Genomic DNA, 461,373 nt, shown 5'->3' with positions numbered 1-461,373 from the left:
AATGCTGCCTTTTTGGTTCGGAGCATAAGATTTGGTGGTGAATATGTTCTGCGCTGCGTCTTTCCCGACGTTCAGATGTCGCTTAACTACCGCCGCGCCCGTGGCGTTATCCACGATATTTGATGGCAGGTTCAGCGATGCGCTGACGGGCACTTGTAGCGAAGAGTTATCACTTTGTAAGGCGCAATCCTGGCCAATCTGACCGGTCGCGCAGGCCAGGTAAACGGTGAAGTTGCCGGTGCTGGTGATACCGAAATTACTCCTTCCTGTGAGCTGCGGTGTGACGCGGCTGACCATCCAGCGTTCCCAGTTTTCTTCGCCTTCCTGTGCTGTGCAGACCTGGTTCGGTTTACAGGGTTGCAAGGCCACCTGTTTGTCGTCTGCGGTGGTGGTGATGCTAAAATCATGTTTTACGGTTAAGCGGAAGTTAAAATCAAGACTGGAATCGTTGGCTTCAAAGACGTTACCAAAGTCAAGATCCCCCCCCCGGCCGACATTAAAATGCAATGTTCCGGTGTAATCGCCGGACGTCAATAATTGCGGACTGGCATTTTTTAATTCGTAGAGAATGCTTATATTACTTAACACATAAGGTTCGTCCTTTAAATCTACGACCGGCAACTTATAGCAGGCTGCATCGCTTAACGGCCATTTCCACATAAATGTATAGTCTTTAGGCAACGATGAGCTAAAGCCGGAAGAGATACACGGGCTGGGGGCGTAAGCAAACGAACCACCGACCCAGGCATCATTGTGTTGCACCGTAGTCCAGTCATTGTGTGTCCCATATGAGGCGGCGAAGCCGGCCACTCTGAAGTGGACGGTAGTGACTTTTCCTTCGGCGTTTGTCACTCTCACATCGCGTCCCAGACCCGGAAGCTTTATATAGACGCCATCCTGTGGCGTGGCATTTGCCAGAATCAATTCGTGCATTAATGAGACCCACATACTGAGCCTGACACTAAATAAATTGTTATCAATACAGAATTGTGAATGGTTTACGCAAAACCCGCTCTGCGATGTGGTGTTGAGAAAGACATTGCCATTGGCGGAAGAGTACTCCTGGCTAATATCGTGTCTTTCACTATAGGAGTAAAAACTCACAGCACATAAAAATAGAGAGGAAAATAAAGCTACTATTCTGGCGGCACGCATCATTGCTGTCTCACTTTAATCCTTTATTGCCACCCTGTTTGTGAGCAAAAAAGAGAGTATCCCGATGGGAAAATCGCGGTGAAAAATAATTCTGATAAATATTGCTAATATAGCGACGAGGGTAACATTTCGGTGATGAATAATAATAGGGTGATTACCCAACAATACTGTCGGCTTTTATGATGAATGAAAATGGGAAATAAGTTTTTGTGGCATTTATCAGTGAGTAGATTGCCTTTCTGTTTTGCTTTTTTTTTCATTGAGCGATATCGGAAGTGCATCTTTCACCGGGAACGACGCCGGTGATAGGCAGGGTAAATAGTGTGTTACACAAGGTGCAGGTTTATGAGGAAAAAAGTGGCGAAAACAGGCGAGCAGTGAGTTTTTCAATCCCTCCTGCACGGAGGGATTGTTATATCAGACTCGCCGCTAACTTATGTCCAGGTCAAAAATCACGGTGACGCCACCGCGCCAGGTATCCGGACGGGTGGTGAGCATGGTCTCAACATCATGCTGCGCAACCAGGAAGTCGATACTGCCTTTTTGGTTCGAACCAGAAGATTGGGTGGTAAAAATGTTCTGCGTCGGATCTTTTCCGGCGTTCAGATGCTGCTTAACAACGGTCGCGCCCGTGGTGCTATCCACAATATTTACGGGCAGATTGATAAAGGCACCGAATGGCACCAATTGCCCGGTGTTATCACTTTGCAATGCGCAGTCCTGACCAATTTGCCCGTTTGCGCAGGCCAGATAAACAGTGAAGTTGCCGGTGCTGGTGATGCCGAAATTGCTCCGGCCTGTGAGTGGCGGCGTAATGTGGCTGATCATCCAGCGCTCCCAGTTTGCTTCACCTTCTTGTGGCGTACAGATCTTATTCAGCTTGCAGGGCTGCAAGGCCACCTGGTGGTCGTCTGCGGTGGTGGTGATGCTAAAATCATGTTTTATCGTCAGGCGAAAGTTAATATCGATATTGGGATCGGTTGGGATAAACAGATCGCCAAAATCAACGTCTCCGCCAGGGCCGACGGTAAAATGCAGGGTGCCGGTGTAATCTCCGGAAGCCAGTTGCAGCGGGCTGGCGTTAGTGAGCTCATAGATAAAGCTCAAATATCTTATATTGTATGGGTCGTCCTTCAAATCTATGGTCGGAAGCTTATAGCAGGGTACATCACTGACCGGCCATTTCCACATAAACTTAAACCCCCATTGAGACCAGGCAGGAGCTACGCCGGAAGTGATGCAGGGGCTGGGTGCGTATTCAAACGATCCCCCTTGCCAGTTATTAACGTGGTCAGGTACGCTCCACTCGGAATGAGTCAAATAGGAAGCCGCAAAACCTGCCACCCTGAAAGCAAGTTCGGTACTTTGCCCTGCGGTGTTAAAAAGTTTCACCGTCCGCCAGTTACCCGGCATTTTATAGAACATACTTTCCCGTGGCGGAGAATTTGCCATAAGTTTGTCTTGCATTAATGGCGCATACAGAGTGAGGGCGACGCTGACAGCATCGTTATCGGTACAGTACTGTGGATATTCCGTGCAAAAGCCGCTTTGCGGCGTGGTATTAATAAATATATTGCCAGTGACTGATGAGTATTCCTGGCTGATATTCAGTGTTTCGCCATAAGAGAAAACACTTACTGTAAATAAAAATAGAGAAAAAAATAAAACTACTATTCTGGCGACTCGCATCATTGCTGTCTCACTTTAATCCTTTATTGCCGCCATGATTCACGGCACAAATAATTTATGAACTAATTTTGGAAATACAGGCGGGTAAAAATAGTGGTAAAACAGATATATATCAAATTGAGCATAGCATTAATACCGAAAACAATAACATGTTGAAAAGACGCCACTCTTGCGCTTAATTCCGGCGAATGAAGAGAAGGCTCTAACCAGATGGCGAGCATTCATCACGAATTCACTCAGTATTGTAGAGAACGTATTCATGGTTTGTGAAAGTAAGGTTCGCCAGAGCGTGACGATAACCCCGTATATAAAATGGTGCATCCTGATCAGACCGGCTGTGCGCTGTTAATCATCTACGCCGACAATACCCAGCGTCTGTTGCAAAAATGCTTTGCCTGCGGGCGTAACCAGCAACACACGCGGCTCATGCGCTTTAATAAGAAACCGCTTCTCAAGCAGCGCCGCGAAGAGTCGGGTGCCCAATTCACCCGATAAGTGATAACACTGCTCGCTCCAGTCCATACAGCTTATTGCCAGTTCCCGGCGCGATCCGGCGTGCACGTTATCGATATCTATCCCCAGTTGCGTAGCGAACCAGTCTCGTCCCTTCGGGGTGACGGTGAGATGTCCGTCTGTGACAACAAGCATGTTTGTTTGTAAAAAATGCTCATAGATAGCGACGCCGATATGCCCGGCAACATGGTCGTAGCAGGTTCTGGCATAACATATTTTCTTAAACCCGCTGGGTTTTAACCGCTGCTGAAAATCGTCATCGGCATAGGTTGCCACCATCATCGATTCAATGGCCTGGGCAATCAGCGCGTTATAGAGCCGGTAATAACGGTTGCGTCCCACTTTATCGAAGGCAACTACCCGGCAGTAGGTTAATTTCGCCAAATGATTGCTAGCGGATTGCGCCGAAAGCCCGGCAACACGCGCTAATTCCGATGCGGTAAGCCGGTTATTATCCATCAACGCGCAGAGCATTCTTGCCCGGCTGGCATCGGCTAACAGACAAGCCAGTCGGCTGAAATTAGGAAGTTGTTCTGTCATCACGTTCATAGTTCATTAAAGAATTAAACATTTATCTGTTTGTTCGTAAAGAATACCGCAATTCAGAACAGACAAGGCAGTCATAATGTTCTTACAACGACCTTTATATAAGGATGCGCTTCATCTTTTCAGATTTTTTTGTTTAATTCTCTGGTTATTATTGACGGTATATATTACTGGCTTCGCTGGAATAGCTGAGAATTATATTTTAAGTTTCGCCATGATGGCGGGGGCGTTTGTCGGAAGTGCGACGCCAGTGGGTGGCGGTGTGGTGGCATTTCCGGTACTGACGTTCATCAAACAGATCCCGGCCAAAGAGGCCGCCGTTTTTTGCCTGGCAATGCAATCGTTTGGCATGTCGGCGTCTTCTTTAGCGATTTTTACCCACAAGCTACCGGTCGATAAATTTCTGATAACCTGGTGTGTAATAACCAGTTTTTTAGGTTATTTGCTGGCGCTTTTTTATATTCCTAATCCCTTTTCATCCGCAGGATTAAAAGTTTTTTTCTCCTCTTTCTGGCTCGCTTTTGGCGCGGCGATTTTCCTTGTCCGAAGAAAACAAACCATTAGGCGAACCGTAGCACTTACCCGCGTGAACGGCTGGCGATTGCTGTTATTTATCGCTATTTGCTTCGCCGGTGGGATTGTCACGTCATGGATCGGTAATGGTATTGATGTGGTCTTTTTTTGTGTGTTGATTCTAATGTTTTCCCGCACCGAATCCGTAGCAACACCTTCTGCGGTCATTGTGATGGCGTTGATATCACTGCTGGCGACGGTTTTAAATATCAGTGCCGGTAACGTTAATATGCAGACCTTAACATATCTGAGTGCAACGATTCCGGTGGTCATTATCTTTGCACCTTTAGGTATTCTCTTTTCTGTTCGGCATGGGGATGCATTTATCCGAAAACTTCTGCTGGCGCTGGTCATAATTCAATATCTGTTTACCGCCGTGGCTTTTTTCAGGCAGCTGGATTATCTGCTTCTCTCGATGCTCGTTATTGCTCTTTCATTCATTTTATTGTTTGCCATTGGCTGTATTGATAAAAGGAAAGCAGTGTGACCACAAGAAATATGAACTTTCTAATAAAAGTTGTTATTGCGACCCTCTGTATGGGGTCGTCTTTTCCAACCGGGAAATATTTAATCTCTTATGAAAATATGCCGCCGTTTTTAATGGGCGGCTGGCGGTTTATGGCGGCCGGGCTTTTTATGCTATTAATTCCGGTTTTTACCCGTGGCATTCAGGCTATCATTCCGACCAGTGGAGGGTCGGTTGCGAAGGGATTGCTTTTAACCGCGGTCGTCGGCGCGTTACAGACGACGGGGACAATGGGCTTTCTCAACCTGGCGCTGGAGAGCGTTACCTCATCCATGTCTTCTATTATTCTGTTTACCAACCCGCTGTGGCTCGCGGTATTAGCGCATTATCTGCTGCACGATAAATTAAATAAGCGAAAAATCATCTCATTGATTATTGGCGTCGCGGGGGTGATTGTTTGTCTGGGGCTTGAGAGTGTCAAAGGTGGAACCGGTTTATTTTATGCATTTTTAGGATCGCTATGCTGGGCGGTTTGTACGGTCGTGAGTAAGCGATTTGTTTTTGATAAAGATAGCTGGGTGTTTACCGGCTGGCAGCTTTTTCTCGGTGCGCTGTTTATGTTGATCATCGCCTGGATAAGACATGAGAAATATGATATCGGCGATTTACAAACCTGGGGCTGGGTATGGTTTATTTGGCTTATTTTACCGGCCAGCGTCGGCTCGTTCGGTTTGTGGTTTTCAGCACTACGGCAGGGCGGCGCAACGCTTGCCAGCGGCTTTCTGTTTCTGGTTCCTCTCTTTTCAACGATCTTTTCTATTTTCACGTTGCATGATGGTCTCTCCATCCAGCTTATTATCGGCGGATGCCTGATTGTCCTTTCACTCTTTCTTCTTAATCGGGAGTATTAACATGGAAGTGGGTAACAGTATTTCAATATCAACCGGGCAACAATGGTCTTTTGATAATGATGTCGCCAGCCATTTTGATGAACATGTGCAAATGTCGGTGCCGGTTTATCATGAGGGGCATGAACTTATTGGTTTTTTAAGTGATTTTTTTATTAAAGACGGTTCAGTGTTTTATGAAATAGGTTGCTCCACCGGCGCACTGATTCATAAAATTTATACCCGTCATAGTCAAAAAGCAGCGACACGGTTTATTGGCGTTGAACCGGTTCAGAATATGATCGCGCAGGCGAAAAAAAGAACCGGCAGTTTACCCATTGAATATCTGCATACCACCATTGAAAATATCGATATGGAAGCGTGCGACTTTATTGCCTCTTATTACTGCTTGCAGTTTATCCCATTGACTAAGCGCATAATGGCTTATGAAAAATTATATGATGCATTAATTCCGGGTGGCGCGTTAATTCTTTTTGAAAAAGAGGTTGTTGACGACTCGAAAATAAATGAAATGATCGAGTCTTGTTATCTTAAATTCAAGCTGTCGCGAGGGTTTTCTGTTGAAGAAATTCTCGCTAAAAAATTTAGCCTCGAAGGAGTGATGCGGCCCTGTACCGAACGAGAAAACAGAAAGATTCTTGCGGAAGTCGGGTTTAAACAAATTGCCACGATCATGAAATACGGTGAATTCCATGGATATCTTTGCATCAAATAAGCACAGCCAACAAAATAAAAGCAAATGGGAAGAGTTACATAAAAAATCGGCGGATGAACGTGTGCGCACCACACCCAGTTACGCCATAAAACGAATCTACGAAAGTCTGGAATATATTCAAACTCACTCTACCACCGTCAACACGCTGGAAATTGGCTGTGGTTTTGCCCGTAACCTTCATTACCTTATTACGCATGGCTTTTCTGATAATTACGTCGGTATTGATCAAACTGATATCGCTATCAGTAAATCAAAGGAATTGCTGAGCGATTATCAACAAAAAGGCATTGTACAACTTATTAAGGCCAACGCTGCGGGCGAGTTACCCTTTCCGGATGCTCACTTCGATTGCATTTTCGATATTATGTCCGCTATTACTTTTATTCCCGATGAAGCGGTACGAGTGGCGTATTTCAACAACGTGGTAAGACTCCTGAAACCGGGCGGCGCTTACTTCTTCCTTGCAGTCAGTAGTCAGGCGGTGTTTAACGATAAAGTCGTCGATGCAACGCTGGATGAACCGGGTCTGTTTAAACGTAAATTCGACAACATGATTGAAAAAGCCTATTCGGCAGATGAGCTGAAATGCTATCTGGCGGGGCTGTCTGTTTGCTGTCTGGATGTGGTTTCCGAACATACTCGCGCTTTTGGCGATGAAAAGTTCGAACGAGAAAATGGCTTCTGGTTTGGCTGTTTTACCAAAGCGATCTGAAAAAAATGCGGGGTGGTGAACACCCCGCATTAACCGCTTAACCCATTGCGCTTTCGCGCAGGCGAGTCTTCAGTTTGTTGTACTCATCTGTCACATACTGCTCGGCGGCGCGCTGATCGGCTATCGGCTCCACACGCACGGCGCAGTATTTGTACTCCGGCGTTTTGGTTATCGGGCTGAGGTTTTCCGTCACCAGCTCGTTACAGGCACCAATCCACCACTGGTAGGTCATATACACCGCGCCTTTATTCGGACGCTCGCTGACCTGCGCACGCGTGATGATTTTGCCTTTGCGCGAGTTCACCCACACCAGCGCTTCATCTTCAATGCCCAGCCTTGCGGCGTCGGCCGTGTTGATTTGCGCATAACCCGGTTCATCCGCCAGCGCGGCGAGCGCGGCGCAGTTACCGGTCATTGAACGGCAGGAGTAGTGACCCACTTCACGCACGGTGGAAAGCACCATCGGATATTCCTCGTTGAGTTTATCCATTGGCGCGACCCAGTCGCAGGTGAAGAACTTCGCCAGCCCATTCGGCGTATCGAATTTTTCTTTAAACAGATACGACGTGCCTTGATCGGCATCCGATGTGTCACGACACGGCCACTGAATGTAGCCCAACTCACCCATTTTTTCGTAGGTGGCGCCGTAGAAGTCCGGGCACAGATGACGCAACTCATCCCAGATTTCCTGCGTGCTGTTGTAATGCATCGGATAACCCATCCGGGTGGCGATCTCGCTGATGATTTGCCAGTCCGTTTTCAGATCCCACTTCGGTTCCACCGCTTTAAAGAAGCGCTGGAAGCCGCGATCCGCTGCGGTATAAACACCTTCGTGCTCACCCCAGGAGGTCGACGGCAGGATGACGTCCGCCGCGGCTGCGGTTTTGGTCATGAAAATGTCTTGCACAATCACCAGTTCCAGCCCTTCAAACGCCTTACGTACCGCTGAAAGCTCGGCATCTGTTTGAAGCGGATCTTCGCCCATGATATAAGCGGCGCGGACTTCGCCGTGCTCAACGCGGTGCGGCAGCTCGCTAATGCGATAACCCGTGTGCGCGGGCAGGCTGTCGACGCCCCAGGCTTTGGCGAATTTCTCGCGGTGCGCATCCTCTTTCACGTACTGGTAACCAGGGTAGGTATCCGGTAACGCGCCCATATCGCAGGCACCCTGTACGTTGTTCTGACCACGCACCGGGTTCACGCCAACGTGTGCTTTGCCGAGGTTGCCCGTCAGCATCGCGAGGCTGGTCAGCGAACGCACGGTTTCCACACCTTGGTAGAACTGGGTCACGCCCATGCCCCACAGAATGGCGGCGGTTTTCGCACCGGCATACATGCGGGCGGCCTGGCGGATCTCCTGGGCCGTGACGCCGGTGATTTCCTCGACCGATTCCGGCGTATAGCCTTCAACGATTTTCCGGTACTCTTCAAACCCTTCGGTACGATTGGCGACAAACGCTTCGTCGTACAGATTTTCCTCAATAATGACATGCCCCATCGCGTTGAGCAGGGCGATGTTCGACCCGTTTTTCAAGGCAACGTGCATATCAGCAATGCGCGCCGTTTCGATTTTGCGCGGATCGCAGACGATGATTTTCGCCCCGTTTTGTTTCGCGCGAATCACATGATTAGCGACGATCGGGTGAGAATCCGCCGGGTTGTAACCAAAGATAAACACTAAGTCCGTGTTATCAATTTCATTAATGGCATTACTCATCGCGCCATTACCGACCGACTGGTGCAGACCTGCAACCGATGGGCCGTGTCAGACGCGAGCGCAGCAGTCGACGTTATTGGTACCAATAACGGCGCGCGCGAATTTTTGCATTATGTAGTTGGTTTCATTACCCGTACCGCGGGAAGAGCCGGTGGTCTGGATCGCGTCCGGACCGTACTTCTCTTTAATGGCGCTCAGACGACTGGCGACATAATCGAGCGCTTCATCCCAGGATACCGACTCCAGTTTGCCGCCGCGCTGGCGACGGATCATCGGGGTTTTCAGGCGAGGCGTCAGGATCTGGGTATCGTTAATAAAATCCCAGCCGTAGTAACCTTTCAGGCAGAGCGTGCCCTGATTGGTCTTGCCCTGCGCTGCCTCCGCCCGAACGATTTTGCCGTTATCGACCACCAGGTGAATCTTGCAACCTGAGGCGCAATACGGGCAAACCGTGACGACTTTTTTCATCACTTTCGCTCCAGTTAAGAATATCGCCCCCGATTATGCATCTTCTATGCCACAGTGTTGCTGGGGGTATTCACTGATATTACGGCGGATATTTGGTCAAAATACTGACGAAACGCAGGTCATCGTCAAAAGTGACGTGTCGAAAGGCGAGGGGATGTGACCCCGGTTAAAAATCCGGCATTTAGTCGCTGCATTTATCAATCGCAGCCAACAGAATGAGCCAGAATGAGCAAACGAAGCCTGGCGGAAGCGGACAATGAAACCTGCGATTCTGGTTGTAGATGACGATACGGCGGTGTGTTCACTGCTGGAAGATGTGCTCAACGAGCACGTCTTTACGGTCTACGCCTGCCATAACGGGCGCGATGCGGTAAACCTCTGTGCGCGGCATGCGGATATCGCGCTGGTGCTGTTGGATATGATGTTGCCGGATATCAACGGCTTGCAAGTGTTACAGCAGTTACAAAAACTGCGCCCGTCGCTGCCAGTGGTGATGCTGACCGGGCTGGGTAGCGAATCGGATGTGGTGGTTGGCCTGGAAATGGGTGCCGATGACTACATTGGCAAGCCGTTCAACGCGCGTGTGCTGGTCGCGCGCGTCAAAGCCGTATTGCGACGTACCGGCGTGCTGGCGGCGGAAGCCACCGCCATAAAAACGCCGGGGTTTGTCTTTAACGGCTGGCATCTCGATCCTGAGCGCTGTGAGCTGTTTAACCCGCAGCAACAGAGCGTGGCATTGACGCAAGGGGAGTACAGTTTATTGCTGGCGCTGGTGCAAAACGCGCGTCGGGTACTGAATCGCGAACAGTTGCTGGAGCTGACGCACAGCGAAAGCGTCGATGTGTTTGACCGCACCATTGACGTGTTAATTATGCGCCTGCGCCGCAAAATCGAAACCAATCCTCACCAACCCGCATTGATCAAAACGTTGCGCGGGCTTGGCTACGTGTTTGCCGCAGACGTGTCTCACGGCGATAAAGCCGCGTAACGCTTGTTTATCGCCGCAAGAGACATCCGGGCGCGTGGTCTCGTCTCACGCCGGGGTGCCTAACTCAAGCAGGAGCGCATCCAGCGTTTTCGCCCCGTCAATAGCATTGGCACACAGCAGGCTGGCGCGGGCGCAGGCATGCGCCAGCAAAATGCTTTTTTGCAGTGGCCAGCTTTCGTGGCAGCCATATAAAAAACCGGCACAGAAGGCATCTCCCGCCCCCACGCTGCCGATAATTTCGGCCTGGTTCAGCATCCGCGAAGGCACCCAGCTGCCCGCTTCGCCGGGCGCTTCGCCCCAGGCGCCTTCCGGGCAGTGGATCACCACCCGCTGTTTGACGCCCGCCGCCAGCAGTTTTGCCGCCGCAAGGGCGATATTGTCGATATGCGGTTCGTCGTCGGCAGTGCGCATTGCCAGTCCGCTGAATTCGCCCGCTTCCAGTTCGTTGATCACCAGGTAATCGAGATGCGGCAAGCAGGGGAGCACCAGCGGCTGATAGCGTGGATCGCCTTTGCGCGACACTAAATCCAGCGAGGTTTCAAAACCCTGTTCGCGCATTTGCGCCAGCAGGCGCGCGCTACGGGTACCAAATTCTTCATCTGCTTTATCAAGGCTGTCGAGCAGCAGCAAATAGCCGAGATGGAAAATCTTCATGCTGCTATCCAGCCCGTCAAAGGCCGACAAATCCAGCAGACGGTTCGCACCCGGCGAGTGGAAAAAGGTGCGCTGGCCGGAAGGGTCGGTCATCACCTGCGACATCGACGTCGGTGCAGATGTGGTGCGCTGCACATGCTGGCGGTTGACGTGGTACTGCTCCAGCATCGCCAGAATATAATCGCCGTCGCTGTCTTCGCCCACCAGCCCGACCGCCTGTAGCGGCAGGCCAACGTGCATTTTCGCCAGCGTTAGCAATACATTCAGCGGCGCACCGCCGGTGGAACGCTCGCTGTGGGTGATTTCTGCCAGCCAGCCGCGCTCCGGCCACTGCACAATCTGGTGGACATGATCGACCAGCATATTTCCGGCGGCGATAACCCCTTTACGTTCCATCACAGTTGCCCCGCGCTGCCAAAGATGCGCATCTGCCCGGCGACGGTATCGGTAATGGCTTCTTCAACACTGAGCAATAGCTGCGCGAACTCATCGTACAACGGCTGGCGGTTGCCCATGCGCTGCTCAATGGCACCCAGCGCGGCTTGCGACATGCCGGTGTAGAAATTGATCTTATGAATGCCGAGCGAGATGGCGCGGCGGAAATCTTCATCGCTGATGCCGGAACCGCCGTGCAACACCAGCGGCAGACCGGTTTGCTGGCGAATGGCGTCCAGACGTTCGAAATCGAGTTTCGGTTCGCCTTTGTACTTACCGTGCGCATTACCAATGGCGACCGCCAGCGTATCGATGCCGGTGCGATCCACAAAATCCCGCGCCAGCGCCGGGTCGGTGAAAAAGGCTTCATCGGCGTGGCCGTACAACGCACCGCCTTCATCGCCGCCGACCGCGCCCAGTTCGGCTTCAACGGACACGCCCACGGCGTGGCACATCTTCACCACTTCCCGCGTCTGGCGAATATTCTCTTCGTACTCCAGCGTCGAGCCATCGAACATCACCGAACTAAAGCCGAGCCGCAAGGCACGCACTACCGACTCAAAATGTAGGCCGTGGTCAAGATTTAACACCACCGGAATGTCACTGCGGGCGGCCTCGAATTTCACCGCTTCGACCAGCGAGTCCAGCGAGATGTACTTAAAATGCACTTCGGCGATATTGATGATAAACGGCGATCGCTCCTGCTTCGCGGCGGCGAACAAGGCGCGTAAAAAGTGAGAGTCGAGCACGTTGAACGCGCCCAGGGCGTAGTGATGTTCGCGGGCGTGGGCCAGGCCTTCGGCAAGAGAAATCAGCGGCATAGCAAACTCCTTTAGCTCAGAAACAGATGATACTCGTTGCACAGCACCAGCAGCGCCGGTTCGTCTTCCAGAACGTTGTTGTAGCGATCCATGGTGTTCAGGAAGTGGTTGTCATGTTCGTCATCGTTTACCGACGACACTTCCCCGACCAGCACATCGCCGAAGCCGGGTTCGCCCCAGAAGCTGTGATACAGCCCCGGTGGCAGGCAAATACTTTCCCCTGGTGAGAGGCGCAGCTGGCTGCCCGCCGCGTGTGTCTGAATGCAGCCATCAATGACCACGGTAACGTCGGTGTTGAGCGTTTCGTCATTCGCTCCGGCGTTCCACAGTTCAATAATTAAATTACCGCCGCCGCGATTAATGATGTCCTCGCGCTTGCGCCAGTGAAAATGCATCGGTGTCACCTGCGCGTCGCGCACATGCATGATCTTTTCCGCATAACATTTTTCATAGGGCGCGCCGTTGGGCGAGCCGTTGCGCAGCGTAAACAGCGTCAGTCCCTGGGCGTAGAAGTTCTCGCTGCCGAAGGCGGTGACATCCCAGCCTAATTTCAGATCGAACACTTCGCGCCAGGCCTCTCTGTCCAGTTGTTGCCATTTGGTCGGTTGAAAACTGGCAAACGGAGGCAGATGCACATCGTGCATCGAGAAGAACTGTCGTGTATGGCCGAGAATCTCATTAATGGCGGAGCGTTTCATGGTATCCCCTGTGTTGGCGTTCCCTCTCCCTTGCGGGAGAGGGATAAACCGTTATTTCACCGTCCAGCCTTTGTAACTGCCGACATTCTGTTTATCGATCATGGTCACCGGGATCAGCACCGGCGCTTTCGGCGCGGGTTTGCCTTGCAGGATGTCATAGCCAATTTCCACCGCGCGGGCGGCCATCACTTGTGGATCTTGCGCCGGGGTGGCGACAAACAGCGAGTTCTTACGTTTCAGCGCCTCTTCACCGTCCGGGCTGCCGTCGACGCCAACGATAAAGAACTCGTTGCGTTGCGCCTGTTTAGCGGCCAGATCGGCACCGATCGCCGTCGGATCGTTAATCGCAAATACGCCGTCGATTTTCGGGTTAGCGGCAAGCAGTGAGGTCATCACTTCCAGCCCGCCTTCACGGCTGCCTTTGGCGTTCTGGTTATCGGAAAGCACCTTGATGTCCGGGTGGCGTTTAAACTCGGTCTGACAACCTTCGACACGGTTCTGCACGGCGGATACCGGTGGCCCGTTGATGATCACCACATTGCCTTTGCCTTTCAGGCGATCGGTGATGTATTTACACGCCATTTCCCCCGCCTGAGTGTTATCGGAGGTGATGGTGGCGTCAGCGCCTTCGGCCGCCACGTCAACCGCCACGACGACGATCCCGGCGTCTTTCGCCCGTTTCACCGCCGGGCCGATACCTTTGGAATCCGCGGCGTTGAGGATGATCATGTCGACTTTGGCGGCGATAAAGTTATCGATTTGCGCCACTTGCTGACCCAGATCGTAGCCGCTGGAAACCAGCGTGACTTTGACTTTATCGCCCGCCAGTTTGCGCGCTTCCAGCTCCGCGCCTTTGGTGATTTGCACGAAGAAGGGGTTCGCCAGATCGCCCACCGTCACGCCGATGGACTTCAGTTCTTTGGCCTGCGCGAACGGGGCGCTGGCCAGCAGAGCACCCGCGCAGAGCGCAGTGACAAGAGGTTTAAGACGCATGCTGTAATCCTCGCTTATGTTGCTGTTTTGTAGGGTATTGTTATGCTGCCTGATGATGCCGGGTACGGTATTTGTCGATCAGCACCGCTATGATGATCACCGCCCCTTTGATCACCAATTGCCAGAAGTAGGAGACGCCCATCAGCGTCATCCCGTTGTTTAAGGTGGCGATAATCAGCGCCCCCACCAGCGTGCCGGTGATGGTGCCAATCCCGCCGACAAAGCTGGTGCCGCCGAGGATCACCGCCGCGATGGCGTCCAGCTCATAGCCCATGCCGAGGTTGCCGTTGGCGCTGTACAAGCGCGAGGCGCTCATCACCCCACCAAGGCCAGAGAGCAATCCGCTCATGCCATAGACGAACAGTAAAACCAGCCACACTTTGATGCCGGTCAGGCGTGCGGCCTGCATATTGCCGCCCACCGCGTAAATATGAACGCCAAGCGTGGTGCGGCGCAGAATGAACCAGCACACCGCAATCACCGCCAGCGCGATCACCACCAGCCACGGCACCGGGCCGAGGTAGTTATTGCCGATCCATTCAAAACTGATGTCGGAGTTGATCACCGTAGTGCCGTCAGCCAGCAGATAGGCCGCACCGCGCAGCGCGGTGTAAGTGCCGAGCGTGACAATAAACGGCGGTAATCCGGCAAAGGCCACCAACGCACCGTTAAATAACCCCAGCACCAGGCCAAGCATCAGCGCCGCCGGCACCGACAGCATGGCGAGTTCCGGTATCAATGACACCACCATGGCCGCCACCGCCGTGGTGCCAAGAATCGAACCAACAGACAGGTCGATGCCGCCGGTCAGAATGATGAAGGTCATCCCCGCCGCCAGCACGATGTTGATCGACGCCTGGCGGGTGATATTCAGCAAATTGCTTTCGGTAAAGAAGTTCGGCGCGATAAAGCCAAACACGGCGACGATGAGGATCAAAATCGGCAATATGCCGACCGTTTGCATCAGATCGCCCATTAACATTTTTTTGGCGGAGGCCGATTTGGCGACCTCGGTGGCTGTATTTTCTTTGGAATCAGTCATGGTGTACCGCCGGGTGTAGGGATTCGTTAACGCCGGTCGCCAGCGTCATGATGTTTTCCTGGGTGATGTCGCCGTTGAGTAACTCTCCGGCAATCTCGCCTTCGCGCATCACGTATACGCGATCGCTCATGCCGACCACTTCCGGTAGCTCACTGGAGATCATCAGGATCGCCACGCCTTTGCGCGCCATCTGGTTCATGATCCGGTAGATCTCGCTTTTCGCGCCGACATCGACACCGCGCGTTGGCTCATCGAGGATCAAAATACGCGGGCCAATCGCCACCCAGCGCGAGATCAGCAGTTTTTGTTGGTTGCCGCCGGAAAGCCCGCCCGCCCGGACTTGCGCGTGCGGTACGCGGATGTTGAGCAGCTTAATGGCATCATCGGAGATAGATTGCGCTTTCTTGCGATCGAGCATTCCCCAGGCGGCGTCGCGCTCAAGCGTCGCCATGGTGATGTTCTCCTGCGCCGCCAGTTCGAGAAACAGTCCTTGCTCTTTGCGGTTTTCGGTCAAAAAGCCAATGCCCAAATCGATGGCGGCGCGCGGGGAGTGGATCACCACCGGCTCGCCATCCACTTCGATCATGCCGCCGGTGGCTTTGCGCACGCCGAAGATCAGCTGCGCCAGTTCCGATCGTCCTGCGCCAACCAGCCCGGCGAGACCGACGATCTCCCCGGCGCGGACATGCAAACTGACCGGCTGGATCTTTTCGTTATCGGTCAGGTGGTGAATGCTCAGACGCGGGCTGCCGAGCGGAATATCGCGCTCTTTGTTAAACAGATCGCTGAGCGGTCGCCCGACCATCATGCGTACCAGCTCGGAGGCGTTCAGTTTGTCGCGGGTCAGGCTGCCGACGTATTGCCCGTCGCGCAGCACGCTGACGCGATCGGAAAGCTCATATACTTCCGCCATGCGGTGGCTGATGTAGATAATCGCCATACCTTGATCGCGCAGGCGCAGGATCAGCTCGAACAGGCGGTGAGTTTCACGCGAGGAGAGGGCAGCGGTGGGTTCATCCATCACCAGAATGCGGCTGTTGCGATGCAATGCGCGGGCGATCTCCACCTGCTGTTGTTCGGCGATGGTTAATGTCATCACCCGGTCGGTGGCTTTGAAATTGGCGCCAAGGCGATCGATCACCGCCTGGGCTTGCGCGGCCATCTCTTTGCGCTGCACCAGCCCGCCACGGGCGATTTCGCTGCCGAGAAAAATGTTTTCGGCGACGGTAAGATTGGGCGCGAGCTGCATCTCCTGGTAAATCAAGGTGATGCCCGCCGCCAGCGCGTCTTTCGGGCCTTTTATGGTATAGGGCTGGCCGTCAATCAGGATCTCGCCGCTGGTGGCGCTGTACGCCCCGGCAAGGATTTTCATTAATGTACTTTTGCCCGCGCCGTTTTCCCCCATCAGCGCGTGGATCTCGCCGGGCCAGACCGTCAGGTCCACCCCTTTGAGCGCGTAAAACTTGCCAAACGCTTTGGCAATGTTGCGCATCTCCAGAACGGGCGTTGTGCTCATGTCAGGCTCCTCGGAAGGACGATATCCGCACTTCATCACACGTTCGTAAATGCACAATGTCAGAAGCTGTTCATATTTGTCATAGTGACGCCACATCACCGCGTTGAGCCTCTTGTGGAGCCACTATGCCGTATCGCGCGAACCCGTTCTTTTCCAGCGCCCGTGGGCGGCTGCTGTTTTTTAATGTGCTCGTAGTGGCAGTGACCTTAATGGTGTGCGGCGTCGCCGTGCTCGGCTTTCGCCATGCCAGCCAGATTCAGGAACAGGTGCAGCAGCAGACGCTGGACGATATGACCGGCAGCATGAACCTGGCGCGCGATACCGCAAGCGTTGCCACGGCGGCGGTGCGTTTGTCGCAGGTGGTCGGCGCGCTGGAATACAAAGGCGAAGCCGAGCGGCTGAAAGCGACGCAAAGTGCGCTGCAACACTCGCTTACCCAACTGGCGAACGCGCCGCTTGCGCAACTGGAGCCGCAACTGGTGGCGCAGATCACGCGGCGTAGCCATGAGTTGCAGCAAAGCGTTACTGAGATGCTGCAACGCGGGCAGCGCCGCCATCTGGAGCGTAATGCGTTGCTTAGTTCGCTCTATCAAAGCCAAAGTTACCTGCGTCATTTACAGGAGATAAATGCACGGGAAGGGGGAAAGATCCCCGACAGCCGCCTGCTGGAAGAGATGGACCGGCTTATCATCGCCGCCATTCAAACGCCTTCTCCGCGCCCGACCATCAAGCAGTTATCGGAGGTGATGGCAACATTACCGCTGCAAAGCGCCAGCCCAACGGTGGCGTTTATCCTGCCTGATTTCAGCGCTGAGTTGCGCAAACTGGAGCCGCTGTCGCTGCAACTGGAAGAGAGCGATCTGGCGATCAGCTGGTCAATGTTTCATATCAAAGCGCTGGTGGCGCTGCTCAACAGTGACATTAACCAGTATGTCTCGGAAGTGGCGAACGCCTCTGAGCTGCGCACCATCCAGAGCCACCAGGAGATGCGCTCCATCATTGCGTTTATCAGCGTTTTCGCTCTGCTGGCGCTGGTGATCACCGGCTTTGCCGGGTGGTATATCTACCGTAACTTAGGGTCTAATTTGACTGCGATTTCGCGCGCGATGTCGCGGCTGGCGCACGGTGAAAAGGACGTTTCCGTACCGGGTTTGCAGCGGCGGGATGAGCTGGGCGAGCTGGCGCGGGCGTTTAACGTTTTTGCCCGTAACACCGCCTCGCTGGAGCACACCTCAAAGCTACTGAAAGAGAAAAGTACGCAACTGGAAACCACTTTTCACGCCATGCGCGACGGCTTTGCCCTGTTTGATAATCAGGGTTGTCTGGTGGTGTGGAACCCGCAATATCCGCTGCTGCTGGGGTTAACCGCCGATGCGCTTCAGCGCGGCCAGCATTACCAGCATTTGCTGCACCAGGTGAGTGATTTACCCGGTCATGTGCAGGAGAATCTCGCCCGACCTCTGCCAAAACCGCAAGAATTGCGGCTGGCAGATGACCGCACCATTGAGCTGCGCTTCAGCCCGGTGCCGGGGCGTGGAATGGTTAACGTGGTGCTGGACCGAACCGAGCGGAAGGGGCTGGAAGCTGAATTGTTGCACAGTCAGAAGATGAAAGCGGTCGGGCAACTGACCGGCGGGCTGGCGCATGACTTTAACAACCTGCTGGCGGTGATTATCGGCAGCCTCGAACTGGTCTCGCCTGATTCACCGGATGCGCCGCGCATTTCGCGGGCGCTGAAAGCCGCCGAGCGCGGGGCGTTACTCACGCAGCGCTTGCTGGCATTTTCGCGTAAACAGTCACTGCACCCGCACGCAGTAGAGATGCAGCCGCTGCTGGAAAACCTCGGCGAGCTGATGCGCCATTCCCTGCCTGCGACGTTGACGCTGGAAATAGAGGCGCAGAACCCGGCGTGGCCTGCGTGGATCGATGTCGGGCAACTGGAAAACGCCATCATCAATCTGGTAATGAACGCCCGCGATGCCATGGAAGGGCAGAGCGGCGTTATCAAAGTGCGCACCTGGAACCAGCGAGTCACTCGCACTGACGGACGCAAGCAGGATATGGTGGCGCTGGAGGTGGTGGATCACGGCTGCGGGATGTCGCAAGAGGTCAAAGCGCAGGTGTTTGAACCGTTCTTCACCACCAAGCAGACCGGCAGTGGTAGCGGGCTAGGGCTGTCGATGGTTTACGGTTTTGTTCGCCAGTCCGGCGGGCGGGTTGAGATTGAAAGCGCGCCAGGGCAGGGCACCACGGTGCGTTTACAACTGCCACGCGCGGCGGTGCAGGTAGTCACTCACTCCGAGCCGGATATGGCGCAAACGCGTGATACCCGCGACACGCTGATTCTGGTACTGGAAGATGAAGCGGATGTTCGCCAGACCTTGTGTGAACAGTTGCATGAGTTGGGGTATTTAACGCTGGAGGCCGAAAGCGGCGAGCAGGCGTTACAACTGCTGAGCGCGTCGCCGGAGATTGGCGCGCTGATTAGCGACCTGATGTTGCCCGGTGCGCTAAGCGGGGCGGAAGTGATTAATCTTGCGCGTCAGCACTATCCGCAATTGCCGCTGTTGCTGATAAGCGGCCAGGATTTGCGCCCGGCGCATAACCCTGCGCTGCCGGATGTCGAGCTGCTGCGCAAACCGTTTACCCGCGTACAGCTCGCCCAGGCGCTGCGGCGCATTGCGGCGTAGTGGATTTGAGATTCCTCCGCTACCCGGCGCGCGCGTGGCTGAATTAACGTAAGCCTCGTCCCTATTTGAGGCTGGCCTTTATGAAACGTTACGCGAACGCGCTGGTGCTCGGCGCTCTCTTACTCAGTGGTCAGGTTGCCCACGCGGATATGATTGATGATGCGATTGGTAATATCCAGCGGGCGATTGGCGAAGCGTATAACACGGATAGCCGCGATGACAGGCACGATGATGACTACCAAAGCCGCGACCAGCGCAGGCAGTACGACGATCGTTATCAGCAGCTTGAGGACCGACGGCGTCAACTGGATGACCGCCAGCGCCAGCTCGATCGCGAGCGGCGCCAGCTGGAAGATGAACAGCGCAGGCTGGAAGACGACGATTATTATCGCTAACGCGGCTACGCAGGGATGCGCAAACCTAAACGCGCCGGAACAACATCTTCCAGCAACGCGACCAGTTGCGGGTCCATAAAGTGGTAATGGTCAGGAATATCCAGCACGTAAACCGGTTTATGCTGCACCAGGCGGCTGAAGTCTTCCAGAATCCGGCTTTTGTGATGCTCTTCCATGACGCAAATAACATCCGCCCAGGAGAGAATGGCGGGGGAGACGGTTTTTCTCGCCTGGCGTTGTGTGCCAGCGGAACGGGCATTTAGCCCTGGGTAGCGACGAAATACCTGCTCAGCCGTGGGGCTGCGCCACTGGTTTCGGCTACAAATAAAAAGCACATTCATGGCAAGCTCAATACTCTTCAAAGCCGCGATGTGCTAATAACTGCCTGATCACACGCGGGTAAGTAAGACCCCGTTGCGTTATGCGCAACAACTTTTTTGTTTTTGCTGCGAGTCTGTACGCTTAATCCCTCAAACGACCTCTTTACAGGCTGCGTTTGCTTATTTCCGCTTCCACCGGAATTGATGCGATGAATATATCCATATTATGCGGTCTAATCCAGCACAATCCGCATGCCATCATACCCTGCTTCAAACCCCGTCGGCAGCGGGTTTTTCATCATCCATTGATCAAAGACATGACTGATATGCGTTAGGATAACTCTTGGGCAGCCAATCACCTCATTCAGGGCGATAACGGTGTTCAAATCGCAGTGATTTTTCGGCGTTTGCGCACGCGGTTCATAAGAACAATCTATGAACACAACGTGCGGATGATTATTGAGCAGAAACTTTAACGTCTTGTCCGGTAATCCCGCAGTATCCGACAGCCATGCCACCCGGCTGTGCGCCGATTCGAACAAATAGCCAAAGGTGAGTTTCGAATGGTTCAGTGGCAGGGGTGTTACCTGTAAACCTTGCAGATCAAACACCACAAATGGTTCAACGGTATGGCTGAAATCGAGCAGGCCGGGGTGCTTAAACAGATCGTCGCAACCTTGTTCATCCGGCGGGCCATAGACCGGGATTTTCTCGCCTACGCCCCAGCGCAACGGAAACAGCCCTTGCACATGATCCATGTGATAGTGAGTAAGCAGGAACTGCTGAAAGTGACCAGCGGGGAAGTTATTCATCAGATCGGGGATACCGGCGTCAAGCAATGTCACGGCGTCGTTAAACTTCACGACGGCACTACAGGGTTTGCGGCGATAAGTTTCATTCTGTCGGGCGCGGCGGCAGGCTGCGCAGTCGCAACCAAAAACCGGCACCAGTTGTGCACCGCCGGTGCCGGTAAGGGTGATTGTCAGGCTCATAGCGCCTCGCTTTAACGGTTGAGTCAACGTAACCGGCGCAGCAACGCTACGCCGACATCATTACGCGCTTTTCCCTTGTTGCGCACGAATCAGCATGACCAGTCCTTCTACTGACTGTAGCAAACTGCCATCGTTATTCAGCGTCAGGCAATTGCCTGGCTGGTAACGCGCCGCACGTTCCAGCCGCGCTTCAATCTCTGTAGCGCTTTCTCGCCCGCGTTTTTCCAGGCGCTGGCGCAAAATGGCTGGCGAAACCTGCACGTAGACTGGCATCAGCGTGTCACCATATTGCGTTTGCGCCTGCTGCAGATGCCCGCGCGAACCGTTTACCACCACATCAAACCCGGCGTTGAGCCAGAGGTCTATCTCTGCGCCAATGCCGTAATAAAAGTCGTTGGCATGCCAGCTCAGCGTAAACAGATGCTGCTCGGCGCGGGTGAAAAACTCTTTTTCGCTCAATGCGATATGGTTTTCGCTCCCGGCACTGGCCGGGCGAGTAATGTAGCGGTGCGCGACCAGTAATTGCGGGTGTTCCCGCTGGCGCAGCGCCGCCAGCAGCGAGTCTTTGCCCGCGCCGGACGGCCCCATTAACCAGATCAGTCTGCCCATCAGAACACCCTTTTCCCCTCGCGCCAGACATGATCAATGCGTACGTGGTCGCCTTTGTGGTGTGCCAGCACCAGATCCGCCCGCTTCCCTTCGGCGATCACGCCGCGATCGTTAAGATTCAGCGCCTGCGCCGGGTTTTTGGTCACCAGGTGAACCGCTTTCTCCAGGCTGAAATCATTCTCTTCATCGCTGGCTACGCGGAACACCGCATCCAGCAGGCTGGCGGGGTAGTAGTCGGACGACAAAATATCCAGCATGCCAAGCTGCGCCAGTTTATGTGCCGCCACGTTACCGGAATGGGAACCGCCGCGCACGATATTGGGCGCACCCATCAGCACGCTTAATCCATGATCACGCGAGGCTTCCGCCGCCGCGAAGGTGGTCGGGAATTCCGCAATCACGCTGCCCAACTGGTGCGATTCGACAACGTGCTCGCGTGTAGCGTCATCGTGGCTGGCAAGCGGCAGATTACGCGCATTGCATAGCGCGGCGATGGCTAACCGGTTGGGCTGCGACCACTGCGCGGCGAGCGCCAGTTGCTCCTGCTCGAACTGATCCATCTGCTCATCGGTGAGGTGATATTTGCCCTGATAATATTCACGATACTTCTCATAGCTGGCGTACTGGCGCTGTCCTGGCGAATGATCCATCAGCGACACCAGCGCGACCGGCTCGCGGCCCACCAGTTTTTCAAACAGCGGCAGCGTGGTGTGGTGCGGCAGTTCACAGCGCAAGTGCAGGCGGTGCTCCGCGCGGTTCAACCCGCGCTTTTGCGAATCCTCCACGGCATTGATCATCTTTTCCAGATTCTCCAGCCGGTCGCCGCCGTCGCGCACATCGCCAATTGCTACCGCGTCCAGCACCGTCGTAATCCCGCTGGCGACCATCAGCGCGTCATGGCTGCTCATCGCGGAGTGGGCGGGCCAGTCCACTTTCGGGCGCGGGGTGAAGAATTTATCCAGGTTATCCGTATGCAGCTCAATCAGCCCCGGCATCAGCCAGCCGCCGTCGCCATCATGCGCGCCGGGCTGGCGGCTTTGGGTTTCGGCAAACGCACGAATCACACCGTCACGAACTTCCAGCGAGCCGCTGATTACCTCATCTTCGAGGATCAGTTTTACATTGTTGATTATCATGCGGAGATCCCCATCGGGTAGAGGCGGTCGGCGACATGTTCGCGGACTGCGCCATCGTGAAAGATGCCGACAATCGCTGCGCCGCGCGCTTTCGCCTGCGCGATCAGTTCAACGACAGCGGCGCTGTTTTTCTCATCCAGCGAAGCGGTAGGTTCATCGAGCAGCAAAATCGGGTAGTCGACAATAAACCCGCGCGCGATATTGACGCGCTGCTGCTCACCGCCGGAAAAGGTCGCAGGAGCGAGGTGCCACAAGCGTTCCGGCACATTCAGCCGGGTGAGCAGTTCACCCGCTTTTTGCGCGCACTGTTCGCGGGCAATGCCCTGTTCCAGCAGCGGTTGCATCACCACATCCAGCGCGCTAACACGGGGAATAACGCGTAAAAACTGGCTGACCCAGCCAATGGTATGACGGCGCACTTCCAGTACTTTACGCGCTGGCGCCTGCACTAAATCCACCCATTCATCGCCATGTTTGACATGAATATGTCCGGCGTCGGGCAGGTAGTTGGCGTACAGCGAACGCAGCAGGGTCGATTTCCCACTGCCGGAATGGCCATGCAACACCACACATTCCCCGGCCTCAACGCTGAGCGATGTTTCGCGCAGTACCGGCAGGCGCACGCCGTTTTGGTGATGCAGAACAAAGGTCTTGCTGACATTTTCCACACGCAAAACAGTCATCATCCACTCCTTAATTTTGCAATACCGAGGAGACCAGTAATTGGGTGTAGGGGTGGTGCGGATCGTCGAGCACCCGATCGGTTAACCCACTTTCCACCACCTGACCTTGTTTCATCACCAGTAAGCGGTTCGCCAGTAGCCGCGCAACGCCCAAATCATGGGTCACCATCACTACAGCAAGGTTCATCTCTACCACCAGGCCGCGCAGCAGGTCGAGCAAACGCGCCTGGACGGAAACATCCAGCCCGCCGGTGGGCTCATCCATAAACACCAGTTTCGGGCGAGTGACCAGGTTACGGGCGATTTGCAGACGCTGCTGCATGCCGCCGGAAAAGGTGGTCGGCAGGTCGTCAATGCGCGCGGGCGGGATTTCGACATCGCTGAGCCACTGCTCAGCGCGGTCACGGATATCGCCGTAATGTCGCGCCCCGGTCGCCATCAGGCGTTCGCCGATATTTCCGCCGGCGGAAACCTGGCGGCGCAGACCATCCAGCGGATGCTGATGAACCACGCCCCATTCGGTGCGCAGCAAGCGACGGCGTTCGGCTTCGCTCATCGCGTAGAGATCGCGCGCCTGGTAAGTGATGGTGCCGTGCTGTGGCACCAGACGCGCCGAAATGGCATTCAGCAGCGTGGTTTTGCCAGAGCCAGATTCGCCGACAATGCCCAGCACTTCGCCCGGCCACAACTCGAAAGAGACATCCTGAAAGCCCTTGCCTGGCGCATAAAGATGAGAAAGGTGATTCACCGAAAGCAGCGGTTGGGTCATTTGCGTAAAGCCTCGCTCTGTTGGCGGCAGAAATCGGTGTCGGAGCAGACGAACATGCGCGTGCCGGTATCATCCAGCACCACTTCATCGAGATAGCTGTGGGTTGAACCGCAAATGGCGCACGGCTGATCCCACTTTTGCGGCGCGAAGGGGTAATCCTCAAAATCGAGGCTCACCACCTGCGTGTAGGGTGGCACGGCGTAGATGCGTTTTTCACGCCCGGCGCCAAAGAGTTGCAGGGCGGGCATCATGTGCATTTTCGGGTTATCGAACGCCGGGATGGGCGATGGGTCCATCACGTAACGCGCGTTCACTTTGACCGGCCATGCATAGCGGGTGGTGAAATTGCCAAAACGGGCAATGTCCTCGTACAGCTTCACCTGCATGACGCCGTACTCTTCCAGCGCATGCATGGTGCGGGTTTCTGTCTCGCGCGGCTCGATAAAGCGCAGTGGTTCGGGGATCGGCACCTGATAAATCAAAATCTGATCTTCTTTGAGCGGCGTTTCGGGAATGCGGTGACGGGTCTGAATCAACGTGGCGTCGGCGGTGCGCTCGGTGGTTTCCACTCCTGTAACACGGGTAAAAAACTGGCGGATAGAGACAGCGTTGGTGGTGTCATCCGCGCCCTGGTCGATCACTTTCAGCACGTCATCTTCGCCGATCACGCTGGCGGTAAGCTGAATGCCGCCAGTGCCCCAGCCATAAGGCATTGGCATTTCGCGCCCGCCAAACGGCACCTGGTAACCGGGGATCGCCACTGCTTTCAGCAGCGCGCGGCGGATCATGCGTTTGGTTTGCTCGTCAAGAAAAGCAAAGTTGTAACCGGTCAGCGCGTTAGCCACGGCGTCTCTCCTGTTGCAGCTGTCTGAGCAAATCCAGTTCGGCCTGGAAATCAACGTAGTGGGGGAGTTTCAGGTGTGAGACAAAACCCGCTGCTTCGACGTTATCCGCGTGCGCCAGCACAAACTCTTCGTCCTGCGCTGGGCTTTTGATCGGCTCGCCGTAGTCGGCGGCTTGCAGGGCGCGGTCGACCAGCGCCATCGCCATCGCTTTGCGTTCGCTCATGCCGAACACCAGCCCGTAGCCGCGAGTAAAGTGTGGTGGCTCATCATGCGGAGCGACAAAGCCATTGACCATTTCGCACTCGGTTATCAGCAGTTCGCCGATGTTGACCGCAAAACCCAGCTCTTCTGGCACAATTTCCACATCGATATACCCGCTGCGGATCTCTCCGGCAAACGGGTGATTGCGCCCGTAGCCGCGCTGAGTGGAGTAGGCGAGCGCCAGCAAGTAACCCTCATCGCCGCGCGCCAGTTGCTGCAAACGTGAGGAGCGTGAACAGGGGAAAACCGGGGGATTACGGGTAATGTCGTCCGGGATTGCGCCGCTATCTTCTTCGGCTTTTGCCAGCCCTTCATTGACCAGCAAACTGAACACGTGCGGGGCGGCGTCCTGCTGCGCTTCACGCGTGGTGAGCGTCGGCGTTTCGCCTTCGGCGAGCAGGGTAAAATCGAGCAGGCGGTGGGTATAATCGTAAGTAGGACCAAGCACCTGGCCGCCGGGAATATCTTTATAAACCGCCGAGATGCGGCGTTCTAAACGCATTTTCGCGCTGTCAATGGGTTCGCTCACGGCCAGACGCGGCAGCGTGGTGCGGTAAGCGCGCAGCAGAAAGATGGCTTCGACGTTATCGCCGCTCGCCTGTTTTAACGCCAGCGCCGCCAGTTCCCGATCGGCAATGCCGCCTTCGGTCATCACGCGGTCGACCGCCAGATGCAACTGGTCGGCGATTTGTGCAACGCTCAGCTCCGAAAGCTCCGCGTCGCCACGGCGTTTATGCTCCTGCAGCGCGTGGGCAGCGGCGATGGCCTTTTCGCCCCCCTTGACAGCAACGTACATCAGTACACCTCCACCAGCGTGGTTCTCGGTATTGCCAGCGCGCGTTCGCCACAGGTCAGGATCACGTCGATGCCTGTCGGGAACGAGTGCGGGCGGTCGGTAAACTCATCGGTAATGCACTCCGGCAACTGCGGGGCAATCATGCGTTCTTCCAGAATGCCCGGCCCGGTCAGGCGCAGCATGCGCCCGCCGCTCAGTGCCGGAAGCTGTAAAATCAGAGTCGCGCTGCTTTCCGGGCTGATATCGGTGCCGCCCGGCAGCGCGTTCAGTTGTTCGGCACTCAGGGTGCTGTCGGCAATGGCGAACAGCGACTGTTGCGGTTGATCGACCAGCGGCGCGTTGGTGTGAAAGCGCAGGTTCTGACGCACGATGTCGTTATCCACGGCGGCAGAAAGCCAAATTGGCGTGTCGTTATCGGCAAGTGTCAGCAACACGCTGGTGGTGGCCGGGGTGAGCGGCGGCCAGCCATGTTTTAACTGCGGCAGCGAGACAATCACGCCCGGCTCGCTCATGGCTTTTAACAGACGGCGAAAACAGTGTTGGGCATCGTGAACCGCCGACGCGAAAGCGGGTTGTAAGGTCATGCGTTATCTCCGCGAACCAGCGTAAAGAAGTCGACCCGGCTGGCGTTGACTTCGGCCTGGCGCGCAGTCAGTCGCGCGGCGCGGTCCGCTTCCAGCGGGGTAATAAGGGTTTCCATTAACGTCTGGAAATAGGACGGGTTCTGTAATAGCGCATCACACACGGCGCAGCGTTCGGCGTGGCCTTTATCGCGCCCGAGCACCCAGCTAAAACCGAGCGTGCCGCATTCAAGGCGAATAACGGCGCGTGTTAATGTGGCGTCACCCGGAAAGAAACGCTCGCCGGTCGCGCCCATGCGTGCCTGGATCTGCACCAGGCCTGTCTGCGGGGCGCGCACCTGTTCATATTCCGGGGCGAGTCCGAGCGTGCGCATTCGGCCGCGCAGCATCTCCGGCGTGGAATGCGCGAGTGCGGCCATCCAGCGCTGTCGGGTTGGCGTATCAAAATGCATTCAGTGCTCCATGGTGAATTCAATCATGTCGGCGCGCGTCAGGCTGACGGAGTATTCCGTGGCGTTGACCTCGCCTTCACGATGGTTAAGGGTGCGTACGCAGAGCAGCGGCGCCATGTTCGGGATTTCCAGCCAGCGGCTCTCTTTAACTTGTGCGCGACGGGCGCTGATGCGCGTCTGGGTACGCTTCAGGCTGATACCGGCCTGTTCACGTAAAAAGTCGTGCAGCGAACCGCTATCAAACTGTTGCAGCAGCGGCCATAACTGCAGGTCGGAGAAGTAGTGATCGATAAGACACAGCGCCACGCCATTCACCCGGCGGCGAGTGCGTAGGTGAATCACGTTGTCGCCCTCCAGGATGCCTAGCGCATCGGCGACGTGTTGAGACGCCGGGCGCAGCACCGCCAGCAGACGTTCGCTGGTGGGATGGCTGCCCTGATCGAGCAGGTTTTGGCTAAAGCGCGCCTGCGCATTAAGGGGGTAATCGAACGGGCGCATCAGCACCATTACGCCCACGCCCTGGCGGCGCTGTACCCAGCCTTTTTCCACCAGTTGATCGATCGCGCGGCGCAGCGTGTGGCGATTAACCTCAAAACGCGTAGCCAGTTGCTGTTCTGCGGGCAGCCAGTCGCCGCAGCGATAGTTGCTGCGCAGTTCCTGCTCTAACCTTGCGGCAATTTCCTGATAGCGCGTGGGGTAGCTGGTCGGATGTCTGGACAAGTGCATGCTCATTGTAGCTCCGCGGGCCAGGTAAAAAGTGGTCTTATCGTGAAGTGCAAATGTTGCATTTTGGTTATGCGGTGATTGCGCGGGGATGAATCTTGGCAAACAGGAAAAGCTGTGTGGCGATGTAAAAAATGAAAAAGGAGCCATTGGCTCCTTTTTCATTGAAGAGATTACGCGGCGGGTGGTGCTTTGGCGACATTCACCATCCAGGGAATGCCGAATTTATCGGTCACCATGCCAAAGCCGTGCGCCCAAAACGTCTCCTGCCACGGCATAGTGACGCGCCCGTCGGCGGCAAGTGCGTCGAACCAGGCTTTGCCCTGGCCTACATCCTGTGTGGCGAGGCTTAAGGTAAAACCGCTGTAATCCCCGCTATTTTGCCTGCCGTCGCTCATCATTATTTCGCTACCGGCAATGCGTAAATTCGCATGGGCAATATCATTATCGGCAAAAGCCTGTCCAGCGGCACAGCCTTCATCGTTATTGCTCTCCTGCGGGGATTTGGGCATTTCACCAAATGTAATCTTATAGGTTAATTCAGCATGAAGTGCCTGCTGGTAAAACTCGATGGCCTGCTGGCACTGACCAGAAAAAGAGATGTAGGGACTGAGCGGCATAATCATTACCTCGGGTAACGAAATCTGCCATTAAGTGTAGCGGTTGCGGGAAAAAGTAAACCAGGCGGGAAGACAAAACTCCCCGCCAAAACATCAATTCTTTTTAACAAATTCAGATTTGAGTTTCATTGGACCGAAACCGTCGATTTTACAATCGATATTATGATCGCCTTCGACCAGACGAATATTTTTTACCTTGGTGCCGATCTTCAACATTGAAGAACTGCCTTTTACTTTCAAGTCTTTAATTACGGTGACGCTATCACCATCGGCTAAAAGATTGCCATTAGCATCTTTGACGATTAATTCATCTGCATCGTGAGCAGGTTCCGCATCGTTCCACTCGTGAGCGCATTCCGGGCAAATGAACATGCCATTATCTTCATAGGTGTATTCGGAATTACATTTAGGGCAGTGGGGGAGTTGCATAGGGAGTTCCTCAAAAGTACATACAGAGCGGGGTAAACCGCACAAAGGCTCAGCGCCAGAAAGGCTGCGATTATACAGCAAAACCGTACAGTTGCCGTTGTTATTATTTTTTTCAGAAAAAACATAAAAAAGTGATAGTAGTGACATCACCTGTCATTCGCTTAAGCGATGCTTATCCCAGAAACATAATGAGTAAATGCTTATGCCAGTTATTTAGATTATTTTCTGGTGGAAATTGCCAGCATTTACTAATTCAGATAAGGTGGCGTGTAGTATCTGGTGTAATTCGAACCCGAACTGTCATGCCTGCTACGCTACCAGCAATGGTGGTTATTACCTCTCAAATTGGGTGGGTAAATAAATGATGATATATCCTGGCTGTTCTTGAAAATGAGCTAAGCTCAAACTCTCTGGTTTTTATCACCGGAGTTGTGCTGCTGTCATTTTTTGAGAAACAAATTATATATTTTCCTGAGTATCATCAGGTGTTTATCTTTTCGAAGATATTTTCCACACGTAATTATAAAAGCCGAAACTTCACTAATAAAACATTCCGGCTAAATAAAAGTAAGAAAATTTGCGTTAAGGAAAGACTTTTAACATGCACACACAAACAATTTTTGAATTAAGCCAGGAAGCAGAAAGATTGTTGCAACTTTCCTTGCACAATCTCCAGGCTTTAAAAAAAATACCGACAGCGACGTTTGATGAGTCGAACGCTACTGGTAAGGCGGAAAACGCCAATGTTTTGCCGTTGCATTTCAGCGCGCGCGGCGTTGAAGCGCAGCAGGCGACGCTGCATAACGAATTACGGAAAATTACCCGGCTGGAAATGGTACTGGCGATTGTCGGTACCATGAAGGCAGGAAAGTCGACCACCATCAACGCGATTGTTGGCACGGAAGTGCTGCCCAACCGCAACCGGCCGATGACCGCGCTGCCAACTCTTATTCGCCATACGCCTGGTCAAAAAGAGCCGGTGCTGCACTTTTCTCACGTCGGGCCTATCGACGCGCTTGCGCAACAGCTTCAGACGCGGCTTTTTAATTACAACCGTGAAAAACTGGCGCAAAAAATTGAAATCGATAAAGACATGGCCGCGCTGCTGGATCGTATTGCGCAAGGCGATGCTTTTGATAAGCACTATCTGGGTGCTCAGCCGATCTTCCACTGCCTGAAAAGCCTCAATGATCTGGTGCGTCTCTCCAAAGCGCTGGATGTGGACTTTCCGTTTTCCGCGTATGCGGCGATTGAACACATTCCGGTGATTGAGGTGGAGTTTGTGCATCTGGCCGGGCTCGATAATCAACTGGGCCAACTGACGCTGCTGGATACCCCCGGGCCGAATGAAGCCGGGCAGCCACATCTGCAAAAAATGCTCAACGAGCAGCTGGCGCGCGCTTCGGCGGTGCTGGCGGTGATGGACTACACACAGCTTAAATCCATCTCTGATGAGGAAGTACGCCGCGCGATCTCCTCGGTCGGCCGTTCGGTGCCGTTGTATGCGCTGGTGAATAAATTCGATCAAAAAGATCGCAACAGCGACGATGAAGATCAGGTGAAGGCGCTGATTTCCGGTACGTTAATGAAAGGAAACATTAACCCGACACAGATTTTCCCCGTTTCTTCAATGTGGGGTTACCTGGCGAACCGTGCCCGCCACGAGTTGCAGCACCAGGGGGGTTTGCCGGATCCGCAAGAGCAGCGCTGGGTGCAGGACTTCGCCGAAGCCGCGCTCGGACGCCGCTGGCGCCACGCCGATTTAGAGGATATTGAGCATATCCGCCACGCCGCCGATCTGCTGTGGGAAGATTCGCTGTTTGAAAAACCGATTCGCACACTGCTGCATGCCGCGCACGCGAACGCCTCGCTTTATGCGCTGCGTTCGGCGTCGCATAAGCTGCTGAACTACACCCAAAGCGCCCGCGAGTACCTTGATTTTCGCTATCAGGGATTAACTGTGGCCTATGAAAAGCTGGAGCAAAACATTTCCCGGCTGGAAGAGGACATGGCGCTGCTGCGTAGCTGCCAGGAAGGTGTTAGCGATGAAATTGAACACGAAGTGGAAGAGGCGCTCGCTGCAGCCGAAATCTATATTCATGGCCAACAATTTGAAATTGTCGAAGCCATTGATGCCTGGTTCCATGATGGTCAGTTAATGACAATGGTCAGAGACAGCCATGCCGACCTGCGTTTCGATGAACATTTCGCGCCGGGGCAACTGGTGCTGGAAAATGAAGGCCAGGCGCAGGTCGCACTTAGTAAAATTCGTTCGGTGTGCGAGACGATTTTAGTCGCGGCGCAGGAGCGCATCAGCCGTGAGCTGGCACAACGTTTCGACGAGCTGGAAAATACACTGGCGCGCTCGTTGAACGATGCGATGCGCCCCATCGAAACACGCATTAAAGAGGAACTCACGCACGCCGGTTTTCGCGCCCGTATCAGTTTCCCGGCGTTCCAGGCGAGTGCGCTCAACTTTAACGCTCGTTCGCTGTTTACCAATGTGATAGCGCCGCAAGACTTGCCGGCCGGGCAGGCACCGCGCGCTGGCAGCATGCGGGAAACCGTGTCTCGCTGGCTCAATAACCCCAGTTGGGGGTGGGACGATTATGTCGCCACGCGTACCCGCTATGTGATCGACCTTACGGCGTTAAATAAGAAACTCATCGACCATGTTGCTCATTTTTGTGAACAAATTCGTAAAGCTTTGAGCGCGCAGGTCGATGTTTCTGTTACGGCGGGAATGGCGACATTTTTTGCCGAGTTCTCGTTAAGTCTCGCGGGACTACAGGAAAGTTTGCGTGACAGCCTGGCGATACGACAGCAGAACGAGTCGTCAGTGTTGGCGTTGCGCCAGCAGTTGCAGCAGAGCATCAGGACAGCCAATTGGATCCATGAGGACGCACGCCTGTTACGCGATGATATACAAACCCTCTTCGCGGCAGATCTACCATGAAAAATCGACTACTGGACGGCCCGGGGCGCGTACTTGAGTGTATTCACCCGAAATTTATCGTGGATTTGGTGCAGGGCGTTGATGCGCCGCGCCAGACGCCGATTGTGCCTCAACAGCAGTTGTTTCGTGAGCGGCTGACGCAGGAGATCATGGCGCAAACGCAGCTGCGCCCGTGGGCGATGTCTGGCGTATTAAATGAGAACGACGCGCTGCGTCTGGGGCTGGCGGAAAAACTGGCCAGCATGCTTGACCCAGGGTATCTGGCATTAACCCGCATTACCGAGCGGCTGGCGGCGTTGCAACAAGCAGAGCGTCGTCCTGCCAACGCGACGCCTGGCGCGCAGCAGCAATATGACGAGCTGGTTGACCATTTTAGCCAACGTGCGGCGTGGAAAGAGAAAGCGCTGACCCAACGCGGGCTGGCCGTCCAGGCGGGGAACCATAGCGAACAAGTTTTTGCCCACTGGCGCGCCGGGAATTACAACGGCTGGTCGATGGCCGGGCGCTGCTATATCTCGCTGGAAGAGTTGCGCTGGGGGGCGTTTGGTGATGCCTGTCGCCTGGCGAATGAAGGCGTGGCGAAAATGCTGAAAGATAATCTGCGTGCGATGGCTGCCGATTTTCTGGCGCAGGGGATTAATGCTTCTCCGGCGACCCGACATTTCTATCACCAATGGCTGGCGACACCTTCAACGCCAGGATTGATGGACTACAAAGATTTACTCGGCTGGCTTGGCGACTGGTGTGATGCTGAACGCCATCCGATCTGCTGGTCTGTCACCCAGAGCTGGCAAACGGTGGCGCTCGGCATGCCACGGCTCTGTTCCGCGACACGCATCGCGACGGCGATGGTCGACGAAGTGTTTGGTGAGTAGACCGCTTTCCCGCGCGTTAACCTCCGCCTTCTATCTATAAAGGCGGCACGGGTTAATGGTGAAAGGGCCGGGCAAAACCCGTAAAGTGCATTTTCTTCCCCGTCATGCGCGAGTGCATGCCTGAGCCACCATCTGTTGCTGATCGCGCGCGGTGGATGCGGTTTTCTACTGGCAACAAAAAGGCCCCTGACGGGGCTTTTTTGATCGAGCACTTTTAGTGTCCTGTCGACTCGACGGGGTTCTCTGCTGCCTCTTTCGCTTGCGGTACATCACCGAAGCGTTTCGCATACAGCGCGGTGATAATCGGCACCAGAATGGCCGTCACGATTACACTCGCGGCGACCAGCGCGGTTGCGGATGCGGCAACCGGTTCGAACGCCGGGTTAATTTGCGCGATAATCACCGGGTTTGCCACCGCCGCGCCCGCCGCAGATGAGGCTGCGACACCTGCTGTTCCGTTACCGCCACCAATCACACGGTCGGCGATGATCAACGGAATACCGGTGATGATAATCACCGCGACGCCGAGGAAGATGCCCAGCAGGCCAGTTTGCATGATAACGCTCAGGTTGATGGTGTTACCCAGCGCGAAGCCGAAGAACGGGATCAGCACTGGCGTTGCTTTACTGAAGAAAGCGCGCAAATCATGATCAAGGTTACCCAGCGCGAAACCAATCAGGAATGGCAGCACGGCGCCGACAAAGTGGTGCGGTTCAAACGAGGCCAGACCGGCGGAGCCGAGGATCACCATGGTCATCAGCGGGCCGGATTCCAGCGACATCAACACAAATGCACCAGACTCCTCTTTGCTGCCATACTGGTTCATCAGGCTCGCGTACAGACCGCCGTTGGTCATATCCATGGCGGATACCAGCGCCAGCACGGAAAGCCCGGCGAAGAATCCGGTCTGGATGCCGGTGTCCGGAATAAACGATGCGGCAATCATTGCCACGACCCAGGCGACAGCGATTTTGGTGAGTACCAGCGTGCCTGATTTACGTAAAACAGTACCGGTAGCGCGTAAATCAATGGATGCGCCGATACAGAAAAACCACACGGCAAGGATGGGTACCGTGCCGGTAATCATCCCTTTAGTGAATGAACCGAAATAAGCGCCGGTATCCGGTGCCAGCGTATTCAAAATTGCCCCTAACAGCAGCGGAACCAGCATCATCCCGCCAGGAATGCGTTCTATCGTGGCCTTGATTTTCATAATAAATCCTCACTGCTCGTCATTCACCATGAACGAGGAAAGCTAAAAATTAAAAGTTCGTAATTTCAATCCATTAAAGAATTTCTCAGGCAGGGCATTCGCTATCGATTGCCGCTGGTCGCCGCTTCAAAAGACGTTGTGTTGCGCCATTCTGCGGGTTTATGTCGTTATCATCCGATCAATGGAATATCTATTCAATAAGAATGAAACAATGTTTTAGTTACGCCGATCACATATTTTGCGTAAAGATAATCTGAGGTTCGTTTATTTATTTTTGCTGTAAATGAGTTGTGAAGAAATATATGGAGAAGATGTCAAGGAAGGTAATAATCACGACGGTGATTACCGGCGTATTTTTAGCCTGTAATGCATTAGATGTTTCTTATTCCAGAAGAGAGAAAAAGCGTTAAAACTGTGAGGAGGATTATTGCGTGGTAAAACTATGTGAATTTGATCACATTTTTAAACCCTGTTAGGGTAAAAAGGTCATCCACTGCCCAGCAGGCGTCAACAGGTTCGGTTGTACAGGCTTTAAACAGTCCGTGTAAGTAAACCTGCTACGCTTGAACAGGAAGGCTGAAAAGCCAGTTAAAACGCCCGGCAGGGAGAGTTCGCCGGGCGGTTCAGGGCGAAAGTCTAAAGAGGAATAGATGCATGCTAAAAAGGAAAAAAATTAAACCCATCACCTTGCGTGATGTGACCATTATCGATGATGGCAAATTGCGTAAAGCGATTACCGCCGCATCGTTGGGTAACGCCATGGAGTGGTTCGATTTTGGCGTTTACGGCTTTGTGGCCTACGCCCTTGGTAAGGTGTTCTTCCCCGATGCAAACCCCAGCGTGCAGATGATTGCCGCGCTCGGGACCTTCTCGGTTCCGTTCCTGATTCGTCCGTTAGGCGGCCTGTTCTTCGGCATGTTGGGCGATAAATACGGCCGACAAAAAATCCTCGCGATAACGATAGTGATCATGTCCGTCAGTACCTTCTGTATTGGTCTGATTCCATCGTATGCCACCATTGGTATCTGGGCACCGATTTTACTGCTGCTGTGTAAGATGGCGCAGGGCTTCTCGGTGGGCGGCGAATATACCGGCGCATCGATCTTTGTCGCCGAATACTCGCCGGACCGAAAACGCGGCTTTATGGGTAGCTGGCTGGACTTCGGTTCCATCGCCGGTTTTGTACTCGGCGCGGGCGTAGTCGTTCTGCTTTCTACCATTGTCGGTGAGGATAACTTCCTCGACTGGGGCTGGCGTATCCCGTTCTTCCTGGCGCTGCCGCTGGGGTTAATTGGTCTCTATCTGCGCCATGCGCTGGAAGAGACCCCGGCATTCCAGCAGCACGTCGACAAACTGGAGCAGGGCGATCGCCAGGGATTGCAGGATGGGCCGAAAGTCTCGTTTAAAGAGATTGCAACTAAACACTGGCGCAGCCTGCTGGCCTGTATTGGTCTGGTGATTTCCACCAACGTGACCTACTACATGCTGCTGACCTACATGCCAAGCTACCTGTCGCATAACCTGCACTATTCCGAAGACCACGGCGTGCTGATCATCATTGCCATCATGATTGGTATGTTGTTTGTGCAGCCAGTAATGGGGCTGTTGAGCGACCGCTTCGGCCGCCGTCCGTTTGTCATTCTCGGCAGCATTGCGCTGTTTGTACTGGCGATCCCGGCCTTCATTATGATTAACAGCAACGTTATTGGCCTGATTTTCGCGGGCCTGCTGATGCTGGCGGTGGTGCTGAACTGCTTTACCGGCGTAATGGCCTCGACGCTGCCTGCGATGTTCCCGACGCATATTCGTTACAGTGCGCTGGCGAGCGCGTTTAACATCTCTATCCTGATTGCCGGTCTGACGCCGACGCTGGCAGCCTGGCTGGTGGAAAGCTCAGCCAACCTGCTGATGCCTGCCTATTACTTGATGGTGGTTGCGGTGGTTGGCCTGATTACTGGCCTGACGATGAAAGAGACGGCTAACCTACCGCTGAAAGGGGCGACCCCGGCGGCGTCGGATCTGCAGGAAGCGCGGGAAATCTTGCAGGAACATCACGATAATATTGAGCAGAAAATCGAAGATATCGATGAAGAGATCGCGCAGTTGCAGGAAAAACGTGCGCGCCTGGTGCAGCAACATCCAAAAATAAACGAGTAATACCCATCCCGGATGGCATCGCCATCCGGGCTTTTTTAACATCCCGCCGCTATATAATCCCCGTTCGCACTCACCGGAATGACCGTTAAAAACAGCACCAGCGCGAACAGCATCAGCGCCACGCCACCGGCGATTTTCAACAGCGGAACGAATCTGTGTAACGTGCTTGCCTCACCGCCAAAAAACGCCGCTGTGCTGTTACGCGCATAACGCACCGCCAGCGACAAGCCGGCGATCGACAGTGCCGTGCCGACCGCCATGGTCATCACCGCCGCAATACCCCAACTCACGATGCCCAGTGCGTTGGCGAAGAGCAAAATCATGATTGCGCCGCTGCATGGCCGTACACCGATAGCGAGGATCACGCCGAGACGCGTTTTCCAGTCACCTTGTGTGCTAGCGCCAACGCCGTGGTGGCCGCAGCCACACAGATCATCGTGCTGATGGGCGGGCGTAAGCGAGTGGATGGTCAGTTTGCGCGGCTTCAGGCTTTTCAGCGCGTTCCAGACAACAAACGCCCCAAAACCACCAATCATCACTGCGCTTATTTTCTCAACGTACCAGCGGCTTTCACTGAGGTCGCCTGCGGCAAGGTTGAAACCGACCGCCAGAATAAAGACGAACAGAATAGCGCTTACGCCTTGCATCAGGCTGCCCAGCACGGGAATGACACGCGTCGCTATCTGGCTTTCGTTGTTGGTGCTAAGCCAGGTGGTAACAATAAACTTGCCGTGGCCGGGGCCAATAGCGTGCAGCACGCCATAAAAGAAAGCGCCGGTCAGCAGCCATAAACCGCCGCTGTACTGGTGGTTATTCAGTTGCAGCAAATACATCACCAGATAGCGGTGCAGGGTGATTTGTGTCGCCAGGCACCATTGCAAAAAGGCCGCCCAGTGCGCATGTAAAACGAAGGCAGCAGCCAGCACCACCGCCAGCAGGGCAACGGCGGCGGGCAAGCGCCAGTCACGGGTAAGAAGTTGCGTGGTCATAAGTGTGTGGGCGTTGGGGGTATCCCCGGAGTATAGGCGGCGAAGCACGTTGGCTCCAGTCTTCGCCGCGATTTGTCTTACACGTTGAGCTGACGTTTGTGCCAGCGCCCCAGAACCAGTACTGTAGTCAGCGCGCCAAGCAGGGCGCAGAACATATCCGACTGGGTATCCCACGGATCGCCCTGGGTGCCGAGAAACTCATCCGCACCCTGGCCCATCGCCAGCGCTGCCCACCACTCAATGAGTTCGTAGGTGGCGCTAATCGCCAGCGCAATGCAGCAGACGATAAAGTCGAGCATCTTCCCGCCCCGCACATACTGCCCGCGCAGCAATATTTCTCTGGCCGCAAGTGCGGGCACCAGCCCCTGAAAGAAGTGGCCGAGTTTGTCATAGGGATTACGGCTTAGCCCAAAGAGCTGTTGCACATCAAAGCCGATCGGCACTTTCGCGTAGGTATACATGCCGCCGACCATCAGAATGATGGCGTGGAAAAAGATCAGCACATACAGCAGCGATGTCAGCGGATAACGGCGCCAGGTCACGAGCAACAATGGCACGACAATCATTACTGGCACCACTTCCATCAGCCAGGTCACCCGGTCTTTGGCAAACCAGCCGGTATAAATCAGGATCAGTAACAGCACCAATGCCGCTGTATATAGCGAAGTACGATTTACGCTTTTAACCATTTGAATGTCCGTTTCGGCAAAAGAGACACTATCGGCGTGATGGCGTGGAAAAACAAGGTGCTGCGATTTTCCGCGAAATGCAGGTCAGGGAGAGGACGTATGGGCCAGGCGTATGTATCCCCAAAAGCAAAAACCCAGCTATAGGCTGGGTTCTCTGAATTAGTGGTGTCCGGACCTGGACTAACGCCGTCAGGCGTTGAACAGCGCGCCTGTCGCGCTGGCCCCGAAGGGGAGAGCCGCTTGCGGCGAATAATCGAACGTAGTTCGATGGAGAATCCTTCTCTCCAAAAGCAAAAACCCGCCTTTTGGGCGGGTTTTCTGAATAAGTGGTGCCCGGACCCGGACTAACGCCGTCAGGCGTTGAACAGCGCGCCTGTCGCGCTGGCCCCGAAGGGGTGAGCCGCTTGCGGCGAATAATCGAACGCAGTTCGATGAAGGAGCCGGGAGCAGAAAAGCAAAAACCCAGCCATAGGCTGGGTTCTCTGAATAAGTGGTGCCCGGACTCGGGAGCATTCAGTTATCTATTAAATTGAAATGAATCATAAAACTATTATTCCCAGCCAGTCAAGACCCGTGGTTTGACCCGCGTTTTCATTCGCAGTAAAAATGATGGAATAATTATAAATAATGCAGGTAATGGGGAGGTTAAAAGGCAGGAAAGCTGAATGATTCATGGTATGCCTGGAAAGCTGAGCCTTTGCGTGCCACTCAGCAAACTTCCTTGTTCTGGACTGACCCCACAACAGTAGACATTTCCTGTCCTCACGACGAGGCCTGTTCAAAGGCCTCCGGACTGACGCCGCCGAGATGGCTGTGGCGCCGGGCCCGGTTGTAGAACACTTCAATGTAATCGAAGATATCGGCCCGGGCCAGATCCCGGGTTTTATAGATGCGCTTTCTGATCCGTTCTTTTTTCAGCGAACTGAAGAACGACTCCGCTACCGCATTATCCCAGCAGTTGCCACGCCGGCTCATGCTCGGGGCCAGGTTATTGGCCCGGCAGAAGCGCTGCCAGTCGTCGCTGCCGTACTGGCTGCCCTGATCGCTGTGTACGATAACCTCGCCGTCCGGTTTTCGTCGCCACACGGCCATCATGAGCGCATCCAGCGCCAGTTCGCGTGAGAGAGTGGGTTTCATCGACCAGCCCACCACGTTACGGGCGAAGAGATCGATAACCACCGCCAGATATAACCAGCCCTGCCAGGTGCGGATATAGGTAATGTCGGTTACCCAGACCTGATTGGCCCGGACAACGGTAAACTGCCGCTGCACACGATTAGGCGCAACCACTGAAGGTCTGCCGGCGATACGACGCGGAGCTTTATAGCCGCGCACGGCTTTAATCCGGTTCAGTTGCATAATACGGCCCACCCGATTTTTACCGCAGATTTCCCCGATTTCGTTCAGGTCGCCATGAACCCGGCGGTAACCGTATACGCCTCCGCTCAGTGAATAGGAGTCACGGATAAGCGTCAGCAGACGCTGGTTATCTTTATCCCGCGCGGAGACCGGGTTATGCAGCCACGCATAAAACCCGGCCCGGGCAACGCACAACACCCGACACATCGTCATGACACCCCATACAGTGCGGTGCTCATTGATAAAGCGGTACTTCAGTCGGGCTCCCTTGCAAAGTACCGCGCGGCCTTTTTCAGTATGTCCCGTTCTTCCTCAGTGCGCTTCAGTTGGGCCCTGAGCTTCAGGATCTCGCTTTTCGCTTCCAGTAAATCACGGGCATGCTGCTCGCTGTTATCGGGTTTAATAGCCCGTAACCACTTATAGAGACTGTGTGCTGAAACGCCCAGCCGGTCAGAAACTTCGGCGACGGAATAACCGCGTTCCGTTATCTGACGGACGGCTTCTTCCTTAAATTCAGGTGTAAATCGTGGTGTGCCCATACGCTCCTCCTATGCTCAAACTATAGGGCAGGATCGTCTACCGGGGCGGGGTCAGTCCAACTATAGGGCAGGATCGTCTACCGGGGCGGGGTCAGTCCACAGCACTCTTCAATTAAGAACGAGATGAGTTCTTCAAGTTTTTCATAGTGGGAATGGCAGAAAAGGGTTCTACCTTGCCTTTCTTGCTTAATCAGGCCGACGGACATCAGCGATGACAGATGATGACTTAGCGTAGATGCGGGAATCTCAATTCTCTTTTGAAGGTCACCTACAGACATCCCTGTTGGCCCCGCTTTGACCAGATCTTTATAGATTACCAGCCGAGTCTGATGCCCCAATTCTTTTAGTGCAGATGCAGCCGATGCGATATCCATCATATTCCTCAATAAACATTTCTATAATTTTAGAATAATGGAAATTAAAACATCTATCAATACACGTTTCTTTTGCATATTTTGCAAAAGAAGATATAAACAATACATACCTATTTATGTCATAAAGGCATTATTGAGTTTATTGTCGTTTAAGCATCTAATTATTGCGGTTTTAACAGTAATAATCCCTGCGAGTTAAACCTGCTTCAAACTGACGTGGAAAGTACCTGGCGGGGACATATATCCACAATATTATGAAAGATGAGTACTCTTAAAAAAGGATCATCCGGGTGAAAGGTTCACATTGGAATAAATGGGATTTACACATCCACAGTCCGATGACGTGGCTGGCAAATAATTATAACGCTCAGGATATTGAAGGCTTCGTCCGTAAACTCGGAGAGCAGCAGTTATCCCTTGTCGCCGTAACCAACTATTTTTACTTCAGACAGAACGAACTAGAAACTATCAGAAATGAAATCGCCAGACAGGGACTTGCGATCACGGTTCTCGGGAACGTTGAATTTCGGCTTGATCAGCAGAACAAAAACGGCGAATTCATCAACATACATATTCTCTTTTCAGAAAAGCTGAGCACCGAACGTATCAACGAAGCCCTTTCCCGCCTCCCAATACGCCTCACTGATGGCGACGGAAAAAATGTGTACTGTTGTGAGAAAAGCGTCAGAGAAAGCGATCATGGAGTAGATACCATTACTGTCTCATTATCCGGACTCACTAACCACCTAAATTCTGAACTACGACCTTTTCAAGATTACCTTATCGCCGTTTGCCCCAATGGTTACGGAGGGTATCGTCCAGGAGCTACCGGACGTTCTGCTGCAGCGGCAACCGAGATAGACCGTCAGGGCCAGATAATCTTCGGGGGTGTTGATGACCGCACGTTTTTCCTAAGCACAGAACGCTATCCCGGAGCGACGATCAAACCAGTTTTTCTTTGCTCAGATGCGCACAGCCCAGAACAGATTGGCGGGCGATATACATGGGTCAAGGCGCTTCCCACCTTTGAGGGATTAAGGCAAGCCATGCTCGAGCCCGAATGTCGTCTTGCGTTAGACCAAACCTCGCCCGCCCAGCGGCTACCAAAAGTGCATTTCAGCCGCCTTGAAGTGGGTGGCCCAATTTTCCACGGCCAGAGTATTTGCTTCAGGAAATTATCCATCCCCCTTAACCCGGACATGGTAGCCATTATTGGTGGTCGGGGAACAGGGAAAAGTCTCCTTCTGGATGCGATTCGCTCACAGTTTGCCGGAGCTGCCAGCCGCGGCAGTGAAATACGTGACGTTAATGTACAGCACCTCATTGTGGAACTTGATAAGGCCAACGGAGAAAAAGTACTTTTTGAAAGTCGGAGCGAAGGGTACGAATATCTCCATGTATCTCAGGGTGAGATCAAGCTGCTCTGTCAGCAACCAGGCTTGATCAGCGATGAAATCAAAAAAATGTTACGTCTTTCAATAGAGGATATCCCGGAATCACTCAGGGAGGCACTGGCGGATAACCTGAGCGACTATCGTGCATTTCGTGAATACCACAGCTTTCGTGATGAACAACGGCAGGCCATCAACACGGAGAGTTATCATGTTGGCGTAATAAAAGCCGCTCAGGATAAAATCAACACACTGACCAGCGAAAAAAATAAGCGCCTGATCGAACAATTTCAGATTAACAGCTCTCGCAGTACGGTCCTGGCAAAGTCGCTGACCAGCACAAGCCTTCTGCTTCGTGAGACAGTTGAAGCAGAGGCCAGTCTGAATATGCGCATCCAAGAAGTTAATGATGCTGGCACGGAGGCTGTTCCCATTCCGCCGCTTGATCTAACTTCCCACAAAGCCTGTGTGTCAGCCCATATCACCGCGCTGGAGAAGCAACAGGTACAGCTCGAAGAAGAAAATAAAAGAATCGTTATTGCCTTCCGGGAGCAGGGTATTGAACAGGATATTTCCGGTGTGCTAGAGAAAATTCGCGGTTACCAAGAACAGATCCAGCATGCCACCCTCCGTCAGGGAGAGATTCAGCAGCGCGTCGTGCAGGCAAAAATCGGAACAGAACAACGGGCCACGCTGGCGACTGATTTTGTACACCATCTGCTGGGTAAAAAAGAGAAAATCGACAACACCTTTGCATCTCTGACGGAAAAGCCGCATCTGACCACTGACCAGCGAGAGCTGATCCGTGAAATACTCATGGATATCCGTATCTTCGGGCAACCTCATTTTGATATCCCCGCGTTTTACAGTGGAATACTTGAGCGTGTTAACAGGGGAAAGTTTCGCGTTTCAGGCGAATTATCTACCGAGGAAAGACTACGGACGGTATTTGGTGTGCACAGTATCGAGGATTTTTTGGCTCTTATAGCTGGTCAGAAAACGATCTCCCTTCCTGAGATGCCGGGCGAAAAAATCTCCATTGAAACATTTGTATGGAAAAGTGAATATTTTAACTCCCAAGGGCCTTTTGCACTGCTTGCCTTTCTTTTCAGCCCAGAAAGTATTTCACGTTATCTGACAGTAAGGGCAGAATTTGAATATAAAGGGAAAACAGTTGAAAAACTTTCCGCCGGGCAACGGGGAACGTTTTACGTATGCCTCAAGCTAGCCACTGATGCCTTTGGTTCCCCCTTCGTGTTCGATCAACCAGAAGACGATCTTGATAACGACTTCATTATGCACAATCTGGTACCTTTATTCCGCAAGATCAAACAATACCGCCAAGTAATCATCGTTACCCATAATGCCAATTTGGTTGTCAACTGCGATGCTGAGCAGGTGCTTATCGCCAACAATACGGATGAAATGATCAGTTATCGTTGCGGGGCCCTAGAATATGGCGATCACGGTGAAGAAAACAGTATGCGAAAAGCAATATGCGATGTACTTGAAGGTGGGCGTACTGCCTTTGAAGCACGCGAGCAAAAATATGGTATGCTCCTGATAGGCTAAAGAATTATCAAGTCGACAAGGTGAAATTAAAGAAGATATGGCCGCAAATTTACAGGCCATATCTTTTTTATGATAGCCTGAAGCGAACCTTTAAATCAGAACACCATTGCTACCATCTCCCCAAGACTGTCAGCCCTTTTCATCCCTAAGGAGGAATGAAGTGTCAGAATCTGGTTGAACCAGAATGGCACCCTATACCAAGGTACTCATTCGGAATCGTGGCTGATCCCTAAAGGTAAATAATAATAATGACTACAGAAAAACATGGGTCGACACTAGCGTACTGGTTCCGCTGTACCTGGGAAATTGCACTGACAGCAGTCGTCAGTGCAATAGTAACTTGCCTATTTATACTGGTGGCCGTTCTTGTTTTCAGGATGAAAGAAACCGGCAGCGCCGTAGACTGGCTATCGGCAATCCTGAACTTGGCTACTGTATTGACCGCAATTGCGGCATTTGTTGTAGCACGGAGTTGGCTTCCCCAACTCACCACCCAGGAGGGGTACAAGCTTGCCATCAGCCTTGTGAATGACGAGATTCGAACTCTTGATCGCAGCAATCCATTGAAAGACGATGTCAATAAGGCTGTGCAGGCCGTAAAAAATCTTGGAAATAGAAGGACTATCCTTAACACAGAACCTGAAATTACAAAACTCCGAAGTATCATAACATCCGCCGAAAAACGACGGAAAAAAATGCGGGATCTGAGAAAAAAAATGGAAACATATGGTCTTGAACCCGCAACTGACCGAGCCGCTGCACTTGAAAAGATGTTATCCGCACTTGGTAAATGCATTGATCGGGCGAATACTGCACAAGTGCTGCTGACGGTGTTGAGTCTAAAAGGCTCAATAACCGAGCCATCTCAAGAACTTATAAATTCTGATCGATTCTCAATGATTGAACGCTTGAATAATGGGGAGGACTGGGAAACTCTGACTATGGAGAATCTTTCGGAACTGGACAAAGCATGGTGGGACATGACTCGTGAACAAGAAGAGTTTCTCGGGAAAAACAGCCAGATTGGTAAGCTCTTTAAGGTACGCCGGTAAGTCCGAAGAGGGTTATGTGCAGAAGATACGGGTGAGGATTACGTTCCAACAAATCGTCGAAGAAAGCTGGACTATTTTGCTTAAATAGAGCTCAACAATTTGCCTGATTTGTGTATTTTTAGTAGATTGTTAATTAAACAAAAGAGGGGGCGTTGCCATGAGTGAGAACGGTTTCAATAAAGATGACCTGAGCAGCACCTTTGCGCGCTTCACCACAAAACGCCGTAATATCGTTAGTGATGAGTCCAAGTTAAAGCGGAAAAAACCTGAGCCAATTGCACTATCCAGCGCAACCAATGCATGTGGAACCGCCGTACTGGATGGTATAGCAAATATTCTGACCGTAACTCCCGAACGTAAAAAACGAAATGAAGAATGGGGAGCACGTTGGGAAGAAGAAAGGACTGAATGGTGTGGTTTGACAAAATAGTTATAAACAAAAACAGTTAAAAATCGATTATTTTATCTACTTCACCACTTAAAATAACAAAATAGTTTTAAATTAATATCCCAAAGTGGAGTTTACTAATACGGGAAAAGAAACACAATAATTCTAAACTTTTCCTATTTCTTGTGTTTGTGCTATTCGATAACCCATGGTTCTGTATCCGCGCAGCCGTTTATCCCACATTCGAAGCAAGGCTGGATGCCCGAGGTTATGAGCACTGTCGCGGGCAAGCGACCAACTGTCCGGAAATTCCTGAATGCTGGACCCCAGCGGAACGAAACCATGCCCATTACGGCCCCGCCTTCTTCGCAGCAGAAAGCCGCTCGTAGACTTGACTACCAAGCCATTTCGATACCAGCTCCTGCATCTCCGGCTTGCCCATGTAGTCGGTGAACAGCTCCTCGTTCAATTCAATGCGCTCGATGAAGAGGGACTCTAGCACTTGCCTGAAAACCAGTTGGAACTTGTCGAGGGAGTTAACCTCGGCCGCCTTCTGCAGAGCTTCGCTTCGGCTGGCCGCCTCGGAGATCTGATCGAAGAACAGTTGATCTGCTTCGTTCAGTTCGCCCCCAAAACGTTGATTGATGATATCGATGAGGCGCGACAGCGAAACATGTTCCTCGCGCAACATTCCAGACCCAACCTCACGCGGGCCATCCAGCGGTTTGGCATAGCCCTCATTGAGGCTGATCGAGCCTTCGCTGATCTTCTGCAACCGGTAATAATCGAGCTCAATCTCCTCATCAAATTGATATCCCGGTCCACTCTTGCGCTTAGGCAGCTTCAGCGCGAGGTGCCGCAGGTACGTAAAGAGTTTTTCTAAATCGCTGTCTTGATAGGGGATCACCTGACTCAAGAAACTGTAGAGATTACGAAAGGCTTGTAGTTTGCCGCGCCAAAGCTCGGCTTCCGCCTCCTCCGTGTTCTGCAACTGCACGAAGCGCGCGACTGCCTGATCGATAATCGCGTTCATCGCCTTGTGGTCGCCGGGACTTTGGCGGCGCTTTGGCGCGAAGAACACGCGTGCGAACTCGGCCACCTCGGTCTGCAGGTACACGCCAGACGCATCAAGCTCGGCTTTGACCTCGTAGAGCTTGTCGGGATCGACTTTCTCACCCATGACTGAGCCATCGTAGTACTGGCGGAAAGCCTCCTGGATCTCGCCGGGCTCATTGACGAAGTCGAGCACGAAAGTGTCGTCCTTAAGCGGATGGGTACGGTTCAAGCGCGACAGAGTCTGCACCGCCTGAATGCCCTCTAGGCGCTTGTCCACATACATCGTGTGCAACAACGGCTGATCGAAGCCGGTCTGGTATTTTTCGGCCACCAGCAGAACGCGGAAATCCGGCTTAGTGAAGGTGTCGGGCAGCTCTTTCTCTTTTAGGCCGTCATTCATCTCAACCTCTGTGTACGACTTCTCCGGGATCTTGTCGTCTTCCACGCTGCCCGAGAACGCCACTAGGCTCTTGAGAGGATAGCTCTTCTCCTGGATGTAGCGGTCGAACTCCTGCTTATAGCGCACGGCCTCCAGCCTTGACCCGGTCACTACCATCGCCTTGGCATGCCCGCCAATCTTGTGTCGAGTGAAGTGCTGAAAGTGTTCGACCATCACCTCAGTTTTCTGGCCGATGTTGTGCGGATGGAGGCGCATGAAGCGGGCTAGTGCCTTAGCGGCTTTCTTGCGTTCGACATTGGGGTCTTCCTCGGCCTTCTTGATCAGCTTGTAGTAGGTCTTGTAGGTAACGTAACTCTTGAGAACGTCCTCGATGAAGCCCTCCTCGATAGCCTGGCGCATGGTGTAACGATGGAATGGCTCACCGTTGCGGCCGAAAATCGCCAGCGTCTTGTGCTTGGGCGTGGCGGTGAAGGCGAAGAAGCTCATGTTCGGTTGATGGCCCCTCTTGGCCATGGAGCGGAACAGTCGCTCCAGTTCGACTTCGCCTTCCTCCTCCGCCATTTCTTGTGCCTTGCGGCGCAGCTCGGCACCGCCCAGTACGCCCTTGAGCTCGGTTGCTGTCTCGCCCGACTGCGAGCTGTGCGCCTCGTCGATGATCACCGCGTAGTTACGTGTGGGCAGATGGCTCTTTCTGCCTTCGCCGCGCTCCTCGCTCAACTTGGACAGCTGCCCAGACACGAATGGAAATTTCTGCAGCGTGGTGATGATAATCGGCACGCCATCTTCAAGAGCCTCTGCGAGCTGGCGCGAATCCTCGTCGATATTCAGTACCACACCTTGGCGGTGGTCAAACTGGTAGATGGTGTTCTGCAACTGACGGTCGAGCACCACACGGTCGGTGATGACGACCACACTGTCGAACAGCCGCTCGTCGCGCTCGTTGTGCAAGCTAGAAAGGCGATGCGCCAGCCAGGCAATGGTGTTGCTCTTACCGCTGCCGGCCGAGTGCTCGACTAGGTAATTATGTCCAACCCCCTCGGTAGCTGCAGCCGAAACCATCTCGCGCACCGCTTGCAACTGGTGATAGCGCGGAAAGATCAGGTTTTCCTTGCGTACCTTTTTGCCATCGTCTGTGGTTTTTTCTTCAATATTCAGGTGCAAAAAACGGGCAAGTAGATCAAGCAAACTGTCGCGCTGTAGAACCTCTTCCCACAAATACGCTGTTTTGTAGTTGCGATCGTCCCGGTCGGGCGGGTTGCCCGCACCGCCACGAAAACCCCGATTGAACGGCAGGAAATAGGTGGAGGCCCCGGCCAAGCGAGTGGTCATGTACGCCTCCTCAGTGTCCACCGCGAAATGCACCAAGGTGCGCTTAGTGAACACGAAGATCGGTTCGCGTGGGTCGCGGTCATGGCGATACTGGTGGATGGCATTGGCCGCAGTCTGGCCACTTAAGGGGTTTTTGAGTTCCAGCGTCACCACCGGAATGCCGTTGACCGACAGCACCATGTCCAGCGACTTTTCAGACTTCGGGCTGAAATGCAATTGGCGGGTCAGCCCCAGCCGATTGGCCTGGTAGCGCGCTTCCAGCTCCGGATTCAGGCCGTGGGCCGGGCGGAAGAAGGCAATTCGCAGCGTCTTGCCAAAACACTTGAAGCCGTGGCGCAGCGTGGCTAGGGCGCCATGAGTATCCAGCCATTTACAAAGTGACTCCAGCACGCGCGCACCGGTTTGTTCGCCATGCAAGGCCTCCAGCTTTTCCCACACCTTGGTTTGGGTAGCACGGATGAAGGCCAGCGCCTCATCGGGGAAGATCGCTCGCTCGCGGTCAAAGCCTTTGGCGTCGACCCGTTTGTAGCCGTCATCCAGCAAGACCGCATCGATAGCGGTTTCGAAGGCGGCTTCACTGGTGCGTTTCATTTGGTGGCCCTCGACATTCTCTTTTCTAACCAAAACACCATCACTTGCGCAAACTCTGGAAGCTCTCCAGTTTGGGTTCCATCCCATTTCTTGAGTTCTTGCGCAACGTTCAAGTTACCCTTCCCAAGTCGCTGCTTGAACGCATCTAGCACTGCCTTACGGTTGTTTGCCAGACGTGACCAATTGAGGTTGAGTACATTGTTCAATGCTGCATCTATCGTTGCATCATCGGACTTGATTTGGCCATCCCCAAGGAATTTAATCTTTCGCTCAATGGGATGCGCGGGGTCACTCACGCTGAAGCAAAGGACAGAATTACCCTTGCGGGTGTCGCAATGTTGATCCTTTGCAGCGCGCCCCTTGCCCCCAAGACAAGCACCTAGCAGGTTACTAAAGTCCAATTGACGTGCGGGAAACCCAGTCTGGCTCTGCCAGTGCTCAATTTTCATTTCATCTTCATTGGCACGGATTCTGGACTGGCAGTAGCAGCACAGGCCGCGCTGCTCCGCCACCAATGTTTGCCGCAAGGCGGCTTTGTCACCGTAGTTGTCGTAATCGGCATGTGGCTTCAGGCGATGCTGGGTCAAGCTGCCGGGCTCCTGCCCCTTCTGTATGGTCCGCATCTACTCGTCGCCCTCCAGAAAGCGGATCAGCGAACTGGCCCGGGTTAACTCGGGTTCATCCTCGCCGAGCTGGTGTTCAAGAGCCGCAATGCTGGAGCGAGCTTCGTCGAAACGCTCCTGGTCGATCAGTTCGAAGAGGCTCTTTAGCTCACCCTCCACCTGCCGGTTTCGCACCGGCGCACCCATGAACTCCTGAAGGATGCGGTTGGCATCCATGCCATAGGCCTCAGTGGGAATGGTAACACTCACTTTGCCATCCACAATTTCGAGGAAACGTACGCATCTTGCTGGCACCTCGCCCAACACTAGTGGCGAATGAGTGGTCACAACAAACTGGCAAGCCTTGAAGGTGTCGCGCAGACGTTGCAGCACCTCGCGTTGCCACTTCGGATGCAGGTGCAGCTCGATCTCGTCGATCAGCACCAGCGCCTCACCCTCGGCTATTGGGTTTTTGAGATTAGGATTGGCGACAGCAAGACGGCGGGTTAGGTCAAAAACCAAAGCAATCAATCCCCGCTCGCCGTCGGATAATTGCTCCAAAAATAACTGCTTTCCCACTTTTTTGTCGTTGATCTGCTCAGCTATCGTCGCGTCTTTCATAACAGAGTAACGAGGTGGGTTTTCTTCATGAAACCAAAATTCTTTGATCTGGGGCATTAGGCTGGAAATAGCTTCCTGAAGCAGCTTCATAATCCGTTCCCCATACTGCACAGTTTCTTTGCGAAGCACGCGGGTCGAGAATATAGCACGTTGCCACTTGGCAAATTCGTTCAGCGATATCTCAAGTTGCGTCAACGATTTTGAGAATGCCGCCCCCTGCTTGAAAGGCAATGTGCCTTGAAGTTTTGTCGGAAGCCTTGAAAGCAAGCGGTGTGTTGAGTAGTAGACAACAAGTGGTTGTGTCGGGCTGCTTTTTAGGTAGCGCTTCAGCCTTGCCTCTGTTTCATGAGTGTCGGTAAAAAGCCAGTTCAGACGCTTCTCAAAATTTCCTTCCAGTCGCTTATCTATCCAAGTGATCTCATTTTTTAAGTTTTTGTAATCAGGCGTCCCCTTTTCCAGACGAGCCAAATCCTTCTTCATCTTGGCTTGCTTATGCCCAAGCGCCAGCTTTTCACCCTTATCAAGGCTTTCCTTGGATAGGAAGGTGATCAACTGCGCTGCACCCAAGCCACTGCTTTCCATTTCAATGATGCAGGTGTACTTGCCTTGCTGTATGTCGGCATCAAGTATCGGTAGTGCTTTCTCTCGCGAAACCGTAAATTCTGGCAAGGAATGGGAATACGTTATGGCTATAGCCTGCAGGATGGTTGATTTGCCTACGCCGTTGATACCGGCAATCACGGTCAGCCGCTCGTCAAAATTGATATCCAGCCGATCAAACCCTCGGAAGCTGGTCAGTCCTAAACTTTTCAATTTCATGAAGCCATATCCTCAAGCGGAATCTGTCCGGTGACGGCGGCGGTAATCAGCGCGGCGCGACGCTCCTTCAACAGATTGATGGAGCTTCGTATGTGTTCGCGAACAGGGGTCGATATCTCGGCGTCTCGTTCGAGGAAAGTGACGATCTTCTTTTGCTCGGCCATTGGCGGCAGAGGGATGTGAATCTCCCCGTATCGCGTTGGGCTCAGATTGGCTTGGCCGATCGCCGGAATTGCGTTCTTTCGAGCAAACTCCAGAAACAATGACGAATTCAGCAGCGCGACCAGGTATTGTGGCGTCGCACGATGATTCGTACGAATACGAACAAGATAGGAAGCGAAGGTCAAGGGCTCGTCCGGGTCGAAATCCACAAGCCCGACCTTCGCGATCTGATCAAGACTGTTCGTTCGGTTAAAGAGCAGATCGTTTCGCCGGAGCAGCAAGTGGCTGTCGACCTCGGTAATCATGCCGGACTTTGAAACATCAACCCGACCATCGACAATGCAGCTCATACGAAGAACTGTAATATCTCCTTCGTCCCTGATGCTATCCGACAGCCCATAGTCCGATGAAGCCCAAGTGCGCTTCAACTGGCAGGTATCCCAGTGCGCAGGAATCTCGTCTAGCCACTCCAAACCGGAAGGCTTGAATACGACATTGGAATCGAGGCCGCGGGTGACGACGCGACTGATAAGGGCTGCCTGCTTTTCTTCCAGCAGCGCCAGTATGCGTTCCTTCTCGGCGATCAACCCATCGATTCGGGCGGTTTCGCGGTCAAGGTAGTCGGCGATGAGGCGCTGAATATCTTGGCTCGGGCAAGGCAGGTGATGCTGGCGCAGAACGTCGGGCGACACTCGCTTGAGGCCACCTGCACCTGTCATTGATGCCTCGCCGTCCTGTTTGAAAATCGAAGACTGGAAGTAGTAGAAAAGGAACCTACGCTCAGCCGCAGTCGGGCGAATCACGAACAGTTCCGAACTACCAAATCCTTTGCCGCCTACCAGGGCGTCGGCAATTGCAATATTGCCGTTCTCGAAGCATGGCGTGACTTTTGCCAGCACGATGTCGCCGTCCTCGAAGGCGGTATAGGACGAAGCGAGTTTCGAGAACTTGTCTGTATTCGGAATGAAGTACCCGCGCTTCACTCTGTCCATGGGCAGGAAGGTGAGATCGTCATCCTGATCAAATCCATCGAAGGCAATCGATGGATTCAACTCACACACATAACGAAGCGGGATGGTCGTCCAGCCCTGAGGCAGTGCATGGGCAGTACTCACTTTGTCACCTCGTGCAACAAATCCAGAATCCGCTGCTCCACGCCTGCCAGTTCCGCATCGATCACCTCCAACGGCCGCGGCGGCTGATACTTAAAGAACACGCGGTTGAAATTGATTTCGTAACCGACCTTGCCAATGCCGCCATCCTGCTCATCCAGCGTTTCGCGGTCGATCCAGGCATCGAGCACATAGGGCCGCACCTCGCGCAGCACGTAGTTGACGATGTCCTCCTTCAGCGGGATGTTCTCGGTATCCTTGAGAGTCGGGTCGGGTTCGTATTCCACCAAGGCTTTGTCCTCGGTGTGCAGCCCGAGCAGCGCATATAGCTCGCCAGAAGTCATCGTCGGCAGCGACTGGTGCGGGAACAACTCCGAACAGATGGTAACGTCGCTCTTTTTGTGGCGCTTGGCAATCACTGGCGCGGCTTCGGGATCCACCACGGTGAAGCAGTCGCGGAAGATTTTCTTTTGCGCCGAACCCTTAGCGCCCTTGGCCCAGCCTTCGACGTCGTTGGGCTGGTCTTTGAAAACCTGCTGCACGGTTTCCCAAGTGTCGTTCCAGTCCAATAGCGGTTCGCTGCCGAGTGTGTCCTGCACTGCTTGCAGGGCGTCGTACAATTCGGGGCAAGTGTTGAGGAAGCGCTCTCGTGCTTCGTCGGTGATCTGGAAGCGCAGTCGCAACGGGCGAAGCACGGTGATGCGGCGGTAGCCGAAGTCGGTGTTGTCGAACACGCGGCTGGTCTTGCTGTTCTCCATGGCGCCGTGTTCGCGGGTGACGGTATCTAGCGCGACCTGGTCGAGGTAACGGCGCTTATCGCCCAGGCTGCGCTTCATCGGCGTGTAGCGCTCGCGGGCGTCGATGAGCTGGATCTTGCCCTTGCGGTGCTCTGCTTTGCGGTTGGTGACCACCCAGATAAAGGTGCCGATGCCGGTGTTGTAGAACATCTGCTCGGGCAAAGCGATGATCGCTTCGAGCTGATCGCGCTCGATGATCCAGCGGCGGATGTCGCTTTCGCCACTGCCGGCGGCGCCGGTAAACAGGGGCGAGCCGTTGAACACGACGGCCATGCGCGAGCCTGGCTTATCGCGGTCACCGGCCTTGTAGTCCTGAAACTTGCTCATCATGTAGAGCAGGAACAACAGGGCGCCGTCGTTTATGCGTGGCAGCTTGCCACTGTAGCCACGGAAATTGGGCCATAGGTCGATGATCTTCTTCTCGGCTTTCCAGTCCACGCCGAAGGGCGGGTTGGCCAGCAGGTAGTCGAAGCGATGATCGGGAAACGGGTCATCGGTGAGGGTGTTACCCAGCACTACCTGGCCATCCTTGTGGCCCTTGATCAAGAGGTCGGAGGCGGCCACTGCGTAAGAGCGTGGGTTATAGTCCTGCCCAAAAACCTTGACCGTGGCTTGATCGTTGTGGGCGCGGATCCAATTCTGCGCCTCGGCCAGCATGCCGCCGGTGCCGCAAGCGGGGTCGCAGATGGTGACAATGACGCCTGCCTGAGTGAGCACGCTGGTGTCGGGTTCCAGCAGCAGGTTAACCATTAGCTGAATAACTTCACGCGGGGTGAAGTGATCACCGGCCGTCTCGTTGGCAGCTTCGTTAAAGCGCCTGATCAGGTCCTCAAACACCAAACCCATGGTGATGTTGTCGACCTTACGCGGGTGCAGGTCGATTTCGGCGAACTGGGAGACTACCTGGTACAGGCGGTTGGACTCTTCAAGCTTCTCGATTTCCTTGTCAAATTCGAAGCGTTCGAAAATCTTGCGGATATTTTCAGAAAAGCCCGCGATGTAGTCGGCCAGGTGCCGACCGATGTTGTCCGGATCGCCCTTGAGCTTGTAGAAGTCGAGCTGGCTGTGGTTGTGGAATCCCAGCAGCGTGCCGTCTTCATCTTTGGCCAAGTTATTGAGGATGGCGTCTATGTTGGCAATGCCCTTGCTGCTCAACACGGCGTGACGCTTGAGCACGGCTTCCTTGCTGGAAGCCAGAACGGCATCAAAGCGGCGCAATACTGTGAGTGGCAGCATCACGCGCTCGTATTGCGGTGGGCGGTAGGGTCCGCGCAGCAGATCGGCGACAGACCAAATGAAGTTGGCAAGTTGTTGGAAATTGGCACTCATGGATGCGTCCTGGAGTTCGATGGATTCTGTTTTGCCGCTATCGACCGTCCATTACAGACGGTGGTCGATATAAGACTTTGATTTATTTGGCCTGCATAGGCGTATCGCCCAGATACAATCGCTCGGCTATCGCCGATGATGACATTCACGTCACTGCGCGGGATCTGCAAAGTGGTCTGCGTTTCCCAAGGAAGTGCGGCACGCTCACTGGCCAGCTGCATAACGTCATCGCCAGTGACGGGCTTGTTTTGGTATGCCACGCGTAGGAAGTACCAACCATCGGTGGTGGGCGCGACAGCAAGGGCGCGCGAAATGCGTAATTCGATGTCGTGGCCGCCATTCGGGGCGGTCACGACATCAGGCAATACGGATACATTAACGGTACGATCGGCCAATTTGCGTCGCACTGTATCTAGCAGGTCTGACGGGATGTGTTGGTCGGCCCGTGGTGTGCTTTGACCATCCACAATACCAAAAAGCAGGCGACCGCCGGTTGCATTGGCAAAAGTAATGCAATCCTTGGCGATTTCATTCCAGTCTGTTTTCTTGCCAGTCACTGCCCGCAATGACTTCTGGTCTAGGAGCTGTCCTTCTAGGCTCACGCGATAGCTTCCCCTGCTGAATTCATTTTTGTTTACTCCTGTCTTTAGTGTCTTCAGTATCTTCATCGGCACCGCCAGCGCGCACCCACTCGTCAACCTCGGAGAGCTGGAATTTCCACAACCGCCCAATCTTGTGCACAGGTAAACCTTTGCGCTCGCGCCAGCGATACAGGGTGTCTTTCACCACGCCTAGATGCCGAGCAACATCGATTGCAGTGACCCAGGGTTCAGAATTCATAGCATTGACGCTACAGAAGGATCAAAGTCGTTTTAAATCGTCATCAGTCTACCAAACAGTCGGAGTAGCGGCCATCCTGAAATGGCCAAGGTGGACTGACCCCGCCCCGGTAGACGATCCTGCCCTATAGTTTGGACTGACCCCGCCCCGGTAGACGATCCTGCCCTATAGTTTGGACTGACCCCGCCCCGGTAGACGATCCTGCCCTATAGTTTGAGCATAGGAGGAGCGTATGGGCACACCACGATTTACACCTGAATTTAAGGAAGAAGCCGTCCGTCAGATAACGGAACGCGGTTATTCCGTCGCCGAAGTTTCTGACCGGCTGGGCGTTTCAGCACACAGTCTCTATAAGTGGTTACGGGCTATTAAACCCGATAACAGCGAGCAGCATGCCCGTGATTTACTGGAAGCGAAAAGCGAGATCCTGAAGCTCAGGGCCCAACTGAAGCGCACTGAGGAAGAACGGGACATACTGAAAAAGGCCGCGCGGTACTTTGCAAGGGAGCCCGACTGAAGTACCGCTTTATCAATGAGCACCGCACTGTATGGGGTGTCATGACGATGTGTCGGGTGTTGTGCGTTGCCCGGGCCGGGTTTTATGCGTGGCTGCATAACCCGGTCTCCGCGCGGGATAAAGATAACCAGCGTCTGCTGACGCTTATCCGTGACTCCTATTCACTGAGCGGAGGCGTATACGGTTACCGCCGGGTTCATGGCGACCTGAACGAAATCGGGGAAATCTGCGGTAAAAATCGGGTGGGCCGTATTATGCAACTGAACCGGATTAAAGCCGTGCGCGGCTATAAAGCTCCGCGTCGTATCGCCGGCAGACCTTCAGTGGTTGCGCCTAATCGTGTGCAGCGGCAGTTTACCGTTGTCCGGGCCAATCAGGTCTGGGTAACCGACATTACCTATATCCGCACCTGGCAGGGCTGGTTATATCTGGCGGTGGTTATCGATCTCTTCGCCCGTAACGTGGTGGGCTGGTCGATGAAACCCACTCTCTCACGCGAACTGGCGCTGGATGCGCTCATGATGGCCGTGTGGCGACGAAAACCGGACGGCGAGGTTATCGTACACAGCGATCAGGGCAGCCAGTACGGCAGCGACGACTGGCAGCGCTTCTGCCGGGCCAATAACCTGGCCCCGAGCATGAGCCGGCGTGGCAACTGCTGGGATAATGCGGTAGCGGAGTCGTTCTTCAGTTCGCTGAAAAAAGAACGGATCAGAAAGCGCATCTATAAAACCCGGGATCTGGCCCGGGCCGATATCTTCGATTACATTGAAGTGTTCTACAACCGGGCCCGGCGCCACAGCCATCTCGGCGGCGTCAGTCCGGAGGCCTTTGAACAGGCCTCGTCGTGAGGACAGGAAATGTCTACTGTTGTGGGGTCAGTCCAACCTTCCCAGTGTCCTGGTATGGCTCTGTCAGCGGCTTCAGGTGGCCTTTCGCTGATAGAGATTGTATCCGGGATTGACCCTAAACCTTTCCCTTTAAGCGATGATGTTCTGGATCGACGCACGACTCTTCCGCTTCTGAGGCATTGCTGCAGTTCTTTTTTTAATGCACCCCGGGTTTGTATAAAAAGCGTTTTATAAATTGTTTCGTGTGACACATGCATTTCCTGATTATCGGGATAACAGCGTTTTAGCCAACCGGCGATTTGTTCCGGCGACCAGTCCTGATGCATCTTCTCTGCGATGATTTTACACAAAGTGGGGCTTTCGATTAGCTTGCAGGGTTTTGGTCTCAGGACACTTTCCCATGCAGTAGCATCCGCTTTTGCTGCACGATATTGTTTTGCACCTCCGTGCCTCTTGATCTCGCGGCTAATCGTTGAGGGAGCTCTTGATAATTTGGCAGCGATGTCCCTGATGCTGCGTTTTGCTACCAGCCCTCTGGATATCTCCTCTCTTTCATCAAGCGAAAGCGCTAACGGGTGCCGCTTTCGGACAGGGGGACGGTATCCACCAGTCTGGTGGATAGTGGGCATGATAGAAGAATGATATCTGTCGAACATTCTGGCGATATCATGCAGGGAATCACCTTGCTTATATCTGTCCCAGATAATCGCTTTCTGTTCTGGCGTGTAGTAAATGCGCGTTCTTCGTTTCATGGCAACGTCCCCCTTCGATTAAGGATAGCGTTGCATCGACCCGTTGAACTCACAGCTCTTAGCCGACAGCCAGGTAATAGCTCAACTTATGCATATTACCCCAGTCCCAATCGTTGTAATTCAGCGAGTGTGTAGATCCGAAACACATTACGATGCCGTTCCTCCAGCGGGATATGCAGACCATTAACAATGACATATTTAATACTGGCAAAAATCAGTTCCAGAGCGCGTTTTTTCTGGTCGTCCGGCACGATATAAAAAACGTAGATCCAGTGCTTACTGGTCCGGGCCAGTAAGTGGCTGGCGATGATTGACTGGTAGCGTGCCCGTGTTTTTAGGTTTCGCTCGGTTTCAATAGCGACGACTTTCCCGTCTGGCAGCGTGATTACCCCATCCGGGCGGTGTTTGGCCTGATAGCGTTGCAGGAAGGCAGGACGATCACCATTAACCCAGCCGTAAGCACCTTTTTTCTCAAGGGTGATCCGGGCTATCTGATTATCAAGATGATGTGCCAGTGTCCAACCGGTAATCCTGGAAGGTTCGAATCTCATCGGGAAAATGTCATCATCCGGGGTTAAAACAACAGCCAGCCCGTCATTTGTGATGCCCCATAATGAAATTTTCAGCGCCCGTGATGTCAGGATATGCTTTTGTATTAAACCCATCCTCTCGGTTTTCGACAGCAGTGTGTATAGCGACTTGTGATCTGCGAAACCGAAGAACAGCATCAGAGTTTTAAAGTCGCTGTAGGTCTCTTCTTTCAGGAAGTTCAGCAGCTTTCTTATCTTTTCGTTATTACGAGATTTGCGTTCGCTGCGTTTTGTGATGAGCATTACTCCTCCCGGAAGCCAGGCAAAGAGCTATCTTCTTCGTCGCTAAAATCCAGCGCCACTTTCACCGGAGTGGCAGAAGCGGTGATGTCAGAAGCAATGGTGTAAATCTCCAGTTCCCGTTTTTTGACCTTGATGGGGGAAATCAGAGAAGCTGAGGGAAGTGTTTTCGCTGTGAAGATAAAGCTGACGAAATCGGGCAGATTGAGGATCATATTGCTGTCGATAAAGAATCGTTCCGCCTGCCTGATTGTGCGTTCATTGTCGATAGTTTCGGTCAGCACGGCATTGGTTTTCGCTTTGCGGGCTTCATCATCGACTAATATGGTGCCGGACATTCTTGCTACCCATTCGGCGGTATCGGGATCCATAACGCGATAAACCAGTTTGAATTTAGCGTTTTCAACAACAGCCCCGATAACGGCATCCCCCTTCAAATCTGCCGGGCAGTCCTCTAAATCAGCAACGGATTGATGCGCCATGATGATATGTACGCCTTTATCCCGTGCAGCGCCTAACCCCTCCAGTGCGGGCTTTGACAGATGGTATTTCAGTTCATCAAGAAAAATAGCGATGGGGCGGGGGATATCATTCACCCGGTCGCGCCGTTCGGCTAACTGATAAAGTCGAACCAGCAACATTCGTTGAGCAGTAATAATTTTGCTGTTGCGCATCGAGCCAATGACGTAACAGCAACCACCTTCATCAAAGATCTGTTTAAGGGAAAATCCCTTTGGTGCGTTGATGGAATTTAATAATGCCAGCTCTTCAATCTTGCCGAAGAAAGCCTTAATACTCTCTGCAATCCCCTGGACATAATCGCCGTTATAAATATTGCGAACAGTCGAAGAGGGGGAGTAGCTGACGAATTGTGCTGCTATGCGAGCTGCCTTTCTGTCGTCAATGCGGTAAAAGTCGGACTCCTGGCCTTTTTCTGCCAGGCTGAACCCGGCAACAAAAAGTTCCTCCAGCTCATCCGGTGTAATATCCTCAATCAGGTTTAGCTGGTATTGCTGTTTTCGCAGGTCAATTAAAGCAAAAGGTTTCCCTGCATCCTCGCAAGCTTTACGGTAAATATGCGGTGCCCACTCATCATCTTTCGGGTCCAGAATAAATACACCTTCGCCAGCGAGAATACTTTGATAAAGTAATATGCCGGTAGCGACACCTTTACCGGCACCCGTAGTACCAATAATATCAGCGTGTTGTTTTTGCCAGTCTTTTAGTGGGAGATACATCGGTTGTTTTTCCCTGTCCATGCCGATAAAAATACCTTTATTCAGATCGATATAATCCAGTGGATCATAATGAATCGTTTCCGGTAGTAAGGTTTTTACCGTGCGCACATCGGTACGTAATTCCCGTTCAAGACTGGTCTTTTTGACTAATCGTTTCTTTATTTTGTCCAGTTCGGGAACTAATACCCGGCGCAAAATAATATGGAAAATGAAACCTGCTACGGTAAAGGCAATCAGCACTGACCATGCCTGAACGGGAGTACGAGTAACTATCCGGGCTTTATAAAGCCATTGAAAAAAATAGATTAGCGGAGGGGCCATTGTGCCAAACAGAAAACACAACATAGAAAAAGCGATTATCAGCTTTTTCCAGACTGGAGCTTTCTGACGTTCGTCGCTTTTCATTGATGCGAAAAACGGCATGGTCAGGCCAGATAATAACGCGAGCAACAGTTGATGCTGTTGCATAAACGCAATAAAGATCAGCGCGCCATTTACTATCGGCGATAGTGAAACGGCCAGCTTATTTAATATCATTTCGCCTCCTTCGTTGACGATTCGCCCCACGCTATCGCCCCACGTTATCGCCCCACGTTATGGGGCGATAACGTGGGGCGAAAGCATGAGGCAAACAGAGGTGGCCGCGTTGAGGCCATGTGCCGGGAGGTATACTTCCCGGCCCGAACGGCATGCGGCATTTCATGCGGGCTGGACGCCCTTATTACATACCGCAAGGGGATAATGTCGAGGTTGAACGCCACGCCAAAATCCCCAGGTTCAACGGCGGCACACCGTCGCGCGCTACGCGCGACCACCACCTTTAAGACGGTCGCTTTCGCCTTTTTCTTCTCGAGCTCGTTCCTCCCGACGTGAATAAAAGGGAAGCTGACCTTTAAAGGTGGTGGTCACGCCACGCTACCGGCTTCTGGCCGGAGACTTAGCCGCGACGGTGTGCGGGGCTTACGCCCCCCAAATAAACCGACGCGTGGGCGCGTCTTTTTGCTCGCCGGGGCGGCAAAATTTATTCGGCTCCCCCCGGTCTGCAAAATTCGCGTGGGCGCGAATGTTTGCAGATGGGTTCGGCGACGCAAATTAGCAATTTCTGCGAAATTGAATTTACTCGCCTCACACCACCTTTAATTTCTGCGGGCGCATAAATTAAAAGCCTGAAAACCCTAGTGTATTGCCATATTCATGATCAACTTTTTTATTATCAGCCGCGTATACGGCCAAATTGGCTGATTATCTGACTGATAATTACCGGGTCGGCTGATTTGCATTCAAGCAAAAAAGCTTCACGAGCATCTGCGGTATGATTGGGAAGGAAACCATATTTGTTCTTTTTTATAATCTTGAAGAAGGATTGTTCAGCCGAATGACATTCACTTTCTCCACTACTTCCGGTTACTTTACCATACATACATAAAACCACCTCACAGGCATCTGCTGCCATCGCCGATGATGAAAATAACGATATAACGCACGCCAGGAATGTGGATGACACTATCTTCTTCATATCAATCACCATTTTTTGAAATAGAGTCTTATCACTTGAGCGCTTATTTAAATGCCTCCTCCATTTTCCCCAAGTGCAGCGCTTTGAAATAAATATCACCGACCCGGCGAATATCACCGTGAATATCCACGCTGATGATAATGTCCACATTCTTGAGCACCTTACGTAACAGCACATCAAACGGGATATTTTTACAGTCCGGGTGTTCATAACAACGATCAATGATCCCTTCGATACATTCCATCGGGCTGCCCGCATGCATTGAAGTGATGAGTCCTTCATGACCGGAGCCAATGATCTTCAACGCGTCCCAGGCTTCCCGCCCGCGAATTTCCGCCAGTAGAATACGATCCGGGTTCATCCGGTAATTTGCGCGAATAAGCCTGCCAGGCGTCACAATGGCATCGGACCCGGCATCTGCTGGATAAAAAAGATGCACATAATTGGTGTGATGATAAAAACGAATTTCGGGGTTATCTTCGATAGTCGTCAGCCTGAGATGCTGCGGAATATAATGCAGCAGTGTTTTCATATAGGTGGTTTTTCCGGAGCCGGTTTCACCAACGATAAAGATTGTTTTGCCATATTCAACGGCCTTTTCAATAAAAGCGGGAATGTCTCCTCTGCGATAATATCGACTGAGTTCTTCGTCTTTGCTGCCGCCCCGTTCTTTGCCCGTTACCCGGTCGTAAAAACCAGCATCGATGTATGAATGGTGGGTTTTCTGCTCGAATAACGGGTTTCTCAGTGTGATAGAGACGGTATTGCGCTCACACGCCGGAGGGATAATTACCTGTACGCGTTCACCTGACTCTAATGTTGCCGAAAGAATTGGGGAAGTGTCATCAATGTTGTCATCACTCCACGAGGCCAGCGCTTTCGCAAAGGCATAGCACTGGTGTAGTGTCACCGGGGAATCATGCATCTGCCATCGCCCCTTAATTTTTATGTGGACTTCTCCAGGTCGATTGATCGCGATTTCCGTCAGGCCATCTAGCAAGAGAAACTCACCGAATAGCTGGTTCTTCATGAAATCCAGCGACAGGTTTTCAGCGCTCATACCACCTCTTTTGTAGCCGCAATTTCCAGACAGAGGAAAAATCGATATCCGTACCCGTAAGAATGCCAATCACATCTCCCTGATTCAGATACATGGTGGGCGGGATATCTATGCTGTTTTCCAACGTGGTCTTTGCCATTTCTGCCGTCGCCGCGCGGGTATTCTCGGTGTAATCGGTATCGCGATCTTTACCAGGTGCTGTATCCGCCACCGCTGCGGCGACGTCCTGGACGGTACTTAACATTAACGCGTTACCGAAGCGCTCCCAGAAATGAGTATCGATCCAGCCCGCAACACCAGCCTCACCGAGTGAACCGCTCGCCTCTGTATCAACCAGCGGGATTTGCAGGCTATTGGGTTCCGGTGTGCGCAATTCCGTCCAGACAACAAACATCCGGCTACGGCCATGCTGTAACGCCCCGGTACGGTAGAGACCTCTGGCGACCGTACCCGCCGGAAGCAATTTCACATGGCCGCTGGCGCTGTAAACATCCTCACTGACGAGGCAGGAAATGCGCCCGCCAACGTCAGAAACAAACCGCTGCATCATTGAGCACGGAATATAATGATCAACCGGAAGATAGAGATCAGGATCAAGGCCAAGCCGCCTGACACCGGTAATTTTCGCCACACCGGGATTTTCTTCAGTGGTTGCATCACTGTCTGGTGGTTCACCAGGCGGGGTGTTGCCAGGCCGCTCGCTTTGTGAAGCCTCATGCCCTGCATCGGAAACATTCTCTGAATTGTCGGCGAGCGCTGCCGCCTTATTTAAAACGGGTTCCGGGGTACTTTGAGGCTGGAGATTCTCAGCGGCAACGTCCGGCTTTTCCTCACCAAACAGGCCGAACGGATTGTTGTCCATGCCAAGATTTTTGCGCTCCTGCTGTGCTGTACCGCCAGAGCGCGGGGCGGTTTCCATTTCCTCACTATCGCCTTGCTTTACTATCCCAAGCAGACGATCACCGGCAAATGCCAGGGCGATCAATACACCCAGACTTAGCAGACTGACGATGAGTGTCCGGTGCCCGGATGCTTTTCGAAAGCGCGTCACTTCTGGCTGACCTGGCACAATACCGGGTGTCGGGTCCTGCGCCGCCATTGTAGAGCGGGCGCGTTCACGCGCTTCGCCCTCCAGTTCCGCCATGGTTTTTTCCGGAATAGACTTGTCTGTCATTTGGCCTCCAGCGTGACGGCTGGGGAAATGGTGTCGCCACTGGTGATTATGGCTTTCCCGAATGCCGCGTTCTCAATGCCGACAACGGCGTTGCCATAGCGCAACACCAGCAGGGGCGATGATGCACGTACCACCATTACGATGTAGTTACTCTGTCTGGTAATGCGGGGAGTTATTGTGTGTTCCTGGCCGTTAACAACCGGAAAGACAGAGGGAAGGATTTTGCCGGGCGAGAAACCGAGATAAATAAAGCGGCCATCGTCATAAGCAAAGTCTGGTGCGATAGAGTCAGATCCCCCAGCGACCCGTTTGTTGTAGCGCCAGTTGCGTGGCGTACTGGCGCGTTTGAATGCCGCCGCTGTCCGTTGTTTTTCCTGTGCTTCGCGCTGCAATTTCAGGTTGGCCGCTCTGGCTTCTGCTGAACGCTGGCGTTCATCATCTGGGTAGCGATAACGGATAATGAATGCCTGCGATGGGGAATCATTATCCAGCACATTCAATTCCAGGCTGTAATCACGCTTAGACGTCATAACAAACAAGTTTGTCTTCCAGTCTTTCGCTGTAGGCAAGAATATTCTATTGACGTTATTACCGCGTTTATCAGTGACTGGCTGGTTAACAGGGTTTGGGCTGATACCAATACGGTTGCCATTTTTGATGACGGTCCAACCCTTCTGGAAACCCGCCAGGGCGTCAATAACCGCTTCATCCTCAGCAAACAACAGCGTGGTGACGTACCCGGGCCTGGCATTAACGATGGTGGTGTTCTGGTTGTTGTAATCGATAGTCTGCATCCGGCTGTCATACGTGCTGCCGCGCGGTATGGCTGCACCCCAGGTTATGGATGACGTTGCAAAAAGGCAGAGGATAAGTATTTTTTTCAGCATTATTCACTCCTCAGTTCTTTATCACGCTGGTAGCTGGTCACGACAAAGCCAAGCGGATTCACTTCACGCTGGCTTTCTGTCAGTTGTTTGCGTGGTAGATAGCGGTAGGTCAGGCGGATATTCCAGAAGTCGGTTTTGACAGAATTATCCGCAATGCGGCGGATGGTGCGTTTAATACGTAATGTTGCCAGGTTATCGGGAGTGGTTGCGCTTGCGTGGACGTTGGAAATAATGTCAATTTGCACGACATATTCCGCTTTATTAAAAATGACATCGGGTGCCTGGTCACTGTTGAACCAGTCGAGATAATCCTTATTAACCCCCTCGCTGCTGTATAACTGGACATCGTTATAATCCCGCTGGAGAGCAAAATAGTTGTAATTCTCACGCAGACTGACGTAATGCGCCGCGAAGGCGTGAGCCAGTGCATTCTGCGCAGAAATATCCTGCTCTTTGACGCGCGTCATATACTCATAGCGACCGGTCTGTTTATCCACTGACCACAGCTCAATATCGGTCGTTTTTAGCGGTAGCAGAATAATCAGCGCGGTAATCGCTATCGCGGCCAGCATAAAGCCGACCGTTGCCATCAACCATGCCGCCTTTTTTTCCCGTTTATCTTTATCCAGCAAGACAGATTCAAAAGTCCGGGATGAGGCGATGAGTTTTTCCGTTTCAGTCATGTTTTGTCAGCTCCTGAATAATGGCGGGAGAATTGATGGGTTGAAGATCACCGGAAACCGCCGGGAGGTCGTGTTGAAACTGTGCGCAACCTGAAAGGATGCACAGCATGAGGAAAACAATGCTGAATTTCATGGAAAGCCTTTATTTCTGAGATGTGGGAAGCTGTACCGGGAGGGCACGGCATCAGGTGATAAAGATGAGTCGGAAAGAGGTTAGCGGTGGCGCTGTTGGTTAAAGCGCTTCATGCTTTCGATGGATGCGGTGCGTTTTTGCCATGCCGATGTTGCTGTGTGGGGATGTGCATTCATGGATCGGGTGCTTTCTGTTGCCGCAGCCCTTGTTGTGTCGCTTCGAATACCTGGTATACCGGTTGTCTTTTTCACCAGTGTCTTCAGACCACTCACTGTAGCGCCCTGCAATGCCATTTGAACGGAAGCCGCTCCCAGTTCGCTGGCAATTTTTGCTGAGAACCAGATGATAACGCCTGAAATGACGCCCGCAACACAGCACTGAACACCCAGCGTAATGATGTTGGCGCTGTCAGCAAAATTAACCGCTTTATCTAATATGCCATTGAGATAATTAATGGCGATCCTTATGGATAATGCCGAAAACATTATTGTCAGGATCACCGTAAAAATAACTTTCAGCCAGTTATTAAACATTGAAAGCAGGAAGCCATATAACAAGCAGAAAATAAATAACGGCGCGGTTGTGGTCATTAATACAATGATGATTTCCGCTAACAGATTTACCGCAGAACCGAATAGTAGCGTGACTATTGCACCTACCCAGACAAGGAGTTGTGCAAAACCGCCATTGAGTTTGACATAAGTAGAGTCATCCTGTTGATAGAGTTTTTGCCCAATTGTTTGTGCCTTCGCCCAGACTGTATCCAGCAAAGTCCAGACATTATCAGCACCGCTGACACCATCTTTTAACCCGTTGATTGCTGATATAGCTAAATCCAGCCAACCATTAAGGTTTAAAACAAACGTCATAATTAACAGCATCCGACCGACATCCCACATAACATCTTCAACAGGCGTTTGCAGTTTCCCGGCCAGGGTTTGATAGCCACGATAAGTGATGAATAGAGTGAAGGAACTGACGGCGATGACGCTTATCATATTGCCGTACACAGAGGCTTGCCCGCGTAGTACGGCATGTAAACCGTCAGTGATAGTGTTGTTCATGCCAACAAACATACCACCTGACATAGAGTACCTCTTTAATTCAAATCGGGAACCGGTGCGCTTGCCTGGCTGAGTTCAAATCGTGCTTCTCGCGCATTTTTGCAATCCTGCGAATCCTCACCGGATAATTCACACTCCTTATATTTAGTGCTCAATTCATCCTGATGGGATTTATACCATTGTGTTGATTTTGGGCTGTCACATGCCGCCAGAAAAAATAAGCCTGATATAATCGGTAAAATATAAAGTGATGGTCTCATGATTTCCCTCTCAACCATTAAAGTCAGAAACAGGTGCTGTGAGCTGTTGTTCATTGAATGCTTTTTGCCGCTGCTGGGTTAGCAGGGCTGAACGTTGTTCTGCTTGTTTGACCGACATTTCCCACTGGCTTGTAAGGACATTCAATTGCACGCTTTTGGCTGCAACAGTATTAGCCAGATCCTGTGATTCTTTGGCGTCTTTCGCGTTAGCTATGCGATCAGCTAAACCCTCGATGTCATTCAGTGTACTATTAATTTTGTCCTGCACGTCATTGGTATTCTCAATCGAAATAGCTTGGTTGAGTACGATTTGCTTGCAACTTTCCAGATAACGCTGCGAGGAATTTCCCTGATTACAGATGTCAAAGTTTTTATATTTATTATATAAATGTTGAAGCTCAGAAGAATAAGAGCCACTTGTGTTGGTCAGTAGGTCATCCAGCGAAATTCCATTCTTTCGAAGATCATCAATATCATTTTTCAGGCTTTTGGCGTCTTGTAGAAAATTTTGCACATCCCGCACGCCCGTCGCCGTGGCTAATTGTTTTTTATAAGCGTCGAGCTGGCTTTTATAGTGAGTGACCGTTTCCTTCCACTGCTGGAGTTCCTCAATCCACTGCTTAATAGATTCGGCATTTCCAACCGCATCAAATACCGGGATCCCGGCGCTCATCGCCTGGGTGGAAAAAAATAGCGACAACGCCAGAAAAATCGTTCTGGTCTGCATGGTTATTACCTCAGGGGGAGTATCAGATTGCTTGTTGCAGGAATGTGTCTTTCCATTCAGCAGGTTGCATGCCATCGTGATAGATAGTGTCAAAGATTTTCAGGTTATCTTCATTGCCGCTCAGAAGTTTGGTGATGTTGCCGAGACCTGATAAGTCCATTTTCGCCATTGCGACAAACGGGCGAGTTTCACCCGCGCGTAACGGTGTTTTGAGAATGAGCATATAACGCTCGCCCGGGTCCAGTTTTCTGACAAGTTCATAAACACTCTCCGGCACTTTCATTTTCTCGACGTAATCGGCATAGCTGGCTTTGGGGTTAGCGAGGAAAATTTGCGTGCTGCACTGCTCTATAATCGCCGGGGCGATGGGGTGCCTGACGATTTCATCTGGTGACTGTGTGGCTGGAATGAAGATGCCGTTAAGTTTGCGGATCACCTTGAGCATATTGAGAGAGAATTTAGAAAACTCAATATCAGCCAGCCATTTCCAGAATTCATCCATGAACATCACCAGGCGGCGACCATCCAGCAAGCTGGTCACGCGGTACAACAAATAAAAAGTGATGGGGCCGCGTATGTCGTCATCATCAAGGAACTCCGTGCCATCAATGCCGAAATTATCAATATCGTTGATGTTAAACGTGTCCTCTTCGTTATCGAAAACCCAGCCGAATTCACCTCCCCGTGCCCATTGCTTGAGGCGGATACGCAACCCGTTTGCCCGCGCTTCTTTCGTCGGCGGTTCCGGCAAAACCTCCAGCAACCGGGTAATGCCATAGCGCCGATATTCTGACGGATAGTCCAGCATAATGGTGTCAACAGCGGTGCTGATACGCTCTTCGTCGCGAGGATCAAGCGGCTTACCGTTGCGGCTGCACAGCATGCGGATCAGCCGCTTGATAAAGTTGATATTGCGCCGGGTTGGAGCCAGTGAAAACGGGTTAAATCCGGTAGGTGTGCCAGTACGGATGCGGAAATAACGCCCGCCCATCTGGCGAATCGACATCTCTGCGGCCCGGTCTTTATCAAAGTAGACAGTGGTCAGGCGCTTAATTATGGCCGAGTCAGAGAACGTCTCTGGATTACGGTACTTCTGCATAAGTTGCTTCATCATCGTCATCAGCAGAGTCTTCCCGGAACCTGTTTTACCAATGATCGCCGTATTACCTGGTGTCTTCTCGTTGAATTCATCTCGTCCGGACTGGCTGTCATGCAAGTTCAGATAATAAGCGCCACCGCCAGATGATTTCATGATGGCAATGGCTTCACCCCAGGGATTACCACTGCGTTTATGCGAGTGGAAATTATGCAAGCCTGCCATATCTGCATAGTTCTGACTGCTTATCGCCACTAACCGGGGGCGCAGCGTATACACGCCGGGAAGCTGGGCCAGATAAGCGGCGGGCAGGGATAATGTTGACAGGGTCGTCATGATCCCGAGATCGCTAAAAGGTTGTGCAAGTGCGTTGGTCTCTTTTACCACCTGCCCGGCGCTTGTCGATGATACCAGCAGCGAAAAATGGTATTTGCCGCAAGATACATGCCCGGACTGAAGCAAGTCGCGCAATACAATCAGCTCTTCACGTTGCGAAATGGCGTCATCAGCCGTTGAACTTAGCCGCTTTTCCGCCAGCCGGATATGATTTTGCGCCTCATCCCTCGCCATGCAGGTGAATGACTGCGTCAGCACGTATTCGCTTTCAGCATAGAGCAATGCATCCAGCAGCCCGGTATAGGTTTCCGGCGAGTAATCTTTAATTTCCAGGCTGCGGAAGAATCGGGAGCCTTCAACGGTCTGGCATTCAGCCGTGTCGGTAGTAAAAAAGAGATCCGCCGTGCCGAGAGTTGTGTAAAACGGCGCGTGAGTGACTGCCACATTCTGCCATTTGCCGGTTATCAAGCGATGGTAGAAAGCCAGTTGTGAGGAGTAAACACGACTCTCGCCCTCATAAGCGCCCAGCGGTGTAGCCATATAGCGCGACAACGCCGTATTCAGTGCTTCATGGTATTCCAGCATCACCTTTAGAGCATCATCCAGTGATGTTTTCCTCTCCCCGGGAGATTGTGCTTGCAAGGCTTTTTTCTCCAGTGCAGAGAACGGCGCATAGCAGACGGTGAAAAACAGCCGGTGTCGCCAGAGCGGCTTCTCCTTTAGCGGCTGGTAATAGCGCCTCGCGACCTCGTCAGCAAAGGGAATGCCGGAGTTGGCAGCAAATGCATCCTGATATTTCTCCCGGATGCGGTGGATATAGAATGTGACTGGCAACCCTTCATATGAACGAATAACGTTATTGAGATGCGTCACCATCAACGTCAGGTGATGTTCATCCTCGCACTCAAAAACGGTGCCGCCCAGTTCCCAGGTTGCGACCAAATCGCCATGGCGATTTCTTATCACGTTAGGATGGATGTGTGAGGAGTACGGAATGTATTTATCCAGCGTGATGCGCTCGTTTAATTTCATCTTGTTGATAAACTCCGAAACATTAACGGCGTCATAATGGTTTGCCAGAATGGCGTTTGCGCCGAAATGTTTATTGGTGATGGCGCGGCCACGAGTCTTAAAGGCCAGCCACAGCAGAGCAAAATAATGAATATCTGTTCTGGCTTTTGATTTCATTTCTATCCAGGCCGGAATCAACAGTAATGCCAGGTAATAGCTGATATAGACCGACAGCAGGACGATGACCCCACTTACGATAACGAACGGTACTAGGGGGATCCCCATAATGGCGGCGGGTCGTGTCAGTGCTTTGTTCAGGGTTGCCATTGATTCCCCCTATGCGGCCAAGTAGGCGCCAAATCCGGATGCCCCCGCTATCAGGATGGCCCCGATAATAACGTTGCGTATATCGCTCAGGCTCTTGCCGTCGAACAACACTTTGTAACCTATCCACATGGTCGCCAGCGTGATAGTGATTCCTGCCAATCCCAGCAGGCCAGCGGAGGTATAAGCCAGTGTTGCGCTGGCTTTACTAAATCCACTTTCAGCCGCCATGGTCTGGAAGGACAGAAGAAAGAAAATAACGGCAGATCTGTATCTGAGCGTGTGCATAGTTATTTCTCCTCATAACTGAAATCGCCGCGAATGACGATGTTGGGATATTGTGCGGATGGCAAAACAGGTGGGTATTTATTGGTAAGGTCACCGCGCAATATTGCCGCTGGATACTGAATAACCGCAGTATCGCGCTTGAGCTCTTCGTGTGTTGACGGGACAACATAACCAATACGCTGGACGTAGCTGGTCTGCTTAAAAGCAGTTTCCGGTTGCTGGCCGGATTTAAAATTGCCGGAGTAGTAGCAACTGAGCGCTCTTTTCAGCGAACCGCCCCGGCGGTAGCAGTCGGTGAGAATGCGCTCAAAGACTGACAGATTGACACAGGGATTAAACAGCTCCTCGGCTGTCACGCCGTAATGCCGGAAATTGGTACTGGTTATTTGCATCAATCCGACCGAATAGCGGCGACCATTTGCCGCTATTCTTTTGGTTATGTTGATCGCCGCTTCCCGGCTGGTGGGCTGATGAGAAATAACGCCTGGACTTCCGGGCGCTCTCTCTTTTTGCGGCAAAATTTCAGCGATGGCATAAGGGTTAAACCCGGATTCCACGCTTGCAATATCATAGGCAGTGGATGGATGAATGCTGGCGGCGCATTGCGTTGCCGCAGCAAGAAAGGCTGTGGAGGAAAGCATAGTAACCTCAGGCTGAAAGGCTGAAAAACGACAGTAGAGTAATAAACAAACACATCCCAATTCTGCATTCCGGTTTTAACGGGTCAGCGAGAACATTCAGCGGCACCCTGAATTGTGGTTACGTGATAGCCCGGTTCATCTTATTAAAGAGCAATACTCGACCCGGACGAATAATCGTCCATAGCGGTAACCAGTGAGGCTGGCGTGAGCAGAATGCTGTATTTAATTTCGGGTAGAAATAATGAAATCAAACTAAAAATTAAATAAATAAAGTCACCGGGCTGAATTTTTATTTAACTCTTGCACAAAGCTGGGCTGAATTTTTGCGATTAATAAAAAATACAGAGAGATAATCCCTCTGTATAAATGTCTTCTAAGTCTTAGCGTTTTTTACGTTCAATAAAGGCCTGGCATTCTGTACATGTTGTCACTCCTGGTAGTGTTTCTCGCCGTTTCTCAGGAATAGGGTTACCACAGAGGCGGCAGTAGTGTAATGAGGGTGTTGCGCCGGGTTTGAAACGGCTTTGTTCAATCATCTCCTCCAGGCGTTGTTCGTTAAATTCCTGATCCCGGTCGATCTCATCTTGCATGCAATGTCCTCCTGTCTGGTGTTTTCTTTTCCCAAAGCGTGATGCGGTTCCAGATGGCGGTAAGCGAAGGTTTGTTCTCCTGGGGTGCAAAGGATTCGGCTATTTGCATCATTGCTTCCAGCGCATCTGGTGATTCGATATTTTGGGGACGATTCTTTTTCCATCGTTGCCAGATTTCTGTATCTGTTTCTTCATCCGGGATAGGTGTTCGCCCATGGGGGATTGTTATTCCCAGTAACCGGCGGCGAGTGCAAACTTCATTAGAGGTGAGGCCAAAAAAATGGTTTAAGAGCGCAATTGAGCCTCCCAGTTTAATAGCCCTGTCCATTTGCTGCTGACGTTGTATTTCCTGTCGGGACATCTCCAGGATCTGTTGTAAAACATCGTGGCGGATGGTCACTGCCATAAATTGCGCTGATGCGCGGCTGATGATAAACAGTTCATCGAGAGAGAGCTGGTTAAGGGTATTCAGTTCATCAAAGGTGAAGCCTAATGTTTCGCAGTCGTGAAAATTACCTTCCTTCAGTGCGTGCAACGCCCCGGTTAAAACGGCGTAATTTAGTGAGGAGATCATCATTCTTCTCTCGTCTTCAACGCGTTAAGCGGTCGGCTAATTTGAGATTGATCCATTCGTCAATTTCAGACTCCAGCCACGCCACGCTTGCAGGACCAATTTTGATTGAGTTGGGAAAGGTACCTTCTTTCATATACAGATAGATTTGTGAACGTTTCAGACCCGTTTTTTCTTCAACACTTTTCAAACGTAATAATTGATGAGTTGCCATTAAATCCTCCAGTGCAGAAATGGAATGTGCCCGGAGATAACAAAAAAACACACTGGAGGAGGGACTAAAAGAAGATAAGCCCTTAATACGGACGCAACGATCCTTAATACGGGTTTTTAGATTGAATGATGTAGCGCTATTTTATTTCTTCGCAGATATAGATGCTGGTGAACCGCGCTCAAGTGCCGTTTTAAGTGTATCGCCGCTGAGCCTGTCCATGATGCCTTCATCCGATGCCCATTGCTCAAAAATAGACAGCAACTTATAAGGCTGCTTTATTAATGGGCTGATAACGTCGTTATTTTTGCAGGCCAGCCAAAACAGTCGGGATAACGGTGTGGATACACGAGTGGAAGCCAGGCGTGGGCTGGCGCTTTTAACCGGTATATTGATTAATTTTTCAAGCTCTGCATACCTGATGACAAAGCAGGCGTCGCGCGGTAGATCGTAAACGGGGAAGTATTCTTTATGGCAGGCCTTGTTTGTGGGCAGTTGTGGAAGCTGTTCAGATATGCAGGAAATGGCATTTTCCGGTAGTCGCATGATTTGTTGGTTCACTCTTTCCTGCCATGTCACTTTCTCGAAGACCTGGAAAAAATGACCACCGAGACTGACCGTAACGCCATAATTAGTGTGGTTTTCACTAATGACAGGCGGGGCAATTCCCAGAGAAATGGCGAGTAAGCGTTGAACCAGGACATATTCATAACCGATCAGTGGTGTATCAATAATCCGTTGTGCGGGGTAAATATAACGTCCCTCGGTGCTGAAAATTAAATTCCGTTCGTTAAGAAAACAGTTTTTCTCAAGAATACAGAACTGATCAATGAGTGAGCTGTTCAGCGGGTGAAGTTTGATCTTTACAGTTGATGTCTGTATTTTTCTGACTATTATCGGTGACTGAAAATAGATTGAGAGCCTGATATTTCCATATAAAGCGTGGCGGTAAATATCACTGTCAGTTAAATTTGTGTCTTTTATATTATTTGCTATAGCAATTGCTTCTTGTATCGTTATCCATTTTAGTTTGTCGCTCATGGCGTTCAAAGCCCTGGTATTTAGCATGGTTATATCCTTTTTTACTATGCTGATTTCACGAAGGGACATTTTCTGAATGAACCCATGGCGTATATATCAAATGGAAAGCAAGAATGATAAATGGATTAATCAAAATTCATTTTTGTGATTTTTTGGGAGGTGGCGATTTCATCAAAAATCAACGGTGAGATGTACCAAGCATGTGACTAAGCGGGTTTACAGGCAGTATCACATGAATTGAGCAACATAAGTGGCAAATTTATAAGACAGCTATATCAATTGGTCCGGCATTATTCCCGGACCAATTGATGATACAGCAGGTTGGAAAAGATTAGGCGTCAGGGTTTGTGTTTACCTGATTGTCAGAATTTGAACTTTGTAGAGGTGTGTTTTCAACCTCTGTGTTTTTATGGCGGGTCATACGCGGAATTTCCTGACCTTGCGAATCGAAATAGCGACTCGGCCAGATCTCGCTGGCTGGCACTCCTATAGCTTCTGCGATAAGGCGTTCACCTCTGGGCCATGGTCTGGTCAGCGCATTTGCAAGGGTTGATGATGAAAGGCCTGCCGCCCGTGATACGGCTGCCATCGAGGTATTGCGTTTACGAAGGGCTGCAATGATGTCGGCATGGTGCCAGTTCTCTCGCTGAACGTTCTGTTCATTACTCATACTATCTCCTTCATCCAATTAAAAACTTACTCCTTTAAATGAAGTTTAACTTCATTTTGGTTTAAAAAACAACCAAAAATAAAGTTTAAATTTATCAGGGAAAGAAATAATTCAAGAGAAACGGATCATGAACGGTGATAATCAGCCTGTGTCGATTAGTAGTGTGGGTAACGCCGTGATTGGTAAGCGATTGAGACTGGCCCGAGTAGACAAGGGGTTAAAGCAAATTGAGCTTGGCTGCCTTGCAGGTTTAGACGAAGAAACCGCGAGCTCACGTGTGAGCCAATACGAGAGGGAAGTCAGTGCGCCCGATTTTGCGCTGGTCCGCCGTTTCGCTGCGGTCCTGGATGTGCCAGAAGCCTACTTCTACGCTGTGGATGACGATCTGGCGACCTTAATCTTGCAGTATCACCGCTTCAAAAAAGCGAATCCTAACTCCACTCTGCTTATCACGCCGCAGTGAGAGCGGCTCATGGCAAGCTGTTCATGTTCCATCATTCATGTTTTTTTTCCCGGATTAAATCATTAATTTATCCAATAAATCATGTCTCCATTTTTGCTTTATAAATGACTAAAAATAAATTTTTAATTTATTTATCAAAGAACTGCTTTAAGAGGCGTGTATCCCGAAAGGTGATAATCGGCTAATGTTAGCCAGGGATGCGGGTAATACCATGATTGGTAAACGATTAAGATTAGCCAGAGTGAACGCAGGATTGAAGCAGGCAGAGCTGGGTTGCCTTGCTGGACTGGATGAGGAGACGGCGAGTTCTCGTGTCAGCCAGTATGAAAGAGAGGTGAGCGGGCCGGACTTTGGGCTGGTCTGCCGGTTCGCTAAAGTGTTGGATGTACCTGAAGCCTATTTCTATGCAGTGGATGATGATCTCGCAACGTTAATTTTGCAGTATCACCGTTTCAAGAAAAACCATCCTCACTCAACGTTAGTGATCACTCCCCAGCAGCACTAAAACACGACTTACAAAAAGCAGACCCTATTTATCAGGATCTGCTTTTTCAGGGCATTACCGAGCGGAGTATTCTTGCTGTTTTATGCGGCGCGCATAAATATACGGTGCAATATACCCCTCCCGGCAGGCATCCAGATAATCTGACCACCACTGCATCATCTCAATTCGGGCTTCCAGATGTTTCGCCTTGTGGATATACGCTGCCCTTACGCCGTTGCGTTCCTGGTGGCTCATCTGACGCTCTATAGCATCTTCAGACCACAGTTCGGTTTCATTCAGCGCACTACAGGCCATTGTTCTGAAGCCGTGACCGCAGATTTCTTTTTTAGTGTCGTAGCCAATGGTACGCAGTGCCTTGTTGATGGTGTTTTCACTCATCGGTTTGTCCACAGACCGCGCACCCGGGAAAACAAACACTGAGTCGCCACTAAGAATTTTGATTTGTTTCAACAGTACGACTGCCTGATGTGACAACGGCACCAGATGCTCATCCTGCATTTTTGCGCCGCGCTCTGAGAACCTGACACCCTTTACAGCCTTACGCCGTGGTGGAACCGTCCATATATGCTCTTTTAGATTGAATTCATCCCACCGGGCGAGTCGTAACTCACTGGAGCGCAGGAAGACATACAGATTCAGCTCCAGCGCCAGGCGGGTCAGTAATCGACCCTTGTAGTTATTGATGCTCTCCAGCAGTTCTGGAAGGCGTTGTAGTGGCAATGCGGGGAGATGTCGTATTACTACCGAAGCCACAATACCATTCAGGTCGAGAGCCGGGTTGTATTTAATGAACCCTTGTTGCACTGCGAAGCGCATTATTTTAGTCAGATACTGGCGTATTCTTCCGGCGACATCATGAACGCCCTGGTTATCGACGGACTTAATTAATTGCGCCAGATGCCGGGTTTCTATCTGCGCAATATCCATTACGGCGATGTCATCAGAGAACACATAGCGCTTCAAACAGGAAAGAATTTTATCGGCGTGCGCCACAGACCAGAGTATAAGGCTGCTGGTATGCCATGCTGTGGCGATGTGCATAAAGGTGCGGTTCTGTTCAACGGAATTTTTTTCTGTCTTGCGTGGCAGGGAAGGGCTAATGCCGGACGCCAGCAACTTACGCGCTGCATCTCGCTTTTCGCGGGCTTCAGACAATGTAGTTTGAGGCCAGGGACCAAAGGCCAGACGGCTTTCTCTACCACCAAAGCGATAACGGAAATACCATAATTTTGCGCCGCTGGTGGATACTGTCAGATACAGGCCGAGCGCATCAGTGAGTTTGTAAGTTTTAACGAGAGGTTTTGCTGAGCGGATTTTTGAATCAGTTAACATAAGGGGTCACTCCGTTCGTCGAACTGAATGACCCGCAATCTGACCCATTTTTTTCCGGATACTGAGGGATAAATCAAAACGTATCGGAAAGACTTTTTACCCTAACTTATTGAATCACAACAACATAGAGATTCATAAGGAAGCATAAAAAAAGAAAAGTGGTGCCCGGACTCGGAATCGAACCAAGGACACGGGGATTTTCAATCCCCTGCTCTACCGACTGAGCTATCCGGGCAACGGGGCGCATTAAACCTTAATCGTCTTAAGGCGTCAACTTTATTTCCTTCAATTCTATCCAGTTGCTCAACTTTGCGGCAATCTGAGCAATTGCACGGCACAAATCGACCCTTGCACAAATCTTCCAGACTTTTACCTTAAGGAGATGAATGCTACTTTCCGGTGGCACGCTGGAGGCGATATGGCGAAAGACTGGCTGGAACTGCGGCAACATGCGGACACGGGAATTGAAACCATCCGCGCCCATTTTGAAGGGCACGCGTACGATCCGCACTGGCACGACAGCTACCTGGTGGGCATTACGCTTTCCGGGACGCAGCAATTTCACTGCCGGCGGGAGCGCCATCGCAGTACGCCGGGCGATGCCTTTTTGCTGGAACCGGGTGAAATCCATGACGGCGACGCACCGGTTGAAGGCGGCTTTACCTATCTGACCTTTTATCTTGATGACCACTGGCTCAGTGACACGTTACGCGGCCTGTATGAATCGGTGCCGTCCAGCTATTCACTGCATTTTTCCCACACTATCGCCAGGGAGCCACAACTGATCCGCGCGATTGCACACACCTTTTACGCCCTGCACAGCGAAGAGATGCGCATCGTCCAGCAAAGCGCCATGGATGGGCTGCTCAGCCAGCTTACGCACCACTGCCAGTGGCGCAAACGGCTGCCGTCGCAATTACAAAGCACAGCCATTGCTCACCGTGCGCGTGATTATCTGCATGCGCACATTGGCGACAACGTTGGCCTTTCGGATCTGGCGCGGGAAACGGGAACCGATCGCTTTACGCTGACACGCTGCTTTAAACGCGAGTTCCACTTAAGCCCGCACGCCTGGCTGATCCAACTTCGGCTGGCCACCGCACGTTCGCAACTGGCGAAAGGGGAGACGCCAGCAGACGTTGCTGCCGCGCTGGGATTTGCCGATCAAAGCCATCTTGGACGCTGGTTCCAGCGTGCGTACCGCCTCTCGCCCGCGCACTACCGCAGGTTGTGCACAAATCTTCCAGACGACGACGGCAAATAACGCGACAGTCTAAGGCTCATTAATAAGGAGCCTGCCTGTGAACCTGTTTTATAGCTATCTGCCGTTTTTACTCTTCGCTTTTGTGGCGTCGATTACGCCTGGCCCAACCAACATTTTGATCCTGACCAGCAGCCAGCGCTTTGGCATCAAAGCGACGTTGCCTGCGGTGGTGAGCGCCTGCGTGGCGGCCAGCCTGATTGTGTTTATTTCCGGAGCGGGCGCAGGTGAAGTGTTGCGCAGTTATCCGCTGGTGCGTGAGGTAATGAGCTGGGCGGGGGCGTTGTGGTTAAGCTGGCTGAGCTGGCAATTATTTGCCGCGCCCGCGGCCGATTTGCAGGGCGAAGCGCAGCGACCGTTTAGCGGTCGTGCGGCGGCGATGCTGCAACTGATTAACCCGAAAACCTGGATGATGGCGCTGGCGGTGGTAAGCCTGTTTGCCCCGCACGGCGCGTATCCGCTACGCGAGGTGTCGTTGCTGTCGCTGTGGTTTTTGCTGATCTCACTGCTATGCCTGAGCGCGTGGACGTTGCTCGGTAAGGCGGTCAACCGGCTGTTTCGCACCACCACATCGCTGCTCTGGTTTCAGCGAGTGATGGCACTGTGCCTGTTGCTCTCCGCGTGGGCGGGGTTTCTGGGCGCTTAGGTCAGCGCGCCGCCCTGGCGGCAGCGGGCAAAACGCAGAATATCTTCCGCCAGCCGCTGGGCCGTATCAACATCGGCCTGGCTGCGGTTAACCAGCATCCTGCTCAGACAACCCTCCAGCACCAGCTCCATCTGCTTCGCCACCATCGCCGGGTCGTCCACTTCTAACTGCGTCAGCAACTGATGGGTGAAATCATGCGCGTCGCGCTTTTGCTGATCCGCAAGCTGGTGGATCGGGTGCGCCGGGTCCGGGAAGAAGGTGCAGGCGGCAATAAACAAGCAACCCGGATAGCGGTTATTGCTCACGCACTCAGTGAGCGCGCCGTAGCGCGCCAGCAGTTTTTGCTCATTGCTGAGCGTTTCGTCTAACAGCAGTTGCCTGCGCCAGACATCCACCTGCTGGCTGAGATAACGTAGCGCGTCATACAGCAGCGCCTCTTTGTCTGGCCAGAAACGGCGGAACTCATCGATGGGATAGTCGATGCGCTCGGCAACCATTTCAAGAGTGGTGTCCGCAATCCCTCTTAATTCAAGTAATTGCAAAGTTTGACTCAAAACGTCTTCGCGTTGCACGGTGATATCCTCCGTTATCTGAAGCTCATTTCCCCACAAAGTGTTGTTTACGGGGCGCGATTGCGCAAATGCGCGGCGAATGCGGCGGCGTCCATAAACCCGGTCACCCGGGCTGCCGGTTGCTCATGGCCTTGCGCGTCGAAAAACAGAATCGTTGGCAGACCCAGCACATTGAGATGGCGTAGCAGCGCGGCGTCCTGCGCGTTGTTGGCCGTTACGTTGGCCTGCAATAACACGGTATCTTTCAGCGCAGCCTGTACGCGGGCATCGCTAAAGGTGTACTTCTCAAATTCTTTACACGCTACGCACCAGTCTGCGTAGAGATCCAGCATCACCGGGCGGCCGTTGGCCTGCGCCAGCGCCTGGTTCAGGTCGTCGACGGTCGAAACAGGCGTGAAGGCCAGCGGCGAGTGCGTCTGCGCGGTAGGGTCACCAAACGCCCAATCCTGTAACGGACGCGCGCAGACCAGCGCCGCGCCGAGAAGCGCGATTTGCAGCACGCGGACAAACGCACGCTTCGCGCCAAGGCTGGTGATAAATGCCCAGCCGAAAAACGCCACGCCGAGCAGCGACCACAGCCGCAGCCCCCACGTTTCACCGAGCACGCGCTCCAGCAGAAAGACCGGCAGGGCGAGGATCACAAAGCCAAACGCGGTTTTGACCTGCTCCATCCACGGCCCGCTTTTTGGCAGCAGACGGTTGCCAAACACAGTCACGAGGATCAGCGGCAAACCCATGCCCAGCGCGTAAAGATAGAGCGTACCGCCGCCGAGCCACAGGTTACCGCTTTGCGCAATATAGAGCAGGATCGCGCTTAACGGCGCGGTGGTGCAGGGCGAACAAATCAGCCCGGCTATCGCGCCCATGGCAAACACCCCGCCCACGGAGCCGCCCTGCTGGCGATTGCTCCACAGGGTCAAGCGGGTTTGCAGCGCAGAAGGAAGTTGTAAGGTAAACAGGCCGAACATCGACAGCGCCAGCAGCGTGAACAGTGCCGACAAGCCAATCAGCACGTACGGGTGTTGCAGCGCCGCCTGGAATGATAACCCTGCTGCCGCAACGACCAGCCCCAGCGCCGTATAGGTAAGCGCCATCCCTTGCACGTAGATAAACGCCAGCAGCAGCGCGCGTGGTGTGGCAAGACGCTGTTTTCCGCCAAGCACAATACCGGAAATCAGCGGGTACATTGGCAACACGCACGGCGTAAAGGCGATACCAATGCCGATCAACAGCGCCCACAGGGCAGAGAAGGGGAGCGGGCTTGCGGTGGTTTCCTGCGTTGCGGCTGGTGGCGCATTTACTGGCGTAGCCGTTGCGACTTCCATCAGCGGCACCACTTTGGTTTCCGGCGGATAACAGAACCCGGCATCGGCGCAGCCCTGGTAAGTGACGGTCAGCGTCGCGCCTTTTGCCGCCGCGTTGATATCGAGCGGCAGGTTCAGCCGTTTACGGTAGATTTCCGTTTTGCCGTAGAACTCATCTTCATGCATCTCCCCTTTTGGCAGCGTTAACACGCCAAGGGTTGCTTGCGCCGGGGTGACGCGAATTTGCTGGCGATAAAGGTAGTAACCCTCTTTCACCTGCCAGTTGAGCGTTAAATCATGCTGATGCTGCTGAAAATCAAAGGTAAACGCCTGGTCGGCGGGCACAAAACTGGAGCGACCGGGCGCGTCGAATAAGCCCGCAAAGGCGGATGTGCTGCACAGCAGCAGGATCAGCGTAAAGATGCGTTGAGCCATGAGAGGTAATCGTAATCTCCGTGAGTGACGGGTAAAGCCAGTAATTCCGGGGTCTGGTAAGGATGGTGCGCTTTGATGCTGGCGAAGAGATCTTCGAGATGTGCGACGTCAGTTTTAAGCAGCAGTTGCACTTCATACTCTTGTTCGAGTTTGCCTTCCCAGTAATAGAGCGAAGTCGCGCCCGGCAAAATAGTGACACAGGCAGCGAGTTTATCTGCCAGCACTTTGGCCGCCAGATCCTGGGCGGTGGCTTCATCCGGGGCAGTGCAGAGTACAACAACGGCGTCAGGCGTGTTCATCGTCAACCTCGTAAGCGCGAAAGCAACGACTATACCACGCGAAGTGAGAGGATCGGGCCGCCGGGCGACCCGATTTTAAGACCTTTACAACAAGATACCGCCGAAGATAAAGCCCAGTATGACGCACAGGGCAATGGCGATCACACCGGGAACGAGGAACGCATGGTTAAAAACAAACTTGCCGATGCGCGTTGAGCCGGTGTCATCCATTTCGACCGCCGCCAGCAGAGTTGGGTAAGTGGGCAGCACAAACAGCGCGGAAACGGCGGCAAACGATGCAATTGCCGTCAGCGGGGTGACGCCGAGCAGCAGCGCAGCAGGCATCAGCGCTTTGGTGGTCGCGGCTTGCGAATAGAGCAGCGTTGCGGCGAAGAACAGCACTACCGCCAGCAGCCACGGATAGCTGTGCAGCAGATCGCCCGCCACCATCTGGATATCTTCAATATGGTGTTTCACGAACGTATCGCCGAGCCACGCCACGCCGAGCACACAAATACAGGCGCTCATACCGGATTTGAAGGTACTGGCATTCAGGATTTCGCCAGTGTCGATTTTGCAGGTCAGGCAAATCAGCGTGGCGATGGTCAGCATAAACACCACAATCGCTTCGTTACGCGGCAGTACCGGGTTGGTGATTAATCCAACGGTCGGGCTGATGGCGGTTGCGTAGAGCATGACCGCGACAATACCAATCAGGAACAGCAGCACCGAACGTTTAGCATGAGGTTTTAATTCAAAAACCTGGCTGCCGCGCAACTTCACTTCGCCTTTTGCCCGGCGCTCCTGATAGACCGGATCATCTTTCAGCTCGCAGCCGAGGAAGTTACAGACCACCGCCGTCAGCATGACCGCAATCAGCGTCACCGGAATACAGATTGCCAGCAGCGTTAGATAGCTGACGCCAAGCGGTTCAAGGATGCCGGCAAAAAAGACCACCGCCGCGGAGATGGGCGACGCGGTAATCGCAATTTGCGAGGCAACGACAGCAATCGACAGCGGACGCGACGGGCGAATACCTTGCTCTTTCGCTACTTCGGTAATTACCGGCAGTGTGGAAAACGCGGTGTGCCCGGTACCGGCGAGAATGGTCATAAACCAGGTGACCAGCGGCGCGAGAAAGGTGATGTACTTCGGATGGCGGCGCAGCATTTTTTCCGCCAGGCTCACCAGATAATCCATCCCGCCCGCTACCTGCATAGCAGCGATAGCGGCGATGACCGCCATAATAATTTCTATGACATCGAAGGGGATCGCCCCTGGTTTGATTTGAAAGAACAGGGTGAGAACCAGTACACCAAGGCCACCGGCAAAACCAATGCCGATGCCGCCTAATCTGGCGCCAAGGTAGATAGCAATCAGGACGAGGACAAGCTCTGCAGCAAACATAGTTGGCTTCCTTGTTTAACTAAGTGATATCGAATTGTTATATTTTAGTAACCATCCAAAAGAAAAAGGCACGTCACTCAGGACGTGCCTTTTGTCTTTCTAACCGTCGGAATTACTGTTCGCTTTCATCGGTATAACGCTTCGCTTTATAAGCCGGATGCATCAGGTTTTGTGCAGAGAAAATGTCGTCCAGCTCCGTTTCCGTCAGCAGGCCACGCTCCAGCACGACTTCACGCACGCTCTTACCGGTTTCGGCGCAAATCTTGCCAACGATGTCGCCGTTGTGGTGGCCGATGAACGGGTTGAGGTAGGTGACGATGCCGATGGAGTTATAGACGTAGCCTTCACATACGGCTTTATTGGCGGTAATGCCGTTGATGCATTTCTCCAGCAGGTTGTAGCAGGCGTTGGTCAGAATGTGCACAGATTCAAACATGGCCTGACCAATCACCGGCTCCATCACGTTCAACTGCAACTGGCCCGCTTCGGACGCCATGGTGACGGTGGTGTCATTGCCGATCACTTTAAAGCACACCTGGTTCACCACTTCCGGCACCACCGGGTTCACTTTCGCTGGCATGATGGACGAACCCGCCTGCAATTCCGGCAGGTTGATTTCATTCAGCCCGGCGCGCGGCCCGGAGGAGAGCAGGCGCAAGTCGTTACAGATTTTGGAGAGTTTCACTGCCAGGCGTTTCAGCGAGCTGTGCACCATCACGTAGGCGCCGCAGTCGGAGGTGGCTTCAATCAGGTCTTCCGCCGGAACGACTGGCAGGTTGCTTACTTCCGCCAGTTTTTGCACGGCCAGTTGCTGGTAGCCGTCCGGGGTGTTGAGACGCGTACCGATTGCCGTTGCGCCAAGGTTCACTTCCAGCAGCAATTCGGCGGTACGCAGCAGGTTTTTGGTTTCTTCATTCAGCAGCACGTTGAAAGCGTGGAACTCCTGACCCAGGGTCATCGGCACCGCGTCCTGCAACTGGGTGCGGCCCATTTTCAGGATATCCTTGAACTCCACAGCTTTGTTTTCGAAGCCTTCGCCGAGCTGTTTGATGGCATCAACCAGTTTAACGATGGAGGCGTACACCGCGATACGGAACCCGGTCGGGTAGGCGTCGTTGGTGGACTGGCATTTGTTAACATGATCGTTCGGGTTGAGGAACTGGTATTCACCTTTCTGATGCCCCATCAGCTCAAGACCGATGTTCGCCAGCACTTCGTTGGTGTTCATGTTCACGGAGGTACCCGCGCCGCCCTGATAGACGTCTACCGGGAACTGGTCCATGCATTTGCCATTGTTGAGGACCTCATCACATGCGGCAACGATAGCGTTGGCGATACTTTTCGGGATGGTTTGCAGCTCTTTGTTCGCCAGCGCTGCCGCCTTTTTCACCATCACCATGCCACGGACAAACTCAGGAATGTCGCTGATTTTGCTGTTGCTGATATAAAAGTTTTCAATCGCTCTCAGAGTATGCACGCCGTAATAGGCATCCGCTGGCACTTCCCTGGTACCTAACAAGTCTTCTTCGATACGAATGTTGTTTAACATGTGAACCTTCTTTTTCAAGCTACGAATGAATACACCAAACACACAATATTAATGTGGTTATGTGTCTTTTTCGACCGACGATTATCCCCTTAATCGGCCGGATGACTGAAATTATATGCTGAAGGAAAGGAAATGCCGTAATCGGGATCACTTATTATCCCCGTCAATGCATCATAATTAATAATATGTGAAATAAGTCACCGCTTCGTAACAGACAAAAATTTACAACCGCCGCGAAATTGAATTTTCCGCATTTGCCACCATCTGATCAGGATGCGATTTGCAACCCCATTTCGACAGACGCTCTAACGCGGCTGTTCATTGACAGGAGAAGCCAGTGCGCTGGATACCGTTTATTGCAATCTTTTTATACGTTTACATCGAGATCTCGATCTTTATTCAGGTCGCGCATGTTTTTGGCGTGCTGATGACACTGATTCTGGTGATCTTCACCTCGGTGATTGGCATGTCGCTGGTACGCAACCAGGGATTTAAGAACTTTTTGCTGATGCAGCAGAAGATGGCGGCGGGCGAAAGTCCGGCGGCGGAGATGATCAAAAGCGTTTCGCTGATTATCGCCGGCTTGTTGCTGGTGCTGCCAGGGTTCTTTACCGACTTCCTCGGTCTGCTGTTACTGCTGCCGCCAGTGCAAAAGCACCTGACGCTAAAACTGATGCCGCATTTACGTTTTTCGCGGATGCCGGGCGGCGGCTTTGGCGCAGGCGGTTCAGATGGGCAGACTTTTGAGGGCGAATATCAACGTAAAGACGATCAACGCGATCGTCTGGATAACAAAGACGATCGCTAGTTTATGACGCCCGGCAATGCCGGGCTTATTTTTATTATGGCTGAGTGGAATGCATCGACGTCGTACGGCGTTTTGGCAGCAGTAACCACAATGCCAACAGCATGAAAACCGCGTAAAGACTCTTCCAGCCGGGAATGATCAACAACAGCAAACATAACGCACTGCCGAGTACCGCCAGTGCCTTAAATCGCCCTTGCAACAACCGGCAACCCGCCAGCATGCACAGCAAATAAATCATGATGAAAATGCCGTTCGCGTAGATGATCAGCGTATCGAGATTAATGTTGAAGGCGTAAATTGCCAGCGTGCAGAACATGCAGCAGATAATTACCGCGTTCAGCGCATTTAAGGGCAACTGGCGTCTGGAGAGCTTCGCCAGTGCGCTATCTGGCTTGTATGCCGCCTGCGACCATACCAGCCGGGCAAAACTCTGGATATAGATATTCAAACTGGCGAAACAGGCCAGATAACCAATAATGCAGGCAATCCATAGCGCCTGTTTACCAAACAACTCTACGACAATCACCGGCAGCGACGCCGCTGCGCCCTGAGTACGCCAGACATCGAAATGCAGCACCACCACGGTACAAGCCCAGTAAACCGAGCCCGCCAGCAGCAGACCAATCATCAATGCGCGAGGAAAATCCCGCTCGGGGTTTTTGAATTCAGAGGCCAGATGGGCGAAAGCTTCAAGCCCGACGAAACACCAGAACATCACCGCCAGCGAGGCCGACATCGCCGAAACTTGCACTTCCGAGATTGGCGGAAAAGGGATATCGCTGAAACTTATGCCGCCGCGCCACCAGATCGCCATAATTAACGCAACGATCAACCCGGCGATAATCGATTGCAGGTTCGCGCTGGAACCTGCGCCTCGTGTGCCCAGCAGCCAAATCAGCGCTAGCGTACCCAGCTCCGTCATCAATAATTGCGGACCCTGCCAGCCAAACATGCCTTGCCAGAAACCGGCGGCAATGTGCAGCGCGGCGGGCAATCCGACCGGGATAACAGAGAGAAACAACCAGCCTGTTACACGTTCAAGACGCGTGCCGAAGGCCATCCCGACGAAATACGCTACACCACCCGCGCTGGGGAAGTGACGGCCCAGCGCGGCAAAGACAATGGCTACCGGGAACACGAGCAGGATCAGTAACGGCCATGCCCACAGGCTGCTGTTGCCCGCGGCCAGCGCGGCCAGCGCCGGAACGGCGAACACGCCGGTGCCCAGTAAGGAGGTGGAAAGTAACCCAATGCCCTGAGCCAACCCCAGCTCTTGTTTTAATCCGCTCATTGTCTTTTGTCTGCTTATCGTCAGGAGCGTCGATGTTAGCACAATCAGTTTTGCTGATGGCTGCGGAAGCCCCTGTCAGTAATGGTGGCTTATGTGCAGATAGACTTTCGCAAATTTTTTTTGCTGTTCCCCTTGAAGGCGGAAACAGCCAACCCCATCTCTCAGGTCACCAGCCGGACAACCGTTTGTGGCCCGGCGTCATCCATAACTGATAAAGACTTTCTCAAAGGAGAGCTATCAATGAGTATTCGTCCGTTACATGATCGTGTGATCGTCAAACGTAAAGAAGTTGAGTCTAAATCTGCTGGCGGTATCGTGCTGACCGGTTCTGCGGCAGGTAAATCAACTCGTGGCGAAATCATCGCTGTCGGTAAGGGCCGCATCCTGGAAAACGGTACTGTGCAACCGCTGGACGTGAAAGTGGGTGATATCGTGATTTTCAACGATGGTTACGGTGTGAAGGCTGAGAAGATCGACAACGAAGAAGTGCTGATCATGTCCGAAAGCGACATTCTGGCAATTGTGGAAGCGTAACAGCGCGCGCGAACGAAACTGAACGAATTTAAGGAATAAAGAAAATGGCAGCTAAAGACGTAAAATTCGGTAATGACGCTCGTGTAAAAATGCTGCGCGGCGTGAATGTTCTGGCAGATGCAGTGAAAGTTACCCTCGGTCCGAAAGGCCGTAATGTGGTTCTGGATAAATCTTTCGGTGCACCGACCATCACCAAAGATGGCGTTTCTGTAGCACGTGAAATCGAACTGGAAGATAAGTTCGAAAACATGGGTGCGCAGATGGTGAAAGAAGTGGCTTCCAAAGCGAACGACGCTGCGGGCGACGGTACCACCACTGCAACCGTACTGGCGCAGTCCATCATCACCGAAGGCCTGAAAGCCGTTGCGGCGGGCATGAACCCGATGGATCTGAAACGTGGTATCGACAAAGCTGTTGCTGCTGCGGTTGAAGAGCTGAAAGCACTGTCCGTTCCGTGCTCTGACTCTAAAGCAATTGCGCAGGTTGGTACTATCTCCGCTAACTCCGATGAAACCGTAGGTAAACTGATCGCTGAAGCGATGGACAAAGTCGGTAAAGAAGGCGTGATTACCGTTGAAGATGGTACCGGTCTGCAGGACGAACTGGACGTGGTTGAAGGTATGCAGTTTGACCGCGGTTACCTCTCTCCTTACTTCATCAACAAGCCGGAAACTGGCGCTGTAGAACTGGAAAGCCCGTTCATCCTGCTGGCTGATAAAAAAGTTTCCAACATCCGCGAAATGCTGCCGGTTCTTGAAGCCGTTGCAAAAGCAGGCAAACCGCTGCTGATCATCGCTGAAGACGTGGAAGGCGAAGCACTGGCAACGCTGGTGGTGAACACCATGCGCGGCATCGTGAAAGTGGCTGCGGTTAAAGCACCTGGCTTCGGCGACCGTCGTAAAGCGATGCTGCAGGACATCGCAACTCTGACCGGTGGTACCGTGATTTCTGAAGAAATCGGTATGGAACTGGAAAAAGCGACTCTGGAAGATCTGGGCCAGGCTAAACGCGTTGTGATCAACAAAGACACTACCACCATCATCGATGGCGTGGGTGAAGAAGCGGCAATTCAGGGTCGTGTGACTCAGATTCGCCAGCAGATCGAAGAAGCCACTTCCGATTACGACCGTGAAAAACTGCAGGAGCGCGTAGCGAAACTGGCTGGCGGCGTTGCGGTTATCAAAGTTGGTGCGGCGACCGAAGTTGAAATGAAAGAGAAAAAAGCCCGCGTTGAAGATGCGCTGCACGCAACCCGTGCTGCCGTTGAAGAAGGCGTGGTAGCAGGTGGTGGCGTGGCGCTGATTCGCGTAGCCAGCAAAATCGCTGACCTGAAAGGTCAGAACGAAGATCAGAACGTGGGTATCAAAGTTGCGCTGCGCGCGATGGAAGCTCCGCTGCGTCAGATCGTGCTGAACTGCGGTGAAGAGCCGTCTGTTGTGGCGAATACCGTTAAAGCTGGCGACGGCAACTACGGTTACAACGCGGCTACCGAAGAGTACGGCAACATGATCGACATGGGTATCCTGGATCCGACGAAAGTGACCCGTTCTGCTCTGCAGTACGCGGCATCTGTAGCTGGTCTGATGATCACCACCGAGTGCATGGTGACCGACCTGCCGAAAGGCGATGCGCCGGACTTAGGTGCTGCCGGTGGTATGGGCGGCATGGGCGGTATGGGCGGCATGATGTAATCGCTGCCGAACACGCGTTCGGGGCGACCTGGCGCGAGTTCAACGAAAAAGAGCGGGCTTCGGCCCGCTCTTTTTTTGTTAACTGAAAACCATGTTCTGCGGGTGCGCTCATTATCAGGTTGTGGCTCTGTCTTATTGTTTTGGCGTTAAACGCGACCGGCGGCGGCACTTTTTTAAGATGTTGGTACGCATTTCGTGGCGTAAACGCTGCCGCTTTCAGTGACGTTGGATTTTTACACTTCACTCCAGCCCTTTTTCATTATTTTCCCCAATTTGTGCGGCCTGAGATGGCGGCATTTTTCTTTTGGTCATCTTTTTAGTATAAGGTTTACACACGGGCGACATGCGTCCAGCTCATTGATTATGGGGAATAACATGTACGTAAAACATTTAGCAGGGATTATTGGCGCCTCGCTTTTGCTGGCAGGGTGTAGCAGCAGTAATGAATTGACGAGCGGCGGGCAGAGCGTTCGCTTTGTCGAGGAGAAGCCGGCGGCAACCTGCCAGTATCTCGGCACCGCCACGGGTTCGCAGAGCAACTGGCTCTCAGGTCAGCATGGTGAGGAAGGCGGCTCGCTGCGCGGCGCGGCGAATGCATTGCGTAACCAGGCTGCAGCAATGGGCGGTAACGTGTTGTACAGCGTTTCAAGCCCAACACAAGGCTTCTTATCCAGCTTCGTGCCGACCGCCAGCGAAATGAATGCGCAAGTGTATAAATGCCCGAACTGATATTTTTATATAATGCCCCGCCAGTAATGGCGGGTGCGCGACTATATAAAATAATCTCGCTTTCATTCTCAATATCTTGCTTCTAGTTATTTAAGTATGAATAAGCGTGAATATAATTCCTCTGCTAATTAACCTTGCTATCATCCTGAATATTAAGTTTTCTTAAGATTTATCTAATGTGATTATATTCACAGCCTTGAATATATTTTTCTCCAAAAAATGCGTTTGCGACTAAAGTAATATTACGACTTGCCGATACCTACCTCAGGACAAAAAACGAGGGACTGTATAATCTAACAATATATTTTATGCATGATGGTGTCGGGAGTTACGAATGAATATTACAAAGAGATTGTTACTTGCTTTCTCGTTACTGATCTTAAGCCTCATCGGCACTAATGTTATCGCTATAATTTCTCTCTCTAAAATTGGTGAATCGCAAAACTATTTTCAGGAAAATACTTTACCTAGCCTGGATGCAATGAATAAAGAGACGATGCAGATCTTAAAGGTTCGCGGACAGCTCTTTTTACATGGTCTGACGGACGATCCCGCCGGGATGGCCGAAATAAAACAGAATGCAACAAAATTGTATGACGACCTCTACGCCATGCACCAGGGGTACCTTAAAGATCTTGTTTCTGACCAACATGATCAGGATTTATCTAATAAAACATTAAGTGATTTAGAAAAATTCCGTTCGGTAATGGACCAGTATTTTAAAGTATCAGAAAGTAATGACCGCGTTGCCATTATTAAGTCAATGCAGAAAGGTGGGTTTGTCGCAGATAATATTGCGCTGTTAATTAATGATTTTGCTGAGCAAGTGGCGTACAACTCATCATTAGTGACCAGGGCTGTTCAGGACAGCGACAATTTAATTTCCCGGGCAATGATGCTTTCGTTAACGGCGACGATTGCCGCCACCCTCATTCTGGGTTTGTTCGGATTGTTCACCGTGCTGAATATCAAACGTCGTCTGAACGGCATGAAAGACGGCATGGTCACAATTAGCGAAAAATTGGATCTCAGCCATGCGTTACCGACCGGACGTCTGGACGAAATCGGCCAGGCAGTAAGTGCCTTTAATAATCTTGTTGAGCGAGTGGCCGAATCGCTGGCTATGGTGCGTGCCGCTTCCGGTTCGGTGAACACTGCCGCGAATGAGATAGCGCTGGGTAACAACGAACTCTCTGCCCGTACTGAACAGCAATCCGCCGCTGTGGTTGAAACCGCCGCCAGTATGGAAGAGCTAAGCTCCACGGTAAAACAGAACGCAGAGAACGCGCATCAGGCCAGCCAGCTTGCCCTTACCGCCTCTGATACCGCTTCTCAGGGCGGGAGCGTCGTGGGAGCCGCTGTCAGCCGCATGAAAGATATTATGGATAGTTCCAAACGTATTTCGGAAATTACGTCGGTTATCAACGGTATCGCTTTTCAGACCAATATTCTGGCGCTCAATGCGGCCGTTGAAGCCGCAAGAGCCGGGGATCAAGGGCGAGGCTTCGCCGTGGTGGCCGGTGAGGTGCGCTCATTAGCTCAGCGCAGTGCTCAGGCGGCAAAAGAGATTGAAGCGTTGATCAGCGAATCGGTCACGTTTGTTGAAGAGGGTTCGCGGCAGGTTGACCTGGCGGGTGAAACCATGAGCGGTATCGTCAACTCGGTGCTGCAGGTGAAAGATTTGATGCAGGAAATTGCCGCTGCGTCCGACGAACAAAACCGCGGCATTTCGCAGATTGCCCAGGCGATGTCCGAGATGGATACCACCACTCAGCAGAACGCCGCGCTAGTTCAGGAGTCGTCTGCGGCGGCCGGTAGCCTCGAAGATCAAGCCACCAAACTGCAACAGCTGGTTGATGTCTTCCGTTTGCCCGGTCAACAACCGGCTGTCGTGAGGTCTTCCGTGTTGCCAGTCAGACAGCCGCGCCCGGCAGTGGCGGGTGGCGGAGATGATGGATGGGAAACTTTTTAAGTTTTAGCGACGAGCCGCTGTAGGCTCGTCTGTTTCGCGGCTACGTTTGCTCTCATCGCGTAGCCGTTTTTTTTAACTCTGACGAAGCTGCAAATCCAGCGGCGTTTTACTGGGTTCCCCACCAATCTCACGCGCCAGTTTCGGCACCATATAACCCGATACCAGCGTCAGCAGTTCGCGCATAATCGTGCGCGCCTCGTCATCACTGACCATAAAGTGCGCCGCACCCTGCACTTTATCCAGCACATGTAGGTAATAAGGCATTACACCCGCATCGAACAACGCATTACTTAAATCCGCCAGCGTTTGCGCATTATCATTCACGCCGCGCAGCAACACGCTCTGGTTCAGCAGCGTGACATTGGCCTGCCGCAGTTGAGCCATGGCATGGCGAAAATCATCACCGATTTCCTGCGCGTGGTTGATGTGGTTCACCAGCAAAATTTGCAGCGATGAGCGGGCAAAACGCGCGCTTAGCGTATCGGTGATCCGCGCCGGAATCACAATCGGCAGACGGCTGTGAATGCGCAGGCGTTTGATATGCGGGATTGCTTCCAGTTGGCTTAGCAGCCAATCCAGTTCATGATCTTTTGCCATCAGCGGATCGCCGCCGGAAAAAATTATTTCATCCAGCTCCGGGTGCACCGCGATATAGTCCAGCGCGCCTTGCCAGTTGCGTTTGTTGCCCTGGTTATCGGCATAAGGAAAGTGGCGACGGAAGCAATAACGACAATTTACCGCGCAGCCGCCTTTAACCAGCAGCAGCGCACGATTGCGATATTTGTGCAATAAGCCGGGTACCACACTGCTCTGTTCGTCCAGCGGATCGGTGCTGAAACCTGGTGCGGCAATGAACTCTTCCTGTGAAGTAAGTACCTGACGCAAAAGAGGATCATGCGGGTTTCCCGGCTGCATGCGCGCGGCGAATGCGCGGGGAACGCGCAGCGGAAACAGGCGCTTTGCCGCACCGCCAGCGATTAAATTTTCATCAGTGTCTATCTTTAGAAGACGTAACAGTTCATCCGGATCGGTGATTACATCGGCAAGTTGTATTAACCAATCTTCTCTGGATGGGGTTTTTAGGGTTACAATATGCGCCATTTTGTGGCTTAGCTACCAGTTAACAATTTCAGAGGGCCTTATGGCGACTTACTATAGCAACGATTTTCGTGCCGGTCTTAAAATCATGATGGACGGCGAACCTTATGCGGTTGAAGCCAGCGAATTCGTTAAACCAGGCAAAGGCCAGGCTTTCGCACGCGTTAAACTGCGTCGTCTGCTGACCGGTACACGTGTAGAAAAAACCTTCAAATCCACTGATTCCGCAGAAGGCGCGGATGTTGTCGATATGAACCTGACTTACCTGTACAACGACGGTGAGTTCTGGCACTTCATGAACAACGAAACCTTCGAACAGCTTTCCGCTGATGCAAAAGCCATTGGCGACAGTGAAAAATGGCTGTTGGATCAGGCAGAGTGCATTGTAACGCTGTGGAACGGCCAACCGATCGCCGTTACCCCGCCGAACTTCGTTGAGCTGGAAGTTATTGAAACCGATCCAGGTCTGAAAGGTGACACCGCAGGTACTGGCGGCAAACCGGCGACCCTGAGCACTGGCGCAGTGGTTAAAGTTCCGCTGTTTGTGCAGATTGGTGAAGTGATTAAAGTTGATACTCGCTCTGGCGAATACGTATCTCGCGTGAAATAATCCTCACGACGTCGGCGTAGCGCTGTGCTACGCCGTCGAACTTTGCAGGCAGGGATGATATGAAACGTCTGACGAAATTCCTCTCTCTACTTCTTATCAGTTGTGCACTGCTTTCCGGTTGCAATACCGCCCGTGGCGTTGGTGAAGATATCCAAAGTCTGGGGCATGTCATCTCTCGCGCAGCGAACTAAAACTTCCTCTCTTCCTAAAAATGCTTCCATTCCGGTAACCCTCCCGGATTTTGTCTATGCTTAAGTGGCTATACACAAACAATATTGGCTACAAAAGGAAGATATTATGGTTAAGAAGACAATTGCTGCGATCTTTTCTGTTCTGGTTCTTTCCTCAGTCCTGACGGCCTGTAACACCACGCGTGGTATGGGAGAAGATATCTCCGATGGCGGTAACGCGATTTCTGGAGCGGCGACAAAAGCGCAACAGTAATCACTGTCGGTACGGCGCTTGCCGTACCGTTAGTTTGAGTTTTCCGGCAGTGATAAGAATGGTGTAAAACGGTTTCCCATCCCCAGTTTCATTCTGATATTGCGCTTGTAGGTGTAAACGGTCTTACCGTTAATGCTGAGATTACTGGCAATCGCCTGGTTATTATTCCCTTCCATCCACAGCGTTAGTACTTTCTCTTCCTGCTTTGTCAGCAGCGGGGTAGCGACTTTCGGTATCGCCCGGATTGGGCGCGCCAGCACCATTGCGTCGATAATTTTCGCTAGTTTTTCCAGCGGTTCTGTTTTCAACAGTGTCGCCTGAATAGCAAACTGCGCGCAAAATTCTGACAGTTGCGCATCTTCGCCAGACTCTAACAACATCACTTGCGTGGGGTCGTTACAAACAGAAAAAAATGACGCAAGCTGTTGAATATGATGTATTTCATTCTTGAACCCGTGAAGATCGGCAATCACCAGATCCGGCTGCCACTGCACAATATGTTCTTTGGCGAGCATTAAGTTATGCAACGCGGTTACCAGGAAGGAAGCGGGGAACAAATCGGGTTGATTGAGCCAGGATTCCATCCCTGAGCGGGTGAAGTAACAGCGGTCAATCACGAGAATCTTAAACATATTTTTCTTCGCAGTCAGAGAGTGGCGCACAACGTCCTGAATTCAGGAGAGCGAATTCATCATAGGGGGTAGATATGGTGAATAAATGCCGGAATTCCGCTGCGAACAGTGGCTATTTCTTGCTTTAAAACGCCTAAAGTTGAGCAAGAACAAAAATATTGAAATAATGAGCCTAAATCGGCAAAATTTGCCTCTCTTCACACGCCGAACGGGACGACCCGTTTGTGCTCATTCACAATGGGGACGGCCCCGCACGGGAGCCAAAAATGTCCTGGTTAATTCTTCTTATTGCAGGTCTTCTTGAAGTGGTTTGGGCTATCGGCCTGAAATACACCCACGGTTTTACCCGGTTGATGCCAAGCCTGATTACCGTGACGGCGATGGTCGCAAGCGTCGTGCTGCTGTCATGGGCAATGAAAACATTGCCGGTGGGAACGGCATATGCCATCTGGACCGGCATTGGCGCAGTCGGTGCCGCCGTCGCCGGTATTGTGCTGCTTGGCGAATCTGCAAGCCTGGCGCGTATCCTCAGCCTTTGTCTGATTGTCGCCGGGATTATCGGATTGAAACTCAGCGCCCACTAATGGGGCTGGTTAATCCATAGCAGTTTTTCCACGGCAAATCCCTGCCGGGCCGCGATGTCCAGCATCTGCTGTTTTACGTCCGCCGGAATGGTGGGCGTGCGGGACAATATCCAGAGATAGTCGCGGTCCGGCCCGCAAACCAGCGCGTAGCGATAATCTTTGTCCAATGCGAGGATGTTATAGCCGCCGTAAAAAGGGCCGAAGAAGGAGACTTTCAGCGCGGCGGTGCGTGGGTCACCGGTAAAATACGCGGTGCCAATGGCTTGCTGCCACATGCCGCGTTCCGTGTTGTAACCGCGATTCACCACCGTCAAACCGCCATCGTCGCGCAGGCTATACGTGGCGGTGACCCTTTCCAGCCCGCGTTCAAAGGTGTGGTCAAAGCGGGCAATTTCGTACCATTTACCCAGATAGCGTTGCGTATTGAAGTCTTGTACGACGGCCACGCCGTCAGGAGGAGTGGGAGAACGACAGCCGGAAATGAACAGCGCAGCGATAACAGTCACGACAAGCAGCATCAGGCGCATGAGATTTTCCTTCCAGATCTTTTCTTTAGGGTATAGACGCTGGCGGAAAATTTGCTCTCCCGCTTACGCAGGAGAGCGACTGATATCAAAGAAATAAAACACCGATCAGGGTAACGACGGTGAGAATGGCCGCAAGGCCATAGAACACCCATTTACCGCTGGGAACATGGATTTTTAAATCATGCATCATGTGGTGGATACGATGCAGACCGCACCACACCGGCAATACAATCATCAAAAAGATAAAGACGCGGCCAATAAAGCTTTGCGCAAACGCCAGCACGCGATCATAACCGAGTGCGTCGCCGGGGTAGAATCCCAGCGGCAGCAGCACGCCAATCAACAGCACGATAACCGGTGTAACAATCGCGCCCCACATACCGCCAGCGCCAAATAATCCCCAGAAAACGGGTTCGTCAGAACGTTTTGGATTCGGGTTAATCACGTTGGCCTCCTTACCAGAACAGTGCGACAAACAGGATCACCACGGTGACCACTGCTGTTACCACCCAAAGCCCTTTAATAACCGGCTCTGGACCCATTTTTTCGTCCTTCACGATGATAAGCTGTGCTTTCGGTGCCAGATCAAACCAGGTTTTGGTGTGCAGCAGCGCTGCCGCCAGCGCGATCAGGTTGAGGATCAGCACAATCGGGTTTTGCAGAAAATGCACAAATCCGCCCCAGCTTTCCGGCCCATGTTTCAGCGAAAACAGACCAAAGATCAGTTCGAGGCTGAACCAGACTGCCGCGACCGCCGTTCCTTCACGCAGCATATAGAAGCGATAAAACGGCAGGGTTTTCCACCAGGTTGATGGCATGGGACGAACCCAGGCTTTGCGTTTAGTCGTCATAATGCACTCCTTAGCGTGGTTTCAGGGTGGCGATAAGAAAGTCTTTCGAGCTTTCTACCTTGCCCTGCTGAATAGCGGCAGCCGGATCGACATGCTTCGGACAGACTTCCGAGCAGTAACCGACAAACGTACAGCTCCACACGCCATTCTGGCTGTTGAGTTGCCCCATGCGCTCTTTCTTACCTTTGTCGCGGCTATCGAGGTTATAGCGATGCGCCAGCGTGATCGCTGCCGGGCCAATAAACTCCGGATTCAGACCGAATTGCGGGCAAGCGGCATAACACAAACCGCAATTGATACAGCCGGAGAACTGGTGATACTTCGCCATTTGCGCCGGAGTTTGCTTGCCAGGCCCCTGATCCGGTGTGCGCGTGTTACCAATAATGTAGGGCTTAATCGCTTCGAGGCTTTCGATAAAGTGAGTCATATCGACCACCAAATCGCGCTCGATTGGGAAGTTAGCCAGCGCTTCGACTTTCAGCCCTTTCTCGTAATCACGCAGAAAAGTCTTACAGGCGAGTTTTGGCACTTTGTTGATCATCATGCCGCAAGAGCCGCAAATCGCCATACGGCATGACCAGCGATAGCTCAGGTCCGGCGCGAGATTGTCTTTGATATAGTTCAGCGCATCGAGCAGCGAAGTGGCTTCATCGTAGGGCACATCGTAAAAAACACTGTGCGGCGCGTTGTCCACTTCCGGGTTGTAACGGACAATCTCGATTTTCAGATTCTTCATCTCAGCCATTGTTCGTCTCCTTCTTCTCGGTCGCTTCAGCTTCAGCACCGTAGACGCGTTTCGCTGGCGGCAGCGTGGTGATCTTCACGTCGCTATACTCCAGACGGGTTGCGCCATCGGCATCACGGAAAGCCAGCGTGTGCTTGAGGAAGTTAACGTCATCGCGCTCGGTACAGCCTTCATCCAGACGCTGATGCGCCCCGCGAGACTCTTTACGTGCCAGTGCGGAGTGCGCCATACATTCGGCGACATTCAGACCGTGGCCCAGTTCAATGGTGTAAAGCACATCGGTGTTGAAGACGCTGGAGGTATCGGTGATGCGCACGCGTTTAAAGCGTTCCTGCAACTCCGCCAGCTTATCCACGGTTTTCTGCATCAGCTCCGGCGTACGGTAGATGCCGCAACCTTCTTCCATCGATTCACCCATTTCATCGCGGATTTTCGCCCAGCTTTCGGTGCCGTCCTGATTCACCAGTGCTTTCAGTCGTTTTTCCACGTCGGCGGCTTGTGCGTTCAGCACACTATCATTGGCCTCGGTTGCAGTTGCGGCGCGTTCCATCGCGCGTTCACCAGCAAGACGACCAAACACCACCAGTTCCGCCAGCGAGTTCGAACCCAGACGGTTTGCGCCGTGCAGGCCGACAGAAGAGCACTCACCCACGGCAAACAGACCCTTGATGCGGGATTCGCAGTTTTGATCGGTTTCGATACCGCCCATGGTGTAGTGCGCGGTTGGGCGTACCGGAATCGGCTCTTTGACCGGATCGACGCCAACATAGGCTTTCGCCAGCTCGCAGATAAACGGCAAACGTTCGTTGATTTTCTTCGCGCCAAGATGGCGTAAATCGAGGTGTACCACATCGCCACGCGGCGTGGAGATGGTGTTGCCTTTGCGCCACTCGTGCCAGAACGCCTGCGATACTTTGTCGCGCGGGCCAAGCTCCATATATTTGTTTTTCGGCTCGCCGAGCGGGGTTTCCGGGCCCATGCCATAATCCTGCAAATATCGGTAGCCGTTCTTATTGACGAGGATCCCGCCTTCACCACGGCAACCTTCAGTCATCAGAATGCCGGAGCCAGGCAGGCCGGTCGGGTGATACTGCACAAACTCCATATCGCGCAGCGGCACGCCATGCGCCAGCGCCATGCCCATACCGTCGCCGGTGACAATGCCGCCGTTGGTGTTGTAACGGTAAACGCGACCCGCGCCGCCCGTTGCCATCACCACCGCATTGGCGCGGATCTGCACCAGCGTACCTTCCATCATATTCATGGCCACCAGCCCACGGGCATGGTTGTCATCGACCAGGATATCTAGTACGAAATGCTCGTCGAAACGTTGGATTTGTGGGAACTGAAGGGATGTCTGGAACAGGGTGTGCAGCATATGGAAGCCGGTTTTATCGGCGGCGAACCAGGTGCGTTCGATTTTCATCCCGCCGAAACGGCGCACATTGACCGAGCCGTCAGGACGGCGGCTCCACGGACAACCCCACTGTTCAAGCTGGGTCATCTCTGTCGGGCAATGATGCACAAAGTAGTCAACGACATCCTGTTCGCAGAGCCAGTCACCGCCGGCAACGGTATCGTGGAAATGGTACTCGAAGCTGTCATGATCCTGGGCGACGGCGGCAGAGCCGCCTTCCGCAGCAACGGTGTGGCTGCGCATGGGATAGACTTTTGAAATCAATGCGATTTTGGCGTTGGGGTGGGCTTGCGCCGCAGCGATCGCGGTGCGTAATCCCGCTCCGCCTGCGCCAATCACAGCGATATCGGCTTGAAAGGTATGCACGACATTCCTCCAGATTATTGTTGTTCCGCAACGATAAGCCTGAAGCGCTCAAGGTAGTTGCGGATATGTTCCACTGCTCCTTTTTGGGTAAGGGCAGTATAACCGTAGAGTTTCGGGGGAAATTTGATGCGTTCGATTTTTTTGCTGTTCTATACCGTGATATGTCATCGATCTTGATTGATATCACCATTAAATATTTACCCTTTTAGTTATAGACGACATTAATGAAATTATTTTGCGCAAAATTTGTCTCTGCGGATCGATGCGGGTAGACTTCGTGCCCTTGTCTGAAATCGGAGAAAGTACCATGAGCGAGACGGCAACCTGGCAGCCGAGCGCATCCATCCCCAACCTGTTGAAACGCGCGGCAATTATGGCGGAAATTCGCCGTTTCTTTGCCGATCGCGGTGTGCTTGAGGTGGAAACGCCCTGTATGAGCCAGGCAACGGTGACAGATATTCACCTGTTCCCGTTCGAAACCCGTTTTGTTGGCCCAGGCCACTCTCAGGGGCTTAATCTCTATCTGATGACTAGCCCGGAATACCACATGAAACGCCTGCTGGCTGCGGGTTGTGGTCCGGTTTTCCAGTTGTGCAGAAGCTTTCGTAACGAAGAGATGGGGCGTCATCACAACCCTGAATTCACCATGCTCGAGTGGTATCGCCCGCACTACGACATGTATCGCCTGATGAATGAAGTGGATGATTTGCTGCAACAGGTGCTGGAGTGCCAGGCGGCAGAATCGCTCTCTTACCAGCAGGCTTTTCAGCGTTATCTGGAAATCGACCCACTTTCTGCTGATAAAACCCAGTTGCGTGAAGCGGCGGCGAAACTCGATCTGAGCAATATCGCCGATACGGAAGAAGATCGGGACACGCTGCTGCAACTGCTGTTCACCATGGGCGTGGAGCCGCAGATCGGTAAAGATCGTCCGGCTTTTGTGTATCACTTCCCGGCAAGCCAGGCGGCGCTGGCGCAGATCAGCACGGAAGATCACCGCGTTGCAGAGCGTTTTGAGGTTTATTTTAAAGGCATCGAGCTGGCGAACGGTTTCCATGAGCTGACCGATGCCCGTGAACAGCAGCAACGTTTCGAGCAAGATAATCGCAAACGTGCCGCGCGCGGTTTACCGCAGCAACCGGTGGATGTAAACCTGCTGGAAGCACTCAAAGCCGGCCTGCCGGATTGCTCCGGTGTCGCGCTGGGCGTGGACCGTCTGGTGATGCTGGCGCTGCAGGCTGAAAGCCTGGCGGATGTGATTGCGTTTACCGTCGACCGGGCCTGATGACCCGATGAATAAACAGTAAAAAAGGCGCCTGATGCGCCTTTTTTGTTGGCTTACAAACTGCCCGCCGGGCGGCTGCTTTTGCCTGAGGACGTCAGCGTCCTTGCCGTGCGTTTGCCGTCGAGACTCTCCAGACGCATCTGGAACGGCGGGAACGGCAAATCGATACCGTGTTCGCGGAAGCCCGCCAGAATCAGCTGGTGGATTTCGTGGCGCAGCGGCATGCGATGCCCCATCTCTGCCGCATAAATGCGCAGCTCAAACAATTGCAAACCTTGCTGCAAATCGACGAGGAACACTTCCGGTGCCGGGTTATCAATCACCAGCGAACAACGTTCGGCCGCGGTGTAAAGAATTTGCGTCACTTCTTCGCTGTTGGCATCGGCCGGGGCTGGTACCGTCAGCACAACGCGCGTGACCGAATCCGACAACGACCAGTTAATAAACTGTTCAGTGATAAACGCTTTATTTGGCACGATGATCTCTTTGCGATCCCAGTCGCTGATAGTCGTCGCGCGCGTATTGATCTTGGTGATGCTACCCGTCAGGTCGCGGATGGTCACCGTATCGCCAATGCGGATCGGCTTTTCAAACAAGATGATCAGGCCAGAGATAAAGTTGGCGAAAATCTCCTGCAAGCCAAAACCGAGCCCAACGCCGAGTGCCGCGACCAGCCACTGTAATTTGGCCCACTCAATGCCGATCATCGAGAAGCCTACCAGCCCGCCAAACAGCATTAACAGATATTTGGTGATCGTGGTGATGGCATAACCCGTGCCCGGTGCCAGATCCAGGTGCTGTAACAGCGCCAGCTCCAGCAAGGCGGGGAGGTTACGCACCAGTTGGGTGGTGATAATAAACACCAGAATGGCGATCAGCACCGCGCCGAGGGTGATGGGCTCCAGGCTTTCCACGCCTTGTACTGTTGAGGTGACATCCCACAGCGGGATGTTTTCCAGAAAGCCAAAGGCGGAATGGATTTCGGACCACAGCACAATCACCGACAGCAGGGCGATCAGCATCAGGATTGAACGCACCAGGCGCAGCGACTGTACGCTGATAGCATCAAGATCAACTTCCTGCTCATCCACTTCGGCAGTGCCTTCGGTGCTGGTGTGATGGGCAGCATCTTCTTCGCCACGAGCGCGCTGGGCAAGGATCTCCGCGCGGCGGTGACGGGCGCGTTCAAAGGCCAGACGGCGGCGCTGGATCAGCATCCAGCGGCGGATGATGTGATACACCACCAGCAGCAAGAACCAGATGGCGACCGAGGTTTCCAGACGCGCCAGCAACGCCTGCGCCGTGGCCAGATAACCCACGCAGGCGGCCAGAATTGCCGCCAGAGGCGCACTGAGCAGCAGGTTCCACAGCAAATGGTTAGGCATATTGTCGCTGTTGCCAGCTTTATCAACATACAGCGGGATCCCCGCACGCTTCAGGCTTAGCGTCACGATCGCCAGCGCCCCGCAAATCAGAATAAAACAGAGCCGCCCCAGCGACGCCGAGAACTCACGGTCGTTAAGGTTATCAAACATGATCAGCGCCATAATCAGCGGCACAATAAAACCGATGCTCATCAGGTAATAACGCATTCCCCGGGCGACGCGATTACGCGGCCAGCCGAAGTGGGCGACAAACAAGCCGGTTGGGCGGGCGAACGTGGCGCAGATCATCACCGCCCACAGCAGCGGCACGGTAGCGGTTACGCCGTCGCCAATCGCCACTGCCAGCGGATAGGGCCAGGCTTCCTGCAAGCCGTAGCCGAGCGTTTTCCATAATACCGGCAACGGCGAGGCGACAAGAATTGACCAGAACACCGTCCGCATGGTGAGCCAGAAGTGATCCTGCGTCACTTTGCCCACGCGCGCGCTGGAACGCTCCAGAAAGCGCGTAAAGTGACGACGGGAGTAAATGCTAAAGCCCACCAGCAGCAACGCACCAAACAGCGGGAATAGCGTCTCTTTGCTGGTGAGCATCATGGCGCTGGCTTTGCCCAACTGGCTGATGGTATCGAGCGAAAGTAAGCGACGCAGATCCTGCACAATCTCAATCGGCCAGGTGAAGGAGATAGGGCTGACATCCGCCGTCCAGAACAGATAGCGGTGAGTGGCTTCATTCACTTCTTTTAGCGCGTCTTCCAGCTGGCTATTGGAAACTTTGAGCTTGGTGAGTTCAAGGATGAGCGTATCGCCGCCCTGTAATAGTGAATTCAGCAGTTCGCGCTGGGTGCGCAGTTGTGCTTCCAGAATACGGTTTTGCTCAGCCGTCAGCGCCTGACCATCCGCCTGGCGGATCTGTCGCAGTTGCGGCTGCTTATTCAGCAGATCTTCATAGCGCATGCGATGCACACGCAACTGCGCCATTTCGGTATCAAGCTGCTGCGGTTTTGGCATCTCTGGCAGACGAGCAACCTGTGCACGCAACGCTTCACCGAGCATATTGGAGGCGCCAAGCCATTGCGATTGTTCACGCAGGGTATTCAGCGCCTGACGGACCTGCAATGTCTGCCCGGTGGCCTGGCGCTGCTGTGAGGCCACCAGATCCATACGCTGCGCCTGCTGGTTCAGCGCCTGTGACAGCTCGCGGTTAATGCGAAACTGCTCGACAATTCCCGCCGGTAAATTGGCGCTGTTTTCGGCCAGTAATTCGGTGCTTTCCAGCGCCTGTTCCGCTTCGCGCTGGCGTTGACTGTTGAGTTGATTACGCAACGCTTGTAAATACGCGTCTAATTGCTGGCTCTGTTTTTGCGCCAGCTCGGAGCGCATGCGCGCCAGCTCCTGGCGGTTATTCGCTGATAGCTGCGCCAGTTCCAGTTCGTCAACCAGCGCTTTCAGCTTCGCGGATTCCGCCTGCGCGCCAAAGTTTTGTGCTTGTGCTAGCGGGGTATTGCTGTTTTGCGCGCCGAGACGGCGTTCAACTTCAGTGACCTGGCGGCGCGCATCGGTTTGCTGCTGTGGTAGCTGGCTTAGCGAATCGCTAATTTCCCGTGCGCGCTCCTGCTCCTGCTGAGCTAAACGGGTTTTCTCCAGCAACTGGCTGCTGACTTGCAGGATCTCCTGATTTAGCGCATCGCTGCTCATGCCCGCTGGAACGGGTTTCGGTTCGTCGCGCAGGTTATCCAGCTGCGCACGCAGCGTTCTGGAAAGCTTGGGGAAGTTATCAATGACTTCTTGATACTGCTTGGCGCGCTCGAGTGAACCTTTACGTTCTTCGAGCGCGTTTAGCGCGGCCTGGAGCACCTCGACGGTTTCTGCCTGATCCGGCGTGTTTTTCGCCGCTTTGGCTTGCTCCAGCTCCTGGGCGATTTGTCGGGCATCGGGGGCCGTTGCGGCGAGAGCCCCCTGGCTGAGGCACCAGGCCATCAGAAAAACGATAATCAGGCGCACATCAGTCTCCAGAATGGTTAAGGCTTAGCTTTCGTCTTGCTTGTCGTCTACCAGAGGGCTGGCGTCATGCTCTGCTTTGATTTCCGCTTCTGGAAGCGGTGCCGGTTGTGCATCAACAGGCGCGAAGGTTTCGGCGGAAATCGCCAGCGGCTGGCCAATTTTGGTCACTGACAGGCTCTGTAACTGCTCGACTAAATTCACTTTGCCCGGCGCAAACAGGTTAATTACCGTGGAACCGAGTTTAAAGCGACCCATCTCCTGGCCTTTCAGCAGCGCAACCGCACCTTCGCTTTCACCGGCAGGCCAGGTCCAGCGTTTAATGATGCCTTCACGCGGCGGAGTGATGGTGCCCGCCCATACGGTTTCGATACTGCCGACAATTGTCGCGCCGACAAGAATTTGTGCCATCGGGCCAAACTCGGTATCAAACAGGCAGATCACGCGTTCATTACGAGCAAACAGATTCGGCACGTTCTGCGCCGTCAAATGGTTCACGGAGAAGAGATCGCCCGGCACGTAAATCATCTCGCGCAGGATGCCGTTGCACGGCATATGCACGCGGTGATAGTCGCGCGGCGAGAGGTAGGTGGTGACAAAGCTACCGTTACGGAACAGATCCGCCATCAGGTAGTTGCCCGCCAGCAGCGCTTCCAGGCTGTAATTATGCCCTTTGGCCTGCAGGATTTTATCATTGTCGATTGCGCCAAGCTGGCTGACGACGCCGTCCGCCGGCATCACCAGTACGTTCGGATCTGTGTTGAGTGGGCGCACTTCGTCACGCAGCGGGCGGACGAAAAAGTCGTTAAAAGTCCGGTAGCTGGCGGTGTCCGGCTTCTGCGCTTCTTTCATATCGACCTTGTAGTATTTCACGAACAGATCGATAACCAGTTTGGTCAGCCAGCCTGCACGTTTGCTCGCGCCCCAACCCGCCAGGCGAGTGAGCCACAGTTTTGGCAGAATGTATTGAAGCGAAAGTTTAAATGAGTTTAACAAGGTAGCCTCCAGGCTATTGTTTTTGTCGTTCCTGACCCGGCGCGTAAGCGCCGAAGCCTTTAAAAAGGGGACGATTTTAGCGACGCTAAGCGTAGTTGTCAGTCATCAGATTCAGAAAAGCTTTTACGCGTTTTTACTTGCGCCATGCTTTCAAGAATGCGGTGGTAGTTTTCAAACCGACTTTCGGCAATTTCGCCTTTCTCTACCGCTTCGCGGATGGCGCAACCTGGATCGGTATCGTGCTTGCAGTCGCGGTATTTGCAATGACCAAGATAGTCATGGAATTCGACAAAGCCGTTGGTGATTTGTTCCGGTTCGAGATGCCAGAGGCCAAACTCGCGAACGCCCGGTGAATCAATCACATCGCCGCCATGCGGGAAATGATAAAGCCGCGCCGCAGTCGTGGTGTGCTGGCCAAGACCAGAGACGTCGGAAACATCGTTGGTGAGGATTTGATCTTCCTGAAAATCGAGCAACGCATTGAGCAGGCTCGATTTACCCACCCCCGATTGACCCGCAAAAATGCTTATGCGGTCGGTCAGTGCTTCAACAAGCGGTGCCAGACCGTCTTGCGTATGGCTTGAAACCATCAGCACCTTGTAGCCAATCCCACGATAGATATCCATCTGCTCGTTAACGAAGCGCAAACTGTCGTCATCCAGCAAATCAATTTTGTTCAGCACAATTAACGGCTCAACCTGCAGGGCTTCACACGCCACCAGATAGCGGTCGATGATATTGAGCGATAACTCCGGCAGGATGGCGGAAACCACGACGATTTGGTCGATGTTTGCCGCGATCGGTTTGACGCCATCGTAAAAGTCAGGGCGCGTCAGCACCGAGGTGCGTTCATGGACCGCTTCTACGATGCCTTTCACGGTGACGCCTTCAGCCGCCGCTTTACCCGGACGCCACACCACGCGATCGCCGGTGACCAGCGAGCGGATAGTTCGGCGTATGTTGCAGCGATGCACTTCGCCATCGGCGGATTCCACATCGGCATGCATGCCAAAGCGGCTGATCACCACCCCTTCGGACGGATCACCGAACAGGTTATCATCGTAGTCAGCTTTCTCCGCAGACGTTTTCAGTCGGCGCTGGTGGTTCGCATTGACGCGGCGCTGCTGCCCTTTGGAGAGTTTATTTTTACTCAATCGTGCTGGCTCCTGGTCGCCCCGGATGGGCAAAACGACTATGATACACGCAATTTTAGATGAATATAGTTACGCGAGCAGGGTGGAAAATAGCATGAGCGCAAATGAAAACAACCTCATTTGGATCGATCTTGAAATGACGGGGTTAGATCCCGAGCGCGATCGCATTATTGAAATCGCGACGCTGGTGACCGATGCAAACCTCAACATTCTGGCGGAAGGCCCGGTCATTGCAGTCCACCAATCCGACGCGCAATTAGCGCTGATGGATGACTGGAACGTACGCACGCACACCGGCAGTGGACTGGTGGATCGCGTCAAGGCCAGCCAACTGGATGACCGCGCGGCAGAACTGGCGACCATCGCGTTCCTGAAAGAGTGGGTACCCGTTGGGAAATCGCCTATTTGTGGTAACAGTATCGGCCAGGATCGCCGCTTTCTGTTTAAGTACATGCCGGAACTCGAAGCCTATTTCCACTATCGTTACCTTGATGTCAGCACGCTGAAAGAGCTGGCGCGCCGCTGGAAACCGGAAGTGCTTGAAGGGCTGAAAAAGCAGAACACCCATCAGGCGCTGGATGATATTCGCGAATCGGTGGCGGAACTGGCTTACTATCGCGAGCATTTTATTAAGCTGTAATGTGGTAACGGCGCAGGGGCGAAAATTTTATCGTCGGCCCTGTAGGCCCGTAGTGATGCGGTTTTGCTGGAAAAATGCGCGTTTTGTCGATTAAATCGGCACTTGAACAAAAAAAGCGAAAATTTGCTTTCGGGGGCTTGCAGCAGGAAGGATTTCTCGTATAATGCGCCTCCCGTGAAGACACAGAAATGTGCAACACGGCATCACGAAATTTTGGTGAAAAGCGTAAGCAAGTTGCTGAAAAATCGATGATAAGCGGGAATAGCTCAGTTGGTAGAGCACGACCTTGCCAAGGTCGGGGTCGCGAGTTCGAGTCTCGTTTCCCGCTCCAAAATTTGAAATGCACCATCCAGATTTACTGGCTTCGGCATTGACGTTGGATCCAGATAAATATGCGGGAATAGCTCAGTTGGTAGAGCACGACCTTGCCAAGGTCGGGGTCGCGAGTTCGAGTCTCGTTTCCCGCTCCAAATTTGAAATGCCGAAAGGCACGCACCATCCAGATTTACTGGTGACGGCAAGCAAGCCAAACCAGATAAGTATGCGGGAATAGCTCAGTTGGTAGAGCACGACCTTGCCAAGGTCGGGGTCGCGAGTTCGAGTCTCGTTTCCCGCTCCAAATTTTCAAATCCAATAAATTATCCACAGCGGGTTTCCTCGTTGGGGACGTTTTTTATTGTCTTCGCTAAACGTTTGTGAACAGACTTATCCACAGGCGAGCCTTTCATTCGCAACACAACGATTACTTCGATAAGCAAACGACTTTCTTTTAATTTCTTGAAAATAAATAAGAAAATAACATTGCAAACTGTTAACGCGATCGCTTGACGATTTTGTGAACGTTGAATCGTAATGTGTTTTTAATTTTATTCACAAGCTGTGGATGGCCTCAGGCATCGCGTGGCAACCCTTTTTCAACCACCCTCACCAGACGTTGTTTTTTCGACGTTTGGACTTCCACCACGCAGGCGTTACGCTTCTCATTTTGCTGCGCAATCGCCCACTGTATGTGTTCGTCGAGAAGTGGGTGCTCACCCATACGTTGTTCCAGTGCCTGAATATTGGCAGCGTCCCACGGTGCATTTCCCAGCGCGACGGCAATATTCCGCAGCCAGCGCAGATGACCAATACGGCGTATGGCCGAACCCTCCGTGATTTTCAAAAAATACGCCTCGGTCCAGCCGAACATCTCAATCAACGCTGGCGCGTGCAGCGCTTTACGTGGGCTGAAATCCTCTTCTTCGGTCAGTTGAGAGAAACGGTTCCACGGGCAGATCAACTGACAATCGTCGCAGCCGTAGATGCGGTTACCTATCAGCGGACGAAACTCTTCAGGGATAGCGCCTTCCAGCTCAATGGTGAGGTAAGAAATGCAGCGTCGGGCATCGACCGTATAGGGTTCGACAATCGCGCCGGTCGGGCAGATGGTCATGCAGGCCACACAGCGACCGCAGCTTTCTTCCACCGGTTGGTCGACGGGTAGCGGTAGATCGATCAATAACTCGCCAAGAAAAAAGAACGAGCCTGCGTCGCGGCTTAAGATAAGTGAGTGCTTACCTGTCCAGCCAAGCCCGGCTTTTTCCGCCAGTGGGCGCTCAAGAATGGGCGCAGAATCGACAAAAGGTCTAAAATTCAGCGAAGCACATTGCTGCTGAATTAACTCGCCGAGCTTTTTTAACCGGTTGCGCAGCAGCTTATGGTAATCGCGGCCCAGCGCATAACGGCTGACATACCCGAGCGCCGGGTTTTTTAACGTGCTGGCGAAGGCCGCTTGCGCGGGAAGGTAGTTCATTCGCACGCTGATAACGCGCAGTGTGCCGGGGAGAAGCTCATGGGGGCGGGCGCGCATCATGCCGTGACGCGCCATCCACTCCATCTCGCCGTGATATTGTTTATCCAGCCATGCCTGTAAGGCAGGTTCGCTGGCGCTGAGATCGGTATTGGTAATACCGACCTGCTGAAAACCCAGTTCAGTGCCCCACTGTTTGATTTGTTGCGCTAAATGATTGAGATCGAGGGGTTCTGACATGACGGACCATACAATGAAGAAAATCGCAGCAAGTATACCACACTCTGTCTGGCCTGCTGAGGACCTCAGGCGCGCTGAAAAAGAGGCGGCGGATAGCCTTGGCATTACGCTTTATGAACTGATGCAGCGCGCGGGAGAAGCGGCATTCAACATTGCGCGGGAACAGTTTCCTGCTGCGCACTGCTGGCTCGTGCTATGCGGTCACGGCAATAACGGTGGCGATGGCTATGTGGTGGCGCGTTTAGCCGCAGCGGCGGGGCTTTCCGTGACGCTGCTGGCGCTGGAAGGCAACAAACCGCTGCCGGAAGAGGCCGCGCAGGCGCGCGATGCGTGGCTCAACGCCGGCGGCGAGATCCATGCGGCTGATGTTCTGTGGCCGGAACAGGTTGATCTCATTATTGATGGGCTGCTTGGCACCGGCCTCACTAGTGCGCCGCGCGACGCTGTGGCGGCGCTGATTGATCATGCCAATGCGCATCCGGCTCCTGTGCTGGCGCTGGATATTCCCTCTGGCCTGAATGCGCAAACTGGCGCGGCCGCTGGTGCGGTGATGCAGGCATGTCATACGGTAACGTTTATCGCCCTTAAACCCGGCTTGCTAACGGGCAAAGCGCGCGATGTAGTTGGTCAATTACATCACCATGCCTTGGGGCTTGACGCCTGGCTTTCAGGCCAGCAAACATCTATTTCCCGTTTTGATGCCAGCCTACTTACACAGTGGTTTACGCCACGGCGTCCCACTTCGCATAAAGGCGATTTTGGACGGCTGGTGATTATCGGTGGCGATCACGGAACGGCAGGCGCGGTGCGCATGGCGGGAGAAGCCGCGTTGCGCACAGGAGCCGGCCTGGTGCGGGTACTCACGCGTAGTGAGAATATCGTGCCCATTATTACCGCGCGCCCGGAATTGATGGTGCACGAACTCACAGCCGAGTCGCTGGATGAGAGCCTTGAATGGGCGGATGTGGTGGTTATCGGCCCCGGTCTTGGGCAACAGGAGTGGGGTAAAAAGGCGTTACAGAAAGTGGAAAATTTTCGCAAACCGATGTTATGGGATGCGGATGCGCTGAACCTTCTGGCAATCAATCCCGATAAACGTCACAATCGCGTTCTGACGCCGCACCCCGGCGAAGCTGCTCGCCTGCTTAACTGTAGCGTGGCAGAAATTGAAAGCGACCGCTTACTTTCCGCTCGGCGTCTGGTAAAACGTTACGCAGGTGTTGTCGTGCTGAAAGGTGCGGGTACGGTTATCGCGAGTGACGAAGGCGAAACGGGCATTATTGATGCCGGTAACGCCGGGATGGCAAGTGGCGGAATGGGCGATGTGCTGTCGGGCATTATTGGTTCGCTACTGGGGCAAAAATTGAGCCTGTATGACGCGGCCTGCGTCGGGTGTGTCGCGCACGGCGCGGCGGCGGATTGCCTGGCGGTGCAGCACGGCCAGCGAGGTATGCTGGCAACCGATCTTTTTAGCACGCTGGTGCGTGTTGTTAACCCGGATGTAATTGAAACAGAAGATGATTAATCGAGTTATTCCTTTACCTGACGAGCAATCAACACTGGATCTCGGCAAGCGTGTGGCGCAAGCCTGCGACGGCGCGACAGTGATTTATTTATATGGCGATCTTGGTGCAGGTAAAACCACCTTTAGCCGGGGATTTCTGCAGGCTTTAGGCCATAACGGCAATGTCAAAAGCCCGACTTACACACTGGTTGAACCTTACACCCTCGATAAATTAATGGTGTATCACTTCGATTTGTACCGCCTTGCGGACCCGGAGGAGCTGGAATTTATGGGGATCCGTGATTATTTTGCCAACGATGCGATTTGCCTGGTCGAGTGGCCGCAACAAGGTGCGGGTGTACTGCCTGACCCGGATGTCGAAATCCATTTAGATTACCAGGCGCAGGGGCGTGAGGCGCGCATTAGCGCTGTATCCTCATCTGGCGATTCGTTACTGGCACGTATGGCCGGTTAACCGGAAGGATGACGGAATGATCTGTCGCGTGAAAAGTTGGTTGGCGCTCGCGTTGTTACTGCTGTGTACGCAGGTGAGTGCGGCGAGTTTAGCGGATATTCAGGTGTCGAATGGCGATAGCCAGGCGCGTATCACCTTCAGTTTTATGGGCGATCCTGACTATTCCTTTTCGCAGCAGGGCAAGCGCAGCGTTGCGCTGGACATCAAGCAGACCGGCGTGATTCAGGGATTGCCGCTGCAATTCAGTGGCAATAATCTGGTGAGAAGCATTCGTGCCGGTACCGCACAGGACAACCAGTCGATTCGGCTGGTGGTAGATCTGACGCAGAACGGTAAAACTCGCGCGGTGAAACAGCAAAGCGGAGCGGGTTACACTGTCGTCTTTACCATTGATGCTGATGTTCCTCCGCCGCCACCGCCGCCAAAAGTAGTAATGAAACGCGCGGAAACCCCGGCGGTTATGCCGCAACAAACGGCACCGGGACGCAATCCGTTTAAAGGCGAAAACGATCGCATCACCAGTGTCACCAGCAGCAATACCATCACGCGGCCTGCGATGCAGTCGCGCGCGGTTTCTGGCGATAAAGTCGTGATTGCCATCGATGCCGGGCACGGCGGTCAGGACCCCGGCGCGATTGGCGCAGGGGGAACGCAAGAGAAAAATGTCACTATCTCCATCGCGCGGAAACTGCGGGCGTTACTGAATGGTGACCCGATGTTCAAACCGGTCATGACGCGCGATGGCGATTACTTTATTTCGGTGATGGGCCGCTCCGATGTGGCGCGTAAGCAGAACGCAAACTTTTTGGTTTCGATTCATGCCGATGCCGCGCCTAATCGCGATGCAACCGGCGCTTCGGTATGGGTATTGTCTAACCGCCGTGCAAACAGTGAAATGGCGGGTTGGCTGGAGCAGCATGAGAAGCAGTCCGAGCTGCTTGGCGGCGCGGGCGATGTGCTGGCAAATAGCCAGTCTGACCCGTATCTGAGCCAGGCGGTGCTGGATTTACAGTTCGGTCATTCCCAGCGTGTAGGCTATGATGTCGCCACCAGCATGCTCAGCCAGCTTCAGCGTATTGGTGCATTACATAAACGCCGCCCTGAGCACGCCAGCCTTGGTGTTCTGCGCTCGCCGGATATTCCATCGGTGCTGGTCGAAACCGGTTTTATCAGTAACAGCAGCGAAGAACGGCTACTGGGAAGCGATGCTTACCAGCAGCAAATTGCCGAAGCGATTTACGGCGGGCTGCGTAACTATTTCCTCGCACATCCGTTGCAATCCTCACCGCAGAGCGGCGGGCAAACCGCCAGCGCGGGCTCATCTGCTAACGGGCTGCTCAACTAAGGATTTTTTCATGCCGATACAGGTTCTACCGCCACAGCTTGCGAACCAGATCGCCGCGGGCGAAGTGGTTGAACGCCCTGCGTCGGTGGTGAAAGAGTTAGTGGAAAACAGCCTTGATGCTGGCGCTACGCGCATTGATATTGATATCGAACGCGGCGGCGCGAAGTTGATTCGTATCCGTGATAACGGCGTCGGTATCAAAAAAGAGGAGCTGGCGCTGGCGTTGGCACGCCACGCGACCAGCAAAATCGCGTCTCTGGATGACCTGGAAGCGATCATTAGCCTCGGGTTCCGTGGTGAAGCGCTGGCGAGTATCAGCTCGGTTTCCCGTTTAACGTTGACTTCCCGTACTGCCGAACAGCAAGAAGCCTGGCAGGCTTACGCCGAAGGGCGCGAGATGGCGGTGACGGTAAAACCCGCTGCGCACCCGGTGGGCACAACGCTTGAAGTGCTGGATCTGTTTTACAACACGCCGGCGCGGCGCAAATTTATGCGCACGGAAAAAACCGAGTTCGGCCATATTGATGAAGTGATCCGCCGTATCGCGCTGGCGCGTTTTGATGTCACCATTAACCTCAATCACAACGGCAAATTGGTGCGTCAGTACCGTGCCGTTGCGGAAGGGGGGCCGAAAGAGCGCCGTCTTGGCGCGATTTGCGGCACGGCATTCTTAGAGCAAGCGCTGGCTATTGAGTGGCAACACGGTGACTTAGCATTGCGTGGCTGGGTGGCCGATCCCAAAACGACGTCCAGTGCTTTCGCTGAAATCCAGTATTGCTATGTGAATGGCCGCATGATGCGCGACCGGCTGATAAACCATGCCATTCGCCAGGCCTGTGAAGATAAACTGGGTGCGGATCAGCAGCCAGCGTTTGTGCTTTATCTGGAAATCGATCCGCATCAAGTGGATGTGAATGTCCATCCGGCGAAACATGAGGTGCGCTTTCATCAGTCGCGCCTGGTGCATGATTTTATCTACCAGGGCGTGTTGAGTGTGCTGCAACAGCAGATGGAAACACCGTTACCGCTTTCTGAAGAACCCGCGCCAAGAGCGCTGCCGGAAAACCGCGTGGCGGCAGGGCGCAACCAGTTTGCCGAACCGCTGATCGCTCGCGAGCCGCAAGCGCCGCGTGTTTCCCCACCTTCTTCCGGTGGAGCGCGTAGCAATACCGCAGGTGCTCAACCGTGGCCTAACGCTCAGCCGGGTTATCAGAAACAGCAGGGGGCGCTGTATCGACAATTGCTGGAAACCCCGGTTGTCGAACGTAACAATGAAAAAGCGGAGCCTGTTGCTCCGGCACTGGACGGACACAGCCAGAGTTTTGGTCGCGTATTGACGCTTATTGCACCGCATTTCGCGCTACTTGAGCGTGACGGAAAGTTAGCATTGCTGGCGCTGCCGGTGGCTGAACGTTGGCTGCGCCATGCGCAACTGTCGCCGGACCACGCGCCTGCTTGTGGTCAACCGCTGTTAATTCCGGTGCGTTTAAAAATCTCTGCACAAGAGAGCGCAGTATTGAAGCGTTCTCAGGCGGTGCTGGCGGAAATGGGCATCGAATTTGTTCCCGATGGACAGCACGTGACCATTCGCGCAGTGCCTTTACCCTTGCGCCAACAAAATTTACAAATCTTGATTCCCGCTCTGATAGGCTACCTGGCGCAGCAGACAAGCATTGATGCGGTGAATATTGCTCACTGGTTGGCGCGCCAGCTGGCGAGTGAACATCCACAATGGAGTGTGGCGCAGGCGATAACCCTACTTGCCGACGTTGAACGGCTTTGTCCGCATCTGGTGAAGACCCCGCCGGATGGTTTATTACAACCTGTTGATTTACAAAAGGCGATGAACGCCCTGAAAAATGAGTGAAGTAAGTAAGGCTGGCCTGCCGAAGGCTATTTTTTTGATGGGGCCCACGGCCTCCGGCAAAACCGCATTAGCCATTGAGCTTCGTAAAGTTTTGCCAGTAGAGTTGATAAGCGTAGATTCAGCCCTTATTTATCGGGGAATGGATATTGGTACCGCCAAGCCGAGCGCGGAAGAGTTACAGGCTGCGCCGCACCGGTTGTTGGATATTCTCGATCCGGCGTTAGCTTATTCCGCCGCTGATTTTCGCCGCGATGCGCTGGCGGAGATGAAAGAGATAACCGATGCAGGGCGCATTCCTCTGCTGGTTGGCGGTACGATGCTCTACTTTAAGGCGTTGCTGGAAGGGTTATCGCCTCTTCCGTCAGCAGACGCACAAGTGCGAGCAGACATTGAAAAGCAGGCAGCAGAGCGTGGATGGGAAGCGTTGCATCAGCAGTTACGGGAGATCGATCCCGTTGCGGCAGCGCGGATTCATCCAAATGATCCGCAAAGGCTTTCCCGGGCACTGGAAGTTTTTTTCATTTCGGGTAAAACTTTAACGGATCTGACGCAAACGTCAGGAGACGCTCTGCCTTACCAGGTGCATCAGTTCGCCATCGCCCCGGCGAGCCGTGAACTGCTCCATCAACGAATCGAGCAGCGTTTTCATCAGATGTTGGCTTCAGGTTTTGAAGCAGAAGTGCGGGCGCTTTTTGCTCGTGGTGATTTGCATACGGATATGCCTTCCGTTCGTTGTGTGGGATACCGCCAGATGTGGTCATACATTGAAGGCGAAATTTCATACGATGAAATGGTTTATCGAGGTATTTGCGCGACGAGGCAGTTAGCCAAGCGGCAGATAACCTGGTTGCGGGGCTGGGATGGCGTTCACTGGTTAGAGAGTGAAAAGCCAGAAAAGTCTTACCGTGACGTGCTACAGGTTGTTAGTGCTATCGCAGGGTGAATGTGTACAATTAAGTCGTATGGCGCGCAAATTTTTACGCAGTTTTCAGAACTTACGGGTTCTAAGTACAAAACAAGCATATAAGGAAAAGATAGAATGGCTAAGGGGCAATCTTTACAAGATCCGTTCCTGAACGCACTGCGTCGGGAACGTGTTCCAGTTTCAATTTATTTGGTGAATGGTATTAAGCTGCAAGGGCAAATTGAGTCTTTCGATCAGTTCGTGATCCTGTTGAAAAACACGGTCAGTCAGATGGTCTATAAGCACGCGATTTCAACTGTTGTTCCATCTCGTCCGGTTTCTCATCACAGCAACAATGCCGGCGGCGGTACCAGCAGTAACTACCATCACGGTAGCAACGCGCAGGGCTCTGCACAGCAGGAAGGCGAAGAGACCGAATAAGGTTGACGGCTGATTTTCCAGATCGGGGAGCCAGTAAAGCTGTGTTCCCCGCTGGTATTTTATGAGGGTTTACGCTTGTTTGACCGTTATGACGCCGGTGAGCAGGCGGTACTGGTACACATCTATTTTTCGCAAGACAAAGATATGGAAGACCTCCAGGAGTTTGAATCTCTGGTCTCTTCCGCCGGTGTCGAAGCAATGCAGGTGATTACCGGTAGCCGTAAAGCACCGCATCCAAAATATTTTGTTGGTGAAGGTAAAGCAGTTGAAATTGCGGATGCCGTAAAATCTGCGGGCGCTTCTGTTGTGCTCTTTGATCATGCGCTAACCCCAGCCCAGGAACGTAACCTGGAGAGACTGTGCGAATGTCGAGTCATCGATCGCACCGGCCTGATATTAGATATTTTTGCCCAGCGTGCGCGTACGCATGAGGGGAAATTGCAAGTTGAGCTGGCGCAGTTGCGCCATCTGGCGACACGCCTTGTGCGTGGCTGGACCCACCTTGAACGACAAAAGGGCGGCATTGGTTTGCGCGGTCCGGGTGAAACCCAGCTCGAAACCGACCGTCGTTTGTTGCGTAACCGCATTACTCAGATCCTCTCGCGCCTCGAAAAGGTTGAAAAGCAGCGTGAACAGGGGCGTCGTTCCCGCACGAAAGCCGATATTCCAACGGTCTCGCTGGTGGGGTACACCAACGCCGGTAAATCCACGCTGTTCAATCACATAACGGAAGCGCAGGTCTATGCGGCCGATCAGTTGTTCGCCACCCTCGATCCGACCCTGCGTCGTATCGATGTCGCGGATGTCGGCGAAACGGTGCTGGCAGATACGGTAGGGTTTATTCGCCACTTGCCGCACGATTTGGTTGCCGCGTTTAAAGCAACCTTGCAGGAGACGCGCCAGGCGACGTTGTTGCTGCATGTGATTGACGCCGCTGATGTGCGAGTGCAGGAAAACATTGATGCAGTGAACACCGTGCTGGAAGAGATTGAGGCGCACGAAATCTCAACGCTACTGGTGATGAACAAAATCGATATGCTGGACGATTTCGAACCGCGTATTGATCGGGATGAAGAGAACAAACCGATCCGTGTCTGGCTCTCCGCGCAGACAGGGGTTGGCGTACCACTGTTATTCCAGGCTTTGACTGAGCGTCTTGCGGGTGAAGTGGCGCAGCACACGCTGCGATTACCGCCGCAGGAAGGGCGTCTGAGAAGTCGGTTTTACCAGCTTCAGGCAATAGAAAAAGAGTGGATGGAAGACGATGGCAGCGTAGGTATGCAGGTGCGTATGCCGATCGTCGACTGGCGTCGACTCTGTAAACAAGAACCGGCACTCGAAGAGTACGTCGTTTGACCGGCAGCCTGAAGATTTTTCCCCTTTGGGGGTGCCCGCCAAAGGCCGGGTATACACCGCAAATAAATATGGAGCACATACATGGCGTGGAATCAGCCCGGTAACAACGGACAAGACCGCGACCCGTGGGGAAGCAGCAAACCAGGCGGCAACTCTGAGGGAAATGGAAACAAAGGCGGTCGCGATCAGGGGCCACCTGATCTGGATGATATTTTCCGTAAACTGAGTAAAAAACTCGGTGGCCTGGGCGGTGGTAAAAGCACCGGCGGCGGTACGCCGGGTTCCTCAGGACCACGTGGCCAGGCGAGCGGGCGTATTGTGGGCATTGTTGCCGCAGCGGTCGTTATTATCTGGGCTGCAACCGGGTTCTACACCATTAAAGAAGCGGAACGTGGCGTTGTGACCCGTTTTGGCAAGTTCAGCCATTTGGTCGAACCGGGCCTCAACTGGAAACCGACCTTTATCGATAACGTGACTGCAGTAAACGTGGAATCCGTTCGCGAACTGGCGGCATCTGGCGTGATGTTGACGTCTGATGAAAACGTCGTGCGTGTTGAAATGAACGTGCAGTATCGCGTTACCGATCCTGAGCGCTATCTGTTTAGCGTTACCAGCGCCGACGACAGCTTGCGTCAGGCAACGGACAGCGCGCTGCGCGGCGTTATCGGTAAATACACCATGGATCGTATTCTGACCGAAGGCCGTACCGTTATTCGTAGCGATACCCAGCGCGAGCTGGAAGAGACCATTCGCCCGTATAACATGGGGATTACCCTGCTGGACGTTAACTTCCAGGCCGCTCGTCCGCCGGAAGAGGTGAAAGCCGCGTTTGATGATGCGATTGCCGCCCGTGAAAACGAGCAGCAGTACATCCGTGAAGCCGAAGCCTACACCAACGAAGTTCAGCCGCGTGCGAACGGTCAGGCGCAGCGTATCCTCGAAGAGGCGCGCGCGTACAAAACGCAAACTATCCTGGAAGCACAGGGTGAAGTGGCGCGTTTCGCTAAGATCCTGCCGGAATATAAAGCTGCGCCGGAAATTACCCGTGAGCGTCTGTATATCGAAACCATGGAAAAAGTGCTGAGCCATACCCGCAAAGTGCTGGTTAACGATAAAGGCGGCAACCTGATGGTTCTGCCGCTGGATCAGATGCTGAAAGGCGGTAATGCCGCGCCTGCGGCAAAGAGTGACAACAGTGGCGCGAATAACTTGCTGCGTCTGCCACCAGCGTCAAGCTCCAGCAGCAGCGCAAACAGCGCTCCCGCAACCTCTGCGGGAGATATCATGGACCAACGCCGCGTTAACGCGCAGCGTAACGATTACCAGCGTCAGGGGGAATAACGATGCGTAAGTCAGTTATCGCAATCATCATCATCGCGCTGGTAGTGCTCTACACCTCTATCTTTGTAGTGAAAGAAGGCGAGCGCGGTATCTCGCTGCGCTTTGGTAAAGTGCTGCGTGATGATGAAAACAAGCCGTTGGTATATGCACCGGGCCTGCATTTCAAACTGCCGTTTATTGAGTCGGTTAAGCTGCTTGATGCACGTATCCAGACCATGGATAACCAGGCAGATCGCTTTGTGACCAAAGAGAAAAAAGACCTGATCGTCGACTCTTACATCAAGTGGCGTATCAGCGATTTCAGCCGTTACTATCTGGCGACCGGCGGCGGTGACGTCTCCCAGGCGGAAGTGCTGCTGAAACGTAAGTTCTCTGACCGTCTGCGTTCTGAAATCGGTCGTCTGGACGTAAAAGACATCGTTACCGATTCTCGTGGTCGTTTGACGCTCGAAGTGCGCGATGCGCTGAACTCTGGTTCTGCAGGCACTGAAGACGAAGTGTCGACGCCTGCTGCTGATGACGCCATCGCGAAAGCGGCTGAGCGTGTTCAGGCTGAAACCAACGGTAAAGTGCCGGTTATCAACCCGAACAGTATGGCGGCGTTAGGTATTGAAGTGGTTGATGTGCGTATTAAGCAGATCAACCTGCCGACTGAAGTGTCGGATGCGATTTACAACCGTATGCGCGCCGAGCGTGAAGCGGTTGCCCGTCGCCACCGTTCACAAGGTCAGGAAGAAGCGGAAAAACTGCGTGCTGCAGCGGATTACGAAGTGACCAAAACGCTGGCAGAATCTGAGCGCCAGGGGCGTATCCTGCGCGGTGAAGGTGATGCTGAAGCGGCGAAACTGTTTGCTGATGCATTCAGTCAGGATCCGGACTTCTATGCCTTTATCCGTAGCCTGCGTGCCTATGAAAGCAGCTTCCAGAGCAACCAGGATGTGATGGTGCTTAGCCCGGATAGCGATTTCTTCCGTTATATGAAGACGCCGACTTCCGCGACTCGTTAAGAAACCTGCGGTTTTCATCGTAAAAACCACCGCCTTTTCCGGCGGTGGTTTTGTGTTTATAAGGATCAGCAATGAATTCGACAATCTGGCTCGCTCTGGCGCTGGTTTTGGTACTTGAAGGGCTTGGACCGATGCTTTATCCGCGCGCCTGGCGGCGTATGATCGCCTCTCTGAGCCTGTTGCCGGACCATCTTTTGCGTCGATTTGGCGGTGGGCTTGTGGTCGCGGGTGTAGTTATCTACTACATGTTGAGGAAAACGATTGGCTGAGGGAAATCAGGCGTTCTTTGGGCATTTTTGCACAGAAAAAGTGCTGAATCTGAAAAAAAGCGGTGGTAGAATCCATTTTTAAGCAAACGGTGATTTTGAAAAATGGGTAACAACGTCGTCGTACTGGGCACCCAATGGGGTGACGAAGGTAAAGGGAAGATTGTTGATCTTCTGACTGAACGGGCTAAATATGTTGTACGCTACCAGGGCGGTCACAACGCAGGCCATACTCTCGTAATCAACGGTGAAAAAACCGTCCTCCATCTTATTCCATCAGGCATTCTTCGCGAAAACGTCACCAGCATCATCGGTAACGGCGTTGTGCTGTCTCCCGCTGCGCTGATGAAAGAGATGAAAGAACTGGAAGACCGTGGTATCCCGGTTCGCGAACGTCTGCTGCTCTCTGAAGCATGTCCGTTAATCCTTGATTATCATGTAGCGCTGGACGTGGCGCGTGAAAAAGCGCGCGGCGCGAAAGCTATCGGTACTACCGGTCGCGGTATCGGCCCGGCTTACGAAGATAAAGTTGCTCGTCGTGGTCTGCGCGTTGGCGATCTGTTCGATAAAGCGACTTTCGCCGACAAACTGAAAGAAGTGATGGAATATCACAACTTCCAGCTGGTGAACTTCTACAAAGTGGAAGCGGTTGACTACCAGAAAGTGCTTGATGATGTCATGGCGATTGCCGACATCCTGACGGCAATGGTGGTGGACGTTTCCGATTTGCTGGACCAGGCGCGTAAGCGCGGCGATTTCGTGATGTTCGAAGGCGCGCAGGGTACGCTGCTGGATATCGATCACGGTACTTATCCGTATGTGACCTCCTCCAACACTACCGCTGGCGGTGTCGCGACGGGGTCCGGCCTTGGCCCGCGTTACGTGGATTACGTGCTCGGCATCATCAAAGCTTACTCCACGCGCGTAGGTGCTGGTCCGTTCCCGACTGAACTGTTCGACGATATCGGCGAGTTCCTCTGCAAACAGGGTAATGAATATGGCGCCACTACTGGCCGTCGCCGTCGTACCGGCTGGCTGGACGCGGTTGCTGTACGCCGCGCGGTGCAGATCAACTCCCTGTCTGGCTTCTGCCTGACCAAGCTGGACGTGTTGGACGGCCTGAAAGAAGTGAAAATCTGTGTTGCTTACCGCATGCCGGATGGCCGCGAAGTCACCACCACGCCGCTGGCGGCTGACAATTGGGAAGGTATCGAGCCGATTTACGAAACCATGCCAGGCTGGTCTGAATCGACCTTTGGTGTAAAAGATCGTAGCGGTCTGCCGCAGGCGGCGCTGAATTACATCAAACGCATTGAAGAACTTACCGGCGTGCCGATCGACATCATCTCCACCGGTCCGGATCGTACTGAAACCATGATCCTGCGCGATCCGTTCGACGCATAATATGGTTTAAGGGCGCGTAAATCGCGCCCTTTTTCTTCGCTTTTTTCACCCTTCCGTTCAAATAAATTAGCGACCTGACAGGTGGCTGGTTTATCATCAATAGTGTCAATACCTGCGGGTATCTCATTTTTTTCCCTTTTATGAGGTTGATGTGCAGTTAACAAGCTTTACCGATTACGGTTTGCGCGCCCTGATCTACATGGCGTCGCTGCCGGCAGGACAAATGACCAACATTACTGAAGTTACAGAAACGTATGGCGTGTCCCGTAATCATATGGTCAAGATAATCAATCAGCTGAGCCGTGAAGGCTACGTCGCGGCCGTCCGTGGGAAAAACGGTGGGATCCGGCTGGGGAAACCCGCGCAGGATATTCGTATTGGTGATGTTGTCCGCTCGCTTGAGCCGCTGGCGCTGGTCAATTGCAGCAGCGAGTTTTGCCATATTACCAGTGCCTGTCGCCTGAAAAAGGCGCTTGCCAAAGCTGTGCAAAGTTTTCTTAAGGAGCTGGATAACTACACGCTGGCCGATTTGGTTGAAGAGAATCAACCGCTTTACAAATTATTGCTGGTGGAATGACGAAAATTTCCATCAGAGCTGACAACGGAGGAACCGCAATGTCACAAGATCCTTTCCTCGAACGCGAATCTGAAAAATATACCAACCCCATTCCCAGCCGCGAATTCATCCTCGATCACTTAGCCAAACGCGAAAAACCTGCCAGCCGGGACGAACTGGCTATCGAACTCAATATCGAAGGTGAAGAGCAACAAGAAGCGCTGCGCCGCCGTCTGCGCGCTATGGAGCGCGACGGGCAATTAGTCTTTACCCGCCGTCAGTGCTACGCCTTACCGGAACGTCTCGATCTGCTCAAAGGCATGGTGATTGGTCACCGCGACGGCTATGGTTTTCTGCGCGTTGAAGGCCGCAAAGACGATCTTTATCTCTCCAGCGAGCAGATGAAAATGTGTATTCACGGCGATCAGGTGCTGGCGCAACCGCTGGGTGCCGATCGTAAAGGCCGCCGCGAAGCGCGCATCGTACGCGTGCTGGTGCCGAAAACCGGGCAGATCGTTGGCCGCTACTTTACTGATGCAGGCGTCGGTTTTGTCGTGCCGGATGATAGCCGCATGAGTTTTGACATCCTTATCCCGCCTGAAGAGGTTATGGGAGCGCGCATGGGCTTTGTGGTGGTCGTTGAGTTGACACAGCGTCCAACCCGCCGCACAAAAGCGATTGGTAAAATCGTCGAGGTGCTCGGCGACAATATGGGTACCGGCATGGCGGTCGACATGGCGCTGCGTACTCATGAAATTCCTTACCAGTGGCCGCCAGAAGTGGAAAAACAGGTCGCCGGGCTGAAAGAGCAAGTGCCGGAAGAAGCCAAAGTTGGACGCGTCGATCTGCGCGACCTGCCGCTGGTGACCATTGATGGCGAAGACGCGCGCGACTTCGACGATGCCGTTTTCTGTGAGAAGAAACGCGGCGGCGGCTGGCGCTTATGGGTAGCTATCGCTGATGTGAGCTACTACGTGCGTCATGGCACCGCGCTTGATAACGAAGCCCGTAACCGTGGCACGTCAGTTTACTTCCCATCGCAAGTGGTACCGATGCTACCGGAGGTGCTCTCAAACGGCCTGTGCTCGCTGAACCCGCAAGTGGATCGCCTGTGCATGGTCTGTGAAATGACCGTCTCCTCAAAAGGGCGCTTAACCGGTTTTAAATTCTACGAAGCGGTGATGAGCTCCCACGCACGTCTGACCTACACCAAAGTGTGGCATATGCTGCAAGGCGATCAGGAACTGCGTGAGCAGTACGCGCCGCTGGTGAAACACATCGAAGAGCTGCATAACCTGTATAAAGTGCTCGATCAGGCGCGCGCTGAGCGCGGTGGCATCTCGTTTGAGAGCGAGGAAGCGAAGTTTATCTTCAACGCCGAGCGCCGCATTGAGCGTATTGAGCAGACTCAGCGTAACGATGCGCACAAGCTGATTGAAGAGTGCATGATCCTCGCCAACATCTCCGCCGCGCGTTTTGTGGAGAAAGCCGACGAGCCGGCGCTGTTCCGTATTCACGATAAACCGACCAACGATGCGATCACCGCGTTCCGTTCCGTGCTTGCCGAGCTGGGACTGGAGTTGCCGGGCGGCAATAAACCGGAGCCGCGCGATTACGCCGCGCTGCTGGAATCGATTGCCGATCGCCCGGATCACGAAATGCTGCAAACCATGCTGCTGCGCTCGATGAAACAGGCGATCTACGATCCGGAAAACCGCGGCCACTTCGGCCTGGCGCTGCAATCTTATGCGCACTTCACTTCGCCGATTCGCCGCTACCCTGACTTATCACTGCACCGCGCCATTAAATATTTACTGGCGAAAGAGCAGGGGCTGAAGGGCAACAGCACCGAAACTGGCGGCTGGCACTACAGCATGGAAGAGGTGTTGCAACTGGGACAGCACTGTTCGATGACCGAACGCCGCGCTGATGAAGCGACCCGTGATGTCTCGGACTGGCTGAAATGCGACTTTATGCAGGATCAGGTCGGCAATACCTTCCCGGGTGTTATCGCCAGCGTCACCGGCTTTGGTTTCTTCGTGCGGCTCGACGATCTGTTTATCGATGGTCTGGTGCATGTCTCTTCGTTGGATAACGACTATTATCGTTTCGATCAGGTCGGTCAGCGTCTGATTGGCGAATCCGGCGGGCAAACGTATCGCCTCGGTGATCGGGTGCAGGTAAAAGTCGAAGCGGTTAACATGGATGAGCGCAAGATTGACTTCTCGCTGATCTCCAGTGAGCGCAGCCCGCGTAACGTGGGTAAAACCGAGCGTGAAAAAGCGAAGAAAGGTTCGGCTGGCAAAAACGGCGCTGCGAAAAAGCCGCCGCGTCGCCAGATGGGTAAAAAAGTGAATTTCGAGCCAGACAGCGCCTTCCGTGGTGAAGGTGGAAAAGGCAAAGCGAAAAAAGCCAAAAAACCGTCGGCTAAAACGCAGAAAATCGCCGCCGCGACTAAAGCGAAACGCGCAGCGAAAAAGAAAACCGACCAGTAATATTACGAAGCCCTTCCTTGTGAAGGGCTTTTTTCTGTCTACGTTATTTCAGTTCGACCATCTTGATCCTTATTCCTCGCGACCTGTAAGTAAATTCTCCTTCTTAATTTATGCAGTGTATTCCGGATAGGCGACGCTTCGGCAATGCCCCGGTTCTGTCAGTCGCAATCTGAACTTTCCCCCTTCATCAGTACGCAAAGCAGCCCCTGGCCTGCGGAGGTACTTTCTGCGGCGCGTGTCGGTTATAATGAGCGCAAGTGATGAGTGTCACGGCCCACATAACGCGGCGAAACCGCCCCAAATGAGTACCATCAATGAGTGAAATGATTTACGGCATCCATGCGGTGCAGGCCCTGCTGGAGCGCGCCCCGGAGCGTTTTCAGGAAGTGTTTATTCTGAAAGGCCGCGAGGACAAACGTCTGCTGCCGCTGATCCACGCGCTGGAAGCGCAGGGCGTGGTGATCCAGGTGGCGAACCGCCAGTATCTGGATGAAAAAAGCGAAGGCGCGGTGCACCAGGGGATCATTGCACGCGTGAAACCGGGGCGTCAGTACCAGGAAAACGATCTGCCGGATCTGATAGCCAGCCTCGATCAACCCTTCTTCTTGATCCTGGATGGCGTTACCGATCCGCACAACCTGGGCGCGTGTTTGCGTAGCGCAGACGCGGCGGGCGTGCATGCGGTGATCGTGCCGAAGGACAAATCCGCGCAACTTAACGCCACGGCAAAAAAAGTCGCCTGCGGCGCGGCAGAGAACGTACCGTTGATCCGCGTGACCAACCTGGCGCGCACCATGCGCCTGTTGCAGGAAGAGAATATCTGGATTGTCGGCACAGCGGGCGAAGCCGATCACACTCTGTTCCAGAGCAAAATGACCGGGCGCATGGCGCTGGTAATGGGCGCGGAAGGTGAAGGTATGCGCCGTCTGACGCGTGAGCACTGTGATGAGCTGATCAGCATCCCGATGGCGGGCAGCGTGTCGTCGCTTAACGTCTCGGTTGCCACCGGTATCTGCCTGTTTGAAGCGGTGCGCCAGCGCGCGCTTTAAGCTTGCAACGTTCAGTAAAACCACCCTTATTCGGGTGGTTTTTTTTGCTCTGAAGACTGGTAGAATTTGCCGGCAGATATTTTCTCTTTTTACTTTTATTGCGATGGAATAATCAGGGTATAAATGATGGCATGGACTGTAGAGACACTTAGCGCGGCATTATTGCACTCATCAGCGCTTACGTTAAATATCCAACACGAAGCCGATGCGTTAATTATTAAGCTGGATGACTACGGCGATTTGCAATTAAACCTGTTGCTCACTTCCCGGCAGATAATTATTGAAACCTATATTTGTCCTTTAAGTGAAATTAAACAACAGGACACTTTTAACGCCTTCTTGCTGCGCAATCAAAAACTTTTACCTTTATCGTCTGTTGGCATCTCGCCTGTCGGCGGGGAAGAGTATTATGTCGCCTTCGGCGCGCTGTCACTTAACTCCTCGCTCGACGATATCCTGCTCGAAATCTCCACGCTTGCGCAAAATGCGCTGGATCTTGCTGAACTAACCGATGATTTTACCCAATAACATTGTCAGGGAGTGGTTGTATGGGAATTTTAAAAAGCCTGTTTACGCTGGGTAAATCCTTTATTGCTCAGGCGGAAGAGTCGATTGAAGAGACACAGGGTGTGCGCATGCTGGAGCAGCATATCCGCGACGCGCGCGCTGAGCTGGATAAAGCGGGGAAATCCCGCGTCGACCTGCTGGCACGCGTTAAGTTGAGCAACGATAAACTCAACGATTTGCGCGAGCGCAAAGCCAGTCTTGAAGCCCGTGCGCTGGAAGCGATGGCGAAAAACGTGGATGCCGATTTGCTCAATGAAGTCGCCAGCGAAATTGCCCGTCTGGAAAATACCATTGCGGCGGAAGAACAAGTGCTGGCGAACCTTGAAACCTCGCGCGATGCCGTTGAAAAAGCGGTCACCGCCACGGCACAGCGTATTGAGCAGTTTGAGCAGCAACTGGAAGTGATTAAAGCCACCGATGCGATGCAGCGCGCGCAACAGGCTGTCACCACGTCTACCGTGGGCGCGTCCAACAATGTGGCGACGGCGGCGGAGTCCCTGAAACGCCTGCAGGCGCGTCAGGCTGAACGCCAGGCCCGGCTTGATGCGGCAACACAGCTTGAGAAAGTGGCGGACGGGCGCGATCTCGACGAAAAACTGGCGCAAGCCGGTATTGGCGGCAGCGATAAAACCTCAGCGCAGGATGTGCTGGCGCGTCTGCAACAGCAACAAAAATCGTGATGCTCTCTTTTCTGAAAAACCTGCTGGGGCGGGCTGATGCGGCGGCCCCGGTAAGAGGTCCGCTTGGGTTGCATCTGCATGCGGGTTTCACCATTGATACGCTGCTGTTTCGCCTGTGCGAAGACGATTTGCTGGTTCAGCTTCCCGGCGAAGAGTACACCATTGGCGCGTGCGGGTCGTTCGATCTCGGCGCCGGATGCATGATTCATCGCTACTACACAACGGGCGATGAGTTCCTGCAAATCAGCACTTCCGGCGGTCTGGAAACGCACAACATCGATGACATCAAACTGTTTGTGTATGAAGAGAGTGCGGGCGTTTCTGGCGAAACAGCCTGGCGCGATATGCTGAGCGCAAAAGCAATGGGTAAGCCCGCGTTACGCTGGCGAGATTGTCAGTGGCAGCGCGTGTTTAACGCGGAAGAGCGGGGCGATATCGAACCGGTCTATACGCTGGAAACCGTCAACAACCACGCTGGCGCAAGCTGGGAAGTACACAACTTTATGATGGCGTACCAGCGCGAAGTCACCGCTGACGTGTTCGAATATTTGCTGTTAAACGGCGAAGAAACCTTTAATGCACAAAACCAACCGGAGTGGATCTACTCGCGTGCGCTGGGCGTGGATATTCCGCTGACATCATTAAAGGTCATTGGTTAATTATGGGAGTAGACATGCATATTCTCGGATCGCTACTGGCGTTTTGCTCGTATTTTTTTATTGGCATTGCAATGGTGCTCTGTTTTCTCTTCGTTTATACGCGCATTACCCCGCACGATGAATGGCGATTAATTAAAGAGAATAACCTCGCCGCATCGTTAGCATTTAGTGGTTCGCTGCTGGGCTATATTATTCCGCTCTCCAGCGCGGCCATTAATTCAGTGAGTATTCCGGATTATTTAATCTGGGGCGTTATAGCGCTGGTGGTGCAGTTACTTGTTTACGGCGGTGTGCGTCTATATATGCCGAAACTGAGTGACAAGATAATTAACAGCAATACTGCCGCCGGGTTATTTATGGGTGCGGCGGCACTGGCGGGCGGGATTTTTAATGCTGCCTGCATGACGTGGTAATGGAACATCATGGCCAGAAAGCGATCAAATCGGCAAAGAAATCCTATTCTTTCGCCTGCGCAGAGCCGCGCCCAGCGGCCCATTTTCACCCAGCCGAAAGAGCGTAAAAGCGGGCAATACCTGACTCTGGCGATTATGGGCGGTGCGGCCTTTTTTGCTTTAAAAGGCTGTAACGATCATAAAGACGATAACGACGGTGACGGGGTTTATTACACCTCGCAGCAGGATTGCGTTGACGACGGCAATCCTGCGCAGGTATGTAACGATGCGTGGAATAACGCGCGCATGAACTTTGAGCAAGAGATCCCGCGCAATATGTCGCAGCCGTACTGCGTGCAGCAATACGATAATTGCTACTACGACAATATTGGCCAACGCTGGATGCCGGTGCTCAGCGGTTTTCTGCTCAGCAAAGCCTTGCGTAAAGACCGGGATGAGCAATACAGCTACAGCAGCGGCGGCAGTTCTTACGCTTCCCGCCCGGTGTGGCGCAACCGCGACGGAGATTACAGCTGGCGCTCCGGCGGAAGTAGCAGCGCGAGCAGCCATTACGGTTACACCACCAAAAAGGCGACCACTTCATCACGTGGCGGTTTTGGGCGCTCGTCGAGCGCGCGCGGAAGCTGGGGGGCTAACGATGCTGCGTCATGATGTTGCTGTGCGCCCGGACCTTGAGCGGATCGCCCGCGACCACGGTTTCGACTTCCATATCATTGATAACGAAATTTACTGGGATGAGAGTCGCGCTTACCGCTTTACGCTGCGCCAGATAGAAGAGCAGATCGAAAAGCCGACCGCTGAACTGCATCAAATGTGCCTTGAGGTGGTGGATCGCGCCGTGGCGGACGAGGCGATCCTTCGCCAGCTGGCAATCCCGCCGTTGTACTGGGACGCGATTGCCGAAAGCTGGCGCAACCGCGATCCGTCGCTCTACGGGCGAATGGATTTTGTCTGGTGCGGCAAAGACCCGGTGAAATTACTCGAATACAACGCCGATACGCCGACCTCGCTGTACGAATCGGCCTATTTCCAGTGGCTGTGGATGGAGGATGCGCGGCGTAACGGTACGCTCCCACGCGACGCCGATCAGTACAACGCCATTCAGGACAAGTTGATTGCCCGTTTCGCCGAGATCCAGAGCCGTCACCCGCTCTACTTTTGCTGCTGCAAAGGAACCGAGGAAGATCGCGGCACGGTGCTCTATCTTGAGGATTGCGCCCGCCAGGCCGGACTCGATACGCGGTTTATTTATATCGAAGACGTTGGGCTGGGGCTGGGCGGTGTATTGACGGATCTGGATGATAACGTCATTCGCCAGGCGTTTAAGCTCTACCCGCTTGAATGGATGATGCGCGACGAAAACGGCCCGTTGTTGTGTAAACGCCGCGAGCAGTGGCTGGAACCGTTGTGGAAAAGCGTGCTCAGCAATAAGGGGCTACTGCCGCTGCTGTGGCGTTTCTTCCCCCATCATCCGAACCTGCTGCCCGCCTGGTTTGACGGAGAAAAACCGCAAATCGCGGCGGGTGCCAGCTACGTGCGCAAGCCGCTGTTTTCCCGCGAAGGCGGCAATGTCACCCTCTTCGACGGGACGCACAACGTGATTGACCATGAAGAGGGTGACTACGGTGAAGAACCGATGATCTACCAGGCTTTTCAGCCGCTGCCGCGCTTTGGCGACAGCTACACGCTGATTGGCAGTTGGGTGGTAGACGATGAAGCTGTTGGCATGGGCATCCGCGAAGATTGCACCTTAATTACCAAAGATACCTCGCGGTTTGTGCCGCATTATATCGCCGGGTAATTCACCGCCCGGCAAGCGCAACGCCGCCGGGCAAAGAACGTTATTCCTCAAGCGAGCGCAAATGGTCATCTTTTTTGAGCGTCATTAGCGCCACAATGCTGACCAGTGCCGTTGCCATCACGTAATAGGCCGGGATGTCGACATTCCCCGTCTCTTTGATAAGCCCGGTGATGATTAACCCCGCGCAGCCGGAGAACAGCGCGTTCGACAGCGAATACGCCAAACCCAGCCCGGTATAACGCACGCGGGTTGGAAACATCTCTGCCAGCATCGCCGGGCCAGGTCCTGCCAGCATACCGACCAGACCGCCCGCTACCAGCACCACCACGGCTTTTATCGCCAGCGTGCTTGTTTCCGCCTGCAGGATTTTCAGCAGTGGCAACGCGAGGATCAATAACAGCGCGGTGGCCATTACCATCACTGTGCGGCGCCCGATACGATCGCTCAGTATACCGGAGGGAATGATCGTCAACGCAAAGCCAATATTGGATATCACCGCAATCAGTAGCGCCTGATTAAAACCGGTATGCAGCGCCGACTGTAAATACGCGGGCATGATCACAAGGTAGGTATAACCCGCGGCGGACCACACCATCACCCGGCCAATCCCCACGATGATGGCTTTGAATGTGTCGCTAAGCCGGGCGCGTTCGGCAACGGGGTGCGCCTGCTGTTGCACAAAACTTGGCGTTTCCTCCATGCTCACCCGCAACCACAGCGCGACAACGCCCATCGGCAGCGCAAGGAAGAAGGGGATGCGCCAGCCCCAGTCATGCAATGCTTCTGGCGACAGCAACACGGAAAGCAGCGCCACAATACCGGCTCCCGCCAGCAGCCCCAGCGCCACGGTAAAAGATTGCCATGCGCCATACAGCCCGCGCTTGCCGCGCGGCGCGAACTCCGTCATTAGCGATACCGCGCCACCGTATTCCCCCCCGGCAAACAGCCCCTGCAAAATGCGCAAGCCGGTAATGATGAGGGGCGCGGCGATGCCAATGCTGGCATACACCGGGACCAGACCAATCGCGGCGGTGGCGAGCGTCATCATCACCAACACGATAATCAGCGTCGGCTTGCGGCCAATCCGGTCACCGATACGCCCGAATACCATTGCGCCCAGGGGGCGAAAGAAAAAGGCGACGGCAAAGGAGGCGTAAGTCAGGATCAGACTGGTGAGCCCGGTTTCGCCCGCGAGCTGAAAGAAATTTTTCGCAATCACGGTGGCGAGAAAGCCGTAGACCGCGAATTCGTACCACTCGATAAAGTTACCGATCGAGCCGGCAATTAACGCGCGCTTGTGCGCATTCGGAGCGTGTTGGGAAGCTGGCATCAGGATTCTCTTTGGCAAGGTGAGAATAAATTATTCATCAGTAATCGCATTCATGAAATATATTATTCTTATATTGTGTGAGCCGTTTCACGAATGATTACCGCCAAATCGCGGCCTTGTGAGCCTACTCCCATGCAGTGTTAGCGCGGGCTGTCCATACTTATCTTCATTGCCATTGAAGGAGGGAGACACGATGCACTGGCAGACACATACCGTTTTTAACCAACCCATTCCGTTAAAAAACAGCAACCTTTTTCTTTCCGATCGCCCGTTGTGCGAGGCGGTGATACGCGAAGGCGCGGCGTGGGACGCCGAGCTGCTCGCCAGCATTGGCCAACAATTGGGCGCGGCGGAATCGCTGGAGCTGGGAAGATTAGCCAACGCCAACCCCCCGGAGCTGCTGCGTTATGACACTACCGGCGAGCGGCTGGATGATGTCCGTTTTCACCCAGCGTGGCATCTGTTGATGCAGGGGCTGTGCGCCAACCGGGTGCATAACCTGGCCTGGGAAGAGGAGGTGCGCGTCGGTTCTTTTGTCGCGCGGGCGGCGCGGTTTGTGCTTCACGCCCAGGTCGAATCCGGCACGTTGTGCCCCATCACCATGACCTTCGCCGCAACGCCGCTGCTGCGACAGGCATTACCGATGCCTTTTCACGACTGGTTAAAACCGTTGTTGAGCGACCGCTACGATCCCCATTTAGCGCCAGGCAACCAGAAACGCGGCCTGCTGATTGGGATGGGAATGACCGAAAAACAGGGCGGAACGGATGTACTGAGCAACACCACCCGAGCGGAAAAAAGCGGGGATGAATACCGGCTGGTGGGACATAAATGGTTCTTTTCCGTACCGCAAAGTGATGCGCATCTGGTGCTGGCACAGGCCAAAGGCGGGCTCTCCTGCTTTTTTGTACCGCGCTTTCTGCCTGACGGCCAACGTAACGGCGTGCGGCTTGAGCGTCTGAAAGAGAAACTCGGCAACCGTTCTAATGCCAGTAGCGAAGCGGAGTTTTGCGATGCCAGCGGCTGGCTGCTTGGCGAAGAGGGCGACGGCGTGCGGCAGATCCTCAAAATGGGCGGGCTGACGCGCTTTGATTGCGCGCTGGGAAGTCACGGGTTGATGCGCCGCGCCTTTTCAGTGGCGCTCTATCACGCACACCGGCGCCAGGCGTTTGGTAAAAACCTGGTCGATCAGCCGCTGATGCGCCACGTACTGAGCCGGATGGCGCTGGAACTGGAGGGGCAAACCGCCATGCTGTTTCGCCTCGCTCGCGCGTGGGACAGTCGCCGCAATGAACAAGAGGCGCTTTTTGCACGCCTGTTTACCCCGGTGGCGAAATTTGCGGTTTGTAAGGGCGGGATCCCGTTTGTCGGTGAAGCGATGGAAGTGCTTGGCGGTATCGGCTATTGCGAGGAGAGTGAATTACCGCGCTTGTACCGCGAAATGCCGGTCAATAGTATCTGGGAAGGTTCCGGCAACGTCATGTGCCTGGACGTGCTTCGCGTGCTGGGTAAGCAGCCGGGAATAGTGGATTTGCTCAGTGACGATTTTGCGGCGGTGAAAGGGCAGGATCGCCATTTTGATCGTGCATGGCGACAGCTACAACAGCGGCTACGCAGACTGGATGAAGCGCAGGGAAGGGAGATAACGCAACTGCTTTGGCGGCTGGGGACTGGAGCGCAAATGCTGCGCCACGCATCGCCGCCGATCGCGCAGGCGTGGTGCCAGATGATGCTGGATACCCGTGGCACGTCGCCAATTGACGAGCAGGTGCAAAATGACCTGCTGCTACGCGCCACGGGGGCAGCAAATTAATCCATCTTCAGGCGGAACAGGCTTACCAGCTCGCTCAGGTGAGCCCCTTTTTCCCGCAGCGTACGGGCGGTTTCCTCACTTTGCGAAACGCGCCCGGCGTTGACGTGCGTGGCGTCGCCAATGTGCGTCATCGCCAGGTTAACCTGGTTGATGCCCGCTGATTGCTCGCGGGAGGCATGGTTGATTTCATGCACCAGTTGGTTGATCTGATCCATGTGGCTGATGATCGATTGCATGGCAACGCGCGTGGCCTCTGACTGGGAATGTCCTTCACCCACTTTCTTCAGCGTGTCGCCAATCAGCGCTTCAATCTCTTTCACCGCGTTGGCACTGCGCGCGGCCAGGGCACGAACTTCCTGGGCAACCACGGCAAAACCTTTCCCGTGTTCGCCCGCGCGCGCGGCTTCTACCGCGGCGTTCAGCGCCAGGATATTGGTCTGGAAAGCGATGGATTCAATCACGTGGGTAATGTCGGCAATGCGCTGCGATGCTGCGCGAATGTCTTCCATTGTCGCCACGGAGTGATCGACGGTTTTCCCGCCTTTTTGCACCGCGTCGGTGGTTTCATTCACCAGGCTTTGCGTTTGTTCCATGTTGGCGGCGTTTTGCTGCACGGTGGCGGCAAGCTGCTCCATGCTGGCGGAAGTTTCCTCCACGCTGCTGGCCTGCTTGTTAATCTGCTCGCTGATCTCACCGCTGTCGGCGGCCAGCGCGTTGGTGCCGAGGTTAATTTCGGCGGCGGATTCGCGCACCTGCAACACAATCTTGTGCAGCCCGTCGCCAATACCGTTAATCGCTTCGATCAACTGACCGACTTCATCATGACGATCCACCACCAGAGTGGCGCGCAGATCGCCTGCCGAGTACTGCTGGGCGAGTTCGATAACGTTACGCAGCGGACGGCTGAGCCAGCGGCGAATGATGACAACAAACAGCGCGGCGAACAGCAGGGAAACCACTACGCCCGCCAGCAGGAATTGGTTGCGCATGGTGGTGACATCGCGCAGCAGTACGGCTTTGTCGACTTCGCCAACGACTGTCCAGTTCCAGCCGGGCAGCACGGTGTAAGACATCAACAATGTGCGGCCGTCTGTGCTCTGGCGTGCCAGCGTACCGCTACTGTTTGTCAGCAAGGTTTGCAGATCTTTTTCATCCCACTGCGGGCGTTTGCCTTCGTCGGTATCGTGGAACAGATAGTTGCCGTAATTCTTGCCCTGGTTGCGATCAAGCACGAAGAAATGACCGCTTTCACCCAGCTTGCGACCGAGGATCTTATTGCGCATCACCTCCCACGAACGGGAGATATCGACGCCAACAAACAGAATGGCAATGGTGTTACCGCTGGCGTCTTTCACCGGTTGGTATTGGGTTATATAGCGTTTGCCAAACAGCTGCGCCAACCCGCGATAGACTTCACCTTTCATTACCGGCGCAAAAGCCGGGCTGGCTTTATCCAGCTTAGTGCCGATGGCGCGATCACCATTCTCTTTGCGTAGCGATGTTGCGACACGCACAAAGTCGTCACCGCTGCGCACGAATAGCGTCGCGATAGCGCTGGTTCGGTTGAGGAAATCGTCCGGGATAGCATTGTTGTTATGCAGTTCAGTATCGCCACCTTTGAAGAGTGGCACGTCGATACCGTTAATCTCGCGGCGCTGTTGTGGATCAACCGCGAGCGGCTGCGGCAGAAAACTGCTGAACAAGCGTGTGTAGCTCTCCACCTCATCACTGAGACTACTGTTGAACATTTCCACCATATCCACTACTCCGGTGGATTGGCTGTGCAGGTCTTCCATGGCCAGCGTTTCCAGCTGTTGGCTGGCTTTATTGCTCATCAGAAAAGTGAATAAGAGGAAAAGCGTTGCAACGCTTGCGCCAGTCAGAAGTGACAATTTTGCACCGAGGCCGGTGCGACGAAAAAAGGCGCTCATAATTTGTCCGTTGTTCTGTGTATGAGGCTCCTTCAACGGCACAATTGCGATAACATTTAGTTTGTCAATGTAACAAAATGTTACATTGATGTATCCTTACAATAACATAATCTTAATGATTGTAGGGGCATAAAAAAGCCACCAGATTTAGGTGGCTTTTCCAGCGGCTCAGGCGTACAAAATGGCCTGCACTCGCCAGTTGTCAACGTGTTGATCTTCCTGCATTCGCACAATGCGATACCAGGAGGCTCCCTGTTCATCTGCTTTTAACGCGATAACCCGCTCCACATCCTGTAGGCTCCCTGAGACATTATTGACGGAGATAAGACCGATTTCGTTTAATCCCGTCACGCAGTCAGCGCTGGCGAACTCTGCAGGCTGCGCTGTTGTATTTAGCAAACCGGTAGAAAGCAACAGTGAGTTTAAGGCAAGAGATCGTTTCATAGTCAGCTCCATTTTACGTTACCCCGATTGTTTGCAGGGCTTCCTTTCGCGCAACGGATTCGAAAAATCCTATTGTGCACAGGAGAACATCAATGGACGCAAAGCAATGTAAATGTCCTGAAAATCAACGCCTCGCTACTGTCTGTACAGCAGGGCGCGTCCGAACCAACGACCGGGAATTATGGTGTCATCCATCATGATGATGACGTAATAATTGGCGCCGGCGGCCACGGCTTTGGCTTTGATTGCGTCTTCCACGTCCATGGGAGAACCCAGTACCGTTACGCTAACGGCGCCAATCTCGCGAAGATCCTGCGTTTGATTACGGCGGATTTCCTGCGGATGGTCGCTAACCGGCGGTGCAGATTGCGGCTTACCTTCCAGCACTGCGCAGCCGCTTAATAACAAGGCGAACAGTAAGCACGGTAAAGCACGCATGGTTTTCTCATCTCTCCTGATTGCCATAGTGTAGTTCCTGGTGAATTTCCGTTTGGGGGAATGTTCCCGAAATGTTATCCCGAGCACTAATTTCGAATGAAAGTATTTTGAAAGCGTAATCTATCTCTCAACGTCGTCAGATGCTCATGCGAAATCTGACTTGCGCCACCCTGTCGCCAGTGGCATACCAGCACTATAGAACAAGGAGGGGGTAATGATTGAACTTCAGGTTGAACAATTTGCGGGTGCCGAAACGCTGCATGCCTTCCCGGCGGGAAAACGCGGCGAACCGCTGCCTTGTATTGTGTTTTATCACGGCTTCACCTCATCAAAGCTGGTCTACAGCTATTTCGCTGTGGCGCTGGCGCAAGCCGGCTTTCGCGTGGTGATGCCAGACGCTCCGGATCATGGTGCGCGCTTTAGCGGTGATGTTGAGCGGCGCTTGCATCAGTTCTGGCAAATCTTACAGGGCAATATTGAAGAGTTCACCGCGCTGCGTGACACGCTGGCGCGCCTTGAATTGATTGATAACCAGCGGCTGGCGGTCGGCGGTGCGTCGATGGGCGGGATGACTGCGCTGGGCATCATGACGCATCACCCGGAAGTGCGCTGCGTCGCAAGCCTGATGGGTTCCGGCTATTTCACCTCGCTTGCCCGCACGCTTTTCCCGCCTCTGGCTGTAACCACGCCGGAACAGCAGCATGAATTCGACGCAATTATTGCTCCGCTCTCACAGTGGGATGTCAGTACACAACTGGCGCACATTGCCGATCGCCCGCTGCTGCTGTGGCACGGCGAGCAGGATGATGTGGTGCCAGCGGCGGAATCTTTCCGTTTACAACAAGCGTTGCAGGAACAGGGGCTGGATACCCATCTCACTTACCAGTGGGAAGCCGGGGTAACGCACCGCATTACCCCGCAAGCGCTGAGTGCGACAACGGACTTTTTTAGCCGTTATCTTTGAGCTGTTCGGCGAAGGCGCATTACCACCAGCGCGAGAACGCAGATGATGGCCCCCGCCCAGAAGGTTGACGCCGCGCCGTGGGTTTCCCACAAAAGCCCGGCACCGAGGCTTGCCAGCAGCAGTGCAACGCCGCTGAGTAAATTGAACATGCCAAATGCCGTGCCGCGCAGTTCCGCTGGCGCGGTATCGGCAACCATGGTCGCGAGCAAGCCTTGCGTCATGCCCATGTGCACGCCCCACAGTGCGACACCGAGCAGCAGCGTGCTCCAGTGCTGGCTGAGCGCCAGCGCCATATCCGCGAGGATCAGCACCACCAGACCCAGCTGTAGTAACCGGCTGTGGCTGATGCTATCTGACAGTTTGCCAAACGGATAGGCTGTGACCGAGTAGACCAGGTTCATGGCGACCATTACCAGCGGGATAGTCGCCAGCGGGATCTCCATCTGTTGAGCGCGCAGCACCAAAAATGCTTCGCTAAAGCGGGCGAGGGTAAAAACAAATCCAAGCGCCACTACCCACCAGTAAGCACGGCTTAACCGTTTGAGATTTTCACGGCGAATGGGATTGGTGCGCTTTTGGGTGATGGGTGTTTTCGGCTCGTGCAGGCCAAAGAATAACAGCGCGACCGCCAGCACACCGGGGATCACCGCGATCCAGAACACGGCCTGGAAGTTGTCATTCCACAGCAGCATCAATGCGACCGCCAGCAATGGCCCGAGGAACGCGCCAACGGTATCCAGCGACTGGCGCAGTCCAAATGCCGCGCCGCGGATTTCAGCCGGGGTGACATCGGCAACCAGCGCATCGCGTGGTGCGCCGCGAATGCCTTTGCCAAGCCGGTCCATCATGCGTGCGCCAAACACCAGGCCGGATGTCGAGGCCAGCGCAAACAGCGGCTTGCTTAATGCGCCCATGCCATAACCCAGCAGCGCCAGCCCTTTGCGTTTGCCGATGTAGTCGCTGAGCATGCCGGAAAAGACTTTCACCATCAGCGCGGTAGCTTCCGCCAGCCCTTCAATCAGGCCAATAATCACGACACTTGTGCCGAGCGTCGTGGCCATAAACAACGGCAACAAGCTGTGGATCATCTCCGAGGAAATATCCATCAACATACTGACGCCGCCTAATACCCAGACGCCCGCAGGTATGCGACCTAACGTTGAAAACCGCTTGAGCATTGCTTTCCTCGCAACTTTTCATCACTGCAGCCAGAGCGCTATTAAACCTGCCGGAAAGGAGTTTGATAAGGGGAATAAAAAAAGAAGTCTCACGTCGGTGTGCGGCCCCAATGCGGGGCCGCAAATGCAAGAGGGACTGGCCTGTAAAACGTGTGATTAGCGGTAGATAAACGCGCTGGCGTGCAGGTTGCCGTTGCTCCCCGGCTCATGAGTGAGCTCTGCACGGTAATATTTGGCGCTGTGCGCGTCGGCCTCGTCATTGAGTGCCTCGTCCGCGTCATGCTCGGTGGCGAAGTTATGATTGATATAGATAACGCCTAAGCTATGCACATCGTCCATGTTGTGGGCTTGCTGGTTGTTGAGTTTAATTGCCGCTGCGGTATTTGCGCTAAGCAGCAAGGTTGTTAATAATATTGCGATGTATTTCATGATGTTATGCTCCGATAAAACGCCGTTTTTTAGTTTTTCACCATCTTTCCTCCTTATGTTCGAGGCCTGTTTTAAAGTTTACGCGTTAGCCCAAAAAGGTATCGCGACCATTTCTGATGCTGTTGTTCAAAAAATTGCCGTAATGCGTTGTGCTTAATTTTAATTCGCCAGGTGCGCTTCTCTTTGCGCTTAGTGCGAATTATTTGTGCAATTGCCTTGAGTTTGTCAGGGGACATCAGTATTATGACGCGTCAATTTTTCAGCCGACCTTTAATCACGTTCCTTGCCTCCCCGGGATTCGGCTGACCCAGACAGGAGGCTGAATAATCCGTAAGGAGCAATTCGATGCGTCATTACGAAATCGTTTTTATGGTCCATCCTGACCAGAGCGAACAGGTTCCGGGTATGATCGAACGTTACACTGGTGCAATCACTGCAGCAGAAGGTACGATCCACCGTCTGGAAGACTGGGGCCGCCGTCAGCTGGCTTACCCGATCAACAAACTGCACAAAGCCCACTACGTTCTGCTGAACGTTGAAGCTCCGCAGGAAGTGATCGATGAGCTGGAAACAAACTTCCGCTTCAACGATGCCGTTATCCGCAGCATGGTTATGCGTACTAAACACGCTGTTACCGAAGCATCTCCGATGGTTAAAGCGAAAGACGAGCGCCGTGAGCGTCGCGATGATTTCGCAAATGAAACCGCAGATGATGCAGATGCTGGGGATTCTGAAGAGTAATTACTGATGGCCAACCGCCTGGTGTTGTCCGGCACAGTGTGCAGGGCGCCGCTTCGTAAGGTCAGCCCGTCAGGAATTCCTCACTGCCAGTTCGTGCTTGAGCACCGTTCTGTGCAGGAGGAAGCCGGTTTCCACCGGCAGGCGTGGTGCCAAATGCCTGTAATAATCAGCGGGCAGGAGAACCAGGCCATTACTCACAGTATAACGGTCGGCAGCGCAGTAACTGTTCAGGGGTTCATCAGTTGCCACAAGGCAAAGAACGGCTTGAGCAAAATGGTTCTGCATGCCGAGCAGATTGAATTGATAGATTCTGGAGACTAGCCAAATGGCACGTTATTTCCGTCGTCGCAAGTTCTGCCGTTTCACCGCGGAAGGCGTTCAAGAGATCGACTATAAAGATATCGCTACGCTGAAAAACTACATCACCGAAAGCGGTAAGATTGTCCCGAGCCGTATCACCGGTACCCGTGCAAAATATCAGCGCCAGCTGGCACGCGCTATCAAACGCGCTCGCTACCTGTCCCTGCTGCCGTACACTGATCGTCATCAGTAATCGGTCACGGTCCATTAATACGACTTTGAGAGGATAAGGTAATGCAAGTTATTCTGCTTGATAAAGTAGCAAACCTGGGTAGCCTGGGTGATCAGGTTAACGTTAAAGCGGGCTACGCTCGTAACTTCCTGGTACCGCAGGGTAAAGCTGTTCCGGCTACCAAGAAAAACGTTGAGTATTTCGAAGCTCGTCGCGCTGAACTGGAAGCCAAACTGGCTGACGTTCTGGCGGCTGCTAACGCTCGTGCTGAAAGCATCAACGCACTGGGCTCTGTTACCATCGCGTCTAAATCTGGCGATGAAGGTAAACTGTTCGGTTCCATCGGTACTCGCGACATCGCTGACGCTGTAACTGCAGCTGGCGTGAAAGTTGCGAAGAGCGAAGTTCGCCTGCCGAACGGCGTTCTGCGTACTGTTGGTGAGCACGAAGTGGACTTCCAGGTTCACAGCGAAGTATTCGCTAAACTGACTGTAAACGTTGTTGCTGAGTAATTCGTTACTCACAGCAATGCCCCTAAGTCGTTCGGGCTTGCAGGAAGGCGGCAAGTGAGTGAATCCCCAGAAGCTTAGATAACTAAGTGACTGGGGTGAGTGAACGCAGCCAACGCGTCTGCAACGCGAAATACGACGGGGAATGAAACGCCGGCCTTGTGCCGGCGTTTTGCTTTTCCGCACTCTCACCAGAAATGGTCATTGTTCCTTGCAGAATAGGGATTTCTTATGCATCCTCGGATAATAATTGAAACGCAATTTTATCTTTGAGATTTGTCATGGAAACCGCTCTGCCTGCGTCCGTTTTTGCCCGCCGAAATGTGGCTTACGCCTGTGCCACGCTCTGTTGTCTGCTGTGGGGGAGCTCCTACCCGGCCATTAAAAACGGCTACGAACTCTTTCAAATCGCCACCGACGATATCCCCTCAAAGGTGGTATTTGCCGGTTACCGTTTCCTGTTTGCAGGCGTATTGCTGCTGCTGTTTGCGCTGGCGCAGCGCAAACCGATCGGCCGATTATCGGCTATGCAGTTTGGGCAACTGACGGTACTCGGGTTAACGCAAACGACCCTGCAATACACCTTCTTCTATATTGGTCTTGCTTATACTACCGGCGTAAACGGGTCGATCATGAATGCGACCGGCACCTTCTTCAGCGTGCTGTTGGCGCACTTTATCTATCAAAACGACAAGCTCAGCTACAACAAAAGCCTCGGCTGTATTCTGGGTTTTGCCGGCGTCATGCTGGTGAACTTCCACAGCGGTATGCGGGATTTTGTTTTTGTCTGGAATGGCGACGGTTTCATTGTGCTGGCGGCGTTTATCCTCTCTGCCGCCACGCTGTATGGCAAACGTATTTCCCAGACGGTAGATCCGACGGTGATGACCGGCTGGCAACTGGCAATTGGTGGCGTCGCGCTGCTGATTGGCGGCTATCTGTCGGGGGGAACGCTGGAAGTGCATAGCTTCAGCGCGGTCGCGATCCTCGGTTATCTTACGCTGCTGTCTGCGGTGGCTTTTGCGCTGTGGAGCATGCTGTTGAAAGTGAATCGCGTGAGTATGATCGCGCCGTTCAATTTCGTGATACCGGTTGCCGGTTCGGTGCTCTCCGCCATTTTCCTTGGTGAAAATATTCTCGAAATCAAATACGCGGTCGCACTGGTGCTGGTCTGCTCAGGAATTTGGTGGGTCAACAAACGAGCCGGGTAACGTATACCCGGCATGGTGGCTTAACGTGCGCGGATAAAGCTGCCGTCCTGCTGACGAGTAAACAGCACCGGCTGACCGCCGGTTTCGATGGTCAGCCCGGTGACTACGCCGTTGGCGTTCTGACGGATTTTCACCATCTGGCCGCTTTGCAGGCTGCTCAGCGGTTTACCGTCACCTTCCACTTTGGCCATCGCATAGACATCGGTTGGCGGCAGATTGTGATCGCGAAACAGTTGCGCCAGCGTTTTCCCCTCTTCAACACGGTAAGCGCGCCACTGCTGCTCAATGCCGCCGGAAGAGGGCAGCGTGTTCTGCGCTATATGCTGGCGCGGTTGCTGCACGGGTTGCTGTTGCTCGACGGGTTCCTGCTGTTGCATGGACTCTTCCGCACTCGGCGCGGTCTGCTGCGGCTCACTCACTACCTGCGGCGGTGTGGGTTCCGTTGTGGAAGGTTGCGGCTGTGAAGAGGCAGGAAGATTGAGTTGCGCTTCGCGAGCGCTGGATGGCGCAGTGGCGCGGTTGCTGTCGTCAGTTGACGGTAACAGAAAACCGATTACCACCAGCAAAGCCGCGAGGATCAGGCCGCGACGGTGCAATGGCGGGAGCGGGTCCATCAGGCGAAAATGGTCCGGGGCTTGCCAGATTTTCACCAGGGTAGGTTTCAGTTCAAATCGCCCGGGCATGGCTTTCCTCCTGCTCCGCGTCATTTAGTGTCCTGTCTCGTTGAGTATATACACTTTATCCCGCCACTGCGGCGTACGCCGTTTTTAACTGCCTGAAAGTCGACAAAAAGCTGCATTTTGTGAGCGCAATTCGGGATAAATCTTACTTGCTGTATTCTTTCCCTTTCCCTGCGATTTGTCATCTTTCCTGCGACAAAGTTTTACCCGGTGCAGCGCGGCTGTTATGCTGCGCGCTACCTTAAAAAGCGATGAAAGGAAAACCCATGACAACCCCAACTTTTGACACGATCGAAGCGCAAGCCAGCTACGGCATTGGTTTGCAGGTAGGACAGCAGCTGAGCGAATCCGGGTTAGAGGGGCTGTTACCGGAAGCGCTGGTCGCAGGGATCGCAGATGCACTGGAAGGCAAACAACCCGCTGTTCCTGTCGACGTTGTCCATCGCGCGCTGCGTGAAATCCACGAGCGTGCCGACGCTGTGCGTCGTTCCCGTTTCGAAGAGATGGCGGCAGAAGGCGTGAAATATCTGGACGAGAACCGCGAGCGTGAAGGCGTGAACAGCACCGAATCCGGTCTGCAATTCCGCGTAATCACCCAGGGCGAAGGCGCTATCCCGGCGCGTACCGACCGTGTACGTGTGCACTACACCGGTAAACTGATTGACGGCAGCGTGTTTGACAGCTCCGTTGCACGCGGCGAACCGGCTGAATTCCCGGTTAACGGCGTGATTGCTGGCTGGATCGAAGCCCTGACGCTGATGCCGGTGGGTTCAAAATGGGAACTGACTATTCCGCATAACCTCGCGTACGGCGAGCGCGGCGCTGGCGCGTCTATTCCGCCGTTCAGCACGCTGGTATTTGAAGTGGAACTGCTGGAAATTCTGTAATTCCCCGCATGAATGCCTCTTCCCGTCAGGGAAGGGGCTACACCTACTGCGCTGATCGTTTGTTAATAAAACCAATGCCAACAGATTATCTTGCAAATGGCGCAATCAGGTGTATTTTTGTGAGCTATTTCGCGTTACCTGAGTGATATGACACTCACTTTAAACAAATATTTAACATTGTTTTTAATTCCGAGTATTCATCCCGCCGATTCTTACCTAATATCTTTGCGTCCATACAAGGGCGGAACACGCAACTAAAAAAGGCCAGTAGAGCCCCAACAACACAGACAGGAATACAACATGGTAGATCAGGTTAAAGTCGTGGCCGATGAACAGGCGTCGACTGAACAGTCGCTACGGCGAAATCTCACAAACCGGCATATTCAGCTCATCGCCATTGGCGGTGCCATCGGAACCGGGCTGTTTATGGGCTCCGGGAAAACCATCAGCCTCGCCGGTCCGTCGATCATTTTTGTCTATATGATCATCGGCTTTATGCTGTTTTTCGTCATGCGCGCCATGGGTGAATTACTGCTGTCGAATCTCGAATATAAATCCTTTAGCGACTTCGCCGCTGACCTGTTAGGGCCGTGGGCGGGGTATTTTACCGGCTGGACATACTGGTTTTGTTGGGTAGTGACCGGTATGGCCGATGTCGTCGCCATCACGGCTTACGCGCAGTTCTGGTTCCCCGGCCTTGCCGATTGGGTAGCGGCGCTGGCCGTTGTCGTCGTGCTGCTGAGCCTCAATCTCGCGACGGTGAAAATGTTCGGCGAGATGGAGTTTTGGTTTGCGATGATCAAAATCGTCGCCATTGTCGCGTTGATTATCGTGGGTGTGGTGATGGTGCTGATGCACTTTAAATCTCCAACCGGCGTTGAAGCCTCCTTCTCGCATCTGTGGAATGACGGCGGCTGGTTCCCGAAAGGCATCAGCGGGTTCTTTGCCGGTTTCCAGATTGCGGTGTTTGCTTTTGTGGGGATTGAACTGGTCGGAACGACCGCAGCGGAAACCAAAGATCCGGAGAAATCCCTGCCGCGCGCCATCAACTCGATCCCGGTGCGTATCATTATGTTCTACGTTTTCGCGCTAATTGTGATCATGTCGGTGACACCGTGGAGTTCCGTGGTGGCGGATAAGAGCCCGTTTGTTGAGTTATTCGTGCTGGTGGGGATTCCGGCGGCGGCGAGCATTATCAACTTCGTAGTGCTAACTTCGGCGGCATCTTCCGCCAACAGCGGCGTCTTCTCCACCAGTCGGATGCTGTTCGGCCTGGCGCAGGATGGCGTAGCGCCGAAAGCGTTCGCTAAGCTCTCTAAACGCGCGGTACCGGCGAAAGGGCTGACCTTCTCCTGTATTTGCCTGCTGGGCGGCGTGGTGATGCTGTACGTGAATCCGAGCGCGATTGCCGCGTTCACCATGATCACCACCGTATCGGCGATCCTGTTTATGTTCGTCTGGACGATCATCCTCTGCTCGTACCTGGTGTATCGTAAGCAGCGCCCGCAGTTGCATGAAAAGTCGAACTATAAAATGCCGCTGGGCAAAATGATGTGCTGGGTGTGCATGGCGTTCTTCGCCTTTGTGCTGGTACTGCTGACGCTGGAAGCGGATACCCGCCAGGCGCTGATCGTGACGCCGTTGTGGTTTGTGGTGCTGGGTGCAGGCTGGCTGTACGCGGGCAAAAAGCGTCTGGCTAACCGCCAGCCATAAAAAAAGAGCCGCGCGGCGGCTCTAAACTTCCATGAATCAGGGCGCTCTCGGGCGCCTTTATTTATTCGCCAGCGAGGGCACGCGGGAACAGAGTGTTGTTTTCCAGGCTGATGTGTTCCATCAGATCGTCAATCAAGGTGTTGATACCGTTATACATCGCCTTCCAGGTGGTGCAGGCTTCCGGCGGCGGTGTGACGTTATTGGTAATGTGTTTGATCACTTCCAGCAGTTCGCCCGCTTCATCATGCTCGCTCTCCATTACGCTTATCGGCCCCATCGCCTGCGAACCCATGCCCTGTTTGATCATCGGGAACAGGATCTGCTCCTCTTTCATCATGTGGCTGGAAAGTTCCTGGTGCAGCATGGTCAGGTATTTGGTTAAGCCGCGCGGCACGTTCGGTTTATCGGCGTGGACGCGCTCAACTTTGGTGGCCTGCAGGATCAGTTCCGGCAGTTGTTCGCGGTGACGGTCATGGTAACGCACGATAATGTGGTCGATGATTTCCGCCAGCCCCGCCACGCGCCAGTCTTTCTCAATCGGCTGCTCGGCAAGCGTCGCCAGCTCGGCTTCGATGACGTCAATATCCAGCTCTTTGCGGGCCGCAGAACGTCCCAGCGTCTGCTTACCGCCGCAGCAGTAATCCATATCATATTTACGGAACAGTGCGGAGGCGCGGGGGATGGAGAGCGCCAGCTCACCCAGGGGTTGATCGCGGAAAGCCATAGCAGTTACCTCATGTGGAATCTATAAGTTGTATTTTAAATGCATCTTTAAGCCGATGATATACCCCTTTTGGGGCAGCGAGAATCGCCTTATTCCTTTCTTACACGAAGAAATGTGATATCCATCACAAAAAATCTTACGAATTTAACATGTTGAATACCGGTGTTTTTATTGGAAATTACTGGATTGCGACCTGCATCACAATTAAACAACTCCGCGCCGCTGCCGATACCAAAACTCCAGACAATATCCTGCACGCTATAAAGGCTTACAATGTTTAAAAGAATAAAAGTTATTACTTTATTAATCATGGTGTTACTTGTACTTGGTGCCATGCAGCTGATCTCCGCTGGCGTGTTCATCAGTGCGCTTAATAACGATAAAAACAACTTCAACGTTTCTCAGGTTTCCAGCCAGAACGTTTCCGAATTTACCGATGCCTGGATCAGTCTCAACCAGGCGCGTGTGACGCTGAACCGCGGCATGCTGCGTCTGCAAAGCAGCACTGCCAGCCAGATTAATGGCGGCCAGCTTAATGAACTGGCGCAAACGGCCACCAACTTGCTGAACCAGGCGCAACAGCATTTCGAGAAGTACAAAACTATTCCGGACACCCCAGGGCTGGATAAAAACCTGTCGAAAGATCTGGAAACGCAATACGGCATCTACCATGCGACGCTGACAGAGATGAACCGTCTGCTGCTCGCCGGGAATCTGGAAGATATGTTCCGCCAGAACGCCGAAGCGAAACAAGTTGCCATGCAGAAGAGCTATCGCGCGTGGCGCGATGCGCAAACCGTACTGGCGAGTGAAGGGATCGTCCAGAATGAACGCGATTACCAGCGTATCCTGTGGATCCTCGGTACGGTGATGCTGGTTGTGCTGGCGGTGATTGTCATGAGCTGGGTTGCGATGCAGCGCGTTCTGCTGAAGCCGTTGCATGAGGTGATGAGCCATATCCGCCACATCGCAAGCGGCGATTTGACGCATAACATCGACGCCGAAGGCAAAAACGAAATGGCGCTGTTGGCGCAGAATGTTCAGGAAATGCAGCAGTCGCTGGTGAAAACCGTGAGCGTCGTTCGTGATGGCGCAGACACCATTTACACTGGCGCGGGTGAAATTTCTGCCGGCAGTAACGATCTCTCTTCACGCACTGAGCAGCAGGCTGCTTCTCTGGAAGAGACCGCTGCTAGCATGGAGCAGCTCACCGCGACGGTGAAACAGAACGCCGACAACGCCCGTCAGGCAACGCAACTGGCGCTGAATGCGTCCGGTACTGCGAAGAAAGGCGGTGACGTGGTGGATGGTGTGGTGCGCACCATGGATGAGATTGCCACCAGTTCCAGCAAAATCGCGCAGATTACCAACGTGATTGACGGTATCGCCTTCCAGACCAACATCCTGGCGCTAAACGCCGCCGTTGAAGCGGCGCGCGCGGGCGAACAAGGCCGTGGCTTTGCCGTGGTTGCGGGCGAAGTGCGTACCCTGGCGCAGCGTAGCGCGCAGGCAGCGAAAGAGATTAAAGGGCTGATTGAAGACTCTGGTAATCGTGTCAATGCGGGTGCCGCACTGGTGCATGAAGCCGGGGAAACCATGGCTGAAATCGTCAGCGCCGTCACGCGCGTGACCGACATTATGGGCGAAATCTCGTCTGCGTCTGACGAGCAGAGCCGTGGTATCGATCAGGTGGGTCAGGCCGTTGCCGAGATGGACCGCGTTACCCAGCAGAACGCCTCGCTGGTAGAAGAGTCTGCCGCTGCCGCTGCAGCACTGGAAGAGCAGGCCGCGCGCCTGACTGAAACCGTGGCGGTATTCAAGGTCAACCGTACGCGTAGCGCACGCCGTCCGGCATTAGTCACGCCAGCCAGCAAACCGCAGGCCAAAGCGACCGAAAGTTTCAGCGAAGCCAACTGGGAAACGTTCTGATAACGGTTGCGTCGCGCTCCCGAAACCCGGCATATGCCGGGTTTTTTTATGCCTATTTGAAAATCACAGGCGGGGGCACTCATCGACACAGAGTGGTTATGCCTGATTGCGTGGCATACGCTCTCACCGAACGGGCTGAGGCCTGAGTTTCGCGCCGTTTATCGGCGCGAAACCAATGCGAAGACGGTTTTTATTCGGCGCTCAGGGCGGTGACGCTGGCTCTTTCCGGTTTCGACAGCACCGCCATCAGCACGCCGCCGACCAGCAAGATAATGCCGCAGACGGTGAGCAGCGGCGGCAGGCTTTGGCGCAGCACAAAGGTATAGAGCAGCCCGGCCAGGGTTTCAAAGACAATCAGCGGGCCGACAATCACCGTCGGTAAGCGCTGGCAGGCAATGTTCCAGCACAATGCGCCCACCCACGAGCAGAGTACCGCAATGGCGAACATCAGCGTGATAAACACCAGCGGACGCGGCCCGAAGGGTAGGGTGAAATCAGGTTGCTGAACACCAAGCCACAGGCATGCCGCAATATAACCCACCAGTGACACCGGCAGTGTCACCAGCGCTTGTGCTGTGGCCCACATCATCGGGTTTTTGTCCGGGTTTTCCCGCAGCCAGCGGGCATTGCGCAGCGCATACCAGGCCCAACAGGCGACCGAAGTGAAAGCCAGCACAATACCGGAGCCGTAGCGCCAGCCGCTGAAATTGGGCAGTCCGTTGCGCAGTTCGGCGATATTCACGCAGCCTAACCCCAGCGCAATACAGAGCAGCGCGGGAGCAAGCCGCCGCCACGAAAGTTTGCCGTCACGCTGGCTGTAGAGCAGGTTAGCGCACACCGGGATCACCACCGGTAGCGTGGCGATAATCATCGTCGACACCGGCGCGCCCGTGCGCTGAATGGCGCTTGCCAGGCAGACGTAATAGATAAGGTTGCCCATCATCGTCAGCCATAAAGCAGTGAACCAGTCGCTGCGCGTAAGCTGGCGCAAGCGCGCACGACCCAGCCACGCCAGCGGCAGGGCGATAATCCCCAGCGCCAGATAGCGCCCGGTAGATTGCAGCGCCGCCGGGTAATCCGGCACGATCAACGGGCCGACAAAAATAAGCCCCCACAACAGCCCGGCAAGCAGGGCATACAACACACCACTAATCATCTTTCCACCTACATTTACATCGGCAGCGGACAGTGTAGGAGAGCAACGCGCGGGAATATTGTATGAGATTGCGCATTAACGGCGCGTGACTTGCTTTTGGTAACGCACCGGCGTGATGCCGTAGCGGTGCGTAAATGCGCGGGTGAGGTGTGATTGATCGGTGAGGCCAGTAACGGCGGCGACATCGGCGGCGGGCATGCCCTGCGTCAGAAACGCTTTGGCACGCCACAGGCGGATCGCCATCAGCATCTGGTGCGGGGTGACATGAAAATGCACCTTGAACTGGCGTTGAAAATGGTACGGGCTGAGCGCCGCGACTTTCGCCAATTCGTCGAGCGTCAGGTTGTGCATATAGTTGTCATGCAGGTAATCGCGCACGCGCTCAAACCGGTGCGCGCCTTCCGGGCGCTGTGGCGCATGGTGCGCCAGCGGGCGGAAGGTATCAATGAGATCCAGCAAAATCCCCTGTTGTGCCAGCGGATCGTCGGTGTGCCACAAGCCGTGGATCTGGGTGCAGATTTGCCGGGTGCGCAGCGGATCGTGACGCATGACATCGCTAAACCACCAGTGGCGGATCCCGGTCACTTTCTCCAGGAGATCTGGCTCAAGGTAAACCATGCGATAGCGCCAGCCGTCGGCGGTTTCCGCCTCGCCGGTGTGCAGCTCGTCAGGGTTCATGGTGACCACGGAATGCATCGGCGCGACATACTGCGTACCGCGATAACGAAAGCGTTCGGCACCGGCTTCAATAGCGCCAATACCAAACGCTTCATGAGTGTGCGGCTCAAAGGCGTAACGCGAAATATGCGCGTGGTACAGCTCCACCCCCGGCAGTAACGCCAGGTGGCGAAAGCGTGCGCAATCTCGCTCGTCAGTAAACTGCTCAGGTACGCCTTCCACGATCTCTCTCCACACGGGTCATCCCTTCATTATTAGGGATGGCCCGGCGGGAGGCTACAAAAATTAACCACTTTGTAACCTTTACAGAAGGTCGTTGACGCTCTTTTCAATCGACGTAGTCGGGCGGCCAATCAATTTGCTGAGCGTTTTACTGTCATCAAACAAACCACCTTTGGCGGCTCCTGCATCGGAATCCGCGAGCATGGTGGCGAGCCAGTCCGGTAGGCCAGCGCCTTTCAGCGCGGCGGTGAAATCGGCTTCGCTCAGGTTCTGATAGACCACGTTTTTACCGCTGGCTTTGCTGAGTAACGCGGCCAGTTCAGTGAGCGTCCAGCCGTTGTCACCGGCCAGTTCATAGACTTTGCCCGCATGCCCTTCTTCGCTTATCACGCGCGCGGCGGCGGCAGCGTAATCGGCGCGGGTGGCGGAGGCGATTTTGCCGTCACCGGCGGCGCCAATAAATACCCCGTGCGCCAGTGCCGCTGGCGCGCTTGCCAGGTAGTTTTCGCTATACCAGCCGTTACGCAGCAAGGTGTAAGGAATGCCGGAATCGGCGAGCATTTTCTCGGTTTCAACATGTTCAACATGCAGACCAAGCGGGGATTTATCGGCGTGCAGCAGGCTGGTGTAAGCAATGAATTTCACCCCGGCGGCTTTGGCGGCGTTTATCACATTGCGGTGTTGCGCGGCGCGCTGGCCCACTTCGCTACTGGAGATCAGCAGCAGCTTGTTCACGCCCGCCAGCGCCTGGGTTAACGCGGCCTGGTCGCCATAATCAGCCTGGCGTACCAGCACACCTTGCTTACTGAGCGCTTCGGCTTTCGCCGGGTTACGAACGATAGCGACAATCTCTTTTGCCGCCACGGTTTTCAGCAGTTCTTCTACCACAAACTGGCCCAGTTGGCCGGTCGCGCCGGTGAGTGCGATCATAAGTATTCTCCTTCGGTGTTCGGTGAGTGTTGTGGTACGCTACCACCTTAACTAACTTTTAGTAAGTACGTACAAAAAGGTAAGTATGAAAACCGACACCCAACCACAAACGCTGAGTGAACTGGTGCGCAATGGCAACCTGTTCGCCGAGCAGTGTCCCTCGCGGGAGGTTCTGAAACATGTCACCAGCCGCTGGGGTGTGCTGATTCTGATGGCGCTACGCGATGGCACTCACCGCTTTAGCGACTTGCGCCGCAAAATGGGCGGCGTGAGTGAAAAGATGCTGGCGCAAAGCCTGCAATGGCTGGAGCAGGATGGCTTTATCAACCGTGTGGCTTATCCGGTGGTGCCCCCGCATGTCGAGTATAGCCTGACCCCGCTGGGTGAGCAGGTAAGCGAGAAAGTTGCTGCGCTTGCTGACTGGATAGAACTGAATGTTCCGCGGGTACTGGCCTTCCGCGATGAACAGGAAGGCCAGCAGTCGTTGGTTGAATAACTACTTGTTTAACTGAATGTTATAGATAGCAAAGCCGATCTCGTCGTTGGCGACTTTCGTCATCGGATAGCGAGCTTTCTCTTTGATAAACGCGGCGGCTTTGTCCGTGGGCGCAGTTTCAAAACGAATATCCAGCTTCGTGTCGCTGTGAATGGGCGCCAGTTGCCAGTTGTTGTCGGCAGCCGGATGGATTTCCCCTTTCTGTTTGGTTTCATCGCTTATCCATTTCGCCAGCACCGCGCGGTTTTCATCCGGCGAGGCAAAGGCAATATGGCTGTCGCCGGTACCGGCAAACTTGCCGCCGTAGGCGCGGTAGTTATTGGTCGCGACGAGGAACACCGCGTTCGGATCAATCGGCTTGCCGTTAAAGGTCAGATTTTTAATACGTTCCGCCTGCGGGTTAACGCTCTGGCATTCGCCGTCGTAGCGCGCCGGTTGCGTCACATCAATCTGGTAGTTCACACCATCAATGACATCGAAGTTATAGGTGCGGAAGCCATCCCAGTTGATCAGGCTTTGCGGCTTAGCACTGTGTGGATCGATCTGGTTAAACTGACCGGCGGAGCACTCCAGCCACTCTTTCACCTCTTTGCCGGTCGCTTTCACCACCACCAGCGTGTTCGGGTAGAGGTACAAATCGGCGGCATTGCGGAAGGTTAACTGCCCTTTTTCCACTTCGACATAACTGGCGGGATCATTCTTGCGACCGCCCACTTTAAACGGTGCGGCAGCGGAAAGTACCGGCAGTTTTGCCAGATCCGGATCGCCCTGAATAAAGTGCTCAACGTAGGCTTTTTGCGCGTTGTTCACCACCTGCACGGTCGGATCGTCCTGCACCAGCGCCAGGTAGCTGTACATGTTGTCGGCGGATTTGCCGATCGGTTTACCGACAAACTCGCGGGTGGCGTCGTGATCGTGTTTGAGGATCTGCACCAGCTTGCTGTCTTCGTCAACGAGGGCTTTTTTCGCCGCGGCGTCATAAATCGGGCGCGCTTCGGCTTTGGATTCGCGCACCTGCCATTTACCAGAATCATTGTTCAGCACCAGATCGACCACGCCAAGATGATCGCCCCACATGCCCGGCATCACGGACGGAATGCCGTTCAACGTTCCTTTCTTGATATCCGCGCCTTTTATCGCCGCAAAATCTTTACCCGGGAAGACGGCATGGGCGTGGCCAAACAGGATCGCATCAACACCCGGCACTTCACTGAGGTAATAAACGGAGTTTTCCGCCATCGCCTGATACGGCTCAGCCGACAGCCCAGAGTGGGCGACAACGACCACCAGATCCGCGCCTTTGGCGCGCATTTCCGGCACATATTTACGCGCGGTTTCGGTGATGTCGTTCACCGTCACTTTGCCGCTCAGGTTGGCTTTATCCCAGACCATGATCTGCGGCGGCACAAAGCCGATATAACCGATGCGCAGCGTGTGCGTTTTGCCGTCGCTGTCGGTGACCGGCGTCTCTTTGATTAAGTAAGGTGTGAAGAGCGGCTTTTTGCTTTTCGCATCAATAATATTGGCGTTTACATACGGGAATTTCGCGCCAGCCAGCGCCTTGTGCAGGTAATCCAGACCGTAGTTGAATTCGTGGTTGCCCAGGTTGCCGACGGCGTAATCAAGGGTGTTCATCGCTTTATACACCGGGTGAACCTCCCCGGCTTTCAGCCCTTTCGCCGCCATATAATCGCCCAACGGGCTGCCCTGGATTAAGTCGCCGTTATCCACCAGCACGCTGTTTTTGACTTCATTTCGCGCGGCGTTAATCAGGCTTGCGGTGCGTACCAGGCCGAATTTTTCCGTCGCCGTGTCTTTGTAGTAATCAAAATCCATCATGTTGCTATGCAAATCAGTGGTTTCCAGAATACGTAAATCCACCGTTGCAGCCTGCACGCTGGCCGCAATCAGCGTGGCCAGAAGCGTTGCACTAAACTTAATCATCAGAGGCATCCTTTTTCGATCTAAGCCACAAAAGAAAGTGTTATGTACATTTTGTTGCTTACAGAATTGTGAATACTGCCATAAAAGCGCGCAAAGAAAACGCAATCGCTATCACAGATGGCAGATTCCGCCGCAATACGATATAAGTAAAACAATGAGTTACAAACCACTGAACAGAAGAGGTGGAAAATGTTAGATGCAATTTGCCAGCTCGCGCGCGAAGCGGGCGATGCCATTATGCAGGTCTACGATGGGCATAAGCCGATGGAAGTCACCAGCAAAGTGGATGACTCACCGGTAACCGCCGCAGATATTGCTGCCCACGGGGTGATTGTGCGCGGTTTACAGGCGTTGACGCCGGACATTCCGGTGCTGTCAGAAGAAGATCCGCCCAGTTGGGAGGTTCGCCAGACATGGGGGCGTTACTGGCTGGTGGACCCGCTGGACGGCACCAAAGAGTTCATCAAACGCAACGGCGAATTTACCGTCAATATCGCCCTGATTGAGGACGGAAAACCGGTGCTCGGCGTGGTTTACGCACCGGTACTGAAAGTGATGTATTCCGCCGCAGAAGGGAAAGCGTGGAAAGATGAGGCGGGGCATCATCAGCAGATTCAGGTTCGTGATGCGCGCCCGCCGCTGGTGGTGGTGAGCCGCTCACATGCGGACGATGAACTGAAAGAGTATTTACAGCACCTTGGCGAACACCAGACTACGGCGATTGGTTCCTCGCTGAAATTTTGTCTCGTGGCGGAAGGTAAAGCGCAGCTTTACCCGCGCTTTGGGCCAACCAACGTCTGGGACACGGCGGCAGGCCATGCGGTGGCGGTTGCCGCCGGGGCGCATGTTCACGACTGGCAGGGGCGCACACTGGATTACACCCCGCGCGAATCCTTCCTCAACCCCGGCTTTCGGGTTTCGCTCTACTGATTAAGCAGTTTGTGCAGCAGGTCGATGACTTGCTGCACCTCTTGCTGGCTCAGACCACCATCTTTTGCGTACTGTACGCGCCCGTCTTTATCCAGCACCACAATCGCCGAGCTCTCCTCGTCCAGTTTCCAGGCTTTGCGCGTCACGCCTTCGCTATCCACAATAAATTGTGACCACGGATAGAGCTTCTTATTGCTTTCGATACTGCTGCGCACAAACATCGCGCTGCCGGGAATGGCGTCATCGGTGTTAACGATGGTGGTGGTTTGGTATTTATCGTGCGGCAGTTTTGCGGATTTGATCGCTTCAATCAGCGCGGCATTCTTCTCTTTTGCTGAGGTTCGACCGGCAATATGCTGCACCACTCGCACTTTGCCTGGAAGTTGGGCGCTATTCCATTTTTTATAGCTAAACTTGTCGTTATCCAGTATCAACTCCCCTCTGTCGGCTATGCCCACAGGCGGCACGCGTTGGTTGTTCTCAAAATTATGGGCTGAAGCAACCAACGGCAGTAACAGGCATGTCGCTGCCAGGATGTTACGTAGGGTCATGGCGTTTCCTTATTATCTCTTGTGTTTGTGCAGGTGATCCGACCACTTGGGTTCGCGTTTTAATCATAAATGCGATCAATGCGTTTTGCCCGCAATCTGGATGCCAGTTTGCGGGCAAACGCACATAACCGTGAAAAAATGTGGGCTTATACTGCGCAGAGTAAGGTGTTGAAAAGAATATTCTGAATAATTGTCATCAAAAGGTAAATAAAGTTATTCACACTATGTATGGGTTAGGTTCTGAACTATAGTCATTGAGCATTAAAATTTGCGCTCATCTACGTTGGTCCGATTGTGGAACCGCAAGAGCGTAATGTTTCACAGGAGATACAAGAATGAAAATTTTCCAGCGTTACAACCCACTTCAGGTGGCTAAGTACGTAAAAATCCTGTTTCGTGGACGGTTGTATATCAAGGACGTTGGCGCTTTCGAGTTCGATAAGGGCAAAATCCTGATCCCGAAAGTGAAAGACAAACAGCATCTGTCTGTCATGTCTGAAGTTAACCGTCAGGTGCTGCGTTTGCAGACCGAGATGGCTTAACAGTTGTGCTATGCAGTAGTTCAAGTACTATAAAAAAACGGCCCCAAAGGGGCCGTTGACATTTCTGCGGTAGATTACGCCGCGCCTTTACCTTCGGCATCCGGCAGCTTCGGCGTTAACACCGCCGCGCGGGTATCAATGCGAGTTACCAGCAGCTGATCGATGCGGTAGTTATCAATGTCCACCACTTCGAATTTGTAGCCGGAAAACTTCACCGCATCGGTGCGTTTCGGGATTTTACGCAGCATAAACATCATAAAGCCGCCGATGGTTTCGTAGTTACCGGACTGCGGGAATTCATCGATATCCAGCACGCGCATCACGTCATCAATCGGTGTACCGCCGTCAATCAGCCACGAGTTTTCATCACGTGCGACGATCATCTCTTCCACCTGGCCGACCAGATCGCCCATCAATGTCGTCATTACATCGTTAAGCGTGATGACGCCTACTACCAGCGCGTATTCGTTCATGATCACCGCGAAGTCTTCGCCCGCGGTTTTGAAACTTTCCAGCGCTTCAGAGAGCGTTAATGTATCCGGAACAATCAGCGTATTGCGGATCTGCACGCCGCTATTCAGCGCCATGCTCTGGTTTGCCAGTACGCGGTTCAGCAGATCTTTGGAGTCGACATAGCCGACAATGTGGTCGATATCATCGTTACAGACCAGAAACTTCGAGTGCGGATGTTCCGACACTTTCTTTTTCAGGCTCTGTTCATCTTCGTGTAGATCAAACCAAATGACGTTCTCGCGTGAGGTCATGGATGACGGCACGGTGCGCGATTCCAGTTCAAACACGTTCTCAATCAGTTCGTGCTCCTGCTTACGCAGCACCCCGGCTAATGCACCGGCTTCCACCACCGCGTAAATATCGTCAGAAGTGATGTCATCTTTACGCGCCATCGGCAGTTTGAAAATGCGGAAAATGACGTTGGCCAGGCCGTTGAAAAACCAGACCAGCGGGCGGAAAACAAATAAGCAGAAGCGCATCGGGTTGATGATACGCAAAGCCACGGCTTCAGGCGCAATCATACCGATGCGTTTCGGTGTCAGGTCAGCGAAAAGAATGAATAACCCGGTCACCAGCGAGAAAGAGATAATAAAGCTAAGTTGTTCGGCAAGCTCCGGTGAAACGACATTGATCAGCAGGCCGTGAAAAACGGGGGAAAACGCTGCGTCGCCGACGATACCGCCAAGAATGGCAACGGCGTTAAGACCGATTTGCACCACCGTAAAGAACATACCAGGCGTTTCCTGCATTTTTAAAATGCGTTGCGCGTTGATATTGCCTTCATCGGCAAGCAGTTTGAGCTTAATTTTTCGCGATGCGGCGAGTGAGATCTCGGACAACGAGAAAAACGCACTTACCGCGATCAGACAGAGTATGACTAAGATACTGTTTAACATAATTTATCCAGCTATTAACCGGATCCTCGGAAGGGGTTTTGAATATCCATGTGGTAAACACTAATGAAAGCCGGCCCGAAGCGGTGGACCGGCAATTTCGAGGGGTAGTATAGCGTAAGCCTGTCGCAGGCTGCCAGAGGCTTAATATGCGCCGATTTTCGGCGATAAAACCCGCATATTTTTAAGGGTTAAGCTGCGGTGGCAAACAAACACCAATGCCACCGATACCGCAGTAGCCGTGCGGGTTTTTATACAGATATTGTTGATGCTCATCTTCTGCGTAATAGAACGGCGTCGCGGCTTTGATTTCGGTCGTCACCTGGCGGGCGTCGCCTGCGCTGCGCATCGCTTGCTGGAAGCGCGCAAGGCTGGCTTGTGCGGCGTCGCTTTGCTCTGGCGTCAGCGGGTAAATCCCGGAACGGTACTGGGTGCCCGAATCATTGCCCTGGCGCATGCCCTGGGCCGGATCGTGGTTTTCCCAGAACACCTGCAGCAGTTTTTCATAACTCACTACGCTCGGGTCGTATACCACGCGCACCGCTTCCGCGTGGCCGGTCAGACCGGAGCATACTTCGCGGTAGGTCGGATTCGGCGTGTAGCCGCCGGTATAGCCAGCAGCCGTGCTATAAACCCCGTCTAACTGCCAGAACAGGCGTTCCACGCCCCAAAAACAGCCCATTGCGAACAGGGCAATCTCCATCCCTTCCGGAACATGACTCATTGAATGCTCGTTAACAGCATGTAAACTGGCAACGGGCATCGGTGTATTGCGTCCGGGCAATGCATCTGATTGGGAAACAAGCTCTTTTTTATCGAACAGACTCACGGTGATACCTCCCGGAGGGGCTAATTGCGGTTAGGGTTGTGTTGCGGCCTGTGTTTTAACACAATAAACGCCATAAATCAGACTAGATTTAAACATAAGAAATTTTGGGGTAGTCGTCCGTTTTTCAACCTGTGTTAACGGGTTTTTATCGGCTTGTGTTCTGTCATAAGGCAAAACCTGGCTCAGCGCGGAGCTGCGCTTACGTTTCCTTCCAGGGGTGGGAACAAGGATATTCAGGAGAGAACGTGCCAAAGATCCGTCTGTTATGTTTTGCCGCTTTACTGCTGGTGGGCGAAACGGCTTTCGCCGCCAACGTGCGATTGCAACTGGAGGGGCTAACTGGGGAGCTGCAAAAAAACGTGCGCGCCCAGTTGTCTACCATTGAAAGTGATGAAGTGACCCCGGACCGCCGTTTTCAGGCGCGCGTGGATGACGCCATTCGCGAAGGGTTAAAAGCCTTAGGCTATTACGAACCCACCATCGATTTCGAACTGCGGCCGCCGCCGGCGAAAGGGCGCCAGGTACTGATTGCGCGTGTGCAAGCCGGTGAACCGGTGCGCATTGGTGGCAATAGCGTGATCCTGCGCGGCGGCGCGCGTACGGACAGTGATTATCTCGACTTACTCAAAAAACGTCCCGCTATCGGCACGGTGCTGCACCATAACGATTACGACAATTTCAAAAAATCGCTCACCAGCGTGGCGCTACGTAAAGGCTACTTCGACAGTCAGTTCCTTAAAAGCCAGCTTGGCATTGCCCTTGAGCGCCGTCAGGCGTTCTGGGATATCGATTACGACAGCGGCCAGCGTTACCGCTTTGGTAAAGTGATATTTGAAGGCTCGCAAATCCGCGACGAATACCTGCAAAACCTGGTGCCCTTCCACGAAGGCGATTATTACCAGACGCAGGATCTGGCAGAGCTAAACCGCCGCCTTTCCGCCACCGGCTGGTTTAATTCGGTAGTTGTCGCGCCAGAGTTTGATAAAGCGCGTAAAACCAAAGTGTTGCCGCTTAAAGGCGTGGTGTCACCGCGTACGGAAAATACCATTGAAACCGGGGTAGGCTACTCGACCGACGTCGGGCCGCGTGTCAAAGCAACATGGAAAAAGCCGTGGATGAACTCTTACGGTCACAGCCTGACCACCAGCACCAGCATCTCCGCGCCGGAACAGCAGCTTGATTTCAGCTACAAGATGCCGCTGCTGAAAAACCCGCTGGAGCAATATTACCTGGTGCAGGGCGGCTTTAAGCGTACCGATCTGAACGATACCGAAGCGGATTCCACCACGCTCGCGCTGTCTCGATACTGGGATCTCTCCAGCGGCTGGCAGCGCGCCATTAACCTGCGCTGGAGCCTCGACCACTTTACCCAGGCGAATGTCACCAACACCACGATGCTGCTTTATCCCGGCGTGATGATCAGCCGTACCCGTTCGCGCGGCGGCCTGATGCCAACCTGGGGCGATTCGCAGCGCTACTCGGTGGATTATTCGAATACCGCCTGGGGATCGGATGTCGACTTCTTTGTATTGCAGGCGCAAAACGTCTGGATCCGCACCCTTTACGATCGTCACCGCTTTGTGATGCGCGGCAATCTGGGCTGGATCGAAACCGGCGATTTTGATCGCGTACCACCGGATCTGCGCTTCTTCGCCGGGGGCGATCGCAGTATTCGCGGCTACAAGTACAAATCTATCGCGCCTAAAAATGACAGCGGCAAGCTGATTGGTGCCTCCAAACTGGCGACCGGTTCACTGGAGTATCAGTACAACGTCACCGGTAAATGGTGGGGGGCGGCGTTTGTCGACAGCGGCGAAGCGGTGAGCGACATCCGTCGCAGCAATGTGAAAACCGGCGCGGGTGTTGGTGTGCGCTGGGAGTCGCCGGTCGGGCCGATCAAGCTCGATTTCGCGGTGCCGGTCGGCGATAAAGAAGAACACGGATTACAGTTTTACATCGGGTTGGGGCCGGAATTATGAGTTTATGGAAGAAAATCAGCCTCTGCGTCCTGGTGTTTATCCTGCTGGTGCTGGGTACCGTGGTCTTTCTGGTGGGCACCACCAGCGGGCTGCATCTGCTATTTAACGCGGCCAACCGCTGGGTGCCGGGGCTGGAAATTAGCCAGGTCACCGGCGGCTGGCGCGATCTTACGCTAAAAAATATCCGTTTTACCCAGCCGGGCGTGGCGGTTAACGCGGGCGAAGTGCATCTGGCGGTGAAGCTCGGCTGCCTGCGCGACAGCAGCCTGTGCGTGAACGATCTGTCGTTGAAAGATATCAATGTTGTTATCGACAGCAAAAAAATGCTGCCCGCCGCACCGGTAAAAGAGGAAGAGAGCGGGCCGCTGAACCTCTCCACGCCATACCCGATAACGCTTAGCCGGGTGGCGCTCAACAATGTCAACATCAAAATTGACGACACCACCGTCTCGGTGATGGATTTCAGCACTGGCCTGAACTGGCAGGAGAAAAACCTGACGCTGAAACCCACTTCGCTACAAGGTCTACTGATTGCGCTGCCGAAAGTGGCCGATGTGGCGCAAGAAGAGGTCGTAGAACCGAAAATCCAGAACCCGCAGCCGCAGGAAAAACCGCTCGGTGAAACCATGAAAGCGCTGTTTGAAAAGCCGCTGCTGCCGGAAATGACCGATGTTCACCTGCCGCTCAATCTCAATATTGAAGAGTTTCGCGGCGAACAACTGCGTCTCACCGGCGATACAGACATTCTGGTGCGCAGCTTATTGCTGAAAGTGAGCAGTATCGACGGACAGATGAAGCTCGACGCACTGGATGTGGATTCCAACCAGGGGCAGGTGCGCGCCACCGGTAGCGCCCAGTTGCGCGATAGCTGGCCGGTGGATATTACGCTCAATTCCACGCTGAATATCGATCCGCTGAAAGGCGAGAAGGTGAAACTGAAAGTCGGCGGCGAAATGCGTAAGCAACTCGACGTTGGCGTGAATCTTTCCGGTCCGGTCGACATGGATTTGCGTGCGCAAACCCAGCTGGCCGAAGCCGGTTTGCCGCTGGATCTGGAGATAACCAGTAAGCAGCTTTACTGGCCGTTTACCGGGGAAAAACAGTACCAGGCCGATGACCTGAATCTGAAACTCACCGGCAAAATGACCGACTATACGCTGGCGTTTCGCACGGCGGTGAAAGGCCAGGATCTACCGCCTGCGACCATTACGCTTGATGGTAAGGGCAACGAGCAGCAACTGAACCTCGATAAACTGGTGATTGCAGCGCTGGAAGGCAAAACCGAGTTGAAAGCGCTGCTCGACTGGCAGCAGGCGATTAGCTGGCGCGGTGAATTAACACTGAAAGATATCGATACCGCGAAAGCCTTCCCGGAGTGGCCATCAAAACTGAATGGACTCATCAAAACGCGCGGCAGTCTGTATGGCGGTAGCTGGCAAATGGAGGTGCCGGAGCTGAAACTGAGCGGCAACGTGAAGCAGAACAAGGTCAACGTTGACGGGCAGCTTAAAGGTAACAGCTATTTGCAGTGGACAATTCCCGGCCTGCACCTCGAACTGGGAAAAAACAGCGCCGATATCAAAGGCGAGCTGGGCGTTAAAGATCTCAACCTCGATGCCACGATTGATGCGCCGGGGCTGAATAACGCGCTGCCAGGCCTGGGTGGTACGGCGAAGGGGCTGGTGAAAATTCGCGGTACGGTGGATGCGCCGCAGGCGCTGGCGGATATCACCGCCAATAACCTGCGCTGGCAGGATCTTTCCGTGGCTCGCGTGCGGGTGGAAGGCGATGTGAAATCCAGCGATCAGATTGGTGGCAAACTGAATGTGCGCGTGGAACGTATTTCCCAGCCAGGCGTTAACGTAAGCCTGGCGACGCTGGCGGCGGACGGCAATGAGCAGCAGCATAAACTGCAGTTGCGCGTGCAGGGCGAGCCAGTTTCCGGCCAGCTTAATCTGGCGGGCAGCTTTGATCGCCAGCAGCAGCGCTGGAAAGGGACATTGAGCGATACACGTTTTGCCACGCCGGTTGGTCCGTGGTCGATTAACCGTCCGGTAACGCTGGATTACCGCAATCAGGAACAGAAAATCGCCATCGGCCCGCACTGCTGGCTGAACCCGAACGCTGAACTTTGCATTCCGCAAACCATCGACGCAGGCGCAGAAGGCCGCGCGGTGGTGAACCTGAACCGCTTCGACCTGGCGATGCTGAAGCCCTTTATGCCTGAAACCACGCAAGCAAGCGGTGTGTTCAGCGGTAAAGCGGATGTCAGTTGGGACACCACCAAAGAGGGGCTACCACAGGGTGAAGTGACGCTCTCCGGGCGCGGCGTGAAAGTGACGCAGGTGGTGAATGACGCGCCGCTGCCGCTCGCGTTTGACACCCTTAATCTCAACGCAAAACTGCGCGATAACCGGGCCGATCTCGGCTGGCTGATCCGCCTGACCAATAACGGCCAGTTCGACGGCCAGGTGCAGGTCACCGATCCGCAAGGGCGGCGTAATCTGGGCGGCAACGTTAATATTCGCAACTTCTCGCTGGCGATGGTGAACGCCATTTTCAGCCGGGGCGAGAAAGCGGCAGGCACGTTGAATGCCAGTTTACGCCTGGGCGGCAACGTACAAAGCCCGCAGTTGTTCGGGCAACTGGGGCTGAACGGGCTGGACATTGACGGCAACTTTATGCCGTTTGATATGCAACCCAGCCAGCTGGCGATGAATTTCAACGGCATGAGTTCGACCTTGCAGGGCGTGGTGCGTACCGGGCAGGGGCAGATCAACCTGAGCGGCGATGCCGACTGGAGCCAGATTGATAACTGGCGCGCGCGCGTGGCGGCGAAAGGCAGCAAAGTGCGTATTACCGTGCCGCCGATGGTGCGCCTGGATGTCTCGCCGGATGTGGTATTCGAAGCGACACCAAGCCTGTTTACGCTGGATGGCAACGTGGATGTGCCGTGGGCGCGCATTGTGGTGCATGACTTACCAGAAAGCGCAGTCGGCGTCTCCAGTGATGAAGTGATGCTGAATAACGATTTGCAGCCTGAACAACCCAAAAGCGCGTCGATTCCGATCAACAGCAACCTGACGGTGCATGTCGGCAACAACGTGCGGCTCGATGCATTCGGCCTGAAAGCGCGGCTGACGGGCGATCTGAAAGTGGCGCAGGATAAGCAGGGGCTGGGCCTGAACGGGCAGATCAATATCCCGGAAGGGCGTTTCCATGCTTACGGTCAGGATTTGCTGGTGCGTAAAGGCGAGCTGCTGTTCTCCGGGCCGCCGGATCAGCCGATGCTGAATATCGAAGCGATTCGTAACCCGGAATCGACAGAAAACGATGTGATTGCCGGGGTCCGCGTCACCGGTACCGCCGATGAGCCGAAAGCGGAGATCTTCTCCGATCCGGCGATGTCGCAGCAAGAAGCGCTCTCGTACCTGCTGCGTGGTCAGGGGCTGGAGAGCGAACAGAGCGACAGTGCGGCGATGACATCGATGCTGATTGGCTTAGGGGTTGCACAAAGTGGTCAGGTTGTGGGTAAAATCGGCGAGACTTTTGGCGTCAGCAATCTGGCGCTGGACACCCAGGGCGTCGGTGACTCCTCGCAGGTGGTGGTTAGCGGCTATGTGCTACCGGGTCTACAAGTAAAATATGGTGTAGGAATTTTTGACTCACTGGCGACTCTCACGTTACGTTATCGCCTGATGCCTAAGCTGTATCTTGAAGCGGTGTCTGGCGTAGATCAGGCACTAGATTTGCTCTATCAGTTTGAGTTTTAGCAATGCGAATATTTGTCTACGGCAGTTTACGACGCAAGCAGGGCAACAGCCACTGGATGACCAATGCTCAGTGGCTGGGGGACTTTTGTGTCGAAAATCATCAGCTGTATAGTCTGGGGCACTATCCCGGCGCGGTAGTCGGTGAAGGAAGCGTCAAGGGCGAAGTTTATCGTATCGACGCAGCAACGCTCGGTGAGCTGGACGCTCTGCGCACCGCGGGCGGCGAGTACAAACGCCAGTTGATCCAGACGCCTTATGGCAGCGCCTGGATGTATGTTTACCAGCGTTCGGTTGAGGGAAAAACCTTAATCGAGAGCGGTAACTGGCTTGACCGCGAGCAGTACCAGAAGTAATCACGCTTAGAGAACCGCGCCGCTGGCGCGGTTTTTCTTTGCAGCAGAATAAGGACGAAAAGCATGTTACGTAAGACAGCCTGGGTAGTTGCCGCAGCGCTGCTGCTGGCGGGTCTCTTTAGTTTTGGCTACCTCACTTATTACCCTTTTCTCCACTTTTTCTGGGGACATGCCGGACTGGTAACGACCTCTGTTTCCGCCGCTATGCTGGCGACGCTGATTAACGGTCTGCTGTTTGCTTTTTCTGGCTTGCTGATACTGGTTTTGATGCTACGACAAAATGCCCGGCAGCGTTTTTCCGCGCAGGGGATTGTGGTAAGAAGCCTGGGGATCGCGCTGGGGAACGTGGCGCTGTTTAGCCTGTTTGTCGCCGGGCATAAATTCCTGCTGGCGCCGCAAATACCACCAGGTGTGAGCGTGAATGTCGCTCACGACTATTTCCATCCGGAACGGGTGCTGAGCACGGTTATTGTGCTGGCATTCTCTGCCTGGCGGCAAAAAGCCCGACTAGCGTAAAAGTGCCAACGCGCGCTCTGTTTATCCGCTCTCTGCCATTTCGTCGCCTGGATCAGGAGCCATTAACCCGACAGCTCACAAAACCAGGACGAAAAAAAGCCCCGGTCACATCACACGCACCAGGGCTTTTTCAGATAAAGCGGATTACTTCTTCGCTGCGCGCTCGAAAGAGGCAATGATTTCTGCTTTAGCAGCTTCAGCGTTGTCCCAGCCGTCTACTTTCACCCATTTGCCTTTTTCGAGATCTTTGTAGTGCTCGAAGAAGTGGGTGATCTGTGCTTTCAGCAGTTCCGGCAGGTCGTTCACATCTTTAATGTGATCGTACTCTTTGCTCAGTTTGGTGTGCGGAACGGCAACCAGTTTGGCATCTTCGCCAGACTCATCGGTCATTTTCAGCACGCCAACCGGACGGCAGCGGATCACAGAGCCTGGCTCCAGCGGGTACGGCGTCGGCACCAGCACGTCTACCGGGTCACCATCCAGCGAAAGGGTGTGGTTGATATAACCGTAGTTGCACGGATAGAACATCGCGGTGGACATGAAACGGTCAACGAACAGCGCGCCGCTCTCTTTGTCGACTTCGTATTTGATCGGGTCAGCGTTAGCCGGAATTTCGATAACAACGTAGATATCTTCTGGCAGATCTTTACCCGCCGGGACGTTCAGTAAGCTCATGTTTGTTTCCTTTAAAATGTGTGGCAAACAAGTGCCGGGTATTATAGCCAACTGGCGGTGAATGTCTTGGGCTGTTTTAACTTCCTCACACTTTTTCAGACGCTTTCTGACACCCGTTTTTGACCGTTTTATCCATAAGCATAGCAGCATCATCAATAATTTTGTGTAACCGATTACAGCGAAATTTCGTTCTAATCCGTACGCAGTAAATTTCTGCAATTTCAATGGATAAATGAGGTGAATTAAAACCGCGCTTTTCGCGCGCCAGATCGCAACTGGTCATCAACAATTCATTCACTTTTCCGATTTGTGATGTAACGCATTCTGTTACATCCTCGATTGTCTATAGTTTTCTCGCAGGTGAAGTTGTAGCCAACAATAACCCTCGAGGATGCTCTTATGTGGAAGCGCTTACTTCTTGTCACAGCAGTTTCGGCAGCCATGTCGTCTATGGCGATGGCCGCCCCGTTAACCGTAGGATTTTCGCAGGTTGGTTCTGAATCCGGCTGGCGAGCCGCTGAAACCAACGTCGCCAAAAGCGAAGCCAGCAAGCGCGGCATTACGCTGAAGATTGCTGACGCCCAGCAGAAGCAGGAAAACCAAATCAAAGCGGTACGTTCGTTCATCGCCCAGGGCGTTGATGCCATCTTTATCGCGCCGGTGGTAGCGACAGGCTGGGAACCGGTGTTGAAAGAAGCGAAAGACGCCAAAATCCCGGTGTTCTTGCTCGACCGCTCCATCGATGTCAAAGACAAATCGCTCTACATGACCACCGTTACCGCCGACAACATTCTGGAAGGCAAGCTGATTGGTGACTGGCTGGTGAAAACGGTCGATGGCAAACCGTGTAACGTCGTTGAGCTGCAAGGCACCGTGGGTGCGAGCGTGGCGATCGATCGTAAGAAAGGGTTTGCCGAAGCCATTTCGAAAGCCTCTAACATCAAAATCATCCGTTCTCAGTCTGGTGACTTTACCCGCAGTAAAGGTAAAGAGGTGATGGAGAGCTTTATCAAGGCGGAAAACAACGGCAAAAACATCTGCATGGTCTACGCCCACAACGATGACATGGCGATCGGCGCTATCCAGGCCATCAAAGAAGCGGGGCTGAAACCGGGTAAAGACATTCTCACCGGTTCTATTGACGGCGTGCCGGATATCTATAAAGCGATGATCGACGGCGAAGCCAATGCCAGCGTTGAGCTGACGCCAAATATGGCAGGCCCGGCGTTCGACGCGCTGGAGAAATACAAAAAAGATGGCACCATGCCGCCGAAGTTGACCATTACCAAATCGACGCTCTATCTGCCGGATACGGCGAAAGAGGAGTTAGAGAAAAAGAAAAACATGGGTTACTGAGTCGCAAAAACCCTCTCCCCGGCGGGGAGAGGGTAAATGTGTAAGGGGTCAACAATGAACGCGGAAGCACACCAGGAAATCCTGCGTACCGAAGGCTTAAGTAAATTCTTTCCCGGCGTAAAAGCGCTCGATAACGTGGATTTCAGCCTGCGCCGCGGCGAAATCATGGCCCTGCTTGGGGAAAACGGCGCGGGAAAATCGACGCTGATTAAAGCGTTAACCGGCGTTTACCACGCCGATAAAGGCGCTATATGGCTGGAAGGCCAGCAAATCAATCCGAAAAACACCGCCCACGCCCAGCAGCTTGGCATCGGGACGGTGTATCAGGAAGTCAACCTGCTGCCGAATATGTCGGTGGCGGATAACTTATTTATTGGCCGCGAACCCCGGCGTTTTGGTTTATTGCGTCGTAAAGAGATGGAAAAGTGCGCGACTGAACTGATGGAATCCTACGGCTTTTCACTGGATGTGCGCGAGCCACTTAACCGCTATTCGGTGGCGATGCAGCAGATTGTGGCCATTTGCCGCGCCATCGATCTCTCCGCCAAAGTGCTGATCCTTGATGAACCCACCGCCAGCCTCGATACCCAGGAAGTGGAGATGCTGTTTACCCTGATGCGCCAGTTGCGCGATCAGGGCGTCAGCCTGATCTTCGTCACCCACTTTCTCGATCAAGTCTATGAAGTGAGCGACCGCATCACGGTGCTGCGCAACGGTGGCTTTGTTGGTTGCAAACCGACCAGCGAGTTGCCGCAAATCGAGCTGGTCAAAATGATGCTCGGCCGTGAGCTGGAAAGCAACGCCCTGCAACGCGCCGGACGCACGCTGCTGAGTGAAAAACCGGTCGCGGCGTTCAATGGTTACGGCAAAAAAGGGGTGATCGCGCCGTTCGATCTGGAAGTGCGTCCCGGCGAAATCGTTGGGCTGGCGGGGCTGTTAGGCTCAGGTCGCACGGAAACCGCCGAAGTGATTTTTGGCATCAAACCCGCCGACAGCGGCAGTGCCACCATCAAAGGCAAAACACAATCTTTACGTTCACCACACCAGGCCTCATGTCTGGGCATCGGTTTTTGCCCGGAAGACCGCAAAACCGACGGCATTATCGCCGCCGCGTCGGTGCGGGAAAATATCGTGCTGGCGTTGCAGGCGCAGCGCGGCTGGCTGCGGCCAATCCCACGCAAAGAGCAGAACGCGATTGCCGAGCGTTTTATTCGCCAGCTTGGCATTCGCACACCGAGCGCCGAACAGCCGATTGAGTTTCTTTCCGGCGGCAACCAGCAGAAAGTGCTGCTTTCGCGCTGGCTACTGACGCGCCCGCAATTCCTGATCCTCGATGAGCCGACGCGCGGTATCGATGTGGGGGCGCATGCGGAGATCATTCGCCTGATCGAAACCCTCTGTGCCGATGGGCTCGCGCTGCTGGTTATTTCGTCCGAACTGGAAGAGCTGGTGGGCTATGCGGATCGGGTGATTATCATGCGCGATCGTAAACAAGTGGCGGAGATCCCGCTCGCTGAGTTGTCCGTTCCGGCGATCATGAATGCCATTGCGGCGTAAGGAGTAAAGTGTGATGCCTCAATCACTTGGCCAAACGACGCCGCCAAAGCGCCGTTTTAACTGGCCGACCGGAACGCCGCAGTTGATAGCGCTGCTGCTGGTGTTGGTGGTGGATAGCCTGGTTGCACCGCATTTTTATCAGGTGGTGTTACAGGATGCTCGCCTGTTCGGTAGCCCGATAGACATTCTTAACCGCGCCGCGCCGGTGGCGCTGCTGGCCATTGGAATGACGCTGGTGATTGCCACCGGCGGCATTGATCTGTCGGTCGGGGCGGTAATGGCGATTGCTGGCGCGACGGCGGCGTCGTTAACGGTCGCCGGATACAGCTTGACGGTGGTGCTGCTGGCGGCGATTGGCACTGGTGTGCTGGCTGGATTGTGGAACGGTATTCTGGTGGCGATTTTGAAGATCCAGCCGTTTGTCGCCACGCTAATTTTGATGGTCGCCGGGCGCGGCGTCGCGCAGTTGATCACCTCCGGGCAGATTGTCACCTTTAACGCCCCGTCGCTGGCCTGGTTGGGCAGCGGTTCGCTGCTGCTGTTTCCCACCCCGGTGATTATCGCGCTGGTCACGCTGGTGCTGTTCTGGGTGTTCACCCGCAAAACCGCGCTCGGCATGTTCATTGAAGCGGTGGGCATTAACATTCGCGCGGCGAAAAACGCCGGTGTGAATACCCGTGTTGTGGTGATGCTGACTTATGTGCTGAGCGGCGTGTGCGCGGCGATAGCCGGGGTGATTGTCGCGGCGGACATTCGCGGTGCGGATGCCAACAACGCCGGACTGTGGCTGGAACTGGACGCGATTCTGGCGGTGGTTATCGGCGGTGGTTCGCTGATGGGCGGGCGCTTTAATCTTGTGCTGTCGGTGGTGGGTGCGCTGATTATTCAAGGCATGAACACCGGCATTTTGCTCTCCGGTTTCCAGCCGGAACTCAACCAGGTGGTGAAAGCGGTGGTGGTGATGTGCGTACTGATTGTTCAGTCGCCGCGCTTTATCGCGCTGATTAAAGGAGCTCGCGGTCATGATAAAACGTAATTTACCGCTGATGATAACGCTGGGCGTGTTTGTGCTTGGCTATCTCTACTGCCTGACGCAGTTTCCCGGTTTTGCGTCGACACGCGTGATTTGCAACATCCTGACGGATAACGCCTTTTTGGGGATCATCGCCGTTGGTATGACCTTCGTGATCCTCTCTGGTGGCATTGATTTATCCGTCGGATCGGTGATCGCTTTCACCGGCGTTTTTCTGGCGAAAGCCATTGGCGATTGGGGCATATCGCCGCTGCTGGCATTCCCGTTAATTTTACTAATGGGCACCGCGTTTGGCGCGTTTATGGGGCTTTTGATCGACGCGTTAAAAATCCCGGCGTTTATCATCACCCTGGCGGGGATGTTTTTCCTGCGCGGCGTCAGTTACCTGCTGTCGGAAGAGTCGATTCCGATTAATCACCCGATTTATGATTCACTCTCCAGCATGGCATGGATGATCCCCGGCGGTGGACGTTTGAGCGCAATGGGGCTGCTAATGCTGTTTGTGGTGGTGATCGGTATTTTCCTCGCACACCGCACTCGTTTTGGCAACGAAGTTTACGCGATTGGCGGTAATGCCACTTCCGCGAACCTGATGGGTATCTCAACGCGCAGTACCACCATTCGTATCTATATGCTCTCGACCGGGCTGGCGACGCTGGCGGGGATTGTCTTCTCCATTTACACCCAGGCCGGTTACGCGCTGGCGGGCGTGGGGGTTGAGCTGGATGCGATCGCCTCGGTGGTGATTGGCGGTACACTGCTGAGTGGCGGCGTCGGCACGGTGCTCGGCACGCTGTTTGGCGTGGGTATTCAGGGGCTTATCCAGACCTATATTAACTTCGATGGCACGCTCAGTTCCTGGTGGACCAAGATTGCCATCGGCATTCTGTTGTTTATTTTTATCGCGTTGCAACGTGGCTTAACGGTGTTGTGGGAGAACCGCCAAAGCTCACCTGTTACGCGCGTTAGCACAACGGCAACAAAGTAATAACATATTGAAATGACTATTTTTCCCTAAAGTAATTCCGGTAGCGGTCGATAACTGACGAATCGGCTTAATTTACGCCAAAAAGTATCGCTGCTACCGGGATTCACATCATGCTTAAAACGCTTTCGATCCGTACTGGTTTACTTTCTTTGTTGGCTGTTATGACGCTTCTGCTGCTGCTGGTCAGCGGTATTGGCATTTATGCACTGAATAAAAGCTCCTCTTCGCTGGAACGCATTAGCCAGCTACAAGGCGAAAAAATGGCGCGCCTGAGCGATGGCTACACGCTGATCCTGCGTGCGCGTAATGAAGCGGGCCAGGCCGTGCGCATGATGGAAGTCGGTTTGCTGGATGATGCCGCCAAATCGGTGAAAATGATCAATGGCGAAATTGATCGCGGCGAAAGCGCGCTGACCGGCGTGATTAAGGCGGGCGTGGATGATGAGCAGGGCTCCGCGCTATTGGCGGCGTTAGCGAAAAGCTACGGCGACTATGTCAATCAGGGCATTAAACCAATGCAGGATGCGCTCAACCAACAGAGCGCCGATGCCTATTACGACCTGCTGGAAAACAAACTGATCCCTATCTCCCGCCAGTTTGATAACGACATGCAGGCCTTCCAGAAGTGGGGCGAAGTGCGCGGCAAAGCGGAAGTGAGCGCCGTTCAGAGCAGTAAAAACGGCGTTATGCTGCTGATTCTGGTAGTGGCGTTGCTGGTGGCCGGGATCATCGTGCTGGCCTGGCTGGCGCTGCGCCATTTACTGCTCAAGCCGCTGGATACCTCAATTCAGCAACTGGAACAGGTGGCGGCAGGGGATTTGACCTACCTGAAAACCGATGTCAGTAGCAAAGAATTTAACCGGCTGAACGCGGCTATCGAAGAGATGCGCCAGTCGCTGGTGGGTTCAGTCACCCGCGTGCGTGATGCCAGTTCGCAAATTGATACCGGCAGCCGTGAGTTAGCGGCGGGCAACATCGATTTGTCGCAGCGTACGGAATCTACCGCCACATCGCTGGAGCAAACCGCAGCCAGCATGGAGCAGATCACGGCCACAGTGAAACTAAACGCCGACAATGCGGAGCAGGCGCATAAACTGGCGAAGACGGTTTCCGATACCGCCGATCGCGGCAGCGAAATGGTTTGCTATGTTATTGAAAAAATGCGCGATATCTCTACCAGCTCCGATCGTATCGCCGACATTCTTAGCGTGATTGACGCTATTGCTTTCCAGACCAATATTCTGGCGCTCAACGCCGCCGTTGAAGCCGCGCGCGCGGGTGAGCAGGGGCGTGGTTTCGCGGTGGTTGCCGGTGAAGTGCGTAACCTTGCCAGCCGCAGCGCCGAGTCGGCGAAAGAGATCCGGGCGCTCATCAGCAGCTCGCAGGCGCAGGTGTCTGAAGGCAGCGATCTGGCGATGCAGGCCGGTGAAACGATGGACGAAATCGCCGAAGAAGTGTTGCGAATGACCAAACTGATGCGCGAAATCGCCAATGCATCGCAGGAACAGAGTCGCGGTATTGAGCAGGTGAATATCGCCGTCAGCCAGATGGATGAAACCGCGCAGCAAAACGCGGCATTGGTGCAGCAATCTTCCGCGGCGACCCGTTCGCTGGAAGAGCAGTCGCGCGAGTTGTTGCAGGCAATGGCTTCATTCCGTTTACAGACGCAGGGATAACGAAAGGCAACGTCATGGGAACCTGTATTCAATGCGATAAGGACGCGCTGAAAGAGAGTGATTTCTGCGCGGAGTGCGAGGCGCGCGAGTTTAAAAAAATTCGCGGCTGGCTGTTTGTGCCGGCGATCTCGCTGGTGCTTTCTCTGCTGACGATTGTGGTGTCGATCAATACCACCGTCAAAGCTCTGATGGAGAACGACGGCGCGTTCGTCGCAGGGCAGAAAGGGCTGCTTGTTTTCGAACTGGTTTTCTTTGTGGCGATGTTTGCCTACACGCTGTTCGTTTCGAGCCTGTTCTTTCGCAAAAAGCGTCAGCTTCCGCGTTTTTTCATTGGTTTTCTGCTGCTTTGGCTTGCGTTTTACGGGATGGATTTAGTGCTGGCACATCAGCTTATGGGTCTGCCTTACGTCTACGATAACGTTAAGCCGTTGCTGCGTAACGCGGTAAGTGCGGCGATTTGGATCCCCTATTTCCTGGTGTCCGTGCGCGTTAAACGTACGTTTGTACGCTAAAAAAAAGCGCCACAATCGTGGCGCTTTCTCGTTGTACCCGGCCGATTAGGCGTCCGGGAACTCACGCATATAGCGTTCTACGTCATCCACCATGTGCTCGTTGCCGACAAAGAACGGACGACGCTGATGCAGGCTTTCTGGCTGGATATCCAGAATACGGTTTTTGCCGTCGCTGGCTTTACCGCCTGCTTGTTCTGCGAGGAACGCCATCGGGTTGCATTCGTACAGCAGACGCAGTTTCCCTTCCGGGTGGCTGGCGGTGCTTGGGTAGAGGTAGATCCCGCCTTTCAGCAGGTTACGGTGGAAATCCGCTACCAGCGAGCCGATGTAGCGCGTGGTGTAAGGGCGGTTGGTCGCTTTATCTTCTTCCTGGCAGAACTTCAGGTATTTCTTCACGCCCTGCGGGAATTTGATGTAGTTGCCTTCGTTAATGGAGTATGTGTTGCCACGCTCCGGGAAGCGCATACGCTCCTGACACAGGCAGAACACGCCAAGTGACGGATCGTACGTGAAGGCGTGTACGCCGCAGCCGGTGGTGTAAACCAGCATGGTGGACGAACCGTAAACGACATAACCCGCAGCGACTTGCTTGTTGCCCGGTTGCAGGAAATCTTCCATGGTGACCGGCGTGCCGACTGGCGTTACGCGGCGATAGATGGAGAAAATTGTCCCGACGGAGACGTTAACGTCGATGTTGGAGGAACCATCCAGAGGATCCATCAGCACCACATATTTGGCGTGTTCGCAGCCTTCGAAAACGACGATCTCATCTTCTTCTTCAGAGGCGATCCCAGCCACGATATCGCGGGCGCGGAGAGCGGCTTTCAGTTTTTCGTTCGCGAACAGGTCGAGTTTTTGTTGCTCCTCACCCTGCACGTTTTCAGCACCGCTTGCACCCAGGATATCGACCAGACCGGCCTTATTGATATCGCGATGAATGATCTTGGCGCCCAGTTTTATCGCCGACAGCAAAGCAGTCAGTTCACCCGTTGCATGCGAGAACTCATGCTGCTTTTCGACAATAAATTCACCTAACGTTTTCATAACACTTTCCCTGCATTTTTCATGATGGAGTAAAGCGATTGTAGCCTGTGGTTTTCAGGTTGCTGCTCACAGCAAGTTCCGGATAGTAAACAGCTGACGCCGTAACAGCCAGAGCTTTCGCAAACGAAAACGCGAAGGTCATGCAACAATACTAACAAACATTCAAAAGTCCGCGCACAGGTGAATCGCGCCAGCTACATGCGGATTATCCTGAAATGCATTTCTCTGCGGTTAAACATATGAGTAAAATGTGCGCCAGTTTAAGAAAGGATAATGACGTATGCGCATTCATATATTGGGGATTTGTGGCACTTTCATGGGCGGGCTGGCAATGCTGGCGCGCTCGCTGGGACACCAGGTAACGGGCTCGGACGACAGTGTCTATCCGCCGATGAGCACGCTGCTTGAGAACCAAGGGATTGAACTGATTGAAGGTTATGACGCAAGCCAGCTCGATCCGGCACCGGATTTGGTCATCATCGGCAATGTGATGAAGCGCGGTAATCCCTGTGTGGAAGCGGTGCTGGAAAAGAACATTCCGTTTATGTCGGGTCCGCAATGGCTCCACGATTTTGTGCTGCGCGACCGCTGGGTTGTCGCCATTGCCGGTACGCACGGTAAAACCACCACGGCAGGCATGGCGACCTGGATTCTGGAAGCCTGTGGTTACAAACCGGGCTTCGTGATTGGCGGCGTACCGGGCAATTTTGATGTTTCGGCGCGTCTGGGCGAGAGCCCGTTCTTCGTGATTGAAGCCGATGAATATGACTGCGCCTTCTTCGACAAACGTTCCAAATTCGTTCATTACTGCCCGCGCACGCTGGTACTCAATAACCTTGAGTTTGACCATGCGGATATTTTCGACGACCTGAAAGCGATTCAGAAACAGTTCCACCACCTGGTGCGCATCGTGCCGGGGCAGGGGAAAATTATCTGGCCGGAAAACGACATCAACCTGAAACAGACGATGGCGATGGGCTGCTGGAGCGAGCAGGAGCTGGTTGGCGAGCAGGGCCACTGGCAGGCGAAAAAACTGAATACTGACGCCTCCAGTTGGGAAGTGTGGCTGGATAACGAATGCGTCGGCCAGGTTAACTGGGGCTTAGTGGGCGAGCACAACATGCACAATGGCCTGATGGCGATTGCCGCCGCGCGTCATGTTGGTGTTGCACCGGCAGAAGCGGCGAACGCGCTGGGCTCTTTCATCAATGCGCGTCGTCGTCTGGAACTGCGTGGTGAAGCCAATGGCGTGACCGTGTATGACGATTTTGCCCATCACCCGACGGCAATTCTGGCAACCCTCGCGGCGCTGCGCGGGAAAGTGGGCGGCACCGCGAAAATTATCGCCGTGCTGGAGCCACGCTCGAACACCATGAAAATGGGCATCTGCAAAGACGATCTGGCGCCGTCGCTGGGACGTGCGGATGAAGTGTATCTGCTGCAGCCGCCGCATATTCCCTGGCAGGTGGCGGAAGTGGCAGATGCCTGCGTGCAGCCTGCGTACTGGAGTGCGGATGTGGATACGCTGGCGGAGATGATTGTCAAAAGCGCCCAGCCGGGCGATCACATTCTGGTGATGAGCAACGGCGGGTTTGGTGGTATCCACCAGAAGCTGCTCGACGGGCTGGCGAAAAAAGCGCAGCTCGCTGCTGAAAACGCCTGATCGCACTAAGTAAATAAAAACCGCGCCCGAAACCTGGCGCGGTTTTTTTGTGCCTGCGCGTTACTCTTTCGCCATCGGCGTTTCAATCGACTGCGGAGTTTTGCTGCCCTGAATTTCCTGCACGCGTTTCTCTACTTCAGCTACCTGACTGCTGTTGTGCAGCAGCATATAGGTTAAATCGAAGCGGGTGCTCTGGCCTGGCTGCAACTGTTTCACGCGTTTTTGTTCACGTTCAATAGTGACCGGATAGGCGTAGCTGGTGCCCGGTTCGATACCGGTGACGTAGCCCTGTTTTTCCGTGTCGGTATTTTTCCACAGTGTCAGTACCGGCAACTGTTCGGTGTTGTAGCTAATCGCCACGCCTTTATCTCCGGCCTTGTTCAGCAATGCCGCGACGGTCTGTTTACTGGCGTCAGCCAGCGGCTTGATATTAAACACCATTTCGTCGAAGCCTTTGGTTGGCCCGGCGTAGGTTTGCCACTCTTTCAACCCTTTTTTGGCGTAATCATTGAACGGGCTGACGTTTTCATACGGCGTAATAAAGCGCGCGCCCTGTTCAAGGATCGGCTTACTGAAATTGCTGTGGTAGATGATTTGGTAATCGTGCGGATAGTCAGCGTGGTTGGTCAGCACGTCATGCAGGCTGAAACTGTTGCTGCCCGGAATGTAGCGCAGTTCCATTTCCGTTTGCAGATCCGCTTTTTTGAAGGTGCTCTCTTTCACTAATCCGCGAATGCGAATTTCATACGGCGCAGTTTCGCTAACATCGACAGAAACCTGCGAAGCGGGCGTGTTGCCAACTTTGCCGTGCAGGGTGTAAATCTGCCCGTCTGCCGTTACCGGATGACCGGTCCATTCGTAACCGCAGCGCACCACCATTTCGTTGAAACCTTCCAGCCAACCGAGGCCATTGCGGCTTTCCAGATTGATGAATGCCGGGTTAACGACCTCTTTTACCGGTGAACTCCAGCCCATATGCACGCCAAAACCGTCGGCATAGAGCAAATTCATGCCACGCGTCGGGCTCAGCGCGATGGTCAGGCCGTTTTTACTGCTCAGTTTGATGACTTTGCTGCCCTCTTGTTTACCACCGTGCAGCACTACCTGCTCAATGCTGAAATGCTGATCTTTGATGTTCAGCTGATCGCTGCTGATCCGCCAGTTTCCCTGCTCAACGCCGCCTTCAGCACTTGTCAGCACCCAGGTTTTTGCCGCTACCTGACCAGAAACAAGCAGCGCAAGTGCGGAAAGCATTACGATTTTTTTCATCATTTCGTCCTTTTTAGCTGAATCGATTATTTTCACCACGGCTGAAATCTACGTTTTGCGCAGGGGATAAAATGTGATCCGTTTCATTTGCTGAAAATGAGCGATGATGAGAAGGAAAATAGTTGGTATTGATCGCATTTATTTATGAAATGAAATCGATATGCGCTGTAAATATGTGAAGTTGGATGTTTTTAGCTTTAACGATTCAGCTTAATTTTGATTGTATTCAGAAGGAAATAAATGAAACAGGAAAAGGGACGCGGGAAAAGCCCTCTCCCGCAGGAGAGGGATAATGCAGAAAGGTTATTGCTCGCTGGTTTCAGCCAGTTCACGCAGATACTGGAAGATTAAACGCGCGGATTTCGGCGGTTTGTTGCCTTCTTTCTCTTTCTTCGCGTTGCGGATAAGCGAGCGTAACTGCTGGCGGTCAGCATCTGGCCACAGGTTCAGCACCTCCGGCACCGCATCATCACCCTCTTCAATCAGGCGATCGCGGATCTGCTCCAGCTTGTGGAAAAAGGCCACTTGCTGGTTGTGGCGGTTTTTCAGCTTATCCAGCGCCTGGCGAATCGGATCGACATCGCGCTGACGCAGCATTTTACCGATCAACTGCAACTGACGGCGGCGACCCTCTTTCTTAATGCGCTGCGCCAGTTCAATGGCGTCGCGCAGATCCTGGTCGAGCGGGAGTTTATCCAGCGCGTTTTTGCCAAGATCGACCATTTCCGCGCCGAGCTGCTTTAACTCTTCAGCATCGCGCTTAATTTCACTCTTACTGACCCAGATGATCTCATCATCTTCGTCTTCAATATCATCACCGGGCACGTCGTCGAGCCAGTCGTCGGGCTGCTTTGTCATCTCAGGCTCCTTAAAAAAAGAGGCTAATGTTACCAGTTAAGGCGCGCACTGAAAAACGGTTCTCTGTTAGACTTCAAAGAATCTCTCCCTTAATTATGGCATTGGCAATGAAAGTCATCACACAAGTTGCACAACAACGCAAAACGCTGGAAGAGGCGGTTACCACAGCGCTGGAATTAGCCGCCGGAAAAGCGGACGGTGCGGAAGTGGCTGTTAGCAAAACCACCGGGATTGGCGTCAGCACGCGCTACGGCGAAGTGGAGAATGTCGAATTTAACAGCGATGGTGCGCTTGGGATCACCGTTTATCACCAGAACCGTAAAGGTAGCGCCTCGTCAACCGATCTCAGCCCGGATGCGATTGCCCGCACCGTACAGGCCGCGCTTGATATCGCGCGCTACACCTCGCCGGATCCTTACGCGGGCGTGGCAGATAAAGAGCTGCTGGCGTTTGAGGCACCGGATCTTGATCTGTTCCACCCGGCGGAAGTGACACCGGATGAAGCCATCGAATGGGCCGCGCGCGCGGAACAGGCGGCGCTGAAAGCGGATAAACGCATTAATAATACCGAAGGCGGCAGCTTCAACAGCCACTACGGCATTAAAGTCTTCGGCAACAGCCACGGCATGCTGCAAAGCTACTGCTCTACGCGCCACTCTCTGTCGAGCTGCGTGATTGCCGAAGAGAATGGCGACATGGAGCGCGATTACGCGTACACCATCAGCCGCGACATTAGCGAACTGCAAACACCGGAATGGGTAGGCGAAGAGTGTGCGCGTCGCACGTTGTCTCGCCTGTCGCCGCGCAAGCTGCCGACCATGAAAGCGCCGGTCATTTTCGGTCACGAAGTGGCGACCGGCCTGTTTGGTCACCTGGTAGGCGCGATTGCCGGCGGCTCTGTCTACCGCAAATCGACGTTCCTGCTGGACTATCTCGGTAAGCAGATCCTGCCGGAATGGCTGACTATCGAAGAACATCCGCACCTGCTTAAAGGGCTGGCATCTTCACCGTTTGACAGCGAAGGCGTGCGTACCGAACGCCGCGATATCGTTAAAGATGGCGTGCTGATGCAGTGGCTGCTGACCAATTATTCCGCGCGTAAGCTGGGGCTGAAAAGCACCGGACATGCGGGCGGCATTCATAACTGGCGCATTGCCGGGCGCGGTTTGAGCTTTGAGCAAATGCTCAAAGAGATGGGTACCGGGCTTGTTGTCACCGAGCTTATGGGCCAGGGCGTGAGTGGCATTACCGGTGATTATTCGCGCGGTGCGTCCGGTTTTTGGGTAGAAAATGGTGAAATCCAGTATCCAGTGAGCGAAATTACCATTGCAGGAAATTTGAAAGATATGTGGCGTAATATCGTTACCGTTGGTGACGATATCGAACACCGTAGCAATATTCAGTGTGGTTCAGTGTTACTCCCGGAGATGAAAATCGCCGGACAATAACTCCGTGGCGCACAGAGCTGCGCCTTTAGCGTGAATAATAAAAAAGGAAGTGAGCAATGCGTAAAAACCTGTTAGCGATCCTGGCTGTATCATCGTTATTTATTGGGTCTTCGGCGCTCGCCGCCGATCTTGAAGATGATATGGGTACCCTGAATGACAATCTCAAAGTGGTGCAGAAAACCAGCGACGCCGGCGAGATGAAAGATGCATTAACCAAAATGCGTACCGCTGCATTAGATGCACAAAAAGCGACGCCGCCGAAACTGGAAGGTAAAGCGGCAGACAGCGCGGAGATGAAAGATTTCCGCCACGGCTTTGATGTGCTGGTCGGGCAGATTGACGGCGCGCTGAAACTGGCTAACGAAGGCAAAGTGAAAGAGGCGCAGGACGCCGCCAAAGGGTTCATTGATACCCGCAACACCTATCACAAGAAATACCGTTAATCAGCAATAGATTTGAAATGGCCGCAACCGCAACGTTGCGGCCATTTTTTTTATAGCGATGCATCTGCTGTTTCAGGTTTTAATGTTGAAGCGAAGGGGTTGAGTCCCCGCTGAAATTGGCGAACCGAAGAGTGAATGGCAAGGTCTGGGCGCCAGGGATGGCGACCAGAGGCGAAACGAGACACGACGTCGAGTCGAGCCGACCGAAGACAGACACTCGGGAGGTGAGCGTAGTGCGTAGCACCAATTTCTCGCGGGGCTGCGGGGATTGATAAGGGGGACGCGGTGTCCCCCTTATCCCGTTCACGACACGGACGTCTATTCAGAAAACCGTTCTATTAATGAACGGAACAATTCCACATATCTTAAATAACAACGCTTACTTACCTGGCATTTCACCTGTTAGTTGGTGAATGCTTTTTTATTATGGGCTCCCCTGGTGCTATTTCATTTTTAAAACGCGTTATGTCAGGGGATCAAAATCACTTTCCCGCTAAACCCTCTGTTTTCCAGCAAGTCATGCGCCTCTTTACCCCGGTAGAGTGGAAAAGATGTCACCTCCGGCAATTTAATATGTCCCTCTTTTAACAGCGCGAACAGGCGATCGGCGCGGCGCTGCCGCTCTTGCTGCGATGTCAGGTAAGTCCACAGATCGGCACCGATAATGCCGGTGGAACGCAGCAAAAACTGTGCAGGATCCGGCGTGGGGATCGTGCCGCCGGACATACCGAACAGCACCACGCGCCCGCCATCTTTCAGGCTCTCCAGGCTTTGTAATAGTGTGCTGCCAACCGAATCAAACACGATGTCACAACCCGCTGTATGCCAGGCGCGAACCTGTTCAGGCCACGAGTCGTAATCGGCGGCGGCGTCTGCACCGTTACGCAGACAGCGGTGCTGCTTGATCTGGTTTGATGCCACGGCGAATACCAGCACCCCCCGGTGTACCAGCATTTGCGTCAGCAGGCTGCCCACGCCACCAGCGGCGGCCAGCACGGCGACACGCATGCCGGGTACCACCGGTAATACGTCATGCACCAGATAATCTGCGGTTAAGCCTTGCAACAAAATCGACGCCGCCTGCGCTTCAGAAAGCCAGTCGGGAAGGCGGATGGCGTGTTCCTGTGCCACCACAATATGGCTGGCGTGCGCCAGCGGCACATCGGCAAAACCCACACGATCGCCCGGCTGCCAGCCGTTCACTCCGCTCCCCACGGCAATCACCTGTCCGGCACCTTCATACCCGGCAACCCAGGGGGCGTTTCCTGCCAGTGGGTAACGCCCCTGGCGGCGATAAATATCCGCAAAATTCAGCCCGGCGGCAGACACGTCGACCAGCAACTCGCCCGCGCCGGGCTGCGGCGTAGGGTGATTGCGCATGAAGAGCACATCCGATGCGCCAAACTCATTGAAAACCAGCGATTGCATCATTAAGAATCCAACAAACGATAATGGCGCTATTATTTCCCGCGTCCTGTTGCGGATAAATGGGGCGTTGTTATCTTCATTTAATACTGTGAGTTTAGAATGCGGGTGAAAAATGGATTATCTCAAATGCGTGGAGTCGTTTGTCAGCACTATCAAGTTCGGCAGTTTTACCGCCGCCGCCGACTCGTTAGGCATCACCCCGGCGATGGTTGGTAAACATGTGCGCGAACTGGAACGCCGCACCGGTTGCAAGCTGCTACACCGCACCACGCGCCGCCAGGGGCTAACCGAAGCCGGTCAGCGTTTTTACCAGTATGGCCTGCAAATCCTCGCCACCGTTCGCGAAGCGGACGGGTTAGCTAATCACCTTTATGAAAATGTCTCTGGCCTGCTGCGCATCAGCGCGCCGGTGGCCTGGGGCAACCATGTTTTAACCCCCATTCTGTCGCGTTTTTTACAACAATATCCCGGCGTGGATGCGGAAATGGTGCTTAGCGATCGCAAAGTCTCGCTGATTGAGGAGCGTTTCCAGCTCGCTGTTCGCGTCGGCGCTATCAACGACGAGGGGATGATTGCCATTCCGCTGGCGCCGTACCAGATGATCCTCGCCGCATCGCCAGACTATCTGGCTCGCCACGGCACGCCCGAAACCCCGGAGGCGCTGAAACAGCACCACTGCATCAGTTTTAGCCAGTGGAGATCCGATCACAGCTGGCAACTGGACGGGCCGGACGGTAAGCACGAGGTGCCGATTACGCCGCGGCTGATGGTGGATTCCGGCGAAGCGATTCGCCAGGCGGCGCTGGCCGGGCTGGGGATTGTGCAGCACGCCGACATCATGTTGCAGCGGGATATTGATGCAGGCCGCCTGTGTTCCGTGCTGCCGGGCTATTTGCCGCCGCCGCGCCCGATGCACTTATTACATTTACCCGGCAGGCCGTTGTTGCCGCTGGTGTCGTCATTCACGGATTATCTGTTGCGGGCGTTGAATAACGGGCAGGAATAAGTAAACCTTATTCACCTCACACTTTTCCCTTCCCGCCCGCCGTTTTTTTGTGCTTTGGGGCTGCTGCTTTTCCGCCTCTTTAGGTCAAAATTGTGACCGCTATACAGTGAAAAATCCCTGAGCGGCCTCATTTTGCGGCGCAGATCACTAAAGCCTTCCGCGTTTCCACTTCGAAGTGGAAAACTCCTCGCTACAAACTCTTAACCTGCAACGTTAGTTTTATTCCGAAGCCATTAACGGGGTACGACGAGTGAATAACGGAGCGGTAATAAACGACGCGGAGCAGGCTGCGCAAACGGCAACCCTAGCTGAACGCATGCTGAAGCAGGTGTATGCCTTACTCAGTTCTCAGAACATTACGCCGAACGCGGTGCAGCAACAGATGCTGACTTCTCATGTCCGCGCGATGGCACACCGGTCGGTGACCGGCGAACCGCTGCCAGAAGTGGACGCCAGCTTGTTCGACGAGATCTCGGCGGATTCCATGAGCCTTGCCCGCGACGTCGTGGCGGCCTTTGGCAACCTTCCGGAAGAAGAAGCCTGGCTGCTGTCGGTGCACTTCGAAGTGGCGAAAGACAACCTTTAAGGAGCGAAAAATGGAACAGATTACCGTAGTGATTGGTGACCGCCTGGGTAAAGGCCAGAAAGTGGCGGCAGGTGTGGAAAAAGCGGGCGGCCGCGCGGTGGTCGTGCCGGGCGTGGCGGCGGATATGAAGCTTGGCGACGTCATGAAAACGGAAAACGCCACTTTTGGCATCTCCTTTTGCGGCAGCGGCGGCGCGGGGGCTATCACCGCGCAAAACAAACATGGCTACAAAGCCAAATACGGCATGCGTTCTGTGGAAGAGGGCGTGACGGCGATTAACGAAGGTTGCAACGTGCTGGGCTTTGGCTTTATGGACAAAGAAGAGTTAGGCGAGCGTCTGGTGCAGGCGTGGCAGAAAAAATACGGCGCATAACCATGAAAGAACAGTTCACCACCACGGTCAGGGTAAAGGGCAAGGGCGATGCGAAAGCGCGCGCCTTTGCCGATGCGCTGAACCATGTTCAGGCCGCGGTGATGAAATCGTCGCCGCACATTTTACTGCGCATTGAGCCACAGGACGTGCAGGTTGTTCAGGCGCAGGAAACGACGCGTAAAGAGGCCTTTTTGTTCCTCTTTTTGCGCCGGATAAGACGCACGTACAGCGTGGAGCTGGACGTCACCGTCAACGTGACCGCCATCAATCTCGATAAAGTGGATTTCGTCACGCAATAACTCACCGCATACCCCGTGAGCCAGTATCACAGGGTAGAAGAGGGCAGACTGATGTTCTTAATCATACTAATAAAATCGCTCATTATCGGCGGCCTGGTGGGCGTCGGTGTGGGCGCAGGGGCTGCACGCATGTTCCACGCGCCGACCACGCAAGGGATGGGCGCATTTCGTACACTGGGCGAACTGAACTCCTGCGAAGGGGACCCGGCTTCGCACTTCTCGTTTGGTCTGGGTTTCTTCTTTAACGCCTGGGCGTCGTCCGTTGCGGCAGGGTCGTTCACGCAGGACGTTGACCACCGCATTATTCCGAACTGGGGCGCTGCGGCGTTGATGGTGAAAAACCGCAACGTGGGTGAAACCCTGCATGATCCGAAAAAGATGGCTATCGCCTGTGGGCTTATCGGCATGGTGGTCGTCACCTTCCTCAACCTGACCGCCTCCTCCGTTCCGGCGGCATTGCAGGTGACGGCGGTGAAAGTGCTGGTTCCGGCCGCGAACCTGCTGGTCAACACCGTGATGCCGGTGATTTTCTGGCTGGCAGCGATTGATGCGGGCAAGAAATCCGGCTTCTGGGCGACCGTCTTTGGCGGCGCGGCGCAGCTGATTATGGGTAACGCCGTACCGGGTCTGGTGCTGGGCATTCTGATTGGTAAAGGTGTGGAAGAGAGCGGCTGGAACCGCGTCACCAAAGTGATGATGACGGCGATTGTCGCGCTGTTTGTGCTGAGTGCATTCTTCCGCGGCTTTGACCTGAAAATGATCGAGTCCTTCCACCTGAGCGCGCCGGACTGGCTGTCGCTTATCCACAACTCGCTCAGCGGCAAATAAGGAACCGAGATGGAACAGAATAAAGGCTTTTGGTACGCCGACTGGTCATTCCCGATTTTCGTCGGCCTGCTCTCTTCCGGCGTGTTCGCCGGGACACACATGTACTACCTGTACGGCATTGGCGCATTTAACGAAGTGGCGTTTGTTTCAATGCTGCGTTCCGGCATGGATACCGGCGTTTATGGCGCGGTGGCGGCGTTTGGCGCGAGCTTCCTGTTCGCCCGCATTATCGAAGGCTCGCTGGTCGGCATCCTGGATATCGGTGGAGCTATCCAGACCGGGGTTGGCCTTGGCGTGCCGGCGCTGCTGCTCGGCGCAGGATTTGTCTTCCCGGTGGCGAACTTTATGGCTTCGCTGGCAACCGGGCTGATCATCGGCCTGGCGATCGGCTACCTGATTATTCTGGCGCGTAAGTTCACCATTAATCAGAGCGACTCCACCTACGGCGCAGACGTGATGATGGGCGCGGGTAACGCCTCCGGCCGCTTCCTCGGCCCGTTGATTATCCTCAGCGCGATGACCGCTTCTATTCCGATTGGCATTGGTTCGTTGATTGGCGCGCTGCTGTTTTACCTCTGGCAGAAGCCGATCACCGGGGGCGCGATCCTCGGTGCGATGCTGCTGGGCTCCATTTTCCCGGTAGCCCTCTGACACCCACGGGCGCTGCGGCGCCCGTTACTCCTGGAGATTCGCATGTTTGATTTACTCCTGCGCCGGGCGCGTCTGGTTGACGACACGGTGACGGATATTGCCATCGCGGCGGGCAAAATCGCGGCGCTTGGCGATATCGACGGCCCGGCGGCAAAAATCGTGGATTTACATGGCGAACACTATGTCAGCGCCGGGTGGATCGACTCCCATGTCCACTGTTACCCGAACTCACCCATTTATCACGACGAGCCCGATAGCGTCGGCATTCAGACCGGTGTTACCACGGTGATTGACGCCGGGAGCACCGGCGCGGATGACATCGATGATTTTTATGCCATTACCCGCAAGGCGTCGACGGACGTCTATGCGCTGCTGAATATCTCGCGCGTTGGTCTGATTGCGCAAAACGAACTGGCGAACCTGAACAATATCGACGCTAATGCCGCGCGCGATGCCATAAAACGCCACCCGGATTTTATTGTCGGCCTGAAAGCGCGCATGAGCAGTAGCGTGGTCGGCGACAACGGCATCACGCCGCTGCAACGCGCCAAAGCTATTCAGCAACAGAACGGGGATTTGCCGTTGATGGTGCATATTGGCAACAACCCGCCCAATCTCGATGAAATCGCCGATCTACTCACTTCCGGCGACATCATTACCCACTGCTATAACGGCAAGCCAAACCGCATTCTGACGCCAACTGGCGAGCTGCGAGCTTCCGTGACTCACGCAATTGCGCGCGGTGTGCGCCTTGATGTTGGACACGGCAGCGCCAGTTTCAGCTTTGCGGTGGCACAGCAAGCTATCGCGCTTGGCATTTTGCCGCAGACCATCAGTTCCGACATTTACTGCCGCAACCGTATCGATGGCCCAGTACGCTCGCTGGCGAATGTGATGTCCAAATTCCTCGCCATTGGCATGTCGCTGCCGCAGGTGATCGCCTGTGTGACCGACCACGCTGCCGATGGCTTGCGCCTGAAGCATAAAGGGCGTCTTGCCGTGGGTTTCGACGCCGACCTGACCATTTTCGACCTGAAACGCCAGCCGGTGCTGTTCACCGATGCGGAAAACGAGACGTTACAGGCCGAACAGATCCTCACGCCGCTTGCCGCGATTCGTGCAGGCAAGGGCTATATGACCGAACAAGGGAGTGCCGCACATGCCTTCGATTTATGATAAGTACCAGTTGAAACAGGTGATTAACGCCTCCGGGCGCATGACGGCGCTCGGCGTTTCCACGCCACGCCCGGAAGTGGTCGACGCCGTATTAAGTGGCATGAATCACTACTTCGAAATGAAAGATCTGGTGAATAAAACTGGCGAATACATTGCCAAACTGCTGGAAGTTGAAGGCGCGACGGTGGTGTCGTGCGCGTCGGCCGGCATTGCCCAGTCCGTCGCCGCCGTGCTGGTGAAAGACAGCGACTGGCTGCTGGAAAACCTGCACAGCACGCCAATTGAGAACAACGAAATCGTGCTGCCGCGCGGGCACAACGTTAACTTTGGCGCGCCGGTTGGCACCATGGTGGCGCTGGGCGGCGGCAAAGTGGTGGAAGCCGGTTACGCCAATGAATGCTCTGCCGATCAACTGGCGGCGGCAATCTCGCCGCGCACGGCGGCGATCCTCTTTATCAAATCTCATCACTGTGTACAGAAAAGCATGCTCAGCGTGGAACAGGCCGCTGTGGTGGCGCGCAAGCACAACCTGCCGCTGATTGTTGATGCGGCGGCGGAAGAGGATTTGCAGTGCTACTACCGCGCCGGTGCGGATTTGGTTATCTACAGCGGCGCAAAAGCGATTGAAGGGCCAACCAGCGGGCTGGTGATCGGCAAAACGCAGTATGTAGAGTGGGTAAAACGCCAGACGGCGGGCATTGGCCGGGCGATGAAAGTGGGCAAAGAGGGCATTCTCGGCCTGACGTGCGCCATTGAGCATTATCTTTCTGCCAGCAAAGAGAGCGGGGCGGAAATGGTCGCCAAAATGACGCCGTTTATCGACCAGCTAAACACGCTGCAAGGTGTGCGCGCCCGCGTGGTGTGGGACAGCGCCGGGCGCGATATTGCCCGCAGCGAAATCAAATTTGATGAAGCCGTCACCGGGATCGCTACCGGCGAGCTGGTCAGCGCCCTGAAACAGGGCGAATACGCCATTTACTTCCGTGGTTATAAAGCCAACGAAGGGATTATCGAAGCTGATGTGCGCAGCGTCACCGCTGAACAACTGATGATTATTTACCGCCGCATCGCCGAAGAACTGAACAAGGGATCCAACGTATGAAACTAACGCCGAATTTTTACCGCGACCGCGTATGTCTGAACGTACTGGCGGGCAGCAAAGAGAACGCCAGCGCAATTTACGAGGCCGCGGAAGGCCATGTGCTGGTGGGCGTGCTGTCGAAAAACTACCCGGATGTGGCGACTGCCGTCGCGGATATGCGCGACTACGCAGCACGTATTGATAATGCGCTTTCCGTTGGCCTTGGTGCGGGCGATCCGAACCAGTCGGCCATGGTCAGCGCCATCTCCCGTGAAGTTCAACCGCAGCACGTTAACCAGGTGTTCACTGGCGTGGCGACCAGCCGCGCGCTGCTCGGGCAGCACGACACGGTGGTTAACGGTCTGGTCTCGCCAACCGGCACGCCGGGGATGGTAAAAATCTCCACCGGGCCGTTGAGCAGCCAGGCGCCAGACGGCATTGTGCCGGTGGAAACGGCTATTGCGCTGCTAAAAGATATGGGCGGCAGCTCCATTAAATACTTCCCGATGGGCGGGTTGAAATGCCGCGACGAATTCATCGCCGTGGCGCAAGCCTGTGCACGCCATGATTTCTGGCTGGAGCCGACCGGTGGAATCGATCTCGAAAACTTCAGTGAAATCCTGCAAATCGCGCTGGATGCGGGTGTGCGTAAAGTGATCCCGCATATTTACAGTTCAATCATTGATAAGGCGAGTGGTGACACGCGCCCGGCGGATGTTCGCCAGTTGCTGGAAATGACCAAAAGATTGGTGAAGTAAACGGCCTTCCCTCCCGATAAGGGAGGGGAAACTCCCCTCGTCACGTAAGGAGCTCTCATGCTTACCACTCGTCATCTGCTTACCGTTTCACTTTCTCTGCTGGCGACCAGCGCCATGGCTCAAACGCAATACGCCTGGGTGGGAACCTACAACCCGAACGGTGAAGGGCTTTATCGCTTTACCGTTGACCCGCAATCCGGGGCACTGGGCAATAAAACGCTGGTCAGCCCGTTGCCGAACGCGGCGCAACTAACGGTGGCGCGGGATGGTAAAACACTCTATCTCGCCAGCGAGGTGGAAAAGGGCGCGGTGCAGGCGCTGCGTATTGGCGATAACGGTGAGTTGAGCGTGCTGAACCAGGTGGCGTCCGGTGGTGCCGGACCGGTCTATCTGTCGCTGACGCCGGATGGACATTTTTTGCTGGTGGCGAATTATATCAGCGGATCGATTGCCGTGCTGCCGGTGAAAGCAGATGGTAGCCTCGGTGAGGCGGTGGATACGCGTCAGGATCAGGGCGAACCGGGCGCGGCGAAACCGGCTGCGGCGGTGGAAGGCAGTTTTGCGATTAGCGATCATAATGGCCCGCATGCGCATATGATCGCCGCCGATCCGAGCGGGAAATTCGTCTTTTCTACCGATCTTGGGCTGGATCGCATTTATCAGTATCAGTTTGATGGCAAAACGGGCGCGTTAACGCCGAATGATCCACCCTTTATTAGCGCCTCTTCGCAAGGTGCCGGGCCGCGCCACTTTGTGTTCACACCAAAGGGCGATGGCCTGTGGCTGATCAATGAAGAAGCCTCGACGCTCACGCACTACGCGCTGAACAAAACCACCGGCACGTTGTTGCCGGGGAAAACCTTTTCGGCGCTACCGAAAGCGTATAAAGGCACCAGTTTTGCCGCCGGGCTGGTATTAAGTGGTGACGGGAAACAGCTGTATGTCGCCAACCGGTTGCATAACAGCATCGCGCACTTTACGGTGAAAGCCGATGGGTCGCTAACCCATCAAGACGATGTCTGGACGCGCGGCGATTACCCGCGCACGTTGACGCTGGCGGACAATGGTCGCTGGCTATACGTGATGAACCAGCGCAGCGATAACATCACCCGTTTTCGCGTGGAACGTGACGGGAAACTGCATTTTGAGCCGGACTACACGCCGGTAGGCAGTCCATCTCAGATGGTTATTTCTTCTCACCCTTAAGTCTGGAGAGCGACGTGCGATTCCCGAACCAACGTTTGGCGCAACTGTTTATGATGTTGCAAAACGAGACGCTACCGCAGGATGAGCTGGCACAGCGCTTGTCGGTCTCGACGCGTACCGTTCGGGCCGATATCACCGCACTGAATGCGCTACTGCTGCACCACGGTGCGCAGTTTATTTTGACGCGCGGCAGCGGCTATCAACTGAAAATTGATGACGCCACGCGTTACCAGAGCTTGCAGGCGGCGCGCCCGCGTGCGCTGCGCATTCCGCGCAGCGGGCCGGAGCGTGTGCATTACCTGGTGGTGCGTTTTCTCACGTCCGCCTTCTCGCTTAAGCTGGAAGATCTGGCGGATGAGTGGTTTGTCAGCCGCGCCACGCTGCAAAATGATATGACCGAGGTGCGCGAGTGGTTTTCCCGCTACCGTCTGACGCTGGAAACCCGTCCGCGTCACGGCATGAAACTGTTTGGCAGCGAAATGGCGCTGCGCGCCTGTCTGACGGATCTGTTGTGGGAACTGGCGCAGCAAAATGCCGATAACCCGCTGATCACCGAAGAAGCGCTCAATCCGGGCGTACTGGAGGCGCTGGCTGCCATTCTGCATGACTGTTTTAACTGCCACCATATTCGCCTCACGGATGAGGGCGATCTGTTTATCCGCCTTTACTGTGCGGTGGCGGTTCGCCGCATCAGCGAGGGCTATCCGCTCTCTGAATTCAGCGCCGAAGATGGGGACGACAATGTCAAAGAGGCGGCGCGGGATATCTCTTCTGCGCTGCAACAGCTGGCGGGAAAACCGCTGGCGGCGGCGGAGGAGCACTGGCTGCGGGTACATATCGCCGGACGGCGCGTACAAGAGATTGCGCCCAGCGCCATCAGCGCCGATGACGACGAAGCGCTGGTCAACTACATCCTCGGCTATATCAATACGCACTATAACTACAACCTGCAAAACGATGACCAGTTGCACGCGGATCTGCTCACGCATATCAAAACCATGATCACCCGCGTGCGCTACCAGATAATGATCCCTAACCCATTGCTGGATAACATTAAACAGCACTATCCCATGGCGTGGGATATGACGCTGGCGGCGGTCTCCAGTTGGGGGAAATACACGCCTTATGTGATCAGCGAAAACGAGATCGGTTTTCTGGTGCTGCATATCGGCGTGGGTCTTGAGCGCCATTACAACGTGGGTTATCAGCGCCAGCCGCGCGTGTTGCTGGTGTGCGATGTCGGCAATGCGATGGTGCGGATGATTGAGGCGGTGCTGGCGCGTAAATATCCGCAGATTGTGGTGACGCGTACCGTGACGCTGCGTGAGTACGAGCAGTGCGACGGCATCGCGGAGGATTTTGTTATCTCCACCGCGCGGGTGAATGAAAAAGATAAGCCGGTCGTCACCATCGCGCCGTTTCCCAGCGAGTATCAACTGGAGCAGATCGGCAAGCTGGTGCTGGTAGACCGAACGCGTCCGTGGATGCTGGAAAAGTATTTTGATGCCGCGCATTTCCGCATCATCGACGGCGCGATGGATCAACAAACGCTGTTCAACACCTTGTGTCACCAATTGCAGGATGAAGGCTTTGTCGACGCGGAGTTTCTCGATTCGGTGGTCGAGCGCGAAGCGATTGTCAGCACCCTGCTCGGCGAGGGCATCGCGTTGCCGCACGCCCTGGGGCTGCTGGCGAAAAAAACGGTGGTCTATACCGTGCTGGCACCTGAGGGGATCGCATGGGGTGATGAAACCGCGCATGTCATCTTCCTGCTGGCGATCAGCAAGAGTGAGTATGAAGAGGCGATGGCGATCTACGATATTTTCGTTACCTTCCTGCGCGAACGCGTAACGGCGCGACTCTGTGCCTGTGCCGATTTCGCGTCGTTTAAAAGTGTGGCGATGGAGTCGCTGAGCCGCTTTTGAGCCCATTCCGGGGCGCTTTCGCGCCCCGTGCCTGTTAACCATCGGTAGAGCGGGTCAGTGCCTCCCATTCGTCAATCTCCGCAGTGAGTGCCGCCAGTTTTCCCCGCACCAGACTGAGCGCATCGCTGCCCAGCAACAGGTGCGCGGGCGGTGTGTCGCTGTCTATTATCGCCAGCATGGCGCGAGCCGCTTTGACGGCATCGCCGGGCTGCTTTCCACTTTTTTCCTCGCGCGCCTGGCGAATCGGATCAAAAAGCGCATCGTAATCGGCAATGGCGCGGGGCGTGCGGATCATTGAGCGCCCGGCCCACTCGGTACGAAACGATCCCGGCGCTACTGCCGTCACGTGGATACCAAAAGGCTTCACCTCTTTGCCTAGTGTTTCGCTGATCCCTTCCAGCGCGAATTTGCTGCCGCAATACCAGGCTATTCCGGGCATGGTGATATAACCGCCCATCGAGGTGATATTGATAATGTGCCCGCTGCGGCGCTGGCGCATGCCGGGCAGCACGGCTTTCATCATGGCCGCGGCACCAAACACATTGACGTCGAATTGGCGGTGCATCTCTGCAAGCGAGGACTCTTCCATGATCCCTTCATGGCCGTAACCGGCGTTGTTTACCAGCACGTCGATGGCCCCGATGCGTGATTCAACTTCTGCGACTACGTCATTGATTTGCGCAAAATCAGTGACATCAAGCAGGCGAGCAAATGCCCGATGCGGATGCAGGGCTTCAAATGCCTGCTGCGCGTCGCGGTTGCGCACTGTGCCAATGACGGTGTGACCCGCAGCCAATGCTTCCTGCGCCAGCGCGCGACCAAAGCCGCTGCTGACGCCAGTGATAAAAAGTGTTTTTACAGGTGACATAACGCTTACTCCCATGAAAAATGGAAGCTGCATATTATTCTCTTGCCTGCTGGCTTTTTAGGCCATATCTTCTCTTTTTATTGCCTGATCTTATGAGGTGCGCGATGGCTGACATGATCGCGAGGTTAATGGAACTTGCCCCGCAGGAGGGGTACAACCTGACAGCGCTGGCGGATGTGCGTATTCTGCGTTCCGATCGCCCGCTGGCCCGCACACCGGTGCTTTACGATCCGGGGATTGTGATTGTCTGCCAGGGCAGCAAGCGGGGTTATTTCGGCCAACGGATCTATCTTTACGACGAGCAGCACTATCTGGCGGTATCGGTTCCGGTGCCTTTTGTGATGGAAACCGATGCATCGGCTGACCACCCGCTGCTGGCGATTTACATGCATCTGGATTTTCAGGTCGCCGCAGATGTGATGCTGCAAATTGAACAGCACGGTTTTCCACTATTATCCGCTTCGCCGCAAAGTATGATGTCCAGCCCGATGGACGAGACACTGAAAAGCGCGGTACTGCGTTTACTGGAGACGCTCGGCAACCCGCTTGAAGCGGCGATCCTTGGCCCGGCGCGGGTGCGGGAACTCTATTTTCGAGTGTTGACTGGCGCACAAGGCAATGCGATGCGCGCCGCGTTAGCCTTGCAGGGGCAGTTCGGTAAAATTGGCAAAACGCTGCGTTACATTCACGCGACTTATGCTCAATCCTTTACGCTGTCGCAACTGGCTCAGCAAGCCGGGATGAGTGTGCCGACATTCCACAGCCATTTCAAAGCGATAACCCAGATGCCGCCGATGCAGTATGTGAAATCGGTACGGCTGCACCAGGCGCGGATGTTAATGGTTCGCCAGCGACTCACTGCCGCAGCGGCCTGTTACGCTGTTGGTTACGAAAGCCCGTCACAGTTTAATCGCGAGTTCAAACGGCTCTTCGGTTTACCGCCAGCGGAGGAGGTCAGACGTATGCAAAACAGTTTTGCCGTTCCTCCGGCGCATTCAGCGTCGGAATATATCTCGTCGCACTGAAAGAGCGAGAATGAGAGCTTCTTTCCATAAATGCATGTAATGCGCATGTAATGCTATATTGCATTACACATTCTCTTTTTACCGGAGGCATAATGGCGACGCTAAATGTTCGACTGGATGACAAACTCAAAGAAGAGGCCTGGCGCGTGCTGGAAAAACTCAATATCACCCCAACCGAAGCCGTTCGCTTACTGTTCCAATATGTCGCTGAAAACGGGCGTATGCCGATCAAAACAGTGACGGTGAGCGAGGACGAATCGGCGTTGCTGGAGATTGTCCGGGAGCGCCTGGCGAACCCGCAAAAAGGCATCAAGGTTAATCTGGATGAATTATGAGCTGGTGTTTGATCCCCGCGCATACAAAGAATGGAAAAAACTCGGTGCCACGGTAAAAACACAGTTCAAAAAGAAACTGGCGGCTGTGCTGGTTCAACCCAGAATTGAAAAGACCCGACTGCATCAATTTCCGGATTGCTACAAGATCAAATTGCGATCATCAGGCTACCGGTTGGTCTATCAGGTCAGAGACCATGTGGTGACGGTATTCGTTGTGTCTATCGGTAAACGCGAAAAAGCCGCCGCTTATCAGGATGCCAGCAAGCGGCTCTAATGTGGTCAACGCAAGTGATGCACAACCTGGTTGCTGCTGCCGCGCCAGATAAGCATCGGGTCTTTCAGATCCTGAACGAATTTGCCGTCGATCAGCACGTTGATCAATCCGACTACCTCCAGCTGCGCGGCGTTCAGTTCGTCCATTTTGTAACCGGTCCACACCCAGATATCTTTACCGGGGCACTCGGCGCGGATACGGGTCACCAGCTTTAAAATATCCGGTACGTTTTGCGGGTGCAGCGGATCGCCGCCGGAGAGTGAAATCCCCTGGCGCTTGATACGCGTATCGTTGAGATCGGCAATGATCCGATCTTCCATTTCCGTGGTAAACGGCACGCCGGAGTTCAGCCGCCAGGTGCTTTTGTTGTAGCAGCCCGGGCATTCATGGACGCAGCCGGAGACGAACAGTGTGCAGCGTGTGCCGGGGCCGTTGACGATGTCGACTGGGTAGTATTGGTGGTAATTCATTTTCCCTTCTAATCCGCTTATCAATTGACGCCATAACGGCGTTGGCTGCTGGCGTGCGCCCGGGTCACTTACTTATGTAAGCTCCCCGGGACACTCGCCATTGCCGCCTTGTTCTGACGCCAATTGCGTTGCGGATATATTGCAGATGATTCGCAGACAGGATAAGCCGTCATCCGCGATCAACGCGTTAACCGATTTGCCCGTTGCCGAGGTGTTTCACGCGGCGTTTCACTTCTTCTTGCTTGCCAGCGTTGAACGGACGTGCGTCCGGGCTGCCGAGGTAGCCGCAAACGCGGCGGGTAACGGAGACGCGGGACGCGTCGTGGTTACCGCATTTCGGGCAGGTAAAACCTTTGCTGGTGCATTCGAACTCACCGGTAAAACCGCACTCGTAGCACTCGTCGATAGGTGTGTTGGTGCCGTAATACGGCACGTGCTGGTAGCTGTAATCCCAGACATCTTCCAGTGCGCGCAGGTTGTGCTGAATGTTCGGGTACTCGCCGTAGCAGATAAAGCCACCGCTGGCTAACGGCGGGTACGGCGCTTCGAAATCGATTTTGTCGTACGGGTTCACCTTTTTCTCGACATCAAGGTGGAAGCTGTTGGTGTAGTAACCTTTATCGGTTACCCCTTCCACCACGCCGAAGTCAGCGGTGTCGATACGGCAGAAGCGGTCGCACAGGTTCTCGCTCGGCGTGCTGTAAAGGCTAAAACCGTAACCGGTCTCCTCTTTCCACTGATCAACCGCCTGGCGCAGACGCTCAACGATTGCCACGCCTTTGGCACGCAGTGCTTCACTGTCGTAGATGTGCTTATTGCCAGACAGCGCGTTGATCGTTTCGTGAATGCCGATATAACCCAGCGAAATCGACGCGCGACCGTTTTTAAAGATCGGCGCAATATCGTCGTCCGCTTTCAGGCGCACGCCGCAAGCCCCTTCCATATAGAGGATTGGCGCAACGCGGGCTTTCACCCCTTCGAGGCGCGCGATACGGGTCATCAGCGCTTTTTTCGCCAGTTGCAGGCGGCTGTCCAGCAGTTTCCAGAACGCCGCTTCATCACCTTTCGCTTCCAGCGCGATGCGCGGCAGGTTAAGGCTGATGACGCCGAGGTTGTTGCGCCCGTCATGAATTTGTTCGCCGTTCTCTTCATACACGCCAAGGAAGCTGCGGCAGCCCATCGGCGTTTTAAACGAGCCGGTCACTTTCACGACCTGATCGTAATTGAGGATATCCGGATACATGCGCTTGCTCGCGCACTCCAGCGCCAGCTGTTTGATGTCGTAATTCGGATCGTCGAACTTGTGATTCAGACCGTCGCGAATGGCGAACACCAGTTTCGGGAACACGGCGGTTTTACGGTTTTTACCCAGACCCGCAATGCGATTACGCAGGATCGACTGCTGGATCAAACGGGATTCCCAACTGGTGCCCAGCCCGAAACCGAAGGTGACAAACGGTGTCTGGCCGTTCGCGGTGTGCAGGGTGTTAACTTCATATTCCAGCGACTGGAACGCGTCGTAACACTCTTTCTCGGTGCGGCTGCGTGCATAACCATCGGCGTCAGGAATATTCCACTCGGTGGCGACTTTGCGGTGTTTTTCGAAGCTGGCGCTGACGAACGGTGCCAGCACTTCATCGATCCGGTTGATAGTGGTGCCGCCATAAATATGGCTGGCGACCTGGGCGATAATCTGCGCGGTAACCGCCGTGGCGGTAGAGATCGATTTTGGCGGTTCAATCTCCGCATTGCCCATTTTAAAGCCGTGGGTCAGCATGCCTTTCAGATCGATCAGCATACAGTTGAACATCGGGAAGAACGGGGAATAGTCGAGATCGTGGTAGTGGATTTCACCGCGTTCGTGCGCCAGTACCACATCGCGCGGCAGCAAGTGCTGGCGAGCGTAGTGTTTGGCGACAATGCCCGCCAGCAGATCGCGCTGAGTCGGGATCACCTTACTGTCTTTGTTGGCGTTCTCATTGAGCAACGCCGAGTTGGTTTGCTCAACCAGACCGCGAATATCCTGGTTCAGACGGCCGCGTTTTTCCCGGGCGATATCGCGATCGTGGCGATACTCAATGTAGGCGCGCGCCAGTTGTTTATACGGCCCGGACATTAACTGGTTTTCGACGGCAGTCTGGATTTCGCTAATATCGACCTGCGATCGGCCCTGCATCTGACGACTAATTACCTCTGCGACGGTGGCGCAATAGTCTGCGTCATCGACTCCCGCTGCTTTAGCTGCACGCAAAATCGCTTCTTGAATGCGCTCTGAGTTGAAAGGCACTTTACAGCCGTCTCGTTTCATCACATGCGGTGTCATGATCACTCCATTTTAGAAAACAGGTTATCCACAATATGAGGACGCGCCGACTGGCTGGTTATTCATTACTAAAACCAATAAGTTTGTCCCGTCCTGGCCCATGTTATCCACAGCGTGTATCGCTTTTGCGGTGGTCAGCTTGTTCGAATAATAGTCGATTAATACAACATATAGGGCTGGGGTGCATTCTAATTTCTATATATAGTGATTTGCATCAAACATGTTTACGCTTTTATTGACTCAGAACAAAGTAAAAACCGGATAGCGCAGCGGACGGGCACTCAGAGGAAATGTAAATTCAGGCATTCTCGTTTTGACTAAAAAGTCAACAAAAACAGCAGGTTTATGCCTGCTGTTTTTTTGCGCCAGGGAAGTGAAAAACGCTTATTTTTGATGCCACCAAACGGCTTCGAACGGTCGCAGGGTCATTTCAGCAGGAGCAGGGGAAACTTCCGCATAGTTGCTGATGGCAACCTGCCAGTCTCCCGGCAAGGTTTCTGGCCGCCACGGCTGGAATTGATTGCTGAGGTTAGCGATAACCAACAACGTTTCTCCCTGCCACTGACGGCGGTAACACCATAAGTGCGGGTGAGTGGGGAGCAGATCCTGATAATCGCCCCAGGTGAGTATCGGCAAGTTTTTCCGCAGGCGAATCAACGACTGATAGGTATAGAACACCGAATCGCGATCGTTGACCGCGTTTTCGACGTTGATTTCCCGATAGTTATCGCACAGACCAATCCACGGATCGGCGGTGGTGAAACCAGCGTTTTTGCGGCCGGTCCACTGCATGGGCGTGCGGCTGTTATCGCGCGATTTACTGGCGAGGATCGCCAGCAGCGCTTCCGGCTCGCGTCCGGCGGCACGGAGTTCGGCAAACATATTCTGGCTTTCCACATCACGGTAATCGGTAATGCGCGCAAAATGCGGATTGGTCATACCGATCTCTTCGCCCTGATAAATGTACGGCGTGCCCTGCATGCCGTGCAGCACCAGCGCCAGCATTTTGGCGGCGGGCACGCGCAACGCGCCTTCATCGCCAAAGCGCGACACAATGCGCGGTTGATCATGGTTACACCAGAACAGCGCATTCCACGCTACGTTGTGCATTCCTTGCTGCCAGTGGCGGAACAGCGATTTCAACGCCACGAAATCCGGTTTCGCCAGCGACCATTTTTCGCCATCGGGATAGTCGACTTTCAGATGGTGGAAGTTAAACGTCATCGATAGCTCGCTGCCGTCGAGTGCACCGTAGCGCTGGCAATGTTCCAGCGTGGTAGAGGACATCTCACCAACCGTCATCAACTCGCGCGGGCGAAAAACCTCACGGCTCATCTCCTGCAAAAATTCATGGGCGCGCGGGCCGTCGGTATAAAAACGTCGTCCGTCGCCGCTGTGATCGTCGGGGAAATCCTGCTGTTTCGAGATTAAATTGACCACATCGAGACGCAAACCGTCGACACCGCGATCGGCCCAGAAGGTGCAGACTTTTTTCAGCTCGTCGCGTACCGCCGGGTTTTCCCAGTTGAGATCGGCCTGCTCCGGCGCGAACAGATGCAAATAGTACTGACCGCTCTGGCTGTGCCAGCGCCATGCGCTGCCGCCGAATTTCGATCGCCAGTTATTCGGCGGCGTTTCTGGTTCGCCGTCGCGCCAGATATAGAAAGAACGGTAGGGGCTTGCCGGATCCTGCGACGCCTGAAACCAGGCATGCTGGGTCGAGGTATGGTTAAACACCATATCCAGCACCAGGCGGATACCGCGCTGGTGCGCCTGGGCGACCAGTTCATCAAAGTCTGCCAGTGTGCCGTAAAGCGGATCGATGGCGGTGTAATTCGCCACGTCGTAGCCGTTATCCACCTGCGGGGAAATATAAAATGGCGTCAGCCAGATGGCGTCGACGCCGAGGGTTTGTAAGTAGTCGAGGCGCGTAATCACGCCGCGTAAATCACCGGTGCCCGTGCCGGTCGTGTCCTGAAAACTTTTTGGGTAAATCTGGTAGATAACGCCGTTTTGCCACCAATGGGGAAGGGTATTCATCATGATTTCCTGCGAAAACGAAGGGGCGCAAACGCGCCCCAAAAATTACACAATCTGCAATGTGCCGTGACGGAACTTACGCTGATAAACAAAGGAGGTCAGCACCAGCGGGATGACAACCGCCACCGCTGTAGCCAGTGCGAAGACCTGCCAGAAAGCGGGTTGAATCGAGAGAAAACCCGGCAGACCCGCCACGCCAATCCCGTTCGCCAGCACACCGTTAAGACCGCACAGCAGCCCGGCAAGTCCGGAGCCGATCATCGCGCACAGCATCGGGAAGCGGTATTTCAGGTTGATGCCGTACATGGCAGGTTCGGTGACGCCGAGAAACGCGGAGATAGCTGCCGGAACCGAAATTTCACGCTCATTTTCTTTACGGCTGGAGATAATGATGCCCACCACCGCAGATGCCTGTGCAACGTTTGACAGCGCAATCAACGGCCACACCGGTGTCCCGCCCATGTTCTGAATCATCTGCATGTCGATAGCCAGCGTGGTCTGATGCACACCGGTAATCACCAGCGGCGCGTAGAGGAAACCAAACAGTGTCGCGCCAATCGGGGCGAAGCTGCCTGTCATCAGATGGCGAACCGCCCACGCCACGCCGTCACCAATCATGCGGCCGAACGGGCCGATTAACGCATGCGCCAGGAATACAGACAGAATCAGCGAACAGACCGGAACAATCACCAGATAGAGGGAATCTGGTACCAGTTTTTTGAGCCGCGTTTCAATGATGCCGAGCGCCAGCCCCGCCAGCAGCGCCGGGATCACCTGCGCCTGATAGCCCACTTTCGCGATGCTGAACAGACCAAAGTTCCACACTTCTGGCACTTGCGAACCCAGTAAATACGCATTCATCAACTGGGGTGAAACCAGCGTCACGCCGAGGATGATACCGAGGATTGGTGTCCCGCCCATTTTGCGCACCGCGGACCAACAAACGCCGACCGGCAGGTAGAAGAAGACCGCTTCACCAATCAACCAGAGAAAGTCATACACGGTTTTCAATGACGGAAATATCTGCACCAGCGTCTGGCCGTTGCTCATCGGGACATCGCCGACAATGTTGCGAAAACCGAGGATCAAACCGCCGCTAATCAGCGCGGGCAGCAGCGGGAAGAAGATTTCCGCGAAATGGGAGATTAGGCGCTCATGCCATTTCATATTTTGTCGCGCTGCCTGTTTGGCCTGCTCTTTATCCGCATGGGCCAGACCGGTGGCGGCGCGCAGCGCCTGATAGTAGTCGCCGACGTTGGTGCCAATCACCACCTGGAACTGCCCGGCGTTGGTGAAACAGCCTTTGACCATCGGTAGCTGATCAATCGCTTTTGGGTCGGCGGCGGCCGGGTTGTTTAATACAAAACGCAAACGGGTAATACAGTGACTGACAGTCGCGATGTTTTCGCGCCCGCCAACCAGCGCAATAAGTTGTTCAATATCTGATGGATTTACTTTGCTCATCCTGGTGCCTCTCGGGGGGAGAAATGATGCGTAACTTGACCGAGGCAAAGCGTAACCGCAGGCAAAAAAATTAAAAATGGGAACGTTCCCGAAACTTGGCGAGGATCACAATAAACGATAAAGCGGCTTAAACGAGGCGGGCAGGGATCACGATTTGGCGAGGCGTGGCGCGGCCATTGACCTGTTCTATTAATTGCGCGGCAGCCTGGCGGCCCGCTTCGGCGTAACCGGGATCGACAGTCACAATTTCCGGGTGCAGAAACTTCATCAGCGGCGTGTTGCCGACGCTGGCCAACTGAAGATTATCAATGCGCTGTTCCTGCAAATATTTACTGGCACCGAGCGCCAGTGTGTCGGTCGCGCAGAGCAGCGCGGTGGTGTCAGGGGTTAAAACGTTAGCGACATGTTCATAACCCTGCTTCATGGCAAGGCCCGGTAAGGCGAACGTGGGTTCGAGCTGGTGTTTTTGACAGAACGCCATATACGCGTCGTGGCGGCGTTTGCCGGTGGTGGCATCGCTATGCGGTACGCCAATAAAACTGATATGGCGATGCCCACGGGCATAAAGATTTTCCATTAACAGCTGGATTGCGCCGTCATCGTCGTAACAGACCGAGGCGAAACCACTGGCGTCGCGCGCCAGCAGCACCAGCGACGACTGCCAGGCCGTGAGCAGGCTTTCAGTGACGCCGGTAAAGCCAAACAGCACTACACCATCAATATTACGGTGGCTCAGCATCTGCAAATGCTCTTCGACTAACTGCGGCGAAAACTGGCTTTCCATCATAATCGGGTCATAACCCTGTTCGTAAAATGCCGGAAGCATGGTCTGTACGGCAAGGTTTTCCGAGAGCGAATCCAGACGCGAAACGATAATCGCCACCACTTTATCGCTCTGCCCACGCATGGCGCGCGCGGAGCGGGAAGGGGAGAAACCGTGCTGATTGACCACCGCTTCCACCCGTTCGCGTGTGCGCTGGCTGACGCCGCTTTCGTTATTCAGCACACGGGAAACAGTGGATTTGCCCACGCCGCTTAAGCGTGCGATGTCTTTGATTGTCAGCCGGTTTTGCATACTTCAATCCTTTCCTGATGGGGGCGGGTTGCAGGATAAAGGAGTTTTGCATCCCTTCCAAGCGCCAGCAATGAGCAAAGTCTGGTTTATGCACTTTGTGCTACCGATTGATGGCGTGTATACGTTTGGTTTAATTCAGCGGAGCTATGATACCGCTACGTTATGATTCGCCCTTCACACCTTACCGGAGGCCAGATGGATCCCGATCCCACCCCTCTCCCGCGACGGAGATACTTTCTCCGGTAAGCCTGCTGTTGCTGCCTTACCGGATGCGTAAGGCAGCGACGTCGTTTTCGTCCCTGCCCGATTAAAAACGCCAGCTGGCGCGGCATTGCTACGCCAGTTGTCAAGCGCACCCGCGTGACGCGGGGGCAAGGACACTATCATGCTGAAAAATATTACCCGGCAGCTTTTCGCTCGCCTCAACCGTCATTTACCGCGTCGTCTGGTGCAGCGCGATCCGCTCCCCGGCGTGCAACATATCGCCCAGGGCACTATCCCCGCCTCGATGGGCGAACGCTGCCTGCAGATTGCTGCGATGGAACACGATAATCTCTGGCAAACCTTTGCCAGCCACCCGGAAGGGCTGAACCCGCAGGAAGTGGAGCTGGCGCGGGAAACCCACGGCGAAAACCTGATCCCGGCGCAGAAACCCGCCCCCTGGTGGGTGCATCTGTGGGTGTGCTATCGCAACCCGTTTAACCTGCTGCTGACCTGCTTAGGCATTATTTCCTATGCTTCGGAAGATCTGTTCGCCGCTTGCGTGATTGCGCTGATGGTGGCGATTTCTACACTGCTCAACTTCCTGCAAGAGGCGCGTTCGACCAAAGCGGCCGATGCGCTGAAAGCGATGGTCAGCAACACCGCGACGGTGCTGCGCGTGGTGAATGGAAAGGGCGAAAATGGCTGGTGCGAATTGCCTATCAATCAACTGGTGCCGGGCGATATCGTCAAGCTGGCCGCAGGGGATATGATCCCGGCGGATCTGCGCGTGTTGCAGGCGCGGGATCTGTTTGTCGCTCAGGCCTCGCTAACCGGCGAATCCTTGCCGGTTGAGAAAGTGGCGACCACGCGCCAGGCCGCGCAGCGCAACCCGCTGGAAGCGGACACCCTGTGCTTTATGGGCACCAATGTGGTGAGCGGCACGGCACAGGCGATGGTCATCGCCACGGGCGGCAATACCTGGTTTGGCCAACTGGCCGGGCGTGTCAGTGAGCAGGAAACCGAGCAAAACGCGTTTCAGAAAGGCATCAGTCGCGTCAGCATGTTGTTGATCCGCTTTATGCTGGTGATGACGCCGATTGTCCTGCTGATCAACGGCTTTACCAAAGGTGACTGGTGGGAAGCGGCGCTGTTTGCGCTGTCGGTTGCCGTGGGGTTGACACCGGAAATGTTGCCGATGATTGTCACCTCCACGCTGGCGCGCGGTGCGGTGAAACTGTCGAAACAGAAAGTGATCGTTAAACACCTTGACGCCATCCAGAACTTTGGCGCGATGGATATCCTCTGTACCGATAAAACCGGCACCCTGACGCAGGACAAAATCGTGCTGGAAAATCACACGGATATCAGCGGTAAAGTCAGCGAATTAGTGCTGCACAGCGCCTGGCTGAACAGCCACTACCAGACCGGGCTGAAAAACCTGCTGGATACCGCCGTGCTGGAAGGCGTGGATGCGGAAGCGGCGCAAACGCTGGCGGCGAGCTGGCGCAAAGTGGATGAGATCCCCTTTGATTTCGAGCGCCGCCGCATGTCGGTGGTGGTGGCGCAGCAGGAGGATGTTCATCAACTGATTTGCAAAGGCGCGTTAACGGAGATCCTCAGCGTCTGCTCGCAGGTGCGTTTCAACGGCGAGATCTTCCCGCTGGACGACACCATGCTGCGCCGCATTGAGCGCGTGACCAGCACGCTAAACCGCCAGGGGCTGCGCGTGGTGGCGGTGGCGACCAAATATCTGCCAGCGCGTAGCGGTGACTACCAGCGTATTGATGAGTCGGATCTGATCCTCGAAGGTTATATCGCCTTCCTCGATCCGCCGAAAGAGACCACCGCACCGGCGCTCAAAGCGCTAAAAGCCAGCGGGATCACCGTCAAAATCCTTACCGGCGACAGCGAACTGGTGGCGGCGAAAGTGTGCCACGAAGTGGGGCTGGAAGTGGGCGATGCGCTGACCGGCAGCGAAATTGAGCACATGAGCGATGATGAGCTGGCGCAAATGGCGAAGCACATTACGCTGTTTGCCCGTCTGACGCCGATGCATAAAGAGCGCATTGTCCGGCTGCTGAAACGCGAAGGGCATGTGGTCGGTTTTATGGGCGATGGCATTAACGACGCTCCGGCGTTGCGCGCGGCGGACATCGGGATTTCCGTCGATGGCGCGGTGGATATCGCCCGCGAAGCGGCCGATATTATTTTGCTGGAAAAGAGCCTGATGGTGCTGGAAGAGGGGGTGATCGAAGGCCGCCGTACTTTTGCCAACATGCTGAAATACATCAAAATCACTGCCAGTTCCAATTTCGGTAACGTCTTCAGTGTGCTGGTGGCGAGCGCGTTTCTGCCGTTTTTGCCGATGTTGCCGCTGCACTTGCTGATCCAGAACCTGGTCTATGACGTATCGCAGGTGGCGATCCCGTTTGATAACGTCGATGAGGAACAGATCGCCAAACCGCAGCGCTGGAACCCGGCGGATCTGGGGCGTTTTATGATCTTCTTCGGTCCGATCAGTTCGATCTTCGACATCGTGACGTTTTGCGTAATGTGGTGGGTATTTAAAGCTAACGTGCCGGAAGCGCAAACCCTGTTCCAGTCCGGCTGGTTTGTCGTCGGTTTGCTGTCACAAACGCTGATTGTGCATATGATCCGCACCCGCCGCGTGCCGTTTATCCAGAGTCGCGCCGCCTGGCCGTTGGTGGCGATGACGCTGATGGTGATTTGTGTCGGCATCGCGCTGCCGTTCTCGCCGCTGGCGCAATACCTGCAATTGCAGGCGCTGCCGCTGGCGTACTTCCCGTGGCTGGTGGCGATCCTCGCAGGTTACATGACGCTCACGCAGTGGATGAAAGGGTTCTACAGCCGCCGCTACGGCTGGCAGTAAACCTTCTCCTGAACCCGGCTTGTGCTTAGCACGCAGGCCGGGTATTTCTCTCAATTCCCACAAGCTGTGATCCCTGTCGCCCGGCGTGCTTGACGCTCCTGAGGGCGCATGTTAACAAAATGTTTTCCCTCGCCTGACGTCGTCTGAAGGAACATTTATGTTGCGTTACAGCCTGTTAACTGCCGGGTTGCTGCTCGGTTCTTCCGCTTTTGCTGCGCCCACAGGCGACTTGCCACTGATGCCGTGGCCGGCCAAGGTTGAACGTCCGGCAACACAGGGCTCGCTGGTTCTGACGGACACGCTCTCTGTCAGCGTCAGCGGCGACGATCTGGGCGACGCCGTTACGCGATTGCGCCAGCGCATCGCCCGGCAAACCGGCTGGACGCTACAACCGCAGGCCGAAAAACCGCAACATCCCACAATTACCATCACCATTGCCAAAAAAGTGGCACCGCTGCCGAAGCTGGGTAGCGATGAGCACTACACGCTGACCAGTGATGCGAATGGCGTGCAGATCGCCGCCAATACCCGCTTTGGCGCGCTGCGTGCCATGGAAACGTTGCTCCAGCTGATACAAAACGGCACGGAAAATACCACCTTGCCGTGGGTGACCATTGACGATGCGCCGCGCTTCCCGTGGCGTGGTTTGCTGCTCGATTCTGCCCGTCATTTTATGCCGGTCGAGGATATCAAACGGCAGATCGACGGCATGGCGGCGGCGAAACTGAACGTGCTGCACTGGCATTTAACCGACGACCAGGGCTGGCGTTTTAGCTCGAAGCGCTACCCCAAACTGACGCAGCTTGCCAGCGATGGTCTCTTTTACAGCGAAGAACAAATGCGCGATGTGGTGCGCTACGCCACAACGCGCGGCATCCGCGTGGTGCCGGAAATCGACATGCCAGGCCACGCGTCGGCGATTGCCGTCGCCTACCCGGAACTGATGAGTGCGCCGGGGCCGTATCAGATGGAGCGCCACTGGGGTGTGCTGAAACCGGTGCTTGATCCGACAAAAGCGGCGACTTACGCCTTTGCGGAGGCGATGGTCAGCGAACTGGCGGCGATCTTCCCGGATGCGTATCTGCATATCGGCGGCGATGAGGTGGACGATACGCAGTGGAAAAACAACCCGGCTATCCAGCAATTTATGCGCGACAACAAACTTACCGACAGCCATGCGTTGCAAGCCTATTTCAACCGCAAACTGGAGGCGATCCTCGAAAAACATCAGCGCCAGATGGTGGGCTGGGATGAGATCTTCCACCCGGATCTGCCCAAAAGCATTGTTATCCAGTCCTGGCAGGGACAGGACGCGCTGGGCGAGGTGGCAAAGCAGGGTTACAAAGGCATTCTCTCTACCGGTTTTTACCTCGATCAGCCGCAGTACACCGCCTATCACTACCGCAATGAGATTGTGCCGCAGGGCTTAAATGGTGTGGATGTGATTGCCGATAACGACAGTGCGCAAAGCTGGTCGTTTTCGATGCCGCGCCTGAAAGGCAGCCCGGTGGAAGGGACGTTTACGCTGGTGAAAGGCGAAAGTGGATGGCGCGGATTTATTGATTTCAAAGGCAAATCCCGCCGCGCCGTGCAGCATATCGACTGGCGCAGCGATCGCCAGGTGAGTTTTGTCGTCGATACATGGATGGGCGAAACCCGCCCGGTTATCACCCTCACCGACGATAAACTTGGCGGTTACTTCTTGCTGGGCAACGCGCGCTATCCAGTCACCGGCGCGAGGCTAAACGAAGTGCCGAAAGGGGTTGAGCCCGCCGTACCGGACGCCAGCCAGCAGGCGAATTTGCTCGGTGGCGAAGCCGCGTTGTGGGCGGAAAATGTGGTCGCGCCGGTGCTGGATATCAAACTGTGGCCGCGCGCGTTTGCCGTGGCGGAACGTTTATGGTCGGCGCAGGATGTGAATGACACCGACAACATGTACAGCCGTTTGCAGGCGATGGACAGCTGGTCGACGGTATCAGTCGGCCTGCAACAACATAGCCAGCAACTGGCGCAGTTCATGCGCCTTGCGAACAGCGCCGATACATTGCCGCTGCAAATCCTCGCCCAGTCTGTCGAACCGGCGCATTACTACACGCGCCAGCATCTGAAATTCCAGGCCAGTAACTATCATCAGTTCGAGCCGCTGAACCGCTTTGCCGATGCGCTGGCACCGGAGAGCAGTACCGTTCGCCAGATGAACCAGTGGGTCGACAGACTGGTGAGCGATGCGGAAGACAACACCAGCGCGGTGGCGCTGCGCCACCTCTTTAGCCGCTGGCAGGGTAACACCAGCGACGCGCTGGCGCTCAGCGACAGCAATTATCAGCTAAAAGCGATGCGTCCGGTGATTTTGCAGGTGGATAAGCTCGCCACTATTGGGCTGCGGCTGACGGATTTGGTAGCGCGTCAGGGGACGCTGGACGATGGCGAGATAGCGTCTATTCAGCGCGAGCTGGATAACGCGGCGCAAATTCAGGACGAAGTGGTGATAGCGGCGGTCTATCCGTTGGAAAAACTGTTGCGCGCCACGCGCAACCGGTGAACGCCAGGGTGATAAGCGTAATAAATTGATTCCCTGGAAGGGTGTACCCACTTCTTCAAAAGAAACCTCTGACAGCCTGTGAGATTTAAATTTAAAGGTAAGCGGGCAGAGCCAAAAACCGGTTACGTTTTAAGTGGGCAATAAAAAAGGCAGCGTAAGCTGCCTTTTATCTCTCGCTTAGCCGCCATTAACGGCGAACGGCGATGGCTTCAATCTCGATTTTCACGTCTTTTGGCAGACGCGCGACTTCCACGCAGGAACGCGCCGGGAAGCTGGCGTTATGTTCATTGAAAAAGGCTTCATACGTGGCGTTAACAGTAGCGAAATCGTTGAGATCTTTCACGAAAACGGTGGTTTTCACGATGTCGCCCACTTTCAGACCCGCCGCTTCAACAATCGCTTTCACGTTGTCCAGCGACTGACGTGCTTGCGCCGCCACATCTTCCGGTACGCTACCGGTTTTCGGATCAACCGGGATCTGACCCGAGGTCAGGATCATGTTGCCAAGATCAACAGCTTGAACATAAGGGCCAATCGCTGCTGGCGCGTTTTCCGTGGCGATAACTTTGGTCATAATAACTCCTGAATGACAGCGGTATTGAGGTTCCGCCCCATTATAGGGAGGGAAAAACGCAATACCAACCGCAATTAGTTAGCCAGCACCACATGGTGCGAGAACTCTTTCTCACAATATTTACACTTCAGCGCGATGTCGCTTTCACGTTTTTTCACCGCAAAGCTGGAGGCAACCGGTTCAGCATGGCTGATGCAGTTGCTGTTCGGGCACACCAGCACGCCAGTGATGCGCTCCGGCAGGCTCGGGCGCGATTTACCCACCACTTCATACTCATCAATGCGGTTAACGGTGGCTTGCGGTGCGTACAGCGCCAGTTGGTTTACCTGCTCGTCGGTAAGAAACGTGTTCTCGATCTTGATCAAATCTTTGCGCCCCATCTCGCCGGACGGCAGATTCAGGCCGATGGTGATGCGCTGGTCGGTTTCTGTCAGCTTAAACAGCGTCAGCAGTTTAAACCCGACGCGGGCGGGAATGTGGTCAATCACGGTGCCGCGTTTGATGGCTTCGACCTGCAGTTTGTTATCGTGTGTCATTGTCTCTCTCCTTACAGCGCCAAATCGCGATTGAGAACCAGCGCCAGCAGAGCCTGGCGCGCGAAGATGCCGTTACCGGCCTGCTGGAAATACCAGGCGTGCGGCGTTTTATCCACGTCGGTAGTAATTTCATCCACGCGCGGCAGTGGGTGCAGCACCTTCATATTGCTGCGCGCGTTGGTTAAGTCGCTGGCGCGCAGAACAAATTGAGCTTTGACGTTGGCGTATTCCGACGGGTCCAGACGCTCTTTCTGCACGCGCGTCATATAGAGAATATCCACCTCTGCCATCACCTCTTCGATGCTGGCGTGTACGCTCCAGGCCATGCCTTTTTCGTCCAGCATATCGAGAATGTACTGCGGCATCGCCAGCGCGTCCGGGGCGATAAAGTAGAAGCGGTTGCCGCTGAATTTCGCCAGCGCCTGCGCCAGCGAATGGACAGTGCGGCCATATTTCAGGTCGCCAACCATCGCGATATTGAGGTTCTCAAGGCGGCTTTGCGTTTCCTGAATCGTGAACAGATCGAGCAGCGTTTGCGTCGGATGCTGGTTAGCTCCGTCACCGGCGTTGAGCACCGGAATGCCGCCGGAAAACTCGGTTGCCAGTCGCGCCGCGCCCTCCTGCGGATGGCGCATCACAATAGCGTCCACATAGGTACTGATCACCGAAATGGTGTCGGCCAGCGTTTCGCCTTTTTTGCCCAGCGACGTGTTGCTGCTGTCGGAGAAACCGACCACGCTCGCGCCGAGGCGGTGCATGGAGGTTTCAAACGATAAACGCGTGCGGGTGGAGGCTTCAAAGAAGCAACTGGCGATCACTTTATGCTTGAGCAACTCCGGCTGCGGGTTGGCCTTCAGTCGTGCGGCGGTGTGTAGCACCAGTTCGAGTTCTTCGCGGCTGAGATCGTTTATGGAAATGATATGTTTCTGATATAGCGGGTTAGCCATGGTTATCTCCTGACGACTGCGCAAAAAAAAGCCCCTCAATAGAGGGGCTGTGGAATTCGGTGATCAACGGGAAGGAAAACGGCAGGCCAGCGCCTTTTTTCAGACGCGGTAAGACAGTTTGTCGTACACACTGGTTCATGCTTCCTCCCGGCAAATTGTCCCGGATTATACGCAGCTGTTTTCGCGGATCAAGCGATTGATGCACATTTTACGCAATGCAAACGGTTCTCTTTGAATATTAATGCGTTCTAAGTAAATAATTAATTTGCTTATGCACCAGCGCCGTGTGCTTCACGATTCTTGGCGCGACCCAGACGATACTGCTTCCTGCCACTACGCCGAGGATCTCCGGCAACTGGTGGTAATCCAGAATACGTGCCACTGCGCGGCCATATCCCGCCACGGTGTGAATAAGGATAAATTCGCTATTATGCTCAACGCTAACCACCATTTCGGAGACGGAGCGGGCGGCGTCCGGCACCGGGCGCAACTGCGGATTCAGCGAATAAATTTTTTGTCCTTTGGCGTTGCGGATTTTGATTACACCGAGCAGCGTCAACAGGCGAGAAACGGTGGACTGGCTGATACTGTCGAAGCCGTGGCGCTGCAAATCGCGGCGGATCTCCTCCTGTGAAAGATAACTTTTTTCGCTAATCAGGCGCTGGCAGACCGCCAGTTGTAGCTGCTCTTTCGGTGAATAATCTCCATATTCCATCATCTCTTTTCCCGTATTGGTTGCCGAAACAAAACGCCCGGCAACGCCATGCTTACCGGGCCTGTATATTATCCACAGACCGGGTAAGCAAAGCGCCACCCGGCGCGCTACAGCAGAGCGCCAAGGCTGAGTGCCGCCATGATCACCACCGCCAGTATCGCCAACAATGGCGCGACCCATTTCAGGTAGCGCACATAGGGGACATGGGCGATAGCCAGCCCGCCCATCACCACCGCCGACGTAGGCGTCACCAGGTTGACGATGCCGGACGCCGATTGGTACGCGGTAACGACCAGATCGCGGTTGACGTTAGCGAAATCGGCCAGCGGCGCCATAATCGGCATCGTCAGCACCGCAAGGCCGGAGGACGAGGGCACGAGGAACGACAGCACCACTTCCAGCCAGTACATAACGTTGATAAACGCGACGGTGGATAACCCGCTGACCATGCCTTCGGCACTGTGCAAAATAGTATGAGTAATCATACCTTTATCCATGATCACTACGATACCGCGGGCAATGCCGATAATCAGCGCTACGCCCAGCAGATCCCGCGCGCCGTTGATAAATGTTGAGGTCAACTCCTCTTCGTTCATGCGGGCGATCAAACCCACGATGATGGCGCTTGCCAGAAACACCGCCGAGATCTGCGCCATCCACCAGCCGAGCACCGCCACGCCGTAGATCATCACCACAAAGGCCAGCGCGAAAATAAGCAGGATCAGTTTGCGCACCGGGGTGAATTCGAGCATCTCCGGCGACTTATTGCCGAGGAAAAACGCGCGATCCTCTTCCTGTTTGTCGGCGACGATCGACAGCGCCGGGTTGGCGCGCACGTTACGGGCGTAGCGCATCACCCAGGCAACACAGATGATCCAGCCAATCACCAGCAGCGCGACACGCAGGAGAATGCCGTGGGTAAACGGGATCCCGGCGGCGTTGGCGGCGATCACCGTGGCGAACGGGTTGATGGTCGATCCGAGCGTGCCGATCCCTGCGCCGAGCAGCACGGTGGAGGCGGCGACAACCGGATCAAAACGGGCGGCGAGCATCACGGGAACCAGCAGTGTATAAAACGGTAGCGACTCTTCGGCCATACCGTAGATGGTGCCGCCTGCGGCGAACAGCGCCATCAGGATCGGGATCATCCACTCTTCACGGCCACGCAAGCGGGTGGTGACGCGCTCGATCCCGGCATCGATGGCACCGGTTTTGGTGACGATGCCCAGAAATCCGCCGATGATCAGAATAAACAGCGCCACATCGATTGCGCCGGCCTGGCCGGTATCGGGATCGTAAAGGCCGCTTATTGGTGCCATGATCACCGCGATTAACCCTTGAGGATGCGCGGCGACATGCGCATAAGTACCGGCAATCGGTACTTCTTTACCGAGGGCTGGGTTCATTGCCATCTGGTATTGCCCGGCGGGGATCACCCAACTGAGCGCGGCGACAATGGCAATCAACAAAAAGAGAATGGTGTAAGCGGAAGGGAACTTGAACTTGCCCATGATGTGCTCCTTGACCCCGGCGCACCCGCGGCGCGCAGGGGGAGTGGTTAGTCGCCGAGGGTTGCCACCATCACCGCTTTGATGGTGTGCATCCGGTTTTCTGCTTCATCAAAAACGATAGAGTTAGGCGATTCGAAAACCTCTTCGGTGACTTCCAGCCCTTTCAGGCCATACGCCATTTCGATCTCGCCGCCCACTTTGGTGTGCTCGTTATGAAACGCGGGCAGGCAGTGCATAAATTTCACCTGCGGATTACCGGTGGCTTTCACCACCGCACCGTTTACCTGGTAGGGTTTCATCAGGCTGACGCGCTCAGACCACGCTTCTTTTGGCTCGCCCATCGACACCCACACATCGGTGTAGAGGAAATCGACACCCTGCACGCCTTCTTCCACATCCTCGGTGAGCATGATGCGCGCGCCGGTTTCACGTGCGATGGTGCGACACTGTTCCACCAACTCCGCCTCAGGCCAGAAGGATTTTGGTGCCACCAGGCGGATATCCATGCCCATCTTCGCCGCGCCGACCATCAGCGAGTTGCCCATGTTGTTGCGCGCATCGCCAAGATAAGCAAAGCGCAGATCCGGCAGACGTTTGCCCGGTGCGTGCTCCAGCATGGTCATCAAATCGGCGAGGATCTGTGTCGGATGAAATTCGTTGGTCAGCCCGTTCCACACCGGCACGCCTGCGTATTGACCGAGTTCTTCCACAATCTGCTGGCCGTAACCGCGATATTCGATGCCGTCATACATGCGCCCCAGCACGCGGGCGGTGTCTTTCATCGACTCTTTGTGGCCAATCTGTGAACCGCTAGGACCGAGATATGTCACCTGCGCGCCCTGATCGAACGCGCCGACTTCAAACGCGCAGCGGGTGCGAGTGGAGGTTTTTTCAAAAATCAGCGCGATGTTTTTGCCGACCAGCGTTTTCTTCTCGCGTCCTGCTTTTTTGTCTGCTTTTAGCTGGATAGCCAGATCGATCAGGTACTGGATCTCCGCCGGGGTGTAGTCGAGCAGTTTGAGAAAGTTGCGGTTTTTCAGGTTGATGCTCATAAGATTTCCTTTTTAAATCAGTAACGAATCAATGTGCCTTTGTCCCCGGCGAGGATGGCAGGGCCATCCGCCAGCGCGCCGATACCCGCGATGCCGTGACACTGCTCAACAAACTGGCGGCAGGCGGCGACCTTCGGCCCCATCGAGCCTGCGTCAAACTGCATGCCTTGCAGCATGTCCGGGGTGACCTGCGCCAGCGGGCGTTGCGTCGGTTTGTCCCAGTCGAGGTAAACCGCGTCGGCATCCGTCAGGATCAGCAGCGCATCCGCTTCGATTTGTCGCGCCAGTAACGCCGCTGAGAGATCCTTGTCGATCACCGCTTCGATGCCGTGGTAGCCATTGGCGTTTTCCACCACCGGTACGCCGCCGCCGCCATTGCAAATCACCAGATGATCGCGGTCTATCAGTGCGCTAATGGCGTCGCTTTCGACAATGCGTTTGGGTTGCGGGGAGGGCACAACGCGGCGGAAATAGCGACCATCAGCCTTAAATACCCAGCCTTTCTCCTGCTGCAGCGCCTGGGCTTGCGCTTCGCTGTAGACCGGGCCGATGTATTTGCTCGGGTTGCTGAATGCCGGGTCGCTGGCGTCCACTTCCACCTGGGTGAGCAGTACGCTCACTTCACGCTGGGGCAGGCTGTTTTTCAGCGACTGTTGCAGCATGTAGCCAATCATCCCCTGGCTTTCCGCGCCGAGAATATCGAGCGGGTAGGGGGTGACTTTGTCGTAAGCGCTATTTTGCAGCGCCAGCAGGCCGACCTGCGGTCCGTTGCCGTGTACCAGCACCACGCGCCACTGCGCGGTTAGCCCGGCGATGGTGCGGGCGGCAAGATCAATGTTCTGGCGCTGGATGTTCGCTTCCAGCGGTTCGCCGCGTTTTAGCAGCGCGTTGCCGCCCAGCGCGACAACCAGTGTGGGTTTTCTTTCCATGATGGCTCCTTTAAATGCCGTCGCGTTCCAGTGGGCAGCTCATGCAGCGTGCACCGCCGCGCCCGCGTCCCAGCTCATCACCGGGGATCGGCAGCACGGTGATCCCGGCTTTGTCATATTTCTCGTTGGTCCAGATATTGCGCTCGTAGCCCACGACCACGCCGGGACGCAGCGTGAGGACGTTATTGGCGTCATTCCACTGTTCGCGTTCGGCTTCAAAAGCGTCGCCGCCGGTGGTGATAAGCCGGATCTGGTCAATACCCAGCGCTTTTTCGATGGCGTGCAGCAGGTCGCTTTCCTGCGTGCGTTGCAGACCGCCGCGCCCGTCCGGGGTGAGCGTCCAGCACTGGGCGTCTTTGCGCACCACTTCGGGGTAAACGGAGAAGGTGTCGATATCGATATGGGTCATTACCGTGTCGAGGTGCATACAGGAGCGGTGTTTCGGCAGTTCAACGACGATAACGCGTTCGGCCTGGCGGTGTTTGAACAGGCTATTGGCAAGGAATTCCACGCCCTGCGGTGTGGTGCGTTCAGAGAGACCAATTAATACCGCGCCGCGGCCAATGACTAATACATCGCCGCCCTCAAGCGTGGCGTGATCGTAATTAATATTCTCGTCGCCAAAATATTTAATAAAATTTCCATCGGCGAAAGCCGGGTGCCAGCGATAAATAGCGCGCAGATTATTCGTTTCCCGCTGGCGGGCAGGTTTAGCCATCGGATTAATCGACACGCCATTATAAATCCAGCACGATGTGTCACGGGTAAATAAATGATTAGGCAGCGGCTTCATAATAAAATCATTCGCCGTGTGAGTGTCGACAACCATATTTTTAATAAATGCCGGGATCTCGCCGTAGGTTAATCCACCGCTGAGCCGCCGCGCTAGTTCGCGGTGCGGCATATCCGCCAGCCAGCTGCGCACGTCTGCGGCGAAGGTGGGGCCAAGGCGATAATCGGAGATCTGGATTTCCAGCAGCCAGGCTTTTGCCTGTACAATATCAAGCGTTTGTGTCAGAAGGTCGGTCAACAGCAGGACTTCCACACCCTGCTCGCGCAGTGTGTTTGCGAAGGCGTCATGCTCTTCCCCGGCGCGCTCAACCGATAACACGTCATCGAATAACAGCTCCTGACAATTCGACGGTGTTAACCGTTTCAGGCTTAAATTGGGGCGGTGCAGCATAACGCTACGCAATTGACCTATTTCAGAACCGACGTAGTGCTTTTCCATAATTATTCCTTTAACTTTTTTTCAGAATAAAAAGGGGGCGGCAATGAAATGTGATTAATTTCATCGCGCGTTAATAACCATTAATTTCATGGCTCATAGTAGAAGCCGTATAAATTAATATTGTGATTGTGCTCACGTCGAATGGGTAATTAAATAGCCGCCGTTCAATTGCATGATTCGCATCAGAGAATAGACAATTAGCTTAATTATCAGGATGAATGCTTACGCATTAACGGCTGAACTTATTCATGGTTGTTATTGTTTTGTAGCTATCCATCTATTTTTATGAATATATAACCCATTGATTGATAAGTTTTTTCAACAGTGAATGGAATAGATATGCATAAAAATGAATAGAGCGGTGCTGCTGGAGGCATAAAAGGGAAATAACCAGTGAATGAATGCGCAAATTACCAGGCTGCTGAAGTGTGATCGGGAAAGGTTTATTTAAATAAATTCTTTTTTATCAGGGGGTAACAACTTTATGTCAGCGCGCGGCTGTGGGGTTTATGCATCTATGCTGCATAAAAGCGTAATCGGCCTTAACAGGCATATAACATATTTTCCGATAAACATGCGTTGTGACAAATCTCTGGCAGAAAGTGGTGGTATGGCAGTGTGAATTTTCGTATAAAAGCTGAAAATGAAACGATGTTTTATGTTGAGGGCTACACCATGATCGTTGGCAATATTCACAATTTACAATCCTGGCTGCCGGAAGAGCTGCGCCAGGCCATTGAGCACGTTAAGCAGCACGTGACCGATGCGACGCCTGTTGGCAAGCATGATATCGACGGCAACCGCCTGTTTTTCCTCGTTTCCGAAGATATGACCCAGCCGTTCGCTGAACGCCGCGCCGAGTATCACGCCCGTTATCTGGACATCCAGATCGTGCTGAAAGGCCAGGAAGGGATGACGTTCAGCACCCAGCCTGCGGGCGCGCCGGACACCGACTGGCTGGCGGATAAAGATATTGCTTTTTTGCCGGAAGGCGCGCAGGAAAAAAACGTTGTGCTGAGCGAAGGGGATTTCGTGGTGTTCTATCCGGGCGAAGTTCACAAACCGCTGTGTGCGGTAAACGCGCCAGCGCAGGTACGTAAAGTGGTGGTGAAACTGCTGATAGCGTAAGCGTAATGCCCGGTCGCGCTGCGCAACCGGGCATATTGCGTTATTTACTGAGAGTGGCGACCATTACCGCTTTGATGGTGTGCATCCGGTTTTCCGCCTGATCAAATACAATACTCGCCGGTGATTCAAACACCTCATCCGTTACTTCCATGCCGCCGTGCAGACCAAACTCTTCTGCCATTTTCTTGCCGAGCGTGGTCTTATCGTCATGGAACGCAGGCAGGCAGTGCAGGAATTTCACCTGTGGGTTGCCGGTGAGCGACAACATTTTGCTGTTGACCTGGTAAGGCCGCAGCAGCGCGATGCGCTCCGCCCACTTCTCTTTTGCTTCGCCCATCGATACCCACACATCGGTGTAAATGAAATCGGCGTCCTTCACACCGCTCGCGATATCTTCTGTCAGCAGAATGTTGCCGCCATTTTTTACCGCCAGCGCTTTGCACTCGGCGACGAGGCTTGCGTCCGGCCAGCACGCTTTTGGCGCGACAAGGCGCAGATCCAAACCCACCAGCGCGGCGGCTTCCAGCATGGAGTTGCCCATGTTGTTACGCGCGTCACCGGCATAAACTAGTTTCATCTGGTTAAAGGCTTTGCCCGGCAAGTGCTCGCGCATGGTCAGCAGATCGGCCAGCAACTGGGTCGGGTGAAATTCATTGGTTAAGCCGTTCCACACCGGCACGCCAGCGTATTGCGCCAGCGTTTCGACAATCTCCTGGCCATAACCACGATATTGAATGCCGTCGTACATCCGCCCCAGCACGCGCGCCGTGTCTTTAATTGATTCTTTATGCCCGATTTGGCTGCCGCTTGGGGCGAGATACGTTACGCGGGCACCTTGATCATATGCGGCAACTTCGAAAGAGCATCGTGTGCGGGTTGAGTCTTTTTCGAAGATGAGCGCGATATTTTTCCCGGTAAGTTTCTGGACTTCCTGGCCTTTTTTCTTATCCGCTTTCAACTGAGCGGCGAGTTGCAGCAGGGTATTGATTTCAGCAGGTGTAAAATCGAGCAGTTTCAAAAAATGCTTTTGATAAAACGCGGACATATTTCCCTCACATGGCGAAGGCCACTTATTGAATTAAAATTCAATTTATATGTATGAATATGCATTTGCAACCCCGAGCTATAAATCTTTTCGGCGAGGAGTGGAGGCAATGCCAGCGGTGTGTGACAATAAGTGTATCTGCCACATTGATGAGGAACGAGCCATGGCGAACCCGGAACACCTGGAAGAACAGCGCGAAGAGACGCGTTTGATTATTGAAGAGTTGCTCGAAGACGGCAGCGATCCTGATGCGCTGTATACCATTGAGCATCACCTGTCGGCAGATGATTTCGAAACGCTGGAAAAAGCCGCTGTTGAAGCCTTTAAACTGGGCTACGAAGTAACAGAGCCGGAAGAGCTGGAACTGGACGAAGGCGAAGTGGTGATCTGCTGTGATGTGCTGAGTGAAAGCGCGCTGAACGCCGATTTGATCGACGCCCAAGTTGAGCAACTGCTTAATCTGGCTGAGAAATTCGACGTGGAATACGACGGATGGGGAACCTACTACGAAGACCCGAACGGCGAAGAGGGTGACGATGACGACGAGGATTACGTCGACGAAGAAGATGACGGTGTTCGTCACTGAGTAAATATTGCGGCAGCGCTCGCTGCCGCAATGCAAGGAACCACAATGGATTACCCGCAAATACTCTCCCCGGTTTTAAACTTCCTGCATTGCCCGACACCGCAATCCTGGCTGGACAAAGCGCGCGATCCATCAATGCTGCCGCTGCTGCTTACCGATCATATGGTATGCGAACTGAAAGCGGCGCAAACCGCCATGCTGCTGGTGCGCCGTTATGTGGCGGATAAAAGCGGGTCGGACGCGCTACTGGCGTGGCTGAAACCGTATGAAGAATTTACCTTTCGTGAAGGGCCGGAGCCGGATTTTGTCGCGCTGCATAAGCAGATTGGCAAAAGTGTGATGCCGCAAACTGACGATGCCTGGGGCCAGGCGCTGATTGACAGCATGGTGCTGTTGATCAAAGAGGAGTTGCACCACTTCTGGCAGGTGCGGGAAGCCATGCTCGCCCGTAACATTCCCTACGTGAAAATTACCGCCAGCCGTTATGCGAAAGGGATGCTCAAAGAGGTTCGCACGCATGAACCGCTGACATTAGTCGATAAGTTAATCTGCGGCGCCTATATCGAAGCGCGCTCCTGCGAGCGTTTTGCAGCACTGGCGCCGTGGCTTGACGACGACTTGCAGAAATTTTACCTGTCGTTGCTGCGCTCTGAAGCGCGCCATTATCAGGATTACCTGGCGCTGGCGCAGCAGATTTCGACCACGGATATCAGCCCACGTGTGCGCCATTTCGGTGAAGTGGAAGCGGCGCTTATCTCCACACCGGATGCAGAGTTCCGTTTTCACAGCGGCGTACCGGTGTAAAGCATTGGTACGCTTTCGGGCTACAGCGTTTTCAGCATCCGCACTTCGCAGTCTACGTGACCGGTGCAGCCGAGTGGCCCGTCGATATGCTCAAAGCCAAGGCGTTCATAAAGCCCAATAGCGGCGGTCAGAAAGGCGGTGGTTTCCAGATAACAGCGGGTAAAACCCTTTGCGCGGGCGTGTTCCAGCGCCATCTGCGCCAGTTTCTTCGCCAGCCCCTGCCCACGCGCGCTGGGCAGGAAATACATCTTTTGCAGTTCGCAGATGTCCGGCTCGCTACATTTCAGCGGCGCGACACCACCGCCGCCCACGACCTCGCCGTTTTGCTCCACCACCCAATAGGCACAACCCGGACGGCTATATAACTGATACAGCTCATCCAGTTCGGGATCGGCAACGGTGTAGCCTTTATCGGCGGTGAGGCCATATTCCGCAGATACCTGGCGGATCACCGATGCGATTGCTGCGTTGTCGGCGGCAGCAATCCGGCGCATTTTTACCTCTACCGGCGCGGTCACATTCATCCTCTGCACTCTGTTTTCGGGGTTATAAGCTGATCCTGCTTAATACCACTACAGGGGCGTTCTGGCAAGACCAGGAATATTGGGCGCTATTTTTTTGACCGGCAGCTATTTAGACTTAATAGTGGAGATAACCATTTCGCAATATTGTTATGGTTGACTGCCTTTTGCCTGGCTTCTTTTTTTACGATAAGGATTGTTATGACTTCCGAAACTCATGGTTCCGTGGCGGTTCCCGTGCGCCGTTTCCTCTTTCAGGGCAGCGGGAAAGGCTATTTCGTGGTTTGGCTGGTTAATATTTTACTGACCTTAATAACGCTGGGGTTATATTTGCCGTGGGCGTTAGTGCGCGCACGTCGTTATTTTTATGAGAATACTGAACTTAGCGGTGCGCGTTTTTCTTATCACGCGACCGGGCGTTCTATTTTTGTCGGCTGGCTCTGCCTGCTGGTGCTGTATGTGATTTTCTTTATTAACGTGGCCTACCAGAACGTGCTTTTACAGCTCTGTATGATGGGGCTGTTCCTGATTTTCTTCCCGTGGTTGATTACTCAGGGTCTGCGTTATCAAATGTTGATGACAGAGATTAACGGCGTGCGTTTTAATTTCTACGCCACTCCTTTGCGCGCCTGGTGGGTGATGATGGGATGCCCGTTGCTGATTATTATCGCCTCGGTGGTGGTGTTCTCCCTCTTTGTGACTTCGGCATTAAGTAGCGGCTCATATGGCGCTATTTCGGTGATGATTGGTATCGGTACATTGGTATTACTGCTGGGTATTGCCATTATGCAGGGCGTATATGCTGCGCAATGGTTTGGCATGCTGATTAATAATTTGCAGTACGGCAAATTGAAATTCTCGGCTGAAATTTCAATGAAAAAATGCATCACCATTGTGGTGCTGTCGATGCTGCTGTTTGTACCGTTTATTGTGCTGGTGATGGTTCTGGTTATGCCGTCACTGATGGCCATGCAAGAGTATGCCTACGTAGCAGGTGGCGATCCGGAACAATTAGCGATGATGATGGGGCCGCTTTACGGCAAACTGGCGCTGAGCTACCTGATCTATATTGCCGGGGCGATTGTCTGCTTCCTTTTCGCGTTTGTGAAACTGCGCGCCTATATTTACGGGCAACTGGCGCTGGAAGGGAACATTCGTTTCTCCTCAACGGTAGCCATGGGTCGTATGTTCTGGATTTCTGTGTCTAACATGCTGGTGTGCTTTATTACGCTGTTCCTGGCATGGCCGTGGGCGAAAGTGCGCATGACGCGTTATCTGCTGGAAAATACCCATGTTCATGGCGATCTGGAAGCACTGACGCTGGAAGACCACGGTGTGCAGCCGGCGAAAGATCCGGCGAACCTGCTGGCTCGCGGCTTGTCGTTCTACCCGGCGGTGCTGTAATCAGGGGCAATTTGCCGGATGGCGGTGACGCCTTATCTGGCCAGAAAATAAAAAAGCCGGGCAACGTTGCCCGGCTTTTTCTTCTGCGCGATGATTACAGCGCGGCGATAACCGCCTGCTGCTCAATCAGCTTCGCTTTCGCTTCCGCATAGCCATCCAGCTTCTCGCGCTCTTTGGCAATTACCGCTTCCGGCGCGCGCGCCACGAAGCCTTCGTTGCCCAGTTTGCTTTCGATGCGGCCAATTTCCTGCTCAACTTTCGCCACTTCTTTCGCCAGACGCGCCAGCTCGGCATCTTTGTCGATAAGACCCAGCATCGGGATCAGCAGCTCTGCGCCATCGACGATTTTGGTTACCGAAACCGGGCCTTTATCGTCGGCAGGCAGAATGGTGATGCTTTCCAGACGCGCCAGCGTTTGCAGGAAGCTCAGGTTGTCGTTCACACGACGCTTCGCGTCCTCGCTCGCGCTACGCAGCAGCAGCTCCAGCGGTTTACCCGGCGCGATGTTCATTTCGGCACGAATGTTACGTACCGCGATGATCGCCTGCTTCAGCCACTCGGTATCTGCCAGCGCTTTCTCATCCACCTGCGCTGCGTCATACTGCGGGAACGGCTGCAACATGATGGTGTCGGCGGTAATGCCTTTCAGCACTTTCACGCGCTGCCAGATGGTTTCGGTGATAAACGGAATGATCGGATGCGCAAGGCGCAGCAGACCTTCCAGCACGGTCACCAGCGTGTTGCGGGTACCGCGCAGTTCCGCTTCAGAAGCCCCATTCATGACCGGTTTGGTCAGCTCCAGATACCAGTCACAGAACTGGTTCCAGGTGAACTCATACAGAATGCCCGCCGCGATATCGAAGCGGAAGTTATCCAGCGCGTCACGGTACGCTTTGATGGTCTGGTTGAATTCCGCCAGGATCCAGCGGTCTGCCAGCGACAGCACCATTTCGCCGCCGTTGAAGCCGCAATCCTGATCTTCGGTGTTCATCAGCACAAAACGGCTGGCATTCCACAGCTTGTTACAGAAGTTACGGTAACCTTCCAGGCGTTTCATATCCCAGTTGATGTCGCGACCGGTCGAGGCCAGCGCCGCGAGGGTGAAGCGCAGGGCGTCGGTGCCGTGTGGTTCAATGCCGTCCGGAAACTGTTTTTCGGTGCGCTTGCGGATTTTCTCCGCCAGCTGCGGCTGCATCATGTTGCCGGTGCGTTTTTCCAGCAGATCCGCCAGCGAAATACCGTCAACCATATCCAGCGGGTCAATCACGTTGCCCTTGGATTTGGACATCTTCTGGCCTTCGTCATCGCGGATAAGACCGGTCATATAGACGGTTTTAAACGGCACCTGTGGCTTGCCATCTTCATCTTTGATGAAGTGCATGGTCATCATGATCATGCGCGCAATCCAGAAGAAGATAATGTCGAAGCCGGAAACCATCACGCTGGTCGGGTGGAACTGGCGCAGCGCGTCGGTGTTTTCCGGCCAGCCGAGGGTCGAGAAGGTCCACAGCGCGGAGGAGAACCAGGTATCCAGCACGTCGTCGTCCTGGCGCAGGGCGACATCGGCGGCCAGATTGTTTTCCTGGCGCACTTCGTCTTCGTTACGGCCAACATACACGTTGCCTTCGTTGTCGTACCACGCCGGAATGCGGTGGCCCCACCACAACTGGCGGGAGATACACCAGTCCTGAATATCGCGCATCCAGGAGAAATACATGTTTTCGTACTGTTTCGGCACAAACTGGATGTCGCCGTTTTCCACGGCTTCCACCGCTGGTTTCGCCAGCACATCGGCGCGAACGTACCACTGGTCGGTGAGCATCGGTTCGATAACCACGCCGCCGCGATCGCCGTACGGAACGGTCAGGTCGTGCGGTTTGATCTCTTCCAGCAGGCCAAGTCCGTCCACCGCCGCGACAATTGCTTTACGCGCGGCAAAACGCTCCAGCTTCTGGAACTCAGCCGGGATATCCGCCGGGTAAACATCGGATTCGTTGCCGTTGGTGTCGTACACCTGTGCGCTTTCACGGATATCACCGTCAAAAGTCAGGATGTTGATCATTGGCAGCTTGTGGCGACGGCCGACTTCATAGTCGTTAAAGTCATGCGCCGGGGTGATTTTCACGCAGCCGGTGCCTTTTTCCATGTCGGCGTGTTCGTCGCCGACAATCGGAATGCGGCGGTTGACCAGCGGCAGTACCACGAATTTACCAATCAGATCTTTGTAGCGCGGATCTTCCGGGTTCACCGCCACGCCGGTATCACCGAGCAGGGTTTCCGGGCGCGTGGTGGCAACCACCAGGTAATCTTTACCGTCGGCGGTTTTCGCGCCGTCGGCCAGCGGGTAGCGGATATGCCACATTGAGCCTTTCGACTCGCGGTTTTCCACTTCCAGATCGGAAATCGCCGTGCGCAGTTTCGGGTCCCAGTTCACCAGGCGTTTGCCACGGTAAATCAGGTCTTCTTTATACAGGCGGACGAACACTTCTTTTACGGCGTTAGAAAGGCCTTCGTCCATGGTGAAGCGCTCGCGCTCCCAGTCCACGGAGTTGCCGAGACGGCGCATCTGGTTGGTGATGGTGCCGCCCGATTCTGCCTTCCACTGCCAGATTTTTTCGATAAAGGCGTCACGGCCGTAGTCGTGGCGGGTTTTACCTTCTTCCGCGGCAATTTTACGCTCCACCACCATCTGGGTCGCGATACCGGCGTGGTCGGTACCGACCTGCCACAGGGTGTTTTTGCCCTGCATGCGCTGGTAACGGATCATGGTATCCATGATGGTCTGCTGGAAGGCGTGGCCCATATGCAAACTGCCGGTGACGTTCGGCGGCGGGATCATGATGCAGAAGCTTTCCTGGCTTTCATCACCGTTCGGTTTGAAATAGCCCTGCTTTTCCCACTGCTCGTACAGCGGCTGTTCGATATCTTTGGGGTTGTATGTCTTTTCCATTATTTCCAGGTTGCCGTGTTCAGGTTGAAACCAGCCATGCGGTACGCTTTATAGCGTTCGCGCGCCAGTTGTTTCAGAGAATCTTCGTGAGGAACGAAGTCTATCACTTCTGTGAAAGCGGTGGCAAAATCTGCAAATTCCGCGCGCAGGCTGATCAAAATATCGCGCGGGCTGCTGTTGCGTTTTTGGGGCCAGGCCAGCTCCACTGGCGCACCGCCGCGTGGTCCTTCACCTGCCAGGTTGTGCGGGACAAAGCTCTCCGCCGGGCGCGCCCACAGCGCTTCATCCAGTCGAATTGCTTGCTGCTCATCGGCACAGGCAATCAGCACGCGTTTACCGTTACGCCAACGTTCTGCGGCAATTTCACACACCAGTTGTTCGACGGCGTTTAAGCCATCAGCGGCGTTGTCATTGTCCAGAAGGTAGAACGTTGCATTTTTCATATATGGGGCTTTTGGTTGAGGATTTAAACGCTATAGCCGTCGTCTTTCACGCTGCCTCTTTATTGGGCTGTCGCCGCGATGCAATGCGAAATCCGCGGGAGATAGCGTTCATATTGCGCGAGGTTACAAGCCGGATAAGCGCAGCGCTATCCGGCCTTGACGACGCTTACTCTTCGCCGTTAAACCCGGCGCGGTTCAGCAGGAACTGCGACAGCAGCGCCACCGGACGACCGGTTGCGCCTTTGGCTTTACCAGAACGCCATGCAGTACCGGCGATATCCAGGTGCGCCCAGTTGTACTTACGGGCAAAGCGAGAAAGGAAGCAGCCGGCGGTAATTGCCCCGCCAGGACGGCCGCCGATGTTCGCCATATCCGCAAAGTTGGACTCCAGCTGTTCCTGGTACTCATCAGCCATCGGCAAACGCCATGCGCGATCGCCCGCCTGCTCGGAGGCGCCAATCAGCTCGTGCGCCAGCGGGTTGTGGTTCGACAGCAGCCCGGTGATGTGGTGGCCGAGTGCAATCACACACGCGCCAGTCAGCGTCGCGACATCGATTACCGCTTCCGGCTCGAAACGCTCAACGTAAGTCAGCACGTCGCACAGCACCAGACGGCCTTCGGCGTCGGTGTTCAGCACTTCTACCGTCTGGCCGGACATGGTGGTCAGCACGTCGCCCGGGCGATAAGCGCGCCCGCCTGGCATGTTTTCACAGCCAGCAAGCACGCCAATGACGTTGATCGGCAGTTGCAGTTCAGCAACCATGCGCATCACGCCATACACCGCCGCGGCGCCACACATGTCGTACTTCATCTCATCCATGCCTTCGGCAGGCTTGATGGAGATACCGCCGGAGTCGAAGGTCAGGCCTTTACCGACCAGCACGATTGGGCGAGCGTCTTCTGCCGGGTTGCCTTTGTATTCAATCACCGACATCAGCGATTCGTTCTGCGAACCCTGGCCGACCGCAAGGTATGAGTGCATGCCCAGCTCGCGCATCTGCTGCTCACCAATCACGCGGGTGACCACGTTTTTGCTGTAGGTGTCGGCTAACTGGCGCGCCTGAGACGCGAGGTAGCCCGCGTTACAGATGTTTGGCGGCATATTGCCGAGATCTTTTGCTGCTTTGATGCCGGCGGCAATGGCCAGACCGTGCTGAATGGCGCGCTCGCCACTGGTCAGCTCACGACGGGTCGGCACGTTGAATACCATTTTACGCAGCGGGCGGCGCGGCTCGCTTTTGTTGGTTTTCAGTTGGTCGAAGCTGTAAAGGGTCTCTTTCGCGGTCTCAACGGCCTGGCGTACTTTCCAGTAAGTATTGCGCCCTTTTACATGCAGTTCGGTCAGGAAGCAGACGGCTTCCATTGAGCCGGTATCATTCAGCGTGTTAATGGTTTTTTGAATCACCTGCTTGTACTGGCGCTCGTCCAGTTCACGCTCTTTACCGCAGCCAATCAGCAAAATACGTTCGGAGAGGACATTCGGTACGTGGTGCAGCAGTAAAGTCTGCCCCGGCTTGCCTTCCAGTTCCCCACGACGCAGCAGCGCACTGATGTAGCCGTCACTGATTTTATCGAGTTGCTCGGCGATCGGAGAGAGCCGGCGCGGTTCAAAGACGCCGACAACAATGCAGGCACTCCGCTGTTTCTCCGGGCTACCGCTTTTTACACTGAACTCCATGCACTACGCTCCTGAATCTTAAAGACAACGGCGGCGGCTACGGATAGAATTGCAAGCTTTCGTAACTCGTGTCCGCTGTTGCGGTGACTTCGTGTTAATCTTAATGTTACTTCGGTTTCGGCACGTCAGAATCGGGTCTTACGCACGTATCCGCTGAGTATATTAATCTTAGCGATCATTTCGACGACTCAAGAGAATAAATGACGTTTAAGCCATGAAACAAGCTATTTTCCAGCAAAAATACTGGTTTTTACGGGCGTATTTAAAGTGATAATCATAAGATATCTGGTACGGGAGACGCTAAAAAGCCAGCTTGCGATCCTATTCATCCTGCTTCTGATTTTCTTTTGTCAGAAACTGGTCAGGATTTTAGGCGCAGCCGCTGATGGCGAAATTCCGACGAACCTCGTGCTCTCACTGCTGGGGCTGGGCGTGCCGGAAATGGCGCAGCTTATCCTGCCGTTGAGTCTGTTCCTCGGTCTGTTGATGACGCTGGGCAAACTTTATACAGAAAGTGAAATCACCGTAATGCACGCCTGCGGCCTAAGCCGCGCGGTATTGGTGAAAGCGGCGATGATCCTCGCGTTGTTCACCGGCATTGTCGCTGCGGTCAACGTTATGTGGGCTGGCCCGTGGTCTTCCCGTCATCAAGATCAAGTGCTCGCAGACGCGAAAGCGAACCCTGGCATGGCGGCGCTGGCGCAGGGACAATTCCAGCAGGCGACGGATGGCAACTCGGTGCTGTTTATCGAAGGCGTTGAGGGCAAAAACTTCAAGAATGTCTTCCTCGCGCAGATTCGTACCAAAGGTTCCGCCCGTCCATCAGTCGTCGTAGCGGATTCCGGACATCTCTCGCAGCATAAAGATGGCTCTCAGGTGGTGACGCTCAATACCGGTACCCGCTTTGAAGGCACCGCGATGCTGCGCGATTTCCGCATCACCGATTTCCAGAACTATCAGGCAATTATTGGTCACCAGGCGGTGGCGCTCGATCCGTCGGATACCGAGCAGATGGACATGCGCACGCTGTTCAAAACCGATACGCCGCGCGCACGCGCCGAGCTGCACTGGCGCTTAACGCTGGTGTTTACAGTGGTGATGATGGCGCTGATGGTGGTGCCGCTGAGTGTGGTCAACCCGCGTCAGGGCCGTGTCCTGTCGATGCTTCCCGCCATGCTGCTTTATCTGGTCTTCTTCCTGCTGCAAACCACGCTGCGCTCGAACGGCGCGAAAGGCAAACTCGATCCGTTGGTGTGGATGTGGCTGGTAAACCTGGCCTATTTAGCGCTGGCAGTGGTGCTGAACTTGTGGGATACGGTGCCAATGCGCCGGGTTCGCACCCGTTTTATGCGTAAAGGAGCGGTATAATGCAGGCTTTTGGCGTACTTGACCGCTATATCGGTAAAACCATTTTCACCACCATCATGATGACGCTGTTCATGCTGGTGTCGCTCTCCGGCATTATCAAGTTTGTCGATCAGTTGAAAAAAGCCGGGCAGGGGAGCTATGACGCGTTGGGTGCCGGGATGTACACCATTCTCAGCATCCCGAAAGATATTCAGATCTTCTTCCCGATGGCGGCGCTGCTTGGCGCGCTGTTAGGGTTGGGCATGCTGGCGCAGCGCAGTGAGCTGGTGGTTATGCAGGCTTCCGGCTATACCCGCATGCAGGTGGCGTTGTCGGTAATGAAAACGGCCATCCCGCTGGTGCTGCTGACCATGGCGATTGGCGAGTGGGTCGCGCCGCAGGGTGAGCAAATGGCGCGTAACCAGCGTGCGCAGTCGATGTATGGCGGCTCGCTGCTCTCCACGCAATCAGGTTTGTGGGCGAAAGACGGTAACAACTTTATCTATATTGAGCGCGTAAAAGGCGACGATGAACTCGGCGGCGTGAGCATTTATGCCTTCAATAAAGAGCGCCGTTTGCAGTCGGTGCGCTATGCCGCGTCGGCGAAGTTCGATCCGCAGGAGAAACTCTGGCGGCTGTCGCAGGTTGATGAATCTAACCTGACGGACCCGAAACAGGTTACCGGCGCGCAAACCGTGAGCGGCACGTGGAAAACGAACCTGACGCCGGATAAACTCGGTGTGGTGGCGCTGGACCCGGACGCGCTCTCGATCAGCGGTTTGCACAATTATGTGAAATACCTCAAATCGAGCGGCCAGGATTCCGGGCGCTACCAGCTCAATATGTGGAGCAAAATCTTCCAGCCGTTGTCCGTGGCGGTGATGATGCTAATGGCGCTGTCGTTTATCTTCGGGCCATTGCGTAGTGTGGCAATGGGCGTACGTGTTGTCACCGGCATCAGTTTCGGCTTTGTTTTCTACGTGCTGGATCAGATTTTCGGCCCGCTGACACTGGTATACGGCATACCGCCGGTGGTTGGTGCGTTGTTGCCAAGTGCCAGCTTTTTCTTGATTAGCCTGTGGCTGATGACGCGAAAAAGCTAGTTGATACCTGAAAAGAGAGGCTGAGGCCTCTCTTCTTTTTTCTGCAAGGAGCACCGTATGTTGATACGCGCAGCAACGCATCTTTCAGCCATGATCGTCTCTTGCTTGTTGAGTGCGCTGGTTACCGTGGCGATGCTAAGCGCGCAGTGGGCGCTTTCCATCTTCAGTGATTGCGCGGTGTTAGTGCTTGAACTGCTGGTGGCCGTTATTGCGCTGAGCCTGGTGCGTTGGCTGATCCAGCGAGCGGATGCGCTGGCGCAGCTGGTCGGTACCGTGCGGCGCGGTTCGCCGCAAGAGTCACAGGCAGACCGGGTACTCGCCCGTTTTCGCGTGGCGGAAAACACGCTGAGCAGTCTGTGGATCGCTTTTTCACTTCCGGCCCTCGCCGGGTTCTTCCTTATGGATTCGCATACCGCCATGTATTTGCACGCTGCGTTGCTGGTGCTGGCGATTAGCGGGGCTATTGTGCTGGGCAACCGTCTCGACACGCTGCGCAACCTGCGCGGTTACGCGACAGACTTTGGCCGCAAAGCGCCGTAAATCCCTTCAGTAAAATCTGTTCTTTACCCCGTCCCGCACCGCGCGGGCTATGCTTGAGGAACGATTCACAACTTTTTGGAAACTTATGTCCAGATTCTTTTTCAATGACCGCAAACAGCTGGTCAATGATGCCATTGAAGGTTTGGTAATTTCTGCACCACACGGCAACCTCGTTCGACTCGATATCGATCCCGCTATTCGCATTGTGGCCCGCGCCGACTGGGATAAAAGCCGCGTAGCGGTGATTTCCGGCGGCGGTTCCGGGCATGAACCGGCGCACGCCGGGTTCGTTGGCAAAGGGATGCTCACCGCCGCCGTTTGCGGTGATGTATTCGCCTCGCCAAGCGTGGATGCGGTACTGAACGCGATTGTGGCAGTTACTGGCGATCGCGGCTGTCTGCTGATCGTCAAGAACTACACCGGCGACCGGCTGAACTTCGGCCTCGCGGCAGAGAAAGCCAAGCGCTACGGGCTGAAGGTGGAAATGGTGATCGTCGCAGATGACATCGCCCTGCCGGACAACAAGCAGCCGCGCGGCATCGCCGGTACGGCACTGGTGCATAAGATTGCGGGCCATGCTGCGGAGCACGGAAAGTCGCTAAGTGAAGTGCGTGATATCGCTCAGCAGGCCTGCGACAATGTTTTCAGCCTCGGGCTGGCGATGGAGAGCTGCAACCTGCCGGGCGGCGATAGCGAAGAGGGGCGCATTCAGCGCGGCAAAGTCGAGCTGGGGCTGGGGATTCACGGCGAACCTGGCGCGACCACCGTTGATACGCACAACAGCAAGATGCTCATCGATACGCTGGTTAAACCGCTAAAAGCGGCGGTGGGTAACGATCGGGTGGCGGTGCTGATTAACAACCTCGGCGGCGTCTCGGCGCTGGAAATGGCGCTGCTGACCAAAGAACTGGCGCATTCAGCCTTAAAAGAGCAAATTGCCTATCTGATTGGTCCCGCATCAATTGTTAGTTCACTGGATATGAAAGGGTTTTCGCTGTCCGTATTGCGCCTGAATGACACCTTCGAGCAGGCGATTTGCGCCGATGTGCAGACCGTAGGCTGGCAGAAACCGGTGCCGTTTGCGCCGATGAAAACCCAGCCGCACAGCGCGGTGTATGACGGGCTTGAAATTGAGCCTTCCGACAACCCGCAGGTGAAAGCGCTGGTTAATACAGCAGTCGATACATTGATTGACCTTGAAAACCGGCTAAACGCGCTGGATGCGAAAGTGGGCGATGGCGATACTGGTTCAACCTTTGCTGAAGGGGCGCGGGAAATCAAACGTCTGCTGGAGCAAAATGCCCTGCCGTTGAACAACACTTCGCAACTGCTGCAACTGGTTGGCGAGCGACTGGCGACGGTGATGGGCGGTTCCAGCGGTGTGCTGATGTCGATTTTCTTCACCGCCGCAGGTCAGTCCGTACACAACGGCACGGCGTTGCCGGAAGCGCTACTGCTGGGGCTGAAGCAGATGAAACATTATGGCGGTGCGGATCTCGGCGATCGCACGCTGATCGATGCGCTGCAACCGGCGCTTGAAGCGCTGCGCGATAGCGGGCTGGATGCCGCCGTTGCCGCTGCAAAAAGCGGTGCGGCCAGCACAGCATCGATGCAAAAAGCGGGTGCCGGGCGCTCATCGTATGTGAACAGTGAAAATCTCGACGGGGTAACCGATCCGGGGGCTGTCGCGATTGCGGAAGTGTTTGCTGCTATTAGCAAGTAAAACCCGCCTTGCTGGAAAGCGGCTTTGATTTCGCGTTTGAAGGGTGTACCGAAAACCGTACGATCTGCCCGCCAGGCCAGTCGGAAGTCAATCCAAAGACATTAAGGCGACCCAAACTCTGGCGCTGTTCGCGTTAACAAAACGGGTTAGCGCAATAAAAAGCCCGGCAATAATATAGCCGGGCTTTTTCACATCAGAAATCCGCTTTTAACACCACGCGGTAACGGGCTTTGCCGTCGCGTACGTGCTGCAACGCTTCGTTAATCTGCGACATCGGGAACATTTCCGTGGTCGGTGCCACTTTCGCGCGTCCGGCGAACTTCATCAACTTACGTAGTTCATACGGTGTGCCGGTTGCGGAGCCGGAAACGCTGCGATCGCCTGCGATCAGCGTAAAGGCCGGGACTTCGAGCGGTTTCAGCACTGCACCAACGGTGTGGAAATGCCCGCCGTGCGTCAGCGCCTCAAAGTAGGGCTGCCAGTTCAGATCAACATTTACCGTGTTGATGATCAGATCGTACTGACCCGCCAGGGCTTTCAGCGCATCCGCATCGCGGCTGTTCACCACGTAATCGGCACCCATAATGCGCACTTCTGCCTCTTTCGCCGGGTTCGAGCTAAACGCCGTTACTTCGCAGCCCATCGCGTGCAGCAGTTTAATGGCGATATGGCCCAGCCCACCGATACCGATCACGCCAACGCGGCTGGTGGCGGTGATGTTGTGCATCAGCAGCGGTTTAAACACGGTAATGCCGCCGCAGAGCAGCGGGCCGGCGGTTTCGATATCAATGCTGTCCGGCAGCGGGATCACCCATTGCCAGTCGGCGCGCAGTTTATCGGCAAAGCCACCGCGATTGAGAATGGTTGGTACCGCACCTTGCTGGCAGTTGATCTGGTTGCCATCAATACAGGCATCACAATGACCACAGCTGCGCGCTGTCCAGCCGATGCCCACACGTTGGCCGATTTTCAGCCCTTTGTTTTGTGCCGCGCTGCCCAGATCCACCACGCGGCCAATCACTTCATGCCCGGCGACCAGCGGATACTGGGAGAAACCCCATTCGTTATCGATCATGGAGAGATCCGAATGGCAGATCCCGCAGTAATCCACCTGTACTTCCACATCTTCCGCCGCCAGCGGGCCAGCGTCGTATTCCTGCAATTCGAGCGCGGCACCAGCCTGCGGTGCGGCGTAGCTTTTAATGATGCTCATAACGGATTCCTTTGATTCAGAGGGAGTCGCATGAAGTGTAGGGCATCTGCACGCTCTGCGGCAGCCTGTGCATGTGCATACCGCCCGTTTCGTTAATGTATGGCGGTCTATGGCGCGCCGCAGGCCGCTATTTTCGGATTTTCCATACGGCTATTTTGGCGCGGTGACTTTGCAACACGATGTGTCCGAACCATCCTCAAAAGGTGCAGTATCCACCTCAAACCAGGAGCAACCACCATGGCGAATCAACCGCAAAGTACAGGCGCTGGCGGCCTGGCGCTAATTAAATCTTTTGAAGGACTTAGGCTGGAAAAATACAAAGATGCCGTCGGGAAATGGACGATTGGTTACGGACATTTGATTTTACCGAATGAAAACTTCTCCCACCCGATTACTGAAGCCGAGGCCGAAGCGCTGCTACGCGCCGATCTGTTAATGACCGAGCGCGGGGTACACAAAGCCGTGACGGTGGATCTCAATCAGAACCAGTTTGATGCGCTGGTAGCGTTCACCTTTAACCTCGGCGCAGGCAATTTGCAGAGTTCGACACTGCTTAAACTGCTCAACCAGGGGGAGTACGCGCAGGCGGCAGATCAGTTTCTGCGCTGGAACAAAGCGGGCGGTAAAGTGCTTGCCGGGCTGACAAGGCGGCGTGAAGCCGAGCGCGCGCTGTTTGTAAAACCTGTTTAACCGGGCACGCGCCTTAGGCCATTTTCCCCGTTTTTTACCGCCATCCAGCCAATATTTTCAGCCTCTTCGCTCTATTACTGTGGGTTTGCGAATTCGCAACGCGATGTTTTCGTATAACCCACAGGAGTATGCATTATGGATTCACAATTTATTGGATCGGTCATTAATGCACTGCCGCTGGAGCACATGATTGGCGGCCCACTGCAGGCAATGATCAAAGCGCAGGTGCAGGCAAGTAAAGCGTACGCCGACTTCCTGCTCTCGGTGTGTATCAAGGATGGTAAGGCGGAGTCGGTGCAGTTTGATTACGACGAAACCGTGGTGGATGACAAGGGCGTTATCCAGGGCGTGGTGAAAAAGACCATGCGCATCCCGCTGCTGGCGGCTATTTCTCACCCTAACATCAGCATCGAAGAGGGCACCATCGACTTCGAGCTGGAAGTCTCTCAGAGCGAAGCCAGCAGCAGCCAGACCGAAGCGGAAGCCTCGCTGGAAGCCTCTGTTGGCTGGGGGCCGTTCAGCGTGAAAATCACCGGTCGCGTCTCGCACAAAGCCCAGCAAACCCGCTCCAGCGATACCCGCGCGAAGTACAGCATCCATACCCAGGTTAAACGTCAGCCACCACCGGAAGCTCTGATGCGCGTGATTGATTTCCTGACGGATGCCGCAACACGCCCGGCTGTCCTGCCGTCAGAGGCGAAAAAGCTGGAATCGAAACAGCTTGATGCCTACCCCGAAACGCCTGCCACAGCGGAAAAAGCGCCGGCGTAATTCTCACTATCTTCACCCTGAGGCTGCCTGGCAGCCTCATTTCTCACGGAGCGCACTATGTCAATGAAAGACTGGCTTCGCGGCAACCGTGGCGCGGAACCGAAGGCGGACTCACCTGCGCCGCCGCCACCGCCGGAGGAGAGTGCCGGGCTGCCACCTGCCGATCCGCCACCCGAAGATGTCGCTGGATTACCGCCAGCCGATCCACCGCAGGATCCGCCACCGCCACCGGGCGACGGCACGCCACCCTCTACTTCAGGTGTGACGCTGGCCGATATCACGCGCGGCATGCAACATGCGGCCTCGGCGGCAAACCAGCTGATCGCGCATCAGTACATGCAGGCGCTGGATCCCTTTTTTGAACACAGCGACGACGGGCGGCTGGTGCCGAAAATCGTCGAAATGGAGCTGGATGAGCGACACCACTTCAAATTGCCGCTGGTGGCGCTCTCCACACCGCGCGGGCTGATGCTGGAGAAGATGAAAGTGTTTCTCACCGTGCGCACCGACGCGGTGGAACAGCAGAGCGCAATGTCCGGCACACCTGACGACGCGGTCAGCCGTTTTCACGTCAGCATGTCGCCGCCGAGCCACGGAGCCAGCGGGCGCGACAGCGGACATGTGGATATCGAAATGCAGTTCACCGTACTGGAGCCGCCGGAGAGCGTGTTGCGGCTTATCGAAGAGTACACCCGACAAGTTCTTCCCCAAGTAAACGACAGGAGTGATGACAATGGCTAATCAACCCCTGAGCACCGGCGCTGCCGGGCTGACGCTGATTAAATCTTTCGAAGGGCTAAGCCTTGAGAAGTACCGCGACGCGGTAGGCAAATGGACCATCGGCTACGGGCATTTGATTTTGCCCAATGAAAACTTCCCCCAGGCGCTGAGCAAAGTGGAGGCGGAAGATCTGCTGCGCGCCGATCTCGGGATGACCGAGCGCGGCGTGCATAAATATGTGACGGTGGATCTCAACCAGAACCAGTTCGACGCGCTGGTCGCTTTCGCCTTTAACGTCGGACTTGGCAACCTGCAGAACTCAACGCTGCTGCGCCTGCTCAACCAGGGCCAGTATCAGGAGGCGGCGGATCAACTGCCGCGCTGGAACAAGGCCGGCGGCAAGATTCTGGCGGGGCTGACGCGCCGCCGTGATGCCGAACGTGCGCTGTTTCTGGCACCGATTAACTGACTCATGGAGCAAATAGATGAAACGATATCTCCCGATAGTCACCTTTGTCGGTCTGCTGTTAACTCAGCCCGCCTGGGCCGAGTTGCCGCAGTGCAGCGCGGTGGTGCAGGCAGCTAACCAGGAGCTGGCAAAACTCAATAAGAAAACCGTTCAGGACGACAAGAAACTGACGGCTCTGCTCAAAACCCTGAACCGCGATGACGTGCTGCCAGCCGATTACGTCACGCGCGAACAGGCCATCAAACTGGGCTGGAGCGGCAAGGCGGAGGACTCGTTATGGAGCGTGTGGGCGCTGAACAAGAAGCAGTTGGGCGGCGACCCGTGGAGCGGTAAACCGCTGCCGGGTAAAGGTAAATGGTATAGCGCAGATATTGATAGCGTACGCGGTCTGCGCAGTAACAAGCACCTGATTTACAGCCCGGACAGCGCGACGCGTTATCTCACTACAGATAACGACGCCACGACCGTCACGCTTCCTCCTTGCCAATAGTCGCTATTGCGGCCTCATCCCATTCGTTGAGGCCGCCTGTTCAGGAGGTAATGCGATGGCCGCAGATGGACTGCAATTGCTAAGCCAGGGGCTGGCCGCGCTCGCCGGATTGTTTGGCGGGCTGAGCGTGTCGTTTTTCTGGCAGCCGAAAAAACTGCATCAACACGGGCGCCTGGCCGCCGGAATAATCATCGGCGCGATTAGCGTGAGTACCACTTTCACGCTCGGCGGGTTTATTGCCCGCTGGCTGGGGATGAACTTTAAAGACAGCGATATTGCCATGGGCATCGGCTATTTTGTTGGCGCGATTAGCGTCGGCATGATTGCCTGGCTGGCCAATTTCTTTAACCGCCGCGAAGGACATGACATTTTGCAGGTGGCCGGTGAGTTAAAACGCGCGGCTCGCGGCGTGAAAGCAGCACCGCGTCGCCGCGCGCCACGACGTAAACCAGGGGAATCATCATGACGCTTAAACTCCTTTTTTGGGCCATCACGCTGGTGGATGTGGCGATTGCGGTGATCATTTTTGTGAGCGCCCTTAGCAGCCGCATGCTTGATATTCCACTGTGGTATCGCATTGGGCTTTTAATTACGGCGTTCGGTTTTACCGTGCAGGGCTGTTTAAATTTACCCTATCTGTTGTTTAACGTGATATTAATGGCTCAGGAGTTGCCTTTCTGGATATTAAAAGATGTGGGTATTGGGATAATCTCAATTTATTATTTTTGGCACACCATGCACAAAGAGGATAAGTCCGGAAAAACACCGATACGTAAAAAAACGGTGGCGGTGAAAAAGGCGCCTGTCGCTAAAAAAACTACTGAGACTAAAAAAACGCCAACCCCACGCACACCACGTAAGAAAACACCCGCACAATAATTAACGCGGAGTGGTAAATTTATTTTACTGCTCCGTGAAATGGCCCAGGCCATTTATTATTCCTGCACTGGTCACTTGCCAAATATTCTGAAATTCACTCGGGCGGTAATTTAATTCTGCGAATTCGCACTTTCTTTATTCCACTCGCAGGAGATGATTATGTCTGTAAACTCTGTTTTTTCACGTAAGGTTAAAACGCGCAGCATTATTTCTGTGGCTGCGGTATCGCTGTTTTTATTTTCAACCGGAGCTATGGCCGTTAATGTCGGCCCGGCCTGTAATTTGCCCGGCGCTGGCCTGACGGCCGCTCAGTGGGCGCAGAATCAGGATAACGCCGGTGGGCATATGACGGTTTGCCATGTCGGTAAATCTGATGCATGGCTGCAGCAGCGCACGGTTGCCAACCAACCGAGCTGCCCGCAAACGAATACCGCCTCGACATGGACGGATGCGGATGCGGCGTGGAATTCTATCGGCAACACTATTCAGGCGTTCTGTGCTGGCGCGACCAACAATACCGCAGCGGTTAATTTCACGATTGCGCTGGGTGGGAATGGCACTGTGAACGTGGGCAGGGCGTATGGCAATGGCGCTTTTTATAATATCGCCAACGATCGCCAGGCGTTTATCCGCTTAGTGAATAACGGTGGACAGTGGCGCGTACAAACAAGTTATCCGAGAAATTAAGTTAAACGACAGGAGCATTATGCCCACGCATAATGCTCCTTTTATGCTCAGGAAAAAATAAGCTAACGCGAATCAAATAAAGATAATCAGGACTACTCTTCCGAATACATCATCGCGGCCTGAGTGCGGTTATTTACATTCAGACGGCGAAAAATCGATTCCAGATGCGCTTTCACCGTGCCCGCGCTGATATTTAAATGGCGGCTAATTTGTTTATTTGACTCCCCGGCGGCCAGCAGCTTCAAAATCTCACGCTGGCGTTCGCTCAGGCGGGCAAGGGCGCTGTGCCCATTGTCCAGCAACGTAATGCTCTCCTGTGGCAGGCAGAACATCCCCAGCGATGCGCTACGCAGTGTCTGAGCGATGGTTTCCGGGGGCGAATCGCGCCGGACAAACGCTACCGCGTGATGATTTAAAAATAACCGTAATAACGACGGCTGACATTTATTCATCAGCATCACTACGGGGATATTCGGATGATGACAGGCTAAAATATCCAGCAATTCGAGGCTCGAGGTTTTATTACCATCACCATCAAGCAGAATTAACGATGCCGGAAAGTCATTAAGCGTATCATCGATATCGTTTTGATTATTCAGTCCACGAACTTTTACCTCCGGAATATATTGCGATAGTACTGATGCCATTCCTTCAATAAATATTGACTGCTTGTCAATCATGAGTACATGCATACGTTATCTCCACGTAATAGCGTTCGCCATTGAGACTGGTAATCATCAAAGTATTCAATGAAATGCAAAAAAAGAAACAGGCTAATTGTCATAGGTCTTTTAACCGATATGACGAATGAAACAATATGGAATGGTATAAAGTGGTTGAAGAAATATTATATATGAAGAATGGTCGCTTCGCTATTTCACGGATTATTAGCAGGCTCTGTTTTTACCAATATCGGCAGAGCGGCACAAACGTTTATTTTGTTAGGCGGATTATTTGCAAGACTGACTATAGAAGGGAGAAGGGAGAAGGGAGAAGGGAGAAGGGAGAAGGGAGAAGGGAGAAGGGAGAAGGGAGAAGGGAGAAGGGAGAAGGGAGAAGGGAAGCCTGGAGTGCTAGCGGATTGTGACCCTGGAAGGGCCGGGGCTGATATGGAATGTTCAAAGCTGGGCGCCGGAAGGAGGAACGTTCTGGAGCGTAGGGGGAAGCGGGTAAGGGAGTAAGAGGTTAAAAGGGGTTTAAAGAGGAAAGAATTTATAAAGAAAGAGGTGACAGCTTGTAGAACGTTGATTTTTTCAGCACTTAGCGGCGTATGACAACATCGTGACTTGCATAGCCGCCCGCGGCAGGTATAATCCAACACGTTTCCGCATCCCCTTCAGTGCCGAAGTGGCGAAATCGGTAGACGCAGTTGATTCAAAATCAACCGTAGAAATACGTGCCGGTTCGAGTCCGGCCTTCGGCACCATCGGAACATCAATAGACGTCAACGGACGTCTTTTTTTGTGCCTGAAATCCAGTATCCGCAAGGCTTTCCTCGCTTTTTCACTCAACCTAAGTCAACCTGATTCAATCTACATCAACTTACTGATGCGGGTACAACTGCGGGTATATCCCGGTTCGATAAAGTTTGTACCCACAAAGAACCCTTGAAAGGATACTCATCATGGCTCTGAGTGATGTGAAGGTTCGTTCGGCAAAGCCTGAAGCAAAAGCCTATAAACTAGCTGACGGTGAAGGCATGGTTTGGACTGACCCCGCCCCGGTAGACGATCCTGCCCTATAGTTGGACTGACCCCGCCCCGGTAGACGATCCTGCCCTATAGTTTGAGCATAGGAGGAGCGTATGGGCACACCACGATTTACACCTGAATTTAAGGAAGAAGCCGTCCGTCAGATAACGGAACGCGGTTATTCCGTCGCCGAAGTTTCTGACCGGCTGGGCGTTTCAGCACACAGTCTCTATAAGTGGTTACGGGCTATTAAACCCGATAACAGCGAGCAGCATGCCCGTGATTTACTGGAAGCGAAAAGCGAGATCCTGAAGCTCAGGGCCCAACTGAAGCGCACTGAGGAAGAACGGGACATACTGAAAAAGGCCGCGCGGTACTTTGCAAGGGAGCCCGACTGAAGTACCGCTTTATCAATGAGCACCGCACTGTATGGGGTGTCATGACGATGTGTCGGGTGTTGTGCGTTGCCCGGGCCGGGTTTTATGCGTGGCTGCATAACCCGGTCTCCGCGCGGGATAAAGATAACCAGCGTCTGCTGACGCTTATCCGTGACTCCTATTCACTGAGCGGAGGCGTATACGGTTACCGCCGGGTTCATGGCGACCTGAACGAAATCGGGGAAATCTGCGGTAAAAATCGGGTGGGCCGTATTATGCAACTGAACCGGATTAAAGCCGTGCGCGGCTATAAAGCTCCGCGTCGTATCGCCGGCAGACCTTCAGTGGTTGCGCCTAATCGTGTGCAGCGGCAGTTTACCGTTGTCCGGGCCAATCAGGTCTGGGTAACCGACATTACCTATATCCGCACCTGGCAGGGCTGGTTATATCTGGCGGTGGTTATCGATCTCTTCGCCCGTAACGTGGTGGGCTGGTCGATGAAACCCACTCTCTCACGCGAACTGGCGCTGGATGCGCTCATGATGGCCGTGTGGCGACGAAAACCGGACGGCGAGGTTATCGTACACAGCGATCAGGGCAGCCAGTACGGCAGCGACGACTGGCAGCGCTTCTGCCGGGCCAATAACCTGGCCCCGAGCATGAGCCGGCGTGGCAACTGCTGGGATAATGCGGTAGCGGAGTCGTTCTTCAGTTCGCTGAAAAAAGAACGGATCAGAAAGCGCATCTATAAAACCCGGGATCTGGCCCGGGCCGATATCTTCGATTACATTGAAGTGTTCTACAACCGGGCCCGGCGCCACAGCCATCTCGGCGGCGTCAGTCCGGAGGCCTTTGAACAGGCCTCGTCGTGAGGACAGGAAATGTCTACTGTTGTGGGGTCAGTCCAACTATAGGGCAGGATCGTCTACCGGGGCGGGGTCAGTCCAACTATAGGGCAGGATCGTCTACCGGGGCGGGGTCAGTCCAGATTTTCATTTTCAAACTGTTCCGGACTGAGACCGCCACAGGCACTGTGGCGACGCCAGCGATTGTAATCACACTCAATATAATTAAACACCGTCGTCCTCATTATTTCACGGCGGGTAAAGCGTACTCCGTGGATGCACTCCACCTTCAGAGAGTGGAAGAAACTTTCCACACAGGCATTATCGTAGCAGTTGCCTCTGGCACTCATACTGCCCCGCAGATTATGTCGTTTCAGTAGCGCCTGATAATCCGCTGAACAGTACTGACCACCACGATCCGTGTGAACGATGACATTTTGCGGCCTTTTACGCCGCCACAGGTCGATGACGACAGCCAGATATAGCCAGCCTTCATCAGTACGAAGATACGTTATGTCGCCCGCCCACTTCTGGTTCGGGCCGCGAGCGTGAAAATCCTGCTTCAGCAGATTCTCTGATACCGCAAGCCCATGCTCACGGTAACTGACCGGGCTGAACCGGCGTGAGGCTTTTGCCCGCAGGCCCTGTCGGCGCAGGCTGGCCGCCACGGTTTTTACATTGAAGCGATACCCCCGCGCACGTAATTCATCTGCCAGTCGCGGTGCGCCGTAGCGCTGTTTTGCCTGAGTAAAAACCTCGCACACTGCGTTGTCACAACGCTTACGGAACTGTTGGCGTGAGTTTAACCTCACACGCCGCTGACACCAGTCATACCAGCCACTACGGGCCACCCGGAGGACGCGACACATGGTTTTGATACTGAATTCAGCCTGGTGATTTTCGATGAAGACATACTTCATTTCAGGCGCTTCGCGAAGTATGTCGCGGCCTTTTGGAGAATGGCCAGTTCTTCGGCCTGCTCCGCGACCTGGCGTTTGAGACGGGCATTTTCGGCAGCCAGTTCATTCTCGCGCTCTGACGAGGTCATCTGTTGCTGCTGTTTGCTGCGCCAGGCATAAAGCTGAGATTCATACAGGCTAAGTTCGCGGGCGGCTGCGGCCACACCAATGCGTCCAGCCAGTTTCAGGGCTTCGTGACGAAATTCAGGCGAGTGCTGCTTGCGTGGCTTTTTGGTGGTTGGTGCTGGTTTTGTCATGTGAGTCACCTCTGGTTGAGAGTTTACTCACTTAGTCGCGTGTCCACTATTGCTGGGTAAGATCAGATTGCCTACGTTTCACATGATCTTGATGATGGGGGCTGGTAATTTCATACTAATCAACCTGAACCAGTGACGCAGGATGATGCTATGTTGCTCAGCTTGAAGAATATCGTTGATCTCGATCCCTCTATTGCAGATCTTGCTGGATTACAGCCTGGATGGCATGCCTGGCGTGACAGCAAGGAAAGCAAATGGCAGATATCAGCGCAAAATGTTTGAAGCCAAATAGCCCTTAGGACTGAATGTGAGGGGAGGGTGGATAATTTATATGGTAAACAAACCGGAACCACAAAAATCGAACTGATTTAACAGGCACCTAACCTAAGTGGGCTGCCCCACGACACAGTAGATATTTTGCTGCCCTCTCGATAGACCCTGAACAAAGGCCATCCGGGTACGGGAAGCCCGCTTCAGCGCGGTATAACGGCAGCCACGGCGGCGATACAGGCGCTGGCTGGTGGCAATATTAAAGCCGCGCTCGCAGGTGCCGCTGCGCCGTATATTGCTGGTGAAATTGTGAAACAGATCCCGGACACCAATCCCGCCGGACTTGTTCTTGCACACGCGGTGGTCAATGCGGCACTGGCAGCGGCGAGCGGAAAAAACGCAGCCACTGCAGCGGCAGGCGCTGCAACGGGTGAACTGGCCGGGATAATTGCCCTCGACGCGTGGGGCATAAAAGATGTCAGCAAACTAAGTGAGGAGCAGAAACAAACTGTTTCGGCGCTGGCCACTTTAGCGTCCGGGCTGGCTGGTGGGAGACAGTGGGGCAAATGCTATAGCGGGTGCGCAGGCCGGTAAAACGACGGTTGAAAACAACACCGAGGGATATGAGGACGAGCAACGGCCGGCTCCGTATGGTGTCTTGCCAGGCGATGTAGTGATGGCGAAAGCCAGGGAGGATGTAGCCAAGAGTATCGATAAAAAAATAAAAACGTGGATAGATTGGCTGGACAACGCGACTGAATGTATGTTCGGATGGGTGTGTTATTCGGAGTACGACAAGAAGCAGCTTACTGATACTGCTGGAGACCAGATTTATAATCCGGACCTGACAGGTGGGAAATTGGTTAATCCTGATCGGAGTGGTGAACAGGGAGCAACGCATACCGGTTCTGATCAACCTTTTGAATAGGGAGCAACCAATACAGGTAACCCAGACGGTAACCCAAATACTGGCGGTAATACGACGGTTACCCCCATCCCTGATGGTCCAAGTAAAGATGATTTGGCTTATCTAGCCCTTAAAGGAAAAGAAGCCGATAAAGCCGCTAAAAATTTGGGATTTGATCCCAGAATTCCTCCATATAAAGTAACATTTAATTCACATGGTCAACCTGCATACTTTGGCGGTAAAACCTATATTACACATGATATTGATAGCCATAATGTAACAAATGACTGGAAAATGTTTGATCGCAAAGGAAACAGGATGGGAACTTATGATGAAAATTTAAACAGGATTAAGGACTAATTATGTTTGGTATTTTTCCAGAAAAAGAAGTTGTACATGTTGAGGGCGAACTAGTTTTGCCAGCAGCAATAGTAATAAACGACTATAAAGAAGCAATGAACATCCTTCTTTCATATTGGACTCTGAATGATTACAAAAAGAATTGGCTTGTGTCTCTTGAACAGGGATTTAAGAATAGGAACCATGCAGCTTTAGCTGTCTCAATGTATGAGCCTGATAATGCAAATTTTATATTTACATGGGTTTTGTATTTTTGTGGTGCTAAAGTTTTTGTACAAAATAAAATATTATTTCTTGATAAATGCAATGCCTTTTCTGCTGAAAAAATAAATGAGTTCATTGAGCCTCGCATTACCCATAATGAAGATGGTGTGAAAATATCAGAATGGAGTGCTGATATGGAAAGTGTCATCAAATTTTATGAGTTCCTAAAGGAGTAAATACTATTTGGTAATCTATTTCGCTAAAATGAAGTGATGTTTTAAAAATATTTCCACAAGAAATACGTCCAAGCCCGGAAATCTCAAAAAGTACGTGGAGGTAAAACAGGTGTTCTTACAAATTTACTGAGTCCATCAAAGGATGACGCTCTTAATCAAGCGCAGGTGACCTGCTCAGAGGCTTTTTTCATTGGACCATCTGATAAAGCAATAGTATTACAGACAATATTTATGATTAGGAATGAGTCCGAAAATTTATCGCTATCATTCCCAAAAATGGGGTTAAGAAATAATGTTTATTGAAAGTAGTCCTGATGAGTTAGATCTTCTGGCTTTTTTTGAGAGTTCCCCTGTTTGTTTGGATAAAGATGCTGGTAGCTTTTTATATGAATATAGTGATGATTATGGCTTTTGCGTTCAATTTTCATACAGCATTGCTGCCGGTTGGATTCAATATAACCTGACAAGTGGTCAGCACGAAAATGCCCACAGTTATATTGAGGGAGTGAGCTCATTCTCTATAAGAAATGACAAGTCGGGGGAGTATTTATATGCGGAAAGCCGCCATGGAGAATTTCTTACCAGAATAGAAGTGCGTATAAAGCCATATGTGGTAGTAAACAGTAGTGTGTTAATTATGTAACCTAAAGTAGGTTGCGTAAATAATGAGCAAGGATAGATTCTGTTATGCCGTGCAAGAATTCACCTGATGTAATGTTGTATCGAAAGAGCGTCCTGTTCCCAAGGCGCCATACGGCATCTTTATTATTTTCGTTATCTCCTCCCATAAATATTACAGATCTCTAAAAGAAACTCGCAGTGATATATTTTATCCATAACGAATGAGGTAAATCATCATCACATGAATCTTTATTATTTGGTTTGCCGGGTAAAGCAGCTAAGCTATTTCAGCGAAGGAGTAAATAGCTTCGAGATAAAAATTGAAATTTCAGGGGGTAAGTTTTTTTAATATGCTGACGCAAATAGGAGTTAGATTAAAGCCAGAAATATCTATTATGTGTAACGGTTTATTAAAATAAACTTATAAAGTTGAATCATTTTGTATAATTACAAGCGCTTTTTGCATCGACATTGTATTATTACCCGTCAAATTTACCCAAAATCCCTCTCTCCCCGTCATTTTCCCTACACAGAACCGGCATAAAGTAGTGCGATCTGTCATGAGGGAAACCACCAATGAAGCTCGTAAAACTCGCCGAAACCTGGATAGACCCCAGCGTACGCATACGCGAATGCAAAATTGGCCAACAGTGTGAAGTGCTGGCCAACAGTTTGATGGAGTACGCCACGCTGGGGGATTTCTCCTACCTGGGGGAATACTGCACCGTCGCCGATGCGCAGATCGGTAAATTTGTGGCGATCGCCAACAATGTGCGTATCGGCGCGCCCAATCATCCGATGGAACGCCCGTCGCAGCATCGCATCACCTACTGCCCCGAGTACTACTCTGCCAGCGCCACGCGCGATCACGACTTTTTCGCGCGTCGCCGTGGCGACAGCGTCACCATTGGCAATGATGTTTGGATCGGCCATGCGGCCATTGTATTGCCTGGCGTGACCGTGGGCGACGGCGCGGTGATCGCCGCCGGTGCGGTAGTGAGTAAAAATGTCGCGCCTTACACCATCGTCGGCGGCGTCCCGGCAAAAACGATCCGCTTGCGCTTCGCGCCGCATATCGGCCACCAGTTGCAGCAGATTGCCTGGTGGGACTGGCCGCTGGAAACCATCATTGAGCGGCTGGCTGATTTTCAGGATGAACGCATCGAGGCATTTTGCGAAAAGTGGAGTAAACCGTAACAGCGCTATCGCTGCTCCCGGGTGCAGAGTGCGATCACCATGCCCGCCACGGCTGCGCCGCACAACAGATGAAAGACGACTGACCATGCGGTTAAGTCCGGCTGCGCGCCCAGCAGCACGGAAATGATCGCGAGCATCATCGCTCCGGCGATGTATTGGCTGGTAATCATCAGCGCACTGGCGCGCCCCTGCTGGTGCGCGGGTACTGCCATTAACCCCACGGCAAACATTGCCGGGTATATCAATCCGTGGCCAATACCGCTCAGCGCAATGCCGAACATAAACGCGGGCGACATCGGATCCTCCAGCGAAATGGCCAGCAGCCACAGGCCGAGCACGGCGCTGGCAAATCCTGCCGTCAGTACTTTCGCGCTGGCATAACGCGCCGTTAGTCGGGTGTAGAGCGCGTTGCCCGCCACAATCAGCAGCGCCAGCGGCGTGAACAGTAGCCCGGTGGTGACGGCGTCGAGCTGTAATGTCTGTTGCCACAAGAGTGTCATGGCGTAGAACTGGCTGCCGACGCTCGCCATATAACAGGCGCTGCTCAGCCAGCCACTTTGTAGGCCTGGCAGGCTGCGCAAGGCGCGCGATAACAGCGGCTGCGGGGCAAAGCGCTCATGCAAAATAAACAGCAACAACATCGCCGCTGCCAGCCGGTTGGCGAGAAAATCCGCCGTGCCCGTTTCGCCATAGCGCATTAACGCCCATACCAGTGCGCCGGCGGCTGCGCAGCCAACCAGCGCACCAACGCCGGAACGTGGCGTGTCACGTTGCGGGATCAAGTGCTGAAAATCGCGCTTCACCCGCCACAGCGCCAGCAAGCCTGGCGGCAGGTTGATAAAGAAGATTGCCCGCCAGCTTAGCGTTGTGAGTACGCCGCCGAGTACCACGCCCGCCACCAATCCAAGTGCGCCAATCGCACTCCAGATTGCCAGCGCGCGGCGGTGCGATTTTCCGTGAAAGCGTTGCCCGATCAGGGCCAGCACCGCGGGTTGTAGTAGCGCTGCGGCGATGCCTTGCCCGGCGCGGGCAACCAGCAACAGTTCGCCACTGTGTGCCAGCCCGCCGAGGGCGGATGCCAGTAAAAACAGCGCCATGCCGGTGCTGAAAACGCGCCTTGCGCCAAAGCGATCGCACAAGTTTCCGCCGAGCAACAGTAGCGCGGCGAAGGTCAGGCCGTAGAGCGACACCACCCACTGCATCGCGCTAAGCGAGAGCTGTAAATCGTGCGCCAGCGTTGGTAGCGCAACGTAGATAATGGCGTAATCCAGCGCGATCAGCGCCTGGGCGATGCCTGGCGCCAGCAGTGCAAAATAGCGTGTTGAAGCGGGCGCAGCCAGTGCGTTGAGTTGCGTCATGAGGTTTTCCTGTTAATCTACAAAGGATGAATAACATTCATGGTTATTCCCGATGCATGAAAGGCTACGCCTTTATTTGCAGGTCAGGCAAAGTCATATTTTTCAGCAAAAGATGAGTTAAATTCAGCTATGCGCACGCGCCGTTTACCACCGCTTTCCGCTATTCGCGCTTTTGATGCCGTTGCTCGCTATGCCAGTTTTAAAGCGGCGGCGGAAGAGATTGGCGTGACGCCAACGGCAATCAGTCATCAGATCCGTGTGCTGGAAGCGTCTTTGAACCAACGCTTGTTTAACCGTTCGGCGCGCGGCGTCACGTTAACGGCTGCCGGAGAGATCCTGTTTCGCGCATCGGGGAATATGTTTGCCACGCTGCGCGAAGCGGTTGATACCATCGACAGTGCCAGTCAGCCGGGGGCGTTGACGCTAAGCACCACCTCCAACTTCCTGACCAACTGGCTGGTGCCGCGCCTTCCTTCGCTGCATCAACGCCATCCTGAACTGGAGCTGCGTTTGCACAGCAGCACCGATCTGGTGGATGTGCGCGGTGCAATGGCAGATTGCGCGATCCGTTACAGCATGCAGGCCGATGAGACGCTGGATAACACGTTGCTGTATCGCGATCGCTTTGTGCTGGTCGCCAGCCCGCAATTGGCGCTGAAGCGCCCGCAAGATCTGGTGGGCTTAACGCTGTTTCATATCGAAAACCGCCATGTCCCGACGCCGGAACCGGACTGGCAGCACTGGCAAGCGGCGTTTGGCCCGGCAGGTTTACCGGTGCAATCCGGCATTCGTTTTGACGATGAGACGCACGCGATTCAGGCGGCGATCGCCGGGCAGGGCGTGCTGCTCGCCAGCGAGTTATTGATCCAGAATGCGCTGGCACAGAAGCTGCTGCGCATCGCGTTGCCCGGCAAATTACCCGGCGGGAATTATTATTTTGTGACCAGCCGCGAGAAAGCGCAGCGGCAAGATGTGCAGCGGTTTAAACAGTGGGTGCAGGGAGAGTTTGAGACAGTAGCGAAGTAACTTACTGGCAGCGTGGCTATCTCGATTATTACTTTCATCATTTTCATAATAGCGCTTCAACTTTTTTTGCTCTCTTTTTACCGGCAACTCTGAGTACATTTTCGCGATGCCACTTGAGATAAATTTTTGACTGCTCAGTAACTGGGGGAATTTTTGCAGGGAGCTTTAGCTGTTCAATTACCTCATTGTTCAGTTCCTTGCTAAATAAGAGTCGGCCATCGTCTTCGAATGACATCCAGCCCTGGTCGAAAAGAACGTCAATATGCGCTGCCAGCATGAGTCCGTTATAAGGATCGAGACGTTCTTTTCCAGTACTACACGCTGACCAGGGTTTAATGTGGCTGGCCCTTAACATGGGAAGAAACGCTATCCCGGTAATCGGGCATACAGGGTAAAGTATTAAACACGCCTTCCTGAAATCTCCTGACCCAGGCGGGCTGCAACCAACCGCTCTCGTGTGGTTTCGTCGAGATTCTTATCCTTCTGGATATGTTCTATATCCTGCTGTGCTTGCTCAAAGGTATTCGCTGTGATTAACGACAAAACATGTTGTTCTGCAATGTGCTCTGTTAGTGCATTCATTCGCTCCATAACGCGTTGTGAAGCGGCAGGCAATTTTTTTGGCGTGCCATCACTGTTACGCCAGCCTCTACGTGGGTTTGGCATCCATGAATCAAAGCGACCTCGGCAGTTTTTAAGACTGTTGTAAAACTCTTCTGAAGATTTTCCCGCCCCAAACCGCGGATAGAAAAGAGCGTATGCTTCGTTCCATTGATCAACACCAAATAGTGGCGGTGGGTTGTCCAGACCATACTTCGACATATACCAGGCAACCTCCAGAAGCTGCTCTGCTGGCGTGCTCATATTCTCTCCAATAAATCGCTGACATCATACGCTATCGTTACACGAAGCTATTTATGATGGAAATGATAACAGCGTAAATATCATTAGTATCGATAAGAGAAGTCATATGTAGGGATGATGAATGGAATAAAGATGTTCGGCTCAGAGCTCACCAAGATTGGGCGAGCCCTGTAACCGCGTTATTGATAATATCTCACGCCTTCATTGCTTTGGAGGGGAAGGTTACGAACGCCGGTTTTCGTTACTTCAATGGCGGCAACGACACTTCTGACAGGTTTATTTTGCTGGCTGGATTTGAGGACATAACGGACAACATACTGGCCGTTTTCAGGAAAAGTATAAAGTGCTGGGGGAATACATAGCTGGCCATTTTGTACTTTTAAGGCTGGGTTATCACCTCGCCACATTTTTTCTGCTGGCTTATCACGTAGACCAATTGTCATTATGGTAGGTTGATACTCCGCTGCATCAGGGACCAGAAAACAAATATTATTTCCTGTTTTTTTTACTGTTGTTATTTCATCGGGTTGCAGCCTATCCCCTTGCCCGGGACAGCCTGCCAATATAAACGTACAAGGAAACAGGAGTATAAAAAAGATCCTTTTTTTCATGATCAGCACCATGGGAAGTTTTGTAGCGTTTTTTGATATTGAGGACGAATGACATTTTCTGAAATATCACCATCAAGTGTGATATCGCCCCGTTCTCTCAGTGTGCACCACGCGATATAGCCGTAAGTATGTAGTATGTGCCAGTCGGTAATTATTTGCGCTTGTTGTTCCATCGGATACCTTCTTAACGGGCGGCCATTAAGCGTATAGTGATAACTGACCAGCTTGCTTATTAATCCATTCAACCGCACGTTCATGCCTCTGCCTCGTTGCCATACATGACACATTTCATGGATAAAGATGTGCCGATGAGGAAGGTCAGATACTGAAAAATCATCTGTGTACCATGCCCGGAAGTAGAGTTCTCCATTCGGCGCCATCCCTGCATTTTCCGGCTGAAGGCCGAATGGAAAATAGCTATCATGGTGTACCCAAACTTTGTGATATTCGATTGAGTCACCGAATACAGCTCTGGCCATTCTTACTTCACCAGACGTCAGTAAGCGTAGTTTCCCTTCTTTTTCCATTAAATATATCCCTGTATTCAAGTCATAGGATTCGCGATCCAGCAATCCATTGCATTAAATCATTCTCCACTTTTCTATATGGGCGAAATTATTCAAAAAGCAGAATAACCGATATTGATAAGTGCCGGTAAATGCTTGCTGCATATCTAAATTTATGAAATGAGATTTTTCTTAATTGGGTTTTTTATCAAACCACAAAAAAGCCAGGTTTCCCTGGCTTTTTGTTATTGAATTACCAGAAAACTCAGTTAAACCGGCGCGCGATATCCGCGACGCGTTGACCGAATTTCACTGCGGTATCCAGATCGCCGGAGGCGATCTGGTCTGCGCCCGCGTCGGATGGAGACTGCACTAGCAGACCAACGGAGCCGCCGAGGTTGTTGATGTCCTGGCGCGTTGCAGCCAGCGTATTCGCGGGCAGCAGACCGAGGCTTACCCAGATGCCGCCGTGCTGTGAGGCCAGTGTTTGCAGGTATTGCAGCGATACCTGTTTGTCACCGTTCAGGCTGGCGCTGTTGCTAAAACCGGCGAAAACTTTGTCCTGCCAGGCGCGGGTGAACCAGGCTTTTGAGCTGGCGTCGGCGAATTTTTTAAACTGCCACGGTACGCCGCCCATATAGGTTGGTGCGCCGAAAATGATCGCTTTTGCGTCATTCAGCAATTGCCAGTCGCTCTCCTGAATATCGCCGTTATTATCAATGACGATAAGCTGTGCGTTGGCGCCTTCGGCCACTTTCTCCGCCACTGCTTTGGTGTGGCCGTAGCCGGAATAATAGATCACAACAGTAGACATAATTTTCCCCTATCGAAGAGAGATGTCGTGCAAACCAATTTGCACGATCGCCATCATTTTTCTTTGCCAGCAAACAGGGTGTATTTCCCCGCGCCCAAAAACATAATACTTAAACCGCCCAGGAAATAGAGCGCCTCGCTTTCCAGACCCCATGCGCCAACATTAGTCAGGGTAAAGAATTTCCCCATGCCGACCAGTAACGTGGCGACCAGAATATTGAAGGCGTAAATAAACGCCGCCTGGCGAGTAAACAGACCAATAATAATCAGCACTGGCGTAATGATTTCGCCAATAAATACGCCGTAGGCAATAAAGCCCGGCAAGCCCTGCGCCACCAGCATGCCGGAAATCCAGCCGATGCCATGTTGCACTTTGGCCACGCCGTGGAACAGCATCAACACACCAAATGTCAGACGCAACAGCAGCTTGCCAAATTCCGGGTGCGTGGTGAGACTGAGAAACGCATTGTTCAGCCGGGTAATCATCCTTTTATTCCTCACTATTGCGCAGGAGAACTTTTGCCATTTCTGGCACCTTAGTATCAAATAGAAACTTAGGCTTTGAGTTATACACATCCGGTTCCGGTTGCGGAAGAAGGCACCCCAAGGGCACTACGTTTCCTCAAGGAAACCTACTACGAGAGTTTGTCGTTATGATTAAGCCGTCCATTCCTTACGATATCTACGATAACCGCTGCCCGACGCGCGATATGCTGGCACGTCTGGCGGATAAATGGGCGCTGCTGGTGCTGGCGCGGCTGGAAAATGGCCCGATGCGTTTTAACGGCCTGAAGCGGGATATCCGCATGATCACCCAAAAGGTGTTAACCCAGACGCTGCGCAAACTTGAGCGCGACGGCATTATCGCCCGCCAGGTGTTTTACACCGTACCGGTGTCGGTGGAGTACAGTCTGACGCCGCTGGGCCGCACGCTGACGGAAACGGTCTCCGTGCTGGCGCACTGGGTGGAGCACAATATGGATGCGGTGCTGGCTGCGCAGGTGGCGTATGACGAGGCGAACCCGGCCAAAATAAAAGAACCCACCGCGTAGGGTGGGTTCGTGGGACTTATTGCAGGTGGGTGCGCAGTTCGTGTGCGGCTTGCGATAAGGCGGTGCGCACGGTTGGCTCTTCACTGAGGGCGTTCAGCAGACCGTAGTCGTGGATCATGCCGTTATAGCGGGTGACCGTCACTGGCACGCCTGCGGCATCCAGCTTACGACCAAACGCTTCACCTTCATCACGCAGCACGTCCAGTTCGGCGGTCTGAATCAGCGTCGGCGGCAGGCCCTTCAACTGCGCGCTGCTGGCTTCCAGCGGGGATGCGAGGATGTTACGGCGATCGCTCTCTTTGGTGGTGTAGTTGTCCCAGAACCATTTCATCATGTTTTTACTGAGGAAATAGCCGTTGGAAAACTGGTTATAGGAGCCGGTTTCAAAGCGCGCGTCAGTAACCGGCCAGAACATCACCTGGTAACGAATCGCTGGTGTATGGTGTTCTTTGGCCTGCAAGGCGACGGCGGCGACCATATTGCCGCCCACGCTGTTACCGGCCAGCGCCAGGCGTGAACCATCAACCCCAATCTCTTTGCCGTGCTCGGCAACCCAGCGGGTCGCTTCATACGCCTGATTAATCGCTACCGGGAAGTGCGCTTCCGGCGATGGCGTGTAGTTGACAAACACCGCTGCCGCGCCGGACTCATTCACCAGATCGCGAACCAAACGTTCATGTGTTGGATAGTCGCCCAGCACCCAGCCACCGCCGTGGAAGAACATAAACACTGGCAATGTTCCGGTTGCGCCTTGTGGTTTAACGATGGTCAGTTTCAGCGGCTGGCCGTTAACGGTGATGGTTTTTTCCGAGACATCGGCTGGTGGCAGTTTCGCGCCCTGTTGTGCGCCAATCAGCACCTGGCGGGCATCTTGCGGGGAAAGTTGTTCAATCGGTTTACCGCCGCTGCTGTTCAGCGCGGAGAGAAATTTTGCCACACCCGCTGTCGGTGTTGGCGCATCGGCGGCCCAGGCGGTGGAAACGCTGGAGGCAACTAAACTCATGGCAATCAGTAATGAACGTGACATCTTATCTCCTTTGCGATTGTATCGCGCGCTATTTAGTTGGTTGTGTTAAGTGCCGTTGTGTCCGGCTGTGGAGTGCAATTTAAATAGTGCGCTATTTGATTGCAAGCTAAATTTATAAGGTTTATGCGCGATAGCGTTTTACTGATTGATTTTTAAAAGATTAAATTTTCAGAAAGACTGATGAACGAATCTCAGGCTCGCCCGCCTGCCTGTAAAGTACCAAAGATGAGGATGTCATGGCGTCGGTAAAAAGAGGATAATAATTGCCTGTTTTTCCTTAAATAAAATTTTAATGAATCTTCAGCGTTTTATTACGGAATATGACGAATCACTCAGCGGTGAATTGAATATTGATCCCCTTGGTCAATTGATTGTCTGGTCCTCTTTCGGGCAACAGATTTTTCGCAACCGTATTAGTTCAGTCGCCAATGATGTTCGTCACTACACACTCAATCTGCTCCACCATTTTGTTATTCGTAGCGTCCTCAGTGATGACAAAACGCACCTCGGCGACGCATTACAAAAAATCTACGGCGGCAAAAACGATGTAAAACTGACGCACGCCTGTTTGATTTTCCTGGAGAATATTTACACCTTGTCGATGTGCGATAGCCAGAGCAAAAAGGGTGTCGTTACCACCGGCGTGCTGGGCATCGTTAAAGCCCGCGACAAATTCGCGAAATCCGATAATAACCCACGGCTTATTTTCGGCCACGGACCGGATAGCCAGTTGCTGACCCAACAATTGTTTCTCGGCACCAACGGGCGTTATAAAACGCCGATGATGAATATGCATTTCTTCGATCAAAAATATCATTATCAGTTGGCAGAAGGCATATCTGCATGGCAACAGGCCGGGCACTTTATTTTACAAACACCGCAGCTAAAAACGCTTTTTCGCCTGTTATGCGCCTGTCTGAAAACGCAGCTTGGCGTGCGGCTCCAGCAAGGGCTCACGCTGCGCTTTACTGATATTGATAACAAAATTACCCGCGCGTATGTGCAGGCGTTTCGTTCGTCGGAATATGTGGGCAGTTACGCCAAAGATTTCTGGCTGGCGATGAGCCGTTTACGCGAAGGCGCTTCCGGCGCGCTGTATGACGCCCTTGAACAGGCACCGAAAAAGTTGCCTGCGGCAGATGTTTATCACCAGGCGCTGCATCTTAGCCATAACGACGCCGACCGCCAGTTGCTGCGCCATATCGTGCATGTTGAACCTTACCTGGCGGCGATTGATCTGTTATTTGCCGGGATATTGCAGCGTAAAAAACAGACATTAGAGGATATTCGCCAGTTCTGGGCACAACGCGGGCTGGACGATGAAACGCTGCCGAAACGAGCTGAACAGGTGATAAACGATAAAACACTGCTGCCCGCGCTTTCCGGCACGGCGCATACCCGCCTTGAACGTTTGTTGCATGTTGCGCAGGCACCTTCTGTTGCTGCGCAAGCCATTGAATTACTCAAATATCATGAGTATGTGATGCAAAGCCGCGGTCAGTTACCGTGGATAACGCTTACTGGCGAAACGCTAACGTTGCAGGTTCCTGTGCGCGCACTGCGCACCGATCGCCAGAATGACGGCTGGGTTAACGATTATTACATTCCGCAGTTCCGCCATATGCTGCGAGGATTGTGGGGAGTGGAACAGTGAAACTCATCAGCGAATTTAAAGCGCAACTGGCCACGCTTGGCGAGATAAAACGGGTCTGGCTGACCAGTTTTAATATCAATATTGGTTTTATCGAAACGCACCTGCTGCCTGCGGTGCTGGGAATGGAAGAGCCACCGAAAAACCGCAGCGAGTTTGAACGTCTGCAATTTGACCTCACCCGCAAAAAGATCGATTTCCGCGTCTATTGCGATAAGCGTTTGATAACCCAGGAGCAGCACAAGCGCACATCGATCGCCATTCTGCCGGTTTCCGTGCGGCAAATTGCCCCACATCTGGATGCCCAAAACAGCCTTTTTCACCCCAAAGTGATTTATCTCGAAGATGTGCACGGCAACATGATCCTCGGCGCGGGCAGCGCGAACCTGACGCTCAGCGGCTGGGGGCGCAACCAGGAAGCAGTGGATTTTCGCCGCGTCAGCACCAACAAGCAGTATCAGCAGATCAAATCCTTTTTTACGCAGGTCGACCCGAATATTGTTGTCGACGACGCATTTCCGGTGCGGCGGAAATTTTCCCATGATGATCCTGACTGGGATTTTATTCATTCCCTTTCCGGTAAAACGCTGCTGAAAGCGCTGGCGAACGGCGACACCATCAAAAAGCTCTCCGTCTGGTCACCTTACCTGGCCGCAGATTTAGCAGGTTTTATCGGCTCTTTATCCCATGCTTTTGGTAACCCGGCGCTGAGCGTCGATCTGGTGCCTGACCTGGCGCACGGGCGATTTTTGCGCACGCCAGGCGGGGAGGAAGTGGAAGCCTTGCGCCAATCCGGTCAGTTACGCCTGTGTAAAAACCCACTGGAGCGTGACGAGCGCTCAGAACTCACCCACGCCAAAGTCTGGCTGGCGACGGGGAAAACCTCAGCAACGCTGGCGATCGGCTCGTGGAATTTCACCGCGCCGGGCTGTAGCAGCATCAGCACAGACGAGGCGCACCGGAACATCGAGGCGGGCATTGTGCATCGCGTTTCGCCGAAAACAAAAATCGTCGGCGCGGTGCTGGATGAAAAGGCTTTCGCTTACGCCAGCGTCGAGTTGCTGGAAGCCGAGGGTTTGCACGTTCCCGATCAGCTACCCTTTGATTTGCAGGTGCAATTTGACTGGCGCTCGGGCAAATACGCCGTATCCGGCGAATGGTTTGACGGCAAACCCATCGCGCAGTATGCGCTTTGCTTGCCGGGTATCGCGCAGGTGATTCCGCTGGGATGGCGCGGTAAGTCATTGATTGCACTGCGCGATCTCGTGGCCGAACAGCCGGATGAGGTGTTAACCCAGCACTTTTACACCGTCATCCGTCCCGGCGAGGCGGACTGGCAAGGGATTATTCACGAAGTGGGGCAGGCGTTTCGCCGGGTGAACGGGTTTGACTCGCTGCACGATCTTCTGAACAGCTATATCAGTGATGTCGATCCGCAGGACAACGACGCGGTGCAACTGCGGGAATCGCTGCGCGATGGCGATTCGGCAGAAGATGCGCCGCTGGAGGAAAAGCCGCTGGCACAGACCAGCGCCACCAGCTATTTCCGCCTTTTCTACGCGCTGGAAAAACGCCGCGAACAACTCGAAACCCTGAACGATGATGCCTCGCTGCACTACTGGTTGTTCACGTGCCCTGGCTGTTTGCTCGAGCTGGTGGAGAAAGTGCGCGAAAACCTCGCCGCGCAACCGGGAACGCTGTTTGGCTGGTTTATGGCCAACGAGGTGCAAAGCCTCTGTCAGCTGGCGAAAAAACGCTACCGCAAAAAGAGCCTCGCCGCCCACTGGTGGCTGAAGCTAGTCATCGACATTCCGCCATTACCGGTAAAGGGAAAACAGCGCCAGCAGTACCTCGATGCGATAAAGCAAAGGTGTGGATATGAAGCCTGATAACTGGAAAGCCATTACCCCGCAGGCGGTGGCGGAAAAGATGAGTTTTGACGCGTCGCAAGACGACTGGCAATACGATGCGCAGGAAGCGTCTATGGCCGCGCGCCAGGCCGAGGGTGTCGCCGGGCTGTGGAACATTCTGGCGAAACGCAAGCTGGCACTGCTGGCCGATGAAGTGGGAATGGGTAAAACCTACCAGGCGATTGGTGTGATGCTCCAGCTCTGGCATAAAAAGCCCGACGCGAAAATCCTTATCCTCGCGCCCAATAAAGACATTTGTCTGCACTGGAAACGGGAATACAAAACCTTTTTGCAGCATCACTATCGCGCTAAAAATTCGAAGATTTGCAATGCCCGAAGGGAGCCAGTGCACGAGGCGCGTATTTTCACAAGGTTGCCCGAGCTGGAGCAAGACATCCGCGAATCACGGGGCAATTTTTACCTGACCACCATTCATTCGCTCAGTGGGCTGGTGCCGGAGTGGGAGAAAAAAGAGCAGAACGTGCAGGAGCGCGCCGCGCGCCAGGCCGCGAAAATTCATGCGCAAATTAAAGCGACGCTGGGCGAACAAGGGTTTGATCTCATCATCATTGATGAGGCGCACTACTTCCGTAATCGCGATGGCAAATCCCAGCGCGCGGCGGCGGCGAAGCGCTTTTTTGGTGAGGACGATAACCGCTTAGGGCAACGAACGTTGTTACTCACCGCGACGCCGAATCACTCTTCATCACGCAATGTCGCCGATATTTTGCGTTACTTCGTCGATCCGGACACGATTAGCCCCGACGGCGATGCGAAAACGCTGTTAAAAACCTTTGCCATTCGCCGCCTGCGACAAATGCAGGGAAAGGGCGTGACCAACAATAAATATAACTACCGCCATGAGCAGGCGACGGCGGCGGATTTTACCGACAACACTGATGCGGAGCTCTTTTTCGCTCTTTACCAGCGCGAACTCGTCAAGATGCTGGGCGCAAAAGGCGAGCGCCGCCAGTTCCAGTATGGCTATCTCGAAGGGTTTGAATCGACCGGTATTGTTGCCAAAGAGGACAGCGAAAGCGGTGAAGAGAATTCGGACGATATGGCGAGAGACGCCTTTCATCAGGCGCCGGATAGCCGTTTGCTGGCGGAGCTGACGCAAGCGTTTCAGGATATTTACCACCGTTTTCCGGATCACCCGAAATATGGCGCGCTGGTTAAGCAGTGCGTGCCTGAGCAGTTGTTTACTGCGCCACGCCCGCTGTATCGCGATAAACATCTGGTGTTTGTGCGCCGCATCCCCTCGGTACGAGAAATTACTCAGCGCGTTAATGCTGAATATGACGAACTGATGGCGCAGGAGATAATCTCTGCCTGGGGCGTTGAATCCCCGGATGAGACGCTAAAAGCGTGGCGCAAAAGCGGCTGGTCACGTAAATATTTCAACCGCCTTACGCAGGCTGCGCAGGTGTTGCAGGAGGCGTCAGAGTACCTGGAAGACGAAGCCGAGAGTAGCGAAGACGAGGAGATCAACGCGCGCAAGCAAAATGAGCTGAAGCTCTCATCGAAAATCGCCGATCTGTTTGTGGTGAAAAGAAGCGGTGAGAAGCGAACCGATTGCACCAACGTCAGCCAGCGTTTTCGTCGGGCCGAAAGCCTGTTCTCCTTGTTTCTGGAACCAGCAGCGGATTATTGCTGTGCGCAATATGCCACCTATTACCGGCTTACCGATCGCCAGCGCGATAACTTTGGCGATGCGGCGCGTGACGCCCGCCTGCAAACGTGGCCTGCTGCGCCGGGTCTTACGTGTAGCGAAAAGGTGCAAGAAAACCGTTATGAGCAACCGCTGCAAACGGCCTGGGGAATGATGTTTCCGCTGCTGCCCGCGCATTGCCAGCAGCAACTTCGTGACTGGCAGGCAAGCAACCCGGCGATTGTGGAAAACCTCGCTAACTACCTGAAAACGGGCTACCTCTTCGCCAGCCCGGTGATGATTGAACTCTACTGCTGGTTTATCCGCTTTAGCCGCCAGAGCACCACCTCGGATGTGCAAAAGCGCTACCGCGATTTTACCGCCAGCATTGCCGATAAATTGCCGGGATCGTTACTGCTGCGCTATTTCATCAATGGCATTGAAACCTTCGGGGCGATGTGTGAAAAAATCACCGATCACCCACTGGCTGACTGGAAAACACCGTGGCGGGAACTGACCAACCTCTCAAGCCCGGCGTGGTACGCCAGCGGCCAAACCGATAACCGGCAACGCTTGATCCTCGGGTTCAACAGCCCTTTTTATCCCAACGTGCTGGTGGCAACGTCTGTGTTCCAGGAAGGGGTGAACCTGCATTTGCAGTGTAACCAGGTGCATCACTACGGGATTGCCTGGACACCCGGCGATAACGAGCAGCGCGTGGGGCGTGTCGATCGGCTGTTTGGCCGCGTCAACCATCTGTTAAAAGCGCATGGAACCACGGAACTGCGCATTCACTATCCTTACCTCGCGCAGTCGCTGGATCAGGATCAGCTCGCCGCATTCATCCAGCACAAACGGAATTTTGAAGCGAAGCTCGATGCCTGCGACTTTGATCAGTTCAGCCGGGAGATCAATCTCAATGACGAAACCGGCGGTTGGGAGGCGGCGCTGCGCAAACCCCAGGCCGACCTTAAACCGGTCGATCCTTATCCGGCGGAATTTGCCGGGGCAACAGACCCGGCAAAGTAAGGGAGAGTTATCAGGCTCTGTCAGCCCAGGCGGGCATGGAGGTCAGGTAGCGAACGGCGCGTTTACGCGCTTCTTCGTTGCCGACGTGCTGCCAGGAATCCAGGTACTGCGCAAGGCCGGAAACGGCCTCTTCCCAGGATTTCAACTGGCCCTCGCTGTCGGTACACCAGACGCAATATTTATCGCTGGGGCCACGGGATTCCGGTGCGGATAGCGGCATTCCACAGGAGTGGCAGTGAAGTTCGGCGTGAGACATGGTGTGCTCCTTGTCAGTGAGTTGAACGATAAATATACAGAAGCGAGGAGCGGGAAACTGTTCATTCGCTCATAAAGGCGCATTATTTTCGTGGTTATTGTGGGCGGCATGTTGTTTTACACTTTTCGTTCATTTCGCAGGGAGGATGGCATGACAGATTACTGGTGGAAGGATCTTCGCGATCGCAATGAGAGCTGGCAGGGGCTGGAACTGATGGTGCGTGAAGGCGACGGTCAGGCGATGGAAATGCTCAGCGGGCACAACGGGCGCATGGCGTTGCAGGTCAATGGTAAGACGCTGTTTTGGGCCACCATGCTGAAAAATCACTCCGGTGTCTGGCTGGTGTTCAACGCGGAGCATCCTTGTCAGGAATTGCTGTTGCCGGCAATCACCTCGGCAGAGCTGGAAAGCGCTAAACGCGCAGGCGACGCGAACTGGATAAGCTACTGGTGTCGTTATTTTGCCCGCCAGTTGATGGAGGCACCAACGCAGCTGCTGGCACCGCGCCGCTGGTTACTGCGCCCAATGGAGCAGGTCAAACCTACTGCGCCGTATGTGCTGAATAAACCGCTACCGTTTGAGCAGTGGCGGTTTCACACGCCGGCCAGCAGCGCGCAAATCAGCGTTAACTGGTCGCTGTGGAACGAGGATTTCCCCGACCTGCAAAACCCGGAAAAGGTGACGTTTGTAGACTGGTGGTGGAATGGCCATCTGCTGCTGGCGCGTTACCCGGTGGAGCCAAACAGCGGACGCGTGAAGTGGTGGCGCAAGAAATGCCGCGAGGGCGAGTTGCCGCCGATTCTGGTGTGGTTTATCGCCGGGCTGGCATCGTTCGTGATCCTCGACGGGCACGATCGTTTGCAGGCCGCGCTGGCAGAAGGTATTCAACCGCAGTTTCTGGTGCTCAGTGAACTGACTGAACGGAGTTATACCCCCGACGAAGAGACGCGGGAGCGGGTTTTGCGCTCACTGGCTCTCCAGCAGGAGAAGTGCAAAAAAACCGGGGCCAATATTGATGCAATGAACCAGTCGCTGCTGAACCTGTATGACACCCGTTATCTTTACGCCCCGACGCATAGCCGCGCGGTGCTGGGCGATGGCAAAGGCTGGGAACGCGATGTGACCGACTATTTGCAGCGCCACCAGTTAGAGGGGTATTTAGACAAAATTCTGGCGCGGGAAGAGTAAAACGCCAGCCGTTTTAGTATTCACAAGGGCTGGCGTGTGAGTAAATGCTTACTGGGGCTTGCTCAATACTTATCACCGATTGCACTGGCTAATCTGTTTATCCCGATGGGTTTTATACCCGACGCACTCACCGGTTTGTGGATCGACATAATACCGAATCGGCGAGGGCAATATTTGCTCATAGAATGGCGTGCCGGGCGGTGAAGCCAGGTTGGTGTTAATTTCCCAATACTGAACACCGTCGAGTTCTACAAGCGCCGCAAGGTGAATATCATAGTCCCAGCAGTTGATGAAGTTTTTTAACGCGTAAGCTTTCGCGGATTCAATAGCTGCTTTCTCGTCAATCATTGCTGGATACCTCCCTTATCGCTAAAGCCCATTGAACACCTCTTTCGTTGCGACCAACCTGTAGCGCAAATGCGTTAAGCCTGTTGACTGGCGCTCAAATGATACTGAAAAAGCAGAGAAAATCATGGCGAAAAAGGAAAACTGCCCCGCATCCTTGCGGGGCTGAATGGCTTATTTCACAGCTTGCAGCGCCGTTTTTTCAACGTACGGTTTCATCAATGCATCGGCTTCTTTCTGCGCGGCTCCGGCGGCGGCTTCCGGGGTAACTTTCTCGTCGTTCACTACCGCAGCGAGCTGGTTTTCCATCGCTTTACGTACCGCGACCGTTTCGTAAGTGGAGTACCACGGGTGGGCATATTGCAACTGCTCCAGTGCAATCGCCGCACGCGGATCCTGCTTCAGGTATTCTTTCATTTCGGCGGTGTCGTAAGAGGCTTTCAGCGGTGAGAAGTAGCCGGTAAAGCGGCTCCAGGCGCCGTTCACTTCCGGGCTGACGAGATACGTCAGAAACTGATAAGCCGCTTTTTTCTGTGCATCGTTGATGCCCTTAAAGCTCACCAGGCTGGCACCGCCAATCGGCACGGCGCGCTGCTCCTGCGCGGGCATCATCGCCACACCCAGCTCGAAATCTTTGGTGTTCTCACGCATAAAGCCCAGCGCGCCGGTGCTCAGCATTGCCATGCCCAGCTTGCCAGAGAAAAACGCGGCGCTGATCTGTTTAGAGTTCAGCACGCCGGAGGGCATCACTTTGTCTTTGTAGATCAAATCCTGCCAGAAGCGCAGCGCGCCGATGGTGGTTGGCGCGTTGTAATAGACTTCGCCGGGATAATTTTCGTTGAAGTAGTTGCCGCCGTTGGCGCGCACCAGCGAAGAAAAGATCCAACCGCCGTAATCGTCGTTGGTCGAGGGCAGCATAATGCCCCACTGGCCTTTACTCTGGTCGGTGAGTTTTTTCGCGTCGTCGAGCAGCTCTTTCCAGTTTTGCGGCGGCTGTTTGATGCCCGCCTGGTCGAACATCGTTTTGTTGTAGTAAAGGATCGGCGTCGAGTTGTGGAACGGAATGGCGTAGGTTACGCCCATCACCTGCGCGTTTTTGCGCATCGCAGGCCAGAAGGCGGTTTGCAGGAAATCGCCCGCTTTTTTGTCGCCATATTTGAACAACTCGTCCATCGGCAGAATTTCATCTTTCAGCGCCAGATCGGTGGTGAAGTTGGCGGACATGATCACCAGCGCAGGCGGCTGGCCCGCTTTCTGCGCGGATTCGGCCTTCATTTTGGTGGTGTCGTAATTGCCGGTAAAAATCCCGCGCACTTCCACCTCTTTTTGTGAGTCGTTAAACGCTTTGATGACACGCGTCATCTCCATCGTCAGTTTGCCGTCCACCGGGGCCGGAAACATGAAATCAATCTTCTCCTGCGCCATCGCAGTACCGCTAATAGCAAGGGTAATAGCGTAAGTAAGCACTCGCAGCGTCTTTGGCAGAGGCTTATGCATGGTCTTTCTCCTGGTGTAAGTTAAGCAAGGTTTGCGCATCAAAAAGATGGCTATCAAGGGGTGAAAAACCGACGCGGAGGGTGTCCCCTTTGGTGGGGACATCGCCTCTGTGACGGCGGATATAACGCAGATTGCCAATCGGCGTGCTGACATGTAGCTGATAGTCTGCGCCCATCAGTTCCCGCTGAATCACCGTGGCGGGCAGCACCAGTTGGTCCACTTCCGGCGTATCGGTAATGTGCTCTGGTCGAATGCCCAGCCACACGTCAGCGGCATCGCGCGCGTGAACCGGTAACGGCAGGCGTTGCTCGTCCAGCAGCACGCTACCATTGGCGCACGGCAGCGAGAGCAGATTCATCGCCGGAGAGCCGATAAACCCGGCGACAAACAGGTTCGCCGGGTGCGCATAAAGGTGCTCCGGACGACCAACTTGCTGCACGTGACCGCCATTCATCACCACAATGCGGTCGGCCATCGACATGGCTTCGGTCTGATCGTGCGTGACATAAATGGTGCTGGTTTTGAGCTGCTGGTGCATCGCCATAATGCTGTCGCGCACTTCGGTGCGCAGGCGCGCATCAAGGTTGGAGAGCGGTTCGTCCATTAAAAACAGCTTCGGGTTACGCACAATCGCGCGCGCCATCGCCACACGCTGGCGCTGGCCGCCGGAGAGTTTTGCCGGTTTTCTCTCCAGCAGCGTGTCGAGCTGCAACATCTGCGCCACGCGCTCCAGACGCGGTTGCCAGCTGGCTTTCTCTTCGTGGCGCACTTTCATGCCGAAGGTGATGTTGTCGCGCACGGAAAGGTGCGGAAACAGCGCATAGTTCTGGAAGATCATCGCGAAATTGCGCTCGCGCGGTGAACGCGTGGTGATGTCGTCGTTGTCGAGCAGTATCGCGCCGTCGCTGACGCTCTCCAGCCCGGCAATCAGCCGCAGCAGCGTGCTTTTACCGCAGCCGGAAGGGCCAACCAGCACCACGAATTCACCATCGTGGATATCCAGCGACAGCGCATTGAGCGCCGGTTTGCCATCGAACTGTTTACTGATGTTTTGCAGTCTTAACATGGGCTTAACGCTCATCTACCGGGCAACTGATGCTTTCGTTGTATAACCACGGGCCGGCGTAATGCGACAGCGGATGCAGATAGCTAACCCACTGTTCGCCAATCTGGCGGTGCATCAGGCAAGACGGCGGCGACATGTCGTAGTACGGGCGTGTGTCTTCGTGGCAATACGGCACCTGATGCACCGTCGCCGGGATGGTGGCAATCGTCGCCTGGCGATACTGCGTCATGGTCAGGCTGTGGTTGTGACCGCAGAAAATGCGCGTCAGCGCCGGGAAGCGCTCCACCAGTTTCAATAACTGATGACCATTTTCGCAGGCGATGCGATCCATCTGCGCGTTGCCGAGCGGCAGCGGCGGGTGGTGCATAAAGATGGCGGTTGGTTTGTCTTTGCTGTCGCTAAGCTGCACTTCCAGCCAACTCAGCGTGTCGTTGGTCAGCCAGCCTTTCGATTCCCCGGCGAGGCTTGAATCAATGAACAGCAGGCGGGTCGCGAAATCATCAATCGCATAGCGCATGTTCTGCGGATCGTTACCCAGATGCGGGCACAGCGGATGCAGGTATTCGAGAAAGTGAGTTTTGTTGTCGTGGTTGCCAGGAATAACAAACAGCGGATAGTCGAGGCTACCTAAGATCTGGCGCGCCACGCGGTACTCTTCCGGACGACCGCAGTTAACAATATCGCCGCTGACCACCACCGCATCCGGGCGTTCGCGCAGCGCGTTAAGCTGGCATACCACATCGGCATTTCCGGCGTTGATATCAATAAAGCTGTACAGCTTCTCGTTCTGGCTGCGGAAATGGGTATCTGAAATTTGCGCTAAAAACATTACTCAACTCCTTATTTAATCCCGGAAAAACCAAAGCTCCGGAGAAACTGCTTTTGAAAAGCGATAAATGCGACCATCAGCGGCAGGCAGACCATCAGCGTCCCGGCGCTGATCATCCCCCACTGGCCGCCGGACTCCGCGCCCATGGCGAATGACACCAGGCCGACCGTCAGCACCTGTTTGTCCGGATCGTTGAGCATCATCAGCGGCCATAAATACTCGTTCCAGTGGTAGGTAATGCTGACGGTGGCGAAGGCCAGCACCGACGGCCACGACATCGGCAACATCACGCGGAACAGCACCTGCCACCAGCGGCAGCCCTCCATCAGCGCCGCTTCTTCGATCTCTTTCGGGATAGCGAGAAACGCCTGGCGCATCAGGAATACGCCGAACGCCGAGGTGAAGTAGGGCATCATTACGCCGGTCAGGGTGTTGAGCAGGCCGAAGGTTTTCAGCGTTAGCATGTTGGGGATCATCATCACCACCGGCATGATCATCAGTTGCACCAGAAACAGGATGAACAGCGTTTGCTTACCGCGAAATTCGTGGCAGGCAAAGACGTAACCGGCGGTGGTGATAGTGAACAACTGCACGAAGAAGGTGCCGAAGGCGAAAATCAGCGTGTTGGCGTAGAGGCTCAGCCAGTTGGCGCTGTTCCACGCATCGCGGAAGTTATCCAGCGTCAGCGGGAAGCGCGGCAGAATCGACGCCATGCCTTCGCCAAAGGTGGTGGCGCTGAAAGCAGACGAAAGCATCCAGATAAACGGGCTTACCCACAGCAGCGCCAGGCAAATCATCAACACCGCAAGTGTCACCGGACGGGAGTGGCGCAGGCGCAGCCACAACGGGCGCGGTACGGTCGTGCTGCGGCTGATGGCAGGCGTAATCTCAACGCTCATAATGCGCTCCTCTTTCCAGTAGTTTCAGGTTGACCAGCGAGAAGACAAACAGCCCGACCAGCGTCAAAAACGTGGCGGCGGAGGCTTTGCCCAGATCGTGGGTATCCCAGGCGAGGTTCTGGATGTAATAGAGCAGCACGGTGGTGGCGTTGTCCGGGCCGCCGCGCGTCATCACCGCGACGTGGTCGATCTGGGTAATGGAGTAGATGAGTGCGGTGGTAACGACAAAGCTGATGGTCGGGCGCAGCAGCGGCAGCGTCACCTTAAAGAACACCTGCGTTGAGGTTGCCCCCTCCATGACGGCCGCTTCACGTGTGGACGCGGGAATGCCCTGCAACCCGGCGAGAAAGAACAACATGTAATAGCCTGCGAATTTCCATACACCAATCAACGCCAGCGCAAACAGCGCACTGTTGCTGCGGCCCAGCCAGTTGTTGTTCATCGGGCCAAAGAGCTGCGCCAGGTAGTGGTCGAGCATGCCGAGGCCGGGCATAAAGATAAACAGCCACAGTGCGGCGGCACTGACCATCGGGATAATCATCGGAAAGAAAAAGGCGGTGCGCAGCCAGCGGTTGACGCGGTGGTTTTCCCATAATGCCACCGCCAGCAGCAGCGCCAGCGTGACGCCCGGGATCACCGTCAGCAGCAGATAAATCAGGTTATTGAACAGCGATTGCCAGAACACGCTGTCATCTAACAGGCGGGCGAAATTGCCCAACCCGACATACGGAGCATCCTGGGTTGCCATGCGGGTATCGAACAGGCTGTCATACACCGAGCGAAAGAGTGGAAAGTAAGTAAACAGTGCCAGGAACAGCAGTGACGGCGACAGAATCAGCCAGGGAAGCCAGTATTTTCTCATAAGTTTCTGAAAACGAATTTACGGGGTTCGAAAGCCTGAGAGTCTGTGAAAAAAATGCTGCAATAGGATGGCGCGCAAATGACTGTTTAATGAACAGGTGTTCACTGTGAGGCGCTGGCGGAAACGAGAGTGTTAGGGGCAAAAAAAGCCCCGCATTCAGCGGGGCACTTTCTCACCTTTTCACTGGGGGAGATTAGAAATCCATTTTGACGGTGAACTGCACTTCGCGCGGATCGCCAATCTGGTTGCCCAGATTGTTGGTGGCAATTGACGAGGTGTAGTAGGTCTTGTCGAAGATATTTTTCAGGTTTACCTGCAACGTTACCGGGTATTGCAGCTTCATTTTGTAAGCGGCAAACGCGTCGGCAACCACGTAGCCCGGCAGGTAGTAATCCGCGCCGTTGGTGGCAGAACGGCGGCTAACGCCGTGACCGCCGCCGCCGAGGGTCAGCGTATTGCCAGCAAAGACGTTATGAATGTCGTACGTCAGGAACAGTGAACCGGTGTGGCGCGGCACGTTCGGCAGCGGTTTACCGGCATAATCGGGATCTTCCAGCACTTTTGCTGCGGTGTAGCTGTAGCTGGCAATCACGTTCATGTTCGGCGTCAATGCACCGGCGAGATCCATCTCCACACCTTGCGAGCGCACGCGCCCGGCGGTTTTCGCCACCGTATCGTCGCCGACGATCTCGTTGTACAGCACGTTACGTTTGTGAATATCAAACGCCGTGATATTGGCGGTAACGCCGTCGAACAGGTCGAATTTCGCGCCCACTTCGTAAGAGGTGGAGGTCTCCGGCGGTAAGTCGCCGATATAGCTGGCGATGGACGACTGTGGCATAAAGGCTTTCGCCACGTTACCGAACAGCGAAACCGATGGCGTGAGTTTGTAGACCAGGCCAAATTTTGGCGTCCATTTTTCGTCGCTGCTGTCGGTGTTGACGTTAAACGGACGGCCTTTCCCGGCGTACTGGGTGTAATACTGGTAACGCATCCCGGCGACGGCGATCCATTTGTCGGTCAGGTATAACGCATCCTGCGCATAAGCCGAGTAGCTCTCCTGCTTGATAGTTTGATCGCTGTCGGAGGCGGAGACGGAGGTGCATTTGCTGGCGTTGCCATAGACGGGGTTATAGATATTGAAATCTTTGACGTTTTTGCAGCGGATCATGTCGGTACGCAGCAGATCGTAATATTCATACGAAACGCCGGTGAGGATCTCATTATAAAACCCGCCAATGTTCACATTACCCTGCAGATCAGCCCGCGTGGTGTGCATGCGCTGCGTGGAACCTTGCGTGGCATCCACGCGGCGCGTCAGGTTGCCCGTGGTGGCATCGTAAGCCATCACGCGTGACTGGTTATCGCTGTATTTATCCTGGCTGAAGCCGTACTCGACTTTGCCGGTCCATTCGCTGTTAAAGCGGTACTCGGCGTTTAACTGCGCGATGTCAGATTCGCCGTCGGTGATATTAAACGGCTCATCGAAGCGGGTCTTTCTGTCGACATTTACCGCCTGTTTGGTGGTGAGATCGAAGATTGTGCCGCGATCAAACGGTGTCTGATAATCGCGGTGAGAGTAGAGCACGTTGACGGTGGCGTTATCGCCAAACCACGTCAGCGAGGGCGAAATAAAGGTGCTTTTCTCTTTACCAAAATTGCGCCAGTAATCTTCGTTTTGATACTCGCCAATCAGGCGGTACGCCAGCCGCGTCCCCTCAATCGGCCCGGTAACATCAAACTGGCCGGTTCCGCCGCCAAAACTTGACGAGGTGGCGGAGACGGAGCCGCCGAATTGGGTTTCCGGGCGTTTGGTGACCACATTGATAAGCCCGCCGGGATCGAGAATGCCGTACAGCGTAGACGCCGGGCCTTTCAGCACTTCAACGCGCGACACGTCGGCATTAAAGCTGCGCGGCACCACGGTGCGCAGGCCGTTGGTCATGATTGAACCGTCGCGGTTGGCGCCAAATCCCCGGCGTACAAACGCATCCTGCGTGCCACCGAGCGTGTTGGTTTGTACCACATTGCTGACGTTGTACAGCGCTTCGTCAAGGCTGGTGGCGTGTTGATCTTCCAGCACTTTATCGCTCACGGTGTTGACCACCTGCGGAATATCCAGCAGCGGCATGGACGTCAGCGTGGCGGTGGAAGAACTTATCGGCTGGTAGCCGGATGTCGCCTGTTTATCGGCGGAAGATGCGCCCGCCAGCACGGTAATGGTATCGCCGTCTTTGTTTTGCTCCGGCTTGTCTGCCGCGTGTGTGAACGGTGTGAAGGCCGCCCCTAAAAAGAGCGCAGAAAACAGCGCGTGCCCTTTCAGCCCGGAAATACAACGAGTTAACTCAGCCATTTATTCTACTTTTCCCGAAAAAACCTGAACAACGCAGGAGTGAACGTTTTTAAGTTTTATTGCCCGATTGCGCGACTCTACCCGTTTGCTGTGATTCACAGCGTCGGATATGTAATTGAGAATCATTCAATCATGAGGCTTTGTAGTAGTAAACGCAAAATGAAAGAAATTTGCTACAGCAGATTCAGGCGTGAAATGCGACGCGAAAAGCTGTGATGAATTCTGGTTATCTATTTGAATGTAAAATGATTATTTTTAATTGCCGCGAGGCGTTTTTTTGTAGTGACACAAAATAAAGGATTGTTTGTTTCACTGGCAACGGCACTTGACTACTACAGCAGCAAACGGCAATATCGAAAAGAGAATGAGATTTATTTTTGTTTGATGGTTTAGTGCGCGGCTATTTTCATGAGCGTGCGGCGCAGGAGTCAACATGCCACAGCAAGTGGAAAATCAAGCCGAAGGGCAAGGGATCGTGCTGGAAAGCCTGTCGGCAGGCTACCACAGCAAGGTGATTGTCAACGACATTACGCTTTCGATCCCGTCGGGGAAAATGACCGTGCTGGTCGGCGCGAACGGCTCCGGCAAATCCACGCTGCTCGGCACTATCGCCCGGATGCTCAAACCGCTCGGCGGCAGCGTGCTGCTTGATGGCAAAGCCATTCATCAACAACCCACCAAAGCCGTTTCCCGTCAGTTAGGTATTTTGCCGCAATCGCCGATTGTGCCGGAAGGGCTCACCGCGTTCGAACTGGTGTCGCGCGGGCGTTTTCCGTGGCAGAGCTTTATGCGCCAGTGGTCTGAAGAAGATGAACAGGCAGTCGTTGACGCGCTAAATCTGACCGGCACCGCGGAATTCGCGCATCAAACGGTAGACAGTCTCTCCGGGGGACAGCGTCAGCGCTGCTGGATAGCCATGGCGCTGGCCCAGCAAACGCCGGTGATCCTGCTCGATGAGCCGACAACGTTTCTCGATCTGCGCTACCAGGTGGAGATCCTCGAATTGCTGCATTCCCTGACCCGCGATCATGGACGCACCGTGGTTGCGGTGTTGCACGATCTCAATTTTGCGGTCAACTACGCCGACACGCTGGTGTTCCTGAAACAGGGGCGCTTACAAGGGGTGATTAACGAAGGCGATGCCTGTACCCCTGAGCTTATCAAACGGGTGTTTGATGTTGATGTGCAAATGTCGATTAACCCACTGACCGGAAAACCCTTTTTTATGCCGTTTCGTAAACCAGCTGGAACGAGCGCATGAGTAGCGTCGCGTTTTCCGCCCGCCGTCGTGTCGGGCGCGTGGGCGTGGCCTCACTGCTGCTGGCACTATTAGTGCTGGCGGCATCGGTCGCGCATCTCGGCCTTGGCGCGCGCTATATCGCGCCGCCAACGGTCGTCCAGGCGCTGCTGGATTTCGATCCGCGTAACTTCGATCACCGCGTCATTATCAGCCTGCGTTTGCTGCGGCTGGTGGCGGCGCTATTTACCGGCGCGGCGCTCGGCGTGGCCGGAGCATTGTTGCAATCGGTCATCCGCAACCCCTTAGGTGAGCCGCATATTCTGGGGCTAAATTCCGGTGCCGCGCTGGCGGTAGTAGCATGCACGGCGCTCGGCATTAGCTCCGGCGATGCCGCATTCAGCCGCCCGTTGATTGCCGCTGGTGGCGCTGCACTGCTCTTTTCGCTGGTGATGGTGCTTTCATCTGCGGGGCGTTCGGGTTTTACGCCGATGAAAGTGACGCTGTGCGGCGTGGCCATCTCGGCATTTGCCTCCTCAATTACCGCCGCGATCCTGATCCTTGATGAGCAAACGCTGCTCAGTATGCGCACCTGGCTGGCGGGCGATCTCGCCGGGCTGAACTGGGCGCAGATCCAGCATGCGGCAATAGCTGCCGTTATCGGTTTTGCGATGGCGTTATGGCTGGCTCCGGCACTGAACATGCTGGCGCTGGGCGACAGCATGGCGCGGGGGTTAGGTGTGTCGCTGATGCGCACGCGTGCATTGGCGCTGGTGGCGATTGCGCTGCTGTGTGGTGCGGCGGTGTCGGTGGCCGGACCGATTGGTTTTATTGGTCTGGTGGTGCCGCATATGGTACGTCGTCTTGCCGGGGATGATTTACGTGTTGTCGTGCCACTCTCGGCGCTCGGCGGCGCGCTGTTGTTGCTGGTGGCAGATATTGCCGCCCGTACGCTGCTGGCGCCGCAGGAACTGGCAACCGGTGTGATGACCGCGCTGGTGGGAGCGCCGCTGTTTATCGCGCTGGCGGCGAGGTTTTTCAAATGAGCGGCCTGTTGCCGCGCGCCGGATTACGCCGTTTGCGGGTGGGTGGTTTTTCCCGTCTGCTGCGCCCGCATGCGCTGATGTGGATTTTGGGCCTCGCCATTGTGGCGCTGGCGTTACTGCTGACGAGCGTGACACAGGGTTCGTTGCCGGTTCCGGCATCTTCTATTGGCCGCGCGTTATTTTTCCCTCAGGCGCTGAGCAGCGGGCAGCAGTACGTGGTGTGGGACATTCGCCTGCCGCGCGTGCTGATGGCGCTAATGTGCGGGGCGATGCTCGGCATGGCGGGTGCGGCGATGCAGTCGATCACCCGTAACGGGCTGGCAGATCCTGGCTTGATTGGCGTGAAAGAGGGGGCGAGCGTAGTCGTGCTGACGCTGGTGCTGTGCTTTCCAGCCGTTGGTTTAGTCTGGCGACCGCTGGCCGGTATGGCAGGGGGATTGCTCGCTGCCGGGGTGGTGATGGCGCTGGCGCGAGATGTTTCGCGCCCGCGCTTTGTGCTGCTCGGTATTGGGGTTTCCTGGACCTTCGCCGCCGGGATTGGCGCGTTTATGACCACCGCCGATGTGCGCGATGTGCAAACCGCGATGATGTGGCTGGCGGGCAGCCTGCATGCTGCGACCTGGCCGTTACTGATGGTGGCGCTGTGCTGGGCGGTTCCGGCAACGTTGATTTTACTGATAACCGCGCGCGCAGCGGATGTGGCGTTGCTCGGTAATCAGGCGGCGAGCGGGCTGGGCGTGCGCCTTGCACGACTGGAACTGCTGCGCTTTATCGCGCCGGTGCTGCTCACCGCCGCCAGCGTTTCTTGCGTGGGCAGTATCGGTTTTGTCGGCCTGATTGCCCCGCATATGGCGCACTTTCTGCTGCGCGGCGGCCAGCGGGCGCTGCTGTGGGGCAGTGCGATGCTGGGCGGGTTACTCGTGCTGCTGGCCGATTCGCTCGGGCGGTTGGCTTTTGCGCCGCTGCAAATCCCCGCCGGGATTGTTATCTCGCTGATTGGCGGGCCGTTTTTCTTGCTGCTGCTGTGGCAGCGGCGCGATCGTTTATAACGCTTAAAGGTCTTGTATGCGCTTACTTTTTTCGCTGCTGGTGCTGGTTGGTCTGAGTGCCAGCGCCGCGGAACCGACACAGGTTTTCACCGACGATCTCGGGCGCGTGGTGACGGTGCCATTGCACCCGAAACGCATTGTGTCGTTACACGATCTCGATATCACTATTCCGTTGATTGAGCTTGGCGTACCGCCGGTCGCCAGCCACGGGCGTACGCGCCCGGACGGCACCCATGTGCTGCGCTCCAGCGGCATGTTGACCGGTGTCGATTTTGACAATTCAGCGATTACATTTATTGGTTCAGCGGATATCGACATTGAAGCGGTGGCGGCGGCAAAACCAGACTTGATCATCACCGAGCCCAGCCGCAACACGCCGGTGGAGCAGTTAGCGAAAATCGCGCCCACCGTCAGCATCGATCATCTGGAGGGCGGTGCGCCGGATATCTACCGCAAGCTGGCGCAATTAACGGGGACGCAGGCACGTTTTGCGATCCTTGAGCGCCGTTATCATGAGCAGATCGCTGCGCTGAAAAAAACCATCGATACCAGCAAGATAACCGTGTCGGTTATTCAGGCTAACAACGGGAAAATCAACGCACTGCACAGTTATCACTCGCTGGGACGCGTGCTGCGCGACGCCGGTTTTCGTTTTCCGCCGCTTATCGATAGCATCCCCGACGGCGGGCGCATCGACGTTAGCGCTGAGCGGTTACCGGAACTGGATGCCGATTTCGTTTTTGCCACCTGGCGCGGCGATACCGGCGGTAAACCGCAGGATGAAATGGCGGCCATGGATGCGGTGATGCCGGGCTGGTGTGATTTCCTCACTGCCTGTCGCAGCGGGCATTACGTGCTGATTTCTCGTGAAGAGGCGATCTCCAACTCGTTTGCCTCACTGAGCCTGATGGTGGCGCAGGTGCAGTCGCAAATTGCCGGTCGACCGTTACCGGCGGCCAAATAAGGGCGCACGATGCTGAACAGCAAAAAAGCGAAAACGCGCGTGGATGTGTATGGGGAACGCTTTCGGGCGCGGGCGCATACGCTGTCGCCGCGTTTGCAGGCGGTGGCGCGGTATATCAATGAAAACCGCGAAGGGGTGCTGGAGCATACGGCAATTGAGATTGCCAGGGCGACGCAAACCTCCGACGCCACGGTGGTGCGCGCGATCCAGGCGCTGGGTTTCGCCGGGCTTCGCGATTTGAAGCAGACGCTGGAACACTGGTTCGGCCCGTCGGTCTCCTCGGCGGAAAAGATGAGCACCACGGTGAGTGCGCTCTCATGCGACGTCAATTCCGGCATCGATTTCGTGCTCGAAGGGCATCAGCACACCTGCGAAATCCTCTCCGCGCCGGATAACCGCTACGCGATTTCCCAGGCGGTGGCGTTGCTGGTTGAGGCGCGACAGGTGGCGATTTTCGGCATTGGCGCATCGGGGATCCTCGCAGAGTACGCCGCACGGTTGTTCAGCCGCATCGGATTACCCGCATCCCCCCTCAACCGCACCGGCATTGCCCTGTCGGAGCAGCTTATCAATTTACAGCGCGGCGATGTGCTGATCATGATGGCGCAGAAATCGGCGCATCGGGAAGGGCTGACCACGTTGAAAGAGACGCGGCGATTGGGGATCCCGGTGATTTTATTGACCAACGCTGTCGATTCGCGCTTCAGCCAGCAAGCCGATGTGGTGATCCACGTTCCGCGCGGTGGCGAGAAGGGCAAAATCCCGCTGCACGGCACCGTGCTGCTGTGTCTGGAGATGATCATCTTGTCGGTGGCGTCAGCGACGTCGCAGCGGGCAATTAAAACGGTGAAACGCATTAATGAGTTTCACCGTGGGTTAAAACCGGGCGGGAAGAAGGGTTAAGAAATAAACATCAGCGGTGATACGTCAAAACGTTTGGCTAACTTCTTAATATGGTTAAGGTTAAGCTGGCGCTCGCCGTTGAGCACTCTCGATACCATCGATTTGCTGCCAATTTCCTCCTGAAAATCAGACGTCGTCAGTTGGTGCTGATCCATCAGTGTTCTGAGCACCGCAAGTCCTGTCGGCATCGCCGCCATCTCTTCACGCAAGGCGATAATTTCCGGTTGGTTATTTTCGTAAGCACTAATTTTCGCACAAACGATATCTACCAGCGGGCTATCGGGATTGTCTATTAACAGCTGTTCTACCAGTTCCAGCGCATCCTGATAGTCTTTCTCCGTCGGATGTTCTCCCAGCAGCGGGACCGCAGCGATGAGCGCATGGGTGGCTTTTAATGCATCAGCGACGATCATTTTTTCTTCCCCTTAGTACGATGCTGTTCGGTAAAACGGTCGTATTCCTTATGTGTGAAGATATGGCGCACATAAAACTTTTGGCTTTCGAAAAAGATCAGTGCCACAACCCTTAAATTATTATTCGCAATATCAATAATGTAATGCTTACTCAGATATTTGAAGTTATCCAGTGTGGGATACAACTTCTTGAGATCCTCTGGCGTTGGGCAGTGCGCTTTTTCGATGGTTTTCGCCAGAGTGAGTAGCGCAACTTTGTGTTGAGGGAAGCGTAAGACTGCTTCCTGAATCGCCTTCAATGATATTAAATGCATTCCTTTACCTTGTGCGTCCGTTGCCAATAAGTCAACAATACGGTGTTGGTTGCCATTTAGTCAACGATTTTGTGTGCTTCTAGCGATGACGCCGCGCCCACCGATAAACTACCAGCGCGGCGCTGTAAGCCATCACAATCGCGAGGCTCATTTTCCACATCGCTTCACCGCCGATGCCGGAAAGTGGCGTGGCAATGCCGCCGAAGATAAACATCAGCATCCCCAGCAGCGCCGAGGCGGTGCCGGAATCGCATGCTTCCACGCTGTTCATTGCTGCCGAACCGGCGATGGTGGAAATCCCGCTGTTCAGCGCGACGGTGAAAAACAGTCCTGCCAGCGCCAGCATTGCCATGCCGCGCCATGCAAAAAAAGCAGTCAGCAGCGCGGTGATCACCGCCAGTACCAGCCCGATGCCGAGCAGTTTCTGCCCGTCAATACGTCGCGCCAGGCGGGCGAAAATCAGTGCGGAAATAATCAAGCCAATCCCGTTGAAGCCAAACAGCAGGCTGAATTGCATTGCTGTAAGGCCATATTCGTTTTGCAGCACGAACGAGGATGAACCGATATACGAAAACAGCCCGGCCAGCATAAAGGCCTGGATAAAGCAGTACATGGAAAATGGCTTGTTCTTCAGCACATTGACAGAGGTTTTTAACAGCGAGCCGCCGTGGTTTTTCTCCTGCAGAGTCTCTTTCAACACCAGCATGGCAGAAAGCAGCAGTACCACACCGATGACCGCCATGGTCCAGAACAGCGCCCGCCAGTGCAGGGTTGAGGTGATATACCCGCCGAGCACCGGGGAAACAATCGGCGCAATGCCGTTAATGGTCATCAGCAGGGCGAAAAATTGCGTCAGCAGCGTGCCGTGATATTTATCGCGCGCGATGGCGCGTGACAGCACGGAACCGCCCGCTCCGGCAATGCCCTGAATAAAACGCCAGAAAATCAGCCAGTAGATACTCTGCGTAGTGGCGCACAGTACTGAGGAGACGATAAATAGCAGCAGCGACAGCAGCAGCGGGCGTTTGCGACCCATCCGGTCGCTGAGTGGCCCGAAAAAAAGCTGCCCCAGCCCTAAGCCGATAAGCGAAGCGGTCAGCGAAAGCTGGATCAGCGTGTTTGATGTGCCCAACTGTTGGCTGATATCCGGCAACGCGGGCAGGTAAAGATCGGTACAAATCGGCCCCATGGCCGTGAGCATGCCCAGCACGATGGCAAAGGCGGGAGAAATCCGTGACATAACTGCTCCGAAAACGCGCCGGTCAGCCCGGCGCAAAGGGGTTAACTGACGCCACCGCCCAGCGATTGCCAGAGCGTTACGCGGTTTTGCAGATCGGTTTGTTGCAGCGAAATCAGCGACTCTTTTGCCGTCCACAGCGCGCGCTGCGCGGTCAGCACCGACAAGTAATCGCCGGTTCCGGCGCTGTACTGGCGCTGGGCGATATCCAGTGCTTTCTGCTCTGCGACGACATATTCACGCTGTGCGTCGAGTTGTTCGTTGAGCGTTTCGCGCCGCGCCAGCGCATCGGCAACATCTTTAAACGCGCTCTGAATGGTTTTCTCGTAGGTCGCGATCAGCCCTTTTTTCTCGGCTTCGGCGTAACGCAACTGCGCGACATTTTTCCCCCCGGCAAACAGCGGCAGCGAAATGGATGGCGCGAAAGACCACACTTGCAGGCCGTGGCTAAACAAGGAGGAGAGCGAATCGCTGCCCACCCCGGCGCTGGCGGTCAGCGAAATGGTCGGGAAGAAGTTCGCCCGCGCCGCGCCGATATTGGCGTTGGCGCTTTTCAGGTTATGTTCCGCTTCCTGAATATCCGGGCGACGCAGCAGCACGGAAGAAGACACGCCCGCTGGCGTCAGCGTAATGCTGTTGTCGGCAAGACTTTCCAGCGTACCCGGCAGCAGCGACTCAGGAACTGTGTCACCCGCCAGTAAATTGAGCGCGTTTTTATCCTGCGCCACCTGCGTTTGATAGCTGGCGACGCTGGCACGCGCCTGCTGGAACACCGCCATCGCATCGGCGGTATCGCTGGCGGCTGCCACGCCGATCTGCTGTTTACGTTTGACAATGTTCAGCGAGTTTTGCGCGCTCTCCATCGTCTGCTTCGCAAGCACAAGATTGCTGTTATCCGCCGCCAGCGTCACCCAGGCGGTGGTGATTTCCGCCACCATGCTCAGGCGCGTGTTTTGCGCTGTGTACTCGCTGGCAAGCCAGGTTTCACGCTCTGCGCGGGTCAGGCTCTGGTTACGGCCAAACAGATCCAGCTCGAAGCTGGAAACCGCGCCATCGGCTTCGGCGCTGCTGGTTAATCCAGTGGCGACGGTGCGGCTGCGAGTGCTGCTGAGTTCGGCATTCAGCGTCGGGAACAGCGCGGCGCGGTCTTCGGCATACAACGCGCGCGCGGCATCGATGTCGGCAATCGCTTTTTGCACATCGCGGTTATGGGTCAGCGCATTGCTGACCACTTGTTTCAGGCGGCTGTCGTTAACGATCTGCTGCCAGTCGGCGGCCACGGCTTTTGCCTGGCCTTGCGCGCCCGGTAACGTCGTGGGAATAGGCGCCTGCGGGCGCTGGTAAGTCGGGTCGAGAGAGACGCAACCGGCGCTCAGCAGGGCGAGGAAAAGAACACTGATACGCAACATAATTACTCCTGACGTGCGCGTTTACCGGTGAACAGTTTTTTCACCAGTACAAAGAACAGAGGGACAAAGAAGATGGCCAGCAGTGTCGCGGTGAGCGTCCCGCCGATGATCCCGGTGCCGATCGCGACGCGGCTGTTCGCGCCTGCGCCAGTGGCGACGGCCAGCGGCGTAACCCCGGCGATAAACGCCAGTGACGTCATCATGATCGGGCGCAGGCGAGTCCGCGCCGCACGCAGCGCCGCGCGTGATAAAGAGCTGCCCTGGTGAACGGCCGCTTCGGCGAACTCGACAATCAGAATGGCGTTTTTCGACGACAGACCAATGGTGGTCAGCAGCGCGACCTGAAAGTAAACATCGTTACTTAATCCGCGCATCCACGCCGCCAGCGCCGCGCCCAGCAAGCCCAGCGGGATAACCAGGATCACCGAAAGCGGTACAGACCAGCTCTCATACAGCGCCGCAAGGCACAGGAACACCACCATGATTGAGATGGCATACAGGCTCATGGCCTGTCCGCTGGCGAGTTTCTCCTGCAATGACAAGCCGCTCCACGCCCAGGTTGTCCCGGCCGGTAAGACGTTGGCGAGATTTTCCATTTTGGTCATCGCTACGCCGGAACTGAAGCCGCTGGCGTTCTCGCCCTGAATTTCGTAAGCGGCGGAACCGTTGTAACGCACCAGCGTTTCCGGGCCATATTCCCAGCGCGTGGTGGCGAAAGCCGAGAACGGCGTCATGTCGTTATTGCTGCCGCGCACAAACCATTTATTCAGATCCGCAGGTGCGGCGCGGGAATCGCTTTCGCCCTGGATATAGACCTTTTTCACGCGTCCGCGATCGATAAAGTCATTCACGTAGGTACCGCCCCAGGCGCTGGAGAGCGTGTTGCTGACATCACTCAGTGAAAGCCCCAGCGCCACCGCTTTGTTGCTATCGATATCGACCTGTAACTGCGGTGTTTCCGGCAGCGCGTTGGCGCGCACGGCGGTAAGTTCGTTGCTCTGATTAGCGCTCGCCAGCAACTGATTGCGCAGTTTCAGCAACTGGTCGCGATCGGTGCTGCCGCTGGCGAGCAATTCAAAGGTGAAACCGTTGCTTTGACCGAGCCCGTCCACCGAAGGTGGCGTCATGGCGAAGATGCTGGCATCGCGGATACTGCTTAACTCGCGGCTGGCGCGCTGGGCAATCGCCTGTGCGGTATTTTCCGCGCCTTTACGTTGCGACCAGTTTTTCAGTGAAACGAAGGCCATCCCGGCATTCTGCCCGCTGCCGCTAAAGCTAAAACCGGTCACGGTGAAGATGGCCTCGGTGTTGGCTTTCTCGGTGTTGAGGAACCAGTCGGTCACCTTGCTGGCGACCGCGTCGGTACGCGTGGCAGTCGCCCCGGCGGGCAGGGTGAACTGCACCATGATTTCGCCCTGGTCTTCTGTCGGCAGGAAGCTGCCAGGCAGACGCCACATCACAAACGCCATGGCTGCACAAAGCACGGCGTACGTGCCGGCCACGGCAACCGTGCGGCGCAGCACGCGTAATACACCGTGTTGATACTTGTGCTCGGTGTTGTTGTAAAAGCGGTTAAACGCGCCGAAGAACCCTTTTTTATGCGGCGTGCTGTGTTGCATTACCGAGCCGCAGAGTGCTGGCGTTAAGGTCAACGCAACGACGACCGACAACGTCATCGCCGAGATAATGGTGACGGAGAACTGGCGGTAAATCACCCCGGTGGAACCGCCGAAAAAGGCCATCGGCAGAAAGACGGCAGAGAGCACCAGCGCAATCGCGATCAGCGCCCCGGAGATTTCACCCATCGATTTGATGGTGGCATCTAGGGCGGGCAGGCCTTCGTCGTGCATGATGCGCTCGACGTTCTCCACCACCACAATGGCGTCATCCACCAGCAGGCCGATTGCCAGCACCATGGCGAACAGCGTCAGGGTGTTGATCGAATAACCAAACAGCGCCAGCACGCTAAACGTCCCCAGCAACACCACCGGCACCGCCAGCGCCGGGATAAGCGTCGCGCGGATATTTTGCAAAAACAGGTACATCACGCAGACCACCAGAATGATGGCTTCAATCAGCGTTTGCACCACGTCTTCAATCGAGATCTTAATAAATTCGGTGCTGTCTTTCGGGTACGCTACATCGTAGCCCTGCGGCATGCTGTGGCGGTACTCGGCGATTTTATCTTTCACGCGTGTTGCGGTATCCAGCGCGTTCGCGCCGGGCGCCAGCATCACCGCCAGACCGGCAGCCGGGTGGCCGTTCAGCTTCGCTGAAGCGACATAATCTTCACTGCCCATTTCAACACGCGCGACATCTTTCACCCGCACGACCGCGCCGCTGCTCTCGCTTTTGATGATAATGTCCTGGAACTGCGCCACAGTTTGCAGGCGCGACTGGGCGCGCACCGTGGCGGTGAGCTGCTGTTGGCCGGAAGAGGGTAATGCACCGATTTTACCGGCAGAAACCTGTACGTTTTGCGCTTCAATCGCGGTCTGCACATCGGATGGCATCAGCGAGTACGAGGCGAGTTTGTCGGGATCCATCCAGATTCGCATCGCGTATTCTGCGCCAAACACCTGCAAGCTACCGACACCGTTCACGCGTGCCAGCGGATCCTGCATGTTACTGACCAGCCAGTCGGCGATATCGGAACTGGTGGCGCGGTCGGTTTTGTCGTACAGCCCCATGATCAGCAGGAAGTTGCTCTGGGATTTCACCACCGTCACGCCGGATTGAGTGACTTCCGTCGGTAAGCGGGATTCCGCCTGCTGCACCTTGTTTTGCACCTGCACTTGCGCCGTATCCGGATCAGTGCCCTGCTCAAAGGTGACGGTGATATCCACCTGGCCATCGGAGCTGCTGGTGGAGGTGAAATAGAGCAGGTTATCCAGCCCGGTAAGTTGCTGTTCGATTACCTGGGTGACGCTGTTTTCCAGCGTCTGCGCCGAGGCGCCGGTATAGGTAGCGCTGATCTTTATCGCAGGTGGCGCAACATCCGGATACTGCGCGATCGGCAAGGTGCGGATCGCCAGAATACCGGCCATCATGATAAGGATGGCGATCACCCAGGCGAAAACCGGGCGGCGCACAAAGAAGCTGGAGAACATCAGGCTTTTCCTCCATTGTCTTGCGGGATCTCAACGGCTTTCACAGTCGATCCCGCGGCGACTTTATCGGTGCCTTCGACGATCAGCTTGTCGCCATTTTCCAGGCCTTTCAGAACTAACCATTTATCGCCATAGGTATCGCCGGTTTCGATGTTGCGCTGCTCAACCTGATTCTTCGCATTGACGACCAGCGCAGTGGCATTGCCTTTCGCATCACGCGTGACGCCTTGCTGCGGCGCGAGGATCGCGTTTGCCATCACCCCTTCTTCCACGCGGGCGCGCACAAACATCCCCGGCAGCAATTGCTGGTGCGGGTTGGGGAACACCGCGCGCAGCGTAACGGAGCCGGTGGATTCATCGACGGCAACTTCGGTCAGCGCCAGGCGGCCTTTTTCACTATAGGTACTGCCATCTTCCAGCGTCAGCGTGACGGCGAGCGTATTGCTGTCGCTGGCCAGCGCTTGCTGGCGCAGACGCAGCAGATCGACACTTGAACGGGTAAGATCGACATACATGGTGTCGAGCCCGCGCACGGTTGCCAGTGCCGTGGTCTGTTCCGCCGTGACCAGTGCGCCAGGTGTGACGGACGAGATGCCAATGCGCCCGCTGATCGGTGAAGTGACGGTGGTCCAGTTCAGGTTGATGCGCGCGCTTTCCAGCGCCGCTTTTTTCGCGCTTACGCTGGCTTTGTCCTGTGCGCAGGTCGATTGCGCATCGTCAGCGTCCTGGCGCGAGACGCCATCCTCTTTCACCAGTTGCGCGTAGCGGGTGGCTTTCTGGCAATCGGATATTACCAGCGCCTGCGCCTGTTTCAGCGCGGCGTCGGCTTCATCAAACGTGGCGCGGTAGCTGGAAGGGTCGATCTGGTAAAGCGCCTGCCCGGCCTTTACCGTATCGCCTTCCGTAAACAGGCGTTTTTGAATAATGCCGCCAACTTGCGGTCGCACTTCTGCGGAGAGTGACGCGGCGGTACGCCCGGTTAACTGGCTGGTCACGGCGAGCGGCTGGCTTTTCAGGGTGACGATGCCGACTTCCTGAGTGGGGTGTTGTGCAGGTGGTGTGGCGTTATCGCATCCAACCAGCGTGAATGCGGCCATCAACGTTGTAGTTATTAACTTCATGACTATTTTCCTGGCATAAGCGAAGCCTGCCCGTTTTTAAAACAGGATAATAAGCAGGCGAGTTGGCGCTTATTTCCGAAGGGCTGGAAATAAGCGCGGGTTTATATTTGTCGGGTTATTTCTTTGGCAGAAATATCATGGTGATAATTTCCTGATACAGCTCTTTTAACTGTGCCGGGTTGCATTTTTGTGGCGTTAAACGGCGCAATGTCGCGCCTTCCATCAAGCCTGCCAGCAGCTCAACGCAGCAGCGTACTTGCTCGGCGCTTAAATGTGGATGTCGGCTCTGCATATGGTTGCAGGCATTGTTAAACATGCGGGCATCGGCTTCGACCATCATTGCCTGAACGTGTGGGTTGCGCGTCGCTTCTGCCGACATCTCCAGCATTAACGCGTCGTCATCCGGGCTGAGCGTTTGCCGCCAGGCCAGCACCTCCGGCAGGTGCGTGGTTTCGGCTTTGTTTTCCATTTCGGCGATGCGGTAGTCGATGATTCGGCGAACAATCTCCTCAATAATGGCGTCTTTACTGCTGAAATAGCGGTAGATCTGCCCGACGCTCAACTGGGCTTCGAGGGCGATTTGCGACATGCTGGCGGCGTGAAAGCCGCTCACACGAAAACGCCGACGGGCGGCGGCGATAATCTCATCTTTACGCTGCTGATGGCGTTGTTCCTGCGTGGCTTTCGGCGGCATCGGTAACCCTCGGTTGATCGCTTTTTGAGAGTGATCGTTCTCAATTATCAAATAGATTAAACGAAGTTATATTTTTCGCGTAAACATTTCCTGCGCAAATTATTGGAATTTACAAAACTTGCTATTGTGAAGAAATAATGAAAAACAATGAAGAAATGCGCCAGAAAATAATAGCGAAGAGAGTTGGTATTAATTTGAAGGCATTGTGAGGGAGTACAAATAGAATAAACCGGTGCCATTTATCGGCACCGGTTATTTTTGTGCGTTTATTCTTTTCTCTGCTGATGAATGGCCAGCCCGCTTTCGCCCGGCGCAATCTCCGGACGCAGGGTTAACGCCGGTATGGTGTAATCCCCGCCGTTTTGCTGGCGAAACGGCAGCGGCGGCGTCTGCCATAACGTATCCAGCCGCTGTGCCAGCTCTTCACGGTGCGCGGCGAATCGCGCGTCATCAACGCGACTGGTGCGATAAATCACCAGCGGCGGCAGCACCTCAAAACCCGGGTAAAACAACATGCCGTGCTGGATTGGAAACAGAATGTCGTCGATAGGGCCATTAATACCGCGCGGGCTGTAGTGCGATTCCCAACCGCCAGCGGTGACCAGCAGCATGGCGCGCTTACCGGCCAGGCTGCCTTCGCCGTAGCGATCGCCCCAGTGTGTGTCGCTGTGCTCGCCTACACCGTAGGCGAAGCCGCAGGCGTAAACGCGGTCGAACCAGCCTTTCATGATGGCGGGCATGGAAAACCACCACAGTGGAAACTGGAAAATCACTGCGTCGGCCCATAACAGTTTGGCCTGTTCGGCGGCGATATCCGCAGCTTGTCGGCCCTGCTCGAAGGCGTGTTTCGAATCTGCCGACGGGTTGAAAACATCGTTAACGGGCGCATCAAGGCTATCGTTCGCATCGAGCTGCGCTTTCCACTGCATGGCGTACAGGTCGGAAACCTCGACTTGGTGACCTGCTTTTTCAAGATGCTGCACGGCAAATTCTTTCAGCGCGCCATTGAGCGAATGCGGCTGCGGATGGGCATAAACAATCAAGACATTCATAACAACTCCCGGCAATAAGATTGAAGCTGCAGGGTAGGTGAAGCGCAGATATAGTAGAAATTAATTACTGATATCACAGGTATAGCCATGGTTAATCTCAACCGCCTGGATCTGAACTTGCTGCTGACGCTGGATGTATTGCTCCGTGAGCACAATGTCACACGCGCGGCGCAGCGGCTGAATCTTTCTCAGCCTTCGGTGAGTGTGCAACTGGCGCGGCTGCGCGAGATCTTTGATGATCCGTTGCTGTTGCCTGGCCCGCGCGGTATGCAACCGACCGTGCGGGCGGACGAACTACGTGAACCGTTACGCCAGGCGCTGGAAGCGCTGGAGCGCGCGGTGTCGCCAGTCAGTGCGTTTGACCCCGCCCGTGCCAGTGTCACCTGGCGCATTGCGGCGACGGATTACACCGAATCGGCGGTGCTGTTGCCGCTGCTTAACACTTTGCGTCGCGAGGCGCCCGCCAGCCGCCTCGCGGTGTTTGAACTTAACCCCGGCCAGATTAAGCGCCAGGCCGAGCAGGGTGATATCGATCTGTTCTTCCATTTGCGTGAAGGCGCACCGGCGTCGCTGCACCAGCGGTTATTGTTTACTGAGCGCTATGTCCTTGCGGGGCGTTTAGGCCATCCCGCGCTTAAACACCGCCCGTCGCTCAAACAGTTCTGTCAGCTGGAGCATGTGATTGTTTCGCCGGAGGGTGGCGGTTTTCAGGCGGCAACGGACGACGCGCTGGCGGCTCGCGGGTTGACGCGCAATGTGGTGCTTTCGGTGCCGCATTTCCTGTTTATGCTGGATGTGCTGGCGCGCACCGATTTGGTCGCCGTGCTGCCGGAGCGGCTTGTCGCCAACACTGGCGCATTGCAGGTCGTTGATCCGCCTCTTGATCTGCCAGGCTTCGATATGCTGATGCTCTGGCATGAGCGGTTGCATCGCGATCCCGGACATAAATGGCTGCGCCAGCAGGTTCTCGCTGTGTTGGGAAACGCTGATCGGACTAACACGCCGTAATGAGTATGTTGAGAATAATTCTCAACATTATTGAAGCGCGTCAGGGCGAATGATAAGGTGTAGGCCATTTCGCCCGCGCGTGGGTGAGGGTTCGACAGATAGCGATGGCTGCCGTCTATGCAAAAAAGACACTTTTCAGTAGAAGACTTTATCGGTTTTGGTGAGCGTTATGGGATTGATTACCGCTTCCCGTCGCTGGCAACCGGTCTTTTCAGCAAAGCTCAGCGCATTGTGATTCAGGGCGACGTCGAAGAGATGACGCTCTCTTCTGGTATCAACCTTACCCGTTCTGATATTCGCGTTCTGCAACCTTATGAAACCACCTCGCTGCACAGTTGCCCGCTCTATATGCTGGTGGTGCTGGAAGGCAGCGTGATGCTGCGCCTGAACGGCGAAGCGTTTGTTGTGCGCTCCGGCATGGCATTTACTTCGCGCCTGAGCGAGCACCAGGTGATGAATGCCAGCCATCTGGCGGATTGCCATCTGCGCACCTTATCGCTTGGCGTCGATTCGGCAAGCTGCTGGCAATCACCGCTCCTCTCCGCACTTTTACAGCAGTGGGAAGCGCATGGCGTCCCGACCTTTTTATGGCAGGTGCCAAGCTTTTTACTGTCGGGTTTACAGCAAACCCAGCAAGCCTCGCTGCCTGCGCTCTCCCGCCAACTGATGCTGGAAGGCGTGATGCTGCAACTGCTGGGTAACGCGCTGTCGCAGCGCATGCAAGGGCAGGAGAGACGCCGCCCGGTTCAGTGTGGTGCACAGCAGCGGCTGGAAAACGTGCGCCGTTTACTGGAACAGCACCCCGAAAAAGAGTACACCCTGGCAGCACTGGCGCAGCTGGCGGCGATGAGCGCCAGCAGCCTGCGCGTGAAGTTCCGCCAGGCGTACGGTCACTCTGTATTTGATTACCTGCGCGACTGCCGTCTTGAACTGGCGCGTCGCTATCTGGCTGAAGGCTACAGCGTGCAGCAGGCCGCGTGGATGTCCGGTTATCAACACGCCACTAACTTTTCCACCGCGTTTCGCCGCCGCTACGGTATGGCGCCCAGCGAAATTCGCGCGTCCTGATTTCCCCTGTGTAGACCAGCTTTGCTGATGCGGGCGCGGTTTTATCATCGCGCATACGTGAATCATCACTGCGCATAGCTATCGGCGAATTCAAAAGGGTAATAATTCTTATTTACAATAATAATGGCTTCTGGAGATTTTCATGTTCGCAAAAACGCGACTGGCGCTGATGATTGGCTGCATAACCGGCGGGATGAGCGTAACGGTGCTGGCACAAGAGACAACTCCCGGCAACGATACCGTGGTAGTGACTTCACAAATGCAAAGCGGCGCGACCAAACTGGAGACGCCGGATATCGAAACGCCGCAGGCGGTATCGATTGTCACCCGCCAGCAGTATGAAGAGCAGGGTGCCATCAGCGTGCGCCAGGCGGTGAGCTACACGCCGGGTGTCTACAGCAACCAGATTGGTGCATCCAACCGTTTTGACTATATCGTGCTGCGCGGTTTTTCTGACGGTAGCCTGGATAACGTCTATCTCGACGGGCTGAAAATGATGGGCGACACCAACTCCCACAGCTCGCTGGTTATCGATCCGTGGTTCCTGGATAGCGTGGAAGTGGTGCGCGGCCCGGCATCGGTGCTGTATGGGCGTTCATCGCCAGGCGGTATTGTGGCGCTGAATTCGCGCAAGCCATCGTTTGACCCCGGCGGTGAAGTGAAGCTGTTCGCCGGAAATAATAACCAACGCGGCGCGGCGTTTGATGTCACCGGCCCGGTGGATGATAACGACCGTGTGGCGGTGCGTTTAACCGGAATGACGCGCTATGCGGATTCGCAGTTTGACCACCTGAAAGAGCAGCGTTACGCCATCGCGCCAAGCCTGACCTGGCGCATTACCGATCACACGCGCCTGGAGCTTATGGCTTACCTGCATCGCGATCCCGAAGGTGGCAGCCACTCCGGTTTGCCGTATGAAGGCACCGTAGTGCCGCACGCGGGCAAGAAAATCTCCAACACCTTCTTTGAAGGCGAAGATGATTACGACAAATACGATCGCCGCGAAAATATGGTCGGCTACAACGTTGAACACGCCTTCGACAGCGGCTGGTCGGTGCGCCAGAAACTGCGCTACCTGCACACCACTGTCGATCTGAACCAGGTGTATGCCTCGGGCTGGCTGAACGATAGCGAGCTGAAGCGGGGTTACTCCGGCTCGGATGAATCGCTCTCGGCGGTGACGCTGGATAACCAGATCGATGGCAGCATTGATACCGGCGTGATCAACCATCGCTTGCTGTTTGGCGTGGATTATCAGCGTCGCAGCAATAATGTCACCGCCTCTACGGGCAACTTCCCGGCGATCGATGCTTTCCACCCGGTTTATGGCGCCGATCCACTGTCGATCAGTGTTTATAGCCGCGAAAAGCACAAACTTGAGCAGACCGGGATCTACGCCCAGGATCAGATGTCACTCGACAGATGGCGTCTGACGCTCGGCGGTCGTCACGATCAGGTGAAGATCACCAACGTCAATAAGATCAACGACACCAGCGATACACTGGATAAGAACCACTTCAGCAGCCGCGCGGCGCTGATGTACCTGTTTGATAGCGGTTTTGCGCCGTATGTCAGCTACTCAACCGCGTTCACGCCAACCAGCTTTACCGACGAGTACGGCAAGATCCTGCAACCGATGAAAGGCAAACAGTGGGAAGCGGGGCTGAAGTTCCAGCCGGAAGGCTCGCAAACCATGTACAGCGCGTCGGTGTATCGCATCAATCAGGAGAACATCGCCACCAAAGTGGAGCCGACCGATCCCTACCGTTCCATTGGCGAGATCGAATCCGAAGGCGTGGAACTTGAAGCCGTGGGTCAACTGACGGACACCCTGCGATTGCAGGCGGCTTACACCTACAACGACATTCGCTACAAAAAGAGCAGTGCGCAGGAGCAGGGCAAACGTGCGGTGTACGCGCCGCGTAACCAGGCCAGTGCGTGGCTCAGTTATGACGTGAAAGAGGGGGCGCTGAACGGGCTGACCGTCGGTTCCGGCGTGCGCTATGTCAATGGCATCACCTCCGATCGCCAGAACACGCACACGCTGCCGTCTTACACGCTGGTTGATCTGGCGGTGGGTTATGACCTGAGTCATGTGGGACTGAAAGGGTTGAGCGCGCAGGTTAACGTCAACAACCTGACTGACAAACGCTATGTCGCGGCGTGTAACTCACTCTCTTACTGCTATTTCGGTGCGGAACGCAGCATCGTCGGCAGCCTCTCGTACCGCTTCTGATGCTCTGATTTCACCCGGCTTTGCGCCGGGTGAAAGCCTGGCATTAGCTCAAATCCACGTTTTTGTGACCAAAGAACCAGGTGGCGAGAAAACCGCACACGTAGGCGACGACTACACCGGCGGCGTAAACTGCCATTCCCGTGTAGATCCCCTGACCGGAAGTCATCAACGGCAGCGCCACCAGGCCGGATGGGCCAAACACGGTGTTGAGTCCAACCGGCAAACCGAACCAGGCGAAAGTGCCAATAAAGAAACCACCACAGGCGCCGCCGATACAGGCCGTGACAAACGGTTTTACGCGCGGCAGCGTGACGGCGTAAATCAACGGTTCGCCCACCCCGAGCAGTCCGGGAATGATCGCGCCACGAATCTGATTGCGCAGAATCGACTCGCGCGCCGAGCGGAAATAAAGCGCCAGCGCCGCGCCCACCTGGCCGCCGCCCGCCATCGCCAGGATCGGGAACAGCGAGTTAAAGCCCTGCGCATCCATCAGTGCGAAATAGACCGGAATAAAACCCTGATGCACACCAAACACGACGGCAATCAGGAACAGCCCGGCCAGCACCGCACAGCCGAATGGGTTGCCGTTAAGGTGCAGGAATAACCAGGACATGCCTTTAAACAGCTCAACGCCGATCGGCATAATCACCGTGAAGGTTAACGCGCCGGTAATCAGTAGCGTCAGCAACGAGGTGAGGATCATGTCGAGATTATCCGGCATGAATTTACGGATCTGCCGCTCTATCCACGCGCCGGTGATTGCTGCGATCAACACGCCAATAATGTTGCCGCGCGGATCGATTCCCATACCAAAAAAGTTATCGATGCCGGAAAAATAGCCCACTGTCGCTTTTGGATCGTAACCGAGCACAAAGAGCGCGGCGATGATCGCGCCATTAACGCCGCTACCGCCAAAGGCTTTTTGCGCGTTATAGCCAATTAAAATCGGCAGGAAAGTGAACAGCGCTTTGCCGAAAACTTTCATATAACCAATGATATGGACAAGGGTGGCATTTTTTTCGGCGGCATTGATAATCAGGCTTTGTTCAATCAGGGTAGCGAAGCCAAGCAGCATCCCGGCGGCGATAAAGCCAGGGATTAACGGGGTGAAAATGGTCGAAAACTTCGCCAGAAACTGATGCACGCCGCTGGTCTGTTTCGCTTTCATCTGCTGTTTGGTATCGCTGGCGATACTTTTTAGTGACGCCGTTTCCACAGAGGCGCTGACGCTGCCTGTCATCGCGCTCATCATTTCTGCCGCCGTTTGCGCTTTGCCGGGGCCAACGATGATTTGCAACTGATCCTCGCTATTGACCACGCCAAGAACCCCGGGCAGCGCTTTGAGCCCGGCGTTATCAACCAGCGCATCGTTGTTTAACGTCAGGCGCAGCCGCGTCATGCAGTTGCCGCAGGTTTTAATATTCTCTTTGCCACCCACCAATTGCAGGATAGCGGCAATAAACTGTTCGCTGATTTTGGCCATTAGTTGACTCCCGCGTGAGCCAGCGCTTGGCGAATAAACCCACCGTTATCGGCTAACAGGCGTGCTGCCTGTTCAGCGCTCAGTCCGCCTAACACCATCACGATGGCGGTTTTACAATGCCCATCGCAGGCTTGCAGCGCCTGGGTCGCGGTGGCGCTGTCGCAATCGGTCGCTTCCATCACGATATTGATTTGCCGCTGCACCAGCTTCTGGTTGGTGGCTTCCACATCAACCATTAAGTTGCCGTACACTTTGCCGCTGCGGATCATCGCGCCGGTGGTCAGCATGTTCAGCACCAGTTTTTGCGCCGTTCCGGCTTTCATTCGCGACGAGCCGGTAACGACTTCTGCGCCCACTACCGGCACGATGGCGATATCGGCGATTTGCGCCATTTCACTGCCTGCGTTACAGGTCAGCGCGACGGTGGTCGCACCGAGTTTTTGGGCGTACTGCATAGCGGCAATGACATACGGCGTGCGGCCGCTGGCGGCGATGCCGACCAGGATGTCGCTCGCGTTAAAATTGAGCGCTTTAAGGTCGTCAACGCCGAGCGTCAGGCTATCTTCGGCGTTTTCTACCGCCTGCAAAATGGCACGATGACCACCGGCTATCAAACCAACTACCTGCTCGCGCGGCGTGCCATACGTTGGCGGGCATTCACTGGCATCAAGGATCCCAAGCCGCCCGGATGTACCCGCGCCGCAGTAAATCAAGCGCCCACCTTTTTGGAAAGCTGCCACAATGGCGTCCACCGCCTGTGCGATCGCCGGGATCGTTTTTTCCACCGCCAACGCCACTTTTTGATCTTCACGGTTGATAACTCTCAACATCGCTTCGGTATCAAGCATGTCAATGTCAGCGCTGGCGGTATTGCGGCCTTCGGTAGTCAGTCTGGAGAGATCAATGTTCATCAACGTTTCGCTCAACTCGGTTTCACTGTTCTTTGCCTGCTGCGCTGCGGCTCAGGCACCCGGTAAGGAATAATATATTACTCATAAAATGTTTAATAAGAATAATTTATTCTTATTTGCTTATTACGCCAGAAATGTGATGCCGTTCATACGGCAATATTGCACACAGATTTTACTTACCGGCATGTTTTCTAAGACTTAATTATTTAATGTCATTGATTGATGGGACTTTTCTTCCTGTCTGCGTTAAAAGACCCACCGGCTTTATCACTCCGTGGTCAGTCACAAACACCATTATGACGCCTGTTATCTGCAAGGATGATGCAATGCATAAGTTGAATTACGCCGCTACTTTCCCTCACTGGCAGAGCCCGCAGCTGTCGCTGCGTTGCAATTTACAGTGGCGCAGTTTTGCAAAGGTAGCGGTGCTCTTTGATATGCAGGAGGAGGCATTGCTCGCTACGCAATGCGCAGTGTTAAGCCAGGCAGGTATAAGCGCGGAACAACTCTGGCCCGTTGCCAGAGCGTCGGGTAGTGATGGCAGACTGGCTGAATTACAGACACAGTGCATGGTATTGAGCGAAGCGCAACGGCAAGGGTGGCGCAATGTCCTGCTGTTCGATGCTGGCTTTCAGTTGACGCAGGACGAGAGGGTATTCACCCAGGCGAATCGCATCTTTACGAGCCTTAATCGGCTGGACTGGCATGCGTTGCTGCTGGGCGGGCATTATCAGCATTTCTCGCCATTGCTGGCGCTGCCTGGCATTGCGCGTGTGCATCATGCTGATAGCGCTGCAGCCTATGCCGTTAACGCCAGCTATTACCCTGTGTTATTAAATGCTTACCATCGTGCGATAGAGCATGCCGCCAGCCTTAATGAACTTTGGCCATTATTAATGGGGAAACATTGCTGGCTGGCGGTGAATCCGGGCCTGGTTAGCTGGCGTGATAACAACCTCACGCCGGTTCCTACCTGTCGTCCAGCGGGTAGAGAAAGATCATTCCGTTTTGCATAGTGACCAGCGGCACGCCATCTGGCCAAAGTTGCTGCATACGCACTTGCGAATGCATCAGTAAATCAATGTTGCTGGCAAGCAGCGAGGTGTCCGGCGAGGGAACGAAATGAATGGGGGTATAGGTAAAAATGCGTTTCTCACCCTCCTGTTTTTTCTGCACGAAGTTCCCTTTGAGCCTGAACTGAGGGTTAGTCGGACTGCTGACATGGCTGACGATCGTCTCTCCAACGGTGGACAGCCGGACGTCATAAAGCTCTTTTTGCTGCTGCGGCAAATCGTAGAAACCGAATTGCTGCGTTATGTTACTGCCCGGTTTTAATGCGGGCTGCGAACGATGCCAAAAATAGCCGCAGGCAGCGATAATCAGCGCCGTGAGCATCAGCATTACACCGTACTTATGCGGTCTTACAAGGCGCCATTTCATTGAGTTTTCTCCGCGTTTCATCAAGTATCAATTCATTAAGCGAAGCCAAATTGGCCCGCCAGTGATAGATCTGCATCGCCAGAATATTCTGCCCACAGGTGCTGTGTAAGCGCAGGGTAAAGTTCAGCGTTTGGTTATTACTTCGTGAATAGATGCTCAGGTTGATGGATTTCTTTTTTATCTGCTCATTTAAAAGGTGATAGGTGTCTTTGAGCCGGTTGTAGACTGTGGCTTGATCCTGCAGACGCTCACCGGGTTCAACAAGCGTATACAGACGAATATTGCTGTACGCGTTCTTCGCCAGCTCTTCAGGTTTTATGGTCTGGCCGCGATCGATTTTCAAATAACCGATAAAGGCGACAAAAAGCGCGACAACCAGTAATAGCGATACGACGACGCCACGTCGATAACGCGTTGGTTGTCCAGACGTTTTATACGTCACGTCAGAAGAGTGCGGCGGTATATTGGCTGCGTCCGCCTCTGTGAGAGATTTCTCATTATCTAATGAAATATCTTCCTGTGGACTTTCAACCTGCTGGCAATATTCTGCATCCAGCACATAGCCCCGTTTAGGCACGGTGCGAATAATGCGTTGCTGTTTACCGTCATCTTCCAGCGCTGCGCGCAGGGCGTGAATGGCGTTTGGCAGGCTATTATTGCCGATAACTCGCCCCTCCCAGACCTGGTTTGTCAGCTCTTCGCGCGTAAAAACCTTACCTGGATTCTGTTGTAGCAGATCCAGTAATTTGAGCTGGTACGCGCCCAGTCGCTTATGTTCTCCGGTGACTAAATGAATAATTGAGCCGGAGGGCAAATCAATTAACCAATTGTTAATAGCACAACAATATTTTTTCATGACAAATTTCGAGTAGCTCCATCCTGGAACAAGCGATTATTAAGGTTGTTAACAGTAATTGAGAATTAATTAACGTGAAGGCGCGTGAGCAAATCTTCTGGCCTCAGTAATCATTTTATATGAGATATTAATAATACTACTGTGCGGTAGATGAATTATACGCAAATTCATTAATTGCCGCTTTTCGGGGGATTAAGAATAGGGGATGTGGTGTATCTTTTTACACCAGTTAAGGCGGGAAGACGTGTAGTACCGCTTGTTGTAACTGCTTGTTGTTAATTTGTTGTTTATTTAATTAATCTTTTTATCCATTGAACTAATGAGAAAGGCCAGCCTTAAAAATGTAAAAACAGCATATTTCTGTTTTTATTTAATAAATCTAGTCTGCGCCGTTAAATAATGATGAGTGTAATTACCTCTGAAACGATAACGTTTCCCGATGAAGCGCGCTATGTCCGCGATTATTTGCCGCTGGTGCATAAAGTAGTGAAACAATTCGCCTGGCAAGCCAGCAACGTAATGGATAAAGACGATATGCGACAAGTCGCCCTGACGGGGTTGCTCTTTTCATTGCGTCGCTATGGACAACCGGATGCGCAATTTGCCGGTTACGCCGTCCAGCGCATTCGTGGGGCAATTCTTGACGAGCTACGCCAGCAGGATTGGCGGCCACGTCGGCTGCGCCAAAAAATGTACAAGCTCAACGACGCCATTCGTGATCTGGCGCGTGAACTTGGCTATGTGCCTAATTTTAATGAATTAAGCGAGCGGCTTTCTATTACGCCAGAGGAGTATCAGCACTATTTATTGCTCGACTCCGCCAGTGAGCTGGAGAGCCTGGATAACGATCTTCACGCCCACGCGCTGGAAAGCCGCTCGCTTGAAGCTGAAGTTCTGGATAGCCGGGCACTAAAAAGCGCGGTAGCAAGCCTGACACAGCGTGAACAGACGATTCTGGGGTTGTATTACCACCATGAATTAAGCCTGAAAGAGATTGCCTCAATGCTTGGACTGACAGAAGCCCGAATTTGTCAGCTTAATAAAGTCATCATACAAAAGTTGCGGACGTTTTTTGACGAGTGAGTACGTTTCTCCTTCCGTTAAGGAATGAAAAATGTATTTAAAATTTTAACCCATTATTTTTATTAGTATTAATGTTGTGAAATATTTAACTGTATCATCCATCGTTGCCCCCAGGCAGAGCATGCTCCGCGGGTTTTTGGGGCTTTTTTTTCTTATTTTGCTTGCTGTGTTCCTGACCGGTTGTGTGCAATCTAAACCGGTTAGCCGTACACACTCGCCAACAATGCTTGCCGAACAGCGCAAGCCCACCCGTGAAGAGACGCTCGCGGCGACGCGTCAGTCAAAAGTTGACAAGGTTGTGCATCACCTTAAAAAACAGTTAGGTAAACCTTACGTCTTTGGCGGCGTCTCACCGGCGCGCGGTTTCGACTGTAGTGGGCTGGTGTTCTATGCCTACAACAAAGTGCTGAGTAATAAATTACCCCGCACCACCAAAGCCATGTTCCATGACAAGCGTTTGATGCGGGTAAAAACCGCAAACCTGCGCCAGGGGGATTTGCTGTTCTTTCGCAGTAAATTACGCGGTCCGGTCGATCATGTCGGTGTCTATCTGGGGCATAACCGCTTTATCGAAGCGCCGCGTACCGGGTTGAATATCCGTATCAGCCATTTTCTTGATGACTACTGGCAGGATCACTACCTCGGCGCTCGCCGTATTCTGACAGGCAAACGCGTGATCTGAACTTACGCTTCCAGCGCGTTATGAATTGCTTCGCCCAGCTGCTTGATCACCTCGCGATTTGCGTCGGTTAGCGGTAGGGCGCAATTCAGGCGCAGGCAGTTACGGTACTTACCAGACGCTGAAAATAACGAGCCGGGCGCAATCTGGATTTTCAGACGGCACAGCGCGCGGGAAACACAGACCATATCGACGGTTTCTGGCAACTCAACCCACAGTAGATAACCGCCTTGCGGGCGCGTCACGCAGATACCGCAGGGAAAATATTGGCGCACCCAGCAGGTGTAAGTTTCCAGTTGCTGCTGATAAACCTGACGCATGCGTCGCACATGCCGATGGTAATGACCGTCGCGAATAAACGCCGCAACGGCTAATTGTGTTCCCGGTACATTGGTGCCGATGGCGGCATACTTTTTATGCAGCACCCGATCCAGGTAACGTCCCGGCGCAATCCAGCCGACCCGCAGACCCGGTGCCACGGTTTTGGTGATAGAGCTGCACAGCAGCACGCGACCATCAATATCATAGGATTTTATGGTCGTGGGGCGCGGATATTCGGCTGCCAGCTCGCCGTAAATATCATCTTCAAAAATCACGATGTCGTGGCGCTGTGCCAGCGCCAGCACGGCTTTTTTCCGTGCGTCCGGCATGATAAACCCGAGCGGGTTGTTGCAGTTTGGCACCAGAATCACGCCCTTAATGGGCCACTGTTCCAGTGCCAGCTCCAAAGCTTCTACGCTGATGCCGGTTTCGGGATCGGTCGGAATTTCGATAGCTTTAATATCCAAACCACGCAGCAACTGCATCGTGCCGTAATACGAGGGGGATTCAACGGCGACAATATCCCCTGGCTGGCACACCGCCAGCAAGGCGAGCGCCAGCGCCGGATGGCAACCGCTGGCGATGACAATATCATCGGCGCTGACTGATGCACCGCCATCCAGCATCAGCCGGGCGATTTGCTCGCGCAGTTCACGGCGGCCTGGCAGCGTGTCGTAGCTTAACGCATCCATTACCTGGTGTTGGGCGATACGGCTCATCTCGCGCCACAGCGGTTTAAGGGTTGGCTGGGTGATATCCGGCGCGCCGCCGCCAAACGCAGCAATCGCTTTATCGGTGCGCGCATCCAGCAGCGTCAGCACTTCATCCCACTGCGTGACTTCCACCGGCCGCTGTACCGGGCGCGACATCGCCGGCACGGGCGGCTTTGCTTTGCGCGGTGCGACAAAATAGCCGGAACGCGGCTGGGGTGTTATCAGTTGCAGGTTTTCCAGCACCTGGTAAGCCTGTTGCACGGTGCTGATGCTCACGCCGTGTTCCTGACTCAGGCTGCGCACTGACGGTAGTTTTTCGCCGTGGCGATACAATCCCTGTTCAATGCGTTCTGCCAGCAGCGTGGCCAGATGTTGGTAGCGTGTCATGCTGTATCCTTAAAATTCACCATACAGATTTAAGAACCAGTACAGATTGGCGTGAAATTCGCGATTCAGACGTTGTTTTAAGCGATCTGTATGTTAAAGAAAAGTGATTTCTGAATCTGTATTGTCATGGGCGAGAACGGCGAAGATAGAGCTCTTTTCAGGCGAGGAGAGCACCATGGAATTCTTTGAAAATCGACCCAACCGCCCGTTTTTCGGGTTTGTTTTACTCTGGCGTAAACTGCAACGACTGCATGAGCGCGTGAAAACGCGGCGGCTGCTGCGCGCATTAAGCGACGAGCAGCTAAAAGATCTGGGGTTACGCCGCAGTGAACTGTGATAAGTGCAATAACGCGCGGAGATAACATCTTGTTATTTCCGCCCAACCGGCGTTGGGCTATGCTTAGCTCCACAACCTGAAGGGGAGAAAGCGCATGCACTTTATGAACGAAGACGACGAGAAAAAAGAGAAAGAGACCGGTAACGTCTCACAGCTGATGCAGCAAAAACTGCTGGATGCCCGCTCGATCATTATCTCTGGCGAGATCAACCAGGCGCTGACAGAAAAAGTAGTCACCCAGTTACTGCTGTTGCAGGGCATCAGCGATGCGCCGATTAAAATCTATCTCAACAGCCAGGGCGGTCATGTTGAAGCGGCGGATACCATTCATGACATGATTAAATTCATCACCCCGGAAGTGCACATCATTGGCACCGGCTGGGTGGCAAGCGCCGGGATCACCATCCTGTTGGCGGCGAAAAAAGAGCACCGTTATTCGCTGCCGAACACCCGCTTTATGATCCATCAACCGCTGGGCGGCGTTCGCGGCCAGGCAAGCGACATTGAAATAGAAGCGAAAGAGATCATCCGCACGCTTGAGCGCGTTAACCGCATGATTGCTGACGCGACCGGCCAGCCGGTGGACAAAGTGAAGCAGGATACCGACCGCAACTACTGGATGAACACCAAAGAAGCCATTGATTACGGCATTGTTTCCCGCGTGGTGAAATCCTACGGCGAGTTGAATCTGGATTAAGTTTGTTAGCGACCTTGAGGCGAGAATTTTTTCTCGCCTTTTTTCTCTTCACGCCCGCCAAAATACACTTCTCCCTGACACATAATTTCTGCACACTGTGCGCATTTCTCATTACGGAGTGATGGCATGAAAAGCAGTATCAAAGCGGCGCTGGTGATGACAGCAACGCTAAGTGCGCCCGTGCTGGCAGAGCAAAGCGGCGTCTCGTTTGACCATAAAGACTGGGAAGTGGTTTGCGATAACACCCTGACCTGCCGTGCCGCAGGTTACAGCGCGGAAGAAGAAGCCACCGGTTCGGTGTTGATCACGCGAAAAGCCGGGCCAGACACGCCGGTGACCGTTGATGTGGTGCTGGCAGAAATGGATGCCGATGAAACCACGCAGCAGGCAAAACTCAGCCTGTGGATCGAGGGTAAATCACAGGGTGAGATCGCGACCGAAGATAACGATAGCTGGCGTTTATCCGATGCGCAGGCGCACAGCATGATCGATGCCGTGAAAGGTAGCGGTAAAGTCGAATTCAAAGGCGGCGCAAAACCGTTTGTGCTCTCCGGCGACGGTGCATACGCCGTGTTGCTGAAATTTGATGACGTGCAAGGGCGCGTGGGCACACCTGGCGCGCTGAGTAAAAAGGGCGATAAAGCGGAAAGCTCGGTGACGCCTGCGGTTGCCGCGCCGGTGATTCAGGCGGTGGAAGTGAAAGGCGGCGAAGATCGCACGCTCACCAAAGCCGAAACCGCAGCGCTGAAACCGCGTTTGCTGGCGGCGCTTACCAGTGGTAATGAGTGCGACCGCCTTGTCTCCCCGCAGGAACCGGTTATCGACGGTGATAACGACATTACTCTGACGCCGCTGGATGGCAAACAGGTGCTGATCTCCACCCTTTGTTGGCGCGGGGCGTACAACGAAGGTTATGGCTACTGGGTGGTGGATAAAGCGCTCAAGGGAACGCCGCAATTTATTACTAACTCCGCGTCTGACTACAGCGATGGCGCGATCTCGTTGGGCCAGCGTGGTCGCGGCATTGGCGATTGCTGGGCGTCGGCGGAGTGGATCTGGGATGGGAAAACTTTCCGTAAGAGCAGCGAATCCACCTCCGGCATGTGCCGCTACGTGCGCGCGGGCGGCACCTGGGATCTGCCGGAATTCGTCTCGGAAGTGAAAGAGGCGAAGTAATTCGCTGCCCGATAAACGCTGCATTCAGCAATTTTGCCAGGTGCGGCGTTTTCCTTTTTCAGGCCGGAGTGCAAAGCATGTTAAATAGCCTCAACCACCTGACCCTGGCGGTTAGCGACCTTGCCCGCAGCGTCGATTTTTATCATCAACTTCTTGGTCTGAAACTGCATGCACGCTGGGATAACGGCGCTTATCTCACCTGCGGTGAGTTGTGGCTTTGCTTATCTCTCGACGCGCAGCGCCAGTATGTACCGCCAACACAAAGTGACTACACCCATTATGCGTTTAGCGTTGATGAGCGTGATTTCGCCAGCTTTGTTACTCGCCTTGAGCAGGCTGGCGTGGTGAGCTGGAAAGCGAACAAAAGCGAAGGCGACTCCTGGTATTTCCTCGATCCCGACGGACACAAGCTCGAAGCGCATGTTGGCAACCTTGCCCGACGGCTGGCCGCGTGCCGCGAGAAGCCTTACAAAGGGATGGTGTTTTTTGATTAGGCTTTCGCAATCTATGCTCTTTGCTAGCCTCGTTTCTTGATACTTATCCTGATAACTATTATCGTACCCCGCCTGTGAAACGAGGGGATCGCCATGACTGAAGATGAACTGTTCGCCCGCCGACCGCTGGGTATGCGTATGGCAATGGTTGTGCGCCAGTGGCGCGCTACTATCGATCATGCATTGAGCGACACGGGCATCACGCAGTCGGGCTGGACGGTACTAATGCAGCTTCACCAGTTAGGGGATAACGTCTCCGTCAGTGAGCTCGCGGAAGTGCAGGGTATTGAGCTGCCGCCGTTGATGCGCACGCTGACACAGCTGGAAAAGCAGGGGCTGATTGTGCGTACGATATCGCCGTACGACAAACGCATTCGCCTGCTGGCGCTTACCGCCGAGGGGACGCGTATGCTGGGTAAAATCACGCAAGTGATCGAAGCCTGCCAGCTACGGGCTGCGGGAAATATTCCCCCCGCGAGTCTGCTCGCCTTTAGCGACACCTTGAATCAAATCGCCTGTAATTTGCGTGTGATGCGCGAAGAAGACAACAACGCCGAATAAGAAAATCATGACGCCAGAACAAAAGTTTGCCCGCTGGGTAAGGGTGAGTATTGCCTCTTTCCTGCTGATGTTTGTCTATTTTATCGTTGCCGATATCTGGATCCCGCTGACGCCGGACTCCACCGTCATGCGCGTGGTCACACCGGTTTCCGCCCGTGTTTCCGGCTATGTCGCGCAAGTGTACGTGCAGAACAATAGCCTGGTGAAGAAGGGCGATCTGCTGTTCGAACTGGACGCTACGCCGTTTAACAACCAGGTAGAAGCCGCGCAAATCGCGCTGGCACAAGCAAAGCTCACCAATCAACAACTGGATGCGCAAATCGTTGCCGCGCAGGCCAGCCTGAAGACCGCGCAACTCACCGCGCAAAACGATCGGGTGACCTTTGAGCGCTACCAGAACCTGAGTGCGACGCACAATGTTTCGCAGTCCGACCTTGATAAAGTGCGCACCACCTGGCAGAGCAGCGTGCAGTCGGTGAACAATCTGAATGCCTCGATTAATGCACTGAATATTGAACGCGGCGATCGCGATGACGCCCGCAACGTGACGCTGCAGAAATACCGCAATGCTTTGCAACAGGCGCAACTAAATCTGAGCTGGACCCAGGTTCGCGCCGAAGCCGATGGTGCAGTCAGTAACCTGCAGTTAAGTCCCGGTTTTTATGCCGCTACCGGCACTGCCGCGCTGGCACTGGTGCATGATAAAACCGATATCGTGGCGGATTTCCGCGAGAAGAGCCTGCGCCACACGCGCGTTGGCACCGATGCGGCGGTAGTGTTTGATGCGCTGCCGGGCCATGTGTTCAAAGCACATGTTACCAGCAGCGATGCCGGGGTACTGGCTGGTCAACAGGCGGTGAACGGCGAGCTTTCTGAACCGCAAACCTCTAACCGCTGGGTGCGTGACGCGCAGCGTATGCGCATTCACGTCGCGCTGGATGAACCGTTGCCGAAACAGCTGCCAACTGGCGCACGCGCCACGGTGCAGTTGTATAACAGCGAAGGGGTGTTTGCGCGCTTTTTCTCGGGCCTGCAAATCCATCTCGTGAGCCTATTGCACTATGTCTATTAATACGCTGGCACGGGTTTTTACGCCTCACGGCAATATCGTTTACACGGCGAATGACTTTCGCCAGACGCTGCGCATTGTTTTTGCCGGGATGATCGCGCTCAGCGTGTCGAGTTTTTATAACACCCAGTACGGCGTGTTTTATGTCGTCTATCCGGTGATGCTACTGTCACTGGTGCCAGTATTTAATCGCCATGTGGCGAAACAGTTCATCTTCAGCGCAGTGATTAACTGCATCGAAATGGTATTTATCATCGGCTATTTGTCGCGTTGGCCGGTGATTATGACGTTGGTGGTATTTGCACTGTACGTGATGCGTTTCCGCTTTATGAGCAAAGGTGCGCTATTTCTGTTTGGCTCGGCGGGTGTGGTTTGTCAGAGTACGATGCTTAACTTTATGAGCTACCCCTCAAGCGACTGGCACACGCTGCTGTTTTCCAATATTGAAGCCAGCATCATGGCGGTGGCGCTGAGTGCGCTGATGAACTATCTGATCCCGGATGTCGAGCCGCGCACGCGTCCGCCGATGATCGAGAAAAACGCCGCGCGCGTGCGCCACGAATCACTGCTTTCCGGCACGGTAGCGACAATGATCTTCGTGGTATTTCAACTGAGCGATTTGAGCGATTCGTTATCCGCGCTGATGGCCGGCATCTTGATCCTGTTTCCGATGCATTATCGCGGCGCGGTAATGAGCTCTGTGTGGCGCGTGGTCGGCGTGGTGCTCGCCTGCCTCTATATCCTGCTGGTGCAGTTGATCCTCTACAACCACAGTAGCCACATGCTGCTGATGATGCCGCTGATTGGCCTCGGGCTGGCGTTCAGCGCGCGGCTGCATGTGATGGAGAAAGTCGGTGCCGGTGTGGGTTTTGCCAGTGTGACCACCATCGGCATTATGTTTGGTCAGAACCTGCATCCGGACACGGATTTGGTGTTCAGCGATCTCTATCGCATCGTCTCCGTGACGGTGGCGCTGCTGGCAACATTAACGATGATCTATCTGGTACATCTGATTTTGAACCGCTTCGAAGCCACACGGTTTGTGATTGAAGAACAGTAAAGGGGAATACGCCCGAAAACGCGGTGTTTATCGGGCCGATAAGGCACTGCGTAGCCTCGATTTTACAGGCCGTATACAGCGCCCGCTCATTATCCCACTCGCGTAAATTCATCACCGTCACAGCGATAAATCGCCTCTGTGACATTGGGAACCAGCCACCGATTGACCGCTTCCGCTTCGCTGTGAAATCGGATGCACAAGCCGCAGCCGCCTTTGAGCTGGCGCGGAATATCCTGCACGCGAAAAGCGATCCCCGCCGACTGCATCGCTTTGCGCGTTTGCAGTACACCGGGTGTTGTGTAGAACAGCAATAGGTATTCCGCCATTAGCGCTTCCTCTGCCGTTGACCGATTAACGCCGCGCCCAGCGCGCCCGCGTACTGGGCGTCGTCATGCGTAAAAACATCGCTGGCAAGATGCCCGGCCAGCATGCGGCGGAAGGAGGTGCAGTGGCTGACGCCGCCGGTAAACAGCAATGGCCCTTGCGTGGAAAGGCGCGAGATAAAATGTGCGCTGCGCCGCGCCATGGCGTTGATCACCCCGGCGAGAATCGCTTCCGGCGCAATGCCTGCCGAGCGCAGGCTGATCACTTCGGATTCGGCAAACACCGTACACATGCTGGTTAGCGGATGCGGCTCTACCCCCTCGGTGATGGCGTCCAGGTGTTCCACCTGCGTACCCAGCGTGCGCGAGATAACGTCCAGAAAACGCCCGGTTCCGGCGGCGCATTTGTCATTCATCAGAAAATCGGTGAGATTGCCCTGTTCATCCAGCGCGATCACTTTGCTGTCCTGCCCGCCAATGTCGATCACTGTGCGTGTTTGCGCGAGCAGCAAACGCGCACCAAGTCCGTGGCAGGAGATTTCGGTGACTTGCTTATCGGCAAAATCGACCAGTTGCCGTCCGTAACCGGTCAGTGTCAGAAAGGGTTTTTCATCGAGCCCTGCGCGCAGCGTTTCCCACGCGTCGACAATCGATGTCGCCGGGCGAAACGAGGTCGGGCACAGGAAGCGCCGCACAATCGTCTCGCCCTCGAGCAAAATGCCTTTGGTGGTGGTCGAGCCGGAATCAATACCCACGGTAAACGTCACGCCCGCTCCTTATAACATCTCGATAAACGCGGCAACGCGGGTGCTGAGCTGCCCGATATCCGCTGTCGAATAGTCCGTTTCAATCGCCATATAGGGAATGTTGTGCTGCTGGCGTACATGGCGTTTGATGGAAAGCGACTCCACCGCGTAGGTGTGGCAGGCCTGCAAAATCACATCGATCACACCATCGGCCTGGTATTCGTCGACCATCTGACTGAGTAGCTTCAGGCGCTCATCATTAGGGGAAATGCAGGAGCAGCCGATCGCCAGATATTTGTCGGTCAGCGCGTCGTACACATCGCCGCTCTCCTCGACGCAGCGCTCGGTGGCTTTTGCGCCGGTACAGTTTTCATACCCGACGACCCAACCGCCGTTCTCTTCAATGGCGCGCACCACTTTTTCCGCTGCGCCGCCAATCGGGCAACCGGTGATTAAAATTCGCGGGCGAGGATCCAGCCGTTTACCCGCATGCCACTCGTCGCGGATCCGCGCAGCCATGGTGTTAAGCTCGTCGATCAGCGCTTCTTTATCAAAACGGAAGGTCGCGCCGTACACCACTTTCAGGATATCCGCGCCGCTAAGCGCAGGCGGATTGAGCTGCCCAACGCGGTAGAAATTTGCCAGCGCCTGGCGCTCGCGGTTTTTCAGCGCGATAGCCTCGCGCAGCGCTGCTTCGCTAATCGGCTGGCCAAAACGTTGCTCAATCGCCTGCTGTAAACGCAGGATTTCTGCTTTCCACAACGCGCGGGAAGCGGCGTCTGCTGCGCTGTTCGGCAACTGCATGACATGGACGGCTTTGAATTCTGCCATGTATTCATACATTTTCTTTTTGCCGTCGCAGGTGGTTTCACCCACCACCAGATCGGAAAAGTAGAAGTAGGGGCATTTGTCAGTTTTGCCAAAGCCGTAGCTGCTTTTGATCAGCGGACAGAGGTTGCGCGGCAGGTCTTTTTCCGCTTCTTCAATGGTTTCATCATTGGTGGAACAGAGGGAAACCACTACCGCGCCGGCGGCCATGGCAATCTCTTGTGGCATAAAGGTGCAGTAGGTGCCAACCAGCGGGATCCCTTGCTCTTTTAGATCCATCACGGTGAGAAAACCTTTCTGGCGGGCTTCAGAAAACTGTTCAAAAACATCTGGCAGGGCGGTGATAAGCGACATAATTTTCCTTCCCCGTGACACGGGAGAGTTTGAAAAGAGGCCGCATTATAGGCATGCAAAAAGTGTGGAAATATTGATCTCCGGCGGATGAAAAGGGGAAAAAACCGTTTTCAGTCCGGTCAGATTATTTTTTTGAGATCCATCTCTTCCTGAATGCGCTCGCTGTAGAGCGCATGTGTGCGAATCGCTTCGTCGATGCCTGCGTTATAAAAAGCCGGGCCAATCTGTTCGGCAATGAAGTCGATAAAGAACTCGGCGTCAAACTGCTCCAGTTCCAGCTCAAAATTCTGCTCACAGTAGGCCTGCAATTTTTTGCGTAACTGCTCGCGTTCGCTGGTGGTGAGGGTAATGTCGGCCATCGTTTCTCCTGGCAAATTAGAAAGCGCTAACGTGCAGCAGCGCGGGCAACTGCGACAGCAAATAGAGGATCAGGCCGATCGTCCCACCGACGAGCGTGCCGTTGATGCGGATAAATTGCAGATCTTTACCGATATTCAGCTCGATTTGCTGCGACATATCCCGCGCGTCCCAGCTTTTCACGGTGTCGCTGATATGGCGGGTGAGAAACGCGGCGAACTCCGGTGCCACGCGGTGAGCGGCTTGTTCCAGATGTTCGTTGAGCGAAGCGCGTAGCGCGCCATCCGCCAGCAGCGTTTCGCCGAACCACAGGCCTGCGTCGGTGATGCGTTTTTGCATCCGCGAATCGTCAGACTGCATATCCGCTTTCATCCAGTTACGCAGATCCGCCCACATTTCGCCGACGTAGCGGTTAAACGTCTCGTCGTTTTTCAAATATTCTTTGATGTTTTCCGCGCGCTCGGCCATTTCCGGATCGCTTTTCAGACTGGCGATCAGCTTCATAGTGGCGCGATCAAAAGCCTGGCGGATCTGATGCGTGCTGTCGGCATTAACATCGTCGAGCAGCGAATTTACTGCCTCGGAAACCCAGTCGGCGCTCTGCTCACCCAGCCATTCGGTGGGCAGGATCTTCGCCTTCATCGGGTGATCGGTTTTCAGCCAGCGCACAATCTGGCGGGCAATAAAATCGCGGCTGCTTTGCCGTTGCAGCAGGGCGATCAATTGCGCAATGACGGTATCCAGCAGCTTTTGGTGGCGATTGTTGCGGGTCAGGCTTTCCAGTAGCAGCGCGCTGGTTTCGGTGAGATCCACTTTGTCGATGGCTTTATGCACCGCGCGGCGTAACAGGCGCTGGATGCGGCTGTCATCGGCCATCTCCAGAAAGCCGCTCATCACCTGCAACAGATGCACCCCCACGCGCTGCGCGTTTTCGGGCTGGCTGAACCAGACGCCAATCATCTGCGCCGGCTGGTGGCGATGAATTAACGCCACCAGCGATTGGGTATCCAGAAATTTTTCCTGCACGAACTGGCCGAGATTGTCGCCAATCCGCTCTTTATTACGCGGGATAATCGCCGTATGGCGGGCAATAAACGGGAACGGCACACGGTGAAACAGCGCGACCACCGCGAACCAGTCCGCCAGCGCGCCGACCATCGCCGCTTCGGCAATGGCTTTCACCCCGCTTACCCAGAAGTTGGGCGGCAGGAACAGTGTGGTGATAAACGTCGCGGCGGCAACCAGCAACAGCGACAGCGCCAGGCGCTTGGCGCGCTTAAGTTCTGCGAATTTATTCATGGTTTAAGCATATAACCCAACGCCGGGTTCTTGCAAAAGGTTAAATCCTAAGCAGATTACGCAGCATGCTCCATAAAATCGACGCCCCAAACACCATTAACACCGCGCCTGCGACGCGCTCGATCCACCATACGCTTTGGCTCAGCCGCAGTTGCACGGCGGGTTGACCAATGAGCCAAACCACGGCTAAATCCCACACGAATACAACCATCACCATCCACGCGCCGCTCACCGACTGCTGGAGCAGCGTGACGTCCGGGCCGAGCAGGGCGGTCATCAGCGCAAGGTAAAACAGCGCGTTTTTGGGATTGAGCAGCGCGGAACCGAGCCCAAGTAAAAACTGTTTTCTCAGGCTTGGGCACGGCTGACGGGTTTCATTGACGCTAAGCGCCTGTGCACGGCTGCGCAGCAAATGCCAGCCAATCCACAGTAAATAGACAGCGCCCAGTAGTTCAATCGCGCTAAAGAGCACTGTGAACGGGTGCAGCGCGCTCGCACCGATAATCACTATCAGAATATAAAAGGCGTTGCCTGCGGCGATGCCCGCGCACAGCCCGGCGCTGCCGCGCAGACGATAGCGGATCGCAAACCCCATTAACAAAAAGAAATCCGGACCGGGGCTGAGCAGGGCGACAAAATGTGCCAGCGCCAGCGCGGGAAACGTGGTGGGAAACAACGCCATAGTGACCTCCACAAAAAAGTGAAGCTCACCTTAGCGGCGCGTCGGCGCTATTTATTGTCGGATATTGATCGGCCAAACGCGTACTGGCGCGGCGTGGCGGCGGTGTAGCTCACAAAGGTTCGGTGAAAATGGCTTTGATCGGCAAACCCGCTCTGGTAGCCGACATCCGCCAGCGTATCGCCCGCACGCAGGCGGCTTTTGGCAAACTCAACGCGCGTGATATTCAAAAAGCTGCCCGGCGTCAGGCCGGTGTCCTGCTTGAAGGTGCGGATTAACGTCTCTTTGCGCAGGGAAAAGGCGCTGGCCAGCACATCAAGCGTTGGCGGTTGCTGCAAATCGTGGGTCAACGCCGCCAGCACCTGCTGGCTTACGGGCCGTAGCGGCGCGCAGTGATCCGCACCGGGAGGTAAAGCGCTGAGAAGGGCATCGAGTGCCGCTGGTAATTGCGGCGAGTCGTCCCGCTCAATCAACGCCACGATACGCAAGTACAACTGAAATAACGAAGGGTCGCGAATGACCTGTTGTTGGCTGTTTTTATGCGGCAGGTAAAGCATATGGTAGCTGCGTGGCTGCCCGGCGAGTGGGTTACAACTGTGGGGCGCGTGCGGTGGAATGACCATCAGATCGCCCGGTTGGAGCAGGTATTCCTGTCCGTTGCAGAGACAGCGGGTTTGCCCGTCGATAATCGCGCCAATGGATAATTCTGCGTGGCTGTGGCTTTTATACGCCTGCTGGCTGCGCCAGGTGCTGCGCAGTTCGACACCCGGTAACGCCAGTGGACGGCAAAATGATTGCTGTATATCGCGCGTCATCGACATGCTATGCCTCATTTGGTTGGCTTTCTGGTATACCACACCCCTTTATTTGTCGCGAAAGGCATTATGCAGAAGCCGCCACATATGGTGGGCGGCTGGTGTAAAGCGCCGATCAGAGTTACGCAGCAGGTGGCACTGAGCACTATTGGCGATGGGATGATCGAGTGGTACGGCAACCAGCGCGCCAAGGCGAATGGGATCGGCGGCAGCATAAGCGGTCATAAACGAGATGCCTAGCCCCGCCTGGCTTAGCCCCATCGCGGTGGAGAATTGGTTACAGCGATACGCCGGATGAAATTGCAAACCCTGGCTTTTGAACATGGCATTCATATGGCGTTGCAGGCCGAAGTTTTCCGTCAGGGCTATTAATGGATAGTCGAGCAGCTCTTCAATGGTGATGCTTTGCCGCTGCGCGATAGGGTGCTGTGGCGAGACGACGGCGCAGATTGGCCCCCACTGAAAGCTGTGGCGCTTGAGTTCCGGCGTACCGATTGGGCCAAAGGCCAGCGCCATATCCGCTTCGCCGCTGACGATATCGTTGAGCATCTCCTGCATGCTACCCACCACAATATCAACAAAAACCTGCGGGTATGATTTGGCAAACTCGCGCATAACCCCTTCGATAAAGGCGGTGATCAGCCCACCGCCAATGCGCACCGAGATTGTTCCGCCGCGCATATGGCGCAGATCTTTTAGCTGGCTTTCCAGCTTTTCACGCCGCTGGCGGCTGGCAAAATAGTCCTCTGCCAGCAGGCGTCCCGCTTCGGTTAACACCACGTTACGCCCGCGCCGCTCCAGCAGCGGGAGTTGCAGTGCGCGCTCCAGTTGCGCGATTTGGCGGCTGACCACGGATGGGTTAACACCAAGGATATCCGCCGCACGACGAATCCCGCCCTGGTTACCCACCTCATACAAATAACCCACCTGTTTGTCCTGGAACATCCGCCACATTCCTTCTCAACTGTTGACCTGAAAGCAACAATAACACCATTAAGCGGATATTTATCATCCGCATTGAATAGTGATAATCAAAATAACCGCCATTTTTTATGAGTGAAAGAAAATGAAAAATTGAGTCTGTCTTTTTGCACCAAAAGGGTGCCCGATAACGGTGAGAAATTATTTTATTAGGAAGTTCTTAATGCTTAATTAAATAATTTTTTAGTTACTTTGCTTTTTATTCTCGGTATTTCGCGGGAAGGTTTTTTATTGCGTAATAATTCGCGGTAAAAGGTTTTTATTTTAGCGTCGGGCTATTCAGGCACGGATCCTGCTTAGTAATGAGCCATTGTCATCTAATTATTTCAAAGAGAGATATTATGAGTGAATCAAAAACGCTGGAGCAACCCGCGAAAGCGCACGCGGAAGAGTGGAAAGTCGGGCCAGGTGCCTGGATCTCGTTGGTGATTGTTCTGCTGGTTTTTTCCGGCTTCTTTTTCAAAGTCGAGGGGATGGCGTGGCTGGGCGCGTTTGACTTCACCACGCTGGGCGGCGCGTTCGGCACCATGAAAACGCCGGAAACCAACACCTTTATCGGCAGCGGCGGCATCAGCGCAAAGGCCGGTTTTCTGTTCGCGCTGTCGCTGGTGCCAACGGTAATGCTGGCTCTGGGGTTGCTGGAGATTTTTACCCACTATGGTGCGATCCGTGCGGCGCATAAATTACTCACGCCATTGCTTAAACCGCTGCTGGGTATTCCGGGCTATACGGGACTGGCGTTGATTACCGACCTGCAAAGCACCGATGCCGGGGCGGCATTAACTAAAGAGTTATACGACAGCGATAAAATTACCCGTAAAGATGTGGTGATTATGGGGTCGTGGCAATATTCCGGCGCGGGCTTAATCAATAACTATTTTTCGATTGGCTCAGCGATGTTCGCGTCATTAACGATCCCGATTATTGTTCCGTTGGTTTTAATGTTTGTCCTTAAATTCGTGGGCGCAGCGGTGGTTCGTCTGGCATTAAATACTGTTTATAAGCGAGATTTCGACAATGAATAATTCCGCAAAAGTCTCTGGTAATCCGTTCGATATTTTCGTTATTGGTGCGCGTAAAGGTTTTAATATCGCCATTAATAATCTGATGCCTAATGTATTAATGGCCTACGTGATCGCCGAAATGCTCAATTTACTCGGCGTGATGCAGATTATCGGCCATCTTTGCGCGCCGTTAATGGGGCTGTTCGGCCTGCCGGGGGAAGCGATTACCGTGTTACTCACCGCCTGGCTTTCGTCTTCAGCGGGAACCGGCGTGGCAGTCAGCCTGCTCAGCAAAGGCCAGCTTGATGTTGGTCAAATCACCATTCTCGCGCCCGCCATCTTTTTAATGGGTTCGCAGCTACAGTATATGGGCCGCCTGTTGGGCGTTGCCGATGTGCCGAAGAAGTACTGGCCGCTACTGATGGCGGTCAGCATTCTCAATGCCGTAATCGCCATGCTGATTATGCGCGTTATTGCCTGAGTACCAAGGAGTAAGACGTGTCACGCACACTTGAGCATTTTAATTACCTGCATCAGATCCCGGAACTCGGGTTCGAAGAGTATAAAACCTCCGCTTATATCGCCGGGGTTCTGGAGGCGGCGGGCTACCAGGTTACGCGCCAGGTCAATAACACGACCGGCATTGTCGCGGTGCTGGACAGCGGTAAACCGGGGCCAGTGCTGGCGCTGCGCGCCGATATGGATGCGCTTGGGCATATCATTGATGGCGAGCATGTCGCGCGCCACACCTGTGGTCATGACGGACACTCCACGGTGGTGCTGACCACGGCGCAGGAAGTCATCGCCGAAGGGGTAGTGAAAAAGGGTAAGTTGAAGTTCATCTTCCAGCCCGCAGAGGAACTGGGTACTGGCGCGATTGCACTGACGGAGGCTGGCGTGCTGGACGATGTTGACATGCTGCTTGGTTTCCACCTGCGCCCGCTGGAAGAGTGCCCGATGGGTCAGGCGGTGCCAGCCATGTATTACTCGGCGTCTGCCACGGTGGAAGTGGTGTTCCACGGCAAAGCGGCGCACGCGGCGCGGCCCCACTTAGGTGTAAACGCGCTGGACGCGGCCGCTCACGCTGTGCAGGCGGTAAACGGCATTCACCTTGCGCCATCGCTCACCTGGAGCGCCAAAGCGACGCGTTTTCTCTGCGACGCCGGGGTGACCAACTCGATTCCGGACAACGCGCTGGTGTGCTGGGATCTGCGTGCGGCGGAAAACGACGCTATGGATGCGCTTAAACCGCAGGTCATTCGCGCCATTGAAAGCAGTGCGGCGGCGTACGGCGCGCGGGCTGAGATCCGCATTCTAAAAGAGATGCCTGCGGCGATCATTGATGACGAGGCAACCGGGGTGGTTTCCCGCGCCATCCGTAGCGTGTTTGGCGATAGCGGGCTGACAGCGGCAAAATCGACACCCGGCAGCGAGGACTTTTTCCATTATCTGCGGCTGCGCCCACAGGTGAAAGGCGGTTTCTGGGGGCTCGGTGCCAACCTGATGCCGGGTCTGCATCACCCGGACATGCACTTTGATCGCGCCGCGCTGGCGCTCGGCGTGAAAGTGTTTAAAGCCTGTGTGCAGGATGTGCTGGGCTGAGTCATGGCTTCCAGCGGCGAAGCGTGGTTTCCTGTTCATAGGGCATTGGCGTGGGCCAGGTAATAAACTCGACGATGCTGCCCCAGGGCGTGCGGCCATAGCAAAAGCAGTTGCCTGCGCCTTTCTCGGTGGGAAAACCTAGCGGTTGCGGCGTGGTAAACACCATGCCGCCCGCAGCTTTAAAGCGTTGCAGCGCAGCATCGATGCCCTCGGTGTAGACCGCAAAATGTTGCAGACCAAAATCGCTGGCCCGCAGCGGCTCGCGCTGTTCTGGCCCGTGCATTTCGAAGAGTTCGATACCGGGGCCGTGCTGAAGTTTGAGCATGCGTATGGATGTGATCGTCGTACCCGGCACGAGGCGCAACGTTTTTTGCTGCGCCTCGCTATCAATATTTTTATCTTCTGGCGCGACGGATTGATAAATCAGCTCTGCGCCCAACGCGTCAATCAGAAAACGGGTTGCCCCTTCAATATCCGGGACGGTGATACCAATATGATCGATGCCGCGAATGCTCATGTTTCCTCCTGTTAATTGCTCTTTTTAAGCATAGAACAGATGTAGGGTGCGTTTTATCTGCCGATTCGGAATAACATCGTGGTGGCGATTATTTATTAATTTTTGACATCGATAAAAATAAACGTCTCATGGTATTTGCCGTGATCGTTATCCATGTTTAATAGTTTGAATAATAGTGCTCAATGTAGTCAGAGTATCAATTAAATACCTCTGGTAGATTATTTTGCAGAGATAATAATAGCCAGGCGTAACATTCATGTTCACCTGCTACGGATGTGCTGGTAACACAATCTCACCGCGCCAGGAGCCCGAGTATAGCTCTAGGGGATAACAATAAAACTCACAGGTAAATAACGCGAGCAATAATGCAATAACTCTCGAAGAAATAAAAGGATAGTGGTCGAATTTTATTATAACTAACACTTCTATTGTTTTAATGCTAATGTCATTTATTAAATTAATATTTATTTTTGTTCTTTGCGTCAGAAAGGTCTGTATATACCCAACTTTACTTTCAGATCCGGTCATTTTTACTACCCTTATTATCCTAAGCGGTAAATAAGGAGACCAATATGGCTTACCAGACAGTGAATCCTTTTAACAACCAACTCGTTAAAGAGTATGCGAACCACAGCGACGCCGATATTGAGGTCGCGCTGCGCCAGGCGGACGCGCTATATCACTCTTCCTGGGCAAAAGGAGATATCGCACAGCGGCTGCCGATACTGCATAGACTCGCCGACTTGCTGGAAAACCAGCAGGAAGACCTGGCGAAAATCGCCAGTCGGGAGATGGGGAAGTTGATTGAGCAGAGCCGCAGCGAAGTGAAGATTTGCGCGCAGATCGCCCGCTACTACGCGGATAACGCGAAACAATTCCTTGCGCCCGTGAAATATGAAACGGCGCTGGGAGAAGCGTGGGTGGAGCATCATCCAATCGGCGTGATTATGGCGGTGGAACCCTGGAATTTCCCTTATTACCAGTTGATGCGTGTACTGGCGCCGAATCTCGCAGCCGGTAACCCGGTTATCTGTAAACATGCCAGCATTGTGCCGCAGTGCGCCGAAACCTTTGCGCAGCTGGTGCGCGAAGCGGGCGCGCCGGAAGGTGCGTGGACGAATCTGTTTATCTCTTCCGATCAGGTTTCCGCGATCATTGCCGATACGCGCGTACAGGGTGCGGCGTTGACCGGATCGGAAAAAGCCGGTAGCGCGGTGGCGGCGCAAGCGGCGAAACACATCAAGAAATCGACGCTGGAACTGGGCGGTAATGACGTATTTATCGTGCTGGACGATGCGGATCTGGAAAAAGCGGTGGAGACGGGCGTGCAAGCGCGTCTGGCGAACGCCGGGCAGGTTTGTACTGCCGCGAAACGTTTTCTTGTCCATCAGGATATTGCCGATCAGTTCCTGCGAAAATTCACCGACGCCTTTAGGCAGGTGAAGCTGGGCGACCCGCTGGATGAAAGCACCACGCTTGGCCCGCTCTCCTCGAAAGAGGCGCTTGATACCCTGAGCCAACAGGTGAGTGAAGCGGTACAAAACGGGGCTAAACTGCACTTTGGTGGCAAACCGGCTAACAGCGAAGGCAACTTCTTCGAACCGACTATTTTGACCCATATCACGCGCGACAACCCGGCCTATTTTGAAGAGTTCTTTGGCCCGGTGGCGCAAATTTATGTGGTGAATAATGATGACGAAGCGGTACGCTTGGCCAATGATTCACACTACGGCCTTGGCGGGGCGATCTTCAGCCGCAATATCCAGCGCGCCAGACAGATGGCTTCACGCATTGAAACCGGCATGGTCTATATCAACTGGCTGACGGATACCGCCGCAGAGTTGCCATTCGGCGGGGTGAAACGCTCCGGGTTTGGCCGCGAGCTGTCTGATTTGGGCATCAAAGAGTTTGTGAATCAGAAACTGGTGGTAGTACGACAGTAATCTTCCCTTATCTCCTTTCCCTTTTTCCTCTCCCACAAGGGAGAGGAAATCCTCCCGGTACGGAATAAAACAGACATTGCATGACAATTTTGTATATACTTTTATGTATGTACACTCAAGGATGAGAAACGTGATATGGAGTTCGAATGGGACGCAACAAAAGCGATTAGCAATCTGCGCAAGCACGGTATCCGCTTTGAAGATGCCGTATTGGTTTTTGATGATCCGCAACATCTGTCGATACAAGACAGGTTTGAAAACGGCGAATATCGTTGGCAAACCCTCGGGCTGGTTCATGGCGTGGTCATTATTTTGGTCGCGCATACTATTCGTTTTGAAAGTGGGCACGAGGTCGTTCGTATTATCAGCGCGCGTAAGGCTGACAGAAAGGAGAGGAGCCGTTATGAGCATGGTTAAACATAAGCAGGGCGAGATGCCTGTGCTCAATAAGCAGCGTGAAGCTGAACTTCAAGCACTGGCAGATAAACCAGACGATGAGATTGATTACAGCGATATTCCTGCGACGGAAGAGGCGCTTTGGGCAGATGCGGTTCGCGGTAAATTTTTCCGCCCTTTAAAAACGCAGGCATCGGTGCGTATTGATGCGGATGTTATGGAATGGCTGAAGCGGCCAGGAAAAGGGTATCAGACCCGGCTCAACGCAATTTTACGCGAAGCGATGATGCGCGATTTGCAAAACAAAAAATGATGAGCAGGCCACCTGCGGGTGGCCTTTGTTATCTCTTCAAACCCGCAAACGCGGCTCTGATCTCGTCTTCTGGTAGCTGTACGCCAATAAATACCAGCGTGCTGTGCGGTGTTTCGTCGCCCCACGGGCGATCCCAGTCGGCGCTGTAAAGGCGCTGCACGCCCTGAAACAGCAGGCGGTTTGGCTCACCGTCGATCCACAACATGCCTTTATAACGCAGCAGTTTGTCGGCAAAGCTCAGCAACAGGTTTTCCATCACGCGGGAGACGTCGCTGATATCTACCGGGTAATCCAGCTCGACCACCAGCGAGTTAATGTCGTTCTGTTTGTCGGCGATAAAATGGAAGCGCGGTTTTGCCGCCACCACGTTCTCTTCCAGCATAAAACCATTGGTATCAAACAACTGCGCCAGCTCGATATCGCCGTGCGTCACGGTGTAAATTGGCGCGCGGGCGTTGATGCGGCTCAGGCGTTCGCGCAGTTTTTCGCACTCGCCTGCGACATCTGTTTTGGTCAGCAGAATACGGTCGGCGTAGCCCACTTGCGACTGTGCCAGCGTGAACTGATTCATCTGCTCATCGGCATGTACCGCATCAACCAGCGCGATGACGCCATCCAGCAGATAGCGCTGGCAGAGGATCTCATGGGAGAAAAAGGTCTGAATAATCGGCCCCGGATCGGCCATGCCGGTGCACTCAATCACCAGCCGATCAAAGGCGATGTCACCGCGATCGAGGCTGTCGAGCAGATCCAGCAAAGCATCTTCCAGTTCATTAGATCGGCTACAGCAAATACAGCCATTGGTGAGGGTTTTGATTTGTGTGGCGCGATCGCCAATCAATTGATCATCAACAGAAACTTCGCCGAACTCATTTTCGATAACGGCAATTTTGTAGCCGTGTTGCTCATTGAGGATATGGCGTAAGAGGGTGGTTTTGCCGGCGCCGAGGAAGCCGGTCAACAGGGTTACTGCAATCGGGGTCATAGATTCTCCTTTAGCAACAGCGGACTCCGCCCTTGCCATCTCCGCCGTAACGCGCTTGCTGGCGTTCGCGGAAGAACTCTTCGTAAGTCATGTATGGCTTATCCGGATGGTTGGTTTTCATATGATCAACGTAGTTGTCATAGTCCGGGATGCCAATCAGCATCTTTGCCGCCTGACCGAGGTACTTTTTTGCTTCGCCTAAGTTACCAAACATGGTTTGTCTCTGTAAAAGTTAGCCCCACTGTCGTGGGGCTAATTGTGACGCAATTAGTGGTGTGAAGAGGTTTTCACACCGCCTTCCGGCACTGGCACATACGGTGTTTCTTTGTCGGTACGCACAGTGTTGTTGCGCACCTGCAGCCAGGTTTTGATGCCGTAGAAGATGATGCTGTACACCACCACCAGGAACAGAATGCTCAACCCTGCGTTGGTGTAGTTGTTCACCACGATATGGTTCATGTTGGCAATCTGCTGCGCGGTCAGATCACCGCCACCAGCGGCAATCTTCTCTTTGTACTGGTTAGCCATATACAGGAAGCCTTCCAGTTGAGGATTGGTGCTGAACAGTTTCAGACCCAGCGCCCAGGTGGTACACAGCAGCAGCCACATGGCAGGAACCACGGTGACCCAGATGTATTTGGTACGCTGCATTTTCACCAGCACCACGGTACCCAGCATCAGCGCGACGGCTGCGAGCATCTGGTTAGAGATACCGAACAACGGCCACAGGCTTTTCACGCCGCCCAGCGGATCAACTACGCCTTGATACAACAGATAACCCCACAGACCCACGCAGCCCGCTGTACCAATGACGCCGGCAACCAGCGAGTCGGTTTTCTTCAGGAACGGCACAAAGTTACCCAGCAAGTCTTGCAGCATAAAGCGGCCCGCACGCGTACCGGCATCCAGCGCGGTAAGGATAAACAGCGCTTCAAACAGAATACCGAAGTGGTACCAGAAGCCCATGTCCGCCATCGGGATAATTTTGTGGAACACATGCGCGATACCGACAGCCAATGTCGGCGCGCCACCGGCGCGGTTCAGTACCGACGGTTCGCCGATATCTTTCGCGGTTTGCAGGATCTGCTCCGGCGAAATCACAAAGCCCCAGGAACTGACGGTCGCCGCTGCGTGCGCGGTGACATCTTTCAGCTGCGCCAGAATCATCGGCGCGTTATCACCACCCAGCTCATGCAGGTTTGGCATGGTAATGCCAAGACCAGCCGGCGGGGTATTCATGGCGAAGTAGAGACCCGGTTCGATAATGGACGCGGCAACCAGCGCCATCACTGCAACGAAGGATTCCATCAGCATTGCGCCGTAACCGATAAAGCGTGCGTCGGTTTCGTTAGCCAGCAGTTTCGGCGTGGTACCGGACGCGATCAGGGCATGGAAGCCAGATACCGCGCCGCAGGCGATGGTAATAAACAGGAACGGGAACAATGCACCTTTCCACAGTGGGCCCGTACCGTCAATGTACTGCGTGACCGCAGGCATTTTCAGTTCCGGGTTGAGGATCACGATGCCCAGCGCCAGACCGACGATCACGCCGATTTTCAGGAAAGTCGCCAGGTAGTCGCGCGGGGCAAGGATCAGCCATACCGGCAGCAGCGCAGAGACAAAGGCGTAACCCACCAGTGCAAAGGTAATGGTGGTGTCTTTAAAGGTCAGCGCTGGTCCCCAGTAAGGATCGTGCGCGATAACGCCGCCAAACCAGATGGACGCCACCAGCAGCACAATACCGATAACTGACACTTCGCCTACACGTCCCGGGCGCAGGAAGCGCATATAAATACCCATAAACAGGGCAATCGGCACGGTGGAGCAGACAGTGAACACACCCCACGGGCTTTCCGCCAGCGCTTTCACCACAATCAGCGCCAGCACCGCGAGGATGATGATCATAATCAGGAAGCAGCCAAACAGCGCGATAGTGCCTGGTACGCGGCCCATCTCTTCTTTCACCATCTCACCGAGAGAGGCGCCGTTACGGCGGGAAGAGATAAACAGCACCATAAAGTCCTGCACCGCACCGGCCAGCACCACGCCCGCCAACAGCCACAGCGTGCCCGGCAGATAACCCATTTGTGCGGCCAATACCGGGCCAACCAGCGGGCCTGCGCCGGCAATTGCGGCAAAGTGGTGACCAAACAGCACGTAGCGGTTGGTCGGCACATAGTTGAGGCCGTCGTTATTGATGACCGCCGGTGTGGAACGGGTTGGATCGAGTTTCATCACCTTCTGGGCGATGTAAAGGCTGTAGTAGCGGTAGGCCACAAGGTAAACGGAAACGGACGCAACCACGATCCACAGCGCGCTGACATGCTCGCCCCGGCGTAGTGCGACGACGGATAAACAAAAAGCACCGATTATCCCGAGGATGGCCCAGGGTATGTGCTTGAGTAGTTTTTTAGTATCCATATTCAGGCCTGGTTTTAGCAGAAATAGTGAATGGAATTTGGAATGGTTCAATTGGCTGAAATGCTGGCATTTATGATGGCAAATTACGCGCGCGAATCGGCAGCGATTTGACTGAGTGGTTGGAAAAAGGCGGTGAGCGGTAACGGATGCGTCATAAGCGGTTTTGAGGGCAGAAAAACGCAGGGGGAACTGTGATGCACGTCACGCTAAACCCTTGTCTGGCAAGGGATGGAGAGAATTTAGCTGGGTTGTAATCCATATATAACTGGCGAAAATATAGCACGTTAAACCATAAAGTTTTCCTATGCCAGGCCGAAAAACTAGTATCGACCTATAGGGAAAGAGAAAACATGTTGACTCGTATTAAACTTGTGACCAGTTTGTTGCTGGTATTGGCATTATTTGGCTTGTTACAACTCACTTCCGGCGGCTTGTTCTTTAACGCGCTGAAACAGGACAAAGAAAACTTCAACGTTTTACAAACCATTCGCCAGCAGCAATCCACGCTGAATGCTAGCTGGGTTGCGCTACTGCAAACCCGTAATACCCTGAACCGCGCGGGTATTCGCTACATGATGGATCAGAACAATATCGGCAGCGGCGCGACCGTTAACGATCTGATGCAGATTGCCAGCACCTCGCTGAAACAGGCGGAAGCGAACTGGAATGCTTACCAGGCGCTGCCGCGCGATCCGCGCCAGAGCGAAGAAGCCGCAGCAGAGATCAAACGTAACTACGATATCTATCACAACGCGCTGGCGGAGCTGATCCAGTTGCTGGGCGCTGGCAAAATCAATGACTTCTTCGACCAGCCGACTCAGAGCTATCAGGATGGTTTTGAGAAACAATACGTTAACTACTTGCAGCAGAACGATAGCCTGTATGAACAAGCGGTTCGCGACAGCGAAAGCTCCTACGGTTCTGCGGTGTGGGTGATTATCACCGTACTGCTCGTGGTACTGGCGGTGATTGTCTGTGTCTGGGTGGGGATCAAAGGGGCGCTGATTAAGCCGCTCAACCATTTGATCGACAACATTCGCCATATTGCCGGTGGCGATCTGGTGCAGCGCATTGAAGTGCAGGGTTCCAATGAAATGGGCGTGCTGGCTGAGAGTCTGCGCCATATGCAAAGCGAACTGGTGCGTACTGTTAGCGATGTGCGTAACGGTGCAAACGCCATTTACAGTGGTGCCAGCGAAATTTCTGTGGGTAACAACGACCTTTCTTCCCGTACGGAACAGCAGGCTGCTTCTCTGGAAGAGACTGCCGCCAGCATGGAAGAGCTGACCGCTACGGTGAAACAGAACGCCGAAAACGCCCGCCAGGCAAGCCACCTGGCGCTGAGCGCGTCTGAAACCGCGCAAAAAGGCGGTAAAGTGGTGGATAACGTGGTGCAGACAATGCGCGACATTACCGCCAGTTCGCAGAAAATCGCTGACATTATCAGCGTGATCGACGGCATTGCCTTCCAGACTAACATCCTGGCGCTTAACGCGGCTGTCGAAGCAGCGCGTGCGGGTGAACAGGGTCGCGGTTTTGCCGTGGTTGCCGGTGAAGTACGTAACCTGGCGCAGCGCAGCGCCCAGGCCGCTCGCGAGATCAAGAGCCTGATTGAAGACTCTGTTGGCCGCGTTGAAGTGGGGTCGACGCTGGTGGAAAGCGCCGGTGAAACCATGGATGAGATCGTCAACGCCGTTACCCGTGTGACCGATATCATGGGCGAAATTGCCTCTGCTTCTGATGAGCAGAGCCGCGGCATTGACCAGGTTGGTCTGGCGGTCTCTGAAATGGATCGCGTTACCCAGCAGAACGCCTCGCTGGTGGAAGAGTCTGCCGCCGCTGCAGCCGCGCTGGAAGAACAAGCCAGCCGCCTGACGCAGGCCGTTTCCGTGTTCCGCATCATGCAGGATCAGCGTAAAAACGCTGGCTCAACGCCAACCAGTTTCGTTAAAGCGGAACCTGCAACCGCCCTGCCGCGTAAAGCCGCGACCGACGCGGGCGAGAACTGGGAAACCTTCTAATCGATATTCGCGCCCTGCCCGTCGGGGCGCATTTTCTCCCGCTTCTCCGTGCTATGCTCATTGCATCATGTCGCGGAGAAGCCTTATGAACCTCGTCGCTGTTCCTGCCATCCACTATAGTTGCGAAGCGCTGACCACTATCACCGGTGCCTGTTTTGAAGGCTACCGCGTACCGTTTTCCCTGCCGCCCGATGTTTTTGCACAACGCTTTCTTGCCGAAGGGTTAAACCTCGTCGATTCCTGCGTCTGGCTGGCAGGCGATACGCCTGCCGCAGTGGCGTTGATCGCCCGACGTGGCGATTGCGCCCGGCTGGCAGCCTTTGCGATTTGCCCGCAATTTCGCGGCCAGGGCGTGGGCAGACAAATATTGCCACCGTTGATGGCAGCACTGCGAACCAAAGGTGTTCGCCAGATGTGGCTGGAAGTGATGAGCGATAATCATGCCGGTATCGCCCTTTATCATGCGCTGGGGTTTGCCACCATTCAGCCACTGTTTGGCTACCAGGGACGCGCCGATGTGGCTGAAGAGAACTGCACGTTACAGGAGCGCGATCCGTTGGAAGTGGTGCGCAGCGCCATAAGTGAATGCCATGACCGGCTGCCGTGGCAGGTGGATCCGCTCACTGCGGTATCGCTGCCCGCGCGGGCGTTCGAGTACCGTAAACATGCTTATGCACTGGTTTCCACTCTTGGTGATAAGCCCCTGCTGCGGTTTATGTATGTGGAGTCAGAATACCGGCGCAAAGGGTTTGCCTGCGAGTTGCTGCAGGCGCTGAATCAGCATTTTCCGGCGCTTGGCACCACCGTAGCAGTGCCAGAGCGTTTTTCATCTCTGTTCCAGCGCGCGGGCTACGCCACCATGGCTATCAGCCAGTACGAAATGAAAGCGGAACTGTAGCGGTCAGCCTTCCCGGCTCACCACTTTGATTTCCACCAGACCGACACCCAGTTTGCGTGGCGAATGACCAAGGATATTGCCTTCGTTGGTCGATTGCGGCTCCGGCGGCACGATGACCAGCCGGTTGCTGTGCGACGGATTGCTAAAGTGCAGCGTGGTGGTGCTGAGCTCATTACCCAGCGTCAGCGTTTGTTGCTGATCGCCAACACGCACTGGAATCGGCCGGTTAGCATTCGGGCCAAAGGCTTTGGCGGTGATCACCAACTCGAACTGTTCCGGCAGCGGTTGGTTATATTCGATCGCCACTTCTTCACCCAGATTGGCATTCGACCAGCGCCCCCAGCTTTCCGGGCGGGAGATACCGCTGAACTGTTTTACCTCTTCCGGCGCGCCCGCCACGTTAAAGACAAAACTGTCGGCTTTGTAGCGAATGCTATCGTCGAGGATCTTCAGGGTATCAACGTTTTTCTGGTAGCGATCGCTGCTGATCACCGTCTGTTTAAACGCGGTTTTCCCTTTCCACTGCGCGTTGTCGACACGCTGGACTTGCTGTTCGCCGCCCAGTTGCCCCTGCGAGACGCACCAGTCTGTGGAAAGCGCCAGTTCGGGCGACCATAAACGCGCCATTTTGTAGCATTGGTCGATCCAGACGAAGTTATCGCGTGGGGCGAAATCCGCCAACTGGAAGCGCAACGGTGCGGAATATTCGCTTTCTGGCAGCGGCTCGACTTTATCTGATACCCGCACCAGCAGCGGCAAACGGAACTGGCTGCCAGAGAACGCCACCATCTGTTTATTCGTGTCGATGGTGAACTCTTTCATCTCTTTCGGGAAATTCCACAGCCGGATAATGTCCGGTTTCCACGCCAGCATTTTCGCTTTCATATTGAGGAAAATGCCCGAAAGCGACTGCCCGGAGAGGCTGCTGCGACCAAGACCGAGGAAATTATCGCCGCCGAGAATATCCAGCACGGTTGCGCCGTTATCGAGGGTGCTGCGCTTAATACCGGAAATATCCTGTTGCGGTTCATCGCCGCGCAGCACAAAGAACAGGTTGCTGCGATCGTGCTTGTTGAGGTATTTCCACGCGGTATTATTCATCGCCAGGTGATCCGACGACACCACGATCACCGTGTCTTTAAACCACGGCGACGCTTTGATTTTGTTGATAAGCGCGGCGATATTTTGCTGGCTGCAGGTTACCGCGCTAAATGACTGGTTCGGCTTGCCATCGTAAGCGTAGCTTTTGCGTTCGCAGCCGCGAGAGATAAAACCGTCCGGGTGGTGGGTATCCACCGTCAGCGCAAACAGCGAAAAGCGTTTACCGGAACGGGAGAGTTCCTCGTACTGTTTCCATACTTTATCCAGCACCGTATCGTCATAAAAACCCCAGTCGTTACGGTAATGCGGGTCCGCGACCTCGTTTTTCAGCTCTTGTGCACCGGTCAGGTAATCAAAGCCGTGGGATTTTAAAAACACATCTTTCCCGGCGAAACGCAGGTTAGCGCCCTGTACGAAATGGTTTTCGTAGCCGGAGTTTTTCAGGATATCGCCAAGGCAAAGATTCTGCGGAAAGAAGCTGGAAACGGAGGCCGACGCGTTGCCTTCGAACGGCGCGAACAGTGGAATGCCGCACTGCGAAGAGACCATGCCGGCGATGGTGTAATCGGTGCCGGGTAGCTGTTCGGTATGGCTAAAATCAATACCTTCTTCTTTAAGCGCGCCAAGTTCCGGCGTCAGTCCGGGGAACGCCTCCTCGTTAAAATAGGTGCGCTCAAGGCTTTCACCGTAGATGTAGACGAGGTTCAGTTTGGGGTTGGGGATCTGCTTTGCCGGCACTTTATAAAAGGTGGCGAAATCAGGATCGCCTTCGCGGGTCTGTGATTTAACCAGCTCGGTAATCTGGCGGAACGCCGGGCTGGCGTCTACCGAACCGAGCGCCAGTGCGAGTGCAAGTAAGCTATAGCCGAAATGGTGCGGCAGATGGCGACGACGGCGCAGCACCCAGCCGAGCGCGCAAAACACCGCCACCAGCGCTAACACTAACCCCGCGCCGGGAAGCATATATTTGCCGACCCCCGCGCCTGTCAGGCTGTTGGTCAGGGTGTATAACACCGCGTCGTTGATGCCGTCGCCGGTAAAATAGTTGCTGGCGTAAAGTGTGATATTCAGGATGACAAACAGACCCAGCACCAGCAGGGTGGCGCTAAACCACCAGGTATTACGGCCCGCTTTCCAGGCATAGATAGCCACAGAGGCAAGAAACAGCGCGATAGAGAGCAACTCGGACAACCGTTATTCCTCATCAACGCCAGACATATTGCTGGCCATGAATTTTTGTAACAGGGCGTATAATTTAATGTTCATGTCACATATCTGCAATTGTAGTGTCACTTTTTAGCGGGCTTATTCAGAATTGGTTTAGAAAGGCGTAATAGTGATAGCCGTCGCACTGGCGGCGTTTCGGTAAAGCGGGGAGGATAAAGCCGCGTTCTGACTGAACGCGGCGGGATATCAGGAGAGGAAGTTAACGCCCTGCTTGAGGACGATATCGCAGGCTTTGGATTTCACTTTTTCCGCCAGCGGCGTACTACCGATGTTGCTCAGATTCAGCTGTTCACCGTTTTTAGTGTTCAGCATGCCCTGAATACCCTCCAGATAATTGGTGTCTTGTTTCTGCTGAGCGGCACCCAGCCCCAGTTTATCCAGTACCTGGTTTTTCACATTTTCGGTGTTGGTCAGGCTGGAGAGCTTGTTTTTTGCACACCAGCTCATCACGCCCGCCGCATTGTTCATGGTGTCAGCGCTGAGCGCCTGGTTGCCACCATTAAGCAGACCCGTCAGGGAGGAGAGTGAAAGGCCTCCTTGCTGGGATTGAGATGTAGTCGATTTCTGGCTGAGTTCGCTGGCGGCGCTGGAAAGCGTGTCCTGCCAGGAGGCGGCTTGCGCGAAGCCGGTGAGCAGTGCGCTACCGAGAGTGGCGCTGCAAAGCAGGCGTTGGGTGAATTTCATGTCGTGCGGATCCTGATGTCAACGAAGGCGGTCAGTATACACCCGGGCGCGGGCGCGCCACGGATGGGAAAACTCTCAATACTCTTTACCGGTGACGCGGCTGCGGTAACTCTCCCAGTTGAAGATCACCCACAGGCTGTTGCCGAGGCGCATCCTGTCCATCACGCGTTCGCCCAACAGCTTATTCATCTCTTCCAGGTTACTGTTGGTCAGCATGCCTGTCGGGCGTTTGGACGAAGAGCGGCGATCAACAATCTGATTGATAATCACTTTTTCGTAGCGGGATTCCGTCTGCATGCCGATTTCATCAATCACCAGCAGATCAACGCTGCTTAAGTCATTGAGCAACTGCTCTTCGCTGTTTTCTTTGTTGCCAAAAGTCTCTTTCATGGCCGACATAATGTCGGCAACGGTAATGATCAGCACCGATTTACCGCGCAACAGCAGTTCATTACAGATAGCCGCAGCCAGATGGTTTTTGCCGGTTCCCGGTTTGCCAGAGAAGATAAAACTGGCGATGTTACCGTCGAACTCTTCCACATATTGCCGTGCCTGGCTCAGCGCTCGCATTTGGCCTTCTGTCTCAACACGATAATTATCGAAAGAGCAGTTCTGGTGCAGGGGACGAATGCCGGAACGGTTGAAGGTGCGCTGCATTTTCATGGCGCGATTTTCGCGCTCCAGCGCCGCCGAACGGATTTCGCCTTGTTGCTTCTGCCAGGCCATCAACTCTTCGCCGGTTTTAAAAGCAGGCTCGGTGTTGGCAGGCATCATTTTTTGCAGTCGCTTCATCAATTCGCCGACGTTTTTCATCGTTATCCTCTAAAACCTGGTGGGATTTGATTATCCGGTTCGGACAGGGCGTTAATATCCCGCTTTGTCGTGCCGTTCTGGCTGCTACGGCCCATTTGCAGGCTGCGCGCCAGTTTTTGCTGCCACTGGACGTGATGGAAAACTTTGCCTTCTGCTTGCCAGTAAGCCACGAATGAGGCCAGCTCTTCCGGCGTGGCGGGATGTGCCAGCGCAATGCCCCACATCGCCGCCAGGCGCTGAAAGTCAGCATCCGGCTGCCAGCCCGCGTACATGGCGAATTTGCCCATTGGCACATTTACCGGCGTAGCGGCTGGTTCTTCATAAAATTGTGCATCGAGCGAAATATCGCTCATCGGGCGCGCAAGCTGTGCTTCAAGCGCCAGAAGCTGTTCAAGGCGCTGCGGCGTAATAGCGTAAAACGCGGGGCTATTATTGGCAAAAACGGCGATGGCACCGCCTTCCGTGCGTGCCAGCACGCAGGCAGGATCGCGCATAAATTCATCAATGCCAATGACATTCGGCGTCAGGATTTTGGAAGACATAACGCGTTCTCAAACAGGATTACTACGGATACGGTGCACTGCGGTTTTTTCACACAGGCATAATCACACATAGTAACACAGTGAGCACAAAGGGCAGTACAGCATGAAAAAGCCGGGTTTCCCCGGCTTGTCATTGACCAAAATATGGGCTTTTTTTGTCAGGCAATGATATTCAGCGTAACGTCGATGTTGCCGCGAGTGGCGTTTGAGTAAGGGCAAACAATATGCGCGGCATCAACCAGTTTTTTGGCTTCAGCGGCGTCCATTCCCGGCAGATAGATATTCAGTTTGGCTTCAATACCAAAGCCGGTCGGCAAAGGGCCGATACCGACTTCACCTTCAATAAAAGCCTCTTTTGGCATGCTGATTTTGTCGCGACCGGCGACAAATTTCATTGCGCCGAGGAAGCAAGCGGAATAACCCGCAGCAAACAGCTGTTCCGGGTTAGTGACTTCGCCACCAGCGCCACCCATCTCTTTCGGCACGCCCAGTTTGACATCCAGTACGCCGTCGGAAGAGGTTGCGCGGCCATCGCGGCCTCCGGTTGCTTTGGCTTTGGCTGTATAAACAACTTTTTCTAAAGACATGGCAGGTTCCTTATTATCTATAGTGTTTGCTATAAAGTAGCGTGCTATTTTGTTGCTGGAAATAAACTCCCTGCAAAGGGAGCTTATGCCCGTTGAAACTGTTGGCGAAGCCGTTCCAGTTGCTGCTTGATATCGGCAAGCGTTGCGCTATCACAAGCCATTGCACAGCCGATTGCTTCCGGAATCGACGTCGCTTGCTGCTGCAGTTCACGTCCGCTTTCGCTTAAGGTGATCACCACCTGGCGTTCATCCTGGCGTGAACGTTGACGACGAATCAGCCCGGCGCTTTCCAGACGCTTCAGCAGCGGCGTCAGCGTGGCGGAGTCGAGGTACAGGCGCTCGCCAATTTCTGACACCGTGACGTCATCTTTCTCCCACAGCACCAGCATCACCAGATATTGCGGGTAGGTGAGATTCATCGGTGCCAGTAGCTGCCGGTAGAGCTTATGCAGCGCCAGATTTGTTGAGTAAAGTGCAAAACAAAACTGGTTATCTAACGCGAGCTGCGCATTCGCGGTTGGAGTCGATGTCTTCTTCATGGGATTGAATATAGATAGTGCGCGATTTTATTGCAAGTTATTTTTTACAAAAAGGCATGTGCGCGAGAATTTGCCGTCCTTTCATCACGATAGTGGCGCTTCGTAACCAGAACCGGGGCTTTTGCAAAAAATTGCGAAGGCGCAAATGTTATCGATCACGTGAAAATGAACATTGTTTACTGTGTTTGGTAAGTCGCTATTTTGGGGAAAATTCCAGTTGCATCATGGGATTACGCAGCACGTTACGCAATGGCAGTAAGCCTTTGTGACAACATTACCACCACGGAATTCGCGCTTCATTTGAGGCGGAATTCCGTGGCGGAAGAACTGACCTTATACGCGGGGCGTTTGCGGTAAATCCACAGCCCAGGAATCGACAGGCCGATAGAGAGTGCGCCGACAATCGACGATGCTTTCAGGAAATTCGTTAATAGCAAAATCATCAGTTCTTCGCTGTAGCCAAAATGGCCGATCTTGACCGCCGAAATCATCGCGGTATAAGCGGAAATGCCCGGAAACATCGGGATCACCGCTGCTACGGTAAAGACTTTCGGGTGCGCCAGATACCAGCGTGACCAGTGAATGCCAATCGAGCCGACCAGCATTGAGGCGGCAAAGGTTGACCATTCGATGTTGAATCCCCAGTGCACCATGGCGAAGCGCGAACCATGACCAATCGCCCCAAGCAGTGCGCACCAAGGCAGAGCGCGGTGCGGCACGTTAAACACCATGGCAAAGCCAACGGCAGGGATGGCCGCCAGTAACATATCCTGTGCCAGCGCCAGGATGAACAAAATCACATCCATCCGCGTAACCCCCATAGTGTCATTGACATTACCACCCCAATACAGGTGGCAAGCGTTAATAAGCTGGCGATAGCCCAGCGCGCAAGCCCCGTATTGATATGCCCTTTAAACATATCGGCAACCGAATTAATCAGCGGAAACCCCGGTACTAAAAGCAAAACGCTGGCGGCCATCGCGACGGTGGATGATTGCAGAAAAACGGGCAGCGTTAGCATCAGGCCGGATACTGTCGTGGCGACAAAGGCAGTGATACAAAAGTTGATTTGCGGATGTAAGTGGTGACCCGCCAGAACCAGGCGGACATACATTGCGACACTACTGGCGCAAAAAGTTATAAAAGCACCATCCCAGCCACCATTATTGAGCTTGCAAAAGCAGGCGCAAGAGAGACCCACCATCAGCGTGACCAGCCAGCGCGGGTAGCGTAAGGGTTTGACTTGAGCGAAGCGCTTCTCGACGTCTTTGCAATCCAATAACTTATGTTCAGCGAGAATGACAATATGCTGAACTTCGGTCACCACGTGCATATTGATGCCGCGATCGCTATTTTTGCGGGTCGATGTCAGGCACATTCCATCTTTAATCGTTGTAAGGACAATAGCATTGGAAGAAATCGAGCTTTCAACACTGTCCATGCCCAGCGCCAGCCCCAGACGCGTTGAAAGCTCCTCAACAAGCGCGCTCTCTGCGCCGTGCTGTAACAAAAAAAGGCCACACTGAATGCACAGCCGCGTAATGGCCCGCTGTGATGACTGGTCTGTTTGCATGATTACCCTGGTATTGTTGCGCTGGCGCTCACGAAGGGTGGAGCGGAAAGCCTATTTTTAGCACAGGACAAGGGCGGGATGGCGCTAAGAAAGATCAAGAATTGTGCATTAAATCACGCTTGTTCGTGTTCAAAAGGGGATCTTATCGCGTGTTAAGAATGAAGTAATAGCGGAAAAGAAACAGCAGATTTTTTTCTGCTTAGCTGAGAATAATGATGAAGTTAGCGTTAATAAGATCTTATATATTATTTAAGATAATTGCTTTTCCCTTATCTCTATATGTTCGGGTATTTTAAATTTCTTATTTTATTATTAATAATGTATCGGATGTTTTAATGCGCATTGTGTAATGTTGACACGCTACTTGTGGATATTATAATTCAGTACATTATATTTATTGCCATTCATAAATTGTGCCAATTTTATAGTGGCTGCATCAAAATGGTGTTGCTACTTTACGTAATATGAGTATTAACTGAGTAAATACTTATAAATAAGGTTGATAGAACGCGAAAATGGAAGCGGAGGGTTTATGCTATCGAAAGACGGCAATCAGGGGATTATCATCAGCAAAACGCCGGTACTTAGGGTCGGGATTGGCGGCATTCTTGAGCGACATTTCCCAGAATATGCACTCAATTATTATTCATCAGTGGAAGAGGTTGCACCGCTTAAATTGAAATGTGCCAGATTGATAATCACTGATTTATCGGGGGAACAGCGTTATGCAAGAAAAAGCTGCCAGCAATATTATTCACTGTTCCCTCAATGCGATAACGCACGCTGGTTATTCTTCGTCTCGCGCAGCCTCTACCCTGTGGCCGCTGAGCTTCTTATGCAGCCCAAAACGACATTGCTTGCGGATGTGGAGCCGATCGAGGGTGTAATTGATGCCATTCGTAATGGGCATAAAGATGTTGAGAATATTAGTCAAACCTTATTGACTTCAGGATGGCATAAACACAACGACAATTCTTTTTCGAACGCAATGTTAACGTTGTCTGAGCGAAAAGTGTTACGTCTCCTCGGAAAAGGGTGGGGGATTAATCAAATCGCCACGCTGCTTAAAAAAAGTAATAAGACAGTCAGTGCGCAAAAGAATAGCGCAATGCGGCGGTTATCACTACGTAGTAACGCAGATTTGTATACATGGATTAATAGCAGCCAGGGAATGAAACAGCTGGATTTTGGTACAGCGGACGGAGAACATAATGAATGGAAAATACCAGGAAGAAAGGAAATATTGCCATCATAGAAAAATGCATAATGAGCGGGGAGGGCCTACGACATTTATTTGATGAATCTGCTATTAATCACTATCGATTTTATTTTTTTAAAGACCATTCGGCGTTTCGGCAGGCGCTGAAACAGACGTCGTTTTTTTCCGTCATCTATTCCCTTTTTGGTCAGCGGAAAGAGCGGCTGGAATGCCTGATGTGTCTGCATTTACTCTCCCTTTCTCATCCAGGAATGCAACGCATAGTATTAGCGGGAGATAACCGTGAAGCACGGCTGGTTGGGCATCTTTCACCCTCACGGTTGCACGGGATATTGAGTAAATCATCGCCACTTGCTGTGCTCCTGGAGGAGTTGGTTACGTTGTTTGGTGAAACGCGGCGCATTAACGAAAACATGATTAATCATTGGTATGTGAGCCAGTGTCGTATGCTCAGCCCGACAGAAAGGGAAATTCTGAACTATATGACGCGGGGTTTTTCTGTTGCCGAGATTGCATCGCAACTGGATCGTAATGTGAAAACGATTCGGGCGCATAAATTCAACGCGATGGCAAAGCTGGGGGTCACATCAGATGTCGGTTTGCTTGATGCGGCGGATATTCTGACATGGAAGCCGCCCTGCGCGCGCGCCGCGTCTGAATTAATGTAAAAGGGGTTTTGGGAACTGGCGCCAGGTTCTGCCTGGCGCTTTGTTACGCAACTACAGACACACATCAATCCATTTCGCGCGGGTTAACTCTGCCATTCTGTCGGGGGAAATACGAATCGCGCTGTGAATTGCTCCCGCCGCCGGTAACACTTCCTGATAGCGCTTTAACGACACGTCACAATACACCTGTAACGGGTTTTCCAGACCAAACGGGCAGACACCACCAACTGGATGACCGGTAATGGTGACGACTTCGTCACTGCTTAGCATCCGGGCTTTCGCGCCAAAGGTATTTTTTAGTTTTTTATTATCAAGGCGAGCATCACCTTTCGCGACGACCAATATCACTTCGTTTTTCACTTTTAACGACAGCGTCTTTGCGATTTGACCTGGTTCGACATTATGCGCGGCGGCGGCCAGTGCCACAGTCGCTGTGCTTTGGTTAAGTTCAATAATATCGATGTCGGGGGCGTTATCGGCAAAGAACTGCCGCACGGACTGCAAACTCATGATGTTCTCCAGCAAATGACCGCCATTAATCTGTCACAAGCCTGTTATGCGTGTAAATAACCGGGCATAACAAACATCTTACTGCCAGATTCTCGATCCTCTTCACAATCGCGGAAACCGGTTACAGTAACCGGTTGCAGTGTTAACAAGCCGGGTTAATACTCATTTTGTCATTTCCCTCTGTTCATAAAATTAAAAAAGAGCCGTCTATGAAACCTACTCAACGTTGCTGTAATGCTGGTTCGAAAACCTGCATGGTTTCACGTCAAAAACATGGATCGCTGCACGGCAGAACGGTTGCTGATGCGCTTACTTTGTTAGCCTGATAGGAGATCTACTATGTCTGCCAACCATGCTGCGTTTAATCTTATTTTCCGGTTTATAGAAAATTATGTCAGTCCGGTAGCCGGACGCATCTCTTCCCAGCGTCATGTTATGGCGATTCGCGACGGTTTTATTTCCGCGATGCCGTTTATGATTGTGGGCTCATTCTTGCTGGTGTTTGCTTACCCTCCCTTTTCGCCAGACACGACCTGGGGTTTTGCCCGTACATGGCTGGACCTGGCGAAGCAGTATGAAGGGCGGATCCTCACGCCTTTTGATATGACGATGGGCATTATGTCTATCTATATCTGTGCGGCGATTGCTTACAACCTCGGTAAACATTATGTGAAGTCGCATCAGCTGGATCCATTTATGTGCGCGATGCTGTCGTTGATGGCATTTCTACTGGTCGCAGCGCCGAAAACTAACGGCACATTGCCAGTGGATAGCCTGGGCGGTACCGGTATTTTTACCGCGATCCTGGTGGCGATTTACTGCGTGGAAATGATGCGTTTCCTGAAAGCGCACAATATAGGCATCCGTTTGCCAGATCAGGTGCCGCCAATGATCAAAAACTCTTTTGATTTGCTGATCCCGGTTTTGGTCGTGGTGCTGACCCTTTATCCGCTGAGCCTGCTCATCCAGACGCAGTTCAACATGTTAATCCCGCAAGCCATTATGGCGCTGTTCAAACCGCTGGTAGCGGCGGCGGACTCATTGCCTGCGATTTTGCTGGCTGTCATCATCGGCCATTTGCTGTGGTTTGCGGGGATTCATGGCGCGGCGATTGTTTCCGGAATGCTGCAGATGTTCTGGTTAACGAATCTCGGGCTTAACCAGAGTGCGCTGGCTCAAGGTGCGCCGTTACCGCATATCTTTATGGAAGCGTTTTGGACATTCTTCATTGTTATTGGCGGATCCGGGGCGACCATGGGGCTGGTGTTCTGCTACTTGCGTAGCCGCTCGGTGCATTTGCGTTCGATTGGACGTCTGAGCGTGGTACCCAGTTTGTTCAACATCAACGAGCCGGTTATTTTCGGAACTCCTATTGTAATGAACCCCGTGTTCTTCATCCCATTCCTGCTGGCTCCGACTCTTAACGCGATTATTGCCTGGGCGGCAATGAAACTGGATCTGATTGGCCGGGTTATCTCTGTCGTGCCCTGGACCGCGCCAGCGCCGATTGGCGGCGCATGGGCATTAGGTTGGGATTTCCGCGCGGCGATTCTTGTCGTTCTGCTGGCCTGTGTCTCGGCGGTAATTTACTACCCGTTCTTCAAAGTGTATGAGAAACAGTTGCTGGAACAGGAAGCAGAAGAGGCACAACGCGCAGAGGAAGATAAGCAGGTTGCGTGATAGTGTCGAATAAAAACGAAGAGGGCGATTTATCGCCCTCTACTTATTTCAGCGTACAGTCACCGCACTGCTGAACATCCGGCAGGCGATAGCGCTGGCAACAAGTACGACGTACCAGCGCGCCGTCGCGCAGGACAACTGTGCGCCACAAAGGGTTATCACTGCCGTCCGCGAGCTGCTTTTCAAAAAAGCAAAGCTGGCGAAGCGCGGCGACACGCGTTTCACCTAGCTGTGGAATGAGTTCCCCCAGGCACCAGTTAATCAGATAACCGGTATTGCTCCAGATAAGTTTAGCGTTGATATCGCCGGTGGTTTCCAGCGCCTGCACAACCGGTAGCATCGCCTGTGTCGTTAATGCAAAAATCCGCTGCGCATCGTTATATGACGACAACTTAGAATCCCGTTGCACATCAATCCAGAAACACGCGGCGCGCCCGGTTTCATGAAACTCGACATGAAAATGTTCCGGGGAGAGGTCAATGGCGTTTTTTTGCGTCAGCAACGTCAATAATAGTGGCGGCACCAGCAACCCGAGATACCACTGCGCCCATAGCGACAGCAACGGTTTGTTTTCACGCGGCTGCGTTAATTGGTTGCGGTAAATATGATCGGAGTAGGTCGCGATAAGTGACTGCAATGCCGCAGGGCGTGACCACTCAGCCAGCGTCATTGCCGTATACGGCGCGGGTTCATTCAGACGAATAAAATCGAGCAAATATTCGCGGGTGCTGGCGATAGTTTCCCGCATGGCATTTGCCAGCGAATCGCGCTCATCAGTGAGTCGGCTTCGCCAGATAATGTTTTCGGTGATCGATGCGGTGCGAAAGGTCATAGCGCCAGCCGATAGAAAATCTAAATGATAATGATTTCCAATCCTAGCTAGAGGTAAAATCGATAGCAACATTTTTATCGTAAAGTTAGCGTCAACCACGCCTCAAGCGACTTGCAGCTCGCCACTCACCAGAATGTTGTTACGACCTAAATGTTTGGCTTCATATAACGCTTTATCGGCGAGCGAAAGCGCCGCATCAATATCGTGGTCGACAAGTGGCGCAATGCCGATGCTGATCGTGACGTTCGTGGCGACGCTTTCGTTAAACATATGTGGGATTTTTAAATCGTACACTTTCTGACGAATGCGCTCTCCGGTAAGGCGCGCCTGTTCGACATCGACATTATTCAGCAGGATCATAAATTCTTCGCCGCCAAAGCGCGCGACGATATCACGGGAGCGTACAGCGTCGCGTAAAGCGGCAGAAACGCGGATAAGCGCCTGATCGCCCATCATATGGCCGTAGTGGTCGTTATAGGCTTTGAAGTGATCAATATCGAGCAGCAGGACGAAACGCGAGCTCTCATCAACGGCCAGCAAATTATTGAGTTTGTGTTGCAAACCTCGACGGTTGTACAGGCCGGTTAGCGGGTCAAGCATGCTCAGATCGTTGAGCGTTTTGCGCTCCTGCATCAGGCGGTTCATCAGCGCAAGGGCAAAACTATCATTACGTTTTTGGATCGCATGCTGGATAGAGATCCCCAGCACTGGCAACGCAAAGGTGTAAATAAGCCTGATTGCGCTTTCTCCTTCGTTCAACCACAGACATGTCACGAATACGGGCAAAGAGTGCAGCAAAAAGGCGACAATGTTATTTGAAAAAGCGATCGAGCCGATAAAAAGCACACTTAACAAGGCAATAAGCAGGTAGGTGGAGGCGTTGTCATTGAGTAACCTGACTTTGGTTATCACATGCCATGCCCACAGGCAGCCAAATATAAGGGAGATGAATGTGATATTGATTTTTATTTTTGGATAACACTTTTGCCAGACGGGCAGCACAATGCTCGCCGCGAAGATAGCGCATACGGGAAACGTGAACGCGCGCTGATTATAGAGCGGCAGAGCAATAGAGAACAAAGCTGAGATTGCGTTGAGCAGTAAAAAGAGTCGTAGGGACAATCGATATCTCTTATTACATAGAGATTGCCAGGTTTGTAATGTCATACCTAAAAATCGTTATTTATCCGCAATATACTACTGCGCTATGAGTCAAAAGAAGAAAGAAGTAACGCAATGAAACTGTCATTGCGAAAAATTAGTGATTTGGATTTAGATTTAAGCAGCGCTTAATTTATCACCTTCCTGAATGACTGTCATTAGATGATGAGTAATCTTCATACGACCGTATGACCGCAGGCTGACAATTGAGAAAAGATGTCATATGATATTGGTTATCATTATCGTTTTGAGAGATGAAACCATGTTGCAGCGAGCGCTGGGAAGTGGCTGGGGAATTGTTGTGCCTGGAGTGATTGTTGCTGTGCTGATGTTGGCGGATTTATCAGTCAATGCTTGGCGAATGGTGATTTTTCTGGGCTTATTACTGACACCCGTCATGCTTTACCATAAGCGTTTACGTCACTTTATTTTATTGCCTTCAGGCGTTGCACTGGTTGGCGCAATGATGCTGATGCTCTTGAATTTAAAGATGATGGTGTAACAGGGGGGCGATTCAGGGAGAGAATAAGATATCTGGTGCGAGGGGGGGACTTGAACCCCCACGTCCGTAAGGACACTAACACCTGAAGCTAGCGCGTCTACCAATTCCGCCACCTTCGCACAGTCATCTTACTTTTTGATATCGCCTCGTTGGTGCGAGGGGGGGACTTGAACCCCCACGTCCGTAAGAACACTAACACCTGAAGCTAGCGCGTCTACCAATTCCGCCACCTTCGCACAGTGCGAGCGATATCAACGTGGTTTATGGTGCGAGGGGGGGGACTTGAACCCCCACGTCCGTAAGGACACTAACACCTGAAGCTAGCGCGTCTACCAATTCCGCCACCTTCGCATACCATCGATACTCTTGAAGTATCGTTACCACGGAGGCGCATTCTAGATGTTTTCAACTTTTCGTCAATAGTTAATTGCACAGACTGAGGCTGATCGCTGTAAAAATGGACGCGGCGTGACGAGGGGATGAAATTTGCCCGATGAATGATTCCACCGGGCCTGCAGGTTACTTTAACGCCTGGCGCGTCATTACCGTACGGTATACTTTGAATCGACCTGTCTGCGCGATGACTTCATGGAAACCAAACGTTTGATCCAGCACGTCCGGGTAAGGCAGGAAGGCGTTCGCAACAATGCGCAGTTCGCCGCCGCTGTTAAGATGGCGTACCGCACCGCGAATCAATGTTTGCGCGGCTTCCTGGCTGGTTTGCAAACCATCATGGAATGGCGGATTGGAGATGATCATATCAAAGCGGCCTGTGACTTCTGAGAAGACGTTGCTGGCGAAAACATCACCTTCAATACCGTTCGCCGCAAGCGTTGCGCGGCTGGCTTCTACCGCCGGGGCGGAAACATCGCACAGCGTCAGGCGCACTTTTGGTGAGTGGCTGGCCAGTACCGTCGCAAGCACACCCGCGCCACAACCCACATCCAACACTTTCCCCTTGGTATGCGGCGTAAACGTCGACAGCAGAAGTTGGCTACCGACATCCAGACCGTCGCGGCTAAATACGCCCGGCAGGGTCTTAATCGTCAGATTATCCAGCGTGTACTCGCCCCAGAAACTGTTCGGATCGAACGTCGGTTGCTTCTCAAGGCGGCCGTGATATAGCCCACAGCGGCGGGCGCTATCGACTTTATTCAGCGGACAAAACTCAGCCAGCATCTGCTCGGCACTGCGCACACCGCTACGGTTTTCACCCACCACAAAAATATCGATGCCTACCGGCAGCAGTGATAACAGGCTCATCAACTGAAACTGCGCTTCTGGTTTATTTTTCGGCCAGTAATAAATAAGCGTGTCGCTGTCGCCGACGGTCTCGCTATCGGCCACCAGGCTATAACGGGCGCGTTCACCCATCTGCTGGCTTAAGGTCTGCCACTGATGAAATTGTTGCGTCCAGGCACGGCTTTCAGCGGTGTCCAGGCGAGCGGGCAGGTCATCCTGCAAATCGCCGGCAAATAAAATACGGCTTGGTTCGAAATCGTCACTGTGGCGCAGCAAGACTTCACTTGCCGGGGTATAAGCAGACATGAATGGTTCCTCTTTAAATTCAGGCGGCGATTATACACGTTATCCTTCAAACTGCCTCTTTGTTGGCTGCGTCTTAATCGCCCTGTCATTTACTTATGAAAGCCCCTGGGAGGCCTAATCCTTGCCGCCGCGACGCAGTGTGTATGTTTTTGTGTATGCCCGTTATCTTTCGCGCGGCCTCTTTACTGGCTGCGTGTTGATGGCGCAATTTCGTCGAGTTTGTTATATTTGCGCGCCTGATACAGGAGTGTTTCACGATGACTTCCCGACGCGACTGGCAATTACAGCAACTGGGCATTACCCAGTGGACCTTGCGACGCCCGGCGGCGCTGCAGGGGGAAATTGCTATTTCGCTGCCCGCGCATATCCGTTTGGTGATGATCTCACCGACATTGCCGACGCTGAGCGATCCATTGGTCAGCGACGTACTGTGCGCGCTAACCGTAACAGAAGATCAAGTCCTCCAGTTGACGCCGGATCGCGTCGCCATGCTACCGCCCGAAAGCCAGTGCAACAGCTGGTGGTTGGGTGTTGAAGCGCAGCAGGTGCTGGCAGGCGCTCAGGTCGCGACGCCGACGGTTGATGAGCTACGCACAAACCCTGCGGCTCGCGCCGCGTTATGGCAACAAATCTGCGAACATGAACACGATTTCTTCCCTCAGCACGGCTGATTTAACCCGCGCATATCAAATAGAAACACGGGCACATGCCTTCCCCTGGAGCGAAAAAACGCTGGCCAGCAATCAGGGCGAACGCTATCTCAACTACCGGTTGATGGTCGGAAATGAAATGGCCGCATTTGCCATTACCCAGGTGGTGCTCGACGAAGCCACGCTGTTTAACATCGCCGTCGATCCGGCCTGGCAGCGTAAAGGGCTGGGGCGTCAGTTGCTGGAACATCTGATTCATGAACTGGAAGTGCGCGACGTGCTGACGCTGTGGCTGGAAGTTCGCGCCTCTAATGTTGGCGCTATTGCACTGTACGAAAGTTTAGGTTTTAACGAAGCGACCATTCGCCGTAACTATTACCCCACTGCCAATGGGCGTGAAGACGCGATAGTGATGGCTTTAGCAATTTAAAAAGGTGATGTAATGAAATGGGACTGGATACTCTTTGATGCCGACGAAACGCTGTTTACCTTTGATGCGTTTGGTGGCTTACAACGGATGTTTCTTGACTATAGCGTGACATTCACCGATCAGGATTTTGCAGAATATCAATCGGTTAACAAACCGCTGTGGGTGGATTACCAGAACGGTGCCATCAGCGCATTGCAGTTGCAGACCCAGCGCTTTCAGAGCTGGTCTGAGCGCCTGAACGTTCCCGCCGGTTCGCTTAACGACGCATTTCTGAATGCGATGGCCGAAATCTGCGCGCCACTGCCCGGCGCTGTATCATTACTGAACAGCCTCAAAGGCCAGGCGAAACTCGGCATCATCACCAACGGTTTCACCGCCTTGCAGCAAATTCGCCTGGAGCGCACCGGCCTTCGCGACTATTTTGATTTATTAGTGATTTCCGAAGAAGTCGGCGTGGCGAAGCCCGATGCGAAGATTTTTGATTACGCGCTGCAAAAAGCGGGTAACCCGGATCGTGCGCGCGTGCTGATGGTTGGTGATACGGCTGAATCCGACATTCTGGGCGGCATTAACGCCGGGCTTTCGACCTGCTGGCTGAATGCGCACGATCGCGCGCTGCCTGAAGGCATCAACCCGACCTGGACCGTCACGTCCCTGAACGAACTGGAGCAACTCCTGTGTAAACATTGATTGTCTGCACTCCGCCGTTGAGTACAATAGCCGCATTTTTCGTATATCATCGCGAGGCCTCAAGCCGCGCAATTACACAGAAGATTTCATTATGACGTTGTCTCCTTATTTACAAGAGGTAGCAAAGCGCCGCACGTTCGCTATCATCTCGCACCCCGATGCCGGTAAAACCACCATCACTGAAAAGGTGCTGCTGTTCGGACAGGCGATTCAAACCGCCGGTACGGTAAAAGGCCGCGGCTCCAGCCAACATGCAAAATCCGACTGGATGGAGATGGAAAAGCAGCGTGGTATCTCTATTACCACTTCCGTGATGCAGTTCCCGTATAAAACCAGCCTGGTCAATTTGCTGGATACCCCGGGGCACGAAGACTTCTCCGAAGATACCTACCGCACACTGACGGCGGTGGACTGCTGCCTGATGGTTATCGATGCGGCAAAAGGGGTTGAAGATCGAACCCGTAAGCTGATGGAAGTTACCCGTCTGCGCGATACGCCGATCCTGACCTTTATGAACAAACTTGACCGTGACATCCGCGATCCGATGGAGCTGCTGGATGAAGTGGAAAACGAGCTAAAGATCGCCTGTGCGCCGATTACCTGGCCGATTGGCTGCGGTAAGTTGTTCAAGGGCGTTTATCACCTTTATAAAGATGAAACTTACCTGTATCAGACGGGGCAGGGCCACACCATTCAGGAAGTGCGCATCGTTAAAGGTCTGAACAACCCGGATTTGGATAAAGCCGTGGGTGAAGACCTGGCACAGCAACTGCGCGATGAACTGGAGCTGGTGCAGGGCGCATCGAACGAGTTCGATAAAGAGCTGTTCCTGAGCGGTGAATTAACGCCAGTCTTCTTTGGTACCGCACTGGGTAACTTCGGCGTCGATCATATGCTGGACGGTTTGGTGGAGTGGGCACCTGCGCCAATGCCGCGTAAAACCGACACCCGTGAAGTGAAAGCAGATGATGACAAATTCACCGGCTTTGTCTTTAAAATTCAGGCCAACATGGACCCGAAACACCGCGACCGCGTGGCGTTTATGCGCGTGGTTTCCGGTCGTTATGAAAAGGGCATGAAGCTGCGTCAGGTGCGCACCGGCAAAGATGTGGTTATCTCTGACGCGCTGACCTTTATGGCTGGCGACCGTTCTCATGTAGAAGAAGCCTATCCGGGTGACATTATTGGTCTGCATAACCACGGGACGATCCAGATTGGTGACACCTTCACCCAGGGCGAGATGATGAAGTTCACCGGTATTCCGAACTTCGCACCGGAACTGTTCCGTCGCATCCGTCTGCGTGACCCGCTGAAGCAGAAACAGTTACTTAAAGGCCTGGTTCAGCTTTCAGAAGAGGGCGCGGTGCAGGTGTTCCGTCCCATCGCTAACAACGATCTGATTGTCGGCGCGGTGGGGGTGCTGCAGTTTGACGTGGTGGTTTCCCGTCTGAAGAGTGAATACAACGTGGAAGCGGTGTATGAGTCTGTAAACGTGGCGACCGCACGCTGGGTTGAAAGTACTGACGTGAAGAAATTCGAGGAATTTAAACGTAAGAACGAAATCCAGCTGGCGCTTGATGGCGGTGATAACCTGACTTACATCGCCCCAACGATGGTAAACCTGAATCTGACGCAGGAACGCTATCCGGAAGTCACTTTCCACAAGACTCGCGAGCATTAATCCTTCTGCAGAGCACGGTTTGCGCCGTGCTCTGTCACTTCTCCTGTCTAATTAGCCCCTTGCGGATTGTTCTTAAAACCCGTCATTTCGCCTCCATTTGTTCGTTTTTTACCCACCCGGCCATGATTTTTGTCGATTGTGATCTATATTTAACAAAGTGATGACAAATCGGGTGGATAAAAGTCCTGTTCAATGCGTGAAGTAGAGTATTTTATCCACTCATTTCTTCACAAATGGATATTAACAACTGCTTTAGCGCGATGTTCGGCGGGATTGTAAACGCGTCATCAGTTGCTGAATTGGGTGGTTTTCACCACAGCAGTAGAGCGGCACACGTTGCTGCTTGTGGCCCAAATTGTGGGCAAACCAACAGGAATAACATCGATGACTATGAAAAAACTGACTATTTCCAAAACTCTGCTGGCCGTAATGCTGGGCTCTGTTCTGGCAAGTGGTTCCGCATTCGCTGCGGAGACTACCACCGACAAAGCGCAAAATGCTGCTTCCAGTGCAGGGGAATCAATCGATAGCTCAATGAATAAAGTCGGTGGTTTCATGGATGACAGCACCATCACCGCGAAAGTTAAAGCGGCGCTGGTGGATCATGAAGACATTAAAAGCACTGATATCTCCGTGAAAACGGACAAAAAAGTGGTCACGCTGAGCGGCTTTGTTGAGAGCCAGACGCAGGCAGAAAAAGCCGTCTCCGTCGCGAAAGGCGTAGAGGGTGTGGCTTCTGTGAGCGATAAGCTGCACGTGCGTGACGGCAAAAACAAGACCATGAAAGGTTATGCGGGCGATACCGCAACAACCAGTGAAATCAAAGCAAAACTGCTGGCCGACGATGTTGTCCCTTCCCGTAAGGTGAAGGTTGAAACCACCGATGGCGTGGTGCAGTTGTCCGGTACCGTAGATTCACAGGCACAAAGTGAACGCGCTGAAAGTATCGCCAAAGCAATCGACGGCGTTAAAAGCGTGAAGAACGATCTCAAAGTGAAGTAACTAATCCTGAAAACGTCACTACCCGGTGCAAGCCGGGTATGACAAGTACGTACCAGGAAAAACATCGCCGGTGGGCATCCTGAGCGCTCACCTTAAGCGGTTGAAATTAACTATGGTAAAGGAGAGTTTTATGTTTCGTTGGGGCATTATATTTCTGGTTATCGCGTTAATTGCCGCCGCACTGGGCTTTGGTGGTCTTGCGGGTACGGCAGCAGGGGCCGCGAAAATTGTCTTTATCGTCGGTATTATCCTGTTCCTCGTCAGCCTGTTTATGGGCCGTCGGCGTCCATAGCGTATTACACGCTTAAATTTCGGTTACATTAAAGCCAGTCCTTGTGACTGGCTTTGCTGTTTCGGCTGCGGGAAAAGTGCGCTACTTTGAGATATTCAGCGCATCAATAAGGAAAGCAGAGTGGGCCAGCATATTCCCGTTACGCTCGGCAACATCGCGCCGCTAGCGTTAAAACCCTTTCGCCCGGGCAGGCTTGCGCTCGTATGCGAGGGCGGTGGACAGCGAGGTATTTTTACCGCTGGCGTTCTGGACGAGTTCATGCGTGCGGAATTTAATCCTTTCGATCTCTATTTCGGCAGCTCTGCCGGTGCGCAAAACCTTTCTGCTTATGTCTGCAACCAACCTGGCTACGCGCGCAAAGTGATAATGCGCTACACCACGTCGCGGGAATTTTTCAATCCGGTGCGCTTTGTGCGCGGCGGCAACCTTATCGATCTCGACTGGCTGGTCGAATCGACCTCAAGCCAGATGCCGCTGGCAATGGACTACGCCGCGCGGGCTTTCGAGGCGGGCAAAGCGTTTTATATGTGCGCCTGTCGGCAGGATGATTACTCGGCGGCTTATTTTTCCCCTACGCATCAGACATGGCTCGATTTGATCCGTGCTTCCAGTGCGATCCCCGGCTTTTATCGTCCGGGCGTGATGCTTGATGGCATTAATTATCTCGACGGCGGTGTCAGTGATGCCATTCCGGTGCAGGAGGCGGCAAAACGCGGTGCGAACACGATTGTGGTGATCCGTACCGTACCGTCACAAATGTACTACACGCCCCAGTGGTTCAAACGAATGGAACGCTGGCTGGGAGAGAGCAGCTTGCAATCCTTAATCAATCTGGTGCAGCACCATGAGAAAAGTTACATGGCAATCCAACGCTTTATCGAAGCGCCGCCGGGTAAACTGCGTATTTTTGAAATCTATCCGCCGAAGTTGTTGAACAGCATGGCGCTGGGTAGCCGTTTACCGGCGCTACGCGAGGATTATAAAATCGGGCGTTTGTGCGGGCGCTATTTCCTGGCGACGGTGGGCAAATTGCTGGCGGAAACCCCGCCGCTGGTGCGCCACTCACCGGTTATCGCGCCTGCGACGCGTGTTGTTCCACCGGCTGCGGTGGCCAACGACGCGCTGGATACGCCGCTGGTCAGCGTCGAGCAGGCTAACGATTTACCCATCAACAAAGAGGATACGGCGTGAGTTTCCGCTTTATCGATACCCACTGTCATTTCGATTTCCCGCCGTTTTCCGGCGATGAGGCGGCGAGTATCGCCCGAGCGGGCGACGCTGGTGTGGAGCGCATTATTGTTCCGGCGATTGCCGCGCGTTATTTTGATCGCGTTTGCTACTTAGCACGCCAGCATACCGCGCTGTATGCCGCGCTGGGGCTACACCCGATTGTGATTGAAGAGCACAGCGAGGAAAGCCTGCAACGGCTTGAGCAGATGCTCGCGGTAAAGCCCGAGAAAGTGGTGGCGATAGGGGAAATTGGCCTCGATCTTTACCGCGACGATCCGCAGTTTGAGCGTCAACAGCAGGTGTTAGATGCGCAACTAAAATTGGCAAAACGCTTTGAGCTGCCGGTGATCCTCCATTCACGCCGCACGCATGACAAACTGGCGATGCATTTAAAAAAACATGATTTACCCCGCCGTGGCGTGGTGCATGGTTTTGCCGGCAGTCTGCAACAAGCGCAGCGCTTTGTTGAACTGGGTTATTGCATCGGTGTGGGCGGCACCATTACCTACCCGCGCGCCAGTAAAACCCGTGACGTAATGGCGCAGTTGCCGCTTTCTGCATTACTGCTGGAAACGGATGCGCCGGACATGCCGCTCAATGGTTTTCAGGGCCAGCCCAATCGGCCAGAGCGTGCCGCGCAGGTGTTCGATACGTTGTGCGAGTTACGCCGCGAAGCGCCGGATGTCATCGCACACGCACTGCTGGAAAACACGCAGCGGCTCTTTGCGTTACAGATATAGCGCCGGGCGCAGCACGGTTTTCACACCGCGCTCCAGTAGCGCCTGCGCCAGCGGTTCCACATCCTCCGGCGTGGCGCTGCGCCAGGTCTGCGCTTCTCCATATACACCATGGGCATGAAAAGCGTTTAGGCGCACTGGCACCTCGCCGAGTTGATAAATAAAAGCGGCCAGCGCATCGATATGCGCCAGATAGTCGCTCTGTCCCGGGATCACCAGCAGGCGCAACTCCGCTAATTTCTTCTCTGCCGTCAGTAGCTGCAGGCTGGTTTTCACCTGCACGTTATCCCGTCCGGTGAGAAAACGGTGCCGCGCATTGCCCCAGGCTTTGAGATCGATCATCGCGCCGTCGCAGACCGGCAACAGCTTGCGCCAGCCGGTTTCACTGAGCAGGCCGTTACTGTCCACCAGACAATTCAAATGGCGCAGTTGCGCATCATGGCGCAATGCGCAGAACAATGCATGCAAAAAGGGCAGTTGCAGCGTCGCTTCGCCGCCGCTGACAGTGATGCCTTCAATAAATAGCGCCACTTTGCGGATCTGCGCCATAACCTGTTCAACCGTCATTCTCTGCGCCATCGGCGTGGCGTGCTGCGGGCACATGCGCAGGCAAGTGTCGCACTGCTCGCAACGTGCAGCGTTCCATTGCACTTGTCCTCCATTGAAGGAGAGCGCGTGTTGTGGGCAACCCGCTACACAGTCGCCGCAGTGGTTGCAGCGACCGATAGTCGACGGGTTATGGCAATTTTTACAGCGCATATTGCAGCCCTGTAAAAACAGGGCCAGTCGGCTGCCTGGCCCGTCCACGCAGGAGAACGGGAGGATTTTACTGACGAAAGCGCATCTGCTGTTCATGGCTGACCACGCGGGGTTGTCGTTCCAGAATATGCGTGTTACGCGCCGCCTCTTCACCCAGCCAGGTGGTATTGATGCGTGAGCCTTCAGCACGGAATTTCTTGAGATCCGACAGGCGCACCATATAACCGGTGACGCGAACCAGATCATTACCGGCTACGTTAGCGGTGAATTCGCGCATACCAGCTTTAAACGCGCCAAGGCAGAGCTGGACAACCGCTTGTGGGTTGCGTTTCACCGTTTCATCGAGGGTCAAAATATCGCTGATCCCGGCTTGATACCACGCATGATGCGGTGCGACGGCGAGCAGATGGGTAATGGGATCCGGCTCGTCGCCATAAGGTAGCCGCGCGCCTGGTGTGGTATCGGTGTCGGAGCTGATGCCCGATTGCGCATGGAGCATGGCCCGCTGCCGCCAGCCGTGTTTTACCGGCGTGTTTGCCACAAAGCTCGCCAGTTGTTCACTGATGCGGTAACCAAGCGCGTTGGCCTGCTCATCGTTGCCGTAGCGCCCGGCAATACCGGCTTTTTCGCACAGCGTATTGACGGCTTCGGCCAAACCATACATACCAAACATGGGCACAAAACGGTCAGCAGAAATCAGCCCTTCCTGCACCAGGAAGCTATGCTCAAAGAAACCGGATTGTTGATACAGAAAATCGCAGCGGGCATCGATAATCGCTATTTGCTGCTGGCAATAGTGCGGTAACTGATGGGTGAAAAAGTCCTCCAGAGACGCGCTGCGTTCAGCGATCACTTTCAGATTGAGGCGTACCAGCGTACTGCCGCCACCGCCCAGCGGCAGAGAGTTGTAACAACTCACAATGCCGTAGCCGCCTTTTGTGAAAATATTATCATGCACCGGACCGTTGGCGATGTGCGGTTTGCTGCACTCGCAGATATTACGCGCCACCTCCAGTAGCAGGTTGTCTGGCGTAATATCCGGGTCATAGATAAAAGTTAAGTTTGGCGAAACCTGCTTGAGTTCTGCATCCGCACGCAAAATGGCACGCGTGATGGGAGTATCGAATGGGCCAATATTGGCATGCATAAAGGCGTCTGGCAGCGTTCTGTCGAGGTAGCGCCAGAAACGTTTTATGCGGATATCGATCTCCTGTTGTGTTAGAATTCTAACATATGGTTGTAGCAGGGCATCAAGCTGGCCGAGGTAGACAGGCATTGATGTCACTGATGGAACATGGTGGTAGAGGATCGTCAGCAACGAGAGAGCATCATCGAGATCTTTTGCTCCTTCCAGCTCCAGCCAGGCGGAACCGTTAGCAAGAAATTTAGCGTAATCCGGCAGCACATAACGCGGTTTGTAGGGGGCGTTGCCTTCAAACATATCGCAGATGGCGCCCTCATCAAGTGCTGCGCGTGCCGCTTGCGGCAACACCGGATAGGGCAGGGCGTTTTCCGCTTCCAGCGCCAGGAAGTGGCGCTTTTGTTCCGGTGTGAGCGTTGGGCTGGTAACAATTTGCTGGCAGTGTGACAGCAATGAAGGATCAACAGACGGAGACATCATCGTTCCTCTTCTTTCCTTGAGTGATGGCGTTGAGTGTACGGAGCCTGTTGTTTGGCGCTTTTGATCCCGTCCCCTGTCAGCGCAATCATTACTGATGTGAATTTAAAAGTTTGATCAATGTCCCATTATGGTTTTGCAAACGTGCATTTGGTTTTCATTAACTGTGATGGGTGTAGAAGTGTGAATATGGGTTGATGTTAAAATACTAACAAGCCCGAACAGAAAACCGGCATTACGCCGTCGGAGAGAATATGAGTGATTTAACGGCAAGCAGCCTGCGTGCGCTGAAACTGATGGACCTGACCACCCTGAACGATGATGACACCAACGAGAAAGTCATCGCCCTGTGTCATCAGGCAAAAACCCCGGTGGGCAACACCGCCGCCATCTGTATCTACCCGCGTTTTATCCCGATTGCGCGCAAAACCCTGAACGCGCAAGGTACGCCGGATGTGCGTATCGCAACCGTGACCAACTTCCCGCATGGTAACGATGATATCGACATCGCGCTGGCAGAAACGCGCGCTGCTATTGCTTACGGCGCGGATGAAGTTGATGTGGTGTTCCCGTACCGCGCGCTGATCGCCGGTAACGAGCAGGTGGGTTTTGAACTGGTGAAAGCCTGTAAAGAGGCTTGCGCGGCGGCGAACGTGCTGCTGAAAGTGATCATCGAAACCGGTGAACTGAAAACAGAAGCGCTGATCCGTAAAGCGTCTGAAATCGCTATTAAAGCTGGTGCAGATTTCATTAAAACGTCGACCGGTAAAGTGCCGGTAAACGCGACCCCGGAAAGCGCACGAATCATGCTGGAAGTGATTCGCGATATGGGCGTTGATAAAACCGTTGGTTTCAAACCGGCAGGTGGCGTACGTAGCGCGGAAGATGCGCAGCAGTATCTCGCTATTGCCGACGACTTGTTTGGCGCCGATTGGGCCGATGCCCGTCATTACCGTTTTGGTGCCTCCAGCCTGCTGGCAAGCCTGCTGAAAGCGTTGGGTCACGGCGACGGTAAGAGCGCAAGCAGCTATTAATTTGTCATTGCCGGGTAACGTATTGTTACCCGGCCTCAATGGATTTTCCGGCTTTATTCCTCAGGGGGTTACCTTGTTTCTCGCTCAAGAAATTATTCGAAAAAAACGCGATGGTCTCGCGCTGAGTGATGAAGAAATCCGTTTCTTTATCAACGGAATACGCGATAACACCGTCTCTGAAGGGCAGATTGCTGCTCTGGCAATGACCATTTTCTTCCACGACATGACCATGCCGGAGCGTGTTTCGCTAACTATGGCGATGCGGGATTCAGGCACCGTTCTGGACTGGAAACCGCTCGATCTTAATGGCCCGGTAGTGGATAAACACTCGACCGGCGGCGTGGGCGATGTTACCTCGTTGATGCTCGGCCCGATGGTGGCGGCCTGCGGCGGCTATATTCCGATGATTTCCGGGCGCGGCCTTGGTCATACTGGCGGCACGCTCGACAAACTGGAAGCGATCCCGGGGTTTGATATTTTCCCGGAAGATAACCGTTTTCGCGAGATTATTAAGGATGTCGGTGTGGCGATTATCGGCCAGACCAATTCGCTGGCACCGGCGGATAAACGTTTCTACGCCACCCGCGATATCACCGCGACGGTGGACTCTATTCCGTTAATCACCGCTTCTATCCTCGCCAAAAAACTGGCCGAGGGGCTTGATGCGCTGGTGATGGACGTCAAAGTGGGCAGCGGCGCATTTATGCCGACTTACGCCCTGTCTGAACAACTGGCGGAAGCGATTGTTGGCGTTGCCAACGGCGCTGGCGTGCGGACTACCGCACTGTTGACCGATATGAATCAGGTGCTGGCTTCCAGCGCGGGCAACGCGGTGGAAGTGCGCGAAGCGGTGCAGTTCCTGACCGGTGAATACCGTAATCCGCGCCTGTTTGATGTCACCATGGCGCTGTGCGTGGAGATGCTGATCTCCGGCAAACTGGCGAAAGATGAAGCCGACGCGCGGGCGAAGCTGCAAGCGGTGCTGGATAACGGTAAAGCGGCCGAGGTGTTTGGTCGTATGGTCGCGGCGCAAAAAGGGCCGCGCGATTTCGTGGAAAACTACGCCAAATACCTGCCTACCGCGACGCTCAGCAAAGCGGTATATGCCGACGATGAAGGATTTATCACGGCGATGGATACGCGCGCGCTGGGCATGGCGGTGGTGTCGATGGGCGGCGGTCGTCGCCAGGCGTCGGACACTATTGATTACAGCGTCGGCTTTACCGATATGGTGCGTCTGGGCGAACGCGTTGATGGTCAGCGCCCGCTGGCGGTTATCCACGCTAAAGACGAAGCCAGCTGGCAAGAGGCTGCGCAGGCGGTGAAAGCGGCTATTTCGATGGGCGACAGCGCACCAAAAGAGACACCGACGGTCTATCGCCGCATTACTGAATAGCGGTATACTGATCTGATCGCTTTTTTACAAAGCACAAGGTACGGAGAACATATGAAACGTGCATTTATTATGGTGCTGGACTCTTTCGGCATCGGCGCGACCGAAGACGCGGAGCGCTTTGGCGACGTGGGTTCCGATACCCTCGGTCACATCGCTGAAGTTTGTGCGAAAGGTGAAGCCGATACCGGCCGCAAAGGCCCGCTGAATTTACCCAATCTGACCCGTCTGGGTCTGGCGAAGGCGCACGAAGGCGCAACAGGTTTTATTCCTGCCGGGATGGACGCCAACGCGGAAATTACCGGTGCTTACGCATGGGCGCATGAACTCTCTTCCGGGAAAGATACGCCGTCAGGCCACTGGGAAATCGCCGGTGTGCCGGTGCTGTTCGACTGGGGTTACTTTAGCGACACCGAGAATAGCTTCCCGCAGGAACTGCTGGATAAGCTGGTGAAACGCGCCAACCTGCCGGGTTATCTTGGCAATTGCCACTCGTCCGGTACGGTGATCCTGGACCAGCTCGGCGAAGAGCACATGAAAACCGGTAAGCCGATTTTCTACACCTCTGCCGACTCGGTGTTCCAGATTGCCTGCCACGAAGAGACTTTTGGTCTGGACAAGCTGTATGAGCTGTGCGAAATCGCGCGTGAAGAGCTGACCGAAGGCGGATATAACATTGGCCGCGTGATTGCGCGCCCGTTTGTTGGCGACAAAGCTGGTAACTTCCAGCGCACCGGTAATCGCCATGATCTGGCCGTGGAACCACCGTCAGCCACCGTGCTGCAAAAACTGGTCGAAGAGAAAGATGGTCACGTGGTTTCGGTCGGTAAAATCGCCGATATCTATGCCAACTGCGGCATCACCAAAAAAGTGAAAGCCACCGGCCTGGATGCGCTGTTTGACGCCACCATCAAAGAGATGAAAGAAGCCGGTGATAAGACAATCGTCTTTACCAACTTCGTCGATTTTGACTCATCATGGGGTCATCGTCGCGATGTGGCCGGTTATGCAGGTGGTCTGGAACTGTTCGATCGCCGTCTGCCAGAGTTGATGGAATTGGTTGGCGAAGACGACATTCTGATCCTTACCGCCGATCACGGCTGCGATCCGACCTGGAAAGGCACTGACCACACCCGCGAGCACATTCCGGTGCTGGTCTACGGCCCGAAAGTGAAACCGGGCTCGCTGGGTCACCGTGACACCTTTGCGGATATTGGTCAGACGATTGCCAGGTATTTCGGCGTCTCTGATATGGAATATGGCAAGGCCATGTTCTGATGATTTTGGGCGGGAGCTTCCCGCCCTTTCTGTTTCAACGACAACGACATAAAGGAATTGACGATGGCTACCCCACATATTAATGCAGAAATGGGCGATTTCGCTGACGTAGTGTTGATGCCGGGCGACCCGCTGCGTGCAAAACATATTGCGGAAACTTTCCTCGAAGACTACCGCGAAGTGAACAACGTGCGCGGCATGCTGGGTTACACCGGTACTTATAAAGGCCGCAAAATTTCTGTTATGGGCCACGGTATGGGTATCCCGTCCTGCTCCATCTACACCAAAGAGTTGATCACCGATTTCGGCGTGAAAAAAATCATTCGTGTCGGCTCCTGCGGCGCGGTACGTATGGACGTGCAACTGCGTGACATCGTTATTGGCATGGGTGCCTGCACCGATTCCAAAGTGAACCGTATGCGTTTCAAAGATCACGATTTCGCGGCGATTGCAGATTTCGACATGGTGCGTAACGCGGTTGATGCGGCAAAAGCGCTGGGCGTAGACGCGCGCGTGGGTAACCTGTTCTCCGCCGATCTGTTCTACTCCCCGGACGGTGAAATGTTCGACGTGATGGAAAAATACGGCATCCTGGGCGTGGAAATGGAAGCGGCGGGCATTTACGGCGTTGCGGCGGAGTTCGGTGCGAAAGCGCTGACTATCTGCACCGTTTCCGACCATATCCGTACGCACGAGCAGACCACTTCCGCTGAGCGTCAAACCACGTTCAACGACATGATCAAAATTGCGCTGGAATCTGTCCTGCTGGGCGATAAAGCGTAAGTACTTTTTCTAAGGGCAGGTTCTCTGCCCTTTATTTTCAATCAACTTAATCACTCAATCGGATAGCTGCATTGATCACTTTGGTCTATTCACCGCACCGCGCTGGTAATCCAGGCGGAAAGTTCGCGAAGCTCTTGTTCCTGTTCCGGAAAATCGACTAAGAGCGCATCACACTCCTGCGCCAGCATATCTGCACGGTAAAGGCAGCCCTGCAAACGTGCGGCCAGCGCTTCTAACGGCGCGGGATTCAGGCTATCGGTAAACACCTGTGTGCGGGTGATGTGGCCTTTTTCCACGTCAAAATGCAGCTCCACACCGCCCCAGGTAAAGCGCTCATCAAGCAGATGGCTGAACGCCGGTGCCTGGCCGAAGTTCCACTCCCAGCTACTCTGGCGGGCGAAGGTTTCGGCGAAATTGGGTAAGTCCGGGGTTTTATCTGGCGAGATAACTTCCGCCGTGACCCGTTCGCCATAGTGAGCAAAGAAGGCTTCGGTGATCGCTTCACAGATTTGCTGATGGGTAATGCCCGGCAGCAGATCCACCAGATTCGCCACGCGCCCGCGCACCGACGTGATTCCTTTGGCTTGCAGCTTTTTCTTGTCCGGATTGAGGTAATTGGCCAGACGGCTAAGATCGGCGTTCAGCAATAACGTGCCATGATGGAAGCCACGATCTTTGGTTTCCCGGTAGGCTGAACCAGACACTTTGCGATCGCCTTCTGCCGTTTTCACCACCAGGTCGTTGCGCCCGGAGGCTTCTGCGGTCACACCCAGGGAATTCAGGGCATTAAGCACAATCGCCGTGGAGATGGTTTTGTCGTACTCCGGCTTTCCCGCCATAAAGGTGAAACAAGTATTGCCGAGGTCATGGAATACCGCGCCGCCACCGCTGCTACGCCTTGCCAGCCGCACGTTATCTTCTTCCATGCGGCGGGTATTGCACTCTTTCCACGGGTTTTGCGCCCGCCCAATTACCACCGTATCCGCGTTGCGCCATAAGAACAGTACGCGTTGCGTGGCGGGCATCTGGCGGAAAATGCACTCTTCCACCGCCAGGTTGAACCAGGGATCGTACGAGTCAGAGATAAGCAGACGAAGCGTCGACATAGCAGATTTCCTTTCTGTAACCTGTAATTTTTACCGGTAGCGGCCAGAGCTACTCTTTCTTTTGTTGCTCTTCTTCTTCCGGGACGGATTTGTTGGCCGTCAGCAAAAACGGCGACTGCTGCCAGCGCGTGCGTTTGCCCTGCAACAGGGTGCGCGTCAGCACGACGCCAATGGCCAGCGACAGCAGCAACATCAGGCGCAGAATATTGGTGGTGTTATCCACCTGCCTGGCTTCTGTCGCCAGCGTGTGCGTATCCAGCGTCAGGCGCAGGTAGCCCAGCGGGCCGCTCTTTCCCTGAATCGGCTCAACAATTTGCTGGTTGAAATAGCCGCCTGCTTTTTTGCCGTCCAGCGCCAGCCGGTCACGCACATCAATACTTTCGCCGGAGCGCGCGATGAGATCGCCTTGCGCATCGTACACCCCGGCATCCAGAATGCGGCTCTCTTCAGTGAGCTGGCGCAGCACGACGTTGATCCGTTTTTCGTCCGGGGTTTCGGTGCGCATCAGCGGCGTGAGATTCAGCGTCACCTGGCGTGCCAGCGTTCTCGCCAGCTCTTCAAACTGCGGATTGCGCTGGCGCTGATGGTTTTGGCTGAACCAGGATGCGCCCTGCATCAGTGCGACCAGCAGTGCCAGACAGATGAGGACGATTACGGCGCGATGCAGCCGAAATTTAAGTTTTGCGCGAGCCATATTCCACCTGTTGAAAATTTGAGGCTTAATGTTGCCAGAAGCGCTGGTTACAAGGTAGCCTCATGCGTTATTTTCCCCTCCGATGCTTTCTGGCGCGAACGTTTTTACAGGAGCTTTAATGCCTAACAGTTTGACCTGGTGCGATCTGCCCGATGATGTTTCTCAGTGGCCGGGATTGCCGCTCTCTTTAAGTGGCGATGAGGTAATGCCTCTCGACTATCACGCTGGTCGCAGTGGCTGGCTGCTGTACGCGCGTAATCTGGATAAGCAACGTCTGACGACCTATCAGCGTAAATTGGGTGCGGCAATGGTGATTGTTGCCGCGTGGAGCGTTGACGATTATCAGGTTCTTCGCCTGGCGGGTTCGTTGACGCCGCGCGCGACGCGCCTGGCGCACGACGAAGGTATGGATGTCGCCCCGCTGGGGAAAATCCCGCATCTGCGCTCGCCAGGGCTGCTGGTGATGGATATGGACTCCACCGCCATTCAAATCGAATGTATTGATGAGATCGCTAAGCTTGCTGGCACCGGCGAAATGGTGGCGGAAGTGACCGAACGTGCAATGCGCGGCGAGCTCGATTTTGCCGCCAGCCTGCGCAGCCGCGTGGCGACGCTGAAAGGCGCTGATGCCAATATTTTGCTGCAGGTGCGGGAAAAACTGCCGTTAATGCCGGGGCTGGTGCAACTGGTGTTGAAGCTGGAAACATTAGGCTGGAAAGTGGCTATCGCCTCGGGCGGCTTTACTTTCTTTGCCGATTACCTGCGCGACAAGTTGCACTTGACGGCGGCGGTCGCCAACGAACTTGAGATCATGGACGGTAAATTCACCGGCCAGGTGTTGGGCGATATTGTTGATGCGCAGTTCAAAGCCAACACGCTGAAGCAATTGGCTGAAAAATATGAAATCGCGCCGGAGCAAACAGTAGCTATTGGCGATGGCGCGAACGATTTGCCGATGATCAAAGCAGCTGGGCTCGGCATTGCGTTTCATGCCAAACCCAAAGTGAATGAGAAGGCGGAAGTCACCATTCGCCACGCCGATCTGATGGGCGTATTTTGTATTCTTTCCGGCAGTATTAATAAGAAGTAGAGGTTATTGTGGCGAAAGCTCCTAAACGCGCGTTTGTCTGTAATGAATGCGGTGCGGATTACCCGCGCTGGCAGGGGCAGTGCAGCGCCTGTCACGCATGGAACACCATTACGGAAGTGCGCGTTGCCGCTTCGCCCACCGTGGCGCGTAATGAGCGTCTTTCCGGTTATGCGGGTAGCGCTGGTGTATCAAAAGTGCAGAAGCTGGCGGATATCAGCCTCGAAGAGCTGCCGCGTTTTTCCACTGGTTTTAAAGAGTTTGATCGCGTGCTCGGCGGCGGTGTTGTGCCCGGTAGCGCGATTCTGATTGGCGGCAACCCCGGTGCGGGGAAATCCACGTTGTTGTTGCAGACGCTGTGTAAGCTCGCCGAGCAGATGAAAACGTTGTATGTCACCGGCGAAGAGTCATTGCAGCAGGTGGCGATGCGCGCGCATCGTCTCGGGCTGCCGACCGGCAACCTCAATATGCTGTCGGAAACCAGCATCGAGCAAATCTGTATGATCGCCGAAGAGGAACAGCCGAAGTTGATGGTGATCGACTCGATTCAGGTGATGCACATGGCTGATATTCAGTCGTCACCCGGCAGCGTGGCGCAGGTGCGTGAAACAGCGGCTTATCTGACGCGCTTTGCGAAAACGCGTGGCGTGGCGATTGTGATGGTCGGCCACGTCACCAAAGACGGCTCGCTGGCCGGACCGAAGGTGCTCGAACACTGTATTGACTGCTCGGTGTTGCTTGATGGCGACGCGGATTCGCGTTTTCGCACCTTGCGCAGCCATAAAAACCGTTTCGGCGCGGTCAATGAACTCGGCGTGTTCGCCATGACCGAGCAGGGGCTGCGTGAAGTCAGCAATCCGTCGGCGATTTTCTTAAGCCGCGGCGATGAAGTGACCTCCGGCAGTTCGGTGATGGTGGTATGGGAAGGGACGCGTCCGCTGCTAGTCGAAATTCAGGCGCTGGTCGATCACTCAATGATGTCCAATCCGCGCCGTGTGGCGGTGGGGCTGGAGCAAAACCGCCTGGCAATTTTACTGGCTGTGCTGCATCGCCACGGCGGCTTGCAGATGGCGGATCAGGATGTGTTCGTCAATGTGGTTGGCGGGGTCAAAGTGACCGAAACCAGCGCCGATTTGGCGCTATTGCTGGCAATGGTCTCCAGCCTGCGCGATCGCCCGTTACCGCAGGATTTAGTGGTGTTTGGCGAAGTCGGGCTGGCGGGGGAAATTCGCCCGGTGCCCAGCGGCCAGGAGCGCATTTCAGAGGCCGCGAAGCATGGCTTCCGCCGCGCGATTGTCCCGTCGGCAAATGTGCCGAAAAAAGTGCCAGAAGGGATGCAAATATTTGGCGTGAAGAAGCTCGCGGATGCGCTAAACGTCTTTGACGACTTATAATTGGCTAATCTTTTTTGCAGGAGGCAACAATGTCGTCATTCGACTACTTAAAAACCGCGATTCGCCAGAAAGGCTGCACGTTACAGCAGGTGGCCGATGCCAGCGGTATGACCAAAGGCTATTTGAGCCAGCTGCTGAATGCCAAAATTAAGAGCCCCAGTGCGCAAAAACTGGAGGCGCTGCACCGCTTTCTCGATCTTGAGTTTCCCCGCCGGCAGAAAAGCATTGGCGTGGTTTTCGGCAAGTTTTACCCGCTGCACACCGGCCATATCTACTTGATCCAGCGCGCCTGCAGCCAGGTGGATGAGCTGCATATCATCCTTGGTTATGACGAAACGCGCGATCGTGAGCTGTTCGAAGACAGCGCGATGTCCCAACAGCCGACAGTGAGCGACCGTTTGCGTTGGCTGCTGCAGACTTTTAAGTACCAAAAAAATATTCGTATTCATGCCTTTAACGAAGAGGGCATGGAACCGTATCCGCACGGTTGGGATGTCTGGAGTAAAGGCATCAAAGCGTTTATGACCGAAAAAGGCATCACGCCAAACTGGATTTACACCTCCGAAGAGGCCGATGCGCCGCAGTATCGGCAACATCTGGGCATTGAAGCGGTGCTGGTCGATCCAAAGCGCACCTTTATGAATATCAGCGGTTCGCAAATCCGCGAGAACCCGTTCCGTTACTGGGATTATATTCCGACGGAGGTAAAACCCTTTTTTGTGCGCACAGTGGCGATTTTGGGGGGAGAATCCAGTGGTAAGTCGACGCTGGTTAATAAACTAGCCAATATTTTCAATACCACCAGCGCATGGGAATATGGTCGCGATTACGTCTTTTCTCATCTTGGCGGTGACGAAATCGCGCTGCAATATTCTGACTATGACAAAATCGCCCTCGGGCATGCGCAGTACATCGATTTTGCCGTCAAATACGCCAATAAAGTGGCGTTTATCGATACGGATTTTGTCACCACGCAGGCGTTCTGCAAAAAATATGAAGGTCGCGAACATCCTTTCGTTCAGGCATTGATTGATGAATATCGTTTTGATTTGGTGATCCTGCTGGAAAATAATACGCCGTGGGTGAATGATGGTCTGAGAAGTCTCGGCAGTTCAGTCGATCGCAAGGAATTTCAGGATCTATTAGTATCAATGCTGCGGGAAAATAATATCGAGTATGTGCGTGTTGAAGCCGCAGATTATGACTCGCGATTTTTACAGTGCGTCGACCTGGTAAAACAGTTAATGGGGCCGTAGGCCTGAATAACAGGCCGGTCTGGTATATTCCACGGCCTGTATTTCGGTTAGTTTGCCGGTTGATTACGAAAATTTTCCCAACGGTTATGCACCTGTGTCAGCGCGGCGATTGACGGCTGATTCACCTTTCTCAACATATTATATTTGTGTGTACTGACCGTTTTGATATCCAGCCCGCTATGGGTTAACATGCTTTTCTTTTTCCCCGCGCTAATGATATGACTAAGCAGCATTCTCTCTTTTCTCGTTAGCGCTATTCTGCACTCCTGGCCTTGCTTATTTCGCCACGATTTATATTTTAATGTGCGATATATTTCTGTTAATTTCGTGTCTTTCTTAATTTTTAAGAATGAATGCAATAAGTAACATTCAAACGCATTGTCGTTTTTTATTATTCTGTTTAGTGTCGTTAATGTTGTGATGATAATAAAGTTATTATCAAAATCTAAAATAACGTCGTTATTATCCAGTGTTATTTCTTTTTGCTTAATAAATGTCTGTAATCCGTTTTTAAGAAAAACATCTTCCGTAATGATATGCATTAATTATAACCATACGTTCATTTATTAACTGAGGTAATGAGTATCATGTTAGCGTCTGGTCTTTGCGTTAAGCAATCCAGGGACAAAAAGGCGAATGCTAAAAGCATTGGTCTATGAAAATGAGATTTCTGGATGTTTATTCTGTGGTGTGGGTTTTATTCGGAATTTTAGTTTTAGATTATTTCTGCAATGAATGCATCTGTCTCTGGATCGCGGCGAAGATAGTATGAAAACAAAAAAACTTATTTATGTACTTATTGCAGAGGAATTCACTGAGCGTTTGGGTGTGAAGCGAATGGGTTTCCCCATTCGCTTTTGCGTCGGCTTATTTGGCGATACGTTTGTACTTAATACGCTTCGGCTCCAGCGCATCCGCGCCCAGCGTGCGTTTCTTATACTCTTCATATTCGGTGAAGTTGCCTTCGAAGAACTCCACTTTGCCTTCGTCCTGGTAATCCAGAATGTGGGTGGCGATACGGTCAAGGAACCAACGGTCGTGCGAGATAACCATCGCGCAGCCCGGGAATTCAAGCAGGGCGTTTTCCAGCGCACGCAGGGTCTCAATATCCAGGTCGTTGGTCGGTTCATCAAGCAGCAACATGTTGCCGCCAACCTGTAACAGTTTTGCCAGGTGCAGACGACCGCGCTCACCGCCGGACAATTCGCCCACGCGTTTACCCTGGTCGGTACCTTTAAAGTTGAAACGGCCAACGTATGCGCGGCTCGGCATTTCGGTGTTACCGATACGCATAATGTCCAGCCCACCGGAAACTTCTTCCCACACGGTTTTGCTGTTATCCATCGCGTCGCGGAACTGATCAACCGAAGCCAGTTTGACGGTTTCACCCAGCGTAATGGTGCCGCCATCTGGCTGCTCCTGGCCGGACATCATGCGGAACAGCGTGGATTTACCCGCGCCGTTCGGGCCGATAATGCCGACAATCGCGCCTTTCGGCACGGAGAACGACAGGCCATCAATCAGCTGGCGATCGCCGTAGGACTTGCTGAGGTTGCTGACTTCAACCACTTTATCGCCCAGGCGAGGTCCCGGTGGAATAAACAGTTCGTTGGTTTCGTTACGTTTCTGGTATTCAGTACTGTTGAGCTCTTCAAAGCGCGCCAGACGGGCTTTGCCCTTAGATTGACGGCCTTTCGCGCCCTGACGCACCCACTCCAGCTCTTTCTCAATGGATTTACGACGAGCCGCTTCCTGAGAGGCTTCCTGTGCCAGGCGCTGATCTTTCTGCTCCAGCCAGGAAGAGTAGTTGCCTTCCCACGGAATACCTTCACCGCGGTCAAGTTCGAGGATCCAACCGGCGACGTTATCGAGGAAGTAACGGTCATGGGTTATCGCCACAACGGTGCCTTCGAAATCGTGCAGGAAACGTTCCAACCAGGCAACGGACTCGGCGTCCAGGTGGTTGGTAGGTTCGTCGAGCAGCAGCATGTCCGGCTTTTCCAGCAGCAGACGGCACAGCGCGACGCGGCGGCGTTCACCACCGGAAAGATTGGCAATCTTTGCATCCCAGTCCGGCAGACGCAGCGCGTCGGCGGCGCGTTCCAGTTGCACATTCAGGTTATGACCGTCATGCGCCTGGATAATCTCTTCAAATTTACCTTGCTGCGCAGCCAGTTTGTCGAAATCAGCATCCGGTTCAGCGTATTTGGCATAGACTTCGTCCAGGCCTTTCAGCGCGCTAACCACTTCAGCGACTGCTTCTTCAACCGATTCGCGAACGGTTTGTTCCGGGTTCAACTGCGGTTCCTGCGGCAGGTAACCGATCTTGATGCCAGGCTGCGGGCGGGCTTCACCTTCGATGTCTGTATCGATGCCGGCCATGATGCGCAGCAGGGTAGACTTACCGGCACCGTTAAGACCCAGCACGCCGATTTTTGCGCCCGGGAAGAAGCTTAGCGAGATATTTTTCAGAATATGACGTTTCGGCGGGACAACTTTGCCGACACGATGCATGGTATATACGAATTGAGCCACGTTGGACTTCGCCTCTTTGTAATGAGAGTGGTATTCAACAGCGGAGTGTAGCCGTTTTCGCGACTTAATCCCAGCCAGCCGCGACGGGTGTGTTAAATCATGCCAGAAAGGTAAAAAAGTGTGCGCAACGTGGCGCGTTACGAGTAGCCCGGTTAGCATTAACGCATTACGCGGCATGACGCTGCAAAAACGTGACAGATAAGAGGAAAGAGCTGTGCAGAGAGCTAAACATGCCGCTTGGCGATTCGCGGCGGCCTGCGTTTGTTTGCTGTCCCTCAGCAATGTGGCGCGAGCAGATTCACTGGATGAACAACGTAACCGTTACGCGCAGATAAAAACCGCGTGGGATAACAAACAGATGGACGTGGTGCAGCAACTGCTGCCCACGCTACAAACGTATCCGCTTTACCCGTATCTGCAATATCGTCAGATTACCGACGATCTGATGAATCAACCCGCGATTACGGTGACCAACTTTGTGCAGGCCAACCCGACGCTACCGGCGGCGCGCACGCTGAAATCTCGCTTTGTTAATGAGCTGGCCCGGCGGCAAGACTGGCGTGGGTTGCTGGCATTCAGCCCGGAGAAACCCGCTGCTACCGAAGCGCAATGTAACTACTACTTCGCGAAGTGGAATACCGGCCAGGCAGACGAAGCCTGGGCAGGGGCGAAAGAGCTGTGGTTAAGCGGCAAAAGCCAGCCCAATGCATGCGATCAGCTGTTTGGTGCATGGCGCGCTTCCGGGAAACAGGATCCGCTGGCGTTTCTGGAGCGTATTCGCCTGGCGATGAAAGCGGGAAATACCAGGCTGGTCACGCTGCTGGCCGGGCAGATGCCGCCTGATTATCAAACCATTTCGGCGGCTATCATCAATCTTGCCAATAATCCATTGAGCGTAATGTCCTTTGCTACCACCACCGGCGCAACGGATTTTACCCGTCAGATGGCGGCGGAAGCGTTTGAAAGCGTTGCGCGCCAGGATGTGGAAAACGCCCGTCTGATGATCCCGTCGCTGGTGCAGGCGCAGCAGTTGAATGAGGAACAAACCCAGACGCTGCGCGATATTGTCGCATGGCGGTTGATGGGCAATGACGTCACCAGCGATCAGGCGCGCTGGCGTGATGATGCGATCATGCGCTCGCAATCAGTCTCTTTGCTGGAGCGCCGGGTGCGTATGGCGATTGGCAACGGCGATCGTCGTGGGCTGAATACCTGGCTTTCGCGTTTGCCGATGGACGCAAAAGAGAAAGACGAGTGGCGCTACTGGCAGGCGGATTTGTTGCTGGAGCGCGGACGCGAGGATGAAGCCAAAGAGATCCTCCACGCGCTGATGAAGCAGCGTGGTTTTTACCCGATGGCCGCCGCCCAGCGGTTGGGTGAAGAGTACTCGATGCAGATAGACAAAGCGCAGGGAAATGTCTCCCCAACGTTAACGCAGGGCGCAGAAATGGCGCGCGTTCGTGAACTGATGTACTGGGGGCTGGATAACACCGCGCGCAGCGAGTGGGCGAATCTGGTGACTAGCCGCACCCAGCAAGAGCAGGCGCAACTGGCGCGTTATGCTTTTAATCAGCACTGGTGGGATCTGAGTGTGCAGGCCACGATTGCCGGCAAGTTGTGGGATCAACTTGAAGAGCGTTTCCCGCTGGCGTATAGCGATCTTTATGCCCGCTACACTAGCGGAAAAGGGATTTCACAAAGCTATGCGATGGCGATATCTCGCCAGGAGAGCGCCTGGAACCCGACGGCGCGCTCCCCGGTTGGTGCGGCAGGTTTAATGCAGATTATGCCGGGTACCGCTACCCACACGGTGAAGATGTTTAACATTCCCGGCTATAGCAATTCTGGTCAACTCTTTGATCCGGAAACGAATATCAACATCGGTACCAGCTACCTGCAGTATGTTTATCAGCAGTTTGGCAATAATCGTATTTTCTCGTCGGCGGCTTATAACGCCGGGCCGGGAAGGGTGCGCAACTGGCTGAACAACAGCGGCGGCAAACTGGATGCGGTGGCGTTTATTGAGAGCATTCCGTTCTCGGAAACGCGCAGCTATGTAAAAAACGTGCTGGCTTATGATGCTTATTACCGCTATTTCCTGAACGGAGATAAGCCTGTAGTGTTTAATGATGCTGAATGGCAGCGCCGTTATTGATTTCTGTGGTTTATGCTATGATGTGTACTCGCTAAAGAGTACACATCAGTAAACCTTTAACATGGCGGCAAATTATGACTCAGCAATCACCCTATTCCGCAGCGATGGCCGAACAGCGCGATCAGGAGTGGCAACGCTTCGTTGATCTGGTTCGGCAATCTTATGAAAAGGATCTGCACATACCGTTGCTTAATCTGATGCTTACGCCAGATGAGCGCGAGTCGTTGGGCACAAGAGTGCGGATCATTGAAGAACTGCTGCGCGGCGAGATGAGCCAGCGTGAACTGAAAAGCGAGCTGGGGGCAGGTATCGCGACCATTACTCGTGGATCAAACAGCCTGAAAGCTGCGCCTGCTGATTTACGTTTATGGCTGGAGCAGACGCTGCTGAATACTCAGCGGTAAATTGCGTTGTGAAAGGGGCTGAGCGCCAGGATCACCGCCTGGTGGTAAACGCTTTCGCGCGTGAGTTTACCTGCGGTGAAAACGCCGATGGCTCCCTCTTTGCGACCGATCTCATCAATTCCGCTATACCGCGACATTACTGGCCCGAGCGCTTCACCGGCGCGCACTTTCTGCAAAATGATCTCCGGTAGCGGCAGCGTTGCCGAGCGGGCTTCACCTTGCTGATGATTGCTTTCTATCACCACCCAACTGAAGGTACTGCCTTCGTCGATCCCGGCTTCGATAGCCACCCAAAAATCCGCTTCGGGGCGTGCATGGCGGGCATTGGCCACGCGATTTCGTGCGCCAGTACGCGTTTCTTCACTGCCAAACGGCTGTTCTGGTACGCCGCTATCGACGGAAACGGCGTCTATATGGCAGGATCCTTCGCCGAAGATCTCGTTAAAAGCGTGCAGAATCGCCCGAATTTTCGCGGGATTTGTGGTAGCTGAGACAACATGGTGCATAATTAATAACGGTATGTTCGGAATGAGACGCGTTCTTTACCCCGGACAGAGACCTTCCTCAGATAATAAATTCATCGCAGTATAATGGATAAAAAAGCATGTTACAGGTATACCTTGTTCGCCACGGTGAAACGCAGTGGAACGCCGAGCGTCGTATTCAAGGCCAGTCAGACAGTCCGTTAACCGAAAAAGGGGAGAAGCAGGCGTGGCAGGTGGCTGAGCGCGCAAAAGCGCTGGGCATTACCCACGTTATTGCCAGCGACCTGGGTCGTACCCGTCGGACGGCTGAGATTATCGCTGAAGTCTGTGGTTGCGATATCACCTTTGAGCCGCGTTTGCGCGAGCTGGACATGGGCGTGCTGGAACGCCGTCATATCGATTCCCTGACTGAAGAAGAAGAGAGCTGGCGTCGCCAACTGGTGAATGGCACGGCCGATGGCCGCATTCCTGATGGCGAATCGATGCAGGAGCTAAGCGATCGTATGCATGCGGCGCTGGCAACCTGCCTGGATCTTCCCGAAGGAAGCCGACCGTTGCTGGTTAGCCACGGTATGGCGCTGGGCTGCCTGGTCAGCACAATCCTTGGGCTACCAGCTTATGCTGAACGCCGCCTGCGCCTGCGCAACTGCTCTATTTCCCGCATTGATTATCAACAGAGCCCGTGGCTGGCTTCTGGCTGGGTGGTGGAAACCGCAGGAGACGTCTCGCATCTGGACGCTCCAGCGCTGGATGAGTTGCAGCGTTAACGGCGAATAGGCACCAGATACTCGCAGCGGATGTGTGATGGCGGTTCACCGTCTTCGCGTGGCTCTTCATGCTGCGGGTAAAAATGCTCAATATCCTGACCCTTACGGCGCGTGAGGTTAAGCATCGGCATGCACGTTCCGTAAACGGTCAGGATGAAATCCTGAAAACCGTGTGGTGAACCTTCATAGGCGAAGGAGATGTAGTCGCCGCCTTCCAGCAACACCGGCTGCGCGTTGCTCAGATAGCCGTTCGCCATCTCCGGCGTTAGCGCTGTGGTGTAAAACACTTCCTGTTCGTCATCTTTTTCCAGGCTTGGGCGCGGCTCATGCAGGCCATACATTTCCGGTGGAATCTTCGGTGAATTGCTCAAAAATTCCCGCCAGAACTGAATGCGCATTTGATTACGGAAATCGGAGATCTCCTCCAGCGCGCAGGTGTAGCTCTGGGTGGTGCCAATAAGTTGCATTGGCGGCAGGGTGACAAAGTCATGTTTTGGCATGGTAAATTCGCCAAGACGCATCGGCGGGCGAATGCCAAACGCGCTCCAGTCTGGTGAACGGCGATAGAGCGCAGGAGTAACAGCAAACTGTTTTTTGAAAGCGCGGGTGAAGGTTTGTTGCGAATCAAAGCGGTATTGTAGAGCAATATCCAGAATGGGGCGGGCAGTAAGGCGCAGAGCAACCGCGGATTTTGATAGACGACGCGCACGAATATAAGCGCCGATGGCATTACCGGTCACGTCTTTGAACATCCTTTGCAGGTGCCACTTGGAATAGCCCGCTTTTGCCGCCACATTATCCAAAGCGAGCGGCTGATCCAGATGGCTTTCCAGCCAGGAAAGTAAGTCGCGAATGATCCCAGCCTGATCCATACAATATCCTCTTCCTTAAAACAGCATTAACGCCTGATATCAGGCAACGGATAATAACGGGTTTTTAGGTGTTTAGCATTCGGTGTTTTTTTTGTGCACAAATACGCATTGTGACTGATTTTCATCATAAATTTTGTAAATTAGTGATCTGCAAACAGTTTCTCATTTGAAAGCTGAATAGTTGCTCAACGTAATATTCAAAAATGGTAACAATATGAAATATACAAAGTTAATCCTTCCTGCAGTAATGTTGGCCGCGCTGGGCTCTGCACATGCAGAAGAAATTGGTTCCGTGGATACGGTGTTCAAAATGTTTGGTCCGGATCACAAAATTGTGGTCGAAGCGTTTGATGATCCTGATGTGAAAAATGTCACCTGTTACATCAGTCGGGCGAAAACCGGTGGTATCAAAGGCGGGCTAGGGCTGGCAGAAGATACGTCTGATGCGGCTATCTCTTGCCAGCAGGTTGGGCCGGTTGAGTTGAGCGATAAGATCAAAAACGGTAAGGCGCAGGGCGATGTGGTTTTCCAGAAAAGGACGTCCTTAGTCTTTAAGAAATTGCAGGTGGTGCGTTTCTATGACGCGAAGCGTAACACACTGGCATATTTAGCTTATTCCGATAAAGTGGTCGAAGGATCGCCGAAAAACGCCTTAAGTGCGGTGCCCATTATTCCATGGAGTAAATAAGCCCAATGTCTACGCCGCAACCGCTGATCTGGCTGGTAGAGGATGAAACCAGCATCGCTGAAACGTTGATTTACATGTTGCAACAGGACGGTTTTGCCGTCACCGCGTTTGAGCGAGGTTTACCGGTGCTGGATGCGGCGCAGCAGCGACTGCCTGAGTTGGCGATTTTGGACGTCGGCCTGCCGGATATCAGCGGTTTTGAACTGTGTCGTCGGCTATTGGCGCGCGCGCCCGCGTTGCCGGTGCTGTTTCTTACCGCGCGCAGCGATGAAGTTGACAAGCTGCTGGGGCTTGAAATGGGGGCGGATGATTACATTGCCAAACCCTTTTCACCCCGCGAAGTATGCGCCAGAGTGCGCACTGTGCTGCGCAGGTTACAAAAAGCATCTCTTCACAATGAAATGCGGCGAATCGGCCAGTTTGAGCTGGACGAGGACGCCGCGATTATTCGCTGGTGCGGCGAAACACTGCTGTTGACCCGCTACGAATTTCTTTTGTTGAAAACCTTACTGTTGGCACCTGGACGTGTTTTTTCTCGCCAGCAATTGATGGATCAGGTCTGGAGCGATGCCCAGGAGAGTTTTGATCGCACCGTTGATACTCATATCAAGACCTTGCGTGCCAAGCTACGCGCCATCAATGCCGAACTCACTCCTATCAATACGCATCGTGGTATGGGCTACAGCCTGGGGATCCGCTGATGCGCATTGGCATGCGCCTGTTGCTGGGGTATTTCCTGATCGTGGCAGTTGCCGCGTGGTTCGTGCTGTCGATCTTTGTTCAGGAGATCAAACCCGGTGTACGACGTGCCACCGAAGGTACGCTTATTGATACTGCGACACTGCTGGCGGAGCTGGCTCGCGAAGATTTGCGTTCTGGTCATGCACAGGATGGTCGACTGGCGCAGGCGTTCTCGACGTTAAATCACCAGCCAATCAATGCGCATATCAGCGGGATCCATAAAGTGCGCAATGAATATCACGTCTACATGACCGACAGTACCGGGCGCGTAGTATTTGATTCGTCTGGAAAGGCGTTGGGTCAGGATTACTCTCGCTGGAATGATGTCTGGCTTACGCTGCGCGGGGATTACGGCGCGCGTAGCTCGCTGGCGGATGCCCGTAACCCGCAGAGTACGGTGATGTATGTTGCCGCCCCGGTGACCGATCAAGGCCGCATTATCGGCGTAATCAGCGTGGGTAAGCCAAACAGCGCGATGGATCCGGTGATTAAACGCAGCGAGCGGCGCATCTTATGGGCCGGTGGCGCGCTGCTGGGTATTGCGTTGCTCATTGGTGCGGTCATGGTCTGGTGGATAAATCGCTCGATTGGCAAGCTGGCGCGCTACGCTGATTCCGTTACCGAAAACCGCCCGGTTCCTTTACCTGATTTAGGCAGCAGCGAGCTGCGTAAACTGGCGCAGGCGCTGGAAAGTATGCGTGTGAAACTGGAAGGTAAAAATTATATCGAACAGTATGTTTACGCCCTGACGCATGAACTGAAAAGCCCGCTTGCAGCCATTCGCGGCGCGGCAGAGATCCTGCGCGAAGGACCGCCGCCAGACGTTGTGACACGTTTTACCGACAATATTCTTACGCAAAATAGCCGCATGCAGAATTTGGTGGAGAAGTTGTTACACCAGGCAAAGCTGGAAAACCGGCTGGAAATTGCGTTTACGGCAGTGGATGTCAGTATGCTTTTTCGCCAATTGCAGGAGCAGCGCAGTGTGGTGTTATCGGCGAAAGGGTTAACTCTGCATATTGACGCTGCTGATGCGCTGGCTGCAGGGGATAGAGAACTACTGGCTCAGGCGTTGGGTAATTTACTCGATAACGCCATTGATTTTACACCGCCAGGTGGTGAGGTGGAGTTACGTGCCAGCCGGGAAGCTGACGCGCTGGTGTTAACGGTCAGCGACAGCGGTTCTGGTATCCCGGATTATGCTCTGCAGCGCGTTTTTGAACGCTTTTACTCGCTACCTCGTGCCGACGGGCAAAAAAGCAGTGGGCTGGGGCTGGCGTTTGTTCAGGAAGTCGCGCGGCTGCATCATGGTGATATTCGAGTCCTGAACCGCCCGCAAGGGGGTTGCGAAGCCCGGCTGACACTTCACCCACACTTCACATAACTTCAAACCCTTCACACATAGCCTCGCTACTCTGCACGCATCACTAAGGAGAAGGCTATGTTGAAATCCCCCCTGTTCTGGAAAATGGTAACGCTGCCAGGTTGTCTTTGTGTCCTGCTTATCCCGCTGACGCTGCTGAGCGGCTTAATTGGCGAACGCGCGAATTATCGTAACGATGTGACGGATACGCTGCGCCAGAGCAGCGCTGGCAGGCAAAAATTGATCGGGCCGTTGATCGCCATCCCGGTGACCGAAACGGTGGTTTCTCTGGAAAAAGCTAACGACAACGAGGCTCCCAAAGAGGTGCGGCGTAAACAGAGTTACCTCCGTTTTTGGTTACCGGAATCGCTGATGGTCAACGGAAAACAGCAGGTCGAAACCCGAAAGATCGGCATTTATGATGGGCAAATCTGGCACAGCGACATTGAGATCAACGCGGAGTTCGACCCAAAGCGGCTGGATATCAAAGCCGATGAGAATGTCTCTCTCGGCGAGCCATTTCTTGTTTTAGCGTTGAGTGATTCGCGCGGTATTGGTCAGTTGCGTACCACCAGGTTAAATGGGGAGACACTCAGTGTTGAGCCAGGAACCGGGCTGGCAAGCGATCTGCAGGGCGTGCATATGCCATTGTCGATGGCGAACTTGCAGCAACCGCTGAAGCTATCTATGGCGTTTAGTCTGAGCGGAACCGGTGATTTTTCCGTGGTACCGCTGGGGCGAAATAGCGAGATGACACTGAATGGCGACTGGCCGCATCCGGGTTTTATGGGCGATTTTCTGCCGGAAAAACGCACAGTGAGCGCCAGTGGTTTTCAGGCTCACTGGCAAAGTAGCTGGTTTGCCAACAATCTGGACAGCAAAATGCGTGCTGCCGGGGCGCTGTCTACCAGCAAAAGTTGGGAATTGCCTGCTTTCAGCGTCAACATCGCCACACCTGCCGATCAGTACCAGTTGACCGACAGAGCTGTAAAATACGCGATTTTGCTGATCGTACTGACTTATCTGGCGTTTTTCGTTTTTGAGAGTATAACTGCGCGGCAGATGCACCCAATGCAATATTTGCTGGTGGGGCTATCGCTGGTGATGTTCTACCTGGTGTTACTGGCGCTTTCTGAACATACCGGATTCACCATTGCCTGGGGTGTTGCCAGTTTGCTCGGCGCATTACTAAACGGAGTCTATTTGCAGGGCGTATTGAAAAGCTGGCGTGCGGGTTTGTCGTTTGGTAGTGCGCTATTAGTGCTTGATGCGGTGATGTGGGGCCTGTTGAACTCAGAAGATAATGCGCTGTTGCTCGGCACCGGTGTTTTGTTTATCGCCCTGAGCGCAGTGATGGTGTTGACGCGCAAGCTCGACTGGTACGCGCTTTCTGGTTCAGCGAAGAAAATATCGCAACCAGTGAGTGACGAAGAATTACGCATTTGGAAATAAAAAAAGCGGCGCTTTGCGCCGCTTTTTCATCATTATTCTGGCTTATTCCTGCAAATCACCGCAGAAACGGTAACCTTCACCGTGAATAGTGGCGATGATTTCCGGGGTATCCGGCGTCGATTCGAAATGTTTACGAATACGACGGATAGTCACGTCGACTGTACGATCGTGTGGCTTCAGTTCACGACCGGTCATTTTTTTCAGCAACTCAGCACGAGATTGGATTTTGCCCGGGTTTTCGCAGAAGTGCAGCATCGCGCGGAATTCGCTGCGCGGCAGCTTATACTGCTCACCGTTCGGGCTAATCAGTGAACGGCTATTGATATCCAGTTCCCAGCCGTTGAATTTGTAGCTTTCAACGCTGCGGCGTTCTTCACTGACCGTGCCCAGATTCATGGTGCGGGACAGCAGGTTGCGCGCGCGGATAGTCAGCTCGCGTGGGTTAAACGGTTTGGTGATATAGTCGTCAGCACCAATTTCAAGGCCCAGAATCTTATCGACTTCGTTATCACGACCCGTCAGAAACATCAGCGCGACATTCGCCTGCTCACGTAATTCACGCGCCAGCAAAAGACCGTTTTTACCCGGCAGATTGATATCCATTATCACCAGATTGATATCATTTTCAGAAAGGATCTGATGCATTTCAGCGCCATCTGTCGCTTCAAAGACATCGTAGCCTTCTGCTTCGAAAATGCTTTTTAACGTGTTGCGTGTTACCAACTCGTCTTCAACAATAAGAATGTGCGGGGTCTGCATGTTTGCTACCTAAATTGCCAACTAAATCGAAACAGGAAGTACAAAAGTCCCTGACCAGCCTGGTACATGTCGAAAATTAACATGACGGCGTAACATGACTAAAGTACGTAATTGCGTTCTTGATGCACTTTCCATCAACGTCAACAACATCATTAGCTTGGTCGTGGGCACTTTCCCTCTGAACCCGACAGTGTCAAAAACGGCTGTCATCCTAACCATTTTAACAGCAACATAACAGGCTAAGACGTAAATGACACCCAATAAAACTACGCTTCGTTGACATATATCAAGTTCAATTGTAGCACGTTAACAGTTTGGAGAAATCTTGATAGCCAAATGCTAGCGTTTCTTACAATTTTTCAATAAACCAACTAGTTGCGCATATTAATTGATAAACAGGGCGAATCCAATACAAGTGGGAAATTCTGTATTAAAATGCCATGAATAAACATAGGGATAAGTCCCTTCTGTTAACATCTTAGCAGGTAATATCGCTGATAAATAGTTTAGCTTTTTTTAACCGTAGACAAGGGCTAAATCAGTGATTTGTGTTACATAATTGTAAATTCGCACCGCGTAGTATGATGACAAAGGTCACATTTCCCCGTGGTCTCAGTTAGAAGAGAAAGTAAAATGCAATTGGCTGTTGTTCTTGTCTCCCCCGCGAGAGCGGAAAATGTCGGCGCCGCTGCCCGCGCCATGAAAACCATGGGGTTTAGTGATTTGCGTGTCGTCGACAGCGACGCGCATTTGCAAGAAGGTGCGCGCCGCGTGGCGCACGGCTCTGGCGATATCCTTGATAATATTAAAACTTATGCAACTCTTGCCGATGCGCTGGCGGATATTCCCTTTACCATCGCCACCACGGCGCGCAGCCGGGCAAAATTCCATTACTACGCGACACCTGTGGAACTGGTTCCCTTGTTACAAGAGAAAAGCACATGGTTGAGTAGTGCTGCGCTGGTGTTTGGTCGTGAGGATTCCGGGCTTACTAATGAAGAACTGGCGTTGGCAGATATTTTAACGGGTGTTCCGATGGTGGCGGATTATCCTTCACTTAATCTCGGCCAGGCGGTGATGGTGTTCTGCTATCAATTAGCATCTTTAATGCAACATACCCCGAAAGAGGCAGCCCCGGTTGATGGCAATCAGTTACAGGCGTTGCGTTTGCGAACTCGCGGATTACTGGAAAAATTAGGTGTGGCGGATGATATTAAAATGGCCGACTGGCTCGATCAGCGTCTTGGTCTGCTGGAACAGCGCGACACCGCAATGTTGCATCGTTTGCTGCACGATATCGAAAAAAAACTCGCCGAGTAAATTGCTGACATAACGTTTTTTTATAGTTAAAGTCACTACGATACATGGTGGGAATGATTCTAATAGGTTGAAAGTGACGCCTGCTCCAGCGCAGCCGGGAATAACGGCAAAAAGGCGAAAAATAAAAATAAATTGACTTGAGCAGGCAGATACTTTAACCAATATAGGCATACAGCACAGACAGATAATGATTACAGAGCACACAACATCCATGAAACGCATCAGCACCATTACCACAATTACAACCATCACCATTACCACAGGTAACGGTGCGGGCTGACGCGTACAGGAAACAAAGAAAAAAGCCCGCACCTGAACAGTGCGGGCTTTTTTTTCGACCAGAGATTAAGGGGTAAAACCATGCGAGTGTTGAAGTTCGGCGGTACATCAGTGGCAAATGCGGAGCGTTTTCTGCGTGTTGCCGATATTCTGGAAAGTAATGCCAGGCAGGGGCAGGTCGCCACCGTGCTTTCTGCCCCGGCGAAAATTACTAACCATCTGGTGGCGATGATCGAAAAAACGATTGGCGGCCAGGATGCTATTCCGAACATTAGCGACGCCGAGCGTATTTTCGCCGACCTGCTACAAGGGCTGGCAGATGCACAACCCGGATTTCCTCTCGCGCAATTAAAAGCTTTTGTCGAACAAGAGTTCGCGCAGATCAAACACGTTTTGCATGGTATCAGCCTGCTCGGCCAGTGTCCGGACAGCATCAACGCCGCGTTAATTTGCCGTGGTGAGAAACTCTCTATTGCCATCATGGCAGGGTTACTGGAAGCGCGTGGTCATAAAGTCAGCGTTATCGATCCGGTCGAAAAATTGCTCGCTGTCGGTCATTACCTGGAATCAACGGTCGATATCGCTGAATCTACTCGCCGTATCGCCGCCAGCCGCATTCCTGCGGATCATATGGTGCTGATGGCCGGTTTCACCGCCGGAAACGAGAAGGGCGAACTGGTGGTGCTTGGGCGTAACGGCTCCGACTACTCTGCTGCCGTGCTTGCGGCATGTCTGCGCGCAGATTGTTGTGAGATCTGGACCGATGTCGACGGCGTTTATACCTGCGACCCGCGCCAGGTGCCAGACGCCAGGCTGCTGAAGTCGATGTCGTACCAGGAAGCCATGGAGCTTTCCTACTTCGGCGCCAAAGTTCTTCACCCTCGCACCATTACCCCCATCGCTCAGTTTCAAATTCCTTGCCTGATCAAAAACACCGGAAACCCGCAAGCGCCGGGTACGCTGATTGGCGCGACCTCTGATGAAGATGGTCTGCCGGTAAAAGGCATTTCGAATCTGAATAACATGGCGATGTTCAGCGTCTCCGGACCGGGGATGAAAGGTATGGTTGGCATGGCGGCACGCGTTTTCGCCGCGATGTCGCGCAACGGCATTTCCGTCGTGTTGATCACTCAATCCTCCTCGGAGTACAGCATCAGCTTCTGTGTGCCACAATCCGATTGCGCCCGTGCCCAGCGCGCGATGAGCGAAGAGTTCTATCTCGAATTGAAAGAGGGCCTGCTGGAGCCGCTGGCGGTGATGGAGCGTCTGGCGATCATCTCTGTCGTCGGTGACGGTATGCGCACATTGCGCGGAATTTCGGCGAAGTTCTTTGCGGCACTGGCGCGCGCGAATATTAATATTGTGGCGATTGCTCAAGGCTCTTCTGAACGCTCGATCTCCGTGGTTGTTAGCAACGACGATGCCACCACCGGGGTGCGCGTCACGCACCAGATGCTGTTTAACACCGACCAGGTGATCGAGGTGTTTGTGATTGGCGTTGGCGGTGTCGGCGGTGCGTTGCTGGAACAGCTTAAGCGCCAGCAAACATGGCTGAAAAACAAACATATTGATCTGCGTGTTTGCGGTGTGGCGAACTCGAAAGCGCTGCTGACCAATGTTCATGGCCTGAATCTGGATAACTGGCAAGCGGAAATGGCAGAAGCCAAAGAGCCGTTCAACCTGGGCCGCCTGATTCGTCTGGTGAAAGAGTATCATCTGCTGAACCCGGTAATCGTTGATTGTACTTCCAGCCAGGTGGTGGCCGACCAGTATGCGGATTTCCTGCGAGAAGGTTTCCACGTTGTGACGCCGAACAAAAAAGCCAACACTTCATCGCTGGATTATTACCACCAGTTGCGTCGCGCGGCGGAAAAGTCGCGGCGTAAATTCCTGTACGACACTAACGTTGGCGCGGGCTTGCCGGTGATTGAAAACCTGCAAAACCTGCTGAACGCCGGGGACGAGTTGCAGCATTTCTCCGGTATTCTTTCCGGTTCCTTGTCGTTTATTTTCGGTAAGCTGGATGAAGGCGTGAGCCTGTCGGCGGCAACGAATCTTGCCCGCGAAATGGGCTACACCGAGCCGGATCCGCGAGATGATCTCTCCGGTATGGATGTAGCGCGTAAGCTGCTGATTCTGGCGCGCGAAACCGGTCGTGAACTGGAGTTGTCGGATATCGTCATCGAACCGGTGCTGCCGGCGAGTTTTGACGATTCAGGCGATGTTGAGAGTTTTATGGCGCGTCTGCCTGAGCTGGATGATGATTTTGCCGCGAGAGTCGCAAAAGCGCGCGATGAAGGTAAAGTGCTGCGTTATGTTGGCAACATTGAAGAAGATGGCACCTGTCGGGTGAAAATTGCGGAGGTTGATGGCAACGATCCGCTGTTCAAAGTGAAAAACGGCGAGAACGCGCTGGCGTTCTACAGCCACTATTACCAGCCGTTACCGCTGGTGCTGCGCGGGTATGGCGCGGGTAACGATGTGACGGCAGCGGGCGTGTTCGCCGACCTGCTGCGCACCCTGTCCTGGAAGTTAGGAGTCTGAGATGGTGAAGGTGTATGCTCCGGCCTCCAGTGCCAATATGAGCGTGGGTTTTGATGTGCTTGGCGCGGCGGTTACGCCCGTGGATGGTACGTTGTTGGGCGATAATGTCAGTGTGGAAGCGGCCGATCATTTCAGCCTGAAGAATGTGGGCCGCTTCGCCAGTAAATTACCGACTGAGCCGAAAGAAAATATCGTTTATCAGTGCTGGGAACTGTTTTGTCAGGAGATTGGCAAGCAGGTTTCCGTCGCGATGACGCTGGAAAAAAACATGCCGATCGGTTCCGGGCTCGGCTCCAGCGCCTGTTCCGTGGTCGCGGCGCTGGTCGCGATGAATGAGTTTTGCGGTAAGCCGCTGAACGAAACACGCATGCTGGCGCTGATGGGCGAGCTGGAAGGGCGTATTTCCGGTAGTGTGCATTACGATAACGTCGCGCCTTGCTACCTCGGCGGCATGCAATTGATGATCGAGGAAAGCGGCATTATCAGCCAGCAGGTGCCAGGCTTTGATGAGTGGCTGTGGGTTTTGGCGTATCCAGGCATTAAAGTCTCGACAGCGGAAGCGCGCGCGATTCTGCCAGCGCAATATCGCCGTCAGGATTGCATTGCTCACGGTCGCCACCTGGCGGGCTTTATCCATGCTTGCTACAGCCGTCAGCCAGCGCTGGCAGCAAAATTGATGAAAGATGTGATTGCCGAACCGTACCGCATGAAGTTGCTGCCGGGGTTTGGGGAAGCACGTAAAGCAGTGGCGGATATTGGCGCGCTGGCCTGCGGGATCTCGGGTTCCGGACCAACGCTGTTTGCCTTGTGCGACAAACCGGATACCGCTCAGCGTGTTGCCGATTGGCTCGGCAAGCACTATCTGCAAAATCAGGAAGGCTTCGTTCATATTTGCCGGCTGGACACGGCGGGCGCTCGCGTAGTGGGATAACCAATGAAACTTTACAACTTAAAAGATCATAATGAACAGGTCAGCTTTGCGCAGGCCGTCACTCAGGGGCTGGGCAAAAATCAGGGGCTGTTCTTCCCGCACGATCTGCCGGAATTTAACCTGACCGAAGTCGATGAGATGCTGGAACAGGATTTCGTCACCCGCAGTGCGAAAATCCTTGCGGCGTTTATTGGCGATGAAATTCCTGAGGAGCAGATTAAAGCCCGCGTGCGTACCGCGTTTGCTTTCCCTGCGCCGGTAAAACCGGTGGAGAGCGACGTTGGCTGCCTGGAGCTTTTCCATGGGCCAACGCTGGCGTTTAAAGATTTTGGCGGGCGTTTTATGGCGCAGATGTTGAGTGCTATCAGCGGCGACAAGCCGGTGACCATTCTGACGGCGACGTCTGGCGATACGGGCGCTGCGGTGGCACATGCCTTCTACGGAATGAAGAACGTGCGTGTGGTGATCCTCTATCCGCAGGGTAAAATCAGCCCGTTGCAGGAAAAACTGTTCTGTACGCTGGGTGGCAATATCGAAACCGTCGCTATCGATGCGGATTTCGATGCCTGCCAGGCACTGGTAAAACAGGCATTCGATGATGAAGAGCTGAAAACGGCACTGGGCTTGAACTCGGCGAACTCGATCAACATCAGTCGCCTGCTGGCGCAGATTTGTTATTACTTTGAAGCGGTTGCACAACTACCGCAGGAAGCACGCAATCAACTGGTGGTTTCCGTGCCGAGCGGTAACTTCGGTGATCTGACCGCCGGTTTGCTGGCGAAATCACTGGGGCTGCCGATCAAGCGTTTTATCGCCGCCACCAATGCCAATGACACGGTACCGCGCTTCCTGAAAGAGGGGCAATGGCAACCTAAAGCGACGCAGGCGACATTGTCGAATGCGATGGATGTGAGCCAGCCGAATAACTGGCCGCGCGTTGAAGAGTTGTTCCGTCGTAAGATCTGGCGCTTGACCGAATTGGGTTATGCAGCGGTCGATGACGAGACTACGAAAGCCACGATCCGCGAGCTGAAAGGCAAGGGCTATATTTCTGAACCGCATGCTGCCATTGCTTACCGTGCGCTGCGCGATCAACTGCAACCGGGCGAGTACGGTCTGTTCCTCGGCACCGCGCATCCGGCGAAGTTTAAAGAGAGCGTCGAAGCGATCCTCGGTGAAACCTTGCCGCTGCCGAAAGAGCTGGCCGATCGCGCCGACTTACCACTGCTTTCGCATCAGTTGCCTGCGGATTTCTCCGCTCTGCGTCAGTTGATGATGAGCAAAGCGTAATGCCTTTGTTTCCCCTGCCAGCTGGCGGGGGAAACATAACGCTTACTGCTCGTGACGCTTAAACACCATTTCGTCATGCGCGGACGCTTCTTCATCAAAGAAATACCCTTCGCTATCAAACCCGGCTAACTGCTCCGGTTTCGTCAAACGCTGTTCAATGATGTAGCGGCTCATTAACCCGCGTGCTTTTTTTGCGTAGAAGCTGATGACCTTAAACTTGCCGTTTTTCTCATCAAGGAACACCGGCTTGATTACTCTGGCTTTCAGTTTCTGGGTTTTGACCGAGCGGAAATATTCGTCAGAGGCCAGATTGATAACAATATCGTCGCCCTGGGCGGCAATAGCGTCGTTGAGCTTGTGGGTAATGGTCTCGCCCCAGAATTGGTACAGATCCTTACCCCTGGCGTTCTCCAGCCGGATACCCATCTCCAGACGATACGGCTGCATCAGATCCAGCGGGCGCAGCACTCCGTATAACCCGGAAAGCATGCGCAGATGCTGTTGGGCAAAGTCGAAATCCGCCTCGCTGAAGGTTTCTGCCTGCAGACCGGTATAGACATCGCCTTTGAATGCCAGAATCGCCTGGCGCGCATTTTCCGGGGTGAAATCAGGCTGCCAGTCGTGAAAGCGGGTTGCGTTAAGATCGGCAAGTTTATCGCTGATGCCCATCAGCGCTTTGATTTGCGGCGCAGAGAGCTTGCGGGCGGTCTTAATTAATTGCTGGGCGTGATCCAGCAGTTCCGGCTGGGTAAAGCGCGTGGTCGCCAGCGGGCTTTGGTAATCGAGCGTTTTAGCAGGTGAAATCAAAATCAGCATACTCAGTCCTTGCTGTGCGAGAAATTTCCGCTGACTTTAGCAAAAAAACCAACAGACTTGATCGATAGTTGCGATTAGTGCTACGAACGGGGAATGTCATCCCAGCTACCCGCCGCCAGCTGGCGTTTGATCTCCGGGTAGCGCTTCGGATCAAAGACCGGCATGACGCCAAGTTTACGCTGGCGCTGGTAATCACGCGCCAGCAGTCTCACCACTGGTGAAAGCAGCAGGATTGCGGTCAGGTTGGTAATGGCCATCAGCGCCATCATCACATCGGCGATATGCCAGATTATTGGCAGGCTGAAAAACGAACCCATCAGCACCATCAGCAAAACAGCCGTGCGCAGTAACCAGATATTCCTTGCGCTATTACGGCGCAAAAAGATCAGGTTGTTTTCCGCGTAGGTGTAGTTCGCCACAATCGAGGTAAACGCAAACAGCGCTACGATGACGGCAACGAAACCCGCGCCCCAATTTCCTGTCAGCGACACCATCGCCTGCTGCATCAATTGTGTTCCGCCGATTGCGCCCGTAGCTGGCGCCGTTCCCGCGAGCAACAGAATAAACGCGCTGGCGGTACAGACCAGAAAGGTATCGGTCACGACGCCGATCATTTGCACAAAACCCTGGGCGACAGGATGTGGAGGCCATGAGGCGGCAGTGGCGGCGGCGTTGGGGGACGATCCCATCCCTGCTTCATTCGCGAGCATGCTACGTTGAAAACCGCTGGTAATGGCCTGGCTCAGGGTGTAAGCCATGGTTCCGGTTGCCGCTTCCTGCCAGCCAAAAGCGCTTTTAACAATGTTCACAAGAACCGCGGGCAGCAGATTGGCATGCCACAGGCTGACGCCAAAACTGACGACAATCCAGGCCAGCGCCATTACCGGCACCACCCACTGCATCAAGCGTGCAACGTTGTTAAGCCCTTTGAGCATGAACAGGAAAGCGCAGGTAGCAAGCACGCTCCCACTGATAAACCCGGGTACGTTCCATGCATAACGCACAGCCTGTGCCATCGCTGTTGATTGAATCGTGTTAAACACCAGGCCGTAGGTGAGCAGCAAGAAAATGGAGAACAGCACGCCCATCCAGCGCATGCCCAGCCCGCGTTCCATATACCAGGCGGGGCCGCCGCGCAGCTGCTGATTGGCGTCCCGCTCTTTGTATAATTGCGCCAGCGAACATTCGGCAAAGCTAATGACCATGCCGATGATAGCGGAAACCCACATCCAGAAAATCGCCCCCGGGCCGCCGGTGGTCAGGGCAAACGCCACGCCCGCCAGATTGCCGCTACCGAGCCTTGTCGCAAGACTCAGGCATAACGCCTGATACGACGAGAGCGCACCAGACTGTGCAACGCGGCTGCTTTTCAGACTTTGGCCAAAATCGCGAATGAAACGGAAGGGGACAAACCGGCTACGGAAAGCGAACCAGATACCTGCCGCCGCCAGCAGGTAGACCATCAATGAGCCCCAGAGTATTTCACTGATGAAGGAGAAAAATTCAGGCATTAACATTCCTCTTGTTGATGCCGGGGGTTGGCCTGGGACGTGGCTACAGACGTGTACGCATCACTTCGCAGGCAATTAATTGAGTGAGTTTACCATACAATTTTCAGAGCATTGTCTGCGGTTGCGCTGGCAAGGCGTCGTGTTATCATCATGGGCAGACCGGTTACATCCCCCTAACAAGTATACTCGTCATACTTCTCGTTCAGGTGCGCTGGCCGCGTTAATGCGCCAGGCGCAGCAACGCGTCGTCGATCTTAGCGTGGAGTATTAGGGTATCGTTTAAAGAGAAATATTATCATGACGGATAAATTGACCTCCCTGCGTCAGTACACCACAGTCGTGGCTGATACCGGAGATATCGCGGCAATGAAGCTGTACCAGCCGCAGGATGCAACAACTAACCCTTCTCTGATTCTTGGGGCTGCCCAAATCCCGGAATACCGCAAACTGATTGACGACGCCGTAACCTGGGCGCGCAGCCAGAGCAGCGATCGTGCGCAGCAGGTTGTTGACGCAACAGACCGCCTGGCAGTGAACATCGGTCTGGAAATCCTCAAACTGATCCCTGGCCGTATCTCCACTGAAGTGGATGCTCGTCTCTCTTACGACACTGACGCGTCCATCGCGAAAGCAAAACGCCTGATCAAAATGTACAACGATGCGGGTATCAGCAACGATCGTATCCTGATCAAACTGGCGTCCACCTGGCAGGGTATCCGCGCTGCGGAACAGCTGGAAAAAGAGGGTATCAACTGTAACCTGACGCTGCTGTTCTCCTTTGCTCAGGCACGTGCATGTGCTGAAGCTGGCGTGTTCCTGATCTCTCCGTTCGTTGGCCGTATTCTCGACTGGTACAAAGCCAATACCGACAAGAAAGAGTACGCACCGGCAGAAGATCCGGGCGTGGTTTCCGTCACGGAAATCTACCAGTACTACAAACAGCACGGCTATGAAACCGTGGTGATGGGCGCAAGCTTCCGTAACACTGGCGAAATCATTGAGCTGGCAGGTTGCGACCGTCTGACTATCGCTCCGGCACTGCTGAAAGAGCTGTCTGAAAGCGCGGGCACCATTGAACGTAAACTTGCTTACACCGGTGAAGTGAAAGCGCGTCCGGAGCGCATCACCGAAGCGGAATTCCTGTGGCAGCACAACCAGGATCCGATGGCGGTTGATAAACTGGCGGACGGTATCCGTAAGTTTGCCGTTGACCAGGAAAAACTGGAAAAAATGATCGGCGATCTGCTGTAATCATCAGGCGTGGCCGGGTTCCCGGTCACGCTTCTTCTCTCTGCTCTGTTTGCCTTTCCCCTCAGCGTGTATCATTTCGTTAAATTGTTTTTTTGTACGGAATGAATATGGACACACTACGCATTGGTTTAGTTTCGGTTTCCGATCGCGCCTCCAGCGGCGTTTATCAGGACAAAGGTTTGCCTGCACTGGAAGCGTGGCTGGCAAGTGCCCTGACTACCCCGTTTCAGATTGAAAACCGTCTGATCCCGGATGAGCAAAGTATCATTGAGCAAACCCTGTGCGAACTGGTCGATGAAATGAGTTGCCACCTGGTGCTGACTACTGGCGGAACCGGGCCTGCGCGCCGCGATGTGACGCCGGATGCGACGCTGGCGGTAGCCGATCGCGAAATGCCAGGATTTGGTGAGCAGATGCGGCAAATCAGCCTCAATTTTGTGCCAACGGCGATCCTTTCCCGTCAGGTTGGGGTGATCCGCAAGCAGGCACTGATCCTCAATTTGCCCGGTCAGCCGAAATCAATAAAAGAGACGCTAGAAGGACTAAAAGACGAAGACGGCGCAGTGAAAGTGCCGGGCATTTTTGCAAGTGTACCGTATTGTGTACAGTTACTGGACGGGCCATATGTCGAAACTGATCCACAAGTAGTAGCATCTTTTCGACCTAAAAGCGCAAGGCGCGAAATATTATCCTAAAAAATCGTCTTTTATGAGATAAACACTGCCGTCTATGGAGTGTTAATTTATTTACGGTATAGTAATTTTTAATTTACATAATCCGTAATAATTAAATTAACGCTCCCTCTTTACAAACGGTTCGCTATGTCAACTTATACACGCCCTCTGAACATACAAGACTATAAAACGCTGACGCTGGCCGCGCTGGGTGGCGCGCTGGAGTTCTACGATTTCATCATTTTCGTCTTCTTTGCTGCCGTCGTCGGTGAACTCTTTTTCCCTGCTGATATCCCGGAATGGCTGCGCCAGGTGCAGACCTTTGGCATTTTTGCTGCGGGTTATTTGGCTCGTCCGCTCGGCGGTATTGTGATGGCGCACTTCGGCGATTTGGTCGGGCGCAAAAAGATGTTTACGCTCAGTATCCTGCTAATGGCGTTGCCCACGCTGGCGATTGGTTTACTGCCAACCTATGCCTCAATGGGCATTGTTGCGCCGTTGCTGCTGCTGTTAATGCGCGTACTGCAAGGCGCGGCGATTGGTGGCGAAGTCCCTGGTGCCTGGGTTTTTGTCGCAGAACATGTCCCGGCTCGCCGCATTGGTATCGCTTGCGGGACGCTGACGGCGGGGCTGACGGTAGGCATTTTGCTTGGTTCGGTGGTCGCCACGCTGGTAAATACCAGCATGACGCAGCAGGCTATTCATGATGGCGGCTGGCGTATTCCGTTCCTGTTAGGCGGGGCGTTTGGTCTGGTAGCTATGTACTTGCGTCGTTGGTTGCAGGAAACGCCGATTTTTCTTGAGATGCAGCAGCGAAAAGCGCTGGCGCAGGAGTTGCCAGTTAAATCCGTGGTACTGAAACATAAAAAAGCGGTGGTGGTTTCGATGCTGCTGACCTGGCTGTTGTCCGCCGGGATTGTGGTGGTGATCCTGATGTCGCCGGTTTGGCTACAAAAACAGTATGGGTTCGCACCAGCGCTGACGCTGCAGGCGAACAGTATCGCCACCGTGATGCTCTGTTTTGGTTGCCTTGCGGCCGGGCTGCTGGTGGACAAATTTGGTGCCAGTCGTACCTTCATCGTTGGCAGCATTCTGCTGGCCTGTTCCAGTTGGTTTTTCTATCACCTGGTCGGTAGCCATCCTGAGCAACTGTTTATTTTGTATGGCATGGTGGGTTTGTGTGTTGGCGTGGTGGGCGCGGTGCCCTATGTCATGGTGCGTGCCTTCCCGGCAGAAGTGCGTTTCACCGGTATTTCATTCTCTTATAATGTCTCGTACGCTATTTTCGGCGGGCTGACGCCGATTGCCGTTACCATGCTAATGGGCGTTTCACCGATGGCTCCCGCATGGTACGTGCTGGCGCTATCGTTGCTTGGTCTGGGATTGGGGATTTTGCTGCGCCTGGATCTTTATCACCAGGATAACGTGGCTGAAAGCGCGGTACAGCAATCATAAAAAAACGGAGCCATTTGGCTCCGTTTCGTTTTATCCGTGTACGGTGGAATTAGTGCTTCTCGCCAATTGGCAGCACGGTGCGTTCGAACTGTTCGTTCAGCACTTCGCCCATCGCCAGATAGATTGCGCTGGCACCACATACCAGACCGATCCAGCCTGCAATGTGAACAATGCCTTCGTTATCGGCCAGGTGGCCAATTGCCAGCAGTGCGAACAGCACCGTCAGGCTCAGGAAGACGAATTGCAGCGCGCGTGCGCCTTTCAGGGTGCCGAAGAACATAAACAGTGTGAATACGCCCCAGATGCCTAAATAAACGCCCAGGAAGTGGCCGTTTGTTGCATCTGCCAGCCCCATTTTCGGGAACAGCAGAATCGCCACCAGCGTCAACCAGAAAGAGCCGTAGGAGGTGAACGCGGTCAAACCGAAGGTGTTGCCTTTTTTATACTCAAGCAGGCCAGCAAAAATTTGTGCGATACCACCATAGAAAATGCCCATCGCCAGGATAATGACATCCATCGGGAACATACCAATATTGTGCAGGTTAAGCAGAATAGTGGTCATGCCGAAGCCCATTAAGCCCAGCGGAGCCGGATTAGCCAACTTAGTGTTGCCCATAATTCCTCAAAATAAATCAATATGAAAAGGGAAAATGAAAGCCCCGCGTCAGTATTGAGGAGGCGGGGCGCGGCATCATAAATAGCGCCATTGAACCTGTCTATGATCTGAACAGGTGTAAATTAAAAAATTTTTTACCGCTCCCCCTTGATGCGCGAGCTTGCGACCCCATCTTGTAGTCAACCGCAGTGTGTGAGCCTGAAAAAAAACAATACAGGGTAGTTGAAACCGCACGTTTCGCCCTTATTACAGGTTCACAACCACATGATGACGAATTTTTAGTGGAGACGTTTAGATGGGTAAAATTATTGGTATCGACCTTGGGACAACCAACTCTTGTGTAGCCATTATGGATGGCGCTCAGGCTCGTGTGCTGGAGAACGCCGAAGGCGATCGCACCACGCCTTCTATTATCGCTTATACACAGGATGGCGAAACTCTGGTAGGTCAGCCGGCTAAACGTCAGGCAGTGACGAACCCGCAAAACACCTTGTTTGCGATCAAACGCCTGATTGGCCGTCGCTTCCAGGACGAGGAAGTCCAGCGTGACGAATCTATCATGCCGTACAAAATCATCGCAGCCGACAATGGCGATGCGTGGATTGATGTAAAAGGCACCAAAATGGCGCCGCCGCAGATTTCTGCGGAAGTGCTGAAAAAAATGAAGAAAACTGCTGAAGATTACCTGGGTGAACCAGTAACTGAAGCTGTTATCACCGTTCCGGCTTACTTTAACGATGCGCAGCGTCAGGCAACCAAAGATGCTGGCCGTATCGCAGGCCTGGAAGTTAAACGTATTATCAACGAACCAACAGCGGCAGCGCTGGCGTACGGTTTGGATAAAGAAACCGGCAACCGTACTATCGCGGTATATGACCTGGGTGGCGGTACTTTCGATATTTCTATCATCGAAATCGATGAAGTTGATGGCGAAAAAACCTTCGAAGTTCTGGCAACCAACGGTGATACCCACCTGGGTGGTGAAGACTTTGACAGCCGTCTGATCAACTACCTGGTAGAAGAGTTCAAGAAAGATCAGGGTATCGATCTGCGTAACGATCCGCTGGCAATGCAGCGTCTGAAAGAAGCGGCAGAAAAAGCGAAAATTGAGCTCTCTTCCGCGCAGCAGACCGACGTGAACCTGCCGTACATCACTGCAGATGCGACCGGTCCGAAACACATGAACATCAAAGTGACTCGCGCGAAACTGGAAAGCCTGGTTGAAGATCTGGTTAACCGTTCCATCGAGCCGCTGAAAGTTGCGCTGCAGGATGCTGGCCTGTCCGTATCTGACATCAACGACGTGATCCTGGTCGGTGGCCAGACGCGTATGCCGATGGTGCAGAAAAAAGTGGCTGAGTTCTTCGGTAAAGAGCCGCGTAAAGACGTTAACCCGGACGAAGCCGTTGCTATCGGTGCTGCGGTGCAGGGTGGTGTTCTGACTGGTGAAGTGAAAGACGTTCTGCTGCTGGACGTTACCCCGCTGTCGCTGGGTATCGAAACCATGGGCGGCGTAATGACGGCGCTGATCAACAAAAACACCACGATCCCGACCAAGCACAGCCAGGTGTTCTCTACTGCGGAAGACAACCAGTCTGCGGTAACCATCCATGTGCTGCAGGGTGAGCGTAAACGCGCATCCGATAACAAATCGCTGGGCCAGTTCAACCTTGATGGTATCAACCCGGCACCGCGCGGCATGCCGCAGATCGAAGTGACCTTCGATATCGATGCTGACGGTATCCTGCATGTTTCTGCGAAAGACAAAAACAGCGGTAAAGAGCAGAAGATCACCATTAAGGCTTCTTCTGGTCTGAACGAGGACGAAATCCAGAAAATGGTACGCGATGCTGAAGCAAACGCTGAAGCTGACCGTAAATTTGAAGAACTGGTGCAGACCCGTAACCAGGCCGATCATCTGCTGCACAGCACCCGTAAGCAGGTTGAAGAAGCCGGTGACAAACTGCCAGCTGAAGACAAAACTGCTATTGACGCTGCGCTGAGCGAGCTGGAAACTGCGCTGAAAGGCGAAGACAAAGCGGATATCGAAGCGAAAATGCAGGCGCTGGCGCAGGCTTCCCAGAAACTGCTGGAAATCGCACAGCAACAGCACGCGCAGCAGCAGGCGGGCGCTGATGCTTCCGCGAACAACGCGAAAGACGACGATGTTGTTGACGCCGAGTTTGAAGAAGTAAAAGACAAAAAATAATCGCCCTGATGCAGGGTAGATAACCAGCACGGGCGTCGGGGTTTTCTCCACGCCCGTGCTCGTATGTTAAGGGGCAGATAAACCGATGGCGAAGCAAGATTATTACGAGATTTTAGGCGTTCCGAAAACAGCGGAAGAGCGTGAAATCAAAAAGGCGTACAAACGCCTGGCCATGAAATATCACCCGGACCGCAATCAGGGCGATAAAGAGGCCGAAGCCAAATTCAAAGAAATTAAAGAAGCCTACGAAGTCCTGACCGATGCCCAAAAACGTGCGGCTTACGATCAGTACGGTCATGCGGCGTTTGAACAAGGTGGCATGGGCGGTGGTGGGTTCGGCGGCGGCGGTTTTGGCGGCGGCGCGGACTTCAGCGATATTTTCGGCGACGTGTTTGGTGATATCTTCGGCGGTGGCCGTGGTCGTCAGCGCGCGGCGCGCGGCGCGGATTTGCGCTACAACATGGATTTGACGCTGGAGGAAGCGGTTCGTGGCGTCACGAAAGAGATCCGCATTCCTACGCTTGAAGAGTGCGACGTGTGCCACGGCAGCGGCGCAAAAGCGGGTACGCAGCCACAGACCTGTCCGACCTGTCACGGTTCCGGCCAGGTGCAGATGCGCCAGGGCTTTTTTGCTGTGCAGCAGACCTGTCCGCACTGTCAGGGCCGGGGTACGCTGATTAAAGATCCGTGCAACAAATGTCACGGTCATGGTCGCGTTGAAAAATCCAAAACCTTGTCCGTTAAAATCCCGGCAGGCGTGGATACCGGCGATCGCATCCGTTTGAGCGGTGAAGGCGAAGCGGGCGAGCACGGCGCTCCGGCTGGTGACCTGTACGTTCAGGTACAGGTAAAACAGCACCCGATCTTTGAACGTGAAGGTAATAACCTGTACTGCGAAGTGCCGATCAATTTTGCCATGGCGGCGCTGGGCGGTGAAATCGAAGTGCCGACGCTGGATGGTCGCGTGAAGCTGAAAGTACCGACCGAAACCCAGACGGGCAAACTGTTCCGTATGCGCGGCAAAGGGGTGAAATCCGTTCGTGGCGGCGCGCAGGGCGATTTGCTGTGTCGCGTGGTAGTCGAAACGCCGGTCGGCCTGAACGACAAGCAGAAACAGCTACTGAAAGATTTGCAGGATAGCTTTGGCGGCCCGACAGGCGAAAATAACAGCCCACGTTCCAAAAGCTTCTTCGACGGCGTGAAGAAATTCTTTGACGATTTAACCCGTTAATCCTTCTTCATGATGCGTTATCAGGCCCGGCTTTTGCCGGGCTTTTTTATCCGCTTTTCCATTGCTCGGAAAAAGAGAGTTTATCAGCAATAATAATCTGGTTTTGTCGAGGATTAGAGCGGAGTAAGATAGCCGCCACGACGTTACAGGGATCGGAGAACAAGATGAAATTATTGCAACGCTTCTTTAGCAGCGATGCCTCGGGTGGCATTGTGCTGATCATTGCGGCGGCGCTGGCGATGCTGTGCGCCAACCTCGGCGCTACGCAGGATTTATACAGCTCTTTTCTGCAAACGCCCGTTGAGCTAAAAGTCGGCTCGCTGGAGATCAAAAAAGATATGCTGTTATGGATCAACGATGCGTTGATGGCAGTCTTTTTCTTAATGGTCGGTCTGGAAGTGAAATATGAACTGGTTCAGGGCACACTCGCCAGCCGCCAGCAGGCCGTCTTTCCGGTTATCGCGGCGCTTGGCGGCATGGTCGCACCGGCGCTGATCTTTTTGCTCTTTAATCACGATAATCCGCTGGCAAGCCACGGTTGGGCCATTCCCACCGCTACCGATATCGCCTTCGCTCTCGGGGTGCTGGCCTTGTTGGGCAACCGGGTTCCGCCCGTGTTGAAAGTGTTTTTGATGGCGCTGGCGATCATTGATGATCTGGGCGCGATTATAATTATCGCGTTGTTCTATACCAGCGACCTCTCAACACTGGCGCTGGGCGTAGCCGCCGGCGCGATTGTTGTCCTTGCTATCATGAATGCGTTGAACATTCGACGCATTGGTCTTTACATGTTGGTCGGCGTTGTCTTGTGGACAGCGGTGCTGAAATCCGGGGTGCATGCGACGCTCGCGGGTGTGGTGGTCGGTTTCTTTGTCCCACTACGTGAAGAAAAGGGCGTCTCACCGTTACATCAATTGGTGGACGCGATTAACCCGTGGGTTGGCTGGCTGATTCTGCCGTTGTTCGCATTCGCGAACGCGGGCGTTTCATTACATGGAATGTCGTTGTCCGGGCTGGGAGATATTTTGCCATTGGGTATTATCGCCGGTTTGGTTATCGGCAAGCCGCTTGGGATCTCGCTGTTTTGCTGGCTGGCGCTGCGTTTGAAACTGGCGAGGTTGCCTCAGGGCGCGGTGTTCAAACAAATTATGGCGGTCGGCGTACTGTGCGGTATCGGCTTTACCATGTCGATATTTATCTCCTCGCTGGCCTTTGGCGACGCGCATGCGGAGATGGTTGCCTGGAGCAAGCTTGGGATCCTGACGGGTTCAGTCCTCTCTGCGGTAACGGGTTATTGTCTGCTGCGTACACGCATTATCCGTACCTGACGGTGAGCAGGACAAAGGACAATGTCATACATCAATTACAACCACCTCTATTACTTCTGGCATGTCTATCGGGAAGGCTCCGTCGTTGGCGCGGCGGAGGCACTCTTCCTGACGCCGCAAACCATCACCGGGCAGATCAAAGCGCTCGAAGATCGTTTACAGGGCAAGCTTTTCAAGCGTAAAGGAAGAGGGCTGGAACCCACCGAGCTGGGCGCGCTGGTTTTCCGTTACGCTGACAAAATGTTTACCCTGAGTCAGGAGATGCTCGACATCATTAACTACCGCAAAGAGTCGAACCTGCTGTTTGATGTCGGCGTCGCTGATGCGCTCTCAAAAAGGCTGGTAAGCGGTATTCTTGATGCGGTTGTGCAGGAAGGGGAGCAGATTCACTTGCGCTGCTTTGAATCCACCCATGAACTGCTGCTGGAACAGTTGAGCCAGCATCAGCTTGATATGATTATCTCCGATTGCCCTATCGATTCCACGCAGCAGGAAGGGCTGTTTTCGGTAAAAATTGGCGAGTGCAGCGTCAGCTTCTGGTGCAGCGATTCGTCGCTCAAGAAACCGTTTCCGGCTTGCCTGGAAGAAAGACGATTGTTAATACCTGGTCGACGCTCAATGCTTGGTCGTAAGCTGCTGAACTGGTTTAACGCCCAGGGATTGCAGGTGGAAATATTGGGTGAGTTTGATGATGCGGCGCTGATGAAAGCCTTTGGCGCGGCACATAACGCTATTTTTGTTGCACCGACGTTATATGCGGATGACTTCTATGCGGACGATCGCATGGTAGAAATTGGACGAGTGGAAAACGTGATGGAGGAGTACCACGCCATTTTCGCAGAACGGATGATCCAGCATCCGGCGGTACAGCGCATCTGCAATCGAGATTACGCCGCGCTTTTTACGCCAGTGCAGAAATAAAAAAACCCGCCGAAGCGGGTTTTTTCACAAAGCCAACAACGTAGCGATTAAGCCAGTTTGTTGATCTGCGCGGTCAGGTTAGCCTTATGGCGCGCTGCTTTGTTTTTGTGGATCAGACCCTTAGCGGCCTGACGATCCACGATCGGTTGCATTTCGTTAAATGCATTCTGCGCAGCGGCTTTGTCGCCAGCTTCAATTGCTGCGTATACTTTCTTGATGAAAGTACGCATCATTGAACGGCGGCTAGCGTTGTGCTTGCGAGCCTTTTCAGACTGAACGGCGCGCTTCTTAGCTGATTTGATATTAGCCAAGGTCCAACTCCCAAATATGATCTATATGGACAATTCAAAGGCCGGGGAATATGCCCTTTTCGCCTTCTTTTGTCAATGGATTTGTGCAAATAAGCGCCGTTAAAGTACAACGCTCGTTACGTATTGATGGCGCAGGATTCTATCAGCTTGCGTGTCGCGAATACAGCTTTTCCGCCAGAAAAATCGTTATCTAAGGCAGATTTTCATGGCATAGGTAGACAGCCCGATGAAATCCTTCCCCTTTCTGCGTTGTTAAGGCAATCGTCGGTTAACGTCGCCCGCTGTACAAGGTATAATCCGACGATTTTCACTGTTTTGAGCCAGACATGAAGCTGATACGCGGCATACATAATCTCAGCCAGGCACCGCATGGGTGTGTGCTGACTATTGGTAATTTCGATGGTGTGCATCGTGGCCATCAGGCGCTATTACAAGGGCTTGGCGCCGAAGGGCGCGCCCGTGGCCTGCCGGTGGTCGTGATGATTTTTGAGCCGCAGCCGCTGGAATTGTTCGCCGGGGAAAAAGCCCCTGCGCGGCTGACCCGCCTGCGTGAAAAGCTGCGCCTGCTGGCCGATTGCGGCGTGGACTACGTGCTCTGTGTGCGCTTCGATCGCCGTTTTGCGGCGCTCACCGCACAAACGTTTGTCAGCGATTTGTTGGTTGAACGCCTTGGTGTGAAATTCCTCGCAGTCGGCGACGATTTCCGTTTTGGCGCTGGTCGCCAGGGGGATTTCTTGTTATTACAGAAGGCCGGTGAAAAGTACGGTTTCAGCGTCACCAGCACGCAAACCTTCTGCCAGGGCGGCGTGCGCGTTAGCAGCACGGCAGTGCGGCAGGCGCTGGCGGAAGATAACCTGGAACTGGCTGCAAATTTACTGGGTCACCCCTTTACCATTTCCGGGCGCGTTGTGCACGGTGATGAACTGGGGCGCACCATTGGTTTCCCGACGGCGAATTTACCGCTGCGCCGTCAGGTCTCCCCGGTAAAAGGGGTGTATGCGGTCGAAGTGGCTGGACTGGGCGATACTGTCCTTCCCGGCGTTGCCAATATTGGCACTCGCCCAACAGTCGCGGGTGTGCGCCAGCAGCTGGAAGTGCATTTGCTTGACGTTGTAATGGACCTCTACGGGCGCCATATAGATGTAATACTGCGTAAAAAATTACGCAACGAACAGCGATTTGCCTCGCTTGACGAACTGAAAGCGCAAATCGCCCGAGATGAGGTAGCGGCCCGCGACTTTTTTGGGCTATCTAAACCGGCTTGTTAAGGCCTGGTGGTATTAATCAAACCGAAATACGGAACCGAGAATCTGATGAGTGACTATAAATCTACCCTGAATTTGCCGGAAACAGGGTTCCCGATGCGCGGCGATCTCGCCAAGCGCGAACCGGGAATGCTGGCGCGTTGGACTGATGATGACCTGTACGGCATCATCCGTGCGGCGAAAAAAGGCAAAAAAACCTTCATTCTGCATGATGGCCCTCCATATGCGAATGGCAGCATTCATATTGGTCACTCGGTTAACAAAATTCTCAAAGACATTATTGTGAAGTCCAAAGGACTCGCAGGATTTGACTCGCCTTATGTTCCGGGGTGGGATTGTCACGGTCTGCCGATCGAACTGAAAGTAGAGCAGGAATACGGCAAACCGGGTGAGAAATTTACCGCCGCCGAATTCCGCGCTAAATGCCGCGAGTACGCTGCCACGCAGGTTGATGGTCAGCGTAAAGACTTTATCCGCCTCGGCGTATTGGGCGACTGGTCGCATCCTTACCTGACCATGGATTTCAAAACCGAAGCCAATATCATTCGCGCGCTCGGTAAAATCATCGGCAACGGCCATTTGCTGAAAGGTGCCAAACCGGTGCACTGGTGCGTCGACTGCCGTTCCGCACTCGCGGAAGCGGAAGTGGAGTACTACGACAAAACTTCCCCGTCTATTGATGTTGCGTTCCAGGCGGTCGATCAGGACGCAGTGAAAACGAAGTTTGGTGCCTCTACCGTTAATGGCCCAATCTCGCTGGTTATCTGGACCACCACGCCATGGACGCTGCCTGCGAACCGCGCAATTTCTCTTTCTCCGGAATTTGACTATGCGCTGGTGCAGATTGACGGTCAGGCGCTGATCCTGGCGAAAGATCTGGTCGATAGCGTGATGAAACGCATCGGCGTTGCTGATTATTCGGTGGTGGGTACGGTAAAAGGTTCCGAACTGGAACTGATGCGCTTTAAGCACCCGTTCCTCGACTTCGATGTTCCGGCGATCCTCGGCGATCACGTTACGCTGGAAGCCGGTACCGGCGCGGTGCATACCGCGGGTGGTCACGGCCCGGATGACTACACCATTAGCCTGAAATACGGTCTGGAGATCGCAAACCCGGTTGGCCCGGACGGCACATATTTGCCGGGGACGTACCCGACGCTCGATGGCGTTAACGTCTTTAAAGCGAACGATCTCATCGTGGCACTGCTGACAGAAAAAGGCGCGCTGCTGCACGTGGAAAAAATGCAGCATAGCTACCCGTGCTGCTGGCGTCACAAGTCGCCGATCATCTTCCGTGCGACGCCACAGTGGTTCGTCAGCATGGATCAGAAAGGGCTGCGCGCGCAGTCGCTGAGTGAAATCAAAGGGGTGCAGTGGATCCCGGACTGGGGCCAGGCGCGTATCGAATCGATGGTTGCTAACCGTCCGGACTGGTGTATTTCCCGTCAGCGCACATGGGGTGTGCCGATGTCGCTGTTCGTACGCAAAGACACCGAAGAGCTGCACCCGCGCACGCTGGAACTGATTGAAGCCGTAGCCAAACGCGTTGAAGTTGACGGTATTCAGGCATGGTGGGATCTCGACCCGCGCGACATCATGGGTGACGATGCCGACAACTATGTGAAAGTGCCGGATACGCTGGACGTCTGGTTTGACTCCGGTTCAACCCACGCCTCTGTTGTCGATGTGCGCCCGGAATTTGCCGGTCATGCAGCCGATATGTATCTGGAAGGTTCGGATCAGCATCGCGGCTGGTTTATGTCCTCGCTGATGATCTCCACGGCGATGAAAGGCAAAGCACCGTACCGCCAGGTATTAACTCACGGCTTCACCGTTGATGGTCAGGGACGCAAAATGTCCAAATCCATCGGCAATACCGTTTCACCGCAGGAAGTGATGAACAAACTCGGCGCGGATATTCTGCGTCTGTGGGTTGCATCTACCGACTACACCGGTGAGATGGCGGTTTCCGATGAGATCCTGAAACGTGCTGCCGACAGCTATCGCCGTATCCGTAACACCGCGCGCTTCCTGCTGGCGAACCTGAACGGTTTCGATCCGGTAAAAGACATGGTGAAACCGGAAGAGATGGTGGTGCTGGATCGCTGGGCTGTCGGCTGCGCGAAAGCAGCACAAGAAGACATTGTTAAAGCCTACGAATCCTATGACTTCCATGAAGTGGTACAGCGTCTGATGCGCTTCTGCTCGATCGAAATGGGATCGTTCTATCTCGACATCATCAAAGACCGCCAGTACACCGCGAAAGCGGACAGCGTGGCGCGCCGTAGCTGCCAGACCGCGCTGTATCACATCTGTGAAGCCCTGGTGCGCTGGATGGCACCGATCATGTCCTTCACCGCCGACGAGATCTGGGGTTATCTGCCAGGTTCCCGCGAGAAATATGTATTCACCGGAGAGTGGTATGAAGGCTTGTTTGGCCTGGCTGACAGCGAAGCGATGAACGATGCTTTCTGGGACGAGCTGCTGAAAGTGCGTGGCGAAGTGAACAAAGTTATCGAGCAGGCGCGCGCCGACAAGAAAGTCGGTGGTTCGCTGGAAGCTGCGGTGACGCTGTTTGCCGAGCCGGAACTGGCCGCGAAGCTGACGGCGCTGGGCACGGAATTACGATTTGTCCTGTTGACCTCCGGCGCGAAAGTTGCGGATTATGCCAGCGCTTCTGCGGATGCACAGCAGAGCGAGCTGCTCAAAGGGCTGAAAGTCGCATTGAGCAAAGCCGAAGGTGAGAAATGCCCGCGCTGCTGGCATTACACCACCGATGTCGGTCAGGTGGCGGAACACGCAGATATTTGCGGACGCTGTGTAAGCAACGTCGCCGGTGACGGCGAAAAACGTAAGTTTGCCTGATGAGTAAATCGATCTCTTCAACAGGGCTGCGCTGGCTGTGGCTGGTGGTAGTCGTGCTGATTATCGATCTGGGCAGCAAATACCTGATCCTCCAGAACTTTGCTCTGGGGGATACGGTGTCGCTGTTCCCGTCGCTTAATTTGCACTACGCGCGCAACTATGGCGCGGCATTCAGTTTTCTGGCGGACAGCGGCGGCTGGCAGCGCTGGTTCTTCGCGGGTATCGCTATCGGTATCTGCGTGGTGCTGACGGTGCTGATGTATCGCGCTAAGGCCTCGCAAAAACTGAACAATATCGCTTATGCGCTGATCATTGGCGGCGCGCTGGGTAATTTGTTTGATCGTCTGTGGCATGGTTTTGTCGTCGATATGATCGATTTTTATATGGGTGACTGGCATTTTGCTACCTTTAACCTTGCCGATACTGCAATTTGTATTGGCGCGGCGCTGATTGTGCTGGAAGGTTTCCTTCCCTCAACGGCCGCGAAGAAAGAAGCATAAGCCAACCGCTTTGTAGGCCCGGTAAGCTAAGGCTGCCGGGCAATACAACACGAAAACATAAAGAGCAACCTGCATGTCTAAATCCGTACAGAGCGATAGCGCGGTGCTGGTGCACTTCACGCTTAAGCTCGAAGATGGCTCTCTTGCCGAGTCAACCCGCAACAATGGCAAACCGGCGCTGTTTCGCCTTGGCGACGGTTCACTCTCCGAAGGACTGGAACAACATCTGCTTGGCCTGAAAGCCGGGGAGAAAAAAGTCTTTTCTCTGGAGCCAGACGCCGCATTCGGCACGCCGAGCCCGGATCTGATTCAGTACTTCTCGCGTCGCGAATTTATGGACGCCGGTGAGCCGGAAGTCGGTGCGATTATGCTCTTTACCGCAATGGACGGCAGCGAAATGCCGGGTGTGATCCGTGAAGTTAACGGCGATTCGATTACCGTTGATTTTAACCATCCGCTGGCGGGCAGAACGGTTCATTTTGATATCGACGTGCTGGAAGTTGATCCGGTACTGGAGGAGACAAATGCAGATCCTGTTGGCTAACCCGCGCGGTTTTTGCGCCGGCGTTGACCGCGCTATCAGCATTGTTGAAAACGCGCTGGCTCTCTACGGCGCGCCGATTTATGTGCGCCATGAAGTGGTGCATAACCGCTATGTTGTCGATAGCCTGCGCGAACGGGGCGCAATCTTTATTGAGCAAATCAGCGAAGTGCCAGATGGCGCGATCCTGATTTTCTCCGCCCACGGCGTCTCTCAGGCGGTGCGTAACGAAGCGAAAAGCCGCGATTTGACCGTTTTTGACGCCACCTGCCCGCTGGTTACCAAAGTGCATATGGAAGTGGCGCGCGCCAGTCGTCGTGGTGAAGAAGCGATTCTTATCGGTCACGCTGGTCACCCAGAAGTGGAAGGCACCATGGGCCAGTACAGCAACCCGAAAGGGGGCATGTACCTGGTTGAATCGCCGGAAGATGTCGATACGCTGAATATCAAAGACGCAGGCAAACTATCGTTTATGACGCAAACTACGCTCTCTGTGGACGATACGTCAGATGTGATTGACGCGCTGCGTGCGCGTTTCCCGCAGATTGTCGGCCCGCGCAAAGACGATATTTGCTATGCCACCACCAACCGCCAGGAAGCGGTGCGCGCGCTGGCGGAACAGGCGGAAGTGGTGCTGGTGGTCGGTTCGAAAAACTCCTCTAACTCTAACCGCCTGGCCGAACTGGCACAGCGGATGGGGAAAGCGGCGTATCTCATCGACGACGCTTCTGATATTCAGGAAGCATGGGTAGACGGCATTAACTGCGTGGGCGTCACCGCCGGGGCTTCCGCGCCGGATATCCTGGTGCAAAATGTTATTGTCCGCTTGCAGGAATTGGGTGGCGGCGAAGCGATCCCGCTGGAAGGGCGCGAAGAGAATATTGTCTTCGAAGTGCCGAAAGAGCTGCGGGTAGATGTTCGCGAAGTCGAATAACATTTTTACGCGAAGCTTTATGCGAAGATGCCAGACTGAGTCTGGCATTTTTTATGGATAATTCTGGAGGCGTTATGCGTTTTCCCATGATTCTCGACACCGATCCCGGTATCGATGATGCCGTTGCCCTTGCCGCCGCGCTGTTCGCGCCGCAGTGCGATCTCAAGCTTATCACCACCGTTGCCGGTAATGTTTCGCTGGAAAAAACCACCCGCAATGCGCTGCAATTGCTTAATTTCTGGCATGCGGATATCCCGTTGGCGCAGGGGGCGGCAACCCCTCTGTTGCGCCCGTTGTACAGCGCCGCCGAGGTACATGGCGAATCCGGCATGGATGGCTACGATTTTATTGAGCATCAGCGCCAGCCATTGGCTGTCCCTGCTTTTCAGGCAATCCGCGACGTACTGCTGGCCTCGCCGGAGCCGGTAACGCTGGTCACTATCGGCCCATTAACCAACATTGCGCTGCTGCTAACGCATTACCCGGAGTGTCAGTTCAATATTCGCCGTCTGGTGATGATGGGCGGCTCTGCCGGGCGCGGCAATTTTACGCCCAATGCTGAATTTAATATTGCTATCGATCCCGAGGCCGCCGCGCGCGTGTTCAACAGCGGGCTGGAGATAGTGATGTGCGGTCTGGATGTGACTAACCGCGCCACGTTGACACCGGAATATCTGGCGGCGCTGCCAACGCTCAACAACACCGGCAACATGTTACATGCGCTATTTAGCCACTATCGCAGCGGCAGTATGGCGACCGGGCTGCGGATGCACGACCTCTGCGCTATCGCCTGGCTGGCGTGTCCGGAACTCTTTACGCTGAAATCCTGTTTTGTCGCTGTGGAGACGCAGGGGCAATACACCGCCGGAACCACGATAGTGGATATTGAAGGCAAACTGGGATTGCCGCCCAATGCGCAAGTTGCGCTGGATATCGATGTCGATGGCTTCCGTCACTGGGTGGCTGAAGTGCTGGCGCTGGCTCCCTGAGTGGCCATTTTTTCTGTCAGATAATCGATCATTGCCCGCATTCTGGCGGGCATATGCTGGTTACGCATCCACAGCAACCACAGTTCACCGCTATAGCTGCTGATGAACTCCCACTCGGGTAAAACTTGCACAATCTCGCCACGGCTCAGCGCGTGTTGGGCGGTAAAGAGCGGAAGGCTGCCAATCCCCAAATGTCGTTTTACGGCATCCAGGCGGACACCGGTATGGTTAGCCGCATAGCGCCCTTGTGTGGTGATAGTTTCTGTTTTCCCGGCGCGACGGAATTTCCAGCGCGCATCCGCTGGCGTTTCGCCAAGGCTAATACAGCTATGTTCGCGCAGCGCCTGTGGTTGTAATGGCGTACCGTAGCGGCGCAGGTATTCTGGGGTCGCGCAAATGACATGCGTTACCGGCATTAATGCTCTGCCATACAGGCCAGGAGAGGGAGAGTGGGTGATGCGTAACGCCAAATCAACACCGCCATCAATCAAATCAATGTAGCGATCTTCGAGGCGTAAACAGATATCCACTTGCGGGTAGCGCTGTAGAAATTCGGGGATCAGCGGATGAATAACAAAACTGCCTACCGCTTTGGGCACGCTGATAGTCAGCTTACCTTGTGCGACTTGCTGTGCGCTGCTACCGGAATCTATTGCCTGGCGAGCGGCGTCAAGCATATCCAGCGCGTGTTCATAGACACTTTTCCCCGTCTCGCTAAGCGCCAGTTTCCGCGTAGTGCGGTGCAACAGTTTGCTGCCTAACTCGCGCTCAAGACGCGATACGCTGCGGCTGATAGCGGAAGGAGTGGCACCGGAAACCCGCGCAGCGGCGGAAAAACTGCCTTGTTCCACAATCAACACGAAGGTGGCAAGGTCGGGAAGCAGAGAGATATTCATTTGTGCATACCAGGCAAAGGTGCAATGAATATAAGCGGGATTATCGCTTTAGGAGTATGAAATATACTCTTCTCCTTTAGAGGAGAACAGCCGATGACAGAACGTCTTTATTACACCCACGATGCGCTGGAATGCACTGCCCGGTTAATACGCACTACCGCGCAGGATGATGGCCGTTATGCGGTGGTGATGGATCAGACCCTTTTTCACCCGCAGGGCGGCGGGCAGCCTGCGGATAAAGGCTGGATCAATGGTGTCGTGGTTGAAAGTGTCCTTCAGCAAGATGACGAGATTATTCATCTCCTGGCCCAACCCTTGCCCCGCGAGGAGGTCACTTTACAGGTTGATGCGGTTTCCAGGGCGCTACACACCCATTTACACTCCGCCGGGCATTTGATTGGTTATGCGGGAGAGTTGCATGGCTGGCAACCGATTAAAGCGCACCACTGGCCGGGAGAAGGGCGGATTACATTTAACGCAACCGACAGTGCCTGCGTGCCTGATATTGATGCGCTCAGCGAGCATATCGCGCGCTGGCAGGCGGCTGCATTGCCTCGCATCGTTACCTTTGACGCGGGACGTCGCAACGTGCGTTTTGGCGATCTTCCCGCCTATGGCTGCGGAGGAACCCATGTCCCCTCGCTGGCGGCGCTTGGTCAGGTGGTTATTAGTAATATTAAAATCAAAAAAGGTCAGCTTATTGTGTATTACACGGTGCAATGAGCCTTTCTGAACGCGCGCTTCGTCGTATCATGCCTTTTACTGATATTTCCGGCTGTATATCATTAATTTCTTATTATCGGTGTTTTCGGCTGGTCGCCCCGACACGGGCTGGTTAATCTGGAAACGATTCTTACGCATTTTTTTAACAAAAGAGCACAACTATGCATGATGCACCAATCCGCGTAGCCATCGCGGGTGCTGGCGGGCGTATGGGCCGCCAGCTGATTCAGGCAACACTGGCAATGGACGGCGTTGAACTTGGCGCGGCGCTGGAACGCGAAGGTTCCTCTCTGCTGGGAAGCGACGCCGGTGAACTGGCTGGCGCGGCGAAAACGGGTGTGACTGTGCAGAGCAGTCTTGAGGCGGTGAAAGAGGATTTCGATGTTTTTATCGATTTCACCCGCCCGGAAGGCACGCTGGCACACCTGGCTTTCTGTCGCCAGCACCGCAAAGGAATGGTAATTGGCACCACCGGCTTTGATGACGCGGGCAAGCAGGCCATTACCGAGGCGGCACAAGATATCGCCATTGTTTTTGCTGCTAACTTTAGCGTTGGCGTCAATGTCATGCTGAAACTGCTGGAGAAAGCGGCGAAAGTTATGGGTGATTACACCGATATCGAAATTATCGAAGCGCACCATCGCTACAAAGTCGATGCCCCGTCGGGGACGGCACTGGCGATGGGCGAGGCGATTGCCGGTGCACTGAATAAAGATTTAAAAACGTGTGCGGTTTACGCGCGCGAAGGGCACACCGGCGAGCGTGTTCCCGGCACGATTGGCTTTTCCACGGTGCGTGCAGGCGACATCGTCGGCGAACATACGGCGATGTTCGCCGATATTGGCGAACGTGTTGAAATCACACATAAAGCATCCAGTCGCATGACGTTTGCCAATGGTGCGGTTCGCTCCGCTTTATGGCTGAAAGGAAAGAGTAATGGTCTTTTTGATATGCGAGATGTGCTTGATCTCAACAATTTATAAGGTTTATTACCCATCGTGATGTGGTTGTTGCAGTCATAATCAATTGATTGCAAAGGGCAATATTTTATTGCCCTTTTATTTTTCCTTTTTCATGCTTCATTTTATACAAACCTGACATAATCTCTGTTTATCTAGCTGTTTTATGTTTCTCAATTGTAAATTTTGACCATCTGGTCTACATTTTTGCTATCCGTCGTAAGGAAATGCAATTTTCTCAGCGCGCAAGCGTTTTCCCTGTGAGTTTGTCTGATCTTTTTATCGATTAAATCCAGTAAAAAGTGGCAGTGGCGTAAAACAATAAGAAAAATACCGGAGAAAAGTTGACTTTTAACCGACATCTCTCCAGAATGCCGCCGTTTGCCAAAAATCCACGGCAAGCAAATTTGCATTGATTTAGGCTCTCAATATGAATTAATATGCAAATAAAGTGAGTGAATATTCTCTGGAGGGTGTTTTGATTAAGTCAGCGCTATTGGTTCTGGAAGACGGAACCCAGTTTCACGGTCGGGCCATAGGGGCAACGGGCACGGCGGTTGGGGAAGTCGTTTTCAATACTTCAATGACCGGTTATCAAGAAATCCTCACTGATCCTTCCTATTCCCGCCAAATCGTTACTCTTACTTATCCTCATATCGGCAATGTCGGCACTAACTCCGCTGACGAAGAATCCTCTCAGGTACATGCGCAAGGCCTGGTCATTCGCGACCTGCCGTTGATTGCGAGCAACTTCCGCAGTACCGAAGACCTCTCTTCTTATCTTAAGCGCCATAACATTGTGGCGATTGCCGATATCGATACTCGTAAGTTGACGCGTCTGCTGCGTGAAAAGGGCGCGCAGAACGGCTGCATCATCGCGGGTGATAACGTTGATGCCGCGCTGGCGCTGGAAAAAGCGAAAGCTTTCCCGGGCCTGAACGGTATGGACCTGGCGAAAGAAGTCACAACGACGGAAACCTACAGCTGGACGCAAGGCAGCTGGACTCTGGCGGATGACCTGCCGCCAGCGAAGAGCGAGAGTGAACTGCCGTACCACGTTGTGGCATACGATTACGGCGCAAAACGCAACATTCTGCGCATGCTGGTAGACAGAGGTTGCCGACTGACAGTCGTTCCGGCGAAAACCCCGGCTGCCGATGTGCTGAAACTCAATCCGGATGGCATTTTCCTGTCCAACGGCCCTGGCGACCCGGCACCGTGCGATTACGCCATCGAGGCAATTAAAACCTTCCTTGAAACGGATATTCCGGTGTTCGGTATCTGTCTGGGTCATCAGTTGCTGGCGCTGGCGAGCGGTGCGAAGACGGTGAAAATGAAATTTGGTCACCACGGCGGTAACCATCCGGTAAAAGATATCGATAACAATACTGTGATGATCACTGCGCAGAACCACGGTTTCGCGGTTGATGAAGCGTCAATGCCTGCAAACCTGCGCGTAACGCACAAATCGCTTTTCGATGGCACGTTGCAAGGCATTCACCGCACCGATAAACCGGCGTTTAGTTTCCAGGGACACCCGGAAGCAAGTCCTGGCCCGCACGACGCCGCGCCGCTGTTTGACCACTTTATTGAGTTAATCGAGCAGTATCGTCATACCGCCAAATAATCAGGAGAAAAGAGCAATGCCAAAACGTACAGACCTAAAAAGCATCCTGATCCTTGGCGCTGGCCCGATTGTTATCGGCCAGGCATGTGAATTTGACTACTCTGGCGCGCAAGCGTGTAAAGCGCTGCGTGAAGAGGGTTACCGCGTCATTCTGGTCAACTCCAACCCGGCGACCATTATGACCGACCCGGAGATGGCCGATGCGACCTATATCGAGCCGATCCACTGGGAAGTGGTCCGCAAAATTATCGAAAAAGAGCGCCCGGACGCGGTTCTGCCGACCATGGGCGGCCAGACCGCGCTGAACTGCGCGCTGGAACTGGAACGCCAGGGCGTGCTGGAAGAGTTTGGCGTCACCATGATTGGCGCGACGGCCGATGCGATTGATAAAGCGGAAGACCGCCGTCGCTTCGACATTGCGATGAAAAAAATCGGCCTCGACACGGCGCGTTCCGGTATCGCGCATACCATGGATGAAGCGCTGGCTGTCGCGGCTGATGTCGGTTATCCGTGCATTATTCGCCCCTCCTTTACCATGGGTGGCACCGGCGGCGGTATCGCGTATAACCGCGAAGAGTTCGAAGAGATTTGTGCCCGCGGTCTTGATCTTTCACCTACCAATGAGCTGCTGATTGATGAGTCGCTGATTGGCTGGAAAGAGTATGAGATGGAAGTGGTGCGCGATAAGAACGATAACTGCATCATTGTCTGCTCGATTGAAAACTTCGACGCTATGGGCATCCACACCGGTGATTCCATCACCGTGGCTCCCGCGCAAACGCTGACCGATAAAGAGTATCAAATCATGCGTAACGCCTCGATGGCGGTACTGCGTGAAATCGGCGTTGAAACCGGCGGCTCTAACGTACAGTTCGCGGTAAACCCAAAAAATGGTCGCCTGATTGTTATCGAAATGAACCCGCGAGTATCGCGTTCTTCGGCGCTGGCGTCGAAAGCGACCGGTTTCCCGATTGCGAAAGTAGCGGCGAAACTGGCGGTGGGTTACACGCTTGATGAGCTGATGAACGATATCACCGGCGGGCGTACCCCGGCCTCGTTCGAACCGTCTATCGATTATGTTGTGACCAAAATTCCACGCTTCAACTTCGAGAAATTTGTGGGGGCGAATGACCGCCTGACCACGCAGATGAAATCTGTTGGTGAAGTGATGGCGATTGGCCGTACCCAACAAGAATCAATGCAGAAAGCGCTGCGCGGTCTGGAAGTGGGCGCGACCGGTTTCGACCCGAAAGTGAGCCTTGAAGACCCGGAAGCCCTGACGAAAATCCGCCGCGAGCTGAAAGACGCAGGCGCTGAGCGTATCTGGTACATCGCCGATGCGTTCCGCGCGGGCTTGTCTGTTGATGGCGTGTTCAACCTGACCAATATCGACCGCTGGTTCCTGGTGCAAATCGAAGAGCTGGTGCGCCTGGAAGAGCAGGTTGCAAGCGTGGGCATCAACGGTCTTGACGCTGACTTCCTGCGCACTCTGAAGCGTAAAGGTTTTGCCGATGCGCGGCTTGCAACCCTGGTCGGCGTGCGCGAAGCGGAAATCCGCAAACTGCGCGACCAGTACAACCTGCATCCGGTTTATAAGCGTGTGGATACCTGTGCTGCGGAGTTCGCGACCGATACCGCTTACATGTACTCCACCTATGAAGAAGAGTGCGAAGCCAACCCTAACCCGGATCGCGAAAAAATCATGGTGCTCGGCGGCGGACCAAACCGTATCGGCCAGGGCATTGAGTTCGACTACTGCTGCGTACACGCGTCGCTGGCGCTGCGCGAAGATGGTTACGAGACCATCATGGTCAACTGCAACCCGGAAACAGTGTCGACCGATTACGACACCTCTGACCGTCTCTACTTCGAACCGGTTACTTTCGAAGATGTGCTGGAAATTGTGCGTATCGAAAAACCGAAAGGCGTTATCGTGCAGTACGGCGGGCAGACGCCGCTGAAACTGGCGCGCGCGCTGGAAGCCGCCGGTGTACCGGTGATTGGCACCAGCCCGGACGCTATCGACCGTGCGGAAGACCGCGAACGCTTCCAGCATGCGGTTGAACGCCTGAAACTGAAACAACCTGCTAACGCCACGGTGACGGCGCTGGAGCAGGCGGTTGAAAAAGCGAAAGAGATCACTTACCCGCTGGTGGTGCGTCCTTCTTACGTCCTCGGCGGTCGCGCCATGGAAATCGTCTACGACGAAATCGACCTGCGCCGCTACTTTATGACCGCGGTCAGCGTTTCCAACGACGCGCCGGTGCTGCTGGACAAGTTCCTCGACGACGCGGTGGAAGTGGATGTCGATGCGATTTGCGACGGCGAAAGCGTGCTGATTGGCGGCATTATGGAGCATATCGAACAGGCGGGCGTACACTCTGGTGACTCCGCCTGTTCGCTGCCTGCTTACACCCTGAGCCAGGAAATCCAGGATGTGATGCGCCAGCAAGTGCAGAAACTGGCGTTTGAATTGCAGGTTCGCGGCCTGATGAACGTGCAGTTTGCGGTGAAAGATAACGAAGTTTATCTCATTGAGGTAAACCCACGTGCCGCGCGTACCGTGCCGTTCGTTTCCAAAGCCACCGGCTTGCCGCTGGCAAAAGTGGCGGCGCGCGTGATGACCGGCAAAACGCTGGCTCAGCAAGGCCACACCAAAGAGATTATCCCGCCGTACTACTCGGTGAAAGAAGTGGTGCTGCCGTTTAACAAATTCCCGGGCGTTGACCCGCTGTTAGGGCCGGAAATGCGCTCTACCGGTGAGGTGATGGGCGTGGGACGTACCTTTGCCGAAGCCTTTGCCAAAGCGCAACTGGGCAGTAACTCGACCATGAAGAAACAGGGGCGTGCGCTGCTGTCAGTTCGCGAAGGGGATAAAGAGCGCGTGGTGGATCTCGCTGCGAAGCTGCTTAAACAGGGCTTTGAACTGGATGCGACCCACGGCACGGCGATTGTGCTGGGTGAAGCGGGCATTAACCCGCGTCTGGTGAATAAGGTGCATGAAGGTCGTCCGCACATTCAGGATCGTATCAAGAATGGCGAATATACCTACATCATCAACACCACGGCGGGGCGCCAGGCGATTGAGGATTCCAAGCTGATTCGCCGCAGCGCGCTGCAGTATAAAGTGCATTACGACACTACGCTGAACGGCGGCTTTGCTACCGCGATGGCGCTGAATGCTGATGCCACAGAAAAAGTGATTTCCGTACAGGAAATGCACGCGCAGATTAGCAAATAATCTGCTCCCCTCTCTCCCTCGTGGAGAGAGGGTTCTCTACTCCCCCTTCAGAGTGTTCTGCATTTTCCCCACCGTTCAGTGAGTTAGCCTAAAATGGCTAAACAGACGAATGAAATTCACTGGAAAGCAGGGAGATAACTATGCGAACTAAACTTCTGATGACCTCGATTTTTACGGCTGCAACACTGTTTACCGTTGCCGGGTGTTCCTCTAACCAGGCGGTACGTACGACTGATGGCCGCACCATTGTGACTGACGGCAAACCGCAGGTGGATAAAGACACCGGGCTGGTTTCTTATAAAAATGCAGAAACCGGAAAAACCGAGCAGATTAATCGCGATCAGGTGAAAAACATGAGCGAACTGGATAACTAATCCCTTCCTCATTTGCGGTGGCTCCGGCTACCGCATGCTTTTCCGTTATTCCCGCACAGATTGCCGCTTTTAGCCAGACGATTAACTGACTACACTTTCAAGAAAAAGCGTGTAGTGAAAGCAGGTTAATCAATGATCCTCATAATTTATGCCCATCCTTATCCGCAGCATTCGCATGCGAATAAGCGCATGATTGAGCAGGCAGGGACGCTGGAAAACGTTGAAATACGTTCTCTTTACGAACTCTATCCTGACTTCAATATTGACGTCGCCGCCGAGCAGGAGGCGATTTCCCGTGCCGATTTGGTTATCTGGCAACATCCGATGCAGTGGTACAGCGTGCCGCCATTATTCAAACTCTGGCTGGATAAAGTACTGGCGCACGGCTGGGCGTATGGCCACGGCGGAACCGCGCTTCACGGCAAAAGTGTGCTGTGGGCGGTGACGACGGGAGGCGGTGACAACCATTTTGATATCGGCTCGCACCCAGGTTTTGATGTGCTTTCCCAGCCGCTGCAGGCGACAGCGCTTTATTGCGGCATGAACTGGCTGCCGCCTTTTGCCGTGCACTGTACGTTTATCTGCGACGATGAAACGCTGCAGGCGCAGGCGCGTCATTACAAACAACGTTTACTGGAGTGGCAGGAGGTGCAGCGTGGATAGCCATTCGTTAATTCAGGCACTGATTTATCTCGGATCGGCGGCGTTGATCGTGCCGATCGCTATGCGCCTGGGGCTGGGATCGGTGCTGGGCTATCTGATCGCCGGGGGCATTATTGGCCCGTGGGGATTGCGGCTGGTGACTGACGCGGAATCTATCCTCCATTTTGCGGAAATCGGCGTCGTACTGATGCTGTTCGTGATTGGCCTTGAGTTGGATCCGCAGCGTTTATGGAAACTGCGTGCCTCGGTATTTGGCGGCGGTGCGCTGCAAATGGCCAGTTGCGGGTTGTTGCTCGGCGGTTTTTGCGCGCTGCTCGGGTTATCGTGGCCGGTCGCGGTGTTAATTGGTCTGACGCTGGCGTTGTCATCCACCGCAATTGCCATGCAGGCGATGAATGAGCGCAACCTGACGGTATCGCAAATGGGGCGCAGCGCTTTTTCCGTGCTGTTGTTCCAGGATATCGCCGCCATCCCGTTGGTGGCGATGATCCCCTTGCTGGCGGCCAGCGGCGGGGCGATGACGCTCAGTGCCTTCGCGCTTTCGGCGCTCAAAGTTATTGCCGCGCTGACGCTGGTGGTGCTGATCGGGCGCTATGTTGCCCGTCCGGCGCTGCGTTTCGTTGCGCGATCCGGTTTACGGGAAGTGTTCTGCGCCGTGGCGCTGTTCCTGGTCTTCGGTTTCGGCTTATTGCTGGAAGAGGCGGGGTTGTCGATGGCGATGGGCGCGTTTCTTGCTGGTGTGTTGCTTGCCAGCTCCGAATATCGCCATGCGCTGGAAAGCGATATTGAACCCTTTAAAGGCTTGCTGCTTGGGCTGTTTTTTATCGGCGTGGGAATGTCGATTGACTTCGGCACGCTGGTGACGCATCCACTGCGCATCTTACTGCTGCTGGTCGGTTTTCTGGTGATCAAAAGTGCGGTGCTGTGGCTGATTGCTCGTCCGTTACGTGTGCCTGGCAAGCAGCGGTTGTGGTTTGCCGCCCTGCTGGGACAGGGCAGCGAGTTCGCTTTTGTGGTATTTGGCACCGCGCAAACCGCACAGGTGCTGGATAGCGAATGGGCGAAAGCCTTAACCCTGACGGTCGCGCTGTCGATGGCCGCAACGCCGCTGTTACTGGTACTGCTGGCCCGTCTTGAAGCATCCGGTAGTCAGCAGGAGCGCGAAGCGGATGAAATAGACGAGGAAGACGCGCGGGTCATTATTGCCGGGTTCGGACGTTTCGGGCAGATCGCCGGGCGTTTGTTGCTCTCCAGCGGCGTGAAGATGGTGGTTCTGGATCACGATCCCGATCATATTGAAACGCTGCGTAAATTCGGCATGAAGGTGTTTTATGGCGATGCGACACGCGTTGATTTGCTGGAATCTGCCGGTGCCGGACGGGCAGAAGTATTAATTAATGCCATCGACGATCCGCAGGCCAGCCTACAATTAACGGAGCTGGCAAAAGAGCACTTCCCGGATCTACGCATTATTGCCCGCGCCCGCGATGTCGATCACTACATTCGCTTGCGCCAGGCCGGCGTAGAGAAGCCGGAGCGTGAAACCTTCGAAGCGGCGCTGAAAACGGGAAGGCTGGCGCTGGAAGGTTTGGGGCTCGGTTCGTACGAAGCGCGTGAACGCGCCGATCATTTCCGTCGTTTTAACACCTCGATGGTGGAAGAGATGGCGCAGGTGGAAAACGATGCGCAGGCGCGCGCGGCGGTGTTTAAACGCACCAGCGCGATGCTGACGGAGATCATTTCGGAAGACAGAGCGCATCTGTCATTAACCCAGCGCCACGGCTGGCAGGGTACGGAGGAGGGGCGTCATACTGGCGATCCTGCAGACGAACCGGCGGTTAAACCGCAAGCGTAAATCACCGCTTACGGATAACGTGCTGATTCAACACGGCTGGCAAGCTGGCGGTGCAGATTCGAGGGGCGGTGCCGCCAGCAGAATAGAAAATTTTCTTATTCTTTACCTCGTGCCCCGTCGACGAAAGATTGCGCTTTCCGTATAGTGGCGACAATTTTTTGGCTTCCAGGAATGAATAAATGATCAGTTTGATTGCGGCGTTGGCAGTGGATCGCGTCATCGGCATGGAGAATGCAATGCCGTGGAATTTACCTGCCGATCTCGCCTGGTTTAAACGCAATACCTTAAACAAACCGGTAGTAATGGGTCGCCTGACGTGGGAATCCATCGGTCGTCCGTTGCCGGGTCGTAAGAACATTGTGATCAGTAGCCAGCCGGGTACTGATGACCGCGTGCAATGGGTGAAATCCGTTGAGGAAGCGATTGCACAATGCGGTGACGCTGAAGAGATCATGGTGATTGGCGGTGGACGTGTTTACGAGCAGTTTCTGCCGAAAGCGCAGCGTTTGTACCTGACGCACATTGATGCAGAAGTGGAAGGTGATACTCATTTCCCGGATTACGATCCGGATGACTGGGATTCGGTGTTCAGTGAGTTCCACGATGCGGACGAGCAGAATTCTCACAGCTACTGTTTCGAGATCCTCGAGCGCCGTTAATCCACTGCGCTATGGCCGTGGTTGCACGGTTCTTCTCTTTCCCCGGCTCAGGCCGGGGGAATGATTTCAGGAGGCAATTGCCTCGCCATCGCCCAAATCCATCTGGCGGTTCGACGCTTGGGTGAAGTACTGTTTATCTTCCCAGCGCAGGCAGGTCAGCACGCCGCCCCAGCAGCAGCCCGTATCCAGCGCGTAGATGCCTTCCGGTGTCCCTGCGCCTTCCAGCGATGCCCAGTGACCAAAGGCGATACTGTATTCTTGTGCCACCGGCCCCGGAATCGAAAACCACGGTTTTAACGGCGCGGGTGCGTGCTCAGGAATGTCTTTGCAGTACATATCGAGCTGCCCGTTCGGGAAGCAGTAGCGCATGCGCGTAAAGGCATTGGTGATAAAGCGCAGGCGGGTAAGACCGCTGAGCTCAGGCGTCCAGTGGTTCGGCAGATCGCCGTACATAGCGTCGAGAAAAAGCGGATAAGAGTCGCTCGACAACACGGCTTCAATATCACGCGCACAATGTTTAGCCGTTTCCATATCCCATTGCGGGGTGATCCCGGCATGCGCCATCACCAGTTTTTTCTCTTCATCGATTTGCAGCAGCGGCTGGCGGCGTAGCCAGTTAATCAGCTCGTCGGCGTCGTGCGCTTCCAGCAGTGGATTAAGCCGGTCTTTGGGCTTGTTACGGCTGATACCGGCAAAAACGGCGAGCAGGTGCAAATCGTGGTTACCCAGCACGATGCGTACGCTGTGCCCGAGTGATTTGACGAAGCGCAATACTTCAAGCGAGCCAGGGCCGCGCGCGACCAGATCGCCCGTCAGCCATAAGGTGTCCTGCTCAGGTGAAAATTCAACCTGTTTTAACAGCGCGACGAGTTCATCGTAGCAACCATGAACGTCACCAATAAGGTATGTAGACATTGTATTAATGGATCAGTGTTGGAACGGCGAGTCGGAAGACCGGGATAGCGATGCGGAAGGTTTCTCCCTGCGCATCGATCATTTCGTAGTGGCCTTGCATGGTGCCCAGCGGCGTTTCAATCACCGCGCCGCTGGTATATTGATATTCGCCGCCTGGCTCAATGTGCGGCTGTACGCCAACCACACCTTCGCCCTGAACTTCCGTTGCGCGGCCATTTCCATTGGTGATCAGCCAGTAGCGTTTGAGCAGCTGGACAGGGGTTCGCCCCAGGTTCCGGATGGTAATGGTGTAAGCGAAAACATAGCGTTCATCGTCGGGAGCGGACTGAGACTCGATGTAGATGCTTTGTACCTGAACACAAACTCGGGGCGAATTGATCATACGTTAACTCTCCTTCGGCGGCGCATTCTCAGTCAGGTAGTTCGCTAACTGGCAATATTGCGCAACAGAAATATTTTCCGCGCGCATCGCCGGATCGATACCTAACGACGCCAGCACTTCAACGGTAAAAACGTTGCCGAGGCTGTTGCGAATGGTTTTACGACGCTGGTTAAACGCTTCGGTGGTAATGCGGCTCAGCGTGCGGATCTCTTTTACCGGATGCGGTAATTGAGCGTGCGGCACCAGACGAACCACAGCAGAATCCACCTTTGGCGGCGGCGCAAACGCGGTGGGCGGTACTTCCAGCACCGGAATAATCTGGCAGTAGTACTGCGCCATCACGCTTAATCGACCATACGCTTTACTGTTTGGCCCTGCAACCAGGCGATTCACCACCTCTTTTTGCAGCATAAAGTGCATATCGGCAATGGCATCAGTATAGCTAAACAGATGGAACATCAACGGCGTGGAGATGTTATACGGCAGGTTGCCGAAAACACGCAGCGGCTGACCAATCGTTTTTGAGAGTTCGCCAAAATCCATGGTCATTGCATCTTGCTGATAAATAGTCAGTTTTGGTGCAAGGAACGGATGGGTTTGCAGGCGGGCAGCCAGATCGCGGTCAAGCTCGATGACCGTTAATTTATCCAGACGTTCGCCCACCGGTTCGGTGAGCGCGCCAAGGCCTGGGCCGATTTCGACCATAGCCTGACCCTTTTGCGGGTTGATGGCCGAGACAATGCTGTCGATCACGAACTGGTCGTGGAGAAAGTTTTGCCCGAAGCGTTTGCGGGCTAAGTGGCCCTGATGGACGCGAGTATTCATTGAGTATTAACAATCATTTTGATGGCGAGATTAAGCGCCGTAATAAAACTGCCGACATCCGCTGTTCCTTTGCCCGCGAGTTCAAGCGCGGTACCGTGGTCGACGGATGTACGAATAAAGGGTAAACCGAGGGTGATGTTCACGCCGCGGCCAAAGCCCTGGTATTTTAGCACGGGCAAACCCTGATCGTGGTACATCGCCAGTACGGCGTCGGCATTATCAAGGTATTTGGGCTGGAAAAGCGTGTCGGCAGGCAGCGGACCGCTTAAATTCATACCGTGCGCGCGCATTTCATTGAGCACCGGAATGATGGTGTCAATCTCTTCTGTTCCCATGTGACCGCCTTCACCGGCATGCGGATTAAGACCGCAGACCAGAATATGCGGTTGGGGGATACCGAACTTCTGTTGCAGATCCGTGTGCAGAATGCCGATCACTTCCCTTAGCAAATCAGGCGTAATAGCGTCGGCCACGGCTTTGATGGGCAAGTGTGTGGTCGCCAGCGCCACGCGTAGCTCTTCGGTTGCCAGCATCATCACCACTTTGGCGGCGTGAGAGCGCTCTTCGAAAAACTCCGTGTGCCCGGTAAACGGTGTTCCTGAATCGTTGATCACCCCTTTATGCACCGGGCCGGTAATCAGCGCGGCAAATTCGCCACTCAGGCAGCCATCGCAGGCGCGGGCAAGCGTTTCAACAACATAAGAACCGTTAAGCGTATTGAGTACGCCAGCGGTAACGGGCGTATGCAGAGGAACAGGCAACAGCGTTAATGTGCCTGCCTGTTGTGGTACTGCGGCAGCCATTGGATCGTAACCGCGCAGTTGAAGCGGTAGACCGAGCCGCGAGGCCCGGTCGGTCAAAAGCGTTGCGTCTGCACAGATAACCAGTTCAACCGGCCAGTCGCGCTGGGCGAGTTGCACTACCAGATCCGGGCCAATCCCGGCGGGTTCGCCGGGAGTGATAACGACACGCTGTGTTTTCATTAGTTACTCAGAATTTTGACATAGGCGCTGGCGCGCTGTTCCTGCATCCAGGTTGCCGCTTCTTCAGAGAACTTACGGTTCATCAGCATGCGATAGGCTCTGTCTTTTTGCGCCGCGTCGGTTTTGTCAACGTTACGGCTATCCAGCATTTCGATCAGGTGCCAGCCAAAGGAGGAGTGAACCGGGCCGCTCATCTGGCCGCGTTTCAGCTTCATCAGCGCATCGCGGAAGGCCGGATCGTAAATATCCGCTGACGCCCAGCCGAGATCGCCGCCCTGGTTTGCAGAGCCCGGATCCTGCGAGAACTCTTTCGCCGCGTTAGCAAAGGTGGTTTTGCCACTCTTAATATCGGCTGCGATCTGTTCCAGTTTAATGCGTGCTTGATCGTCGCTCATGATCGGCGATGGTTTCAGCAGGATATGGCGGGCATGAACTTCCGTCACGGAGATGCTCTGCGTCTGACCGCGAAGGTCGTTCACTTTCAGGATATGGAAGCCAACACCCGAGCGGATTGGGCCAATCACATCGCCTTTTTTCGCCGTGCTCAGTGCCTGAGCAAAGATGCTTGGCAGTTCCTGAATTCGACCCCAGCCCATCTGGCCGCCTTTCAGCGCTTGCTGATCGGCAGAGTAAGTGATGGCCAGTTTGCCAAAATCGCCGCCATTGCGAGCCTGTTCCACAATTGAACGCGCCTGGCTTTCGGCTTCGTTAACTTGATCGGAAGTTGGGTTTTCCGGCAGTGGAACCAGAATGTGGCTCAGATTCAGCTCGGTGCTGGCATCATTCTGGTTGCCCACCTGCTGCGCCAGGGCTTCGACTTCCTGTGGCAGCACCGTCACGCGACGGCGCACTTCGCTGTTACGTACTTCGGAGATAATCATCTCTTTGCGGATCTGATTACGGTAGGTGCTGAAATTGACTCCGTCATAGGCCAGACGGCTACGCATCTGATCCATCGTCATATTGTTTTGTTTGGCAATGTCGGCGATGGCGGCGTCGAGCTGTTCGTCAGTCACTTTGACGCCCATTTTCGTGCCCATCTGCAAAATGATTTGATCCATGATCAAACGTTCAAGGATCTGATGGCGCAGTGTTGCATCGTCCGGTAATTGCTGCCCCGCCTGGCCTGCATTGGCCTTCACGGATTGCATCAAACCATCAACGTCACTTTCCAGCACCACACCGTTATTGACCACGGCGGCGACTTTATCAACAACCTGAGGCGCGGCGAAACTGGTATTCGCAACCATAGCGATACCGAGAAGCAGCGTTTTCCAGTTCTTCATACCTTTTCCATTTCAATTAACCGCAATGCGGATTACGTTGCAAATCAAACAGATCACAATGAGCTACGGTACGGCAGAATGTTCGAACGCAGCATTTGTTGCGTCCCCAGACCGTAGTTAGAGCTCAAGCCACGCAGCTCAATGTTGAAACCGATGACTTTGTCATATTTGCTTTGTTCATTTTCCCAACCGTTGATTTTGCGCTCATAGCCAACGCGAATCGCATAACAGCAGGAGTTATATTGCAGACCCACCATCTGATCGGCAGGTTTACTGGTATTGGTATCGAAATAGTACGCACCGACGATGGACCAGCGGTCCGCAATTGGCCAGCTTCCTGCGGCACCTACCTGCGAAATACCCTCTTTATACTGCGCCGCGGTTGCATAGTTTGGCAGCGTAGCCTGAATGTATTCCGGGCTGGCGTAACGGTAGCTCAATTGCAGCATACGGTCTTCATCGCGGCGATACTCCAGCGACGAGCTGCTGTTAGCGATATTATTCAGACGGGTGTCATACTGCACCCCGCCGCGCAGACCCCAGCGATCGGAGATACGCCAGTACGTATCGCCTGCCCAGACCAGCGAACCTGTTTTGTTGTCTTTCTCCCAGTTAATGTTGTCATCACCGGTACGGGACTCGGTGAAATAGTAGATTTGACCAACAGAAACGTTAAAACGTTCAACCGCCGCTTCATCATAAATGCGGGTTGTGACGCCGGTAGTCACCTGGTTTGCTGACGCGATACGGTCCAGACCGCCATAAGTGCGATCGCGGAACAGCCCGCTGTAGTCGGATTGCAGCAGTGAGGAGTCGTAGTTGTTGATGTGGCTCTGATCGCGATACGGCACATACAGATACTGAGCGCGTGGCTCCAGCGTCTGGGTATAGCCCTCCGCCCAATTCATATCGCGCTCAAACACCAGTTTCCCGTCCGTTTTAAATTGCGGCATAACGCGGCTAACGGACTCTTTATAGTTTGTATTATCGATATTGCTCTGCTGGTAGTGGGTCGCCAGCATTTTTACTTCGGTGTTCAGGCTGCTCCAGTCATTAGACACTGGCAGACTGAGCGTAGGTTCCAGATGCACACGCGTCGCTTCAGGTAAACTCGAATTTGTATTGGTAAATTTCACCGCCTGGCCGTACATACGGAAATCAAACGGACCCAGATCGTTGTGATACCAGTTAACATCCACCTGCGGGAGCGCAGCGTACGAGTTACTGTTCTGGCGATTAAATACCTGGAACTGTTTGGTTGTCACTGTGGCATTGAAGTTCTCTACTCCATAACCCGCACTGAAAATCTGCGTGGCATAGCCGTCTGTACTGGAACCATATTTCGACGAAAAATCGTTAAAATAATGTGGATCACTCACTTTCGTATAGTTAGCGCTAAAACGCCACACTTGATCCATCACCCCGCCATGTTGCCAGTAAAACAACCAGCGGTGACGCTCCCCTTCGCTAGGGTATTCATCCTGAAAAACTTTGTCTGACGGCAGGTAATCGAACTCAATAAGGCCAGCACCAGCCTGCGTCAGATAACGGAATTCGTTTTCCCATTGCACGTTGCCACGCTTATGGATGTAGTGCGGCGTGATCGTCGCATCCATATTCGGCGCAATGTTCCAGTAGTACGGCAGATAGAACTCGAAATAGTTCGTCGTGCTGTACTTGGCATTGGGGATCAGGAAACCTGAACGACGTTTGTCGCCAATAGGTAACTGCAAATACGGACTGTAGAACACCGGCACCGGGCCGAGCTTAAAGCGCGCATTCCAGATTTCCGCAACCTGCTCCTGGCGATCCTGAATAACTTCACTGCCGACAACGCTCCAGGTGTTTGACCCAGGCAGGCAGGAGGTAAACATCCCATTGTCCAGAATGGTGTAGCGATTTTGTCCACGCTGTTTCATCAGATCGGCGGTACCGCGCCCCTGACGACCCACCATCTGATAATCACCTTGCCAGACGTTGGTATCTTTGGTGTTCAGGTTTGACCAACCTTTAGGACCTTTCAGGATGACCTGGTTATCGTCATAGTGCACATTACCGAGTGCATCCACTGTGCGAACCGGGTCCGTCTGACCTTCCGGCTGCTGCTGATGAAGCTGCACCTCATCGGCCTGCAATCGGCTATTCCCCTGATTAATATCGACATTTCCGGTAAAAACGGCATCGTCAGGGTAGTTGCCTTTTGCGTGATCGGCATTGATCGTCACCGGCAAATTATTGGTGTCGCCCTGTACCAGGGGGCGGTTGTAGCTGGGAACGCCAAGCATACACTGCGAGGCAAGATCGGCTGCCATCCCCTGCTGGCTGTAAAGGGCGGAGCCAATCATGGTGGCCAGGAGGGTGGGGATACGTTTTTTCATACGTTGTATTTGTTGTTCCGTCATCTGTGGCTTTACGCTGGCAAACGGTCTGAGACTAACTTACTCGCCTTTGCAACGCTAGTTTTAATCCTGCCCGCGTTCGAGCCAGGGGGAGAAGACTGCGCCTGTGCATGGCATAGAATGACGGGTATGATAAAGCAAATTTTAGCCGACGGCATGACGATTTGGGGAGTATATGCAGTATTGGGGGAAAGTGGTTGGGGTTGTCATCGCTCTTTTCATGGGCGGCGGCTTTTGGGGCGCGGTTCTTGGGTTGTTAATCGGGCACTTTTTTGACAAGGCGCGCAGCCGAAAAATGGCGTGGTTTGCCAACCAGCGCGAACGTCAGACGCTCTTTTTCGCCACCACCTTCGAGGTGATGGGGCATCTCACCAAATCGAAAGGTCGGGTGACCGAAGCGGATATCCAGGTCGCCAGCCTGTTTATGGATCGCATGAACCTGCACGGCGAGTCGCGCAGCGCAGCGCAGCAGGCGTTTCGTGTCGGCAAAACGGATAATTACCCGTTACGCGACAAGATGCGTCAGTTTCGCAGCGTCTGCTTCGGACGTTTCGACTTGATTAGGATGTTTCTGGAAATACAAATCCAGGCGGCCTTCGCCGATGGCTCTTTGCACCCCAGCGAACGCGAAGTGCTGTACGTGATCGCTGAGGAGCTTGGGATTTCGCGTCTGCAATTCGATCAGTTTCTGCGCATGATGCAGGGCGGGGCGCAGTTTGGCGGTGGTTACCAGCATCAGCAGCAAGCGGGCGGTGGCGGCTGGCAGCAGGCGCAACGCGGCCCGACGCTGGAAGATGCCTGCAATGTGCTGGGTGTGAAGCCGTCAGACGATGCAACCACCATCAAGCGCGCCTATCGTAAGCTGATGAGCGAGCATCATCCGGATAAACTGGTAGCGAAAGGTCTGCCGCCAGAAATGATGGAGATGGCGAAACAAAAAGCGCAGGAAATTCAGAAAGCTTACGAGTTGATTCGCGAGCAGAAGGGTTTTCGTTAACCGCGTAACGTTCCCCCGGCGGCAAAGCCGGGGAACCTTTTAAAAATCCACCGGCGCTTTAAACGTCATGCTGTTGTTAAACGCCGGGTGGGTGATGGTCAGCGTCTCTGCATGAAGCAGCAAACGTGGTGACATTGCGAGAGCTTCTGGCGTGGCGTAAAAACGGTCACCGAGAATCGGGTGGCCTAACGCTAACATATGTACGCGAAGCTGATGTGAGCGCCCGGTAATCGGCTTCAGACGTACGCGAGCGGTGCCATCTTCCTCAAACGCCAGCACTTCATACTCGGTCTGTGCCGCTTTGCCGGTTTCAAAACACACTTTCTGCTTTGGTCTGTTCGGCCAGTCGCAAATCAGCGGTAAATCCACCAGTCCTTCGGCTTTTTCCGGGTGGCCCCAAACGCGTGCCAGATACTGCTTTTTCGGCTCACGTTCGCGGAACTGGCGCTTTAACTCACGCTCGGCATCTTTGGTAAGCGCCACCACAATCACACCGCTGGTCGCCATATCCAGGCGATGGACGGATTCAGCCTGCGGGAAGTCGCGCTGAATGCGCGTCATCACGCTGTCTTTGTGCTCATCCAGACGCCCTGGCACCGACAACAAGCCGCTGGGCTTGTTGACGACCATAATGTGTTGATCCTGATAAAGAATAACCAGCCAGGGATCCTGCGGCGGATTGTAGGGTTCCATCACCATTGGGGCTCCGTTATTGGTGCGTCACAACAATCAAACGCAGCGCATCAAGCCGCCAGCTCGCCTGCGCCAGGCTTTCCAGCACTTGCTGGCGGTTGCTCTCAATGGCGGCCAGTTCATCGTCGCGGATGTTCGGGTTAACCGCTTTTAACGCTTCCAGGCGAGCCAGTTCCGCCGACAGTTTTTCATCCGCTTCGCTGCGCGCAGCGTCAATCAGTTCGCGCGCGGCGGCTTCCACCTGCGTTTCGCCTTTTTGCAAAATGGTGTGAACCTCCTGCTGCACCGCGTTCACCAGCTTGCTGCCGGTATGGCGGTTCACCGCGCTAAGCTGGCGGTTGAAGCTTTCGAACTCCACCTGGCCGGCGAGGTTGGTGCCGTTTTTATCCACCAGCAGGCGGATCGGCGTCGACGGCAGGAAGCGATTAAGTTGCAGCTGTTTCGGCGCCTGCGCTTCCACCACGTAGATCAGCTCCAGCAGCAGCGTTCCGACCGGCAGCGCTTTGTTTTTCAGCAGCGAAATGGTGCTGCTACCCGTATCGCCAGAAAGGATCAGATCCAGACCGTTACGGATGATCGGATGTTCCCAGGTGACAAACTGTGCATCTTCGCGCGAAAGGGCGACATCACGATCGAAAGTGATAGTGCAGCCATCCTCCGGCAGGCCCGGGAAGTCAGGCACCAGCATATGATCCGATGGCGTCAGGACGATCATGTTTTCCCCACGATCGTCCTGGTTAATGCCAATGATATCGAACAGGTTCATAGCGAAGGCAATAAGCGCCGTGTCGTCGTCCTGCTCGGCAATACTTTCCGCCAGCGCCTGTGCTTTTTCACCGCCGTTAGAGTGGATCTCCAGCAAGCGGTCGCGGCCTTGTTCCAGCTGTGCTTTCAGCGCGTCGTGCTGTTCACGGCAGGTTTTGATCAACTGATCAAAACCGTCGGTATCTTCCGGTGCCGCCAGGTAGTTAATCAACTCATTGTGAACGCTATCGTAAATCGTGCGCCCGGTCGGGCAGGTGTGCTCGAAGGCGTCCAGCCCTTCGTGATACCAGCGCACCAGCACGGACTGCGCGGTTTTCTCCAGATAAGGCACGTGGATCTGGATATCGTGCGCCTGACCAATACGATCCAGACGGCCGATGCGCTGCTCCAGCAGATCCGGGTTGAACGGCAGATCGAACATCACCAGATGGCTGGCGAACTGGAAGTTACGCCCTTCAGAACCAATTTCCGAGCACAGCAGAACCTGCGCGCCGCTGTCCTCTTCACCGAACCACGCCGCCGCGCGATCGCGTTCAATGATCGACATACCTTCATGGAACACCGCCGCGCGGATGCCTTCGCGTTCACGCAGCACCTGCTCCAGCTGCAGCGCGGTGGCGGCTTTGGCGCAGATCACCAGCACTTTTTGCGAACGGTGGCTGGTGAGGTAGCCCATCAGCCATTCAACGCGCGGGTCGAAGTTCCACCATGTTCCGGTATCGCCTTCGAATTCCTGATAAATTTGCTCCGGGTAGAGCATATCGCGAGCGCGCTCTTCCTGGCTTTTACGCGCGCCCATAATGCCGGAGACCTTAATCGCCGTCTGATACTGCGTCGGCAGCGGCAGCTTCACGGTGTGCAGCTCGCGTTTCGGGAAACCTTTTACACCGTTACGGGTGTTGCGGAACAGCACACGGCTGGTGCCGTGTCGGTCCATCAGCATGGAAATCAGTTCCTGGCGTGCGGCACTCGCGCCTTCACGATCGCTGTTGGCGGTTTGCAGCAGCGGTTCGATATCCTGCTCGCCCACCAGATCGCTCAACATATTGAGATCATCGTTACTCAGGCGTTCACCTGCCAGCAGCAGGGCCACAGCGTCGGCGACCGGACGGTAGTTTTGCTGCTCTTCAACGAACTGGGCGAAATCATGGAAACGGTTCGGATCCAGCAAGCGCAGGCGCGCAAAGTGGCTCTCCATCCCCAGTTGTTCCGGGGTGGCGGTCAGCAGCAGAATGCCAGGTACGCGCTCGGCCAGTTGCTCAATTGCCTGATATTCACGGCTGGCTTCGTTTTCGCTCCACACCAGATGGTGCGCTTCGTCGACCACCAGCAGATCCCATTCGGCATCGCACAGGTGCTCCAGGCGCTGCTTGTTGCGGCGCACGAAATCGAGCGAGCAAATCACCAGTTGCTCGGTCTCAAACGGGTTGTCGGCATCGTGCTGCGCTTCGGCGTAACGTTCATCGTCAAACAGGGCGAAACGCAGGTTAAAGCGGCGCAGCATCTCGACCAGCCACTGATGTTGCAGGGTTTCCGGCACCACGATCAGCACGCGTTCAGCCGCGCCAGCAAGCAGTTGTTGATGCAGGATCATCCCGGCTTCAATGGTTTTCCCAAGACCCACTTCATCTGCCAGCAGCACGCGCGGCGCATGGCGGCGGCCCACATCGTGAGCGATGTGCAGCTGGTGCGGGATCAGGTTGGTGCGCTGGCCACGCAAGCCGCTCCACGGCATACGGTACTGCTCACTTTGGTATTTACGCGCGCGAAAACGCAGCGCAAAGCGATCCATACGGTCGATCTGCCCGGCGAACAAGCGGTCTTGCGGTTTGCTGAACACCAGTTTGCTGTCGAGCAGCACTTCGCGCAGGGTGACATTGCTTTCCTGCGTATCCAGGCGTGTGCCGGTGTAAGCGAGCAGCCCGTTTTCCTCTTTTACGTCTTCAATTGTGAGCTGCCAGCCATCATGGCTGGTCACCGTATCACCGGGGTTGAACATCACGCGGGTAACCGGAGAGTCGCTGCGAGCGTACAGACGGTTTTCACCCGTTGCCGGAAAAAGGAGGGTGACCGTGCGCGCATCCATTGCGACGACTGTGCCAAGTCCGAGTTCGCTTTCCGTGTCGCTAATCCAGCGTTGACCAAGTGTAAAGGGCATAAATGAACTCTATATCTCAAATTGCAGGCAATAGTTCGTCACCGCCTGAAGGCAGGCGGGCGTATAAAATTTGGGCCAGAAAAAGGAAGGGCGCTATGGTAAAGGAAGCAATCCCTTTCGTCACTACCTATACCTGCCGTCTTTCACGCCGCATCGCGGTGAAAATCTGAAATAGCCAGGATAGAGCGGTAGTGTTGCAAGCCGGGAAACTCGACAGGTAAATCTCAAAAGAGTCCCAGCTGCCCTGTAAGTAGTGTAGCAAAATCGTCGTCAATGAAAGGCAGAATTCCCTCAGCGACTGGCTGTAGCTGCTTACTCAGATAGTGATCGTAATCGAGCGGCGAGTGCTGGTAATCCACCGGCTCTGGCCCGCTGGTGGTCCAGACATATTTGATGGTGCCGCGGTTCTGATACTGCGCCGGGCGGCCCCGTTTGCGGTTCTCTTCATCCGCCAGCCGCGCAGCGCGCACGTGCGGCGGCACATTACGTTCATATTCGGAAAGCGCTCTGCGCAGGCGCTTGCGATAAATAAGCTGATCGTCGAGTTCGCCCGCCATCAGGCTGGCAATAGTGTCACGGACATAATCCTGATAATGCTCATTGCGAAACACACGCAAGTAGAGCGTTTGCTGGAACTGCTGCGCCAGCGGTGTCCAGTCGGTACGCACGGTTTCCAGCCCCTTAAACACCATGCGCTGGTTCTCGCCTTCCTGAATCATCCCGGCGTAACGCTTTTTACTACCCTGTTCGGTGCCGCGAATGGTGGGCATCAGAAACCGGCAGAAATGGGTTTCAAACTCCAGCTCCAGCGCGCTTTCCAGTTGCTGGCTTTTAAGATGCGCCGACCACCAGCCATTAACGCGTTCCACCAGCGCGCGGCCAATACGCGCGGCATCCTCTTCGCTATGGGCTTGCTTTAGCCAGACGAAGGTGGAGTCGGTGTCGCCATAGATAACGTCGTAACCCTGCGCTTCAATCAGCGCCTTGGTCTGGCGCATGATCTCGTGGCCACGCATGGTGATCGATGATGCCAGCCGCGGATCAAAAAAGCGGCAGGCGCTGGTGCCGAGCACGCCGTAAAACGCATTCATAATGATCTTCAGTGCTTGCGACAGCGGCTTGTTGCCATGGCGTTTGGCCTCATCGCGTCCGTGCCAGATCTGCCCGACAATCCCCGGCAGGCAATGTTTTTCACGCGAAAACCACGCGCCCAGAAACCCCTCGGTACTGTGCGCGTTATCCGGCTGCGCCATGCCCTCAACCAGGCCGACGGGATCAATCAGAAAGGTACGGATAATAGACGGGTAGAGGCTTTTGTAATCCAGTACCAGCACTGAGTCATACAGGCCGGGGCGCGAATCCATTACATAACCCCCGGGGCTGGCCTGCGGCGGCACGCCACCGAGATTCGGCGCGACATAGCCTGCGCGGTGCATACGCGGGAAATAGAGGTGGCTGAAGGCCGCCACCGAGCCACCATGGCGATCAACGGGCAAACCGTTCACTGTGGCGCGCTCCAGCAGAAACGGCATGATCTCCGTCTTGTGGAAGATGCGCGTCACCAGTTCACAATCTTTCAGGTTATAGGTGGCGAGCGCGGGTTTATCTTCTGCGAAACGCCGGTCGATCTCATCCATGCGATCCCACGGGTTATCAATCGCCTTGCCTTCGCCAAGCAGCTCCCTGGAGACCGCTTCCAGCGAGAACGACGAGAAGTTCCAGAACGCGGATTTCAGCGCTTCAATCCCGTCAATAATCAGCCTGCCGGCGGCCTGTGCGAAGAAGACGCCATTCTTAAAACCGTGCTCGCGCCACTCCAGTTCGCTGCCGTTACGCCCGAGCGTCAGCGGAACACGGTAGCGCTCGGCGCTTTTTTGCAGCACGCGCAAATCGAATTGCACGACGTTCCAGCCAATAATCACATCTGGATCGTGCGCGGCAAACCAGGCGTTGAGTTTTTCCAGCAGTTGCGGGCGACTGGCAACGTACTCCAGCTCAAAATCCAGCCCCTGCGCGCTGCCGTTTTCTGGCCCGAGCATATAGACCGTGCGCTGTCCGCAGCCTTCCAGACCGATGCAATAAAGCTCGCCATGGCGGCTGGTTTCGATATCCAGCGACACCCATTTCAGCGGCGGGCGATAGTGCGGGCTGGGTTTCAGCCGCGCGTCAACCAGCGCGGTACCTTGTGGTGTGCCGTCGACCCACACCGGCGCGGTGATAAAACGCTCCATCAGAAAGCGTTCCGGCGGGCGAATATCAGCTTCGTAAACGGTGATGCTGTCATCGCGCAACATTTTTTCAATGCGCATCAGTTGGCGATGAGCACGACAGTAAAGGCCATACACCGGCTGGCGGTGAAAGTCGTTCAGGTTCAGCGGCGTTACGCGCCACTGTTTTTCGGCGCGCAGCAGTAGTTTTGCTTTTTCCACCTGCGCAGCGGGAATAAAGGCGACCGACTCTTGCGGTGGCAGCACGACGCGCAGCGGGCCATTATCCGTCGCCAGCCAGAACTCTACCTCGGTTCCGCCGGGGGTATCCCGCCAGTGTCGGGTTAAAATAAAACCTTCTTGCGCCTGCGCCACAGCCGTCTCTCATAAAACAAAACCAGGCGAGATTATAGCCTGGTTTGTTGTCTGGTGCTGTGGTTTTATACAGCTATTGACCGTAGTAAGCCTTCGCGCCGTGCTTACGTAAATAGTGTTTATCCAGCAGCGTTTGTTGCATGGCGGGTAATTCAGGCGCGAGCTGACGGCAGAAAATACCCATATAAGCCACTTCTTCCAGCACGATGGCGTTATGGACCGCGTCATCTGCGCTTTTACCCCACGCGAACGGGCCATGAGAATGCACCAGCACACCGGGCATTTGCGCCGGATCGATACCCTTTTTCTCAAAGGTTTCGACGATCACATTGCCGGTTTCCCACTCGTATTCGCCGTTGATCTCCTCGTCGGTCATCTTACGGGTACACGGGATCTCGCCATAAAAATAGTCGGCATGCGTGGTGCCCGTTGCCGGGATCGGCTGACCAGCCTGCGACCAGATGGTGGCGTGGCGCGAATGGGTATGCACAATGCCGCCGATGGTCGGAAACGCCTGGTACAGCAGGCGGTGAGTCGGCGTATCGGAAGAGGGTTTTTTCGTGCCTTCAACCACCTCGCCGGTAGTGATGTTGACGACCACCATATCGTTAGCGGTCATAATGCTGTAATCCACACCCGAAGGTTTAATCACCATCAGGCCGCTTGCACGGTCAACGGCACTGACGTTGCCCCATGTCAGCGTGACCAGGTTATGTTTTGGCAGCGCCAGGTTGGCTTCCAGCACCTGCTGTTTTAATGCTTCTAACATGCGTTCCTCCAGGAAAGATGGCCTGCCGCAGCAGGCCGGGTGTTCCCTGTTAACGTTTTGAACCGTAATACACTTCATTCCAGCGCAGTGCGTCTTTAAACGCGGGCAGGCGGGTGTCGTTGTCGATAACCGTCAGCTCAAGATCGTGCAGTTCGCTGAACTGGCGCATATCGTCGAGCGTCAGCGCCTGGCTGAAGACAGTGTGGTGCGCGCCACCGGCGAGGATCCACGCTTCAGACGCGGTCGGAAGATCCGGCTGCGCTTTCCACAAGGCGTTGGCGACCGGCAGCTTCGGCAGGTCGTGCGGGGTTTTCACCGCCTCAACGCAGTTCACCAACAGGCGGAAACGATCGCCTAAGTCGATCAGGCTGGCGTTAATCGCCGGGCCGGTTTTGGTGGAGAAGATCAGGCGTGCCGGATCGGCTTTGCCACCGATACCGAGGTACTGCACATCCAGCGTTGGTTTTTCGTCAATGGCGATAGAAGGGCACACTTCCAGCATGTGCGAGCCAAGCACCAGATCGTTGCCGTGCTCAAAGTGATAGGTGTAATCCTCCATAAAGGAGGTGCCGCCGTTCAGCCCGCCGGACATCACTTTCATGATGCGCAGCAGCGCGGCGGTCTTCCAGTCGCCTTCACCAGCGAAGCCGTAGCCTTGCTGCATCAAACGCTGTACCGCCAGACCCGGCAATTGTTTCAGGCCGTGCAGATCTTCAAAGGTGGTGGTGAAAGCGTGGAAACCGCCCTCTTCGAGGAAGCGTTTCAGACCCAGCTCGATACGTGCGGCGTCAAGCACGTTCTGGCGTTTATCGCCATGAACCTGCGCGGCAGCCGTCAGGCGATAGCTGCTTTCATACTCATCCACCAGCGCGTTGACATCACCCTCGCTCACGGCGTTCACTACTTGCACCAGATCGCCCACGCCCCAGGTATTGACCGAGAAACCGAACTTGATCTGTGCCGCCACTTTATCGCCGTCAGTGACGGCCACTTCGCGCATGTTGTCGCCGAAACGCACCACTTTCAGCTGGCGGGTATCCTGTTTAGAGACCGCCTGGCGCATCCACGCGCCGATGCGTTGATGGGCGTGTTGATCCTGCCAGTGGCCGGTCACCACGCTGTGCTGCTGGCGCATACGCGCGCCGATAAAGCCGAACTCGCGGCCGCCGTGCGCGGTCTGGTTGAGATTCATAAAGTCCATGTCGATGCTGTCCCACGGCAGGGACGCATTGAACTGAGTGTGGAACTGCAGCAGCGGCTTATTGAGGATAGCGAGGCCGTTAATCCACATTTTCGCCGGTGAGAAGGTGTGCAGCCACACCACCATCCCGGCACATTTGTCGTCGTAGTTGGCGTCGCGGCAGATGTGGGTGATCTCATCCGGCGTGGTGCCCAGCGGTTTCAGCACCAGTTTGCAGGGGAGTTTCGCTTCCGCATTGAGGGCGTTGACCACCTGTTCGGCGTGCTTCGTCACCTGTTTCAGAGCTTCCGGCCCGTACAGGTGCTGGCTGCCAATGACGAACCACACTTCATAATTGTCGAAAATAGTCATGATCTTGTCCTTAATGAGTTAACGCGGCCTGCGAGACTGTCGCGGCTGAAGGGAGATAGTGTTGCTCGGCGCTCTTCGCCCACTGCTGATAGCGGCGATAGAGGCGTTCAAACTGTTGCGCCTGCGCGGTCGGTTGCAGGGTTTTTTCGATGGCGCTGGCCATTTTCAGCTGCGCCGCCGGGATATCGGCATGCACTTGCGCGGCGACAGCGGCAAAAATCGCCGCACCCAGCGCGCAGCACTGTTCAGATTCGACCACCTGTAATGGGCGGTTCAGCACATCGCAGCAGGCCTGCATTACGCCGAGGTTTTTACGTGCGATACCGCCGAGCGCCATTACGTTGTCGACGGCAATACCCTGTTCGGTGAAGCACTCCATAATGGCGCGCGCGCCGAATGCGGTTGCGGCAATCAACCCGCCAAATAGCGCCGGAGCGTCGGTGGCGAGATTCAAATCAGTAATGACCCCTTTCAAACGCTGGTTGGCGTTTGGCGTACGGCGACCGTTAAACCAGTCGAGGATCACAGGCAGATGTTCGAGCGATGGATTTTTTACCCACGCATCGGTCAGCGCAGGTAAGAGTTGTTTCTGGCTGGCTTTGATCTGCGCTTTCAGCTCCGGGTGCTGCTGCGCCAGCTGTTCAAGCGGCCAGCCAAGCACGCGACCAAACCAGGCGTAGATATCACCAAAAGCGGATTGCCCGGCTTCGAGGCCGATAAAGTCCGGCACTACGCTGCCATCGACCTGGCCGCAAATGCCTTTTACCGCCCGTTCACCAACGCTCTGTTTGTCGGCAATCAGAATGTCGCAGGTAGACGTACCGATGACTTTCACCAGCGTATTCGGTTGTGCGCCCGCGCCGACTGCGCCCATATGGCAGTCGAACGCGCCGCCGGAGATGACAACGAATTCAGATAACCCAAGACGCTGCGCCCATTCGGCCGTCAACGTGCCGACAGGTAAATCTGCGGTATAGGTGTCGGTAAACAGCGGCCAGTTGAGGTGCTTATTAATGATGGGATCGAGTTCATCAAAGAACGCGGCGGGCGGCAGGCCACCCCAGCTTTCATGCCACAGGGATTTATGCCCGGCGCTGCAACGACCGCGACGAATGGCTTCCGGGCGTGTGGTGCCGGAGAGCAGAGCAGGAACCCAGTCACACAGTTCGATCCACGAGGCCGCAGCCTGCGCGACAGCGCTATCCGCGCGGGTAACGTGCAGGATTTTTGCCCAGAACCATTCGCTGGAGTAAATACCGCCAATGTAGCGCGAGTAGTCAGTTTTGCCGGGGGTGTGGCACAGGCGGGTGATGGCTTCCGCCTCTTCGACGGCGGTGTGGTCTTTCCACAATACAAACATCGCGTTCGGGTTGTCGGCAAATTCGGGGCGCAGCGCCAGCACGCGGCCTTCGGCATCAATCGGCGCGGGTGTTGAACCGGTGCTATCGACGCCAATGCCTTTGATCTCGGCGCGTTGTGCGTCGCTCAGTTCTGCCAGCACATTTTTCAGCGCCGCTTCCATCGACTCGATGTAATCGCGCGGGTGGTGGCGAAATTGGTTATGCGGCGCATCGCAATAACGTCCCTCCTGCCAGCGTGGATACCACTCGACGCTGGTGGCGATCTCCGCCCCGGATGTGCAGTCTACCGCCAGCGCACGTACTGAATCGCTGCCGAAATCGAGGCCAATTGTGATTGCCATGTATCTTGCTCCATGAAGAATAACCGTTAGAAAAACGATAGTGAGCGGCGGCAAAAACCGTCAGGCAGGATCCGCTAATCTTATGGATTAAAATGCTATGGGATCGCAAAGTGTGACGCCGTGCAAAAATTCGATGTGGACATTTCTGCCGCCTTTATAGACACTTCCGTTATCCCTTTTTGCCCTGTTCAACGGCGTTTAAAAGGCGTAATCGCTTTTGTCTGGCGGGATTAGACAATTGGCGTGTTTATGCCTCTTGCCTGCGGGCGGCTGAGGAATGACGGGATTCTCAATATGGACAATTGGTTTCTTTACCAGGTACGGGAGTATTGCGTTTATGGCTGAATCACAGAACGATCCACTGCTGCCAGGGTACTCGTTTAATGCGCACCTGGTGGCGGGGCTGACCCCCATTGAAGCCGACGGTTATCTCGATTTTTTTATCGACAGGCCGCTAGGCATGAAGGGCTATATCCTGAATCTCACCGTGCGCGGCGAGGGTGTGGTGATGAACCACGGCAAGCAGTTTGTTTGCCGCCCTGGCGATATTCTGCTTTTCCCGCCGGGTGAAATTCACCACTACGGACGTCATCCTGACGCCACCGAGTGGTATCACCAGTGGGTTTACTTCCGTCCGCGCGCCTACTGGCACGAGTGGCTGAACTGGCCGACCCTGTTCGCTCAAACCGGTTTTTACCGCCCTGATGACGCGCATATGGAGCGTTTTCGCGAGCTTTTCGCGCAAATTATCGATGCCGGGCAAAGCGTTGGACGCTATGCGGAACATCTGGCGATAAATCTGCTGGAGCAGTTGCTGCTGCGGCGCATGGAAGCGATTAACGAATCGCTGCACCCGCCGCTGGATAACCGCGTGCGCGACGCTTGCCAGTACATTAGCGATCACCTGGCGGATAACCATTTTGATATCGCAAGCGTTGCCCAGCACGTCTGCTTGTCGCCTTCGCGCTTGTCCCACCTTTTTCGTCAGCAACTGGGCGTGAGTGTGCTGAGCTGGCGCGAGGATCAGCGCATCAGCCAGGCAAAATTACTGCTTAGCACCACGCGAATGCCTATTGCCAGCGTAGGGCGCAATGTTGGCTTTGACGATCAGCTCTATTTCTCGCGGGTTTTTAAAAAATGCACCGGTGCCAGCCCCAGTGAATTCCGCGCGGGATGTGAATAAAAGGTAAAGAATGGCAATGAAAGGTTCTGCAATGTGACATAACCGGTAAAATTTTCAGATAATTGAAAGCTTGACGCTCGTGGATGACCTCCGGAGAATCCAGCGTTCATTCTGAACAGGACACCTTATGGAAGCGTTGCTGGAACACTTTATTACCCAATCTGCCACGTATTCGCTGGTGGCGATTATGCTGGTGGCGTTTTTTGAGTCGCTGGCGTTAGTCGGGCTGATTTTACCCGGCACGGTAATGATGGCGGCGCTCGGGGCGCTTATCGGCAGCGGTGAAGTGAACTTCTGGCATGCGTGGCTGGCGGGGATTGTTGGCTGCCTGCTCGGCGACTGGATCTCCTTCTGGCTGGGCTGGCGTTTTAAAGGGCCGCTGCACCGCTGGTCGTTTATGAAAAAGAACAAAGCGCTGCTCGATAAAACCGAACACGCGTTGCATCAGCACAGCGTATTTACCATTCTGGTTGGGCGTTTTGTCGGGCCGACGCGCCCGCTGATCCCGATGGTCGCCGGGATGTTGGATCTGCCCATCCGCAAGTTTTTACCGCCGAATATTGTTGGCTGCCTGCTGTGGCCGCCGTTCTATTTCCTACCCGGTATTCTGGCCGGTGCGGCAATTGATATCCCCGCCGATATGCAAAGCGGTAACTTCAAATGGCTGTTATTGCTGACCGCGTTGCTGCTATGGCTGGCCTGCTGGTTATGCTGGCGGTTATGGCGTGCGGGGAAATCCGGTGTTGACCGTTTGACAAACTACCTGCCACGTCGCCGCCTGCTGTGGCTGGCACCGGGCACACTGGTCGTCGCTGTCGCGGCGGCGGTCGCGCTGGCACAGCATCCGCTGATGCCGATTTACCTCAACATTTTAGGCGATGTTGTTCGCGGTCACTGACCGCGAATACCCAGCAAACCAGACGCGGACGATTTGCCGCTGAGCAGCTCGTCCGTGTTGCCATCCCAGGCAATGCGCCCGTCGGCAATCACCAGCGAACGTTCGGCAATCCGCGCCGCATCCTCCACACTGTGCGACACCATCAACAGCGTTAACTGCTGGCGTCGGCACACATCCTGCACCAGCGCGAGCATCTCCTGGCGCAGCGCCGGGTCGAGTGCGGAAAACGGTTCATCAAGCAGTAACACCGGCTGTTCACGCACCAGGCAGCGCGCCAGTGCCACGCGTTGACGCTGACCGCCGGAAAGTTGCTCCGGCAGGCGCGCCAGCAGTGATTCCAGCCCCATCGTTTCGGCGATTTGCTCAAGTTTATGCTGCTGGTCGCTATTCAGCTTCAGACCCGGGTTTAACCCCAGCCCGATGTTTTGCCGCACAGTGAGATGAGTAAAGAGGTTATTTTCCTGAAACAGCATCGATACCGGGCGCTGCGAGGGCGTCGTGTGCGTGTGATCCTCGCCCGCGATGGTGATTGTGCCGCTGGCGGGGGTGAGAAACCCGGCAATCAGATTTAGCAGCGTGCTTTTTCCCGCGCCGCTTGGGCCGAGAACGGCAATCTGCTCGCCCTGGGTAACAGAGAGGGGAAAGCGCATTGGCAGATGGTGATAAAGCCAGGTGACATCAGTCAGTCTTAGCATGGCGGCCCGGAAGTTTTTCAATCACGGTGAATAAGAAAAAGCACAGCAGCAGCAAGATGAGCGCGGTCACTGCGCCATCCTGGCTGCGGTACGACCCAATCTGCTGATAGAGATAAAACGGTAGCGTGCGAAAGTCGTCATTACCAAATAAGGCGACCACGCCGAAATCGCCAATCGACAGCACGCAGGCAAACGCCAGCGCCTGGGCCAGCGGGCGTTTCAACGCGCGCAGTTCGACCACGCGCAGGCGCTGAAAACCGTGCATTCCCAGCGACTGGCACAACATGCTGTAGCGGGAAGTCAGATCGCGCATTGGGTTTTCCAGCACTTTCAGCGCATAAGGAATGGCCATCAGCGCATTGGTGAAAATGACGATGCTATCGGCGGAAGTGGGCAGGCCAATGCTGTTATTGAGCAGCAGAAAGAAGCCCGTCGCTAGCACGATCCCCGGCATCGCGAGGATCAGCATGCCGCTGATTTCCAGCGCTTGCCCAGCCATGGTTAGCTGGCGCGCGCGTAACTCCCGGCTGCTCCACAACAGCATCATGGTCAGCACGACACACAATAGCCCCGCGCCCAGAGCGATGCGCAGTGATGTCCATACCGCTTGCCACAACACAGGCTCGGCCAGCACTTTCACCAGGCTCAGATTGAGGCCATCGACAATCACCGCCAGCAACGGCGGCAGCAGTAATAACAAAGCCAGCCCAATCAATATGATATCTGCGGTCTTGCTGAACAGCCGATCTTCCGGGTTGCGCCAGCCAGTAATCTGATGACTGCCCACGGCGATCGCTTTGCTCATGTGTTGGCTCAGTAGCACCAGCCCGAGGCAGCAGATCATCTGGATCAGCGCCAGCATTGCCGCGCGGGCGGGATCAAAATCGAAGCTGAGCGCCTGGTAGATTGCCAGTTCAATGGTGGTAGCCTGCGGCCCGCCACCCAGCGACAGCACGGTGGCGAAACTGGCGAAGCAGAGCATAAAAATCAGCGCGGCGACTGGCGGGATCTGACGACGTAACCACGGCCATTCGACAAAACGGAAGAATGCCCAGCCGCGCATACCAAGCTGTGCGGCCAGTTGCCGTTGCTCGCCAGGGATCTGCTCCAGCGTTTGTAGCAGCAGGCGCGAGGCCATCGGCAAATTAAAAAAGACGTGCGCCAGCAGAATGCCCTGTAAGCCATACGGCGAGAATGTCCACTCCACGCCAAGCGCGTGCCAGAGCGTTGCCAGCCAGCCCTGGCGACCATACACACTGAGAATGCCGAACACGGCGACCAGCACCGGCAGGATCAGCGTCATGGCGCACAGGCGTAGCAAGGCGAGACGACCAGGGAAACGCCGCCGATAGAGCGCGCGGGCAAGGAAAATCGCCGGTACGACAGAGAGCAGCGCGGAGAGAAACGCCTGCCAGAAGGAGAAACGCACCACATGCCACAGGTAGCTGTCTTGTAAAAAATCAGCCAGCCCGCTGAACGGGGCGTTTTGCCACAGCGCCAGAAATGCGGCCAGCGCCACCGCCACCATCAACGTGGCGGCGGTGAGGCCGGGCAGCAGCCAGCCAGCAATCAATGGCTGACGGCGCGTTGCCATGCATTAATCCATGTTGCGCGCTGGTTCGCTACCTCCTGCGAAGAGTATTCCAGCGAGGTTTGCGGTTTCACCAGGTGGTCGAAGCCTGCCGGTAAAGCGACATTGCTCACCGGGTACATCCAGTTACCGCTCGGGATAGTGTTCTGGAACGCGGGTGACACCATAAATTTCAGGAATTTTTCCGCCAGTTCCGGCTGTTTACTGGCTGCGGTACGGGCGGCAACTTCCACCTGCAAATAGTGACCTTCGCTGAAATTCGCCGCCGCGTAGTTATCTTTCTTCTCTTCAATAATGTGGTAAGCCGGAGAGGTGGTGTAGCTCAGTACCAGGTCGCTTTCCCCTTTCAGGAACAAGCCGTAAGCTTCGCTCCAGCCTTTGGTGACGGTGACCGTTTTGGCCGCCAGTTTCTGCCACGCTTGCGGCGCGTTGTCGCCATAGACTTTCTGCATCCATAGCAGCAGGCCGAGGCCTGGCGTGCTGGTACGTGGATCTTCATAGATAACGCGCCATTTCTGATCGCTTTCGACCAGATCTTTCAGGCTTTTCGGCGGGTTTTTCAGTTTATTTTTATCGTAGACAAACGCGAACCAGCCGTAGTCGAACGGTACAAACGTGTCGTTCTTCCAGCCGCCCGGCACGTTAACCGCATCGGTAGCGACGCCGCTTTTGGCGAACAGTTTGGTTTGTGTCGCAGCTTCAAGCAGGTTGTTATCCAGCCCCAGCACCACGTCGGCTTTACTGTTTTTGCCTTCCATGCGCAGGCGGTTAAGCAGCGAAACGCCATCTTCCAGCGCCACGAATTTCAGCTCGCAGTTGCAGTCGCTTTCAAAGGCTTTTTTTACCGCAGGCCCTGGCCCCCAGTCAGCAGAAAAGGAGTCGTAGGTGTAAACGGTCAGAACGGGTTTTGCAAAAACAGGCGCTGCGATCAGCAGCAGGAACGGCAGTGATTTTTTTAACACTTTGCACCTCAAAATGGGTGGCAAAGGATTTTGAGAGTCAGCCTCAAATCCCTTCGCCGGCGTTATCCGGATCAGGTTCGACGGGTATTTCTCAGCACACGCGCATGGCGCAGCACCCCGTTGAGAACGCCGCTATTGTAATGATTTGGTAAAAAATGCGAAAGCCTTATGGATCCGGTGGCGCAAACCAGGCGGATTTAAAGTCGAACCAGCCCAGCGTGTTCATGCGCAGCCCGCGCATGGTGCGCTGTCCCTGAATCCTCAGCCAGTGGTGGATCAGCGGTACGATGGCTTTACTGGCGAGCAACTGCTGCGACCAGACGGCAAGATTCATCTCCCCGTTGCGCCATTTTGCTACATCCGCCTGCCAGTCGAGCGGAATACAGTGCTGTAGCAGCGGCACTTCGTAGAGGTTGGCGAACACCGAAAAATCCAGTGGCAGCGTGAAATTGGCGCTGTTGAGCCAGATATCGCTCCCGGCTTCGCCCCGGTGCCATTCGTCATAATCCACTTCCTGCACGATAAGCTTCACGCCGTGTTCGGCCAGCAGCGTGCTCATGGTGCGGGCAAGCGCTTCGTGCTCATTGTGTTCGCGGTAGAAGGTGATGGTGAGCGTTTCCAGACCGGCCGGTTTCTCACCGCTGCCGGGGCGCGCATGGTGCCAGCGCGGCAGCAGGCCGTAAGCCGGGAACCAGTAACGCTGATACTGCTCATTGGCGTGCCACAACAGATTGGTGGGCGAGAGCACATGGCTGACCCACTCTCTGACCGCCGGATTCGCGCCACGGCTGGAACGCGCATCAAACAGCAGGTAATAACAGCCCTCTTCGAGGCGGCTTTCCACCGCTTTTTCGCCGTCGGTTGGCCCTTCAAGTGTCAGGCCGCTGGTCGGTTCATCGCTCAGGTCCGGCAACACCCAGACGTTGACTTCATCGATCAAGGCACGAAAGCCGAAGTAGTCATCAAAGGCGTGGATTTTTAGCTGGTTAGTGGTATTGCGCGTCACCGCGTAAGGGCCGGTGCCAATCGGCTGGCTGGCGAAGTTGCTCATCGTGTTCCATTCACGCGGCAAAATCATGGCGGGCACATGACCCATCAACCACGGTAGCCAGTTATCTGGCTGGCTGAGATGAATATCCAGCGTCCAGGGCGTCGGTGAGAGTACTTCGTAGATGTGCGAATAGAGCGGCAGGGCGGTGGCGCGCTCCAGAGAAGCAATCACATCGCTCATTTCCAGCTCGCGGCCATGGTGAAAATGAATGCCGGGGCGTAAATAAAATCGCCAGTGCAAAGGGGAAATCAGCTTCCAGTGGTGAGCAATATCCGCTTCCAGTTCCCCGTTTTCCTCATTTATGCGCGTTAGCGCACTGAAGATTTGTCGCGCTATATGGGTTTCGGAACGACGCAATGCGCTACCTGGCAGCAGGTTACGCAGTGGACGGTAGTAAAGCACCCGCAGGATATGTCGCCCCTGGCGAAAACTGCGGCCGAGATGCGAAACCAGCATCTGACGCACCGCCTTTTTATCACCGACCAGTTGCACCAGTTGATCGATACGATCCTGCTCCAGCAGGTCTTCGGCGCGCTGTTGCTGGAGTGCAAGGCCGGTATAAAGGAAGGTGAGCCGCGAACGTTTGCCGCGGCCGGCTTCCGCATCCCATGTCAGCCAGCCGCGCGCCTGCATGGTGTTAAGCAAGGTGCGCATGTGGCGGCGAGAACAGCTAAGCAGCTCCGCCAGCTCGTTGAGTGTGGTTTCTTGTGACTTCCCATCGCAGCATTGCCACAGACGGATGAACTGTTGTTGCAGGCGGCCGGACGACATAAAAGGGGAACTCCTGATGAAAACTCAGCAATTTATTTATCCCTATATTAAGCCAATACTTCTCTGCGATGAAAGCGAGGAGGTCATATGCAGAGATCATCCCTACGACGGTTTTATCTGGACTATTTTCGCGCCACGCAGGATGCGGGCTGGCTCGCTCGTCTGAGCGCACGCCAGCGCCTGAAAATGCTGGAAGAGCTGATGCAGTGGGAAGTGACAACGCCGGTCTCGAAGGACTGAATCGCCGACATTATGTGTGACTGAGTATTAAGTGCGAATGCACCCGCCAGCAAAACGTTTTTTGCTGGCTTTTTTCGTTTATGCTGGCGGGCGCCTTTTAGGCTTTCACTTTTTCCCGTTTTAACAAGGAAATCTCCATGCTCTGGTTAATGACGATGGGACGCCGCCTTAATGGCGTTTACGTCGCTTTTATGATCGTCGCCTTTATGATGGGAGTTGCCGGAGCGCTACAGGCACCGACGCTCAGCCTGTTTCTGAGCCGGGAAGTGGGTGCTGAGCCGTTCTGGGTCGGGCTGTTTTATACCGTCAACGCCATTGCCGGGATCGCTGTCAGCCTTGGGCTGGCAAAACGATCCGACAACCAGGGCGACAGGCGCAAGTTGATCCTCTTTTGTTGCCTGATGGCAGTGGGCAATGCGCTGTTATTCGCCTTTAACCGCCACTATCTGACGCTTATCACCTGCGGTGTGCTGCTGGCGTCGCTGGCAAATACCGCCATGCCGCAGCTTTTCGCACTGGCGCGCGAGTATGCGGACAGTTCCGCACGCGAAGTGGTGATGTTCAGTTCTGTCATGCGTGCGCAACTCTCGCTGGCGTGGGTGATTGGCCCACCGCTGGCGTTTATGCTGGCGCTGAATTATGGCTTTACCGCTATGTTTTCCATTGCCGCCGGGATTTTTGTTATCAGCCTGGTGCTGGTGGCGTTCTGGTTGCCTTCGGTGGCGCGTGTTGAACAACCCGCCGACGTGGCGGTGACGCAGGTCAGCGGCTGGAGCGATAAAAATGTACGCATGCTGTTTATTGCCTCCACGCTGATGTGGACCTGCAACACCATGTACATCATTGATATGCCGCTGTGGATCAGCCTGGAATTAGGGTTGCCCAACAAACTGGCCGGGATTTTAATGGGTACAGCGGCAGGGCTGGAGATCCCAGCGATGATCCTGGCAGGATTTTTTGTTAAACGTATTGGCAAACGGCGCATGATGGTCACCGCTGTCGCGGCGGGTGTGCTGTTCTACATCGGCCTGATTTTTTTCCACAGCCAGACGGCGTTACTTTCCCTGCAACTGTTTAATGCGGTGTTTATCGGCATTATCGCCGGGATTGGCATGTTGTGGTTTCAGGATCTAATGCCAGGGCGGGCAGGTTCGGCGACAACGCTATTTACCAACAGTATTTCGACCGGTGTGATCCTAGCCGGGGTGATTCAGGGCGCGCTGGCGCAAAGCTATGGTCACGGCGCGGTTTATATCGGCATTGCGGCGATTTCGGTGGTAACGCTGTGGCTGACCAGCCGCGTTAAAGATGTGTAAGCGAAAAAGGCCCGGAGACCGGGCCTTGTATGCACTAGCGCATAAAAGCGGGCTGTTTGTTTTCGTAAGCGGCGATGGCATCGTCGTGTTGTAATGTCAGACCAATGCTGTCCAGACCGTTCAACATGCAGTGGCGGCGGAAGGCGTCAATCGAGAAGCTGTAAGACTTCCCGCCCGCTTTCACTACCTGGGCTTCCAGATCCACTTCAAAGGTAATGCCCGGATTGCTCTGCACCAGCGTAAAGAGCTCATCCACTTCTTGATCGCTCAACGTTACCGGCAGCAGTTGGTTGTTAAAGCTGTTGCCGTAGAAAATGTCGGCGAAACTTGGCGCAATCACCACTTTGAAACCGTAATCAGTCAACGCCCACGGCGCGTGTTCACGTGACGAACCGCAGCCGAAGTTTTCCCGCGCCAGCAAAATCGACGCGCCTTTGTATTGTGGGAAGTTCAGCACGAACTCCGGGTTCGGCTGTTGGCCTTTGTCATCCAGAAAACGCCAGTCGTTAAACAGATGGGCGCCAAAACCGGTGCGCGTAACCTTCTGCAAAAACTGCTTCGGAATAATCGCGTCGGTATCCACATTCGCGGCATCCAGCGGAACCACCAGGCCGGTATGTTGGGTAAATTTCTCTGCCATGGTTGTTCTCCTTACAAGCTGCGAATATCAGCGAAATGGCCGGTCACGGCGGCAGCAGCAGCCATCGCCGGGCTGACCAGATGCGTGCGGCCGCCGCGGCCCTGGCGGCCTTCAAAGTTACGGTTACTGGTTGATGCGCAACGTTCACCCGGATTCAGGCGATCGTTATTCATGGCCAGGCACATGGAGCAGCCCGGCAAGCGCCACTCAAAACCGGCTTCAATAAATATTTTGTCGAGACCTTCGGCTTCCGCCTGCGCTTTCACCGGGCCGGAACCCGGCACGACCAGCGCCTGCACGCCCGGCGCGACTTTACGCCCTTTGGCTATTTCCGCCGCTACGCGCAAATCTTCAATGCGTGAGTTGGTACAGGAGCCGATAAAGACTTTATCAATAGCCACTTCCGTTAACGGTACACCGGGTTTCAGCCCCATGTAGGCCAGCGCTTTTTCCGCCGAAGCACGCTCAACCGGATCGGCAAACGAGGCCGGATCAGGAATGATATCGGTCACGGAAATGACCTGGCCCGGGTTGGTGCCCCAGGTCACCTGCGGGGCGATCTCTTCGGCCTGCAACGTGACGACGGTGTCGAAAACCGCACCTTCGTCGGTATGCAGTGTTTTCCAGTAAGCCACCGCATCATCGAAGTCTTTGCCCTTCGGCGCATGCAAACGGCCCTGCACATAGTTAAAAGTGGTTTCATCGGGAGCGACCAGACCGGCTTTAGCGCCCATCTCAATGGCCATATTGCACAGCGTCATACGGCCTTCCATGCTCAGCGCACGGATGGCATCGCCGCAAAACTCAACCACATGCCCGGTTCCGCCGGCGCTGCCGGTTTTACCAATGATTGCCAGCACGATATCTTTCGCGGTGATCCCTGGTGCGGCCGTACCTTTGACTTCAATCTTCATGGTTTTGGCGCGACCCTGTTTCAGGGTTTGCGTCGCCAGAACGTGTTCCACTTCGGATGTACCGATACCGAAAGCCAGCGCGCCAAACGCGCCGTGCGTGGCGGTGTGGGAGTCGCCACACACGATGGTCATGCCCGGCAGGGTAATGCCCTGTTCCGGCCCCATCACGTGGACGATACCCTGATATGGGTGGTTCAGGTCGTACAGCTCAACGCCGAATTCTTTGCAGTTTTTGATCAACTCCTGCATTTGAATACGCGCCATCTCGCCGGAGGCGTTGATATCTTTGGTTTGCGTCGAGACGTTGTGATCCATCGTCGCGAAGGTTTTACCCGGCTGGCGTACCGGACGGTGGTGCGCGCGCAGCCCGTCGAACGCCTGTGGTGATGTCACTTCATGCACCAGGTGACGGTCGATATACAACAGTGGGGTTTCGTTCGGCACTTCATAGACCACGTGGGCGTCAAACAACTTTTCGTACAAACTCTTAGCCATGATTACACCCCTTCGGCGACATAACGAGCGATGATGTCGCCCATCTCATCGGTACTGACAGCGGCAGCGCCACGGGCTAAGTCGCCGGTGCGCACGCCTTCTTCTAATGCACGATTGATAGCGCCTTCGATGGCGTCCGCCGCGTCGCCTGCATTCAGGCTGTAGCGCAGCAGCAGCGCCAGCGACAGGATCTGCGCAATCGGGTTGGCGATATTTTTCCCGGCGATATCCGGCGCGGAGCCACCGGCCGGTTCATACAGACCAAAACCTTGTTCGTTCAGGCTGGCGGAAGGCAGCATGCCCATTGAACCGGTTATCATGGCGCACTCGTCGGAAAGAATGTCGCCGAACAGGTTGGAGCACAGCAGCACGTCAAACTGGGACGGATCTTTAATCAGCTGCATGGTGGCGTTGTCGATATACATGTGCGCCAGTTCAACGTCCGGGTATTCACCGGCGATTTCGTTGACGATTTCGCGCCACAGCAGCGAGGTTTGCAGCACGTTGGCTTTATCAATCGAGTGGACTTTCTTGCGGCGTTTACGCGCTGATTCAAACGCGATACGCGCAATGCGCTCGATTTCAAAACGGTGATAGATCTCGGTATCAAACGCTTTTTCATGCTGACCGCTGCCTTCGCGGCCTTTCGGTTGACCGAAGTAGATGCCGCCGGTCAGTTCACGCACGCACAGAATGTCGAAGCCGTTGGCGGCGATGTCTTCGCGTAGCGGACAAAATGCTTCCAGCCCCTGATACAGTTTTGCCGGGCGCAAGTTACTGAACAGTTTGAAGTGTTTACGCAGCGGCAGCAGCGCGCCGCGCTCTGGCTGTTGCGCAGGGGGAAGATTTTCCCATTTCGGCCCGCCGACAGAGCCGAACAGAATCGCATCGGCTTGTTCGCAGCCTTCAACCGTGGCCTGCGGCAGCGGATTGCCGTGACGATCGATGGCAATGCCGCCGACATCATAATGGCTGGTGGAAATACGCATACCAAAACGGTTACGCACGGCTTCCAGTACTTTCAGGGCTTGTGTCATCACTTCCGGGCCAATACCGTCACCCGGTAACACAGCAATATGATAATTCTTCGACATCACACGGTTTCCTTGTTGTTTTCTTTGTTCTGAGCCTGGCGTTGCAACTCTTTTTCGACTTCAGCGGCGCGCCAGATATTGTTCAGCACGTGCACCATCGCTTTGGCGGAGGATTCCACAATGTCGGTCGCCAGACCGACACCGTGGAAACGACGACCGTTGTAGTTGACCACGATATCAACCTGACCCAGCGCGTCTTTGCCCTGGCCTTTGGCGCTCAAATCGTATTTCACCAGCTCGATGTCATAGGCCGTCACGCGGTTAATGGCCTGGTAGACCGCATCGACCGGGCCGTTGCCGTTAGCGGCTTCGGCTTTGATCTCTTCGCCACATGCCAGCTTCACGGACGCGGTGGCAATATCGTTGGAGCCGGACTGCACGCTGAAGTAATCCAGGCGGAAATGTTCTGGCTCTTCCTGCTGTTTATTAATGAATGCCAGCGCTTCCAGATCGTAATCAAAGACCTGGCCTTTTTTATCCGCCAACTTCAGAAAAGCGTCGTACAGGTTATCCAGGTTGTAGTCGGCTTCTTTGTAACCCATCTCTTCCATGCGGTGTTTCACCGCAGCGCGGCCGGAGCGGGAAGTCAGGTTCAACTGAACCTGGTTCAGGCCGATGGATTCCGGGGTCATGATTTCGTAGTTTTCGCGGTTTTTCAGCACGCCATCCTGGTGAATACCGGAGGAGTGGGCGAATGCGCCGGTGCCAACAATCGCTTTGTTCGCCGGAATCGGCATATTGCAAATCTGGCTGACGGTCTGGCTGGTACGCCAGATTTCATGGTGATTGATTTGGGTGTGCACGTTCATGATGTCTTTGCGCACTTTGATGGCCATGATCACCTCTTCCAGCGAGCAGTTACCGGCACGTTCGCCGATACCGTTCATTGCGCCTTCTACCTGGCGCGCGCCAGCATGGACTGCGGCGATGGCGTTGCCCACAGCTAAGCCTAAATCGTCATGGGTGTGAACAGAGATAATGGCTTTATCGATGTTCGGAACGCGCTCGTACAGCCCGGAGATAATATTGGCGAACTCGAACGGCATGGTGTAGCCGACGGTGTCCGGGATGTTGATGGTTTTCGCACCGGCATTGATAGCGGCTTCAACGACGCGCGCCAGATCGGCAATCGGGGTGCGGCCTGCATCTTCACAGGAAAATTCCACGTCGTCGGTATAGTTGCGGGCGCGTTTAACCATATAGATTGCACGTTCGATCACTTCATCCAGCGTGCTGCGCAGCTTGGTAGCGATATGCATCGGCGAGGTGGCGATGAAGGTGTGGATACGAAACGCTTCGGCAACTTTTAATGATTCCGCTGCAACGTCGATATCTTTTTCGACGCAGCGGGCGAGGGCGCAAACGCGGCTGTTTTTCACCTGGCGCGCAATGGTTTGTACGGATTCAAAATCGCCCGGGGAAGAGACTGGAAAACCCACCTCCATCACATCGACGCCCATACGCTCCAGCGCCAGGGCGATTTGCAGCTTCTCTTTCACGCTCAGGCTCGCCTGTAACGCCTGTTCACCATCACGTAATGTGGTATCGAAAATAACGACTTGCTGGCTCATGGTTTAGGTCCTTTGTCTCTTAGGTCGCCTCGCTACGAGCATAAAAAAACCCGCGCCAAGGCGCGGGTTCTTAGTCTTAACTGGAAGGACGATTCAACTCAGAATGTCGCCCACCGGTCTACCGCGCACGAGAGATGCGTTTAGTAGTAGTAGACCAGCGAAACCGACGTTGCGAATCATGAATCATGCTCCAGGTGAATGCGATATGCTTTTAGTGGTACTGGATACGTAAGTTAATGTCAACCCCTCGTCTGAAAAGCGCGTCTGAAGAGCGCTGATTATTTTGTTGCGCTTTAGTTAATAATTCTGTCCGTGTAACGAAAATGCGTTTTTCATGCTTACGAATGACCGTGTGTATCTGGCGTAATGCATTATTTAACGTCTTGCGTAAAAGCGAAGTGAATCGTCGATTGAGTTGTTAAGAAAAACAGCGATAGAGATATATTTTTATTGAGATTACAGAATGTTTGCCAGCGTAAAAATATATGAAGCGCTCCATTGATTTAAGATGAAATAGTAAATTTCATGCGCTATGAAAATAAAATAGGAGCTTTATATATTCCTAATTTGTCAAACCGTACTTCTAATAATGCTATATGCGTGATAAATCATCTTCCTGAATATTATTATTACGCAGGTCGAGGGAGTTCATGATGACGACGGATTGCAAAATACCTGGTGAAGACGTTTATAATCAGCATATTAATGAAGAGGGGAAACCGCAGTTACGTTCTGTCGATCTCAATTTACTGACTGTTTTTGATGCAGTAATGCAGGAGCAAAATATCACCCGCGCGGCACATGCTCTGGGAATGTCCCAGCCCGCAGTGAGTAATGCTGTTGCGCGTCTTAAGGTCATGTTTAATGACGAACTTTTTGTTCGCTATGGTCGTGGGATCCAACCAACCGCACGTTCATATCAACTTTTTGGTTCTATCCGCCAGGCGCTGCAACTGGTGCAAAATGAACTGCCCGGTTCCGGATTCGATCCGCTTAGTAGCGAACGGGTATTTAATCTCTGCGTTTGCAGCCCGCTGGATAATCTTTTAACGTCAGCAATTTACAATAGCGTGGAGAAAATCGCCCCCGGTATTAATTTGGTGTTTAAATCCGATCTTAATCACAGCACCGAGCACCAGTTGCGTTATCAGGAAATTGAGTTTGTGATTGGCTACGAAGAGTTCCGCCGACCGGAATTTTCATGTATCCCGCTATTTAATGATGAAATGGTGCTGGTCGTCAGCCATCAGCATCCCCGCCTTAATACGCTCACCACAGAAAACGCCGTTTTCAGAGAACAGCATGCAGTGGTTTCGCTGGACCGATACGCGTCATTTAGCCAGCCATGGTATGACAGCGTAGATAAACGCAGTTGTATCGCTTACCAGGGGATGGCGCTGACCAGCGTATTAAGCGTGGTCTCGCAAACACATCTGGTAGCGATTGCACCGCGCTGGTTAGTGAAGACATTTGCGGAAGGGCTGGATTTAGCGATGTTGCCGCTACCGTTGGATCTCAAGAGTCGAACATGTTATCTCTCCTGGCACGAAGCCGCAGGCAGAGATAAGGGCCATCAATGGATGGAAGAGCTTCTGGTGTCGGTATGTAGCCATTAACCATTGGGCAGAATCATCCAGCGGTGAAAACGTTTGGTTATTCTGCTCTGTTTTTTTCTAGCAGTATTTTGTCCTGATTTATGTCTGTTGCAATGACAGACGATGTTGCAAAAATGGATCAATTACTGGACAACTTCGTATTCGGATGATGAATGGTCATCGTCTTTGCTTATCACAGATGTTTCCACCAATTCTCAGTTTTTGACGTCGTTTTTTCACTTTTGTACAGGGTTCGCCGTCAGGGCTTGCTAATTGCCTGCCAGATTTTGAGCGGTTATGGTAACTGCCATTCATAATCAGAGTGCAGGGATTTCCTGTTCTGAACAGAGCGACAGCGCGGAAATGATTTTCGCCGTCAGTCGACAAACGTAAGCCTGGAGGCAAAGCATGGAGATGTTGTCTGGAGCCGAGATGGTCGTCCGATCCCTTATCGATCAAGGCGTAAAGAAAGTATTCGGCTATCCCGGAGGCGCGGTTCTTGATATCTACGATGCCCTGCATACCGTCGGCGGTATTGAACACGTGCTGGTTCGCCACGAACAGGCGGCGGTACATATGGCCGATGGTCTGGCGCGCGCGACGGGTGAAGTGGGCGTTGTGCTGGTCACTTCGGGCCCCGGCGCGACCAACGCTATCACCGGCATCGCCACGGCGTATATGGATTCTATTCCGCTGGTGGTGCTCTCCGGTCAGGTTGCAACGTCTTTGATTGGCTATGATGCCTTCCAGGAGTGCGACATGGTGGGGATCTCCCGCCCGGTGGTTAAGCACAGTTTTTTAGTCAAGCAAACGGAAGATATCCCTGGTGTATTAAAGAAAGCGTTCTGGCTTGCCGCCAGCGGTCGTCCCGGACCGGTAGTGGTGGATTTGCCGAAAGATATTATGAACCCGGCCAATAAGCTGCCTTACGTCTGGCCGGAATCCGTCAGCATGCGTTCCTATAACCCGACAACTCAGGGACATAAAGGGCAGATTAAGCGCGCATTACAAACGCTGGCGGCGGCGAAAAAGCCGGTGGTCTATGTTGGCGGGGGCGCGATCAATTCTGCCTGCGAAGCACAGCTAGGCCAGCTTGTTGAAAAACTGAATTTACCGGTGGTCTCTTCATTAATGGGGCTCGGCGCATTTCCTGCTTCCCACCGTCAGGCGCTCGGCATGCTGGGTATGCACGGGACTTACGAAGCCAATATGACGATGCACCATTCAGACGTCATCTTTGCCGTTGGCGTGCGTTTTGACGATCGCACCACTAACAATCTGGCGAAATATTGCCCGGATGCGACAGTGCTGCATATCGATATTGATCCCACGTCCATTTCCAAAACTGTGCAGGCAGATATCCCGATTGTGGGCGATGCGCGGCTGGTGCTGGAACAGATGCTGGAATTGCTGGAGCAAGAAGCGTATCCGCAACCGTTAGATGAGATTCGCGACTGGTGGCTGCGTATCGATCAATTGCGCGCCCGCCAGTGCCTGAAATACGATACCCAAAGTGAGAGCATTAAACCGCAGGCGGTGATTGAAGCGGCCTGGCGCCTGACGAAAGGCGAGGCTTACGTGACATCCGATGTTGGCCAGCACCAGATGTTCGCTGCGCTCTACTACCGTTTTGATAAGCCGCGCCGCTGGATCAACTCCGGGGGGCTCGGCACGATGGGATTCGGTTTGCCTGCTGCGCTCGGCGTGAAGATGGCGTTACCGGATGAGATGGTGATTTGCGTAACCGGCGACGGCAGTATCCAGATGAACATTCAGGAGCTTTCTACCGCATTACAGTATGAATTGCCGGTGCTGGTGCTCAATCTGAACAACCGCTACCTGGGCATGGTGAAGCAGTGGCAGGACATGATTTATTCTGGTCGCCATTCGCAATCGTATATGGAATCGTTGCCTGATTTCGCCCGCCTGGCGGAAGCTTATGGGCACGTTGGGATCCGCATTACGCGCCCGGATGAGCTGGAAGCGAAGCTCGCTGAAGCACTGGAGCAGGTGAAGAACAATCGCCTGGTGTTTGTTGACGTTACCGTTGACGGTAGTGAACACGTTTATCCGATGCAGATCCGCGGCGGCGGTATGGATGAGATGTGGTTAAGCAAAACGGAGAGAACCTGATTATGCGCCGGATATTGTCAGTATTACTGGAAAATGAATCGGGCGCGTTATCGCGCGTGATTGGTCTGTTCTCTCAGCGCGGTTACAACATTGAAAGCCTGACGGTTGCGCCAACCGATGATCCGACGTTATCAAGAATGACGATCCAGACCGTTGGCGATCAGAAAGTGCTTGAGCAGATCGAAAAGCAACTGCACAAACTGGTCGATGTTTTGCGCGTTAATGAATTGGGGCAAGGCGCGTATGTTGAGCGCGAGATTATGTTGGTGAAGATCCAGGCCAGCGGCTACGGGCGTGAAGAGGTGAAACGCAACGCGGAAATTTTCCGTGGACAAATCATTGACGTCACCCCGTCTATTTATACGGTTCAGCTTGCCGGGACCAGCGACAAACTGGATGCGTTTCTGGCGACGATCCGCGATGTCGCAAAAATCGTTGAAGTCGCGCGGTCTGGCGTGGTGGGGTTATCTCGAGGCGACAAAATCATGCGTTGATCGTGATCGTTCTCTCCATTTATCCGCCCGGCCTCTTACGCCGGGCTTTTTTTTGCGAAATCATACGGAACCCGATACGAAAGCGGTTGCCGCAGTGAGTATTCTGCGCTTAGATGTTATGGAAATTAGCCTATATCCCTAAAAAGGTTATGGAGTGCATTATTTTAAGGGGCAATTGTGAAACTGGATGAAATCGCCCGGCTTGCCGGCGTCTCACGAACCACGGCCAGCTACGTCATTAATGGTAAGGCGAAGCAGTATCGTGTCAGCGACAAAACCGTCGAGAAAGTGATGGCGGTTGTTCGTGAGCATAACTACCACCCGAACGCGGTGGCGGCTGGGCTGCGAGCAGGACGAACTCGCTCGATTGGGTTGGTTATTCCCGATCTCGAAAACACGAGCTACACGCGTATTGCCAACTATCTGGAGCGCCAGGCGCGTCAGCGCGGCTATCAGCTTCTAATTGCCTGCTCTGAAGATCAGCCTGACAACGAAATGCGTTGTATTGAACATTTGCTGCAACGGCAAGTGGACGCGATCATCGTGTCTACTTCGTTGCCGCCGGAGCATCCGTTCTATCAACGGTGGGCGAATGACTCCTTCCCGATCGTCGCACTCGATCGCGCATTGGATCGGGAACACTTCACCAGCGTTGTCGGTGCCGATCAGGATGATTCGGAAATGTTGGCGGAAGAGCTGCGTAAATTCCCGGCGGAGCGTGTGCTTTACCTTGGCGCGTTACCGGAGCTGTCGGTGAGTTTCCTGCGTGAGCAAGGCTTTCGCACCGCGTGGAAAGACGATCCTCGTGAGGTTCAGTATCTCTACGCCAACAGTTATGAGCGGGAAGCCGCTGCGCAGCTGTTTGAAAAATGGCTGGAAACCAACCCGATGCCGCAAGCGATGTTTATCACCTCATTTGCCTTATTACAGGGTGTTCTGGATGTGACGCTGCGTCGCGACGGCAAGTTGCCATCTGATTTGGCGATTGCCACGTTCGGCGATCATGAATTGCTGGATTTCCTGCAATGCCCGGTGCTTGCGGTGGCGCAGCGTCATCGCGATGTGGCCGAACGCGTTCTGGAGATCGTGCTGGCAAGTCTGGATGAGCCACGCAAACCGAAAGCGGGACTTAGCCGCATTCGCCGTAATCTCTACCGTCGCGGCATACTTAGCCGGGTATAGTTTCGGGTTAAAGGCAGCGAGCGCTGCCTTTTTACTATTCACCGCTTACCTTTAATCAAATTATTGTTAAGACTTTCCTAAGATAAATCCTTAATTTCCCAATGGCTGTTGTTAATTTATTTTGCCCATTTCTTAAAAAACATTTTTAAAGCGTAATTGAGAAGTAACTTATCCCGATTTTTGTATTGAATTGTTACATCTAAAAAAGACCACATGCATTGAATTAACGTTCATTTATCGCGTTGAGATTTTATCACTGCGGAAGTGCCGCCGCGCTATGTGCGCGTTGATGTAACTGGCGCTGTTAACTCTCTTCAATATGTCTTAAAATGCCGCCCGCGTCGCAAACTGACACTTTATATTTCGCGCGCAGAAATTGAATGGTTTTAAACGCGCGTGCGCATATTCTGTTTTTTTTCTTGCAAATATTCATGACGTTAATTTGCCTCGTAAGCTGAGCACTATTTCACCGACGCAGATATTCACTGCGAATAAGGGATCTTTTGTTCTGGTTAGCCATTGCGCTGGCTTGACAAGCTTTTCCTCCGCTCCGTAAACTCCTTCAGTGGGGATTTGTGGGATAAAGTGGTGTAAAAGGGTCAGCTGGGGGTGAATCGGAAATGTTCCGTGGAGCGACGTTAGTCAATCTCGACAGCAAAGGGCGGTTATCCGTTCCCACCCGATATCGGGATTTGCTGCAGGAGAATGCCTCCGGTCAAATGGTTTGCACCATTGACATCCGTCACTCATGCCTGCTGCTTTACCCTTTGCCCGAATGGGAAATTATCGAGCAAAAACTGTCGCGTTTGTCGAGCATGAATCCGCTCGAACGGCGCGTACAACGTTTGTTGCTGGGGCATGCCAGCGAGTGCCAGATGGATAGCGCCGGGCGCATTTTGATTGCGCCTGTTTTACGGCAACACGCCGGGTTAACGAAAGAAGTGATGCTGGTCGGGCAGTTCAATAAATTTGAGCTGTGGGACGAAACGACCTGGTATCAACAGGTCAAGGAAGATATCGACGCTGAGCAATCGGGTTCCGAAGCGCTTTCGGATCGGTTGCAGGATTTGTCTCTGTAATGATGATGGAAAATTTTAAACACACGACGGTGCTGCTGGATGAGGCCGTTAACGGCCTGAATATTCGTCCGGATGGCATTTACATCGATGGCACTTTTGGTCGCGGTGGCCACTCGCGCTTGATCCTCTCCCAACTGGGAGCGGAAGGACGCTTGCTGGCGATCGATCGCGATCCGCAGGCGATTGCTGTAGCACAAACCATTGATGATCCCCGCTTCTCCATCATTCATGGTCCTTTTTCCGCGCTTGCTGATTATGTCAGCGAGCGCGACCTTATTGGCAAGATCGACGGCATTCTTCTCGATCTTGGCGTCTCTTCACCGCAGCTTGACGATCCGGAACGCGGCTTTTCCTTTATGCGTGATGGCCCGTTAGACATGCGTATGGATCCCACTCGCGGCCAGTCTGCTGCACAATGGCTACAAACCGCTGAGGAAGCCGATATCGCCTGGGTTTTAAAAACCTTCGGCGAGGAGCGCTTTGCCAAACGTATTGCCCGCGCCATTGTCGAGCGCAACCGTCTCGATCCCATGACCCGCACCAAAGAGCTGGCGGAAGTGGTGGCGGCGGCAACACCGGTGAAGGACAAATTCAAACATCCCGCGACCCGTACCTTCCAGGCGGTGCGCATTTGGGTGAACAGTGAACTGGAGGAGATAGAGCTGGCGCTAAAAAACTCGCTCGGCGTGCTTGCCCCGGGAGGGCGGCTTTCGATTATCAGCTTCCATTCGCTGGAAGACCGCATTGTGAAACGCTTTATGCGTGAGCAAAGCCGTGGCCCGCAGGTTCCTGCCGGGTTGCCGATGACCGAAGAGCAACTCAGGAAACTGGGTGGCCGTCAGTTGCGAGCCTTAGGAAAGTTGATGCCGGGTGAAGAAGAAGTGGCTGAAAACCCACGTGCCCGTAGTTCAGTTCTGCGCATTGCAGAGAGGACGAACGCATGATCGGCAGAGTGACAGAGACCCTGAGCAAAGTGAAGGGATCGTTAGGAAGCAACGAGCGCCATGCTTTGCCTGGCGTGATCGGCGACGATCTTTTGCGATTTGGGAAACTGCCACTCTGCTTGTTCATTTGCATCATCATGACGGCAGTGACAGTGGTCACCACCGCACATCACACGCGTTTGTTAACCGCACAGCGTGAACAATTGGTTATTGAGCGTGACGCGCTGGATATCGAATGGCGCAACCTGATCCTTGAAGAGAACGCGCTCGGCGATCATAGCCGGGTTGAACGGATCGCCACAGAAAAGCTGCAAATGCAGCATGTCGATCCCTCACAGGAAAATATTGTGGTGCAGAAATAGAGATGAATAAGGAATCACGCAACGCATGAAAGCAGCGGCGAAAACGCTTAAACCAAAACGCCAGGAAGAACAGGCCAACTTTGTCAGTTGGCGTTTTGCGTTGCTTTGCGGTTGTATCCTACTGGCGCTGGCGTTCCTGCTCGGACGCGTTGCCTATCTGCAAGTTGTCAATCCGGACATGCTGGTGCGCGAAGGGGATATGCGTTCCCTGCGTGTACAAGAAGTGGCGACATCACGCGGGATGATAACCGACCGTTCTGGTCGCCCACTGGCGGTGAGTGTGCCGGTGAAAGCTATCTGGGCGGATCCGAAAGAGCTACACGATGCGGGCGGTGTGACACTGGATAATCGCTGGAAGGCGCTCTCTGACGCGTTGAATATGCCGCTCGACCAGCTTGCTTCGCGCATCAATGCCAACCCGAAGATGCGCTTTATTTATCTTGCACGTCAGGTGAATCCTGATCTCGGCGATTACATCAAGAAACTGAAATTACCCGGTATTCATCTGCGTGAAGAGTCTCGCCGTTACTATCCGTCCGGAGAAGTAACCGCTCACCTCATCGGTTTTACCAACGTCGACAGTCAGGGCATTGAAGGCGTTGAGAAGAGCTTTGATAAATGGCTCACCGGTCAGCCAGGTGAACGCATTGTGCGTAAAGACCGCTACGGGCGCGTGATCGAAGATATTTCGTCTACCGATAGCCAGGCGGCGCACAATCTTGCATTAAGTATTGATGAGCGTTTACAGGCGCTGGTCTATCGCGAGCTGAATAACGCTGTGGCGTTTAACAAAGCGGAGTCGGGCAGCGCCGTGCTGGTGGATGTGAACACCGGCGAAGTGCTGGCAATGGCCAACAGCCCTTCCTATAACCCAAACAACTTCACCGGCACGTCGAAAGATGCGATGCGTAACCGCGCCATTACCGACGTATTTGAACCGGGTTCCACCGTGAAACCGATGGTCGTCATGACCGCTCTTCAGCGCGGTGTGGTAACGCCAAATACGGTGCTGAATACGGTGCCTTATCGTATTAACGGCCATGAAATCAAAGACGTGGCTAGATACAGCGAATTAACCCTCACCGGGGTCTTACAGAAGTCGAGTAACGTCGGCGTTTCTAAGCTGGCGTTAGCGATGCCCTCCTCAGCGTTAGTAGATACTTACTCACGTTTTGGCCTGGGAAAAACGACCAATTTGGGGATGGTCGGGGAACGCAGTGGCTTATTTCCTCAAAAACAACGGTGGTCTGACATAGAGAGGGCCACCTTCTCTTTCGGCTACGGGCTAATGGTAACGCCGTTACAGTTAGCGCGAGTCTACGCAACCATTGGCAGCTATGGCATCTATCGCCCGCTGTCGATCACCAAAGTTGATCCGCCAGTGCCGGGCGAACGCATCTTCAACGAATCCATTGTCCGTACCGTTGTACACATGATGGAAAGCGTGGCGCTACCAGGCGGCGGCGGTGTGAAGGCCGCCATCAAGGGTTATCGCATCGCGATTAAAACCGGTACGGCGAAAAAAGTCGGTCCCGATGGCCGCTATATCAACAAATACATTGCTTACACCGCAGGCGTCGCGCCTGCCAGCCGCCCGCGCTTTGCGCTGGTGGTGGTGATCAACGATCCGCAAGCGGGTAAATACTACGGTGGCGCCGTGTCCGCGCCGGTCTTTGGTGCCATCATGGGCGGCGTTCTGCGCACCATGAACATTGAGCCGGATGCGCTGACCACGGGCGAAAAAAGTGAATTTGTAATTAATCAAGGCGAGGGATCAGGTGGCAGATCGTAATTTGCGCGACCTTCTCGCTCCGTGGGTGCCAATGCTACCTGCGCGAGCGCTACGAGAGATGACACTCGACAGCCGTGTGGCTGCCTCGGGCGATCTTTTTGTGGCAGTGGTCGGTCATCAGGCGGACGGGCGTCGATATATCCCGCAGGCGATTGCGCAAGGTGTTGCTGCCATTATTGCTGAAGCGAAAGATGAAGCAAATGACGGTGAAATTCGTGAAATGCACGGTGTTCCAGTCATTTACCTCAGCCAGTTAAATGAGCGCCTTTCCGCGCTGGCAGGTCGTTTTTACGGCGAGCCTTCTGAGCAACTGCGCCTTATCGGCGTAACCGGGACTAACGGTAAAACCACCACCACACAGTTACTGGCACAGTGGAGCCAACTGCTTGGCGAAACCAGCGCGGTAATGGGCACGGTGGGCAACGGTCTGCTCGGTAATGTCGTGCCGACGGAAAATACCACCGGATCTGCTGTTGACGTTCAGCATGTCATTGCCGGGCTGGTGGCGCAAAAAGCGACCTTTGCTGCGATGGAAGTCTCTTCCCACGGCCTGGTTCAGCATCGCGTGGCGGCACTGAAATTTGCCGCCAGCGTGTTCACCAATTTAAGCCGCGATCATCTGGATTATCACGGTGATATGGCGAACTACGAAGCGGCGAAGTGGCTACTGTTCTCTTCTCACCATTATGGTCAGGCGATCATTAATGCTGACGACGAAGTTGGTCGTCGCTGGCTGGCCAAATTACCGGACGCCGTTGCGGTATCGATGGAAGGAAATATCAATCCGGACTGTCATGGACGCTGGTTAAACGCGGTAAACGTTGATTACCACGATAGTGGCGCGACGATCCATTTCGACTCCTCATGGGGCGAAGGTGAAATTGAAAGCCGCCTGATGGGCGCGTTTAACGTCAGTAACCTGCTGCTGGCGCTGGCAACGCTGCTGGCGCTGGGTTACCCGCTGAGTGAACTGCTGAAAACCGCATCCCGTCTGCAACCGGTTTGCGGTCGTATGGAGGTGTTCAGCGCGCCGGGTAAACCGACCGTGGTTGTCGATTATGCCCACACGCCGGATGCGCTGGAAAAAGCGCTGCAGGCGGCGCGCTTGCATTGCACTGGCAAACTGTGGTGCGTGTTTGGCTGCGGCGGCGATCGCGATAAAGGCAAACGACCATTAATGGGTGCGATTGCCGAGCAATTCTCCGATGTCCCGGTTGTGACGGATGACAACCCGCGCACCGAAGAGCCGCGCGCCATTATTAACGACATCCTTGCGGGCATGCTGGATGCGGGCCAGGCGCGCGTGGTGGAAGGCCGCGCGGAAGCGGTGACAAATGCCATCATGCAAGCCAAAGAGAATGATGTCGTGCTGCTGGCCGGTAAAGGCCATGAAGATTATCAGATTGTGGGTACGCGGCGTCTGGATTACTCCGATCGCGTCACCGCGGCGCGTTTACTGGGGGTAGTGGCATGATTAGCGTAACGCTGAGTCAACTTACCCGCACGCTGCACGCGGAACTGCACGGCCAGGATGTGGTGATTGAGGCGGTAACCACCGACACACGTAAACTGACGCCGGGTTGCCTGTTTGTTGCTTTGAAAGGCGAGCGTTTTGATGCTCACGACTTCGCAGATAAAGCGAAAGAGGGTGGCGCGGGCGCGCTGCTGGTGAGCCGAAAACTGGATATCGACCTGCCGCAGTTAGTGGTGCAGGACACCCGCCAGGCCTTTGGTGAGCTGGCGGCCTGGGTTCGCCAGCAAGTGCCAACGCGCGTGGTGGCGCTGACCGGTTCTTCCGGCAAGACATCAGTGAAAGAGATGACTGCCGCCATTCTCAGCGAATGCGGCAATACGCTCTACACCGCAGGCAACCTCAACAATGATATTGGCGTGCCAATGACCTTGTTGCGCCTGACCAAAGAACACCAGTTTGCGGTGATTGAACTGGGGGCGAACCACCAGGGTGAAATCGCATGGACTGTTGGGCTGACGCGCCCGGAAGCCGCGCTGGTTAATAACCTGGCGGCAGCGCATCTGGAAGGCTTTGGCTCGCTTGCCGGTGTGGCGAAAGCGAAAGGTGAAATTTACACCGGTCTGCCCGCTAACGGTATTGCCATTATGAATGCCGACAATAATGACTGGCTGAACTGGCAGAGCATTATTGGCGATCGCAAAGTCTGGCGCTTCTCTCCCAATGCAGCAAACAGCGATTTTGCCGCGACAAACGTGCATGTGACTTCACATGGCACCGAGTTCACGCTGCAAACCCCAACCGGCAATGTGGATGTCACGCTGCCTCTGCCGGGTCGCCACAATATCGCCAATTCGCTGGCAGCAACGGCGCTTGCGATGGCGGTTGGCGCAAGCCTGGACGCGGTAAAACGTGGGCTGGCAAACCTGAAAGCGGTGCCGGGGCGTTTATTCCCGGTGCGGTTGGGTGAGAATCAACTGCTGCTGGATGACACCTATAACGCCAACGTCGGTTCTATGACTGCCGCTGCGCAGGTGTTATCTGAAATGCCGGGTTACCGCGTAATGGTGGTTGGCGATATGGCTGAGCTGGGTGATGAGAGTGAAGCGTGTCATATCCAGGTCGGTGAAGCGGCGAAAGCCGTTGGCATCGATAAAGTTCTCAGCGTCGGCACGTTGAGCAAAGCGTTGAGCAAAGCCAGCGGCGTAGGCGAGCATTTTAACGATAAAGCGGCAGTGACAGCGCGCTTAAAAGCGCTTATCGCTGAGCAGAAAATTATTACTATTTTGGTGAAAGGTTCACGTAGCTCCGCCATGGAAGAGGTGGTACGCGAATTACAGGAGAACGGGACATGTTAGTGTGGCTGGCCGAACATTTGGTCAAATATTATTCCGGCTTTAACGTCTTTTCCTATTTGACGTTTCGCGCCATTGTCAGCCTGCTGACCGCGCTCTTCATCTCATTGTGGATGGGACCGCGCATGATAGCCCGCTTGCAAAAGCTCTCTTTTGGCCAGGTGGTGCGTACCGATGGTCCGGAATCGCACTTCAGTAAACGCGGCACGCCAACGATGGGCGGGATCATGATCCTGACCGCGATTGTGGTTTCTGTTGTGCTGTGGGCGTACCCATCCAACCCCTACGTCTGGTGCGTGCTGGTGGTACTGGTGGGTTATGGCGCGATTGGCTTTGTCGATGATTACCGCAAAGTGGTGCGTAAAGACACCAAGGGTCTGATTGCACGCTGGAAGTATTTCTGGATGTCAGTCATTGCGTTGGGTGTAGCGTTTGCGCTCTATCTGGCGGGGAAAGATACGCCCGCAACCGAACTGGTGGTGCCGTTCTTTAAAGATGTGATGCCGCAACTGGGCATGTTTTACATTCTGCTGGCTTATTTTGTGATTGTTGGCACCGGTAACGCGGTCAACCTAACGGATGGCCTGGATGGTCTGGCGATTATGCCGACGGTCTTCGTTGCCGGCGGTTTTGCGCTGGTGGCGTGGGCGACCGGCAACATGAATTTTGCTAATTACCTGCACATTCCCTATCTGCGTCACGCAGGGGAACTGGTGATTGTCTGTACGGCGATTGTCGGCGCAGGGTTGGGCTTCTTGTGGTTTAACACCTATCCGGCACAGGTCTTTATGGGTGATGTCGGTTCACTGGCGCTGGGCGGCGCGCTGGGCATTATCGCCGTGCTGCTGCGCCAGGAGTTTCTGCTGGTGATCATGGGTGGGGTGTTTGTGGTGGAAACACTGTCGGTCATTTTGCAGGTCGGTTCATTCAAACTGCGTGGCCAACGTATTTTTCGTATGGCGCCGATTCATCACCACTATGAACTGAAAGGCTGGCCGGAACCGCGCGTGATCGTGCGCTTCTGGATTATTTCGCTGATGCTGGTGCTGATTGGCCTGGCAACGCTGAAGGTACGTTAATCATGGCTGATTACCAGGGTAAAAAAGTCGTCATCATCGGTTTGGGTCTCACAGGCCTTTCCTGCGTGGACTTTTTCCTCGCACGTGGTGTCACACCGCGAGTGATGGATACGCGCGTTTCTCCGCCGGGGCTGGACAAGCTGCCGGAGGCGGTGGAGCGCCATCTTGGTAGTCTTAACGATGACTGGTTGCTGGCCGCCGATCTGATTGTTGCCAGCCCAGGCATCTCGCTGGCGCATCCTTCTTTGAGCGCGGCGGCAGATGCTGGCGTTGAGATTGTTGGCGATATCGAGCTGTTTTGCCGTGAAGCGCAGGCACCGGTTATCGCGATTACCGGTTCCAACGGCAAAAGTACCGTGACCAAGCTGGTCGGCGAGATGGCCGAAGCTGCCGGGGTGAACGTCGGGGTCGGCGGTAATATCGGTCTGCCGGCGCTGATGCTCCTCGACGATGAGCGCGAACTCTATGTGCTTGAGCTTTCCAGCTTCCAGTTGGAAACGACGTCAAGCCTGCACGCGGCGGCGGCCACCATCTTGAACGTCACGGAAGATCATATGGATCGCTATCCGTTTGGGTTGCAGCAATATCGTGCCGCCAAGCTGCGCGTCTATGAAAATGCGAAAGTGTGCGTGGTGAATTCCGATGACGCGTTGACGATGCCGGTACGCGGCGCAGATGAGCGTTGTGTCAGTTTTGGCGTTGATGTCGGCGATTACCACTTAAACCGCCAACAAGGTGAAACCTGGCTGCGCGTGAAAGGTGAGAAAGTGCTGAACGTGGCTGAGATGAAACTGAGCGGCCAGCACAACTACACCAACGCGCTGGCAGCGCTGGCGCTGGCTGATGCCGTCGGTTTACCGCGCGCCAGCAGCCTGAAAGCGTTGACGACGTTTACCGGGCTGGCGCACCGCTTCCAGCTGGCGCTGGAGCATAACGGCGTGCGCTGGATTAACGACTCAAAAGCAACGAATGTCGGCAGTACTGAAGCGGCATTAAATGGTTTGCATATTGACGGCACGCTGCATTTACTGCTCGGCGGCGACGGGAAGTCGGCTGATTTCTCGCCGCTGAAGCGTTATTTGGGCGGCGATCGTATCCGTCTTTACTGCTTCGGCCGTGACGGCGCGGAGTTGGCGGCGCTGCGTCCGGAAATCGCGGATCAAACCGAGACAATGGATCAGGCCATGCGGCTAATCGCGACCCGTGTACAGCCTGGCGATATGGTGCTGTTGTCACCTGCTTGCGCCAGCCTCGATCAGTTTAAGAATTTCGAACAACGGGGCGATGTCTTTACCCGTCTGGCGCAGGAGTTAGGCTGATGCGTTTAACGCTCCCCCGCTCAAGAATGCCGCGCCTGCCCGGATTTAGCATCCTGGCCTGGCTTTTCGCGGCGTTAAAAGGCTGGGTCATGGGCTCGCGACAGAAGGACACCGACAGCCTGGTCATGTATGACCGTACGCTGCTGTGGCTGACGCTGGGCCTTGCGGCAATCGGCTTCATCATGGTGACGTCGGCGTCGATGCCTGTTGGGCAGCGCCTGACGGATGATCCGTTCTTCTTCGCCAAGCGTCACGCGCTGTATCTGTTCCTGGCGTTTTGTATGTCGATGGTGACATTGCGGCTGCCAATGGATTTCTGGCAAAAATACAGTTCAGCAATGCTGATCGCTGCGATCATCATGCTGCTGGTGGTGCTGGTTGTGGGGAGTTCGATCAACGGGGCATCGCGCTGGATTGACCTCGGGCTGATGCGTTTCCAGCCGGCGGAGTTCACCAAGCTGTCGCTGTTCTGCTATCTGGCCAACTACCTGGTGCGCAAAGTCGACGAAGTGCGAAACAACCTGCGCGGCTTCTTAAAACCGATGGGCGTAATCCTGGTGCTGGCGGTGTTGCTGCTGGCGCAGCCGGACTTGGGTACGGTGGTTGTACTGTTTATTACCACGCTGGCGATGCTGTTCCTGGCGGGGGCGAAATTGTGGCAGTTCATCGCCATTATCGGGATGGGTATTTCCGCAGTGGTACTGCTGATCCTTGCCGAACCTTATCGTATTCGCCGCGTAACGTCGTTCTGGAACCCGTGGGAAGATCCCTTTGGTAGCGGTTATCAGCTTACCCAGTCGTTAATGGCGTTTGGTCGCGGTGAATTGTGGGGCCAGGGTTTAGGTAATTCGGTTCAGAAACTGGAATATCTGCCGGAAGCACACACCGACTTTATCTTCTCCATTATCGGGGAAGAACTCGGTTATATCGGTGTGGTATTGGCACTTTTAATGGTATTCTTCGTCGCTTTCCGCGCCATGTCCATTGGGCGGAAAGCGCTGGAAATTGATCACCGTTTTTCGGGGTTTCTGGCCTGTTCAATAGGTATCTGGTTTAGCTTCCAGGCGCTGGTTAACGTTGGTGCAGCAGCAGGTATGCTGCCGACCAAAGGGTTGACGCTGCCGCTTATCAGTTACGGTGGTTCCAGTTTATTAATTATGTCAGTGGCGATTACGCTGCTGCTACGCATAGATTATGAAACGCGTCTGGAGAAAGCCCAGGCGTTTACACGAGGTGTGTGATGAGTGGTCAACCAAAGCGGTTAATGGTGATGGCGGGCGGTACCGGTGGGCATGTTTTCCCCGGGCTCGCGGTCGCGCACCATTTGATGGATCAGGGCTGGCAAGTGCGCTGGCTCGGAACCGCCGATCGCATGGAGGCTGACCTGGTGCCGAAACACGGCATTGAGATCGATTTTATCCGCATCTCTGGTCTGCGCGGCAAAGGTATTAAGGCGCAGTTGCTGGCGCCGGTGCGTATCTTCAATGCCTGGCGTCAGGCGCGCGCCATTATGCAACGCTTTAAGCCTGATGTGGTGCTGGGGATGGGTGGCTATGTTTCCGGTCCCGGTGGGCTCGCGGCCTGGTCGCTTGGTATTCCGGTGGTGCTGCATGAGCAAAACGGCATTGCCGGTTTGACCAACAAATGGCTGGCGAAAATCGCCACCAAAGTGATGCAGGCGTTTCCGGGGGCTTTCCCGACAGCGGAAGTGGTGGGGAACCCGGTGCGTGTCGATGTGTTGGCGCTGCCGCTGCCGCAGCAACGCTTGCCCGGTCGTGAAGGCCCGGTGCGGGTACTGGTTGTCGGTGGTTCGCAAGGCGCACGTGTGCTTAACCAGACGATGCCGCAGGTTGCGGCAAAGTTAGGCGCTGCTGTCACTATCTGGCATCAGAGCGGGAAGGGTGCGCAGCAGGAGGTTGAGCGAGCTTATGCAAGCGCTGGCGAACCTCAGCATAAAGTTACTGAGTTTATTGACGATATGGCACAAGCATATGCCTGGGCGGATGTGGTGGTTTGCCGCTCCGGCGCGCTGACGGTCAGCGAGATCGCCGCAGCAGGTTTACCGGCGCTGTTTGTACCGTTCCAGCACAAGGACCGGCAGCAGTACTGGAATGCCTTGCCGTTGGAAAAAGCGGGCGCTGCAAAGATTCTGGAGCAGCCGCAATTTACCGTTGATGCGGTGGCTGCAACGCTCGCGGGCTGGAACCGCGAAGCATTACTGGAGATGGCCGAACGCGCGCGCGCGGCAGCTATCCCCGATGCTACCGAACGGGTGGCAAACGAAGTGAGCCTGGCAGCGCAGGCATAAATACTGGCGACGCCTTTTGCGTCGCGCAAATTTAAGTAGTCGATGGCGTTTAGAGAATGAATACACAAGAACTGGCGAAACTGCGTTCAATCGTGCCCGAGATGCGTCGCGTCCGGCACATTCACTTTGTCGGCATTGGCGGTGCTGGCATGGGCGGTATTGCCGAAGTGCTGGCCAACGAAGGCTACCAGATTAGCGGCTCCGATTTGGCGCCGAATCCGGTTACGCAGCAATTGACGTCGCTTGGCGCCACGATTTATTTCAACCACCGCCCGGAAAACGTGAGCGATGCGAGCGTTGTGGTGGCTTCCAGCGCGATCTCTGCCGATAACCCGGAAATCGTAGCGGCGCATGAAGCGCGCATTCCGGTGATCCGCCGCGCTGAGATGCTGGCGGAATTAATGCGTTTTCGCCACGGCATTGCCATTGCCGGTACGCACGGCAAAACGACCACCACCGCGATGGTGGCAAGTATTTATGCAGAAGCCGGGCTGGACCCGACTTTTGTTAATGGTGGCCTGGTTAAAGCCGCTGGCGTGCATGCGCGCCTGGGGCATAGCCGTTACCTGATTGCGGAAGCGGATGAGAGCGATGCCTCGTTCCTGCATCTGCAGCCGATGGTGGCGATTGTCACCAATATCGAAGCTGACCATATGGATACTTACCAGGGTGACTTCGAAAATTTAAAAACGACCTTTATCAACTTCCTGCACAACCTGCCGTTCTATGGCCGTGCGGTGATGTGCGTCGACGATCCTGTTATTCGTGAGCTGTTGCCGCGAGTAGGTCGCCAGATTACCACCTACGGTTTTAGTGATGATGCGGATGTTCGCGTGGAAAACTACCGTCAGGTTGGGCCGCAGGGGCACTTTACGCTGGTGCGCCAGGATAAACCGGAACTGCGCGTGACGCTGAATGCGCCAGGTCGCCATAACGCGTTAAACGCGGCGGCGGCTGTTGCGGTAGCGACGGAAGAGGGGATCGAAGATGACGCGATCCTGCGCGCGCTTGAAAGCTTCCAGGGCACAGGCCGCCGTTTTGATTTCCTTGGTGAATACCCGCTGCAAGATGTAAACGGTAAAACCGGTACCGCGATGCTGGTTGACGATTATGGTCACCATCCGACAGAAGTGGATGCCACTATCAAAGCGGCGCGTGCGGGCTGGCCGGATAAAAACCTGGTGATGTTGTTTCAGCCGCACCGTTACACGCGTACTCGAGATCTGTATGACGATTTCGCCAATGTGCTGACCCAGGTGGATTCACTGCTGATGCTGGAAGTTTATCCGGCGGGTGAAGCGGCGATCCCGGGCGCAGATAGCCGTTCTCTGTGTCGCACTATTCGCGGTCGCGGCAAGATCGATCCGATTCTGGTGTCCGATCCGGCGCAGGTTGCCGCGATGCTGGCACCGGTGCTGACCGGCAACGATCTGATCCTGATCCAGGGCGCTGGTAACGTCGGTAAGATTGCGCGCAGCCTGGCCGAGAGCAAACTGAAACCGCAGATTGTGGAGGAGGAGCGCCGTGGCTGAGAAAGTAGCGGTTCTGCTGGGCGGAACCTCCGCCGAGCGTGACGTTTCGCTTAATTCCGGTGCAGCGGTGCTGGCAGGTTTGCGTGAAGGCGGCGTTGATGCGCATGGTGTTGATCCGCGCGATGTGGATGTCACCCGCCTGAAAGAGATGGGTTTCAGTAAAGCGTTTATCGCCTTGCATGGTCGCGGCGGTGAAGATGGCACTCTGCAGGGGCTACTGGAATTAACCGATATTCCTTATACCGGAAGCGGTGTGATGGCCTCGGCGATTTCAATGGATAAAGGGCGCAGCAAGCTGCTGTGGCAGGGGGCGGGGTTACCCGTTGCGCCGTGGGTGGCACTGACGCGCAGCGAATTTGAATCAGGCCTGAAAACTATTGATATTCAACGCATTGAGGTGCTGGGGTTACCTGTTATTGTCAAGCCCAGCCGCGAAGGTTCAAGCGTCGGGATGTCAAAGGTCGATAAAAGTGAAGGACTGCATGCTGCATTAGCGCTTGCATTTCAACATGATGATGAAGTTCTGATTGAAAAATGGCTCAGTGGGCCTGAATTTACCGTCGCCCTGCTTGGAAATGAAATTTTACCGTCGATTCGTATTCAACCGGCGGGAATCTTCTATGATTATGAGGCGAAATATCTCTCTGATGAGACGAAGTATTTTTGCCCATCAGGTCTGGAAGTGGACGATGAAGCAGCATTACATGTCCTGGTGCGTGAAGCCTGGCAAGTTTTAGGCTGCCGTGGGTGGGGCCGTATCGATGTCATGCTGGACAGCGATGGACAATTTTATTTGCTGGAAGCGAATACCTCGCCAGGAATGACCAGCCACAGCCTGGTGCCGATGGCGGCACGTCAGGCAGGGTTGAGCTTTTCCCAGTTAGTTGTTCGTATTCTGGAATTGGCGGAGTGATATGTCACAGGCTGCGCTGAACACGCGAAATCGCGAAGCGGAGGCTGTCAAAATCTCCCGCCGCAACAATGGAACGCGTCTTGCAGGTATAGTATTCCTGCTGACGGTGCTGTGCACTGTGTTGGTGAGTGGCTGGGTGGTACTGGGTTGGATGGACGACGCACAGCGTTTGCCGTTATCAAAGCTGGTGTTGACAGGCGATCGTCATTACACCCGCAACGATGATATTCGCCAATCTATTTTGGCGTTGGGCGCGCCCGGCACGTTTATGACGCAGGACGTTAACATCATTCAAAGCCAGATAGAACGTCTGCCCTGGATCAAGCAGGCGAGCGTCAGAAAACAGTGGCCAGACGAATTGAAGATTCATCTGGTTGAATATGTGCCCATTGCGCGGTGGAATGATCAGCATATGGTTGATGTGGACGGCAACGCATTTAGCGTGCCGGCCGAACGAACCAGTAAACAGATTTTACCGATGTTGTACGGCCCTGAAGGGAGCGAAAGCGAAGTATTACAGGGCTACCGTGACATGGGGCAAGTGCTGGCAAAGGATAAATTCACGTTAAAAGAGGCGGCGATGACCGCGCGGCGTTCATGGCAAGTGACGCTCAGCAATGACATCAAGCTTAATCTGGGCCGTGGCGATACGATGAAACGTCTGGCGCGCTTTGTGGAACTCTACCCGGTTCTCCAGCAGCAGGCGCAAACGGATGGCAAAGAGATTAGCTACGTGGATTTACGCTATGACTCAGGTGCGGCCGTAGGCTGGAAAGTGGCCCCTGTTCAGGAACCGAATCAGCAGCAAAATCAGGCACAACAGAATCAGGCACAGGCAGAGCAACAATGATCAAGGCGACGGACAGAAAACTGGTAGTAGGACTGGAGATTGGCACCGCGAAGGTCGCCGCTTTAGTAGGGGAAGTTCTGCCCGACGGTATTGTGAATATCATTGGCGTAGGCAGTTGTCCGTCTCGTGGGATGGATAAAGGCGGAGTGAACGATCTGGAATCGGTGGTGAAATGCGTTCAGCGCGCTATCGATCAGGCTGAATTGATGGCCGATTGCCAGATTTCATCGGTCTACCTTGCGCTCTCGGGGAAGCATATTAGCTGTCAGAACGAGATTGGTATGGTGCCAATTTCGGAAGAAGAAGTTACGCAGGAAGATGTGGAAAACGTGGTGCATACGGCTAAATCGGTACGTGTGCGCGATGAACACCGTGTTTTACATGTGATTCCGCAGGAGTACGCTATCGACTACCAGGAAGGGATCAAAAACCCGGTAGGTCTGTCTGGCGTACGCATGCAGGCGAAAGTGCATTTGATTACTTGCCATAACGATATGGCGAAAAACATCGTTAAAGCCGTTGAACGATGTGGTTTGAAAGTTGACCAACTTATTTTTGCCGGACTGGCTTCCAGCTACTCCGTGCTGACTGAAGATGAACGTGAGCTGGGTGTCTGCGTCGTCGACATCGGCGGTGGTACAATGGATATGGCGGTTTATACCGGCGGTGCGCTGCGTCATACCAAAGTTATCCCTTACGCGGGGAACGTGGTAACCAGCGACATTGCGTATGCCTTTGGTACACCACCGAGCGATGCTGAGGCGATTAAAGTTCGCCACGGTTGTGCACTGGGTTCGCTGGTTGGCAAAGACGAGAGCGTTGAGGTACCGAGTGTTGGCGGCCGTCCGCCACGTAGCCTGCAGCGTCAGACGCTGGCAGACGTTATAGAGCCGCGCTACACCGAGCTGCTCAACCTGGTGAACGACGAAATTTTGCAGTTACAGGAACAGCTTCGCCAACAAGGTGTGAAACATCATCTGGCGGCGGGGATTGTGTTGACCGGCGGTGCGGCGCAAATGGAAGGCCTGGCGGCCTGCGCGCAGCGCGTGTTCCATACGCAGGTGCGTATTGGTGCGCCGCTCAATATTACTGGTTTAACGGATTACGCCCAGGAGCCGTACTATTCAACGGCGGTGGGGTTGCTGCACTACGGGAAAGAGACCCATTTAAGTGGTGAAGCAGAAGTTGAAAAACGCGTGTCAGTCGGTTCGTGGTTCAAACGAATCAACAGCTGGCTGCGAAAAGAGTTTTAATTTTTTTCAGAGACCGTAGAGAATTAACGGTTTCAGGCGACAGGCACAACGGAGAGAGATTATGTTTGAACCGATGGAATTAACCAACGACGCGGTGATTAAAGTCATCGGCGTCGGTGGCGGCGGCGGTAACGCCGTAGAGCATATGGTGCGCGAGCGCATTGAAGGGGTTGAGTTCTTCGCGGTGAATACTGACGCTCAGGCGTTGCGTAAAACAGCGGTGGGGCAAACCATTCAGATCGGTGGTGGTATCACCAAAGGTCTGGGCGCTGGAGCAAACCCTGAAGTTGGCCGTAACGCGGCGGAAGAGGATCGTGAAGCGCTGCGCGCTGCGCTGGAAGGCGCTGACATGGTCTTTATCGCAGCGGGTATGGGCGGCGGTACCGGTACCGGTGCGGCACCTGTAGTGGCTGAAGTTGCAAAAGATCTGGGTATCCTGACCGTTGCTGTCGTGACTAAGCCTTTCAATTTTGAAGGTAAGAAGCGTATGGCATTTGCGGAGCAGGGGATCACGGAGCTGTCCAAGCATGTGGACTCGCTGATCACCATCCCTAATGACAAGCTGCTGAAAGTGCTGGGTCGTGGTATTTCGCTGCTGGATGCATTTGGCGCGGCGAACGATGTGCTGAAAGGCGCAGTGCAGGGTATTGCAGAACTGATTACCCGTCCGGGTCTGATGAACGTCGACTTTGCTGACGTGCGCACCGTGATGTCCGAAATGGGCTACGCGATGATGGGCTCTGGCGTTGCCAGCGGCGAAGATCGCGCGGAAGAAGCGGCCGAAATGGCCATTTCCAGCCCGCTGCTGGAAGATATCGATCTGTCTGGTGCGCGTGGTGTGCTGGTTAACATCACGGCGGGCTTCGACCTGCGTCTGGATGAGTTCGAGACCGTAGGTAATACTATCCGTGCGTTTGCATCGGATAACGCAACTGTGGTTATCGGTACTTCCCTTGATCCGGATATGAACGACGAACTGCGTGTTACTGTTGTAGCGACTGGTATCGGTATGGACAAGCGTCCGGAAATTACCCTGGTCACCAATAAACAAGCGCAGCAGCCGGTAATGGATCGCTATCAGCAGCACGGCATGCAGCCGATGCAGCAGGAGCAGAAACCAGCGAAAGTGGTTAACGACAATACGCCGCAGACCACTAAAGAGCCTGATTATCTGGATATTCCTGCGTTTTTGCGTAAGCAAGCAGATTAAGAATTTGCTGGAAGTTGGGCTTCGTCGCTCTTTGTGCTAAACTGGCCGTCCGATTGTGTTATACAATTTGGTTGGATTGGTAATTAGGCGAGATTATACGATGATCAAACAAAGGACACTTAAACGTATCGTTCAGGCGACTGGTGTCGGTTTACATACCGGCAAGAAAGTCACACTGACGTTGCGCCCTGCGCCGGCAAATACCGGGGTCATCTATCGTCGCACTGACTTAAATCCACCGGTAGATTTCCCGGCTGATGCTAAATCTGTGCGTGATACAATGCTCTGTACTTGTCTGGTCGACGAGCATGACGTGCGGATTTCAACCGTTGAGCACTTAAATGCTGCTCTGGCGGGCTTAGGCATCGACAACATTATTGTCGAAGTTGACGCGCCGGAAATTCCGATTATGGATGGCAGTGCTGCACCATTCGTTTACCTGCTGCTGGATGCAGGGCTCGAAGAGCTGAACAGTGCCAAAAAATTTGTTCGCATCAAAGAAACGGTGCGCGTTGAAGACGGTGACAAGTGGGCTGAGTTCAAACCGCATAACGGTTTTACACTCGACTTCACCATCGACTTTAACCACCCGGCAATTGATGCCAGTACGCAACGTTACGCGATGAACTTCTCTGCTGACGCGTTTATGCGCCAGATTAGCCGTGCGCGTACCTTCGGTTTCATGCGTGATATCGAATACCTCCAGTCTCGCGGATTGTGCCTGGGCGGTAGCTTCGATTGTGCCATCGTAGTGGATGATTATCGCGTACTGAACGAAGACGGTCTGCGTTTCGAAGATGAATTTGTTCGTCACAAAATGCTGGATGCAATTGGCGATCTGTTCATGTGTGGTCACAACATTATTGGTGCATTTACCGCTTATAAATCCGGTCATGCGCTGAATAATAAATTGTTGCAGGCTGTTCTGGCGAAACAGGAAGCTTGGGAATATGTGACTTTCGAAGACGAAGCAGAACTGCCGCTGGCATTCAAAGCCCCGTCAATGGTTCTGGCGTAACGCTATAACCTCAAAATCGACTGGTTAACCTGGCACTCTCTCCGGTCAGGGAAACCAGTCGTTTTTATTTGTGCATTTCATCAAAAACGCCAGTGCGCGGATCCAATTCAAAACCTTATCTTCCCGCTTTTTCTAGTGCGACTGCTGCTTTCCTGTCCAGTTTTCTACCTTGCAACGCCCGAATACTGCTGTGGCGTAGTGGCTTTAGTGGTAAGATTTGGGGCGCAAAACGACATATACTGACGCATTTTGAGACAGGCGTTATTTTAGGGTGGAGCAAGTGAGCGGAATACTGACGCGCTGGCGACAATTTGGCAGACGCTATTTCTGGCCGCATCTCTTATTAGGGATGGTCGCGGCGAGTTTTGGTTTACCTGCGCTTGCCAGTAATACAGAAACAGCCCAGCCCGCACGCGAAACGACCCGCAATCACGATAACGCCAGTGCGGTCAATTTCAGCAGTTTTGCCTTACTGGAAGCGAAGCGCCGTCCGAACTTCACTGTCGACTATTGGCACCAGCATGCCATTCGCACCGTTATTCGTCACCTTTCGTTCGCCATGGCACCGCAAGCGCTGCCGGTGGCAACGGAAGAGCCGTTGCCGATTCAGGTACATCATCTTGCTTTGCTGGACACGCTCAGCGCGCTGCTGACGCTGGAAAGCAAGCCGCCAGCAATTGTTCGTCTTGCTGCCCAAACCACCTTCGTACCGCATACCGCGTTTCGCGTTTCCACCTGGATAAGCCAGGTACAAGGTATCCGCGCCGGGCCTCAGCGTCTCAGCTAAAAAAACGAGTCTTTTTATCCATTTTTAGCTCCATAAACGGGGCGCTTGAGATTTTTATTATGCTTACCAATTTGTTAACTAAAGTATTCGGTAGTCGTAACGATCGTACGCTGCGTCGCATGCGTAAAACTGTTGCCCAGATTAACGCCATGGAACCGGCCATGGAGCAGCTCAGCGATGACGAGCTGAAAGGTAAAACTGCTGAGTTTCGCGCGCGTCTGGAAAAAGGCGAAAGCGTAGATAGCCTGCTGCCAGAAGCATTCGCCGTCGTGCGAGAAGCGAGTAAACGCGTGTTCGGCATGCGCCATTTCGATGTGCAGTTGCTGGGCGGTATGGTTCTTAACGATCGCTGTATCGCAGAGATGCGTACCGGTGAAGGGAAAACGTTAACCGCAACATTGCCGGCCTACCTGAATGCTCTGAGCGGTAAGGGCGTGCACGTCGTAACCGTGAACGACTATCTGGCGCAACGTGACGCCGAAAACAACCGCCCACTGTTTGAATTCCTCGGTCTGAGCGTTGGCATCAACCTGCCGGGCATGCCGTCTGTCGCTAAGCGCGAAGCCTATGCTGCTGACATTACTTACGGTACAAACAACGAATACGGCTTCGATTACCTGCGCGATAACATGGCGTTCAGCCCTGAAGAACGCGTGCAACGTAAACTGCACTACGCGCTGGTGGATGAGGTCGACTCCATCCTGATCGATGAAGCGCGTACTCCGCTGATCATCTCTGGTCCGGCGGAAGACAGCTCCGATCTGTATAAAAAAGTAAATAAAATCATTCCGCACCTGATCCGTCAGGAGAAAGAGGATTCCGACACTTTCCAGGGCGAAGGCCACTTCTCGGTAGACGAGAAAGCGCGTCAGGTTACCCTAACCGAACGTGGTCTGGTGCTGATTGAAGAGCTGCTGGTGAAAGAAGGTATCATGGAAGAGGGTGAGTCGCTCTACTCGCCAGCGAATATCATGCTGATGCACCACGTCACTGCCGCTCTGCGTGCGCATGTGCTGTTTACCCGTGATGTGGACTACATCGTGAAAGATGGCGAAGTCATCATCGTTGACGAACATACCGGGCGTACCATGCAGGGACGTCGCTGGTCCGATGGTCTGCACCAGGCCGTTGAAGCCAAAGAAGGCGTGGAAATCCAGAATGAAAACCAGACTCTGGCCTCCATTACCTTCCAGAACTATTTCCGTCTGTATGAAAAACTCGCCGGGATGACCGGTACTGCGGATACCGAAGCGTTTGAATTCAGTTCAATTTATAAACTGGATACCGTTGTCGTTCCGACTAACCGCCCGATGATCCGTAAAGATATGCCGGATCTGGTCTATATGACCGAAGCGGAGAAAATTCAGGCGATTATCGAAGACATCAAAGAGCGTACGGCAAAAGGTCAGCCAGTGCTGGTGGGGACTATCTCCATCGAAAAATCAGAAGTTGTGTCCAATGAGCTGACAAAAGCGGGCATCAAGCACAACGTTCTGAACGCCAAATTCCACGCCAAAGAAGCAGAGATCGTGGCGCAAGCGGGCTACACTGGTGCGGTGACCATTGCGACAAACATGGCGGGTCGTGGTACGGATATCGTGCTGGGCGGCAGCTGGCAGGCTGAGCTGGCAGAGATCGAAGAGCCAACGCCTGAGCAAATCGCCAAAGTGAAAGCCGACTGGCAGGTGCGTCACGACGCAGTACTGGCGGCAGGCGGCCTGCACATTATCGGTACTGAGCGTCATGAATCACGCCGTATCGATAACCAGTTGCGTGGTCGTTCTGGTCGTCAGGGCGATGCGGGTTCCTCCCGTTTCTATCTTTCCATGGAAGATGCGCTGATGCGTATTTTCGCCTCCGACCGTGTTTCCGGCATGATGCGTAAGCTGGGGATGAAGCCGGGCGAAGCGATTGAGCACCCGTGGGTCACGAAAGCCATTGCCAACGCCCAGCGTAAAGTGGAAAGCCGCAACTTTGATATTCGTAAGCAACTGCTGGAATACGATGATGTGGCCAACGATCAGCGTCGTGCGATTTACACCCAGCGTAACGAATTGCTGGATGTGTCTGATGTCAGCGAAACGATTACCAGCATCCGTGAAGATGTCTTTAAAGCGACTATTGACGGCCATATTCCGCCGCAGTCGCTGGAAGAGATGTGGGATGTCCCGGGTCTGCAGGAACGCCTGAAAAACGACTTCGACCTCGACTTGCCGATTGCAGAATGGCTGGACAAAGAGCCGGATCTGCATGAAGAAACGTTGCGTGAACGTATTCTGCAAAGCGCGGTAGAAACCTATCAGCGCAAAGAGGAAGTTGTTGGCGCCGAGATGATGCGTCACTTCGAAAAAGGCGTAATGCTGCAAACGCTCGATTCTCTGTGGAAAGAGCACCTGGCAGCGATGGATTATCTGCGTCAGGGTATCCACCTGCGTGGTTATGCGCAAAAAGATCCGAAGCAGGAATATAAGCGTGAATCCTTCGCTATGTTTGCTGCAATGCTGGAGTCGCTGAAATACGAAGTCATCAGCACGCTGAGTAAGGTTCAGGTGCGTATGCCGGAAGAAGTGGAAGAGATGGAGCTGCAGCGTCGTCAGGAAGCTGAGCGTCTGGCGCAGATGCAGCAACTTAGCCACCAGGATGACGAATCCGCCGCTGCGGCAGAACTTGCCTCGCAAACTGGCGAACGCAAAGTAGGGCGCAACGATCCATGCCCGTGTGGTTCCGGTAAAAAATACAAACAGTGCCACGGGCGTCTGGCATAACCCGTTGATAATAATTACTAAGGCGCAGATATCTGCGCCTTTTTTATGAGATCTGCAGAATGAAAATACTCAACATCGCCGTAGGGATCATCCGTAATCCGCAAGGAGAAATTTTTATTACCCGCCGAGCCGCCGATGCGCATATGGCAAATAAACTGGAATTTCCGGGTGGCAAGATTGAAGCCGGTGAAACACCGGAACAAGCCATGATCCGTGAATTACAGGAAGAAGTGGGTATAACGCCTGTTGAAACAGTACTGTTTGATAAGCTGGAATATCAGTTCCCGGATCGCCATATCACGTTGTGGTTCTGGCTGGTAGAGCGCTGGGAAGGGCAGCCCTGGGGTAAAGAGGGACAGCCAGGCGAGTGGATAGCGCAGGATAAGCTGAATGCGGAAGATTTCCCGCCCGCGAATGAACCCGTAATAACCAAGCTGGCGCAGCGCTAAGCAACGCGCCAGCAGGTTCGCAGGCGACTACGGCTGCTCTTCACTCCAGTCATCGCTGTCGGATAGATCGCCTGAACTTGGAATACGCTTCTCTTCTGCTGCCCATTCGCCTAAGTCAATAAGCTGACAGCGTTTGGAGCAGAAGGGGCGAAACGGGCTTTCTTCACCCCAGACCACAGATTTGCCGCAGGTTGGGCAGTTAACCATCGTAGCTTCAGTCATTACGGAACTCCTTAACAGCAGGCCAGTTCAAAATCCAGCCGCTCCGGTACCAGGCCGTTTTCGCTGTCGAGGGGCATAAAACGAATAGCAAAGCGGCTCTTATGGCCGGAAATTTGTGGATATAAACGGTCTTTCAAAGGCAATTGCAGGCGCAACAAATCGGCATCTTCGCCATTATCCTGGTAAAAACCATTCAGGCTGGTCTGGCGCCGAAATGGTGCAGCATTGCGAATAAGATCAAGGATCAGGGACAACGTTGCGCGTAGCGGTTCAAGGCTTGCAAGCCATAATTCGATTTGCGCATCTCGCTGTTCTTGCGGTAAATACAGCCACATATGCAAAGTGGGTAAATCGAAACTACAACATCCGCCGGGGATGCTCAGGCGCTGGCGCACCAGCCCAATCAGACGATCTTCACGTAATAACTGACCGATGCGCGGTGCGGTCATCAGCACAGCGCCGCTCTCTTTCAACTGCTGGCGGATAGCCTCAATACGATTAAGATCAACACCGGGTACTTCGCTCCAGGCGCGCAGTTTACGCTGCTGGCGCTCCAGTTCTTTCAGTAATTCAGTGCGGGTATCGCCCCGCTCAAACACATCCAGCAATTCACCTACGTTGCGGAAAAAATGCAGCGCGCCAGCATGATCGCTCACCGGTAAATGAACCGAAAGTTGTTGCAGTAAAAACTCAACGCGCAGCCAGGTACGCATCTTTTCGTTAAGCGGATGTTCAAAAAGGATGTGGGTGTGCATTACGGTTTTTCCTGTGATACGGCCTGCGAAGCATAGTGTAGATAGGCTGCGTGCAGGCGGGCAACATCCGATGCTATCGCATCTGGTGCGCCATTATTGTCAATAACATCATCCGCGATGGCAATTCGCGCTTCACGCGAGGCCTGGGCCGCGAGAATTTTTTCTGCATGTTCGCGGCTGACGCCATCACGCTGCATGGTGCGTGAAATCTGTGTCTCAACCGGGACGTCGATGACTAAAACGCGATCGGCTTTATCATAAAGCTGGTTTTCCACCAGCAACGGAACAACCCACAGTACATAAGGTGACGTCGCTTGCGCAATCTGGCGTTGGGTCAGTTGTTGAATAAGCGGGTGGAGCAAACCATTTAGCCATGTTTTATCGGCTGGGGAAGCAAAAATATGTTCGCGCAACAAACGACGATTCAGTGAACCGTCCTTGTGAAGCATTTCAGCGCCGAAATGCCCGACAATGGCGCGTAATGCTTCGCTTCCGGGCTCCACAACCTGTCGTGCAATAATATCCGCGTCGATAACATTAACACCCAATGCAGCGAAGGCATTTGCCACGGTGCTTTTACCGCTGCCGATGCCGCCAGTTAACGCGACCGTATACCCCATAACGCTGAGTCCTAAAATAGCCTGCCATTGATCACTATGCGCTTTTTTCCCTGCTTTCGTAACGGCATTTTGCCGTCTCTAATAAGGGAAAAACGCAAAAGTGCTAATATAATTATTAAATTATTCAGTTGGTTGTGATTAAAGCAAGCGATAATGAAATCAATTAACCCAAACTTGCCTGTTCACCAGGTAAATTTATAGGATTGTAGCGTAAAAAAAGAGAATTTCGCAGTCTTGCGCGGCCCTTATTAGCGCGTATGATAGCGTCACTGGAGTTGTGAGTTTGTTATGTCGCCATTAACCCCAGGAATCTGCACACATGCGTATTGAAGAAGATCTGAAGTTAGGTTTTAAAGACGTTCTTATCCGCCCTAAACGTTCTACCCTCAAAAGCCGTTCCGATGTTGAACTGGAGCGCAAATTCACATTTAAACATTCCGGGATGAACTGGTCCGGCGTACCCGTTATCGCTGCCAATATGGATACCGTTGGCACGTTTGCGATGGCGAAAGCGTTGGCGTCCTTCGATATTCTTACCGCTGTACACAAACACTACTTTGTTGAAGACTGGAAAGCCTTTGTTCAGCGTGAATCTGCAGATGTGCTGCGTCATGTGATGGTTTCTACTGGTACATCCGATGCTGATTTCGAAAAAACCAAACAGATCCTCGCGTTACATGCAGATCTGAATTTTGTCTGCATCGATGTGGCGAACGGCTACTCAGAACATTTTGTGCAATTCGTTGCGAAAGCGCGTGAAGCCTGGCCGAATAAAACCATCTGTGCCGGTAACGTCGTAACAGGTGAAATGTGTGAGGAACTCATTCTTTCCGGTGCCGACATCGTGAAAGTAGGTATCGGCCCGGGTTCCGTATGTACCACACGTGTGAAAACTGGCGTTGGTTACCCTCAGTTGTCTGCGGTGATCGAGTGTGCCGATGCGGCTCACGGCCTCGGCGGCCAGATTGTCAGTGATGGCGGCTGTACCGTGCCTGGCGATGTGGCGAAAGCTTTCGGCGGCGGCGCGGATTTCGTCATGCTCGGCGGTATGCTGGCGGGCCATGAAGAGAGCGGTGGCACCATCGTTGAAGAAAACGGTGAGAAATTCATGCTTTTCTATGGCATGAGCTCCGAATCTGCCATGAATCGCCACGTTGGTGGTGTTGCAGGTTACCGTGCGGCGGAAGGCAAAACCGTGAAGCTGACGCTGCGTGGCCCGGTGGAAAATACTGCTCGCGATATCCTCGGCGGTTTGCGTTCTGCTTGTACTTATGTTGGCGCTTCCCGCCTGAAGGAGTTGACCAAACGCACCACCTTTATCCGCGTTCAGGAGCAGGAAAACCGCGTTTTCAATAGCCTCTGATAGTTTTGCAGGCGCACAACGTTGCGCCTGCATTATCCGCCACCACTCATCGCATCTCCCAGATGAAAGATGGGCAAATACATTGCCACAACTAATACCCCGATAATCAGCCCTGTCACCACCAGTAATAGCGGTTCCAGTACTGCTGCCAGACCATCAGCCTGACGCTGGGTTTGCTCGCTATGATGTTGCGCCAGATTCTCCAGCATACTATCCAGCGCGCCAGAAACTTCCCCTGTGCGAACGAGTTGAATACACAACGGCGGGAATTCACCGCTCTGTTGTAACGCCACCGAAATCGCCGCACCCTGGGTAATTTCCTGATGCGCGCGTTGCAGCACCGCCTGCCAGTAAGGGCAGGAGACGGTTTCCCGTACGCTCTCCAGCCCTTGCAAAAACGCGATCCCCGCACGCTGCGTTAGCGCCAGGACGGTAAATATCTGGCTCAGGCGCTGTCCACGAATCAGCGGGCCAATGATTGGGCATGCCAGAAGTAACCGCTGTCGATGGCGTTGCCAGCCTGCATGGTTGCGCAGCATCCGTAAAGCACCGCTTGTTAATAACGCGCAAACCATTAAGGGCAGAGCCGCTTGCTGCATGATCGCAGCACCCGCAATGACGCCTCGCGTCAGCATCGGCAGCGGAGTATTGAATGTGCGGTAAATGGCGGTAAATTCCGGCAGTACCAGATAGATCATGGCCAGTACCACGGCGGCAGTCAGTGAAAGGATGATTAACGGATAGCGCAGCGCTTTTTTCACCTTAAGCGTTAACTCTCGCTGCGCTTTTTGCTGGCTGGCGAGTTTAAAGCAGCACTCATCCAGCTTGCCGGTTAATTCTCCGGTGCGAATCATCGCCAGCCAGAGCGGTGGAAATACCTCTGGCCACTGGCGCAGTGCAGCGGAGAAGGTTTCCCCCTGTTCCAGCGCTTGTGCCAGGTGGTGTAACAATGCGCGCCATTGCTTTGCAGGGTGCTGTTCTGCCAGAAGTTGTAACCCTTCCGGCAACGTTAATCCTGCCCGCAGTAAGGTTGCCAGTTGATGAAGTAACTGGCTGCTGTGTTCCGGCTTCCACAGTGCACGCCGTATAACGCAGCGCTTTATAGCAAGCGGATGGATTTGCTGTTGGTATAACAGCAACAGTATGCTGGTGCGGTTTTCGCTCCAGAACAACCCACTTTGCAGTTCGCCGCTTTTCTCAAGCCCGGACCATTGCCAGAGTTGTTTACTGGCCATCAGCGAAACCCAATATCCGAACCAGTTCCTCGAACGTGGTCAGCCCTTGCTCAACGACGAGGCAGCCATGCTGAAAAAGCGTGGTCATCCCACCTGCGCGTGCTCGCTGTTCGATCTCATCCGCGCTGAGATCGCTGGCGATGGCCTGGCGAACGTCCGGGGTGATGGCGAGCACTTCGAATAACGCGACGCGTCCATAGAAACCGTGGTAGCACTGTTCACAACCTTCGGCGCGCCAGCGAGGCAGCGAACGCGGCCACAGATTGCCGGGCAAATGATGGTTTTCTACCCCCAGTTTGCGGCAATGCGGGCAAAGCTTTCTCACCAGCCGCTGCGCGACAACCAATGATAGGGCGGAGGAGATCATCCATCGCGCAACCCCCATTTGCTGAATGCGCACCAGCGTTTCGCTGGTGGAGTTAGTGTGCAATGTCGACAGCACCAGGTGACCGGTTTGTGCGGCTTTAATGGCAATTTCCGCCGTTTCGCCATCGCGGATTTCGCCGACCATGATGATATCGGGATCCTGGCGCAGTAAGGCGCGCAGCACGCTTTGAAAGGTCAACCCGGCACGTGGGTTTATCTGCGTCTGATTCAAACCGTCCAGTGGGATCTCGACCGGATCTTCAACGCTACAAATGTTAACTTCCTGCTTGTTACGCGCCTGAAGTGCGCTGTATAGCGTCACTGTTTTACCACTGCCAGTAGGCCCAGTGACCAGCAACAGCCCTTGCGGTTGCGCCAGCGCGTTATTAAAGAGCGCCATTTGCGCTTCTGTCATACCAAGGGCGGCGATCTCCAGTGCTTGGTTAACCTGGTGCAAAAGGCGCAAGACGACTTTTTCGCCGTGGCGGCAGGGCAGGGTTGCGATACGAAACGAAACGGACTGTCCAGACAACTCGACATTGAACTGTCCATCCTGAGGAAGGCGTCGTTCGGCAATATCAAGATTACCGAGTACTTTTAGCCTTGCTGTCAGGGTGCTGGCAAGTGAGCCGGGGAGCGGTGACAAAGCATGCAGCACCCCGTCGACACGCAGGCGAATAACATACTGGGTTTCGCCGGGTTCGAAATGAATGTCGGAGGCACGCAGCATCAGTGCCTGTTGCAGCGTGTGGTTTAAAATTTCAACCGCAGAGCCGCTCTCCTCTTTGGGTTCTTGTATTGCTGGCGCTGGAGCCTGCGCGGTTATCTGTTGGTGTTTATCCATCTGTTCTGCTGTCCAGCAGCGGATATCGATGCGTTTTTGCACCGCGAATTGCAGGGATTCCATCAACTCTGTGCTGGGGCTATCCACGACGGCAATAGTGAGCACATCGATTTCATTATTGAGCACTACTGCATTGTGGCGCTGGCAGAGCGCGATAAGTTTGTCCTCTTTCATTGCTGCTCCTTAGCGTCCGGTACGGAAAACATCTTCGCAAGCCTGCTGCAGTGCGCTATCCGCTTGCGTATTGCAAGTGCGCGTCCAACCCTGCATACCCTCGGCACTGTTCCACTGTGGCGTCATGACCACACTCAGTCCGTTCAGACTCTCTTGCCCGGTCAGCGTGACGATGCCTTTTGCAACGCTCATGGCAGAAACATATCGCGTGGTTGTCGGCGCAGGTATGCCATTACTGCTGGCATCGCAGGTCTCTAAGCCACCGCGCTCAAGCGCACATAACTCGATTGCGGTGCGATAGGGAACATAGGCTTGCAGCATGTCGGTGAGTGCGGCTTTACGCAGGTAGTTTTGATAGGCGGGAATACCGATAGCGCTCAAAATGGCAATGATGCCGATAACCACCATTAACTCAATTAAAGTGAATCCTTGCTGTCTGTTCATAAACGGCTCCTTGTTTTGAGCCGCTACTCTGTCAGCCCCTGGGCCGGCTGGCGAGGTGTAAAAAGAGAGGTGGGAAAGAGGCTTCCAGCGTTATTGATGGAATTGCAGTTCACCGCAAAAAAGGTGCGAGCTAACGCGCAAAAAAAACGGGCCAGTGGCCCGTTCAAGAGCGAGGACTAGCGAAAGCGCATTGACAGGTCGAGCGCGCGAACATGTTTGGTGAGTGCACCGACCGAGATGTAATCAACACCGGTTTCGGCGTATTCGCGCAGGGTTTCCTGCGTCACGTTGCCGGAAACTTCCAGCCGCGCCTGACCATGGGTACGCTTCACGGCTTCGCGCATTTGTTCAGTGGCGAAGTTATCCAGCATGATGATATCCGCTCCGGCTTTCAGGGCGTCGTCCAGCTCTTCCAGCGATTCCACCTCGACTTCAACCGGCACATCCGGGTGCATCCAGAAGGCTTGTTCTACCGCCTTACGTACAGAACCCGCAGCGATAATATGGTTCTCTTTGATCAGAAATGCATCGGAAAGGCCAAGCCGGTGGTTCGCGCCGCCGCCGCACAGTACCGCGTATTTCAGCGCGGTGCGCAGCCCCGGCAGCGTTTTGCGGGTATCCAGTAGTTGAGTTTTGGTGCCGCTGAGCAGATCCACATAGCGGCGCACTTCGCTGGCGACACCGGAAAGTGTCTGGACAAAATTGAGCGCGGTACGTTCGCCAGTGAGTAACACGCGCGAAGGGCCTTCAAGCTCAAATAGCGGCTGGTTGGCACGAATCGCATCACCATCCGCGACAAGCCAGGTGATAGCGACGTCATCGCCCGCCAGTTGAATAAAGACCTCTTCAACCCAGCGCTTGCCACAGAATACGCCGTCTTCACGGGTGATGATCACCGCATGAGAGCGGTTCTCTGGCGGTAACAATTGCGCGGTAATGTCGTTATTTGCATCGACTTCTCCACCCAGATCTTCACGCAGGGCCTGAGCCACTGCGGCGGGGATATCCAGCTCGATGCGTTCGAGCAGCGCGTCACGTCGGTGATCGGGGTTATAGCGGCGAGGCGGCATGATAAACTCCAAAAAGGGTAACGAATCACAAAGTTAGGTGATGTCCTGCTGGCAACGCCATTACGGGACACAGTGCAAACATGCTACTCTGAAGCGTGTTTCAGCACCATCCTCTATAAGGAGTTCCTTATGCAGTTACGCAAGGGCTGGCTGGTTGAGGCGCGGCATGTGCCGTCTCCCCATTTTGATTGCCGCCCGGACGATGAACAGCCTTCATTACTGGTGGTACATAATATTAGCTTGCCCCCCGGTAAATTTGGCGGCCCGTGGATAGACGCGCT

General features: G+C 54.1%; 444 protein-coding genes, 8 tRNA genes, 5 pseudogenes, 1 riboswitch and 1 other annotated feature (2 of these 459 only partly in view). Of the genes and pseudogenes, 240 read left to right on the top strand and 217 right to left on the bottom strand.

From position 1 onward, the window contains the following. The 3 genes from C813_RS47620 to C813_RS44210 all read right to left on the bottom strand — a co-directional run. Window positions 1–1,158, bottom strand: the 5' portion of a protein-coding gene (locus C813_RS47620) for a hypothetical protein (RefSeq protein ID WP_231942987.1). 102 nt of this gene lie to the left of the window's left edge; the window shows 1,158 of its 1,260 coding nt (coding positions 1–1,158); its start codon is at window positions 1,156–1,158; its stop codon lies beyond the left edge, outside the window. A 426-nt stretch (window positions 1,159–1,584) separates the two neighbouring features. Further along, a complete protein-coding gene (locus C813_RS46645; RefSeq protein WP_071908208.1) occupies window positions 1,585–2,847 on the bottom strand; it encodes a hypothetical protein in 1,263 nt (420 codons plus the stop codon). 342 nt (window positions 2,848–3,189) lie between these two features. Next, window positions 3,190–3,897, bottom strand: coding sequence for an ArsR/SmtB family transcription factor (locus tag C813_RS44210; RefSeq protein WP_139164776.1), 708 nt, complete (start codon window positions 3,895–3,897; stop codon window positions 3,190–3,192). Window positions 3,898–3,982: 85 nt separating this feature from the next. Between C813_RS44210 and C813_RS44205 the strand changes: the two genes are divergently transcribed. Genes C813_RS44205 through C813_RS44190 form a run of 4 tightly spaced genes read left to right on the top strand, consistent with a single transcriptional unit; the run spans window position 3,983 to window position 7,277 of the window. Continuing rightward, window positions 3,983–4,963 carry a sulfite exporter TauE/SafE family protein gene (locus C813_RS44205; protein WP_238593043.1) on the top strand — a complete coding sequence of 327 codons (981 nt, stop codon included), beginning with the start codon at window positions 3,983–3,985 and terminating at the stop codon, window positions 4,961–4,963. An 11-nt stretch (window positions 4,964–4,974) separates the two neighbouring features. Then, a complete protein-coding gene (locus tag C813_RS44200) occupies window positions 4,975–5,853 on the top strand; it encodes a DMT family transporter (RefSeq protein ID WP_017459496.1) in 879 nt (292 codons plus the stop codon). Window position 5,854: 1 nt separating this feature from the next. Further along, window positions 5,855–6,565, top strand: coding sequence for a methyltransferase domain-containing protein (locus C813_RS44195; RefSeq protein ID WP_017459497.1), 711 nt, complete (start codon window positions 5,855–5,857; stop codon window positions 6,563–6,565). After that, entirely contained in the window at window positions 6,543–7,277 is a 735-nt protein-coding gene (locus C813_RS44190; RefSeq protein ID WP_017459498.1) for a class I SAM-dependent methyltransferase, read from the top strand. The genes C813_RS44195 and C813_RS44190 overlap by 23 nt, the downstream gene beginning before the upstream one ends. A gap of 37 nt (window positions 7,278–7,314) precedes the next feature. Here the strand turns inward: C813_RS44190 and fdhF are convergent, their stop codons facing one another. Further along, a complete protein-coding gene (gene fdhF, locus C813_RS44185) occupies window positions 7,315–9,462 on the bottom strand; it encodes a formate dehydrogenase subunit alpha (protein ID WP_083200648.1) in 2,148 nt (715 codons plus the stop codon). A 256-nt stretch (window positions 9,463–9,718) separates the two neighbouring features. Here fdhF and C813_RS44175 point away from each other — a divergent pair, with 256 nt between their 5' ends. Beyond that, complete coding sequence (locus tag C813_RS44175) at window positions 9,719–10,450, top strand: response regulator (protein WP_017459499.1); 732 nt, start codon at window positions 9,719–9,721, stop codon at window positions 10,448–10,450. 45 nt (window positions 10,451–10,495) lie between these two features. Here the strand turns inward: C813_RS44175 and C813_RS44170 are convergent, their stop codons facing one another. From C813_RS44170 to C813_RS44145, 6 genes are read right to left on the bottom strand one after another with little or no spacing between them, the layout of a single operon-like run. Further along, window positions 10,496–11,500 carry a carbohydrate kinase family protein gene (locus tag C813_RS44170; protein WP_017459500.1) on the bottom strand — a complete coding sequence of 335 codons (1,005 nt, stop codon included), beginning with the start codon at window positions 11,498–11,500 and terminating at the stop codon, window positions 10,496–10,498. Continuing rightward, window positions 11,500–12,360 carry a ketose 1,6-bisphosphate aldolase gene (locus C813_RS44165; RefSeq protein WP_017459501.1) on the bottom strand — a complete coding sequence of 287 codons (861 nt, stop codon included), beginning with the start codon at window positions 12,358–12,360 and terminating at the stop codon, window positions 11,500–11,502. Before C813_RS44165 ends, C813_RS44170 begins: the two co-directional genes overlap by 1 nt. 11 nt (window positions 12,361–12,371) lie before the next feature. Further along, a complete protein-coding gene (locus C813_RS44160) occupies window positions 12,372–13,058 on the bottom strand; it encodes a D-lyxose/D-mannose isomerase (RefSeq protein ID WP_017459502.1) in 687 nt (228 codons plus the stop codon). Between the two features lie 51 nt (window positions 13,059–13,109). Further along, window positions 13,110–14,051, bottom strand: coding sequence for an ABC transporter substrate-binding protein (locus tag C813_RS44155; RefSeq protein WP_017459503.1), 942 nt, complete (start codon window positions 14,049–14,051; stop codon window positions 13,110–13,112). A 40-nt stretch (window positions 14,052–14,091) separates the two neighbouring features. Then, complete coding sequence (locus C813_RS44150; RefSeq protein ID WP_017459504.1) at window positions 14,092–15,093, bottom strand: ABC transporter permease subunit; 1,002 nt, start codon at window positions 15,091–15,093, stop codon at window positions 14,092–14,094. Continuing rightward, window positions 15,086–16,609, bottom strand: coding sequence for a sugar ABC transporter ATP-binding protein (locus tag C813_RS44145; RefSeq protein ID WP_017459505.1), 1,524 nt, complete (start codon window positions 16,607–16,609; stop codon window positions 15,086–15,088). Before C813_RS44145 ends, C813_RS44150 begins: the two co-directional genes overlap by 8 nt. Window positions 16,610–16,734: 125 nt before the next feature. Here C813_RS44145 and C813_RS44140 point away from each other — a divergent pair, with 125 nt between their 5' ends. Together C813_RS44140 and yjdP are read left to right on the top strand one after the other, a co-directional pair. Beyond that, window positions 16,735–19,299 (top strand): ATP-binding protein, encoded by a 2,565-nt coding sequence (locus tag C813_RS44140; RefSeq protein ID WP_017459506.1) that lies wholly within the window; start codon window positions 16,735–16,737, stop codon window positions 19,297–19,299. Between the two features lie 80 nt (window positions 19,300–19,379). After that, window positions 19,380–19,694: a DDRRRQL repeat protein YjdP gene (gene yjdP, locus C813_RS44135; RefSeq protein WP_017459507.1), complete on the top strand. Its 315-nt coding sequence runs from the start codon at window positions 19,380–19,382 to the stop codon at window positions 19,692–19,694. A 5-nt stretch (window positions 19,695–19,699) separates the two neighbouring features. On the opposite strand, the gene C813_RS44130 is transcribed toward yjdP, so the two are convergent. From C813_RS44130 to C813_RS44070, 13 genes are all read right to left on the bottom strand, one after another. Then, the gene (locus tag C813_RS44130) at window positions 19,700–20,035 is read right to left on the bottom strand and encodes a low molecular weight protein tyrosine phosphatase family protein (protein ID WP_017459508.1); all 336 of its coding nucleotides are present in this window, start codon (window positions 20,033–20,035) and stop codon (window positions 19,700–19,702) included. Between the two features lie 212 nt (window positions 20,036–20,247). Next, entirely contained in the window at window positions 20,248–21,006 is a 759-nt protein-coding gene (gene phnP / locus C813_RS44125) for a phosphonate metabolism protein PhnP (protein ID WP_017459509.1), read from the bottom strand. A 60-nt stretch (window positions 21,007–21,066) separates the two neighbouring features. Then, window positions 21,067–21,618 carry a ribose 1,5-bisphosphokinase gene (gene phnN / locus C813_RS44120; protein ID WP_025263755.1) on the bottom strand — a complete coding sequence of 184 codons (552 nt, stop codon included), beginning with the start codon at window positions 21,616–21,618 and terminating at the stop codon, window positions 21,067–21,069. Further along, window positions 21,615–22,751: an alpha-D-ribose 1-methylphosphonate 5-triphosphate diphosphatase gene (phnM, locus tag C813_RS44115; RefSeq protein ID WP_017459511.1), complete on the bottom strand. Its 1,137-nt coding sequence runs from the start codon at window positions 22,749–22,751 to the stop codon at window positions 21,615–21,617. Before phnM ends, phnN begins: the two co-directional genes overlap by 4 nt. Further along, window positions 22,748–23,434 carry a phosphonate C-P lyase system protein PhnL gene (phnL, locus tag C813_RS44110; protein WP_017459512.1) on the bottom strand — a complete coding sequence of 229 codons (687 nt, stop codon included), beginning with the start codon at window positions 23,432–23,434 and terminating at the stop codon, window positions 22,748–22,750. Before phnL ends, phnM begins: the two co-directional genes overlap by 4 nt. 10 nt (window positions 23,435–23,444) lie before the next feature. Further along, window positions 23,445–24,203 (bottom strand): phosphonate C-P lyase system protein PhnK, encoded by a 759-nt coding sequence (gene phnK / locus C813_RS44105; protein ID WP_017459513.1) that lies wholly within the window; start codon window positions 24,201–24,203, stop codon window positions 23,445–23,447. Next, window positions 24,200–25,048 carry an alpha-D-ribose 1-methylphosphonate 5-phosphate C-P-lyase PhnJ gene (locus C813_RS44100; RefSeq protein ID WP_017459514.1) on the bottom strand — a complete coding sequence of 283 codons (849 nt, stop codon included), beginning with the start codon at window positions 25,046–25,048 and terminating at the stop codon, window positions 24,200–24,202. The genes phnK and C813_RS44100 overlap by 4 nt, the downstream gene beginning before the upstream one ends. Then, a complete protein-coding gene (locus tag C813_RS44095; RefSeq protein WP_017459515.1) occupies window positions 25,041–26,105 on the bottom strand; it encodes a carbon-phosphorus lyase complex subunit PhnI in 1,065 nt (354 codons plus the stop codon). Before C813_RS44095 ends, C813_RS44100 begins: the two co-directional genes overlap by 8 nt. Then, window positions 26,105–26,689 carry a phosphonate C-P lyase system protein PhnH gene (phnH, locus tag C813_RS44090; protein ID WP_017459516.1) on the bottom strand — a complete coding sequence of 195 codons (585 nt, stop codon included), beginning with the start codon at window positions 26,687–26,689 and terminating at the stop codon, window positions 26,105–26,107. The genes C813_RS44095 and phnH overlap by 1 nt, the downstream gene beginning before the upstream one ends. Continuing rightward, entirely contained in the window at window positions 26,686–27,138 is a 453-nt protein-coding gene (gene phnG, locus C813_RS44085; RefSeq protein WP_017459517.1) for a phosphonate C-P lyase system protein PhnG, read from the bottom strand. The genes phnH and phnG overlap by 4 nt, the downstream gene beginning before the upstream one ends. Continuing rightward, window positions 27,139–27,864, bottom strand: coding sequence for a phosphonate metabolism transcriptional regulator PhnF (phnF, locus tag C813_RS44080; protein ID WP_025263754.1), 726 nt, complete (start codon window positions 27,862–27,864; stop codon window positions 27,139–27,141). A 170-nt stretch (window positions 27,865–28,034) separates the two neighbouring features. Then, window positions 28,035–28,481, bottom strand: a complete 447-nt coding sequence (gene yjdN, locus C813_RS44075; RefSeq protein WP_017459519.1) for a VOC family metalloprotein YjdN — start codon at window positions 28,479–28,481, stop codon at window positions 28,035–28,037. Window positions 28,482–28,574: 93 nt separating this feature from the next. Beyond that, window positions 28,575–28,910, bottom strand: a complete 336-nt coding sequence (locus C813_RS44070; protein WP_017459520.1) for a zinc ribbon domain-containing protein YjdM — start codon at window positions 28,908–28,910, stop codon at window positions 28,575–28,577. Window positions 28,911–29,511: 601 nt separating this feature from the next. On the opposite strand from C813_RS44070, the gene crfC reads away from it, so the two are divergent. Together crfC and C813_RS44060 are read left to right on the top strand one after the other, a co-directional pair. Beyond that, a complete protein-coding gene (crfC, locus tag C813_RS44065) occupies window positions 29,512–31,866 on the top strand; it encodes a clamp-binding protein CrfC (protein ID WP_017459521.1) in 2,355 nt (784 codons plus the stop codon). Next, entirely contained in the window at window positions 31,863–32,741 is an 879-nt protein-coding gene (locus C813_RS44060) for a diguanylate cyclase regulator RdcB family protein (protein WP_017459522.1), read from the top strand. The genes crfC and C813_RS44060 overlap by 4 nt, the downstream gene beginning before the upstream one ends. A gap of 214 nt (window positions 32,742–32,955) precedes the next feature. Here C813_RS44060 and kdgT read toward each other — a convergent pair whose 3' ends face one another. Further along, window positions 32,956–33,954 carry a 2-keto-3-deoxygluconate transporter gene (gene kdgT / locus C813_RS44055; protein WP_017459523.1) on the bottom strand — a complete coding sequence of 333 codons (999 nt, stop codon included), beginning with the start codon at window positions 33,952–33,954 and terminating at the stop codon, window positions 32,956–32,958. 654 nt (window positions 33,955–34,608) lie between these two features. Here kdgT and proP point away from each other — a divergent pair. Then, window positions 34,609–36,111, top strand: a complete 1,503-nt coding sequence (gene proP, locus C813_RS44050) for a glycine betaine/L-proline transporter ProP (RefSeq protein ID WP_017459524.1) — start codon at window positions 34,609–34,611, stop codon at window positions 36,109–36,111. 35 nt (window positions 36,112–36,146) lie between these two features. Here proP and C813_RS44045 read toward each other — a convergent pair whose 3' ends face one another. The 4 genes from C813_RS44045 to C813_RS44025 form a co-directional block, all read right to left on the bottom strand. Beyond that, a complete protein-coding gene (locus tag C813_RS44045; protein WP_017459525.1) occupies window positions 36,147–37,100 on the bottom strand; it encodes a nickel/cobalt transporter in 954 nt (317 codons plus the stop codon). A gap of 77 nt (window positions 37,101–37,177) precedes the next feature. Continuing rightward, window positions 37,178–37,789 carry a DUF2238 domain-containing protein gene (locus tag C813_RS44040; RefSeq protein WP_017459526.1) on the bottom strand — a complete coding sequence of 204 codons (612 nt, stop codon included), beginning with the start codon at window positions 37,787–37,789 and terminating at the stop codon, window positions 37,178–37,180. Window positions 37,790–38,551: 762 nt separating this feature from the next. Continuing rightward, a protein-coding gene (locus C813_RS44035) for an IS3 family transposase (RefSeq protein WP_202969604.1) occupies window positions 38,552–39,687 on the bottom strand; the annotation gives its coding sequence in 2 pieces (ribosomal slippage) (window positions 38,552–39,441 and window positions 39,441–39,687; 1,137 coding nt in all). A 77-nt stretch (window positions 39,688–39,764) separates the two neighbouring features. Next, window positions 39,765–40,061 carry an ArsR/SmtB family transcription factor gene (locus C813_RS44025; protein WP_017460104.1) on the bottom strand — a complete coding sequence of 99 codons (297 nt, stop codon included), beginning with the start codon at window positions 40,059–40,061 and terminating at the stop codon, window positions 39,765–39,767. A gap of 290 nt (window positions 40,062–40,351) precedes the next feature. On the opposite strand from C813_RS44025, the gene C813_RS44020 reads away from it, so the two are divergent. The 3 genes from C813_RS44020 to C813_RS44010 all read left to right on the top strand — a co-directional run bounded on the left by C813_RS44020 (window position 40,352) and on the right by C813_RS44010 (window position 44,506). After that, window positions 40,352–43,024, top strand: coding sequence for a TrlF family AAA-like ATPase (locus C813_RS44020; protein WP_017460105.1), 2,673 nt, complete (start codon window positions 40,352–40,354; stop codon window positions 43,022–43,024). A 248-nt stretch (window positions 43,025–43,272) separates the two neighbouring features. After that, complete coding sequence (locus tag C813_RS44015) at window positions 43,273–44,076, top strand: hypothetical protein (protein WP_017460106.1); 804 nt, start codon at window positions 43,273–43,275, stop codon at window positions 44,074–44,076. Window positions 44,077–44,233: 157 nt separating this feature from the next. Then, on the top strand, window positions 44,234–44,506 hold the full coding sequence (locus tag C813_RS44010; RefSeq protein ID WP_017460107.1) for a hypothetical protein: 273 nt from the start codon (window positions 44,234–44,236) through the stop codon (window positions 44,504–44,506). A 307-nt stretch (window positions 44,507–44,813) separates the two neighbouring features. Here C813_RS44010 and C813_RS44005 read toward each other — a convergent pair whose 3' ends face one another. The 7 genes from C813_RS44005 to C813_RS46640 are packed head-to-tail and all read right to left on the bottom strand — an operon-like array spanning window position 44,814 to window position 54,122. Further along, the gene (locus tag C813_RS44005) at window positions 44,814–47,840 is read right to left on the bottom strand and encodes a type I restriction endonuclease subunit R (RefSeq protein WP_017460108.1); all 3,027 of its coding nucleotides are present in this window, start codon (window positions 47,838–47,840) and stop codon (window positions 44,814–44,816) included. Then, the gene (locus C813_RS44000; RefSeq protein ID WP_202969605.1) at window positions 47,837–48,427 is read right to left on the bottom strand and encodes a retron system putative HNH endonuclease; all 591 of its coding nucleotides are present in this window, start codon (window positions 48,425–48,427) and stop codon (window positions 47,837–47,839) included. The genes C813_RS44005 and C813_RS44000 overlap by 4 nt, the downstream gene beginning before the upstream one ends. A gap of 36 nt (window positions 48,428–48,463) precedes the next feature. Beyond that, window positions 48,464–49,882, bottom strand: coding sequence for an AAA family ATPase (locus C813_RS43995; RefSeq protein ID WP_017460110.1), 1,419 nt, complete (start codon window positions 49,880–49,882; stop codon window positions 48,464–48,466). After that, window positions 49,879–51,159 (bottom strand): restriction endonuclease subunit S, encoded by a 1,281-nt coding sequence (locus tag C813_RS43990; RefSeq protein WP_017460111.1) that lies wholly within the window; start codon window positions 51,157–51,159, stop codon window positions 49,879–49,881. The genes C813_RS43995 and C813_RS43990 overlap by 4 nt, the downstream gene beginning before the upstream one ends. Beyond that, entirely contained in the window at window positions 51,156–53,282 is a 2,127-nt protein-coding gene (locus C813_RS43985) for a type I restriction-modification system subunit M (protein ID WP_017460112.1), read from the bottom strand. The genes C813_RS43990 and C813_RS43985 overlap by 4 nt, the downstream gene beginning before the upstream one ends. Next, a complete protein-coding gene (locus C813_RS43980) occupies window positions 53,279–53,950 on the bottom strand; it encodes an AlbA family DNA-binding domain-containing protein (RefSeq protein WP_017460113.1) in 672 nt (223 codons plus the stop codon). Before C813_RS43980 ends, C813_RS43985 begins: the two co-directional genes overlap by 4 nt. Then, window positions 53,907–54,122, bottom strand: coding sequence for a helix-turn-helix domain-containing protein (locus C813_RS46640; RefSeq protein WP_071957288.1), 216 nt, complete (start codon window positions 54,120–54,122; stop codon window positions 53,907–53,909). Before C813_RS46640 ends, C813_RS43980 begins: the two co-directional genes overlap by 44 nt. A gap of 232 nt (window positions 54,123–54,354) precedes the next feature. On the opposite strand from C813_RS46640, the gene C813_RS43970 reads away from it, so the two are divergent. Further along, window positions 54,355–55,490 (top strand): IS3 family transposase gene (locus C813_RS43970; protein WP_202969604.1). Its coding sequence is split into 2 segments (ribosomal slippage): window positions 54,355–54,601 and window positions 54,601–55,490, totalling 1,137 coding nucleotides; the frame shifts between segments, so codons are not numbered across the junction. Window positions 55,491–55,525: 35 nt separating this feature from the next. Here the strand turns inward: C813_RS43970 and C813_RS46635 are convergent. The 19 genes and pseudogenes from C813_RS46635 to C813_RS43890 form a co-directional block, all read right to left on the bottom strand. Further along, window positions 55,526–56,242 (bottom strand): annotated as a pseudogene (locus C813_RS46635) (IS30 family transposase); the annotation flags it as partial. A 95-nt stretch (window positions 56,243–56,337) separates the two neighbouring features. Continuing rightward, on the bottom strand, window positions 56,338–57,075 hold the full coding sequence (gene mobC, locus C813_RS43965; RefSeq protein WP_017459226.1) for a MobC family replication-relaxation protein: 738 nt from the start codon (window positions 57,073–57,075) through the stop codon (window positions 56,338–56,340). After that, window positions 57,075–58,847, bottom strand: coding sequence for a type IV secretory system conjugative DNA transfer family protein (locus tag C813_RS43960; protein ID WP_017459225.1), 1,773 nt, complete (start codon window positions 58,845–58,847; stop codon window positions 57,075–57,077). The genes mobC and C813_RS43960 overlap by 1 nt, the downstream gene beginning before the upstream one ends. Window positions 58,848–59,523: 676 nt before the next feature. After that, complete coding sequence (locus C813_RS46630) at window positions 59,524–59,826, bottom strand: TrbM/KikA/MpfK family conjugal transfer protein (RefSeq protein ID WP_071957287.1); 303 nt, start codon at window positions 59,824–59,826, stop codon at window positions 59,524–59,526. A gap of 43 nt (window positions 59,827–59,869) precedes the next feature. Further along, window positions 59,870–60,886, bottom strand: coding sequence for a P-type DNA transfer ATPase VirB11 (gene virB11 / locus C813_RS43955; protein ID WP_017459224.1), 1,017 nt, complete (start codon window positions 60,884–60,886; stop codon window positions 59,870–59,872). Continuing rightward, window positions 60,876–62,060: a VirB10/TraB/TrbI family type IV secretion system protein gene (gene virB10 / locus C813_RS43950; RefSeq protein ID WP_017459223.1), complete on the bottom strand. Its 1,185-nt coding sequence runs from the start codon at window positions 62,058–62,060 to the stop codon at window positions 60,876–60,878. The genes virB11 and virB10 overlap by 11 nt, the downstream gene beginning before the upstream one ends. Continuing rightward, on the bottom strand, window positions 62,057–62,947 hold the full coding sequence (gene virB9 / locus C813_RS43945) for a P-type conjugative transfer protein VirB9 (RefSeq protein WP_017459222.1): 891 nt from the start codon (window positions 62,945–62,947) through the stop codon (window positions 62,057–62,059). The genes virB10 and virB9 overlap by 4 nt, the downstream gene beginning before the upstream one ends. Beyond that, window positions 62,947–63,630 (bottom strand): virB8 family protein, encoded by a 684-nt coding sequence (locus C813_RS43940; RefSeq protein ID WP_017459221.1) that lies wholly within the window; start codon window positions 63,628–63,630, stop codon window positions 62,947–62,949. Before C813_RS43940 ends, virB9 begins: the two co-directional genes overlap by 1 nt. Before the next feature lie 213 nt (window positions 63,631–63,843). Continuing rightward, window positions 63,844–64,851, bottom strand: a complete 1,008-nt coding sequence (locus C813_RS43935) for a type IV secretion system protein (protein ID WP_017459219.1) — start codon at window positions 64,849–64,851, stop codon at window positions 63,844–63,846. Window positions 64,852–64,862: 11 nt separating this feature from the next. Continuing rightward, window positions 64,863–65,087, bottom strand: coding sequence for an EexN family lipoprotein (locus C813_RS46625; protein WP_071957299.1), 225 nt, complete (start codon window positions 65,085–65,087; stop codon window positions 64,863–64,865). A 10-nt stretch (window positions 65,088–65,097) separates the two neighbouring features. Beyond that, window positions 65,098–65,814 (bottom strand): type IV secretion system protein, encoded by a 717-nt coding sequence (locus C813_RS43930; RefSeq protein WP_017459218.1) that lies wholly within the window; start codon window positions 65,812–65,814, stop codon window positions 65,098–65,100. 22 nt (window positions 65,815–65,836) lie between these two features. Next, entirely contained in the window at window positions 65,837–68,584 is a 2,748-nt protein-coding gene (locus C813_RS43925; protein ID WP_017459217.1) for a VirB4 family type IV secretion/conjugal transfer ATPase, read from the bottom strand. Window positions 68,585–68,593: 9 nt separating this feature from the next. Continuing rightward, window positions 68,594–68,869, bottom strand: a complete 276-nt coding sequence (locus tag C813_RS43920; RefSeq protein WP_017459216.1) for a TrbC/VirB2 family protein — start codon at window positions 68,867–68,869, stop codon at window positions 68,594–68,596. Between the two features lie 2 nt (window positions 68,870–68,871). Next, window positions 68,872–69,510 carry a lytic transglycosylase domain-containing protein gene (locus C813_RS43915; RefSeq protein WP_017459215.1) on the bottom strand — a complete coding sequence of 213 codons (639 nt, stop codon included), beginning with the start codon at window positions 69,508–69,510 and terminating at the stop codon, window positions 68,872–68,874. Between the two features lie 380 nt (window positions 69,511–69,890). Further along, a complete protein-coding gene (locus C813_RS43910) occupies window positions 69,891–70,100 on the bottom strand; it encodes a TraR/DksA family transcriptional regulator (RefSeq protein ID WP_017459214.1) in 210 nt (69 codons plus the stop codon). Next, a complete protein-coding gene (locus C813_RS43905) occupies window positions 70,090–70,674 on the bottom strand; it encodes a DUF2857 domain-containing protein (protein WP_025263752.1) in 585 nt (194 codons plus the stop codon). Before C813_RS43905 ends, C813_RS43910 begins: the two co-directional genes overlap by 11 nt. A gap of 16 nt (window positions 70,675–70,690) precedes the next feature. Then, window positions 70,691–70,885 carry an AlpA family transcriptional regulator gene (locus tag C813_RS43900; protein WP_017459212.1) on the bottom strand — a complete coding sequence of 65 codons (195 nt, stop codon included), beginning with the start codon at window positions 70,883–70,885 and terminating at the stop codon, window positions 70,691–70,693. Window positions 70,886–71,026: 141 nt separating this feature from the next. Further along, on the bottom strand, window positions 71,027–71,950 hold the full coding sequence (locus C813_RS43895; RefSeq protein ID WP_017459211.1) for a hypothetical protein: 924 nt from the start codon (window positions 71,948–71,950) through the stop codon (window positions 71,027–71,029). 304 nt (window positions 71,951–72,254) lie between these two features. Further along, complete coding sequence (locus C813_RS43890) at window positions 72,255–72,593, bottom strand: helix-turn-helix domain-containing protein (RefSeq protein ID WP_017459210.1); 339 nt, start codon at window positions 72,591–72,593, stop codon at window positions 72,255–72,257. A gap of 127 nt (window positions 72,594–72,720) precedes the next feature. On the opposite strand from C813_RS43890, the gene C813_RS43885 reads away from it, so the two are divergent. Further along, a complete protein-coding gene (locus C813_RS43885) occupies window positions 72,721–73,056 on the top strand; it encodes a helix-turn-helix domain-containing protein (RefSeq protein ID WP_017459209.1) in 336 nt (111 codons plus the stop codon). A 211-nt stretch (window positions 73,057–73,267) separates the two neighbouring features. Next, window positions 73,268–73,561, top strand: coding sequence for a helix-turn-helix domain-containing protein (locus C813_RS43880; RefSeq protein WP_040016570.1), 294 nt, complete (start codon window positions 73,268–73,270; stop codon window positions 73,559–73,561). 54 nt (window positions 73,562–73,615) lie between these two features. On the opposite strand, the gene C813_RS43875 is transcribed toward C813_RS43880, so the two are convergent. After that, a complete protein-coding gene (locus tag C813_RS43875) occupies window positions 73,616–74,893 on the bottom strand; it encodes a tyrosine-type recombinase/integrase (RefSeq protein ID WP_017459207.1) in 1,278 nt (425 codons plus the stop codon). Between the two features lie 159 nt (window positions 74,894–75,052). Then, window positions 75,053–75,128 (bottom strand) — tRNA-Phe (locus C813_RS43870). A gap of 183 nt (window positions 75,129–75,311) precedes the next feature. Here C813_RS43870 and C813_RS43865 point away from each other — a divergent pair. Beyond that, window positions 75,312–76,157, top strand: coding sequence for an AraC family transcriptional regulator (locus tag C813_RS43865; RefSeq protein ID WP_017459206.1), 846 nt, complete (start codon window positions 75,312–75,314; stop codon window positions 76,155–76,157). A gap of 37 nt (window positions 76,158–76,194) precedes the next feature. Then, window positions 76,195–76,800, top strand: a complete 606-nt coding sequence (locus tag C813_RS43860; protein ID WP_017459205.1) for a LysE family translocator — start codon at window positions 76,195–76,197, stop codon at window positions 76,798–76,800. On the opposite strand, the gene C813_RS43855 is transcribed toward C813_RS43860, so the two are convergent. The 5 genes from C813_RS43855 to aspA form a co-directional block, all read right to left on the bottom strand. Further along, window positions 76,797–77,372: a transcriptional regulator gene (locus tag C813_RS43855; RefSeq protein ID WP_017459204.1), complete on the bottom strand. Its 576-nt coding sequence runs from the start codon at window positions 77,370–77,372 to the stop codon at window positions 76,797–76,799. The genes C813_RS43860 and C813_RS43855 overlap by 4 nt on opposite strands. 47 nt (window positions 77,373–77,419) lie before the next feature. Further along, a complete protein-coding gene (locus C813_RS43850; RefSeq protein ID WP_017459203.1) occupies window positions 77,420–79,111 on the bottom strand; it encodes a protein-disulfide reductase DsbD in 1,692 nt (563 codons plus the stop codon). Further along, the gene (cutA, locus tag C813_RS43845) at window positions 79,087–79,410 is read right to left on the bottom strand and encodes a divalent cation tolerance protein CutA (protein ID WP_017459202.1); all 324 of its coding nucleotides are present in this window, start codon (window positions 79,408–79,410) and stop codon (window positions 79,087–79,089) included. The genes C813_RS43850 and cutA overlap by 25 nt, the downstream gene beginning before the upstream one ends. Before the next feature lie 84 nt (window positions 79,411–79,494). Beyond that, window positions 79,495–80,796 (bottom strand): anaerobic C4-dicarboxylate transporter, encoded by a 1,302-nt coding sequence (locus C813_RS43840; RefSeq protein WP_017459201.1) that lies wholly within the window; start codon window positions 80,794–80,796, stop codon window positions 79,495–79,497. A gap of 112 nt (window positions 80,797–80,908) precedes the next feature. Continuing rightward, window positions 80,909–82,345 (bottom strand): aspartate ammonia-lyase, encoded by a 1,437-nt coding sequence (gene aspA, locus C813_RS43835; protein WP_017459200.1) that lies wholly within the window; start codon window positions 82,343–82,345, stop codon window positions 80,909–80,911. 337 nt (window positions 82,346–82,682) lie between these two features. On the opposite strand from aspA, the gene C813_RS43830 reads away from it, so the two are divergent. Then, a complete protein-coding gene (locus tag C813_RS43830) occupies window positions 82,683–83,153 on the top strand; it encodes an FxsA family protein (protein ID WP_017459199.1) in 471 nt (156 codons plus the stop codon). Window positions 83,154–83,187: 34 nt separating this feature from the next. Here the strand turns inward: C813_RS43830 and yjeH are convergent, their stop codons facing one another. Next, a complete protein-coding gene (yjeH, locus tag C813_RS43825) occupies window positions 83,188–84,444 on the bottom strand; it encodes an L-methionine/branched-chain amino acid transporter (RefSeq protein ID WP_017459198.1) in 1,257 nt (418 codons plus the stop codon). Window positions 84,445–84,476: 32 nt separating this feature from the next. Here yjeH and C813_RS47250 point away from each other — a divergent pair, with 32 nt between their 5' ends. The 5 genes from C813_RS47250 to C813_RS43805 all read left to right on the top strand — a co-directional run bounded on the left by C813_RS47250 (window position 84,477) and on the right by C813_RS43805 (window position 89,370). Beyond that, complete coding sequence (locus C813_RS47250; protein WP_148661081.1) at window positions 84,477–84,656, top strand: hypothetical protein; 180 nt, start codon at window positions 84,477–84,479, stop codon at window positions 84,654–84,656. Window positions 84,657–84,684: 28 nt separating this feature from the next. Then, a complete protein-coding gene (locus C813_RS43820; protein WP_007372708.1) occupies window positions 84,685–84,978 on the top strand; it encodes a co-chaperone GroES in 294 nt (97 codons plus the stop codon). A 44-nt stretch (window positions 84,979–85,022) separates the two neighbouring features. After that, complete coding sequence (groL, locus tag C813_RS43815; protein WP_017459197.1) at window positions 85,023–86,669, top strand: chaperonin GroEL; 1,647 nt, start codon at window positions 85,023–85,025, stop codon at window positions 86,667–86,669. A gap of 375 nt (window positions 86,670–87,044) precedes the next feature. Continuing rightward, entirely contained in the window at window positions 87,045–87,398 is a 354-nt protein-coding gene (locus C813_RS43810) for a DUF4156 domain-containing protein (protein WP_017459196.1), read from the top strand. Window positions 87,399–87,732: 334 nt separating this feature from the next. Then, window positions 87,733–89,370, top strand: a complete 1,638-nt coding sequence (locus tag C813_RS43805) for a methyl-accepting chemotaxis protein (protein WP_017459195.1) — start codon at window positions 87,733–87,735, stop codon at window positions 89,368–89,370. Window positions 89,371–89,442: 72 nt separating this feature from the next. On the opposite strand, the gene epmB is transcribed toward C813_RS43805, so the two are convergent. Next, window positions 89,443–90,471, bottom strand: a complete 1,029-nt coding sequence (gene epmB, locus C813_RS43800) for an EF-P beta-lysylation protein EpmB (RefSeq protein WP_017459194.1) — start codon at window positions 90,469–90,471, stop codon at window positions 89,443–89,445. Window positions 90,472–90,511: 40 nt separating this feature from the next. Between epmB and efp the strand changes: the two genes are divergently transcribed. The 3 genes from efp to ecnB all read left to right on the top strand — a co-directional run bounded on the left by efp (window position 90,512) and on the right by ecnB (window position 91,522). Beyond that, window positions 90,512–91,078, top strand: coding sequence for an elongation factor P (gene efp, locus C813_RS43795; RefSeq protein ID WP_017459193.1), 567 nt, complete (start codon window positions 90,512–90,514; stop codon window positions 91,076–91,078). Window positions 91,079–91,137: 59 nt separating this feature from the next. Then, the gene (locus C813_RS46620; protein ID WP_017459192.1) at window positions 91,138–91,269 is read left to right on the top strand and encodes an entericidin A/B family lipoprotein; all 132 of its coding nucleotides are present in this window, start codon (window positions 91,138–91,140) and stop codon (window positions 91,267–91,269) included. Between the two features lie 106 nt (window positions 91,270–91,375). After that, window positions 91,376–91,522 carry a lipoprotein toxin entericidin B gene (gene ecnB / locus C813_RS43790; RefSeq protein WP_017459191.1) on the top strand — a complete coding sequence of 49 codons (147 nt, stop codon included), beginning with the start codon at window positions 91,376–91,378 and terminating at the stop codon, window positions 91,520–91,522. Window positions 91,523–91,551: 29 nt separating this feature from the next. Here the strand turns inward: ecnB and C813_RS43785 are convergent, their stop codons facing one another. Continuing rightward, window positions 91,552–92,154 carry a helix-turn-helix transcriptional regulator gene (locus C813_RS43785; RefSeq protein WP_017459190.1) on the bottom strand — a complete coding sequence of 201 codons (603 nt, stop codon included), beginning with the start codon at window positions 92,152–92,154 and terminating at the stop codon, window positions 91,552–91,554. A gap of 266 nt (window positions 92,155–92,420) precedes the next feature. Between C813_RS43785 and sugE the strand changes: the two genes are divergently transcribed. Next, window positions 92,421–92,738 (top strand): quaternary ammonium compound efflux SMR transporter SugE, encoded by a 318-nt coding sequence (gene sugE / locus C813_RS43780; RefSeq protein ID WP_017459189.1) that lies wholly within the window; start codon window positions 92,421–92,423, stop codon window positions 92,736–92,738. Here the strand turns inward: sugE and blc are convergent. The 5 genes from blc to frdA form a co-directional block, all read right to left on the bottom strand. Further along, window positions 92,735–93,265: an outer membrane lipoprotein Blc gene (gene blc / locus C813_RS43775; protein ID WP_017459188.1), complete on the bottom strand. Its 531-nt coding sequence runs from the start codon at window positions 93,263–93,265 to the stop codon at window positions 92,735–92,737. The two genes, sugE and blc, sit on opposite strands and share 4 nt — an antisense overlap. Before the next feature lie 85 nt (window positions 93,266–93,350). Further along, a complete protein-coding gene (gene frdD, locus C813_RS43770) occupies window positions 93,351–93,710 on the bottom strand; it encodes a fumarate reductase subunit FrdD (protein WP_017459187.1) in 360 nt (119 codons plus the stop codon). Window positions 93,711–93,720: 10 nt separating this feature from the next. After that, the gene (gene frdC, locus C813_RS43765) at window positions 93,721–94,116 is read right to left on the bottom strand and encodes a fumarate reductase subunit FrdC (protein ID WP_017459186.1); all 396 of its coding nucleotides are present in this window, start codon (window positions 94,114–94,116) and stop codon (window positions 93,721–93,723) included. 10 nt (window positions 94,117–94,126) lie between these two features. Beyond that, a complete protein-coding gene (locus C813_RS43760) occupies window positions 94,127–94,861 on the bottom strand; it encodes a succinate dehydrogenase/fumarate reductase iron-sulfur subunit (RefSeq protein ID WP_017459185.1) in 735 nt (244 codons plus the stop codon). Continuing rightward, a complete protein-coding gene (frdA, locus tag C813_RS43755; RefSeq protein ID WP_017459184.1) occupies window positions 94,854–96,644 on the bottom strand; it encodes a fumarate reductase (quinol) flavoprotein subunit in 1,791 nt (596 codons plus the stop codon). The genes C813_RS43760 and frdA overlap by 8 nt, the downstream gene beginning before the upstream one ends. Before the next feature lie 307 nt (window positions 96,645–96,951). Here frdA and epmA point away from each other — a divergent pair, with 307 nt between their 5' ends. Next, a complete protein-coding gene (gene epmA / locus C813_RS43750; protein ID WP_017459182.1) occupies window positions 96,952–97,929 on the top strand; it encodes an elongation factor P--(R)-beta-lysine ligase in 978 nt (325 codons plus the stop codon). A gap of 53 nt (window positions 97,930–97,982) precedes the next feature. On the opposite strand, the gene mscM is transcribed toward epmA, so the two are convergent. The 3 genes from mscM to rsgA all read right to left on the bottom strand — a co-directional run bounded on the left by mscM (window position 97,983) and on the right by rsgA (window position 103,462). Beyond that, a complete protein-coding gene (mscM, locus tag C813_RS43745) occupies window positions 97,983–101,315 on the bottom strand; it encodes a miniconductance mechanosensitive channel MscM (protein ID WP_017459181.1) in 3,333 nt (1,110 codons plus the stop codon). 24 nt (window positions 101,316–101,339) lie between these two features. Next, complete coding sequence (gene asd / locus C813_RS43740; RefSeq protein WP_017459180.1) at window positions 101,340–102,308, bottom strand: archaetidylserine decarboxylase; 969 nt, start codon at window positions 102,306–102,308, stop codon at window positions 101,340–101,342. A 98-nt stretch (window positions 102,309–102,406) separates the two neighbouring features. Then, entirely contained in the window at window positions 102,407–103,462 is a 1,056-nt protein-coding gene (gene rsgA / locus C813_RS43735) for a small ribosomal subunit biogenesis GTPase RsgA (RefSeq protein ID WP_017459179.1), read from the bottom strand. 94 nt (window positions 103,463–103,556) lie between these two features. On the opposite strand from rsgA, the gene orn reads away from it, so the two are divergent. The 4 genes from orn to C813_RS43715 all read left to right on the top strand — a co-directional run bounded on the left by orn (window position 103,557) and on the right by C813_RS43715 (window position 104,721). Next, the gene (gene orn / locus C813_RS43730) at window positions 103,557–104,102 is read left to right on the top strand and encodes an oligoribonuclease (protein WP_017459178.1); all 546 of its coding nucleotides are present in this window, start codon (window positions 103,557–103,559) and stop codon (window positions 104,100–104,102) included. A 255-nt stretch (window positions 104,103–104,357) separates the two neighbouring features. Then, window positions 104,358–104,433: transfer RNA gene (locus C813_RS43725), tRNA-Gly, on the top strand. A 63-nt stretch (window positions 104,434–104,496) separates the two neighbouring features. Then, window positions 104,497–104,572, top strand: a tRNA-Gly gene (locus C813_RS43720). Window positions 104,573–104,645: 73 nt separating this feature from the next. Next, window positions 104,646–104,721: transfer RNA gene (locus tag C813_RS43715), tRNA-Gly, on the top strand. A gap of 270 nt (window positions 104,722–104,991) precedes the next feature. Here the strand turns inward: C813_RS43715 and queG are convergent. Beyond that, window positions 104,992–106,131 (bottom strand): tRNA epoxyqueuosine(34) reductase QueG, encoded by a 1,140-nt coding sequence (gene queG, locus C813_RS43710; protein WP_017459177.1) that lies wholly within the window; start codon window positions 106,129–106,131, stop codon window positions 104,992–104,994. Here queG and nnr point away from each other — a divergent pair. The 20 genes from nnr (at window position 106,130) to C813_RS43610 (ending at window position 126,261) form a co-directional block, all read left to right on the top strand. Further along, a complete protein-coding gene (gene nnr, locus C813_RS43705) occupies window positions 106,130–107,656 on the top strand; it encodes a bifunctional ADP-dependent NAD(P)H-hydrate dehydratase/NAD(P)H-hydrate epimerase (protein WP_017459176.1) in 1,527 nt (508 codons plus the stop codon). The two genes, queG and nnr, sit on opposite strands and share 2 nt — an antisense overlap. Beyond that, window positions 107,649–108,110, top strand: a complete 462-nt coding sequence (gene tsaE / locus C813_RS43700) for a tRNA (adenosine(37)-N6)-threonylcarbamoyltransferase complex ATPase subunit type 1 TsaE (RefSeq protein ID WP_017459175.1) — start codon at window positions 107,649–107,651, stop codon at window positions 108,108–108,110. Before nnr ends, tsaE begins: the two co-directional genes overlap by 8 nt. Before the next feature lie 16 nt (window positions 108,111–108,126). Continuing rightward, window positions 108,127–109,455, top strand: a complete 1,329-nt coding sequence (gene amiB, locus C813_RS43695) for an N-acetylmuramoyl-L-alanine amidase AmiB (RefSeq protein ID WP_017459174.1) — start codon at window positions 108,127–108,129, stop codon at window positions 109,453–109,455. Window positions 109,456–109,465: 10 nt separating this feature from the next. Beyond that, the gene (mutL, locus tag C813_RS43690; protein ID WP_017459173.1) at window positions 109,466–111,322 is read left to right on the top strand and encodes a DNA mismatch repair endonuclease MutL; all 1,857 of its coding nucleotides are present in this window, start codon (window positions 109,466–109,468) and stop codon (window positions 111,320–111,322) included. After that, complete coding sequence (gene miaA / locus C813_RS43685; RefSeq protein ID WP_017459172.1) at window positions 111,315–112,265, top strand: tRNA (adenosine(37)-N6)-dimethylallyltransferase MiaA; 951 nt, start codon at window positions 111,315–111,317, stop codon at window positions 112,263–112,265. Before mutL ends, miaA begins: the two co-directional genes overlap by 8 nt. Before the next feature lie 96 nt (window positions 112,266–112,361). Next, the gene (gene hfq / locus C813_RS43680; protein WP_017459171.1) at window positions 112,362–112,667 is read left to right on the top strand and encodes an RNA chaperone Hfq; all 306 of its coding nucleotides are present in this window, start codon (window positions 112,362–112,364) and stop codon (window positions 112,665–112,667) included. Window positions 112,668–112,742: 75 nt separating this feature from the next. Then, complete coding sequence (gene hflX / locus C813_RS43675; RefSeq protein WP_017459170.1) at window positions 112,743–114,023, top strand: ribosome rescue GTPase HflX; 1,281 nt, start codon at window positions 112,743–112,745, stop codon at window positions 114,021–114,023. Window positions 114,024–114,104: 81 nt separating this feature from the next. Further along, window positions 114,105–115,364, top strand: a complete 1,260-nt coding sequence (gene hflK, locus C813_RS43670; RefSeq protein ID WP_017459169.1) for an FtsH protease activity modulator HflK — start codon at window positions 114,105–114,107, stop codon at window positions 115,362–115,364. A gap of 2 nt (window positions 115,365–115,366) precedes the next feature. Next, entirely contained in the window at window positions 115,367–116,371 is a 1,005-nt protein-coding gene (gene hflC / locus C813_RS43665; protein ID WP_017459168.1) for a protease modulator HflC, read from the top strand. 71 nt (window positions 116,372–116,442) lie between these two features. Next, window positions 116,443–116,640 (top strand): DUF2065 domain-containing protein, encoded by a 198-nt coding sequence (locus C813_RS43660; protein WP_017459167.1) that lies wholly within the window; start codon window positions 116,443–116,445, stop codon window positions 116,638–116,640. A gap of 102 nt (window positions 116,641–116,742) precedes the next feature. Further along, window positions 116,743–118,041, top strand: a complete 1,299-nt coding sequence (gene purA, locus C813_RS43655) for an adenylosuccinate synthase (RefSeq protein WP_017459166.1) — start codon at window positions 116,743–116,745, stop codon at window positions 118,039–118,041. 151 nt (window positions 118,042–118,192) lie between these two features. Beyond that, entirely contained in the window at window positions 118,193–118,618 is a 426-nt protein-coding gene (gene nsrR / locus C813_RS43650) for a nitric oxide-sensing transcriptional repressor NsrR (protein ID WP_017459165.1), read from the top strand. Between the two features lie 38 nt (window positions 118,619–118,656). After that, window positions 118,657–121,092, top strand: a complete 2,436-nt coding sequence (gene rnr / locus C813_RS43645; RefSeq protein WP_017459164.1) for a ribonuclease R — start codon at window positions 118,657–118,659, stop codon at window positions 121,090–121,092. Window positions 121,093–121,406: 314 nt separating this feature from the next. Then, window positions 121,407–122,141, top strand: a complete 735-nt coding sequence (rlmB, locus tag C813_RS43640) for a 23S rRNA (guanosine(2251)-2'-O)-methyltransferase RlmB (RefSeq protein WP_017459163.1) — start codon at window positions 121,407–121,409, stop codon at window positions 122,139–122,141. Window positions 122,142–122,267: 126 nt separating this feature from the next. Further along, a complete protein-coding gene (locus C813_RS43635) occupies window positions 122,268–122,669 on the top strand; it encodes a YjfI family protein (RefSeq protein WP_017459162.1) in 402 nt (133 codons plus the stop codon). A gap of 20 nt (window positions 122,670–122,689) precedes the next feature. Continuing rightward, window positions 122,690–123,388, top strand: a complete 699-nt coding sequence (locus C813_RS43630; protein WP_017459161.1) for a PspA/IM30 family protein — start codon at window positions 122,690–122,692, stop codon at window positions 123,386–123,388. Beyond that, the gene (locus tag C813_RS43625; RefSeq protein ID WP_025263749.1) at window positions 123,388–124,047 is read left to right on the top strand and encodes a DUF2491 family protein; all 660 of its coding nucleotides are present in this window, start codon (window positions 123,388–123,390) and stop codon (window positions 124,045–124,047) included. The genes C813_RS43630 and C813_RS43625 overlap by 1 nt, the downstream gene beginning before the upstream one ends. A 14-nt stretch (window positions 124,048–124,061) precedes the next feature. Next, entirely contained in the window at window positions 124,062–124,460 is a 399-nt protein-coding gene (locus C813_RS43620) for a DUF350 domain-containing protein (protein WP_017459159.1), read from the top strand. A 9-nt stretch (window positions 124,461–124,469) separates the two neighbouring features. Beyond that, on the top strand, window positions 124,470–125,111 hold the full coding sequence (locus tag C813_RS43615) for a DUF1190 domain-containing protein (RefSeq protein ID WP_025263748.1): 642 nt from the start codon (window positions 124,470–124,472) through the stop codon (window positions 125,109–125,111). After that, a complete protein-coding gene (locus C813_RS43610) occupies window positions 125,098–126,261 on the top strand; it encodes a glutathionylspermidine synthase family protein (protein ID WP_017459157.1) in 1,164 nt (387 codons plus the stop codon). Before C813_RS43615 ends, C813_RS43610 begins: the two co-directional genes overlap by 14 nt. Window positions 126,262–126,301: 40 nt before the next feature. Here the strand turns inward: C813_RS43610 and C813_RS43605 are convergent, their stop codons facing one another. Then, entirely contained in the window at window positions 126,302–127,591 is a 1,290-nt protein-coding gene (locus C813_RS43605) for an MFS transporter (protein ID WP_017459156.1), read from the bottom strand. 193 nt (window positions 127,592–127,784) lie between these two features. Between C813_RS43605 and C813_RS43600 the strand changes: the two genes are divergently transcribed. Beyond that, window positions 127,785–129,404: an isovaleryl-CoA dehydrogenase gene (locus tag C813_RS43600; protein ID WP_017459155.1), complete on the top strand. Its 1,620-nt coding sequence runs from the start codon at window positions 127,785–127,787 to the stop codon at window positions 129,402–129,404. Here the strand turns inward: C813_RS43600 and C813_RS43595 are convergent. From C813_RS43595 to bsmA, 3 genes are all read right to left on the bottom strand, one after another. Further along, a complete protein-coding gene (locus C813_RS43595) occupies window positions 129,401–131,335 on the bottom strand; it encodes a methyl-accepting chemotaxis protein (RefSeq protein ID WP_017459154.1) in 1,935 nt (644 codons plus the stop codon). The two genes, C813_RS43600 and C813_RS43595, sit on opposite strands and share 4 nt — an antisense overlap. A gap of 168 nt (window positions 131,336–131,503) precedes the next feature. Continuing rightward, window positions 131,504–131,791, bottom strand: coding sequence for a DUF1471 family protease activator YjfN (gene yjfN, locus C813_RS43590; RefSeq protein ID WP_017459153.1), 288 nt, complete (start codon window positions 131,789–131,791; stop codon window positions 131,504–131,506). Between the two features lie 123 nt (window positions 131,792–131,914). After that, window positions 131,915–132,244: a biofilm peroxide resistance protein BsmA gene (gene bsmA, locus C813_RS43585; RefSeq protein WP_025263747.1), complete on the bottom strand. Its 330-nt coding sequence runs from the start codon at window positions 132,242–132,244 to the stop codon at window positions 131,915–131,917. 187 nt (window positions 132,245–132,431) lie between these two features. Between bsmA and yjfP the strand changes: the two genes are divergently transcribed. Beyond that, on the top strand, window positions 132,432–133,181 hold the full coding sequence (gene yjfP / locus C813_RS43580; RefSeq protein ID WP_017459151.1) for an esterase: 750 nt from the start codon (window positions 132,432–132,434) through the stop codon (window positions 133,179–133,181). Here yjfP and C813_RS43575 read toward each other — a convergent pair. After that, complete coding sequence (locus C813_RS43575) at window positions 133,172–134,359, bottom strand: MFS transporter (RefSeq protein WP_017459150.1); 1,188 nt, start codon at window positions 134,357–134,359, stop codon at window positions 133,172–133,174. The two genes, yjfP and C813_RS43575, sit on opposite strands and share 10 nt — an antisense overlap. A 156-nt stretch (window positions 134,360–134,515) precedes the next feature. Beyond that, on the bottom strand, window positions 134,516–134,788 hold the full coding sequence (locus tag C813_RS43570) for a YdgH/BhsA/McbA family protein (protein ID WP_017459149.1): 273 nt from the start codon (window positions 134,786–134,788) through the stop codon (window positions 134,516–134,518). Between the two features lie 345 nt (window positions 134,789–135,133). Here C813_RS43570 and rpsF point away from each other — a divergent pair, with 345 nt between their 5' ends. The 5 genes from rpsF (at window position 135,134) to C813_RS43545 (ending at window position 137,781) form a co-directional block, all read left to right on the top strand. Then, entirely contained in the window at window positions 135,134–135,529 is a 396-nt protein-coding gene (rpsF, locus tag C813_RS43565; protein WP_006686337.1) for a 30S ribosomal protein S6, read from the top strand. A gap of 6 nt (window positions 135,530–135,535) precedes the next feature. Beyond that, window positions 135,536–135,850 carry a primosomal replication protein N gene (gene priB, locus C813_RS43560; protein ID WP_017459147.1) on the top strand — a complete coding sequence of 105 codons (315 nt, stop codon included), beginning with the start codon at window positions 135,536–135,538 and terminating at the stop codon, window positions 135,848–135,850. 4 nt (window positions 135,851–135,854) lie between these two features. Beyond that, window positions 135,855–136,082: a 30S ribosomal protein S18 gene (gene rpsR, locus C813_RS43555; protein WP_000135199.1), complete on the top strand. Its 228-nt coding sequence runs from the start codon at window positions 135,855–135,857 to the stop codon at window positions 136,080–136,082. Between the two features lie 41 nt (window positions 136,083–136,123). Further along, on the top strand, window positions 136,124–136,573 hold the full coding sequence (rplI, locus tag C813_RS43550) for a 50S ribosomal protein L9 (protein ID WP_017459146.1): 450 nt from the start codon (window positions 136,124–136,126) through the stop codon (window positions 136,571–136,573). A 278-nt stretch (window positions 136,574–136,851) separates the two neighbouring features. Continuing rightward, window positions 136,852–137,781 carry a DMT family transporter gene (locus C813_RS43545; protein ID WP_017459145.1) on the top strand — a complete coding sequence of 310 codons (930 nt, stop codon included), beginning with the start codon at window positions 136,852–136,854 and terminating at the stop codon, window positions 137,779–137,781. Between the two features lie 20 nt (window positions 137,782–137,801). On the opposite strand, the gene C813_RS43540 is transcribed toward C813_RS43545, so the two are convergent. Continuing rightward, window positions 137,802–138,464, bottom strand: coding sequence for a LysM-like peptidoglycan-binding domain-containing protein (locus tag C813_RS43540; protein ID WP_017459144.1), 663 nt, complete (start codon window positions 138,462–138,464; stop codon window positions 137,802–137,804). A gap of 263 nt (window positions 138,465–138,727) precedes the next feature. Between C813_RS43540 and fklB the strand changes: the two genes are divergently transcribed. After that, window positions 138,728–139,348 carry an FKBP-type peptidyl-prolyl cis-trans isomerase gene (gene fklB, locus C813_RS43535; RefSeq protein WP_017459143.1) on the top strand — a complete coding sequence of 207 codons (621 nt, stop codon included), beginning with the start codon at window positions 138,728–138,730 and terminating at the stop codon, window positions 139,346–139,348. Window positions 139,349–139,648: 300 nt separating this feature from the next. Continuing rightward, complete coding sequence (cycA, locus tag C813_RS43530; protein WP_017459142.1) at window positions 139,649–141,061, top strand: D-serine/D-alanine/glycine transporter; 1,413 nt, start codon at window positions 139,649–139,651, stop codon at window positions 141,059–141,061. Between the two features lie 61 nt (window positions 141,062–141,122). Here the strand turns inward: cycA and ytfE are convergent, their stop codons facing one another. Both ytfE and C813_RS47390 read right to left on the bottom strand, forming a co-directional pair. Beyond that, window positions 141,123–141,785, bottom strand: a complete 663-nt coding sequence (gene ytfE, locus C813_RS43525) for an iron-sulfur cluster repair protein YtfE (protein ID WP_017459141.1) — start codon at window positions 141,783–141,785, stop codon at window positions 141,123–141,125. Window positions 141,786–141,874: 89 nt separating this feature from the next. Then, window positions 141,875–142,120, bottom strand: a complete 246-nt coding sequence (locus C813_RS47390; RefSeq protein ID WP_167578993.1) for a hypothetical protein — start codon at window positions 142,118–142,120, stop codon at window positions 141,875–141,877. Between C813_RS47390 and C813_RS43520 the strand changes: the two genes are divergently transcribed. Next, window positions 142,059–143,714, top strand: a complete 1,656-nt coding sequence (locus C813_RS43520; RefSeq protein ID WP_017459140.1) for a methyl-accepting chemotaxis protein — start codon at window positions 142,059–142,061, stop codon at window positions 143,712–143,714. The two genes, C813_RS47390 and C813_RS43520, sit on opposite strands and share 62 nt — an antisense overlap. 190 nt (window positions 143,715–143,904) lie before the next feature. On the opposite strand, the gene C813_RS43515 is transcribed toward C813_RS43520, so the two are convergent. From C813_RS43515 to C813_RS43505, 3 genes are all read right to left on the bottom strand, one after another. Next, window positions 143,905–144,870 carry a DMT family transporter gene (locus C813_RS43515; RefSeq protein WP_017459139.1) on the bottom strand — a complete coding sequence of 322 codons (966 nt, stop codon included), beginning with the start codon at window positions 144,868–144,870 and terminating at the stop codon, window positions 143,905–143,907. A 75-nt stretch (window positions 144,871–144,945) separates the two neighbouring features. Next, a complete protein-coding gene (locus C813_RS43510; protein ID WP_017459138.1) occupies window positions 144,946–145,770 on the bottom strand; it encodes an AraC family transcriptional regulator in 825 nt (274 codons plus the stop codon). A gap of 81 nt (window positions 145,771–145,851) precedes the next feature. After that, window positions 145,852–146,700 carry an SDR family oxidoreductase gene (locus C813_RS43505; RefSeq protein ID WP_017459137.1) on the bottom strand — a complete coding sequence of 283 codons (849 nt, stop codon included), beginning with the start codon at window positions 146,698–146,700 and terminating at the stop codon, window positions 145,852–145,854. Window positions 146,701–146,785: 85 nt separating this feature from the next. On the opposite strand from C813_RS43505, the gene C813_RS43500 reads away from it, so the two are divergent. Then, window positions 146,786–147,196, top strand: a complete 411-nt coding sequence (locus tag C813_RS43500; RefSeq protein WP_017459136.1) for a winged helix-turn-helix transcriptional regulator — start codon at window positions 146,786–146,788, stop codon at window positions 147,194–147,196. On the opposite strand, the gene C813_RS43495 is transcribed toward C813_RS43500, so the two are convergent. Beyond that, window positions 147,197–149,140 (bottom strand): bifunctional 2',3'-cyclic-nucleotide 2'-phosphodiesterase/3'-nucleotidase, encoded by a 1,944-nt coding sequence (locus C813_RS43495; protein ID WP_017459135.1) that lies wholly within the window; start codon window positions 149,138–149,140, stop codon window positions 147,197–147,199. Between the two features lie 189 nt (window positions 149,141–149,329). Between C813_RS43495 and cysQ the strand changes: the two genes are divergently transcribed. Beyond that, complete coding sequence (gene cysQ / locus C813_RS43490; RefSeq protein ID WP_017459134.1) at window positions 149,330–150,070, top strand: 3'(2'),5'-bisphosphate nucleotidase CysQ; 741 nt, start codon at window positions 149,330–149,332, stop codon at window positions 150,068–150,070. Here the strand turns inward: cysQ and C813_RS43485 are convergent. Continuing rightward, entirely contained in the window at window positions 150,064–150,621 is a 558-nt protein-coding gene (locus C813_RS43485; protein ID WP_017459133.1) for a YtfJ family protein, read from the bottom strand. The genes cysQ and C813_RS43485 overlap by 7 nt on opposite strands. Before the next feature lie 335 nt (window positions 150,622–150,956). Between C813_RS43485 and C813_RS43480 the strand changes: the two genes are divergently transcribed. Beyond that, window positions 150,957–151,163 carry a DUF1107 domain-containing protein gene (locus C813_RS43480; RefSeq protein WP_004857160.1) on the top strand — a complete coding sequence of 69 codons (207 nt, stop codon included), beginning with the start codon at window positions 150,957–150,959 and terminating at the stop codon, window positions 151,161–151,163. A 74-nt stretch (window positions 151,164–151,237) separates the two neighbouring features. Here the strand turns inward: C813_RS43480 and C813_RS43475 are convergent, their stop codons facing one another. Together C813_RS43475 and msrA are read right to left on the bottom strand one after the other, a co-directional pair. After that, a complete protein-coding gene (locus tag C813_RS43475; protein WP_017459132.1) occupies window positions 151,238–152,572 on the bottom strand; it encodes a hemolysin family protein in 1,335 nt (444 codons plus the stop codon). A gap of 181 nt (window positions 152,573–152,753) precedes the next feature. After that, window positions 152,754–153,398, bottom strand: coding sequence for a peptide-methionine (S)-S-oxide reductase MsrA (msrA, locus tag C813_RS43470; protein WP_017459131.1), 645 nt, complete (start codon window positions 153,396–153,398; stop codon window positions 152,754–152,756). A 245-nt stretch (window positions 153,399–153,643) separates the two neighbouring features. Here msrA and tamA point away from each other — a divergent pair, with 245 nt between their 5' ends. From tamA to C813_RS43450, 4 genes are all read left to right on the top strand, one after another. Then, window positions 153,644–155,377 (top strand): autotransporter assembly complex protein TamA, encoded by a 1,734-nt coding sequence (tamA, locus tag C813_RS43465; RefSeq protein ID WP_017459130.1) that lies wholly within the window; start codon window positions 153,644–153,646, stop codon window positions 155,375–155,377. Next, window positions 155,374–159,150, top strand: a complete 3,777-nt coding sequence (gene tamB / locus C813_RS43460) for an autotransporter assembly complex protein TamB (protein WP_017459129.1) — start codon at window positions 155,374–155,376, stop codon at window positions 159,148–159,150. The genes tamA and tamB overlap by 4 nt, the downstream gene beginning before the upstream one ends. Window positions 159,151–159,152: 2 nt before the next feature. Beyond that, window positions 159,153–159,503, top strand: a complete 351-nt coding sequence (locus C813_RS43455; RefSeq protein ID WP_017459128.1) for a gamma-glutamylcyclotransferase family protein — start codon at window positions 159,153–159,155, stop codon at window positions 159,501–159,503. A 63-nt stretch (window positions 159,504–159,566) separates the two neighbouring features. Continuing rightward, window positions 159,567–160,019 carry a hypothetical protein gene (locus tag C813_RS43450; protein ID WP_017459127.1) on the top strand — a complete coding sequence of 151 codons (453 nt, stop codon included), beginning with the start codon at window positions 159,567–159,569 and terminating at the stop codon, window positions 160,017–160,019. 144 nt (window positions 160,020–160,163) lie between these two features. Here the strand turns inward: C813_RS43450 and ppa are convergent, their stop codons facing one another. Next, window positions 160,164–160,694, bottom strand: a complete 531-nt coding sequence (ppa, locus tag C813_RS43445; protein WP_008460444.1) for an inorganic diphosphatase — start codon at window positions 160,692–160,694, stop codon at window positions 160,164–160,166. 399 nt (window positions 160,695–161,093) lie between these two features. On the opposite strand from ppa, the gene ytfQ reads away from it, so the two are divergent. From ytfQ to C813_RS43410, 6 genes are all read left to right on the top strand, one after another. Next, window positions 161,094–162,050 (top strand): galactofuranose ABC transporter substrate-binding protein YtfQ, encoded by a 957-nt coding sequence (gene ytfQ, locus C813_RS43435; protein WP_017459125.1) that lies wholly within the window; start codon window positions 161,094–161,096, stop codon window positions 162,048–162,050. Between the two features lie 54 nt (window positions 162,051–162,104). Next, window positions 162,105–163,607, top strand: coding sequence for a galactofuranose ABC transporter, ATP-binding protein YtfR (gene ytfR / locus C813_RS43430; RefSeq protein WP_017459124.1), 1,503 nt, complete (start codon window positions 162,105–162,107; stop codon window positions 163,605–163,607). A gap of 10 nt (window positions 163,608–163,617) precedes the next feature. Beyond that, entirely contained in the window at window positions 163,618–164,643 is a 1,026-nt protein-coding gene (gene ytfT, locus C813_RS43425; protein WP_170829941.1) for a galactofuranose ABC transporter, ATP-binding protein YtfT, read from the top strand. Then, window positions 164,630–165,628 (top strand): galactofuranose ABC transporter, permease protein YjfF, encoded by a 999-nt coding sequence (yjfF, locus tag C813_RS43420; protein ID WP_017459122.1) that lies wholly within the window; start codon window positions 164,630–164,632, stop codon window positions 165,626–165,628. The genes ytfT and yjfF overlap by 14 nt, the downstream gene beginning before the upstream one ends. A 110-nt stretch (window positions 165,629–165,738) precedes the next feature. After that, window positions 165,739–167,304, top strand: coding sequence for a methyl-accepting chemotaxis protein (locus C813_RS43415; RefSeq protein ID WP_017459121.1), 1,566 nt, complete (start codon window positions 165,739–165,741; stop codon window positions 167,302–167,304). A gap of 14 nt (window positions 167,305–167,318) precedes the next feature. Next, window positions 167,319–167,816, top strand: a complete 498-nt coding sequence (locus C813_RS43410) for a DUF2569 domain-containing protein (RefSeq protein WP_017459120.1) — start codon at window positions 167,319–167,321, stop codon at window positions 167,814–167,816. A gap of 45 nt (window positions 167,817–167,861) precedes the next feature. On the opposite strand, the gene fbp is transcribed toward C813_RS43410, so the two are convergent. Then, the gene (fbp, locus tag C813_RS43405; protein ID WP_017459119.1) at window positions 167,862–168,860 is read right to left on the bottom strand and encodes a class 1 fructose-bisphosphatase; all 999 of its coding nucleotides are present in this window, start codon (window positions 168,858–168,860) and stop codon (window positions 167,862–167,864) included. Window positions 168,861–169,140: 280 nt separating this feature from the next. Here fbp and mpl point away from each other — a divergent pair, with 280 nt between their 5' ends. Then, window positions 169,141–170,523 (top strand): UDP-N-acetylmuramate:L-alanyl-gamma-D-glutamyl-meso-diaminopimelate ligase, encoded by a 1,383-nt coding sequence (gene mpl / locus C813_RS43400; protein ID WP_017459118.1) that lies wholly within the window; start codon window positions 169,141–169,143, stop codon window positions 170,521–170,523. A gap of 60 nt (window positions 170,524–170,583) precedes the next feature. On the opposite strand, the gene C813_RS43395 is transcribed toward mpl, so the two are convergent. Together C813_RS43395 and yjgA are read right to left on the bottom strand one after the other, a co-directional pair. Continuing rightward, window positions 170,584–171,792, bottom strand: coding sequence for an aldose 1-epimerase family protein (locus tag C813_RS43395; protein WP_017459117.1), 1,209 nt, complete (start codon window positions 171,790–171,792; stop codon window positions 170,584–170,586). Between the two features lie 303 nt (window positions 171,793–172,095). Further along, window positions 172,096–172,650, bottom strand: a complete 555-nt coding sequence (gene yjgA / locus C813_RS43390; RefSeq protein ID WP_017459116.1) for a ribosome biogenesis factor YjgA — start codon at window positions 172,648–172,650, stop codon at window positions 172,096–172,098. 95 nt (window positions 172,651–172,745) lie between these two features. Between yjgA and pmbA the strand changes: the two genes are divergently transcribed. Then, window positions 172,746–174,098, top strand: coding sequence for a metalloprotease PmbA (gene pmbA, locus C813_RS43385; protein WP_040016495.1), 1,353 nt, complete (start codon window positions 172,746–172,748; stop codon window positions 174,096–174,098). A 56-nt stretch (window positions 174,099–174,154) separates the two neighbouring features. Continuing rightward, entirely contained in the window at window positions 174,155–174,541 is a 387-nt protein-coding gene (cybC, locus tag C813_RS43380; RefSeq protein ID WP_017459114.1) for a cytochrome b562, read from the top strand. A 468-nt stretch (window positions 174,542–175,009) separates the two neighbouring features. On the opposite strand, the gene C813_RS43375 is transcribed toward cybC, so the two are convergent. Next, window positions 175,010–175,972, bottom strand: a complete 963-nt coding sequence (locus tag C813_RS43375; protein WP_017459113.1) for a quinone oxidoreductase family protein — start codon at window positions 175,970–175,972, stop codon at window positions 175,010–175,012. Window positions 175,973–176,081: 109 nt separating this feature from the next. Between C813_RS43375 and C813_RS43370 the strand changes: the two genes are divergently transcribed. The 11 genes from C813_RS43370 to C813_RS43320 all read left to right on the top strand — a co-directional run bounded on the left by C813_RS43370 (window position 176,082) and on the right by C813_RS43320 (window position 185,858). Continuing rightward, window positions 176,082–176,975, top strand: a complete 894-nt coding sequence (locus C813_RS43370) for a LysR substrate-binding domain-containing protein (RefSeq protein WP_017459112.1) — start codon at window positions 176,082–176,084, stop codon at window positions 176,973–176,975. Window positions 176,976–177,225: 250 nt separating this feature from the next. Beyond that, complete coding sequence (locus tag C813_RS43365) at window positions 177,226–177,561, top strand: glycine dehydrogenase (RefSeq protein ID WP_017459111.1); 336 nt, start codon at window positions 177,226–177,228, stop codon at window positions 177,559–177,561. A 10-nt stretch (window positions 177,562–177,571) separates the two neighbouring features. Continuing rightward, on the top strand, window positions 177,572–177,934 hold the full coding sequence (locus C813_RS43360; protein ID WP_017459110.1) for an SFCGS family glycine-rich protein: 363 nt from the start codon (window positions 177,572–177,574) through the stop codon (window positions 177,932–177,934). A gap of 2 nt (window positions 177,935–177,936) precedes the next feature. After that, window positions 177,937–178,233: a DUF4312 family protein gene (locus C813_RS43355; protein ID WP_017459109.1), complete on the top strand. Its 297-nt coding sequence runs from the start codon at window positions 177,937–177,939 to the stop codon at window positions 178,231–178,233. A gap of 51 nt (window positions 178,234–178,284) precedes the next feature. Then, window positions 178,285–179,061 carry a DUF4311 domain-containing protein gene (locus tag C813_RS43350; protein ID WP_017459108.1) on the top strand — a complete coding sequence of 259 codons (777 nt, stop codon included), beginning with the start codon at window positions 178,285–178,287 and terminating at the stop codon, window positions 179,059–179,061. Between the two features lie 9 nt (window positions 179,062–179,070). After that, window positions 179,071–179,712 (top strand): DUF4310 family protein, encoded by a 642-nt coding sequence (locus C813_RS43345; protein WP_017459107.1) that lies wholly within the window; start codon window positions 179,071–179,073, stop codon window positions 179,710–179,712. Between the two features lie 42 nt (window positions 179,713–179,754). Beyond that, entirely contained in the window at window positions 179,755–180,888 is a 1,134-nt protein-coding gene (locus C813_RS43340; protein ID WP_017459106.1) for an amidohydrolase/deacetylase family metallohydrolase, read from the top strand. Beyond that, complete coding sequence (locus C813_RS43335; protein ID WP_017459105.1) at window positions 180,872–181,990, top strand: DgaE family pyridoxal phosphate-dependent ammonia lyase; 1,119 nt, start codon at window positions 180,872–180,874, stop codon at window positions 181,988–181,990. The genes C813_RS43340 and C813_RS43335 overlap by 17 nt, the downstream gene beginning before the upstream one ends. Continuing rightward, window positions 181,987–182,727 carry a 2-dehydro-3-deoxy-phosphogluconate aldolase gene (dagF, locus tag C813_RS43330; RefSeq protein ID WP_017459104.1) on the top strand — a complete coding sequence of 247 codons (741 nt, stop codon included), beginning with the start codon at window positions 181,987–181,989 and terminating at the stop codon, window positions 182,725–182,727. The genes C813_RS43335 and dagF overlap by 4 nt, the downstream gene beginning before the upstream one ends. A gap of 57 nt (window positions 182,728–182,784) precedes the next feature. Continuing rightward, complete coding sequence (locus C813_RS43325) at window positions 182,785–183,933, top strand: lactonase family protein (RefSeq protein WP_017459103.1); 1,149 nt, start codon at window positions 182,785–182,787, stop codon at window positions 183,931–183,933. 14 nt (window positions 183,934–183,947) lie between these two features. Further along, window positions 183,948–185,858, top strand: coding sequence for a BglG family transcription antiterminator (locus C813_RS43320; RefSeq protein WP_017459102.1), 1,911 nt, complete (start codon window positions 183,948–183,950; stop codon window positions 185,856–185,858). A 34-nt stretch (window positions 185,859–185,892) separates the two neighbouring features. On the opposite strand, the gene C813_RS43315 is transcribed toward C813_RS43320, so the two are convergent. After that, window positions 185,893–186,726, bottom strand: a complete 834-nt coding sequence (locus C813_RS43315) for an oxidoreductase (protein WP_025263745.1) — start codon at window positions 186,724–186,726, stop codon at window positions 185,893–185,895. A 104-nt stretch (window positions 186,727–186,830) separates the two neighbouring features. On the opposite strand from C813_RS43315, the gene C813_RS43310 reads away from it, so the two are divergent. The 3 genes from C813_RS43310 to C813_RS43300 all read left to right on the top strand — a co-directional run bounded on the left by C813_RS43310 (window position 186,831) and on the right by C813_RS43300 (window position 188,360). Beyond that, window positions 186,831–187,751, top strand: coding sequence for an AraC family transcriptional regulator (locus C813_RS43310; RefSeq protein ID WP_017459100.1), 921 nt, complete (start codon window positions 186,831–186,833; stop codon window positions 187,749–187,751). Between the two features lie 92 nt (window positions 187,752–187,843). Then, window positions 187,844–188,086: a type II toxin-antitoxin system RelB/DinJ family antitoxin gene (locus C813_RS43305; protein ID WP_017459099.1), complete on the top strand. Its 243-nt coding sequence runs from the start codon at window positions 187,844–187,846 to the stop codon at window positions 188,084–188,086. Next, window positions 188,076–188,360, top strand: a complete 285-nt coding sequence (locus C813_RS43300; protein ID WP_017459098.1) for a type II toxin-antitoxin system RelE family toxin — start codon at window positions 188,076–188,078, stop codon at window positions 188,358–188,360. The genes C813_RS43305 and C813_RS43300 overlap by 11 nt, the downstream gene beginning before the upstream one ends. Window positions 188,361–188,365: 5 nt before the next feature. Here the strand turns inward: C813_RS43300 and nrdG are convergent, their stop codons facing one another. The 5 genes from nrdG to treR form a co-directional block, all read right to left on the bottom strand. Further along, window positions 188,366–188,830, bottom strand: a complete 465-nt coding sequence (nrdG, locus tag C813_RS43295; RefSeq protein ID WP_017459097.1) for an anaerobic ribonucleoside-triphosphate reductase-activating protein — start codon at window positions 188,828–188,830, stop codon at window positions 188,366–188,368. Window positions 188,831–189,017: 187 nt separating this feature from the next. Then, window positions 189,018–191,153, bottom strand: a complete 2,136-nt coding sequence (gene nrdD / locus C813_RS43290) for an anaerobic ribonucleoside-triphosphate reductase (RefSeq protein ID WP_017459096.1) — start codon at window positions 191,151–191,153, stop codon at window positions 189,018–189,020. 384 nt (window positions 191,154–191,537) lie between these two features. Continuing rightward, a complete protein-coding gene (gene treC, locus C813_RS43285; protein ID WP_017459095.1) occupies window positions 191,538–193,193 on the bottom strand; it encodes an alpha,alpha-phosphotrehalase in 1,656 nt (551 codons plus the stop codon). Window positions 193,194–193,238: 45 nt separating this feature from the next. Next, the gene (gene treB / locus C813_RS43280; protein WP_017459094.1) at window positions 193,239–194,657 is read right to left on the bottom strand and encodes a PTS trehalose transporter subunit IIBC; all 1,419 of its coding nucleotides are present in this window, start codon (window positions 194,655–194,657) and stop codon (window positions 193,239–193,241) included. 127 nt (window positions 194,658–194,784) lie between these two features. Then, complete coding sequence (gene treR / locus C813_RS43275) at window positions 194,785–195,732, bottom strand: trehalose operon repressor TreR (protein WP_017459093.1); 948 nt, start codon at window positions 195,730–195,732, stop codon at window positions 194,785–194,787. A 162-nt stretch (window positions 195,733–195,894) separates the two neighbouring features. Here treR and mgtL point away from each other — a divergent pair, with 162 nt between their 5' ends. From mgtL to C813_RS43265, 3 genes are all read left to right on the top strand, one after another. After that, window positions 195,895–195,978, top strand: coding sequence for a mgtA regulatory leader peptide MgtL (gene mgtL / locus C813_RS47715; protein ID WP_139164773.1), 84 nt, complete (start codon window positions 195,895–195,897; stop codon window positions 195,976–195,978). A gap of 139 nt (window positions 195,979–196,117) precedes the next feature. Then, window positions 196,118–198,826, top strand: a complete 2,709-nt coding sequence (gene mgtA, locus C813_RS43270; RefSeq protein ID WP_017459091.1) for a magnesium-translocating P-type ATPase — start codon at window positions 196,118–196,120, stop codon at window positions 198,824–198,826. Between the two features lie 157 nt (window positions 198,827–198,983). Then, on the top strand, window positions 198,984–201,368 hold the full coding sequence (locus tag C813_RS43265; RefSeq protein WP_017459090.1) for a beta-N-acetylhexosaminidase: 2,385 nt from the start codon (window positions 198,984–198,986) through the stop codon (window positions 201,366–201,368). Window positions 201,369–201,555: 187 nt separating this feature from the next. Here the strand turns inward: C813_RS43265 and ridA are convergent, their stop codons facing one another. From ridA to arcA (C813_RS43220), 9 genes are all read right to left on the bottom strand, one after another. Continuing rightward, window positions 201,556–201,942: a 2-iminobutanoate/2-iminopropanoate deaminase gene (ridA, locus tag C813_RS43260; RefSeq protein WP_017459089.1), complete on the bottom strand. Its 387-nt coding sequence runs from the start codon at window positions 201,940–201,942 to the stop codon at window positions 201,556–201,558. Between the two features lie 74 nt (window positions 201,943–202,016). Continuing rightward, window positions 202,017–202,478, bottom strand: coding sequence for an aspartate carbamoyltransferase regulatory subunit (pyrI, locus tag C813_RS43255; protein ID WP_017459088.1), 462 nt, complete (start codon window positions 202,476–202,478; stop codon window positions 202,017–202,019). 11 nt (window positions 202,479–202,489) lie between these two features. After that, window positions 202,490–203,425, bottom strand: coding sequence for an aspartate carbamoyltransferase (gene pyrB / locus C813_RS43250; RefSeq protein ID WP_017459087.1), 936 nt, complete (start codon window positions 203,423–203,425; stop codon window positions 202,490–202,492). Beyond that, window positions 203,418–203,564, bottom strand: a complete 147-nt coding sequence (locus tag C813_RS46885; RefSeq protein WP_020456307.1) for a pyrBI operon leader peptide — start codon at window positions 203,562–203,564, stop codon at window positions 203,418–203,420. The genes pyrB and C813_RS46885 overlap by 8 nt, the downstream gene beginning before the upstream one ends. A gap of 99 nt (window positions 203,565–203,663) precedes the next feature. Continuing rightward, on the bottom strand, window positions 203,664–204,143 hold the full coding sequence (locus C813_RS43240; protein WP_017459085.1) for an arginine repressor: 480 nt from the start codon (window positions 204,141–204,143) through the stop codon (window positions 203,664–203,666). Between the two features lie 104 nt (window positions 204,144–204,247). After that, window positions 204,248–205,651 (bottom strand): YfcC family protein, encoded by a 1,404-nt coding sequence (locus C813_RS43235; protein WP_017459084.1) that lies wholly within the window; start codon window positions 205,649–205,651, stop codon window positions 204,248–204,250. 47 nt (window positions 205,652–205,698) lie between these two features. Beyond that, window positions 205,699–206,703: an ornithine carbamoyltransferase gene (gene argF, locus C813_RS43230; RefSeq protein ID WP_017459083.1), complete on the bottom strand. Its 1,005-nt coding sequence runs from the start codon at window positions 206,701–206,703 to the stop codon at window positions 205,699–205,701. Window positions 206,704–206,720: 17 nt separating this feature from the next. Further along, window positions 206,721–207,632 carry a carbamate kinase gene (arcC, locus tag C813_RS43225; RefSeq protein WP_017459082.1) on the bottom strand — a complete coding sequence of 304 codons (912 nt, stop codon included), beginning with the start codon at window positions 207,630–207,632 and terminating at the stop codon, window positions 206,721–206,723. Window positions 207,633–207,642: 10 nt separating this feature from the next. Then, the gene (gene arcA, locus C813_RS43220) at window positions 207,643–208,863 is read right to left on the bottom strand and encodes an arginine deiminase (RefSeq protein ID WP_017459081.1); all 1,221 of its coding nucleotides are present in this window, start codon (window positions 208,861–208,863) and stop codon (window positions 207,643–207,645) included. Between the two features lie 675 nt (window positions 208,864–209,538). Here arcA (C813_RS43220) and C813_RS43215 point away from each other — a divergent pair. After that, window positions 209,539–209,991 carry a YhcH/YjgK/YiaL family protein gene (locus C813_RS43215; RefSeq protein WP_025263744.1) on the top strand — a complete coding sequence of 151 codons (453 nt, stop codon included), beginning with the start codon at window positions 209,539–209,541 and terminating at the stop codon, window positions 209,989–209,991. Window positions 209,992–210,031: 40 nt separating this feature from the next. On the opposite strand, the gene argF (C813_RS43210) is transcribed toward C813_RS43215, so the two are convergent. Then, window positions 210,032–211,036, bottom strand: coding sequence for an ornithine carbamoyltransferase (gene argF / locus C813_RS43210; RefSeq protein WP_017459079.1), 1,005 nt, complete (start codon window positions 211,034–211,036; stop codon window positions 210,032–210,034). Next, window positions 211,006–211,101, bottom strand: a complete 96-nt coding sequence (gene argL / locus C813_RS47710) for a putative translational regulatory protein ArgL (protein WP_228007808.1) — start codon at window positions 211,099–211,101, stop codon at window positions 211,006–211,008. Before argL ends, argF (C813_RS43210) begins: the two co-directional genes overlap by 31 nt. 98 nt (window positions 211,102–211,199) lie before the next feature. Here argL and rraB point away from each other — a divergent pair, with 98 nt between their 5' ends. Together rraB and miaE are read left to right on the top strand one after the other, a co-directional pair. Continuing rightward, window positions 211,200–211,622 carry a ribonuclease E inhibitor RraB gene (rraB, locus tag C813_RS43205; RefSeq protein WP_017459078.1) on the top strand — a complete coding sequence of 141 codons (423 nt, stop codon included), beginning with the start codon at window positions 211,200–211,202 and terminating at the stop codon, window positions 211,620–211,622. 45 nt (window positions 211,623–211,667) lie between these two features. Next, complete coding sequence (gene miaE, locus C813_RS43200) at window positions 211,668–212,426, top strand: tRNA isopentenyl-2-thiomethyl-A-37 hydroxylase MiaE (protein WP_017459077.1); 759 nt, start codon at window positions 211,668–211,670, stop codon at window positions 212,424–212,426. Window positions 212,427–212,446: 20 nt separating this feature from the next. On the opposite strand, the gene C813_RS43195 is transcribed toward miaE, so the two are convergent. Further along, window positions 212,447–212,950, bottom strand: a complete 504-nt coding sequence (locus tag C813_RS43195) for a GNAT family N-acetyltransferase (protein ID WP_017459076.1) — start codon at window positions 212,948–212,950, stop codon at window positions 212,447–212,449. 198 nt (window positions 212,951–213,148) lie between these two features. Here C813_RS43195 and C813_RS43190 point away from each other — a divergent pair, with 198 nt between their 5' ends. After that, the gene (locus C813_RS43190; protein WP_017459075.1) at window positions 213,149–214,351 is read left to right on the top strand and encodes a YjgN family protein; all 1,203 of its coding nucleotides are present in this window, start codon (window positions 213,149–213,151) and stop codon (window positions 214,349–214,351) included. A 94-nt stretch (window positions 214,352–214,445) separates the two neighbouring features. Here the strand turns inward: C813_RS43190 and C813_RS43185 are convergent, their stop codons facing one another. The 3 genes from C813_RS43185 to pepA all read right to left on the bottom strand — a co-directional run bounded on the left by C813_RS43185 (window position 214,446) and on the right by pepA (window position 219,422). Beyond that, entirely contained in the window at window positions 214,446–217,301 is a 2,856-nt protein-coding gene (locus C813_RS43185) for a valine--tRNA ligase (protein ID WP_017459074.1), read from the bottom strand. Next, a complete protein-coding gene (holC, locus tag C813_RS43180) occupies window positions 217,301–217,744 on the bottom strand; it encodes a DNA polymerase III subunit chi (protein ID WP_017459073.1) in 444 nt (147 codons plus the stop codon). The genes C813_RS43185 and holC overlap by 1 nt, the downstream gene beginning before the upstream one ends. Window positions 217,745–217,910: 166 nt before the next feature. Continuing rightward, window positions 217,911–219,422, bottom strand: coding sequence for a leucyl aminopeptidase (pepA, locus tag C813_RS43175; protein WP_017459072.1), 1,512 nt, complete (start codon window positions 219,420–219,422; stop codon window positions 217,911–217,913). Window positions 219,423–219,575: 153 nt separating this feature from the next. Between pepA and C813_RS47610 the strand changes: the two genes are divergently transcribed. The 5 genes from C813_RS47610 to C813_RS43155 all read left to right on the top strand — a co-directional run bounded on the left by C813_RS47610 (window position 219,576) and on the right by C813_RS43155 (window position 224,135). Next, window positions 219,576–219,626 carry a hypothetical protein gene (locus C813_RS47610; protein ID WP_216848985.1) on the top strand — a complete coding sequence of 17 codons (51 nt, stop codon included), beginning with the start codon at window positions 219,576–219,578 and terminating at the stop codon, window positions 219,624–219,626. Window positions 219,627–219,689: 63 nt separating this feature from the next. Then, window positions 219,690–220,790, top strand: coding sequence for an LPS export ABC transporter permease LptF (gene lptF / locus C813_RS43170; RefSeq protein WP_017459071.1), 1,101 nt, complete (start codon window positions 219,690–219,692; stop codon window positions 220,788–220,790). Further along, on the top strand, window positions 220,790–221,872 hold the full coding sequence (gene lptG / locus C813_RS43165; RefSeq protein WP_017459070.1) for an LPS export ABC transporter permease LptG: 1,083 nt from the start codon (window positions 220,790–220,792) through the stop codon (window positions 221,870–221,872). The genes lptF and lptG overlap by 1 nt, the downstream gene beginning before the upstream one ends. Window positions 221,873–221,929: 57 nt before the next feature. Then, window positions 221,930–222,412 carry a hypothetical protein gene (locus tag C813_RS43160; protein ID WP_017459069.1) on the top strand — a complete coding sequence of 161 codons (483 nt, stop codon included), beginning with the start codon at window positions 221,930–221,932 and terminating at the stop codon, window positions 222,410–222,412. A gap of 85 nt (window positions 222,413–222,497) precedes the next feature. Continuing rightward, entirely contained in the window at window positions 222,498–224,135 is a 1,638-nt protein-coding gene (locus C813_RS43155; protein ID WP_017459068.1) for a dihydroxyacetone kinase subunit DhaK, read from the top strand. Between the two features lie 193 nt (window positions 224,136–224,328). Here C813_RS43155 and ahr read toward each other — a convergent pair whose 3' ends face one another. Beyond that, window positions 224,329–225,348 carry an NADPH-dependent aldehyde reductase Ahr gene (gene ahr, locus C813_RS43150; RefSeq protein ID WP_017459067.1) on the bottom strand — a complete coding sequence of 340 codons (1,020 nt, stop codon included), beginning with the start codon at window positions 225,346–225,348 and terminating at the stop codon, window positions 224,329–224,331. A 237-nt stretch (window positions 225,349–225,585) separates the two neighbouring features. Between ahr and C813_RS43145 the strand changes: the two genes are divergently transcribed. The 8 genes from C813_RS43145 (at window position 225,586) to C813_RS43110 (ending at window position 230,054) form a co-directional block, all read left to right on the top strand. Further along, window positions 225,586–226,038, top strand: coding sequence for a lysozyme (locus C813_RS43145; RefSeq protein WP_017459066.1), 453 nt, complete (start codon window positions 225,586–225,588; stop codon window positions 226,036–226,038). Between the two features lie 135 nt (window positions 226,039–226,173). Then, entirely contained in the window at window positions 226,174–226,809 is a 636-nt protein-coding gene (locus C813_RS43140; protein WP_017459065.1) for a DUF2589 domain-containing protein, read from the top strand. Between the two features lie 57 nt (window positions 226,810–226,866). Beyond that, window positions 226,867–227,550 carry a DUF2589 domain-containing protein gene (locus C813_RS43135; RefSeq protein WP_017459064.1) on the top strand — a complete coding sequence of 228 codons (684 nt, stop codon included), beginning with the start codon at window positions 226,867–226,869 and terminating at the stop codon, window positions 227,548–227,550. Then, window positions 227,543–227,998: a lysozyme gene (locus C813_RS43130; RefSeq protein WP_017459063.1), complete on the top strand. Its 456-nt coding sequence runs from the start codon at window positions 227,543–227,545 to the stop codon at window positions 227,996–227,998. Before C813_RS43135 ends, C813_RS43130 begins: the two co-directional genes overlap by 8 nt. A 16-nt stretch (window positions 227,999–228,014) precedes the next feature. Beyond that, a complete protein-coding gene (locus C813_RS43125; RefSeq protein WP_017459062.1) occupies window positions 228,015–228,488 on the top strand; it encodes a ribonuclease domain-containing protein in 474 nt (157 codons plus the stop codon). A 55-nt stretch (window positions 228,489–228,543) separates the two neighbouring features. Further along, window positions 228,544–228,954, top strand: coding sequence for a hypothetical protein (locus C813_RS43120; RefSeq protein WP_017459061.1), 411 nt, complete (start codon window positions 228,544–228,546; stop codon window positions 228,952–228,954). Then, window positions 228,951–229,367 (top strand): hypothetical protein, encoded by a 417-nt coding sequence (locus C813_RS43115; RefSeq protein WP_017459060.1) that lies wholly within the window; start codon window positions 228,951–228,953, stop codon window positions 229,365–229,367. Before C813_RS43120 ends, C813_RS43115 begins: the two co-directional genes overlap by 4 nt. 159 nt (window positions 229,368–229,526) lie before the next feature. Further along, entirely contained in the window at window positions 229,527–230,054 is a 528-nt protein-coding gene (locus C813_RS43110) for an RNase A-like domain-containing protein (protein WP_017459059.1), read from the top strand. Window positions 230,055–230,146: 92 nt separating this feature from the next. Here C813_RS43110 and C813_RS43105 read toward each other — a convergent pair whose 3' ends face one another. Further along, window positions 230,147–230,746 (bottom strand): response regulator transcription factor, encoded by a 600-nt coding sequence (locus tag C813_RS43105; protein ID WP_017459058.1) that lies wholly within the window; start codon window positions 230,744–230,746, stop codon window positions 230,147–230,149. Window positions 230,747–230,871: 125 nt separating this feature from the next. On the opposite strand from C813_RS43105, the gene C813_RS43100 reads away from it, so the two are divergent. The 4 genes and pseudogenes from C813_RS43100 to C813_RS43080 all read left to right on the top strand — a co-directional run bounded on the left by C813_RS43100 (window position 230,872) and on the right by C813_RS43080 (window position 232,994). Next, a complete protein-coding gene (locus C813_RS43100; protein ID WP_017459057.1) occupies window positions 230,872–231,141 on the top strand; it encodes a hypothetical protein in 270 nt (89 codons plus the stop codon). A 254-nt stretch (window positions 231,142–231,395) separates the two neighbouring features. After that, window positions 231,396–231,480, top strand: a tRNA-Leu gene (locus C813_RS43095). Between the two features lie 198 nt (window positions 231,481–231,678). Then, window positions 231,679–231,759, top strand: a pseudogene (locus C813_RS47420) (DUF4102 domain-containing protein); the annotation flags it as partial. 99 nt (window positions 231,760–231,858) lie between these two features. Beyond that, window positions 231,859–232,994 (top strand): IS3 family transposase gene (locus C813_RS43080; protein ID WP_202969604.1). Its coding sequence is split into 2 segments (ribosomal slippage): window positions 231,859–232,105 and window positions 232,105–232,994, totalling 1,137 coding nucleotides; the frame shifts between segments, so codons are not numbered across the junction. Between the two features lie 107 nt (window positions 232,995–233,101). Here the strand turns inward: C813_RS43080 and C813_RS43075 are convergent. Continuing rightward, window positions 233,102–234,183 (bottom strand): IS3 family transposase gene (locus tag C813_RS43075; RefSeq protein WP_096325414.1). Its coding sequence is split into 2 segments (ribosomal slippage): window positions 233,102–233,922 and window positions 233,922–234,183, totalling 1,083 coding nucleotides; the frame shifts between segments, so codons are not numbered across the junction. A gap of 150 nt (window positions 234,184–234,333) precedes the next feature. Here C813_RS43075 and C813_RS47650 point away from each other — a divergent pair. The 7 genes and pseudogenes from C813_RS47650 (at window position 234,334) to C813_RS43050 (ending at window position 237,978) form a co-directional block, all read left to right on the top strand. Next, window positions 234,334–234,465 carry a hypothetical protein gene (locus C813_RS47650; protein WP_017457742.1) on the top strand — a complete coding sequence of 44 codons (132 nt, stop codon included), beginning with the start codon at window positions 234,334–234,336 and terminating at the stop codon, window positions 234,463–234,465. A gap of 297 nt (window positions 234,466–234,762) precedes the next feature. Continuing rightward, window positions 234,763–235,006, top strand: a pseudogene (locus C813_RS47605) (VENN motif pre-toxin domain-containing protein); the annotation flags it as partial. Window positions 235,007–235,126: 120 nt separating this feature from the next. After that, window positions 235,127–235,381, top strand: a complete 255-nt coding sequence (locus C813_RS47600) for a hypothetical protein (protein WP_238593068.1) — start codon at window positions 235,127–235,129, stop codon at window positions 235,379–235,381. A gap of 93 nt (window positions 235,382–235,474) precedes the next feature. Beyond that, entirely contained in the window at window positions 235,475–235,720 is a 246-nt protein-coding gene (locus C813_RS47595) for a toxin C-terminal domain-containing protein (protein ID WP_238593042.1), read from the top strand. Between the two features lie 2 nt (window positions 235,721–235,722). Then, window positions 235,723–236,160, top strand: coding sequence for a hypothetical protein (locus tag C813_RS43055; protein ID WP_017457744.1), 438 nt, complete (start codon window positions 235,723–235,725; stop codon window positions 236,158–236,160). A 292-nt stretch (window positions 236,161–236,452) separates the two neighbouring features. Then, window positions 236,453–236,803: a hypothetical protein gene (locus C813_RS47240; protein ID WP_065369409.1), complete on the top strand. Its 351-nt coding sequence runs from the start codon at window positions 236,453–236,455 to the stop codon at window positions 236,801–236,803. 554 nt (window positions 236,804–237,357) lie between these two features. Further along, entirely contained in the window at window positions 237,358–237,978 is a 621-nt protein-coding gene (locus C813_RS43050; RefSeq protein WP_017457745.1) for a DapH/DapD/GlmU-related protein, read from the top strand. A gap of 5 nt (window positions 237,979–237,983) precedes the next feature. On the opposite strand, the gene C813_RS43045 is transcribed toward C813_RS43050, so the two are convergent. Further along, entirely contained in the window at window positions 237,984–239,336 is a 1,353-nt protein-coding gene (locus C813_RS43045) for an MFS transporter (RefSeq protein ID WP_017457746.1), read from the bottom strand. A 129-nt stretch (window positions 239,337–239,465) separates the two neighbouring features. Here C813_RS43045 and C813_RS43040 point away from each other — a divergent pair, with 129 nt between their 5' ends. Beyond that, window positions 239,466–240,362 carry a LysR substrate-binding domain-containing protein gene (locus C813_RS43040; RefSeq protein WP_017457747.1) on the top strand — a complete coding sequence of 299 codons (897 nt, stop codon included), beginning with the start codon at window positions 239,466–239,468 and terminating at the stop codon, window positions 240,360–240,362. Window positions 240,363–240,405: 43 nt separating this feature from the next. Here C813_RS43040 and C813_RS47590 read toward each other — a convergent pair whose 3' ends face one another. From C813_RS47590 to C813_RS43015, 7 genes and pseudogenes are all read right to left on the bottom strand, one after another. After that, a complete protein-coding gene (locus tag C813_RS47590) occupies window positions 240,406–240,639 on the bottom strand; it encodes a hypothetical protein (protein WP_238593067.1) in 234 nt (77 codons plus the stop codon). 6 nt (window positions 240,640–240,645) lie between these two features. Then, window positions 240,646–240,717 (bottom strand): annotated as a pseudogene (locus C813_RS47585) (HNH endonuclease); the annotation flags it as partial. A gap of 44 nt (window positions 240,718–240,761) precedes the next feature. Next, entirely contained in the window at window positions 240,762–241,226 is a 465-nt protein-coding gene (locus C813_RS47580; protein ID WP_238593041.1) for a hypothetical protein, read from the bottom strand. Window positions 241,227–241,405: 179 nt separating this feature from the next. Next, window positions 241,406–241,837, bottom strand: a complete 432-nt coding sequence (locus tag C813_RS43030; protein WP_017457748.1) for a putative T6SS immunity periplasmic lipoprotein — start codon at window positions 241,835–241,837, stop codon at window positions 241,406–241,408. A 2-nt stretch (window positions 241,838–241,839) separates the two neighbouring features. Continuing rightward, window positions 241,840–242,364: a hypothetical protein gene (locus tag C813_RS43025; RefSeq protein WP_017457749.1), complete on the bottom strand. Its 525-nt coding sequence runs from the start codon at window positions 242,362–242,364 to the stop codon at window positions 241,840–241,842. Window positions 242,365–242,608: 244 nt separating this feature from the next. After that, complete coding sequence (locus C813_RS43020; protein WP_017457750.1) at window positions 242,609–243,157, bottom strand: flavodoxin family protein; 549 nt, start codon at window positions 243,155–243,157, stop codon at window positions 242,609–242,611. 53 nt (window positions 243,158–243,210) lie between these two features. Further along, window positions 243,211–243,642 (bottom strand): DoxX family protein, encoded by a 432-nt coding sequence (locus C813_RS43015; RefSeq protein WP_017457751.1) that lies wholly within the window; start codon window positions 243,640–243,642, stop codon window positions 243,211–243,213. A gap of 167 nt (window positions 243,643–243,809) precedes the next feature. On the opposite strand from C813_RS43015, the gene C813_RS43010 reads away from it, so the two are divergent. Then, on the top strand, window positions 243,810–244,208 hold the full coding sequence (locus C813_RS43010) for a winged helix-turn-helix transcriptional regulator (protein ID WP_017457752.1): 399 nt from the start codon (window positions 243,810–243,812) through the stop codon (window positions 244,206–244,208). Window positions 244,209–244,224: 16 nt separating this feature from the next. Here the strand turns inward: C813_RS43010 and C813_RS43005 are convergent, their stop codons facing one another. Beyond that, window positions 244,225–245,235, bottom strand: coding sequence for an alpha/beta hydrolase (locus tag C813_RS43005; protein WP_017457753.1), 1,011 nt, complete (start codon window positions 245,233–245,235; stop codon window positions 244,225–244,227). A gap of 292 nt (window positions 245,236–245,527) precedes the next feature. On the opposite strand from C813_RS43005, the gene C813_RS43000 reads away from it, so the two are divergent. The 3 genes from C813_RS43000 to C813_RS42990 are packed head-to-tail and all read left to right on the top strand — an operon-like array spanning window position 245,528 to window position 251,476. Continuing rightward, entirely contained in the window at window positions 245,528–246,889 is a 1,362-nt protein-coding gene (locus C813_RS43000; protein WP_017457754.1) for a hypothetical protein, read from the top strand. Then, window positions 246,886–248,775, top strand: a complete 1,890-nt coding sequence (locus C813_RS42995) for a phospholipase D-like domain-containing protein (RefSeq protein WP_017457755.1) — start codon at window positions 246,886–246,888, stop codon at window positions 248,773–248,775. The genes C813_RS43000 and C813_RS42995 overlap by 4 nt, the downstream gene beginning before the upstream one ends. After that, window positions 248,765–251,476: a DEAD/DEAH box helicase gene (locus tag C813_RS42990; RefSeq protein WP_017457756.1), complete on the top strand. Its 2,712-nt coding sequence runs from the start codon at window positions 248,765–248,767 to the stop codon at window positions 251,474–251,476. The genes C813_RS42995 and C813_RS42990 overlap by 11 nt, the downstream gene beginning before the upstream one ends. Before the next feature lie 10 nt (window positions 251,477–251,486). Here C813_RS42990 and C813_RS42985 read toward each other — a convergent pair whose 3' ends face one another. Then, complete coding sequence (locus C813_RS42985; RefSeq protein ID WP_017457757.1) at window positions 251,487–251,732, bottom strand: zinc ribbon domain-containing protein; 246 nt, start codon at window positions 251,730–251,732, stop codon at window positions 251,487–251,489. Window positions 251,733–251,882: 150 nt separating this feature from the next. On the opposite strand from C813_RS42985, the gene C813_RS42980 reads away from it, so the two are divergent. Then, window positions 251,883–252,920 (top strand): hypothetical protein, encoded by a 1,038-nt coding sequence (locus tag C813_RS42980; RefSeq protein ID WP_017457758.1) that lies wholly within the window; start codon window positions 251,883–251,885, stop codon window positions 252,918–252,920. Between the two features lie 72 nt (window positions 252,921–252,992). Here the strand turns inward: C813_RS42980 and C813_RS42975 are convergent, their stop codons facing one another. The 7 genes from C813_RS42975 to C813_RS42945 form a co-directional block, all read right to left on the bottom strand. Then, entirely contained in the window at window positions 252,993–253,268 is a 276-nt protein-coding gene (locus tag C813_RS42975; RefSeq protein ID WP_017457759.1) for a hypothetical protein, read from the bottom strand. 171 nt (window positions 253,269–253,439) lie between these two features. Beyond that, window positions 253,440–254,762: an ABC transporter substrate-binding protein gene (locus tag C813_RS42970; RefSeq protein WP_017457760.1), complete on the bottom strand. Its 1,323-nt coding sequence runs from the start codon at window positions 254,760–254,762 to the stop codon at window positions 253,440–253,442. Next, window positions 254,755–255,828, bottom strand: coding sequence for an ABC transporter ATP-binding protein (locus C813_RS42965; protein WP_017457761.1), 1,074 nt, complete (start codon window positions 255,826–255,828; stop codon window positions 254,755–254,757). The genes C813_RS42970 and C813_RS42965 overlap by 8 nt, the downstream gene beginning before the upstream one ends. A 4-nt stretch (window positions 255,829–255,832) precedes the next feature. Further along, window positions 255,833–256,657: a phosphodiesterase gene (locus C813_RS42960; protein ID WP_017457762.1), complete on the bottom strand. Its 825-nt coding sequence runs from the start codon at window positions 256,655–256,657 to the stop codon at window positions 255,833–255,835. An 11-nt stretch (window positions 256,658–256,668) separates the two neighbouring features. Next, the gene (locus tag C813_RS42955) at window positions 256,669–257,556 is read right to left on the bottom strand and encodes a carbohydrate ABC transporter permease (protein ID WP_017457763.1); all 888 of its coding nucleotides are present in this window, start codon (window positions 257,554–257,556) and stop codon (window positions 256,669–256,671) included. After that, window positions 257,546–258,418: a carbohydrate ABC transporter permease gene (locus C813_RS42950; RefSeq protein ID WP_017457764.1), complete on the bottom strand. Its 873-nt coding sequence runs from the start codon at window positions 258,416–258,418 to the stop codon at window positions 257,546–257,548. Before C813_RS42950 ends, C813_RS42955 begins: the two co-directional genes overlap by 11 nt. A gap of 193 nt (window positions 258,419–258,611) precedes the next feature. Continuing rightward, window positions 258,612–260,771 carry a TonB-dependent siderophore receptor gene (locus C813_RS42945; protein ID WP_017457765.1) on the bottom strand — a complete coding sequence of 720 codons (2,160 nt, stop codon included), beginning with the start codon at window positions 260,769–260,771 and terminating at the stop codon, window positions 258,612–258,614. 433 nt (window positions 260,772–261,204) lie between these two features. Here C813_RS42945 and C813_RS42940 point away from each other — a divergent pair, with 433 nt between their 5' ends. From C813_RS42940 to C813_RS42920, 5 genes are read left to right on the top strand one after another with little or no spacing between them, the layout of a single operon-like run. Further along, a complete protein-coding gene (locus C813_RS42940; protein ID WP_017457766.1) occupies window positions 261,205–262,032 on the top strand; it encodes an ABC transporter ATP-binding protein in 828 nt (275 codons plus the stop codon). After that, window positions 262,029–263,054 (top strand): FecCD family ABC transporter permease, encoded by a 1,026-nt coding sequence (locus tag C813_RS42935; protein ID WP_017457767.1) that lies wholly within the window; start codon window positions 262,029–262,031, stop codon window positions 263,052–263,054. Before C813_RS42940 ends, C813_RS42935 begins: the two co-directional genes overlap by 4 nt. Further along, window positions 263,051–264,103 carry a FecCD family ABC transporter permease gene (locus tag C813_RS42930; protein ID WP_017457768.1) on the top strand — a complete coding sequence of 351 codons (1,053 nt, stop codon included), beginning with the start codon at window positions 263,051–263,053 and terminating at the stop codon, window positions 264,101–264,103. Before C813_RS42935 ends, C813_RS42930 begins: the two co-directional genes overlap by 4 nt. Window positions 264,104–264,119: 16 nt before the next feature. Beyond that, window positions 264,120–265,067 (top strand): iron-siderophore ABC transporter substrate-binding protein, encoded by a 948-nt coding sequence (locus C813_RS42925; protein ID WP_017457769.1) that lies wholly within the window; start codon window positions 264,120–264,122, stop codon window positions 265,065–265,067. A gap of 9 nt (window positions 265,068–265,076) precedes the next feature. Beyond that, entirely contained in the window at window positions 265,077–265,970 is an 894-nt protein-coding gene (locus C813_RS42920; RefSeq protein ID WP_017457770.1) for a MurR/RpiR family transcriptional regulator, read from the top strand. Here the strand turns inward: C813_RS42920 and C813_RS42915 are convergent. From C813_RS42915 to C813_RS42880, 8 genes are all read right to left on the bottom strand, one after another. Next, on the bottom strand, window positions 265,967–266,383 hold the full coding sequence (locus tag C813_RS42915; RefSeq protein WP_017457771.1) for a helix-turn-helix domain-containing protein: 417 nt from the start codon (window positions 266,381–266,383) through the stop codon (window positions 265,967–265,969). The two genes, C813_RS42920 and C813_RS42915, sit on opposite strands and share 4 nt — an antisense overlap. Next, window positions 266,380–266,697, bottom strand: a complete 318-nt coding sequence (locus C813_RS42910; protein ID WP_017457772.1) for a type II toxin-antitoxin system HigB family toxin — start codon at window positions 266,695–266,697, stop codon at window positions 266,380–266,382. The genes C813_RS42915 and C813_RS42910 overlap by 4 nt, the downstream gene beginning before the upstream one ends. A 79-nt stretch (window positions 266,698–266,776) precedes the next feature. Further along, window positions 266,777–267,937, bottom strand: a complete 1,161-nt coding sequence (locus C813_RS42905) for a multidrug effflux MFS transporter (RefSeq protein ID WP_017457773.1) — start codon at window positions 267,935–267,937, stop codon at window positions 266,777–266,779. 41 nt (window positions 267,938–267,978) lie between these two features. Next, window positions 267,979–269,343 (bottom strand): efflux transporter outer membrane subunit, encoded by a 1,365-nt coding sequence (locus C813_RS42900; RefSeq protein ID WP_017457774.1) that lies wholly within the window; start codon window positions 269,341–269,343, stop codon window positions 267,979–267,981. A 2-nt stretch (window positions 269,344–269,345) separates the two neighbouring features. Then, a complete protein-coding gene (locus C813_RS42895; RefSeq protein ID WP_017457775.1) occupies window positions 269,346–272,453 on the bottom strand; it encodes an efflux RND transporter permease subunit in 3,108 nt (1,035 codons plus the stop codon). Further along, a complete protein-coding gene (locus C813_RS42890) occupies window positions 272,453–273,574 on the bottom strand; it encodes an efflux RND transporter periplasmic adaptor subunit (protein ID WP_025263737.1) in 1,122 nt (373 codons plus the stop codon). The genes C813_RS42895 and C813_RS42890 overlap by 1 nt, the downstream gene beginning before the upstream one ends. 115 nt (window positions 273,575–273,689) lie before the next feature. Next, window positions 273,690–274,268, bottom strand: a complete 579-nt coding sequence (locus tag C813_RS42885) for a TetR/AcrR family transcriptional regulator (RefSeq protein ID WP_017457777.1) — start codon at window positions 274,266–274,268, stop codon at window positions 273,690–273,692. 266 nt (window positions 274,269–274,534) lie between these two features. Continuing rightward, window positions 274,535–275,320 carry an NAD(P)H-dependent oxidoreductase gene (locus tag C813_RS42880; protein ID WP_017457778.1) on the bottom strand — a complete coding sequence of 262 codons (786 nt, stop codon included), beginning with the start codon at window positions 275,318–275,320 and terminating at the stop codon, window positions 274,535–274,537. Between the two features lie 87 nt (window positions 275,321–275,407). Here C813_RS42880 and C813_RS42875 point away from each other — a divergent pair, with 87 nt between their 5' ends. The 3 genes from C813_RS42875 to foxA all read left to right on the top strand — a co-directional run bounded on the left by C813_RS42875 (window position 275,408) and on the right by foxA (window position 279,632). Next, window positions 275,408–276,328 carry a LysR family transcriptional regulator gene (locus tag C813_RS42875; protein ID WP_017457779.1) on the top strand — a complete coding sequence of 307 codons (921 nt, stop codon included), beginning with the start codon at window positions 275,408–275,410 and terminating at the stop codon, window positions 276,326–276,328. Window positions 276,329–276,445: 117 nt separating this feature from the next. Next, window positions 276,446–277,396 carry an AraC family transcriptional regulator gene (locus C813_RS42870; protein ID WP_017457780.1) on the top strand — a complete coding sequence of 317 codons (951 nt, stop codon included), beginning with the start codon at window positions 276,446–276,448 and terminating at the stop codon, window positions 277,394–277,396. A gap of 142 nt (window positions 277,397–277,538) precedes the next feature. Continuing rightward, window positions 277,539–279,632 (top strand): ferrioxamine B receptor FoxA, encoded by a 2,094-nt coding sequence (gene foxA, locus C813_RS42865; RefSeq protein WP_017457781.1) that lies wholly within the window; start codon window positions 277,539–277,541, stop codon window positions 279,630–279,632. A gap of 43 nt (window positions 279,633–279,675) precedes the next feature. Here foxA and murP read toward each other — a convergent pair whose 3' ends face one another. Together murP and murQ are read right to left on the bottom strand one after the other, a co-directional pair. Continuing rightward, complete coding sequence (gene murP, locus C813_RS42860) at window positions 279,676–281,115, bottom strand: PTS N-acetylmuramic acid transporter subunit IIBC (protein ID WP_017457782.1); 1,440 nt, start codon at window positions 281,113–281,115, stop codon at window positions 279,676–279,678. Next, a complete protein-coding gene (gene murQ, locus C813_RS42855) occupies window positions 281,115–282,026 on the bottom strand; it encodes an N-acetylmuramic acid 6-phosphate etherase (protein WP_017457783.1) in 912 nt (303 codons plus the stop codon). Before murQ ends, murP begins: the two co-directional genes overlap by 1 nt. Window positions 282,027–282,352: 326 nt before the next feature. Here murQ and C813_RS42850 point away from each other — a divergent pair, with 326 nt between their 5' ends. Then, complete coding sequence (locus C813_RS42850) at window positions 282,353–283,042, top strand: hypothetical protein (protein WP_017457784.1); 690 nt, start codon at window positions 282,353–282,355, stop codon at window positions 283,040–283,042. Here C813_RS42850 and C813_RS42845 read toward each other — a convergent pair. Then, window positions 282,996–283,466 (bottom strand): hypothetical protein, encoded by a 471-nt coding sequence (locus C813_RS42845; RefSeq protein WP_231943025.1) that lies wholly within the window; start codon window positions 283,464–283,466, stop codon window positions 282,996–282,998. The genes C813_RS42850 and C813_RS42845 overlap by 47 nt on opposite strands. Beyond that, window positions 283,438–284,322: a winged helix-turn-helix domain-containing protein gene (locus C813_RS42840; protein WP_017457786.1), complete on the bottom strand. Its 885-nt coding sequence runs from the start codon at window positions 284,320–284,322 to the stop codon at window positions 283,438–283,440. The genes C813_RS42845 and C813_RS42840 overlap by 29 nt, the downstream gene beginning before the upstream one ends. A gap of 399 nt (window positions 284,323–284,721) precedes the next feature. Between C813_RS42840 and C813_RS42835 the strand changes: the two genes are divergently transcribed. Both C813_RS42835 and C813_RS42830 read left to right on the top strand, forming a co-directional pair. Beyond that, window positions 284,722–285,405, top strand: coding sequence for a FliA/WhiG family RNA polymerase sigma factor (locus C813_RS42835; protein WP_017457787.1), 684 nt, complete (start codon window positions 284,722–284,724; stop codon window positions 285,403–285,405). 121 nt (window positions 285,406–285,526) lie between these two features. Continuing rightward, window positions 285,527–286,087, top strand: coding sequence for a C40 family peptidase (locus tag C813_RS42830; RefSeq protein WP_017457788.1), 561 nt, complete (start codon window positions 285,527–285,529; stop codon window positions 286,085–286,087). Between the two features lie 2 nt (window positions 286,088–286,089). Here C813_RS42830 and C813_RS42825 read toward each other — a convergent pair whose 3' ends face one another. Continuing rightward, complete coding sequence (locus C813_RS42825; RefSeq protein WP_017457789.1) at window positions 286,090–287,505, bottom strand: aminotransferase-like domain-containing protein; 1,416 nt, start codon at window positions 287,503–287,505, stop codon at window positions 286,090–286,092. 175 nt (window positions 287,506–287,680) lie between these two features. On the opposite strand from C813_RS42825, the gene C813_RS42820 reads away from it, so the two are divergent. From C813_RS42820 to C813_RS42790, 7 genes are all read left to right on the top strand, one after another. Next, entirely contained in the window at window positions 287,681–287,842 is a 162-nt protein-coding gene (locus C813_RS42820; protein ID WP_017457790.1) for a DUF1127 domain-containing protein, read from the top strand. A 103-nt stretch (window positions 287,843–287,945) separates the two neighbouring features. After that, the gene (locus tag C813_RS42815; protein WP_370568908.1) at window positions 287,946–288,539 is read left to right on the top strand and encodes an ATP-dependent Clp protease proteolytic subunit; all 594 of its coding nucleotides are present in this window, start codon (window positions 287,946–287,948) and stop codon (window positions 288,537–288,539) included. 126 nt (window positions 288,540–288,665) lie between these two features. Beyond that, window positions 288,666–289,715, top strand: coding sequence for a DUF1176 domain-containing protein (locus C813_RS42810; RefSeq protein ID WP_017457792.1), 1,050 nt, complete (start codon window positions 288,666–288,668; stop codon window positions 289,713–289,715). Window positions 289,716–289,792: 77 nt separating this feature from the next. Further along, window positions 289,793–290,209: a FosA family fosfomycin resistance glutathione transferase gene (locus C813_RS42805; RefSeq protein ID WP_017457793.1), complete on the top strand. Its 417-nt coding sequence runs from the start codon at window positions 289,793–289,795 to the stop codon at window positions 290,207–290,209. Between the two features lie 93 nt (window positions 290,210–290,302). Beyond that, window positions 290,303–290,770, top strand: coding sequence for a MarR family transcriptional regulator (locus tag C813_RS42800; RefSeq protein ID WP_017457794.1), 468 nt, complete (start codon window positions 290,303–290,305; stop codon window positions 290,768–290,770). A 4-nt stretch (window positions 290,771–290,774) separates the two neighbouring features. Further along, window positions 290,775–291,842, top strand: a complete 1,068-nt coding sequence (locus tag C813_RS42795) for an HlyD family secretion protein (protein WP_025263736.1) — start codon at window positions 290,775–290,777, stop codon at window positions 291,840–291,842. Beyond that, complete coding sequence (locus C813_RS42790; RefSeq protein WP_017457796.1) at window positions 291,832–292,899, top strand: DUF2955 domain-containing protein; 1,068 nt, start codon at window positions 291,832–291,834, stop codon at window positions 292,897–292,899. The genes C813_RS42795 and C813_RS42790 overlap by 11 nt, the downstream gene beginning before the upstream one ends. Before the next feature lie 89 nt (window positions 292,900–292,988). On the opposite strand, the gene C813_RS42785 is transcribed toward C813_RS42790, so the two are convergent. The 8 genes from C813_RS42785 to C813_RS42750 all read right to left on the bottom strand — a co-directional run bounded on the left by C813_RS42785 (window position 292,989) and on the right by C813_RS42750 (window position 299,245). After that, on the bottom strand, window positions 292,989–293,225 hold the full coding sequence (locus C813_RS42785) for a DUF3343 domain-containing protein (protein WP_017457797.1): 237 nt from the start codon (window positions 293,223–293,225) through the stop codon (window positions 292,989–292,991). After that, on the bottom strand, window positions 293,225–293,989 hold the full coding sequence (gene yjiL, locus C813_RS42780) for a putative 2-hydroxyacyl-CoA dehydratase activator YjiL (protein WP_017457798.1): 765 nt from the start codon (window positions 293,987–293,989) through the stop codon (window positions 293,225–293,227). The genes C813_RS42785 and yjiL overlap by 1 nt, the downstream gene beginning before the upstream one ends. A gap of 9 nt (window positions 293,990–293,998) precedes the next feature. Beyond that, window positions 293,999–295,150 (bottom strand): double-cubane-cluster-containing anaerobic reductase, encoded by a 1,152-nt coding sequence (locus C813_RS42775; protein WP_017457799.1) that lies wholly within the window; start codon window positions 295,148–295,150, stop codon window positions 293,999–294,001. Window positions 295,151–295,269: 119 nt separating this feature from the next. Further along, window positions 295,270–295,509 carry a DUF2164 domain-containing protein gene (locus tag C813_RS42770; RefSeq protein WP_017457800.1) on the bottom strand — a complete coding sequence of 80 codons (240 nt, stop codon included), beginning with the start codon at window positions 295,507–295,509 and terminating at the stop codon, window positions 295,270–295,272. 16 nt (window positions 295,510–295,525) lie between these two features. After that, the gene (locus C813_RS42765) at window positions 295,526–296,806 is read right to left on the bottom strand and encodes a DUF445 domain-containing protein (RefSeq protein WP_017457801.1); all 1,281 of its coding nucleotides are present in this window, start codon (window positions 296,804–296,806) and stop codon (window positions 295,526–295,528) included. Window positions 296,807–296,846: 40 nt separating this feature from the next. Next, window positions 296,847–297,488 (bottom strand): LysE family translocator, encoded by a 642-nt coding sequence (locus C813_RS42760; RefSeq protein WP_017457802.1) that lies wholly within the window; start codon window positions 297,486–297,488, stop codon window positions 296,847–296,849. Between the two features lie 47 nt (window positions 297,489–297,535). Next, a complete protein-coding gene (locus C813_RS42755) occupies window positions 297,536–298,306 on the bottom strand; it encodes a helix-turn-helix transcriptional regulator (protein WP_017457803.1) in 771 nt (256 codons plus the stop codon). 42 nt (window positions 298,307–298,348) lie between these two features. Beyond that, a complete protein-coding gene (locus C813_RS42750) occupies window positions 298,349–299,245 on the bottom strand; it encodes a LysR substrate-binding domain-containing protein (protein WP_017457804.1) in 897 nt (298 codons plus the stop codon). A 377-nt stretch (window positions 299,246–299,622) separates the two neighbouring features. Here C813_RS42750 and C813_RS42745 point away from each other — a divergent pair, with 377 nt between their 5' ends. Genes C813_RS42745 through C813_RS42735 form a run of 3 tightly spaced genes read left to right on the top strand, consistent with a single transcriptional unit; the run spans window position 299,623 to window position 301,887 of the window. Next, on the top strand, window positions 299,623–300,306 hold the full coding sequence (locus C813_RS42745) for a nucleoside recognition domain-containing protein (RefSeq protein WP_017457805.1): 684 nt from the start codon (window positions 299,623–299,625) through the stop codon (window positions 300,304–300,306). Next, window positions 300,299–300,766 carry a YjiG family protein gene (locus C813_RS42740; RefSeq protein ID WP_017457806.1) on the top strand — a complete coding sequence of 156 codons (468 nt, stop codon included), beginning with the start codon at window positions 300,299–300,301 and terminating at the stop codon, window positions 300,764–300,766. Before C813_RS42745 ends, C813_RS42740 begins: the two co-directional genes overlap by 8 nt. 17 nt (window positions 300,767–300,783) lie before the next feature. Beyond that, window positions 300,784–301,887 carry a M20 peptidase aminoacylase family protein gene (locus C813_RS42735; protein WP_017457807.1) on the top strand — a complete coding sequence of 368 codons (1,104 nt, stop codon included), beginning with the start codon at window positions 300,784–300,786 and terminating at the stop codon, window positions 301,885–301,887. 1 nt (window position 301,888) lies between these two features. Here C813_RS42735 and C813_RS42730 read toward each other — a convergent pair whose 3' ends face one another. Then, window positions 301,889–302,404 carry a VOC family protein gene (locus C813_RS42730; RefSeq protein WP_017457808.1) on the bottom strand — a complete coding sequence of 172 codons (516 nt, stop codon included), beginning with the start codon at window positions 302,402–302,404 and terminating at the stop codon, window positions 301,889–301,891. Between the two features lie 572 nt (window positions 302,405–302,976). On the opposite strand from C813_RS42730, the gene C813_RS42725 reads away from it, so the two are divergent. From C813_RS42725 to C813_RS42715, 3 genes are all read left to right on the top strand, one after another. Further along, window positions 302,977–304,347 (top strand): NAD-dependent succinate-semialdehyde dehydrogenase, encoded by a 1,371-nt coding sequence (locus C813_RS42725; protein WP_017457809.1) that lies wholly within the window; start codon window positions 302,977–302,979, stop codon window positions 304,345–304,347. 135 nt (window positions 304,348–304,482) lie between these two features. Beyond that, window positions 304,483–304,764 carry a BrnT family toxin gene (locus C813_RS42720; protein WP_017457810.1) on the top strand — a complete coding sequence of 94 codons (282 nt, stop codon included), beginning with the start codon at window positions 304,483–304,485 and terminating at the stop codon, window positions 304,762–304,764. After that, window positions 304,751–305,056, top strand: a complete 306-nt coding sequence (locus tag C813_RS42715) for a BrnA antitoxin family protein (protein ID WP_017457811.1) — start codon at window positions 304,751–304,753, stop codon at window positions 305,054–305,056. Before C813_RS42720 ends, C813_RS42715 begins: the two co-directional genes overlap by 14 nt. A gap of 28 nt (window positions 305,057–305,084) precedes the next feature. Here the strand turns inward: C813_RS42715 and yjiA are convergent, their stop codons facing one another. From yjiA to C813_RS42700, 3 genes are read right to left on the bottom strand one after another with little or no spacing between them, the layout of a single operon-like run. Further along, window positions 305,085–306,041, bottom strand: coding sequence for a GTPase (gene yjiA / locus C813_RS42710; protein ID WP_017457812.1), 957 nt, complete (start codon window positions 306,039–306,041; stop codon window positions 305,085–305,087). 10 nt (window positions 306,042–306,051) lie between these two features. Next, window positions 306,052–306,255 carry a YbdD/YjiX family protein gene (locus tag C813_RS42705; RefSeq protein WP_007373011.1) on the bottom strand — a complete coding sequence of 68 codons (204 nt, stop codon included), beginning with the start codon at window positions 306,253–306,255 and terminating at the stop codon, window positions 306,052–306,054. A 53-nt stretch (window positions 306,256–306,308) separates the two neighbouring features. Then, window positions 306,309–308,462, bottom strand: a complete 2,154-nt coding sequence (locus C813_RS42700; protein WP_017457813.1) for a carbon starvation CstA family protein — start codon at window positions 308,460–308,462, stop codon at window positions 306,309–306,311. 350 nt (window positions 308,463–308,812) lie between these two features. Between C813_RS42700 and tsr the strand changes: the two genes are divergently transcribed. Further along, a complete protein-coding gene (tsr, locus tag C813_RS42695) occupies window positions 308,813–310,483 on the top strand; it encodes a methyl-accepting chemotaxis protein (RefSeq protein WP_017457814.1) in 1,671 nt (556 codons plus the stop codon). An 85-nt stretch (window positions 310,484–310,568) separates the two neighbouring features. Continuing rightward, window positions 310,569–311,381: a GNAT family N-acetyltransferase gene (locus tag C813_RS42690; protein ID WP_017457815.1), complete on the top strand. Its 813-nt coding sequence runs from the start codon at window positions 310,569–310,571 to the stop codon at window positions 311,379–311,381. A gap of 3 nt (window positions 311,382–311,384) precedes the next feature. Here C813_RS42690 and opgB read toward each other — a convergent pair whose 3' ends face one another. From opgB to C813_RS42650, 8 genes are all read right to left on the bottom strand, one after another. After that, a complete protein-coding gene (gene opgB / locus C813_RS42685; protein WP_017457816.1) occupies window positions 311,385–313,673 on the bottom strand; it encodes a phosphatidylglycerol--membrane-oligosaccharide glycerophosphotransferase in 2,289 nt (762 codons plus the stop codon). A gap of 222 nt (window positions 313,674–313,895) precedes the next feature. Further along, on the bottom strand, window positions 313,896–314,393 hold the full coding sequence (locus tag C813_RS42680; RefSeq protein WP_017457817.1) for a DUF2501 domain-containing protein: 498 nt from the start codon (window positions 314,391–314,393) through the stop codon (window positions 313,896–313,898). 75 nt (window positions 314,394–314,468) lie between these two features. Continuing rightward, window positions 314,469–315,206 (bottom strand): DNA replication protein DnaC, encoded by a 738-nt coding sequence (gene dnaC / locus C813_RS42675; RefSeq protein WP_017457818.1) that lies wholly within the window; start codon window positions 315,204–315,206, stop codon window positions 314,469–314,471. Between the two features lie 2 nt (window positions 315,207–315,208). After that, window positions 315,209–315,748 carry a primosomal protein DnaT gene (gene dnaT, locus C813_RS42670; RefSeq protein WP_017457819.1) on the bottom strand — a complete coding sequence of 180 codons (540 nt, stop codon included), beginning with the start codon at window positions 315,746–315,748 and terminating at the stop codon, window positions 315,209–315,211. 158 nt (window positions 315,749–315,906) lie between these two features. Beyond that, window positions 315,907–316,335 (bottom strand): organic hydroperoxide resistance protein, encoded by a 429-nt coding sequence (locus C813_RS42665; protein ID WP_017457820.1) that lies wholly within the window; start codon window positions 316,333–316,335, stop codon window positions 315,907–315,909. Window positions 316,336–316,418: 83 nt separating this feature from the next. After that, on the bottom strand, window positions 316,419–316,874 hold the full coding sequence (locus tag C813_RS42660; protein WP_017457821.1) for a MarR family winged helix-turn-helix transcriptional regulator: 456 nt from the start codon (window positions 316,872–316,874) through the stop codon (window positions 316,419–316,421). 296 nt (window positions 316,875–317,170) lie between these two features. Next, window positions 317,171–317,680, bottom strand: a complete 510-nt coding sequence (locus C813_RS42655; protein ID WP_025263735.1) for a threonine/serine exporter — start codon at window positions 317,678–317,680, stop codon at window positions 317,171–317,173. After that, entirely contained in the window at window positions 317,671–318,447 is a 777-nt protein-coding gene (locus tag C813_RS42650; RefSeq protein ID WP_017457823.1) for a threonine/serine exporter family protein, read from the bottom strand. Before C813_RS42650 ends, C813_RS42655 begins: the two co-directional genes overlap by 10 nt. A 532-nt stretch (window positions 318,448–318,979) precedes the next feature. Between C813_RS42650 and C813_RS42645 the strand changes: the two genes are divergently transcribed. Continuing rightward, on the top strand, window positions 318,980–319,702 hold the full coding sequence (locus C813_RS42645) for a response regulator transcription factor (protein ID WP_017457824.1): 723 nt from the start codon (window positions 318,980–318,982) through the stop codon (window positions 319,700–319,702). Window positions 319,703–319,713: 11 nt separating this feature from the next. Further along, window positions 319,714–320,334: a DNA-binding transcriptional activator BglJ gene (gene bglJ, locus C813_RS42640; protein WP_017457825.1), complete on the top strand. Its 621-nt coding sequence runs from the start codon at window positions 319,714–319,716 to the stop codon at window positions 320,332–320,334. A 51-nt stretch (window positions 320,335–320,385) separates the two neighbouring features. Here bglJ and C813_RS42635 read toward each other — a convergent pair whose 3' ends face one another. Beyond that, window positions 320,386–320,844 carry a YbaK/EbsC family protein gene (locus C813_RS42635; RefSeq protein ID WP_017457826.1) on the bottom strand — a complete coding sequence of 153 codons (459 nt, stop codon included), beginning with the start codon at window positions 320,842–320,844 and terminating at the stop codon, window positions 320,386–320,388. A 339-nt stretch (window positions 320,845–321,183) separates the two neighbouring features. Here C813_RS42635 and C813_RS42630 point away from each other — a divergent pair, with 339 nt between their 5' ends. Continuing rightward, window positions 321,184–322,524, top strand: coding sequence for a PTS cellobiose transporter subunit IIC (locus C813_RS42630; protein WP_017457827.1), 1,341 nt, complete (start codon window positions 321,184–321,186; stop codon window positions 322,522–322,524). 43 nt (window positions 322,525–322,567) lie between these two features. On the opposite strand, the gene fhuF is transcribed toward C813_RS42630, so the two are convergent. Both fhuF and C813_RS42620 read right to left on the bottom strand, forming a co-directional pair. Further along, window positions 322,568–323,356 carry a siderophore-iron reductase FhuF gene (gene fhuF, locus C813_RS42625; RefSeq protein ID WP_017457828.1) on the bottom strand — a complete coding sequence of 263 codons (789 nt, stop codon included), beginning with the start codon at window positions 323,354–323,356 and terminating at the stop codon, window positions 322,568–322,570. A gap of 102 nt (window positions 323,357–323,458) precedes the next feature. Next, window positions 323,459–324,523: a GGDEF domain-containing protein gene (locus C813_RS42620; protein WP_017457829.1), complete on the bottom strand. Its 1,065-nt coding sequence runs from the start codon at window positions 324,521–324,523 to the stop codon at window positions 323,459–323,461. Between the two features lie 217 nt (window positions 324,524–324,740). Between C813_RS42620 and C813_RS42615 the strand changes: the two genes are divergently transcribed. After that, window positions 324,741–325,019 (top strand): DUF1435 domain-containing protein, encoded by a 279-nt coding sequence (locus C813_RS42615; RefSeq protein WP_017457830.1) that lies wholly within the window; start codon window positions 324,741–324,743, stop codon window positions 325,017–325,019. A gap of 33 nt (window positions 325,020–325,052) precedes the next feature. On the opposite strand, the gene C813_RS42610 is transcribed toward C813_RS42615, so the two are convergent. The 4 genes from C813_RS42610 to rsmC all read right to left on the bottom strand — a co-directional run bounded on the left by C813_RS42610 (window position 325,053) and on the right by rsmC (window position 326,567). Beyond that, a tRNA-Leu gene (locus C813_RS42610) sits at window positions 325,053–325,138 on the bottom strand. A gap of 31 nt (window positions 325,139–325,169) precedes the next feature. Beyond that, a tRNA-Leu gene (locus tag C813_RS42605) sits at window positions 325,170–325,255 on the bottom strand. Between the two features lie 28 nt (window positions 325,256–325,283). Then, a tRNA-Leu gene (locus tag C813_RS42600) sits at window positions 325,284–325,370 on the bottom strand. Between the two features lie 168 nt (window positions 325,371–325,538). Then, the gene (rsmC, locus tag C813_RS42595) at window positions 325,539–326,567 is read right to left on the bottom strand and encodes a 16S rRNA (guanine(1207)-N(2))-methyltransferase RsmC (protein ID WP_017457831.1); all 1,029 of its coding nucleotides are present in this window, start codon (window positions 326,565–326,567) and stop codon (window positions 325,539–325,541) included. A 257-nt stretch (window positions 326,568–326,824) separates the two neighbouring features. Here rsmC and C813_RS42590 point away from each other — a divergent pair, with 257 nt between their 5' ends. The 8 genes from C813_RS42590 (at window position 326,825) to C813_RS42555 (ending at window position 333,282) form a co-directional block, all read left to right on the top strand. Continuing rightward, window positions 326,825–327,238, top strand: coding sequence for a DNA polymerase III subunit psi (locus tag C813_RS42590; protein ID WP_017457832.1), 414 nt, complete (start codon window positions 326,825–326,827; stop codon window positions 327,236–327,238). After that, complete coding sequence (rimI, locus tag C813_RS42585; RefSeq protein ID WP_017457833.1) at window positions 327,207–327,647, top strand: ribosomal protein S18-alanine N-acetyltransferase; 441 nt, start codon at window positions 327,207–327,209, stop codon at window positions 327,645–327,647. Before C813_RS42590 ends, rimI begins: the two co-directional genes overlap by 32 nt. Window positions 327,648–327,659: 12 nt before the next feature. Next, on the top strand, window positions 327,660–328,337 hold the full coding sequence (yjjG, locus tag C813_RS42580; RefSeq protein WP_017457834.1) for a pyrimidine 5'-nucleotidase: 678 nt from the start codon (window positions 327,660–327,662) through the stop codon (window positions 328,335–328,337). A gap of 91 nt (window positions 328,338–328,428) precedes the next feature. Then, window positions 328,429–330,018 carry a peptide chain release factor 3 gene (gene prfC / locus C813_RS42575; protein WP_017457835.1) on the top strand — a complete coding sequence of 530 codons (1,590 nt, stop codon included), beginning with the start codon at window positions 328,429–328,431 and terminating at the stop codon, window positions 330,016–330,018. A 384-nt stretch (window positions 330,019–330,402) separates the two neighbouring features. Beyond that, the gene (gene osmY, locus C813_RS42570) at window positions 330,403–331,020 is read left to right on the top strand and encodes a molecular chaperone OsmY (protein WP_017457836.1); all 618 of its coding nucleotides are present in this window, start codon (window positions 330,403–330,405) and stop codon (window positions 331,018–331,020) included. A 130-nt stretch (window positions 331,021–331,150) separates the two neighbouring features. Beyond that, a complete protein-coding gene (locus C813_RS42565) occupies window positions 331,151–331,312 on the top strand; it encodes a DUF1328 domain-containing protein (RefSeq protein WP_007373037.1) in 162 nt (53 codons plus the stop codon). 120 nt (window positions 331,313–331,432) lie between these two features. Further along, window positions 331,433–332,503: a patatin-like phospholipase family protein gene (locus C813_RS42560; RefSeq protein ID WP_017457837.1), complete on the top strand. Its 1,071-nt coding sequence runs from the start codon at window positions 331,433–331,435 to the stop codon at window positions 332,501–332,503. Then, entirely contained in the window at window positions 332,500–333,282 is a 783-nt protein-coding gene (locus C813_RS42555; protein WP_017457838.1) for a metal-dependent hydrolase, read from the top strand. Before C813_RS42560 ends, C813_RS42555 begins: the two co-directional genes overlap by 4 nt. On the opposite strand, the gene C813_RS42550 is transcribed toward C813_RS42555, so the two are convergent. Both C813_RS42550 and C813_RS42545 read right to left on the bottom strand, forming a co-directional pair. Next, window positions 333,271–334,134: a YjjW family glycine radical enzyme activase gene (locus C813_RS42550; RefSeq protein ID WP_017457839.1), complete on the bottom strand. Its 864-nt coding sequence runs from the start codon at window positions 334,132–334,134 to the stop codon at window positions 333,271–333,273. The two genes, C813_RS42555 and C813_RS42550, sit on opposite strands and share 12 nt — an antisense overlap. Next, the gene (locus tag C813_RS42545) at window positions 334,106–335,656 is read right to left on the bottom strand and encodes a YjjI family glycine radical enzyme (RefSeq protein ID WP_017457840.1); all 1,551 of its coding nucleotides are present in this window, start codon (window positions 335,654–335,656) and stop codon (window positions 334,106–334,108) included. The genes C813_RS42550 and C813_RS42545 overlap by 29 nt, the downstream gene beginning before the upstream one ends. Before the next feature lie 254 nt (window positions 335,657–335,910). Here C813_RS42545 and deoC point away from each other — a divergent pair, with 254 nt between their 5' ends. From deoC to deoD, 4 genes are all read left to right on the top strand, one after another. Beyond that, window positions 335,911–336,690, top strand: a complete 780-nt coding sequence (gene deoC, locus C813_RS42540; protein ID WP_017457841.1) for a deoxyribose-phosphate aldolase — start codon at window positions 335,911–335,913, stop codon at window positions 336,688–336,690. A gap of 73 nt (window positions 336,691–336,763) precedes the next feature. Then, window positions 336,764–338,086: a thymidine phosphorylase gene (gene deoA, locus C813_RS42535; RefSeq protein WP_017457842.1), complete on the top strand. Its 1,323-nt coding sequence runs from the start codon at window positions 336,764–336,766 to the stop codon at window positions 338,084–338,086. Between the two features lie 51 nt (window positions 338,087–338,137). Beyond that, window positions 338,138–339,361, top strand: a complete 1,224-nt coding sequence (deoB, locus tag C813_RS42530) for a phosphopentomutase (RefSeq protein ID WP_017457843.1) — start codon at window positions 338,138–338,140, stop codon at window positions 339,359–339,361. A 63-nt stretch (window positions 339,362–339,424) separates the two neighbouring features. Then, complete coding sequence (gene deoD, locus C813_RS42525) at window positions 339,425–340,144, top strand: purine-nucleoside phosphorylase (protein WP_017457844.1); 720 nt, start codon at window positions 339,425–339,427, stop codon at window positions 340,142–340,144. 89 nt (window positions 340,145–340,233) lie between these two features. Here deoD and lplA read toward each other — a convergent pair whose 3' ends face one another. After that, window positions 340,234–341,250 carry a lipoate--protein ligase LplA gene (gene lplA, locus C813_RS42520; RefSeq protein WP_017457845.1) on the bottom strand — a complete coding sequence of 339 codons (1,017 nt, stop codon included), beginning with the start codon at window positions 341,248–341,250 and terminating at the stop codon, window positions 340,234–340,236. 49 nt (window positions 341,251–341,299) lie between these two features. Continuing rightward, complete coding sequence (locus C813_RS42515) at window positions 341,300–341,944, bottom strand: YtjB family periplasmic protein (protein WP_017457846.1); 645 nt, start codon at window positions 341,942–341,944, stop codon at window positions 341,300–341,302. A gap of 118 nt (window positions 341,945–342,062) precedes the next feature. Between C813_RS42515 and serB the strand changes: the two genes are divergently transcribed. From serB to nadR, 3 genes are read left to right on the top strand one after another with little or no spacing between them, the layout of a single operon-like run. Then, a complete protein-coding gene (gene serB, locus C813_RS42510) occupies window positions 342,063–343,034 on the top strand; it encodes a phosphoserine phosphatase (protein ID WP_017457847.1) in 972 nt (323 codons plus the stop codon). 8 nt (window positions 343,035–343,042) lie between these two features. Continuing rightward, the gene (gene radA, locus C813_RS42505) at window positions 343,043–344,425 is read left to right on the top strand and encodes a DNA repair protein RadA (RefSeq protein WP_017457848.1); all 1,383 of its coding nucleotides are present in this window, start codon (window positions 343,043–343,045) and stop codon (window positions 344,423–344,425) included. A 29-nt stretch (window positions 344,426–344,454) separates the two neighbouring features. After that, a complete protein-coding gene (gene nadR / locus C813_RS42500; RefSeq protein ID WP_017457849.1) occupies window positions 344,455–345,681 on the top strand; it encodes a multifunctional transcriptional regulator/nicotinamide-nucleotide adenylyltransferase/ribosylnicotinamide kinase NadR in 1,227 nt (408 codons plus the stop codon). Between the two features lie 47 nt (window positions 345,682–345,728). On the opposite strand, the gene C813_RS42495 is transcribed toward nadR, so the two are convergent. Together C813_RS42495 and ettA are read right to left on the bottom strand one after the other, a co-directional pair. Continuing rightward, on the bottom strand, window positions 345,729–346,223 hold the full coding sequence (locus C813_RS42495) for a response regulator transcription factor (RefSeq protein ID WP_017457850.1): 495 nt from the start codon (window positions 346,221–346,223) through the stop codon (window positions 345,729–345,731). A gap of 325 nt (window positions 346,224–346,548) precedes the next feature. Next, on the bottom strand, window positions 346,549–348,216 hold the full coding sequence (gene ettA / locus C813_RS42490) for an energy-dependent translational throttle protein EttA (RefSeq protein ID WP_017457851.1): 1,668 nt from the start codon (window positions 348,214–348,216) through the stop codon (window positions 346,549–346,551). Window positions 348,217–348,430: 214 nt separating this feature from the next. Between ettA and sltY the strand changes: the two genes are divergently transcribed. Beyond that, window positions 348,431–350,371, top strand: a complete 1,941-nt coding sequence (gene sltY, locus C813_RS42485) for a murein transglycosylase (protein WP_017457852.1) — start codon at window positions 348,431–348,433, stop codon at window positions 350,369–350,371. Between the two features lie 74 nt (window positions 350,372–350,445). Then, window positions 350,446–350,775 (top strand): trp operon repressor, encoded by a 330-nt coding sequence (gene trpR / locus C813_RS42480; RefSeq protein ID WP_017457853.1) that lies wholly within the window; start codon window positions 350,446–350,448, stop codon window positions 350,773–350,775. Here trpR and yjjX read toward each other — a convergent pair. Then, window positions 350,766–351,281, bottom strand: a complete 516-nt coding sequence (gene yjjX / locus C813_RS42475) for an inosine/xanthosine triphosphatase (protein WP_017457854.1) — start codon at window positions 351,279–351,281, stop codon at window positions 350,766–350,768. The genes trpR and yjjX overlap by 10 nt on opposite strands. A 98-nt stretch (window positions 351,282–351,379) precedes the next feature. Here yjjX and gpmB point away from each other — a divergent pair, with 98 nt between their 5' ends. Then, window positions 351,380–352,027, top strand: a complete 648-nt coding sequence (gene gpmB, locus C813_RS42470) for a 2,3-diphosphoglycerate-dependent phosphoglycerate mutase GpmB (RefSeq protein WP_017457855.1) — start codon at window positions 351,380–351,382, stop codon at window positions 352,025–352,027. Here the strand turns inward: gpmB and robA are convergent. Beyond that, a complete protein-coding gene (gene robA, locus C813_RS42465) occupies window positions 352,024–352,899 on the bottom strand; it encodes an MDR efflux pump AcrAB transcriptional activator RobA (protein WP_017457856.1) in 876 nt (291 codons plus the stop codon). The genes gpmB and robA overlap by 4 nt on opposite strands. Before the next feature lie 214 nt (window positions 352,900–353,113). Here robA and creA point away from each other — a divergent pair, with 214 nt between their 5' ends. Genes creA through creD form a run of 4 tightly spaced genes read left to right on the top strand, consistent with a single transcriptional unit; the run spans window position 353,114 to window position 357,143 of the window. After that, entirely contained in the window at window positions 353,114–353,587 is a 474-nt protein-coding gene (gene creA, locus C813_RS42460) for a protein CreA (RefSeq protein WP_017457857.1), read from the top strand. 5 nt (window positions 353,588–353,592) lie between these two features. Further along, window positions 353,593–354,288, top strand: coding sequence for a two-component system response regulator CreB (gene creB, locus C813_RS42455; protein WP_017457858.1), 696 nt, complete (start codon window positions 353,593–353,595; stop codon window positions 354,286–354,288). Continuing rightward, window positions 354,288–355,712: a two-component system sensor histidine kinase CreC gene (gene creC / locus C813_RS42450; protein ID WP_017457859.1), complete on the top strand. Its 1,425-nt coding sequence runs from the start codon at window positions 354,288–354,290 to the stop codon at window positions 355,710–355,712. The genes creB and creC overlap by 1 nt, the downstream gene beginning before the upstream one ends. A gap of 57 nt (window positions 355,713–355,769) precedes the next feature. Next, entirely contained in the window at window positions 355,770–357,143 is a 1,374-nt protein-coding gene (creD, locus tag C813_RS42445) for a cell envelope integrity protein CreD (protein WP_017457860.1), read from the top strand. 42 nt (window positions 357,144–357,185) lie between these two features. Here the strand turns inward: creD and arcA (C813_RS42440) are convergent, their stop codons facing one another. Next, a complete protein-coding gene (arcA, locus tag C813_RS42440) occupies window positions 357,186–357,902 on the bottom strand; it encodes a two-component system response regulator ArcA (RefSeq protein ID WP_013367683.1) in 717 nt (238 codons plus the stop codon). A gap of 94 nt (window positions 357,903–357,996) precedes the next feature. Here arcA (C813_RS42440) and yjjY point away from each other — a divergent pair, with 94 nt between their 5' ends. From yjjY to thrC, 6 genes are all read left to right on the top strand, one after another. After that, window positions 357,997–358,137: a YjjY family protein gene (gene yjjY, locus C813_RS47025; RefSeq protein ID WP_086870418.1), complete on the top strand. Its 141-nt coding sequence runs from the start codon at window positions 357,997–357,999 to the stop codon at window positions 358,135–358,137. 398 nt (window positions 358,138–358,535) lie between these two features. Next, a complete protein-coding gene (locus C813_RS42435) occupies window positions 358,536–359,222 on the top strand; it encodes a tRNA/rRNA methyltransferase (protein WP_017457861.1) in 687 nt (228 codons plus the stop codon). A gap of 211 nt (window positions 359,223–359,433) precedes the next feature. Continuing rightward, window positions 359,434–359,502, top strand: a complete 69-nt coding sequence (thrL, locus tag C813_RS46590; RefSeq protein ID WP_110093700.1) for a thr operon leader peptide — start codon at window positions 359,434–359,436, stop codon at window positions 359,500–359,502. After that, window positions 359,441–359,558 (top strand) — a sequence feature (Thr leader region). It overlaps the preceding gene by 62 nt. 24 nt (window positions 359,559–359,582) lie before the next feature. Then, the gene (thrA, locus tag C813_RS42430; RefSeq protein ID WP_017457862.1) at window positions 359,583–362,045 is read left to right on the top strand and encodes a bifunctional aspartate kinase/homoserine dehydrogenase I; all 2,463 of its coding nucleotides are present in this window, start codon (window positions 359,583–359,585) and stop codon (window positions 362,043–362,045) included. A 1-nt stretch (window position 362,046) separates the two neighbouring features. Beyond that, a complete protein-coding gene (gene thrB, locus C813_RS42425; RefSeq protein ID WP_017457863.1) occupies window positions 362,047–362,976 on the top strand; it encodes a homoserine kinase in 930 nt (309 codons plus the stop codon). Between the two features lie 3 nt (window positions 362,977–362,979). Beyond that, window positions 362,980–364,266 (top strand): threonine synthase, encoded by a 1,287-nt coding sequence (gene thrC / locus C813_RS42420; protein WP_017457864.1) that lies wholly within the window; start codon window positions 362,980–362,982, stop codon window positions 364,264–364,266. Between the two features lie 42 nt (window positions 364,267–364,308). Here the strand turns inward: thrC and yaaA are convergent, their stop codons facing one another. Together yaaA and C813_RS42410 are read right to left on the bottom strand one after the other, a co-directional pair. After that, entirely contained in the window at window positions 364,309–365,082 is a 774-nt protein-coding gene (gene yaaA / locus C813_RS42415; protein ID WP_017457865.1) for a peroxide stress protein YaaA, read from the bottom strand. A gap of 80 nt (window positions 365,083–365,162) precedes the next feature. Then, window positions 365,163–366,593: an alanine/glycine:cation symporter family protein gene (locus C813_RS42410; protein ID WP_017457866.1), complete on the bottom strand. Its 1,431-nt coding sequence runs from the start codon at window positions 366,591–366,593 to the stop codon at window positions 365,163–365,165. Between the two features lie 297 nt (window positions 366,594–366,890). Between C813_RS42410 and tal the strand changes: the two genes are divergently transcribed. The 3 genes from tal to C813_RS42395 all read left to right on the top strand — a co-directional run bounded on the left by tal (window position 366,891) and on the right by C813_RS42395 (window position 369,973). Continuing rightward, window positions 366,891–367,844, top strand: coding sequence for a transaldolase (gene tal / locus C813_RS42405; RefSeq protein ID WP_017457867.1), 954 nt, complete (start codon window positions 366,891–366,893; stop codon window positions 367,842–367,844). Between the two features lie 107 nt (window positions 367,845–367,951). Then, window positions 367,952–368,539, top strand: a complete 588-nt coding sequence (gene mog / locus C813_RS42400) for a molybdopterin adenylyltransferase (RefSeq protein WP_017457868.1) — start codon at window positions 367,952–367,954, stop codon at window positions 368,537–368,539. Between the two features lie 126 nt (window positions 368,540–368,665). Then, window positions 368,666–369,973 (top strand): MFS transporter, encoded by a 1,308-nt coding sequence (locus C813_RS42395; protein ID WP_017457869.1) that lies wholly within the window; start codon window positions 368,666–368,668, stop codon window positions 369,971–369,973. Between the two features lie 49 nt (window positions 369,974–370,022). Here the strand turns inward: C813_RS42395 and satP are convergent, their stop codons facing one another. After that, complete coding sequence (satP, locus tag C813_RS42390) at window positions 370,023–370,589, bottom strand: acetate uptake transporter (protein ID WP_017457870.1); 567 nt, start codon at window positions 370,587–370,589, stop codon at window positions 370,023–370,025. A 295-nt stretch (window positions 370,590–370,884) separates the two neighbouring features. On the opposite strand from satP, the gene dnaK reads away from it, so the two are divergent. From dnaK to nhaR, 4 genes are all read left to right on the top strand, one after another. After that, the gene (dnaK, locus tag C813_RS42385; RefSeq protein WP_017457871.1) at window positions 370,885–372,798 is read left to right on the top strand and encodes a molecular chaperone DnaK; all 1,914 of its coding nucleotides are present in this window, start codon (window positions 370,885–370,887) and stop codon (window positions 372,796–372,798) included. 85 nt (window positions 372,799–372,883) lie between these two features. Further along, the gene (dnaJ, locus tag C813_RS42380) at window positions 372,884–374,029 is read left to right on the top strand and encodes a molecular chaperone DnaJ (RefSeq protein ID WP_017457872.1); all 1,146 of its coding nucleotides are present in this window, start codon (window positions 372,884–372,886) and stop codon (window positions 374,027–374,029) included. A 164-nt stretch (window positions 374,030–374,193) separates the two neighbouring features. Continuing rightward, window positions 374,194–375,357, top strand: coding sequence for a Na+/H+ antiporter NhaA (gene nhaA / locus C813_RS42375; protein ID WP_017457873.1), 1,164 nt, complete (start codon window positions 374,194–374,196; stop codon window positions 375,355–375,357). Between the two features lie 21 nt (window positions 375,358–375,378). After that, complete coding sequence (nhaR, locus tag C813_RS42370; protein WP_017457874.1) at window positions 375,379–376,278, top strand: transcriptional activator NhaR; 900 nt, start codon at window positions 375,379–375,381, stop codon at window positions 376,276–376,278. Window positions 376,279–376,325: 47 nt separating this feature from the next. On the opposite strand, the gene rpsT is transcribed toward nhaR, so the two are convergent. Continuing rightward, window positions 376,326–376,589 carry a 30S ribosomal protein S20 gene (gene rpsT, locus C813_RS42365; protein WP_003856458.1) on the bottom strand — a complete coding sequence of 88 codons (264 nt, stop codon included), beginning with the start codon at window positions 376,587–376,589 and terminating at the stop codon, window positions 376,326–376,328. Window positions 376,590–376,678: 89 nt separating this feature from the next. Between rpsT and C813_RS47575 the strand changes: the two are divergent. From C813_RS47575 to rihC, 7 genes and pseudogenes are all read left to right on the top strand, one after another. Next, a pseudogene (locus tag C813_RS47575) lies at window positions 376,679–376,908 on the top strand (DUF2575 domain-containing protein). Between the two features lie 7 nt (window positions 376,909–376,915). After that, window positions 376,916–377,857 (top strand): bifunctional riboflavin kinase/FAD synthetase, encoded by a 942-nt coding sequence (gene ribF, locus C813_RS42360; RefSeq protein WP_017457875.1) that lies wholly within the window; start codon window positions 376,916–376,918, stop codon window positions 377,855–377,857. Between the two features lie 45 nt (window positions 377,858–377,902). Further along, a complete protein-coding gene (gene ileS / locus C813_RS42355; protein WP_017457876.1) occupies window positions 377,903–380,719 on the top strand; it encodes an isoleucine--tRNA ligase in 2,817 nt (938 codons plus the stop codon). Continuing rightward, entirely contained in the window at window positions 380,719–381,219 is a 501-nt protein-coding gene (lspA, locus tag C813_RS42350; RefSeq protein WP_017457877.1) for a signal peptidase II, read from the top strand. The genes ileS and lspA overlap by 1 nt, the downstream gene beginning before the upstream one ends. A gap of 73 nt (window positions 381,220–381,292) precedes the next feature. Continuing rightward, entirely contained in the window at window positions 381,293–381,763 is a 471-nt protein-coding gene (fkpB, locus tag C813_RS42345; RefSeq protein ID WP_017457878.1) for an FKBP-type peptidyl-prolyl cis-trans isomerase, read from the top strand. After that, on the top strand, window positions 381,744–382,694 hold the full coding sequence (gene ispH, locus C813_RS42340; RefSeq protein ID WP_017457879.1) for a 4-hydroxy-3-methylbut-2-enyl diphosphate reductase: 951 nt from the start codon (window positions 381,744–381,746) through the stop codon (window positions 382,692–382,694). The genes fkpB and ispH overlap by 20 nt, the downstream gene beginning before the upstream one ends. Window positions 382,695–382,768: 74 nt before the next feature. Then, window positions 382,769–383,683: a ribonucleoside hydrolase RihC gene (rihC, locus tag C813_RS42335; protein ID WP_017457880.1), complete on the top strand. Its 915-nt coding sequence runs from the start codon at window positions 382,769–382,771 to the stop codon at window positions 383,681–383,683. Here the strand turns inward: rihC and C813_RS42330 are convergent. After that, window positions 383,647–384,579, bottom strand: a complete 933-nt coding sequence (locus C813_RS42330) for a LysR family transcriptional regulator (RefSeq protein ID WP_017457881.1) — start codon at window positions 384,577–384,579, stop codon at window positions 383,647–383,649. The two genes, rihC and C813_RS42330, sit on opposite strands and share 37 nt — an antisense overlap. Before the next feature lie 93 nt (window positions 384,580–384,672). Between C813_RS42330 and C813_RS42325 the strand changes: the two genes are divergently transcribed. The 8 genes from C813_RS42325 (at window position 384,673) to folA (ending at window position 394,680) form a co-directional block, all read left to right on the top strand. After that, entirely contained in the window at window positions 384,673–385,302 is a 630-nt protein-coding gene (locus C813_RS42325; protein WP_017457882.1) for an alanyl-tRNA editing protein, read from the top strand. Between the two features lie 161 nt (window positions 385,303–385,463). Next, complete coding sequence (gene dapB / locus C813_RS42320; RefSeq protein WP_017457883.1) at window positions 385,464–386,285, top strand: 4-hydroxy-tetrahydrodipicolinate reductase; 822 nt, start codon at window positions 385,464–385,466, stop codon at window positions 386,283–386,285. Between the two features lie 454 nt (window positions 386,286–386,739). Then, entirely contained in the window at window positions 386,740–387,888 is a 1,149-nt protein-coding gene (gene carA / locus C813_RS42310; protein ID WP_017457885.1) for a glutamine-hydrolyzing carbamoyl-phosphate synthase small subunit, read from the top strand. 16 nt (window positions 387,889–387,904) lie between these two features. Next, window positions 387,905–391,129 (top strand): carbamoyl-phosphate synthase large subunit, encoded by a 3,225-nt coding sequence (gene carB, locus C813_RS42305; RefSeq protein WP_017457886.1) that lies wholly within the window; start codon window positions 387,905–387,907, stop codon window positions 391,127–391,129. Window positions 391,130–391,269: 140 nt separating this feature from the next. Next, window positions 391,270–391,503, top strand: coding sequence for a YgdI/YgdR family lipoprotein (locus tag C813_RS42300; protein ID WP_017457887.1), 234 nt, complete (start codon window positions 391,270–391,272; stop codon window positions 391,501–391,503). Between the two features lie 132 nt (window positions 391,504–391,635). Further along, entirely contained in the window at window positions 391,636–392,166 is a 531-nt protein-coding gene (gene kefF / locus C813_RS42295) for a glutathione-regulated potassium-efflux system oxidoreductase KefF (protein ID WP_017457888.1), read from the top strand. Beyond that, complete coding sequence (gene kefC / locus C813_RS42290; RefSeq protein WP_017457889.1) at window positions 392,159–394,021, top strand: glutathione-regulated potassium-efflux system protein KefC; 1,863 nt, start codon at window positions 392,159–392,161, stop codon at window positions 394,019–394,021. Before kefF ends, kefC begins: the two co-directional genes overlap by 8 nt. A 179-nt stretch (window positions 394,022–394,200) precedes the next feature. Further along, on the top strand, window positions 394,201–394,680 hold the full coding sequence (gene folA / locus C813_RS42285; protein WP_017457890.1) for a type 3 dihydrofolate reductase: 480 nt from the start codon (window positions 394,201–394,203) through the stop codon (window positions 394,678–394,680). 66 nt (window positions 394,681–394,746) lie between these two features. Here the strand turns inward: folA and apaH are convergent, their stop codons facing one another. Genes apaH through lptD form a run of 6 tightly spaced genes read right to left on the bottom strand, consistent with a single transcriptional unit; the run spans window position 394,747 to window position 401,449 of the window. Then, window positions 394,747–395,595 (bottom strand): bis(5'-nucleosyl)-tetraphosphatase (symmetrical) ApaH, encoded by an 849-nt coding sequence (gene apaH / locus C813_RS42280; RefSeq protein WP_017457891.1) that lies wholly within the window; start codon window positions 395,593–395,595, stop codon window positions 394,747–394,749. A gap of 4 nt (window positions 395,596–395,599) precedes the next feature. Further along, a complete protein-coding gene (gene apaG / locus C813_RS42275; RefSeq protein WP_017457892.1) occupies window positions 395,600–395,977 on the bottom strand; it encodes a Co2+/Mg2+ efflux protein ApaG in 378 nt (125 codons plus the stop codon). A 3-nt stretch (window positions 395,978–395,980) separates the two neighbouring features. After that, the gene (gene rsmA, locus C813_RS42270; protein ID WP_017457893.1) at window positions 395,981–396,802 is read right to left on the bottom strand and encodes a 16S rRNA (adenine(1518)-N(6)/adenine(1519)-N(6))-dimethyltransferase RsmA; all 822 of its coding nucleotides are present in this window, start codon (window positions 396,800–396,802) and stop codon (window positions 395,981–395,983) included. Beyond that, window positions 396,799–397,785 carry a 4-hydroxythreonine-4-phosphate dehydrogenase PdxA gene (gene pdxA / locus C813_RS42265; RefSeq protein ID WP_017457894.1) on the bottom strand — a complete coding sequence of 329 codons (987 nt, stop codon included), beginning with the start codon at window positions 397,783–397,785 and terminating at the stop codon, window positions 396,799–396,801. The genes rsmA and pdxA overlap by 4 nt, the downstream gene beginning before the upstream one ends. Continuing rightward, window positions 397,785–399,071 carry a peptidylprolyl isomerase SurA gene (surA, locus tag C813_RS42260; RefSeq protein ID WP_017457895.1) on the bottom strand — a complete coding sequence of 429 codons (1,287 nt, stop codon included), beginning with the start codon at window positions 399,069–399,071 and terminating at the stop codon, window positions 397,785–397,787. The genes pdxA and surA overlap by 1 nt, the downstream gene beginning before the upstream one ends. A 53-nt stretch (window positions 399,072–399,124) precedes the next feature. Continuing rightward, entirely contained in the window at window positions 399,125–401,449 is a 2,325-nt protein-coding gene (lptD, locus tag C813_RS42255; RefSeq protein WP_017457896.1) for an LPS assembly protein LptD, read from the bottom strand. A gap of 196 nt (window positions 401,450–401,645) precedes the next feature. On the opposite strand from lptD, the gene djlA reads away from it, so the two are divergent. After that, window positions 401,646–402,467 (top strand): co-chaperone DjlA, encoded by an 822-nt coding sequence (gene djlA / locus C813_RS42250; RefSeq protein ID WP_017457897.1) that lies wholly within the window; start codon window positions 401,646–401,648, stop codon window positions 402,465–402,467. Window positions 402,468–402,506: 39 nt separating this feature from the next. Here djlA and rluA read toward each other — a convergent pair whose 3' ends face one another. The 6 genes from rluA to araB all read right to left on the bottom strand — a co-directional run bounded on the left by rluA (window position 402,507) and on the right by araB (window position 412,688). Beyond that, window positions 402,507–403,166 carry a bifunctional tRNA pseudouridine(32) synthase/23S rRNA pseudouridine(746) synthase RluA gene (gene rluA, locus C813_RS42245; RefSeq protein WP_017457898.1) on the bottom strand — a complete coding sequence of 220 codons (660 nt, stop codon included), beginning with the start codon at window positions 403,164–403,166 and terminating at the stop codon, window positions 402,507–402,509. A gap of 10 nt (window positions 403,167–403,176) precedes the next feature. Beyond that, window positions 403,177–406,083: an RNA polymerase-associated protein RapA gene (rapA, locus tag C813_RS42240; RefSeq protein ID WP_017457899.1), complete on the bottom strand. Its 2,907-nt coding sequence runs from the start codon at window positions 406,081–406,083 to the stop codon at window positions 403,177–403,179. A gap of 224 nt (window positions 406,084–406,307) precedes the next feature. Continuing rightward, window positions 406,308–408,665 (bottom strand): DNA polymerase II, encoded by a 2,358-nt coding sequence (gene polB, locus C813_RS42235; RefSeq protein ID WP_017457900.1) that lies wholly within the window; start codon window positions 408,663–408,665, stop codon window positions 406,308–406,310. A 73-nt stretch (window positions 408,666–408,738) separates the two neighbouring features. Next, a complete protein-coding gene (araD, locus tag C813_RS42230) occupies window positions 408,739–409,434 on the bottom strand; it encodes an L-ribulose-5-phosphate 4-epimerase (RefSeq protein ID WP_017457901.1) in 696 nt (231 codons plus the stop codon). A 49-nt stretch (window positions 409,435–409,483) separates the two neighbouring features. Beyond that, window positions 409,484–410,986, bottom strand: a complete 1,503-nt coding sequence (araA, locus tag C813_RS42225; RefSeq protein WP_017457902.1) for an L-arabinose isomerase — start codon at window positions 410,984–410,986, stop codon at window positions 409,484–409,486. Window positions 410,987–410,996: 10 nt separating this feature from the next. Beyond that, the gene (gene araB / locus C813_RS42220) at window positions 410,997–412,688 is read right to left on the bottom strand and encodes a ribulokinase (protein WP_017457903.1); all 1,692 of its coding nucleotides are present in this window, start codon (window positions 412,686–412,688) and stop codon (window positions 410,997–410,999) included. 337 nt (window positions 412,689–413,025) lie between these two features. On the opposite strand from araB, the gene araC reads away from it, so the two are divergent. Further along, window positions 413,026–413,871 (top strand): arabinose operon transcriptional regulator AraC, encoded by an 846-nt coding sequence (araC, locus tag C813_RS42215; protein WP_017457904.1) that lies wholly within the window; start codon window positions 413,026–413,028, stop codon window positions 413,869–413,871. 127 nt (window positions 413,872–413,998) lie between these two features. Continuing rightward, window positions 413,999–414,769 carry a DedA family protein gene (locus C813_RS42210; RefSeq protein WP_017457905.1) on the top strand — a complete coding sequence of 257 codons (771 nt, stop codon included), beginning with the start codon at window positions 413,999–414,001 and terminating at the stop codon, window positions 414,767–414,769. Here the strand turns inward: C813_RS42210 and thiQ are convergent. From thiQ to sgrR, 4 genes are all read right to left on the bottom strand, one after another. Then, entirely contained in the window at window positions 414,763–415,464 is a 702-nt protein-coding gene (gene thiQ / locus C813_RS42205) for a thiamine ABC transporter ATP-binding protein ThiQ (RefSeq protein WP_017457906.1), read from the bottom strand. The two genes, C813_RS42210 and thiQ, sit on opposite strands and share 7 nt — an antisense overlap. After that, window positions 415,448–417,058 carry a thiamine/thiamine pyrophosphate ABC transporter permease ThiP gene (gene thiP / locus C813_RS42200; protein ID WP_017457907.1) on the bottom strand — a complete coding sequence of 537 codons (1,611 nt, stop codon included), beginning with the start codon at window positions 417,056–417,058 and terminating at the stop codon, window positions 415,448–415,450. The genes thiQ and thiP overlap by 17 nt, the downstream gene beginning before the upstream one ends. Then, window positions 417,034–418,017 carry a thiamine ABC transporter substrate binding subunit gene (gene thiB, locus C813_RS42195; RefSeq protein WP_017457908.1) on the bottom strand — a complete coding sequence of 328 codons (984 nt, stop codon included), beginning with the start codon at window positions 418,015–418,017 and terminating at the stop codon, window positions 417,034–417,036. The genes thiP and thiB overlap by 25 nt, the downstream gene beginning before the upstream one ends. Before the next feature lie 30 nt (window positions 418,018–418,047). Next, window positions 418,048–418,147: riboswitch (TPP riboswitch) on the bottom strand. 36 nt (window positions 418,148–418,183) lie between these two features. After that, on the bottom strand, window positions 418,184–419,839 hold the full coding sequence (gene sgrR, locus C813_RS42190) for an HTH-type transcriptional regulator SgrR (RefSeq protein WP_017457909.1): 1,656 nt from the start codon (window positions 419,837–419,839) through the stop codon (window positions 418,184–418,186). Between the two features lie 87 nt (window positions 419,840–419,926). On the opposite strand from sgrR, the gene sgrT reads away from it, so the two are divergent. After that, entirely contained in the window at window positions 419,927–420,079 is a 153-nt protein-coding gene (sgrT, locus tag C813_RS46580; RefSeq protein ID WP_017457910.1) for a glucose uptake inhibitor SgrT, read from the top strand. A gap of 137 nt (window positions 420,080–420,216) precedes the next feature. Next, window positions 420,217–421,395: a sugar efflux transporter gene (locus tag C813_RS42185; RefSeq protein ID WP_017457911.1), complete on the top strand. Its 1,179-nt coding sequence runs from the start codon at window positions 420,217–420,219 to the stop codon at window positions 421,393–421,395. A gap of 34 nt (window positions 421,396–421,429) precedes the next feature. Here the strand turns inward: C813_RS42185 and leuD are convergent, their stop codons facing one another. The 5 genes from leuD to leuL all read right to left on the bottom strand — a co-directional run bounded on the left by leuD (window position 421,430) and on the right by leuL (window position 426,289). After that, complete coding sequence (gene leuD / locus C813_RS42180; protein ID WP_017457912.1) at window positions 421,430–422,035, bottom strand: 3-isopropylmalate dehydratase small subunit; 606 nt, start codon at window positions 422,033–422,035, stop codon at window positions 421,430–421,432. 11 nt (window positions 422,036–422,046) lie between these two features. Next, window positions 422,047–423,444, bottom strand: a complete 1,398-nt coding sequence (gene leuC / locus C813_RS42175; RefSeq protein WP_017457913.1) for a 3-isopropylmalate dehydratase large subunit — start codon at window positions 423,442–423,444, stop codon at window positions 422,047–422,049. A gap of 2 nt (window positions 423,445–423,446) precedes the next feature. Beyond that, the gene (leuB, locus tag C813_RS42170; protein ID WP_017457914.1) at window positions 423,447–424,538 is read right to left on the bottom strand and encodes a 3-isopropylmalate dehydrogenase; all 1,092 of its coding nucleotides are present in this window, start codon (window positions 424,536–424,538) and stop codon (window positions 423,447–423,449) included. Next, window positions 424,538–426,109, bottom strand: coding sequence for a 2-isopropylmalate synthase (leuA, locus tag C813_RS42165; protein WP_017457915.1), 1,572 nt, complete (start codon window positions 426,107–426,109; stop codon window positions 424,538–424,540). The genes leuB and leuA overlap by 1 nt, the downstream gene beginning before the upstream one ends. 93 nt (window positions 426,110–426,202) lie before the next feature. After that, the gene (gene leuL, locus C813_RS47705) at window positions 426,203–426,289 is read right to left on the bottom strand and encodes a leu operon leader peptide (RefSeq protein WP_110093646.1); all 87 of its coding nucleotides are present in this window, start codon (window positions 426,287–426,289) and stop codon (window positions 426,203–426,205) included. 473 nt (window positions 426,290–426,762) lie between these two features. On the opposite strand from leuL, the gene leuO reads away from it, so the two are divergent. The 23 genes from leuO to mutT all read left to right on the top strand — a co-directional run bounded on the left by leuO (window position 426,763) and on the right by mutT (window position 453,999). After that, a complete protein-coding gene (gene leuO / locus C813_RS42160) occupies window positions 426,763–427,725 on the top strand; it encodes a transcriptional regulator LeuO (RefSeq protein WP_017457916.1) in 963 nt (320 codons plus the stop codon). 387 nt (window positions 427,726–428,112) lie between these two features. Further along, complete coding sequence (gene ilvI, locus C813_RS42155; RefSeq protein WP_017457917.1) at window positions 428,113–429,837, top strand: acetolactate synthase 3 large subunit; 1,725 nt, start codon at window positions 428,113–428,115, stop codon at window positions 429,835–429,837. A gap of 2 nt (window positions 429,838–429,839) precedes the next feature. Then, entirely contained in the window at window positions 429,840–430,331 is a 492-nt protein-coding gene (gene ilvN, locus C813_RS42150; RefSeq protein WP_007373137.1) for an acetolactate synthase small subunit, read from the top strand. A gap of 177 nt (window positions 430,332–430,508) precedes the next feature. Next, window positions 430,509–431,513: a catabolite repressor/activator gene (gene cra, locus C813_RS42145; RefSeq protein WP_017457918.1), complete on the top strand. Its 1,005-nt coding sequence runs from the start codon at window positions 430,509–430,511 to the stop codon at window positions 431,511–431,513. Window positions 431,514–432,133: 620 nt separating this feature from the next. Then, a complete protein-coding gene (mraZ, locus tag C813_RS42140; RefSeq protein WP_017457919.1) occupies window positions 432,134–432,592 on the top strand; it encodes a division/cell wall cluster transcriptional repressor MraZ in 459 nt (152 codons plus the stop codon). Window positions 432,593–432,594: 2 nt separating this feature from the next. Then, a complete protein-coding gene (gene rsmH / locus C813_RS42135; protein ID WP_025263734.1) occupies window positions 432,595–433,536 on the top strand; it encodes a 16S rRNA (cytosine(1402)-N(4))-methyltransferase RsmH in 942 nt (313 codons plus the stop codon). Continuing rightward, on the top strand, window positions 433,533–433,898 hold the full coding sequence (gene ftsL / locus C813_RS42130; RefSeq protein ID WP_017457921.1) for a cell division protein FtsL: 366 nt from the start codon (window positions 433,533–433,535) through the stop codon (window positions 433,896–433,898). Before rsmH ends, ftsL begins: the two co-directional genes overlap by 4 nt. A 25-nt stretch (window positions 433,899–433,923) precedes the next feature. Beyond that, entirely contained in the window at window positions 433,924–435,690 is a 1,767-nt protein-coding gene (locus tag C813_RS42125) for a peptidoglycan glycosyltransferase FtsI (RefSeq protein WP_017457922.1), read from the top strand. Next, entirely contained in the window at window positions 435,677–437,164 is a 1,488-nt protein-coding gene (murE, locus tag C813_RS42120) for a UDP-N-acetylmuramoyl-L-alanyl-D-glutamate--2,6-diaminopimelate ligase (RefSeq protein ID WP_017457923.1), read from the top strand. Before C813_RS42125 ends, murE begins: the two co-directional genes overlap by 14 nt. After that, window positions 437,161–438,519, top strand: a complete 1,359-nt coding sequence (gene murF / locus C813_RS42115; RefSeq protein ID WP_017457924.1) for a UDP-N-acetylmuramoyl-tripeptide--D-alanyl-D-alanine ligase — start codon at window positions 437,161–437,163, stop codon at window positions 438,517–438,519. Before murE ends, murF begins: the two co-directional genes overlap by 4 nt. Then, window positions 438,513–439,595, top strand: coding sequence for a phospho-N-acetylmuramoyl-pentapeptide-transferase (mraY, locus tag C813_RS42110; protein WP_017457925.1), 1,083 nt, complete (start codon window positions 438,513–438,515; stop codon window positions 439,593–439,595). Before murF ends, mraY begins: the two co-directional genes overlap by 7 nt. A 2-nt stretch (window positions 439,596–439,597) precedes the next feature. Next, window positions 439,598–440,914, top strand: coding sequence for a UDP-N-acetylmuramoyl-L-alanine--D-glutamate ligase (murD, locus tag C813_RS42105; protein WP_017457926.1), 1,317 nt, complete (start codon window positions 439,598–439,600; stop codon window positions 440,912–440,914). After that, window positions 440,914–442,155 (top strand): cell division protein FtsW, encoded by a 1,242-nt coding sequence (gene ftsW / locus C813_RS42100; RefSeq protein ID WP_017457927.1) that lies wholly within the window; start codon window positions 440,914–440,916, stop codon window positions 442,153–442,155. The genes murD and ftsW overlap by 1 nt, the downstream gene beginning before the upstream one ends. Next, window positions 442,155–443,222 (top strand): undecaprenyldiphospho-muramoylpentapeptide beta-N-acetylglucosaminyltransferase, encoded by a 1,068-nt coding sequence (gene murG / locus C813_RS42095; RefSeq protein WP_017457928.1) that lies wholly within the window; start codon window positions 442,155–442,157, stop codon window positions 443,220–443,222. Before ftsW ends, murG begins: the two co-directional genes overlap by 1 nt. A gap of 56 nt (window positions 443,223–443,278) precedes the next feature. After that, window positions 443,279–444,754: a UDP-N-acetylmuramate--L-alanine ligase gene (murC, locus tag C813_RS42090; protein ID WP_017457929.1), complete on the top strand. Its 1,476-nt coding sequence runs from the start codon at window positions 443,279–443,281 to the stop codon at window positions 444,752–444,754. Continuing rightward, window positions 444,747–445,667, top strand: a complete 921-nt coding sequence (locus C813_RS42085) for a D-alanine--D-alanine ligase (RefSeq protein ID WP_017457930.1) — start codon at window positions 444,747–444,749, stop codon at window positions 445,665–445,667. The genes murC and C813_RS42085 overlap by 8 nt, the downstream gene beginning before the upstream one ends. 1 nt (window position 445,668) lies before the next feature. Next, window positions 445,669–446,517, top strand: a complete 849-nt coding sequence (gene ftsQ / locus C813_RS42080) for a cell division protein FtsQ (RefSeq protein WP_017457931.1) — start codon at window positions 445,669–445,671, stop codon at window positions 446,515–446,517. Beyond that, window positions 446,514–447,770 (top strand): cell division protein FtsA, encoded by a 1,257-nt coding sequence (ftsA, locus tag C813_RS42075; RefSeq protein WP_017457932.1) that lies wholly within the window; start codon window positions 446,514–446,516, stop codon window positions 447,768–447,770. Before ftsQ ends, ftsA begins: the two co-directional genes overlap by 4 nt. A gap of 61 nt (window positions 447,771–447,831) precedes the next feature. Further along, a complete protein-coding gene (gene ftsZ / locus C813_RS42070) occupies window positions 447,832–448,980 on the top strand; it encodes a cell division protein FtsZ (protein ID WP_007373153.1) in 1,149 nt (382 codons plus the stop codon). A 100-nt stretch (window positions 448,981–449,080) separates the two neighbouring features. Then, a complete protein-coding gene (lpxC, locus tag C813_RS42065) occupies window positions 449,081–449,998 on the top strand; it encodes a UDP-3-O-acyl-N-acetylglucosamine deacetylase (RefSeq protein WP_017457933.1) in 918 nt (305 codons plus the stop codon). Between the two features lie 280 nt (window positions 449,999–450,278). Beyond that, window positions 450,279–450,785 carry a secA translation cis-regulator SecM gene (gene secM / locus C813_RS42060; protein ID WP_167579000.1) on the top strand — a complete coding sequence of 169 codons (507 nt, stop codon included), beginning with the start codon at window positions 450,279–450,281 and terminating at the stop codon, window positions 450,783–450,785. A 59-nt stretch (window positions 450,786–450,844) separates the two neighbouring features. Next, the gene (secA, locus tag C813_RS42055) at window positions 450,845–453,550 is read left to right on the top strand and encodes a preprotein translocase subunit SecA (protein WP_017457935.1); all 2,706 of its coding nucleotides are present in this window, start codon (window positions 450,845–450,847) and stop codon (window positions 453,548–453,550) included. Between the two features lie 59 nt (window positions 453,551–453,609). Further along, the gene (gene mutT, locus C813_RS42050) at window positions 453,610–453,999 is read left to right on the top strand and encodes an 8-oxo-dGTP diphosphatase MutT (RefSeq protein WP_017457936.1); all 390 of its coding nucleotides are present in this window, start codon (window positions 453,610–453,612) and stop codon (window positions 453,997–453,999) included. A gap of 27 nt (window positions 454,000–454,026) precedes the next feature. On the opposite strand, the gene yacG is transcribed toward mutT, so the two are convergent. The 3 genes from yacG to coaE are packed head-to-tail and all read right to left on the bottom strand — an operon-like array spanning window position 454,027 to window position 455,596. After that, a complete protein-coding gene (gene yacG / locus C813_RS42045) occupies window positions 454,027–454,221 on the bottom strand; it encodes a DNA gyrase inhibitor YacG (protein WP_017457937.1) in 195 nt (64 codons plus the stop codon). A gap of 11 nt (window positions 454,222–454,232) precedes the next feature. Then, a complete protein-coding gene (zapD, locus tag C813_RS42040; protein ID WP_017457938.1) occupies window positions 454,233–454,976 on the bottom strand; it encodes a cell division protein ZapD in 744 nt (247 codons plus the stop codon). Then, window positions 454,976–455,596, bottom strand: coding sequence for a dephospho-CoA kinase (coaE, locus tag C813_RS42035; RefSeq protein WP_017457939.1), 621 nt, complete (start codon window positions 455,594–455,596; stop codon window positions 454,976–454,978). The genes zapD and coaE overlap by 1 nt, the downstream gene beginning before the upstream one ends. A 319-nt stretch (window positions 455,597–455,915) precedes the next feature. Here coaE and C813_RS42030 point away from each other — a divergent pair, with 319 nt between their 5' ends. After that, window positions 455,916–456,959, top strand: a complete 1,044-nt coding sequence (locus C813_RS42030; RefSeq protein WP_017457940.1) for a GMP reductase — start codon at window positions 455,916–455,918, stop codon at window positions 456,957–456,959. A 32-nt stretch (window positions 456,960–456,991) separates the two neighbouring features. Here the strand turns inward: C813_RS42030 and hofC are convergent, their stop codons facing one another. From hofC to nadC, 4 genes are all read right to left on the bottom strand, one after another. Next, window positions 456,992–458,194, bottom strand: coding sequence for a protein transport protein HofC (gene hofC, locus C813_RS42025; protein ID WP_017457941.1), 1,203 nt, complete (start codon window positions 458,192–458,194; stop codon window positions 456,992–456,994). Beyond that, window positions 458,184–459,578, bottom strand: a complete 1,395-nt coding sequence (gene gspE / locus C813_RS42020) for a type II secretion system protein GspE (RefSeq protein ID WP_017457942.1) — start codon at window positions 459,576–459,578, stop codon at window positions 458,184–458,186. The genes hofC and gspE overlap by 11 nt, the downstream gene beginning before the upstream one ends. Window positions 459,579–459,587: 9 nt before the next feature. Next, complete coding sequence (gene ppdD / locus C813_RS42015; protein WP_017457943.1) at window positions 459,588–460,022, bottom strand: prepilin peptidase-dependent pilin; 435 nt, start codon at window positions 460,020–460,022, stop codon at window positions 459,588–459,590. A 176-nt stretch (window positions 460,023–460,198) separates the two neighbouring features. After that, a complete protein-coding gene (gene nadC / locus C813_RS42010; RefSeq protein WP_025263732.1) occupies window positions 460,199–461,092 on the bottom strand; it encodes a carboxylating nicotinate-nucleotide diphosphorylase in 894 nt (297 codons plus the stop codon). A gap of 129 nt (window positions 461,093–461,221) precedes the next feature. Here nadC and ampD point away from each other — a divergent pair, with 129 nt between their 5' ends. Further along, window positions 461,222–461,373, top strand: the start of a protein-coding gene (gene ampD / locus C813_RS42005; protein ID WP_017457945.1) for a 1,6-anhydro-N-acetylmuramyl-L-alanine amidase AmpD. It continues 412 nt past the right edge of the window; 152 of the gene's 564 nt are visible here — the first part of the coding sequence; it begins with the start codon at window positions 461,222–461,224; its stop codon lies beyond the right edge, outside the window.

This window comes from Kosakonia sacchari SP1, from assembly GCF_000300455.3.
Lineage (GTDB): Bacteria > Pseudomonadota > Gammaproteobacteria > Enterobacterales > Enterobacteriaceae > Kosakonia > Kosakonia sacchari.
Note: the sequence above shows the minus strand (reverse complement) of the source record. Positions and strands in the feature narration are given on the sequence as shown.

Coding starts and splice junctions, on each gene's coding strand:
- C813_RS43880 (WP_040016570.1), top strand. CDS start 73,268: ATGATTGGTAAACGATTAAGATTAGCCAGAGTGAACGCAGGATTGAAG.
- C813_RS43110 (WP_017459059.1), top strand. CDS start 229,527: ATGTCTGTAAACTCTGTTTTTTCACGTAAGGTTAAAACGCGCAGCATT.
- rimI (WP_017457833.1), top strand. CDS start 327,207: ATGAACACGATTTCTTCCCTCAGCACGGCTGATTTAACCCGCGCATAT.
- C813_RS43850 (WP_017459203.1), bottom strand. CDS start 79,111: ATGGCTCAACGCATCTTTACGCTGATCCTGCTGCTGTGCAGCACATCC.
- C813_RS42890 (WP_025263737.1), bottom strand. CDS start 273,574: ATGAAGTTAATAACTACAACGTTGATGGCCGCATTCACGCTGGTTGGA.
- C813_RS44205 (WP_238593043.1), top strand. CDS start 3,983: ATGTTCTTACAACGACCTTTATATAAGGATGCGCTTCATCTTTTCAGA.
- C813_RS43805 (WP_017459195.1), top strand. CDS start 87,733: ATGAATATTACAAAGAGATTGTTACTTGCTTTCTCGTTACTGATCTTA.
- cycA (WP_017459142.1), top strand. CDS start 139,649: ATGGTAGATCAGGTTAAAGTCGTGGCCGATGAACAGGCGTCGACTGAA.
- serB (WP_017457847.1), top strand. CDS start 342,063: ATGCCTAACAGTTTGACCTGGTGCGATCTGCCCGATGATGTTTCTCAG.
- C813_RS44145 (WP_017459505.1), bottom strand. CDS start 16,609: ATGAGCACAACGCCCGTTCTGGAGATGCGCAACATTGCCAAAGCGTTT.
- C813_RS44015 (WP_017460106.1), top strand. CDS start 43,273: ATGACTACAGAAAAACATGGGTCGACACTAGCGTACTGGTTCCGCTGT.
- yjjX (WP_017457854.1), bottom strand. CDS start 351,281: ATGCACCATGTTGTCTCAGCTACCACAAATCCCGCGAAAATTCGGGCG.
- pyrI (WP_017459088.1), bottom strand. CDS start 202,478: ATGACACACGATAACAAACTGCAGGTCGAAGCCATCAAACGCGGCACC.
- C813_RS43635 (WP_017459162.1), top strand. CDS start 122,268: ATGGCATGGACTGTAGAGACACTTAGCGCGGCATTATTGCACTCATCA.
- lptG (WP_017459070.1), top strand. CDS start 220,790: ATGCAGGCTTTTGGCGTACTTGACCGCTATATCGGTAAAACCATTTTC.
- C813_RS43105 (WP_017459058.1), bottom strand. CDS start 230,746: ATGCATGTACTCATGATTGACAAGCAGTCAATATTTATTGAAGGAATG.
- C813_RS47390 (WP_167578993.1), bottom strand. CDS start 142,120: ATGGCACCAAGTACAAGTAACACCATGATTAATAAAGTAATAACTTTT.
- C813_RS44005 (WP_017460108.1), bottom strand. CDS start 47,840: ATGAAACGCACCAGTGAAGCCGCCTTCGAAACCGCTATCGATGCGGTC.
- C813_RS43370 (WP_017459112.1), top strand. CDS start 176,082: ATGGATTATCTCAAATGCGTGGAGTCGTTTGTCAGCACTATCAAGTTC.
- C813_RS42825 (WP_017457789.1), bottom strand. CDS start 287,505: ATGACACGCTACCAACATCTGGCCACGCTGCTGGCAGAACGCATTGAA.
- apaG (WP_017457892.1), bottom strand. CDS start 395,977: ATGATCAATTCGCCCCGAGTTTGTGTTCAGGTACAAAGCATCTACATC.
- C813_RS42765 (WP_017457801.1), bottom strand. CDS start 296,806: ATGAATAAATTCGCAGAACTTAAGCGCGCCAAGCGCCTGGCGCTGTCG.
- ytfE (WP_017459141.1), bottom strand. CDS start 141,785: ATGGCTTTCCGCGATCAACCCCTGGGTGAGCTGGCGCTCTCCATCCCC.
- C813_RS44070 (WP_017459520.1), bottom strand. CDS start 28,910: ATGCAACTCCCCCACTGCCCTAAATGTAATTCCGAATACACCTATGAA.
- treR (WP_017459093.1), bottom strand. CDS start 195,732: ATGCAAAACCGGCTGACAATCAAAGACATCGCACGCTTAAGCGGCGTG.
- C813_RS43195 (WP_017459076.1), bottom strand. CDS start 212,950: ATGAATGTGACCGCGCCGGTAGAGGTAAAAATGCGCCGGATTGCTGCC.
- C813_RS42630 (WP_017457827.1), top strand. CDS start 321,184: ATGTCTGCCAACCATGCTGCGTTTAATCTTATTTTCCGGTTTATAGAA.
- C813_RS43140 (WP_017459065.1), top strand. CDS start 226,174: ATGGATTCACAATTTATTGGATCGGTCATTAATGCACTGCCGCTGGAG.
- treB (WP_017459094.1), bottom strand. CDS start 194,657: ATGAGCAAAGTAAATCCATCAGATATTGAACAACTTATTGCGCTGGTT.
- leuL (WP_110093646.1), bottom strand. CDS start 426,289: ATGATTCGCAACGTCGGTTTCGCTGGTCTACTACTACTAAACGCATCT.
- C813_RS43575 (WP_017459150.1), bottom strand. CDS start 134,359: ATGCTCAAGCGGTTTTCAACGTTAGGTCGCATACCTGCGGGCGTCTGG.
- ecnB (WP_017459191.1), top strand. CDS start 91,376: ATGGTTAAGAAGACAATTGCTGCGATCTTTTCTGTTCTGGTTCTTTCC.
- arcC (WP_017459082.1), bottom strand. CDS start 207,632: ATGGAAAGAAAACCCACACTGGTTGTCGCGCTGGGCGGCAACGCGCTG.
- hofC (WP_017457941.1), bottom strand. CDS start 458,194: ATGGCCAGTAAACAACTCTGGCAATGGTCCGGGCTTGAGAAAAGCGGC.
- C813_RS42545 (WP_017457840.1), bottom strand. CDS start 335,656: ATGTCTCCGTCTGTTGATCCTTCATTGCTGTCACACTGCCAGCAAATT.
- C813_RS43610 (WP_017459157.1), top strand. CDS start 125,098: ATGCTGCGTCATGATGTTGCTGTGCGCCCGGACCTTGAGCGGATCGCC.
- creB (WP_017457858.1), top strand. CDS start 353,593: ATGTCTACGCCGCAACCGCTGATCTGGCTGGTAGAGGATGAAACCAGC.
- C813_RS42325 (WP_017457882.1), top strand. CDS start 384,673: ATGACAGAACGTCTTTATTACACCCACGATGCGCTGGAATGCACTGCC.
- C813_RS43495 (WP_017459135.1), bottom strand. CDS start 149,140: ATGATTAAGTTTAGTGCAACGCTTCTGGCCACGCTGATTGCGGCCAGC.
- apaH (WP_017457891.1), bottom strand. CDS start 395,595: ATGTCTACATACCTTATTGGTGACGTTCATGGTTGCTACGATGAACTC.
- C813_RS43895 (WP_017459211.1), bottom strand. CDS start 71,950: ATGCTAAATACCAGGGCTTTGAACGCCATGAGCGACAAACTAAAATGG.
- nrdG (WP_017459097.1), bottom strand. CDS start 188,830: ATGAATTACCACCAATACTACCCAGTCGACATCGTCAACGGCCCCGGC.
- phnF (WP_025263754.1), bottom strand. CDS start 27,864: ATGCACTTGTCCAGACATCCGACCAGCTACCCCACGCGCTATCAGGAA.
- C813_RS42955 (WP_017457763.1), bottom strand. CDS start 257,556: ATGAGCGTTGAGATTACGCCTGCCATCAGCCGCAGCACGACCGTACCG.
- dnaT (WP_017457819.1), bottom strand. CDS start 315,748: ATGTCTTCCAAAATCCTGACGCCGAATGTCATTGGCATTGATGAATTT.
- C813_RS42820 (WP_017457790.1), top strand. CDS start 287,681: ATGGAATTCTTTGAAAATCGACCCAACCGCCCGTTTTTCGGGTTTGTT.
- murP (WP_017457782.1), bottom strand. CDS start 281,115: ATGGCCAAAATCAGCGAACAGTTTATTGCCGCTATCCTGCAATTGGTG.
- C813_RS43125 (WP_017459062.1), top strand. CDS start 228,015: ATGAAACGATATCTCCCGATAGTCACCTTTGTCGGTCTGCTGTTAACT.
- efp (WP_017459193.1), top strand. CDS start 90,512: ATGGCGACTTACTATAGCAACGATTTTCGTGCCGGTCTTAAAATCATG.
- ribF (WP_017457875.1), top strand. CDS start 376,916: ATGAAGCTGATACGCGGCATACATAATCTCAGCCAGGCACCGCATGGG.
- C813_RS42850 (WP_017457784.1), top strand. CDS start 282,353: ATGCATAAGTTGAATTACGCCGCTACTTTCCCTCACTGGCAGAGCCCG.
- araA (WP_017457902.1), bottom strand. CDS start 410,986: ATGACTATTTTCGACAATTATGAAGTGTGGTTCGTCATTGGCAGCCAG.
- ppdD (WP_017457943.1), bottom strand. CDS start 460,022: ATGAACAGACAGCAAGGATTCACTTTAATTGAGTTAATGGTGGTTATC.
- C813_RS42705 (WP_007373011.1), bottom strand. CDS start 306,255: ATGTTTGGTAACTTAGGCGAAGCAAAAAAGTACCTCGGTCAGGCGGCA.
- queG (WP_017459177.1), bottom strand. CDS start 106,131: ATGTCAGAACCCCTCGATCTCAATCATTTAGCGCAACAAATCAAACAG.
- tamB (WP_017459129.1), top strand. CDS start 155,374: ATGAGTTTATGGAAGAAAATCAGCCTCTGCGTCCTGGTGTTTATCCTG.
- fkpB (WP_017457878.1), top strand. CDS start 381,293: ATGTCTAAATCCGTACAGAGCGATAGCGCGGTGCTGGTGCACTTCACG.
- C813_RS42800 (WP_017457794.1), top strand. CDS start 290,303: ATGACTGAAGATGAACTGTTCGCCCGCCGACCGCTGGGTATGCGTATG.
- ytfR (WP_017459124.1), top strand. CDS start 162,105: ATGAACGCGGAAGCACACCAGGAAATCCTGCGTACCGAAGGCTTAAGT.
- thrA (WP_017457862.1), top strand. CDS start 359,583: ATGCGAGTGTTGAAGTTCGGCGGTACATCAGTGGCAAATGCGGAGCGT.
- sgrT (WP_017457910.1), top strand. CDS start 419,927: ATGCAGAGATCATCCCTACGACGGTTTTATCTGGACTATTTTCGCGCC.
- C813_RS44040 (WP_017459526.1), bottom strand. CDS start 37,789: ATGGTTAAAAGCGTAAATCGTACTTCGCTATATACAGCGGCATTGGTG.
- ileS (WP_017457876.1), top strand. CDS start 377,903: ATGAGTGACTATAAATCTACCCTGAATTTGCCGGAAACAGGGTTCCCG.
- araB (WP_017457903.1), bottom strand. CDS start 412,688: ATGGCAATCACAATTGGCCTCGATTTCGGCAGCGATTCAGTACGTGCG.
- C813_RS42985 (WP_017457757.1), bottom strand. CDS start 251,732: ATGTCTCACGCCGAACTTCACTGCCACTCCTGTGGAATGCCGCTATCC.
- kefF (WP_017457888.1), top strand. CDS start 391,636: ATGATCCTCATAATTTATGCCCATCCTTATCCGCAGCATTCGCATGCG.
- arcA (WP_013367683.1), bottom strand. CDS start 357,902: ATGCAGACCCCGCACATTCTTATTGTTGAAGACGAGTTGGTAACACGC.
- nhaR (WP_017457874.1), top strand. CDS start 375,379: ATGTCATACATCAATTACAACCACCTCTATTACTTCTGGCATGTCTAT.
- lpxC (WP_017457933.1), top strand. CDS start 449,081: ATGATCAAACAAAGGACACTTAAACGTATCGTTCAGGCGACTGGTGTC.
- C813_RS42875 (WP_017457779.1), top strand. CDS start 275,408: ATGGTTAATCTCAACCGCCTGGATCTGAACTTGCTGCTGACGCTGGAT.
- C813_RS42720 (WP_017457810.1), top strand. CDS start 304,483: ATGGAGTTCGAATGGGACGCAACAAAAGCGATTAGCAATCTGCGCAAG.
- C813_RS43190 (WP_017459075.1), top strand. CDS start 213,149: ATGACTTCCGAAACTCATGGTTCCGTGGCGGTTCCCGTGCGCCGTTTC.
- lptD (WP_017457896.1), bottom strand. CDS start 401,449: ATGAAAAAACGTATCCCCACCCTCCTGGCCACCATGATTGGCTCCGCC.
- rpsF (WP_006686337.1), top strand. CDS start 135,134: ATGCGTCATTACGAAATCGTTTTTATGGTCCATCCTGACCAGAGCGAA.
- C813_RS44200 (WP_017459496.1), top strand. CDS start 4,975: ATGAACTTTCTAATAAAAGTTGTTATTGCGACCCTCTGTATGGGGTCG.
- sugE (WP_017459189.1), top strand. CDS start 92,421: ATGTCCTGGTTAATTCTTCTTATTGCAGGTCTTCTTGAAGTGGTTTGG.
- C813_RS43540 (WP_017459144.1), bottom strand. CDS start 138,464: ATGCCCGGGCGATTTGAACTGAAACCTACCCTGGTGAAAATCTGGCAA.
- C813_RS43890 (WP_017459210.1), bottom strand. CDS start 72,593: ATGAGTAATGAACAGAACGTTCAGCGAGAGAACTGGCACCATGCCGAC.
- C813_RS43545 (WP_017459145.1), top strand. CDS start 136,852: ATGGAAACCGCTCTGCCTGCGTCCGTTTTTGCCCGCCGAAATGTGGCT.
- rapA (WP_017457899.1), bottom strand. CDS start 406,083: ATGCCCTTTACACTTGGTCAACGCTGGATTAGCGACACGGAAAGCGAA.
- C813_RS44130 (WP_017459508.1), bottom strand. CDS start 20,035: ATGAATGTGCTTTTTATTTGTAGCCGAAACCAGTGGCGCAGCCCCACG.
- pmbA (WP_040016495.1), top strand. CDS start 172,746: ATGGCATTGGCAATGAAAGTCATCACACAAGTTGCACAACAACGCAAA.
- C813_RS42745 (WP_017457805.1), top strand. CDS start 299,623: ATGAGTGAATCAAAAACGCTGGAGCAACCCGCGAAAGCGCACGCGGAA.
- C813_RS44195 (WP_017459497.1), top strand. CDS start 5,855: ATGGAAGTGGGTAACAGTATTTCAATATCAACCGGGCAACAATGGTCT.
- C813_RS42965 (WP_017457761.1), bottom strand. CDS start 255,828: ATGTTAAGACTGCAAAACATCAGTAAACAGTTCGATGGCAAACCGGCG.
- C813_RS42615 (WP_017457830.1), top strand. CDS start 324,741: ATGATATTGGTTATCATTATCGTTTTGAGAGATGAAACCATGTTGCAG.
- mutL (WP_017459173.1), top strand. CDS start 109,466: ATGCCGATACAGGTTCTACCGCCACAGCTTGCGAACCAGATCGCCGCG.
- C813_RS42620 (WP_017457829.1), bottom strand. CDS start 324,523: ATGACATTACAAACCTGGCAATCTCTATGTAATAAGAGATATCGATTG.
- C813_RS43910 (WP_017459214.1), bottom strand. CDS start 70,100: ATGCAAGATGAGATCGACCGGGATCAGGAATTTAACGAACAACGCCTG.
- C813_RS43480 (WP_004857160.1), top strand. CDS start 150,957: ATGAAAATTTTCCAGCGTTACAACCCACTTCAGGTGGCTAAGTACGTA.
- C813_RS42680 (WP_017457817.1), bottom strand. CDS start 314,393: ATGAAATTCACCCAACGCCTGCTTTGCAGCGCCACTCTCGGTAGCGCA.
- C813_RS42715 (WP_017457811.1), top strand. CDS start 304,751: ATGAGCATGGTTAAACATAAGCAGGGCGAGATGCCTGTGCTCAATAAG.
- argF (WP_017459083.1), bottom strand. CDS start 206,703: ATGAGCATCAACCTGAAAAACCGCAACTTTCTCAAACTGCTCGACTAC.
- thiQ (WP_017457906.1), bottom strand. CDS start 415,464: ATGCTAAGACTGACTGATGTCACCTGGCTTTATCACCATCTGCCAATG.
- C813_RS42125 (WP_017457922.1), top strand. CDS start 433,924: ATGAAAGCAGCGGCGAAAACGCTTAAACCAAAACGCCAGGAAGAACAG.
- C813_RS43935 (WP_017459219.1), bottom strand. CDS start 64,851: ATGTCAGGTGGTATGTTTGTTGGCATGAACAACACTATCACTGACGGT.
- C813_RS42900 (WP_017457774.1), bottom strand. CDS start 269,343: ATGTTGCGTATCAGTGTTCTTTTCCTCGCCCTGCTGAGCGCCGGTTGC.
- robA (WP_017457856.1), bottom strand. CDS start 352,899: ATGGATCAGGCTGGGATCATTCGCGACTTACTTTCCTGGCTGGAAAGC.
- C813_RS43030 (WP_017457748.1), bottom strand. CDS start 241,837: ATGAAAAAAAGGATCTTTTTTATACTCCTGTTTCCTTGTACGTTTATA.
- yaaA (WP_017457865.1), bottom strand. CDS start 365,082: ATGCTGATTTTGATTTCACCTGCTAAAACGCTCGATTACCAAAGCCCG.
- C813_RS42910 (WP_017457772.1), bottom strand. CDS start 266,697: ATGCATTTAATATCATTGAAGGCGATTCAGGAAGCAGTCTTACGCTTC.
- pdxA (WP_017457894.1), bottom strand. CDS start 397,785: ATGAAAACACAGCGTGTCGTTATCACTCCCGGCGAACCCGCCGGGATT.
- argL (WP_228007808.1), bottom strand. CDS start 211,101: ATGCATATTCATACATATAAATTGAATTTTAATTCAATAAGTGGCCTT.
- rlmB (WP_017459163.1), top strand. CDS start 121,407: ATGAGTGAAATGATTTACGGCATCCATGCGGTGCAGGCCCTGCTGGAG.
- C813_RS44165 (WP_017459501.1), bottom strand. CDS start 12,360: ATGCCGCTGATTTCTCTTGCCGAAGGCCTGGCCCACGCCCGCGAACAT.
- C813_RS42655 (WP_025263735.1), bottom strand. CDS start 317,680: ATGGATGTGATTTTGTTCATCCTGGCGCTGGCACAGGATATGTTACTG.
- C813_RS43000 (WP_017457754.1), top strand. CDS start 245,528: ATGAATCTTCAGCGTTTTATTACGGAATATGACGAATCACTCAGCGGT.
- pyrB (WP_017459087.1), bottom strand. CDS start 203,425: ATGGCTAACCCGCTATATCAGAAACATATCATTTCCATAAACGATCTC.
- deoC (WP_017457841.1), top strand. CDS start 335,911: ATGAGTGATTTAACGGCAAGCAGCCTGCGTGCGCTGAAACTGATGGAC.
- virB11 (WP_017459224.1), bottom strand. CDS start 60,886: ATGAGCGCTGAAAACCTGTCGCTGGATTTCATGAAGAACCAGCTATTC.
- C813_RS43100 (WP_017459057.1), top strand. CDS start 230,872: ATGGAATGGTATAAAGTGGTTGAAGAAATATTATATATGAAGAATGGT.
- nrdD (WP_017459096.1), bottom strand. CDS start 191,153: ATGACACCGCATGTGATGAAACGAGACGGCTGTAAAGTGCCTTTCAAC.
- C813_RS43930 (WP_017459218.1), bottom strand. CDS start 65,814: ATGCAGACCAGAACGATTTTTCTGGCGTTGTCGCTATTTTTTTCCACC.
- C813_RS42760 (WP_017457802.1), bottom strand. CDS start 297,488: ATGGCGTTGTTTCCCACCACGTTTCCCGCGCTGGCGCTGGCACATTTT.
- C813_RS42925 (WP_017457769.1), top strand. CDS start 264,120: ATGCGCTTACTTTTTTCGCTGCTGGTGCTGGTTGGTCTGAGTGCCAGC.
- C813_RS42750 (WP_017457804.1), bottom strand. CDS start 299,245: ATGTTCCAGGACAAACAGGTGGGTTATTTGTATGAGGTGGGTAACCAG.
- leuD (WP_017457912.1), bottom strand. CDS start 422,035: ATGGCAGAGAAATTTACCCAACATACCGGCCTGGTGGTTCCGCTGGAT.
- ftsQ (WP_017457931.1), top strand. CDS start 445,669: ATGTCACAGGCTGCGCTGAACACGCGAAATCGCGAAGCGGAGGCTGTC.
- C813_RS43020 (WP_017457750.1), bottom strand. CDS start 243,157: ATGTCTACTGTTGTGATCTATTATTCCGGCTACGGCCACACCAAAGCA.
- C813_RS43005 (WP_017457753.1), bottom strand. CDS start 245,235: ATGTCACGTTCATTACTGATTGCCATGAGTTTAGTTGCCTCCAGCGTT.
- murQ (WP_017457783.1), bottom strand. CDS start 282,026: ATGAACATTGATCTCTCCAGACTGACTACCGAAGGCCGCAATACCGCC.
- epmB (WP_017459194.1), bottom strand. CDS start 90,471: ATGGCGCATATTGTAACCCTAAAAACCCCATCCAGAGAAGATTGGTTA.
- phnL (WP_017459512.1), bottom strand. CDS start 23,434: ATGACTGTTTTGCGTGTGGAAAATGTCAGCAAGACCTTTGTTCTGCAT.
- C813_RS46620 (WP_017459192.1), top strand. CDS start 91,138: ATGAAACGTCTGACGAAATTCCTCTCTCTACTTCTTATCAGTTGTGCA.
- C813_RS43050 (WP_017457745.1), top strand. CDS start 237,358: ATGAAGCTCGTAAAACTCGCCGAAACCTGGATAGACCCCAGCGTACGC.
- phnP (WP_017459509.1), bottom strand. CDS start 21,006: ATGAGCCTGACAATCACCCTTACCGGCACCGGCGGTGCACAACTGGTG.
- C813_RS43355 (WP_017459109.1), top strand. CDS start 177,937: ATGAAAGAACAGTTCACCACCACGGTCAGGGTAAAGGGCAAGGGCGAT.
- C813_RS42935 (WP_017457767.1), top strand. CDS start 262,029: ATGAGTAGCGTCGCGTTTTCCGCCCGCCGTCGTGTCGGGCGCGTGGGC.
- surA (WP_017457895.1), bottom strand. CDS start 399,071: ATGAAGAACTGGAAAACGCTGCTTCTCGGTATCGCTATGGTTGCGAAT.
- C813_RS42930 (WP_017457768.1), top strand. CDS start 263,051: ATGAGCGGCCTGTTGCCGCGCGCCGGATTACGCCGTTTGCGGGTGGGT.
- arcA (WP_017459081.1), bottom strand. CDS start 208,863: ATGGAAAAGCACTACGTCGGTTCTGAAATAGGTCAATTGCGTAGCGTT.
- C813_RS43135 (WP_017459064.1), top strand. CDS start 226,867: ATGTCAATGAAAGACTGGCTTCGCGGCAACCGTGGCGCGGAACCGAAG.
- rsmC (WP_017457831.1), bottom strand. CDS start 326,567: ATGTCTGCTTATACCCCGGCAAGTGAAGTCTTGCTGCGCCACAGTGAC.
- C813_RS43600 (WP_017459155.1), top strand. CDS start 127,785: ATGCACTGGCAGACACATACCGTTTTTAACCAACCCATTCCGTTAAAA.
- folA (WP_017457890.1), top strand. CDS start 394,201: ATGATCAGTTTGATTGCGGCGTTGGCAGTGGATCGCGTCATCGGCATG.
- C813_RS42835 (WP_017457787.1), top strand. CDS start 284,722: ATGATGAGTGTAATTACCTCTGAAACGATAACGTTTCCCGATGAAGCG.
- C813_RS43625 (WP_025263749.1), top strand. CDS start 123,388: ATGCTCTCTTTTCTGAAAAACCTGCTGGGGCGGGCTGATGCGGCGGCC.
- C813_RS43185 (WP_017459074.1), bottom strand. CDS start 217,301: ATGGAAAAGACATACAACCCCAAAGATATCGAACAGCCGCTGTACGAG.
- satP (WP_017457870.1), bottom strand. CDS start 370,589: ATGGGCAACACTAAGTTGGCTAATCCGGCTCCGCTGGGCTTAATGGGC.
- C813_RS43615 (WP_025263748.1), top strand. CDS start 124,470: ATGGCCAGAAAGCGATCAAATCGGCAAAGAAATCCTATTCTTTCGCCT.
- C813_RS42960 (WP_017457762.1), bottom strand. CDS start 256,657: ATGTTTTTAGCGCAAATTTCAGATACCCATTTCCGCAGCCAGAACGAG.
- C813_RS42395 (WP_017457869.1), top strand. CDS start 368,666: ATGTCAACTTATACACGCCCTCTGAACATACAAGACTATAAAACGCTG.
- nadC (WP_025263732.1), bottom strand. CDS start 461,092: ATGCCGCCTCGCCGCTATAACCCCGATCACCGACGTGACGCGCTGCTC.
- C813_RS43455 (WP_017459128.1), top strand. CDS start 159,153: ATGCGAATATTTGTCTACGGCAGTTTACGACGCAAGCAGGGCAACAGC.
- ftsL (WP_017457921.1), top strand. CDS start 433,533: ATGATCGGCAGAGTGACAGAGACCCTGAGCAAAGTGAAGGGATCGTTA.
- thrB (WP_017457863.1), top strand. CDS start 362,047: ATGGTGAAGGTGTATGCTCCGGCCTCCAGTGCCAATATGAGCGTGGGT.
- C813_RS42790 (WP_017457796.1), top strand. CDS start 291,832: ATGTCTATTAATACGCTGGCACGGGTTTTTACGCCTCACGGCAATATC.
- djlA (WP_017457897.1), top strand. CDS start 401,646: ATGCAGTATTGGGGGAAAGTGGTTGGGGTTGTCATCGCTCTTTTCATG.
- C813_RS44160 (WP_017459502.1), bottom strand. CDS start 13,058: ATGAAACGCTCCGCCATTAATGAGATTCTCGGCCATACACGACAGTTC.
- C813_RS43925 (WP_017459217.1), bottom strand. CDS start 68,584: ATGGCAACCCTGAACAAAGCACTGACACGACCCGCCGCCATTATGGGG.
- rihC (WP_017457880.1), top strand. CDS start 382,769: ATGCGTTTTCCCATGATTCTCGACACCGATCCCGGTATCGATGATGCC.
- C813_RS43605 (WP_017459156.1), bottom strand. CDS start 127,591: ATGCCAGCTTCCCAACACGCTCCGAATGCGCACAAGCGCGCGTTAATT.
- C813_RS44095 (WP_017459515.1), bottom strand. CDS start 26,105: ATGTACGTTGCTGTCAAGGGGGGCGAAAAGGCCATCGCCGCTGCCCAC.
- C813_RS47240 (WP_065369409.1), top strand. CDS start 236,453: ATGTTTATTGAAAGTAGTCCTGATGAGTTAGATCTTCTGGCTTTTTTT.
- C813_RS42885 (WP_017457777.1), bottom strand. CDS start 274,268: ATGCCGCCGAAAGCCACGCAGGAACAACGCCATCAGCAGCGTAAAGAT.
- C813_RS43840 (WP_017459201.1), bottom strand. CDS start 80,796: ATGTTTGCTGCAGAGCTTGTCCTCGTCCTGATTGCTATCTACCTTGGC.
- sgrR (WP_017457909.1), bottom strand. CDS start 419,839: ATGTCGTCCGGCCGCCTGCAACAACAGTTCATCCGTCTGTGGCAATGC.
- yjfN (WP_017459153.1), bottom strand. CDS start 131,791: ATGGAGCTGACTATGAAACGATCTCTTGCCTTAAACTCACTGTTGCTT.
- C813_RS43410 (WP_017459120.1), top strand. CDS start 167,319: ATGGGAACCTGTATTCAATGCGATAAGGACGCGCTGAAAGAGAGTGAT.
- dnaC (WP_017457818.1), bottom strand. CDS start 315,206: ATGAAAAACGTCGGCGAATTGATGAAGCGACTGCAAAAAATGATGCCT.
- C813_RS43015 (WP_017457751.1), bottom strand. CDS start 243,642: ATGATTACCCGGCTGAACAATGCGTTTCTCAGTCTCACCACGCACCCG.
- C813_RS43415 (WP_017459121.1), top strand. CDS start 165,739: ATGCTTAAAACGCTTTCGATCCGTACTGGTTTACTTTCTTTGTTGGCT.
- C813_RS43500 (WP_017459136.1), top strand. CDS start 146,786: ATGAAAACCGACACCCAACCACAAACGCTGAGTGAACTGGTGCGCAAT.
- yjdN (WP_017459519.1), bottom strand. CDS start 28,481: ATGCCGCTCAGTCCCTACATCTCTTTTTCTGGTCAGTGCCAGCAGGCC.
- yjjG (WP_017457834.1), top strand. CDS start 327,660: ATGAAATGGGACTGGATACTCTTTGATGCCGACGAAACGCTGTTTACC.
- fhuF (WP_017457828.1), bottom strand. CDS start 323,356: ATGACCTTTCGCACCGCATCGATCACCGAAAACATTATCTGGCGAAGC.
- C813_RS42635 (WP_017457826.1), bottom strand. CDS start 320,844: ATGAGTTTGCAGTCCGTGCGGCAGTTCTTTGCCGATAACGCCCCCGAC.
- C813_RS44010 (WP_017460107.1), top strand. CDS start 44,234: ATGAGTGAGAACGGTTTCAATAAAGATGACCTGAGCAGCACCTTTGCG.
- C813_RS42665 (WP_017457820.1), bottom strand. CDS start 316,335: ATGTCTTTAGAAAAAGTTGTTTATACAGCCAAAGCCAAAGCAACCGGA.
- rplI (WP_017459146.1), top strand. CDS start 136,124: ATGCAAGTTATTCTGCTTGATAAAGTAGCAAACCTGGGTAGCCTGGGT.
- cysQ (WP_017459134.1), top strand. CDS start 149,330: ATGTTAGATGCAATTTGCCAGCTCGCGCGCGAAGCGGGCGATGCCATT.
- C813_RS42940 (WP_017457766.1), top strand. CDS start 261,205: ATGCCACAGCAAGTGGAAAATCAAGCCGAAGGGCAAGGGATCGTGCTG.
- miaA (WP_017459172.1), top strand. CDS start 111,315: ATGAGTGAAGTAAGTAAGGCTGGCCTGCCGAAGGCTATTTTTTTGATG.
- C813_RS43960 (WP_017459225.1), bottom strand. CDS start 58,847: ATGATATTAAATAAGCTGGCCGTTTCACTATCGCCGATAGTAAATGGC.
- rsmA (WP_017457893.1), bottom strand. CDS start 396,802: ATGAATACTCGCGTCCATCAGGGCCACTTAGCCCGCAAACGCTTCGGG.
- C813_RS43375 (WP_017459113.1), bottom strand. CDS start 175,972: ATGATGCAATCGCTGGTTTTCAATGAGTTTGGCGCATCGGATGTGCTC.
- C813_RS44175 (WP_017459499.1), top strand. CDS start 9,719: ATGAAACCTGCGATTCTGGTTGTAGATGACGATACGGCGGTGTGTTCA.
- phnK (WP_017459513.1), bottom strand. CDS start 24,203: ATGACCCAACCGCTGCTTTCGGTGAATCACCTTTCTCATCTTTATGCG.
- nhaA (WP_017457873.1), top strand. CDS start 374,194: ATGAAATTATTGCAACGCTTCTTTAGCAGCGATGCCTCGGGTGGCATT.
- lplA (WP_017457845.1), bottom strand. CDS start 341,250: ATGTCGACGCTTCGTCTGCTTATCTCTGACTCGTACGATCCCTGGTTC.
- bsmA (WP_025263747.1), bottom strand. CDS start 132,244: ATGGCAATCAGGAGAGATGAGAAAACCATGCGTGCTTTACCGTGCTTA.
- C813_RS43785 (WP_017459190.1), bottom strand. CDS start 92,154: ATGTTTAAGATTCTCGTGATTGACCGCTGTTACTTCACCCGCTCAGGG.
- ftsZ (WP_007373153.1), top strand. CDS start 447,832: ATGTTTGAACCGATGGAATTAACCAACGACGCGGTGATTAAAGTCATC.
- C813_RS43115 (WP_017459060.1), top strand. CDS start 228,951: ATGACGCTTAAACTCCTTTTTTGGGCCATCACGCTGGTGGATGTGGCG.
- frdC (WP_017459186.1), bottom strand. CDS start 94,116: ATGACGACTAAACGCAAAGCCTGGGTTCGTCCCATGCCATCAACCTGG.
- carB (WP_017457886.1), top strand. CDS start 387,905: ATGCCAAAACGTACAGACCTAAAAAGCATCCTGATCCTTGGCGCTGGC.
- leuO (WP_017457916.1), top strand. CDS start 426,763: ATGACGACGGATTGCAAAATACCTGGTGAAGACGTTTATAATCAGCAT.
- C813_RS44150 (WP_017459504.1), bottom strand. CDS start 15,093: ATGACTGATTCCAAAGAAAATACAGCCACCGAGGTCGCCAAATCGGCC.
- C813_RS46625 (WP_071957299.1), bottom strand. CDS start 65,087: ATGAGACCATCACTTTATATTTTACCGATTATATCAGGCTTATTTTTT.
- C813_RS43040 (WP_017457747.1), top strand. CDS start 239,466: ATGCGCACGCGCCGTTTACCACCGCTTTCCGCTATTCGCGCTTTTGAT.
- C813_RS43820 (WP_007372708.1), top strand. CDS start 84,685: ATGAGTATTCGTCCGTTACATGATCGTGTGATCGTCAAACGTAAAGAA.
- C813_RS42970 (WP_017457760.1), bottom strand. CDS start 254,762: ATGCATAAGCCTCTGCCAAAGACGCTGCGAGTGCTTACTTACGCTATT.
- C813_RS43130 (WP_017459063.1), top strand. CDS start 227,543: ATGGCTAATCAACCCCTGAGCACCGGCGCTGCCGGGCTGACGCTGATT.
- C813_RS42690 (WP_017457815.1), top strand. CDS start 310,569: ATGAACCTCGTCGCTGTTCCTGCCATCCACTATAGTTGCGAAGCGCTG.
- ispH (WP_017457879.1), top strand. CDS start 381,744: ATGCAGATCCTGTTGGCTAACCCGCGCGGTTTTTGCGCCGGCGTTGAC.
- ilvN (WP_007373137.1), top strand. CDS start 429,840: ATGCGCCGGATATTGTCAGTATTACTGGAAAATGAATCGGGCGCGTTA.
- C813_RS42650 (WP_017457823.1), bottom strand. CDS start 318,447: ATGCAAACAGACCAGTCATCACAGCGGGCCATTACGCGGCTGTGCATT.
- tal (WP_017457867.1), top strand. CDS start 366,891: ATGACGGATAAATTGACCTCCCTGCGTCAGTACACCACAGTCGTGGCT.
- C813_RS43305 (WP_017459099.1), top strand. CDS start 187,844: ATGGCGACGCTAAATGTTCGACTGGATGACAAACTCAAAGAAGAGGCC.
- ridA (WP_017459089.1), bottom strand. CDS start 201,942: ATGACCAAAGTTATCGCCACGGAAAACGCGCCAGCAGCGATTGGCCCT.
- C813_RS42645 (WP_017457824.1), top strand. CDS start 318,980: ATGCTATCGAAAGACGGCAATCAGGGGATTATCATCAGCAAAACGCCG.
- ftsA (WP_017457932.1), top strand. CDS start 446,514: ATGATCAAGGCGACGGACAGAAAACTGGTAGTAGGACTGGAGATTGGC.
- purA (WP_017459166.1), top strand. CDS start 116,743: ATGGGTAACAACGTCGTCGTACTGGGCACCCAATGGGGTGACGAAGGT.
- C813_RS42495 (WP_017457850.1), bottom strand. CDS start 346,223: ATGCATATCATTACGGAAGATGTTTTTCTTAAAAACGGATTACAGACA.
- thrC (WP_017457864.1), top strand. CDS start 362,980: ATGAAACTTTACAACTTAAAAGATCATAATGAACAGGTCAGCTTTGCG.
- C813_RS43760 (WP_017459185.1), bottom strand. CDS start 94,861: ATGGCTGAGATGAAGAATCTGAAAATCGAGATTGTCCGTTACAACCCG.
- priB (WP_017459147.1), top strand. CDS start 135,536: ATGGCCAACCGCCTGGTGTTGTCCGGCACAGTGTGCAGGGCGCCGCTT.
- C813_RS42950 (WP_017457764.1), bottom strand. CDS start 258,418: ATGAGAAAATACTGGCTTCCCTGGCTGATTCTGTCGCCGTCACTGCTG.
- C813_RS42770 (WP_017457800.1), bottom strand. CDS start 295,509: ATGGCCGACATTACCCTCACCACCAGCGAACGCGAGCAGTTACGCAAA.
- rpsR (WP_000135199.1), top strand. CDS start 135,855: ATGGCACGTTATTTCCGTCGTCGCAAGTTCTGCCGTTTCACCGCGGAA.
- C813_RS43995 (WP_017460110.1), bottom strand. CDS start 49,882: ATGAAATTGAAAAGTTTAGGACTGACCAGCTTCCGAGGGTTTGATCGG.
- C813_RS42880 (WP_017457778.1), bottom strand. CDS start 275,320: ATGAATGTCTTGATTGTTTATGCCCATCCGCAGCCGCATTCGCTCAAT.
- pepA (WP_017459072.1), bottom strand. CDS start 219,422: ATGGAGTTCAGTGTAAAAAGCGGTAGCCCGGAGAAACAGCGGAGTGCC.
- rsmH (WP_025263734.1), top strand. CDS start 432,595: ATGATGGAAAATTTTAAACACACGACGGTGCTGCTGGATGAGGCCGTT.
- C813_RS43120 (WP_017459061.1), top strand. CDS start 228,544: ATGGCCGCAGATGGACTGCAATTGCTAAGCCAGGGGCTGGCCGCGCTC.
- virB10 (WP_017459223.1), bottom strand. CDS start 62,060: ATGACAGACAAGTCTATTCCGGAAAAAACCATGGCGGAACTGGAGGGC.
- groL (WP_017459197.1), top strand. CDS start 85,023: ATGGCAGCTAAAGACGTAAAATTCGGTAATGACGCTCGTGTAAAAATG.
- C813_RS42330 (WP_017457881.1), bottom strand. CDS start 384,579: ATGAATATCTCTCTGCTTCCCGACCTTGCCACCTTCGTGTTGATTGTG.
- C813_RS42185 (WP_017457911.1), top strand. CDS start 420,217: ATGCTCTGGTTAATGACGATGGGACGCCGCCTTAATGGCGTTTACGTC.
- araD (WP_017457901.1), bottom strand. CDS start 409,434: ATGTTAGAAGCATTAAAACAGCAGGTGCTGGAAGCCAACCTGGCGCTG.
- amiB (WP_017459174.1), top strand. CDS start 108,127: ATGATCTGTCGCGTGAAAAGTTGGTTGGCGCTCGCGTTGTTACTGCTG.
- murF (WP_017457924.1), top strand. CDS start 437,161: ATGATTAGCGTAACGCTGAGTCAACTTACCCGCACGCTGCACGCGGAA.
- C813_RS42905 (WP_017457773.1), bottom strand. CDS start 267,937: ATGTCACGGATTTCTCCCGCCTTTGCCATCGTGCTGGGCATGCTCACG.
- mutT (WP_017457936.1), top strand. CDS start 453,610: ATGAAAATACTCAACATCGCCGTAGGGATCATCCGTAATCCGCAAGGA.
- leuC (WP_017457913.1), bottom strand. CDS start 423,444: ATGGCTAAGAGTTTGTACGAAAAGTTGTTTGACGCCCACGTGGTCTAT.
- prfC (WP_017457835.1), top strand. CDS start 328,429: ATGACGTTGTCTCCTTATTTACAAGAGGTAGCAAAGCGCCGCACGTTC.
- C813_RS43395 (WP_017459117.1), bottom strand. CDS start 171,792: ATGAAAAAAATCGTAATGCTTTCCGCACTTGCGCTGCTTGTTTCTGGT.
- ftsW (WP_017457927.1), top strand. CDS start 440,914: ATGCGTTTAACGCTCCCCCGCTCAAGAATGCCGCGCCTGCCCGGATTT.
- mraY (WP_017457925.1), top strand. CDS start 438,513: ATGTTAGTGTGGCTGGCCGAACATTTGGTCAAATATTATTCCGGCTTT.
- coaE (WP_017457939.1), bottom strand. CDS start 455,596: ATGGGGTATACGGTCGCGTTAACTGGCGGCATCGGCAGCGGTAAAAGC.
- C813_RS42805 (WP_017457793.1), top strand. CDS start 289,793: ATGTTAAATAGCCTCAACCACCTGACCCTGGCGGTTAGCGACCTTGCC.
- C813_RS43335 (WP_017459105.1), top strand. CDS start 180,872: ATGCCTTCGATTTATGATAAGTACCAGTTGAAACAGGTGATTAACGCC.
- proP (WP_017459524.1), top strand. CDS start 34,609: ATGCTAAAAAGGAAAAAAATTAAACCCATCACCTTGCGTGATGTGACC.
- thiP (WP_017457907.1), bottom strand. CDS start 417,058: ATGGCAACGCGCCGTCAGCCATTGATTGCTGGCTGGCTGCTGCCCGGC.
- C813_RS44140 (WP_017459506.1), top strand. CDS start 16,735: ATGCCGTATCGCGCGAACCCGTTCTTTTCCAGCGCCCGTGGGCGGCTG.
- orn (WP_017459178.1), top strand. CDS start 103,557: ATGAGCGCAAATGAAAACAACCTCATTTGGATCGATCTTGAAATGACG.
- C813_RS43660 (WP_017459167.1), top strand. CDS start 116,443: ATGAATTCGACAATCTGGCTCGCTCTGGCGCTGGTTTTGGTACTTGAA.
- C813_RS44060 (WP_017459522.1), top strand. CDS start 31,863: ATGAAAAATCGACTACTGGACGGCCCGGGGCGCGTACTTGAGTGTATT.
- C813_RS43155 (WP_017459068.1), top strand. CDS start 222,498: ATGTCCAGATTCTTTTTCAATGACCGCAAACAGCTGGTCAATGATGCC.
- gpmB (WP_017457855.1), top strand. CDS start 351,380: ATGTTACAGGTATACCTTGTTCGCCACGGTGAAACGCAGTGGAACGCC.
- holC (WP_017459073.1), bottom strand. CDS start 217,744: ATGAAAAATGCAACGTTCTACCTTCTGGACAATGACAACGCCGCTGAT.
- lspA (WP_017457877.1), top strand. CDS start 380,719: ATGAGTAAATCGATCTCTTCAACAGGGCTGCGCTGGCTGTGGCTGGTG.
- C813_RS43240 (WP_017459085.1), bottom strand. CDS start 204,143: ATGATGGAATATGGAGATTATTCACCGAAAGAGCAGCTACAACTGGCG.
- C813_RS42300 (WP_017457887.1), top strand. CDS start 391,270: ATGCGAACTAAACTTCTGATGACCTCGATTTTTACGGCTGCAACACTG.
- leuB (WP_017457914.1), bottom strand. CDS start 424,538: ATGTCGAAGAATTATCATATTGCTGTGTTACCGGGTGACGGTATTGGC.
- C813_RS43010 (WP_017457752.1), top strand. CDS start 243,810: ATGATTAAGCCGTCCATTCCTTACGATATCTACGATAACCGCTGCCCG.
- C813_RS42740 (WP_017457806.1), top strand. CDS start 300,299: ATGAATAATTCCGCAAAAGTCTCTGGTAATCCGTTCGATATTTTCGTT.
- C813_RS43265 (WP_017459090.1), top strand. CDS start 198,984: ATGTTGCGTTACAGCCTGTTAACTGCCGGGTTGCTGCTCGGTTCTTCC.
- C813_RS42870 (WP_017457780.1), top strand. CDS start 276,446: ATGCAAAAAAGACACTTTTCAGTAGAAGACTTTATCGGTTTTGGTGAG.
- rnr (WP_017459164.1), top strand. CDS start 118,657: ATGTCACAAGATCCTTTCCTCGAACGCGAATCTGAAAAATATACCAAC.
- yjgA (WP_017459116.1), bottom strand. CDS start 172,650: ATGACAAAGCAGCCCGACGACTGGCTCGACGACGTGCCCGGTGATGAT.
- C813_RS43340 (WP_017459106.1), top strand. CDS start 179,755: ATGTTTGATTTACTCCTGCGCCGGGCGCGTCTGGTTGACGACACGGTG.
- C813_RS42660 (WP_017457821.1), bottom strand. CDS start 316,874: ATGAAGAAGACATCGACTCCAACCGCGAATGCGCAGCTCGCGTTAGAT.
- C813_RS42700 (WP_017457813.1), bottom strand. CDS start 308,462: ATGGATACTAAAAAACTACTCAAGCACATACCCTGGGCCATCCTCGGG.
- yacG (WP_017457937.1), bottom strand. CDS start 454,221: ATGACTGAAGCTACGATGGTTAACTGCCCAACCTGCGGCAAATCTGTG.
- zapD (WP_017457938.1), bottom strand. CDS start 454,976: ATGCACACCCACATCCTTTTTGAACATCCGCTTAACGAAAAGATGCGT.
- mog (WP_017457868.1), top strand. CDS start 367,952: ATGGACACACTACGCATTGGTTTAGTTTCGGTTTCCGATCGCGCCTCC.
- yjfP (WP_017459151.1), top strand. CDS start 132,432: ATGATTGAACTTCAGGTTGAACAATTTGCGGGTGCCGAAACGCTGCAT.
- dagF (WP_017459104.1), top strand. CDS start 181,987: ATGAAACTAACGCCGAATTTTTACCGCGACCGCGTATGTCTGAACGTA.
- hflK (WP_017459169.1), top strand. CDS start 114,105: ATGGCGTGGAATCAGCCCGGTAACAACGGACAAGACCGCGACCCGTGG.
- C813_RS42725 (WP_017457809.1), top strand. CDS start 302,977: ATGGCTTACCAGACAGTGAATCCTTTTAACAACCAACTCGTTAAAGAG.
- C813_RS46630 (WP_071957287.1), bottom strand. CDS start 59,826: ATGAAGAAGATAGTGTCATCCACATTCCTGGCGTGCGTTATATCGTTA.
- C813_RS43025 (WP_017457749.1), bottom strand. CDS start 242,364: ATGGAAAAAGAAGGGAAACTACGCTTACTGACGTCTGGTGAAGTAAGA.
- C813_RS43300 (WP_017459098.1), top strand. CDS start 188,076: ATGAATTATGAGCTGGTGTTTGATCCCCGCGCATACAAAGAATGGAAA.
- C813_RS43310 (WP_017459100.1), top strand. CDS start 186,831: ATGGCTGACATGATCGCGAGGTTAATGGAACTTGCCCCGCAGGAGGGG.
- phnG (WP_017459517.1), bottom strand. CDS start 27,138: ATGCATTTTGATACGCCAACCCGACAGCGCTGGATGGCCGCACTCGCG.
- C813_RS42980 (WP_017457758.1), top strand. CDS start 251,883: ATGACAGATTACTGGTGGAAGGATCTTCGCGATCGCAATGAGAGCTGG.
- C813_RS43620 (WP_017459159.1), top strand. CDS start 124,062: ATGCATATTCTCGGATCGCTACTGGCGTTTTGCTCGTATTTTTTTATT.
- araC (WP_017457904.1), top strand. CDS start 413,026: ATGGCTGAATCACAGAACGATCCACTGCTGCCAGGGTACTCGTTTAAT.
- C813_RS43915 (WP_017459215.1), bottom strand. CDS start 69,510: ATGCTTTCCTCCACAGCCTTTCTTGCTGCGGCAACGCAATGCGCCGCC.
- deoB (WP_017457843.1), top strand. CDS start 338,138: ATGAAACGTGCATTTATTATGGTGCTGGACTCTTTCGGCATCGGCGCG.
- C813_RS47250 (WP_148661081.1), top strand. CDS start 84,477: ATGTTAGCACAATCAGTTTTGCTGATGGCTGCGGAAGCCCCTGTCAGT.
- C813_RS43315 (WP_025263745.1), bottom strand. CDS start 186,726: ATGTCACCTGTAAAAACACTTTTTATCACTGGCGTCAGCAGCGGCTTT.
- C813_RS42840 (WP_017457786.1), bottom strand. CDS start 284,322: ATGAAAAAATATTGTTGTGCTATTAACAATTGGTTAATTGATTTGCCC.
- C813_RS46885 (WP_020456307.1), bottom strand. CDS start 203,564: ATGAACCAGTGTGTACGACAAACTGTCTTACCGCGTCTGAAAAAAGGC.
- gspE (WP_017457942.1), bottom strand. CDS start 459,578: ATGAAAGAGGACAAACTTATCGCGCTCTGCCAGCGCCACAATGCAGTA.
- C813_RS43985 (WP_017460112.1), bottom strand. CDS start 53,282: ATGAGTGCCAATTTCCAACAACTTGCCAACTTCATTTGGTCTGTCGCC.
- foxA (WP_017457781.1), top strand. CDS start 277,539: ATGTTCGCAAAAACGCGACTGGCGCTGATGATTGGCTGCATAACCGGC.
- dnaJ (WP_017457872.1), top strand. CDS start 372,884: ATGGCGAAGCAAGATTATTACGAGATTTTAGGCGTTCCGAAAACAGCG.
- bglJ (WP_017457825.1), top strand. CDS start 319,714: ATGAGCGGGGAGGGCCTACGACATTTATTTGATGAATCTGCTATTAAT.
- C813_RS42785 (WP_017457797.1), bottom strand. CDS start 293,225: ATGGCGGAATACCTATTGCTGTTCTACACAACACCCGGTGTACTGCAA.
- C813_RS43235 (WP_017459084.1), bottom strand. CDS start 205,651: ATGGGCAAGTTCAAGTTCCCTTCCGCTTACACCATTCTCTTTTTGTTG.
- C813_RS44170 (WP_017459500.1), bottom strand. CDS start 11,500: ATGGAACGTAAAGGGGTTATCGCCGCCGGAAATATGCTGGTCGATCAT.
- murC (WP_017457929.1), top strand. CDS start 443,279: ATGAATACACAAGAACTGGCGAAACTGCGTTCAATCGTGCCCGAGATG.
- C813_RS43920 (WP_017459216.1), bottom strand. CDS start 68,869: ATGCACACGCTCAGATACAGATCTGCCGTTATTTTCTTTCTTCTGTCC.
- murD (WP_017457926.1), top strand. CDS start 439,598: ATGGCTGATTACCAGGGTAAAAAAGTCGTCATCATCGGTTTGGGTCTC.
- epmA (WP_017459182.1), top strand. CDS start 96,952: ATGAGCGAGACGGCAACCTGGCAGCCGAGCGCATCCATCCCCAACCTG.
- murG (WP_017457928.1), top strand. CDS start 442,155: ATGAGTGGTCAACCAAAGCGGTTAATGGTGATGGCGGGCGGTACCGGT.
- C813_RS42435 (WP_017457861.1), top strand. CDS start 358,536: ATGCAATTGGCTGTTGTTCTTGTCTCCCCCGCGAGAGCGGAAAATGTC.
- dnaK (WP_017457871.1), top strand. CDS start 370,885: ATGGGTAAAATTATTGGTATCGACCTTGGGACAACCAACTCTTGTGTA.
- crfC (WP_017459521.1), top strand. CDS start 29,512: ATGCACACACAAACAATTTTTGAATTAAGCCAGGAAGCAGAAAGATTG.
- C813_RS42815 (WP_370568908.1), top strand. CDS start 287,946: ATGAACGAAGACGACGAGAAAAAAGAGAAAGAGACCGGTAACGTCTCA.
- C813_RS42210 (WP_017457905.1), top strand. CDS start 413,999: ATGGAAGCGTTGCTGGAACACTTTATTACCCAATCTGCCACGTATTCG.
- argF (WP_017459079.1), bottom strand. CDS start 211,036: ATGTCCGCGTTTTATCAAAAGCATTTTTTGAAACTGCTCGATTTTACA.
- yjjY (WP_086870418.1), top strand. CDS start 357,997: ATGACTAAAGTACGTAATTGCGTTCTTGATGCACTTTCCATCAACGTC.
- creA (WP_017457857.1), top strand. CDS start 353,114: ATGAAATATACAAAGTTAATCCTTCCTGCAGTAATGTTGGCCGCGCTG.
- cybC (WP_017459114.1), top strand. CDS start 174,155: ATGCGTAAAAACCTGTTAGCGATCCTGGCTGTATCATCGTTATTTATT.
- trpR (WP_017457853.1), top strand. CDS start 350,446: ATGACTCAGCAATCACCCTATTCCGCAGCGATGGCCGAACAGCGCGAT.
- C813_RS43885 (WP_017459209.1), top strand. CDS start 72,721: ATGAACGGTGATAATCAGCCTGTGTCGATTAGTAGTGTGGGTAACGCC.
- ytfQ (WP_017459125.1), top strand. CDS start 161,094: ATGTGGAAGCGCTTACTTCTTGTCACAGCAGTTTCGGCAGCCATGTCG.
- C813_RS42515 (WP_017457846.1), bottom strand. CDS start 341,944: ATGGCTCGCGCAAAACTTAAATTTCGGCTGCATCGCGCCGTAATCGTC.
- C813_RS42915 (WP_017457771.1), bottom strand. CDS start 266,383: ATGATCGTCGCTGATGCATTAAAAGCCACCCATGCGCTCATCGCTGCG.
- C813_RS43980 (WP_017460113.1), bottom strand. CDS start 53,950: ATGAAGATACTGAAGACACTAAAGACAGGAGTAAACAAAAATGAATTC.
- nadR (WP_017457849.1), top strand. CDS start 344,455: ATGTCGTCATTCGACTACTTAAAAACCGCGATTCGCCAGAAAGGCTGC.
- phnH (WP_017459516.1), bottom strand. CDS start 26,689: ATGACCTTACAACCCGCTTTCGCGTCGGCGGTTCACGATGCCCAACAC.
- C813_RS44210 (WP_139164776.1), bottom strand. CDS start 3,897: ATGACAGAACAACTTCCTAATTTCAGCCGACTGGCTTGTCTGTTAGCC.
- creD (WP_017457860.1), top strand. CDS start 355,770: ATGTTGAAATCCCCCCTGTTCTGGAAAATGGTAACGCTGCCAGGTTGT.
- aspA (WP_017459200.1), bottom strand. CDS start 82,345: ATGTTAAACAACATTCGTATCGAAGAAGACTTGTTAGGTACCAGGGAA.
- C813_RS47590 (WP_238593067.1), bottom strand. CDS start 240,639: ATGCTGGCAGCGCATATTGACGTTCTTTTCGACCAGGGCTGGATGTCA.
- deoD (WP_017457844.1), top strand. CDS start 339,425: ATGGCTACCCCACATATTAATGCAGAAATGGGCGATTTCGCTGACGTA.
- mgtA (WP_017459091.1), top strand. CDS start 196,118: ATGCTGAAAAATATTACCCGGCAGCTTTTCGCTCGCCTCAACCGTCAT.
- C813_RS42945 (WP_017457765.1), bottom strand. CDS start 260,771: ATGGCTGAGTTAACTCGTTGTATTTCCGGGCTGAAAGGGCACGCGCTG.
- yjfF (WP_017459122.1), top strand. CDS start 164,630: ATGATAAAACGTAATTTACCGCTGATGATAACGCTGGGCGTGTTTGTG.
- C813_RS42590 (WP_017457832.1), top strand. CDS start 326,825: ATGACTTCCCGACGCGACTGGCAATTACAGCAACTGGGCATTACCCAG.
- C813_RS43055 (WP_017457744.1), top strand. CDS start 235,723: ATGTTTGGTATTTTTCCAGAAAAAGAAGTTGTACATGTTGAGGGCGAA.
- C813_RS43570 (WP_017459149.1), bottom strand. CDS start 134,788: ATGAAATACATCGCAATATTATTAACAACCTTGCTGCTTAGCGCAAAT.
- fklB (WP_017459143.1), top strand. CDS start 138,728: ATGACAACCCCAACTTTTGACACGATCGAAGCGCAAGCCAGCTACGGC.
- C813_RS43905 (WP_025263752.1), bottom strand. CDS start 70,674: ATGATCTCCTCACTAAATTACGCCGTTTTAACCGGGGCGTTGCACGCA.
- creC (WP_017457859.1), top strand. CDS start 354,288: ATGCGCATTGGCATGCGCCTGTTGCTGGGGTATTTCCTGATCGTGGCA.
- nnr (WP_017459176.1), top strand. CDS start 106,130: ATGACGGACCATACAATGAAGAAAATCGCAGCAAGTATACCACACTCT.
- C813_RS42920 (WP_017457770.1), top strand. CDS start 265,077: ATGCTGAACAGCAAAAAAGCGAAAACGCGCGTGGATGTGTATGGGGAA.
- yjiA (WP_017457812.1), bottom strand. CDS start 306,041: ATGACCCCGATTGCAGTAACCCTGTTGACCGGCTTCCTCGGCGCCGGC.
- C813_RS42550 (WP_017457839.1), bottom strand. CDS start 334,134: ATGAACAGCAGATGCGCTTTCGTCAGTAAAATCCTCCCGTTCTCCTGC.
- C813_RS47650 (WP_017457742.1), top strand. CDS start 234,334: ATGTTGCTCAGCTTGAAGAATATCGTTGATCTCGATCCCTCTATTGCA.
- C813_RS42755 (WP_017457803.1), bottom strand. CDS start 298,306: ATGTCGATGACGCGCGATATACAGCAATCATTTTGCCGTCCACTGGCG.
- C813_RS43325 (WP_017459103.1), top strand. CDS start 182,785: ATGCTTACCACTCGTCATCTGCTTACCGTTTCACTTTCTCTGCTGGCG.
- C813_RS43215 (WP_025263744.1), top strand. CDS start 209,539: ATGATCGTTGGCAATATTCACAATTTACAATCCTGGCTGCCGGAAGAG.
- fbp (WP_017459119.1), bottom strand. CDS start 168,860: ATGAAAACGTTAGGTGAATTTATTGTCGAAAAGCAGCATGAGTTCTCG.
- C813_RS42975 (WP_017457759.1), bottom strand. CDS start 253,268: ATGATTGACGAGAAAGCAGCTATTGAATCCGCGAAAGCTTACGCGTTA.
- ahr (WP_017459067.1), bottom strand. CDS start 225,348: ATGAGCATCATTAAAAGCTACGCCGCACCGCAGGCTGGTGCCGCGCTC.
- phnM (WP_017459511.1), bottom strand. CDS start 22,751: ATGATAATCAACAATGTAAAACTGATCCTCGAAGATGAGGTAATCAGC.
- C813_RS43875 (WP_017459207.1), bottom strand. CDS start 74,893: ATGTTAACTGATTCAAAAATCCGCTCAGCAAAACCTCTCGTTAAAACT.
- C813_RS43045 (WP_017457746.1), bottom strand. CDS start 239,336: ATGACGCAACTCAACGCACTGGCTGCGCCCGCTTCAACACGCTATTTT.
- C813_RS43485 (WP_017459133.1), bottom strand. CDS start 150,621: ATGACCCTACGTAACATCCTGGCAGCGACATGCCTGTTACTGCCGTTG.
- C813_RS42990 (WP_017457756.1), top strand. CDS start 248,765: ATGAAGCCTGATAACTGGAAAGCCATTACCCCGCAGGCGGTGGCGGAA.
- dapB (WP_017457883.1), top strand. CDS start 385,464: ATGCATGATGCACCAATCCGCGTAGCCATCGCGGGTGCTGGCGGGCGT.
- C813_RS42845 (WP_231943025.1), bottom strand. CDS start 283,466: ATGAAATGGCGCCTTGTAAGACCGCATAAGTACGGTGTAATGCTGATG.
- hfq (WP_017459171.1), top strand. CDS start 112,362: ATGGCTAAGGGGCAATCTTTACAAGATCCGTTCCTGAACGCACTGCGT.
- blc (WP_017459188.1), bottom strand. CDS start 93,265: ATGCGCCTGATGCTGCTTGTCGTGACTGTTATCGCTGCGCTGTTCATT.
- C813_RS42565 (WP_007373037.1), top strand. CDS start 331,151: ATGTTTCGTTGGGGCATTATATTTCTGGTTATCGCGTTAATTGCCGCC.
- rluA (WP_017457898.1), bottom strand. CDS start 403,166: ATGGTGATGGAACCCTACAATCCGCCGCAGGATCCCTGGCTGGTTATT.
- C813_RS43940 (WP_017459221.1), bottom strand. CDS start 63,630: ATGACTGAAACGGAAAAACTCATCGCCTCATCCCGGACTTTTGAATCT.
- hflC (WP_017459168.1), top strand. CDS start 115,367: ATGCGTAAGTCAGTTATCGCAATCATCATCATCGCGCTGGTAGTGCTC.
- secA (WP_017457935.1), top strand. CDS start 450,845: ATGCTTACCAATTTGTTAACTAAAGTATTCGGTAGTCGTAACGATCGT.
- C813_RS43630 (WP_017459161.1), top strand. CDS start 122,690: ATGGGAATTTTAAAAAGCCTGTTTACGCTGGGTAAATCCTTTATTGCT.
- C813_RS43350 (WP_017459108.1), top strand. CDS start 178,285: ATGTTCTTAATCATACTAATAAAATCGCTCATTATCGGCGGCCTGGTG.
- C813_RS42830 (WP_017457788.1), top strand. CDS start 285,527: ATGCTCCGCGGGTTTTTGGGGCTTTTTTTTCTTATTTTGCTTGCTGTG.
- mpl (WP_017459118.1), top strand. CDS start 169,141: ATGCGCATTCATATATTGGGGATTTGTGGCACTTTCATGGGCGGGCTG.
- leuA (WP_017457915.1), bottom strand. CDS start 426,109: ATGAGCCAGCAAGTCGTTATTTTCGATACCACATTACGTGATGGTGAA.
- C813_RS43810 (WP_017459196.1), top strand. CDS start 87,045: ATGTACGTAAAACATTTAGCAGGGATTATTGGCGCCTCGCTTTTGCTG.
- rraB (WP_017459078.1), top strand. CDS start 211,200: ATGGCGAACCCGGAACACCTGGAAGAACAGCGCGAAGAGACGCGTTTG.
- C813_RS43865 (WP_017459206.1), top strand. CDS start 75,312: ATGGCGAAAGACTGGCTGGAACTGCGGCAACATGCGGACACGGGAATT.
- mgtL (WP_139164773.1), top strand. CDS start 195,895: ATGATTCGCCCTTCACACCTTACCGGAGGCCAGATGGATCCCGATCCC.
- kdgT (WP_017459523.1), bottom strand. CDS start 33,954: ATGAAAATCAAGGCCACGATAGAACGCATTCCTGGCGGGATGATGCTG.
- C813_RS44045 (WP_017459525.1), bottom strand. CDS start 37,100: ATGACCACGCAACTTCTTACCCGTGACTGGCGCTTGCCCGCCGCCGTT.
- yjeH (WP_017459198.1), bottom strand. CDS start 84,444: ATGAGCGGATTAAAACAAGAGCTGGGGTTGGCTCAGGGCATTGGGTTA.
- C813_RS43475 (WP_017459132.1), bottom strand. CDS start 152,572: ATGTTAAACAGTATCTTAGTCATACTCTGTCTGATCGCGGTAAGTGCG.
- C813_RS43900 (WP_017459212.1), bottom strand. CDS start 70,885: ATGGCAACTCATCAATTATTACGTTTGAAAAGTGTTGAAGAAAAAACG.
- C813_RS44025 (WP_017460104.1), bottom strand. CDS start 40,061: ATGGATATCGCATCGGCTGCATCTGCACTAAAAGAATTGGGGCATCAG.
- ilvI (WP_017457917.1), top strand. CDS start 428,113: ATGGAGATGTTGTCTGGAGCCGAGATGGTCGTCCGATCCCTTATCGAT.
- C813_RS43515 (WP_017459139.1), bottom strand. CDS start 144,870: ATGATTAGTGGTGTGTTGTATGCCCTGCTTGCCGGGCTGTTGTGGGGG.
- C813_RS43595 (WP_017459154.1), bottom strand. CDS start 131,335: ATGAGCGCCTTTTTTCGTCGCACCGGCCTCGGTGCAAAATTGTCACTT.
- tsaE (WP_017459175.1), top strand. CDS start 107,649: ATGATTAATCGAGTTATTCCTTTACCTGACGAGCAATCAACACTGGAT.
- mobC (WP_017459226.1), bottom strand. CDS start 57,075: ATGCTCATCACAAAACGCAGCGAACGCAAATCTCGTAATAACGAAAAG.
- C813_RS42775 (WP_017457799.1), bottom strand. CDS start 295,150: ATGTCGCTTATCACCGCCCTGCCAGATGTTTTTGAACAGTTTTCTGAA.
- ppa (WP_008460444.1), bottom strand. CDS start 160,694: ATGAGCTTACTGAACGTCCCGGCGGGTAAAGATCTGCCAGAAGATATC.
- cutA (WP_017459202.1), bottom strand. CDS start 79,410: ATGAACACGCCTGACGCCGTTGTTGTACTCTGCACTGCCCCGGATGAA.
- C813_RS42730 (WP_017457808.1), bottom strand. CDS start 302,404: ATGAGCATTCGCGGCATCGATCATATTGGTATCACCGTCCCGGATATT.
- C813_RS44155 (WP_017459503.1), bottom strand. CDS start 14,051: ATGCGTCTTAAACCTCTTGTCACTGCGCTCTGCGCGGGTGCTCTGCTG.
- C813_RS43160 (WP_017459069.1), top strand. CDS start 221,930: ATGTTGATACGCGCAGCAACGCATCTTTCAGCCATGATCGTCTCTTGC.
- mraZ (WP_017457919.1), top strand. CDS start 432,134: ATGTTCCGTGGAGCGACGTTAGTCAATCTCGACAGCAAAGGGCGGTTA.
- C813_RS43345 (WP_017459107.1), top strand. CDS start 179,071: ATGGAACAGAATAAAGGCTTTTGGTACGCCGACTGGTCATTCCCGATT.
- C813_RS42895 (WP_017457775.1), bottom strand. CDS start 272,453: ATGTTCTCCAGCTTCTTTGTGCGCCGCCCGGTTTTCGCCTGGGTGATC.
- C813_RS46640 (WP_071957288.1), bottom strand. CDS start 54,122: ATGAATTCTGAACCCTGGGTCACTGCAATCGATGTTGCTCGGCATCTA.
- miaE (WP_017459077.1), top strand. CDS start 211,668: ATGGATTACCCGCAAATACTCTCCCCGGTTTTAAACTTCCTGCATTGC.
- C813_RS42030 (WP_017457940.1), top strand. CDS start 455,916: ATGCGTATTGAAGAAGATCTGAAGTTAGGTTTTAAAGACGTTCTTATC.
- C813_RS43145 (WP_017459066.1), top strand. CDS start 225,586: ATGGCGAATCAACCGCAAAGTACAGGCGCTGGCGGCCTGGCGCTAATT.
- C813_RS43360 (WP_017459110.1), top strand. CDS start 177,572: ATGGAACAGATTACCGTAGTGATTGGTGACCGCCTGGGTAAAGGCCAG.
- tsr (WP_017457814.1), top strand. CDS start 308,813: ATGTTGACTCGTATTAAACTTGTGACCAGTTTGTTGCTGGTATTGGCA.
- C813_RS46645 (WP_071908208.1), bottom strand. CDS start 2,847: ATGATGCGAGTCGCCAGAATAGTAGTTTTATTTTTTTCTCTATTTTTA.
- C813_RS42810 (WP_017457792.1), top strand. CDS start 288,666: ATGAAAAGCAGTATCAAAGCGGCGCTGGTGATGACAGCAACGCTAAGT.
- C813_RS42410 (WP_017457866.1), bottom strand. CDS start 366,593: ATGCCTGAATTTTTCTCCTTCATCAGTGAAATACTCTGGGGCTCATTG.
- C813_RS44190 (WP_017459498.1), top strand. CDS start 6,543: ATGGATATCTTTGCATCAAATAAGCACAGCCAACAAAATAAAAGCAAA.
- C813_RS47580 (WP_238593041.1), bottom strand. CDS start 241,226: ATGAGCACGCCAGCAGAGCAGCTTCTGGAGGTTGCCTGGTATATGTCG.
- C813_RS43520 (WP_017459140.1), top strand. CDS start 142,059: ATGTTTAAAAGAATAAAAGTTATTACTTTATTAATCATGGTGTTACTT.
- treC (WP_017459095.1), bottom strand. CDS start 193,193: ATGAATACCCTTCCCCATTGGTGGCAAAACGGCGTTATCTACCAGATT.
- virB9 (WP_017459222.1), bottom strand. CDS start 62,947: ATGCTGAAAAAAATACTTATCCTCTGCCTTTTTGCAACGTCATCCATA.
- C813_RS43505 (WP_017459137.1), bottom strand. CDS start 146,700: ATGATCGCACTCACCGGCGCGACCGGCCAACTGGGCCAGTTTGTGGTA.
- osmY (WP_017457836.1), top strand. CDS start 330,403: ATGACTATGAAAAAACTGACTATTTCCAAAACTCTGCTGGCCGTAATG.
- yjdP (WP_017459507.1), top strand. CDS start 19,380: ATGAAACGTTACGCGAACGCGCTGGTGCTCGGCGCTCTCTTACTCAGT.
- C813_RS43450 (WP_017459127.1), top strand. CDS start 159,567: ATGTTACGTAAGACAGCCTGGGTAGTTGCCGCAGCGCTGCTGCTGGCG.